The 428,591-nt window shown below is 66.6% G+C and carries 385 protein-coding genes and 2 tRNA genes; 230 read left to right on the forward strand and 157 right to left on the reverse strand.

What is annotated here, in order from left to right:
* The first annotated feature begins 185 nt into the window (after positions 1–185).
* Positions 186–899 carry a GntR family transcriptional regulator gene (locus ACFWHR_RS01420; RefSeq protein WP_382446479.1) on the forward strand — a complete coding sequence of 238 codons (714 nt, stop codon included), beginning with the start codon at positions 186–188 and terminating at the stop codon, positions 897–899.
* Here ACFWHR_RS01420 and ACFWHR_RS01425 read toward each other — a convergent pair.
* Positions 844–1,320 carry a RidA family protein gene (locus ACFWHR_RS01425; protein ID WP_382446480.1) on the reverse strand — a complete coding sequence of 159 codons (477 nt, stop codon included), beginning with the start codon at positions 1,318–1,320 and terminating at the stop codon, positions 844–846. The two genes, ACFWHR_RS01420 and ACFWHR_RS01425, sit on opposite strands and share 56 nt — an antisense overlap.
* Positions 1,321–1,386: 66 nt before the next feature.
* Here ACFWHR_RS01425 and ACFWHR_RS01430 point away from each other — a divergent pair, with 66 nt between their 5' ends.
* The 5 genes from ACFWHR_RS01430 to ehuA all read left to right on the forward strand — a co-directional run bounded on the left by ACFWHR_RS01430 (position 1,387) and on the right by ehuA (position 5,535).
* Complete coding sequence (locus ACFWHR_RS01430; protein ID WP_382446481.1) at positions 1,387–2,115, forward strand: Asp/Glu/hydantoin racemase; 729 nt, start codon at positions 1,387–1,389, stop codon at positions 2,113–2,115.
* 344 nt (positions 2,116–2,459) lie between these two features.
* Positions 2,460–3,356, forward strand: coding sequence for an ectoine/hydroxyectoine ABC transporter substrate-binding protein EhuB (gene ehuB, locus ACFWHR_RS01435; RefSeq protein WP_382446482.1), 897 nt, complete (start codon positions 2,460–2,462; stop codon positions 3,354–3,356).
* 31 nt (positions 3,357–3,387) lie between these two features.
* The gene (ehuC, locus tag ACFWHR_RS01440) at positions 3,388–4,083 is read left to right on the forward strand and encodes an ectoine/hydroxyectoine ABC transporter permease subunit EhuC (RefSeq protein ID WP_382446483.1); all 696 of its coding nucleotides are present in this window, start codon (positions 3,388–3,390) and stop codon (positions 4,081–4,083) included.
* Positions 4,080–4,736, forward strand: a complete 657-nt coding sequence (gene ehuD, locus ACFWHR_RS01445) for an ectoine/hydroxyectoine ABC transporter permease subunit EhuD (RefSeq protein WP_382446484.1) — start codon at positions 4,080–4,082, stop codon at positions 4,734–4,736. Before ehuC ends, ehuD begins: the two co-directional genes overlap by 4 nt.
* On the forward strand, positions 4,720–5,535 hold the full coding sequence (gene ehuA / locus ACFWHR_RS01450; protein ID WP_382446485.1) for an ectoine/hydroxyectoine ABC transporter ATP-binding protein EhuA: 816 nt from the start codon (positions 4,720–4,722) through the stop codon (positions 5,533–5,535). The genes ehuD and ehuA overlap by 17 nt, the downstream gene beginning before the upstream one ends.
* 200 nt (positions 5,536–5,735) lie before the next feature.
* On the opposite strand, the gene ACFWHR_RS01455 is transcribed toward ehuA, so the two are convergent.
* Positions 5,736–6,233: a DUF3830 family protein gene (locus ACFWHR_RS01455; protein ID WP_382446486.1), complete on the reverse strand. Its 498-nt coding sequence runs from the start codon at positions 6,231–6,233 to the stop codon at positions 5,736–5,738.
* A gap of 151 nt (positions 6,234–6,384) precedes the next feature.
* Here ACFWHR_RS01455 and ACFWHR_RS01460 point away from each other — a divergent pair, with 151 nt between their 5' ends.
* Genes ACFWHR_RS01460 through ACFWHR_RS01475 form a run of 4 tightly spaced genes read left to right on the forward strand, consistent with a single transcriptional unit; the run spans position 6,385 to position 10,937 of the window.
* Positions 6,385–7,131 (forward strand): maleate cis-trans isomerase, encoded by a 747-nt coding sequence (locus tag ACFWHR_RS01460; RefSeq protein WP_382446487.1) that lies wholly within the window; start codon positions 6,385–6,387, stop codon positions 7,129–7,131.
* Between the two features lie 15 nt (positions 7,132–7,146).
* Entirely contained in the window at positions 7,147–8,532 is a 1,386-nt protein-coding gene (locus ACFWHR_RS01465) for an MFS transporter (protein ID WP_382446488.1), read from the forward strand.
* A 3-nt stretch (positions 8,533–8,535) separates the two neighbouring features.
* On the forward strand, positions 8,536–10,179 hold the full coding sequence (locus ACFWHR_RS01470) for an amidohydrolase (protein WP_382446489.1): 1,644 nt from the start codon (positions 8,536–8,538) through the stop codon (positions 10,177–10,179).
* Positions 10,176–10,937, forward strand: coding sequence for an SDR family NAD(P)-dependent oxidoreductase (locus ACFWHR_RS01475; RefSeq protein WP_382446490.1), 762 nt, complete (start codon positions 10,176–10,178; stop codon positions 10,935–10,937). The genes ACFWHR_RS01470 and ACFWHR_RS01475 overlap by 4 nt, the downstream gene beginning before the upstream one ends.
* 46 nt (positions 10,938–10,983) lie before the next feature.
* Here ACFWHR_RS01475 and ACFWHR_RS01480 read toward each other — a convergent pair whose 3' ends face one another.
* A complete protein-coding gene (locus ACFWHR_RS01480) occupies positions 10,984–11,871 on the reverse strand; it encodes a LysR family transcriptional regulator (RefSeq protein WP_382446491.1) in 888 nt (295 codons plus the stop codon).
* A gap of 114 nt (positions 11,872–11,985) precedes the next feature.
* Between ACFWHR_RS01480 and ACFWHR_RS01485 the strand changes: the two genes are divergently transcribed.
* The 7 genes from ACFWHR_RS01485 (at position 11,986) to ACFWHR_RS01515 (ending at position 20,465) form a co-directional block, all read left to right on the forward strand.
* The gene (locus tag ACFWHR_RS01485; RefSeq protein WP_382446492.1) at positions 11,986–13,188 is read left to right on the forward strand and encodes a M24 family metallopeptidase; all 1,203 of its coding nucleotides are present in this window, start codon (positions 11,986–11,988) and stop codon (positions 13,186–13,188) included.
* The gene (locus ACFWHR_RS01490) at positions 13,185–14,423 is read left to right on the forward strand and encodes a PLP-dependent aminotransferase family protein (protein WP_382446493.1); all 1,239 of its coding nucleotides are present in this window, start codon (positions 13,185–13,187) and stop codon (positions 14,421–14,423) included. The genes ACFWHR_RS01485 and ACFWHR_RS01490 overlap by 4 nt, the downstream gene beginning before the upstream one ends.
* Entirely contained in the window at positions 14,420–15,622 is a 1,203-nt protein-coding gene (locus ACFWHR_RS01495; protein ID WP_382446494.1) for a M20 family metallopeptidase, read from the forward strand. The genes ACFWHR_RS01490 and ACFWHR_RS01495 overlap by 4 nt, the downstream gene beginning before the upstream one ends.
* Entirely contained in the window at positions 15,619–16,371 is a 753-nt protein-coding gene (locus ACFWHR_RS01500) for an SDR family NAD(P)-dependent oxidoreductase (protein WP_382446495.1), read from the forward strand. Before ACFWHR_RS01495 ends, ACFWHR_RS01500 begins: the two co-directional genes overlap by 4 nt.
* Positions 16,372–16,520: 149 nt before the next feature.
* Entirely contained in the window at positions 16,521–18,002 is a 1,482-nt protein-coding gene (locus ACFWHR_RS01505) for an NAD-dependent succinate-semialdehyde dehydrogenase (RefSeq protein WP_382446496.1), read from the forward strand.
* A 97-nt stretch (positions 18,003–18,099) separates the two neighbouring features.
* Positions 18,100–19,419, forward strand: coding sequence for an aminotransferase class III-fold pyridoxal phosphate-dependent enzyme (locus ACFWHR_RS01510; RefSeq protein WP_382446497.1), 1,320 nt, complete (start codon positions 18,100–18,102; stop codon positions 19,417–19,419).
* Positions 19,420–19,688: 269 nt separating this feature from the next.
* Positions 19,689–20,465 (forward strand): VOC family protein, encoded by a 777-nt coding sequence (locus ACFWHR_RS01515; RefSeq protein WP_382446498.1) that lies wholly within the window; start codon positions 19,689–19,691, stop codon positions 20,463–20,465.
* Positions 20,466–20,532: 67 nt separating this feature from the next.
* Here the strand turns inward: ACFWHR_RS01515 and ACFWHR_RS01520 are convergent, their stop codons facing one another.
* On the reverse strand, positions 20,533–21,222 hold the full coding sequence (locus ACFWHR_RS01520; protein WP_382446499.1) for a GntR family transcriptional regulator: 690 nt from the start codon (positions 21,220–21,222) through the stop codon (positions 20,533–20,535).
* 271 nt (positions 21,223–21,493) lie between these two features.
* On the opposite strand from ACFWHR_RS01520, the gene ACFWHR_RS01525 reads away from it, so the two are divergent.
* The 3 genes from ACFWHR_RS01525 (at position 21,494) to ACFWHR_RS01535 (ending at position 24,501) form a co-directional block, all read left to right on the forward strand.
* Positions 21,494–21,772 (forward strand): HU family DNA-binding protein, encoded by a 279-nt coding sequence (locus ACFWHR_RS01525; RefSeq protein WP_382446500.1) that lies wholly within the window; start codon positions 21,494–21,496, stop codon positions 21,770–21,772.
* A gap of 344 nt (positions 21,773–22,116) precedes the next feature.
* The gene (locus ACFWHR_RS01530; RefSeq protein WP_382446501.1) at positions 22,117–24,120 is read left to right on the forward strand and encodes a cytochrome c oxidase assembly protein; all 2,004 of its coding nucleotides are present in this window, start codon (positions 22,117–22,119) and stop codon (positions 24,118–24,120) included.
* A 69-nt stretch (positions 24,121–24,189) separates the two neighbouring features.
* A complete protein-coding gene (locus tag ACFWHR_RS01535) occupies positions 24,190–24,501 on the forward strand; it encodes a hypothetical protein (RefSeq protein ID WP_382446502.1) in 312 nt (103 codons plus the stop codon).
* A gap of 41 nt (positions 24,502–24,542) precedes the next feature.
* On the opposite strand, the gene ACFWHR_RS01540 is transcribed toward ACFWHR_RS01535, so the two are convergent.
* From ACFWHR_RS01540 to ACFWHR_RS01550, 3 genes are read right to left on the reverse strand one after another with little or no spacing between them, the layout of a single operon-like run.
* Positions 24,543–25,565: a zinc-dependent alcohol dehydrogenase family protein gene (locus ACFWHR_RS01540; RefSeq protein WP_382446503.1), complete on the reverse strand. Its 1,023-nt coding sequence runs from the start codon at positions 25,563–25,565 to the stop codon at positions 24,543–24,545.
* 26 nt (positions 25,566–25,591) lie between these two features.
* Positions 25,592–26,197, reverse strand: coding sequence for a dCTP deaminase (gene dcd, locus ACFWHR_RS01545; protein WP_382446504.1), 606 nt, complete (start codon positions 26,195–26,197; stop codon positions 25,592–25,594).
* Positions 26,198–26,206: 9 nt separating this feature from the next.
* Complete coding sequence (locus tag ACFWHR_RS01550; RefSeq protein ID WP_382446505.1) at positions 26,207–26,926, reverse strand: TetR/AcrR family transcriptional regulator; 720 nt, start codon at positions 26,924–26,926, stop codon at positions 26,207–26,209.
* 197 nt (positions 26,927–27,123) lie between these two features.
* Between ACFWHR_RS01550 and ACFWHR_RS01555 the strand changes: the two genes are divergently transcribed.
* The 3 genes from ACFWHR_RS01555 (at position 27,124) to ACFWHR_RS01565 (ending at position 33,578) form a co-directional block, all read left to right on the forward strand.
* Positions 27,124–30,111, forward strand: a complete 2,988-nt coding sequence (locus tag ACFWHR_RS01555; RefSeq protein ID WP_382446506.1) for an MMPL family transporter — start codon at positions 27,124–27,126, stop codon at positions 30,109–30,111.
* Positions 30,108–32,234: a YhgE/Pip domain-containing protein gene (locus tag ACFWHR_RS01560; RefSeq protein WP_382446507.1), complete on the forward strand. Its 2,127-nt coding sequence runs from the start codon at positions 30,108–30,110 to the stop codon at positions 32,232–32,234. The genes ACFWHR_RS01555 and ACFWHR_RS01560 overlap by 4 nt, the downstream gene beginning before the upstream one ends.
* 432 nt (positions 32,235–32,666) lie before the next feature.
* A complete protein-coding gene (locus ACFWHR_RS01565; protein ID WP_382446508.1) occupies positions 32,667–33,578 on the forward strand; it encodes an EamA family transporter in 912 nt (303 codons plus the stop codon).
* Positions 33,579–33,666: 88 nt separating this feature from the next.
* On the opposite strand, the gene ACFWHR_RS01570 is transcribed toward ACFWHR_RS01565, so the two are convergent.
* From ACFWHR_RS01570 to ACFWHR_RS01590, 5 genes are all read right to left on the reverse strand, one after another.
* A complete protein-coding gene (locus tag ACFWHR_RS01570) occupies positions 33,667–35,112 on the reverse strand; it encodes a sodium:solute symporter (RefSeq protein ID WP_382446509.1) in 1,446 nt (481 codons plus the stop codon).
* On the reverse strand, positions 35,109–35,417 hold the full coding sequence (locus tag ACFWHR_RS01575) for a hypothetical protein (protein WP_382446510.1): 309 nt from the start codon (positions 35,415–35,417) through the stop codon (positions 35,109–35,111). Before ACFWHR_RS01575 ends, ACFWHR_RS01570 begins: the two co-directional genes overlap by 4 nt.
* 88 nt (positions 35,418–35,505) lie before the next feature.
* Complete coding sequence (locus tag ACFWHR_RS01580) at positions 35,506–36,915, reverse strand: amidase (protein ID WP_382446511.1); 1,410 nt, start codon at positions 36,913–36,915, stop codon at positions 35,506–35,508.
* Positions 36,916–37,008: 93 nt separating this feature from the next.
* Entirely contained in the window at positions 37,009–37,962 is a 954-nt protein-coding gene (locus tag ACFWHR_RS01585) for an Lrp/AsnC family transcriptional regulator (RefSeq protein ID WP_382446512.1), read from the reverse strand.
* Positions 37,963–38,042: 80 nt separating this feature from the next.
* Positions 38,043–38,618, reverse strand: a complete 576-nt coding sequence (locus ACFWHR_RS01590; RefSeq protein WP_382446513.1) for a TetR/AcrR family transcriptional regulator — start codon at positions 38,616–38,618, stop codon at positions 38,043–38,045.
* Positions 38,619–38,678: 60 nt separating this feature from the next.
* Here ACFWHR_RS01590 and ACFWHR_RS01595 point away from each other — a divergent pair, with 60 nt between their 5' ends.
* Positions 38,679–39,857: an MFS transporter gene (locus tag ACFWHR_RS01595; protein WP_382446514.1), complete on the forward strand. Its 1,179-nt coding sequence runs from the start codon at positions 38,679–38,681 to the stop codon at positions 39,855–39,857.
* Between the two features lie 186 nt (positions 39,858–40,043).
* Here ACFWHR_RS01595 and ACFWHR_RS01600 read toward each other — a convergent pair whose 3' ends face one another.
* Positions 40,044–40,802: a GntR family transcriptional regulator gene (locus ACFWHR_RS01600; RefSeq protein ID WP_382446515.1), complete on the reverse strand. Its 759-nt coding sequence runs from the start codon at positions 40,800–40,802 to the stop codon at positions 40,044–40,046.
* A gap of 187 nt (positions 40,803–40,989) precedes the next feature.
* Between ACFWHR_RS01600 and ACFWHR_RS01605 the strand changes: the two genes are divergently transcribed.
* From ACFWHR_RS01605 to ACFWHR_RS01630, 6 genes are all read left to right on the forward strand, one after another.
* Positions 40,990–41,922 carry a phosphate/phosphite/phosphonate ABC transporter substrate-binding protein gene (locus tag ACFWHR_RS01605; protein WP_382446516.1) on the forward strand — a complete coding sequence of 311 codons (933 nt, stop codon included), beginning with the start codon at positions 40,990–40,992 and terminating at the stop codon, positions 41,920–41,922.
* Between the two features lie 93 nt (positions 41,923–42,015).
* On the forward strand, positions 42,016–42,897 hold the full coding sequence (gene phnC / locus ACFWHR_RS01610) for a phosphonate ABC transporter ATP-binding protein (RefSeq protein WP_382446517.1): 882 nt from the start codon (positions 42,016–42,018) through the stop codon (positions 42,895–42,897).
* Positions 42,894–44,672 carry a PhnE/PtxC family ABC transporter permease gene (locus ACFWHR_RS01615; protein WP_382446518.1) on the forward strand — a complete coding sequence of 593 codons (1,779 nt, stop codon included), beginning with the start codon at positions 42,894–42,896 and terminating at the stop codon, positions 44,670–44,672. The genes phnC and ACFWHR_RS01615 overlap by 4 nt, the downstream gene beginning before the upstream one ends.
* Positions 44,648–45,826 (forward strand): TIGR03364 family FAD-dependent oxidoreductase, encoded by a 1,179-nt coding sequence (locus tag ACFWHR_RS01620; RefSeq protein WP_382446519.1) that lies wholly within the window; start codon positions 44,648–44,650, stop codon positions 45,824–45,826. Before ACFWHR_RS01615 ends, ACFWHR_RS01620 begins: the two co-directional genes overlap by 25 nt.
* A gap of 14 nt (positions 45,827–45,840) precedes the next feature.
* On the forward strand, positions 45,841–46,650 hold the full coding sequence (locus ACFWHR_RS01625) for a phosphonatase-like hydrolase (RefSeq protein ID WP_382446520.1): 810 nt from the start codon (positions 45,841–45,843) through the stop codon (positions 46,648–46,650).
* Positions 46,651–46,730: 80 nt separating this feature from the next.
* On the forward strand, positions 46,731–47,873 hold the full coding sequence (locus ACFWHR_RS01630; RefSeq protein ID WP_382446521.1) for a zinc-binding dehydrogenase: 1,143 nt from the start codon (positions 46,731–46,733) through the stop codon (positions 47,871–47,873).
* Between the two features lie 91 nt (positions 47,874–47,964).
* Here ACFWHR_RS01630 and ACFWHR_RS01635 read toward each other — a convergent pair whose 3' ends face one another.
* The 7 genes from ACFWHR_RS01635 to paaA all read right to left on the reverse strand — a co-directional run bounded on the left by ACFWHR_RS01635 (position 47,965) and on the right by paaA (position 53,095).
* Positions 47,965–48,333, reverse strand: a complete 369-nt coding sequence (locus tag ACFWHR_RS01635; protein ID WP_382447741.1) for a PaaI family thioesterase — start codon at positions 48,331–48,333, stop codon at positions 47,965–47,967.
* 101 nt (positions 48,334–48,434) lie between these two features.
* Positions 48,435–49,232: an enoyl-CoA hydratase/isomerase family protein gene (locus tag ACFWHR_RS01640; protein ID WP_382446522.1), complete on the reverse strand. Its 798-nt coding sequence runs from the start codon at positions 49,230–49,232 to the stop codon at positions 48,435–48,437.
* A gap of 17 nt (positions 49,233–49,249) precedes the next feature.
* Entirely contained in the window at positions 49,250–50,353 is a 1,104-nt protein-coding gene (gene paaE, locus ACFWHR_RS01645) for a 1,2-phenylacetyl-CoA epoxidase subunit PaaE (RefSeq protein WP_382446523.1), read from the reverse strand.
* Between the two features lie 36 nt (positions 50,354–50,389).
* On the reverse strand, positions 50,390–50,899 hold the full coding sequence (gene paaD / locus ACFWHR_RS01650) for a 1,2-phenylacetyl-CoA epoxidase subunit PaaD (protein ID WP_382446524.1): 510 nt from the start codon (positions 50,897–50,899) through the stop codon (positions 50,390–50,392).
* Positions 50,893–51,783 carry a 1,2-phenylacetyl-CoA epoxidase subunit PaaC gene (paaC, locus tag ACFWHR_RS01655; RefSeq protein WP_382446525.1) on the reverse strand — a complete coding sequence of 297 codons (891 nt, stop codon included), beginning with the start codon at positions 51,781–51,783 and terminating at the stop codon, positions 50,893–50,895. The genes paaD and paaC overlap by 7 nt, the downstream gene beginning before the upstream one ends.
* A complete protein-coding gene (gene paaB, locus ACFWHR_RS01660; protein WP_382446526.1) occupies positions 51,780–52,085 on the reverse strand; it encodes a 1,2-phenylacetyl-CoA epoxidase subunit PaaB in 306 nt (101 codons plus the stop codon). Before paaB ends, paaC begins: the two co-directional genes overlap by 4 nt.
* A gap of 41 nt (positions 52,086–52,126) precedes the next feature.
* The gene (gene paaA, locus ACFWHR_RS01665; RefSeq protein WP_382446527.1) at positions 52,127–53,095 is read right to left on the reverse strand and encodes a 1,2-phenylacetyl-CoA epoxidase subunit PaaA; all 969 of its coding nucleotides are present in this window, start codon (positions 53,093–53,095) and stop codon (positions 52,127–52,129) included.
* Between the two features lie 181 nt (positions 53,096–53,276).
* Here paaA and paaI point away from each other — a divergent pair, with 181 nt between their 5' ends.
* The 3 genes from paaI to ACFWHR_RS01680 all read left to right on the forward strand — a co-directional run bounded on the left by paaI (position 53,277) and on the right by ACFWHR_RS01680 (position 55,833).
* Positions 53,277–53,744, forward strand: a complete 468-nt coding sequence (gene paaI / locus ACFWHR_RS01670) for a hydroxyphenylacetyl-CoA thioesterase PaaI (RefSeq protein WP_382446528.1) — start codon at positions 53,277–53,279, stop codon at positions 53,742–53,744.
* A gap of 60 nt (positions 53,745–53,804) precedes the next feature.
* Positions 53,805–55,106, forward strand: coding sequence for an AMP-binding protein (locus tag ACFWHR_RS01675; protein ID WP_382446529.1), 1,302 nt, complete (start codon positions 53,805–53,807; stop codon positions 55,104–55,106).
* 70 nt (positions 55,107–55,176) lie between these two features.
* Positions 55,177–55,833 (forward strand): TetR family transcriptional regulator, encoded by a 657-nt coding sequence (locus ACFWHR_RS01680; RefSeq protein ID WP_382446530.1) that lies wholly within the window; start codon positions 55,177–55,179, stop codon positions 55,831–55,833.
* Positions 55,834–55,945: 112 nt separating this feature from the next.
* Here the strand turns inward: ACFWHR_RS01680 and paaZ are convergent, their stop codons facing one another.
* From paaZ to ACFWHR_RS01700, 4 genes are read right to left on the reverse strand one after another with little or no spacing between them, the layout of a single operon-like run.
* Positions 55,946–57,976 (reverse strand): phenylacetic acid degradation bifunctional protein PaaZ, encoded by a 2,031-nt coding sequence (gene paaZ, locus ACFWHR_RS01685; protein ID WP_382446531.1) that lies wholly within the window; start codon positions 57,974–57,976, stop codon positions 55,946–55,948.
* A gap of 52 nt (positions 57,977–58,028) precedes the next feature.
* Positions 58,029–58,895, reverse strand: coding sequence for a 3-hydroxyacyl-CoA dehydrogenase family protein (locus ACFWHR_RS01690; RefSeq protein WP_382446532.1), 867 nt, complete (start codon positions 58,893–58,895; stop codon positions 58,029–58,031).
* Positions 58,892–59,638, reverse strand: coding sequence for an enoyl-CoA hydratase/isomerase family protein (locus ACFWHR_RS01695; RefSeq protein WP_382446533.1), 747 nt, complete (start codon positions 59,636–59,638; stop codon positions 58,892–58,894). Before ACFWHR_RS01695 ends, ACFWHR_RS01690 begins: the two co-directional genes overlap by 4 nt.
* Positions 59,635–60,840: a thiolase family protein gene (locus ACFWHR_RS01700; RefSeq protein WP_382446534.1), complete on the reverse strand. Its 1,206-nt coding sequence runs from the start codon at positions 60,838–60,840 to the stop codon at positions 59,635–59,637. The genes ACFWHR_RS01695 and ACFWHR_RS01700 overlap by 4 nt, the downstream gene beginning before the upstream one ends.
* 218 nt (positions 60,841–61,058) lie before the next feature.
* Here ACFWHR_RS01700 and ACFWHR_RS01705 point away from each other — a divergent pair, with 218 nt between their 5' ends.
* Positions 61,059–62,387, forward strand: a complete 1,329-nt coding sequence (locus ACFWHR_RS01705; protein ID WP_382446535.1) for an MFS transporter — start codon at positions 61,059–61,061, stop codon at positions 62,385–62,387.
* Between the two features lie 74 nt (positions 62,388–62,461).
* Here the strand turns inward: ACFWHR_RS01705 and ACFWHR_RS01710 are convergent, their stop codons facing one another.
* From ACFWHR_RS01710 to ACFWHR_RS01725, 4 genes are all read right to left on the reverse strand, one after another.
* Positions 62,462–62,680 (reverse strand): DUF2283 domain-containing protein, encoded by a 219-nt coding sequence (locus ACFWHR_RS01710; protein ID WP_382446536.1) that lies wholly within the window; start codon positions 62,678–62,680, stop codon positions 62,462–62,464.
* A 249-nt stretch (positions 62,681–62,929) separates the two neighbouring features.
* Positions 62,930–64,312 carry a dihydrolipoamide acetyltransferase family protein gene (locus ACFWHR_RS01715; protein ID WP_382446537.1) on the reverse strand — a complete coding sequence of 461 codons (1,383 nt, stop codon included), beginning with the start codon at positions 64,310–64,312 and terminating at the stop codon, positions 62,930–62,932.
* Positions 64,312–65,370, reverse strand: coding sequence for an alpha-ketoacid dehydrogenase subunit beta (locus ACFWHR_RS01720; protein WP_382446538.1), 1,059 nt, complete (start codon positions 65,368–65,370; stop codon positions 64,312–64,314). Before ACFWHR_RS01720 ends, ACFWHR_RS01715 begins: the two co-directional genes overlap by 1 nt.
* Positions 65,367–66,461 carry a thiamine pyrophosphate-dependent dehydrogenase E1 component subunit alpha gene (locus ACFWHR_RS01725; protein ID WP_382446539.1) on the reverse strand — a complete coding sequence of 365 codons (1,095 nt, stop codon included), beginning with the start codon at positions 66,459–66,461 and terminating at the stop codon, positions 65,367–65,369. The genes ACFWHR_RS01720 and ACFWHR_RS01725 overlap by 4 nt, the downstream gene beginning before the upstream one ends.
* Before the next feature lie 160 nt (positions 66,462–66,621).
* Here ACFWHR_RS01725 and ACFWHR_RS01730 point away from each other — a divergent pair, with 160 nt between their 5' ends.
* Positions 66,622–67,083, forward strand: a complete 462-nt coding sequence (locus ACFWHR_RS01730; protein WP_382446540.1) for an Lrp/AsnC family transcriptional regulator — start codon at positions 66,622–66,624, stop codon at positions 67,081–67,083.
* 35 nt (positions 67,084–67,118) lie between these two features.
* On the opposite strand, the gene kduI is transcribed toward ACFWHR_RS01730, so the two are convergent.
* The 6 genes from kduI to ACFWHR_RS01760 form a co-directional block, all read right to left on the reverse strand.
* Entirely contained in the window at positions 67,119–67,961 is an 843-nt protein-coding gene (gene kduI, locus ACFWHR_RS01735; RefSeq protein ID WP_382446541.1) for a 5-dehydro-4-deoxy-D-glucuronate isomerase, read from the reverse strand.
* Positions 67,962–67,984: 23 nt separating this feature from the next.
* Entirely contained in the window at positions 67,985–68,956 is a 972-nt protein-coding gene (locus ACFWHR_RS01740; protein WP_382446542.1) for a 2-hydroxyacid dehydrogenase, read from the reverse strand.
* A 79-nt stretch (positions 68,957–69,035) separates the two neighbouring features.
* On the reverse strand, positions 69,036–70,136 hold the full coding sequence (locus tag ACFWHR_RS01745; RefSeq protein ID WP_382446543.1) for an extracellular solute-binding protein: 1,101 nt from the start codon (positions 70,134–70,136) through the stop codon (positions 69,036–69,038).
* 57 nt (positions 70,137–70,193) lie between these two features.
* Entirely contained in the window at positions 70,194–71,309 is a 1,116-nt protein-coding gene (locus ACFWHR_RS01750) for an ABC transporter ATP-binding protein (protein ID WP_382446544.1), read from the reverse strand.
* Positions 71,310–71,335: 26 nt separating this feature from the next.
* Positions 71,336–73,078, reverse strand: a complete 1,743-nt coding sequence (locus ACFWHR_RS01755) for an ABC transporter permease subunit (RefSeq protein ID WP_382446545.1) — start codon at positions 73,076–73,078, stop codon at positions 71,336–71,338.
* 25 nt (positions 73,079–73,103) lie between these two features.
* Positions 73,104–73,469 (reverse strand): cupin domain-containing protein, encoded by a 366-nt coding sequence (locus ACFWHR_RS01760; RefSeq protein ID WP_382446546.1) that lies wholly within the window; start codon positions 73,467–73,469, stop codon positions 73,104–73,106.
* Positions 73,470–73,653: 184 nt separating this feature from the next.
* Between ACFWHR_RS01760 and ACFWHR_RS01765 the strand changes: the two genes are divergently transcribed.
* The 6 genes from ACFWHR_RS01765 to ACFWHR_RS01790 all read left to right on the forward strand — a co-directional run bounded on the left by ACFWHR_RS01765 (position 73,654) and on the right by ACFWHR_RS01790 (position 79,047).
* On the forward strand, positions 73,654–74,466 hold the full coding sequence (locus ACFWHR_RS01765; protein WP_382446547.1) for an IclR family transcriptional regulator: 813 nt from the start codon (positions 73,654–73,656) through the stop codon (positions 74,464–74,466).
* 135 nt (positions 74,467–74,601) lie between these two features.
* Entirely contained in the window at positions 74,602–75,582 is a 981-nt protein-coding gene (locus tag ACFWHR_RS01770; RefSeq protein ID WP_382446548.1) for a C-terminal binding protein, read from the forward strand.
* A gap of 1 nt (position 75,583) precedes the next feature.
* Complete coding sequence (locus ACFWHR_RS01775) at positions 75,584–76,327, forward strand: SDR family oxidoreductase (protein ID WP_382446549.1); 744 nt, start codon at positions 75,584–75,586, stop codon at positions 76,325–76,327.
* A complete protein-coding gene (locus tag ACFWHR_RS01780; protein ID WP_382446550.1) occupies positions 76,324–76,980 on the forward strand; it encodes a bifunctional 4-hydroxy-2-oxoglutarate aldolase/2-dehydro-3-deoxy-phosphogluconate aldolase in 657 nt (218 codons plus the stop codon). The genes ACFWHR_RS01775 and ACFWHR_RS01780 overlap by 4 nt, the downstream gene beginning before the upstream one ends.
* Positions 76,977–77,954 carry a sugar kinase gene (locus tag ACFWHR_RS01785; RefSeq protein WP_382446551.1) on the forward strand — a complete coding sequence of 326 codons (978 nt, stop codon included), beginning with the start codon at positions 76,977–76,979 and terminating at the stop codon, positions 77,952–77,954. The genes ACFWHR_RS01780 and ACFWHR_RS01785 overlap by 4 nt, the downstream gene beginning before the upstream one ends.
* Before the next feature lie 121 nt (positions 77,955–78,075).
* Complete coding sequence (locus ACFWHR_RS01790) at positions 78,076–79,047, forward strand: quinone oxidoreductase family protein (protein ID WP_382446552.1); 972 nt, start codon at positions 78,076–78,078, stop codon at positions 79,045–79,047.
* A 32-nt stretch (positions 79,048–79,079) separates the two neighbouring features.
* Here the strand turns inward: ACFWHR_RS01790 and ACFWHR_RS01795 are convergent, their stop codons facing one another.
* Together ACFWHR_RS01795 and ACFWHR_RS01800 are read right to left on the reverse strand one after the other, a co-directional pair.
* Positions 79,080–80,420, reverse strand: a complete 1,341-nt coding sequence (locus ACFWHR_RS01795) for an acyltransferase (protein ID WP_382446553.1) — start codon at positions 80,418–80,420, stop codon at positions 79,080–79,082.
* Positions 80,421–80,718: 298 nt separating this feature from the next.
* Positions 80,719–81,405: a response regulator gene (locus ACFWHR_RS01800; protein ID WP_382446554.1), complete on the reverse strand. Its 687-nt coding sequence runs from the start codon at positions 81,403–81,405 to the stop codon at positions 80,719–80,721.
* Positions 81,406–81,516: 111 nt separating this feature from the next.
* Here ACFWHR_RS01800 and ACFWHR_RS01805 point away from each other — a divergent pair, with 111 nt between their 5' ends.
* Together ACFWHR_RS01805 and ACFWHR_RS01810 are read left to right on the forward strand one after the other, a co-directional pair.
* Positions 81,517–82,548, forward strand: coding sequence for a hypothetical protein (locus ACFWHR_RS01805; protein WP_382446555.1), 1,032 nt, complete (start codon positions 81,517–81,519; stop codon positions 82,546–82,548).
* A gap of 1 nt (position 82,549) precedes the next feature.
* Positions 82,550–84,541, forward strand: a complete 1,992-nt coding sequence (locus ACFWHR_RS01810; RefSeq protein WP_382446556.1) for a sensor histidine kinase — start codon at positions 82,550–82,552, stop codon at positions 84,539–84,541.
* A gap of 18 nt (positions 84,542–84,559) precedes the next feature.
* On the opposite strand, the gene ACFWHR_RS01815 is transcribed toward ACFWHR_RS01810, so the two are convergent.
* The 5 genes from ACFWHR_RS01815 to ACFWHR_RS01835 all read right to left on the reverse strand — a co-directional run bounded on the left by ACFWHR_RS01815 (position 84,560) and on the right by ACFWHR_RS01835 (position 90,060).
* A complete protein-coding gene (locus tag ACFWHR_RS01815; protein WP_382447742.1) occupies positions 84,560–85,609 on the reverse strand; it encodes a biotin/lipoate A/B protein ligase family protein in 1,050 nt (349 codons plus the stop codon).
* Between the two features lie 66 nt (positions 85,610–85,675).
* The gene (locus tag ACFWHR_RS01820) at positions 85,676–86,542 is read right to left on the reverse strand and encodes an alpha/beta fold hydrolase (RefSeq protein WP_382446557.1); all 867 of its coding nucleotides are present in this window, start codon (positions 86,540–86,542) and stop codon (positions 85,676–85,678) included.
* Between the two features lie 70 nt (positions 86,543–86,612).
* Positions 86,613–87,101, reverse strand: coding sequence for an Lrp/AsnC family transcriptional regulator (locus tag ACFWHR_RS01825; RefSeq protein WP_382446558.1), 489 nt, complete (start codon positions 87,099–87,101; stop codon positions 86,613–86,615).
* Positions 87,102–87,148: 47 nt separating this feature from the next.
* Positions 87,149–88,786 (reverse strand): amidohydrolase, encoded by a 1,638-nt coding sequence (locus tag ACFWHR_RS01830; protein ID WP_382446559.1) that lies wholly within the window; start codon positions 88,784–88,786, stop codon positions 87,149–87,151.
* Between the two features lie 53 nt (positions 88,787–88,839).
* Positions 88,840–90,060 (reverse strand): MFS transporter, encoded by a 1,221-nt coding sequence (locus ACFWHR_RS01835; protein ID WP_382446560.1) that lies wholly within the window; start codon positions 90,058–90,060, stop codon positions 88,840–88,842.
* 136 nt (positions 90,061–90,196) lie between these two features.
* Between ACFWHR_RS01835 and ACFWHR_RS01840 the strand changes: the two genes are divergently transcribed.
* The 9 genes from ACFWHR_RS01840 to ACFWHR_RS01880 all read left to right on the forward strand — a co-directional run bounded on the left by ACFWHR_RS01840 (position 90,197) and on the right by ACFWHR_RS01880 (position 97,210).
* Positions 90,197–90,814 (forward strand): TetR/AcrR family transcriptional regulator, encoded by a 618-nt coding sequence (locus ACFWHR_RS01840; protein ID WP_382446561.1) that lies wholly within the window; start codon positions 90,197–90,199, stop codon positions 90,812–90,814.
* Complete coding sequence (locus tag ACFWHR_RS01845) at positions 90,811–91,974, forward strand: alpha/beta hydrolase (protein ID WP_382446562.1); 1,164 nt, start codon at positions 90,811–90,813, stop codon at positions 91,972–91,974. Before ACFWHR_RS01840 ends, ACFWHR_RS01845 begins: the two co-directional genes overlap by 4 nt.
* Before the next feature lie 119 nt (positions 91,975–92,093).
* Positions 92,094–93,341 (forward strand): hypothetical protein, encoded by a 1,248-nt coding sequence (locus tag ACFWHR_RS01850; protein ID WP_382446563.1) that lies wholly within the window; start codon positions 92,094–92,096, stop codon positions 93,339–93,341.
* Positions 93,328–93,606 carry a hypothetical protein gene (locus tag ACFWHR_RS01855; RefSeq protein ID WP_382446564.1) on the forward strand — a complete coding sequence of 93 codons (279 nt, stop codon included), beginning with the start codon at positions 93,328–93,330 and terminating at the stop codon, positions 93,604–93,606. The genes ACFWHR_RS01850 and ACFWHR_RS01855 overlap by 14 nt, the downstream gene beginning before the upstream one ends.
* The gene (locus ACFWHR_RS01860; protein ID WP_382446565.1) at positions 93,603–93,983 is read left to right on the forward strand and encodes an SAV_915 family protein; all 381 of its coding nucleotides are present in this window, start codon (positions 93,603–93,605) and stop codon (positions 93,981–93,983) included. The genes ACFWHR_RS01855 and ACFWHR_RS01860 overlap by 4 nt, the downstream gene beginning before the upstream one ends.
* The gene (locus tag ACFWHR_RS01865) at positions 93,980–94,273 is read left to right on the forward strand and encodes a hypothetical protein (RefSeq protein ID WP_382446566.1); all 294 of its coding nucleotides are present in this window, start codon (positions 93,980–93,982) and stop codon (positions 94,271–94,273) included. Before ACFWHR_RS01860 ends, ACFWHR_RS01865 begins: the two co-directional genes overlap by 4 nt.
* Positions 94,270–95,490, forward strand: coding sequence for a WXG100 family type VII secretion target (locus tag ACFWHR_RS01870; RefSeq protein ID WP_382446567.1), 1,221 nt, complete (start codon positions 94,270–94,272; stop codon positions 95,488–95,490). Before ACFWHR_RS01865 ends, ACFWHR_RS01870 begins: the two co-directional genes overlap by 4 nt.
* A complete protein-coding gene (locus ACFWHR_RS01875) occupies positions 95,487–96,317 on the forward strand; it encodes a hypothetical protein (RefSeq protein ID WP_382446568.1) in 831 nt (276 codons plus the stop codon). Before ACFWHR_RS01870 ends, ACFWHR_RS01875 begins: the two co-directional genes overlap by 4 nt.
* Before the next feature lie 56 nt (positions 96,318–96,373).
* A complete protein-coding gene (locus ACFWHR_RS01880; RefSeq protein WP_382446569.1) occupies positions 96,374–97,210 on the forward strand; it encodes a hypothetical protein in 837 nt (278 codons plus the stop codon).
* Between the two features lie 180 nt (positions 97,211–97,390).
* Here the strand turns inward: ACFWHR_RS01880 and ACFWHR_RS01885 are convergent, their stop codons facing one another.
* Complete coding sequence (locus ACFWHR_RS01885; protein ID WP_382446570.1) at positions 97,391–97,900, reverse strand: flavin reductase family protein; 510 nt, start codon at positions 97,898–97,900, stop codon at positions 97,391–97,393.
* Positions 97,897–98,457 (reverse strand): NADPH-dependent FMN reductase, encoded by a 561-nt coding sequence (locus ACFWHR_RS01890; protein ID WP_382446571.1) that lies wholly within the window; start codon positions 98,455–98,457, stop codon positions 97,897–97,899. Before ACFWHR_RS01890 ends, ACFWHR_RS01885 begins: the two co-directional genes overlap by 4 nt.
* A 196-nt stretch (positions 98,458–98,653) precedes the next feature.
* Here ACFWHR_RS01890 and ACFWHR_RS01895 point away from each other — a divergent pair, with 196 nt between their 5' ends.
* From ACFWHR_RS01895 to ACFWHR_RS01930, 8 genes are all read left to right on the forward strand, one after another.
* A complete protein-coding gene (locus ACFWHR_RS01895) occupies positions 98,654–100,012 on the forward strand; it encodes an LLM class flavin-dependent oxidoreductase (RefSeq protein ID WP_382446572.1) in 1,359 nt (452 codons plus the stop codon).
* Complete coding sequence (locus tag ACFWHR_RS01900; RefSeq protein WP_382446573.1) at positions 100,009–101,409, forward strand: NtaA/DmoA family FMN-dependent monooxygenase; 1,401 nt, start codon at positions 100,009–100,011, stop codon at positions 101,407–101,409. Before ACFWHR_RS01895 ends, ACFWHR_RS01900 begins: the two co-directional genes overlap by 4 nt.
* Positions 101,406–102,008, forward strand: coding sequence for a GNAT family N-acetyltransferase (locus ACFWHR_RS01905; protein ID WP_382446574.1), 603 nt, complete (start codon positions 101,406–101,408; stop codon positions 102,006–102,008). Before ACFWHR_RS01900 ends, ACFWHR_RS01905 begins: the two co-directional genes overlap by 4 nt.
* A complete protein-coding gene (locus tag ACFWHR_RS01910; RefSeq protein ID WP_382446575.1) occupies positions 102,005–103,039 on the forward strand; it encodes an amino acid ABC transporter permease in 1,035 nt (344 codons plus the stop codon). The genes ACFWHR_RS01905 and ACFWHR_RS01910 overlap by 4 nt, the downstream gene beginning before the upstream one ends.
* Before the next feature lie 10 nt (positions 103,040–103,049).
* Entirely contained in the window at positions 103,050–103,835 is a 786-nt protein-coding gene (locus ACFWHR_RS01915) for an amino acid ABC transporter ATP-binding protein (RefSeq protein WP_382446576.1), read from the forward strand.
* A gap of 93 nt (positions 103,836–103,928) precedes the next feature.
* On the forward strand, positions 103,929–104,942 hold the full coding sequence (locus ACFWHR_RS01920; protein WP_382446577.1) for an ABC transporter substrate-binding protein: 1,014 nt from the start codon (positions 103,929–103,931) through the stop codon (positions 104,940–104,942).
* Between the two features lie 111 nt (positions 104,943–105,053).
* Positions 105,054–106,094: an ABC transporter substrate-binding protein gene (locus ACFWHR_RS01925; protein ID WP_382446578.1), complete on the forward strand. Its 1,041-nt coding sequence runs from the start codon at positions 105,054–105,056 to the stop codon at positions 106,092–106,094.
* Entirely contained in the window at positions 106,091–108,241 is a 2,151-nt protein-coding gene (locus ACFWHR_RS01930) for an FAD/NAD(P)-binding protein (protein ID WP_382446579.1), read from the forward strand. Before ACFWHR_RS01925 ends, ACFWHR_RS01930 begins: the two co-directional genes overlap by 4 nt.
* Before the next feature lie 150 nt (positions 108,242–108,391).
* Here ACFWHR_RS01930 and ACFWHR_RS01935 read toward each other — a convergent pair whose 3' ends face one another.
* Positions 108,392–109,207: a DUF1684 domain-containing protein gene (locus ACFWHR_RS01935; RefSeq protein WP_382446580.1), complete on the reverse strand. Its 816-nt coding sequence runs from the start codon at positions 109,205–109,207 to the stop codon at positions 108,392–108,394.
* 107 nt (positions 109,208–109,314) lie between these two features.
* Here ACFWHR_RS01935 and ACFWHR_RS01940 point away from each other — a divergent pair, with 107 nt between their 5' ends.
* A complete protein-coding gene (locus ACFWHR_RS01940; protein ID WP_382446581.1) occupies positions 109,315–109,914 on the forward strand; it encodes a GNAT family N-acetyltransferase in 600 nt (199 codons plus the stop codon).
* Positions 109,915–109,966: 52 nt separating this feature from the next.
* On the opposite strand, the gene ACFWHR_RS01945 is transcribed toward ACFWHR_RS01940, so the two are convergent.
* Positions 109,967–110,593: a TetR/AcrR family transcriptional regulator gene (locus ACFWHR_RS01945; RefSeq protein ID WP_382446582.1), complete on the reverse strand. Its 627-nt coding sequence runs from the start codon at positions 110,591–110,593 to the stop codon at positions 109,967–109,969.
* A 122-nt stretch (positions 110,594–110,715) separates the two neighbouring features.
* On the opposite strand from ACFWHR_RS01945, the gene ACFWHR_RS01950 reads away from it, so the two are divergent.
* Positions 110,716–113,286, forward strand: a complete 2,571-nt coding sequence (locus ACFWHR_RS01950) for an MMPL family transporter (protein ID WP_382446583.1) — start codon at positions 110,716–110,718, stop codon at positions 113,284–113,286.
* A gap of 212 nt (positions 113,287–113,498) precedes the next feature.
* Here ACFWHR_RS01950 and ACFWHR_RS01955 read toward each other — a convergent pair whose 3' ends face one another.
* Positions 113,499–114,452, reverse strand: coding sequence for a hypothetical protein (locus ACFWHR_RS01955; RefSeq protein WP_382446584.1), 954 nt, complete (start codon positions 114,450–114,452; stop codon positions 113,499–113,501).
* Between the two features lie 395 nt (positions 114,453–114,847).
* On the opposite strand from ACFWHR_RS01955, the gene ACFWHR_RS01960 reads away from it, so the two are divergent.
* Positions 114,848–115,804 carry an RNA polymerase sigma factor gene (locus ACFWHR_RS01960; RefSeq protein WP_382446585.1) on the forward strand — a complete coding sequence of 319 codons (957 nt, stop codon included), beginning with the start codon at positions 114,848–114,850 and terminating at the stop codon, positions 115,802–115,804.
* A 257-nt stretch (positions 115,805–116,061) separates the two neighbouring features.
* On the opposite strand, the gene ACFWHR_RS01965 is transcribed toward ACFWHR_RS01960, so the two are convergent.
* From ACFWHR_RS01965 to ACFWHR_RS01975, 3 genes are read right to left on the reverse strand one after another with little or no spacing between them, the layout of a single operon-like run.
* A complete protein-coding gene (locus tag ACFWHR_RS01965) occupies positions 116,062–117,327 on the reverse strand; it encodes an alpha-hydroxy-acid oxidizing protein (RefSeq protein ID WP_382446586.1) in 1,266 nt (421 codons plus the stop codon).
* 9 nt (positions 117,328–117,336) lie between these two features.
* Positions 117,337–118,785: a rhamnulokinase family protein gene (locus ACFWHR_RS01970; protein ID WP_382446587.1), complete on the reverse strand. Its 1,449-nt coding sequence runs from the start codon at positions 118,783–118,785 to the stop codon at positions 117,337–117,339.
* Positions 118,782–120,824 (reverse strand): bifunctional aldolase/short-chain dehydrogenase, encoded by a 2,043-nt coding sequence (locus tag ACFWHR_RS01975; RefSeq protein WP_382446588.1) that lies wholly within the window; start codon positions 120,822–120,824, stop codon positions 118,782–118,784. Before ACFWHR_RS01975 ends, ACFWHR_RS01970 begins: the two co-directional genes overlap by 4 nt.
* A gap of 141 nt (positions 120,825–120,965) precedes the next feature.
* Here ACFWHR_RS01975 and ACFWHR_RS01980 point away from each other — a divergent pair, with 141 nt between their 5' ends.
* The 7 genes from ACFWHR_RS01980 to ACFWHR_RS02010 all read left to right on the forward strand — a co-directional run bounded on the left by ACFWHR_RS01980 (position 120,966) and on the right by ACFWHR_RS02010 (position 128,847).
* Positions 120,966–121,748 (forward strand): DeoR/GlpR family DNA-binding transcription regulator, encoded by a 783-nt coding sequence (locus ACFWHR_RS01980; RefSeq protein ID WP_382446589.1) that lies wholly within the window; start codon positions 120,966–120,968, stop codon positions 121,746–121,748.
* Between the two features lie 246 nt (positions 121,749–121,994).
* Entirely contained in the window at positions 121,995–123,248 is a 1,254-nt protein-coding gene (locus ACFWHR_RS01985) for a hypothetical protein (RefSeq protein ID WP_382446590.1), read from the forward strand.
* Between the two features lie 2 nt (positions 123,249–123,250).
* Positions 123,251–124,303: an aldose 1-epimerase family protein gene (locus tag ACFWHR_RS01990; RefSeq protein ID WP_382446591.1), complete on the forward strand. Its 1,053-nt coding sequence runs from the start codon at positions 123,251–123,253 to the stop codon at positions 124,301–124,303.
* Positions 124,300–125,793 carry a sugar ABC transporter ATP-binding protein gene (locus ACFWHR_RS01995; RefSeq protein WP_382446592.1) on the forward strand — a complete coding sequence of 498 codons (1,494 nt, stop codon included), beginning with the start codon at positions 124,300–124,302 and terminating at the stop codon, positions 125,791–125,793. The genes ACFWHR_RS01990 and ACFWHR_RS01995 overlap by 4 nt, the downstream gene beginning before the upstream one ends.
* Positions 125,790–126,809, forward strand: a complete 1,020-nt coding sequence (locus tag ACFWHR_RS02000) for an ABC transporter permease (RefSeq protein ID WP_382446593.1) — start codon at positions 125,790–125,792, stop codon at positions 126,807–126,809. The genes ACFWHR_RS01995 and ACFWHR_RS02000 overlap by 4 nt, the downstream gene beginning before the upstream one ends.
* Positions 126,806–127,861 carry an ABC transporter permease gene (locus ACFWHR_RS02005; protein ID WP_382446594.1) on the forward strand — a complete coding sequence of 352 codons (1,056 nt, stop codon included), beginning with the start codon at positions 126,806–126,808 and terminating at the stop codon, positions 127,859–127,861. Before ACFWHR_RS02000 ends, ACFWHR_RS02005 begins: the two co-directional genes overlap by 4 nt.
* On the forward strand, positions 127,858–128,847 hold the full coding sequence (locus ACFWHR_RS02010; RefSeq protein ID WP_382446595.1) for a sugar ABC transporter substrate-binding protein: 990 nt from the start codon (positions 127,858–127,860) through the stop codon (positions 128,845–128,847). The genes ACFWHR_RS02005 and ACFWHR_RS02010 overlap by 4 nt, the downstream gene beginning before the upstream one ends.
* Positions 128,848–128,920: 73 nt before the next feature.
* Here the strand turns inward: ACFWHR_RS02010 and ACFWHR_RS02015 are convergent, their stop codons facing one another.
* From ACFWHR_RS02015 to ACFWHR_RS02045, 7 genes are all read right to left on the reverse strand, one after another.
* Positions 128,921–129,922 carry a LacI family DNA-binding transcriptional regulator gene (locus ACFWHR_RS02015; RefSeq protein WP_382446596.1) on the reverse strand — a complete coding sequence of 334 codons (1,002 nt, stop codon included), beginning with the start codon at positions 129,920–129,922 and terminating at the stop codon, positions 128,921–128,923.
* Between the two features lie 298 nt (positions 129,923–130,220).
* A complete protein-coding gene (gene rhaI, locus ACFWHR_RS02020) occupies positions 130,221–131,390 on the reverse strand; it encodes an L-rhamnose isomerase (protein WP_382446597.1) in 1,170 nt (389 codons plus the stop codon).
* Positions 131,391–131,416: 26 nt separating this feature from the next.
* A complete protein-coding gene (locus ACFWHR_RS02025) occupies positions 131,417–131,770 on the reverse strand; it encodes an L-rhamnose mutarotase (protein WP_382446598.1) in 354 nt (117 codons plus the stop codon).
* Between the two features lie 168 nt (positions 131,771–131,938).
* Entirely contained in the window at positions 131,939–132,982 is a 1,044-nt protein-coding gene (gene rhaS, locus ACFWHR_RS02030) for a rhamnose ABC transporter substrate-binding protein (protein ID WP_382446599.1), read from the reverse strand.
* Between the two features lie 105 nt (positions 132,983–133,087).
* Positions 133,088–134,158, reverse strand: coding sequence for an ABC transporter permease (locus ACFWHR_RS02035; RefSeq protein WP_382446600.1), 1,071 nt, complete (start codon positions 134,156–134,158; stop codon positions 133,088–133,090).
* The gene (locus ACFWHR_RS02040; RefSeq protein ID WP_382446601.1) at positions 134,155–135,186 is read right to left on the reverse strand and encodes an ABC transporter permease; all 1,032 of its coding nucleotides are present in this window, start codon (positions 135,184–135,186) and stop codon (positions 134,155–134,157) included. The genes ACFWHR_RS02035 and ACFWHR_RS02040 overlap by 4 nt, the downstream gene beginning before the upstream one ends.
* Positions 135,183–136,793, reverse strand: a complete 1,611-nt coding sequence (locus ACFWHR_RS02045) for a sugar ABC transporter ATP-binding protein (RefSeq protein WP_382446602.1) — start codon at positions 136,791–136,793, stop codon at positions 135,183–135,185. The genes ACFWHR_RS02040 and ACFWHR_RS02045 overlap by 4 nt, the downstream gene beginning before the upstream one ends.
* A gap of 232 nt (positions 136,794–137,025) precedes the next feature.
* Here ACFWHR_RS02045 and ACFWHR_RS02050 point away from each other — a divergent pair, with 232 nt between their 5' ends.
* On the forward strand, positions 137,026–138,036 hold the full coding sequence (locus ACFWHR_RS02050; RefSeq protein WP_382446603.1) for a LacI family DNA-binding transcriptional regulator: 1,011 nt from the start codon (positions 137,026–137,028) through the stop codon (positions 138,034–138,036).
* A 181-nt stretch (positions 138,037–138,217) separates the two neighbouring features.
* Here the strand turns inward: ACFWHR_RS02050 and ACFWHR_RS02055 are convergent, their stop codons facing one another.
* Genes ACFWHR_RS02055 through ACFWHR_RS02065 form a run of 3 tightly spaced genes read right to left on the reverse strand, consistent with a single transcriptional unit; the run spans position 138,218 to position 140,760 of the window.
* Complete coding sequence (locus tag ACFWHR_RS02055; RefSeq protein ID WP_382446604.1) at positions 138,218–138,577, reverse strand: DUF3817 domain-containing protein; 360 nt, start codon at positions 138,575–138,577, stop codon at positions 138,218–138,220.
* A gap of 48 nt (positions 138,578–138,625) precedes the next feature.
* The gene (locus ACFWHR_RS02060) at positions 138,626–139,411 is read right to left on the reverse strand and encodes a response regulator (protein WP_382446605.1); all 786 of its coding nucleotides are present in this window, start codon (positions 139,409–139,411) and stop codon (positions 138,626–138,628) included.
* Entirely contained in the window at positions 139,408–140,760 is a 1,353-nt protein-coding gene (locus ACFWHR_RS02065; RefSeq protein ID WP_382446606.1) for a sensor histidine kinase, read from the reverse strand. The genes ACFWHR_RS02060 and ACFWHR_RS02065 overlap by 4 nt, the downstream gene beginning before the upstream one ends.
* A 183-nt stretch (positions 140,761–140,943) precedes the next feature.
* Between ACFWHR_RS02065 and ACFWHR_RS02070 the strand changes: the two genes are divergently transcribed.
* From ACFWHR_RS02070 to ACFWHR_RS02090, 5 genes are all read left to right on the forward strand, one after another.
* The gene (locus ACFWHR_RS02070) at positions 140,944–141,849 is read left to right on the forward strand and encodes an ABC transporter ATP-binding protein (protein WP_382446607.1); all 906 of its coding nucleotides are present in this window, start codon (positions 140,944–140,946) and stop codon (positions 141,847–141,849) included.
* Positions 141,846–143,009 carry an ABC transporter permease gene (locus ACFWHR_RS02075; protein ID WP_382446608.1) on the forward strand — a complete coding sequence of 388 codons (1,164 nt, stop codon included), beginning with the start codon at positions 141,846–141,848 and terminating at the stop codon, positions 143,007–143,009. The genes ACFWHR_RS02070 and ACFWHR_RS02075 overlap by 4 nt, the downstream gene beginning before the upstream one ends.
* 99 nt (positions 143,010–143,108) lie before the next feature.
* Entirely contained in the window at positions 143,109–143,510 is a 402-nt protein-coding gene (locus ACFWHR_RS02080) for a cytidine deaminase (RefSeq protein WP_382446609.1), read from the forward strand.
* 31 nt (positions 143,511–143,541) lie between these two features.
* Positions 143,542–145,053, forward strand: coding sequence for a DHA2 family efflux MFS transporter permease subunit (locus tag ACFWHR_RS02085; protein WP_382446610.1), 1,512 nt, complete (start codon positions 143,542–143,544; stop codon positions 145,051–145,053).
* A gap of 115 nt (positions 145,054–145,168) precedes the next feature.
* Positions 145,169–145,486, forward strand: a complete 318-nt coding sequence (locus ACFWHR_RS02090) for an MTH1187 family thiamine-binding protein (protein ID WP_382446611.1) — start codon at positions 145,169–145,171, stop codon at positions 145,484–145,486.
* A gap of 184 nt (positions 145,487–145,670) precedes the next feature.
* Here the strand turns inward: ACFWHR_RS02090 and ACFWHR_RS02095 are convergent, their stop codons facing one another.
* On the reverse strand, positions 145,671–146,342 hold the full coding sequence (locus ACFWHR_RS02095; protein WP_382446612.1) for a TetR/AcrR family transcriptional regulator: 672 nt from the start codon (positions 146,340–146,342) through the stop codon (positions 145,671–145,673).
* Positions 146,343–146,490: 148 nt separating this feature from the next.
* On the opposite strand from ACFWHR_RS02095, the gene ACFWHR_RS02100 reads away from it, so the two are divergent.
* On the forward strand, positions 146,491–147,573 hold the full coding sequence (locus ACFWHR_RS02100; RefSeq protein WP_382446613.1) for a zinc-binding dehydrogenase: 1,083 nt from the start codon (positions 146,491–146,493) through the stop codon (positions 147,571–147,573).
* Positions 147,574–147,678: 105 nt separating this feature from the next.
* Here the strand turns inward: ACFWHR_RS02100 and ACFWHR_RS02105 are convergent, their stop codons facing one another.
* Together ACFWHR_RS02105 and ACFWHR_RS02110 are read right to left on the reverse strand one after the other, a co-directional pair.
* Complete coding sequence (locus ACFWHR_RS02105) at positions 147,679–148,593, reverse strand: hypothetical protein (RefSeq protein WP_382446614.1); 915 nt, start codon at positions 148,591–148,593, stop codon at positions 147,679–147,681.
* 141 nt (positions 148,594–148,734) lie between these two features.
* Positions 148,735–149,571, reverse strand: a complete 837-nt coding sequence (locus ACFWHR_RS02110) for a hypothetical protein (protein ID WP_382446615.1) — start codon at positions 149,569–149,571, stop codon at positions 148,735–148,737.
* Positions 149,572–149,686: 115 nt separating this feature from the next.
* Between ACFWHR_RS02110 and ACFWHR_RS02115 the strand changes: the two genes are divergently transcribed.
* Positions 149,687–151,213, forward strand: a complete 1,527-nt coding sequence (locus ACFWHR_RS02115; RefSeq protein WP_382446616.1) for a hypothetical protein — start codon at positions 149,687–149,689, stop codon at positions 151,211–151,213.
* A gap of 15 nt (positions 151,214–151,228) precedes the next feature.
* Here the strand turns inward: ACFWHR_RS02115 and ACFWHR_RS02120 are convergent, their stop codons facing one another.
* Positions 151,229–151,924 carry a hypothetical protein gene (locus ACFWHR_RS02120; RefSeq protein WP_382446617.1) on the reverse strand — a complete coding sequence of 232 codons (696 nt, stop codon included), beginning with the start codon at positions 151,922–151,924 and terminating at the stop codon, positions 151,229–151,231.
* A 242-nt stretch (positions 151,925–152,166) separates the two neighbouring features.
* Positions 152,167–154,665 (reverse strand): LuxR C-terminal-related transcriptional regulator, encoded by a 2,499-nt coding sequence (locus ACFWHR_RS02125; RefSeq protein ID WP_382446618.1) that lies wholly within the window; start codon positions 154,663–154,665, stop codon positions 152,167–152,169.
* 711 nt (positions 154,666–155,376) lie between these two features.
* On the opposite strand from ACFWHR_RS02125, the gene ACFWHR_RS02130 reads away from it, so the two are divergent.
* The 7 genes from ACFWHR_RS02130 (at position 155,377) to ACFWHR_RS02160 (ending at position 163,607) form a co-directional block, all read left to right on the forward strand.
* A complete protein-coding gene (locus tag ACFWHR_RS02130; protein WP_382446619.1) occupies positions 155,377–158,208 on the forward strand; it encodes a right-handed parallel beta-helix repeat-containing protein in 2,832 nt (943 codons plus the stop codon).
* A gap of 44 nt (positions 158,209–158,252) precedes the next feature.
* Positions 158,253–158,897 (forward strand): hypothetical protein, encoded by a 645-nt coding sequence (locus tag ACFWHR_RS02135; protein WP_382446620.1) that lies wholly within the window; start codon positions 158,253–158,255, stop codon positions 158,895–158,897.
* On the forward strand, positions 158,897–159,802 hold the full coding sequence (locus ACFWHR_RS02140) for a hypothetical protein (RefSeq protein WP_382446621.1): 906 nt from the start codon (positions 158,897–158,899) through the stop codon (positions 159,800–159,802). The genes ACFWHR_RS02135 and ACFWHR_RS02140 overlap by 1 nt, the downstream gene beginning before the upstream one ends.
* A 115-nt stretch (positions 159,803–159,917) precedes the next feature.
* Positions 159,918–160,736 carry a SipW-dependent-type signal peptide-containing protein gene (locus ACFWHR_RS02145; protein ID WP_382446622.1) on the forward strand — a complete coding sequence of 273 codons (819 nt, stop codon included), beginning with the start codon at positions 159,918–159,920 and terminating at the stop codon, positions 160,734–160,736.
* A gap of 103 nt (positions 160,737–160,839) precedes the next feature.
* Positions 160,840–161,586 (forward strand): signal peptidase I, encoded by a 747-nt coding sequence (locus tag ACFWHR_RS02150; RefSeq protein ID WP_382446623.1) that lies wholly within the window; start codon positions 160,840–160,842, stop codon positions 161,584–161,586.
* Positions 161,587–161,621: 35 nt separating this feature from the next.
* On the forward strand, positions 161,622–162,545 hold the full coding sequence (locus ACFWHR_RS02155; protein ID WP_382446624.1) for a hypothetical protein: 924 nt from the start codon (positions 161,622–161,624) through the stop codon (positions 162,543–162,545).
* Between the two features lie 54 nt (positions 162,546–162,599).
* The gene (locus ACFWHR_RS02160) at positions 162,600–163,607 is read left to right on the forward strand and encodes an LPXTG cell wall anchor domain-containing protein (protein WP_382446625.1); all 1,008 of its coding nucleotides are present in this window, start codon (positions 162,600–162,602) and stop codon (positions 163,605–163,607) included.
* 11 nt (positions 163,608–163,618) lie between these two features.
* Here the strand turns inward: ACFWHR_RS02160 and ACFWHR_RS02165 are convergent, their stop codons facing one another.
* Together ACFWHR_RS02165 and ACFWHR_RS02170 are read right to left on the reverse strand one after the other, a co-directional pair.
* On the reverse strand, positions 163,619–164,410 hold the full coding sequence (locus tag ACFWHR_RS02165) for an NAD-dependent epimerase/dehydratase family protein (protein ID WP_382446626.1): 792 nt from the start codon (positions 164,408–164,410) through the stop codon (positions 163,619–163,621).
* A 46-nt stretch (positions 164,411–164,456) separates the two neighbouring features.
* Positions 164,457–165,278, reverse strand: a complete 822-nt coding sequence (locus ACFWHR_RS02170) for an SDR family NAD(P)-dependent oxidoreductase (protein WP_382446627.1) — start codon at positions 165,276–165,278, stop codon at positions 164,457–164,459.
* A 56-nt stretch (positions 165,279–165,334) separates the two neighbouring features.
* Here ACFWHR_RS02170 and ACFWHR_RS02175 point away from each other — a divergent pair, with 56 nt between their 5' ends.
* Entirely contained in the window at positions 165,335–165,892 is a 558-nt protein-coding gene (locus ACFWHR_RS02175) for a TetR/AcrR family transcriptional regulator (protein ID WP_382446628.1), read from the forward strand.
* A gap of 39 nt (positions 165,893–165,931) precedes the next feature.
* The gene (locus tag ACFWHR_RS02180) at positions 165,932–166,306 is read left to right on the forward strand and encodes a VOC family protein (protein ID WP_382446629.1); all 375 of its coding nucleotides are present in this window, start codon (positions 165,932–165,934) and stop codon (positions 166,304–166,306) included.
* 236 nt (positions 166,307–166,542) lie between these two features.
* Here ACFWHR_RS02180 and kdpC read toward each other — a convergent pair whose 3' ends face one another.
* From kdpC to kdpA, 3 genes are read right to left on the reverse strand one after another with little or no spacing between them, the layout of a single operon-like run.
* Complete coding sequence (gene kdpC, locus ACFWHR_RS02185; protein WP_382446630.1) at positions 166,543–167,160, reverse strand: potassium-transporting ATPase subunit KdpC; 618 nt, start codon at positions 167,158–167,160, stop codon at positions 166,543–166,545.
* A gap of 9 nt (positions 167,161–167,169) precedes the next feature.
* Positions 167,170–169,299: a potassium-transporting ATPase subunit KdpB gene (kdpB, locus tag ACFWHR_RS02190; RefSeq protein WP_382446631.1), complete on the reverse strand. Its 2,130-nt coding sequence runs from the start codon at positions 169,297–169,299 to the stop codon at positions 167,170–167,172.
* A complete protein-coding gene (gene kdpA, locus ACFWHR_RS02195) occupies positions 169,299–170,969 on the reverse strand; it encodes a potassium-transporting ATPase subunit KdpA (protein WP_382446632.1) in 1,671 nt (556 codons plus the stop codon). The genes kdpB and kdpA overlap by 1 nt, the downstream gene beginning before the upstream one ends.
* A gap of 400 nt (positions 170,970–171,369) precedes the next feature.
* On the opposite strand from kdpA, the gene ACFWHR_RS02200 reads away from it, so the two are divergent.
* A complete protein-coding gene (locus ACFWHR_RS02200) occupies positions 171,370–171,792 on the forward strand; it encodes an organic hydroperoxide resistance protein (RefSeq protein WP_382446633.1) in 423 nt (140 codons plus the stop codon).
* 150 nt (positions 171,793–171,942) lie between these two features.
* Here ACFWHR_RS02200 and ACFWHR_RS02205 read toward each other — a convergent pair whose 3' ends face one another.
* Genes ACFWHR_RS02205 through mvk form a run of 6 tightly spaced genes read right to left on the reverse strand, consistent with a single transcriptional unit; the run spans position 171,943 to position 178,406 of the window.
* Positions 171,943–173,097: a hydroxymethylglutaryl-CoA synthase gene (locus tag ACFWHR_RS02205; RefSeq protein ID WP_382446634.1), complete on the reverse strand. Its 1,155-nt coding sequence runs from the start codon at positions 173,095–173,097 to the stop codon at positions 171,943–171,945.
* Entirely contained in the window at positions 173,094–174,161 is a 1,068-nt protein-coding gene (locus ACFWHR_RS02210; RefSeq protein WP_382446635.1) for a hydroxymethylglutaryl-CoA reductase, read from the reverse strand. Before ACFWHR_RS02210 ends, ACFWHR_RS02205 begins: the two co-directional genes overlap by 4 nt.
* Positions 174,162–174,219: 58 nt before the next feature.
* Positions 174,220–175,350 (reverse strand): type 2 isopentenyl-diphosphate Delta-isomerase, encoded by a 1,131-nt coding sequence (gene fni, locus ACFWHR_RS02215; protein WP_382446636.1) that lies wholly within the window; start codon positions 175,348–175,350, stop codon positions 174,220–174,222.
* On the reverse strand, positions 175,340–176,434 hold the full coding sequence (locus ACFWHR_RS02220; RefSeq protein WP_382446637.1) for a phosphomevalonate kinase: 1,095 nt from the start codon (positions 176,432–176,434) through the stop codon (positions 175,340–175,342). Before ACFWHR_RS02220 ends, fni begins: the two co-directional genes overlap by 11 nt.
* On the reverse strand, positions 176,431–177,393 hold the full coding sequence (gene mvaD / locus ACFWHR_RS02225; protein ID WP_382446638.1) for a diphosphomevalonate decarboxylase: 963 nt from the start codon (positions 177,391–177,393) through the stop codon (positions 176,431–176,433). Before mvaD ends, ACFWHR_RS02220 begins: the two co-directional genes overlap by 4 nt.
* Positions 177,390–178,406, reverse strand: a complete 1,017-nt coding sequence (gene mvk, locus ACFWHR_RS02230) for a mevalonate kinase (RefSeq protein ID WP_382446639.1) — start codon at positions 178,404–178,406, stop codon at positions 177,390–177,392. Before mvk ends, mvaD begins: the two co-directional genes overlap by 4 nt.
* Before the next feature lie 283 nt (positions 178,407–178,689).
* Here mvk and ACFWHR_RS02235 point away from each other — a divergent pair, with 283 nt between their 5' ends.
* The 20 genes from ACFWHR_RS02235 to ACFWHR_RS02330 all read left to right on the forward strand — a co-directional run bounded on the left by ACFWHR_RS02235 (position 178,690) and on the right by ACFWHR_RS02330 (position 202,598).
* On the forward strand, positions 178,690–180,558 hold the full coding sequence (locus tag ACFWHR_RS02235; protein WP_382447743.1) for an ABC transporter ATP-binding protein: 1,869 nt from the start codon (positions 178,690–178,692) through the stop codon (positions 180,556–180,558).
* A 179-nt stretch (positions 180,559–180,737) separates the two neighbouring features.
* Complete coding sequence (locus ACFWHR_RS02240; RefSeq protein WP_382446640.1) at positions 180,738–181,391, forward strand: hypothetical protein; 654 nt, start codon at positions 180,738–180,740, stop codon at positions 181,389–181,391.
* A 120-nt stretch (positions 181,392–181,511) separates the two neighbouring features.
* Positions 181,512–182,201: a copper chaperone PCu(A)C gene (locus ACFWHR_RS02245; protein ID WP_382446641.1), complete on the forward strand. Its 690-nt coding sequence runs from the start codon at positions 181,512–181,514 to the stop codon at positions 182,199–182,201.
* Positions 182,152–183,621: a PepSY-associated TM helix domain-containing protein gene (locus ACFWHR_RS02250; RefSeq protein WP_382446642.1), complete on the forward strand. Its 1,470-nt coding sequence runs from the start codon at positions 182,152–182,154 to the stop codon at positions 183,619–183,621. The genes ACFWHR_RS02245 and ACFWHR_RS02250 overlap by 50 nt, the downstream gene beginning before the upstream one ends.
* A 190-nt stretch (positions 183,622–183,811) precedes the next feature.
* A complete protein-coding gene (locus tag ACFWHR_RS02255) occupies positions 183,812–184,762 on the forward strand; it encodes a hypothetical protein (RefSeq protein WP_382446643.1) in 951 nt (316 codons plus the stop codon).
* A gap of 382 nt (positions 184,763–185,144) precedes the next feature.
* The gene (locus ACFWHR_RS02260) at positions 185,145–186,368 is read left to right on the forward strand and encodes a pyridoxal phosphate-dependent aminotransferase (protein ID WP_382446644.1); all 1,224 of its coding nucleotides are present in this window, start codon (positions 185,145–185,147) and stop codon (positions 186,366–186,368) included.
* Complete coding sequence (locus ACFWHR_RS02265; RefSeq protein WP_382446645.1) at positions 186,365–186,823, forward strand: 23S rRNA (pseudouridine(1915)-N(3))-methyltransferase RlmH; 459 nt, start codon at positions 186,365–186,367, stop codon at positions 186,821–186,823. Before ACFWHR_RS02260 ends, ACFWHR_RS02265 begins: the two co-directional genes overlap by 4 nt.
* A gap of 107 nt (positions 186,824–186,930) precedes the next feature.
* Positions 186,931–187,797: a PfkB family carbohydrate kinase gene (locus ACFWHR_RS02270; protein WP_382446646.1), complete on the forward strand. Its 867-nt coding sequence runs from the start codon at positions 186,931–186,933 to the stop codon at positions 187,795–187,797.
* 66 nt (positions 187,798–187,863) lie between these two features.
* Positions 187,864–188,349, forward strand: a complete 486-nt coding sequence (locus tag ACFWHR_RS02275; protein ID WP_382446647.1) for a hypothetical protein — start codon at positions 187,864–187,866, stop codon at positions 188,347–188,349.
* A 250-nt stretch (positions 188,350–188,599) separates the two neighbouring features.
* Positions 188,600–188,833: a glutaredoxin-like protein NrdH gene (gene nrdH / locus ACFWHR_RS02280; protein ID WP_382446648.1), complete on the forward strand. Its 234-nt coding sequence runs from the start codon at positions 188,600–188,602 to the stop codon at positions 188,831–188,833.
* Between the two features lie 165 nt (positions 188,834–188,998).
* On the forward strand, positions 188,999–189,400 hold the full coding sequence (gene nrdI / locus ACFWHR_RS02285; protein WP_382447744.1) for a class Ib ribonucleoside-diphosphate reductase assembly flavoprotein NrdI: 402 nt from the start codon (positions 188,999–189,001) through the stop codon (positions 189,398–189,400).
* Positions 189,400–191,541 carry a class 1b ribonucleoside-diphosphate reductase subunit alpha gene (nrdE, locus tag ACFWHR_RS02290; protein WP_382447745.1) on the forward strand — a complete coding sequence of 714 codons (2,142 nt, stop codon included), beginning with the start codon at positions 189,400–189,402 and terminating at the stop codon, positions 191,539–191,541. The genes nrdI and nrdE overlap by 1 nt, the downstream gene beginning before the upstream one ends.
* A 51-nt stretch (positions 191,542–191,592) precedes the next feature.
* Positions 191,593–192,561 carry a class 1b ribonucleoside-diphosphate reductase subunit beta gene (gene nrdF / locus ACFWHR_RS02295; protein WP_382446649.1) on the forward strand — a complete coding sequence of 323 codons (969 nt, stop codon included), beginning with the start codon at positions 191,593–191,595 and terminating at the stop codon, positions 192,559–192,561.
* Positions 192,562–193,046: 485 nt separating this feature from the next.
* A complete protein-coding gene (locus ACFWHR_RS02300; RefSeq protein ID WP_382446650.1) occupies positions 193,047–195,836 on the forward strand; it encodes an Ig-like domain-containing protein in 2,790 nt (929 codons plus the stop codon).
* Between the two features lie 119 nt (positions 195,837–195,955).
* On the forward strand, positions 195,956–197,434 hold the full coding sequence (locus ACFWHR_RS02305) for a SpaH/EbpB family LPXTG-anchored major pilin (protein WP_382446651.1): 1,479 nt from the start codon (positions 195,956–195,958) through the stop codon (positions 197,432–197,434).
* Positions 197,435–197,517: 83 nt separating this feature from the next.
* The gene (locus ACFWHR_RS02310; protein WP_382446652.1) at positions 197,518–198,492 is read left to right on the forward strand and encodes a class C sortase; all 975 of its coding nucleotides are present in this window, start codon (positions 197,518–197,520) and stop codon (positions 198,490–198,492) included.
* Between the two features lie 14 nt (positions 198,493–198,506).
* Positions 198,507–200,021, forward strand: coding sequence for a LuxR C-terminal-related transcriptional regulator (locus ACFWHR_RS02315; protein ID WP_382446653.1), 1,515 nt, complete (start codon positions 198,507–198,509; stop codon positions 200,019–200,021).
* A gap of 83 nt (positions 200,022–200,104) precedes the next feature.
* Positions 200,105–201,463 (forward strand): M20/M25/M40 family metallo-hydrolase, encoded by a 1,359-nt coding sequence (locus tag ACFWHR_RS02320; protein WP_382446654.1) that lies wholly within the window; start codon positions 200,105–200,107, stop codon positions 201,461–201,463.
* 69 nt (positions 201,464–201,532) lie between these two features.
* On the forward strand, positions 201,533–201,994 hold the full coding sequence (locus ACFWHR_RS02325) for an RDD family protein (RefSeq protein WP_382446655.1): 462 nt from the start codon (positions 201,533–201,535) through the stop codon (positions 201,992–201,994).
* Between the two features lie 4 nt (positions 201,995–201,998).
* Positions 201,999–202,598, forward strand: a complete 600-nt coding sequence (locus ACFWHR_RS02330; RefSeq protein ID WP_382446656.1) for a class I SAM-dependent methyltransferase — start codon at positions 201,999–202,001, stop codon at positions 202,596–202,598.
* Positions 202,599–202,745: 147 nt separating this feature from the next.
* Here the strand turns inward: ACFWHR_RS02330 and nikE are convergent, their stop codons facing one another.
* The 5 genes from nikE to ACFWHR_RS02355 are packed head-to-tail and all read right to left on the reverse strand — an operon-like array spanning position 202,746 to position 209,698.
* Positions 202,746–204,386 carry a nickel ABC transporter ATP-binding protein NikE gene (nikE, locus tag ACFWHR_RS02335; protein ID WP_382446657.1) on the reverse strand — a complete coding sequence of 547 codons (1,641 nt, stop codon included), beginning with the start codon at positions 204,384–204,386 and terminating at the stop codon, positions 202,746–202,748.
* Positions 204,383–205,300: an ABC transporter permease gene (locus ACFWHR_RS02340; protein WP_382446658.1), complete on the reverse strand. Its 918-nt coding sequence runs from the start codon at positions 205,298–205,300 to the stop codon at positions 204,383–204,385. Before ACFWHR_RS02340 ends, nikE begins: the two co-directional genes overlap by 4 nt.
* On the reverse strand, positions 205,297–206,352 hold the full coding sequence (locus ACFWHR_RS02345) for an ABC transporter permease (RefSeq protein ID WP_382446659.1): 1,056 nt from the start codon (positions 206,350–206,352) through the stop codon (positions 205,297–205,299). The genes ACFWHR_RS02340 and ACFWHR_RS02345 overlap by 4 nt, the downstream gene beginning before the upstream one ends.
* Positions 206,352–207,983, reverse strand: coding sequence for an ABC transporter substrate-binding protein (locus ACFWHR_RS02350; protein ID WP_382446660.1), 1,632 nt, complete (start codon positions 207,981–207,983; stop codon positions 206,352–206,354). The genes ACFWHR_RS02345 and ACFWHR_RS02350 overlap by 1 nt, the downstream gene beginning before the upstream one ends.
* Entirely contained in the window at positions 207,980–209,698 is a 1,719-nt protein-coding gene (locus ACFWHR_RS02355; protein ID WP_382446661.1) for an amidohydrolase, read from the reverse strand. The genes ACFWHR_RS02350 and ACFWHR_RS02355 overlap by 4 nt, the downstream gene beginning before the upstream one ends.
* A 166-nt stretch (positions 209,699–209,864) precedes the next feature.
* On the opposite strand from ACFWHR_RS02355, the gene ACFWHR_RS02360 reads away from it, so the two are divergent.
* Positions 209,865–210,530, forward strand: coding sequence for a TetR/AcrR family transcriptional regulator (locus ACFWHR_RS02360; RefSeq protein WP_382446662.1), 666 nt, complete (start codon positions 209,865–209,867; stop codon positions 210,528–210,530).
* A 114-nt stretch (positions 210,531–210,644) separates the two neighbouring features.
* On the opposite strand, the gene ACFWHR_RS02365 is transcribed toward ACFWHR_RS02360, so the two are convergent.
* Entirely contained in the window at positions 210,645–211,817 is a 1,173-nt protein-coding gene (locus ACFWHR_RS02365) for a helix-turn-helix domain-containing protein (protein ID WP_382446663.1), read from the reverse strand.
* Between the two features lie 158 nt (positions 211,818–211,975).
* On the opposite strand from ACFWHR_RS02365, the gene ACFWHR_RS02370 reads away from it, so the two are divergent.
* From ACFWHR_RS02370 to ACFWHR_RS02385, 4 genes are all read left to right on the forward strand, one after another.
* On the forward strand, positions 211,976–213,307 hold the full coding sequence (locus tag ACFWHR_RS02370) for an MFS transporter (protein WP_382446664.1): 1,332 nt from the start codon (positions 211,976–211,978) through the stop codon (positions 213,305–213,307).
* A 92-nt stretch (positions 213,308–213,399) separates the two neighbouring features.
* A complete protein-coding gene (locus tag ACFWHR_RS02375; protein ID WP_382446665.1) occupies positions 213,400–215,082 on the forward strand; it encodes a thiamine pyrophosphate-dependent enzyme in 1,683 nt (560 codons plus the stop codon).
* Positions 215,083–215,092: 10 nt separating this feature from the next.
* Complete coding sequence (locus tag ACFWHR_RS02380) at positions 215,093–216,742, forward strand: amidohydrolase (RefSeq protein WP_382446666.1); 1,650 nt, start codon at positions 215,093–215,095, stop codon at positions 216,740–216,742.
* A gap of 50 nt (positions 216,743–216,792) precedes the next feature.
* On the forward strand, positions 216,793–218,076 hold the full coding sequence (locus ACFWHR_RS02385; protein WP_382446667.1) for a M20 family metallo-hydrolase: 1,284 nt from the start codon (positions 216,793–216,795) through the stop codon (positions 218,074–218,076).
* A 145-nt stretch (positions 218,077–218,221) separates the two neighbouring features.
* On the opposite strand, the gene ACFWHR_RS02390 is transcribed toward ACFWHR_RS02385, so the two are convergent.
* Entirely contained in the window at positions 218,222–219,541 is a 1,320-nt protein-coding gene (locus ACFWHR_RS02390; RefSeq protein WP_382446668.1) for a D-alanyl-D-alanine carboxypeptidase family protein, read from the reverse strand.
* Positions 219,542–219,700: 159 nt separating this feature from the next.
* Between ACFWHR_RS02390 and ACFWHR_RS02395 the strand changes: the two genes are divergently transcribed.
* The 3 genes from ACFWHR_RS02395 to ACFWHR_RS02405 all read left to right on the forward strand — a co-directional run bounded on the left by ACFWHR_RS02395 (position 219,701) and on the right by ACFWHR_RS02405 (position 222,944).
* Complete coding sequence (locus ACFWHR_RS02395) at positions 219,701–220,873, forward strand: acetyl-CoA C-acyltransferase (protein WP_382446669.1); 1,173 nt, start codon at positions 219,701–219,703, stop codon at positions 220,871–220,873.
* 34 nt (positions 220,874–220,907) lie between these two features.
* A complete protein-coding gene (locus ACFWHR_RS02400) occupies positions 220,908–221,765 on the forward strand; it encodes an ROK family protein (RefSeq protein ID WP_382446670.1) in 858 nt (285 codons plus the stop codon).
* 63 nt (positions 221,766–221,828) lie between these two features.
* Positions 221,829–222,944 carry an FUSC family protein gene (locus tag ACFWHR_RS02405; RefSeq protein ID WP_382446671.1) on the forward strand — a complete coding sequence of 372 codons (1,116 nt, stop codon included), beginning with the start codon at positions 221,829–221,831 and terminating at the stop codon, positions 222,942–222,944.
* A 19-nt stretch (positions 222,945–222,963) separates the two neighbouring features.
* On the opposite strand, the gene ACFWHR_RS02410 is transcribed toward ACFWHR_RS02405, so the two are convergent.
* The 7 genes from ACFWHR_RS02410 to ACFWHR_RS02440 all read right to left on the reverse strand — a co-directional run bounded on the left by ACFWHR_RS02410 (position 222,964) and on the right by ACFWHR_RS02440 (position 228,448).
* Positions 222,964–223,341: a ribbon-helix-helix protein, CopG family gene (locus tag ACFWHR_RS02410; RefSeq protein WP_382446672.1), complete on the reverse strand. Its 378-nt coding sequence runs from the start codon at positions 223,339–223,341 to the stop codon at positions 222,964–222,966.
* A gap of 382 nt (positions 223,342–223,723) precedes the next feature.
* Entirely contained in the window at positions 223,724–224,185 is a 462-nt protein-coding gene (locus ACFWHR_RS02415; RefSeq protein WP_382446673.1) for a DUF3237 domain-containing protein, read from the reverse strand.
* Positions 224,160–224,747 (reverse strand): MarR family winged helix-turn-helix transcriptional regulator, encoded by a 588-nt coding sequence (locus ACFWHR_RS02420; RefSeq protein ID WP_382446674.1) that lies wholly within the window; start codon positions 224,745–224,747, stop codon positions 224,160–224,162. The genes ACFWHR_RS02415 and ACFWHR_RS02420 overlap by 26 nt, the downstream gene beginning before the upstream one ends.
* A gap of 9 nt (positions 224,748–224,756) precedes the next feature.
* Complete coding sequence (locus tag ACFWHR_RS02425; protein WP_382446675.1) at positions 224,757–226,001, reverse strand: flavin-dependent oxidoreductase; 1,245 nt, start codon at positions 225,999–226,001, stop codon at positions 224,757–224,759.
* 91 nt (positions 226,002–226,092) lie between these two features.
* Positions 226,093–227,106, reverse strand: coding sequence for an aldo/keto reductase family protein (locus ACFWHR_RS02430; RefSeq protein ID WP_382446676.1), 1,014 nt, complete (start codon positions 227,104–227,106; stop codon positions 226,093–226,095).
* Between the two features lie 106 nt (positions 227,107–227,212).
* Positions 227,213–228,001, reverse strand: coding sequence for an SDR family NAD(P)-dependent oxidoreductase (locus ACFWHR_RS02435; protein WP_382446677.1), 789 nt, complete (start codon positions 227,999–228,001; stop codon positions 227,213–227,215).
* Positions 228,002–228,004: 3 nt separating this feature from the next.
* On the reverse strand, positions 228,005–228,448 hold the full coding sequence (locus ACFWHR_RS02440; RefSeq protein WP_382446678.1) for a hypothetical protein: 444 nt from the start codon (positions 228,446–228,448) through the stop codon (positions 228,005–228,007).
* A gap of 63 nt (positions 228,449–228,511) precedes the next feature.
* On the opposite strand from ACFWHR_RS02440, the gene ACFWHR_RS02445 reads away from it, so the two are divergent.
* From ACFWHR_RS02445 to ACFWHR_RS02490, 10 genes are all read left to right on the forward strand, one after another.
* Positions 228,512–229,288 (forward strand): IclR family transcriptional regulator, encoded by a 777-nt coding sequence (locus tag ACFWHR_RS02445; protein ID WP_382446679.1) that lies wholly within the window; start codon positions 228,512–228,514, stop codon positions 229,286–229,288.
* Positions 229,289–229,410: 122 nt separating this feature from the next.
* Positions 229,411–230,229 (forward strand): protocatechuate 3,4-dioxygenase subunit beta, encoded by an 819-nt coding sequence (pcaH, locus tag ACFWHR_RS02450; protein ID WP_382446680.1) that lies wholly within the window; start codon positions 229,411–229,413, stop codon positions 230,227–230,229.
* A complete protein-coding gene (gene pcaG / locus ACFWHR_RS02455; protein ID WP_382446681.1) occupies positions 230,229–230,822 on the forward strand; it encodes a protocatechuate 3,4-dioxygenase subunit alpha in 594 nt (197 codons plus the stop codon). The genes pcaH and pcaG overlap by 1 nt, the downstream gene beginning before the upstream one ends.
* Positions 230,812–232,287, forward strand: coding sequence for a lyase family protein (locus tag ACFWHR_RS02460; RefSeq protein ID WP_382446682.1), 1,476 nt, complete (start codon positions 230,812–230,814; stop codon positions 232,285–232,287). The genes pcaG and ACFWHR_RS02460 overlap by 11 nt, the downstream gene beginning before the upstream one ends.
* Complete coding sequence (locus ACFWHR_RS02465) at positions 232,284–233,111, forward strand: alpha/beta fold hydrolase (protein ID WP_382446683.1); 828 nt, start codon at positions 232,284–232,286, stop codon at positions 233,109–233,111. The genes ACFWHR_RS02460 and ACFWHR_RS02465 overlap by 4 nt, the downstream gene beginning before the upstream one ends.
* Positions 233,108–233,509: a 4-carboxymuconolactone decarboxylase gene (pcaC, locus tag ACFWHR_RS02470; protein ID WP_382446684.1), complete on the forward strand. Its 402-nt coding sequence runs from the start codon at positions 233,108–233,110 to the stop codon at positions 233,507–233,509. The genes ACFWHR_RS02465 and pcaC overlap by 4 nt, the downstream gene beginning before the upstream one ends.
* A gap of 145 nt (positions 233,510–233,654) precedes the next feature.
* Positions 233,655–234,383: a 3-oxoacid CoA-transferase subunit A gene (locus tag ACFWHR_RS02475; RefSeq protein WP_382446685.1), complete on the forward strand. Its 729-nt coding sequence runs from the start codon at positions 233,655–233,657 to the stop codon at positions 234,381–234,383.
* Positions 234,380–235,054 (forward strand): 3-oxoacid CoA-transferase subunit B, encoded by a 675-nt coding sequence (locus ACFWHR_RS02480; RefSeq protein WP_382446686.1) that lies wholly within the window; start codon positions 234,380–234,382, stop codon positions 235,052–235,054. The genes ACFWHR_RS02475 and ACFWHR_RS02480 overlap by 4 nt, the downstream gene beginning before the upstream one ends.
* Positions 235,051–236,220 carry a thiolase family protein gene (locus ACFWHR_RS02485; protein ID WP_382446687.1) on the forward strand — a complete coding sequence of 390 codons (1,170 nt, stop codon included), beginning with the start codon at positions 235,051–235,053 and terminating at the stop codon, positions 236,218–236,220. The genes ACFWHR_RS02480 and ACFWHR_RS02485 overlap by 4 nt, the downstream gene beginning before the upstream one ends.
* Before the next feature lie 20 nt (positions 236,221–236,240).
* Positions 236,241–237,032, forward strand: a complete 792-nt coding sequence (locus tag ACFWHR_RS02490) for an IclR family transcriptional regulator C-terminal domain-containing protein (RefSeq protein WP_382446688.1) — start codon at positions 236,241–236,243, stop codon at positions 237,030–237,032.
* A gap of 167 nt (positions 237,033–237,199) precedes the next feature.
* On the opposite strand, the gene ACFWHR_RS02495 is transcribed toward ACFWHR_RS02490, so the two are convergent.
* Both ACFWHR_RS02495 and ACFWHR_RS02500 read right to left on the reverse strand, forming a co-directional pair.
* A complete protein-coding gene (locus tag ACFWHR_RS02495; protein WP_382446689.1) occupies positions 237,200–237,847 on the reverse strand; it encodes a TetR/AcrR family transcriptional regulator in 648 nt (215 codons plus the stop codon).
* 4 nt (positions 237,848–237,851) lie between these two features.
* Positions 237,852–239,639, reverse strand: a complete 1,788-nt coding sequence (locus ACFWHR_RS02500; protein ID WP_382446690.1) for a TIM barrel protein — start codon at positions 239,637–239,639, stop codon at positions 237,852–237,854.
* Between the two features lie 256 nt (positions 239,640–239,895).
* On the opposite strand from ACFWHR_RS02500, the gene ACFWHR_RS02505 reads away from it, so the two are divergent.
* Together ACFWHR_RS02505 and ACFWHR_RS02510 are read left to right on the forward strand one after the other, a co-directional pair.
* A complete protein-coding gene (locus ACFWHR_RS02505) occupies positions 239,896–240,795 on the forward strand; it encodes a shikimate dehydrogenase (RefSeq protein WP_382446691.1) in 900 nt (299 codons plus the stop codon).
* 98 nt (positions 240,796–240,893) lie between these two features.
* Positions 240,894–242,144 carry an MFS transporter gene (locus ACFWHR_RS02510; protein WP_382447746.1) on the forward strand — a complete coding sequence of 417 codons (1,251 nt, stop codon included), beginning with the start codon at positions 240,894–240,896 and terminating at the stop codon, positions 242,142–242,144.
* 162 nt (positions 242,145–242,306) lie between these two features.
* Here the strand turns inward: ACFWHR_RS02510 and ddaH are convergent, their stop codons facing one another.
* Positions 242,307–243,077 (reverse strand): dimethylargininase, encoded by a 771-nt coding sequence (gene ddaH / locus ACFWHR_RS02515; RefSeq protein ID WP_382446692.1) that lies wholly within the window; start codon positions 243,075–243,077, stop codon positions 242,307–242,309.
* A gap of 246 nt (positions 243,078–243,323) precedes the next feature.
* Here ddaH and ACFWHR_RS02520 point away from each other — a divergent pair, with 246 nt between their 5' ends.
* A complete protein-coding gene (locus ACFWHR_RS02520; RefSeq protein ID WP_382446693.1) occupies positions 243,324–245,492 on the forward strand; it encodes an ATP-dependent Clp protease ATP-binding subunit in 2,169 nt (722 codons plus the stop codon).
* Positions 245,493–245,524: 32 nt separating this feature from the next.
* On the opposite strand, the gene ACFWHR_RS02525 is transcribed toward ACFWHR_RS02520, so the two are convergent.
* Positions 245,525–246,412: a MurR/RpiR family transcriptional regulator gene (locus ACFWHR_RS02525; protein ID WP_382446694.1), complete on the reverse strand. Its 888-nt coding sequence runs from the start codon at positions 246,410–246,412 to the stop codon at positions 245,525–245,527.
* Positions 246,413–246,532: 120 nt separating this feature from the next.
* Between ACFWHR_RS02525 and ACFWHR_RS02530 the strand changes: the two genes are divergently transcribed.
* The 9 genes from ACFWHR_RS02530 (at position 246,533) to ACFWHR_RS02570 (ending at position 255,744) form a co-directional block, all read left to right on the forward strand.
* Complete coding sequence (locus ACFWHR_RS02530; RefSeq protein WP_382446695.1) at positions 246,533–247,750, forward strand: C45 family autoproteolytic acyltransferase/hydolase; 1,218 nt, start codon at positions 246,533–246,535, stop codon at positions 247,748–247,750.
* Positions 247,747–249,393: an ABC transporter substrate-binding protein gene (locus ACFWHR_RS02535; RefSeq protein WP_382446696.1), complete on the forward strand. Its 1,647-nt coding sequence runs from the start codon at positions 247,747–247,749 to the stop codon at positions 249,391–249,393. The genes ACFWHR_RS02530 and ACFWHR_RS02535 overlap by 4 nt, the downstream gene beginning before the upstream one ends.
* A 5-nt stretch (positions 249,394–249,398) precedes the next feature.
* The gene (locus tag ACFWHR_RS02540; RefSeq protein WP_382446697.1) at positions 249,399–250,349 is read left to right on the forward strand and encodes an ABC transporter permease; all 951 of its coding nucleotides are present in this window, start codon (positions 249,399–249,401) and stop codon (positions 250,347–250,349) included.
* Positions 250,346–251,194, forward strand: coding sequence for an ABC transporter permease (locus ACFWHR_RS02545; protein WP_382446698.1), 849 nt, complete (start codon positions 250,346–250,348; stop codon positions 251,192–251,194). The genes ACFWHR_RS02540 and ACFWHR_RS02545 overlap by 4 nt, the downstream gene beginning before the upstream one ends.
* A gap of 5 nt (positions 251,195–251,199) precedes the next feature.
* Entirely contained in the window at positions 251,200–251,994 is a 795-nt protein-coding gene (locus ACFWHR_RS02550) for an ABC transporter ATP-binding protein (RefSeq protein WP_382446699.1), read from the forward strand.
* Positions 251,991–252,839, forward strand: coding sequence for an ABC transporter ATP-binding protein (locus ACFWHR_RS02555; protein ID WP_382446700.1), 849 nt, complete (start codon positions 251,991–251,993; stop codon positions 252,837–252,839). The genes ACFWHR_RS02550 and ACFWHR_RS02555 overlap by 4 nt, the downstream gene beginning before the upstream one ends.
* Positions 252,840–253,019: 180 nt before the next feature.
* Positions 253,020–253,679: an excalibur calcium-binding domain-containing protein gene (locus tag ACFWHR_RS02560; protein WP_382446701.1), complete on the forward strand. Its 660-nt coding sequence runs from the start codon at positions 253,020–253,022 to the stop codon at positions 253,677–253,679.
* A gap of 153 nt (positions 253,680–253,832) precedes the next feature.
* On the forward strand, positions 253,833–254,792 hold the full coding sequence (locus tag ACFWHR_RS02565) for an aldo/keto reductase (protein ID WP_382446702.1): 960 nt from the start codon (positions 253,833–253,835) through the stop codon (positions 254,790–254,792).
* Between the two features lie 19 nt (positions 254,793–254,811).
* Positions 254,812–255,744, forward strand: a complete 933-nt coding sequence (locus ACFWHR_RS02570; protein ID WP_382446703.1) for an aldo/keto reductase family oxidoreductase — start codon at positions 254,812–254,814, stop codon at positions 255,742–255,744.
* 142 nt (positions 255,745–255,886) lie between these two features.
* Here ACFWHR_RS02570 and ACFWHR_RS02575 read toward each other — a convergent pair whose 3' ends face one another.
* Positions 255,887–257,071, reverse strand: coding sequence for an ROK family protein (locus ACFWHR_RS02575; protein ID WP_382446704.1), 1,185 nt, complete (start codon positions 257,069–257,071; stop codon positions 255,887–255,889).
* 95 nt (positions 257,072–257,166) lie between these two features.
* On the opposite strand from ACFWHR_RS02575, the gene ACFWHR_RS02580 reads away from it, so the two are divergent.
* From ACFWHR_RS02580 to ACFWHR_RS02610, 7 genes are all read left to right on the forward strand, one after another.
* Positions 257,167–258,267 (forward strand): Gfo/Idh/MocA family protein, encoded by a 1,101-nt coding sequence (locus ACFWHR_RS02580; RefSeq protein WP_382446705.1) that lies wholly within the window; start codon positions 257,167–257,169, stop codon positions 258,265–258,267.
* Complete coding sequence (locus ACFWHR_RS02585; protein ID WP_382446706.1) at positions 258,264–259,796, forward strand: sugar ABC transporter ATP-binding protein; 1,533 nt, start codon at positions 258,264–258,266, stop codon at positions 259,794–259,796. The genes ACFWHR_RS02580 and ACFWHR_RS02585 overlap by 4 nt, the downstream gene beginning before the upstream one ends.
* Positions 259,793–260,860 carry an ABC transporter permease gene (locus ACFWHR_RS02590; RefSeq protein ID WP_382446707.1) on the forward strand — a complete coding sequence of 356 codons (1,068 nt, stop codon included), beginning with the start codon at positions 259,793–259,795 and terminating at the stop codon, positions 260,858–260,860. The genes ACFWHR_RS02585 and ACFWHR_RS02590 overlap by 4 nt, the downstream gene beginning before the upstream one ends.
* Positions 260,857–262,077 carry an ABC transporter permease gene (locus ACFWHR_RS02595; protein WP_382446708.1) on the forward strand — a complete coding sequence of 407 codons (1,221 nt, stop codon included), beginning with the start codon at positions 260,857–260,859 and terminating at the stop codon, positions 262,075–262,077. Before ACFWHR_RS02590 ends, ACFWHR_RS02595 begins: the two co-directional genes overlap by 4 nt.
* On the forward strand, positions 262,074–263,291 hold the full coding sequence (locus tag ACFWHR_RS02600) for a substrate-binding domain-containing protein (RefSeq protein WP_382446709.1): 1,218 nt from the start codon (positions 262,074–262,076) through the stop codon (positions 263,289–263,291). The genes ACFWHR_RS02595 and ACFWHR_RS02600 overlap by 4 nt, the downstream gene beginning before the upstream one ends.
* 84 nt (positions 263,292–263,375) lie before the next feature.
* Positions 263,376–264,245 (forward strand): sugar phosphate isomerase/epimerase family protein, encoded by an 870-nt coding sequence (locus ACFWHR_RS02605; RefSeq protein ID WP_382446710.1) that lies wholly within the window; start codon positions 263,376–263,378, stop codon positions 264,243–264,245.
* Positions 264,242–265,258, forward strand: coding sequence for a sugar phosphate isomerase/epimerase family protein (locus ACFWHR_RS02610; RefSeq protein WP_382446711.1), 1,017 nt, complete (start codon positions 264,242–264,244; stop codon positions 265,256–265,258). The genes ACFWHR_RS02605 and ACFWHR_RS02610 overlap by 4 nt, the downstream gene beginning before the upstream one ends.
* Positions 265,259–265,387: 129 nt before the next feature.
* On the opposite strand, the gene ACFWHR_RS02615 is transcribed toward ACFWHR_RS02610, so the two are convergent.
* On the reverse strand, positions 265,388–266,008 hold the full coding sequence (locus tag ACFWHR_RS02615; protein WP_382446712.1) for a TetR family transcriptional regulator: 621 nt from the start codon (positions 266,006–266,008) through the stop codon (positions 265,388–265,390).
* 139 nt (positions 266,009–266,147) lie between these two features.
* On the opposite strand from ACFWHR_RS02615, the gene ACFWHR_RS02620 reads away from it, so the two are divergent.
* Positions 266,148–267,596: a purine-cytosine permease family protein gene (locus tag ACFWHR_RS02620; protein WP_382446713.1), complete on the forward strand. Its 1,449-nt coding sequence runs from the start codon at positions 266,148–266,150 to the stop codon at positions 267,594–267,596.
* A gap of 38 nt (positions 267,597–267,634) precedes the next feature.
* The gene (locus ACFWHR_RS02625) at positions 267,635–268,294 is read left to right on the forward strand and encodes a TrmH family RNA methyltransferase (RefSeq protein WP_382446714.1); all 660 of its coding nucleotides are present in this window, start codon (positions 267,635–267,637) and stop codon (positions 268,292–268,294) included.
* 132 nt (positions 268,295–268,426) lie between these two features.
* Here the strand turns inward: ACFWHR_RS02625 and solA are convergent, their stop codons facing one another.
* The 3 genes from solA to ACFWHR_RS02640 all read right to left on the reverse strand — a co-directional run bounded on the left by solA (position 268,427) and on the right by ACFWHR_RS02640 (position 271,528).
* Complete coding sequence (solA, locus tag ACFWHR_RS02630) at positions 268,427–269,611, reverse strand: N-methyl-L-tryptophan oxidase (RefSeq protein WP_382446715.1); 1,185 nt, start codon at positions 269,609–269,611, stop codon at positions 268,427–268,429.
* Between the two features lie 71 nt (positions 269,612–269,682).
* The gene (locus ACFWHR_RS02635) at positions 269,683–270,834 is read right to left on the reverse strand and encodes a tyramine oxidase subunit B (RefSeq protein ID WP_382446716.1); all 1,152 of its coding nucleotides are present in this window, start codon (positions 270,832–270,834) and stop codon (positions 269,683–269,685) included.
* A 151-nt stretch (positions 270,835–270,985) separates the two neighbouring features.
* Positions 270,986–271,528: a TetR/AcrR family transcriptional regulator gene (locus tag ACFWHR_RS02640; RefSeq protein WP_382446717.1), complete on the reverse strand. Its 543-nt coding sequence runs from the start codon at positions 271,526–271,528 to the stop codon at positions 270,986–270,988.
* Between the two features lie 140 nt (positions 271,529–271,668).
* Between ACFWHR_RS02640 and ACFWHR_RS02645 the strand changes: the two genes are divergently transcribed.
* Positions 271,669–273,276, forward strand: a complete 1,608-nt coding sequence (locus ACFWHR_RS02645) for a DNA-3-methyladenine glycosylase 2 family protein (protein WP_382446718.1) — start codon at positions 271,669–271,671, stop codon at positions 273,274–273,276.
* The gene (locus ACFWHR_RS02650; protein ID WP_382446719.1) at positions 273,273–273,851 is read left to right on the forward strand and encodes a methylated-DNA--[protein]-cysteine S-methyltransferase; all 579 of its coding nucleotides are present in this window, start codon (positions 273,273–273,275) and stop codon (positions 273,849–273,851) included. Before ACFWHR_RS02645 ends, ACFWHR_RS02650 begins: the two co-directional genes overlap by 4 nt.
* Before the next feature lie 16 nt (positions 273,852–273,867).
* Here ACFWHR_RS02650 and ACFWHR_RS02655 read toward each other — a convergent pair whose 3' ends face one another.
* The 5 genes from ACFWHR_RS02655 to ACFWHR_RS02675 all read right to left on the reverse strand — a co-directional run bounded on the left by ACFWHR_RS02655 (position 273,868) and on the right by ACFWHR_RS02675 (position 276,717).
* Positions 273,868–274,068 (reverse strand): hypothetical protein, encoded by a 201-nt coding sequence (locus ACFWHR_RS02655; protein ID WP_382446720.1) that lies wholly within the window; start codon positions 274,066–274,068, stop codon positions 273,868–273,870.
* Between the two features lie 192 nt (positions 274,069–274,260).
* Positions 274,261–274,674: a protease inhibitor I42 family protein gene (locus tag ACFWHR_RS02660; RefSeq protein WP_382446721.1), complete on the reverse strand. Its 414-nt coding sequence runs from the start codon at positions 274,672–274,674 to the stop codon at positions 274,261–274,263.
* A 133-nt stretch (positions 274,675–274,807) separates the two neighbouring features.
* On the reverse strand, positions 274,808–274,975 hold the full coding sequence (locus tag ACFWHR_RS02665) for a hypothetical protein (protein ID WP_382446722.1): 168 nt from the start codon (positions 274,973–274,975) through the stop codon (positions 274,808–274,810).
* Between the two features lie 208 nt (positions 274,976–275,183).
* A tRNA-Gly gene (locus ACFWHR_RS02670) sits at positions 275,184–275,254 on the reverse strand.
* A 206-nt stretch (positions 275,255–275,460) separates the two neighbouring features.
* Positions 275,461–276,717 carry a serine hydrolase domain-containing protein gene (locus ACFWHR_RS02675; RefSeq protein WP_382446723.1) on the reverse strand — a complete coding sequence of 419 codons (1,257 nt, stop codon included), beginning with the start codon at positions 276,715–276,717 and terminating at the stop codon, positions 275,461–275,463.
* 118 nt (positions 276,718–276,835) lie between these two features.
* Between ACFWHR_RS02675 and ACFWHR_RS02680 the strand changes: the two genes are divergently transcribed.
* On the forward strand, positions 276,836–277,894 hold the full coding sequence (locus ACFWHR_RS02680; protein ID WP_382446724.1) for a biliverdin-producing heme oxygenase: 1,059 nt from the start codon (positions 276,836–276,838) through the stop codon (positions 277,892–277,894).
* Between the two features lie 140 nt (positions 277,895–278,034).
* Here the strand turns inward: ACFWHR_RS02680 and ACFWHR_RS02685 are convergent, their stop codons facing one another.
* Together ACFWHR_RS02685 and ACFWHR_RS02690 are read right to left on the reverse strand one after the other, a co-directional pair.
* Entirely contained in the window at positions 278,035–279,309 is a 1,275-nt protein-coding gene (locus ACFWHR_RS02685) for an ATP-dependent RecD-like DNA helicase (protein WP_382446725.1), read from the reverse strand.
* 9 nt (positions 279,310–279,318) lie between these two features.
* The gene (locus ACFWHR_RS02690) at positions 279,319–280,641 is read right to left on the reverse strand and encodes an MFS transporter (RefSeq protein WP_382446726.1); all 1,323 of its coding nucleotides are present in this window, start codon (positions 280,639–280,641) and stop codon (positions 279,319–279,321) included.
* 230 nt (positions 280,642–280,871) lie between these two features.
* Between ACFWHR_RS02690 and dnaK the strand changes: the two genes are divergently transcribed.
* From dnaK to ACFWHR_RS02730, 8 genes are all read left to right on the forward strand, one after another.
* On the forward strand, positions 280,872–282,722 hold the full coding sequence (dnaK, locus tag ACFWHR_RS02695) for a molecular chaperone DnaK (RefSeq protein ID WP_382446727.1): 1,851 nt from the start codon (positions 280,872–280,874) through the stop codon (positions 282,720–282,722).
* 2 nt (positions 282,723–282,724) lie between these two features.
* On the forward strand, positions 282,725–283,321 hold the full coding sequence (locus tag ACFWHR_RS02700) for a nucleotide exchange factor GrpE (RefSeq protein WP_382446728.1): 597 nt from the start codon (positions 282,725–282,727) through the stop codon (positions 283,319–283,321).
* Positions 283,314–284,270, forward strand: coding sequence for a DnaJ C-terminal domain-containing protein (locus ACFWHR_RS02705; protein ID WP_382446729.1), 957 nt, complete (start codon positions 283,314–283,316; stop codon positions 284,268–284,270). Before ACFWHR_RS02700 ends, ACFWHR_RS02705 begins: the two co-directional genes overlap by 8 nt.
* An 88-nt stretch (positions 284,271–284,358) precedes the next feature.
* Complete coding sequence (locus ACFWHR_RS02710; protein WP_382446730.1) at positions 284,359–284,781, forward strand: heat shock protein transcriptional repressor HspR; 423 nt, start codon at positions 284,359–284,361, stop codon at positions 284,779–284,781.
* Positions 284,782–284,801: 20 nt separating this feature from the next.
* Positions 284,802–286,028: a class I SAM-dependent methyltransferase gene (locus ACFWHR_RS02715; protein ID WP_382446731.1), complete on the forward strand. Its 1,227-nt coding sequence runs from the start codon at positions 284,802–284,804 to the stop codon at positions 286,026–286,028.
* A 63-nt stretch (positions 286,029–286,091) separates the two neighbouring features.
* Positions 286,092–287,390, forward strand: coding sequence for an MFS transporter (locus ACFWHR_RS02720; protein WP_382446732.1), 1,299 nt, complete (start codon positions 286,092–286,094; stop codon positions 287,388–287,390).
* A gap of 95 nt (positions 287,391–287,485) precedes the next feature.
* Complete coding sequence (locus tag ACFWHR_RS02725) at positions 287,486–288,673, forward strand: glycosyltransferase (RefSeq protein ID WP_382446733.1); 1,188 nt, start codon at positions 287,486–287,488, stop codon at positions 288,671–288,673.
* 2 nt (positions 288,674–288,675) lie between these two features.
* Positions 288,676–290,019 (forward strand): glycosyltransferase, encoded by a 1,344-nt coding sequence (locus tag ACFWHR_RS02730; protein ID WP_382446734.1) that lies wholly within the window; start codon positions 288,676–288,678, stop codon positions 290,017–290,019.
* Between the two features lie 3 nt (positions 290,020–290,022).
* Here the strand turns inward: ACFWHR_RS02730 and ACFWHR_RS02735 are convergent, their stop codons facing one another.
* Complete coding sequence (locus ACFWHR_RS02735) at positions 290,023–290,661, reverse strand: CHAP domain-containing protein (RefSeq protein ID WP_382446735.1); 639 nt, start codon at positions 290,659–290,661, stop codon at positions 290,023–290,025.
* A 297-nt stretch (positions 290,662–290,958) separates the two neighbouring features.
* Here ACFWHR_RS02735 and ACFWHR_RS02740 point away from each other — a divergent pair.
* A tRNA-Ser gene (locus ACFWHR_RS02740) sits at positions 290,959–291,043 on the forward strand.
* A 214-nt stretch (positions 291,044–291,257) separates the two neighbouring features.
* On the opposite strand, the gene ACFWHR_RS02745 is transcribed toward ACFWHR_RS02740, so the two are convergent.
* Positions 291,258–292,478 carry an aminotransferase class I/II-fold pyridoxal phosphate-dependent enzyme gene (locus ACFWHR_RS02745; RefSeq protein WP_382446736.1) on the reverse strand — a complete coding sequence of 407 codons (1,221 nt, stop codon included), beginning with the start codon at positions 292,476–292,478 and terminating at the stop codon, positions 291,258–291,260.
* A 69-nt stretch (positions 292,479–292,547) separates the two neighbouring features.
* Here ACFWHR_RS02745 and ACFWHR_RS02750 point away from each other — a divergent pair, with 69 nt between their 5' ends.
* The 4 genes from ACFWHR_RS02750 to ACFWHR_RS02765 all read left to right on the forward strand — a co-directional run bounded on the left by ACFWHR_RS02750 (position 292,548) and on the right by ACFWHR_RS02765 (position 295,041).
* Positions 292,548–292,880, forward strand: a complete 333-nt coding sequence (locus tag ACFWHR_RS02750; protein WP_382446737.1) for a TIGR02611 family protein — start codon at positions 292,548–292,550, stop codon at positions 292,878–292,880.
* A gap of 95 nt (positions 292,881–292,975) precedes the next feature.
* The gene (gene mtnC, locus ACFWHR_RS02755) at positions 292,976–293,686 is read left to right on the forward strand and encodes an acireductone synthase (protein WP_382446738.1); all 711 of its coding nucleotides are present in this window, start codon (positions 292,976–292,978) and stop codon (positions 293,684–293,686) included.
* Positions 293,683–294,351 (forward strand): methylthioribulose 1-phosphate dehydratase, encoded by a 669-nt coding sequence (gene mtnB, locus ACFWHR_RS02760; protein ID WP_382446739.1) that lies wholly within the window; start codon positions 293,683–293,685, stop codon positions 294,349–294,351. The genes mtnC and mtnB overlap by 4 nt, the downstream gene beginning before the upstream one ends.
* A 102-nt stretch (positions 294,352–294,453) precedes the next feature.
* Complete coding sequence (locus ACFWHR_RS02765) at positions 294,454–295,041, forward strand: acireductone dioxygenase (protein ID WP_382446740.1); 588 nt, start codon at positions 294,454–294,456, stop codon at positions 295,039–295,041.
* A 73-nt stretch (positions 295,042–295,114) separates the two neighbouring features.
* Here ACFWHR_RS02765 and ACFWHR_RS02770 read toward each other — a convergent pair whose 3' ends face one another.
* The 3 genes from ACFWHR_RS02770 to upp all read right to left on the reverse strand — a co-directional run bounded on the left by ACFWHR_RS02770 (position 295,115) and on the right by upp (position 297,703).
* On the reverse strand, positions 295,115–295,846 hold the full coding sequence (locus tag ACFWHR_RS02770) for a DUF4870 domain-containing protein (RefSeq protein WP_382446741.1): 732 nt from the start codon (positions 295,844–295,846) through the stop codon (positions 295,115–295,117).
* A 138-nt stretch (positions 295,847–295,984) separates the two neighbouring features.
* On the reverse strand, positions 295,985–296,680 hold the full coding sequence (locus ACFWHR_RS02775) for a winged helix-turn-helix domain-containing protein (protein WP_382446742.1): 696 nt from the start codon (positions 296,678–296,680) through the stop codon (positions 295,985–295,987).
* 384 nt (positions 296,681–297,064) lie between these two features.
* Positions 297,065–297,703, reverse strand: coding sequence for a uracil phosphoribosyltransferase (upp, locus tag ACFWHR_RS02780; RefSeq protein WP_382446743.1), 639 nt, complete (start codon positions 297,701–297,703; stop codon positions 297,065–297,067).
* A 56-nt stretch (positions 297,704–297,759) separates the two neighbouring features.
* Between upp and ACFWHR_RS02785 the strand changes: the two genes are divergently transcribed.
* Positions 297,760–298,194: a nucleoside deaminase gene (locus ACFWHR_RS02785; protein ID WP_382447747.1), complete on the forward strand. Its 435-nt coding sequence runs from the start codon at positions 297,760–297,762 to the stop codon at positions 298,192–298,194.
* A gap of 209 nt (positions 298,195–298,403) precedes the next feature.
* Here ACFWHR_RS02785 and ACFWHR_RS02790 read toward each other — a convergent pair whose 3' ends face one another.
* The 5 genes from ACFWHR_RS02790 to ACFWHR_RS02810 all read right to left on the reverse strand — a co-directional run bounded on the left by ACFWHR_RS02790 (position 298,404) and on the right by ACFWHR_RS02810 (position 303,617).
* Entirely contained in the window at positions 298,404–299,516 is a 1,113-nt protein-coding gene (locus ACFWHR_RS02790; protein ID WP_382446744.1) for an ABC transporter ATP-binding protein, read from the reverse strand.
* Between the two features lie 2 nt (positions 299,517–299,518).
* Entirely contained in the window at positions 299,519–300,349 is an 831-nt protein-coding gene (locus tag ACFWHR_RS02795) for an ABC transporter permease (RefSeq protein ID WP_382446745.1), read from the reverse strand.
* Entirely contained in the window at positions 300,346–301,191 is an 846-nt protein-coding gene (locus ACFWHR_RS02800; RefSeq protein WP_382446746.1) for an ABC transporter permease, read from the reverse strand. Before ACFWHR_RS02800 ends, ACFWHR_RS02795 begins: the two co-directional genes overlap by 4 nt.
* Positions 301,192–301,334: 143 nt before the next feature.
* Positions 301,335–302,471: an ABC transporter substrate-binding protein gene (locus tag ACFWHR_RS02805; protein ID WP_382446747.1), complete on the reverse strand. Its 1,137-nt coding sequence runs from the start codon at positions 302,469–302,471 to the stop codon at positions 301,335–301,337.
* A gap of 183 nt (positions 302,472–302,654) precedes the next feature.
* Complete coding sequence (locus tag ACFWHR_RS02810; RefSeq protein WP_382446748.1) at positions 302,655–303,617, reverse strand: cation diffusion facilitator family transporter; 963 nt, start codon at positions 303,615–303,617, stop codon at positions 302,655–302,657.
* Positions 303,618–303,754: 137 nt separating this feature from the next.
* Here ACFWHR_RS02810 and proC point away from each other — a divergent pair, with 137 nt between their 5' ends.
* Positions 303,755–304,618, forward strand: a complete 864-nt coding sequence (gene proC, locus ACFWHR_RS02815; protein ID WP_382446749.1) for a pyrroline-5-carboxylate reductase — start codon at positions 303,755–303,757, stop codon at positions 304,616–304,618.
* A gap of 31 nt (positions 304,619–304,649) precedes the next feature.
* Here the strand turns inward: proC and ACFWHR_RS02820 are convergent, their stop codons facing one another.
* Positions 304,650–305,405, reverse strand: a complete 756-nt coding sequence (locus tag ACFWHR_RS02820; RefSeq protein ID WP_382446750.1) for a FadR/GntR family transcriptional regulator — start codon at positions 305,403–305,405, stop codon at positions 304,650–304,652.
* Positions 305,406–305,604: 199 nt separating this feature from the next.
* On the opposite strand from ACFWHR_RS02820, the gene ACFWHR_RS02825 reads away from it, so the two are divergent.
* The 3 genes from ACFWHR_RS02825 to ACFWHR_RS02835 all read left to right on the forward strand — a co-directional run bounded on the left by ACFWHR_RS02825 (position 305,605) and on the right by ACFWHR_RS02835 (position 308,943).
* Positions 305,605–306,528: a proline iminopeptidase-family hydrolase gene (locus ACFWHR_RS02825; RefSeq protein ID WP_382446751.1), complete on the forward strand. Its 924-nt coding sequence runs from the start codon at positions 305,605–305,607 to the stop codon at positions 306,526–306,528.
* 30 nt (positions 306,529–306,558) lie between these two features.
* On the forward strand, positions 306,559–307,932 hold the full coding sequence (locus ACFWHR_RS02830; protein WP_382446752.1) for an APC family permease: 1,374 nt from the start codon (positions 306,559–306,561) through the stop codon (positions 307,930–307,932).
* Positions 307,933–308,007: 75 nt separating this feature from the next.
* Complete coding sequence (locus ACFWHR_RS02835; RefSeq protein WP_382446753.1) at positions 308,008–308,943, forward strand: acetamidase/formamidase family protein; 936 nt, start codon at positions 308,008–308,010, stop codon at positions 308,941–308,943.
* A 24-nt stretch (positions 308,944–308,967) separates the two neighbouring features.
* Here the strand turns inward: ACFWHR_RS02835 and ACFWHR_RS02840 are convergent, their stop codons facing one another.
* A complete protein-coding gene (locus tag ACFWHR_RS02840) occupies positions 308,968–309,633 on the reverse strand; it encodes a potassium channel family protein (protein WP_382446754.1) in 666 nt (221 codons plus the stop codon).
* The gene (locus tag ACFWHR_RS02845) at positions 309,626–310,999 is read right to left on the reverse strand and encodes a TrkH family potassium uptake protein (protein WP_382447748.1); all 1,374 of its coding nucleotides are present in this window, start codon (positions 310,997–310,999) and stop codon (positions 309,626–309,628) included. The genes ACFWHR_RS02840 and ACFWHR_RS02845 overlap by 8 nt, the downstream gene beginning before the upstream one ends.
* Before the next feature lie 224 nt (positions 311,000–311,223).
* On the opposite strand from ACFWHR_RS02845, the gene ACFWHR_RS02850 reads away from it, so the two are divergent.
* The 4 genes from ACFWHR_RS02850 to ACFWHR_RS02865 all read left to right on the forward strand — a co-directional run bounded on the left by ACFWHR_RS02850 (position 311,224) and on the right by ACFWHR_RS02865 (position 312,637).
* Positions 311,224–311,688, forward strand: coding sequence for an ArsR/SmtB family transcription factor (locus ACFWHR_RS02850; RefSeq protein WP_382446755.1), 465 nt, complete (start codon positions 311,224–311,226; stop codon positions 311,686–311,688).
* A 115-nt stretch (positions 311,689–311,803) separates the two neighbouring features.
* Positions 311,804–311,902 (forward strand): 30S ribosomal protein bS22, encoded by a 99-nt coding sequence (locus ACFWHR_RS02855; protein ID WP_005504750.1) that lies wholly within the window; start codon positions 311,804–311,806, stop codon positions 311,900–311,902.
* A gap of 101 nt (positions 311,903–312,003) precedes the next feature.
* On the forward strand, positions 312,004–312,297 hold the full coding sequence (locus ACFWHR_RS02860) for a glutaredoxin family protein (protein WP_382446756.1): 294 nt from the start codon (positions 312,004–312,006) through the stop codon (positions 312,295–312,297).
* A gap of 37 nt (positions 312,298–312,334) precedes the next feature.
* Positions 312,335–312,637 (forward strand): Dabb family protein, encoded by a 303-nt coding sequence (locus ACFWHR_RS02865; RefSeq protein WP_382446757.1) that lies wholly within the window; start codon positions 312,335–312,337, stop codon positions 312,635–312,637.
* 357 nt (positions 312,638–312,994) lie between these two features.
* On the opposite strand, the gene ACFWHR_RS02870 is transcribed toward ACFWHR_RS02865, so the two are convergent.
* The 3 genes from ACFWHR_RS02870 to ACFWHR_RS02880 are packed head-to-tail and all read right to left on the reverse strand — an operon-like array spanning position 312,995 to position 316,978.
* Entirely contained in the window at positions 312,995–314,125 is a 1,131-nt protein-coding gene (locus tag ACFWHR_RS02870) for an FAD-dependent oxidoreductase (RefSeq protein ID WP_382446758.1), read from the reverse strand.
* Positions 314,122–314,883 carry an SDR family oxidoreductase gene (locus ACFWHR_RS02875; RefSeq protein WP_382446759.1) on the reverse strand — a complete coding sequence of 254 codons (762 nt, stop codon included), beginning with the start codon at positions 314,881–314,883 and terminating at the stop codon, positions 314,122–314,124. Before ACFWHR_RS02875 ends, ACFWHR_RS02870 begins: the two co-directional genes overlap by 4 nt.
* Entirely contained in the window at positions 314,876–316,978 is a 2,103-nt protein-coding gene (locus tag ACFWHR_RS02880) for an FAD/NAD(P)-binding protein (protein WP_382446760.1), read from the reverse strand. The genes ACFWHR_RS02875 and ACFWHR_RS02880 overlap by 8 nt, the downstream gene beginning before the upstream one ends.
* Before the next feature lie 204 nt (positions 316,979–317,182).
* Between ACFWHR_RS02880 and ACFWHR_RS02885 the strand changes: the two genes are divergently transcribed.
* Genes ACFWHR_RS02885 through ACFWHR_RS02905 form a run of 5 tightly spaced genes read left to right on the forward strand, consistent with a single transcriptional unit; the run spans position 317,183 to position 323,688 of the window.
* Positions 317,183–318,826, forward strand: a complete 1,644-nt coding sequence (locus ACFWHR_RS02885) for a TIGR04028 family ABC transporter substrate-binding protein (RefSeq protein ID WP_382446761.1) — start codon at positions 317,183–317,185, stop codon at positions 318,824–318,826.
* On the forward strand, positions 318,823–319,785 hold the full coding sequence (locus ACFWHR_RS02890) for an ABC transporter permease (protein WP_382446762.1): 963 nt from the start codon (positions 318,823–318,825) through the stop codon (positions 319,783–319,785). Before ACFWHR_RS02885 ends, ACFWHR_RS02890 begins: the two co-directional genes overlap by 4 nt.
* Positions 319,782–320,648: an ABC transporter permease gene (locus ACFWHR_RS02895; RefSeq protein WP_382446763.1), complete on the forward strand. Its 867-nt coding sequence runs from the start codon at positions 319,782–319,784 to the stop codon at positions 320,646–320,648. Before ACFWHR_RS02890 ends, ACFWHR_RS02895 begins: the two co-directional genes overlap by 4 nt.
* Positions 320,645–322,291, forward strand: a complete 1,647-nt coding sequence (locus ACFWHR_RS02900) for a dipeptide ABC transporter ATP-binding protein (protein ID WP_382446764.1) — start codon at positions 320,645–320,647, stop codon at positions 322,289–322,291. The genes ACFWHR_RS02895 and ACFWHR_RS02900 overlap by 4 nt, the downstream gene beginning before the upstream one ends.
* A gap of 17 nt (positions 322,292–322,308) precedes the next feature.
* A complete protein-coding gene (locus ACFWHR_RS02905; RefSeq protein WP_382446765.1) occupies positions 322,309–323,688 on the forward strand; it encodes an alkylhydroperoxidase domain protein in 1,380 nt (459 codons plus the stop codon).
* On the opposite strand, the gene ACFWHR_RS02910 is transcribed toward ACFWHR_RS02905, so the two are convergent.
* Positions 323,639–324,481 carry a helix-turn-helix domain-containing protein gene (locus tag ACFWHR_RS02910; protein WP_382446766.1) on the reverse strand — a complete coding sequence of 281 codons (843 nt, stop codon included), beginning with the start codon at positions 324,479–324,481 and terminating at the stop codon, positions 323,639–323,641. The two genes, ACFWHR_RS02905 and ACFWHR_RS02910, sit on opposite strands and share 50 nt — an antisense overlap.
* A gap of 144 nt (positions 324,482–324,625) precedes the next feature.
* Between ACFWHR_RS02910 and ACFWHR_RS02915 the strand changes: the two genes are divergently transcribed.
* The 3 genes from ACFWHR_RS02915 (at position 324,626) to pdxT (ending at position 327,046) form a co-directional block, all read left to right on the forward strand.
* Positions 324,626–325,147 (forward strand): VOC family protein, encoded by a 522-nt coding sequence (locus tag ACFWHR_RS02915; protein ID WP_382446767.1) that lies wholly within the window; start codon positions 324,626–324,628, stop codon positions 325,145–325,147.
* 226 nt (positions 325,148–325,373) lie between these two features.
* On the forward strand, positions 325,374–326,297 hold the full coding sequence (gene pdxS / locus ACFWHR_RS02920; RefSeq protein ID WP_382446768.1) for a pyridoxal 5'-phosphate synthase lyase subunit PdxS: 924 nt from the start codon (positions 325,374–325,376) through the stop codon (positions 326,295–326,297).
* Positions 326,294–327,046, forward strand: coding sequence for a pyridoxal 5'-phosphate synthase glutaminase subunit PdxT (gene pdxT, locus ACFWHR_RS02925; RefSeq protein WP_382446769.1), 753 nt, complete (start codon positions 326,294–326,296; stop codon positions 327,044–327,046). The genes pdxS and pdxT overlap by 4 nt, the downstream gene beginning before the upstream one ends.
* A gap of 31 nt (positions 327,047–327,077) precedes the next feature.
* Here pdxT and ACFWHR_RS02930 read toward each other — a convergent pair whose 3' ends face one another.
* Positions 327,078–327,701, reverse strand: coding sequence for a helix-turn-helix domain-containing protein (locus ACFWHR_RS02930; RefSeq protein ID WP_382446770.1), 624 nt, complete (start codon positions 327,699–327,701; stop codon positions 327,078–327,080).
* Positions 327,702–327,775: 74 nt separating this feature from the next.
* Here ACFWHR_RS02930 and ACFWHR_RS02935 point away from each other — a divergent pair, with 74 nt between their 5' ends.
* The 6 genes from ACFWHR_RS02935 to ACFWHR_RS02960 all read left to right on the forward strand — a co-directional run bounded on the left by ACFWHR_RS02935 (position 327,776) and on the right by ACFWHR_RS02960 (position 332,755).
* Entirely contained in the window at positions 327,776–328,798 is a 1,023-nt protein-coding gene (locus tag ACFWHR_RS02935) for an NAD(P)/FAD-dependent oxidoreductase (protein WP_382446771.1), read from the forward strand.
* A complete protein-coding gene (locus ACFWHR_RS02940) occupies positions 328,799–329,506 on the forward strand; it encodes a class I SAM-dependent methyltransferase (protein ID WP_382446772.1) in 708 nt (235 codons plus the stop codon).
* Positions 329,507–329,644: 138 nt separating this feature from the next.
* Positions 329,645–330,226, forward strand: coding sequence for a SipW-dependent-type signal peptide-containing protein (locus ACFWHR_RS02945; RefSeq protein WP_382446773.1), 582 nt, complete (start codon positions 329,645–329,647; stop codon positions 330,224–330,226).
* Between the two features lie 6 nt (positions 330,227–330,232).
* On the forward strand, positions 330,233–330,901 hold the full coding sequence (locus ACFWHR_RS02950) for a SipW-dependent-type signal peptide-containing protein (RefSeq protein ID WP_382446774.1): 669 nt from the start codon (positions 330,233–330,235) through the stop codon (positions 330,899–330,901).
* 28 nt (positions 330,902–330,929) lie between these two features.
* Positions 330,930–332,189 (forward strand): signal peptidase I, encoded by a 1,260-nt coding sequence (locus ACFWHR_RS02955; protein ID WP_382446775.1) that lies wholly within the window; start codon positions 330,930–330,932, stop codon positions 332,187–332,189.
* Entirely contained in the window at positions 332,186–332,755 is a 570-nt protein-coding gene (locus tag ACFWHR_RS02960) for a hypothetical protein (protein WP_382446776.1), read from the forward strand. Before ACFWHR_RS02955 ends, ACFWHR_RS02960 begins: the two co-directional genes overlap by 4 nt.
* A gap of 25 nt (positions 332,756–332,780) precedes the next feature.
* Here the strand turns inward: ACFWHR_RS02960 and aspS are convergent, their stop codons facing one another.
* Positions 332,781–334,124: an aspartate--tRNA(Asn) ligase gene (gene aspS, locus ACFWHR_RS02965; protein ID WP_382446777.1), complete on the reverse strand. Its 1,344-nt coding sequence runs from the start codon at positions 334,122–334,124 to the stop codon at positions 332,781–332,783.
* Between the two features lie 67 nt (positions 334,125–334,191).
* Here aspS and ACFWHR_RS02970 point away from each other — a divergent pair, with 67 nt between their 5' ends.
* The 6 genes from ACFWHR_RS02970 (at position 334,192) to ACFWHR_RS02995 (ending at position 339,621) form a co-directional block, all read left to right on the forward strand.
* A complete protein-coding gene (locus tag ACFWHR_RS02970; protein ID WP_382446778.1) occupies positions 334,192–334,836 on the forward strand; it encodes a histidine phosphatase family protein in 645 nt (214 codons plus the stop codon).
* Entirely contained in the window at positions 334,833–335,498 is a 666-nt protein-coding gene (locus ACFWHR_RS02975) for a TlpA family protein disulfide reductase (RefSeq protein ID WP_382446779.1), read from the forward strand. Before ACFWHR_RS02970 ends, ACFWHR_RS02975 begins: the two co-directional genes overlap by 4 nt.
* Before the next feature lie 2 nt (positions 335,499–335,500).
* On the forward strand, positions 335,501–336,244 hold the full coding sequence (locus tag ACFWHR_RS02980) for a cytochrome c biogenesis CcdA family protein (RefSeq protein ID WP_382446780.1): 744 nt from the start codon (positions 335,501–335,503) through the stop codon (positions 336,242–336,244).
* Positions 336,228–337,892, forward strand: coding sequence for a cytochrome c biogenesis protein ResB (locus tag ACFWHR_RS02985; protein ID WP_382446781.1), 1,665 nt, complete (start codon positions 336,228–336,230; stop codon positions 337,890–337,892). Before ACFWHR_RS02980 ends, ACFWHR_RS02985 begins: the two co-directional genes overlap by 17 nt.
* 142 nt (positions 337,893–338,034) lie before the next feature.
* On the forward strand, positions 338,035–338,841 hold the full coding sequence (locus ACFWHR_RS02990) for a FadR/GntR family transcriptional regulator (protein WP_382446782.1): 807 nt from the start codon (positions 338,035–338,037) through the stop codon (positions 338,839–338,841).
* A 42-nt stretch (positions 338,842–338,883) separates the two neighbouring features.
* Complete coding sequence (locus tag ACFWHR_RS02995; protein WP_382446783.1) at positions 338,884–339,621, forward strand: hypothetical protein; 738 nt, start codon at positions 338,884–338,886, stop codon at positions 339,619–339,621.
* Between the two features lie 151 nt (positions 339,622–339,772).
* Here the strand turns inward: ACFWHR_RS02995 and ACFWHR_RS03000 are convergent, their stop codons facing one another.
* From ACFWHR_RS03000 to ACFWHR_RS03010, 3 genes are read right to left on the reverse strand one after another with little or no spacing between them, the layout of a single operon-like run.
* Positions 339,773–340,903, reverse strand: a complete 1,131-nt coding sequence (locus ACFWHR_RS03000) for a mannose-1-phosphate guanylyltransferase (protein ID WP_382446784.1) — start codon at positions 340,901–340,903, stop codon at positions 339,773–339,775.
* A gap of 5 nt (positions 340,904–340,908) precedes the next feature.
* The gene (locus tag ACFWHR_RS03005; protein WP_382446785.1) at positions 340,909–342,450 is read right to left on the reverse strand and encodes an aldehyde dehydrogenase family protein; all 1,542 of its coding nucleotides are present in this window, start codon (positions 342,448–342,450) and stop codon (positions 340,909–340,911) included.
* Positions 342,451–342,493: 43 nt separating this feature from the next.
* A complete protein-coding gene (locus ACFWHR_RS03010) occupies positions 342,494–342,985 on the reverse strand; it encodes a RidA family protein (protein WP_382446786.1) in 492 nt (163 codons plus the stop codon).
* Between the two features lie 313 nt (positions 342,986–343,298).
* Here ACFWHR_RS03010 and ACFWHR_RS03015 point away from each other — a divergent pair, with 313 nt between their 5' ends.
* The 4 genes from ACFWHR_RS03015 to ACFWHR_RS03030 are packed head-to-tail and all read left to right on the forward strand — an operon-like array spanning position 343,299 to position 347,764.
* Entirely contained in the window at positions 343,299–344,168 is an 870-nt protein-coding gene (locus ACFWHR_RS03015; protein WP_382446787.1) for an ABC transporter permease, read from the forward strand.
* Positions 344,169–344,224: 56 nt separating this feature from the next.
* Complete coding sequence (locus tag ACFWHR_RS03020; protein ID WP_382446788.1) at positions 344,225–345,268, forward strand: ABC transporter substrate-binding protein; 1,044 nt, start codon at positions 344,225–344,227, stop codon at positions 345,266–345,268.
* A gap of 25 nt (positions 345,269–345,293) precedes the next feature.
* A complete protein-coding gene (locus tag ACFWHR_RS03025) occupies positions 345,294–346,076 on the forward strand; it encodes an ABC transporter ATP-binding protein (RefSeq protein ID WP_382446789.1) in 783 nt (260 codons plus the stop codon).
* 35 nt (positions 346,077–346,111) lie between these two features.
* Positions 346,112–347,764 (forward strand): M24 family metallopeptidase, encoded by a 1,653-nt coding sequence (locus ACFWHR_RS03030; protein ID WP_382446790.1) that lies wholly within the window; start codon positions 346,112–346,114, stop codon positions 347,762–347,764.
* Positions 347,765–347,845: 81 nt separating this feature from the next.
* On the opposite strand, the gene ACFWHR_RS03035 is transcribed toward ACFWHR_RS03030, so the two are convergent.
* Positions 347,846–348,739 (reverse strand): LysR family transcriptional regulator, encoded by an 894-nt coding sequence (locus ACFWHR_RS03035; protein ID WP_382446791.1) that lies wholly within the window; start codon positions 348,737–348,739, stop codon positions 347,846–347,848.
* Between the two features lie 188 nt (positions 348,740–348,927).
* On the opposite strand from ACFWHR_RS03035, the gene kdgD reads away from it, so the two are divergent.
* The 6 genes from kdgD (at position 348,928) to ACFWHR_RS03065 (ending at position 354,685) form a co-directional block, all read left to right on the forward strand.
* Positions 348,928–349,857 (forward strand): 5-dehydro-4-deoxyglucarate dehydratase, encoded by a 930-nt coding sequence (gene kdgD, locus ACFWHR_RS03040; protein ID WP_382446792.1) that lies wholly within the window; start codon positions 348,928–348,930, stop codon positions 349,855–349,857.
* Positions 349,858–350,152: 295 nt separating this feature from the next.
* Entirely contained in the window at positions 350,153–350,569 is a 417-nt protein-coding gene (sdhC, locus tag ACFWHR_RS03045; RefSeq protein ID WP_382446793.1) for a succinate dehydrogenase, cytochrome b556 subunit, read from the forward strand.
* A gap of 17 nt (positions 350,570–350,586) precedes the next feature.
* The gene (locus ACFWHR_RS03050) at positions 350,587–351,030 is read left to right on the forward strand and encodes a succinate dehydrogenase hydrophobic membrane anchor subunit (RefSeq protein ID WP_382446794.1); all 444 of its coding nucleotides are present in this window, start codon (positions 350,587–350,589) and stop codon (positions 351,028–351,030) included.
* A 45-nt stretch (positions 351,031–351,075) separates the two neighbouring features.
* Positions 351,076–352,908, forward strand: a complete 1,833-nt coding sequence (gene sdhA / locus ACFWHR_RS03055; RefSeq protein ID WP_382446795.1) for a succinate dehydrogenase flavoprotein subunit — start codon at positions 351,076–351,078, stop codon at positions 352,906–352,908.
* Positions 352,909–352,911: 3 nt separating this feature from the next.
* Positions 352,912–353,679 carry a succinate dehydrogenase iron-sulfur subunit gene (locus tag ACFWHR_RS03060; RefSeq protein WP_382446796.1) on the forward strand — a complete coding sequence of 256 codons (768 nt, stop codon included), beginning with the start codon at positions 352,912–352,914 and terminating at the stop codon, positions 353,677–353,679.
* Between the two features lie 34 nt (positions 353,680–353,713).
* Positions 353,714–354,685 (forward strand): YihY/virulence factor BrkB family protein, encoded by a 972-nt coding sequence (locus ACFWHR_RS03065; protein WP_382446797.1) that lies wholly within the window; start codon positions 353,714–353,716, stop codon positions 354,683–354,685.
* Here the strand turns inward: ACFWHR_RS03065 and ACFWHR_RS03070 are convergent.
* Positions 354,630–356,519, reverse strand: coding sequence for a sigma-70 family RNA polymerase sigma factor (locus tag ACFWHR_RS03070; RefSeq protein ID WP_382446798.1), 1,890 nt, complete (start codon positions 356,517–356,519; stop codon positions 354,630–354,632). The genes ACFWHR_RS03065 and ACFWHR_RS03070 overlap by 56 nt on opposite strands.
* A 465-nt stretch (positions 356,520–356,984) precedes the next feature.
* On the opposite strand from ACFWHR_RS03070, the gene ACFWHR_RS03075 reads away from it, so the two are divergent.
* From ACFWHR_RS03075 to ACFWHR_RS03090, 4 genes are all read left to right on the forward strand, one after another.
* Positions 356,985–360,464 carry a fibronectin type III domain-containing protein gene (locus tag ACFWHR_RS03075; RefSeq protein WP_382446799.1) on the forward strand — a complete coding sequence of 1,160 codons (3,480 nt, stop codon included), beginning with the start codon at positions 356,985–356,987 and terminating at the stop codon, positions 360,462–360,464.
* A gap of 86 nt (positions 360,465–360,550) precedes the next feature.
* The gene (locus ACFWHR_RS03080; protein ID WP_382446800.1) at positions 360,551–361,753 is read left to right on the forward strand and encodes a hypothetical protein; all 1,203 of its coding nucleotides are present in this window, start codon (positions 360,551–360,553) and stop codon (positions 361,751–361,753) included.
* Positions 361,754–361,887: 134 nt separating this feature from the next.
* The gene (locus ACFWHR_RS03085; protein WP_382446801.1) at positions 361,888–367,284 is read left to right on the forward strand and encodes an SdrD B-like domain-containing protein; all 5,397 of its coding nucleotides are present in this window, start codon (positions 361,888–361,890) and stop codon (positions 367,282–367,284) included.
* 100 nt (positions 367,285–367,384) lie between these two features.
* Positions 367,385–368,686 carry a thymidine phosphorylase gene (locus tag ACFWHR_RS03090; RefSeq protein WP_382446802.1) on the forward strand — a complete coding sequence of 434 codons (1,302 nt, stop codon included), beginning with the start codon at positions 367,385–367,387 and terminating at the stop codon, positions 368,684–368,686.
* Between the two features lie 266 nt (positions 368,687–368,952).
* Here the strand turns inward: ACFWHR_RS03090 and ACFWHR_RS03095 are convergent, their stop codons facing one another.
* The gene (locus ACFWHR_RS03095; protein ID WP_382446803.1) at positions 368,953–369,198 is read right to left on the reverse strand and encodes a hypothetical protein; all 246 of its coding nucleotides are present in this window, start codon (positions 369,196–369,198) and stop codon (positions 368,953–368,955) included.
* A gap of 139 nt (positions 369,199–369,337) precedes the next feature.
* On the opposite strand from ACFWHR_RS03095, the gene ACFWHR_RS03100 reads away from it, so the two are divergent.
* From ACFWHR_RS03100 to ACFWHR_RS03135, 8 genes are all read left to right on the forward strand, one after another.
* A complete protein-coding gene (locus ACFWHR_RS03100) occupies positions 369,338–369,601 on the forward strand; it encodes a hypothetical protein (protein WP_382446804.1) in 264 nt (87 codons plus the stop codon).
* A 251-nt stretch (positions 369,602–369,852) separates the two neighbouring features.
* Positions 369,853–371,088, forward strand: coding sequence for an MFS transporter (locus tag ACFWHR_RS03105; protein WP_382446805.1), 1,236 nt, complete (start codon positions 369,853–369,855; stop codon positions 371,086–371,088).
* A complete protein-coding gene (locus ACFWHR_RS03110) occupies positions 371,085–371,438 on the forward strand; it encodes a cupin domain-containing protein (RefSeq protein WP_382446806.1) in 354 nt (117 codons plus the stop codon). Before ACFWHR_RS03105 ends, ACFWHR_RS03110 begins: the two co-directional genes overlap by 4 nt.
* The gene (locus ACFWHR_RS03115) at positions 371,435–372,175 is read left to right on the forward strand and encodes a glycosyltransferase family A protein (protein WP_382446807.1); all 741 of its coding nucleotides are present in this window, start codon (positions 371,435–371,437) and stop codon (positions 372,173–372,175) included. The genes ACFWHR_RS03110 and ACFWHR_RS03115 overlap by 4 nt, the downstream gene beginning before the upstream one ends.
* Positions 372,175–373,374 carry an MFS transporter gene (locus ACFWHR_RS03120; RefSeq protein ID WP_382446808.1) on the forward strand — a complete coding sequence of 400 codons (1,200 nt, stop codon included), beginning with the start codon at positions 372,175–372,177 and terminating at the stop codon, positions 373,372–373,374. Before ACFWHR_RS03115 ends, ACFWHR_RS03120 begins: the two co-directional genes overlap by 1 nt.
* The gene (locus ACFWHR_RS03125; RefSeq protein ID WP_382446809.1) at positions 373,355–374,653 is read left to right on the forward strand and encodes an aspartate aminotransferase family protein; all 1,299 of its coding nucleotides are present in this window, start codon (positions 373,355–373,357) and stop codon (positions 374,651–374,653) included. Before ACFWHR_RS03120 ends, ACFWHR_RS03125 begins: the two co-directional genes overlap by 20 nt.
* On the forward strand, positions 374,650–375,531 hold the full coding sequence (locus ACFWHR_RS03130; RefSeq protein ID WP_382446810.1) for an NAD(P)-dependent oxidoreductase: 882 nt from the start codon (positions 374,650–374,652) through the stop codon (positions 375,529–375,531). Before ACFWHR_RS03125 ends, ACFWHR_RS03130 begins: the two co-directional genes overlap by 4 nt.
* A complete protein-coding gene (locus ACFWHR_RS03135) occupies positions 375,528–376,232 on the forward strand; it encodes an HAD family hydrolase (protein ID WP_382446811.1) in 705 nt (234 codons plus the stop codon). Before ACFWHR_RS03130 ends, ACFWHR_RS03135 begins: the two co-directional genes overlap by 4 nt.
* 115 nt (positions 376,233–376,347) lie before the next feature.
* Here ACFWHR_RS03135 and ACFWHR_RS03140 read toward each other — a convergent pair whose 3' ends face one another.
* The 9 genes from ACFWHR_RS03140 to ACFWHR_RS03180 form a co-directional block, all read right to left on the reverse strand.
* Complete coding sequence (locus tag ACFWHR_RS03140; protein WP_382446812.1) at positions 376,348–377,235, reverse strand: MurR/RpiR family transcriptional regulator; 888 nt, start codon at positions 377,233–377,235, stop codon at positions 376,348–376,350.
* A 106-nt stretch (positions 377,236–377,341) separates the two neighbouring features.
* Positions 377,342–380,182, reverse strand: coding sequence for an FAD-binding and (Fe-S)-binding domain-containing protein (locus ACFWHR_RS03145; RefSeq protein ID WP_382446813.1), 2,841 nt, complete (start codon positions 380,180–380,182; stop codon positions 377,342–377,344).
* Positions 380,179–381,837 (reverse strand): ABC transporter ATP-binding protein, encoded by a 1,659-nt coding sequence (locus tag ACFWHR_RS03150; RefSeq protein WP_382446814.1) that lies wholly within the window; start codon positions 381,835–381,837, stop codon positions 380,179–380,181. Before ACFWHR_RS03150 ends, ACFWHR_RS03145 begins: the two co-directional genes overlap by 4 nt.
* A complete protein-coding gene (locus ACFWHR_RS03155; protein WP_382446815.1) occupies positions 381,834–382,991 on the reverse strand; it encodes a serine hydrolase domain-containing protein in 1,158 nt (385 codons plus the stop codon). Before ACFWHR_RS03155 ends, ACFWHR_RS03150 begins: the two co-directional genes overlap by 4 nt.
* Positions 382,988–384,157 carry an anhydro-N-acetylmuramic acid kinase gene (locus ACFWHR_RS03160; protein ID WP_382446816.1) on the reverse strand — a complete coding sequence of 390 codons (1,170 nt, stop codon included), beginning with the start codon at positions 384,155–384,157 and terminating at the stop codon, positions 382,988–382,990. The genes ACFWHR_RS03155 and ACFWHR_RS03160 overlap by 4 nt, the downstream gene beginning before the upstream one ends.
* The gene (murQ, locus tag ACFWHR_RS03165; protein WP_382446817.1) at positions 384,154–385,065 is read right to left on the reverse strand and encodes an N-acetylmuramic acid 6-phosphate etherase; all 912 of its coding nucleotides are present in this window, start codon (positions 385,063–385,065) and stop codon (positions 384,154–384,156) included. Before murQ ends, ACFWHR_RS03160 begins: the two co-directional genes overlap by 4 nt.
* A gap of 5 nt (positions 385,066–385,070) precedes the next feature.
* Entirely contained in the window at positions 385,071–385,949 is an 879-nt protein-coding gene (locus ACFWHR_RS03170; RefSeq protein WP_382446818.1) for an ABC transporter permease, read from the reverse strand.
* Positions 385,946–386,914, reverse strand: a complete 969-nt coding sequence (locus ACFWHR_RS03175) for an ABC transporter permease (protein WP_382447749.1) — start codon at positions 386,912–386,914, stop codon at positions 385,946–385,948. Before ACFWHR_RS03175 ends, ACFWHR_RS03170 begins: the two co-directional genes overlap by 4 nt.
* A 59-nt stretch (positions 386,915–386,973) precedes the next feature.
* Positions 386,974–388,521, reverse strand: coding sequence for an ABC transporter substrate-binding protein (locus tag ACFWHR_RS03180; protein ID WP_382446819.1), 1,548 nt, complete (start codon positions 388,519–388,521; stop codon positions 386,974–386,976).
* Positions 388,522–388,788: 267 nt separating this feature from the next.
* Between ACFWHR_RS03180 and ACFWHR_RS03185 the strand changes: the two genes are divergently transcribed.
* Both ACFWHR_RS03185 and ACFWHR_RS03190 read left to right on the forward strand, forming a co-directional pair.
* Positions 388,789–389,178 (forward strand): hypothetical protein, encoded by a 390-nt coding sequence (locus tag ACFWHR_RS03185; RefSeq protein WP_382446820.1) that lies wholly within the window; start codon positions 388,789–388,791, stop codon positions 389,176–389,178.
* A gap of 425 nt (positions 389,179–389,603) precedes the next feature.
* Positions 389,604–389,924: a hypothetical protein gene (locus ACFWHR_RS03190; RefSeq protein WP_382446821.1), complete on the forward strand. Its 321-nt coding sequence runs from the start codon at positions 389,604–389,606 to the stop codon at positions 389,922–389,924.
* Here the strand turns inward: ACFWHR_RS03190 and ACFWHR_RS03195 are convergent.
* The 4 genes from ACFWHR_RS03195 to ACFWHR_RS03210 all read right to left on the reverse strand — a co-directional run bounded on the left by ACFWHR_RS03195 (position 389,921) and on the right by ACFWHR_RS03210 (position 395,447).
* Positions 389,921–390,856, reverse strand: a complete 936-nt coding sequence (locus ACFWHR_RS03195; RefSeq protein ID WP_382446822.1) for an NAD(P)H-hydrate dehydratase — start codon at positions 390,854–390,856, stop codon at positions 389,921–389,923. The two genes, ACFWHR_RS03190 and ACFWHR_RS03195, sit on opposite strands and share 4 nt — an antisense overlap.
* Entirely contained in the window at positions 390,853–392,691 is a 1,839-nt protein-coding gene (locus ACFWHR_RS03200) for a phospho-sugar mutase (protein WP_382446823.1), read from the reverse strand. The genes ACFWHR_RS03195 and ACFWHR_RS03200 overlap by 4 nt, the downstream gene beginning before the upstream one ends.
* Positions 392,692–392,956: 265 nt before the next feature.
* The gene (locus tag ACFWHR_RS03205; protein WP_382446824.1) at positions 392,957–394,114 is read right to left on the reverse strand and encodes a helix-turn-helix domain-containing protein; all 1,158 of its coding nucleotides are present in this window, start codon (positions 394,112–394,114) and stop codon (positions 392,957–392,959) included.
* Positions 394,115–394,211: 97 nt separating this feature from the next.
* Positions 394,212–395,447: a flavin monoamine oxidase family protein gene (locus ACFWHR_RS03210; protein WP_382446825.1), complete on the reverse strand. Its 1,236-nt coding sequence runs from the start codon at positions 395,445–395,447 to the stop codon at positions 394,212–394,214.
* Positions 395,448–395,752: 305 nt separating this feature from the next.
* On the opposite strand from ACFWHR_RS03210, the gene ACFWHR_RS03215 reads away from it, so the two are divergent.
* From ACFWHR_RS03215 to ACFWHR_RS03230, 4 genes are read left to right on the forward strand one after another with little or no spacing between them, the layout of a single operon-like run.
* Entirely contained in the window at positions 395,753–396,880 is a 1,128-nt protein-coding gene (locus ACFWHR_RS03215) for an extracellular solute-binding protein (RefSeq protein ID WP_382446826.1), read from the forward strand.
* 5 nt (positions 396,881–396,885) lie between these two features.
* Positions 396,886–397,800 carry an ABC transporter permease gene (locus tag ACFWHR_RS03220; protein WP_382446827.1) on the forward strand — a complete coding sequence of 305 codons (915 nt, stop codon included), beginning with the start codon at positions 396,886–396,888 and terminating at the stop codon, positions 397,798–397,800.
* A complete protein-coding gene (locus tag ACFWHR_RS03225; protein ID WP_382446828.1) occupies positions 397,800–398,585 on the forward strand; it encodes an ABC transporter permease in 786 nt (261 codons plus the stop codon). The genes ACFWHR_RS03220 and ACFWHR_RS03225 overlap by 1 nt, the downstream gene beginning before the upstream one ends.
* 5 nt (positions 398,586–398,590) lie before the next feature.
* Positions 398,591–399,772 carry an ABC transporter ATP-binding protein gene (locus ACFWHR_RS03230; protein WP_382446829.1) on the forward strand — a complete coding sequence of 394 codons (1,182 nt, stop codon included), beginning with the start codon at positions 398,591–398,593 and terminating at the stop codon, positions 399,770–399,772.
* A 104-nt stretch (positions 399,773–399,876) separates the two neighbouring features.
* On the opposite strand, the gene ACFWHR_RS03235 is transcribed toward ACFWHR_RS03230, so the two are convergent.
* Both ACFWHR_RS03235 and ACFWHR_RS03240 read right to left on the reverse strand, forming a co-directional pair.
* Positions 399,877–401,232, reverse strand: coding sequence for an MFS transporter (locus ACFWHR_RS03235; RefSeq protein ID WP_382446830.1), 1,356 nt, complete (start codon positions 401,230–401,232; stop codon positions 399,877–399,879).
* A 190-nt stretch (positions 401,233–401,422) separates the two neighbouring features.
* A complete protein-coding gene (locus ACFWHR_RS03240) occupies positions 401,423–402,112 on the reverse strand; it encodes a helix-turn-helix transcriptional regulator (protein ID WP_382446831.1) in 690 nt (229 codons plus the stop codon).
* Positions 402,113–402,203: 91 nt separating this feature from the next.
* On the opposite strand from ACFWHR_RS03240, the gene ACFWHR_RS03245 reads away from it, so the two are divergent.
* The 4 genes from ACFWHR_RS03245 (at position 402,204) to ACFWHR_RS03260 (ending at position 406,918) form a co-directional block, all read left to right on the forward strand.
* Complete coding sequence (locus ACFWHR_RS03245; RefSeq protein WP_382446832.1) at positions 402,204–402,956, forward strand: alpha/beta fold hydrolase; 753 nt, start codon at positions 402,204–402,206, stop codon at positions 402,954–402,956.
* Between the two features lie 338 nt (positions 402,957–403,294).
* Positions 403,295–403,927: a helix-turn-helix domain-containing protein gene (locus ACFWHR_RS03250; protein WP_382447750.1), complete on the forward strand. Its 633-nt coding sequence runs from the start codon at positions 403,295–403,297 to the stop codon at positions 403,925–403,927.
* Complete coding sequence (locus ACFWHR_RS03255) at positions 403,924–405,294, forward strand: NAD(P)/FAD-dependent oxidoreductase (RefSeq protein ID WP_382446833.1); 1,371 nt, start codon at positions 403,924–403,926, stop codon at positions 405,292–405,294. The genes ACFWHR_RS03250 and ACFWHR_RS03255 overlap by 4 nt, the downstream gene beginning before the upstream one ends.
* Before the next feature lie 10 nt (positions 405,295–405,304).
* Entirely contained in the window at positions 405,305–406,918 is a 1,614-nt protein-coding gene (locus tag ACFWHR_RS03260) for an amidohydrolase (RefSeq protein WP_382446834.1), read from the forward strand.
* Positions 406,919–407,103: 185 nt separating this feature from the next.
* Here the strand turns inward: ACFWHR_RS03260 and ACFWHR_RS03265 are convergent, their stop codons facing one another.
* The 3 genes from ACFWHR_RS03265 to ACFWHR_RS03275 all read right to left on the reverse strand — a co-directional run bounded on the left by ACFWHR_RS03265 (position 407,104) and on the right by ACFWHR_RS03275 (position 412,343).
* Positions 407,104–408,408, reverse strand: a complete 1,305-nt coding sequence (locus ACFWHR_RS03265) for a flavin monoamine oxidase family protein (protein WP_382446835.1) — start codon at positions 408,406–408,408, stop codon at positions 407,104–407,106.
* Positions 408,409–408,638: 230 nt separating this feature from the next.
* Complete coding sequence (locus ACFWHR_RS03270) at positions 408,639–409,460, reverse strand: purine-nucleoside phosphorylase (RefSeq protein ID WP_382446836.1); 822 nt, start codon at positions 409,458–409,460, stop codon at positions 408,639–408,641.
* 156 nt (positions 409,461–409,616) lie between these two features.
* Positions 409,617–412,343, reverse strand: coding sequence for an aminotransferase class I/II-fold pyridoxal phosphate-dependent enzyme (locus ACFWHR_RS03275; protein WP_382446837.1), 2,727 nt, complete (start codon positions 412,341–412,343; stop codon positions 409,617–409,619).
* A gap of 173 nt (positions 412,344–412,516) precedes the next feature.
* Here ACFWHR_RS03275 and ACFWHR_RS03280 point away from each other — a divergent pair, with 173 nt between their 5' ends.
* The 3 genes from ACFWHR_RS03280 (at position 412,517) to ACFWHR_RS03290 (ending at position 414,932) form a co-directional block, all read left to right on the forward strand.
* Positions 412,517–413,002, forward strand: coding sequence for an SIP domain-containing protein (locus ACFWHR_RS03280; RefSeq protein ID WP_382446838.1), 486 nt, complete (start codon positions 412,517–412,519; stop codon positions 413,000–413,002).
* Positions 413,003–413,091: 89 nt separating this feature from the next.
* Positions 413,092–414,531 (forward strand): NAD(P)H-quinone dehydrogenase, encoded by a 1,440-nt coding sequence (locus tag ACFWHR_RS03285; protein ID WP_382446839.1) that lies wholly within the window; start codon positions 413,092–413,094, stop codon positions 414,529–414,531.
* A 17-nt stretch (positions 414,532–414,548) separates the two neighbouring features.
* Entirely contained in the window at positions 414,549–414,932 is a 384-nt protein-coding gene (locus ACFWHR_RS03290) for a cupredoxin domain-containing protein (RefSeq protein WP_382446840.1), read from the forward strand.
* Here the strand turns inward: ACFWHR_RS03290 and ACFWHR_RS03295 are convergent.
* From ACFWHR_RS03295 to ACFWHR_RS03330, 8 genes are all read right to left on the reverse strand, one after another.
* Positions 414,875–416,449, reverse strand: coding sequence for an amidase (locus tag ACFWHR_RS03295; protein WP_382446841.1), 1,575 nt, complete (start codon positions 416,447–416,449; stop codon positions 414,875–414,877). The two genes, ACFWHR_RS03290 and ACFWHR_RS03295, sit on opposite strands and share 58 nt — an antisense overlap.
* 17 nt (positions 416,450–416,466) lie before the next feature.
* Positions 416,467–417,759 carry a M20 family metallo-hydrolase gene (locus tag ACFWHR_RS03300; RefSeq protein ID WP_382446842.1) on the reverse strand — a complete coding sequence of 431 codons (1,293 nt, stop codon included), beginning with the start codon at positions 417,757–417,759 and terminating at the stop codon, positions 416,467–416,469.
* Positions 417,756–419,186 carry an MFS transporter gene (locus ACFWHR_RS03305; protein WP_382446843.1) on the reverse strand — a complete coding sequence of 477 codons (1,431 nt, stop codon included), beginning with the start codon at positions 419,184–419,186 and terminating at the stop codon, positions 417,756–417,758. Before ACFWHR_RS03305 ends, ACFWHR_RS03300 begins: the two co-directional genes overlap by 4 nt.
* Before the next feature lie 94 nt (positions 419,187–419,280).
* On the reverse strand, positions 419,281–420,237 hold the full coding sequence (locus tag ACFWHR_RS03310; RefSeq protein ID WP_382446844.1) for a LysR family transcriptional regulator: 957 nt from the start codon (positions 420,235–420,237) through the stop codon (positions 419,281–419,283).
* Positions 420,238–420,299: 62 nt separating this feature from the next.
* A complete protein-coding gene (locus ACFWHR_RS03315; RefSeq protein WP_382446845.1) occupies positions 420,300–421,655 on the reverse strand; it encodes a class I SAM-dependent RNA methyltransferase in 1,356 nt (451 codons plus the stop codon).
* Between the two features lie 48 nt (positions 421,656–421,703).
* Positions 421,704–421,976: a GlsB/YeaQ/YmgE family stress response membrane protein gene (locus ACFWHR_RS03320; RefSeq protein ID WP_382446846.1), complete on the reverse strand. Its 273-nt coding sequence runs from the start codon at positions 421,974–421,976 to the stop codon at positions 421,704–421,706.
* Positions 421,977–422,175: 199 nt separating this feature from the next.
* Positions 422,176–422,463 carry an ATP-dependent DNA ligase gene (locus ACFWHR_RS03325; RefSeq protein ID WP_382446847.1) on the reverse strand — a complete coding sequence of 96 codons (288 nt, stop codon included), beginning with the start codon at positions 422,461–422,463 and terminating at the stop codon, positions 422,176–422,178.
* Positions 422,464–422,504: 41 nt separating this feature from the next.
* A complete protein-coding gene (locus ACFWHR_RS03330) occupies positions 422,505–422,834 on the reverse strand; it encodes a hypothetical protein (RefSeq protein WP_382446848.1) in 330 nt (109 codons plus the stop codon).
* Positions 422,835–422,940: 106 nt separating this feature from the next.
* Here ACFWHR_RS03330 and ACFWHR_RS03335 point away from each other — a divergent pair, with 106 nt between their 5' ends.
* Positions 422,941–423,588 (forward strand): Maf family protein, encoded by a 648-nt coding sequence (locus tag ACFWHR_RS03335; RefSeq protein ID WP_382446849.1) that lies wholly within the window; start codon positions 422,941–422,943, stop codon positions 423,586–423,588.
* A gap of 27 nt (positions 423,589–423,615) precedes the next feature.
* Here ACFWHR_RS03335 and ACFWHR_RS03340 read toward each other — a convergent pair whose 3' ends face one another.
* On the reverse strand, positions 423,616–425,373 hold the full coding sequence (locus ACFWHR_RS03340; RefSeq protein ID WP_382446850.1) for a PucR family transcriptional regulator: 1,758 nt from the start codon (positions 425,371–425,373) through the stop codon (positions 423,616–423,618).
* Positions 425,374–425,573: 200 nt separating this feature from the next.
* On the opposite strand from ACFWHR_RS03340, the gene ACFWHR_RS03345 reads away from it, so the two are divergent.
* Together ACFWHR_RS03345 and ACFWHR_RS03350 are read left to right on the forward strand one after the other, a co-directional pair.
* Positions 425,574–427,058 (forward strand): CoA-acylating methylmalonate-semialdehyde dehydrogenase, encoded by a 1,485-nt coding sequence (locus tag ACFWHR_RS03345; RefSeq protein ID WP_382446851.1) that lies wholly within the window; start codon positions 425,574–425,576, stop codon positions 427,056–427,058.
* A 13-nt stretch (positions 427,059–427,071) separates the two neighbouring features.
* Entirely contained in the window at positions 427,072–428,466 is a 1,395-nt protein-coding gene (locus ACFWHR_RS03350; RefSeq protein ID WP_382446852.1) for an aspartate aminotransferase family protein, read from the forward strand.
* Positions 428,467–428,591: the final 125 nt, after the last annotated feature.

Raw genomic sequence — 428,591 nt, forward strand, 5'->3', positions numbered from 1 at the left:
GTCCTCGCCCCCACGGCCCCCCGCGGGCGGCCCACCCGTAAAACCAACCCCCGACCTCCCCCCCCACCCCCCTCCCCCCCGCGCCGCCCCCCCGCTCCCCCCCCCCCACCCCTGTGTTGTGTGTGGGGCGTGCCGACGAGGCATGATTGAAGTGCACAGTGGAGCGCCGTGGTGAGGGAGGTCGCGTGAGCGAACAGCAATTTGACTTCGCGCCGCTCGAGCGCGAATCGACGCCGGTGCTCATAGCGCGTACTCTGCGCGATGCGATAGCGCGCGGCCGCTTCAAGCCGGGTCAGCAGTTGCTCGAAACCGACCTGTCACAGCGCTTCGGCGTGAGTCGCGGGCTGCTGCGCGAAGCGATGCAGCGACTCACCCAGGAGGGGTTGCTCGTCGGGCGCAAGAACCGCGGCATCTTCGTGGCCACGTTCGGGCCAGAAGATCTCGTCGACATCTACACGTCGCGCATCGCCATTGAGCGCGGCGCCTGCCTCAAGGTGATCGACGTCACCGGGCGCACGGAAGAAATGTACGCGGCGCTTACGGCGCTCACTGACGAGCTCGAAGCGCTGGATCCGACCGAGGCTGAATCGTGGGCGGCCATCGACCTCGACATCGCGTTTCACGAGAAGCTCGTTGAAGAAGCTCAGAGCCCGCGCCTGAACCGCATGTACGAGACTCTGGCGGCAGAAACCCGCATGTGTCTTGCCGCGCTTGAGGGGCCGAGCTTCCCGCTGCCGGAGCGCATCGCCGAGCACCGCCGCATCGCAGACGCCATCCGCGCAAAAGACGTGCCGACGCTCCACGCCCTACTTGCGCAGCACATGGACCACGCGCTCGCCGAGATTACACGCCTGCGGTCGGAGCAGCCGGACGAGCCGGGAGTCGCCGAAGGGCGATGACGCTGACCTCGACGGGGGCGCCGTCGGGGAGTGATTGCACACCGACCGCGGCGCGGGCGTGCCGCCCGCGCTCGCCGAGCACCGCGATGAGCGCGTCGGAGGCGCCATCGATCACCCGTGGGTGCAGTGCGAAGTCTGGAGTGCACGCCACGTAACCCGTGACGGAGGCGATCGCCTCGATCTCGTCGAGCGAGCCGAGGTGCTGCTTGAGAGCGGCGAGGGCGCCCAGCGCTGCCTCGCCCGCGAGTTCGCGCGCGTCGTCCACTGAGACCGCTTCGCCGACGCGGCCTCGCAGGCGCAGCTCGCCATTGCGGTGCGGGGTCTGGCCAGCGACGTAGAGCACACCTGCGGCCTCTCGTACCGGCACGTAGTTCGCGGCGGGCGGCGGGGGCGGCGGGAGGTGCGCTTCTGAAACAGGCATGATCCAAACTCGAATAATTGTGCGATATTAGGAATGTTGACAATCGTACAATATGGAGGATTCGCCATGGGTGTTGATTTTTCTGGGCCCGAGGCCCGCGCGGCGCTGGGAGTCGTCGCGCCGTTCGATATGGAGCTCGACGCCGAGCTGCTGCGGTGGCTGCCCGACGACGTCGACATGCTCATGACGCGCACGCCGTTCGTTGACGACGTCGTTACGGTCGAATTTGCGCGGGAGGTTGCAGACGAGGGAGTCGTGGCGGACGGGGTGCGCAGCGTCACGGCGGGGCGGGCAGAGGTCGTGGCTTACGCCTGCACGTCGGGGAGCTTCGTTCGTGGGCGCGCGGGTCAGGAGAGCTTGCTCGGCGTGATGCGCGGCGCCGGCGCTGGCGAGGCTGTAACAACGTCGGGTGCAATCGTTGAAGCACTGCAGGCGCTCGGCGTGCGGCGGGTCGCCGTGGCGACGCCGTATGTGCCAACCCTGTCGCACCTGCTCGATTCGTTTCTGGGGGAATACGGCGTGAGCGTGACTGGGCACGACGGCTTGGGGCTTGAGCAGCGCATCTGGGAGGTGCCGTACGCGGCGACCGCCGCGCTGATCCGAAGCGTCGACTCGTCGGAGGCCGAGGCGATCGTCGTGAGCTGCACGAACCTCCCTACGTACGACCTGATCGCTCCGCTCGAGGCCGAGCTGGGCAAGCCGATCATCACGGCCAATCAGGCGACGATGTGGGCGGCGCTCCGCCGCCTCGGCAGGCGGCCGACGGCCCCGGGCCAAGCGCTGGCCGACCACTAACCCTTCTCCGCCCCCCACCACCCTTCCCCACCCCTCCCCGCCGCTTCCCGCAACCGCGCAGCGGGGTAACTTCTGCGGGGTGTTGGGGATGCGACACCCCCTAAAAGTTACCCCGCTCCGGGATTTGGGGGTGGGGTGGGTGAGGTGGGGTGGCGGGTGAGGGTGATGGGGGTGGGGTTGGGCGCATCACGGTGAGGTCACGATTCTTTGGCGCGGACTTGACGTGCGCGCTCGAATCTGCCAAGTTGTCCCCTGGTGGGATTGTCCTACGGTTCTACACATTGAAGTGGCGCCGACGTCCGACTGTGTCCCAATGAAGCGACAGCGCAGAAATGGAGTCTCCGATGACCCGCAATAGGCACCCTCGAACCAAACGAATCGTCACAGCCGTGCTCGGCGGGCTGTTCGCCGCAACACTCATCACGTCGTGCACCGCCACGACGCCAGGCGGTGGGGGCGGCGGCGGCGAATCCGCCCAAGACACCCTGAAGAAAGCGGTCGACAACGGTTACCTGCGCGTGGCGATTGCCAACGAACCGCCCTACACGCAGGTCAACTCCGACGGTACCGTCACCGGCGCCGAGCCCGACGTGCTGCGCGCGGTGCTCAAGACCATGGGTATCGACGACATCGAGGGCGTGACGACCCCGTACGAGTCGATGATTCCCGGCCTCGACGCGAATCGCTGGGATGTTGTCGCCGCCGGCCTGTTCATGAAGGAGTCGCGCTGCGCCGCCGTCGCCTACTCCGAGCCAGTCATCGTCTCGACCGAGTCGTTCGGCGTGCCGACCGGCAACCCCAACAACATCACGACCATTCAAGACGTGATCGACAACCCCGATCTCAAGATCGCGGTGCTTACCGGCGGGTTTGAAGAGGGCATTCTGAAGACCGCGAAGGTGCCGAGCACGCAGCAGGTGCTGGTGAAAGACGCACGCAGCGGCGTAGAGGCCATCGGCGCGAAGCGCGCAGACGCGTTCCTGCTGCCGACTCTGTCGCTGAAGGATCTGGCCGAGGCGGGCGGCGCCGTGGAGGTGACGGAGCCGATCGAGGACGCTCCGCGCACCGGCTCGGGTGCCGCGTTCCGCAAGGGCGACACCAAGCTACTCAAGGCTTACAACGAGGCGCTCGCCGATTTCAAGGAGACACCGGAGTTCGGCGAGATCTTGGAGAAGTGGGGCTTCGATCCCACCGCGGTTGAGGGTGTCACCGCGGCCGAGCTCTGCAAGAACGCGGGTTAGGTCCTCCCGGATTCACCCGAGCGGCTGACTCATGGACGCAGTCATCGAATATTCACCCCTGCTGCTGCAGGGGCTCGCGGTCACGATACTCGTGACCGTGCTCGGGATCGCCCTGACGGTCATCGTGGCATTTGCCGCGGGGCTGTCGGGGCTCTCCCGCCGCTGGTACCTTCGCTGGCCCTCGTATGTCTTTGTGGAGTTCATTCGCGGATCGGGCCTGCTCGTGCAGATGTTCTGGTTCTTCTTCGCCCTTCCCTTCCTCGGCATTCAGCTCCATCCACTGGTGGCCGGCGTGCTCGCGCTCGGCCTCAACGAGGGCGCCTACGCGGCTGAGATCGTGCGCGGCACGATCCGGTCCCGGCCGCGCGGGCAGGTAGAGGCGGCGATCGCCCTCGGCATGTCGCCCACCCAGCGGCTCTGGCGGATCCTGATCCCGCAGTCGATCCCGGCGATGTTGCCGTCGTTCGGAAACGTGATGGTCGATCTGCTGAAGAACACGTCGCTGGTGTCGCTCGTGACGGTCGCCGACCTGACCTGGCGAGCGTTCAACGCGCGCACGGTGACGGGCGCGACGGTCGAGCTGTTCCTCACGATCCTGGTCGTGTACTACCTGCTCTCCCTCGCGATCGGATGGGTTACCCGGATGCTTGAACGCCGCTTCGCGCTCGACCGCAAGGCCAAAATTCTCGCCCGCACCTCGCTGTTGCCGGGGGTGAAGACCTCATGATCTGGGATAACCAATTCGTCGCCAGCATTTTGCCCGATCTCGTGGCCGGGTTCTGGCTGACGCTGCAGATTACCTTCGTCGCTTTCCTGATCGCTCTGGTGGTCGGGCTGGTCGTCGCGATTCTGCGCTACCTACGGATCCCGGTGGTCTCGCACCTCGCGACGTTCTACGTCTCGTTCGTGCGCGGCACCCCGCTGCTCGTGCAGGCCTACATCGCGTATTTCGTGCTGCCGTACGCTGGGCTCTCGTTCGACCCGTTACCCACCGGCATCGTCGTGCTCGGACTGAACTACAGCGCGTACACGGCCGAGGTGTACCGATCGGGTATCGAACAGTTGCCGCAGGGTCAGTGGGAGGCGGGTAAGGCCCTCAGCCTGCCGCCCGCACGGATGTGGTTCAGGATCGTGGTGCCGCAGGCCATCCGCCCGATCATTCCCGTGCTCGGCAACTACCTCATCATGATGTTCAAGGACTCGGCGATTCTGTCATCAATCACGATCCTGGAACTCATGGGCACGGCCATGCAGATCGGCAGCAACTTCTACCGCTATCTCGAACCCATCACCATTGCGGGACTGCTGTACCTCATCGTCAGCTTCCCGTGCTCACTGCTCATTCGACGTCTGGAGCAACGCCTTGTCCCCACACACTGACATCCTCAGAAGCCTCAACAACCCCCACGAAGACGCCGATGTGGCGATCTCCTTCGACAACGTGAGCAAATCTTGGGGCACGAATCACGTGCTGCAGGGCCTCGATTTCGAGGTCGCTCCGGGCGAGAAGGTCACGATCATTGGGCCGTCAGGATCGGGCAAGACCACTATTTTGCGCGTCCTCATGACGCTGGAAACGCCCGACGTGGGCATGGTGACCGTGGGCGGCGACGTGCTCTGGAATCTACAGCGCGGGCAGAAGGTTGCCGAGACGCGACAGACCGTAGAGACGCGTAAGAAGATCGGCATGGTGTTTCAGCAGTTCAATCTGTTTCCGCACATGACGGTGCTCGAGAACGTGATCGAGGCCCCGATTCACGTGAAACGCATGTCGAAGGCAGACGCCACCGAGCGCGCGGTCGAGCTGCTCGAGCTCGTCGGGCTCAAAGATCACATGCGGCACATTCCGCCGCAGCTGTCTGGTGGTCAGCAGCAGCGCGCGGCGATTGCGCGCGCGCTCGCCATGCAACCGGAGGTGATGCTGCTCGACGAGCCGACTTCTGCGCTCGACCCCGAGCTCGTTGGGGAAGTGCAGAATGTGATTCGTCGACTTGCGAAAACGACGAACATGACCATGCTGATGGTGACGCACGAGATGCGCTTCGCGCGGGAGATCTCGGATCGGGTCGTGATGTTCGACAAGGGTCAGGTCGTTGAGCAGGGCACCCCGCAGCAGATCTTCGAGACCCCGCAGTCAGAGCGCACGCGGAGATTCCTGGAAGCGGTGACGCAGCACTAGCGCCGCCGGGCTTCGCCCGCGCCCAAACCCCGCCCGCGCCCGCCCGGCCCGCGCCCAAACCCCGCTGAACGCGAGGGTTTCGCGTGAACCCGAGGGAAGTTTCGGCGAAAAACCCCTCGTGCTCGGCGATGACCCTCGGGTTCAGCGGGGCGCGGGCGGGGCGCGGGCGGGCGCGGCGGGGCGCGGGCGGGCGCCGCGCGCTAGGCGCGCTCGTAGCGGAGGGTTTCGCCGGCTACGCCGTTCATCCAGAGGTCTTGGCAGGCCGCGGCAAACTCGGTGAAACCGTCTTCGATCTCGGCAAACACGTTTCCCGGGATCCAGCCGCGATCGCCGTTGATCAGCAGGTTGTTGCGGCCGTAGAACACGGCGAGATCGACGATGTTCTGGTCGGTGTCGCCGCCCTCGCCTGTGCGGTAGCCGTAGCCGGGATTTCCCAGTTCAGTGGCCGAAAAGCTGAAGTAGCAGACGTCGCGCGGGATGGGCGTGATTGTTGTGTTCTCATAGCCGGGCTCCTGCGGCGCGAACGCGGGGACGAGATTGTAGATCTCGTTGCGCGCGTACTTGCCGTGGTATGCCTGACCCTCCTGTGGAAGCGCGTTCCACACGGCCTCTGCGGTGCGCGGCGCCTCGTCGTCGAGTAGCCGGGCGCGGCAGGATACGCCGCGCTTGACGAGGGTAATGGTGATGTAGCGACTCATGTGGACTCCTCAAGTTGGTGAACTGATGGCCAGGCTAGATGTCGCCAAATAGATTGTCAACAATCCTAATGTTGGGCTATTTTGGGATAGGTTGGTGAGAGGCGCAGCGCTGAGGCTGCCCCGGCCGAGCCGCGAAAGGATGCAGAGCAGCATGAACACAACGACCATCGGCTTCCTCTACCCGGGGTTCGGTGCGGAGGACGACTACCCGTACATGCAGTCGCTCATGCCAGCGAATGTTGCCCTGAAACTGGTGCACACGTCGGTCGGCACCGACGCCCACGAGGTTGATGCGCTGCTCGACCTCGGCAAGAGCGAACGGCTGCTCGACGGTGCGGCGGCGCTGCGCGTGAGCGCCCCCGATGCCGTGCTCTGGGCCTGCACCTCTGGCAGCTTCGTCTTCGGTCTCGACGGGGCAACCCGCCAGGCTGAGGAGGTCGGCGAAGCACTCGGAATCCCCGCTTCCTCGACGTCGCTCGCGTTTGTTGACGCCGTGCGGGCCCTCGGCGCGCAGCGCGTTGCGATAGCCGCGACGTATCCCGAAGACGTATCGAAGCACTTCCGAGCCCTGCTCGAAGACGCTGGCATCTCGGTCGTGTCGCTTGTGAGCCATGACATCGTGACGGCGGCACTCGCCGGCGAACTCGACGACGACGGCGTTATAGGCCTTGCCAGCAGCAACAATCCCGAGGAGGCTGAAGTGGTGCTCCTGCCCGACACCGCCATGCATACGGCCCGCCTCATCGAGCGCCTGGAAACCGCGCTCGGCAAGCCCGTGCTCACCGCGAACCAGGTCACGCTGTGGCAGGGTCTGCGGCTCGCGGGCGTCACCGTTTCGGCACCCAGCCTCGGCACACTGTTCCGACGAACGCATCCGACACGAGACCAGCAACACTAGAAACTGGAGAATCACATGTCTGAATACCCGGCCCCCAGCGCTGCAGGCCAGGCGACTCGCGCCCCCGTTGACGTGAAAACGATTCGGAAGGCGGTCGCAGCGTCCGCGATGGGCAACGCGATCGAGTGGTTCGACTACGGCGTGTACGCCGTGGCGGCGACGTATATCACCCTCAACTTCTTCCCGTCAGACAACGGCACCGGCACGGTGTGGACGCTCGCCACGTTTGCCCTATCGTTCCTGGTGCGCCCGCTCGGCGGCATGTTCTGGGGGCCGCTGGGTGACCGGATCGGACGCAAGGGCGTGCTCGCGATCACCATCCTGATGATGGCGGCCTCGACGTTCTTGATCGGCTGCCTGCCGAGCGCCGAGCAGATCGGCCTGTGGGCGCCCGCGCTCCTGATCCTGCTGCGCATGGTGCAGGGATTCTCGACCGGTGGTGAGTACGGCGGCGCCGCAACCTTCATGGCCGAGTACGCCCCCGATAAGAAGCGCGGCTTCTACGGCAGCTTCCTCGAGTTCGGCACCCTCGGCGGCTTCGCCCTCGGTTCGTTGATCGTGCTGGCCACAAGCGTGATCGTCGGCACTGCGGTGATGGGCGACTGGGGCTGGCGGATCCCGTTCTTGATTGCCGGCCCGCTCGGCCTGATCGGCTTCTACCTGCGGAGCAAGCTCGAGGACACCCCGGTGTTCCAGGAGCAAGAAAAGCAGAATGCGGCGGCTGGCGCCGAAGCGAAGCGCGGCGTCTGGCGCGAACTCTTCTCGCACTACAAGAGGGCCATGCTGATCATGGCGGGCCTCGTCATTGCGCTCAACGTCGTCAATTACACCCTGCTGACCTACATGCCGACCTACCTCGAGCACAGCGTCGGCATCGACCCGACGACCGTGCTCGTAATTATGTTCGTCGGCCAGTTCGGCATGATGCTGCTCGTGCCGTTCTTCGGCGGATTGTCTGACCGCGTCCGGCGTAAGCCGATGTGGATCTTCTCGCTCGTCGGACTCTTTGTCTTCGCGATCCCGCTCTACATGCTGATGGGCCAGGGGCTCGGTTGGGCGATTGTCGCGTTCATTCTGCTCGGTCTGCTGTACATCCCGCAGCTCGCGACGATCTCGGCGACGTTCCCCGCGTTCTTCCCCACCCACGTGCGGTACGCGGGCTTCGCGCTCACCTACAACGTGGCGACCGCGCTGTTTGGCGGCACAGCACCGATGGTGAACGAAGCGCTTATCGAGTCGACCGGGTTCATTCTGTGGCCGGCGGTCTACATGATGGCTGCGTGTGCCGTCGGACTGATCGCCGCCCTCGCGATGAAGGACACGACGGGCGTCTCGATCCGCACCGCCCCGGTCTCGGTGGTGGCCGCAGGCGAGCGTATCCCGGCACCCGGCGAGGCGTGATCCGTGCGCGTCGACACCATCATTGAGAACGCGCGCGTTCTCACGCAGGATGTGGCGGCGCCCGCCGCGCCCGCCGTAGCGACGCTGCACGGGCGCGTGGTTGCGGTCGGCGCCGACGCCGTCGCGCTGACCGCGAAACGGCGCATCGACGCGGATGGCGCGGTAGTGGTGCCCGGCTTCAACGACGCGCACGCGCACTCGGTCTGGTTCGGGCACACGCTGCTGGAGGTCGGGCTCGCTGGGTGCGCGGGCCTTGACGATCTGTACGGCCGGATCGCGCAGGGTGCGCGCACCCTCGCGCCCGGCGACTGGCTCATCGCGTCGGGGTACAACCAGATGGACACGGGAGGGCGATACCCCGACGCCGAAGCGCTCGACCGCGCATCTGGCGGGCGCCCGGTCTGGATCAAGCACACCTCGGGGCACTCGTGCATCGTGAGCGCGCGGGCACTGGCGACGCTCGGCATCGATGGCTCGGAATCGTTTGACGGTGGCAGCGTCGTCGTCGACGAGCGTGGCCGCCCCACGGGTGTGCTCGAAGAGACCGCGATGGAGCTGGTGCAGCGGTACCACCTCCCGGCCTCGCAGGAACAGATCGTTGCGGCGCTCGACGCAGCCACGCGCGCGTATGCGGCCGAGGGCCTCACGAGCGTCACCGACGCCGGTATTGGTGGCGGCTGGATCGGGCACAGCGCGCAAGAGTTCGCGGCGTATCAGGCGGCGCTCGAGGCGGGCGTGCTGCGCACGCGGATGCAGCCGATGCTCGTCGGCGATGTACTGGAGCGCGTGCAGCTGAGCTCCGACGGCCGCGCGTTTCGCGGGCTGCCCGGCGGTCTCCGCAGCGGGCTCGGCAGCGACCGCCTCCAGCTCGGGCCCGTGAAGATGTTTCTCGACGGCTCGATTCTCGGTAACACCGCGCGCATGTCCGGTGGATACGACAACTGCCCGGGCAATCACGGCTACTTTCAGGGCGACGTCGAAGAGATGCGCGAGCGCGCGCTCGCCGCGGGGCGTGCAGGCTGGGCCCTCGCGATGCACGCGGTCGGCGACGAAGCCGTCGACCTGGCGATCGGCATTCTCACGCAGCTGCGAGCCGAGGGCACCACGCCGCCGTTACCGCACCGGCTGGAGCACGGCGGCGTGGTCAGCGATGCGCAGCTCGGGGCGCTCGCCGCGCTCGACACGTCGATCGTCGCCCAGCCGTACTTCATGCGCGTTTTCGGCGACGGTTTCCGCGAGTACATCGGCGACGAGCGGGCGGAGGTGTCGTTTCGCCTCGCGAGTCTGCTGCGCCACGGTCTGCCGGTGGCGGGCAGCTCAGACCGGCCGGTCGCCAACGGACGACCCCTCGCCGTCATGCAGTCGGCTGTTGAGCGGCTCACCTCGGACGGGTGGGTGTACGGCGGTAACGAACGGCTCACGGCGACTGAAGCGCTGCGTGCCTACACAGTGGGTTCGGCGGCGGTCACTGGGTGGGGGCACGCGAAGGGGAAGATCACACCGGGCTTTCTGGCCGACTTCGCCGTGCTGAGCGACGACCCGACCAGCGTCGAGCCGTCGCGTATTGGCGAGATCGAGGTGCTCGCGACGGTGGTCGGTGGCGAGCCGACGCACGACGCGCACGGACTCTGGGGGAGCGAGCGATGACCGAGACACTCGGCTCTGCAATTGGCTCTGCAATTGTCACTGGCGGCACCTCTGGCATCGGGCTCGCGATCGCGCGTGGGCTGGTGGCGCGGGGCTTCACCGTCGTTGCGACCGGGCGCACGCGGCCCGCGGAACCGCTCGGCGAGGGCATCCACTACATCGAGGTCGACCACGCTGACCCCGCGGCGGCCGAAGCGGTGCTCGCGGGGTGGGAAGCGGTGCGGAAGGCGCGCGGGATCGGCCCCCTCGCCGCGCTCGTGAACAACGTGGGGCGGCGGCACAACGATCTCATCTCAGAGCTCGACCACGAGTCACTGCTTGAGACGCTTGCGCTGAACGTGGTGTCGCACATGCTGCTGACGCGGCGACTCGCTCCGCTGCTCGGGGAAGCGCACGGCGCGATCGTCAACATCAGTTCTCGGCTCGCCGTCGTGGGTATGCCGGGCGTGAGCGGTTACGCGGCGAGCAAGGGGGCGATGAACGCGTTTACCGTCGCGGCCGCCGTTGAGCTCGCCCCGCTCGGCGTGCGCGTGAACGCTGTTGCGCCCGGGATGACGAAAACCCCGCTCATCGAGGCGTGGCTCGCCGAGCAGCCGGACCCCGCCGCCGCCGAGGCAGAAGTGTCGGGCCGGGTGCCGCTCGCGCGGCTCGCGACGCCGGGTGACATCGCGGGTGCCGCGGTCTTTCTCGCCTCGCCGGAGTCGGGTTACATCACCGGCGCGATCCTGCCCGCCGACGGAGGTTATACGGTGTCGTGAGACGCGGCGCCGGTTCCCCACGTGCAGGCCGCGCCGATGACGCCGGTTACGTCGATTCGCCGACGGCGTCGCTCAGCGCAGCGGCGATCGCCGCCCGGCACGCGTCGATGCTCGCGGACCGCTCGGTGCCGCGGCGCAGGATGAGCGTGTGCGTGCGGTGCAGGCCGGCCGGGATGCCGTCGGCGAGGCGCACGTGAGCCGGCAGATCGGCGGCGACGGTCGCCGGCAAAAACGCGGCAGCGATGCCCTGTTCGAGGAGCCGACGGTGCACGTACGGGTCGGGCGACACGTAGCGGGCGCGCGGTTCGAAACCGGCGGTGCGGCAGACACTGCGCATCCACGTCGCGGAGTCACTCGCGGCGGGCTCCATCGCCCAGCTTGCGTCGGCCGCGGGCTCGGCGCCCGTCGGCAGATACGCACGAACGGGCTCGCGCCCAAGCACCACGCGCACGATGCCGGGGGTCGGGGCGAGCGGCAGGCCCGCGTACTCGTCGATCACCGCGAGATCCGCGCGCCGGGCAAGCACGGCGTCGATGGCCGCCTCGGGTTCGAGCTGCGTGAACTCCAGCGACAGATCGGGTGCCAGCGCGCGCAATTGCGCGACGACGGAGCCGAGCAGGCCGACCGCGAAGGTATGGAAACCGACGAGCCGCACGGTGCGACTCGCGGTGTCACGGGTCGATACGAGTTCGGTTTCCGCGGCCTCCAGCATGCCGAGCACCTCTTCGGTGCGGCGCACCAGGCGCTCTGCGGCGGGGGTCAGGCTGACCCCGCGACCTCGGGGTTCGAGCAGGGAGACCCCGTAGTCGCGTTCGAGTCGGCGCAACTGCTGCGACACGTTCGACGCGCTCATTTCGAGCGCCGCGGCAGCGCTCGAGATGCCGCCGTGCGTCGCGACCTCGCGCAGCAGCGCCAGTTTGCCGACGTCGAGCATGGCCACCTCCTCCGACAATTCACTCTGAGTGAATCGTATCCGTCTATTTCAGCACCTTTATTGAAGAGTTGCACGTCCGTATTGTGAAGAGGGTCACGTCTAAAGGAGGACACCGTGTTGGATGGGCTAGTAACCGGAGCGGAGCTCGACACGCGTCTCGAACGTGTGCGTCAGGCAATGCGCGAGGCGGAGCTCGACGCGCTGATCGTCGCCGATCCGGCGAACATCTTCTACCTGAGCGGGTACAACGCGTGGTCGTTCTACACCCCGCAGATCCTGTTCGTGCCGCTCACTGGCACGCCGATCCTCGCCATGCGCGAGATGGATGCACTTGGCGCGCACCGCACCGCGATTCGCTACGCAGACGATGTGCTCGGGTACCCCGAACGCCTCGTGCACCGGCCCGACACCCACCCGATGGTGTGGGTTGCCCAAGTGCTGCGTGAGCGTGGTTACGCGACACCCGGCCGCGTGGGGTTCGAGGGCGACGCGCACTTCTTTGCGGTGCGCTCGTATCTGGCGCTGCGTGATGGCGCGCCCGAGTGGACCCTGGTCGAGAGCCGCGAACTCGTGAACTGGGTGCGGCTCGTGAAGTCTGACTTTGAGATCGGCGAGATGCGCCGGGCGGGCCGCGTCGCGAGCGAGGCCATGCGGTGCGCGGTCGAGCTCATCGAGGACGGCCGGCCGCTGAACGAACTCGCCGCCGGCGTGATGGCGGCGCAGGCGCGCGGGGTCCCCGAAGACGAGGGCGGCGAGTCGGTCGACGGAGACTACCCCGCGATCGTGCCGATGTTCCTCTACGGCGATGGGGCCGACACCCCGCACCTCACCTGGACCGCCGAGCGCTTCGTGCGGGGTGAGGCAATGTCGATCGAACTGGCTGGCGCTCACCACCGCTATCACGCCCCGCTCGCCCGCACCGTGTCGCTCGGCGCCCCGAGCCGCGATCTCGACCGGCTCGCTGGCGCGACGGTCGAGGGCCTGAACGCGGCGCTCGCCGAGCTCAAGCCGGGCAACACTCCGGCCGACGTGACCGCCGCGTGGGATGCGGTGCTCGCGCGCTACGACCTCGAGAAGAAGTCGCGGCTCGGCTACTCCATCGGTATCGGTTTCCCGCCCGACTGGGGCGAGCGCACGGTCAGCATCCGCGCCGACGACACGACCGTGCTCCAAGAGAACATGACCTTCCACGTCATCGCTGGCATGTGGATGACCGGCTACGGCTTCGAGGTCTCGGAGTCGGTGCGCGTCGCGCCGGGTGGCGCCGACGTGCTGACCGACGCCCCGCGCACACTCATCATCAAGGAGACACCATGACCCCCGCGCCCACGCTCGCGTTTCCGAGGTCGCAGCGCCAGCTGCTCGGATCCGTGATCGATTCGTCGACCTCGCTGTTGGCTGAGCAGACGCACGATATCGTGCGGTTCGCGATGGGGGCACCGAATGAAGACCTGATGCCGATCGCGGCGCTCGATGACGCTTTCGCGTCGCAGCGCAGCGGTCGCTTCGACTACGGCGACTCCGCGGGCGAGCCGCGACTTCGCGAGCAGATTCTGCGGCTCGTCGGCGAGACAGAGGTCGCGACGACCGACGATCGCCTCCTCGTCACGACCGGCGGCATGCAGGGGCTCGATCTCGCGTTCAAACTCTGCGTCGATCCCGGAGATCTCGTGATCGTCGAGGCGCCGACCTACACGAACGGCAACGCGACGGCCCTGAGCTACGGAGCTGAGGTGATTGGCGCCCCGACAGACGCACACGGTCTGATCGTCGACGGCCTGCCAGAGATCGTGGCGCGAGCGGGTCGCACGCCAAAAGCGATCTACACGATCCCGAACTTTCAAAACCCAATGGGCGTCACGCTCACCCGCGAGCGCCGAGTGCGATTGCTCGAACTCGCGGAGCGGTGGGGCGCGATGATCATCGAGGACGACCCCTACGGTCTGCTGCGCTTCGGGGGAGAGCACGTGGCGAGCTTCGCCGAGATCGCCCCCGGGCACCCGCTCGTCTTTCAGGTGCGCACGTTCTCGAAGACGATCGCGCCGGGCCTGCGGGTCGGCTGGATCGACGTGGATCCCGAGCTGCGTCAGCTCGCGATCAGCGCGAAGCAGGCCATGGACACGTGCACCGGGGTGCCCGCCCAGAACGCGGTCGCAATGTTCCTGGAAAACGGACACCTCGCGCCGCACATCGAGCGGCTGAAACCAATCTACCGTGAGCGCAAGATCGCGATGCGACGCGAACTCGAGCGCGCATTTGGCGATCGGGCGGTCGCGACAGACCCCGACGGTGGCTTCTTTTTGTGGGTCACCTTCGCTGGCGCCCTCGAATCGATCGACACCGAGGCGCTATTCACCGACGCGCTCGCGGAGGGCGTGGCGTATATTCCCGGACCCGCATTCACGACGGACGGCTCGATGCGCAATAGCCTGAGACTGTGTTTTGCAACCTCATCTCCCGAGCGTATTGCAGAGGGCGTGGATCGATTGGCGCGGGCCGCGGCGCTCGCGGTGCCGGGCGCGGGCTTGCCGACGGTGGGCGGTAGTTCGTGACGCGGGCGGAGCGCGCGGTCGCGCTCATCGACGTCGACCGAATCGTGGCTGACACCTGCGAGCTGATCACGGGCCGCGGCGAGAATCCCGGTGGCACCGAGGGTGAGACAGTGCGCAGGCTGCGGGCGGCGTGCGAGCGCATTGGCGCCACGGTCGAGCTCCACGAGTGGGCTCCGGATCGCCCGAACCTCCATGCCTCGATAGGCCCGGAGACCGGGCCAGCGATCTTGTTTCTCGGCCACAGTGATGTGGTGCCGGCCGGGGAGGGCTGGACGACCGACCCGTTTCAGCCGACGCTCGTCGACGGTGAAATATACGGCCGCGGCGCGACCGACATGAAGGGCGGCCTCGCCGCAGTGATCGCCGCGATGGCGGCAGTCGCCGAGGTTGCACCCGAGCTGCGACTGGAACTGCTCTGCACCGTCGACGAGGAGGATCGATCGCAGGGGGTTCGCGCCTGGCTCGCCGACCACGCGCCGCGCGAGTATCTCGCGTGCATCGTGGCCGAGCCGACCGACCTTGAGGTCGTGGTCGGCTGTCGCGGTGCGACGAACCTGAATCTCGAAGTCATCGGCGCATCGGCCCACGCAGGACGGCCAGAAGACGGCGCCAGCTCGATATATGCCGCAAGCCGCATTGTCGAAACCGTGCGCGCGCTGCACGAGTCTGCGCTCGCGGGCGAGCGCGATCCGCTGCTGGGCACGCCGACCTGGAACATCGGCACGATCGCAGGTGGCAGCGGCACGTCCATGGTGCCCCGAGTCACACATCTCACGGTTGACCGGCGCACGATGCCGGGCGAAGATCCCGAACAGATTCTTCATGAGCTCCTCGCCGTTGCGCGTCACGATATTGCGCACTCGGGCATCGCAAACGCCGACGGCATCGAGGTACGCGGAAGCGTCGACATGGTGATGCCCGGATTCCGGGCAGAACCGCACGCAGCGGTGGTGCGGATCGCCGCGGCGGCGCTGACCGAGCTCGCGGGCACCGCACGCATCACCGGTTGGACGGCCGCGTGCGAGGGCGGGTTTATTGCGAGTCACCACGGCGCCCCCACCATCATTTTGGGGCCGGGCGACATCACGACTCAGGCCCACCAACCAGACGAACGAGTATCGATTGCACACCTGCTGATCGCCGCGCGCGCCTACGCGCTCATTGCGCTGCGACTCGCAGACGAAAGGAACGCCGCATGACGAACGAACGTGTCGCACTCGTGACGGGAGCGACCTCCGGCATCGGAGTGACCATCGCCGAGCAACTCGTTGAGCGCGGCCTGTGCGTCGCGATCACGGGACGCAATGAGGCCAGAGGCCGTGAGGTCGAGGATCGACTGGGCGAGCGTGTGCGGTTCATTCGGGCCGACCTCACCGAACGGGGCGCTGCCGTCGACGTCGTTGCGCGGGCGGTCGAGGCGTTCGGGCGGCTCGACCTCGCCGTGAACAACGCGGCCATCGACCACACAGGGGACCTGCTGGAGGTGGGCGAGGACGAGATCCGTGAGACGTTCGAGACCAACACCTTCGCGGCGATGAACTTCTTGATCGCGGCTGGGCGTCAGATGCGCGAACAGGGCGAGGGCGGGGCGATCATCAACATCACGTCGCGGCTCGCCAGCATCGGGGTGCCGACGATGGGGGTGTACAGCGCGTCGAAGGGTGCGATGCTCGCGTTCACCAAGGCGGCGGCGATCGACCTTGCCCAGTACAACATTCGCGTGAATGCCGTCGCGCCCGGCATGACCCGCACGCCGCTCTACCAGGAGTGGCTCGACGGCCTCGCTGATCCTGAAGCGGAGGCGAAGCGGGTTGCTGAAGCGATTCCGCTCGGCCGCATCGCTGAGCCTGCCGACGTCGCGGCCGTCGTCACGTTCCTTGCGTCACCGGAGGCGGCGTATCTCACCGGTGCCTCGATTCCGGTCGAGGGTGGATACCTGGCGAAGTAAGCCAGTCCGTTCGGCACCCGGGGCAATTTTGTGACCCAAATGATTGTCGGACAATAGTACAACGAGTTAGGCTGTGGTCGTGTGGCGCACCGCGCCCGCCCGATCGCCACTCGGCATCGCCCACTGCACTAACCCCAAAGGATGCGTTAATGACTCTGCTCACGCCCTCATCGGAGCGCATCGCCGCCTCCGACGCCGCGCTTGCCAGCCTTCCCGGCTTCGCGAACCACGAGCCCGGCTCCAACGAGTTCGCCGTGCTCGACCCGTCGACCGAGCAGCGCATCGCGACGCTGCCGAGTTACGACCCAGCGCACGCCATCGAGCAGCTCGGTATCGCAGACGAGGCCGGTCGCGCGTGGGCCAAGACAACGCCGCGGCATCGATCGGACACCCTGCACCGCGTGTACGAGGTGCTGATCGCGAATCGAGAGCGCCTCGCCTATGTCATCAGCCGCGAAATGGGCAAGACGCTCGCCGAGGCCAACGGCGAGGTGCAGTACGCGAGCGACTACGTGCGGTGGTACGCCGACGAGCTGCTGCGCGCGGGCGGCAATTTCCGGGAGAACCCGGCGGGCGGATCCACCATTCTGACGCGACGCGCACCCGTGGGGCTCTCCGTGCTGATTGCGCCGTGGAACTTTCCAATGGCGATGATCACTCGCAAGATTGCGCCGGCGCTGGCAGCCGGCTGCGGCGCTGTGATCAAGCCGGCGAGCCTCACCCCGCTCACCACGCTGCTCACCGTTGAGCTCATGGCCGAGGCCGGCGTGCCGCGCGAGCTGATGCGTGTCGTGACGACGAAGGACTCTGGCGGATTTAGTGAGGCCGTGCTCGGCGACCCCCGCGTGCGCAAGATCTCGTTCACCGGCTCGACCGGCGTCGGCTCGACGCTCATGGGCCTCGCGGCCAAGCACGTCGTCAAGAGTTCGATGGAGCTCGGCGGCAACGCGCCGCTCATCGTGTTCGACGACGCAGATCTTGAGCGCGCCGTCGAGGGCGCGTACGCGGCGAAGCTGCGCAACGGCGGGCAGTCGTGCATCGCGGCGAACCGCATCTATGTGCAGGACGGCATCGCCGACGCGTTCGTCGAGGCGTTCACCGAGCGCATGGCCGGCGTGCAGCTGGGCCACGCGATCGCCGAGGGCGCAGACCTCGGGCCCGTCGTGAATCGCGCCGCGGTTGAGGATTTCACGCGACTCGTTGACGACGCCGTTGCACGCGGCGCCGAACTGCGCACTGGGGGCAGCGCTCGGGAGGGAGCCGGGTACTTCTTCGAAGCGACGGTGCTCGATCGGGTGCCGAAGGACTCGGAGATCGCGAACACCGAGATTTTCGGTCCGGTCGCCGCGATCAGCCGCTTTGGCACGCAGCAGGAGGTGCTCGCCGCGGCGAATGACACCCCGTTCGGTCTCGCGGGCTACGTCTTCACGGAGAATCTCGACCGCGCGCTGAACGTGGCTGATGCGCTCGAAACGGGACTCGTCGGCATCAACAATGGCGTGCCGTCGAACCCCGCGGCTCCGTTTGGCGGCGTGAAGCAGTCGGGCCTGGGCCGGGAGGGCAGCGGCGAGGGGCTCGAGGAGTACCAAGAGATCCGGTTCTACAACATCGCGCGCCGCGAGACGGCGTAACCAGTACCAGTTACTCGTACTTCCCCTGTTTCCCGTGCGCCCAGCACGTCCAGCACTTCCAGTATTTCCCGTACTTCCAGACTGAAGGAGTCTCTCAATGTCGACCACCGTCTCCTACCCGCAGCGCACCCGCACCGAGGTGCCCGGCCCTCGCTCTCAGCAGCTGAACGCCGAGCGCGCCCAGTACGTCTCGGCGTCGGTCGGGTCGCTGCTGCCCGTATTCATCGATCGCGCGGAGGGATCGATCCTCACCGATGTCGATGGCAACGAGTTCATTGACTTCGGTTGCGGCATCGGCGTGACCTCGCTCGGTCACGGCAACCCCGCGCCGCTCACCGCCATGATCGAGCAGGCGCAGAAGTTCACTCACACGCTATTCACCATCACCCCATATGAGCTGTACGTGACGGTGTCGCGGTTGCTCACCGAGATCACGCCCGGTGACTTCGCGAAGAAGTCCGTGCTGTCGTCGACGGGGGCCGAGGCCATCGAGAACGCCGTGAAGATCGCCCGCGCGTACACGCGACGCAACGGTATCGCGGTCGTCGATCACGGGTACCACGGGCGCACCAACCTGACGCTCGGCATGAACTATAAGTCTCAGCCGTACTCGGCCAACGTGGGCCCCCGGCCGGGGGAGATCTACCGCATTCCCAACTCGTACCCGTTCCAGGACGGGCTCGACGGCGCAGAGGCAGCGCGCCGCAGCATCAAGCTACTGGAGAAGATCTCGGGCGCCGAGAATCTCGCGTGCCTCGTTATCGAGCCCATTCAGGGTGAGGGTGGCATTGTGCTGCCGGCGCCCGGCTACCTCGAGACGCTGCAGGCGTGGTGCAACGAGCACGGCATCGTCATCATCGCCGACGAGATTCAGACGGGTCTCGGTCGCACCGGCAAACTGTTCGCAAGCGAGCACTTCGGGCTCGTGCCCGATCTGGTCGTCACGGCCAAAGCGATTGCCGCCGGCATTCCCGTGTCGGCCGTGACCGGTCGTGCCGAGATGATGGACGCGATTCCCACGGGCGGGCTGAGCGGCACGTTCAGCGGCAACCCGGTCGGCTGCGCAGCAGCGGTCGAGGTCATCGAGCAGCTGCGGCAGCCCGGCACGCTCGAACGCACCGCCGAAATCGGCGAGCGTATTCAGCGGGGTCTGCGTGAGCTGCAGCAGCGCCACGCGGTGATCGGCGACGTGCGCGGGCTCGGGGCACTGCACGGCGTTGAACTCGTGCAGTCCGACGGCTCGCCGAACGCGGCCGCGTTTGGCGTTGTTGCGAAGGCCGCTGCTGAACGCGGGCTGCTCGTGATGGCGGGCGGCAGCGATGGGCACGTGCTGCGGCTGCTGCCCCAGCTCAACATCTCAGACGAGCTCATCGACGAGGCACTGCACATCCTGGACGAGGCGCTCGCGACTCTGTAGGGGACGTACAGACCGGGCGCTCCGGGTATTTCGCGCGGTGGTCGCTGCATCGATATGTGGCGACCACCGCAGGCTCGGGTTCGAGAGCCTCAGCGGTGTCCATTCAAACGACCGTCGATTTTCAGCGAAGTCTGAGTATTGTCATTGCGGATCTAACTATTCTCTATTTGAAGACGCGGCGTGAGCTTGCCATCGCGAATACTCGGAGGGTACGTGAGCGACGTCGTCTCTGGTTGCCGATTCTCGGCTCATTTCATTTAGGAGAACCCATGACGATTCGCAGCACCCCGTGGCCCGACGGCACCCCGACCTGGGTAGACCTCGGCACCGATGACGTTGAGGCGGCGAAGGCGTTCTACACCTCGCTGTTCGGTTGGGACTATCTTTCCGGTGGTCAGGAATCGGGTGGTTACCTGCTGGCACAGATTGACGGCAAAGCCGTCGCGGGGATCGGACCGAAGCAGGACGCTCAAATGCCGACCGTGTGGACCACGTACATCGGTTCGTCCGACGTTGACGCGAGCGCCCAGGCCGTCCTCGCGGCCGGTGGGCAGCTGCTCGCGCCCCCGTTCGATGTCATGGATTCCGGGCGGATGGCCGTCGCGGTCGACACGGTGGGCGCCGTATTCGGCATCTGGCAGGCCGGTTCGCACATCGGCTCGGAGCGCGTCAATGAGCACGGCGCGCTGTGCTGGAACGAGCTGCACACCCGAGACGACGATGCGGCGAAAGAGTTCTACACGGCCGTGTTCGGTTACCAGTACAACGACATCTCCAGTGAGGGTTTCACCTACGCGACACTGCGGCGTGCGGATGATGCTTCCGAGGTTGGGGGCATTCAGAAGGACACGCAGCTCGCAGAGGGTATGCCGAACTACTGGCTTACCTGGTTTGCCGCGAATGACGTCGACGCCACCACAGCGACCGCCGGTGAACTCGGCGCTACGGTCCTGATGCCCGCAATGGACTCAGCATTTGGCCGAATGTCGATCGTGCAGGCACCGCAGGGCGAGATCTTCGGCCTCATCACCATCCCGTCCGAGTAGCGTGTGTGCCGGGCCCTCCAGAAGGGCTCGGCACACCCCGTTCGATGCGCCGATCGCTAATCGTGGACTACTCGCTCACTTCGGCCTGGCGAGCGGTCAAGATCTCTTTCAGCCGCTCGTAGTTCTCGTCGATGTGGTCGGCGAGCAGGTCGTGCGCCGTCTCGCGATCACCGGCGACGATTGCCTCGACCATGCCCTGGTGGCGGTGAATGATCGACGTCTCGGGGTCGATGTACTCTTCGTCCGTGTACGAGAGCACCGTGAAGTAGAACACCAGCTCCTTGCAGATCTGGCGGTAGAACGTGCTCAGCCGCTCGCTGCCGAGTACGTCGACGATCGCCTGATGGAGCGCAAGGTCGGCGGCGACAATCGGCTCGGCCGTCTTGAGCTGCGAGGTGCTGACGAGAGCGTCATACGCGCGGGTGATCGCGGCGAGCTGATCCTCGTTTGGTTCCTCGCGAACGCCCGCGAGTTCGAGCTGGCGCCGCGTGCGGTAGAGGTCTTCGAGGTCGGCGAGCGTCGGAGTGACCACGATCGCGCCGCGGTGAATCACGTATTTGACCAGGCGACTGCGCTCAAGCAGCCGGATGGCTTCGCGCAGCGAGTTGCGCGAGACGCCGAGCTTCGTTGACAAGCTGCTCTCGCGCAGCGGCTCCCCTGAGCGCAGAACTCCCGAAACGATCAGCCCTACCAGCGCGTCTGCGACGGCCTCCGCGGTGCTGACGCGGTGGAGGGAGATATCGGCGAATTCTGACATTGTCCGACAAAGATAGCAGTCCGATGGGTCTGCGAGGTGGACTTCACCGACAACTCGGTTCAACAATTGGCCCCCAGAGCGCGAAAATGCACCCCTTGCTGGGAAAGTTCCGACACGCTGAGTAAGACTTGTGTCAGAAAATCCGCATAATTCCGCCGAATTGGGGTAGATTCGTACCGATCAATCGATCGGACCCTCCGCCCGGAGGGAACCCTGAACCAAGATCTAGGGGCATGCCCGTGCGCGGCGCATCGCCCTGGAAGGACACAACATGGCACTCAACAAGACCGAGCTTGTCGCGAAGATCGCTGCAGAGACCGGACAGAGCCAGGCAGCCGTCTCCAGCGTGATCGACGGACTGTTCTCCGCTGTTTCCGAGACCGTTGCTTCGGGCGAGAAGGTTTCGATCCCGGGCTGGATCTCCTTCGAGACCGCAACCACCGCTGCTCGCACCGGCCGCAACCCGCGCACCGGCGAGTCGATCGACATCCCCGCTGGCAAGCGCGTCAAGGTGTCGGTTGGCAGCAAGCTCAAGGCAGCTGTCAAGTAACTTCGTCTTCTCCAAAGCCCCCGGTCGCGCTGCGCTCGGGGGCTTTGTTGTGTGTGGGCCTTGCCCCGCGCCCCTAGGCCCCCGCGCCCTTCCCTGCGCCCGCGCCCTTGCCCTGCGCCCCCTCCCGGGTGAGCAATCCTTGACACTTTCGGGGGCGAGGGTGACAAATATTGCTCACCCCTGGCTGGCGCGCCCTCCCGGGTGAGCAATACTTGTCACTTTTGAGGCTTGGAGTGACAAATTTTGCTCACCCGCGCGGGGTGCGCGGGGTGCGCAGGGCGCGCGGGGGCGCGAGGGGGCGGGCTTCGGGGGAGCTCCCACCCCGCAGCGCGTAGGCTAGTCGGGTGCCCCGTTTCGCCCGCGTTATCGCCCCCGCCGTACTGCTTGCGGTGACGCTGCTGGCCCTCTGGGTGGGTCTCGGCATCGGGGGAGCCGCCGCCGAGCGCTCGCTCGCCGACCCCGGTGCGATCGTGCGCTACGGGTTGCCCATCACCCGCACCATCGTGAACGTGGCGATGGCCGGCCTCATCGGCTCGGTCGTGATGTCGGTGTGGGTGCTCGCGAGCGACCGCCCCGAGACGCGCCTCGCCATGGATGTCGCCGCGGGATCCGCCGCCGTGCTCACCGTTGCGAGCGCAGCGGCCACCCTGTTCACCTACCTGGATGTGTCGAGCCAGCCGTTCTCGGGGAGCGCATCGTTCGGCGCGGGGCTCGCGCAATTCTTGACCGAGATCGAGCTCGGACAATTCTGGCTGCTTGAGCTTCTGCTCGCCGCCGTCACGACCGTGCTCGCGTTCGCCGTGCGCGGGCGCAAGCTCACCCTCATCGTGCTGGTCGCCGCCCTCGCGACGGCTCTGCCCCTCGCCCAGCAGGGTCACGCCGCCGGCGCGTCCGGGCACGGCGCCGCGGTCAACGCGCTGCTCGTGCACATCGTGGGCGCCGCCGTCTGGCTCGGCGGGCTACTCACGCTCATCTTTATTGCGCGCACCGTCGATCACAAGCGCCTCGCCGCGATCGTGTCGCGCTACTCGTCGATCGCGCTGCTCGCGTTCATCGGGGTCGCCGCGTCCGGTGTCGTGAGCGCCTGGCTGCGCCTGGGCTCTTGGGACGCGCTCTTCGGCACCGGCTACGGGCAGCTCGTGCTGCTGAAGTCGGGCTCTCTCATCGTGCTCGGCGCGTTCGGCGCGCTGCAGCGCGTTCGCCTGATCCCGCGCATCGCCGACTCGACGCGCGGCATGCGGCCGTTTGCGTGGTTCGTGGTCTGCGAGCTCGCCGTGATGGGTGTGGCGAGCGGCATCGCGGGCGCGCTCGGTCGCACGGCGACCCCGGTGGCACTCGAGCCGGTGCGCGATCAGCCGGGCGGCATCAGCCCGGCGGAGTGGCTCACGGGCGACCCGCTGCCCCCCGAGCTCACGCCGATGAGCTACCTCACCGAGTGGAAGTTCGATCTGCTCTGGGCGCTCGTCTGTGTTTTCGCGATCGGCATGTACCTCGCAGCCGTGATTCGCCTCGCGCGCCGCGGCGATCGCTGGTCGGCGGGTCGCACGACCGCTTGGGTTCTCGGCATCCTGCTGCTCGCCTACACGACGAACGGTGCGCTCAACGCGTACGAGCAGTACCTGTTCAGCGTGCACATGCTCGGGCACATGATGCTGGCGATGCTGATCCCGCTCTTCCTGGTGCTGGGTGCGCCCGTCACGCTCGCACTGCGCGCGACGCACAAGCGCACCGACGGCTCGTGGGGCGGCCGCGAGTGGATTCTCTGGGCAGTGCAGACTCCGTTCTCGAAGGTCGTCACGCATCCGGCCTTCGCGGCGGTCATGTTCTCTGGATCGCTGTGGATCTTCTACTTCACGCCGATCGCCAACTGGGCGGCCGAAGAGCACCTCGGACACCAGTGGATGATCATCCACTTCTTGATCTCTGGCTACCTGTTCAACCTGTCGATGATCGGCGTCGACCCGGTGCCGTACCGCTTCCCGTACCCACTGCGCATCGTCACGCTGTTCGCGACAATGGCGTCACACGCGTTCTTCGGTGTCACCATCATGACGGGCGACGGGCTGCTGCTCGCCGACTGGTATGGAGCGATGGGGCGCACCTGGGGGGCACCACCGCTTGAGGATCAGTCGACCGGCGGCGGCATTGCCTGGGGTATCGGTGAATTGCCGACGCTCGCTCTGGCGCTGATCGTGGCGATTCAGTGGTCGCGCAGCGACGAAAAAGAGCAGAAGCGCAAGGATCGTGCCGACGACCGCTCAGGTGGCGCCGAGCTCGAGGCCTATAACGAGATGCTCGCCGAGCAGGCGCGGCGCGACCGCAAGCGCTCGGGCGCCGCACAGCGCTGACCCGGCGCCGTCGCAACAGCCGCAAGTAGCGGCAGCCACAGCAGCAGCCGCAAGCGCTAGCCTCGACGTATGACGCAGACCCCGCAGCAGCCAGCACCCGACCTCGACGATATCGCGCAGGCCGAGATGACGGCGCTCACGCAGCGACGCATGCGCGGGTTTCTGCGGTTCGCGGTGATCGAGGGCGGCGTCTTCGCGATCCTCATCGTGCTGATATATGCCACCGGGCTTATCGATCCCGATGCGGGCATCTGGTTGCTCATTGCGGCGGCGCTGGTGGGCGGATTCGCGCTCATGGCGATGCTCTCCGGTCAAATGAAGCAGCAGCAGCGCATCATCGCGGAAAATGAGGCGCGCGGCGCCGCGACACTCGCGCAGTAGCGGTGTAACACGAGCGCCGCGAGCCCGGCACGCTCCGCCCGCTAGTCCATCGTCAGCAGCACCTTCGTCGCGCGCCGCTCGTCCATCGCGCGGTAGCCCTCAGCGGCTTCCTCGAGCGGGAGCGTGAGGTCGAAAACGACGCCGGGATCGATCTTGCGATCCCAAATCAGTTGAATCAGCTCGGGCAGGAAACGCCGCACGGGCGCGGGCCCGCCGTGCAGGTGCACACCCGAGTGGAACAGCTGCCGGCCCTCGAGCGAGACGTCGTGTGAGACGCCCACGAAGCCAACGTGCCCGCCGGCGCGGGTCGCGCGGATCGCCTGCTGCATCGACTCCTGCGTGCCGACGGCCTCGATGGTGCTGTGCGCGCCGAGCCCGTCGGTGAGCTCCTTGATGCGTGCGACACCCTCGTCGCCGCGCTCCTCAACGATGTCGGTTGCCCCGAACTGACGCGCGAGTGCCTGCCGGTCGGCGTGCCGCGACATGGCGATGATGCGGTCGGCGCCGAGCTGTTTCGCGGCAAGGATGCCGAGCAGGCCCACCGCGCCGTCGCCGACAACGGCGACGGTCTTGCCTGGCCCGGCCTCGGCCGCGACGGCCGCGAACCAGCCGGTGCCGAGCACGTCGGAGGCCGCGAGCAGCGACGGAATCAGTTCGGGATCGGGTTGCCCCGGGGTCGCGACGAGCGTGCCGTCGGCGAGCGGAATCCGCGCGTACTCCGACTGCGCGCCGGTCGGGGCGCCCGGCTGCCGCTGCACGCAGTGGGTCTGATAGCCCGACTTGCAGATCTCGCACGTGTTGTCGGAGGCAAAGAACGAGCCGACCACAAAGTCGCCGATGTTGAGCGTCTGCACGTCAGCGCCGATCTCGGTGACGACGCCGACATATTCGTGTCCCATCGGAGCGTCTGCCACGGTGTCGGCGCCGCGGTACGGCCACAGATCGGAACCGCAGATGCAGGAGGCGGTGAGCTTGATGACCGCGTCAGTGGGCTCGACGATCGTCGGGCGGTCGCGATCCTCGACCCGAACGTCGCCGGGGGCGTGCATGATGACTCCGCGCATGAGATTCTCCTGAGGTATTGGTGCGGTTAGGCTCCCGGGGCGCCGGCTTCGGTGGCCGTGACATCGGCGCGGTGGAAGTTCAGGTGCGAGCGTGAGGCCGTCGGCCCACGCTGGCCCAGGTAGCGCGAGAACGTTGCGCCAGAGCCGTACGGACGCTCGGCCGGTGACGACAGTCGGAAGAAGCAGAGCTGACCGATTTTCATGCCGGGCCACAGCCGGATCGGCAGCGTCGCGACGTTCGACAGCTCAAGGGTGACGTGCCCCTCGAAACCGGGATCGATGAAGCCGGCGGTCGAGTGCGTGAGCAGGCCGAGTCGGCCGAGCGAACTCTTGCCTTCGAGGCGCGCCGCCACGTCATCGGGCAGCGTGATCTGCTCATAGGTCGAGCCGAGTACGAACTCGCCGGGGTGCAGAATGAAGCCCTCGGCTGGGTCGACCTCGATGAGGCGCGTCAGCTCCGGCTGCTCTTCTGCGGGGTCGATCACCGCGTACTTGTGGTTGTCGAACAGTCGAAAGTAGCGGTCGAGCCGTACGTCGACGCTCGACGGCTGCACCATCGAGGGCTCGCTCGGGGCGAGTCCGATGCGTCCGGATTCGAGTTCGGCCTTGATGTCGCGATCTGAGAGCAGCACGGGACGATTCTACGGGGTGACCGGATTCTCGGTCTCGGTCTCGGTCTCGGTCTCGGTCTCGGTCTCGGGGTCTTCGCTCGGGATTGGTTCCGTGACGACGAAGAGCAGTGCGCTGATCTGCTGCGGCAGCGCGTCGATGCCGCCGCTCTGATCGTCGCCGCCCGCCATCGTGTTGCGCACCGCACGCTCGCACATGCCGTCGATGATCTCCGTCGTGCGGTCGGCCGGGAAGATGAAGCGCCTGCCCGCGGCCGTGATTGCGGTTTCGACGAGTGCCGCGAAGTTGGCGGTCGCCCGCGTGAGCAGCTCGACGTAACCGGGTGCGACTTCTGGGTCGCGCATGGCTAACAGGGAGAACTCGGTCTCGAGCAGGAACCAGTGGTTCTGGCCCTTCTCCGGGGTGATGAAGCGCGTGATGTACTCGGCCGCTTGGTCCGGATCAATGAGGCCGCGCAGTTGCTGGAGCGTGGGCGTGAGTTCCGCGATGGTCGCCTCGACCTCGCTGGCTCGGCGGTCGAACTCGCGCTCGAGCACGGCGAGAAACAGTTCCTCTTTGGTCGAAAAGTTCGAGTAGAACGCGCCGCGCGTGAACCCCGCTCGCGCGCAGACCTGCTCGACAGATGCGCCCTGCACCCCCGATTCGGCGAATACCTCGGTCGCGGCATCGAGGAGACGGGTACGCGTCTCGCGTCGGCGCGCGGTGGGGGGCTCCTGGTGGGTGATACTCACGGTAGGTGCCTCCTCGGTCTCAAATACGTACGCTGCCTGAATATTACCTCGATACATGAGTGTATCGAATCGGATACACTCATGTATCGGCGGCTCGATACTGACAGGTATTGACGGCGCGCACTCGCGCGTGACGGCCCGCACTCGCGTGCCCGCTTCGCTGGCCCGCGCCGCCGTAATCGAGAGGCTTCACCCGTATGTCGACACTGCTGCACGCGATCGGACTCTGGGCGACCCGCGCAAAATGGCTCGTGCTGATGATCTGGATCGCGATCCTCGCCATTCTCGGTGTCGGCGCCGGGCTGTTCTCGCAGGGCGCGAACGCGCCGATCACGATCCCCGGCACGGAGTCGCAGGCGGCAATCGACACGCTCGCGCGCACCTTCCCCGAGGTGAGCGGAACGAGCGCAACGGTTATCGTTGTCGCGCCCGAAGGGTCCCGCGTCGACGATGCGGCGTTCGAGCGGCCGGTGACCGACGCAGCAAAACAGCTCGAGGACCTCAAGGATGTGAACGCGGTCTCGTACCCGTTCGCCGAGCAAGCCCCGAGCGGGCTGAGCGACGACGGCCGGGCAGCGCTGCTCACCATTCAGATCGCCGACGCGCAGAGTGACGTGCCCGAGGGTACGACCGACGGCATTACGAAGGTCGCGGCCGATTTGACAGACGAACTCCCCGCCGGATCCCAGGTCTCCTACGGCGGCGACGTGTTCTCGACCTCGATCCCAGCGTTTAGCGCGACCGAGGCGATCGGCGTGGTGGTGGCGTTCATCGTGCTGCTCTTCACGCTCGGATCGCTCGTCGCCGCGGGGATGCCACTGCTCATCGCGATTCTCGGAGTTGGAGTGACGATCGCGGGGCTGTTCGTCACCACGGCGTTCGCCGAGATGACCTCGACGACCCCGATGCTGGCGCTCATGCTCGGACTCGCCGTCGGCATCGACTACACGCTCTTCATCGTCAGCCGACACCAGGAACAGCTGCGCTCCGGGCTCGGCGTGACCGAATCGATCGCGCGCGCGACGGCGACCAGTGGATCCGCGGTCGTGTTTGCCGGGCTGACCGTGATCATTGCGCTGCTCGGCCTCTCGGTCGCTGGCATCCCATTTTTGACCGCGCTCGGCGTCGCAGCGGCGGCGGGCGTGGCGGTCGCGGTGCTGATCGGCGTGACGCTCACGCCCGCGATCCTCGCAATGGCGGGCATGCGCATCCTGCCGAAAAAGCAGCGGGCGGCGCTCGCCGCGCGTGAGGCGGCGGGCGCTGATCCGGATCGCGAGATCAGCCTCGATCCGCACGCGTCCGCGGCGAGCACGAAGCAGCCGCACGGGCCCAGCCGCGCAGAGCGCTTCTTCGCCGGCTGGGTGCGAGTGGCGACGGCGAAGCCCGTCGTCACGATCCTGACGGTGCTCGTCGTGCTCGGCGTCGCCGCCCTCCCCATGACCCAACTGCGCCTCGCGCTGCCCGGTGCCGAATCACTGGAGCAGACCGACCCGGCCCGCGTGACATACGAACTCACCGGCGAGCACTTCGGCGAGGGCGCGAACGGACCGCTCATCTTGACGGGTTCGATCATCACGAGCGACGATCCCGTGGGGCTCATGGACGATCTCGCCGACGAGGTGCGCAGCATTCCGGGCGTGCACGACGTGCCGCTCGCGACGCCGAACCAGAACGCCGACACCGGCATTATTCAGGTCGTCCCCGACGACGGACCGCAGGCCGAGAGCACATCGCGGCTCGTCGCCGAGCTGCGCGACCACCACGACGAATGGCTCGACAAGTACGGCGTCAGCCTGGCCGTGACCGGGTTCACGGCCGTGGGCATCGACGTGTCGAATCTGCTCGGCGAGGCGCTGCTGCCGTTCGGCATTCTCGTCGTCGGGCTGTCGCTGATTCTGCTCGCGATGGTGTTCCGATCGGTGTGGGTGCCGATCAAGGCGACCCTCGGCTACCTGCTGTCGGTCGGCGTCGCGTTCGGCGCGGTAGTCGCCGTGTTCCAGTGGGGGTGGCTCGGCGACGCGCTGAACGTGCACTCGACGGGGCCCGTGCTGAGCTTCATGCCGATCATCTTGATGGGCGTGCTGTTCGGCCTCGCAATGGACTACGAGGTGTTTCTCGTGTCGCGGATTCGCGAGGAGTACGTGCACGGTGCCGACGCGCAGACCGCGATTCGTCGCGGGTACGTGGGCAGCGCCAAGGTCGTGACCGCCGCCGCGCTCATCATGATCGCCGTCTTCGCGGCGTTCGTGCCCGAGGGCGACCCCAGCATCAAGGTCATCGCGCTCGGTCTCGCCGTTGGCGTGTTTGTCGACGCGTTTATCGTGCGTATGACGCTCGTGCCAGCTGTGCTCGCGCTGCTCGGTGACCGCGCCTGGCAGATGCCGCGCTGGCTGAGCCGGGTGCTGCCGTCGTTCGATATCGAAGGCGAGGGGCTGGCGCGCGAGATTGCGCACGCGTCGTGGCCGACGGATATGCCAGAGGTGCGCATCGCGGCCGACGCGCTGCGGTTGCCGGGTGGTGCGTCGGCGCCGACGCTGCGCGTTGCGCCCGGGCAGGCGCTGCTGCTCGACCCCCGTGACCCGGTGCTCGCGCACACTGCGGGTGCGCTCGCCGAGGCGCTCACCGGTCGCGGGCCGATCATCGCGGGCACCGCGAAGGTCGCCGGGCTGCTGCTGCCCGAGCGCGCGGCGTCGCTGCGGGCGCGGTCGGCGTGGGCGAGCCCTGAATCGCTGCGCGATGCCCTGCGGGATAACCCCGCCGTCATCGTGCTCGACCTGCGGGAGGTGGCCGAGCCTGTCGTGCCACTCGCAGACGTGGATCGCATGCGCTCGGCGTTTGCGGCGCACGCCGTGGCGGAGGCGCGTGGCGACGCACCGGAGCTGACTGTCGTGGTGCTCGGCGACGCTGCGCTGGCGCAGCGGATCCTCCCCGAGACGGTGGCGCTGGTGGGGCCGGGCGCCGGGTCGACGTTGGCTCCCGCGGCGCGCTCGGAGGTCCCCGGCACCCCGAGCCCCTACGGGGCTCCCCTGGAGGCGACAGAAACTCCGTCTCTCAGCCGCTCAGAGACGGACTTTCTGTCGCCTCCAAGTGGGGGCGGTGGGGGCGGCGAGGGCGGTGGGGCCGAACCCGGGCCCGGGGCCGCTCGCGCCTCCAGCCAGTTTGACTCCGAAGGGAACGTTCGATGAGCGCCGCTTTGACCCGGCTGAAGACCAACCGGCCCGTGCGCTGGACCACGATCGTCGGCATCATGCTCGTGCCGCTGACCGTCGCCGGAGTGCTGCTCTGGGGGCTCTGGAATCCGACCGAGCGCCTCGAAAATGTGACGGCGGCCGTCGTGAACCTCGACGAGGCTGTGCAGGTCGACGGGCAGACCGTACCGCTCGGGCGGGTGCTCGCGGGTGAGCTGATCGGGGAGTCGGGATCCGGATCCGGGTCTGAGTCCGGATCCGGGGCGGGATCCGGATCACACACGTCCGGCGATACCCCCACCAACTTCACCTGGGTGCTCACCGATGAGGACGACGCCGAGGCGGGCGTGGCTGACGGCCGGTACACGACGGTTGTCACGATCCCGAAGAGCTTTTCGGCCGATGCGACCTCGCTGTCTCGGGATCCGCAGGATGCGACGCAGGCGAGGATCGACATCACTGAGAGCGATCGCGGCCGTCTGATCGATACCGCGCTCTCGGGCATCGTCACGCAGACTGCAACGCGCGTGCTGAACGAGCAGCTCGGCGAGCAATTCGTCGACGGCGTCTACGTCGGATTCAACAAGCTCGGCGACGGCGTCGGCGACGCGGCGGACGGGGCGACGCAGTTGGCATCCGGCACGTCCGAGCTGTCTGAAGGCGCGACGAAGCTCGACGAGGGCGCGACTCAGCTCGCGGACGGCACGCGCCAACTCTCCGACGGCACGCAGCAACTGGCAACGGGTGCTGGCACGCTCTCGTCGGGAGCGGGCGAATTGTCGTCGGGCGTCGGTCAGTACGTCGCGGGCGCGCAGCAGCTCTCGGACGCTTACGCGCCGCTATCGGCCGGCGCGATCGCCGCCGTGCAGCAGCTGCAGAGCATGATCGCTGCGCTCACGCAGCTGCAGATCGACTCTGCGGGGCCGTCGGCCGACCTCAAAGCGGGGCTCACCGCTGCGGGCGTTGGGGCGCAGCAGTTTGGCGAAGACATCGAACCGATCGTCACCGACTGCATCACCGAGACCGGTAACGCCGACTACTGCATGACGCTCAGCGCCCGGCTGCAGGGCCACGCGGGCGCGATTGGTGGCGGGCTCGGGCAAGCTGGGCGCGGGGCCACGGGGCTCGAGGAAGCCACGAACGCCTTGAACACGCAACTGGGCGCTGGCGCTGGCGCAGCGGGTGCCGATCCCAACGCGCAGCTCGACCAGCTCACCGCGGGGCTCGCGCAGTTCGGCACCGGCATCTCAGAGTTGGCGGCGCAGGGCGGGCAGCTCTCGGCGGGCGCCGCACAACTCGCCGAAGGCGCATCGCAGTTGAGCACCGGCACCACCGAGCTCGCGGCGAACGCCCCGCAGCTCGCCGACGGCGCGACCCAGCTCGCGGATGGCACCTCGGGACTCGTCGACGGCACCGCGCAGCTCGCCGATGGCGCGGGCGACCTGGCGACCGGGCTCGATACGGCGGCGAAGGGTATTCCGAAGACCACCGAAGCCGAACGTGCGCAGATCTCGAAAACCGCGGCAACCCCGGTCACGGCCGTCGGCGGGAGCGACGAGCTGTTCAACGCGTCAGGTGTGCCGCTCTTCGCCGGCATCGCGCTGTGGGCGGGCGCGCTCGCCGCGTTCCTCGTGCTGGCGCCCCTCTGGCGGCGCACCCGTGATGCAGCACGCGGCGTCGGATACATCACGCTGAGCAGCGCTCTGCCGGCGCTCGGACTCGGCGCGATCCAGGGCGCGATTGCCGGACTCGTGCTGCCAATTGCGCTCGGATACGACTTCGCGCAGGGCGCCCGTTTCTTCGGTTTCGCCTTGCTGGCGGGCGTCGCGAGCGCGCTGATTGTGCAGGGGCTTTCGGCGCTGTTCGGTGGCGTGGGACGGTTCGTCGCGTTCGTGCTGCTCGTCGTGTCGTTCGCGGCGGGCATCGTGTCGACGGTGCCGCACGCGCTCGCGGCGATCGGCGATTTCAGTCCGCTGGGCGCGGCGCTCGGCGGCTTCCAATCGATTGCAACCGGCGCTGGATCGGCCGGCGGCTCTGCCGTGGTCCTCGCCCTGTGGGCGGCTGCGGGCCTCGTGCTGACGGCGCTGGCGGTGGCACGCGCCCGCCGGGCGACCCGCTAGCGGCGGTCGTGCGCCGCGCGGTCGGGGTCGGGGTCGGCCCGCGCGAGCGGGGTAACTTTTGGGGTGTGTCGCTGGCGCGACACCCCCTACAAGTTACCCCGCTCCGGATGGGCGTCCGCGGGCGCGAACGCGCGTCCGCGAGTGCGAATGGGCGTCCGCGGGTGTGGCGGTGGGCGGATGGCTGGGCGGTGAACGCCGGGCGAATGCTCGGCGCTCGGTGGCGCATTTCGACCAGTCGGGCTCCTGCTCGGCGCGCTTTCGGCGTAGGGTGAACAGCGATAGCGCCTAGGGTTCCGGGGTGACACGGAGGTGTCACCCGCCTGGTCCGAGCGGCGCCACGCGGGGTCCCTCGATCCGGCGTCATCTGACAGGACAAAAGCCCGGAGGAGCCTCGCTCGCCTGCCCAGAACTGGCGAGCGGAAGGTTCCCGTCATGCCGACTTCCGCGTTCATCCTCGTACTCGCCGCCGCGTGCGCGCACGCCGCCTGGAACATCATCGCCCACGGAGCGAGCCGCACGGGGGTGCCGTTTCTGTGGTGGGGATCGGTCACCGGCACGGTGCTGTGGCTCGGCGTGATCCCGGTCACCGGCGGGATTGGTGGCGGATCGGGCGGCGTGGACTGGGGCGGATTCGCGCTCGGCGCGAGCGTTTCTGCCGTGCTGCACGTGGCCTACATGTTCGTGCTGCAGCGCGGATACGCGGTCGGTGACCTCTCAACGGTCTACGCAACCGCGCGCGGTACGGGCCCGCTGCTCACGGTGATTGTCGCGGTCACCGTGCTCGGTGAGCGGCCGTCCCCGCTGGCGCTCGCCGGCGTGCTGGTCGTCGTCTGCGGCATCGTATCGATCGGGATCATCGGGCGTCCGATGGTGTCCGCCGGGTCCATAGTGCGCGAGCGATCTCGCGGCAGGCGCAGGCTCGACCCCAGCATCGTGGCGGGGTTGGTGACGGGCGTCGCGATTGCGGCGTACACGATCTGGGATGCCCACGCGCTGCGCGAGTGGCAGCTGTCGCCCGTCGCGTTCATGGTGGGGTGCACTGCGCTTGAGATTCCGCTGTTCACGGTCGCGGTCTGGAAGCGGCGGGCGGAGCTGATGCTTGTGCTGCGTGCGCAGTGGGGGCGGCTGCTTGCGTTCGGGGTGCTGTCGCCGCTGTCGTACATTCTCGTGTTGACGGCGATCACGATCGCGCCGGTCGCGCTCGTGGCCCCGGTGCGCGAGGTCAGCGTCGTGCTGGTCAGCCTGTTCGGAGCACTCGTGTTCCGCGAGCACCGGCCGGTAGCCCGCGTGGCGGCATCGGTCGTGGTGGTCGGCGGCATCGTGCTGCTCAGTCTGCCGGGCTAGTGCGCGTGGCGTGTGCGCCCGCCGCGCCGCCGCGGCGCCGCGGCCCCGCGGCCCCGCTCCGGATGATTGATGGGGGCTCGCAGCGCCGTTAGTGCGCCGCGACGGCCGCCGCCGGGAGGCGGAGTTCGACCTGTTCGACGTCTCCGCCACCACGGGCCCGGCGGATGGCCTCGGCGACGACCAGCACGATCAGGTTGGGCGCGAGTGCAATGAGCCCAGAGTCCCAGCTGCCAATCGGGATGTTTGCGAACGTGATAATTGCCACGGTCAACGCTCCCGTGACGATGCTCAGGCCAATCGGCCATGCTCCCACGCGCACCCGGTCGGCGAGCGCAATCGCGATCGCCGGGGCGAACTGCGTGGTGCAGCCGTAGGTCAGCAGCAGTAGCGCGCCGATGTCGGAGCGCACCAGCCCGAACGCGAGCGCGAGCCCGATCGCGACAACGATGACCACGTAGTTCACCGTCATCTGCTGCGCGGGTCGCAGACCACTGACCACGTTGCGGGTGATGAGCGTCGAGATACCCATCACGATTGCCGCAGCGGGCACCATCGCTGCGGATGCGCCCGCAATCGCGACGACTCCGACGAGCCACTCGGGCAAAATCTCGCCCGTCATGGTGAGCAGCACGGTGTTGCCGGTGGTGTCCTTCGGCAGCACGAGTACCGCAGCGAGGCCGACACTGATGGGCAGGAAGAGCACCAACTGGTAGATCGGCAGCCACTTCGCGTTGCTCCGCAGCACCTCGCCGCTCTTCGCCGCGAGCACCGGCGGCCACAGGTGCGGCAGGGTGTTGAAGCTGGAGCCGATCACCGTGACGAGGGTCGCCGTGACGAAGAACACCGGATCGTAGCCCTCGACGCGCATCGTGAGGAGCACCGGCGCCTCGCGTGCAATCTGACCGAAGATTTCGGGGATCCCGCCGAACGAAATGGCGAGCCCAATCGCGATCACGAGCAGCGCCACCACCATCATGATGTCCTTGAAAATGGCGACGCGGGCGATGCCCTTGATGCCAGACCAGGCGACGAAGATCGCGACCAAAATGCTCGCGATCACCATGCTCAGCCCGCGTGCGCGCTCGCTGCCCGTCGCGAGCTCGACGATGAGCCCGAGCCCTGTGATCTGCAGCTGCAGGTAGGGAATGAGCGCGAGTGCGCCGATCAGCGAGACCACGCGGCCGAGCCACCGGCTGCGGAAGCGATCCTCGAAGAAGTCGCCGAGGGTCAGGTATCCGCGCCGCTGGCCGAATTCGCGAATGCGCGGCGTGACGAAGTACAGGCCAAACCACGACACGGTGAGGTACGCCACGGCGAAGACGGCGCTGACGCCGCCGCCGAACGCGATTCCGGCGAGGCCGAGAAAGCTGAACGTGGTGAGCGATTCTCCGGCCTGCAGAAACCACGACGTCCACTTCGGGTTACTGCGGCTGCCGACGGTCCAGCTACTCATATTCGATTGGCGGCGTCGGCTCGCGAGCCCGAGTACGCCGATCAGTACGATGCCGACGACGATCATGACGGTGACGGTCATCGCACGCCCTCGCTCTCTTCTGCGGCGATGCGTGCGTCGCGGATCAGCTCGATCTGCTGCGTTGCAAATCGTTCGGCCTCCTGCTGATCGGCCTCACGGCCTCCGGCGCGCAGATACATCGACTCGACGATCTGCAGCGCTGCGACCGACAACAGCACCATCAGTACGCTCCAGACGAGCACGGCGGGGAGCCCGAACCACAGCACGGGCTCCTGGGCAAACGGGAGGAAGGGGATCGCGAAGAAGCCGAGCGAGGGCACGCACACGATGGCGAACCTTCCCGGGGTAAACAGTCGTGGTTTCATGGTGCTTCAGTGCTCCAATGGGGATGAGTGTGTGGGAGAAGAACAGGGAGGGAGAGCGCGGGAAGGCATGCGCGAGGAGGAGGCGGTATCACTCAATGGCGGGAGCGAGCTTCGCGAACCCGGTGATGGCCTCGTAGGCGCGCGCGAGGCCGAGTAGCCGGTGGTCTGAGCCGTGTGCGGACACCATCTGCAGGCCCACCGGCAGCCCTTCCGGAGTGAACCCCGCGGGCACCGACAGGGCGGGTACGCCGAGCATGGTCACGGTCGTTGCGGCGCGCATCCAGTCGAGGTAGTGCTGCTGCGGCTCCCCGGCGACCGTCTCGGGGTAATCCCACTCAATGGGAAACGGCGTCACCGTTACGGCGGGCGCGAGCAGCACGTCGTAGTCCCCGAAAAACCGGGCGGCGCCCCGCATGAGCGTGGACTGGCGCTCCTGCGCGCGCATCAGGTCGCGAGCGGTGAGGGTGCGTCCGAGGCGAATGTTCCACGCGAGGCGATCGTTGAAGTCTTCGGGATCCGAATCGAGGGTGTCGCCCCACTCTGCCTCAAACTCGGCGGCGCGCAACTGCACGAACGCCTCCGCCGCGCCATTCAGATCGGGGGACGCCTCTTCGACGTGCGCACCCTGCTCGACGAACACCGCGGCGGCGCGAGCAAGCACGTCGCGTACGTCGGATTCGACCGGCACTTGGCCGCCGAAGTTCGGGGCCCACGCGACGCGCAGCCCGCGCAACCCGCGCAGGCCGCGGTCGTCAGTCTCAAACCGCGCCAGCCGCGTGGGATCAGCGACCGGGGTGCGTGCGTCTGCGCGCCCAATCACGGACAGCAGCAGCTCAACATCATCGACCGTACGGCCCATCGGCCCGGCGGTCGTGAGCGGTGTGAGCAGATTGTTGGCCTCGGCGGGGGGAACGACGCCGTATGAGGGCCGCAGCCCCACGATGTTGCAGAACGATGCCGGATTGCGCAGGGAGCCGCCCATGTCGCTGCCGTCGGCGAGGGTCACCTGCCGTGCCGCGAGCGCAGCAGCGGCCCCGCCGCTACTGCCACCCGCCGAGCGGTCGGGCGCATAGGGATTGCGGGTCGCCCCGAATACGCGATTGACCGAGTGCGAGCCGGCCGCATACTCGGGGACGTTGGTCTTGCCGATCACAATCGCGCCGGCGTCACGCATGCGGCGCACGTGCAGTGCATCGTGGTCGGGCACGTGATCGGCATGGCGAATAGAGCCGTACGTCGTGCGCATGCCAGCGGTGTCGTGCGTATCTTTGATGCCGACGGGGAGGCCGAAAAGCGGCAGCTCCGCGCTCGGACCCTGACGATCGAGTTCGGCGGCGCGACTCAGCGCGCCCGCCGCGTCGACGGTGACCATCGCGTTCACCCGGGCACCGCGTTCGATGCTGTTCAGGTGTTCGGTGACCACCTCCACCGCGCTGACCTCGCGCGCTCCGAGCGCTCTGCGAAGCTCGGTCGCGGTGAGCTCGACCAGGTTTCCCATGGCGTACGTCCAATCATCATTGACTTACCTTTACGGACAGTCAGTCAATCATGACTTCTGAAAAATGCCAAGCGAGATTGTGAAACTATGTTTTTACGCCTTCGCTGGAATCCTGCGTCCGCTCCGCTTGGCGACCCGCGTGATCAGCGAGGGGTGGAGTGAGCGCACCACTTTCGTCCAATCGCCGTGCAACAGCTCGCGGGTGTGGGGCATGTCCCGGGTGTTGAGGTGCGCGATGAGCGAGTGCTCGCCAAGCAGTTCGGCGACGTAGCGGCTCTCGGGGAGCGCTGCGATTGCCTCGCCCACCTCGCGCACGTCTTCGGGGGCGCAATCGATGCGCAAGCACGTTTCGATGCCGAAACCGAGCAGTGCAGGATCCAACAGCACTCGTGTCGCAAACACATCTCTGGCGTGCAAATCGATCAGCCGCTTGCGCGCGGTCGGTTCAGTGACGCCGGCGAGTTCGGCGAGCTCGGTGACGCCGACTCGGCCGTCGTGTTCGAGTGCGTCAACGATCGCGGAGTCGGAAGCATCAAGAGTCTCAGGTGGCGCGGTTGACTCCTCGCCGCGGGGCTGATTGCCGAGCCGCAGCGACTCTTCGGGGGACAGAATGCAGGGTCGCCAGTGCGCGTTCGTCTTGAAGTAGTGCAGCACCGGCGTCGCTGAAACCTCGAGCACACCGGCGAATGCCGGGATGACGGAGAGTGTCATCGTGCTGAGGTCAAATGCCTGCTCGTGTACCTCGACCAGCAGGCTTGAGGGGTTCGCGAGCACGAGCACGTACACGACTCCAGGGTGCTGCGAGAGCTCGTCGGCCAGGGACTCCAGGCGTGACGGCTTGCACGCGATCTCGATCACGCAGGTCGGGCCGAGGTTTCGCAGGCCCACCACGCTGACGAGGCCAGACTCCAGCAGATCCTTGCCGCGTCGCGCCACCGTTCTGAGCGGTTCATCGAGCGCGCGCGCGATGCTGCTCCACGAGGCCCTGCCGTCGGCCTGCAGGGCGCCGATGATGCGGCGATCCAGCTCAGAAAGCACTTCGGTCACGTGGCGACCTCCTCAGTTCGTGTACTCAGTAAATCGTAGTGAGCCGCTAATGAGTGTGGGGTGGGTGAGCGCCAATTCGGCTACTCGCCGCCAACGATCCCGCGCACCGCGCGCTCGACGACGGCGCGATCCGGCGGGGCGCCGACGAAGGCGCGATGCAGATTCCAGCCCTCCATGAGGGCGTCGAGTGCCGACGTCGTACCGGGGTCGAAGTGTCCGCGCAGGGTCACCGCGGTGACATCGAGCCAATCTCGGCTGAGGGCGGCGACGCGCGAATTGTGGTTCGCGAACGCGTACATCTCGGCGAGCCCGCGCATTTGATCGGGCGTGGGGCCGCGGTCGCCCGAGATGAGTTCGACGATCGCGGTGACGGCTTCCGTGCGGGATCGCGCCGCACCCAGTACGTCCCGGTGTTCGGTGGCGATGCGGTGTTGTAGGAGGGCAAATGCCTCCTCGAGGAGCTCGGTGAGGCCCGAAAAATAGTACGTCATTGAGCCGAGCGGCACACCGGCGCACTCTGCGACGACGCGGTGACTCGTGCCGTGCACGCCGCGCTCGATAATCGTCTCGAGTGCCGCAGCGATGATGACGTCGCGGCGCCCGCCGCTCGCGCGAACGCCTGCTTGCGTCGGGGATTGATCTCGCGCCGCTGACATGTGTACGATCGTACATCTCAACTCATGTGTACGAACGTACAAGAATGCGGAGGTGGCGCGGTGCGCGCACGTCAGATCGCCCTCGCGATCCTCTTTTTGGTTCCCGGCCTCGGAATTTCATCGTGGGTGACCCGCACGCCAGCCATTCGCGATGCGATAGGGGCGTCGACCGCCGAGATGGGGCTCGTGCTGTTCGGGCTCGCCGCGGGATCAATGGTCGGGATTCTGGGCGGAGGGCCGCTGGTGCTTCGGCTCGGGGCCAGGCCGCTCATCGCCGCCGGGATGTCGTGCGTTGTGCTGTGCATGCCGGTGATCGGCGTCGGCGCGGTCACTGGATCTCCGGTGCTCGTGACAGTCGGACTGTTTCTCTTCGGCTTCGGCATGGGCGGCGCCGAAATCGCGATGAACGTCGAGGGCGCGGCTATCGAGAGCGAAACGGGCCGCACGTTCTTGCCTGCCATGCACGGCTTCTTCAGCCTCGGCACCGTCATTGGTGCGACGGCGGGCATCGCGTTCACGGCCTGGAACTTCCCCGTGCTGTGGCACCTGCTCATTGTCGGTGCGATTGCTCTCGTCGGGGTTGCCTTCGCGATCGGCCGGCTGCCCAGCGCGACGGGAAAGACCGGCGTGATCGGCTCGGACATTTTGGGGGACGCGCCCCGCACACCCGTGTGGAAAGACCGGCGGCTGCTGCTGATCGGTGCGGTCGTGCTCGCGATGGCGCTCGCCGAGGGCACCGCGAACGACTGGCTGCCGCTCATCATGGTCGACGGGCACGGGCTCGACCCCGCGTGGGGGTCTGCGATGTACGCGATCTTCGCCGCGGCGATGACGGCGGGCCGGTTCTTTGGGGGTGCAGCGGTCACCCGGTTCGGGCGCGGGCCAGTGCTCGGGGCGAGCGCGCTCTTCGCGGCGGCCGGGCTCGCAACGGTGTCGCTCGTCGACAACTGGATCGTCGCGCTTATCGCGGTGGTCTTCTGGGGGCTCGGTGCCTCGCTGGGGTTCCCGGTCGCGCTCTCGGCGGCCGGCGACTCTGGCCCCGAGTCGGCGAAGCGGGTTTCGCTGGCCGCAACCGTCGGCTATGTCGCGTTTCTTGTCGGCCCGCCAGCGCTCGGGCTCATCGGCGAGGCGGTGTCACTGCGCGGCGCGCTGCTCGCGCCCATGGTGCTGGTGCTGCTCGCGGTGTTCTGCACCCCGGCCGCGGGCACCCGAACTCGCGCCCTAGCCCCAACCCCCTAACCCCCCCCCTAACCCCCCCCTAACCCTCCCCTCCCTCCCCTCTCACTCCTCCCCTCCCTCACCCCCCGCTGCGCCCCCTTCTGTCGTCCCAAATGATCCCTTCGCGAAGCTGATCGGATCATTTGGGACGACAGAAAGAGAGGGGCGAGGGGGTAGGGGGGCAGGGCGGGGGGGGGGGGGCTTGAGCTAGGGGGTGAGGCCTCTGAGGTAGGGGGCTCCGGGGGCCGGGCGGGTCTGCGGGTCAGGGGTCGCGAGGGTGAAGCGCACGATGTCGCTGCGGTAATGATCGTCCGAGACCTCCGTGATGCGTCCCTCGGAGTCGCGGGAGACGCGGTGCAGGCGCAGGATCGGCGACCCTTCGGCCACGCCGAGCAACTCGCCGTCGAGCGGCTCGGCGGCGATCGCGTCGATCTCGTGGGTGACCCCGCCCCGCAAGAACCCTGCGTCGGCGAGCAGCTCAGTGATTGAGACGCGATCGAGGTCGTGCGTGAAGAGCACCCGGCCGACCTCCTCCGTGTAGACGAGTCGCTCAAGCATCGTCGGCCGACCATCGAGTAAGCGGAGCCTGAGTACTTCGACCACGGCATCACCCACGGCGATCCCGAACTCTTCGGCGATGCTCGCGTCGGAGCGTCTGCGTGAGATGTGCTGCGTGACCGCTCCGGGCACCGCACCGATGCTTTCGGCCCAGCGCGTGAACGGGATGTTCACGTCGAGCGCCTGCGCTGGTTCCCGCCGGGCGACGCGAGCGGGCCGTCCGCGACCCGTGTCGACGAGCCCCTCGGCTTTGAGCGTAGCCAGCGCATTGCGTACGGGGCCGCGAGAGGTCTGCCACAGCTCGGAGAGCTCTGCCTCGGTCGGCACATCGGCGCCGGGCGCGAGCTGCCCTGAAACGATGCGCTCGCGCAGCTCGTCGGCGATCCTCAAGTAGACAACTTTGCTCACGTAGGCAGCTTAACCTCGATGGCATCCGCCGTCCCGGGGTAAACACAGCGTCACCAACTGTTCAACTGAAGCGAGCAGCCGGTGAACAGGCGCTGAATCCTCGCGAGATAGGTATATTTCCGCGGCACGCGATGTCATCGTGGTTCCCGGTTCGTACACGCTCGTACCTCATCTGTGAAAGGCAATTATGAAGCTCCGCGCACTCAAGTCGACCGCCGCCCTGGCGGCCGTCGCGTTCCTCGGCCTCGGCCTCGCCTCCTGTGCCAACTCGGCCGACGCTGCCGAGGGCGGCAGCAGCTCGAGCACCGACGGCGCGTTCGCCGTCGGTTCCGAGACACTCGTCTTCGGCGTCGTGCCCGACTCGGTCGACACCGAGACGAACTACCAGCCCCTCATGGATTACATCGCGCAGGAGACCGGCAAAACAGTCGAATACCACGAGTCGACCGACTACGCGGCGCTCATCGAGGGGGCGATCGCGGGCAAGATCGACATCGCCTCGTTCTCGGGCTTCACCTATGTCACGGCGACGAACAACGGCGCCGAGCTCACCCCGATCTCGTCGATCGTGACGGACGAGGGGCAGGAGCCCGGATACTTCTCGCAGGCGATCGTGCCGACCGCCAGCGACATCACGTCGATTGATGACTTTGCGGGCAAGAAGGTCTGCTTCGTCGATCCGTCGTCGACGTCGGGCTACCTCTTCCCGAGCTACAACCTGCTCGAGGCCGGCATCGACCCCGAAAAGGACATCACGCCGGTGTTCGCTGGGAAGCACGACGTGAGCGTGCAGAAGGTCGGCGAGGGTGTCGAGTGCGAGGTCGGCTTCGCTGAAGACAGTGAGGTCGAAAAGTCCGACAGGGTCAAGGTCATCGACGAGACGATGGTGCCCGGAGCCCCGATCGTGATGGCGAACGCCCTGCCGAAGGACCTGCAGACCCAGCTCGTCGACCTCCTTGGCGAGGTGACGATCGACGACATTATCAAGTCGGGCGTCGACGGCGCCGACAGCGATGCATTCCGCGCGACGTTCTACTCCACCGAGCCCGTCGATGACGAGTACTACAACACGATTCGCGACATCTGCAAGGAAACCAACGCCGAACAGTGCCAGGCGTAAGCCACGCATTTTCCCGGGCATAACCCGGGCGTAACCCGCGCATAACCGGGCAAAACCCAGCCCGATCATCCGACTGCTCGAGAGGCCGACACCATGCATGAGAACCCCACCGCACCAGTGCTCCGTCTGACGGGGCTCACGAAGCGATACGCCGAGACCACCGCGCTCGACGCGGTCGACCTGCGGGTCGATCGCGGGGAGATCGTCGTGTTGCTCGGCCTCTCGGGATCGGGCAAGTCCACCCTGCTGCGCCACATCAACGGGCTTGAAACGCCGACGGCAGGTGCCGTCGAGGTGCTCGGCGAATCGGTACCGCAGCTGAGTGGGCGAAGGCTGCGCGAACTGCGCAGCCGCGTCGGCTTCATCTTTCAGCAGTTCGAGCTCGTCGGGGCGCTCACGGTGCTCGAAAACGTGCTGAGCGGGGCGCTCGGCACCCTGCGCGGGCCGCGCCTCGGGCTCTTCAGTTACCCCCGCGCGCTGAAGCGCCGCGCACTCGGGCACCTCGATCGCGTAGGGCTGCTGGATCGCGCCTACCAGCGCGCCGACACCCTTTCGGGCGGGCAACAGCAGCGCGTCGCCATCGCCCGCGCGCTGATGCAGAACCCCGAGGTGCTGCTGGCCGACGAGCCGGTCGCGTCGCTCGACCCCGAGTCGAGCGCGCAGGTGATGGCGCTCATTCGCGAGATCGCGGCGGCCGACGGGCTGACCGTCGTGTGCAGCCTGCACCAGGTTGACCTCGCCATCTCGTGGGCGGATCGCATCGTCGGCCTGCGCCACGGCGCCCGCGTGCTCGACCTGCCCGCTGAGGGTCTCAGCCGCGCTGAGGTGATGGAGATCTACGGCCGCGTCGCGACGTCGACGGGCGAGCTCGAAGCCGTGGAGCGGGAGCTGCGGACCGCGGGCGCCGCTGGTACCGCTGTCCCGGCCGCTGCCGCCACTGCAGTCAGCGCCGCGCAGCCGGAGCTGGTGCGATGACGCTGCTCGCCGCTCCGGGAAACGCGGGAGGCACCGGCAGGACCGGCAGCCCCAGTGCACCCAGTGAACCTGGCAGCCCCGCCCACGCCGATCTCGAACGCCGCGCGCCAGCCCAGCGCCGCGACCCGCAGCGCATCGCCGCGGGCGTCTCCCTCGTGATCCTCCTCGTGCTCGCGATCATCGCGCTGACGCGCGTCGACATCTCGATCCCTGGCATGTTCGAGAGCGCGTCGAACGCCGAGCGATTCTTCGCCCGCGTGGGTTCCCTGAAGTTCCCCGAACCGGCCGAGCTGCTGCACCTCACCGTGCTCACGGTCGGCCTCGTGCTCACCGGCACGGTGCTCGCCGCCGCGCTCTCGGTGCCGGTTGCCTATCTCGCGGCGGCCAACACCTCGCCGAGCCCCGGATGGCGCGCCCTCGCCCGCTTCGTCGGCGTCTTGACCCGCGCAGTGCCCGATGTCGTGCTCGCGATGGTCTTCGTGCTGCTCTTCTCGCTTGGCTCACTGCCCGGCATTCTGGCGATCGGCATTCACTCCATCGGCATGATCTCGAAGCTGTTCGCCGACGCGATCGAGCAGATCGACGAGGGCCCGCGGCTGGCCGTGCGCGCCGCCGGCGGCTCGAAGCTGCAGGAGTTCACCGTCGGTATCTTGCCGCAGGTGCTGCCGTCGTGGGTCGCCACCGTGCTGCACCGCAACGACATCAACCTGCGCGGTTCGGTCGTGCTCGGCTACGTCGGCGTCGCCGGTCTGGGCCTCGAAATGTCGCACGCGTTCAAATCGTTGAACTACGGGCTCGGGCTCGGCATCGCACTCGTGATCTTCGTGCTCTGCGTCGTGATGGAGGTCGTCTCAAGCGCGGTGCGCGTCACCATGCTCGGCGAGCAGGCGGGCAAGGGCGTGTTCGTCAAGCTGTTGTCTCACGCAGGGTCGGGCGGGGCGGCTCGCGGATCGGCGCCGACCGCCGATCCGCGCTTCGCCTCCGTCGACTCGGCGCTGCGCCGCCCCTGGCCTGCGGCACGGGTGCGCAACACCGCCGCAGCCTGGCTCGCGCTCGCCGTCGTTATCGCGGGCGTGATCGTGAGCGGCATCGTGTGGAGCGACTTCTTCACGTTCTGGGCGAAGCTGCCAGCGGTCGCAGCGTCATTCTGGCCCCCGAACTTCGGCAACTACGGGTTCGCGACAATCTTCGCCGCGATGGTTGAGACGGTCGAGATCGCGCTCGCTGCGACGCTGCTGACGTTCATCGCGTCGGTCGTGATCGGCTCGCTCGCGGCCAGAAACGTTGCGCCGAACCCGGCGACGCGATCCGGATTCCGCTTGCTGCTCGTCGGTATTCGCGGCATTCCCGAGCTGATTCTCGCGATCGTGCTCATCGTGATCACGGGACTCGGTGCGCAGGCGGGCACCATCGCGCTCGCGTTCGGCGGTATCGGGTTGCTCGGCAAGCTCATCGCCGACTCACTCGAGGAGGTGCCGCGCGGGCCAGAGCGCGCTCTGATCGCCAATGGCGCGAGCCGCACGCAGATGTACTTCGGTGCGACCGTGCCGCAGGGCGCGCAGGCGCTGATCGGGCACACGTTCTACCTGCTCGACACGAACGTGCGCGCCGCGACGCTGCTCGGCATCGTCGGCGGTGGCGGCGTCGGCTACTACCTGCTGAACGCGGGGCAGGGCTCGAACTACCAGCTCGTGGGGTCGATCGTGCTCATGATTCTCGTCGTCGTGTTGTGCGTCGAGGGCCTCGCGATGTGGCTGCGGAAGGCGCTGCGATGATTGGCGGCGGCGCGCAATTCAGTTCGGGATCGGCGCCCGGCGGCTGCTTCGATGTCGCGGTCGTGGGGTCCGGCATCGTCGGGCTCGGCGCCGCATACGCTGCTGTCAGGCGCGGGCTGAGCGTAGTCGTGATCGAGCGCGGCGCGCGCATCACGGGGGCGACCATCCGCAACTTCGGTCACCTCTGCATTGGCGCGCAGACGGGGGAGGCCCGCGGCTACGCCGACGCCGCCCGGGAGCTCTGGCTGCGGCTCGCGCGCGATGCCGGGTTCTGGCTGCGCGAGTCGGGCACGCTCATCGCGGCGCGGCACGACGACGAGTTCCGGCTGATCGAGGCGGCGGCAGCGGGTGGCGGGATCCGGCTGCTCGATGCCCAGGAACTTGCCGACGCCGCGCCCGTGGCGCCCGGGGTCGCGGTGGGAGGTGGCGTGATCGAGACCGATCTGCAGACTGACCCGCGTGTCGCAGCGGATCGTATCGCGGGGTTTCTCGCGGCGCGCGGCGTCGAGTTTCGCATGCGCACCTCAGCGACCGGCGTCTCGAGCGGGCGCGTCGACACCACGCGCGGCAGCGTCAGTGCGGGCACCGTCGTGGTCGCTGTTGGGCACGACATCGACCAGCTGCTGCCCCACGTCGCCGACGATGCCGAGGTAGAGCGCTGCGCGCTCGACATGATGCGCGTGCAGGCCGCGCTGCCGAAACCACTCGGGGCCCCGCTACTCACCGGATGGTCGCTCGTGCGGTACGGCCGGTTCGCGCGGTTGCCAGAGGCGGTGTTCGTGCGCGAGCACTTGCACCGCCAGCGGCCCGACCTCGCCGCGATCGACCTGAACCAGATGTACACGCAGCTGCCCGACGGCAGCCTGCTGCTCGGCGACACCCACGTGCGCGACAGCGTCGCCTCGCCTTTCCAGTCGGAGGACGCGCAGCAGGCCATTCTCGACGAGGCGAGCGCGCTGTTCGGCATCGCGGCGCCGCGCGTCATTGAGCGGTGGCAGGGCGTGTACGCGAGCGCGCCGCGCGACTTCTTGCGCTGCGAACTGGATCCCGGCGTGTACGCGCTCGCCGTCACGACTGGGATCGGCATGACCTGCGGTCTCGGATTTGCCGAACACGTGGTCGCCGCCGCGACCGATATTTCTGCACCAGCTTGAGAACAGGATCTCCGATGACTCTTCACCCAGCTCCCGCTGTATCAGCGCTCGCTCCGATCGAACTCGTTGTGCTCGACATGGCCGGCACCACCGTGCTCGACGACGGGGTCGTCGAGCTCGCCTTCACCCGCGCGAACGAGCGCACCGGCGTCGCGGCGAACATGCCGTGGGACGACGCCCTCAACTACGTGCGCCGCACCATGGGCCAGTCGAAAATCGACGTCTTCACGCACCTCGCTGGCGGCGACCTCGAGCTGGCGCACGAGGCGAACACCGCCTTCGAAACCGCCTACGGCGAACTCGTCGCTGAGCACGGCGTCGAAGAGATTCCCGGCGCCGCCGACGTGATTGCCGAATTGCGCGACGCTGGCTTGAAAGTCGCGCTCACCACGGGCTTCGCGCCCGCGACGCGCGACGCCATTCTCGACGGGCTCGGCTGGCAATACCTCGTCGACGTGGCGCTCTCGCCCATTGACGCCGGCCGTGGTCGGCCGGCACCCGACCTCGTGCTGACCGCCCTGATGCGCACCGACTCCCACTCGGTGGATCGCGTCGCGGTGATCGGGGACACGGCGAGCGATATCGCCTCGGGGCGCCGCGCCGGTGCCGGATTCGTCGCCGGCGTGCTCAGTGGCGCCCACGACCGCGCGACCCTGGAGGCCGCGGGTGCTGACGAGGTGCTCGAGGACGTGACGGCCCTGCGAGCCACGAGGCTGCTCCTCCCGACCGCGGTCTCACCCGCGCTCTCGCCCGCCCCCCAGCCCCAGCCCCAGCCCGTCGAGTCGCCCGTTCTGTCGTCGCAAATCGGCGCATCAGCCTCGTGAAGGGATTGTTTGCGACGACAGAAGAGGGGGATGTGGGCTCGGGGGACCGGGGCTCGGGGGACGGGGGCCCGGGAATTGGCATGGTGTTTCTTGGGGGTGGTCTCGGGCACGAGGCGCGGGAGGTTGCGCACGTCGAGCTGGGGAACGCCGATGTGCTCGTGCGTGTGGAACTTGCGACTGTGTGCGGATCCGACGTGCACACCGTGCTCGGGCACCGCGACGAGCCTGTCCCGCTCGTGCTCGGTCACGAGGCCGTCGCCCGCGTCGTGCGGGTGGGCGAAGCTGCGCGCTACGTCGACGGCACACCCGTGGCACTCGGTGACCGCGTCGTCTGGTCTATCTCCGTGCACTGCAGTGCGTGCGACCGGTGCGAACGCGGACTCACGCAGAAGTGTCGCACCCTGCGGAAGTACGGCCACACCCGCTTCGGCGCCCCCGCCTCAGGCACGTCAGCCTGGCAGCTGAGCGGCGGATTCGCGACGCACGTCCACCTGCTCGCAGGCACTTCACTACTGCGGGTGGCGGAGGACGTGCCCGCGGCCGTACTTGCTCCGGCGGGCTGCGGGATCGCGACGGCCCACGCCGCGCTCGCCGCCGCGTCGCGCACGGTGCCGCTTGGCGTGGACGTGGGTGCGCCGGGTGGTCGGAGCTTCTCGGGAGTTTCTGGCATCTCCGTGCTCGTGACCGGTGCTGGGCTCATCGGGCTCGCGGTGACCGCGATGGCGACCGAGCGCGGTGCGGCCGTGACGGTGTCGGACCCGGACCCGGATCGGCGCGCGTGGGCCCGGCGATTCGGTGCCGCACACGTGGTCGATCCGCTCGCGCACGCGGGCGAGACGGCGGACTCCTCTGATCCGGGCGAATACGACGTCGTGATCGATGCCTCTGGGTCGCCCGCGGCGGTCGCGGCCGGGCTCGACGCCGTCGCGGTGGGTGGCGCGGTCGTCTGGGTGGGCAGCGTGTTTCCGGCGGACGCGGTGCCGGTGGTTCCCGAGCGGGTAGTGCGCGGACTCGTCACCATTACCGGGGTGCACAACTACGTCGCGTCAGACCTTGCGGGCGCCGTCGAGTTTCTGACGAGAAACTGGCGCGAGTATCCGTTCGCGGAGCTCGTCGGTGCAGAGTTCGACCTCGCCCAGATCGACGCGGCCGTGGCCCGCGCCGCTGAGCACCGCGAGGTGCGGGTGGGTGTGCGCCCGGGCTCGATGCCCCACCCTCGGTAAGAGATTCGCCTTCGGTGAGGTGGCTCGCAGAAGAAGGAGCGCACCGAAGCCGAATCCCTCACCGAACGGGGGCCCTGAAGTGGCTGTGTAGTTAGAGGTCGGTGCGGGCGTGATCCGGCATCGCCTTGATCATGTTGCTCATGCGCATCGTGCAGCATCGCCGCCCCTGGTCATCGGTCACCACGATCTCGTGCACCGCGAGGCTGCCGCCGAGATGCACGGGAGTGCACACCGCAGTGACGTACCCCTCGGTCGCCGATCGGGTGTGGGTCGCGTTGATGTCGACGCCGACCGCGAGGCGGCCTGGCCCGGCGTGCAGGTTCGCAGCGAGCGATCCGAGCGTCTCGCCGAGCACCACGTAGGCGCCGCCGTGCAGAAAGCCGACCGTCTGCCGATTGCCGAGCACCGGCATGCGCCCCACAGTGCGCTCGACGGTGAACTCGAGAAACTCGATCCCCATGGCTTTCGCCAGTTCGCCGGCGCCATTCTCAGCGACCCAGTTGCCTGCGCCGCCAGCCCCGCTGACGCCGCCTACGTTGCCAGCGCCGGTGTCAGCGCCGGTCACGAGCGCGCCTCGCCGCGGCCGCCGGTGAAGACCGGTCGCCGCTTCTGCTGAAACGCTGCGAAACCCTCGCGGTAGTCGTCGGTGTCGCAGAGCGCTGCCTGCACGCGCGTCTCCGCGGCCATCGAGTCCCAGAGGCCAATGCGCTCGTCGCGAAGCGAAGCGACCAGAGCCTTCGACGCGAGAAACGCCTCGGTCGCTCCCTGCGCCGCGCTCGCCGCAGCGGCACGGGTCGCTTCGAGCACATCAGCGTCGGGGAACGACCGCGAGAACAGTCCGGCGACGACCGCCTCAGATCCCGACATCAGGCGCCCCGTGTAGATCAGGTCGAGCGTGCGGTGCGCGCCGAGCCGCTCGAAGAACAGTGCGTGCCCACCGGAGTCGAGCGTCGCGCCGAGATTCGCGAAGGGGCTGCCGATCTTCGCCGACTCAGCCACGTACACGACGTCGGTCGCGATGAGCAGGCCGAGCCCGACACCGAGGCACGCGCCCTGTGCCGCGGCGAACGTCGGGGCAGGGAAACGGCTCATGCGTTCGAGCAGCGGCTGCACGAGCCCGTCGAGGTATCCGAGCACGTCATCGGTGCGCGGGTCGACGCCCGAGATATCGCGCCCGGCGCAGAACGCGCGGCCGTCACCGCGCAGCACGAGCGCCCGAACGCGCTGCCGTTCGGCCTCGTCGTAGGCTTCGGCGAGCTCGCGGATATCGGCGGGAGCGAGCGCGTTCAGGCGATCCGGCGCAGCGAGCGTGATTTCGGCGACGCCGTCGGAGATGGCGAGAGTGACCGTGCGATTCATGCGGGGCTCCGATCGGGTTACGCGTCGTAGTCGACGACCACGCGGTCGGACTGCGGATGGGATTGGCAGGTGAGCACGTAGCCGCGGTCGATCTCGTCGGACTCGAGCGCGTAATTCTCGGTCATCGAGACCGAACCGGTGACGACGCGGGCGCGACAGGTGCCGCAGACTCCGCCCGCGCAGGCGAACGGCACATCGCTGCGCACGCGAAGCGCCGCGTTCAGGATCGTCTCGTGCGCGCTGACCGGGCTCTCGACCGAGGCCGAAGTGCCGTCGAGCGTGAAATCGATGGTCACGGTTTGCTCGCCCGTGCGCAGCTCGACGGGGCGCGCCCGCGTCGGCGCCGGCTCCCCGGTTGAGAAGAGTTCGAAGCGGACGTGCGACGGGTCGACGCCGTGTTCCGCGAGCAGGTCGCGGCAGAGCTGTACGAGTTCGAATGGGCCGCACAGCACCCACTCGTCGGCCATCGCAACCGGAATCACCGTCTGCAAGATGGTGCGCATTCGCTCCTCGTCGAGGCGGCCAGACATGATCGGGGCCGAACGCTGCTCGCGCGAGAGCACGTGGTGAATGGCGAAGCGCGTCGGAAAGCGGTCTTTCAGGTCGGCGAGCTCCTCGACGAACATTACGTCGAGCGACGAGCGATTCGTGAACAGCAGGTCGAACCTGCTGGTCTCGCTGCGGGTCAGCACCCGGTGCGCCATCGTGATAATCGGAGTGATGCCAGAACCCGCCGCGATGCCGACGACGTGCCGTCCGTCGAGTTCTTCGAGGTTCGAGGTGAACGCCCCCTGCGGGGTCATTACCTGCAGCGTGTCACCCGCGCGCAACGACTCGTTCGCCCAGCTTGAGAAGCGGCCGCCGAGGTCCCGCTTGATCGCCACGGAGATGCGGCCGGGCGTCGGCGGGCGGCAAATGGAATAGGAGCGGCGCAGATCTTCGCCGTCGAGGGTGGTGCGTAGCGCGAGGTACTGACCCGCGAGGTATGTGAACTCCGGTGCGAGCTCGCCGGGCACGTCGAACGTGACCTCAACGCTCGATTCGGTGAGGGCGCGCACCTCGGCAACACGCAGTTCGTGGAACGTCGCGCGCTTCTTTGCGCTGAGATTGATGGCGGCCATGGTGCTCCTTCGGCGGAACCGGTGGGTACGTGGTCTCTAGTGAACTTTGAAGTAGTCGAAGGGTTCGAGGCAGTCGCGGCACTCGTAGAGCGCCTTGCACGACGTTGATCCGAAGCGGGCGATTTCTCGCGTGTGCGTCGAGTGGCAGCGCGGGCACTTCACCGCGAGTGACACCGAGATGGGGCCCTGATGCGCTGCGGCGCGGAAGTTCGGCGGTGCGATGCCGTACGCCTCGAGTTTGCGCTTGCCGTCGTCTGTCATCCAGTCGGTAGTCCAGGCGGGGCTGAGCGTCGTGTCGACCCGCACGCGGTCGTACCCGGCCTCGCGCAACCTCGAGGTGACGTCGGCCCGCATCTGGTCGATCGCGGGGCAGCCAGAGTAGGTCGGCGTGAGCACGACCCGCACCTCGGTGTCTGCGGTGACGACGGAGCGGAGCACGCCCAGGTCTTCGATGGTAAGCACGGGCACCTCGGGATCCGGCACCTGCGCCGCGATATCCCACGCCCGCGCCGCCTCGGTGTCTGCCGGGCGCAGTGCGGTTACCATGACGCGTCCGGGTGACGGCGGGGAAGCCACTGCATCTCCGCGAGAATGTAACCGAGCCGGGTGCTGTGCTCGCCCGCTCGACCGCGCGCAAGCGCGGGCTGCACGTCGGGCGTCTCAAGCTCTGCCTCGGCGAGGACGGTGCCGACGGTGCGGTCGAAACCGGCGCGAAGGGCGCTCGGGCGGGCGGCGACTCCGGCGATACCGCTGCCTCCGGCGACATCTGTGCCACTGGCGGCACCCGCGAGCGAGTCGCTCAGCGCGTCGTCGGCGAACAGCTCATCGACGTGCGGCCAGACGTCACGCAGCGACACCGTGATGCGGCCGCGCGATTCGTCGGTGCCGAGTGCGAGCCGAATGATCCACTGCGAGGCGTGGTCGAGGTGATAGCGCACCTCGCGCTCGGCCTTGCCCGCGATCGCGCGGAGCGTCGCATCGCTGCTCTGCTGCAGCTCGCGGTAGAGCTCCGCCTGGTACGCCGAGAACACGAACTGACGGGCGATCGTGTCGCCGTAGTGCCCGTTCGGCTGCTCGACGAGCCAGCAGTTGCGAAACTCGGGTTCGTCGCGCCAGAACGCGAGATCGTCTTCGCTGCGACCGGAGGCGCTGCCCGCGTAGTGCAGCAGCGAGCGAGCGTGGCCGAGCAGATCGAGCGCGATGTTACTCAGCGCCAGATCCTCTTCGAGCTCGGGCCCGCGGGAGACCCACCAGCCGAGCTGCTGGGCGAGAATGAGCGCGTCGTCGCCGAGGCGCAGGGCGTACTCAGCGACCTCGGGTGGTGCGATTTCGCCAGCTCCGGTCAGCTCATCTGAGAGCTCCAGGTCGTCGACGCTGACGTCGCCGTGGTGATCGACCGACTCAGCGTGCGTGTCTACGGTTCCGCTCACAGGTGCTTCACCCCCTCGGCGCGCGAGTAATACACGGCGTGACGGAAGTTCTTACCGGCGGGAGATTCAAAGAAGACGCCCTTGGAGTCTGGGTCGCTCGTCGTGATCGCCGCTGCTGGCACCACCCAGATCGAGACGCCCTCGTGGCGTCTGGTGTAGAGGTCACGGGCGTTGCGCAGCGCCATAGCCTCGTCTGGGGCGTGCAACGAACCCGCGTGCACGTGGCTGAGGCCACGGTTGGCGCGAATGAACACCTCCCACAGTGGCCAGGACTCGGTGCCCATCTCTCCGGGTGTCGACATCTTCGTCTCCTTGTACGTACTGCTCGTGAATGTGGGCGGCGTTAGGCCGCGAAGCGGCGACGATCCTGCGTCTTCTGCGCGTAGGCCGCCGCGGCCTCGCGCACCCAGGCGCCGTCATCGTGAGCCTGACGCCGGTGGCGCAGACGCTCGGCGTTCGCGGGGCCGCGACCGGCGAGCACCGCTTCGAACTCTGACCAGTCGATCTCGCCCATGATCCACTGCCCCGTGGTCTCGTCGTAGCGCAGGTCGGCGTCGGGGCACTCCAGCCCGAGCGCCTCGAACTGCGGCACGCACATGCCGACGAACCGCTGACGCAGCTCGTCATTCGAGAACCGCTTGATCTTCCAGGCCATCGACTGCGCCGAGTTCGGCGACGCGTCGTCGCTCGGGCCGAACATCATGAGCGACGGCCAGTACCAGCGGTTCACGGCGTCTTGAGCCATCTGCTTCTGCTCTGGGGTGCCGTGCGAGAGCTCGTAGAGAATCTCGAACCCCTGCCGCTGGTGGAACGACTCCTCTTTGCAGATGCGCACCATTGCGCGGCCGTACGGACCGTACGACGCGCGGCAGAGCGGCACCTGATTGCAGATCGCGGCGCCGTCGACGAGCCAGCCGATGGCGCCCATGTCGGCCCACGTCGGGGTGTGGTAGTTGAAGATCGACGAATAGCGGGCGCGGCCGGCGATCAGCGCGTCGGTCATTTCTTCGCGCGTGATGCCGAGGGTCTGGGCCGCTGAGTAGAGATAGAGCCCGTGCCCTGCCTCGTCTTGCACCTTGGCGATCAGAATTGACTTGCGCTTCAGGCTGGGCGCGCGCGTGATCCAGTTCGCCTCTGGCTGCATACCGATGATCTCGGAGTGCGCGTGCTGCGAGATCTGCCGAATCAGGGTGCGCCGGTACTTCTCGGGCATCCAGTCGCGCGGCTCGATGCGCTGTTCGGCGGCGATCAGCGCATCGAAGCGCTCCTGCTCGGCCGCCTCGGTCAGTGCGTCAGGTGCCGTCGCTGCCATCTGGTGCCTCCTTGCGTCGGTGCGTGAGTGGGTCACATCGCGGTTGGTCTCGCCATGTGCGGACCTGTGGTGGTAGAGTTCCCAGTGGAATTACTGACCGACCATTCAGTCAGTATACGCACCCCGAGTCGCATCCGCAAAGAGGACCGCGGCTCACCGATTCGACGCAATGGAGCGCCACATGAGTTCACCGATGAACGTCTCGCAACTGGAGGGCATTGAGGATCGCATTGACTTCGATCCGAGCTGGTCGGCAACGGCGATGCTGCGCACGGACACGACGAAGTCGGAGTTCGGTATTCGCCTCATCGCGCTAGAGCGCGGTCGGGCCGAACTCGCGATGGTCGTGCGCGACGACATGGTGAACGGCTTCGGCATCACCCACGGCGGCATGGTGTTCACGCTCGCCGATACGGCGTTTGCGTACGCTTGCAATGAGGGGGTGAACGCCGTCGTTGCCTCGGGTGCCGACATCACGTTCACGCGCGCGAGCCGGGCCGGCGACACGCTGACGGCGCTCGCGGAGCGCCGCTGGGTTGAGGGTCGCAATGGGCTGTACGACATCACCGTGCGCAATCAGCACGGCGACACGATTGCAGAGTTCAGAGGCCGTTCGTTCGCCACGAACCGTGCGCTGCCCGTGGAATAGCGCTGAGCCGCCCACCCCCGCCCCCAAGACTCAATATTTCAACGACGAAAGAGTGACGACATGAAGACCGCGACCCTCACCGAAGCGCCTGGCCTGCACGCGGAAGAGCGGCTGACGCGACCCGAGCTCGAAGCGCTGCAGCTGGAGCGCCTGCAGTGGACGGTGCGTCACGCTTACGACAACGTGCCCTTCTACCGCCAGAAGTTCACCGAGGCCGGAGTGCACCCCGACGACATTCGCACGCTCGCCGACATCGAGCGGCTGCCGTTCACCACGAAGAGCGACCTGCGCGACCACTACCCGTTCGGCCTCTTCGCGGTGCCGATGGATCAGGTGCGGCGCCTGCACGCCTCCTCGGGCACCACGGGGCGCCTCACCGTCGTGGGATACACCGACACCGATCTCGCCAACTGGGCTGACCTCATTGCCCGCTCCCTGTACGCCGCGGGCGTGCGCCCGGGCTGGCGGGTGCACAACGCCTACGGTTACGGCCTCTTCACGGGCGGCCTTGGCGCGCACGCGGGCATCGAGCGGCTGGGCTGCACGGTTATTCCGATGTCGGGCGGCCAGACGGAGAAGCAGGTGCAACTGATTCACGACTTCGAGCCCGACGCGATCATGTGCACCCCGAGCTACCTACTGACCATCGCCGACGCGTTTGAGCGCGCGGGTCTCGACCCCCGGGCGACGAGCCTGAAGGTTGCAATCTGCGGTGCTGAGCCGTGGACTGAGGCGATGCGCCGCGAGCTCGAGGAGCGCATGAACATTCGCGCCGTCGATATCTACGGCCTCTCCGAGATGATGGGCCCGGGCGTCGGAAGCGAGTGCGTCGAGACGCAGGACGGCCCGCATATCTGGGAGGATCACTTTCTCCCCGAGATCATCGACGAGCAGCTGCAACAGGTCAGTGACGGCGTCACCGGTGAGCTGGTGTTCACGACCCTCACGAAAGAGGCGTTCCCCATGATCCGCTACCGCACGCGCGACCTCACCTCGCTGCACCCCGGCACCGGCAGGCCAGCACACCGCCGCATCGCGAAGATCACGGGTCGCAACGACGACATGATCATCTTGCGCGGCGTGAATCTCTTCCCCACGCACATCGAGGAGATCGCGTGCGAGGTCGATGGCCTCACAAGCCATTTTGTGCTGGAGCTCACAAAGCGAGGGGCGCTGGATCAACTGACGATCAAGATCGAGGCCGAGCCCGCGTGTGCACCAGAGGTGGCCGCCGCCGCGCTTGCGCTGCTGCAGAAGCGCGTGAAAGATCGCATCGGAGCGACGATCGCGGGCGAGATCGCCCCGACGGGCAGTCTGCCCCGCTCCGAGGGCAAGCTGAAGCGGGTGTACGACCTGCGGTAGATTTGCTCCAGCGCGGGGGCCCGCGCACACGCATCGCGAGGCGCGGGCGCAGCACGTGAGAGGACCGGTCATGGACAGCACGGAAGCGACGCCCCGCAGGGGTCGGCCCGGCTACGACCAGAGCAGCATGCTCGAGGTCATCGTGCAGGTGTTCACCGATCACGGCTACGACGCGTCGTCGCTCGGTATGATCTCGACGCGGCTCGGCCTGTCGAAATCGGCGGTGTACCACCACTTTGCGTCCAAGGCGGAGATGCTCGAAATCGCGCTCGAGCGCGCGCTCGGCGCCCTTGAGCAGGTCTTCGACGAGGCGGAGCGGGGTGGGAACGGGGCCGGCGCTGCCGGTGCTGCTGGCGCCGGTTCCGATGCGGTCGGGCAGATTCGCGAGATCGTGCGCGCCGCGGTGCTCGTCGCGTGCGAGCAGCAGCCCTATCTCATTCTGCTGCTGCGGTTGCACGGCAATTCTGACGTTGAACTGCGCGCGCTCGAACGGCGTCGGGCGCTCACCGCGCGGTTGCGCGCGATCTTCGAGCGGGCGCGCAACGAGGGCGCGCTGCGCGACGATCTTGATCCGGGGCTCGCGGCACGATTCACATTCGGGCTCGTGAATTCACTCGTCGAGTGGTACCGCCCCGACGGGCCGGAGACGCCCGAGGCGCTCGCCGAGGCGGTGCTCTCGTACGTCCGCTCAGGCCTCCGCGTAAACGAGGTCGCCGACTTCCGCTAACCCGCTCCCCGTCGAGCGCACACGTTTGGTCCTTATCGGGCGCCAAACAGTGCATTTGCGTACGCTCGGCAACGCACAGAGGGGGCGAGGCGGGCGCGGGGCGGGGTCCAGGTTAGGGGGTGTGGGTCTTGGACACGAGCGTGAGCACGTCGTAGGTTGCGACGATCTCGTCGTTCTGGTTCGTCAGCACCGCGTCCCAGTGCACCTCGCCGTACTCGTCTGTCTCGCGCGGAATGATCTGCTTTGCCGTGAGCGCGACCCTGATGCGGTCGCCCGGTGAGACCGGAGTGATGAAGCGCAGGCTTTCCAGGCCGTAGTTCGCGAGGACGGGGCCCGGCTCGGGTGACACGAACAGCCCCGCCGCGAACGAGAGCAGCAGGTACCCGTGTGCGACGCGCCCCGGGAAGAAGGGGTTGGCGGCCGCGGCCTCCTCGTCGGTGTGCGCGTAGAACGTGTCGCCCGTGAACTCGGCGAAGTGCGCGATGTCGTCGAGTGTGACCTCGCGCTCCTCGGACACGACGCGGTCGCCGACGCGCAGCTCCTGGAGCGACTTGCGGAACGGGTGGGACTCGTCGTGCGTGGCGGCGCCAGCGTGCCAGACCCCGGTGATCGCGGTGAGCATCTCGGGGCTGCCCTGAATCGCCGTGCGCTGCATGTAGTGGAACACGCTGCGCACCCCGCCGAGCTCCTCGCCGCCGCCCGCTCGGCCGGGGCCGCCGTGCACGAGGTTGGGCAGCGGCGAGCCGTGGCCCGTCGAACTGCGCGCGTCGGTGCGATCGAGCACGAGCATGCGGCCGTTTGCGGGCGCGCTCAGCCGCGTGAGGGTTGCGACGAACTCCGGATCGGCCGAGGCGACGCTCGTCACGAGCGAGCCGCCCCCGCGTACCACGAGTTCTGCGGCCTCGGCGGCCGTCGCGTACCCGATCACGGACGACACCGGCCCGAACGCCTCGGTGTCGTGCACCCGTGGGGCGCGCGCGTCATCGAAGCGGAGCAGGATCGGGTTGAGGAACGCCGTGTCTTCGCCCGGCAGTTGACCGTCACCGAGCTCGATGCGCCCACCACCGTCAACGAGCGTCTGCACCTGGCGCAGTACCTCGTCGCGCTGTTCCACCGACGCGAGTGCGCCCATGGTGGTCGACTCGTCGCGGGGGTCGCCGACGACCACCTTCGAGGCGATGCGATCCCGCACCGCGTCAACCACGGCGTCGACGACCGTGAGGGGCACGATTGCGCGGCGGATCGCGGTGCACTTCTGGCCAGCCTTCGAGGTCATCTCAGTGACGAGCTGGCGCACGTACGCGTCGAACTCGGGCGTGCCGGGCACCGCGTCGGGGCCGAGCACGGAGGCGTTGATCGAGTCGGTCTCCACACCCAAGATCACGCCGCCGGTCTGCACCGCGTCGTGGCGACGCAACCCCGCCGCCGTGCTCGCTGAGCCGGTGAAAGCGACGACGTCGCCGAGCCGCGAGTGGTCGAAGACGTCGCGAATGGACCCGGTCACGAGCTGCAGCGACCCCGCGGGCAGCAGCCCCGATTCGACCATGATCCGCACCATCTGCTCGGTGACGTACGCGCCTGGCGTCGCGGGCTTGACAATCGTCGGCATTCCCGCGAGAAAGGCGGGGGCAAACTTCTCGAGTGAACCCCACACGGGAAAGTTGAAGGCGTTGATCTGCACGGCGACGCCCGGCAGCGTCGTGCGAATGTGACGGCCGAGAAACGTGCCATCCTTCGACAGTGTTTCGACCGGGCCGTCGAGCTGCACGCGACTGTTCGGCAGCTCGCGACGGCCCTTGCCCGAGTAGGTGAAGAGCACGCCGATGCCGCCGTCGATGTCGACCCACGAATCGGTCTTCGTCGCGCCCGTGCGCGTCGACAGCTCGTAGAGCTCGGCCTTGTGCTCGGTCAGCTGCAGCGCGAGCTGTTTCAGAATGACCGCGCGCTGATGAAAGGTGAGCGCACCGAGGCTCTGCTGCCCGACGTGGCGGGCATATTCCATCGCACCGGCGAGGTCGAGTCTCGCGCTCGACACGAATGCGACAGGCTCGCCCGACGTCGCATCTCGCACTTCGGTGGCGCCCGTCGAATCGGCGGGGCTCCACCAGGCATCTTGGACGTAGCTCTGCAGCGTGCGGGTCATCGGGGGTCTCCTGTCGTGCTGAATGCGAAGTGTGCGGTGGCCGTCGGCCGGGTTATTCCGGCCAGTCGTAGAAGCCGCGGCCACTCTTGCGGCCGAGCCGGCCCTCGGCGACCAGGTCGCGCAACAGCTGGGGCGGGGTGAAGGTTGGGCCGAGATCGCGTTCGAGTTGCTCGGCGATGCCGAGCCGCACGTCGAGCCCCACGATGTCGGTGGTGCGCAGCGGCCCCGTGGGGTGGCGGTATCCAAGCTCCATTGCCAGGTCGATGTCGGCGGCGGTCGCGACACCCTGCTCGACCATGCGGATCGCTTCGAGCGCGAGTGCAACGCCGAGCCGACTCGACGCGAATCCGGGAGCGTCGGCCACCGTGATCGGCGTCTTGCCGAGGGCTCGCGCCCAGCCGGCAGCGCGTTCGGCCAACTCTGGCGAGGTGCGGTCGCTGACGACGACCTCGATGAGTGACGACGCCGGCACCGGATTGAAGAAGTGCAGACCGATGAACTGCTCGGGGCGTTCGAGCGCATCGGCGAGCTGGGCGAGCGGGATCGACGATGTGTTCGACGCGACGACGGCGTCGTGCGGCAGTTGACGCTCGATCTCCGCGAGCGCCTCGGTCTTCAACTCGATCGACTCCGGCACTGCCTCGATGACGAGTGAGCAGGCGCCGAAGGCGGTGACGTCGGTGGCGAGCGTGAGCGCCCGCTTGAGCTGCGCCGCGTCACCGTCGTGGCCGCGGGCGATCGAGGCGTCGATGCTGCGCTCGATGCGTTCTCGGGCGGCGTCGGCGGCGGCGACGTTCTGCTCGACCACCACGACGTAGGCGCCAGCGAGCAGGAACGCGTGGGCGATGCCGCCGCCCATTCGCCCACCGCCGAGCACGCCGACGCGGGCGGGAACCGTATCGGAGCCCGCCGTCGTCATCGCTGCTGCTTTCGGTTGAGGAATGCGGTCATGCGTCGCTCCTTCTCGGGGCTGTCAAAGAGCACGGCCTGCTCGGCGAGGTCGATCTCGGGGTGGGCGTTGCGCGGGGCGCGCAGCACTCGCTTCGAGGCCTGGGTCGCAGCCGGGTCAAGCTTGGCGATGCGCTCGGCGATGGTGATCGCGACCGCGAGGGCGTCGTCGCCGTTCGGCAGCAGATGCGTGATGAGACCGGCGGCGTGCGCCTCCTCGCCGGTCAAGACGCGGCCTGCGAGCAGCATCTCGGCTGCCAGGCCCTCGCCGACGAGTTCGCGCAGCCGCCAGGTGGCCCCGGCTGCGGCGATGATACCGAGGCCGGTTTCGGGGTTGCCGATGTGCAGCGCGTGCGTGCCGACGCGAATGTCGGCGCTGTACGCCAGCTCCGCACCGCCGCCGAGTGCGTACCCGTCGAGCACGGCGATGACGGGCATCGGCAGTGCGTGCACGCGCATGAAGGCGCGGGTGTTGATGCCAGCGCGGGCGTCGTCGGCGCGGCGCTCCCGCAGCTGCGCGATGTCTGCGCCCGCCGCGAAGTTTGCCCCGGCGCCCTGCAGCACGAGGGTGCGGGGCACCGCTTCGAGCGTCGCGCAGAGCTCGTGCAGCGCAGCGATGAGGTCGAGGTCGATCGCATTGCGCTTTTCGGGCCGATCGAGGGTGGCGAGCACAAAGCTGTCGCGATCCTCGATGCGCAGTGCCGCGCCGCTCACGGTGCCACCCGCTCAATGATGGTCGCGGTGCCCTGGCCGACGCCCACGCACATGGTGGCGAGGCCGTAACGGGAACCCTCGCGCTCCATGCGGCTGAGCAGCGTGACGAGCAGGCGTGATCCTGACGACCCGAGCGGGTGGCCCAGGGCGATTGCACCGCCGTCGGCGTTCACTCGCGCGGGGTCGAGGCCGAGCCGCCTGATGCACGCGAGCGACTGTGATGCAAACGCCTCGTTGAGTTCGATCGAGCCGATGTCGTCGATGGCCAGCCCGGCTCGGGCGAGCGCCTTCTCGGTCGCCGGCACTGGCCCGAGCCCCATGATCTCGGGTGCGAGCGCCGCCGACACGCTCGTCACGATGCGTGCGCGCGGCACGAGGCCGTGGCGCTCGACGGCTTCGGCGCTCGCAACCAGCAGCGCCGAAGCGCCGTCGTTCAGTGATGAGGCATTGCCGGCCGTGACCACGCTGCCCCCCGCGACGACTGGGCGCAGCTTCGCGAGCACCTCGGCGCTCGACTCAGCTCGCGGACCCTCGTCAGTGTCGACCTCGCTGGTCTTGCCGCGGCCGAGCTGGGCGGTGACGGGCACGATCTCGTCGGTGAAGTGGCCGGCTGCGATGGCGGCGACCGCGCGACGATGGCTCTCGACGGCGAATGCGTCGGCGTCTTCGCGGCTGATGCCGTCGACGCGCGCGACCTCTTCAGCGGTTTCCGGCATCGAGTAGGTCGCCTTGTCGCGCGCGGCAAGCTTGGGGTTCGTGAAGCGCCAGCCGATCGACGTGTCGAATTGCTCGCCCGGCTTCGCCCAGGCCTGGGCGGGCTTCTGCTGCACCCACGGCGCTCGCGTCATCGACTCGACGCCGCCGGCGATGATGAGGTCGGCGTCTCCGGCGCGAATAGCTTGCGAGGCGTTCGCCACGGCGGTCATGCCCGAGGCGCAGAGCCGGTTCACGGTGTATCCCGGAATGCTGTCGGGTAGCCCCGCGAGCAGCGTGGCCATGCGAGCCACGTTCCGGTTGTCTTCGCCCGCCTGATTCGCGGCCCCGAGAATGACCTCGTCGATGACTGACGCCGGTACCCCCGTCCGCTCGACGAGTGCGCGCAGCACGATCGCGGCCAGATCATCGGGTCGTACCGAGGCGAGTGAGCCGCCGTATCGACCCACCGGCGTGCGTACGCCACCTACGAGAAATGCCTCTGGCATGGGCGATGACCTCCGTGTCTGCCCGCGTCAGTCGAATTAGTGACTGATCGTTCGGTAATGAATACCAGAATAGGCCGCGAGGTCTGCCTGCGCAAACGATCGCGGGGCTTCGATGGTTCTTTACCGCACGGGCCGACCGTCGTGTACGCTCTATTACTGGCCGAACGGTCGGTAACTTGACCGTCGCCGCGACCGTCCACACGAACAACGGAGTTCACATGACTATGACCGTGTCCAGGCAAACGGAACGGCGCAGGGTGCTCGCGGGCACCGTCGTCGGTACCACCATCGAGTGGTACGACTTCTTTATCTACGCGCAGGCCGCCGGGGCGGTGTTCGCAACCCTGTACTTCGCCCCCGCTGGCGAGACGGTCGGGCAGATCGTCGCGTGGGCGTCGCTCGGCATCTCGTTCCTCTTCAGGCCGCTCGGCGCGATCGTCGCTGGCCACCTCGGTGACCGCCTCGGCCGCAAGCGCATGCTCGTGCTCACGCTCGTGCTCATGGGTATCTCGACCGCGCTCATCGGCGTGCTGCCCACCTACGCGCAGATCGGTGTCGCGGCCCCCGTGCTACTCGTGCTGCTGCGCGTGCTGCAGGGATTCTCGGCCGGCGGCGAGTGGGGCGGCGCAGCCCTGATGTCGGTCGAGCACGCGCCCGAGGGCAAGCGCGGATTCTTCGGTGCATACCCGCAGATCGGCGTGCCGCTCGGCATGATCCTCGCGACCGCGACCATGTGGATCATCACCACCACGCTCACCGAGGAGCAGTTCCTGAGTTGGGGCTGGCGCCTGCCGTTCCTGTTCTCGATCGTGCTCATCATCGTCGGGTACTTCATTCGCCGCGCGGTCGAGGAGTCGCCGGTGTTCAAGGAGCTGCAGGAGCGCAAGGGAGAGTCGGCGGCGCCGCTGAAGACCCTGTTCTCGAAGCACGCCAAAGAGGTCATTCTCGCCGCGCTCATCTTCATTGCGAACAACGCTGCGGGCTACCTGCTGATCGCGTTCTTCTCGGCGTACGCGACGAGGCCGGAGGCCGAGGGTGGACTCGGGCTCGAGCGCCCACCCGTATTGCTCGCGACGACGCTCGCGTCGTTCGGGTGGCTCGGATTCACGCTGTTCGGCGGCATTCTCTCGGACAGGATCGGGCGCGTGCGCACGTTCCAGATCGGCTACGTGCTGCTCGGTATCTGGGCCATCCCGATGTGGTTCCTGATCGACACGGGCGACATCTTCATGTACTTCCTCGCTCTGTTCCTGATGACCGTGGGGCTCGGCCTCTCGTACGGACCGCAGGCGGCGCTCTACTCTGAGATGTTCCCGGCCGACGTGCGGTACTCGGGCGTCTCGATCGGCTACGCCATCGGCGCGATCTTCGGCGGCGCATTCGCGCCCATGATCGCGGACCTCGTGTTCGGTGCGACGGGTGCATCGTGGACGATCGGGGTGTACATCCTGGGCGTGACGATCATCTCGCTCGTGGCGGTGTCGCTCGTGAAGGAACCGAAGGGCGTAGCGCTCAACACCCGCTCAAACGAAATCATCCCCCAATAACCCGCGCCTGCCCCCTGCCCGCGCCCCCTCGAGGGGGCAGGGTGCGGGGGTGGGGGTGCGTTGTGCGTGTGGGGTCAAGTAATTGTGCGGAGGTTGCGGAGGGCGTCCGCTTCGAGCAGCGCGGAGACGCCGATGAACTCGATGCCCAGGACGGTTCCGGTGTCAGAAATGTCTAGGTTGATGGTGCCATTGGCGAGTTCGACCGTCTCGTTGTGGGAGAACTTGCCAGTCTGACCGCCGAATCGCAACATGCCAGCGTCAACTTCGTCGTCGATTGAAAAATCCATCGTCATCTCACTCTCCAGAGAATTTGCCGTCGCCGAGCCTGATCGCGGTAATGAAGTTGCACTTCAATGTACGCCGACCCTACGTCGTTCGAGTCGGCGTACGGGGCGCCGGCGTCCGTTTCTCAGTATTCTCAACGGGCCCGTCTCGCCCCCGTCGAGCGCACGCAAATGGTCGTTTTGACCCGCGATAGCGACCATATGCGTCCGCTCGACGGGAGGCGCTGGGGGAGGGGGGTGAGGGAGAGCGGGTAGGGGTTAGAGGCGCGGGTAGGCCCGCAGGGGGTGTTCCAGGAGGTCTGTGACCGCGCGCAGGAACCCCGCAGCGTAGCCACCGTCGCAGACCCGGTGGTCGAACACGAGCGAGAGCTGAGCGATGCGGCGGGGTTCGATGCGTCCGTCGACCACCCACGCGCGTTCGAGGACGCGCCCGATGCCGAGCATGGCGACCTCCGGGTGGTTGATGATCGCGGCGGAGCCGTCGACGCCGAGACCGCCGTAGTTGTTGAGCGTGAACGTCGAATCGCGCAGCCGCTCGGGAGGCGTACGGCCCTCGCGCGCGAGCGCGCTGAGCGCCCGGAGCTCGCTGTCGAGTACCCCGACCGTGAGCTCGTCCGCGCGCGGCAGCACGGGCACCATGAGCCCGCGGCTCGTATCGACGGCGATGCCCAGGTTAACGCCCTCGTAGATCTCGATCGCGTCGCCCGTCGCGGTGAGCCGCCCCGCGAGAATTGGGAACTGCTGCAGCGCAATCAGGGTGTATCGGGCGAGGATCGCGGTCAGCGACGGTGCGCGCTCGCCCGGCTGCGCCATGCGCGAGCGCAACGCCCACAGCTCCGTGAGGTCGACGTCGACCCACACCGTAGCCTCGGGGATTTCCGCTCGACTGCGCGTCAGCTTGTCGCTCACCACGCGACGCAGTGGGCTGAACCGTTCGATGCGCGCGATGGGCAGCGGGGAATCGTGAGGGACCGCCGGAGCCGCCGGAACCGACTCCAACTGTGACTCGACCCCCGCAGAGCCCCCTGCCCCAGAGCCCTCGGCCGGCTTCAGCAGGTGCGCGGCGCGCAACACGTCGGTGCGCGTCACCGCCCCGTCGCTGCCGGTCGCGGGAACGGATCGCGGATCGACGCCGAGCTCGCGGGCGAGCCGGCGCACAATGGGGGACCGCACGGCGACGGTGCGGCGGGTCGCTTCGAGTGCCGCTGGCGCAGCTGCAGCCGAACCGGCAGCCGCATCGGCGGCAACACCGGCACTGGCTCCGGCAGCCGAACCGCCACCGGCGCGCCCCGCGCCGCTCGCGCGCCTCCGCCTCCCCTTCGCGGGCCCGCTATTTGTGCCGTAGCCGATCAACACATTGCCCGATCCGGAACCCTCTGGGTCCTCACGAACGCCAGCTTCGCCCCCCTCTACCTCGATCACGGGCTCCCCGGTCAGCAGCGCGTCGCCCTGGCTGCCGTGCAGCTTCGCGACGACGCCGGCGAATGGCGAGGGGAGTTCGACGATGCTCTTTGCGGTCTCGACCTCGGCGATGGGCTGGTCAATGCCGATGGTGTCGCCGACGGCGACGAGCCACTGCACGAGGGCAGCCTCGGTGAGGCCCTCGCCCAGATCGGGCAGCCGAAACACTTGGGTATTCATCAGTTGTCCTCCCAGTGCAGCGAGTCGACAGCGTCGAGCACTCGATCGACGTCGGGTAGATACCAGTGCTCGAACTTCGGCGAGGCGAACGGGGTGTCGAACCCGGTCACGCGTCGCACCGGTGCCTCGAGGAACTCGAAGCACTGCTCGAAGATGCGCGCTTGAATCTCTGCAGCGACGCTCGCGAATCCCGGGGCCTCGGCGATCACGATCGCGCGCCCAGTGCGGCGCACCGACTCGACCACCGTGTGATCGTCAAACGGCGTGAGAGTGCGCACGTCGATGACCTCGACACTGCGCCCCTCGGCCTCGGCGGCCGCCGCAGCTTCGAGTGCGATTGGCATCGACGGTCCGTAGCTGACGAGCGTGAGATCGCTGCCCTGCCGCACGACGCTCGCCCGACGCAGCTCGGCGGTGATCGACGTGTCGACCTTTCCCTTCGACCAGTACAGCTTTTTCGGCTCCATGAAGATCACGGGGTCGGGCGACGCGATCGCCGCGCGCAGCAGCGAGTACGCGTCTTGCGGGGTCGATGGCGACACGACCGTGAGGCCCGGAGTGTGCGCGTAGTACGCCTCTGACGAGTCGCAGTGGTGCTCAACGCCGCCGATGCCGCCGCCGTACGGAATGCGAATGACGAGCTGCGGGCGTACGTCGCCGCGGGTGCGGTTGCCGAGCTTCGCGACGTGGCTGACGACCTGCTCGAACGCGGGCAGCGCGAACGCGTCGAACTGCATTTCAACGACGGGCACGAGCCCGTTCATCGCCATGCCGACTGCGGTGCCGACGATCCCGGATTCCGCGAGGGGAGTGTCGAAGCAGCGCTGTTCGCCAAAGCGCTCCGTCAGTCCGTCGGTGATGCGAAAGACGCCGCCAAGCGCGCCCACGTCCTCGCCGAACACGATGACGCGGTCGTCGCCCGCGAGTGAATCGGCAAGCGCGCGGTTCAGTGCGCCGGCCATCGTCATGGTCTCGACAACGGTGGGCACGGGGGTGGCGGGCTGAGCGGAGGCCTCATTCGCCACTGCGGAGGGGCGGCTCGCGGTCACGGTGCTCATGCTGGGGCCTCCGTGCGATCGATTTCGTCGCGCAGTGACTCCCACTGCGCATCGAGCGTGTGCGGGCGTTCGGCAAACACGTGCGCAAACAGCTGTTCGGGATCAAGTTCGGGGTCGGCGTTCATCGCGTACCGCAGCTCGCTCGCGATTTCATCGGCCGCCGCCGCGAGTTCGACCTCGTCGGCGTCGGTGAGCGCCCCTGTCTCGCGCAGGTGCGTGCGCACCCGGGTGAGCGGGTCGCGCGCGACCCACGCCGCCACGTCTTCGCGCGACCGGTACCGGGTGTCGTCGTCGGCGTTCGTGTGGGCGAGCATGCGATAGGTGTGCGCCTCCACGAGGCTCGGGCCGCCGCCCGACCGCGCGCGTGAGACTGCCGCACCCAGCACCGCGAGCAGCGCGGCAACGTCGTTGCCGTCGACGCGCTCGCCCGGCATGCCGTAACCCACGGCCTTGTGCGCGAGTGAGGGGGCGGCGGTCTGCCGCGACAGCGGCACCGAAATGGCGAACTCGTTGTTCTGCACGAAGAAGACGACTGGCAGGTGAAACACAGCCGCGAAGTTCAGCGCCTCGTGGAAGTCGCCCTCGCTCGTGGCGCCGTCGCCGCACATCGCGAGCACGACGGTGTCTTCGCCGTGCAGTCTGGCCGCGTGCGCGAAGCCCACGGCGTGCAGCAGCTGTGTGGCGAGGGGCGTCGACTGCGGGGCGATGCCGAACTCGTGCGGGTTGTAGCCCGAGTGCCAGTCCCCGCGCAGCAGCACCATGGCCTTGGCGGGTGCCACGCCGCGAGTGATGACGGTGACCGAGTCGCGGTACGTCGGAAAAAGCCAGTCGCCGTCGTCGAGGCACAGCGCGGCAGCTATCTGGCAGGCCTCCTGGCCGTTCGACGACGGGTACACCGCGAGGCGGCCCTGCCGCACGAGCGCGTTGCACTGGTCGTTGATGCGGCGACCGTTGACGAGGCCGGCGTAGGCCAGGCGCAGCGTGTCGGGTGACGGTAGCTGAAACGCTGGGTCTGCGTGCAGCTCACCGTCGCGATCGATCAATTGGACCGGGGTGTCGCGCGGCAACAGGGGGACGTCTGATCGAGACACGGTTCCTCCTTGAATCCGTCTGTCAATATGTCGCCCATATTGCCTTGAAATCGCAACGCTGCGTCGAGACCGGGGTCAGTTCTGTATGTTTGTACGCAGAGCGGCAGAAAAGCTGGATGAGTGTCAAGGAGGACACCCACTTCTCTCGGAGGGGCGCGACATGCAGGTGGACGATATCGACCGGGCCATTTTGGCCGTGCTGAAGAACGACGCGCGCGTGTCGATGACGGCGCTCGCGGAGGCCGTGCATATTTCACGCGCGGGGGCCCATGCCCGGGTGCGCAAGCTCGTCGACAGCGGCGTCATCGTGAACTTCACTGTGCGCACGGACCCGGTGCGCGCAGGCACCCACGCGTCGGCGTATGTCACGCTGCTGATCGATCAAACGGGGTGGCAGGAGGTGCGCGAGCGGCTCAGCGCTATTCCGGAGGTCGAGCACATCGCGCTCGTCGGCGGCGACTTCGATGTGTTGCTGCTCGTGCGAGCGGCCGACAACAGCCATCTACGCCGCGTGGTGCTCGAAGACATTCAGTCGGTGCCCTGGGTGCGCAATACGCGCACAATCTTGATCTTTGAAGACTTCGGCGGCGGGCCAGCGCCGAAGCTCGTCGGGGCGCCGTAGCGCTTCTGCGCCGCGGCCCCCGACCAGCAAAGCGGCTAGTGGCCGGCGACGCCCGCGAGCTCTGGCACGGAGATCTGGTCCATGTCGGCGAACGACTGGTTTTCACCGGCCATCACCCACAGGAACGAGTAGTTCGCGGTGCCAGCGCCGAAGTGCATCGACCACGCCGGTGAGATCACCGCGTCGCCATCGCGCAGCACGACGTGACGGGTCTGACCGGGGAGCCCCATGAAGTGGAACAGGCGCTCGTTCTCATCGAGATCGAAGTATACGTAGACCTCGGTGCGGCGGTCGTGGGTGTGCGGCGGCATGCTGTTCCAGACGTTGCCAGGCTCGGGCGCCGTGATGCCGAGCACGAGCTGGCTGCTGCTCACCCCGTCCTCGTGAATGTGCTTGCGCACAATGCGGCGATTGGCGTGCTGCTGCTCACCGGTCTCCGTCGTCAACGCGTCCGCGGCGGCAACGAGCGTCGTCGGGTGGTCGGAGTGCGAGACGGCCGACGACAGGAAGAACCGCGTGCCCGTCACCTCCGCCTCGAACGAGATGTCGCGCGCCCCGCGGCCGATGTAGAGCACATCCATGTGGCCGATCGGGTACCGGGTGCCGTCCACGACGACCACGCCAGAGCCGCTGAGACCGGTCACGGCGAGTTCGCGCCGCTGGCAGAAGTATTCTGCACGCAGGTCTGCGTAATTCTCGAGGGGCAGCGTGGCACCGGGCACGGGGCTGACCCCGCCGAGCACCATCCGATCCTCGTGGCTGTAGACGACCTTCAGCTGGCCGGGGGTGAACAGGTCACTGATGACGAAGCGAGCGCGCAGCTCATCGTCGCTCATGCCGACGATCTCATCGGGATGGGTGGCGTGGCGAATTTCCATGGGTGTCGTGTCTCTTTCGTGGGTCACAGTGCGGTGCTGGAGACGACGTTGACGGGAGTGCCCGCAGCGAACGAGACGATGTTGCGCCCCGCGATCGCAAACACGTCGTCGGCTTCGTCGGTGTGAAACCCGATGTGCGGGGTCATCACGAGATTGGGAACGTCGAGGGGGATCGATGCGAGCGCCGGAGGCTCGGACTCGAACACGTCGATCCCGGCGCCGAAGAGCTGTCCCTCCCGCAGGAGGGCGAACAGGGCGTCGCGATCGACGATTTCGTCGCGAGCGGTGTTGACGAGGATCGCGCCGGGTGAGAGCAGCGAAAGCAACTCGGCAGAGATCAGCCGCTCGGTCTCTGGGGTGTGCGTCAGGTGCAGCGAAACGGCATCACTCGCGCGGAACAGCTCGTCGAGTGCGACGCGACGGCCCGGAAGCTCGGCCTCGATCTCGGGGCGTTCGGTGCGATTCCAGTACAGCACGTGCATACCGAGAGCGTCGGCGATGCGAATCACCTCGCGCCCGATCGCGCCGGTGCCGACGACGCCCAGCGTGCGTCCGCTGAGCTTCACACCCTGGTGCTTCGCCCATTCCCCGGCACGCACGATGTGGTCGCCCTCCGGTACGCGACGGGCCACCGCGAAGAGCAGTGCGATCGCGTGTTCGGCGACGCTGCGGCTCGCAAAGTCGGGCACGTTGGTGACGGTGATTCCGAGCGATTCGGCCTCGGCGACGTCGACGAAGCGGTGCGCTCCGGTACCGACGAAGCTGACGAGGGAGAGACCGGGAACCGACGAGAGAAACGCCTGCGGCAGTGGGCCCTGATCGCCGATGATGTAGACGGCGTCGTAGCCCTGAGCGCGGGCAATGGTCGCCTCGGCGTCGTCAAAGCGCTCCTCGAACCAGTCGAGTTGGTGGCCGGCGGCGGCGAGCGGTTCGATCACGTCGCGCCGAACGATATCTGCGTACTGTGATTCGCCGTCGATGCAGACGATTTTCATGGGGTCCCTTTCGGTCGGAGTGGAGGTGGGGGCGGTGTCGCGCGCCGCCGGGCGGTGCGACGCGCGACACCGCGGCTTGTTACTGAGCGACCCAGCGATTGAACTCGTCGGTCAGCTCGGCGTTGTGCTCCTTGTAGTAGTCAGCGTCGAGCGTGATGGCCGTCTTCGTGTTCTCGCCGACGGGCAGGAACGGCTGGATGTCTTCGGGGAAGTCAGTCACGGCCACATCGGTGCTCGAAGCGGGAATCGGGGTGGGAACGCGCGAGGCGAAGGCAATCTGTCCGTCAGTGTTCTCGATCACGCTCTTCAGCAGCTGCTGCGCCGCTTCGGGATTCGGTGCATCCTTCGGGATCGCCCAGACGCTGTTCGCGTACCCCGCCTGATCCCAGCTGACCGAGATCGGGAAATCGTTCTGGCTCGCGGTGAATGCGCGGTTCGCCCACACGATGCCGAGGTCGCACGACCCGTTCTCGAAGCTCTCGATCGACTGCGCACCGCTTGACCACCAGGTGACGTCGTTCTTGATCGTGCCGAGCTTCTTGAACGCGCGATCGGTGTCGAGCGGGTAGAGGTCGTCGGCCGCGACGCCGTCGGCGAGCAGCGCCGACTCGAGCGTCCAGCCGTACTGCGGGTTGTTGAAGAGGCAGCGCTTCCCTGGGAAGGCCGTGGTGTCGTACAGGTCCTCCCACGTTTCAGGATGCGCTTTGTCGACGGGCCACTTGTCGGTGTTCCAGGCGAGCACCATGCCGAACGTGCCGACCTCGATGCCGGTCTTTGAATAGGTGCCGTCCTTGAGCTTGTCGACGGGTACGACGCTCGTGTCGATGTCGGCGAGATAGCCCTCGTCGGCCGCCTGCTGCGCGTCGCTCAGCGAGGGGAGGAAGACGAGGCTCCAGTCGACGGCGCCGTTCTGGGCGCCGGCGAAGAACTTCGTCGAGGCCTCGTTGTAGTCGTCGACGACCTTGACGCCGGTGTCTTTGGTGAAGTCGGCGAAGAGGGTGTCGTTCAGGCCCTCCCACACGTCGCCGCCGCTGGTGTCATAGAACAGGATGTCTCCGGAGATGTCGCCGCTCGCGGCGCTATCTCCGGAGTCGCCGCCGCCGCTGCAGCTCGTGAGAACGAGGGCCCCGGCGAGGGCGAGGGCGCCGAGTGACGCCGCCCGGGTGAGTGTGGAATGCATATGCAGGTCCTTCCTTGGATGCACGTGTCGAAAGATATTGCGGGGTGAAGAGTGTGGTTAGTGAGTCGGGATGAGCACCGCGCTACGCGCGCGAACACTCATGACGACGGGAGTGCCGATCGTGGGGATTGCTTCGGCACTGTCGAGGTCGACGAGGTAGCTGCCGCGCTCGTCTGCGAGGCGCACCCGAATCGTCTGCCCGAAGAAGCGAGCGTCGGTGACCGTCACGCGCGCGACTGATTCGTAGCCAGCTGGCACCGTCTCCACGCTCGCGCTGAGCCGGATCTGCTCAGGTCGTGCGCTGAGCGTGCACGCGGTGCCAATGAGCAGCGGGGAGCCCGCCGCCGCCGTGACAGCGAACTCACCGGTGCGCACCGTCGTGCCGTCACGGTCGTGCCCGACCACTTCGGCCGCGAAGCTATTGGTCTCGCCCAGGAAGTTCGCGACAAAGTCGCTGTTCGGGGCGCTGTAGACCTCGCGTGGTGCGCCGACCTGGCGAATGTAGCCCGCCTCCATCACGCCCATGCGATCGGAGAGGATGTAGGCCTCCTCCTGATCGTGGGTGACGTAGATCGCGGTGGTCTCAGATTCCTGCTGGATCCGGCGAATCTCAGACCCGAGATCCTGTCGCAGCCTCCGATCGAGCGCCCCGAGCGGCTCGTCGAGCAGCAGCACCCGGGGGCGCTGCGCGAGCGCGCGGCCGAGAGCGACGCGCTGCTGCTGACCACCCGAGAGCTGAGCCGGGTGTCGATCCCGAAGCGAACCCAACTCGGTCAGCTCGAGCATTTCGTCGAGTCGCTTCGTGAGGGCAGCGCCGCGCACCTTGCGAATTTTCAGACCGAACGCGATGTTCTGCGCGACGGTGAGGTGCGGGAAGAGCGCGTAGTTCTGGAAGACGAACCCGAGGTCGCGCTGTTGGGTGGGCAGGTGCGTGACGTCGCTGCCGTCGATCGCGACGCTACCCGAGGTGAAATCGATCAGCCCGGCAATGATGCGCAGCAGGGTCGTCTTACCTGAGCCGGAGGGGCCGAGCAGCGTAAAGAACTCGCCCGCCTGCACCATGAGATCGGTCTCGTGGAGCACGCGCGTGCCGCTGAAGTCGCAGGTGATCTGGTCGACGATGACCTCGCCGCGCTTCCCGGCGCTTGGCGCGGGTGCGTGAGTGGAAGACATGCCTGTTCTCATTTCTTATCTGCCAATTACTTGTCTGCTGAGAGCGCGGCCCGTGAGCGCCGCGATTGGATGATGCGCTGGGTGAAGATGACGGCAATGACGAGCAGCGTGAGCAGTGCGGCGATTGCCGGAACCGTCGGCACGATGCCGCTCTCCAGGTACTGGTAGATCGTGACGGGGAGCGTTTTCACCGGCCCGGTCTGCAAGAACAGCGCGAGCACGACCTCATCCCAAGAGGTGACGAACGCGAGCCCGAACGCCGAGAGCAGTACCGGGATCATGCCGCGCACCGTGACCCGCCAGAAGGCCGAGATGCGTGAGGCGCCCATTGTCCACGCCGCCGTCTCAAGATCGAGGCCGCGCGAAGCGAGCGACGTGTTGAGAATGGCGAAGGCGAGCGGGAACGAGACGAGCGTGTGCGCGAGCACGAGCCCGGGGATCGTGCCGGCGAGATCGAGCTTGAGTTCGACCGCGTAGATTCCGATCGCGAGCAGAATCGCCGGGGTGATGATGGGAGCGAACGCCAACCCCGACACCAGCACCTTCGTGCGCTCGGACTTCGCCGTCTGCACCACGCGAGCGAGGTACAGCGCGAGCGCGGTCGACGCGAGTCCGGTGAGTGTCGCCACGAGCAAGCTGCGCGCGATCGGATCGAGCCACGTGCCCGTCGAGAGCGCTTCGCCGTACCAGTTCAGCGTGAAGCCGCGCGGAGGGAAGACCACCGTCTGGGTTTCACCGACCGACAGTGGGAACACGATAAGTACGGGCAGCAGCAGTACGAGCAGTGAGAGCAGCGTTACGACGCCGGTCGTCACCGTGCCCGCCGACCAGGTGAAGCGCTGCTCGGCGCTGACACCCTTCGCCTGGCCGCCGACGCCCGGAGCCTGGAAACCGCCCCCGATGCGAATCACAGCGACGTACAGGATCAGCGTCGCGGCGAGCAGCACGACCCCGAGCGCCGACGCCACACCCCACTGGAAGAGGTCGATCTGCTGCTGAATGTAGACGGCAACCGTCTGCTCCTGTGGGCCGCCAAGGATCGCGGGGACGATGAAGAAGCTGAGCGCGAGAATGAAACAGAGCAGCGCGCCGCTCAAGATCGACGTGCGCACGAGCGGCAGGAACACCTTGACGAAAATCTGAAACCCGGAGGCGCCCATGGTCTTCGCAGCGAGGATCACGTTGTGGTCGATGCCCGTCATGCCCGAATACAGAATCAGGATCATGTAGGGCAGCAGATACATCACCGTGCCGACGAGCGTGCCGCCCTGCGTGTAGAGCAGCGAGAAGCGCTCGCCGCCGAGCGCCTGGCTGACCTGACTCAACAGCCCGTTTGGGCTCAGAATGGACGTCACCGCGAACAGCCGCACCACGATTGAGACCTGGAACGGAATCAGCACGAGCAGCAGCACGACACCGGCCGCGCGGCCGGGGAGGCGGGAAATGAAATACGCCGTGGGGAACCCCAGCAGCAGTGCGAGCAGTGTCGAGTTCACGGCGAGCACGATGGTGCGCCACTCGACGAGGTGCAGATAATCGTCCTGCAGAATCTTCACGTAGTGGTCGATCGTGAACTGCGGGTCGCCCCAGTCCATGACGCCGTCGACGCTGACGCTGCGTAACACGACGTCGAGCAGCGGCCAAAAGAAGAAGATCACGAAGAAGCCGGCTGCCGCGATGGCGAGCGCGACCTTCGGGAGTCGGGCGGGGTCGAATATCGATCGGCGCGGCGGCCTGACCGTGGGGATCCCGGTGGTGCTGAGGCTCATCATTGATCCTTGTCGGTGCGCCAGGTCAGGCGGGCGTCTGCGTGATGATGTAGAGCTTGCGTGTGGTCTCTTCGACGTTCCACACGACGTGGGAACCATCGGGGAGCGACACGTACGTGTCCGGCCGAATGTCGATCACTTCGCCCGATTCACGCGTGATGGTTCCGGATCCGCTCAAGAAGTACATGAACTCAGAGACGCCGACCTTGCTCGAGTGAAAACTGCCCGGGGTGATCTCCCAGACGCCGATCTCGGTGTGATCGTCCTCGTGCAGGATGGCCTCGGATGCCTCGGGTGTACCCGCGATGACGCGGCTCGGATCGGGGCTCTCGCCGAGCACGACATCGGCGAGCCCGTGGAGCGTGACCGGATCGAATTGAAATGCGGTCATGAGGTATCAGCCCTTTCGGCAAAATCGCTACTGTGCGATTCCGCGAATTGAAATTTGAAACACTGTCTCATAAGTGGTGAAATGATGTCAAGATGAATTCGGCGAGTGATGCCGGTTCGTAAGATTGGGACGGTGGGGGAGCCTCGCGAAGGGGCGGGGTCTGCACCGACAGGACGGAGACGACATGGCTGAACGCGTGATTTCCACGGGTGGATTGACATCCTCGGAGCGCGTCACGGGAACCCAGAGCCTCGAAAAGGCCGTGGACATTCTCGAGTACATCGCTTCGGCGCCGAGGCCCGGCGTGACGCTCGCTGAGTGCACGGGCATTCTCGGGTACAGCAAGGCGACGACGCAGCGTATGCTGCTCACGCTTGCGCGACGCGACCTGCTCCACTTCGATGAGGAGCTCGGCGTGTACTCGCTTGGCATGCTGACCGCGAAGCTCGGCTCGGAGTACCTGAGTCGTCTCGATACGCGCAAGGCGGCGTTGCCCGTACTGCGAGACATCGTGAAGGAAACCGGTGAGACCGCGCACCTGGGTGTGCTGTCGGGCAAAGACGTGGTGTACATCGAGCTCGTCGATAGCCCGCAGCCGATCCGCATCTTCAGCAAGGTGGGCGATTCCGTTCCGGCGTATGCCACGGCGATCGGCAAATCGATTCTGGCCCAATTGCCCGGCGACGTGCGGCAGCGGCACATTCCTGACACGCTCGCGGGGCGCACGCCCAACACGCTGACGACGTTTGAGGCGCTGTATCTCGACCTCGCGCAGACGCGGGAGCGTGGGTATGCGATCGACAACGGCGAGAACCGCGAGGGTATTCGCGGGTTCGCGGCGCCGATCTTCGATTTCGCCGGCAACGTCTGCGCCGGACTGAGCCTGGCTGGACCCACGGCGCGCGTGGTGGCCGAGGAAGACGAGCGCCGCTTTGGTGATGTCGTGACCCGCGCCGCTCGTCGCGTATCGCAGGTGCTCGGCGCGCCAGAGATGTAGCGCCAGCGATGTAGTTTGCACTACGGCCATCGTGGCTCATCGCCGTTTCCGCGGGGTTTCACCGTGACGACGGCTTGGCGAAGTCTTCACTTTATGAAATGATGTTTCAAATTTCATTCTCCGATGGAGGCTTCAATGCAGCAGCAACGTCGTCGCGTAGTGATCACCGACTGTGATCACGGCAGTGTCGAGATCGAACAGGAGGTCGCGGACCGGTACGGGTACGACCTCGAACTCGCCGAGTGCGCGACAGCCGATGACGTCGTGCGGGCGGCGCAGGGCGCCGCCGCGATCCTGACCCAGTACGCACCCGTGACGCGCGACGTGCTCGCCCAGCTGCCGGGTCTCGCGGCGGTCGGCCGCTACGGCGTCGGAGTCGACACCGTCGATCTGGACGCGGCGACCGCGAGCGGTGTCGCCGTGTGCAATGTGCCCGACTACGGCACCGAAGACGTCAGCGATCACGCGATCGCTCACGCGCTCGGGCTGATGCGCGGGCTGGGGGCGCTCGACAAGGGCGTGCGCCGCGGCGTCGCGAGCCTCGACGCCGTGCGCCCGCTGCACCGATTCTCGGCGTCGACGTTCGCGGTGTACGGGCTCGGCCTGATCGGGGAGGCGACGGCGCGCAAGGCGCGCGCGCTCGGCTTCCGGGTGATCGGCACCGACCCGCGCTTTACGCCGGGCTCGCTCAGCCCGAGCGGCACCGAGGTGGTCTCGCCAGAGCAATTGCTCGCGAGTGCCGACCTCATCTCGCTGCACCTGCCGCTGATCCCGCAGACACGCCACCTCATCAATGACGCCGCGTTCGCGCAGATGCGCACCGGCGTGAAGATCGTGAACACCTGCCGCGGCGGCGTCATGGACACGGCCGCGCTGGTGCGCGCGCTCGAGCGGGGCGCCGTGGCGGCCGCGGCCCTCGACGTTTTTGAGGAGGAGCCGTTGCCCGTGACGCACCCGCTGCTCGGGTTCGAACAGGTCATGCTCAGCCCGCACGCCGCCTGGTACAGCGAGGAGTCGTTCGCCGAGCTCAAGCGCCGCGCAATGGAGAACATCCTCGACGTGTGTGAAGGGCGACCCGCCGCGAACGTGGTCAACGCGAGCGGACTGGGGAACTAGCGTGTTCGATTCCACACTTCTCGGCCGCACCGCCGTGGTCACGGGCGCCTCCCGCGGCATCGGAGAGGCGATCGCCGCGGCGCTGTTGCGGAGCGGCGCCGACGTGACGACGCTGCAGCGCGGGCCGAACTCCGACGCGCTCCACGCGCTCGCGCGCGAACTCGGGCGCTCGCTCGCGCACGTGACGGTTGACTTTGCAGATGCTGGTTCGGTGGGCGCGGCGATTGACGAGGTCGGCGACACCGACATCCTCGTGAATAACGCGGGGACCCAGATCAGGCACGACGCCGTCGACTTTCCGCTCACCGACTTCGAGCGCGTGCTTGCGGTCAACGTGAACGCGGTATTCCAGCTCAGCCAGGGGTTTGGTGCGCCGATGGTCGCGCGCGGCTCGGGCAAGATCGTGACCCTCGCTTCGCTCCTCACCTTTCAGGGCGGCATGCGGGTGCCGGCGTATGCCGCGTCGAAGGGCGCGGTCGGGCAGCTCGTCAAGGCGCTCAGTAACGAGTGGGCCGCCCACGGCGTCAACGTGAACGCGGTCGCCCCGGGGTACGTCGCGACTGACATGAATGAGGCGTTACTCGCAGACCCACAGCGATTCAAGCAACTCAGCGAGCGCATCCCGGCCGGCCGCTGGGCGATACCAGAAGACATCGCGAGCGCGGTCGTCTTCCTGTGCACGCCCTACGCCGACTACATTCATGGCGCGGTGCTGCCCGTCGACGGCGGATGGCTCGCCCGATGACCGCCGGAACGCGGGCCGCGGTGCCCGCCGAGCTGCGTGACCACCCGATCATTGCGGTGCTGCGTGCACCGACCCCAGCAGAATATGCCCCGGTGATCGAGTCGCTGCTTGAGGGCGGGGTGCGTTTTATCGAGGTGACGCTGAGTACGCCGGGAACGATCGCCGAACTGCCGCGACTGGTGCAGCGATTCGGGGGCGATGCCAGCATCGGCGTTGGCACGGTGACGGAGCCTGACGAAGCAACCGCGGCGATCGCTGCGGGGGCGTCCTACCTGGTGACGCCCACGACCGACGAACGCGTCATCGGCGTCGCGGCCGCGGCGGCGATTCCCTTCTATCCCGGGGGATTCACGCCGACCGAGCTGCATGGCGGCTGGCGCCGCGGGGCCACCGCTGTGAAGGTCTTCCCGGCATCTCGCCTCGGCCCCGGGTATGTGGGCGACCTGCGGGGACCGTTCCCCGGTATCGAGGTCATTCCGTCTGGTGGCGTGGACGCGGAGGCGGCACTCGCCTGGTTACGCGCCGGTGCTTGCGCGGTGAGCCTCGGCGGCCCACTACTGCGCGACGCCTTTTCCGGCGGTGACCTCGGCGCGCTGACGACCCGCGCGCGTGAATTGCAGCTGCTCATTGAAGACGCGGGGCTCGCGCGGTGATCGGCGACCAGGCGCAACGCGCGGCGGCCGCACCGTACGTGCTCACGATCGGCGAGTCGATGGGCCTCGTGCGGCAAACGCAACCGGGGCGGCTCGTCACGCAGCGGGCGGTCGAATTCGGCTTCGGCGGAGCCGAGTCGAACGTCGCGATCGGGCTCAGCCGACTCGGCACCGCCGCCGCGTGGTGCGGCAGGCTCGGCGCAGACAGCGTGGGCGACGTGATTGAGCGGGAGTTGCGGGCGGAGGGCGTGCGCGCCGCCGTGATCCGCGATCCTGACGCCGCAACCGGGCTGATGCTCAAGGAGCGACCGACGCCGGGAACCTCCCGGGTCGTGTATTACCGGCGTGACAGCGCGGGATCGCGGCTGACCGCCGCCGACGTGCTCGATTCACTGATTACTGAGGCCGCGCTGGTACACGTCACCGGCATCACGCCAGCACTCTCGGCAACCGCGGACGCGGCGGTCGAGTCGACGATGCGCAGGGCCCGCGCGGCGGGTGTGCCGGTGTCGATCGACCTGAACTACCGCTCGGCGCTGTGGAGCGCTCGCGCCGCGGCCGACCGGCTCGCGGCGCTCGTACCGCTCGCCGATATTGTGTTCGCCGGCGACGACGAGGCGGCGCTGCTGCTCGGAGCGCTGGCGCCCGTCGAGCTCGCCAGCGGTCTGCAAGCACTCGGGCCGCACGAGGTCGTGATCAAACTCGGCGACCGCGGGTGTGTTGCGGTGGCGGGAGACGAACACCTCGCGCGAGATGCCGTGCGCGTCGACGTGGTCGACACGGTCGGTGCCGGTGATGCCTTTGTCGCCGGACATCTCGCCGAGTGGATTGCCGGTGCACCGCTCGCGCAGCGCCTCGAAACGGCCACTGCCGCGGGTGCGTACGCCTGCACCATGAGCGGGGACTGGGAGGGCCTGCCGCGGCGGGCAGACATCGCGGCGCTCTCAGCGGGCGGCGATCCGGTGCAGCGGTGATGCGCGGGCCACGTTGGTCCGGACGCGGTGAGCTGAGGCCAGACTGAGGTTCGGCTGAGGCCCCGCTGACTCATTACGCAACTCGCGGCCAGTAGTCGGGGGACCGGCGTAGGCTCGGCCCATGACCTCGATTCACGCCATCACCGTTGCCCAGGCCGGCGGCCCAGAGCTGCTGGAATTCACCGACGTTCCGAGCCCCGAGGCGGGTCGCGGCGAGCTGCTGGTGCAGACGCGCGCGATCGGCGTGAACTTCATCGAGACGTATCAGCGATCGGGTCTGTACTCGGTCGAGTACCCGTTTACGCCAGGCGGTGAAGCGGCGGGCGTCGTGCTCGACGTCGGCGAGGGAGTCGAGGGCTTCGCCGTCGGCGACCTCATCACGACCGCTGAGGCGACGCGCACGTACGCCGAACGGTTCGTCGTCGCGGCCGAGCGTGCCGTACACGTGCCCGACGGTATCGCCGCCGATGTCGCTGCCGCCATTCCGTTGCAGGGGCTCACGGCCCACTATCTCGCGACGTCGGCGGCGCAGCCGCGATCCGGAGAGACCGTGATCGTGCACGCCGGGGCAGGTGGTGTCGGGCTGCTGCTCACGCAGCTGCTTGTGTCGCGCGGGGTGCGCGTGTTCACGACCGTTTCGACGCCCGAGAAGCGGGAACTCAGCCTCGAAGCTGGCGCCGCCGAGGTCTTCGACTACGACGACTTCGCCGCACAGTCGCGCGAACTCACCGATGGCGAGGGCGTCGCGGTGGTGTACGACGGCGTCGGTGCGCGCAGCTTCGACGACTCGCTTGCGTCGCTGCGGGTGAGAGGCGAGCTCGTGCTGTTCGGGGCAGCGAGCGGACCGGTGCCCCCGCTCGACCTGCAGCGGCTGAACGCCGGGGGATCCCTGTCGGTCACCCGACCATCGCTCGGTCACTTCGTGCGCACCGGCGAGGAGCGCGCCTGGCGCTATCGCGAGATCTTCGAGGCGATTGCAGCGGGGCAGCTGCACATTCGCATCGGAGCCCGTTTTCCGCTCGCCGAGGCCGGCTACGCGCAGTCACAGCTCGAGGCGCGGGCGACAACCGGCAAGGTGATCCTCGAACCGTAACCAGGTTCGCGCCGCGGGGGTCGTGTGATTGCTCACCGACGCACGGTCGCGAGGTTGATCGCGACCGTGAGCAGTGCAACGGCGCACGCGAACGGGACCGGCTGTGCAATGCCGAATAGGAGCGCGGCGACCGTACCCGCGATTGCGCACACGACGCAGAGCAGCGTTGGCACGCGGCGGGCGGGCGCGTCGCTGCTCGTGACCGACGCCACCGCTTGCAACTGCGCGAGTACTCGACGTTCAAGTCGCCCCACCGCAACCGCGAGCGGAATCACGCAGACCCCGATCACCACGAGCCAGGGCAGTCGCGTCGCCCACCAGGCCGCGGAGTGCGGTGCGGGTAGCGGCAGTCCGGTCGCCCACATGATGGCGACGAATAGCAGCATCACCGGCATGTGCCAGAGGTAGACGCCCATCGCCGACGCGCTCGCGCGTGTGGATGCGAGCGCAACCCACGGAATGCGCGTCACCCGGTCGAGCTGCTCGCGGAGCAGCTGCAGGGCGCAGAACTGCGCAAAGCCGAGCAGCATGATCGCCGTGGTCGGCGGGTTCAGATTCTCGATCATGTCGGGCGACCAGCCGCAGGCGAGCAACACGAGCAGCAGCGCGAGTGAGACACGCACGCCGGTGACGAGCCGACGGCGCGACCAGGCCGCGCACGCGCCGACCTGCATGGCGAATCCCAGCTGCTGCATGAGCGGCCACACGAGCAGCAAATTGAGGTAGCCGATCGGCACACCAAACTGCGAGTGAGCGATATCGACCGCGAAGACGCCGACGCTGAGCGCCGAGATGGTCGCGATCGGGGCGCGATCGTGCAGCCACGCGAGAGCGGGTACGAGCGCCGTGGCGCCGAAGTAGACAGCGAGAAACCAGAGCGGCTGACCGATACGCAGGCTCGCTTCGCCGATCAGCGTTGCGTCGGCGCCGAACGCCCGGGCGGCAAGCAACACCGCGCCCACGACGCCGATCATAAGCGCCGCGGGCACAGCTAGCCGACGCACCCGCCCCGCCACATACTCGGTGGCGGTCACCCCGCGAGCTTGCATCCGCCGCCACTGCGACAGTGAGGCGAACCCGCCCGCAATAAAGAACAGCGGCATGACCTGCAGCACCCACGTCAGTGGCGCGAACCAGGGCTCACCCGACAGGGCGACGCTCGTCACCAGTGCGCCGCTCGGCGCAAGCTGCGCACCGACCATGAGCGCGTGCAGCACGACCACGATTAAGAGCGCGAAGGCGCGAACGGTGTCGATGGTCGCGTCGCGCTGTGGCGCTTGTGGCGCTTGCGGTGCTGCGCGAGGCGAGGTGTCGCGCGGATCGCGCTGGGGTGCGAGTGCTGCGCCGGCGGGCAGCGCGGGGGAGAGAGTCACTGGAGCTCCTTGTCTCGGGTACAAGAAGCAAAGCTAGAAGCGGGCTCACCACCCCCGCGTCACCCGCAGGGGTGAACCATGGTGAACCCGGGTGCCGTCTTCACCCCCCCCGCCCCAACCCCCTTGCCCCCCCGCCCCCCACCGCCCCGGCATTCTGTCGTCGCAAATGATCCGATCAGGCAGGTGAAGGGATCATTTGCGACGACAGAAAGGGGGAGCGGGAGCTCGGGTGAAGGTGGGGGGGGGGGCAAGGGGAGAGGAGGGGAGGGGGAGCTCGGGCGAAGCGCGTGCCTTTGGGTCAGCGGCCCACCGAGACGAGGCCCGACTCGTAGGCGGCGATGACGATCTGCGTGCGGTCGCGCAGCCCGAGCTTGCTGAGGATGCGCGAGACGTGCGTCTTCACGGTCTGCTCGGAGAGGAAGAGATGATCCGCCGCCTCCGCATTCGACTTGCCAACCGCAACCAGTTTCATGACATCGAGCTCACGCTCGGTGAGCTCCGCGAGCACCGCCCCGGACTTGCGCGGAGCCGGGCGCGACACGTAGTCGGCGATGAGCTTGCTCGTGATCGATGGCGCGAGCAGCGAATCGCCCGCCGCTACGACGCGCACGGCAGCAATGAGGTCGTCGGCTGTCGCGTCCTTGAGTAGGAATCCGCTCGCGCCCGCCTGCAGAGCTGAGAACACGTACTCGTCGGCGTCAAACGTCGTGAGCATGATCACGCGCGGGTGAGTGAGGCCAGGCATCGCGAGCACCGCGCGCGTCGCATCGAGGCCGTTCATGCCCGGCATGCGAATATCCATCAGGATCACGTCTGGCCGCGATCGCTGCACCAATTGCACGGCCTCAGCGCCATCGGCGGCGCTGCCAACGACCGAAATGTCTGGCTGCGCATCGAGCAGCGCGCCGAAGCCCTGCCGTACCATGGCCTGGTCGTCGATGATCGCCACCGCGATCGGGGAGTCTTCAGTTGTCGACGGCACCATAGCCCCGATGATAGCGAGTCGTCGATCGCGCGGAGGTCGCCCGAAAGTAGCATCGAGCTTCACCCGTTCGAGTGATGCCGTGCGCGACGGCCGCCTCGTAACGTGAGCCGCATGTTCCTCATTGCAGTGCTCCTAGCCGCCATCGGCGCGGTCGGTCTCGCGGTCGGCACGCACCTGCAGCATCGCGCGGTCGGCGCGGTCGGCGCGGTCGGCGCGGCTGACGCGGCTGACGCCGCTGATGCCGCCTCACACCGGTCGCGGCGGCTACCCGCATACCTGACGCACCCGCTCTGGCTGGTCGGTGGCGGGATCATCGTCGTCCAGACCGCGATCAACGTCGTCGCGCTCGGGCTCGCCCCGGTGGCCGTCGTGCAGCCAGTCGGTGCGCTCGCGCTCGTCGTCGCCGTCACTATCAGTTCTCGCGCGCTCGGCGTGCAGGTCACCCGCGGGCTGGTCATCGGCATTGCGCTCGCCGTTGCGTCGGTCGCGGCATTTGTCGCGATTTCGGCGGGCTTCGCGCAGGATCAGCGCGCAGACCAGTCGACCATCTCCTTGTTGATCGCGGTGCTGGTCGTGCTGATTCCGGCCGGATGGGGAGTGGCTCGCCGCAGCACCGGCCACTTCGCTCGAGTGCTCTGCGCTGGCACGGTGTTCGGTGCCGTGGCATCGTCAATGCACGTCGTCGCCGTCGAGGCGGTCGCGGCCCTGAACGGAGATGCGCTCGCGCCCCGGGTATGGGTGTTGCTCGCACTCCTCCTCATCGCCACGGCGGTCGGGGTCTGGCTCGTGCAGACCGCGTACGCAAGTGGACCACCCGAGACCGTGCTGGCGGGTCTCACGGTGCTCGACCCGCTCGTGGCAGTGCTCATCGGCGCGGTGCTGCTCGGCGAGTACCCTGAGATGTCACTGCTCGGAGGCATCGGGCTTGCGCTGAGTGGCCTCTCTGCGGCCGCAGCAATCATCATGATTGCGCGGAGCCACCCGGCGTTTGCGGGCGCGGGCGCCGCGGCTACCGCACCAGCCGCGCTCGCGAACCTCGTAGAACCCGAAGACCCCAAACACCCCAAAGACCCCGAAGAAACCGAAGTAGCAGTAATCGAAACAGCGGCCCCGCGGGCCGCGCTGATGAACGGGACACGCTGACATGGCACACGACACCTCGAGCGGCACGATCCCGCCCACGAGCAGGCCCCCGCGCATGCTCGCTCGGATGGGACGCGATTACGCGCTGATCCTGCCCGGCTTTTTCATCTCGCTGGTTGCGTTCGTGCTGCTCGTGCCGCTCGCGACCCTCTCGCTCGCGACGCTCATCATCTATCTCGGCGTTTTCCTGCTGCCCGTCACACTGCGGCTCGCCTCGGTCTTCGCCCAGCTCTCCCGCGCGCGCGTGCGGAACTGGGGTGCCGAGTTGCCGCCCGCGCGCTACGCTACGCGGCAACCGGGGTGGTCGCAATACATGCGGCTGCTCGTGGAGCCGCGTCGCTGGGCCGATCTGGCCTTTGAGACGCTGATCGCGTTTCCGCTGCACATCTTTACGTTCTGCGTCGCGGTGACCTGGACAGCGGGCGCGCTGGGCGGCATCACCTATGCGTTCTGGGGACTGTTTCTGCCCGCGAATGATCTGCCGCTCCCCGGTCTGATCCTGGAAGCGGTGACCAACGGTGCGGCATCAGCCGAGCTTGCCCACTCCTTCCTGCTCGACGCCGGCTTCAACTTCGTCTGCGGCCTCATCTTGCTCCTGACGCTGCCAGTGGTGCTGCGCGGACTTGCCCGCCTCGACGTGGTGGTGACCGCGGCGGCGCTCGGCGGGGCGCCGGCGAGCTCGGTCCCGGCTTCGCCGAAGGTGGCGCAAGCGCCCGATTCAATCTCACCGTCAATCTCACCGTCGGCCGCACCGTCATCCGCACCGTCGGCGTCATGGCCGGCCCCGACCGTCGCCGCGGCGTCCTGGTCGGGAGAGCGGTGGGCGTGGATCTCCGCAGCGTTCCTCGCCGTCGTCTCGACCGCGGTCGGATGGCCGGTGCTCGCCGCGATCTACGGCGTGAACGTCGCAATTGCGATGCTCATCGTGTTCGCCCACGCCGCTGCACTGCTGCTCGCCGTGCGCTGGCCGGTGGCCGGAGTACTGCTGCAGACGGGCGCCGCCCTGGCAACCGCGTTCGCGACAGTGCACGCGGCGACCGCCCTGCCCTGGCCGTGGCCCGTGATGACGCTGCTCGTGCAGGTCGCGCTCGTCTTGCTCGTGTCGCTGCGCAACCGCTGGTTCTGGGGCGCGTTCGCGTGGGCTGCGCCGGCGTTTGCCTGCCTCATCGTCGCGCTGAGCTACGGCGTCGATGGCGGTGGCTGGAGCAGCATCATTGTCACCGCATCGGTGAGTGCCGGAGCGCTGGCCCTCGGAGTGGTCGTTCGGCTGTGGGCCGAGAGCCGCGGTGCGCTGCGCGACGAACGGCAGACGAGCGCCGAGCTGAGCGCGCGCGGCACAGAGCTGCAGGAGCGCAACCGCATCGCGCAAGAGCTGCACGATGTCGTCGCGCACAGCATGTCGGTCATCAGCGTGCAGGCGACCACGGCGAAATACCGCTTGCCCGGTCTCGATACCGAGGTCGAACGCGAGCTCGAGTCGATCGCTGGCTCCTCGCGCCAGGCCCTCACTGAGATGAGAAGCTTGCTCACGCTGTTGCGCTCACCAGACGAGGATCGGGATCTGCAGCTCGTGCCGCAGCCGACGCTCGCCGACATCCCGTCGCTCGTTGAGTCGACGCGCAATTCGGGGGTGCAGATCGCGCTCACCGTGTCGGGGCCCGACAGCAACAGTGACGGCGGTGACTCCGCGTCGGCCCCGTCAGCCGCAGCAGGGCTCACTGCCTATCGCATCATTCAAGAGGCGCTGAGTAATGCCATGCGGCACGCGCCGGGTTCGGCGATCGACGTGAGCGTCGATGTGTCGCCGTCTACGGTTTCCGTGACCGTCGAGAACGGCCCCGCCGATGCGGCGAGCACCCAGCCAGCGGCTCCGGGTGCGGGCCTCGGTCTCGCCGGAGTGCGCGAGCGCGTGGCGGCGCTCGGCGGTTCGGTCGAGGCGGGGCCGACCGACCTTGGTGGCTTCCGGGTGCAGGCGCTGCTCGAGCTGGCGTAGGGAGTGGCGAGGCGCCCGCTACGGCACCCGGCGGATCCACTCCTCCGTCAAGAACTTCTTCTCGACCAGGCGTTCGGCTGCGTCCCACTCGCCCTCGGTGACCTCACCGTCGGTGCCGCCGTGGCGGCGCTTGAAGACCTCGATCATGCGCTCGATGATCTCCTCGCGCGGCAGACCAGTCTGGCTGCGCAGCGGGTCGACGCGCTTCTCGGCGCTGGCGGTGCCCTTGTCGGAGAGCTTCTCGCGGCCGATGCGCAGCACCTGCGTCATCGCCGTCGCGTCCATATCGTAGGCCATCGTGACGTGGTGTAGCACGGCGCCAGAGCCGAGCCGTTTCTGCGCCGCTCCGCCGATCTTGCCGTGCGGGCTGGTGATGTCATTGAGCGGCTTGTAGACGGCGTCGATGCCGAGCGACTTCAGCGCCTCGAGCACCCACTCGTCGAGATACGCGTACGAATCGGCGAAGCTCATGCCGCGCACAAGCTCACCCGGAACGTAGAGCGCGTACGTGATGCACGCCTCCGGCTCCATGTACATTGCGCCACCACCCGAGATGCGGCGCACAATTTGGGCGCCGCGCGCGGCGGCCTGCGGCTCGTCGACCTCGTTCTTCACCGACTGGAAGCTGCCGATGAACACCGCGGGGGCATTCCACTCCCAGATGCGCAGGGTCGGCCCGCGCAGCCCCTCGCCGACGGCGGCCGTGAGTACCTCGTCGAGCGCGGCGTTCAGCACCGGAGCGATGGGCGGCTCGTGCACGATCTGCCAGTCGTAGTCGCGCCAGTGCGCGGCGCCGGTCACGGCGCGGCGAATTGCTACGCCCACCGAGTCGGGCGTGAAGCCCAGCAGGTGCACCTCGCTCGGCAGCGCCTGCTGAATGGCGGTGGCGAACTCGTCAATCGTGCCGTTGGGGTGGTGCCCCTCGACGGCAGCATTGATGCATCCGAGCGCGTCGTCTGGCTCCAAGAAGAAGTCGCCGGACAGGCGGAAGTCGTGGATCCGGTCATCGACCACGTCGAAATCGACGACGACCAGCTTGCCGCCAGGAACCTTGTACTCGCCGTGCATGCTCATGGCTTCAGGGTACGCCCGCGCACCCGCCCGCGCCTAGCCCGCGCGCGGCCCCGCCGACCCTCAATCGCTCGCGACGCGCTCCTGAATCCAAGTCGCCACGTCGGCGAACACCTCGTCGCGGTTCGTCTCGTTCAAGATCTCGTGCCGAGAATCGGGGTAGACCTTCACCGTGACGTCGCGTACGCCCTTCGCGCGGTAGGCCTCGGCGAGCAGCCGCACGCCGTCGCCGCGGCTGAGGGGATCGTCGGAGCCAGACACGATCAAGATCGGCACCTCTGACGCGAGCCCAGACGCGGGCTTGCCGAACAGCCGTAGCCCGTCGGCCACGCCGAAGAGCTTCAGAATGTCGGCGTCGAAGCAGAGGGGGTCGGCGGCGAACGCCTCCGAGACGGCGGTGTCGCGACTCAGCCACTCGTAGCCGTTGGCCTCCGGGGCCTCCCACTTCGCGTTCAAGTTGCCGCTTTCCATGTGCCGGAAGGTGCGGAACGCCGAACCCGAGAGCACGACCGCGTCCCAGGTGCGGGGGTGCTCATTCAAGATGCGCTGCGTCATCAGTGACCCCCACGAGTGCGCGAAGATCACGAGCGGAAGCCCGGGGTGCCGCTCGCGCGCAATGTCGGCAAGCTGGCGCAGCGCGGCCTCTGCCGCGAGCAGGCCGCCGGGGCCGAGCTTGCCGAGCCGAGAGAGGTCACCCTCGTGCTGGCGTCGCCCGGTCTCGCCGTGGCCGCGGTGGTCGTCGGCGACCACGGTAAAGCCGATCCCGCAGAGATAGCGCGCGAACGCCTCGTACCGCAGCGCGTGCTCCCCGATGCCGTGCGCAATCTGCACGACGCCGACGGCGTCGTCGGCGCGCCACTCGTAGCAGTGAATCTCGACCCCGTGTGCGTCGACGTAGTCGAACTCGACGCGATCCCCCGTGTTGCTCATCTGCCCATTCTGGTGGCTGCTGCGCGCGGACGCCAGGGAAGCCCCTGAACGCGATAATCGCGGCGCGGGATCATGCGATGTTGCCGACCCCCCACCCGTATGCAAGCTTGTGCGCCTGCAACACGAAGAACGATTCGGTCGACACCACGCCGGGCACGCGCTGCAGCGTGTTGAACATGAGATCCGTGTAGTGATCGATGTCGCGGCAGACGACTTCGACCATCACGTCGAAGCCCCCGCTCGTGAGCACGACATAGCTCGTCTCGGCGAGCTCGACGAGGGCCTCACAGACCTGCGGCCCCGTGCCGGGTTCACACCGGATGCCGATCAGGGCGAGCCGGTCGAAGCCGATATTCAGCGGGTTGGCAATGCCGACAATCTGAAACAGGCCGCTGTCTTGCAGCCGCTGCACGCGGTAGCGCACCGATGAAGCTGAGACGCCGAGGTCTGTTGCCAGCGTGCTGAACGGCGTTCTGCCGTCGATCTGCAGTGCGGCGATGAGTTTGCGATCCAGATCATCGAGATCGAGGTGTGCTGCGGGCTGTTCGCGATCCGACATGGGACCTCCTCGGGGGTCGGGCACCCCGATCTTACCTAAGCGCGCACTTATGCGCCCGTTGGCGCCACCTGTCCATCGACCACGGTGAGCACCGCCGACGCGCCGAGCAGCAGTTCGGGTGCCTCGACGAGCGGGTTCGCCGCCCACACAACGAAGTTCGCCCGGTAGCCCGCGGCGATCCGGCCCAGCTCGTGGTCGCGGCCGGTCGCGTACGCCGTGCCGACGGTGAACGCCTCGAGCGCCTGCGGCGGTGTGAACACACGCTGCGGCTGGTACGGCGCGCGGTCGCGCTCAAGCACGGACTGGGCTGTCAGCGCAATGAAGAGGTTGTCGGCCGCTTCGTGCGGGGCGGTCGGCGCGTCGGTGCCGAGCGCGAGTCGCACGCCGGCCTCGCGGAACTTGTGCCACGGGAATCCGGTCAGTGCACGCTCGTCGCCGAGCACGGCCTGCCAGTTGTCGAGCACGGCGGGGTCGCAGTGCACGGGCTGCATCGACGCGGTCACGCCGAGTTCGGCCATGCGCGCGATCGTGTCGTCCGCGACTGATTCGAGGTGTTCGACGCGGGCGCGGCGCTCGGGGCGCGGCCCGTTCACTCGCTCGGCCTCGGCCACCATGTCGAGCGCGATGGTGCTCGCCTCGTCGCCGATCGCGTGCAGGGCGAACTGCAGCCCGGCGGCATCGGCTGCGACCGCAACGGGCAGCGCGAATTCGCGCTCCCAAATCGGGCCTGGCATGGCTCCGTTGGCGTAGGGCCCTCGCATCGCGGCGGTGCATGCGTCGATGACACCGTCGAGAATGAACTTGACGCCCGCGATGCGCAGCCAGGTGTCGCCGTACTGCGCCGCAATTTCGTCGCGGATGCGCGCGACCTCTGCGATCTCGGCGAGATCGGTGTTGAGGTCACCCGAGGCGGTGAGCAGCCAGTGCGCGTTGACCGGGAACGGTAGCCGCCCGTCGCGGTCGAGCACGCGGCGGTAGGTGGCGAGGTCTGCGTGCCCGAACGACATCTCGGTTGCGCCGGTCACCCCGGTTTCGAGGTAGGCCGAGAACGCATTGGCGAGAAAGCCATCGCGATCCTCGTCCGTCGCCATTGTTTCGAGATAGCCCCAGGCGTATTTGACGGCCGCGGTTTCGAGCAGAAAGCCGGTTGCGTTGCCATCGGCGTCGCGCACGATTTCGCCGCCGACGGGGTCGGGGGTGTCGCGAGTGATGCCCATCGCGGCAAGCGCGGCCGTATTCACCCACACCGAGTGAAGGTCGTTCGCGTCGAGCACGACGGGCACATCGGCGACGACCGCGTCGAGCATGGCTGCGGTCGGCCGTTCGCCCTCGCCGAAGATGTCGAACCGCCAGCTCACGCCGGTGAGCATCGCGGCGTCGGGGTTCGCGGCACGCGCGGCCGCGAGTCGCCGCTGCACCTCGGCAACCGAATCGGCGTCGCGCAGCTGTACCTTGCCGAGCGCCTCACCGAGCATCAGCATGTGTGCGTGCCCCTCGATGATGCCGGGCGTCACGAACGCACCCGCCAGGTTGATTTCCGGGGCATCGGGTGCGGCCTCACGCACGGCTTCGATGGAGCCGGCGGCGATGATCCGATCGCCCGCGACGGCGAAACTGTCGACCGGTTCACGGTCGGCGGGCCCGGTGAAGACGACGGCGTTGCGGTAGATGGTGGTGGCCGACATGAGGGGCTCGCTTTCGGTGGTCGGGGCGGTGCTGGTTGTTGCGGGGTGGTGGATCAGGCCCGCGCGGGCTCGGCGCCGCGCATCGCTGCTCGCGCCAGCGCGCGCTCGGCGCCGGTCGAAACGCGCGCCACGAGCACGACGGGAACAATCACCACGAAGCTGACGATACCGGTGATCAGCGTGAATGCTGCGACGCCGACCCACTCGATCAGCACGCCGCCGATCAACGGCGCGAAGCTCGAACCGACGAGGTACGCGCCGAGCAGCGGCCCCGACCACCGGCCGCGCGCGTCGAGTCCCGCCGCGGTGGCGATGAAGAGCGAGAACGCGAAGGCGTAGATCGAGCTGACGGCGATAATGAGCGCGGCGAATGTCGTTGCGTCGGTTGTGGCGCCCGTCCATACCTTGAGCACGCCGCCGAGTACGAGTGCGATCGCGAGTGGCCAGGCGCGGCCGAAGCGGTTGCCGATCACTGCCGCGATCACCATGCCGAGGATGCCGCCGGCTGCTGAGAGGCTGAGCGTGAATCCGAGTGACTGTTCGCTGATGCCGAGTGCGCCGCCGAGCACTGGGGCCATTGTCCAGATCGCGTCTTCGCTCGTGCCCCAGATGGGAAACAGCAGCAATATTGCGATGCCCGCGAGGGTGATTCGGCGGGGTTCTGCGATCTGCAGGCTTGTAGTGACGTCGACCGGTGCGGCGTGTTCGGGGGCGTTGGGTAGCCACGCGGCGAGCGCTAGGCCGACGAGCGAGATCAGCGCGAGAGTGCCGAACACGCTGCCCTGGGTGATGCCAATGAGCGGAATCAGGGCAAGAATCACGGTGATGAGGCCGCGGTTGACGAGTCCACTCGTTGCGGAGATGCGGTTGGGGTTGCGCAGCGCGGCGATCGCAGCGCCCGAGGTCGAGATCGCGGCGCCGACGCCCGCCCCACCAACGATGAGCCCGGTGATGACGATTGCCGGAGCGGGGACCACCGCGGCGGCGCCGAACGCAATCACCGCGATCCCCAAACCGACCATGGCGAGCGGGCGGCGGAGGTGCCCGGACGCGACGCGGCCGGTGCCGAGGCCGACGACGGCGGAGGCGAGCAGCGCCCAGGTGAGGATGTTGCCGGACGCGACCGGATCGAAGCCGAGTGCTCCGAGCGCCGTAATGATGAACGGTGCGAGATTCGCCATCATGAGGCTGGCCAGGGCAATGAGGAAGGTCGCGCTGCCGTTGCGCAGCGTGAGCGGCAGTCTCGGATCGGCGTCGATCTGCGTGCGTGACACGGGAACTCGTTTCTCCGGCGGCAGCGCCGGGTGCTCGTAAACCGAAATGGTTTCGGTTTACCCGCCACTATGTTCTCCCCGTGTGGGAGGATCTGTCAAGACAGGCTCGCAAACGAGGGTGGAAAGCAGGGGAAACGTGGCGCGACCGAAGACCGCACGGCTCAGCCGGGAGATCATCGGGCGCGCGGCGATCGAACTCGCCGAGTCGGGTCGCGAGCTGCAACTCGTGCCCCTCGCCAAGAAGCTCGGCGTCAGCGTCTCGTCGCTCTATCACCACGTCAACGGGCGAGAGGGCGTGATTCGCGCGATGCGCGAGGTGCTCGTGCCGCGCTATCTCGCCGATGTTCCCGAGGACGCGGGCTGGGAGCAGCGCATCCGCCTCGAGGTCGAACGCACCTGGCGTATGTACGCCGACCACCCGCGCGTGCTGCAGTACATGATGACCGCGGTGATCGACGAGCCCGATGTGATGCGGTTCTATAACGCGCTTGCCGAGGCGCTCGCTGAAGCGGGGCTGCCGGCGGCGGAGCTGCTCACCACAATCGAGGTGATCGATGCGTTCACATTTGGTGCGGCGCTCGATACCCTCTCGCCCGACACAATCCTCGACCCGGCGAGCGCTGGCGAGATACTCAGCGGGCTGCTGGCGGATCACCCGTCCGGCGCAGCGCGCAATCGCCGGCTGTTTGACCGCGGTCTCGATCTGTTGCTCGCCGGAATCAGCGCGCGCGTCGCGCATACACTGGCGGAGTGAACCGCTCACCAACGCGCTCGCTCGCTCGGCAGTCGTCGCGCAGCGGACGCGCGCCACGGCAGCCAAGACCGTGGCGGTCAGGGTTCACGCTGCTCGCGCTCGGCGCAGTGATCTTCGTCGCGATTCCCGCCGTCGTGTGGGCAGTGAGCACTGCGGACTCTGCTGCCCTTGGCGCATCAGGCGAGCTCGCGGCGGGCGCGGAATTCCTCACCGAGAAACAGGGAGTCACTGACATGCAGATCTCAGATATCACCGTGACGGGACCGGCGGCAGCGATCGAGGGAGGGGTGGGCGCGGCTGATCCGCGGTCACCCAATCGCGTGGGTTCGACTGAGATTCCCGTGCGCGTGTACGAACCTGACAGTGAAGCCTGGGCGACCCTCGTCTGGGCGCACGGCGGTTCATTCATTCATGGCCACCCAGACATGCCGGAGGCCGACTGGGCGGCGCGGCGGTTCGCCGAGGCCGGCGTGAGAGTGTATTCGGTCGACTACGCACTCGCCTCCGAAACCGTCAAGGCGCCGGCGCCGGCAAATGATGTGGCCGCGGTACTCGCGCGGGTCGAGACTCAGCACGCGGGCCCCATTGCCGTCGGCGGTGCGAGTGCTGGCGGGCATCTCGCGGTGGAGGCTGCTCTGCAGCAGGCGGATCGCGCGGCCGCGTCCGGCGATGCGAGCGTTCGCCCGGCCGAGGCGTTGTTGCTCGAGTATCCGACGCTGCATCGTGTGCAACGGCCCGACAGCGCTGTAGCTGCGGCCACGAAGGCGCTACCGGAGCAGTATCGATTTGATGCCGAGCGTGTTTCTGGGATGTACGACTTCTATCTCGGGGAGACGTTGGCGTCGGCCCGCGTGTCGCGTGGCGATGCAGCGTCTGCTTTTGGCGCCATCGTGGCCGGTGAACTCGATGGCTCGCGGCTGTCGCAGCTGCCGCCGACCGTGATGGTGAACGCCGATGCTGATGATCTGCGCGCCTCGGGTGAGCAGTTCGCCGAGCAGCTGCGTGCGGCCGGGGTGCCCGTCACGCTGTCGCTGCAGCCGGGCACCGTGCACGGCTACCTCAACCGGCCGGATGAGTCGGCGCAGGCGGGTGCAGATGCGCAGCAGACGATTGACCACTTTGTGGCGGAACTACACCGCCTCGTAGCGCCGGTCGACTGAGCACCGCGGGTAGCCGCCGACCAAATCCGAAGTTTTCTGTAATTGATAGTGGTACTCATGAGTCACATTATGTACGATGAAATAACTGGGGTCGGGAGCCAAAGTTAAAGGAACAATTGATGATTTTCGACCTGCAACGCACTCGAGCGATGTCGTTCATTGGCGGTGTCGCCGCCGTCGCAATCTGTCTCGGCGGCACCGCGGCTCACGCGGAAGTGCTTGATCCGGCCGCTGATCCGGCTACCGAGCTGGCCACTGATCTGGTCGCCGAGCCTGCAGCGCCCGCCGAGCCTGCAGCGCCCGCAGAGCCTGCGGTGCCTGCGGAGCCCGGCGTCGAACCAGCTGAAACGTCAGCAGAGGAGAACGGTGGCGATCCGGCGCCCAGCGAAGACGATGACCTGCGCGAGATTCTGGGTGCCGTAAGCGACGGATTCGGCGCCTCGGCCTACGATGGCGCACTTGAATCGCTGGCGGACACGTCGTTTGCCGCCGACGACGACGAGTCGGGGAGGACGATCACGGTCGACGACTCAGGAATGGTCTCGTTCTCGGCTGAGGGCAACGCCGGATTCGCGGTTACCTTCGACGACGCATCGAGCGGGCTCGTGAACGATTCCGACGGCGGGCCGCTGGCCTACGAGGCGGGCGAAGATGCGGTGATTGTTCCGCAGATCATCGACACGTATTTTCGCGGCATCTTCGTACTGGAAAGCTCCGAAGCGCCCAACGAGTTCTCGATGAGTCTGAGCAGTGACGACGCGCTCAGCCTCTCACCAGACGAAACCGGCGGCATCATTTTCACTGACGCCACCGGAGAAGAGATCGGCGGGTTCGCCGCGCCCTGGGCGAAAGACGCACGCGATCGCCCAGTGCCAACGCAGTACCTGATTGACGGGCAAACAGTGCGGCAGGTGGTTGATGTGTCGAGTCTCGGCGCCGACGACTTCCCGGTTGTCGCAGATCCGGCGGCATACGTGAACTTCACGAAGAAGTACGTGGTCGACGTCCGAAACCACGGCAACGTCGCAAAGTGGCGGTACCTGAACCAGTGCACGGCGAAGAAGGGCCTCTCGTGCAGCATCGGGCGCACCTACACCGTGTCGGCGAGCGTTCAGACCGCGTTGAACGCCTCATTTAAGTTCGTCGGTGCGTCGATCGGGGTGACGGCCGGGGCGTCACGCTCAGTGAACGTGAGCTGCTCGGTGAAGGGCCCCAAGAAGGTCACCCTGCACGCCAGCGCAACGAAGAAGACATACAAGATTCGCTCCGTGCGCACCTACGGAGTGCCGCCGTGGCTGAAGCGCGACGTTCGTACCAGTCACACCCTCACCGCGTACAAACCGAATGGGAAGTATGTCTGCTCCTAACCGGAAACCCACCGGGGTGATTGTCGGCGCTGCGCTCGCGCTCGCCGCGGTCGCCCTGGTGGTGTGCGTCGCGCTGTTTTTCGTGGATCTGCCCCGCGTCGCCCAGGTCTGCTCTGGCGACGTGGTGTCGACCGACCTCTGCGAGCCCGCCCGGCTCGGCCGCAGCATCTTCGGGTCGGTGCTGGCCGGCAGTGGCGTGATTGCAGCGGCGATCATTGGTGGAGCTTGGATGGCCCGGGGGCGCGGCTCGGCGGACGAGTCATGAAGGGTTCGGCCCGGAAGCCGCCGGGGCTGCTTGCGAGCCTGCAACGTGCCGAAGAGCGGGCGCTGGAGCGGGAGCTGGAGTTGGAACGGGGCCGCCCAGCTCCGTCGCGTTATCAGGTTCCGCCAGTGCTGTATCTTCCCGTCACCGCGGGCCCGAGCGGCAACATTGCTGAGGTTCGACCGACGCGGGAGGGGCGCCGAGCGCTGCTGGCATACAGCGCGCTCGATCGACTCCTGGCGCAGTGCGGTGACGATCAGCCCTGGGTGCTCGTGCAGATCGCTGACCTGGAAGAGCTCATGGCGGAGCAACCGTTCGATCTCATCGCGTTTGACGCGAACATTCCCCCGGGGATGAGCGAGAACGGGCGCCTGTCATGACTCGGATCTCAGTGGATCAAGAGGTCATCGCGTCGATCCTGAACAAGTACTCGTCAGTCGTTGACGACGTTGACGGCGAACTGGCTAGCTTTCCGGGTGTGACCGACGGGGGTGCGGCGTCAGCGAAGATTGGCGTCATCGCCGAGAACGCGATGCAGGTGGGCACCCTCGCCACCGTCGTCGAACACGCGTTGTGCGACGTGACGACTGAGGTGGTTGCGGCGCTGCTGAGCGACGATGAAGATGCGGCTGACGTGTTCGCCGGACTCGACGGGTACGGAGCGCTATGAGCGCACAGATCGATCTGCACATTCCGGGCGATAGTTCGGCGATCTATGCGCTGGGAGCGTGGCACGGCACCCGGGTGGGTACATCAATTGAGTTCATGGTCGAGCAGCTCAGGCGCACGCAGAGCGACGTGCAGTACTCCTGGGAGGGTGAGTCGGTGCAGGCGTTTCACACGGCATCGTCTGTGCACGCGACCGAGCTGAAGAAGCTGGCCGAGTACCTGCAGAAGGTGCAAGAGACGCTCGAGGCGTATGCCGACCGGCTCACGAGAGGCAAGGAGCACTTCGCTGGGTACGCGGACGAGGCCGCTGCCGCGGGCATGACCGTGACCGATGGGCGGTACATTTCGCCGCCCGTCAAGCCGCTCGACGCTGCAACGATGGGTTCGCTCACCCCTGCGGCAGAGCGCGACGCGGCGAGCGCGAAGCGCGCCTACGAGAACGCGGCGCTGCTCTTCGAGGAAATCCGATCGCTCGTCGAGGAGTGGAACCTCGACACACTCGATTGGATCGAAACGAACTTCGACCCGCTCATCGAACAGATCGGCGAGTTCGACCGCCTGCGCGGCCTGCTTGACTACTTCGAGGTGAACGGCTTCGCATTCGTGAGCGCCGGGCTCTCACTCGGTGAAACACTCGCGTCGCGTCGCCTCGGCAATTTTCGAAGCGAGCAGGCGCGACTGCAAGAGGAGATCGAGACGGGGCAAAAGAACACGCGCTCCGGGCACCCCGCGCGAAAAGAACTCGGTCAGGAGTACCGGGAATCGAAGCACGAGAAACGGACGGCACTTGAGCGCGCATCCCGGCACGTGAGTTGGCTCGACCCGACGACGAAGGTGCTGCAGGGTGCGGGGACAGTCACGGACCTCGTAGAAGCCGGGGTGAAACTGTCGGAGGGGGAGCCCCTGACGACTGTCGCAGTGGGGTTCGCGGGTGGGGTTGCCGGGGGTGTGGTTGGTGCGAAAGCTGGTGCTTCGATCGGCGCACAAGTTGGAGCGGCTGAAGGGCCTCTTGGGCTTGTAATCGGGAGTGCGATCGGCGCCGCCGCGGGGGGCGCTCTGGGTGGTCTCATTGGTAGCGGTGCGGCAGAAGCCACCTGGGAAACAGCGGCTCCACTCAAAGTGCGAGATGCGATTGAAGAGGGTCTGCGTTATCGAATCGAAGGCGAGTACCGGCTCACCCACCAGATCGAACACGAGAAGTGGGCGTCTGCAAAATGACCGTCGCAAAATTCGTGCTGCCCACCACCATTCGTGCCCCGCGCGGCAAGATTTACATTCGCTTTCCGGCGATCCATGCGCTTGTCTCGGTCGCGCTCATTATCTTCGGGCTGATCGCGAGCATGGTCATGGCCGGGGAGCCGCTCACGCCGACACGATTGTGGCGGCGCGCGACGTTTGCTGCGGTACCTGTCTTCGCCGCGCCCTTACTTCTTATAGTCCTGTGGAGGCCGAAGCCGACGTCCTACGTGACGGGGTCGGTGAGCTACGTGCGAGAGCGATCAGAGCTGACGATTCGTCCGCCTCTCGTATTGAAGGTGCTCGCAATCGCGTATTGGGCGGTGGCCTTTATAGGCCTAGGTGCATGCTCGGCGATCGCCTTCTACTGGACGTTTTCGTTCGGCATCGAACCAGGCTTCACCAGGTGGATCGGGATGGCGGCGACCAGCATGTTCCTGCCCTTCGGGATTGGCTTGGCAGTCTGGGCGATCTTGTATGTTCGCACGACGCGGGGCGTCACACTCGCCCCCGGTCATATTCGTGCGGAAGCCGATCAGAATCGATTGGGGGCAGTGAGCTGGGAACTACTGCGCTCTGTCGCGGTGACGCAATCTGAACTAGAAAAACGCGCCCCCTCGTTCAGAAGCCTCGCAATCACCACCGAAAACGGTGGCGTTTTAGTGAGCTCAATGAGTATCGGTTCGGACCCACATGCTGTGCAGCGGGTGATCGAGTTCTATCGGCAACACCCCGAGCATCGGCACGTGCTTGCGGACCCGAGGGCGGCCCTTGACCTCGTAAAGCAATCGATGCTGGCCGAGACGTGACCTCCCGACGCGCGACGATGACGCCACGGCGCCCAGAGCGAAAACACAGGAGCAGCGTGAAGATCGAGCGGTTTCACCTGCCGGTGACACGGCCACCTCGTGCTCAGGAGGCTAGTGTTCGTCAACCACTACTCCTCACTTTAGTGGGGGGTGCCGGGGTTGCGATCGCGCTCGTCATTGCCATTGGCAGCGTGGGACGGGCGCTGAGCCCGGGACAGCTTTATATAGCGGGGCTGTGCTGGACGGTCGTCTACTTCGGTATTCCGGGCATGATCATGTCGGTGACGAAACACGGGGCAGCGCGGTACGAGCGCGGGGTCGTGAGCTTCGTTCGGCAGCCCGGCGGCCTGGTGATTCGGACACCGCGTATTCTGAGAGTTGCAATCGGAGTGTTCTTGGCCATTGGACTCGTAGGCGTCGGGACGTCGTCAACGATTGCGTTCTGCTGGGCCATTTCGTCGGGTGCGAAAATAGGGCCGTCTGGGTGGCTCGTCATGGCCGTGACAAGTCTTCTTTTGCTCTTTGGCATCGGAATGGTCGGCATCGTTGTGAGAACCGTACGAGGGTCGTCAGGCATCACGCTCACGCCGACGCACGTGAGCGCCGAAGCGGAAGGGCGGAGGCTGCCGATGACGCCCTGGAAGGAGCTCGATCCGGTCGTGGCTGAGTACATAGAGCCCAAGCGGCACCCTCCTGGCTTCGCGCGTGTGCTCATCACTACGGAGTGGGACCGTTTTGCGGTCACCGCGCCCGGCATCGCCTCCGACCCCTACAGCGTCCAGTACATAATCGAGTTCTTCCGGCAGCACCCCGAGCACCGGCACGTGCTTGTGGACCCGAGGGCGGCGCTCAATCTGGTGAAACGGGCGCTCGCTGCCGGGCGCTGGGAGTAGGCCAGTTGTAGGGCCGGTTGTCGTGGCGGGCGTTCGGCAAGTGATCCGCGTTCTGCAAGTCGCGCGGACGGCAAATGGGCTTGCCGAACGCAGATCACTTGCGGAACGCGGGCGCCCGGACCCGGGCGCCCGAACCCGGACCCGGGCGCCCGAACGCGGGCGCCCACGCCCGCCGCGACCTCAGATCTGGTACTCGAGCTCGTGGTACTTGCCGCGGTAGAAGAGCAGCGGCGTGCGCTCGGGGTCTGTCGAGATCCCGGACACCGCGACGAGGAAAATGAGGTGGTCGCCCGCCTCAATCTCGCGCTCGATCTCGCCTGCGACCCAGCCGGTGCCGCCATCAAGCGTGGGTGCGCCGTTGCTCTCGGACGGATACCACTCGACGCCAGCCCACTTGTCGGTGCCCGACCGTGCAAACTGCCCGCTCAGGTGCTGCTGCTCGGAACTCAAAAAGTTCACGACGACCTTGCCGTGCTCACGGAGTGACGCGAGACTCCGCGACGTGCGCGCGACCGAAAACGAGATGAGCGGCGGATCAACCGAGACGCTGTAAAACGACTGGCAGGTAAACCCGACCGGCCCCTCGGCGCCGTGCGTCGTGATGATCGTGATGCCCGACGCGAAACCGCCCATTGCATCGCGGTACTCGCGCTGGTCGAACACCTGCAGCGTCGAAGAAATCGCGCTCACGAGCGCACCTCCGCTCGCTGCTGAGCTTGCCCAGCAGCCCCAGCTCCAGCCCCAGACCCATTACCCGCTCGCAACAGGTGACCCTCGCTCGCGATCCACTCGTCGAGTACCTCATCGCGGCGATCGAAGCGGGGCGTGGGAAACGCGAGTCCGCGGGTCGGCACGCTCGCCCCCAACTCGACGAGCAGCGGGCGCAGCGTGAATTCGACGGCGAGAGCGTGCTCATCTGAGGCCGTCGTAAAGATCGGGATCGCGGTCACCCCGCGCAGGGCCCGCGCCGGATAGCGGTCAAGGAAGGCCTTAAGCAGCCCGGTGTAACTCGCCTTGTACGTGGGCGTCGCGATGATCGCGTAGTCGGAGTCGCGCAACTGCTCGTTGAGTGGGTCGATGCCGGGTGCCGGCCAGGCGAAGAGGTCGGCGCCGTGGTCGATGAGGTCAACGGTTGACAGCACGGTCGCGCCGGTGATGGCGGCGACGCGTTGCGCGAGCTCCTCGGCGATCTGCCGCGTGCGTGACTGCGGTTTGGGGTTGCCAACGATAACGGAAATGGTGGACATGACGCTCCCTGTGTAGGTGGTGGGTCGTGATCCACGGTGTGATGTCGCGGAGTCGCCGCGGGATCTTATCCCTCGGAACTGCCATTCAGTGTAGGTCGAGGTTTTGCGGGGTCGCGAGCCGATTGCAACAGAGCGTAACGGTCATGGTTCGTCATCTTTCTTTCGAATTCCAGAATTCCCCCCATAAGCTCAAGGCATGTCTTCCATAACTACACCGAAACCGAACGGGCCCCACTTCTCAGTGGGCGTCGCGCTCGACGGCGCGGGCTGGCACCCCGCCGCGTGGCGTGAAACTACGGCGCGACCGGGCGATCTGTTCTCGGCCGGGTACTGGCAGCGACTCGTAGACATCGCCGAAGCGGCGGGTGTCGACTACGTCACGATCGAGGACGCGCTGCGCCTGCAGAGCGCGCCGGCGCTCGGCCGCGACGATAACCACGACGACCACGATAACTCCGGCGAGCGCCGCGACTCAGATATCAACCCCGCAATCGTCGAGGGTCGCCTCGACGCGCTCCTCACCGCGAGCTGGATCGCGCCGCGCACGCGCACCATCGGCCTCATCCCGACCGTGACGACCACGCACACCGAACCCTTCCACGTCGCGACGGCGCTGCAGACACTCGACCACGTCTCGAACGGGCGCGCCGGCTGGCAACTCAGGTTCTCTGCCGATCAAGCATCGGCCGACGCGTTCGGCCGCGGGCCCGCACCGCAGATCGACGCGGCACGCGTGCTCGCCGGAGAACCGGACGCCGAACTCGACGCGCTGATCGACGACGCGAGCGACGTTGCCGAGGTCGCCCGGAAGCTCTGGGACAGCTGGGAAGACGACGCGATCATTCGCGATGTTGCAACCGGCCGCTTCCTCGACCGCGATCGCGTGCACCACATCAACTTCACGGGCGACAACTTCTCGGTCGTCGGCCCGTCGATCGTGCCACGCTCGCCGCAGGGTCAGATCGTCGTCACCCTGCTGGCGCACGCCGCGCCGATCTACGCACTCGCGGCTCGCGCGGCCGACGTGGTGTTCATCACCCCCGAAAACGATGCGCTGCAGGCGGGCGCCTCGCGGGGGAAGAGCGTCGCCGCGATCATCGCCGAGGTGCGCGCGGCCGAGGCCGCCGAAGACCGCGCGGCGCTCGGATTGCAGCCGTTGCGCATCGTGGCCGACCTCGTCGTCGCGCTAGACACCGCGCTCGACGCCGCGACCGCCACGTCCTTCGCCAGTGACGCACGAATCGCGGCGGGGTCAGCCACCGAGATTGCCGACCTCATTGCAGCGTGGCACGCGGCAGGAATCGACGGGGTGCGGCTGCGCCCCGCGGTGCTCCCCACCGATCTCGAGCTGATCGCGCGCGACCTGCTGCCGATACTCCGCGAACGGGGTCTCGCGGCCCCTGAACTCGCGACAACCGAACCCGCTGCAACCGAACTCGCGACAACCGCGCCGACGGCCCCCGAACACCGGGTCACACTCCGCGAGCGCTTCGGCCTCGCCCCGGCCGACAACCGATACCGCGCAGAGCGCGCACCGCAGGAGGACGCAGCATGAGTAAGCGCCAGGCACGACTCGTCGCCCACTTCCCGGGCGTGAACAGCACGACGGTGTGGAGCGCTCCCGACTCGGGCAGCCAGATCGACTTCGCCTCGTTCTCGCACTTCGCGCAAACCGCCGAGCGGGGGCTGTTCGACTACGTCTTCCTCGCCGAGGGGCTGCGCCTGCGCGAGCACGGCGGCCAGATCCACGATCTCGATGTCGCTGGGCGGCCAGCGACCCTCGCCATTCTCGCGGCGATGGCATCGGTCACCCGCAACATCGGCGTTGTCGGTACGCTGTCGAGCACGTTCAACGAACCGTACGAACTCGCCCGCCAGCTCGCCACGATCGATCACCTCTCGGGCGGCCGCGTCGGTTGGAACGTCGTCACCTCACCCGATGCGTTTCACGGTGGCAACTTCCGCCGCGGCGGCTACTTGCCCTACGAGCAGCGCTACACGCGCGCCGAGGAGTTCGTCGCGCTCGCGAAGCGGCTCTGGGATTCGTGGGAAACCGGTGCGGTGCGGGCGGATCAGGCCGCCGGCGTGTTCGCGGACCCCGACCTCGTGCACCGGGTCACCCACAGCGGCCCGCAGTTCACCGTTTCGGCGACGAGCACCGTGCCCCGCAGTCCGCAGGGCTACCCAGTGATCGTGCAGGCGGGCGATTCACCGGCTGGTCGCGATTTCGCGGCGGCCAACGCTGAGATCATCTTCTCCCGCCACACGTCGTTCGCCGAGGGGCAGGCCTTCTATCGAGACGTGAAGGGCCGCCTGCCCGCGGCGGGTCGCACGGAAGACTCCCTGCTGATCCTGCCCGGCGCGACCTTCGCGATCGGCGACACCGACGCCGAGGCCCGCGAGGCCTCCCGCGAGATCGGCTTCGCGCAGACGACGCCGCAGACCGCCGTCGCCTGGATCGAGGCCATCTGGGGCCGCGAACTGCCGGGTCTCGACCCCGACGGTCCGCTTCCCTCGGTCGAGCCCGGCGAGGGCGACCAGCGCCTCGGGCAGGTCTCCACGAAGGTGCAGGATCGCGTCGCGCGCGCCGCCGAACTGCGCGCGCGGGCCGACTCCGAGGGGCTCACTCTGCGGCAGCTCGTCGCCGCAGAGACCGCATCTCACACCTTTGTCGGCTCGCCAGAAACAATCGCGGCCGAGATTGATCGCTACGTGCAGGGTCGGGCGTCAGACGGTTTCGTGCTCGTGCCGCACCTCACTCCGGGCGGGCTCGACACCTTCGTCGATCGTGTCGTGCCGCTACTGCAGGAGCGCGGCGTTTTCCGGGAGCGGTACGAGGTCGATGAGCAGACCGGCGAGCCCGTCACCCTGCGACGCACGCTCGGGCTGCCGCAGCCGCCCGCCCCAGCGTCCATCGACGCGGGCGCCGAGCCTACGGAGGCAGCAGCGTGACCGTGACGGCGCAGACGGGCGCGGCAGAGGCGGAGCAGCGGGTGGTTCCGGATCCCGAATTGTTCGAAGTGCGCATCGTGCATCCGCAAGATGACCTGGCCCAGCCGCTGCTTGCAGATCTCGAGCGCGAGTACGACGCCCGCTACGGCATAGAGGTGTTCGGCGAAACGGCCGCGGTCGAGCTGAACCGCTACCCCGTGGCGGCGTTCACCGCTCCGACCGGATCGTTCATCCTGCTGCTGCAGGGCGGCGAAGTCGTGTCGGGCGGAGCCTTCATGCGGTACGACGAGCACACCGCAGAGTTCAAGCGGATCTGGACGCGCGCCGATCTGCGCGGCCGCGGCCTCGCGAAGCGCGTACTCACTGCGCTCGAGCAGCGCGCGGCGCAGCTCGGCTACGACCGCGTCTATCTGACGACCGGCCCGCGCCAGCCCGAGGCGGTCGCGCTCTACTTGCGCGCGGGGTACACGCCGCTCTTCGACGGCGCGCTGACCGCTGAGGAGGTGGGCGTGCACCCGTTCGAAAAGGCCCTGCCGCCCGCCGCTACCACCCCGGCCCTCGACTCCGAATCCGATCCCGCAAAGGACACTCGCTCATGACCGCAACTCTTGACGCCCCTCAGCTCGAGGTGGTGAACCGCGTGCAGCCGAAGGCCCTCGACGTTGTGCCGCTGCGCCACTGGTGGCGGTGGGGTTTCAGCGTTGTTGCTGTGTTCCTGCTCGCACAGCTGATCTGGACGTTCTTCTCGAACCCGCAGTGGCGCTGGCCCATCTTCGCCGAGTACTTCTTTAACGCGGCCGTGCTGCGGGGCTTGTGGCTCACGCTCTGGCTCACCGCGATCTCGGCGGTCATCGGCTTCGCGCTCGGCGGCGTGCTCGCGCTCGCCAGGCTCTCGGGTTCGGGGCTGCTGAACTCGTTCGCGTGGGGGTTCATTTGGTTCTTCCGCTCCGTGCCGCTCGTTGTGCAGCTCGTCATTTGGTACAACCTCGGGTATCTGTTTCCGACTCTCGGCATCGGCTGGCCCTTCACCTACGACTTCTTTGTCGTCGAGTTCGATACGGTGCGGCTGCTGTCGTCGTCGGTCGCTGCGATTCTCGGTTTGTCACTGCACCAGGCCGCGTACTCCGCGGAGATCATTCGCGGCGGTCTGCTCTCCGTCGATCAAGGCCAACTCGAAGCAGCCCGCGCGCTCGGCATTCCCCGCAGTCGCAGGTTCTTCAGGATCGTGCTGCCGCAGGCGGCGCGGGCGATCCTGCCGAACGCGTTCAACGAGGTCATCGGCCTGCTAAAGGGCACGTCGGTCGTCTTCATTGTCGCGCTGCCCGAGCTCTTCTACACGGTGCAGGTGATCTACAACCGCAACCAGCAGGTGGTTCCGCTGCTGCTCGTGGCGGCCGTCTGGTACACGATCTTCACGACCGTGCTGAGTGTCGCGCAGTACTACATCGAGCGGCGGTTCTCGCGCGGCACGGCTCGCGAGCTGCCGCCGACGCCCATTCAGCGACTGCGTCGCAGGGTCAGCGCACTTACCGGCCGCACCCGTCGCGCGTCGGCCGAAGCCCGGCCTATCGCAACGACCGGCCCCGTATCCACACATTCCGTCGCGGCGATCACCGCGCACACCCAGTAAGGAAGCTGACATGACCACCAGTACAGCGGCTCCCCCCAGCGGACTCGTCGAGATCGAGGGCGTGCACAAGTCGTACGGGGCGAATGAAGTGCTGCACGACATCACGCTGCGCGTCGATCCTGGTCAGGTGGTGACCCTGCTCGGCCCGTCGGGGTCAGGCAAATCGACGCTACTGCGCGCCATCAACCACCTCGAAACCATCGATGGCGGCTCGATCACGATCGACGGCGACTACATCGGGTACGAGCGGCGCGGTGAGCGGCTGCACGAGCTCCCCGAGAAGCACGTGCTGCAGCGCCGCACTCGCGTCGGAATGGTGTTTCAGAATTTCAATCTGTTTCCGCACCTGACCGCCCTCGAGAACATTATTGAGGCGCCGATCGGACTGAAACGCGCGAAGCGAGCCGATGCTGTGGCGCAGGCGCGTGCGCTGCTTGAGCGGGTCGGCCTCGCCGACCGCGCAGACCACTACCCGCGGCAGCTCTCGGGCGGGCAACAGCAACGCGTCGCCATTGCCCGCGCTCTGGCGCTGGAGCCCGACGTGCTGCTGTTCGATGAGCCGACGAGCGCGCTCGACCCCGAGCTCGTCGGCGAGGTGCTGCGCGTCATCCGCGACCTCGCTCACGGCGGCACGACCCTGATCATCGTCACGCACGAGATCGGCTTCGCGGCCGAGGTCTCCGATCACGTCGTGTTTCTCGACGCTGGTCGCGTGGTTGAGTCTGGCCCGCCAGAGCAGGTGCTGCGCGCGCCAGAACAGGCCCGCACCCAAGAATTCCTCGACTGGGTGATCTAACGAACCAAAGCTCCACGTACCCGAATTACCCCCGCAATCCCGCACGCCCCGCACTCCCCTCATTTCCGCACCACGATCCGAAGGACATCACGCATGCCCACGCTCTCCCCCCGGCTCCGCGCCGGCACCGCCCTCGTCACTCTCACCGCCTTTGCCCTCGCCGGCCTGACCGCCTGCAGCGCGGTCGTTTCCGACGAGGATCAGGCCAACGCCGAGACCGGCAGCGAGTCGGCCGGCGGTGAATCGCCGTTCGACCTGACGAGCGCGAACGCCGACGATCGTCTCCACATCGAACCCGTGCCCGAGGCCGTTGAAGCGCTCAAGAAGAGCGGTTTCGATCCGATTCAAGACGGCAAGCTCACGGTCGCGGTGAGCGCCTACGAGGCGCCGCTCGGCTTCCTCGCCGAAGACGACAACAAGACACTTCTCGGCATCGAGCCCGACATTGCGAACCTCGTCGCAGACGGGCTCGGGCTCGACTTCGCACCCGAGAACGTGGCCTGGGCCGATTGGCCGCTGGGCGTCGAATCCGGCAAATACGACGCCGTGGTCTCGAACGTAACCGTCACCGAGGAGCGCAAAGACATCTTTGACTTCGCGACGCATCGCAACGACGTGCTCGCATTCTCGGTTGCCGCGGATAGCGACATCGACAAGATCAGCGAGGCAAAAGATGTTGCCGGCTTGAAGGTCGTCGTCGGTAGCGGGACGAACCAGGAGAAGATTTTGCTCGACTGGTTCGCCGAGAACGAGAAGAACGGGCTTGAGCCCGGGGAGCCCGTCTACTACGACGATTCGGCGGCGGGTCAGCTCGCGCTCGTCTCGGGTCGCGTCGACGCCGTGTTCGGCCCCAACCCGACCGCGTCGTACGTTGCCGCGGTGAGCGGCGAATCGAAGATCGTCGGCACGCTGAACGGCGGCTACCCCGAAAACGCCCAGATCGGCGTCACCACGGCGAAAGACAACGGTTTGATCGACCCCGTGCAAATCGTGCTCAACTCGATCATCGAGGACGGCACCTACGAGAAGACCCTCGCCCGCTGGAATCTTGAAGACGAAGCGGTCACCGAGTCACTCGTCAACCCGCCGGGATTGCCGCGCCCGTAAGACACCGGTGTGCGGCGGCCACTCCGGCCGCCGCACGATCCACGATCTGCGGTCCCGCGCCTCGCGCCCGCCCCGCCCGACACGACACGCCCCGCCCCACTGGAGGACCTCATGCACGCCCGAACCACACGATCCGTACCTCGTCTCGCGACGATGGTCGGACTGTTCGTCACTGCTACTGCCACTGCCGCGCTCGCGCTCACGGCCTGCTCGGCCGTGGTGACCGACGACGAAGCTCAGGGCTCAGGCGGCGGCGGCGCCTCGGGCGGTGCCGCGGCAACCGAAACGCCGTTCGACCTCACCACCGCGAACGTTGACGCGCGTCCCAGCATCGACGCCGTTCCCGAGGCCGTCGCAGCGCTGAAGGCGAGCGGCTTCACGCCGGTGCAACCGGGCAAGCTCACCGTCGCAATCAACGGCGCGGGTGCACCGCCGACCGCGTTCCTGGCGGAGGACGACGCGAAGACGCTGCTCGGCAGCGATCCCGACTTCGCCTCTTTGCTCGCCGACGGCCTCGGGCTCGAATACAGCCCTGAAAATGTGGCGTGGGCGGACTGGCCGCTGGGCGTCGAATCCGGAAAGTACGACCTCGCCCTCACCAATATCGGTGTCACGGAGGAACGCAAGGAACTCTTCGACTTCGCGACCTATCGCGACGCCGTGATGGCCTTCACCGTGGCCGACGGTTCAGACGTCACGGCAATTGACGAGCCCGCCGACGTGTCCGGTCTCAAGGTGATCGTCGGGAGCGGCACCAACCAGGAGCGGTACCTGCTCGACTGGTTCGATCAGAACGAGGGCGCCGGTATCGATCCGGGGGAGCCCGTGTACTTCGACGACATGGCCGCCGCGAGCCTTGCGCTGACATCGGGGCGTGCCGACGCGAGCATCGAACCGTATTCGGTGGCCGCATTCCGTGAGCAGACGCTCGGAGAGACGCGCATCGTGGGCAAGTTCAATAGTGCCTATCCCGTCGACGGTCAGATCGGCGCCGTGACCGCGAAGGGCAGCGGGCTCGCAGAGCCGGTGCAACTCGTGTTTGCCTCGCTGATCAAGAACGGGCAGTACGACGAGGTGCTCGCGCGATGGGGTCAAGAGGAAGAGGCGATCCCCGAGTCCCTCATCAATCCGCCGGGACTGCCAAAACCGTGAGCAGTGCGAACACAGTGAATCGGCCGGTCACCATTGTCTGCATTGGCGCCGGCCCGGGCGCCGTCATGCTGCTGGAGCGCTTCGTCGCGAGCCACTCGCGCGACAGCCCCGAGCTGCGCATCGACGTGCACCTCGTCGACCCGCATCACCCGGGTGGCGGGCGCATCTGGCGGCGCGAGCAGTCGCCGCTGCTGAAACTGAATTCGATGCTCGAAGACGTAGCGTTCTTCACTGACGCCTCGTGCACCGTCGACGGCCCGATCGCGCCCGGCCCGTCGCTCGCCGAGTGGGTGCGGGCCGTGCGCGCGGGCGACATCGCGCTGCCCGCGTGGGCCGACGACAGCATCACGCGCGAGATCGCGAGCATCGGCGACCGTGACTTCCCGACGCGGCGACTGAACAACGCCTACCTCGGCTGGGCCTTCGACGAGACCCTGCGGCGGGCGGCCGCGGGCCTCACGGTCGAGTGGCATCAGGACTTCGCGACCGCGGTCGAGGATCGCGCGGCGGGCGACCGCCCAGGCCAGACTGTGCGGCTCGCGTCGGGGGCTTCACTCGATGCCGACATCGTCGTGTACGCGCTCGGCCACAATGGCACGGAGCACTCCGATGACTCGGTGCGGCTCGCCGACTTCGCCGCGCGCCACGACCTCGCTTACGTGGCGCCGGCGTTCACTGCAGACCTGGACCTCTCCCACATCGCGCCGGGTGCCGACGTGATCGTTCGCGGCATGGGGCTCGCTGCCATCGATCTGACCGTGATGCTCACCGAGGGTCGAGGCGGCACGTTCAAAACGCGCGCCGACGGCACGCTGCACTACGAGCCGAGTGGCAACGAACCGACGCTGCACCTCGGTTCGCGTCGCGGGGTGCCCTACCGGTCAAAGATCACGAGCCGTGTGGCCGGCGACCCGGTGTCGCTTGAGTATCTCGGCGCGGAGTTTCACGCCTCGGTCGCCGCACACGATGATGCGCTCGACTTCGAGCGGGACGCGTGGCCGCTCATCGCAAATGAGCTGGTGACCGCGTTCGCCCGGGAGCTGTTTACGGCCCACCCTGACCGTGTCGTGGGGGACTGGACCGCGTTCGCGCCGCAATTGCGGAGGGTGCTCGCGCGCGAGCGCGGCTACGCGTCGGGGGAGCTCGCCGCGCTCATTGCCGCACACGTTCCCGACCCCGACGACCGCTTCGACCTGGAAGCCTTCGACCGGCCGCTCGCGTTCTTGCCTGGGGATAGTGGGGCTGGGGCTGGGGCTGGGTTTGGTGCTGGTGCCGCAGTTGGTGCTGGGGCCGCGGCGGGTCAGGAGCCCGGTGATGCCGTGCATCGCCGCGTGGTCGATCACATCGCGACGGATCTGCGTCACCGCACGAGTCAGCGCCACAGTGCCACACAGGCACTGTTTATGGCGGGACTGTTCAGTTATTTGTCACTCGCGGAAGTGCCACCGCAGCGCTGGAACGCTCGCAGCCGCACTCAGTTGCTACCTCGTCGCTGGCACACCTACTTCAGCTATCTGGCGAGTGGCCCGCCCGGGCACCGCCTCGAAGAACTCATCGCGCTTGCAGACGCCGGTGTCGTGCGGTTTCTCGGCGGCGACGTGCAGCTCGAGGCCGATGAACGGGGCGGCGTCTTCACTGCGTCGGGCAGCGCGGTGGTGGTCGGTGTTGGCGATCGTGCTGGTGTTGGCGATGGTGCGCCGCCGGCTCCCGTTATCGCGCGCACGAGTGTCACCGCTCGCGCGAGTGTGACCGCGCGCACGCTCATCGATGCGTGGTTGCCAGAGGCGCGGGCATCGCGCAGTGACAACCCCCTGCTGCGCCAGCTGGTCGACACGGGGCGCATCGCGGAGCTCAGCGTTGTCGATGAGGCCGGCGTCTATGGCTCCGGCGCTCTTAACTCCGGCGCGTTGACGACCGGTCAGATTGAGGCGGCTCTCAATGGCCGCGTGCCGGGCGAGGCGCGGCAGTTCGCAATGGGCCCGTTTGTGGCGGGTCCGACCGGGGGAGCGTTCACGCGACCGGGGCTCGACTCGCTCCCGTTCCGCATCCACGACCGCGTCGCCCGAGCAATCCTCGTGGAGGCCGCCGAACTCACGAACGCCGCCACCCGGGCCGACCCCAAGCTCGCCAACAGACCCGCCGCCTAACTCCCCCCTCCCCCTACCTCCACCCCTACCCCTACCCCCCCGATCCGCCGCCGCCGAACGTACGCAAATGGTCGAATACGCCGCCCAAAACGACCATATGAGTGCTCTCGACGGGGGCTCCGGGGGTAGGGGGGTAGGGGGGGGGCGGGGTTAGGGGGTCTGCAGGTTTAGGTTTGGGCGCAGTTCGCCCGCTTCTATGCGTACCTGGAGTCGGTTTTCGGGCGGCGGGAACGGGCAGGTCGCGCTCTCTGAGTACGCACACGGCGGGTTCGACGCACGATTGAAGTCGATGCGCACGGTGGTGTCGTTGACGGGCTGCACGCTCACGAAGCGGGCGGCCGGAAACGTAAGGTCAGCGCCCGACGCATCGGCGAAGATCGCGCGCAGATCTCCGCCAGCGGCCGATCCGAAGAGCGTGAGTGCGACCGGCTCGCCCCCGATCTCGAATTCGGCGACGCCCGCAGAATCATAGTGCTGCGTACGATCTGCGCCAGCCGCGCTGGCGACCTCGACGCCATCGCGCGGCTTCGGCACGAACCGCGCGGTCACCACCCAGCTCTCGTTCGCCGGAAAAGTGCCGGTGCCTGCGTATTCGGCACGGGCAGCCGCCGCCGGATCGCGCGGGCGCACAATGATGTTGCCGCTGCGGGCGGCGATCTCGATCTGCACGTCGCCCCAGCTGAGCGCGTCACCCTGCAGCCCGGTCAGCGGCCCGATCTCGACCCGCCCGAACGCGGGCGCCCCGTCGCGGGTCACTCCATCACTTTCGGCGAGCTCAACGGTCACGAGCCCAGAGGGTGCAGCGCTCCAGACGCCCGGCAGATCCGGAAGCCGGGACGGATCACTGGTCAGCCAGTGCATTGCGGTGGCGCTGAGCGGCCCGAACGGTGCGGTGCGGGCGCGCTCGACTTCGGCGTGCCAGGCGGCGTGTGCGTCGGTGAATGTGGTCGCGGTCGACTCGGTCATGGGGCTCCTTCGCGGCTGTGAATCCCAGCCCACCACACTCGCGCGCCGGAAAGTGCACTGTGACGTGAAATTTCGCTCACCCGCGCGCGGGGTGCAGAATGGCGCACATGGCACTTGATCACCCCGGCACACTCCGCGGATCCCTCGTCACGCTCGAGCCCCTCGCCCTTGCACACCTGGAGGGCCTCGCCGCAGCGGTCTCCGACGGCGAGCTGTGGAAGCTCTGGTACACCTCGATTCCGGCGCCCGACGAGATGGAAACCGAGATTCGCAGGCGACTCGGCCTGCAAGAGGCGGGATCGATGCTCCCGTTCACCGCGCGACGCAACGACACCGGCGCGATCATCGGCATGACAACGTTCATGAACATTGACTCGATCACCCCGCGCGTCGAGATTGGTTCCACGTGGAACGCGCTCAGCGCGCAGTCGACGGGCACGAACCCGGAATCAAAACTGCTACTGCTGCAGCACGCCTTTGAGGTCTGGGGCTGCACGGCGGTCGAGTTTCGCACGGACCACAACAATCACCAGTCCCGCGCGGCGATTGCGCGCCTCGGGGCCAAGCAGGACGGCGTGCTGCGCGCGCACCTGCGCCCCGCCGCCGGGTACCTGCGCGATACCGTATCGTTCTCGATCACGCACCCCGAGTGGGCCGGTGTGAAGCTCGGCCTCGAGCACCGCATCGCGAAGCACCTGGCGGCGTAGCGGCGACTGACCGGGCGCCCGCCGCGACCGCGCCGGTCTGTTCAGTTAGATCTCACTCGGGTCGCGGGCCCACGGCGACCGTGACGAGCGCCGAGATTGCGGCCTCGTCGAGCGATGATCGGCTGAGCGCCCGCAGCAGTAGCGCGCCGACGAGCGCCTCTGCAATGTCGTCGACCGGGGCGCCCGGCTGCAGATTCGGCTCGCTGCCGATGGCGGCGGTCAGCCGCGCCGAAAGTGCGCCGGATCCCGATCCCGCAATGGTGTCGCGCAGCCGCTGGGCCACGTCCGCATTGTCGGTCGCGGCCGCGATGAGAGACCGCGCGAGCCCCTCGCCCTGCGGGCTGAGGAGCACCTCGGTGATCGCGCGAAACCAGCTCGTGAGGTCGCGGCGAATGTCACCCGTGTTGGGTACGTCGAGGCGCTCGCGCAGGATCATGCCCTCGAGCAGCGCCTCCGCGATGATCGCGCTCTTCGACTTCCACCAGCGATAGATGGTCTGCTTGCCGACGCCCGCCCGCGCTGCGATGCCCTCGATGGCGAGGTGGTCGTAACCGCGCTCGGCAAGAATCTCAATGGCCGCCTGCAGGATCGCCTGGCGCGCTGCCTCACTGCGCACAGGTCCGCTGCGCGAGGTCGCTGCGCTGCGCAAGGTCGCTGCGCCGCGCGAGTTCGCTGCCACGAATGCTCCGATCAGTAAAGACGAGACGGTTCGTGTTATCTTATCCCGTGCTGGTCGACGACGATGGCGGCCACCGACGCTGCCACCCCTGCTGCGGCCACCGCGCGACATAGGGAGAACGCATGGCCGAGCTGCTGCACCGTTTAGGAACCTTCGCCGCACGGCGCGCCTGGACGGTGATTCTCGCTTGGGTGGTCATTCTCGGCATCGCGGTCGGCGGCTTTCTCGTCGGTTTCAAGGGCCTGAGCTCGAGCTTCGATGTGCCAGGCACCGCCTCGGGCAAGGTGCTCGAGAAGCTTGAAAAGTCGCTGCCCGACTTCAGCGGGGCCTCTGGCACCGTGGTCTTCCACTCGACGAGCGGCGAGGCGCTGACCGAAGCGCAGCGATCCGACATTTCGAAGCTCGCGGACGGGGCAAAAGACCTACCCGACGTCGCCGATGTCATCGACCCGTTCGACGCCCAGCAGCAGCTCTCCGATCAGCAGCAGCAGATCGCCGACGGTCGCAAGCAGATCGAAGACGGGCGCACGCAGGCAGCGGCGGGGCAGGATCAGCTCGACGCCGCCCGCGAGCAAATCGCCGCTGGTCAAACGCAGCTGGACGCAGCGAATGCTCAGCTCTCGGCGGCGGGCCTGCCCGAGGCGCAGCTCGCTCCGCAGCTTGAAGCGCTTGCCGCGCAGCAGCAACAGCTCGACGCGGGGAACGCCGAACTCGATGCGCGCCAGCAGCAGCTCGATGACGCCGTCGCCGAGCTCGACGCAAACCAGAGGAAGCTCGAACAGGGCGCGAAGCTCGCGTCGTACGCCGACGGCATTGGCGTCGTCTCGGACGACGGCGCTACGGCGCTCGTCAACGTTTCGTTCACAGAACCGCGACTCGACCTCTCCCAGGAGACGAAAGACGCCGTCATCGAGCATTTTGAAGGCACCGAGATCGACGGCGTCGAGGTCGCGCTGTCGACCGACATCTCGCAGGGCGTGCCAGAGATTCTCGGGGTGGGCGAGGCCGTCGGCGTGGTGATCGCGGCGATCGTGCTGATCGTGGTGCTCGGTTCGATTCTCGCCGCCGCCTTCCCGATCGTCACGGCGCTCGTCGGCGTCGGAATCGGCGCAATGGCAACGCTGTCGTTCTCCGGGGTCACGCAGATGGCGTCGGTGACGCCCATTCTCGGCGTGATGCTCGGGCTCGCAGTCGGCATCGACTACTCGCTCTTCATTCTCTACCGGCACCGCAAACAGCTGCTGCAGGGCGCGGGCGTCGTCGAATCGATCGGGCTCGCCAACGGCACCGCGGGTAACGCGGTCGTCTTCGCGGGCACGACGGTGATCGTTGCGCTACTCGCACTGAATATCACCGGCATTCCGTTCCTCGGTCTGATGGGCACCGCCGGTGCGGTCAGCGTCGCCGTCGCCGTGCTGATCGCGGTGTCGCTCACGCCAGCGCTGCTCGGCCTCGCCGGGACGCGTCTGCTCAGCCGCAAGGCGCGGGCGCGGGCCGAGATCGCCGCCGGAGTCGCCGTTGAGGCCGATCCGGCGCGTGCTGGTGCCGCGGGTGCATCTGCTGCCGCGAGTGTGCCGGTTCGTGGCGGCGTGAAGCCCATGACGAACGCCCGCGCGATCATCACGACGATCGTCGCCACCATCGTGTTGCTCGTCATCGCGATCCCCTCGATGTCGATGCGCCTCGGACTGCCCGACGGCGGGTCGGAGGCCGAGGGATCCACCGCGTACCGCGCGTACACCCTGACGAACGAGGCGTTCGGAGAGGGAGCGAACGGTCCGCTGCTCATCACCGCGGCATTGCCCAAGGGGCTCGACGATGACGGCGTGCTCGACGCGCAGGTCGCCGTCGCCGGAAAGCTCGCCGCCATGGACGACGTCAAGGCGGTCGCTCCGGTCGCCGTCTCCGACGATCACCGCCTCGCGGCGTTCCAGGTAGTGCCAGCGGAGGGGCCTAATAGTCTCTCGACCGAGACGCTCGTGCGTGATCTGCGCGAAATGCCGCCCATTGATGGCGACTACGCGCTCGGCGTCGCCGGGCAAGCCGCCATCAACATCGACATTTCTGAGGGGCTGCAAGACGTGCTGCCGCTCTATTTGGTGGTCGTGGTGGGGCTTTCGTTCCTGATCATGGTGATGGTGTTCCGCTCCCTCGTCGTGCCGCTGATCGCGACCGGTGGCTTCGTGCTGTCGCTGTTCGCGACCTACGGTGCGGTCACCGCGGTGTTCCAGTGGGGCTGGCTAGGGGAGTGGCTCGGTGTGCACAACCCCGGGCCGATCCTGAGCTTCTTGCCGGTGATTCTCGTCGGCATTCTGTTTGGTCTCGCGATGGATTACCAGCTCTTCCTGGCGACCGGCATGCGCGAGGCTTACGCGCACGGGGCGCCCGCGAAACTCGCGGTGGCGCAGGGGTTCCGCGCCGGGCGCACGGTGGTGATCGCCGCGGCGATCATCATGGTCGCGGTGTTCGGCGGGTTTATCGCGTCCGATTCGGTGATGATCAAGTCGATGGGCTTCGGACTCGCGCTGGGCGTGCTGCTCGACGCGATCGTGGTGCGCATGCTGCTCGTGCCCGCACTGATGCACCTCGTCGGACGTGGCGCCTGGTGGCTGCCCAAGTGGCTCGACCGCATCATCCCCAACGTTGACGTGGAGGGCGCGGCGCTGGAACGCCGCCACCCGGTCCACCACTAGTGGTGCCGTTGGTGGAGGGGCTGTTGCGAGCGGTGCTGGTGCGAGCGGTGCTGTTGCGAGCGGGGCGTTTGCGAGCGGGGTAACTTGTGACGCGTGTCGCGTACCCGACACGCGTCACAAGTTACCCCGCTTCCGGGCGCAGCGGTGTGCCCCGCTTCCGGGCGCAGCGGTCCGCACCGCGGTGTGCGCCGCGGTGCGTCCGTGCTGCTGTGTTAGCTGATGCGCGTAGCTTGGTTGAGCCGCGCCAGGGCCGATTCGATTGCCTCTGCCAGGGTTGTGAGCATATCGGCCATATCACTGAGATCGTCGTCCATGACGATGATCACCGTCCAGCCGGCGTTCGTCATTTGCTTGCGTCGGGCAGCGTCCCATCGCAGTTGCTCGGTGCTCGCGAAATGGTAGCCGCCCTCGTACTCGATTGCGATGCGCAAGAGCGGGTAACCGAGGTCGGCGTGTAACACCCGTAGGCGAGTCACGACACGACAGTTCACGACGGGTTCGTCGAAACCTGCGTCAACAATCGCTAACCGCACGTATGTCTCTGGCGGCGAATCCACCGGCCACCGGAGCAGTGCAATTGCGCGTTTGCGCAGTGGTGCACCGTGCGTATTGCGATGACGCAGGCGTGCGAGTTCGAGGTCAGCAGGAGTGCACAGCGAATCCGTGCGGCCGCCCCCACCTCCGAGTACTCGCGCCCCCGACAAGAGAGAGTCGCCCGCGGCGACGAGATCCGGAAATGACACCACCGCTGCCAATTGACACCACACGTCCGCTGCCGATGGGATCGTGATTCCGTCAGTCCGTTGCCAGTTCAGAACCCCGCTCTTGACGCGATGGCCTTCGACGATTCGGTGTTGGGGTGCCCGGTGCGGGGAGAAGGATCCAACATCGACTCGGCCGCGCACCGGAAGCGGGCACGGAATGCCGAACACTGTCGCGGCTGACCTTCGCGACAGAAAATGCTCGGGTCGCAGCGTCATACCGACGGCGATGCAACGGGCGCGGTAACTGAATGCGTCGAAGTCGTACTCCGGGTGCAGCACCAGACCGCGGCTCAGACGCCGAATGTCGCGAGCGCGAAGACGGTGCGCGGGCACGCCGCCGGCAATGAGCTCGGCAGCGCGATATGCCTCGGGGGCAAACTCGATGCTCTTTCTGTGCGACATCTTGCAAGTGTGAGTCGTCGCGCACGAGCCGGTGGGAGCCGGTCAGAATATGTGGATAACTTGCGCCGTTCAGCCTGGAGCGCCGCTTGTGAGCGGTTGCGCGTGTTCCTCTCGGCGCGGGCGCATTCGACCCTGCTGTCGAGACCCGGCTCACCCCTTCGGAGCGGGGTAACTTCTCGCGCGTGTCGGCCGCGCGACACGCGTCAAGAGTTACCCCGCTCGCGGCGATGCGCACGAAAATCGAGACAACTTAAGTCCGAAAACCTTCTAATGCCATAACTCTTCTTAAGCTCAACGCAATGCGTGTATGAGGTAATCGCTGCATCCATCAGATCGAGTCCCGACGATGGTCTGCGGGAGATTCGGGCCGGCCTCCACGAGCGAGGGGGAGGGTCATGAGCGACGAACAACGCGTGTCCCCGAGCGCGGACGCGGACGACACCGAATTGGTCGCCAAGTCGCGGTCTGGGGACCACCAGGCATTCGCGCTGCTCTGGCAGCGACACCATAATCGAGCATTCGCAGCGGCCAGAACCCTGGCACGAACCGAGGCAGAGGACGTCGTATCGGAGGCCTTCACCGCGGTCTGGGGACAGCTTCAACGAGGACGAGGCCCGAGCAGCGATTTTCGCCCCTATCTGCTCGCGACCGTTAGAAATCTTGCAGCGCGCACTTACAAACGCAACCTGCGGGTCGTCTCTCGCGCTGAGGTAGAAGCGGCTCCCGTTGACGAGACACATGAGCCCATCGAACGTGAGGAATCCGTTCGCAACATGGTGGACGCTTTCAACGAGCTGCCTCGGCGATGGCAAGAAGTGCTCCTGCTTGCGCTTGTGAGGGAAATGCCCAGAGCACAGATTGCAGCAGAGCTTCAGCTCAGTCCGAATTCGACGTCGCAACTGCTTCGGCGCGCGAAGGAGGGGTTGCGGGTTGCTTGGTTACGCCAACGAGTGTCGCTCGAAGGTGAGGGCGTGCATCGGCATATCGCGGAGTCGCTTCCGCGTTACATTCGCGGCGGCTGGCATTGTCGTAAACAGGCGGCGATTCGACGTCATCTCGAAAGGTGCGTCAACTGCCGGGCACTCGTGAGCAAACTGTGCCGCGAAAACGCCGTGCTTGCCGCAGTGTCGCTCACACTCGTGCCCATCATTGCGATTGCGGTGGCTCAAGGGCCGCTCACGGATGGGCATACAGCAGGATCAGGATCGGCGCTTGCCGCGGTTGGCAGTCTCACCCGTGTTCGCCTGCACGATTCTTCGCGCAGTATTGGCAACGCACGGTCAATCGGTAACCTTTCATTGCCGCGAGCCGAGTTGCGTGGACTGCACGGCTACGTCCGAATACCCGATTAAATCGGTCGACCGTCACTTTCGGGTGGCGCGATGCAGTTGGTAGGTGTGAGGCTTCCCCCTTCCCCGGGAGGCGTCACACTGTCGGGCGCTTCGCTCCCCTTCCCCTGAGCGGGGCGCCCGACCCTGTCTGCCCGCTGGGCGCCGATCCGCCCTCGCGAGCGGGGTAACTTGTAGGGCGTGTCGTGGGCGCGACACCCCCCAAAAGTTACCCCGCTCGCGAAAGGGCGGAAGCGGGTGGGGGTGGGGGCGGTGGCGGGTTAGTGGCCCGTGCGTGCGCGGGCCGCGGCGCCGGGCTCGATCGGGGCGAGGCGTTGGAGTTGGGTGACGTGGGCGGGTTCGAGTTCCGCGATCGATGCGACGCCGAGGAGTTTCATGGTGCGTTCGATTTCGTCGCGGAGGATCGCGATGGTGCGGTCTACTCCGGCGCGTCCGCCGGCCATGAGTCCGTAGAGGTAGGCTCGGCCGATGAGGGTGAATTTCGCGCCCTGCGCGATCGCGGCGACGATGTCTGCGCCGTTCATGATGCCGGTATCGACCATCACGGTCGTGTCGCGGCCGACTTCTTGCACGACTTGTGGGAGGAGGTGGAACGGGATGGGTGCGCGGTCGAGTTGTCGTCCGCCGTGGTTCGAGAGGATGATGCCGTCGATGCCGTGGTCGGTGAGTTTCGTGGCGTCTTCGACGGTTTGCACGCCTTTCACGACGAGTTTGCCGGGCCACATCTCGCGAATCACTTTCAGGTCGTCGTAGCTGATCGTGGGGTCCATGGCGGCGTTGAGGAGTTCCCCGACGGTGCCGCCGGTGGTGGAGAGGGACGCGAATTCGAGTTTCGGGGTGGTGAGGAAATCGATCCACCACCACGGTCGTGGGATCGCGTTGATGATCGTGCCGAGGGTGAGTTGGGGTGGGATGGAGAATCCGTTGCGTTTGTCTCGCAGGCGGGCGCCGGCGACGGGGGTATCGACGGTGAATTGCAGGGTGTCGAACCCGGCGGCTGCGGCGCGTGTGACGAGGCCGTAGGAGATTTCGCGGTCTTTCATGACGTAGAGCTGGAACCAGTTGCGTCCGTGTGGGTTTGCGGCTTTCACGTTCTCGATGGAGGTGGTGCCGAGGGTGGAGAGGGTGAACGGGATGCCTGCCTCGCCTGCTGCGCTGGCGCCTGCGGTTTCGCCTTCGGTGTGCATGAGGCGGGTGAATCCGGTGGGGGCGATGCCGAAGGGGAGTGCTGAGGGTGCGCCGAGGATCTCGACGGTGGTGTCGATGTTGGTGGCGGGTTTCAGGATGCCGGGGTGGAATTCGACGTCTTCGAAGGCTTGGCGGGCGCGGGCGAGGGAGAGTTCGCCTTCTGCGGCGCCGTCGGTGTAGTCGAATGCGGCTTTGGGGGTGCGGCGTTTCGCGATGGTGCGGAGGTCGTTGATGGTGAGGGCGTTGTTGAGTCGGCGTTTTTTGGCGTCGAGTTCGGGGCGTTTGAATTGCATGAGGTCGAGGAGCTCGACGGGGTTGGGAAACTGACGGGAAACCATAACTGAAACCTAACGCGAAGCGGGGGTGTAACGGATGGGGGCGGTGGATCGGGCCACGACGGCGCGCAACTCACTGAGTCCGGGCGCGATGAGTCCGAGCGTCTGCGCCTGAACGAGCAGATTGCCCATCGCGGTCGCCTCGACGGGGCCGGCGAGCACTTCGAGGCCCGAACGATCGGCGAGACGCTGGCACAGCAGAGCGTTTTGCGATCCGCCGCCAACGACGTGAATCACCGACACCTCGCGGTCGGCGAGGCGACAGGCGGTCTCGACGGCGTCGGCGAACGCAACGGCGAGGCTTTCGGTAATCGAGCGGACGGTTTCGGCACGCCCCTGCGGAGCGCGCTCGCCTCGCGATTCGAACCAGCGCACGATGCGGTCGGGCAGGTCTCCCGGCGGCAGAAACTGGGGATCGTTCGCATCGAAGACCGGGATCGGGCCGGTGACGCTCTCTGCCTCGGCGAGCAGTTCGCCGAGCATGCTCGACCGCTGCGCGTTGGTCGCACCGGGCTCCCAGTAGCGCAGCGACTCTGAGAACAGCCACGTTCCCATCACGTTGTGCAGGAATCGCGTGGTGCCCTCGATCCCGCCCTCGTTGGTGAAGTTGGCGAGCCGAGCGGCTTCGGTGAGCACTGGCGCGTCGAGTTCGAGGCCCACGAGGCCCCAGGTGCCGCACGAGATATAAGCGAAGTCGGATCGCGTCGCCGGAACCGCAGCAACGGCAGAGGCGGTGTCGTGTGATGCCACCGCGACAACGTCGATCGCGCGGCCGATGACCGACGCGGCCTCCCCGGTAAGCGGGCCTAACCGCGTGCCCGCGTCGATGAGCGGCGGCAGAATGCGAGCAGGAATCCCGGCCGCACTCGCCAGATCGGTGTGCCACGCGCGGGTGCGCGGATCCAGCAGCCCGGTAGTGGACGCATTGCTGCGCTCAGCCGCCTCGATACCAGTGAGCCAGTAGTTCAGGAGGTCGGGCACGAGCAGCATGCGATCGGCCACGTCGAGGAGGCCGTCTTCGGCCGCGAGCTGGAAGATCGTGTTGAAGGTGAGGTGCTGCAGGCCGTTGCTCGCGTACAGCTGCTCGGCCGATACGCGTGCCTGAACCGCGGCAACGCCGGTGTCGCAGCGTGCATCGCGGTAGTGATACGGCACGCCGAGGAGGCGGCCATGCCGCAGCAGGCCGTAGTCGACAGCCCACGAATCGATGCCGATCGAGGCGATCTCTCCGGGCGCGCTCCGCTCGGCCGCGGCCAAGCCCTGCAGCGCCTGGCTATACAACTCGAGGAATTTCCAGTGCAGGCCGTCGCTCGTGCGCACCGGGTCGTTTGCGAAGCGGGCGATGTGCTGGGTGCGCAGCACCGGGCCGTCGTCGCTCTGCTCGATGCGGCCGACGATGACGCGGCCGCTCGTGGCCCCGAGATCGACGGCCGCGACGGCTGTGCCCACGATCTCGGTCATCGCAGGAAGGCGGCCGCGACGCCCGAGTCGACCGGAATGTGGAGCCCCGTGGTGCGCGTCAGCTCGGGGCCGGTGAGCACGTACACCGCGTCGGCGACGTTCTCGGGGACGACCTCGCGCTTCAGGATCGTGCGGTTCGCGTAGTACTGACCGAGATCCTCTTCCTTCACGCCGTAGGTCGCGGCGCGGTTTGCACCCCAGCCTGCGGCGAAGATGCCGGATCCGCGCACAACGCCGTCGGGGTTGATGCCGTTCACGCGAATGCCGTGCTCGCCGAGCTCGACCGCGAGCAGCCGTACCTGGTGGGCCTGGTCGGCCTTCGTCGCGGAGTAGGCGATGTTGTTGGGGCCGGCGAACACGCTGTTCTTCGACGAGATGTAGATCACGTCGCCACCGAGCTTCTGCGCGATCATCGCGCGTGCCGCGGCCTGAGCGACGAGGAACGAGCCCTTCGCCATGACGTCGTGCTGCAGATTCCAGTCGGCCTCGGTCGTCTCGAGCAGTGGCTTCGAAAGTGAGAGCCCCGCGTTGTTCACGACGAGATCAATGCCGCCGAACGCGAGCACGGCGGCGTCGATTGCGCGCTGCACGGCCGCGGCGTCGGCCACGTTCGCTGCGACGCCGATCGCGACGTCGGTGTTGCCGAGTTCGGCAGCCGCCGACTGAGCCTTCTCAAGATCGAGATCAGCGACGACGACGCAGGCGCCCTCTGCCGCGAGACGGGTGGCAATGGCCTTGCCGATACCCGAGGCAGCGCCGGTGACGAATGCGATGCGCCCCTGGTGAGACTTCGGCTTCGGCAGTCGCTGCAGCTTCGCCTCTTCGAGTGCCCAGTACTCGATGCGGAACTTCTCGGCGTCGCTGATGGGCGCGTACGTGGAAAGCGACTCGGCGCCGCGCATCACGTTGATCGCGTTGATGTAGAACTCGCCCGCGACGCGCGCGGTCTGCTTGTTCGCGCCGTAGCTGAACATGCCGACGCCCGGCACGAGCACGATCAGCGGATCGGCACCGCGCATTGCGGGGCTCGCGTCGTCGGCGTGCGCCTCGTAGTACGCGCGGTAGTCGTTGCGGTAGGCCTCGTGCAGCTCGTGCAGGCGGGCGATCTGCTCTTCGGCGGTCGCCGTCGCGGGCAGGTCGAGCACGAGGGGCTTCACCTTGGTGCGCAGGAAGTGGTCGGGGCAGCTCGTGCCGAGCGCCGCGAGCGGCGCGAGCTTTTCGCGCGACAGGAAGTCGAGCACCGCGTCAGCGTCGGTGAAGTGGCCGACCATCGGCTTGTCGGTGCTGGCGATGCCGCGCACCACGGGGGCGAGCTGGGCGGCGCGTGCGAGGCGATCCGCCTCGGGGAGCGGCTCGAAACCTGCGACGACGCCACCGAACGGCTCGGGAGACCCGTGCTCGGCAATGTAGGCGGCAGCGGTGTCGATGATCCAGAGCGAGTTCTGTTCGCTCTCCTCGCTCGTGTCGCCCCAGGCAGTGATGCCGTGGCCGCCGAGAATGCAGCCGATCGCGGTCGGGTTCTCAGCCTTGATGGCGGCGATGTCGAGACCGAGCTGGAAGCCGGGTCGGCGCCAGGGCACCCACACGACCCGGTCGCCGAAGATTTTGGCGGTCAGCGCCTCCCCGTCGGCGGCGGTCGCGATGGCGATGCCGGAGTCGGGGTGCAGGTGGTCGACGTGCGCGGCGTCAACGAGGCCGTGCATTGCGGTGTCGATCGACGGGGCGGCTCCGCCCTTGCCGTGCAGACAGTAGTCGAGCGCCGCGACCATCTCGTCTTCGCGGTCGAGGCCGGGGTAGACGTTCACGAGCGCACGCAGGCGATCGATGCGCAGCGCTGAAAGCCCGGCGGCGGTGAGCGTGCCCAGGTCGCCGCCCGATCCCTTCACCCACATGAGCTCGACGTCTTCACCGGTCACCGGATCTTTCGTGAAGCCCTTGGCGGAGGTGTTGCCGCCGGCGAAGTTCGTGTTCTTCTTGTCGGCGCCCAACCGGTTCGAGCGGGCGATGAGTGCCTGGGCGGTGGGATCGGTGTGCGTCATTGGCGGCCTTTCGAGCTCCGGGGGTATGGATCAAGAATAGAGAGATGATCTTTCGAACACAAGCATGGTTAATTGCGTTTGAAAGTTGATTCGCTTTCAAGTCTCGCTTTGCGAGGCAGGATCGCGATAGAGTGACCCACTATGACCCCACCGGCAGAGCAGCGCGACGAGCGCATCCTGGGCTTCCTCGAGGGCCGCGAACTCGTGCCGGTCGGGGAGCTCGCAGAGCATCTGGGTGTGTCGGCCGTGACGGTGCGAAAAGATCTCGATCGCCTCGTGCGCAGCGCCGTGATCGAGCGGGTGCGGGGCGGTGCTCGGCTGCGCTCCGCAGAAGAGGGGCCGCTCGCCGAGCGGCTCGGGCAGCGCGTCGGCGCGAAGCGCGCAGTGGCGCGGCGCGCGGCTGAGCTCGTTGGCGCCGACGCGGTGATCGTGATCGATTCGTCGTCGACCGGCTACTACCTCGCGCTCGAACTCTCGGATCGCACCGATGTCACCGTCGTCACGAACTCGCTACGCGTCGCAAGTCAGCTCGCCGAGCGCAATGGCCCCGCCGTCGTGGTGCTGGGCGGCACGGTGCGGCGCACCTCGTTCTCCACGGTAGGGTTCCCGGCCGAAGTGCTGCGCGGTTACGGCACGATCGACCTCGCGTTTCTCGGGGTGTCAGCACTGTCGCCCGAGCAGGGGCTGCTCGAGCGCTCGTTCTCTGAGGCGGAGACGAAGCGCGCGATGGCCTCGGCGGCGCAGCTCGTGATTGGGCTGTTCGATTCGTCGAAGGCCTCCGGGTTCGGCCAGCATGCGGTGGTGCCCGCGACCGACGTTTCGCGCCTCATTACGGACGACGAGTTCAGCGAGGCGGATGCCGCGCCGTGGCGCGCGCTCGGCGTGACGGTCGACAGGGCGCTGCAGGGCAACTCCCGATCCTGACGCCCACGCGTCGCGCCCCTCTTACCCCCCCCTAACCAAATCCGGAGCGGGGTAACTTTTGGTGCGTGTCGCACGCCCGACACGCACCAAAAGTTACCCCGATCGCGGGCGGCGCCGGCGAATGCGCAACGTGAATGCCTTCGCTGTTGTGCAATCGGCAAACATTTGGTAGCTTCATTGAAGCACTTACGGTTCAATGAACCAGGAGTGATGACGAAGTCTTGCACGACCACAAAGGAGTGAGCAATGGCACAAGCGGGCCCATATGCAGGCGTCACGAGTTCGGAAGCGGCTATCGAGCGCGCAATGAACGATGCGAGCGGCGTGCTGCGCCTCGCACCGGCGTGGGTGCCGCGGGCATTCTGTACCCCCGGTAAACGCATTCGGCTGCACCCCGACGATTACTTCCCGCTGGGCAAAGACCGCGGTGGTATTGATGAACGCTGGTTGGCCAGCGCGATTCGCGCCGAAAACGGCCCGCGCACCGACCCGTTCGAGGGTCTCAGTCTCGTGCGCGACCCCGACGGCGGCGTGATCCCGCTCGACGAGCTCATCGCGCACGCGCAGGGCGACGCGATCGGCGGACTCTGGGCATCGCACGGATTGTGGCCGATGTACTCGAAGTTCTTCGACAACGAATTCCCGCTGCCGTTCCATATTCACCATCGTGACGAGCACGCCGCGCTGGTGGGCAAGCCCGGCAAGCCTGAGGCCTATTACTTCCCGCCGCAGATGAACAATCACGGCGGCCAGTTCCCCTACACCTTCTTCGGTCTCCACCCCGAGACGTCTAGGGAGCAGCTGCGCGACAAGCTGGAGGCGTTCCTTCGCGGCGGCGACAACCGCATCACCGATCTGTCGAAGGCGTACCGCATCACGCCCGGAACCGGGTGGGATGTGCCGGCGGGCGTTCTGCACGCGCCGGCGAGCATGTGCACCTACGAGCCGCAGGCGGCCTGCGACGTGTTTGCTATGACCGAGTCGTGGTCGAACAACCGCGAGGTGCCCGACGAGCTGATGTGGAAGGACGTACCGACCGACAAAGTGGGAGATCTCGACTTCATCGTCGACCTCGCCGACTGGGATCTGAACGTCGACGCCGAATTCTGGAGCCACCGATTCACCCCGCCCGTCGAAACCCTGGAAAGCCGCGCGGGGTCGCCCGAGTACGTTGAGCGATGGATTACGTACCGAGCGGCGGCATTCAGCGCCAAGGAGCTGACCGTCGCGCCCGGTGGTTCGGTCACGATCGCCGACCGCGACGCACACGGGCTCATCGCTGTCGCTGGCCACGGCAGCGTCGGCGGCAAACACATCGCCGCCATCTCGAGCATCCGCTACGGCCAGTTTTCGAGCGACGAGTTCTTCATTACGGCGGGTGCGGTGGCCGAGGGCGTGCGAGTCGTCAACACGTCGACCACTGATGATCTCGTGATCTTGAAGCACTTCGGCCCGGGCAATCAACAGCTCGCGGCCGAGCGCGGCGAATTGGGGCTGTAATCGTGGCTGACGAACCGCTGCTGTTCGGGCAGCCGCTTGCAGAGGCCAGGCGTCGCGTGGGCTCGCCGCGGCAGCTCGCGAGCATCGACGACTTCACCGAGAATCAGGGCGCGGGACGAGGCGCGCGGCGGCTCGTGCTGCGCTCGGGCGGGGGCCTCACCGTTGACCTCCACCCGGATCGCGCCCTCGACATAGGCGCCGTGTCATATCTCGGTACCCCGATCGCGTGGCATTCGCCGACCGGATTTGTAGCGCCCGGGCTCACGGTCGATGCGGGACGGGAGTGGCTGCGCTCCTTTGGCGGCGGGCTGCTCGCGACCTGCGGGCTCGACACGTACGGCCCGGCGAGCACCGACGAAGGTACCGACTACCCCATGCACGGCCGCATCGGCTCGGTGCCAGCGGTGGTCACGCGGGCACAGGTCACCGACACTGAAGTGATCGTTGAAGCTGAAGTGCGTCAGGCGAGCGTCTTTGGCGACAATCTCGTGCTGCGCCGTCGCATCAGCGTGCCACTCGGCGGTGCATCGATCACGGTTGACGACCGCGTTACGAATGAGGGCGCTGCCGCGGCTGGCCACATGGTGCTGTACCACGCGAACCTCGGCTGGCCGCTGCTCGATGCGGGTGCGGTGCTCGAGGTTCCCGCCAACTCAGTGTCACCGCGTGACAGTGACGCCGAGCGCGGGCTCGCTCGTTGGTTTGAGGTCGCTGCTCCCACCGCAGGGTACGCCGAGCAGGTGTTTCAGCACGACTTCGCGGGTCGGGGCGTCGCTGAGGTCTCGCTCGATAACCCCGCACGCGATGTCAGGATCGCGATTCGTTTCGACACCGCGACGCTTCCCGCGCTGCACCAGTGGAAGATGCTCGGCGAGGGTCACTACGTGCTCGGCCTCGAGCCGACGAATGTCGACTGGACCCGTGGGCGCGCGGCCGCGCGCGAAGCGGGAGTGCTGCCCATGCTCGAGTCCGGCGAGAGCGTCGATTACCGGATCGAGTTTCATTTCGGCTCGAGTCGTGCTGGGCACCCGGGCGAACGGGGAGGATCAGCATGAGTGTGGCCCTGGAGATGCGAGGCATCTCAAAGTCGTTCCCCGGGATCCGGGCGCTCTCCGACGTCGATCTGATTGCCCGCGCGGGGGAGGTTCACGCGGTCGTCGGCGAGAACGGTGCGGGCAAGTCGACGCTGATGAAGATCCTTGCCGGGGTGTATCAGCCAGACGGCGGCACCATCAGTCTCGACGGCGCAGAGACACGTATCTCTGGGCCGATTGACGCCCGCAGTCGAGGTATCGGCATGGTCTATCAGGAACTGAATCTCGTTCCCGACCTCACTGTCGCAGAGAACATCATGCTCGGTGCGACGCCGTCACGGTTTGGCTTCGTGCGTCGACGCGCGCTCTCCGAGGCGGCGGCGGTCGTGCTCGACGCGTTCGATGCGCGTATCGACCCGGCGGCGATCCTGGGTTCGCTCACCGTGAGCCAGCAGCAGATCGTAGAAATCGCGAAGGCCTACGCGCAGCGGCCCAGCATCATCGTGCTCGATGAGCCCACATCGTCGCTCAGCGAGCACGAGGCGCAGGCGCTGTTCCACATCGTGCGGCGGATGCGCGCAGATGGCATCGCGATTATCTACATCAGTCATCGTCTGCGTGAGGTGCTCGAGTTGGCCGATCAGGTGACGGTGTTGCGCGACGGTCGCCAGATTGAGACTCGATCGGCGGACGGGCTCACTGCGGGGGAGATGATTCGACTCATGGTCGGTCGTGACCTCACCGATATTTTTCCGAAGCGAGAGGTGCCCATCGGCGACGTGGTGCTCGAAGTCGACGCGCTGACCCGACCGGGCGCGTTTGCCGATGTTTCTGTGTCTGTCAGGGCGGGCGAGATCGTGGGTCTTGCGGGGCTCGTGGGCGCCGGTCGCACCGAGGTTGCACGCGCTGTTTTCGGGCTCGATCGGGCTCAGTCGGGTACGGTACGCGTCGATGGCCGCGACGTTTTCGCCCGGACGCCGGCCCAGGGTCTGGCCGCTGGCATCGCCTACGTTCCTGAAGATCGGAAACGCGACGGCATCGTGCATTCGGCGTCGATCAAAGACAATGTCTCACTGCCCGTACTGTCGTCGCTCTCGACCGGCGGGTGGATCTCGCGCACCCGCGAGCGCGCGATGGTGCGAGATCAGGTCGAGACTCTTGGCGTCTCGCCGCCCGTGATCGAGCGCGCGGTTGACACGCTCAGTGGTGGCAATCAGCAGAAAGTGGTCATCGCGAAGTGGCTTGCGGCCAAGCCCCGCGTATTGATTCTCGACGAACCCACGCGCGGTGTCGACGTCGGCGCCAAGGCAGACATCCACGAAATCATCGGCGCGCTCGCAGCGGCGGGAACGGCGATCCTGCTGATCTCGTCGGAGTTGCCGGAGGTGCTCGCTGTGAGCGACCGCATCTACGTGCTCCACGAGGGGCACGTGTCGGCCGAGCTCGATCGGACCGAGGCCACCGAGGCCACGGTCATGCACGCAGCAACCGGGGAGGCGGTGCGCTCATGAGTGGCACGAACATCGACGCGAAACTCGATACGACGGTGACCGGCGTTCCCGGGACGAGCCGGGTCACGCGCGCGAATCTCGGCGCTCGGCTCGGGCCGCTGATCGGCATGCCGGTTGGCATCGTGCTGCTGTTGATCATCGGAGCCGTGCTCTCCGACCGCTTCTTCTCGTTCGGCAATCTCGTCAACGTGCTGATCAACATCTCGATACTCGGCGTGATCGTCGTCGGCATGACCTTCGTGTTCATTACGCGCGGGCTCGCCGATCTCTCCGTGCCCGCCACCGTTGCGGTCGGCGCGATTCTGACCCTTGGACTGCAGCCCGCAATTGGTACCTTCCCCGCAGCACTCGTCGGCATCCTCGCGGCGTGCGGCGCTGGCGTGGTTAACGGAGTGCTGATCGGCTACGCCCGCATCAATCCCGTGATTACGACGCTCGGCGTCAGCACGATCGTGCTGGGCATCGCGCAGTGGAGCGTCGGCGGGGTCATCGTCTACGGCACTGACACCGCGGCACAGGCGTTCGTCAACAGTCGTGTGTTCGGGATCCCGGTGATCGTGATCATGTTCGTCGTCGTGGCGGTCATCGGCCATCTCGTGCTCTCGCGAACGACGCTCGGCCGCTGGGTGTACGCGGCGGGCAGTAATCCCGATGCGACCCGCGCGAGTGCGGTGCCACTGGCGCGCACGCGCGCCACAGCGTTCGTGATGACCGCCGGTCTCAGTGGGCTGGCGGGCGCACTGCTCGGCATCACGCTCCAGACCGCGCGGCCCGCGATCGGTGTCGGGTATGAGTTCGACGCGATCACCGCGGTGGTTGTCGGCGGCATCAGTCTGCTCGGCGGTGCCGGCAGCATTCCACGCGCGATCGGCGGGCTGCTGTTCGTGGCGCTTCTCAACAACATCCTCGTGCTGCAGGGGGTGCCGACCGCGGTGCAGGGCATCGCAAAGGGCTTGCTCATCGTGGGGGCGGTTTCACTCGACATCTACCTCCGACGGAAGGGAGGCCGCTCATGAGTACTGCAATCACTCAGCAGAGTGGATGGAGCCTCGCGCTCCTCGGGCTCGTGCGGTACCGCGTCATCGTGATTCTGGTCGCGACCCTGGTGATCGCCGCGACGTTTGTGCCGGGATTCTTCGAGGGCAGAACGCTGAGCCTCGGCGTCGACCGCGTCGCAACGATGGGACTGATCGCGATCGGGCTCACGGTCGTGCTCATCGCCGGGCAACTCGACCTCTCGGGCGGCGCGATCCTCGCCCTCTCCGGTATCGCAGCCGTTGGTCTGCAGGAGTCACTTGGTCAGGTGCCCGCAGCAATTGTCGGCCTCGGCGTCGGCCTGCTCGCCGGCTGCATCAACGGCGTGTTGGTAGTGCTGCTGCGCATCAATTCACTCGTCGCAACCCTCGCATCAATGCTGCTGTTTCGAGCAGTGTGCCACCTCATCACCGATTCGCGGCCGGTCAGCGGCATCGATCCGTTCTTCGGGATCCCGCTGACGCAACCGGTGCTCGGCACACTCTCGGCGCGAGTCTTCATCTTCGTGGTGCTGATCCTCCTGCTGCATGTCTGGCTGACACGGATGGTCTCCGGTCGCAATCTGTTTGCGGTCGGCAGCAATGCGACGAGCGCCGCGGCGAGCGGCATCCGGTCGCGCTGGTACCTGTTCGGCGCGTTCGCATTCAGCGGACTCATGGCGGGGCTCGCTGGAGTGACGTTCGGGATCGCATCGAACACGGGTTCGCCGGTTTTCGGCGACACCATCGTGCTGACCGCGATTGCCGCAGTCGTTATCGGCGGCACTCGGCTTGAGGGCGGGGTGGGGTCAGCGCTCGGCACCCTCGGCGGGCTGCTTACCCTGGCGGCACTGACGACGGCGATGGAGTACCAGAGCATCCCGGCGTATGTGCAAGACATCGTAACCGGGGCGATCCTGCTGCTACTCATTCTGCTTGACCGACTCACCCACGCGAAGCGTGGCACCGACGTTTCACCCGCTGCACTGCTGCGGCGGCTCTCATCGAAGAGAACCGCCGCTCCCACTCAGGAAACCGAAAGGACACCCGCATGATAAAGAAGGTATTCATTGGCGGCACAGCGCTCGCTGCCGCCCTGCTGCTCGCCTCGTGCTCCACAGGCGGCGGCGACGCGAAAGCCGCGTCGGGAGACGGAGCGGCAGACGGCTCAGGCAAAGAGATTTGTTACATCACGGCCGCAGAATCTCACGCGTACGCCACCCCCGCAAACGAGGCGTTCCAGGCGGCAGCGGACGAAGCCGGGGCGAAGGTCACGATGCTGAGCCAGGACTTCGACGTGCAGACCGGTACCGAACAGCTCACGACGTGCATCGGGCGGAGCCCCGACGGCATCGTGCTCTGGCCGCTTGATCCGCAGGCGTACATTCCCGGCCTGATTCAGGCACAGACGGCGGGTATTCCCGTCGTGCTCATTAACTCGCCGATGGACGATAAGGCGCTCGAACTGGTCGCGAGCTTTACCGGCCCCGACGTGCACGAGGAGGGCGTGCTCTCGGCCAAGGCAATGGACGAGGCGCTCGGGGGCACGGGCGGCGTGGTGATCATCGCCGGTCAGGCGGGCAACGGCACGAGCATCGGCCGCACCGACGGATTCACCGAGCAACTCAAGGAGCTCGGATCGGACATCGAGGTGCTGCAGACGGTGAACGCCGATTTTGATCAGCAGAAGGCGCTTGTCGCGAGCCGTGACCTCATCACTCGGTTCGGTGACGACATTGACGGCGTCTACGCGAACGACGACACGATGGCACGGGGCTTCATCGATGCCTGGGCGGAAGCCGGGAAGGATCCCAAGGAGATTCCTCCGATCGTTGGCATCAATGGGCAGAAGGATGCGTTCGAGTCGATTCGGGATGGTCAGTTTTACGCGACGATCGTGCAGTCGCCCGTCGAGGATGGCAAGCTCGCGCTCGAGACGATTCTGCAGGCCGCCGCGGGTGAAAAGGTCGAGGCGCGCATCCCGATCCCGCTCACGGTAGTGACGGCTGACAACGTCGAGGATGTCGAGCCCGCGTTCTAAGCATTCCCGAGCGTTCCAGAACACGCAAATGGTCCCTGCGCTGATCGCGCGGGGACCATTTGCGTTCGCTCGATCACGTAGAGGCGCGCACCACCAGTTCGGGTGCGAGCACGATGTGGTTCGCCTCTGGCATCGGTCCCGATCGATCGATGAGGCTGATCATCATCTCGACAGCGGTGCGCCCAAGCAGTTCGCGCGGTTGCGACACCGTGGTGAGCGGGACCGCGCCGATCGACGCCCACTCGATGTCGTCGTAGCCCACGACGGCAATGTCCTCTGGTACGCGCACGCCGGCGCCGACCAGCGTTTGAATGAGCCCGAGTGCGAGCATGTCGTTGGCGCAGAGCACTGCGCTGGGGCGTTTATCGTGTGGCCGCGTGGCGAGCGCCGCGCCCAGTCGCCGTCCCTCGTCGATTGTCCACGACGCAGTATTGACGACCTCGAGCGTGATGTCTCCCGCGGACTGCAGCACCACCTCGCGAGCACCCTCGTATCGCAGCCGCACCTTCGGCGAGCGGTGCGGATGGCCGAGGAACGCGATGCGACGGTGCCCGCGCGAGACGAGGTGTCGCGCGCCGAGGCGCCCGCCTTCTTTATCGTCGATCATCACGGACCAGACGTCGCGGTCATCTCCGACCCGGTCAACGAAGACCATTGGCACGCCCCGGTCCTTCAGCATGTTCAGTCGCGAACTCTGCTCGTCGACCGGCGAGATGATGATGCCCTGTACTCGCTGCTGCACGAGGAGATCGAGGTTCTGGGATTCGAGTTGCGGATCGTAGGAGCTGTTGCAGAGCACGACGCCGAAGTCACGCTCGCGGCAGACGGCCTCCGCACCGAGCGCGACGTCAACGAAAAAGGGGTTGCCCAACTCGGCGACAGTGATTCCAATGGTGCGCGTGCGCCCCGGGCGAAACTGGCGGGAGCGTTGATCAGGGACGAATTCGAGCTCGGAGATCGCCTGCAGCACCCGCTCGCGAGTGTCGACGCTCACGTACGAGGGGCGGTTGAGCACATTGCTCACGGTGCCTGCTGAAACCCCGGCGAGGCGGGCGACGTCACGAATGGTCGCCATGACCTAGGCCTCAGTGGTTACGCGGTGATGGTTCATTGAACAATGGTACCGCGCCCCACGTGCGCCGACACGCTGACCCCCACCCACCCCACCCAAACCACCTCACCTCACCCCTCCCCACCCACCTCACCCATCCCAAACCCGAAGCGGGGTAACTTTTGGCGCGTGTCGGGGGTGCGACACCCACCACAAGTTGCCCCGATCGCGATGTGGGCGGGAGGGGCGGGGGAGATGGGGAGGGGGGACGGAGGAAGGGGGTGGGGGAGAGAGGTAGGGGGAGGGGGGCGCAGCAGCGCCCCTACGCGCCCCAGCTCGCCTGGGCGCCGCCGACGCGGGCCGCGTTGATCGTCGCCTGGTAGTCGGACTTCGCGTAGGCGGCCATCGGATCGGCCGGCAGGCCGCGCGACTCGCGCCACTCAGCGAGCGCCGGGCGCACGTCGGTGTAGAACGCGTCCATCATGATGCCGTTCGCGCCGAGCACGTCGCCCGAACGCTGAGCCTCGCCGAGCGCGTCACGATCGAGCAGCAGCGCGCGCGCCGTCATCTCTTGCACGTTGAGCACGGAGCGAATCTGGCCGGGGATCTTCTCTTCGACGTTGTGGCACTGGTCGAGCATGAAGCTGACGTCGGGGTTGTTGAGCCCGCCGCCGCGCACGACCTCCACGAGAATGCGGAACAGCTGGAATGGGTCGGCCGCGCCCACGATCAGATCGTCGTCGGCGTAGAAGCGGCTGTTGAAGTCGAACGAACCGAGCTTCCCGAGGCGCAACAGCTGCATCACGATGAACTCGATGTTCGTGCCGGGTGCGTGGTGCCCCGTGTCGAGGCAGACCATTGCGCGCTCGCCGAGCGACGCGACCTGCGCGTACGAGGTGCCCCAGTCGGGCACGTCGGTGTGGTAGAACGACGGTTCGAAGAACTTGTACTCGAGCACGAGCCGCTGGTCGCCCGAGAGACGCGCGTAGATCTCTTGGAGGGACTCCTGCAGGCGATCCTGACGGCCCCGCATGTCGGCCTGACCCGGGTAGTTCGATCCCTCGGCGAGCCAGATCTTGAGGTCACGCGACGCGGTCTGATCCATCACGTCGATGCACTTCAGGTGGTGGTCGATGGCCTTGCGCCGAATCGCGGCGTCCTCGTGGGTGAGCGCGCCGAACTTGTAGTCGTCGTCCTGGAACGTGTTCGAGTTCACGGTGCCGAGCTCGACGCCCAGGTCTTCGGCGTGGCGGCGCAGCACCGAGAAGTCGTCGACGAGATCCCACGGGATGTGCAGCGCGACGCGCGGCGCGAGGCCGGTGAGGCGGTTCACTTCGGCGGCGTCCGCGATCTTCTCGAACGGATCGCGCGGGGTGCCGGGGGTGCCGAACACCTTGAAGCGGGTTCCCGAGTTGCCGTACGCCCACGACGGGACCTCAACGGCCTGCTGCTCGAGGGTGCTGAGGATTTCGGGTGTCAGCTGCGTGCTCATGATCTGCGCTTTCTGTCTGTGCGGCGCTATGCGCGGTTCGTGCCCGCGTGGTGGCGCGCGAGCTGGTGCTCGAGGTTGAATACCTCGGAAAGTCGGGGGGCCTCCTGGTCGGGGCGGCCCGTAGAGGCGACAAAAAAGTCGGCCATCTTCGCTTCCCACGCTGCGGTGCGCGGGTCGGCGGCGAGTGCCCGTTGGGCCGCCTCGTCGTCGTCGGTCTCGTAGTAGCCGATGAGCAGGCCGTCAGGCCTCAAAAAGAGTGAGTAATTGTGCCGACCGGCGTCCGCGATCGCCTCGAGCATCTCGGGCCAGACGGCCGCGTGGTGCTCGGCGTACTCGACCAGCCGATCGGGCTTGACCTGCATCTGAAAGCAGACTCGCATGGGATTCTCCGGCGTGTAAGTGGGCTGTGCTGGGCTGGGCGGCGACGTGACCTGGGAAGTGCAGCGGCGCGGGATCGATGGGGTGCGGTGCCCCGAAGGGCGGCGCGGGATCCTGATCCTGCCCGAGCAGGATCCCGCGCCGCAGCGATCTGCTGCCGCGCCTGCGACTTAGAAGTCGAAGTCGCCGATGTTGTCCGCGTTGAAGCGGAACGGATCGCCCAGCAGCACGACGCCGTCAGCGCCGACAGTGAACTCGCCGAGGTCGCCGGCTTCGAAGGTGTCACCCTCCTTGCCCTCGATCTCGCCCGAGGCGAGTGCGTTGGCGGCGTAGGCGGTCAGGTAGCCGAGGTCCTCGGGGTTCCAGAGTGCGAACTCGGTGACGGTGCCGTCTTCGACGTACTCCCGCATCTGATTCGGCGTGCCGAGGCCGGTCAGTGCGACCTTGCCCTTCGCGTCAGAGGTTGAGAGGTAGCGCGCGGCGGCTGCGATACCGACGGTGGTCGGCGAGACGATGCCCTTGAGCTCCGGGTAGGTCTGCAGCAGCGCGGCGGTCTTGTCGAACGACGCCTGATCGTCGTCGTCGCCGTAGACGACCTCGACGAGCTCGACATCGGGGTGGTTCGCCTTCAGCTCATCCTTCATCAGGTCGATCCAGGCGTTCTGGTTGGTCGCGTTGGCCGCGGCCGAGAGTACGGCGATCTGGCCCTTGTCGTCGATCTGCTCGGTGATCATGTCGACCTGCACCTTGGCGATGCCGGTGGCGTCGGCCTGGTTCACGAACAGGTCGCGGCAGTCGGCGCTGGTGTCAGAGTCGAAGGTGACGACCTTCACGTCGTTGTCGCGAGCCTCGTTGATTGCGTCGCAGATCGCCTTCGGATCGTTAGCCGAGATGGCGAGTGCGTTGACGCCCTGCTGCGTCGCGGTGTTGATGAAGCTCACCTGCGCGTCGGGGGTTGCCTCGGTCGGGCCGACCTCGTTGAACGTGCCACCGAAGGCCTCGACCGCAGCCTTGCCGCCCTTGCTCGAGGTATCGAAGTAGGGGTTGCCCAGGTTTTTCGGCAGGAAGGTGACGCTCGCGCCCGAGCCGCCCGAGCCTGAGTCGCCACCGTCGCCACCATCGCCGCCCGAGGAGCAGCTCGAGAGCAGCAGTGCCGCGCTTGCGGCGAGGGCGAGCACGGCGCCCGCCTTCCTCTTATTGTGTGTGAACCACATTGTTCGTGTTTCCTTTCGTAGCCCCGCGCCGCGGGTACTGGTATGGGTGGTCGGTGAAAAGTGGTGGGGAGTCGCCGGGTGGTGTGCCGCCAGGAGTTTGGCGATTTAGACCGTGGTGGCGGCCCTGGCTCCGGCGATCTGCAGTTTTTTGCCCGTTCGTCGCCGGTTCTTGATGGCGGCAATGACGCTCGTCGAGATCACGGCGCCGATCAGCAGTACGCCGGTGATGATGTTGATGACGTCTGAGGTGACGTTCGCGAGTCGCAGTGCGCTCCCCAGCACGCCGATCAGCAGTACGCCCGCAATCACACCGTGCAGGGCGCCGCGGCCGCCGAAGATCGAGACCCCGCCGAGCAGCACGGCCGCGATGACCTGCATCTCCATGCCGGTCGCGTTGTCGCCGCGAGCGCTGCCGTAGCGCAGCGTGTAGTAGATGCCGGCGAGCGCCGAGACCACTCCGCTGAGCATGAACAGCAGCATCTTCGTGCGCGCCACATCGACGCCAGAGAAGCGGGCGGCCTCGGGCGAGAGCCCGATCGAGAAGATGCCGCGGCCGAGCTTTGTAAAGTGCAGCAGGATCGCGAAGGCGACCGCGAGCACGACGAACAGGATCATCACGACCGGAATGCCGCTCGAGCCGAGCTTCTCCTTGGCGAGGTCTGTCCAGAACTCGGGGAAGTCGGTGACCGCCGTCGTGCCGAGCATGCCGACCGCGATGCCGCGATAGAGCGCGAGCGTGCCGATGGTCACGGCGAGCGAGGGGAGCCCGACCGCCGTAATGAGGAAGCCGTTAATGGCACCCGCGATCACTCCCGCGACGAGGGCGAGCACGATGGTGAGCCCGAACGGCACACCTGCCTGCGTGAGTACGCCGGTGAGTACGCTCGACAGCCCGACGACGCTCGCGACCGAGAGGTCGATCTCTCCGGTCACGATGATCGCGGTCATCGGCAACGCAATGATCAGGATCGGGAACATGTCGAGCAGCAGGTAGGTCATCGTGATCTTGCTGCCGAAGTTTGGCACCGCGACGCTCGCGACGAGCACGACGATCACGAAGAGTGCAATGATCGCGGTCTCGCGGGAGAGCAGCAGGCGCTGCCAGAGCGGCCGATCGTAGTCTGCGATGTGCCGCAGCGTGGTCGTCGACGTGCTGACGGTGGTCGTGGCGGTCATCGCTGCGTCTCCCGTTCTTCAATGAGTTTTCGGTGTTGTCGAAGGGACAGCACGCGGTCGAGCACGATGGCTCCGATGATGAGCACGCCGACGACGGCGCGCTGCCAGAAGTCGGGCACGCCGAGCACGGGGAGTGCGCGGTTGATGGTCATGAGCAGCACGGCGCCGATCGCCGCGCCCCACACCGATCCGACCCCGCCGAAGATGGCGACGCCACCAATGACCGCTGCGCCGATGGCGTCGAGCTCCCAGCCGGAGCCTGCCTGCGAGTTGATCGTGCCGTACCGGGCCGCGTAGAGCACACCGGCGAAGCCTGAAAGCGCACCCGAGAGCACGAACGCGGTGAGCACGCGGCGCGTCACGGGCAGGCCGTAAAGCTTCGCGGCGTCGGGATCAGACCCGATCGCGTAGCTCTCGCGGCCGCCGCGCGTGTTCTTCATCCACCAGGCGACGGCGATCAACACGATGACGGCGATGATCGTCAGCACCGGAATGGTGAGTACCTGCGCGGTGCCGAGCGAGAGAAAGCCCTTCGGCATATCCGAGGCGTTAATGCGATCCGAACCCGTCCACAGCACATTGATGCCGCGGAACGCGTACATCGTGCCCAGCGTGATCACGAGCGCCGGCACCTTCGCGAAGGCGACGAGCGCGCCGTTGATCAGGCCGAGCAGCCCGCCGAACACGATGGCAATGAGCACCACCACGATCGCGGGAAGCCCGGGCATATCGATGAACAGGCGGCCGGTGAGATACGCACTCAGGCCCAGGATCGAGCCGACCGACAGGTCGACGTTGCGCGTGATCAGCACCACGGACTGGCCGACCGCGACGAGCAGCAGCAGCGACGGCGTCAGCCAGAGGTCACGGTAGCCGTCGGCCGAGAACAGGAAGTTCGGATTCTTGATGGTCGCGGCGGCGACGACCAGCAGCACGGCGAGCAGAATGCTGGCCTCGCGTGCGCGCGTCAGCCGCCCGACGATCGAGCCGAAGCCCACGCGGGGAGCGGTCAGGGTGGTGGCGCTCATGCGACGTGCTCCGTCTCGGGGTTGGTGGCGGGGTTAGTAGTGGGGTTGGCTGCCGGGGTGGTGGTGCTGGCGGTGTCCGAGGCGTTCTCAGTCCCGTCGGCGCCCGAGCTGTGGGTGGCGGCGCGCATGACGTTCTCTTGGGTCGCGAGTTCGCGATCGATGGTCGCGGTGATGCGCCCCTCGTGCATCACGACGACCCGGTCGGCCATGCCGAGCACCTCGGGCAGCTCGCTCGATATCATGAGTACGCCCATGCCCTGGCTGGCGAGCGTCGAGAGCAGCCGGTGCACTTCGGACTTCGTGCCGACATCGATGCCGCGCGTCGGCTCATCGATGATCAGCACGCGCGGATCCGTCGCCAGCCATTTGCCGAGCACGACCTTCTGCTGGTTGCCGCCCGAGAGCGTCCCGGCGATGGTGCTGAGTGCGTTCGTCTTCACCTCAAGCTTCTCTGACCAGGGGCGGGCCGCGCGGTTCTCGGCGCCCGTGGTGATGAGGTCGAATTTCGCGAGCGAGTCGAGAATCACCGACGTGGTGTTGCGGCCGACGCTCGACTCGAGCACGAGGCCCTGCTTGCGGCGATCTTCGGGGACGAGCGCAAGCCCGGCGCGCATCGCGGCCGTCGGCTTGTTCTTGGAGACCTGCTTGCCAGCCACGGAGACCGTGCCGCTGCGGTAGTTGTCGACGCCGAACACGGCGCGGGCCACCTCGCTGCGACCGGCGCCGACGAGGCCAGCGAGGCCGACGATCTCGCCCGCGTGCACGGTGAAACTGATGTCGTTGAAGATGCCCGGGCTCGTGAGACCATCGACGACGAGCAGGGGTTCACCCACCTCGGTTTCAAGCTTCGGGAAGAGGTCGGTGATCTCGCGGCCGACCATCTCAGAGACGACGCTGTCGGGGTCGGTTTCGCTGATCGCACGGGTCGACACGTAGCTGCCGTCACGCATCACCGTGATCGTGTCGCAGAGCGCGAAGACCTCGTCGAAGCGGTGCGAGATGAAGACGAGCGCACGATTTTCGTCGCGGAGTGCGCGGGCAACCTGGAACAGTCGGTCGACCTCGACACCCGAGAGGGCCGCGGTGGGTTCGTCCATGACGAGCACGCGTGCGTCGAGCGAGATGGCCTTAGCGATCTCGATCATCTGCTGGTCGGCGATGGAGAGGCCGTCGGCGGTGCGATCCGGGTCCATTGCGACGCCGAGGCGGGCGAACAGCGACTCGACCTCGGTGCGCATCGCGCCCCGGTCGATGCGGCCGAAGCGGCCGCGGGGCTGGCGGCCCATGAAGATGTTCTCGGTGACCGAGAGATCGGGGAAGAGCGTCGGCTCCTGGTAGATGACCGCGATACCGGCGGCCTTCGACTCAGCGGTGGTCGAGAAGTCGACCGTCTCGCCGTCGTACCTAAAATCGCCGGAATCGCGTCGGTAGAGACCGGCGATGATCTTCACGAGCGTCGACTTGCCGGCGCCGTTCTCGCCGACGAGCGCGTGGATGGAACCCGGAAACAGTGCGAGGGTGCTGTCGCGCAGCGCGATCACCTGGCCGAAGGACTTGGCGACGCCGCGCAGTTCGAGCAACGGCTCGCCGGCGGGTGGTTTCTTCATTGAACTCACGAATTTCCTGCCATTGGAAGGGCATATCAGGTTGGTGCGGTCACGATGTAATGAATCGTTTCAATCGCAATTAGGGTGAGCTTATGGGGGAGAGCTTTCATGTGTCAAGTCGATCACGCGCCGGTTTCCAAGTCGTTATTGAAGCGTTTCAATTCGCGGTACCATCGGTAGACTCTTCACCCGGGGGAGCGCGATGAGGCATTCACACTGAAAGGACGACGCTATGGCAGCGAGTATCCGTGACGTTGCGCGTGCCGCTGGCGTCTCCGTCGGCACGGTGTCGAACGTGCTCAACCGCCCCGAAATCGTGGCCGCCACCACGGTCGAGCGAGTGACGCAGGCGATCGAACAGCTCGGCTTCGTGCGCAACGACGCGGCGCGGCAACTGCGCGCGGGCCGCAGCAGCAGCTTCGGGCTCGTCGTGCTCGACACCCGCAACCCCTTCTTCATGGATCTCGCGCACGGCGCGCAGCGACGCGCGATCGATGACGGCTACACCGTGTTGCTCGGTGGCAGTGACGACTCGAGTCAGCGCGAGCGCAGCATTCTTGAGATGTTCGAGGAGCACCGCGTCGCCGGGGTGCTCATCTCGCCCATCGACACCGACCTCACGCAGCTCTGGAAGCTGCGCCAGGGCGGCACCCCCGTCGTGCTCGTCGACCGCGGCTCAAGCGACCGATCGTTCTCGTCGGTGTCGGTCGACGACGTCGAGGGTGGGCGCATCGCGGCCCGACACCTGCTCGAACTCGGGCGGCGGCGCATCGCATTCGTCGGCGGGCCGGTGGGCATTAAGCAGGTCTCTGACCGACTCACCGGAGCGCGTTCGGTCGTCGCGGAGGTTGCGGGCGCGACGCTCGAGGTGCGCGAGACTCGGGCGCTGAGCGTGCTCGAGGGGCGCCGGATCGCCGAGGAGATTCTCGAGCTTCCCGCCGACCGCAGGCCCGACGCGGTCTTCGCGGCGAACGACCTGCTCGCGATGGGCGTGCTGCAAGCCTTCGTGATGACGGGTTCGCTGCGGGTGCCAGAAGACGTGGCGCTGATCGGTTATGACGACATCGACTTCGCGAGCGCGGCCGTCGTACCGATCACGTCGGTGCGTCAGCCAGCGGTCGAGATCGGCGAAACCGCCGTCGGCCTGCTGCTGAAGGAGGCCCAGGCCGGCCCCGACGCGGTGCGCGAACAAATCGAGTTCACGCCCGAGCTAGTGGTGCGCGCCTCAACGGTCGCGCGCTAGCGCGCCCACCACCCCACCCCACCTCACCTCCCACCTCCCACCCTCGTCTGGCGAGCGGGGCAAGTTGTGAGGGGTGTCGCGCCCGCAACACGCGCCAAAAGTTACCCCGCTCCGGTGTGCGCGGGCGGGTGGGTGGGTGGGAGGGAGGGTGGTGGGGCGGTCGCGGTGGGGGAGTTGGCGGCTAGCCGCGGGCGGTGGCGAGCGACGGGTTGGGAGTCGCCGCCGCCGGCGTCGGGCGGGCGAGGCGGCCCGTGCGGCGCAGCCAGATCTCCATCGGGATCGTGAACAGCGGCGGGATCGACGCCGCCAGCGCGAGCAGCGCGACGAACCACGACCAGCGCAGCTTGATCGCCGCCGCGATGGTGATGATGCCGTAGGCGATGAACGCTGCGCCGTGCAGCGATCCGAAAATGGTCACCACCATGGGCGTCGTCTCGGTGACGTACTTGAGGAACATCCCGACGAGCAGACCAGCCCACGTGAACGCCTCCACAAAAGCGATCCAGGCGTACGCGCGGCCAATTCCCGTGGGTTTCGTCATGATCGGGAGCCTATCGGCTCGGCCTCAACGAAGCCCGAGCGTGCAAACCTACGAACGGGTGTGCGCCCACACGACGGCTTGAATGCGATCGCGTACGCCGAGTTTCTGCAGCAGGTTCGAGACGTGTGTCTTGATGGTCGCCTCGCCGAGAAACAGCGCCGCCGCGATCTCGCCATTCGAGCGGCCCTCGGCGACCAGACCGAGCACCTCGCGCTCACGCTCCGTCAACCCGGCCGCCGTCATCGCGGCGTATGCGGCGGCTGAGTCGGGGGACGAACGCGGGACGGTGCCGGGCGCCGCGCTGGGCACCGTCGTCGCTTCGGGGGCCGGTGCTGATGCTGACACCGGTGCTGACGCTGACCCCTGCTCACCTACAGGCGCGGGATCGCGTGTGCTCCTGCGTTCCCTGTCGCGATCCGCCGCCACCCGCTCGATCACCGCGCGGGTCACGTCTGGCCCGAGCAGCGCATTGCCCGCCGCGAGTGAGTGCACTGCGTCGATCAGCTGTTCGGCCCGCGAGGTCTTGAGCAAGAATCCGCTCACACCGGCGGCCAGCGCATCGAACAGGTACTGCTCGTGCCCGAAGGTGGTCAGCACGAGCACGGCCGCGTCGTCGTTCGCGGCCAGGATGCGCCGCGAGGCATCGATGCCGTTGAGCACCGGCATCTCGACGTCCATGCAGATCACGTCGGGCCGCAGTTCCGCGGCGAGGGCGACCGCGAGCTCGCCGTTCTCGGCCTCGCCGACGACCTCGATGTCGGGCTCCGACTCCAGAATGATGCGAAAGCCGGAGCGCACGAGCGCCTGATCATCGACCAGTAGTACGCGAATCATGCGAGCCTCTCGGGGTGTGGGGTCAGCGCGGCGTGCGCGAGTGCGGGCAGCGGGCCGATGTTGGCGCTGCCGGATGCGCTCGAGGTCGAAGCGCCGGATGCGCTCGGCACGCTCGCGCGCACCATGAATCCGCCCCGCTCGCGGCGGCCGGCGCTGACCGTGCCTCCCACGGCGCCGATCCGCTCGCGCATGCCGCGCAGCCCGAGCCCCGAGCCGGCAACTCGGGGCGCCAGCCCCTGCCGCACTCCGTCATCGGTGATCTCCACCTCGACGGCGTCGGGGCCGAATCGCAGCCGCACCTCGGCTGCGGCGCCTCGGCCGGCGTGCTTGCGCACGTTCGTCAAGGCCTCCTGCACCACGCGATACAGGGCGACATCGATCAGCATTGGCACGGGCCGCGGCGTGCCGGCCACGATCAGGGTCGCCGGGGTGCCAGAACTCTGCGACTCGATAACGAGCGTGGACAGGTTCGCGACGCCGATGGTCGACGGCGCCGACGCATCTTTCGCGGGATCGCGCAGCGTGCCGACGAGCGCGCGTAGTTCGTCGACCGCGGTCGCTGCGCTCTCCTCGACGACTTGAAGGGCGGCCGCTGCCCGCTCCGGGTCCCGTTCAATACTGCGCCGGGCCGCGCCCGCCTGGATGCCCATGACCGACACGTGGTGCGCCACGACGTCGTGCAGCTCCCGCGCGATCGCGAGCCGGTCGAGTGCGACGGCCTGAGCTGCGCTGGTCTGCCGTTCGAGTTCGAGTTCGCGCCCCTGGGCTTCGAGCTGCGCCTGCGAGCGGGCAGCGCGCCACGACCGTTCGCCGAAGAAGTAGGCGCCCGCGAAGTAGAGCAGGTTCGTGATGATCTGGATCACGGCGTACGTCGCGAACGCCGAGAAGATGCCCGACCGTGAGAAGCCGGGGAATGCGTCCTCTTCCGAGGAGGCGATAATCAGCGTGACCACGAGCCACGAGATCATGCCAACCCCGATACCAATGCGCGCCCACACGGCGAGCGCCCGCCGTCGCTCCCACGCGCCAACGGTGTAGAGCGCGCAAAACAGGGTCATGTTGATGATGAGGACTTCTGGCACGCCGAACTGGCCACAAATGACGAATCCGATTGCGACCGCGAGCGCCACCGGAACAGGATATTTCCGGCGCAGCGCGAGTGGCAGTGTCGCGAGCCCCAGCCCGAGAATGCACACCCAGAGCGGCGCGGGCTCCGGGTACACGCCGGTCCTCGAATACAGCAGTGCCGTGGTGACTGAGGCCAGTGCGAACAGCAGGGCGAGACCGAGGTCGGCCCGGTAGCCGGTGCGGTCGGGGCTGGGCCGACTCCACGCTGCTGCTTCTTGCATGACCCCAGCGTAGAGCGCGCGACCCAACGAGCGCTTCCGCCGAGCGGGGGAGTAGCTCAGCTCAGCTCAGTTCATCTCATCTCAGCCCAGTTCAACTCAGTTCATCTCAGCTCATCCCTGCGGGGGAGGCGACCGGCGCCCGCAAGACGTCAAGCTGGTACCCAACGACAGAAGGGGATCGAGATGATCGACATCGCAGGCGTCTCACGCAGCTTCGGCGACCGACGCGTGCTCGACAACGTGAGTTTCGCGGTCGAGGGCGGGCGCATGACCGGCTTCGTCGGCGGCAACGGCGCGGGCAAAACCACGACCATGCGCATCATCCTCGGTGTGCTCTCGGCCGACGCTGGCACCGTGAGCTTGGACGGCTCACCGCTCACCGCCGCCGACCGCGCGCGCTTCGGATATATGCCAGAAGAGCGCGGGCTCTACCCCAAAATGCAGGTGCTCGAACAGCTCGTCTACCTCGGGCGGCTCCACGGCATGAGCGCCGCCGCGGCCAAGAAGTCGGCCGCAGCTCTCATCGAACGCCTCGGCCTCGGCGAGCGCGGCAGCGACACTCTCGAAAGCCTGTCGCTGGGTAACCAGCAGCGCGCCCAGATCGCGGCAGCGCTGGTGCACGAGCCGTCGGCCCTGGTGCTCGACGAGCCGTTCTCAGGGCTCGACCCGATGGCCGTCGAGGTCGTGCTCGGGGTGCTGCGCGATTACGCCGCGCAGGGCGCCCCGGTGCTCTTCTCCTCACACCAGCTCGACATTGTGGAGCGGCTCTGCGACGACGTCGTGGTGATCGGCGGTGGCAAGATCCTCGCCTCGGGTTCGCGCGAAAATCTGCGCGCCGAGCACTCGGGCGACAGTTACGAACTCGAACTCGCTGGCGCCGCAGCCGATGCCGGCTGGGTGCGCGAGCAGCCGGGCGTCGAGGTCACGCACCTCGACGGCGGTTTTGCTCGCTTCGATGCGCCCGACCCGGTGAGCGCGCAGGCCGTGCTCTCGCGCGCTGTGCAGGAAGCGCCCGCGGGCGTCTCGGTGCGCCGCTTCGCCCCCATCACCCCATCACTGGCTCAGATCTTCAAGGAGGTCGTGCGATGACCGCCCCCACCACTCCAACGGTGCCCAGCTCCCCGAAGACGCCCGGCGCCCCGCGATCCACGTCGCGTCCGATCACCGGCGCGCAGGGCGCGTGGCTCGTCGCCGAGCGCGAGATCACAACGAAGTTGCGCAGCAAGGCGTTTTTGATTTCGACCGGCGTGCTCCTGCTGCTCGTGCTGGGCTCGGTCGTCTTCAGCGGCTTCATGGCGAGCAAGGGTGGCTTCCAGAGCGATACGAAGGTCGTCGCCGTCGGAGCCGCGACCGAGCTGGTGCAGCCACTTGACGGCAACGGCTTCGAAGTAACCGAGGCGCCGGATCGCGCAGCCGCCGAGCAGGCAGTGCGTGATGGCGACGTCGAAGCCGCGGTGGTACCCGGCGGCGACACCGCTGTTGACCTGACCGTGCTCGCGAACGACAGCGCGCCGACCGGGTTGCTGCAGGCGCTCTCGGCAGCCCCAACGGTCGAGCTGCTCGAACCGATGACGGATAATCCGTTCCTGGCATATATCATCGCGATCGCGTTCGGCGTCGTCTTCATGATGAGCGCCATCACCTTCGGTACGACCATCGCGCAGAGCGTAGTCGAAGAGAAGCAGACCCGCATCGTTGAGATTCTGCTCGCGACCGTGTCGGCGCGCACGATGCTCGCGGGCAAGATCCTCGGCAATAGCATTCTGGCGCTGGCTCAGGTCGTGGCTATCGCTGCCCTGTCGTCGGTGGGCATGCTCGCGACCGGACAAGATCTGTTGCTCGGCGAGCTGGGAACGGCGCTGATCTGGTTCGGCATCCTGTTCGCGTTCGGGTTCGTGTTGCTCGCAGGCTTGTACGCCGCGCTCGCCGCGCTCGTGTCGCGGCAGGAGGACATCGGGTCGGTCACGAGCCCCGTCATGATGCTGGTGATGCTGCCCTACGTCGGTGTCATCGTGTTCTACGACAATCCCACGGTGCTCGCGGTGATGAGCTACCTGCCGTTCTCGGCCCCGGTGGGTATGCCGATGCGGCTATATCTCGGAACCGCCGAGTGGTGGGAGCCGTTCGCCTCGCTCGGAATCCTCATCGTCTCGATTGCAATCGTGATTACGATCGGCTCGCGCATCTACAGCAACTCCATTCTGCGCACGGGAGTGCGCGTGAAGCTGAGCGAAGCGCTCAAGGGATAGCTCGGCAGTCGATCGGGCAAGATCCAAAATCGATTCGGGATCAGCGGCCCGGGGCTCACGCCCCGGGCCGCTCTTCGTGGTTACGATTACGATGAAGCCATGGCCCTCGACATCGATTGGAATGCGTTGCAGGCGGCCGCCCTCGCCGCAGCCGAGCACGCGTACGCTCCCTATTCGAAGTATGCGGTCGGCTGTGCGGCCCTCGTCGACGATGGCCGCGTGATCGTCGGCTGCAACGTCGAAAACGCGAGCTACGGGGTGACACTCTGCGCCGAGTGCGCGATGATCGGCCAATTGCATCTCGGTGGCGGCGGTCGCCTCATCGCGTTCGTCTGCGTCGGGAACGGGCAACCAGTGACGCCGTGCGGGCGCTGCCGACAGTTGCTCTCGGAGGCTGCGGCCCCCGGCATGCTGCTCAAAACGCCGAGCGGATTCTGCACCATCGAGCAGATTTTGCCCGAAAGTTTCGGGTCAGCCGCCCTCGGAACCAACTCCCGCTAGCAATGTCCGAGGCGCGGAGTAGTCTTCTCGAGTGAGTACCAATACCCCCGCTGCCCCGAAGCCCGAGATTCGCCCCTGGCCCGCCCTGTGGTCGCTGGTGCTCGGCTTCTTCATGATCCTCGTCGACACCACCATCGTGTCGGTTGCGAACCCGTCCATCATGGAGGGGCTCGGCACCACGATGGTCGCGACGCTGTGGGCGACGAGCGCGTATCTGCTCGCGTACGCCGTGCCGCTGCTCATTACGGGCCGTCTCGGCGACCGGTTCGGGCCGCGCCGTATCTACCTCATCGGTCTGACCGTCTTCACGCTCTCGTCGCTGGCCTGCGGCCTGTCGGGCACGATTGAGGCGCTGATTATCGCCCGCGTCTTCCAGGGGCTCGGCGCCGCGCTCATGACGCCGCAGACGATGGCGGTCATTACGCGCATTTTCCCGCCCCGCAACCGCGGCTCGGCGATGGCCGTGTGGGGCGTCACGGCTGGCGTCGCGACCCTCGTCGGCCCGATTCTCGGCGGCGTGCTGCTCGACGGCTTTGGCTGGGAGTGGATCTTCTTCATCAACGTGCCCGTTGGCGTGGTCGGCTTCATTCTCGCGCTGCGCTTCGTGCCGAAGCTTGAGACGCACGCGCACCGCTTCGACTGGATCGGCGTGCTGCTCAGCGCGGCCGGCATGTTCATGGTCGTCTTCGGCATTCAAGAGGGCGAGAGCTACGACTGGGGCCAGATCTGGGGTCCGATCTCGGTGTGGAGCCTCATCATCGTTGGCGCGCTCGTGCTGGTGCTGTTCGTCTTCTGGCAGCGCGTGCAGCGCGGTGAACCGTTGCTGCCACTTGAGGTGTTCCGCGACCGCAACTTCTCGGTCGGCACCGGCACGATCACGACTGTCGGCCTCGCCGTCACGAGCATGGGCCTGCCGCTGATGTTCTACTTCCAGCTCGTGCGCGGCATGACGCCGACGCAGTCGGCGCTGATGCTCGTGCCGATGGCGCTGCTCTCGGCGGGCCTTGCGCGACCGGTCGGCCTGCTCATCGACCGCACCGACCCGCGTCGCATCGCGACGTTCGGCCTCACGCTGGTCGCCGTCGGCATGCTGCTCTACTACTTCCTCCTCACACCAGACATGCCGCTCTGGGTGCTGCTCGTGCCGAGCGCGGTGCTGGGCGTCGCGAATGCCTGCATGTGGGGCCCGCTCGCGTCGATCACGACGTTCAGCCTGCCGCCGCACCTCGCTGGCGCCGGGTCCGGCGTCTACAACACGTCCCGCCAGGTCGGCGCCGTGCTTGGTTCTGCGGCGATCGCCGCCCTGATGCAGGCGCGCATCACCGCCGAGCTCGGCGGCGCAGCCGGGGGAGCGGGTGCTGGCGAGGCCGGTATGAGCGGCCAGCTGCCAGAGGTTGCTCGCGAGGGCTTCTCGACGGCAATGGGCCAGTCGCTGCTGCTGCCCGTCGCGGCGATCGTCGTCGGCGCGATCATCTCGCTCTGGTTCGGGCGCCGCCCGGCCAAGACCAACACCAACCCCATCGAGGTGCCGGTCGAGGCCTGAGCGCTGAGCTAGCTCGGCCTGAACTGGCTCAGCCCCGAGCTGGTTCGGTCCTCGAGCCGGCTCACGCTCCGCCTCGCGGCCCGTCGCAAGCCCCACTACTGAAAGGCTCACGAACATGATCCTCGCATTCTCCGTCGCCCCGTCGGGCACCGGCAACGCCTCAGTCTCAGACGCCGTCGCCGAGGCGGTGAAGGTCGTGCGCGCCTCGGGCCTGCCGCACCGCACCTCGTCGATGTTCACCGAGATCGAGGGCGAGTGGCACGAGGTTTTCGACGTCGTCAAGCGAGCCACCGAGGCGGTGCTGCCGTTCGGCTCCCGCGTCTCTCTCGTGATGAAGGCCGACATCCGCCCGGGTTTCACGGGCGAGCTCGACGGGAAGCTGGAGCGGTTGGAGAAGGCTATCGAGGAGCCGAGCACATCGCAGACTGCCTAGGTCCCTCGACGGCGTGATGCTGGCGAGCGCCGAATCCTTTCGAATCAACGCGAAGCCTAGATTGTCCGCCAACGTGGAGTTGCACCGAGTGTTCAATTGCTGCTCGGTGTGCCGTCCACCGGGTCGATGGGTGTGCATCATTCGCGGCTGAATTGCGCAGTACGCACGGCGTTGGGTACTGCGCCTATGCCCGTGGCGGCGCGCCAGTGTGGACACTGTCTGGAGTATGCGGCCTCGAATCGAGAACGAGATCCCCAGCTAACCAAGACGGGAGTAGCGGCAGGATGGCGGAAGTAAACTCCCGCTTGTCACGCCCCGCTGGTTGTGCCAGCCACCCCAACATCGCGTGCAGGATGCCTCCGGCGATGTAGTCGCTGATCGTCCTGAGCGTGCTCGATGGCAAATCAGGCTGTTCTTCGCGGATGACGTTATCGAGGTTACCCGCAACCTGTGCGCTCAAGTGTTCGTGCAGCCGTTCTTCGGCCGAGGTCGATGGTCGACTCAAAAGGAAGTCGCGGTTGCGCTCCAACGCCTCCAAAAGCTCCGTGAGTGCTTGTACGGTCAATGTAGAGCGGGGGCTGGACGAGCCCCTCCGGCGTTGAAGGTCTCGTCTGCTGATCTCGTCGATGATCCCGTCCATGACGAAGACGAATACGTCGTCTACGGCGGAGAAGTGAACGTAGAACGTGCTTCGACCGATGCCCGCCTGATCGCAGAGACCCGCGACAGTGGGGAACGTGCCTTGCTCGAGCAGCTCCTCGAGTGCCTCGACGATCTTCCGTCTCGTGGCGGCGGCGCGGGGGTCCATCGTGACGGCTCGCTCTTGTCGGCGCGTTGCTTGCTTCGAATCCGTCATGACTCAATCATGCCCTGAAAGACTTTATAGCCAACTGTCTATGAACGGGAGTAGCCTCTTACGTGCGCGCAACGTTGCTGGTTGCTGATCCTTCGGTCTGCGGCGATCGCGTGTGATTACATCAACATCAACGTGCGAAGGAGCACCAATGAAGGCAGCAGTAGTCCGTAAATTTGGCGGAGGGTTCCACACGGAAGAGGTGACCCTCGCCGACCCGGTGGGTCGTGAAGTCCTCATCCAGGTCAAGGCGTCTGGCCTGTGCCACAGCGACGAGCTCGCCCAGTCCACGAACCTGGGATTCGATGTCCCAGTAGTGTTCGGCCATGAGGTTGCCGGCATCGTTACGGCCATCGGAGACGGGGTTGGAGACATCGTCGTGGGCGACCACGTCGTGGGATGCCTGGTTCAGTACTGCGGAGCCTGCCTCCAGTGCCTTACCGGTAATGTCAACCTTTGCCTCCACCCCGAGGCCACGGTCCGTGACCACCGCATCACCGACAGTGAAGGGCAGCCGCTCAACCAGGGCATGGGCCTCGGTGGGTTCGCAGAATACGCCCTCATCCATGAGAACCAGCTCGCGAAGGTGCCCGACGCGATGCCATTCCCGCAGGCCGCTCTTCTCGGTTGTGGCGTTGTCACGGGCGCCGGGGCGGTCATGAACACTGCCAACGTGCAGCCGGGGCAAACTGTGGCCATCATCGGCACCGGTGGCGTGGGGACCAATGCGATTAGCGGTGCCGTCATTGCCGGCGCAAGCAAGATCATCGCAATCGATGTTGCCGACGACAAGCTCGCCAACGCGCGTCAATTCGGAGCGACCGACACCGTGAACTCTCGCGAGGTCGATGCCGTCCAAGCCGTCAAAGACGCCACCGGCGGCCTTGGCGCCGACTTTGTCTTTGACTTCGTTGGTGCTCGCGGTGTCACCCGTTCCGGGTTCGACATGCTGGCCCAGGGCGGGGGCCTATATCTCATTGGTGTGCTCGATCCCGCCAACAGTATCGAAGTGTCCTCCTTCGAGCTCCTCGGCGGACGCAAGCGCATTGAGGGTGTGTACATGGGTTCGACGAACCCAAAACGCGACATCCCAATGATCGCGGAACTCTATCTGCAGGGCCGTTACAAGCTCGATGAACTGGTTTCGAAAGAGATCTCACTCGATGAGATCCCAGAGGGATACGCATCTCTGAGCGATCCCAAGATTAACCGCGTGGTCATTACCTCGTTCTAACGAGGACGGTCGGCGCCCCGATGTCTCGAGTGCGTTTTGGGCGCCGACTTGCGGGAAGCTGGAGCGGTCGGAGGCGGTGCTGGAAGCGTAGTTTCTGGCGGGTAGCTACCCCTGACCGCTGCAGTAGGCCGATAGGCGCTCCTCGCCAGCGGTCAGGGTCTCGTCCCAAACGGTGAACGCTGCATCGGCATCTGCGATGTAGGCATCGAGCTCTTCCGGGGGAAGCCGCTTCGCTTCCTCCTCCGTGAGCAGAGTTGTGACCGTGTCGTCGTAGTACGTCTCGTACGCGTCGTACATGCGTGCCAAATCCGCATACGCCTCGGGATCAGTCACCTGCGCGAGCGCCGCTTTCAGCTGCACAAGCCCGTCGCCCGCTTGGTGTTGAGCGGCAGCCACGTCACCGCTCGCCGCGATGCTGGAGGCGTCGCTAAACACCACTCCCGCGTCGACCCAGTCGCCGTTGGCGATTTCGCACGCCTGTGCTGCGGTTTGGCCGCTCTGCATCACACCGCATAGATCGTAACGCTGCACGTCTGCATCAGACATCTGCTGCTCAAAAGCGGTTTTCTGCTCCCCCAGAATGACCAGGAGATTCGCGGGATCCTCAAGATTGACGACGTACCCTTCCGGAACGTCGCCCATGCCGGGCCAAATGGTGTCAGCGTACTGCTGATGCGCACTGATCGACGCGTCGAGAGCCGTTCGCAGCTCGGGAGCTTCGACACGGTCCGCGATGTTTTGCAAGGAGGCAATCACAGCCTGATGTTCCGTGCGCTTCTGCGCGAAATCCTTGCTCTGCGTATCGGCTTCGAGTTCCACCCAAGGATCAAGAGCGAATCCCCATTCGGAGTTCACCGTCTCGCATGCGTCGTCAAGGCTCTGCTCCGCAGGCGATGTGTGAGCCGGAGCGGATGCGGTGTCGTCGCCGGCAGACGGGATCAGCGCCGCGCATCCCGCTGTGCTCACCGTCAACGCGATAGCCAACGCGACCATCCCGGAGCGTCTGGTGAAGCTTCGCATGCTGTCTCCCTGCTGGTCGCCGATATCACCGTCTTTCAGTGTAAGTGGACGTGCCCTGGCTGCGTCCATCATCAAGATCATGACGAGGGACTCAGGAACGAGGGGTGCCCGCCCGCCGTCAGAAAACGTGTGCGCAGCTGGTCACGTGGTCGCGCCAGTGTTCGCCCACTCCAGCGTCGACATCTTCGTCTCGATTGCTTCCAAGCCGACGTGCTTGCATCCAACCATGGTGAGCCTGCGGAGCAGCGGAAGATCGTTGATGGCAGCGATGCCGGCGATCTTCGCGCAGTATTGGATGTTCAGGATCTCGAGTCGCTGAAGCGCCGCCAGCTCTGAGATGTCGCCCAGGGACGTGAGGTTCTTCAATCGCAGGGCCTCCAGCTGAGGCAGCGCGCTGATCCCGGTGATCGATGTGAGCGCGCGTGAGTTCAGCAGCCCGAGCCGGCGGAGGTCGGCTGGTTCGAGGAGTGCGAACACGTCCTCATCAAAGGGGCCCCGCAATAGGTTCAGCTCTTCCAACGGAAGTTCGAGCGCCTGACGGACGTTCTTTAGGGACTTCTGCGGGGAGAACGACAGCTCCCGAAGCTTGGGGAAGTGCTCGTTCTTGAACCGGAAGGGGTCGTCAACGTAGAGGGTTTTCAGATTTGGCACCACCACATCCGGCCACACCAGAGTTCGTTCCCCCACGTGCACGGAGAGCCTTTCTAAGCTCTCGGGCAGGTCGCCCTGCCGCAATTGGGTGACGATAGTGGGGAGTACACGTCCCGGTCCGATGCTGAGGGCCTTCAACTCAGTCATTGCGGTAACGACTTCGGGAAGCCGGTCGATGGGCCCGTCGAGCGGAGACCACAGGTGCACATCGGCGACACGGGAAAGATGCTCTGCGTCGTAGGGCTGATCGTAGAAGATGAGGTCTCTGCCTGGCACGTCGAACTGCTCCCGATGTCTGCTGTGCAGCACCATCGTCTTGCTACTCATAACGCCCTCGTCCGTTCTCTACTGGCGCCGAAGCCTCGACACGTCTCTTCGGCTTTCAGATTATCGGTGGCGTGCACTCGCGGTCTGCCCGTCCTATCTCGGTAGCCTGGTTTCCGTGGAATCTCAGCGAATGGACGCGTCTGTGACACCTCGGGATCTTCGAGTTCCGGTCCCCGAAGATGCTCCGCATCATTTCGCCACGGCAACTGTCGTTCTTGGCGGGAGAGTGCTGCTCACCTCCTGGGTGGAGGGCCGCGCGAGCTACCGGCTCGGAATCCTCGACCTGCGCACCGGGCAGTGGCGGGTGATGGCGGGATTGCGCGGAACGCTCCGAGACGCGCTCGCGTTTGCGGACGACCGGGCTCTGCTACTCACCGACCATGCGCTGACCGAAATCGACCTGGCAACACACACGATTACTCGCCAACTGACGTCGAAGATCGGGAGGTACAACACGTATCTCCGCCGCGTAGACCGCGAAGACCGCGAAGACGGCGAAGACGGCGATGTCGTGGCCGTGGGGAGCGCCAACGCCGCTATGGAGACGCTCGTGTCTCTGGACGCGCTGACCGTCGCGAGGCGCCGCCGGCGAGGTCCTTTGGCTTCGGCGCTGCTGTCGACCGGCGCAACCCGTGCGGGCGCTGCACGCGTACTGGCCTCGCGGGAGGCGTTCGCGATCATTGCCACGGAGACGCGAGAGTCTGCCCCTCAACGCCTCCTCGTGCTGACGTCAGACGGTTACTCGGAGACGGTCTCCGTCGACTTCCCCAGCGGACTACACAGTGCGCACTGGGTAGCTGACGGCGCTCTCGCCGCGGGGACAGACATTGGGCAGGCGCGTACTCTCACCGTCATCCCGGCAGTGATCTCGAGCATCGCCGACTCAAATGGGATGACACTGGATGATCTGGTGTCTGCGGCGAATGAATCCGCCGCGAAAATACTGGACGCGCGCGCCCGCCGAAACCCGCCGCGCACGGTCTATCGTGATCTTCGGCTCGAGCCGGGTGAAGAGATAGCCGACGTCACGGCCCGTCGGGTCACTCTGGAGAATTGCGTCGCTGGCCGCGCTGCCGACAGACACGAGCGTCCCCGGATCACTCGCGTGCACCTCACCGACCTCGAGCTGCAAAACAGCTCCCTCAACGGCGCCGTCCTCGAGGACGTCACCGTCGACGGGTTGCGCTGCCCCGGGAGTTCAGGGTTTTTCTTCGGTTGCGAGCTCCACCGCGTCACCCTCACAGGACGCGTGCACGGACTCATCCTCAACCCCACCCTGGACGCCCTCGATCATGCGACCAGTGCCCGTTACGCACAGTGGCACCGCGAGCGGATGGACGATCCGGGATGGATGCTCGACCTCACCGAAGCGACCGGCAATATTACGATCCGCGGCTACCCGTCTCGGTTCATCCGCCGCAACCCGAACCTTCAGGCGGTAGTCACCGCGGAAGCTCTGCGCACACACGATTGGCGTGCGGTCGACGCGGGTCGCTCTTCGCTTCGAGTGTCTCTCCAGGAACTCGCCCGCTCCGACTGGGGAGACGCGACCCTGATCGCTGACCCGCACGGCCCTCGTGCCAACGATGATCTTCGCTACATCGAACGACTCCGGCACGAAGGAATTGCTCTGCCGGACTAAGCCTTCAGCCGGTGGCTACTCCATACCCTCGAGCAACTCGGAGAGTTCGTTGGGTGTGGCTCCCGAAGCTTTCGCGAGTTCTCCGAAGCGAGCATCCACGGCAGCTTGTTCGGCGTCGTCCGCATTCGTGAACAGCGAAATGTATTCCGCATCGCCGCCGGTTTCTTCGACCGACTGCACGCGGATGAGCCAGCAGGTTGCATCTGGAGTGAAGCCCTCATGGACTTCCCACGCGAGTGCGAGCGCAGCGATGCAGACGTTGTTGGCGAGGAGAAGATCCGCGGCCGTCGCGTCATCTTTCACGACCGCTAGCTCAAACAGGTCGGCCATCGTGTGGGTGGGTGAAATCTTCTTGTCGTTCGAGAGGAACTCGTCTGCAGCCTCGCGGTGCTCCTCGCACAAGAACCGCGCAGCGAGCCACGTCATCGCGGGGTCTTTCAGCTCTGATGCGCTGGCTGCGTCATCTGCCCGCGTGCAGGCATCGAGTCCCATCTCCACCACAGTTTCTCGCGTCGTTGTGTCAGCTTCATCCCACGCGGCGAGTTCTATCGTGGTCCAAGACGACGTGGGGTCAAGGCTTGCGACCATCGGGACCGCGAGTATCACGTTGTCGAAGAACTGCTGCTGCGCTGCTGGGTCTTCCCTGTTATCTGCAGTGCTGGGTGCGGCCGGCGCGTTCGAAGAACTATCGTCCGCTAAGAAGCTCGGCACCAATCCACATCCGGTCAACAACACGGAACCGGTAATCGCGGCGCAGGCCGCCAGCGCTGACCATGTCCGTCGTGATTGTGATCTTGACACTGCAACTCTCCTCGTTCTGTGCCCAGGGATGCCCGGGACGCCGTCGAAGGTGTACACGCACGCTCGCCCGTGTGCAAGACAAATCGTACCTCGTGGGCGCGTCCGTTGAGGTCGCGAGAGCGCTCGAGCAGATGGTCGCCGAGCGTTACCCCTCAGTAGACATCGCTGAGCGCCGCACTGATTTCGCGTCGGCTGCTGACGTCGAGTTTTCGCATGACGCGGTGCAGGTGGGTTTCGACCGTTCTGACGCTCAGTACGAGCTGGTTAGCGATCTCTTGATTCGAGAGCCCCTCAGCTGCGAGCTCCGCAACCTCGCGTTCTCTGTCAGTCAGCGTGACCGCGTTGATGGAGAAGCGTGAGACATCGATTCGTCGTGAGGCGTGCTGGTGCCGAATCTCCGCCAGTCGTGATTCGGCCCTTTCAGCGAGAGCGGACGCCGATTGGCGTTCACCCAGGGAGATTACGGTCTGGTACGCACGCATCGAGAGCCCGATCCTGCCCAGCGAATGGAGCTTGTCAGCGGCGCGCATCGTCTGCTCCATGTCTTCGGCGTAGGCGGCGGAGTAGTAGTCGGCCTGGGCCTGGAAGATGACCGGCACGTCGGCATTGTCGAGCCGCTGCTGAACCTGTTCCAGTCGATCCTTCGAGGGTGCGATCTCCAGTGCCGAGAGAAAGCACGACAGCGCTGAGAACCGGGCCCCCCGGCCCCACAGGGACACCGCCGCATCCCAGAAGATCTGCGCGCCCTGCTCGGGGAGGCCGTTGAAAACCGCGTACTGGGCTGTCGCCCAGGCCCTCGTCTGCCCCGGCAGGGCGCCGTCTGGCGTGTGGAGTCGGTCGATCTCCGCGATCAGGCGCTCGCCCGTCGACATCTGACCCTGACGGAACGCCGCGAGCGCGCCGGTCGACAACAGTGCGAGCTGGTTTCCGGCGGGAAACGGAGTGGGGTCACCCGCAGAGAAGATCGTCTCGACGAGCTCATCGAGTCCGTCCATGTCGCCCGAGTACACGTGGCACAGCAGCGCCGCGGCACCGAAGGTTCGCACGCCCTCAATGTCCAGGTAGCCGTGAGACTCGTCGAGGCCGCGCGAAAGCAACTCGAGCGCCTTGTCGCAGCGCCCGGTGCCAAGCAGGTTGATCGCCTGCAAGACCCGAGACATGGTCGTGAGTGGACCGAGCCCCTCCAGAACTCCCAGCACGCGCTGCGCGTCCCGCAGTCTTCCCGCACTCGTGAGTACCAAAAGCTGGGTCTGCAGCAGGGTGGTCTTCACGGGAAGCGGAAGTTCGTCAGATACCTCGAGGGTTGTCGCGAAGTCGTCCGGGCAGCCTTCCAAACTCACGCTGATCTCTACCGAGGTGGCGTCTAAGATCCTGGCGTACACGCCTAGGGGTCGCTTGGATTCAGCGAGGTAGTTGTGAGCCGCCTCGACGCTGTGCTCGACGTAGGCCATCCACTTGGCCTTCAAGGCATGGAAGCCAGCCTGCTCTGCGAGGTCTTCGGAACCGAGATCAGTCTTCGCGAACACGCGCTGCACGGTCGCTACGACCGTGGGCGTAAGGGTGTGACTCAATGCCTCGACATAGCGAATGGCATTCGACGGCGTGGGCGACGACTCCCACTCAGATGCCGTGACGATTCGGAGGGCGCGTGCCCGTTCGTGCAGCAGCCGCACAAACAGTGCTTCGCGTTCAGGAGTGAGTTCCGGCTGGTACAGCCGCTCGGAGAGAATCGCGGCAGCCGATTCGGCGGTCCCGAGCCGATTCACGATGAGCTCGGTGAGTCGTACCCGACGCGCATTCAACGGTTCATGACGAAAGAACTCAACGAGTAGCGGCGGAATCACCGCAATGAGTTGCGACTTTCCGCTCTCAATAAATGAAATCATCGAGCGTTCTTCGAGAAGTTCCAGGGTTCCCCAGTCCACGAGCTTACGAACTGTCTCGAGCGTGGCGAGACCCGCAATCGCGATGATCTCAAGCGCATCCCGAGCTTCTGAATCGAGATTTTCCAGGTAGCCCTCGAGCACCGCGCGCAGCCCAGGGCTCCACATGTCTCGAGCGGCAACCCACTCGCCGCTCCGAAGTACGAGTTGCCCCTCACGGGAAGTGGCATCGACCAGGTTCACTGCGAGCCCGATATTGCCGCCCGACTTGGCATAGATGCGACTCATGGTGCTCGACTCGACGGGCGCATCGAGGTACTCGGCGAGCGCACGCTCCATATCTTCAAACCCCAGTGGGGTCATGTCTATGACGTAGGAGGGTTCGAGGGTGGATGCATCAAGGCCGGTGGGGGTGTGTCGTGCGCGAAGCCCCTGAAGCCTCGAGAGCACGATCGCAACGCCGTCCCGGCGGCGAAGCGACTCGGCTACGCCCCACGATGATTCGTCGAGGTCGTCCCAATCGTCAAGAAACAGCACCGACTTCGCCTGATTGAGCTTGGTATGCAGGGCTGCGGCAGTCTCGTGGAGGGTGCCACTCGGCCGAGCCCCTCCGCCGATACCCGCGAGGTGCAGTGCCGCCAGGGGATGCTGTCGCAAAGACGCGATTCCCTGAACGGTGACGACCGTCCAATCGCTGTCAATGAGCTTTTTCTTGAGTGCGCCGAGGAAAGCGGTACGGCCGCTCCCGCGCCCGCCGACGACATCCACACTGATACCTGCCTGAACGAGGTCGACCGCTCGAGCCAGGGTTTCTCTTCGTCCAACTAGCATCGGCGCCCGCTTTCTCACGACTCCTCGCCGATTGCAGAGAGCTTATACCCAGCCCGGGTGCGCCGGATAGCCCGGTGGGAGGGACCCGCTATGGGAGCTGGATCGAACCCTGGCACTGTCGGTTCCATCCGGTTCCTTCATGTAGCGATGCAACAAGTGAGAGGCCCCGGCGCTCCAAGATTGGGGGGAGGGGGCGCCGGGGCAAGGAAGGCATCGCGTGCCGCATCAAGATCGGGGAATCCGACGCAAATCGCACTGATGATGTGCCTTCACACCGAAACTAACGAGCGAATCCCGCAACATTCGCGCGCGAGCGTGAACGTACGTAGTCACCTTGTGCGGATCTGAGTACTTTCCCCGGCGCCATACGTAGGTGACCCGTCGCAGATTTGGCGGGAGAGAACCGAAGTGCATCGGACTACTGAGCGGCGCTGCTGGTCCCACGTATGGATCTGCGAGAGCACGCAACAACCAGCTGGTCGCTACGTAAGTACGCCTCGAAACGGTCAAACCGTCGCTCAGGTACCGAATAGTGGTAATCGGACCGCGCTTCAGTTTCTCGTATCGAAGCGCGACGGCCTGAGGCGAGTGCCTGAGGAAAGCGTTGACAGCGAACGTGCACAGCACACTATGAAGGGATTTCTGGCTATGAGGCATCGGGCGACCACAGGACGCATTGCGTTGGGTCGGCATGCAGTGCCCGCCGGTCAGGGAAAGAAACTGCTGGGGCGGGGCGTTGCGGCGACCGTTGCGGTGCTCGCCTTGCTGGTGGCGCCACTCTTGACCGCGCCGGGGGCGCAAGCTGTCACGCACACATTTGAGATTGACTCACTCGACGCGACGATCACCGCAAAGGACCTCGTGGTTGGCGACGGTGTGTGCGCGACCGCCGCAGGGACCTGCACGATGCAGGCCGCGCTGCAGGAGACGAACGCACTGAACCTCCCGGCGGGTGCTGCACTCATCACGGTGAAGGCCGGCCTCACCGGCAATATCAACCCGCTGCTTGCGAGCCGCATGGACACCACTTCGATTTCGGATCTCGACACGGGCGCTCACTACCTCGTGACCGCGCCGGTCACCATCGACCTGAAGCACCAGGTCACCATGGAGACGCTGCTCGACTCTGCGCCAGCGATGTTCCACGTGAACGGGTCGAACATCAACTTCTTGAACATGGACAACGTGCTCGCCGGCGAGACCTCATACGTGATGGGGCCGAAGGCCGACGGTGTGGTCATTGACGGGGGCACCTCCCTCACCCAGCGCAGCTACGGCCCCGAGCGCTTCGTGGTCTACCGCGAGGGTGCGAAGAACATCACCGTGAAGAATTATCGGCTCCAGGGCTTCTACCCGGGCACCGCCCTGTTCTATTTCAACCAGCGCGCCAACACGCCCGTCGAGAACGTCGTCATCGACACAGTGCAGATCACCTACACCGTTGGTGGGGCGTGTACCGCGACTGACGGTTCCGGCTGCCGTACCGACCTCGTTGGCTTTCAACAGCGCGGCGCGAACGCCGTTCTCAATGGTTTTACGTTCACGAACTCGTTCGTCTCGAACATCACCACCAACGCGACGTTCCCCTTTACTACCGGCGCTGCGGTTGCCAACAGCGTCAATGCGTCGAACATCAATATCTCGAACAACCAGTTCATCAACATGCAGGGTTCGGGCGGCACTGGCGCGCACAACGCGTTCATTGCACTTCCGTACGGCCCCATGGGCGGTTCGAACGTGATCGAGAACAACAAGATCACCCGTGCCACCTCGGGGCATGCCTACGCCATTTCGTGGGCGGGCAATACCGCGTCGGGCAGCGCGGGCAAACTGCGGATCTCGAACAACTACTTCACTGGCTACACGGGCACCTCGATTTATCTGCATAACACGGGTGACGTGCTCGTCGAGAAGAACACGTTTGGCGGGCGCAGCGCGAGCCAGGCTCGGCCGGCGGTACTGGAAGAAACTCGAGACGGCACGACGACGCTCATCGACAACTACGTGAACGCCAACAACCGGATCAACACCTGGTATCCGTCCGCGGACGCAGCAGTGCTGACCACTGACGTCCCGGCCGATGCGCAGCACGTCGATTCGCCGCTGGCGGAGGACGTTCCGGTCTGTGTCGCGACGCTCGACGTGAAGTACCCGGCGACGGCGCCCTTCCCCTCCGAGAAGGTCGACCTTGACCTGTATTGGACGCAGGATCGCACCGCCGAGGTCTACCTCGGGCGCGTGGAGCAGGTGAGCGGATCGGCCGCGAAGCTCGTGATCGACCTCCCGGTTGGCGCGCAGAAATTCCCGTCCACGGTTGTCGACTCGTTTGACGAGGCAACGATCGTCGATGCCGCGACCGGCAAAGCCGGAGGCTACCTCCGCGTGCAAACGATCGCAAACAGTGGAACTCAGGCATCGCAGTTCTCCCGCACGGTCGGCTTCAGTGGGAACTGCCGCCCGGATCTCACGATCAATCAGGCAGACAACCAGAACGACTCGACGTTGGCGCGCGATCTCCACTACACGGTGGAGTCCTCGTTGCCGCTCGATCCGGCCTCGGTGTCGGCTGCGGTCGTTGACGTCACCGCGGTCGGGGTCTCCGAGACCATCGACGCAGGTCGATTGAACCCGCGTACGGTCACCGTGACTCCGATCGCCGGCAGTGCGAATAAGAAGTTCGATGTGATCGCGCGAGTCGATGATTCAGCGAAGGTGACCGCGACAATCGCCGCCGAGAAGGTGACGAGTGCCGGTGGTCTGAAAAACGCTGCCGCCGCGAAGAGCACCGATCCGAATATCACCTTCATCAACCCGATTTCGACGAAGCCCAGTTCGTTCACCCTCGTCACCGGCGAGCCCGACGGCAAGCAATACGGTTTCTCAATCGCACCTGGAGCGCCGACGCCGAGCGCCGACCTCAACTTCACCGGAGTCCTCGACCAGACCGACCTTGACCACAGTGTGCACCTGTCGACCGACAAGCCCGCGATCGCCGCTGGCGAAACCAGCTCGGACAAGGTGCGGGTCACTGCAGATGCCGGCGACGTCGTGGCGAACACACCGGTGAGAATCTCGCACACCGTCGCCTCGGATGACACGAACTATGACGGGCTGGTTGTCAGGGCCACCACCGTGAAGCTCTTCTCGACCGACCCATCGATTCAGATCACGAAGCGCGCATTCGTCGATGTGAGAGACAGTTCGACTCCCGCACAGATCATGGCGACGGGCACCGAGGCGCTCAGCGGCATGAGGCTCACGGACGGGCAGGCGGTCTGCTTCGTCTACCAAGTGTCGAACATCTCGGCTGACGACTGGGCCACGAAGCTCACGGACGTGAAGGTGACCGACTCCGATACACGCCTCGGTAACGGCGGAGCGATCGGAACAGTCGCTGAGCTGGGCATCGGCCAGAGCACGCTGCTGTCAGCCTGCGGAGCATTGATCCCCGTTGATACGACGGTGAGCGCTGCCGAGTGACCCTGCACAACACATTTCGAGCGGTAAGAAAGCGGGTGAGCGCGATGCGGTACAGAACAAAACTCATTGCGGGCACTTCGCTCGCCGTAGCGGGTGTGGTGAGCACGGTCAGCATGGCTGTTGCGCTCTGGATCGCGAACGACACGTTCTCTGGTGGGTCGGTGACCGCCGGGGAGCTGCAGGTCAGCGCGAGCGAGGCCGCCTGGAAGCAGGTCACCCCCGGGGTGGCCTCCCCGCAAAGCGGCACGCTCAGCGGTGGCACCGCCGACTTCACCACCATGCCGGGCGATGTGATCGAGATTTCGGTTCCGATCACGACGACGCTGCAGGGCGAGAACTTGAATGCGGCACTTGCCGTGGACACCGGAGCAGGCGCGGCCAGCGATATCGAAGCGGGCCTTGTTTCAGCCACTTACCGCATTGAAAACAGCGCGGGCGACCAGATTGCGCCGGCGGTGGGCGAGGCTGAGCTGGGTGCCCCCGTGCGTGTGCCCGGCCTCGCGAGCTCAAACGCGGGGGTTACTGCGAATTGGACGGTCTTTGTCACGGTTCAGGTGCTCGGCGACTATCGCTGGACCTCCGAGCAGCCAATGCTCGACCTCGCATCGTGGTCAGTGGACGGGATCGACATCGAATTGCAGCAGGTGCGCGGCGGCGACGCTGATGCGACAGCCGAAGGTGGTGCCTAATGCGGGCCCGCACTCGGATTCTGCTCGCCGGTGGCGCGGTTGTCGCGCTCACGACCGGCGCGCTCGTCGCGAACGCGCTCTGGAGCGCACAGACCGATGCCGCGGTTCCCGATTTCTCGATCGGTGCCGTCAGATTCGCGGCAGAAGCGTCACTCGACGCGGAAACACTGAACGTCTCAGATGGCGGCGCCCCGGTGAGTGTGACGCTGCCCGGGTCGAAGATCATCGAGGTGCTGGATCAAACCTCGATTGACGCGGCACCGGTTATCTGGCGCTTCACCGTAAAGGGCGAAGCGTTGGGCGTCGCCGGACTCAACTACAGCGTCGCCGCCACTGAGCAGCGTTCCGAGGAGAACTCGTACGACCTCAGTTCCGGCATTGCACAGCCCGGAACAGTCCTCGAGCGCACCACGGCCAAGGTGTATCCGGCTGCGGCCGGAGGTGACTGCTCAGCTGTCCCCGAGACACCGGAGCAGGGCGCAGACGAGACGCCCAAGAACGTGTACCTGTTCGACGCCGTCGATGCAGAACTCCAGGCTGCCGGCGCCGCGCTCACGGGTGCGGAATCGACGCAGGAGTGGTGCGTGGCACTCCACTGGAATGACATTGCGGACGGCACATACGTCAACGACGTGCAGGTGAGTGGCCGCGCCGAGGATGGCGGCATTCTTGGCGCAACCGCTCAGTGGCACGCAGCTGTCGGCTATCCGCCGGCCCTTGAACTGGCCGGGGTCTACCGCAACCGCGCGCTTGCCGAGGCCTCCGCGGAGGACACGACCCGCGTGCGAGCCACGGCCGACTGGTTTGCCGATGTGTACCCGGATCCGTCCGGTGAACCTGACGTGGTGATCGAGCTTGATCCGATCGTCACCAACCTGAACCCCAGCGTCGCCCCACGGGACTAGATCCCGGGGCGGCGGTGGCCTGAAGCAAGACCCCCCCCCAAAAAAAACTTGGCCGTATCGACGAGCGCCGTCGCGGCCCGATATCCCCTAGCGCTCACCAAACAGGAGATCACACATGTCTGAAATGAATAACGACCAGATCATCGTCATCAGCGAGCCGAAGAAGCGCCGTCGCGGCCTGCTCTGGGTCGGCGCGGGCGCCGCCGTACTGCTCGCCGGCGGCTCGACCTTCGCGCTGTGGGCAGCGAACGACACCTTCTCGGGCGGCACCATCACCGCCGGTGACCTGAACCTCGAGCAGCTTGCTGACACGAGCTTCTGGGATGTCTCGAATGACCGTGCCGACGCGATCGACACCGTTGGTGCATCCGACGGCTCGCAGCTCGGCCACGAGATCACGGACGTCAACACCTGGCGCGTCGCGCCGGGCGACAAACTCGCTGCCTCGTTCGAGGCCACCGCAACGCTTGAGGGAGACAACCTCGTTGCGCGCGTGGGCATTGACGGTTTGGACCAGCTGGACACCGCGATCACCGGCGTCAACTACAGCTACGAGGTCTACTACGGTGACACGCTGCTCGTCAGCGAGACCGCCCTGCCGACCGCGGCTGATGCGCCGCTGCTGTACCTCTCGGCACCCGCCACCGGCCAGGATTCCGGCGAAGAAGACGCCACGAACGGCATTCTTGGTTCGACCGCCACGGCAGTGACCGGGGCCGCCGCACAGACTGCAGTCTTCGGAATGCCCGCTACCACGGCCGACCTCAACGTCGTCATCTACGCCTCGTTCTATGAGGATCAGGATGGTGACTTCCGCTACCAGAGCACCGACGTGACGGTCGCGGATCGCACCGATGTGCAGCTCGCAGACACGCTGGGCGACCTCACCGTGTCGCTGTCGCAGGTTCGCGACGCTGGCGCTCAGTTCAGCTAACCGCCCCGTGTGTGGGTGCCGCTCGGCACCCACACACTCTCCTCATACCCACCCACGGCGCATCGGCGCCACACACGTTTGCAGCACCTGAAGGGAGCACAGCATGCGCGTTCATCGCAGGGTCCGTCGCCTCACCTCCCGCGGTGCGGTGAAGAGTAACTGGTTCGAGTCTCCGTGGCGTATCGCGGGCCGGGCGCTTGTTTCAGCGCTCGCGCTCGCAGTCATCATTGTGCTTGTTGCGCTCATTGCCTTGCCTAAGATCATGGGCGGTGACTCTTTCACGGTGCTCTCTGGCTCGATGGAGCCCACGTTCGCTCCTGGCGACGTTGTCGTCGCCAAAGGGATCACCGAGGCCGAGGTCTGCACCGATGTTTCGGTGGGCACAATTGTGACGTTCTTCCCCGAGCCCAACGATCCCACCCTGATCACGCATCGCGTGATCGGCAAGACAATCGGCACGTTCGATGACGGCACGGACTGTCGACTGATTACTCAGGGCGATGCCAACTCGTCGGCCGATGAGCCGGTCTCTCCCGAGCAGGTGCGCGGCGTGTTCATGTTCGGAGTACCGAAGCTCGGCTGGGCTCGGCAGTGGGTCAGCAAGAACACCATGCTGGTGGTCGGTATCGCCGCCGCCGCGCTCGTGGTCAGCGGTCTGTGGTCGTCGTTTCGGCGCCCCCGCACGACGGTGATGTCCGTTCCCCGGCCTGCCTCCGCGGCCACAGGAAATCGCATATCCACTCAGGGGCAAGATCTGGCGGAGCGTGACCTGGCGCTCCGCGAACGCGAACTTGAGCTGCGGGAACGCGAGCTCGCGTTCGCACTGCAGCGGGCGGAGCAGACGGCGTGAGTGTGCTTCCAGCTATCGAAACGAGCGACCCGAAAATGACTGAAATCACCATAGACTCGCGCGACGGGATGTCGACGCGCAGTCGGGCGATCGCGTGGGTGCTCGCGATCCTGCTGCTCCTGACGTCGGCGGTTGCGCTCGCAGCGGCCGACGCGCTGCCAATCACTGGCGCGCGTACGCAAAACTCGGCTGCCACAAATTCTGACGCCTCAGTTCCGGATCGCCTGGGTGGCACCACCTCTCACCCGTCCGCAACGGCAGTCGACTCCAGCGTCATCGAAGCGACATGGGACGGCCCAGCGGTGAACCTCGACTGGACCGGGGCAGAGTATGCCCGCGCTGAGACCACGTTCATCGGCGACCGCGTGGCCTCGCCCGGAGACCGTGTCGTGCGCACGCTCAACGTGGTGAACGCCGGGCCCGGCAACGGAGTCGCGACAGTCACGATCGACCTCTCAGAGGTCGTGCCCGAGGGGGCACACAACCCGCACCTCGCGGACGACGTGACCCTGTTCTGGGACGTCGCCGGAGTGGCAGGGGAAGAACGATTCTCGGCGCTGGTGCCCGCCGGTCGCGCCCGTGTCGCTGAGATCGCTGTACCGCAGGGCGGCCCCGTGCGGGTGACGGTCGGCTTCGAGATGGCCGCTGCAGTCGAGAGCTCCCGGGCGCTCGCTGCAAACTCAACCGTTCTGAGCTTCGACGTCGGGGTCGAGCTCGCGGGAGAAACGGAACCGCCGGTGATCCCGGCGCTGTCAGTCACCGGAGCCACCGGGATCCTCGCCCTGATCGGTATCGCCATCGCGCTGCTGCTCATCGGGTGGCTGCTGCTCGCGCTGCGCCGTCGTAGCCGGCGCTGCGACGAGTGCGATCGAGATCTCGCGCGCGACGAGCAGCGGGTCGAATACCGCGACGGCAGCGGCGCAAAGCGCACGCTGTGCGCGAACTGCAATACGATGTAGCTCGGTTATGTAGGGGTACACGGGTGGGGGTAGCAATTGAATATCGCGGATTGTTTGGCGAATACCGGCGGTTCGGCACAGACGGCACTGTTGCTCGTCGCGGTATCAGTGGTGCTGCTGGGGCTGGGGTTGCTCGCCCTGCGCGGCCGCAAGCACAAGAAGGCCGTGCTGGGCGCGCTTGCGCTCGTTGGCGCGCTGATGCTGGTGCCGCTCGCCTCGCCGAGCAGTGCGCAGGCGGCAACGGGCGGCTGCACGCCCGCTGCGTCGCAGCCTGCTTCGAACGGCGGCGCCGACGCAGGGGCTGACGCTGGCGCCGACCCGGCTGATCCCACCGATCCGGCCCCATCGCCGGGTACCGATCCCACGCCGGAACCGAACGTCACGTACGTTGCCCCCGAGGCCCCCACGACGGCCCCGATGTGCGGTGTTGCTCCGGTGATCACGACCCCCGAGAGCGAGTACTTCAGCTACGAGACCGCGCAGAACGGCACGTCGGCGACCGTGACGGCTAGCCTCAAGCCCGGGCTCGCTGACATTGCGGTTCAGCCGGGAGCGCAGACCACCTGGGTCTTCGACGTGTCATTCGACCCGGCCACGGTGTTGACGCCCGAGAGCTTCGCTTTCACATACGACGGGTCGAGCCCTGACCCGCGCATCAACGACGCGGCGGTCGCGGAGTTCCTGGAAGCCCAGGGCGCTCCGCTTGAATTTAAGACCGTCTCGGAGGTCAATTACACCTACGCCGTGTTCGATTTTGAGGGCAATCAGATCACCGCTCTGGGCGACACGACGCAGCTCACTCGGTATCAAACCGATTACTCTGCCGTGCAGTCAGGGCAGGACGTCGAGCTCACCTACACGGGAAGCTCGGAGGTCGACGGCTACGAGAAGGCGGTCGCTTATTTCGAAGCGCAGGGCGGTCTCCCCGAGGGAACGAGCATTGGGATTCGTAGTTCAAGTGCATACGAAAACACCGCGTTGCTGACTGCGTCGTACGTGAATGAGTGCGGCGTGGCCGGGTCCGTCACTGCGACGACCCCGTTTGAAATCGTTCCCGCGTAGCGGGTCGTCAGCTAGCGGCGCATTCGATCCGTCGAGTATTCGGGGGTCGCGTAGCTGCCGCCCTGAGGCGTGCCTGGGTCGATGGGTTGGCGTGATCCCGAACTTGCGGCGTTGTCTTGCGGGGTGAAGCCGATCGCTGCTCCAGCCTCGAGATCCCACCAGCTGTCGGAGTTCGCCGAGACCGCGTAGAACACGGCTGTGTGCTCAGTCGTCGACATTGCGGCCAGGAAGGCGCGCAGCGCGTCGGCCGGGCTGAGCCACGTGCGTTGTTCGCGCGCGGACGAGGGTTGATTCTCGTAGCTGCCGATGCGCACCGAGATCGTGCTGATGCCGAACTTGTCGGCGTAGAGCCGGCAGAGTGCTTCGCCGGCGACCTTTGACACCCCGTAGAACCCGTCTGGTCGCGGTGGCATCTCGGGGGACACGTGGTCGCCCGCGGTGTACATGCCGGTCAGGCGATTGCTGCTGGCGAAGATCACTCGCGGAACGCCAGCGCGTCGGGCAGCTTCAAGCACGTGATAGGTGCCGACAATGTTCGCGTCCGCGAGATCATGAAAGTCGGCTTCGTCGGAAATTCCGCCGAGGTGGATCACCCCGTCGACACCGGCGAACACCTCTACGAGCGCTTCCAGGTCTCCGAGTTCGGCCTGCACGAAGGTGTCGTGCGGCCCGATCGGCGCAGCGCTGCGCAGGTCAGTGGAGACGAGCGTGACGTGATGCTCCGTGAGAGCTTCGCGCAGTGACAGCCCGATGTTTCCCGCAGCTCCGGTGATGGCCCAGCGGCTGCCCGCGATAGTTGTCATCTCTGCACTCTAGGGGGTTGGGGTTGAGGGTTGCGGGCCGGGTTGTTCATTCAGGTGAGAAGCGAGGATCGCGGGCATAGTCTTCAAGCCGAAGATCAAGCGCCGCTCGAACCTGTGCGGGTGCATCGTCGCCAACCAACACGCGCAAGCGTTGATCGTCTTGGGCGGCGACGCGAGCCAGGATCAGCCCCGCGGCATCGTCCGCGGCCATCCCGCCCGAGGGCTCGCCCTGCGGCCACGGTACCTCGGTCGTGCCGAACAACTGAGTGCGTAGCTCGTCGTACGCACTCGCTGGGGCGCTGAACCGCATGCTGCTGCCCGCCCAGTCAGTGTTGAGCGCGCCCGGCTCGATCACCGAAACTCTGATCCCGAACGGTCGTACCTCAGCTGCCATCGCCTCACTAAACCCTTCGAGTCCCCACTTTGTGGCGTTATAGAGGCCAAGCAGTGGCATCGTTCCGACCGCGCCGACCGTGGAGATCTGAACAATCTCGCCTCCGCCCTGCTCGCGCATGATGGGAATCACGGCTTGGCTCAGCCACAGAGGGCCAAGCAGATTCGTGTCGACGAGTGATCGGGTATCGGCCTCTGAGGCTTCTTCAATCGCGCCGATGATGCCGTAACCGGCGTTATTCACGAGCACGTCGATGCGCCCAAGATGCTCAGCGGCCGTCTGTACGGCTCGGTGGGACGCTTCGCGATCGCGAACATCAAGGGTATGCACCAGGAGGCGCTCGTGCTCGGGGAGTGAGCGCTCGCCCCGCGTCGTGGCTACCACCGAGTGCCCGGCCTCGAGCGCGGCAAGGGTGAGTGCGCGGCCGAGGCCACGGTGAGCGCCGGTGATCATCCATGATTGGGCTGCAGACATATCGTCAGCGTAACTCAAACTGGACGATTCGTCCTGGTTCTTTGTAGAGTTGAGAAATGGCGCGACCGAAGACTCGTAGCAAGGTGTACGCGGCTGTTGTGGCACTCGCGCAAGACCAGCCGGTCGGTGCGATCAGCATGGAGCGCATCGCTGACCGGGCAGGGATGAGCAAGCAGACGCTGTACAGCAACTGGCCGTCGACCGGGGCTATCTTGTTCGAAGCGCTCCTGGATCGCAGCACGGACGCTTCCGGCACAGTCGTCATCCCTGACACCGGGGATCTCGCAGTCGATATTGCAGCGCTGGCGCACGGCACGGTCGCCGAACTCACGGATCCGCTTCAGGGTGCGCTACTGAGACTCGTGGCCGTTGAAATCCAGTCCGACGAGAAACTGGCGGAACAGTTTCGAGAAATGCTGCTCGCCCCTCAACTCCGAGCTATCTCGGATCGGTTTCGGGCCGCAGGCGTTACTGACGCGGAGGACATTGCTGAGCTCTTCGTTGGGCCGATTTTTCACCGATGGCTGCTGCGTAGCCGGCCGTTCGAGTCGGAGTGGATTGAGGCACACGTGGCTCGGACATTACTCGCGTCGCGCGTCTCATGCGATTCATGATCTTCACTGTCATTCCTACCTGAAACCGAGGAGACCGCCGTGCCCGCAACGTTCAATCACACCATCATTGCTTCGCTCGACGGGCCCACGTCGGCGCGGTTTTACACTGCGGTGCTCGAGGCCCTGCCCGCGCCGAGCTGGGGGCCGTTCACGAACATCACGCTGGCAGACGGAGTGCTGCTGCAATTCGCCGCTCCTCCCGTCGAGATCCAGATGCAGCACTACGCGTTTCTCGTCGACGACGACCACTTCGACCGCGCCTACGCGTGGCTGGTCGACAACGGGGTTGAGCACTGGGCCGACCCGCAGCTGACCCGCGCCGGAGAAACGAACACGGAGCACGGCGGGCGCGGCGTGTACTTCAAGGACCCCGCTGGCCACGGCCTCGAACTGCTGACGCACCCGTACGTGTGAGCGGGGTGCGCCGCCGGTCTTGACGAGTGGGTCTGGTGCGGGAATCTGCCTGAACCCCTCCGTTGTCGCCGAACCTCTCCGTTGTCGCCGAACCCCTCCCAAAAAGGCGTGTTCGTGGGAGGGGTTCGGCGAAGTGGGAGGGGTTCGGCGAAGTGGGAGGCCTTCACCGCGGGGTAACCGCCCGCAGCGAGGCCCACGATCACGCCGACCGCGACGCCGACCTGGGCGGCCGCGCGCTAATTCGAAAACGCTGCGTCAAGCGCCAGATTCAGCTCCACCACATTCACGCGCGGGTCGCCCAGATATCCGAGATCGCGCCCGGCAGTCTGCTGAGTGATGAGGCGTTCAATGGTGGCGACCGGCACCCCGCGCGCTTCGGCCACCCGCGCGGCTTGCAGTTGCGCGTACGCCGGACTGATCTCGGGGTCGAGACCCGACCCGGAGGCTGTAACCGCATCGGCTGGCACGTCAGCCTCTGGCACGCCGTTGAATGTGGCGACCCGGTTGCGGCGCTCGGTGATCGTCGCAACGAGTTCGCTGCTCTCGGGGCCGAGGTTCGATCCGCCGGAGGCCAGCGGGTCGTAGCCGTCTCCGGCGGCCGACGGTCGCGGCTGGAAGTATTGCGGCAACGGCGAGCCGTCGGCATCAAGAAAATTCTGGCCGATGAGTGACGAGCCGGCGATGTCGCCGCTCTGCGAGCGCACCAGTGACCCGTTGGCCTGAGTGGGGAGCGCGAGCTGCCCGATCGCAAGCACGACGAGCGGGTACCCGATGCCGAGCAATACGGTGAAGATGAGCATCAAGCGCACTGCGGTCCAGAGTCCCTGCAGGTTTCGCGTGAGTGGTCGGGTCATGATCTCTCCTCAGAATCCCGGCAGCAGGCTGACGACGACATCGATGATCTTGATCGCGATGACGGGCACCAGGATGCCGCTGATGCCGCAGATGAGGAGGTTTCGAGTGAGGGCCTTCGGCATATTTCGCGTCTTGTAGGGTACGCCGATGAGCGCGAGCGGGATGAGGATCACCATCACCACGCTGCTGAAGATCACCGTCGACAGGATCGCCGACGCCGGGGAGTGGAGGCCGAGCACGTTGAGCGCACCAAGGCCCGGAAACACGCCAACAAACAGCGCCGGAAAGAGCGTGAAGTAGCGCACCGCGTCGTTCGCGAAGTTGAACGTGATGAGGGCGCCGCGCGTCGCCATCTGCCGACGCCCCACCTCGATGATGTCGACCAGGTGCGCGGGGTCGTCATCGATGAGGATCATGTTGGCGGCCTCTTTTGCCGCCGGTGTGGCAGTGTTCATCGCGATGCCGATGTCGGCCTGCGCGAGCGCTGGCGCGTCGTTGATCCCGTCACCACTCATCGCGACGAGGTGGCCCAGCTTCTGCTCCTGCTCGATCAGCGCCAGCTTGTCTTCTGGTGTTGAATCGCCGCGGTAGTCTTCGATGCCGACCTCGGCACTGATCGCCTTCGCGGTGAGCACGTGGTCGCCCGTCACGAGTACGGTGCGCACGCCGATGTCTCGGAGTCCGGCGATGCGCTCGCGGATGCCCTCCTTGACGACGTCTTGCAGATGGATGACGCCAAGCGCGCGGCCGCGATCATCAGGCCGCTTCATCGCCACGGCGAGTGGGGTGGACCCCTCGCTCGCGATGCGGTGGGCGCTCACCTTCAGCTCCTTCAGGATCTCGCGCGGCGGCTGCGTGCCCTGCTGCTTCAGCCAGCCCGCGATCGCCGACGCCGCGCCCTTGCGGATGCTGGTGCCGTCGGCGAGGTCGACGCCAGAGAGCCGGGTGGTTGCCGAGAACTGGACGAACCGGGCGCCGACGGTGTCGGTGTCGGTGATCTCGACGCCGAGCTCGGCCGCGAGTTGCACGGTCGAGGCGCCCTCGGGGGTCGGGTCACCGGCCGAGGCCAGGGCGGCCGCGCGCATGAGATTGTGAGGACTATTTTCGCCCACCGTGACGAACGCGATCGCGCTGCGGTTACCGCGAGTCACCGTGCCGGTCTTGTCGAGCAGCACGGTTGTGATGTCGCCTGCCGTTTCAAGCGCCTTGGCCGAGGTGACGAGCACACCCCGGCGCAACAACTGGTACATGCCCGCGATGCCGGTCACCGACATCAGCGCGGCGATCTCGGTGGGAATGAGGCAGACCACGATCGCCACGAGCACCGGAATCGACACTGGCGGAGCGACCGGCGACACAGCGAAGTTCAGGGTCAGCACCATAAACACGAACGACAGCGAGAACGAGGCGAGCAGCGCGTTGAACGCGACCTCGATGGGCGACTTCTTACGACGGGACCGGCTCGCGAGCTGAATGGTGCGCTCGACGGCGCCCGCTTCGGGGGATGATCGCACCTGCACGACGATGCGATCCGACACGTCGCGCGTGCCACCCGTTACCGATGTGCGGTCGCCGCCCGACTGGCGGATGACGGCCCCGGGGTGCCCGGTGAACTCTGACTCGTCGACCTCGGCGGCTCCCCAGAGCACCTCGCCGTCGGCCGGGATGATTTCACCGGCGTCGACGATCACGACGTCGCCCCGGCAGAGCTGTCTCGCGTCGACGGTTTCGATGGTGGCGGACCGTGCCGCCGGATCCCGAAGCGCATCGTAAGCGGTGACGCGACGCGCGTTCGTCACGGAGCGCGAGCGGCGCAGCGAGGCGGTCTCGGAGCGCCCACGCCCCTCGGCGATGGACTCCGCGAGCGTCGCCGTGAACAGGCAGACCCAGAACCCGACCGCGAGCATCCACGTGAACCCGGCTGGTAAGTCAGTGCCGCCCGACGGCCGAGCGCCGCCCACGAACGGTTCTGCGATGGCGATGATCGTCGTGAGCGCGGCGCCCGCCTCTGTGAGCATCAGTACAGGGTTGTGCCGCAGATAGCGCGGGTCGAACTTGCGCAGCGCATCGCGCAGCACGGGCGCGATCGTGTTCCGCGTGATGACGGAGCCGGTTTCGAGTGACGCAGTGGTGGCCATCACAGCAGTCCTTCCGCGAAGGGGCCGACGAGCAGCATGGGCACGAACAGCGGCACCGTAATGAAGGCGATGAGCCCGACGAGCAGCACGACGAACTGCGGCCGATGCAGGGGGAGTTCGTCTGCGGTCACCGCGGTGCCCTGCGCGGAGAGCGAGCCCGCGAGGGCCAGCACGATCGCGATGGGGAGGAAGCGGCCGAGCAAGATTACGACGCCGATCATCACGTTCAGGATCGGGTGGTTCGCGTCGAGCCCGGCAAACGCCGAGCCGTTGTTGATCGCCGCAGAGATGAACGCGTAGATGACCTCGGTGAGACCGTGCGACCCCTCATTGGTTACTCGCGCGAGAATCTCTGCACGCAGCGGCGGGATCGCGAAGCTCAGCGCAATGCCGCCGATGGCGAGCACGGGCATGATGAGAATCGCCATGCTCACGAGCTTCATCTCGCGCGTGCCCAGACGTTTGCCGAGATACACCGGCGACCGGCCGAGCAGCAGCGCGGCGAGGAACACGGCGATCACCATCAGGATGAGCAGCGCGTACGTCCCCGAACCTGCCCCGCCGGGCGCGACCTCGCCGAGCGTCATGTTGAACACCAGCATCAGGCCGCCGAACGCCGTGTATGAGTCGTGCATGGAGTTGACGGCGCCGCCGGTGGTGCCGGTGGTAGCTGTGGCGAAGATCGTTGAGCCGACGATCCCGAATCGCGTTTCCTTGCCCTCGAATGCACCGCCCGCCAGTGCGGGGGCGGTGCCCGAACCCGCGTATTCGAACAAGGTCAGCGGGATGTACACGAAGATGAACAGTGTGGCCATCGTCAGCAGCAGTGCGTAGCCAGCGCGCTGATCGCCGACCATCTTGCCGAACGTTCGTGGCATCGAGAACGGAATGATGAGCAGCAGCACCGTCTGCAACAGGTTGACCCACGGCGACGGATTTTCAAAGGGGTGCGCCGAGTTCGCGTTGAAGAACCCGCCGCCGTTCGTGCCGATCATCTTGATCGCCTCTTGGGAAGCAACCGGGCCGCCAGGGATTGACTGCGGTTGCCCGGCTACGGTCGTGACGGTAGTGACATCGGCCATGTTCTGAATGACCCCGGCGGCGAGCAGTATCACGGCAGTGACGAGCGACAGCGGCAGCAGAATGCGCAGGTTCGCGCGCATCAGGTCGACCCAGAAATTGCCGAGCCCGCTGCGACCCCGCCGCGAAGCAAAGCCGCGGATCAGCGCGACTGCGACCGCCATGCTGACTGCCGCCGACACGAAATTCTGCACCGCGAGCCCGGCCATCTGCACGCCGTAGCCGACGGTCTGCTCTGGGGAGTACGACTGCCAATTCGTGTTGCCGACAAACGAGGCGGCCGTGTTGAATGCGAGATCCGGGCTCATGGGAGGGAAGCCAAGCGAGTACGGCAACAACGGTTGCAAACGGAGCATCGCGTACAGCAGCACCAGCCCGACGAATGAGAACAGCAGCACAGAGGCGAGATAGCGCCGCCACGACTGCTGCCGCTCGGGGTCGACGCCGGCGAGCCGGTAGCTCAGGCGCTCGATGCGCCAGTGCCGCTCGGTCGTGAACACGTACGCCATGTAGTCGCCGAGGGGGCGATACACGAGGGCGAGCACGACGCCGACGGTGAGCAGCGACGCGATCGTGAGAAACCAGTTCATTAGAGAGTGTCGGGGCGAAGCATTGCGTACACCAGGTACCCGAGGGACACGACCCCGAATATCACAGAGATGACTTCAATGAGCCCCACAATTTCTCCCTTGTCAGAATGGCTCGTTGAGCATACTCCTGCAGAGGGATTGGCGGCTAATTCGGGGGTGCTACTCAGGGTGTTGGGTTGCCATCGTCAGCTCGACGCGATTGAGATGCCTGCGGGAATCGGCGTACGAGCGCGAAATCTACCGAGCGTATTTCCGGGGTGGGCGATGCAAACAGCATCGGTGCGGATTCGCCAGGGTTTCGCTCTGAGCTGAGATCTGGCGCGTTCGGGCCGCCAAGCAGCTTGCGGGCGTACGCTGCGACAGTGGCCGGCACCCGAGCCAGGCCCGTGAAGGGAAACCAATGAGCATCATCTACACCGCAGAGGCACTGGCAACCGGCGACGGGCGCAACGGGCACGTGAAGACTGTCGATGGCTTGGTCGACACTGACGTGCGCATTCCGAAGGAGATGGGCGGCGCAGGCGGCGCCCCGAACCCTGAGGCCCTGTTCGCCGCCGGATACGCCGCGTGCTTCCACGGCGCACTGCAGGCGGTCGCGCGGGCACAGAAGGTTGATATCGCAGATTCGAGCGTCGGATCCCGCGTCCATCTGAGCGGCGGCGTCGACGGGGGCTTCCAACTCTCGGTCGAGCTGGAGGTCGTGCTCCCGACGCTCGAGCATGAGCAGGCTCAGCAGCTGGCCGACGCGGCGCACCAGGTGTGCCCCTACTCGAATGCCACCCGCGGCAACATCGAGGTCAACGTCACGGTCTCCGACGACTAACGCCGGCTGAGCCCGCCGAGCTTCGCTACCCCGCCGAGCCCCTATAAAGTCGCCGAGCCCCTCCCGAAAACACGTGTTTCAGGGAGGGGCTCGGCGACGAACGAGGGGCTCAGCGGGTTTTGGCGCGGGCGGCCGGCCGGCGCGGCCGCGCTAGCGGCGCTCGTAGCGGCGCGCGCCGCCCTGGATACCGGCGAAGCGGAACGGGGCCTTCGTCACGCGCGGGGTCTCCACGTCGACGTTGCTGGGCATCTCACGGGCGTGCAACTCGCGATATTCCGGCACGCTGAGCGGCACGCGAGCGTCGAGCGCCGACGTGAAGTGATCGCTGCGCGACGCGGCGCCGGGCAGCACGATCCCGGTCAAGAATTCGCTGACGCTGCCCGAGCCGTAACTGAACAGGCCGAGCCGCTTGCCGACGAGATCGGGTTCGTGGTCGAGCACCGATGCGACGCCCGCGTAGAGCGAGGCGGTGTACGCATTGCCGATGCGCCGATTGTAGATCGCGCCAGCCACGAGGCCGTCGTCGCCGAGATCGACGCCAGTGTGCTCGCCGAGGCGAGCCTGCGCCTTACGCGCCATCTTCGTGTACGGCTGGTGGTACACGAGGCGGTCGATGTCGGTGATCGCGGGCCCGCCGTGGGCAACCAGATCGTCCCACGCACCCGTCATAGCGTCGAGGTAGGCCGTGATCGACAGTGCGCCATCGACGATCGCGGTCGACGAATCGTTGGGCCGCCAGAAGTCGTCGACGTCGTCGGAAAACAGACCCGACGCCGGCTCGATCTCGATCAGCGCGGGGTCGGCCGAGATGAGCATGGCCGCGGCTCCAGCGCCCTGCGTGGGCTCACCGGGGGAGTCGAGCGCGTAGCGCGCGACGTCACTCGCGATCACGAGCACGCGCTCGCCGGGGTTGCGCTGCACGAGGCCGACGGCCGCCTGGATGGCAGCGGTTCCGCCGTAGCAGGCCTGCTTGATCTCGGCGACGCGCACCTGGGGCGGCAGCCCGAGCAGCTTGTGGACGAAGACGCCAGCGGCCTTCGAGTGGTCGAGGCCAGACTCGGTCGCGAACAGCAGCGTGCGCACGCCTTCGAGGCCATTGCGTTCGAGCAGCGCGAGAGCGGCGGTGGCGCCCATCGTGACGATGTCTTCGTCGGCGGCGGGAACGCTGAACTCGTCTTGGCCGAGGCCGAGACGGTACTTCGCGGGGTCGACGCCGGTGGTTTCAGCGAGCGTGCCGAGGTCGAGCAGGTGGTGGGTGCTCGCCAGTTCGATGTCGTGAATGCCGATGGTGGTCTGAGTGGTCATACGTTCGGCGTCTCCTTCCGCTCGATGCGCAGGTGCGCGGCCATGAGTTCGCCCGGGTTCGTCTGCGCCGCGATCAGCGACAGCTCTCCGCACAGCACGGTCGCTGCCATGAGTTCAGCGAGTCTACGCGCGTTTTCGCCTGGTTCCCGATCCTCGCGGCAGCCGATGCGCGTCAGCGCCTCTTCGATGTGCGGCAGATGCTTGCCGTTGCCCACCGTGCCGACGATCAGGTGCGGCACGGTGCACGAGAAATACAGGCCCTCTGGGCGGTTCTCGGCGTAGGTGATGCCCTGCGATCCCTCGACGATATTTGCGGCGTCTTGACCGGTGGCCAGATAGAACCCGAGCAGCATGTTCGCGTAGTGCGCGTTCGCCGAGCGAATCGCTCCGGCGATCGTGCTGCCCACGAGGTTCTTGCGCACGACCATGTCGGTGACGCGCTGCGCATCGGTGCGCAGGCCGCTTGCGACGAGATCGTGCGGGATCAAGATTTCGGCGACCACACTGCGGCCGCGCCCGAGAATGCCGTTGACCGCCGTCGCCTTCTTGTCGGAGCAGAAGTTGCCCGAGATCGAGCCGTAGCTCACCTCGAGTCCCCACGACAGGATGCGCTGCATCAGCGCATCGGCCGCGTTCGTGACCATGTTGTGGCCCGATGCGTCGCCGGTCGTGAACGCGAAGCGCACGAAGAGCAGATTGCCGACGATCTCGGGGTGCGCCTCAATCAGCTTCGCGTGGCGGCTGCCGGCGGTGACGACCTCCTGTAGCTCGGCGAAGCGTTCCGCGATCGTCTGCGCCACCATTTGTGCGCCGACGGCGCCCGCGGCGGTGAAGAGCACGGAGCGAGTCATGCGTTCGCCGGTGATGACGGTGCGGATGCCCCCCTCGACGGCGCGCGAGACGCGAGCGCCGCGGCCGACCGACGGCCAGAGCGGGGTCTCGTAGGTGGCGAGCGGGACCGAGATTTCGCCGCTGACCGACGATCCGGTGATCCGAATCGGGCCGACCCAGCTGGTGGGAATCTCGGTGACGGTCTCGCGGTGGACCTGTTCGGGAACGCTCATGGCTTCCTTCGTGAGTGAGAGGGCAGGATCAGCGCGAAGCCGATATGACGGGTCGTGGTCATGCGCGCGGCCGCTCCGAGCGGAGGGCGAGGGCACCGAGGTCTACACCGCGATCGGCGCAAAACTCTCGCAGCCGGCCACGCAGAATAAGGTCGGTGGCGAGCAGCTCGTCGCGGGTCGCGGCGCCGAGCAGCGCGTAGATCGCGCGGGTGCGCAGCTTCCAGTCGTCGACGAGGGCCACGAGGCGCTCGGCGCCTCCGGCCTCACCGTCGCTACCAATCGCGGCGAGGAACGTACCGGCGACGCCTACCGCCTGGGCGCCGGAGGCCAGCGCCTTCACGACGTCGAGCGGTGTGCGCACCCCGCCTGAGGCCAGCAGCGTGGGCGCCGGGTGCGGAGCGTCGAGCAGGCACGCGAGCGCCGACTGGCCGAAGCCGGTGAGCATGGCGTATTCACCGGCAACGCGGCGCGCATTCTCGATCTGCAAGAAGTCGGTGCCGCCGCGCCCGCTGACGTCGGCGATGGTGACGCCGATGTCGGCGAGCCGACGCAGCGCGCCGCGGCTCAGGCCGAAGCCAACCTCTTTGACGATCACGGGCACGGGCGAGGCGGCAGCGAGCTGTTCGACCGAAGTGATCCACGCCGAGAAATCGCGGGATCCCTCGGGCATCGCCGTCTCTTGCACCGCGTTCACGTGCACCTGCAGCGCGTTCGCGCCGAGCAGTTCGACGGCGCGCGGCGCGTCTGAAGCCGGCCTGCCGACGCCGAGGTTCGCCATCACGAAACCGTCTGGGTTCTCCTCGCGGATCACCGCGAACCCGCGCGCGGCGTCGGCGTCGTCGAGCGCGACCGACACCGAACCGCACGCCATCGGCAGACCGGTCTCGCGCGCCGCGATCGCGAGTTCGCGGTTGATGCGCGTGGTGCGCGCGGTGCCGCCGGTCATGCCGTTCACGTAGAACGGGGTTTCCCAGTGCCACTCTCCCGCGGCGTGCTGCGGGCCCGCGCCGAACGCGATGCCGACGCCCAGGTCGACGCGTTCCGCGTCGACGCCCGCGAGCGCCTGGTGCACGAAGTCGAGATCGTCGAACTCGTTGTGAGCGCCGCCGCCGCGCTGGCTCAGCGCAAGATCAACGTGCTCGTCTTTGCGCGCTGCGCGCGCATCGCCCGTACCGAGATCAGAATGCATCGACGCCTCCTGAGGCGGGGTGCGGCGCGAGGCTGAGGCGGCGAATATCGTTCGCCTCCCACTCGCGCAAGATGGGGTCGGTCGCGAGTTCCGCGCCCGCCAGCACGATACCGCAGTCGCCGCCGCCGGCGCCCGACGGCTTGCCGGATGCCCCGTGCCGCTCCGCGATGTCGCAGAGCGCCTGCAGCTGCGGGGTCTCGATCGTGATGCCCGACGAGGCACTCAGCCGCTGCAGCACGCGGCGCGCGCGCCCGATGACCGGCTCGGCGCCGGTGCCGTGGTGTTCGAACGCGGCAACGAGCGCGTCGACGCAGCTGCGGCTGTCGTCGATGAACGCGGGGTAAGGCGGCAGCGGTGTGCGTGCATCGCCAGCGCGTACCTGTTCGACGAGGCGCTCGGTCGACGCCGGCGATCCGGTCCAGCCGACGAGTAGCTGCAGGGCGTCGGGGTGCGCGAGGCGCGTGACGCCGCTGCCCGCCCACTCCTGGCTCGCGGCGAGCGTCGCCGCGACGCCGTGCACGGAGCGGTGCACGCGCAGAGCGCCGCGGTCGGGCGACGCGTAGCGGATCCACCCGCCGAAGGTGCTGGCCGCGAGGTCGCCGCCCGAGGCCGTCGGGGCGACCTCGATGGTCGCGAGCAGCGCCAGTTTGAAGCGCTCGCTGCGAGTGAGATCAAGCCCGTAGAACTCGTTCAGCGCGGCGACGACGGCGACGGTGACCGCGGCAGACGAGCCGAGGCCGAACTTGCGGCCGCTCACGTCGTCGAGCTCGCTGCCGATGTCGAGATCGTAGTAGCGGGGCGGCAGGCTGAGCTCGGAGCGCAGCTGTTCGACCGCGGTGATCGCCGCGAACACGTAGTCGTAGGGCTGGTGTTCGAGCACAATGCGATCGCTCGCCTCGTCGCGCACCCACACGAGCGGAGACCGGCCGTAGGCGCTCGATCGCACGCGCCCGACCTCGGATCCCTCGGTCAGCTGCACCGTGATGTAGCGGTCGACGGCGACGATCACCGCGGGCTGCCCGGGGTCAACGACGGCGTATTCGCCGGCGATGTAGAGCTTTCCGGGCGCCCGCTGCTCGATCACGCGATCGCCTCGATCAGTTCGGCGCCCGCGCCCGGCCCCACGAGGCGCACCGAGCCGAAGCCCTGCAGCGCGTTGCACAGTTCTTCGGCCTGCTCAGGGCGCACGATCACGGCGACGTTGGGGCCGGCGTCCGCCGTCGAGTAGGCGTCGAGCCCCTGATCGCGCAGCGCGGCAACGGCGTCGAAGACCGCGATGCTCGTCGGTGCGAGGTACCGGATGGGCGGGTCGCACGACTGAATGACGGCGTGCATGCGCAGCGCGTGCGATTCAGTGATGCGGCCAACGCGCGTGAAGTCGTCAGCTGCGCAAGCCTCGATCATCGCGGCGAGCGACTCCTCCGTCGAGGTGATCCAGGCTGGGAAGAACGGCGAGGTGAGCGCCGAGCGGCGCATCGCGGCGCGACTCGAGACGGCCTTCTGCGCGGTGTCGACGGTCACGATCACCATGCGCATGTCGGGGCCAGCGACGGGTTCGGCGAATGACTGGGCGTCATCGCCTGCGTGCCAGACTGCGAGGCCGTCAATGAGGCTGCGCGACGCGGATCCGGATCCCCGGCGCGCGAGCCGGCTCAGGTCTGCGCGATCGAGGTCGAGTCCGTACGCGCTCGCGGCCGCCGTGGCGAGCGCCGCGAATCCCGACGCCGACGATGCGAGGCCCGCACCGGTGGGCGCCTCGTTTGTCGAGACGACGCTCGCGCGGGTCTCGGAACCGGCGAGTTCGCGCACGCGATCGAGAAACCGGGTGACCCGGCCCGTCGCATCAGCTGAGGCGACGGCGCCGTTCAGACTGAATGCGTCGAACTCCGCCCCCTCGTCGAGCGCGACGGTCGTCGTGGTGGGGAGCGCATCGAGCGTCAGTGACAGGCTGCCAGCGACGGGCAAAATGAGGTTCTCGTCTTGCTTGCCCCAGTATTTGACCAGGGCGATATTGGGGAATGCGCGAGCGGTTGCGGTCGTCATGCGGCGGGAACCTCCACGGTCCAGGTGCGTTCGGCACCGGCGAGGCGCATGGCGGCGCCGATCTCGTCGGCGTGTGCGTCGGAATCGGCGACCGCGATGACGCAGCCCCCGAGCCCGCCGCCGGTGAGCTTCGCGCCCGCTGCGCCCGCGGCGCAGGCAGCAGCGACAATGGCATCGAGTCGTTCGGAGCTGACGCCAACGCGATGCAGGATCGAGTGGGCCTCGCTCATCGCGGCACCGACAGCGGTGCGATCGCCCGAGGCGAGGTCGGCGATCGAGTGCTCCGCAATCTCGGCGAGGCGTGAGAGCAGCGCATCGGTCGCTTCAGGCTCGCGCTCGCGCAGGGCCTGCACCGAACCGACGGCCTGCGCGGTAGAACCGGGGTGCCCGGTGTCGGCAAACGCAAGAATCAGGGGTGCACCAATGTGGATCGGCGCGACCGCTCCCCGATTGAAGCGAATTGCGCCCGTTGCGGCGACCGTGCGTGCGTCGATGCCGCTCGGCTTGCCGTGCGCCACGCGCTCGGACGTCTGAATCAGGTCGAACAGCGTCTCGCTGTCGAGCTCTGTGCCAGCGAGGTCAAAAGCTGCCCGGGCGATTGCCGCCGCGACGGCCGCGCTTGACCCCAGCCCGCGCTCGTGCGGGATCGAGCTGGTGATCGTGACGACGGCGCCGCCCTCGGTTTCGTGTGCGAGGCCCGCAAGCCCGGCGCGCTCAAGCGACGCCTTTATGGCGGTGACCACGGGCGCGAGCCGCGCTGGCGCGCCGTCGACTGGGCCGGTGTAGAGCGAGCTGGCGATCCCGAGCCCCGGCGGGCCGGCCTCGATGATGGCCTCCGCAGTGAGGCTGTCGACCGGGATCGCGATGGCGGGAGCGCCGTAGACGACCGCGTGCTCGCCGAACAGAATTGCTTTTGCGTGGGCGATGCCGACCCCGCGGCGCGCGTCTGCTCCTGGCTCCGAAACCGGGGCCGCCTGAGAGGCGCGCGACTCGGCGTGGGGGGTCTGGGACATTCGCATCCGTTTCGGTTGGCTCCCGGGGCGAAATCCGCGCTCGGGCACGCGTGTAGAGGGCCGGACACCCCCGTCCCCTGCACGTCAGATCTCTTAGGGTATGCCGATCTGGCTGAAGATGCGACCTGGCGCGGCTGCCTCGCGCGCGGCGCGTGTCAATGAAAGTCCCGGTCGCGGTGCCGTTCTGCTCGCAAATCAGCTGTCGGCGGACGGGCAGGGGTTGCGCCGCAGGGGAAATTGGCGCCGAGTGTCGCCCCGGAGCGCTATTCTCCGAAGCATGAGTATGGGTGGCGGGCCGGTCGGCCGCGGATCCCGGATCTCGGCCGGCGATGCCGATTTGCAGCGCAAGCTCAATCGTGACGCTCCTGCCGTGGCCGGGCTCGGGCGTCGCATTGCCGCGCTGTTTCGCCCGTACCGGCCGCAGCTGGTCGCAATTGTGACGCTGGTGCTGGTGTCGGCGGCGCTCGCGATTCTGCCGCCGCTGCTGACGCAGCGGGTGTTCGATGATGGCCTGTTCCCGCTCGATGGCGGCGGCCCGCAGCTGCACGTGCTCGCGTGGCTCGTCGGGGCGATGGTGGCCGTCTACATCTTCTCGGCGGGGCTCGGGATCGTGCAGACCCTGTTCACGGCGCGCGTCGGTAACCGGGTGATGGGGGATCTCAGGGTGCGACTCTTCGCGCACCTGCAATCCATGGAGCTCGGCTTTTTCACGCGGACGAAGACCGGTGTGATCCAGTCGCGGTTGCAGAACGACGTCGGCGGCGTCGCGAACGTGCTGACGAACACCGTGTCGAACATCATCGGCAACACCGTGACGGTCGTCGCCGCGATTGTCGCAATGCTACTGCTGAGCTGGCAGCTGACGCTGATCGCCGTGGTCGTGATGCCGGTGCTCGTGCTCGCGCAGCGCCGCGTCGGTCAGATTCGGGCAAAGATTGCCGGGCGCACCCAGGAGTCGCTCTCCGAGATGAGCGCGATCACGCAGGAGGCGCTGTCGATCTCCGGTGTGCTGCTCGCGAAGACGTATTCGCGTCAGGGCACGGAAACCGAGCGGTACGCGGCCGAGAATCGCAATCAGATCGACCTGCAGGTGCGGCAGACGATGAGCGGACAGCTGTTCTTTGCGCTCGTGCAGGTGTTTCTCTCGGCCGTGCCCGCGATCGTCTACCTGATCTCGGGCTGGCTCATAACGCGCGGGCAGAGCGAGGGGTTTGATCCGGGAATCACCGCCGGCACCATCGTCGCGTTCACCACCGTGCAGTCGCGACTCCTCTTCCCGCTCGTCGCCCTGATGCGGATCGCGCTCGACCTGCAGACCTCGCAGGCGCTGTTCGCCCGCATCTTCGAATACCTCGACCTGAAGCCGGCGATTGTCGATGCGCCCGACGCGCGAGAACCGTCCGACGAGCCCGGGCAGGCGGGGCGCATCACATTCTCTGAGGTGTCGTTCCGCTACCCCGACGCCGGTCCGGGCGACCGGCCGACGCTCGACGCCGTGTCGTTTCACGTGGAACCGGGGGAGTTCGTTGCGTTCGTCGGGGCGTCAGGATCGGGCAAGACGACGATCGGCTCGCTCATTCCCCGCCTGTACGACGCGACCGGCGGCACCGTGCGCTACGGCGACGACGACGTGCGCGAGCTGAGCCAGGAGGCGCTGATGGATCGCATCGGCGTCGTCACTCAGGAGCCCTACCTCTTTCACGCGACGATTCTCGCGAATCTGCAGTACGCGAAACCCGACGCGACGTTCGAGGAAGTGCAGGCCGCCGCGCGGCTCGCGAACATCCACGACACGATCGTGAGTTTCGCGGACGGCTACGAGACCGTCGTCGGCGAGCGCGGATACCGGCTGTCGGGCGGTGAGAAGCAGCGCATCGCGATCGCCCGCGTCCTGCTGAAGAACCCCCGCGTGCTTGTGCTCGATGAAGCGACGAGCGCGCTCGACACGGTGAATGAGCGCATCGTGCAGCACGCTCTTGAAGACGCCCGCAGTGGGCGCACCACCATCGCGATCGCCCACCGACTCTCGACGATCGTCGACGCCGACCGTATCTATGTCGTCGGCGCTGGCCGCATCCTGGAGCACGGCTCACACGACGAGTTGCTCGCGCTCGGCGGCGCCTACGCGGAACTCTACGACCAACAGCAGTAGGTGGTTGGTTGCGGTCGGCCACCCTCCGCCACCCTCCGCCACCCTCCGCCACCCTCTGGCGAGCGGGGTAACTTGTGGGGCGTGTCGCGGCCGCAACACGCCCCACAAGTTACCCCGCTGGAGGTTTGTCGCGGTGGTGAGCGCCGATCGGGGTTGCCGGGAGCTGGAATACTGGGTGCATGACGTCGAGCTCACGCCTGCCGCACCTGGTGCGGGGGAGTAGCGCGGCGTCCATCGCCACGTTTGCCGCGTTGCTCGCTCACGTCGCCGGGGGCGGCGCGCTTCCCGGGCTCGTCGGTATCGCGGCTCCGCTGATCCTGTCGTTGCTCGTCTGCACACTGCTCGCCGGGCGCACGCTGTCGCTGACGCGCCTGTCGATTTCGGTCGTGCTGAGCCAGACGCTCTTCCACGGACTGTTCGTGCTCGGCGCGCAGCCGGGCGCGACAGGGCAAGCACCGCCCGCCGGGGGCGCGGCACATGACCACGCGAGCATGATGCTCGCGGTCACGAGCGACGGATCCGGCACCGCAACCGCGCTTGCCGCACAGGTGCAGGCCGACCCGCTGATGTGGGGCTCCCACCTCATTGCGGCATTGCTGACCGTCGCGTTTCTGCACCGCGGCGAACGCGCGATTCGCTGGCTCCACGACCTGTCGCAGCGCATGCTCGCCTGGCTGGGCCTGCGATCGCTGACCGCCCGTCTCGTGCCACTCGGCACGGTGGCCCCGCGATCCGGAATCGTTCGAACTCCCGCCTGGTCGGTGATCGGTCGCATTATCGCGACAGCCCAGCCACGGCGCGGGCCGCCGATGGCGGCACGGCTCGCTCCCTGAGCCACATTCTCGTCGCAGCGGCGTCTCGCCTCTGCCCTTTTCTTGACCGAGCCGCCACTGCGCGGCCGGACGGTTCGTGGTGCGCCGCGAACCACACACCTCTGCCCGAAAGGCACACCCATGCGTTGTAACACTTCCCATACCGTCACCCCTGCCCGCACCCGGGCCGCACGCACACACATCTCGCACCCGCGCGCCACGCGTTCGGTTGCGACCGCCGCGCTCGCCGCAGCCGCGCTATTCACTCTCGCCGGATGCGCGGCGGGGACTGCGGAGTCTGCGGGGACTGCAGGATCTGCGGGATCTGCGGGATCTGCGGGATCGTCGGACGATGCCGCAACCGCGCAAGCGGATGCGATCTCGATTGAGAATCCCTGGATCAAGACCGCGGAATCCGGCATGACCGCCGGATTCGGCACGCTTGAAAACGACTCCGACGCTGACATCACCGTCGTTTCTGTCGCCTCCAAGGCTTCGCCCATGATGGAGCTGCACGAAACGGTGCAGAACGAGTCGGGCGAAACCATCATGCGCGAGGTGGAGGGCGGTTTCGTGATTCCGGCAAACGGTGAGTTCGCGCTCGAACCCGGCGCAAACCACATCATGATGATGGACCTGCCGAACCCGATCCTCGCGGGCGACGAGGTGACCTTCACGCTGACGCTCGGGGACGACTCGAAGTTTGAATACACCGCGCTCGCCAAGGACTACGCGGGCGCGAACGAAAACTACGACGACGCGGACGACGCGGCCGACACGGATGACGCAGCTGGATCGGACACGAAGGAAACTGATCACAGTGGCCACTGAGACAGCGGCCGCGGCGGCCGAAGCCTCGCCAGCGCCCCCGGTTCAGCGTGCACAACGCGCGCCGGCAGACGCACTCACCCGGCCACCATCGCGCGGCCAGCGCGGCTGGTTTCCGCAGTTGCTCCTGCGGCTCCACTTCTATGCGGGGTTGCTTGTCGGCCCGTTCATCCTGATCGCCGCGGTCTCGGGCGGACTCTACGCGATCGCACCCACCGTGGAACAGGTCGTGTACAGCCACGAACTGCGCGCGCCCGCGCCGGGCGACGCAGACGACCAGCTTTCCCTCGCCGCGCAGATTGAGGAGGCGCAGCAATACGCGGGCGGCGGGGCTACGCTGACCGCGGTGCGTCCCGCTCCCGCACCCGGCGACACAACGCGGGTGATGTTCGCTGATCCTGGTCTGGGAGATAGTGAGTCGCGCGCGATCTTCATCGATCCGAGCACCGGTGAAATCAGGGGCGACGAAACCGCGTACGGCACGAGCGGCGCGCTGTCGGTGCGCACCTGGATCTCGAACCTGCACCGCAACCTCCACCTCGGTGACGCGGGCCGGCTCTACAGCGAACTCGCCGCGTCGTGGCTGGGTATCGTCGCGCTCGCCGGGTTCGGACTCTGGCTCGTGCGCGTTCGCCGTTCGCGCATGAGGCGCGATTTCGTGCGCCCGAATCGTCGTTATTCGGGCCTCCGCAAATCAATGAGTTGGCACGCTTCGGTCGGCATTTGGGTGATGATCGGGGCGCTGTTTCTCTCGGCGACCGGGATCACCTGGTCGAAATACGCCGGAGAGCACGTGGGTGAATTACGCGCCGCGCTGGCCTGGGGCACTCCGTCGGTAAACACTGCGCTCGGTGCGGGATCGGGATCCGCCACAGCGAATCCCGCCACGTTTGACGCCGTGCTCGCGATTGGGCAGCGCCTCAACATCAACGCGGGGCAGGTCGAGATCAGGCCGCCCGCCGAGCCCGGAACGGCGTGGACGATTCGAGAGATCAAGAGTGAGTGGCCGACCGAGGTCGACTCGCTCGCGATTGATGGCAGCTCTCTGGAGGTCATCGATCGGGTCGATTTCGCTGACTATCCCGTCGCGGCGAAACTTGCGCGGTGGGGGATCGACGCCCACATGGGGGCGCTGTTCGGCATCGCAAACCAGATTGTGCTGCTGGCGCTCGCGGTCGGGATCGCCGCCCTCGTCGTGCTCGGATACCGGATGTGGTGGCAGCGCCGGCCGACTCGTGCGGAGCGTTTCGAGCTGGCGGCCGGCCCGCGTCGCGGCGCGCTGCGCGGGGCTCCGTGGTGGGGCGTCGGGCTCGTACTCGTCGGCGCGGTAGCGATCGGCTGGTTCCTCCCGCTGGTCGGCTGGACGCTCGCCGCGTTCGTGGTGATCGACGTGCTGCGGTCCGCCCTCACGTCGCCCCGCTAGCCGCCTACCCACCCCTCCGCCCCGCCCACCCCTCCGCTCGGGCGAGCGGGGTAACTTTTGGGGCGTGTCGGCGCCACGACACGCCCCAAAAGTTACCCCGCTTGGGTTGAGGTGGGTTGAGGTGGGGTGAGGTGGGTGTAGGTGCGGGGTGGGGCACCGGTGGCGCACAGGGGATGAGTAGGGTGGGGGTGTGACCGATCCCCAGCAGCCGGGCCAGCCGCCGCAGCCGTCGAATCCGCAGCCGCCGCAACAGCCGCAGCCGCCGTATCCGCAACAGCCGCAGCTGCCGGGCGGGCAGCTTCAGCCGCCGCCGTATCCGCCGGGCGCCGAGCCGCAGCCCTACACGGGCCAGCAGCAGCAGCAGCAACAGCCTGCGCAGCAACCCTACGGCCAGCAGCCATATCCGCAGCAGCCGCAGCCCTACGTGCAGCAGCCCGCGTTCCCGCCCCAGCAGCAATTTCCGGCATACCAGCAGCAGCCATACCAGCAGCAGCCGTACCAGCAACCCCAGCAGCCGCCCTACGCCCAGCCGCAACAGCACCCGTACCCGGTCCAGTACCAGCAACCCCCGCGCAAGGGCGGCGCAGGCAAGACCTGCCTGATCATCGCGATTTGCCTGCTCGCGGTCGCGGCGCTTGTCATCGCGGGGATCTTCGCGATCTTCAACGCCCTCGGCAAGATCGGCAGCGACATGGTCGACAACGCTGTCGACACGTATGGTTCGAGTGCGACCACGTACCAAATGGACGAGCGCCCCGGCTGGGACGCGATGGAAGCGCACGTCGTTGGCATCGTCGACAAGTACCGTGCCGCGGCCGAAGACGGTTCGATCCTCGACATGACCCCGAACGGGCACTCGGTCTCACCCGACTACTACAAGGCCTTCCTGATGCAGATCACTGATCAGCGGGCCGCGTTGCGCTTTTCTGGCACGACGACGAGCACCGATCCCGCGGAGCTCGACGACAGAATCCAGGCGTACGTCACCGACATTGACGAGATGGAGCGCAAATTTACCGCGGGTGAGGATCTCGACGTTACGGTAAAAATTACCGACGAAAACGGCGACGTCGTGGAGTACAACGGCGAGAACGTCACCAAGAGGCTCGACGACAAGCCGCTCGCCGAAGATCCAGAGTAATTCACCCGCAATTTCGATCCCGAACCCCGTGATCATCTACGTAAACAACACGGGCGAGTGGTATCCATCCAACCTTTCTGATCCCCAAGTGGTCGACGTGGTGCGCCACGAACTCGTACGCGGTGCTCTTCCTCGGTGCCGACTTCGATGAACTGCAGTCGCGATCCACGGCCGCTCCCGAGTACGAGATGACTGACGAGACAGACCGCATCGCGACGGCGCTGCACGACGGCAGGTGCAGTTGACCCGCCAGCCGCCTCGCCGTCCACCCCTCCTCCTGTCGGGCGAGCGGGGTAACTTTTGGTGCGTGTCGGCGCGATGACACGCACCAAAAGTTACCCCGCTTGGGCTAGTGATCCGCGGGCATCGTAGGATCGTGCTCGTGCGCAACATTACGCAATCACGGAAGCTCGCGGGAGTGCGGTACGACGTGCGCGGCCCGATCCTGCAGGAGGCCCAGCGTCTCGAGCGTGACGGCCACGAGATTCTGAAACTCAACATCGGCAATCCCGCGCCGTTCGGCTTCGAAGCTCCGCCCGAGATCGTGGAGCGGCTGCGAGAGGTATTGACGGAGGCGCAGGGGTACAGCGATTCTCGCGGCATCCTGCCAGCGCGCGAGGCGGTCGCCCGCTACTACACCGACGAGGGTGTCGCCGGTGTCAGCCCAGACGACATCTACATTGGCAACGGCGTGAGCGAGATGATTTCGCTCGTGCTGCAGGCGATGGTCGACGATGGCGACGAGATTCTTGTTCCCGCCCCCGACTACCCGCTCTGGACGGCGCAGGTCACGCTCTCGGGCGGACGCGCCGTGCACTACCCGTGCGACGAGTCGAACGGGTGGATGCCAGACCTCGAAGCCATCGAGCGCCTCGTGACGCCCGCCACCAAGGGCATCGTGCTGATCAACCCGAACAACCCGACGGGCGCGGTCTACTCGGCCGAGCTCGTGCGCGGCTTCGCAGCGCTTGCCGAGCGCCACGGCATTGTGTTGATGGCCGACGAGATCTACGAGCGCATCCTGTACGACGGTGCGGTCCACGAGCACGCGGCGTTGCACGTACGCGACACGCTCTGCCTCACATTTAGCGGGCTGTCGAAGGCGCAGCGGGTCGCTGGCTATCGCTCGGGGTGGCTTGCGATTTCGGGCGACACCGCGCGCTCGCGCGACTTTCTCGAGGGCTTGCAGCTGCTCGCGAACATGCGGATGTGCGCGAATGTGCCTGCGCAGCACGCGATCCCGGTCGCGCTGTCTGCAGAATCGAACTGGTCTGGCATTGCTGAGCTGTGCGCGCCTGGCGGGCGACTGCGCGAGCAGCGCGATACCGCGCACCGCTTGCTTACTGAGATTCCGGGGGTGACCTGCGAGCTGCCGGGCGGCGCGATGTACCTCTTCCCGCGGCTCGACCCCGAGGCCTACGGAGTCGTCGACGACCAGCAATTCGTCATCGACGTGCTGCGCGCGACCCACGTGCTCGTGACGAACGGCCGCGGCTTCAATCTGCCGACCCCCGATCACCTACGCTTCGTGACACTGCCGGCGGTGCCGGTGCTGACGGAGGCCATCGGCCGCATCGCCGAATATTTGGAGACGGTGCGCCGGTGAGCGTGCGCATTCTCGCGGTCGGCAAGAAGCACGAGGCGTGGGTCACCGACGGCATCGCGCGCTACGAGAAGCGGCTGCGCAAACCGTTCGACACGCAGTGGCAGCTGCTGCCTCACTCGTCGCGTGAGGGCGACGCGGCGCGCACTGAGGAGTCGGATCGGCTGCTCGGCAAGCTGGATCGCGACAGCTTCGTCGCGCTGCTCGACGAGCGCGGGCGCAATGTCGATTCGCCCACGCTCGCTCGCACCCTGCAGGCCGCGTTCGACGGCGGCCGAGCGGTGACCGTGATCATCGGCGGTGCCTACGGCGTCGACGACCGGGTGCGCACACGCGCCGACTTCGTGTGGAGCCTGTCGAATCTCGTGTTCCCACACCAGCTCGTCCGGTTGATGCTCACCGAGCAGCTGTACCGTTCGCAGGAGATCGCGGGCGGTCGTTCGTATCATCACGTGTGATTCGATCCGGATCGCCCACCCACTGATTCGCTCGCTGCCGTCCGCCGGTCAGCCAGTTTTTCCGTTTGCAGTATCGTCAGTTCGCTCGTTCGACAGGAAGGCCCGCAATGCCGCGCATCCCTCAGCTCGCCATCGTCGGCAGCATCAACATTGATCTGATCGCGCGCACGGCGACGCTGCCGCGCCCCGGCGAGACGATCGGCGACGGCGCGTTCAACCGCCTGCCGGGTGGAAAGGGCGCGAATCAGGCCGTCGCCGCCGCGGCGCTCGGGGTGCCGGTGCGCATGATTGGCGCGGTGGGTAACGATGCCGACGGTGAGCTGGCACGCGCGACGCTCGTGGCGGCCGGGGTCGATACGAGTGCGGTGCGCACCGTCGCCGAGCCGACCGGGGTTGCCCTGATCGGTATCGACGCGGCGGGGGAGAACCAGATCAGCGTGTGCCCCGGTGCGAACTCCGCTGTGACGGTGGAGGCCGACGCGCTCGGCGCGGGCGAAGCCGTGCTCGTGCAGCTCGAAGTGCCGATGGCCGCCGTGGTCAGCGCTGCGCGCGCGTGCACCGGTTTTTTCGCGGTCAACGCTGCCCCTGCCGCTGACCTGCCAACTGAAATACTTGAGCGCGCGGATCTCGTCATCGTGAACGAGTCGGAGTTTGCCGCGATCCCGGCGTTGAGCGGGGCACTGGCCGCGACCGGTCAGCGACCAGGGCCGCTCGTGGCCGTCAGCCTCGGGGCCGACGGTGCCAAGCTGCTGCGTGACGGCGTCGAGATCGCGCGTGCGTCGTCTCGGGCGACCGAGGTGCGCAGTACCGTTGGCGCTGGCGACGCCTTCTGCGCGGCCCTCGTCGCAGCGCTGCTGAGTGGAGCTGAGGAGGGCGAAGCGCTCGCCGCGGCCTGCGCGGTCGGCGCCGCAGCGGTCGCAGACGAGCGCTCGCAGCCGGAGCTGCAGCCGCTCGCCGCGTATCTCGTGAGGTAATTGCCCGGGTGCTGCCCCCTGCGCAGCGCGATCATGAATGTCGGTGGTTGCCCGCACCATTGATACATGAACCCCTTTCGCCTCTCGACCCGGCTGCAGCCGCCGGCGCACTCCGCGCCCCCGGCGGCTGCGCTGGTGCGGGCGGCGGTCGGGCGAGCACCGGTGCCCGCCGCGGTGCCTGCCACGGTGCCAGCACCGGTGCCCGCCGCGGTGCCAGCACCTGTGCCCGCCGCGGTGCCACCCACGGTGCCAGCACCGGTGCCGTCTGCGGCGGTCGCTGTGCCGTGGCGAATGGTGCTCCGGTCGCGTAGCGGGGTGATCGAGGTTGAAAACTCAAGTGCGTTCGCGCTGCACTCGGTGCGTTTCTCGCTCGCGGGCGACGGCATGCTCGGGCTATCTCTGCCGCGCACAGTTTTGCCGGGTGAGCGGCTGCGCGTGGTACTCCGCGGGGCGCGGTGCGAGGCGAGCGCTTCGGACGCCGATGCAGTGCTTGTGCTGCGCTGGTTTCAGCCCGACGGAATGGAGTTATTGTGGCCCATTTCGCTGTCGTAGAACGGTCCCCTCCGACACGCCGAGCAGGGTGTGGAAAGTGGAAATTTTCAGGGCCCCTCCTTCTGTGGATAACTCCCTGAGAAGTGCGAATCCGTGCCGAAAGTTCTCCCCAGATTGATCCTCGTGTTCGGGAAAACTCCGTGAAAAACTACATTGGTGTAACTACATCATGTTGTGGTCGGCCGCGGTGTGGTTCACTATATGTAGTGCCTCACGCGAGGCAAACGAGTTTTTGAAAGAAGGGCGTGACATGGCGATCACCGTATACACCAAGCCGTCGTGCGTACAGTGCACGGCGACCTACCGGGCGCTCGACAGCAAGGGAATCGAGTACGACATTCTCGACCTCTCGCAAGACGAAGCGGCGCTCGAAGCGGTGAAGGAGCTCGGCTACCTGCAGGCTCCCGTTGTGGTGACCGATGACGAGCACTGGTCGGGCTTCCGTCCCGACAAGATCACCGAGCTCGCCGGCCGCTTGGCATAAGGCTGATGCGATGAGGCGGGAACACGCATGGTTCCCGCCTCATGCAGTATCCGCAGTCGGCCGCACCGAGCGTGTGGCCAGCCCCGAAGAAGCGTGCTCGCAGCCCGCATCAGCTGCGCGGACGAGTTCGGGAGAAGTACCCGGAGGCGAACGGAAGTGGAGCGGATGTCAGATCTGGTCTACTTCTCCAGCGTCTCGGGCAACACGCACCGCTTCGTCGAGAAGCTCGGTCGCCCGGCGCAGCGCATCCCGCTCCGTGCCAGCGACGCACCGCTTCTCGTGCACGAGCCGTTCGTGCTCCTCCTTCCCACTTACGGGGGAGGGCCTGAAACGCGGGCCGTGCCGAAGCAGGTGATCGCGTTCCTCAACGTCGAGGAAAACCGAAAACACCTGCGAGGCGTCATCGCGGCAGGCAACACGAATTTTGGCGAGGCCTACGGTCTCGCGGGCGACATCATCGCCCGGAAGTGCCAAGTGCCCTTCCTGTACAGATTTGAACTCTTTGGAACCCCGGACGACGTCACCGCCGTCCAAAAAGGATTGGAACAGTTTTGGAAACAGCAGTGATGGAGCCCGGACTCGACTCATCGAAGATCAGCGACATGGATTATCACGCGCTGAACGCGATGCTCAATCTCTACGATGCCGACGGGAACATTCAGTTCGACCGCGATCGTGAGGCTGCGCGGCAGTACTTCCTGCAGCACGTCAACCAGAACATGGTGTTCTTCCACAACTTCGAAGAGCGCATGCGTTACCTCATCGACAACGACTACTACGAGTCGGCGCTGATCGAGCAGTACGGCGTGCCGTTCATCGAAGAGTTGACGAACGAAGCGTACGCAATGAAGTTCCGCTTCCCGACCTTCCTCGGGGCGTTTAAGTTCTTCACCTCGTACGCGCTGAAGACGTTCGACGGCAAGCGTTACCTTGAGCGTTTCGAGGATCGCGTTGTGATGTCAGCACTCGGCCTCGCTGAGGGCGACCGCGAACTCGCTCGCGGTCTCGTGCGCGAAATCGTGTCGGGTCGCTTCCAGCCCGCGACGCCAACGTTCCTGAACCTGGGCAAAGCGCAGCGCGGCGAGCTCGTCTCGTGCTTCCTGCTGCGCATCGAAGACAACATGGAATCGATCTCGCGCGGCATTAACTCGTCGCTGCAGCTCTCGAAGCGCGGTGGCGGCGTGGCACTGCTGCTCTCGAACATTCGCGAGACCGGCGCGCCCATCAAGAAGATCGAGAACCAGTCGTCGGGAATCATCCCCGTGATGAAGCTGCTCGAAGACAGCTTCAGCTACGCGAACCAGCTCGGCGCGCGTCAGGGCGCCGGCGCCGTCTACCTGTCGGCGCACCACCCCGACATCATGCGCTTCCTCGACACCAAGCGCGAGAACGCTGACGAGAAGATCCGCATCAAGACGCTCTCGCTGGGCGTTGTGATCCCCGACATCACGTTCGAACTCGCCAAGAAGGGCGAGGACATGTACCTGTTCTCGCCGTACGACGTCGAGCGCGTCTACGGTGTGCCCTTCGGTGACATCTCGATCTCCGAGAAGTACGCCGAGATGGTCGACGATGCGCGTATTAAGAAGACGAAGATCAATGCGCGTCACTTCTTCCAGACCATCGCCGAGCTGCAGTTCGAGTCGGGCTACCCCTACATCGTGTTCGAAGACACGGTAAACCGGGCAAACCCGATCAAGGGCCGCATCAACATGTCGAACCTCTGCTCCGAGATTCTGCAGGTCAACACCCCGACGACGTACAACGAAGACCTCAGCTACAGCGACATCGGCAAAGACATCTCGTGCAACCTGGGCTCGATGAACATCGCCGCAGCGATGGACGGCGGCAACCTCGGCGGCACCGTTGAGCTCGCGATCCGCGCCCTCACCTCGGTCAGCGACCAGAGCCACATCAGCTCGGTGCGGTCGATCGAAGACGGCAACGACAAGTCGCACGCCATCGGCCTTGGCCAGATGAACCTGCACGGCTACCTCGCTCGCGAGCACGTGCACTACGGCTCCGAAGAGGGCATCGACTTCACGAACATCTACTTCTACACCGTGCTCTTCCACGCGCTGCAGGCTTCCAACCGCATCGCCATCGAGCGCAAGAGCGTGTTCGGCGGGTTCGAAGATTCGCAGTACGCGTCCGGCGAGTTCTTCGACAAGTACACCGACCAGGAGTGGGCGCCCGCCACCGAGCGTGTCGCTGAGCTGTTCGCACAGTCGGGCATTTCGATCCCGACTCGGGATGATTGGCGCGAGCTCAAGGCGAGCGCTATGGCCCACGGCATCTACAACCAGAACCTGCAGGCCGTGCCGCCGACCGGTTCGATCTCGTACATCAACAACTCGACGAGCTCGATTCACCCGATCGCCTCGAAGATCGAGATTCGCAAGGAAGGCAAGCTCGGTCGCGTCTACTACCCGGCGCCGTTCATGACGAACGAAAACCTGGAGTTCTACCAGGACGCCTACGAGATCGGCCCCGAGAAGATCATCGATACCTACGCCGCGGCGACGCAGCACGTCGACCAGGGCCTGTCGCTGACGCTGTTCTTCAAGGACACCGCCTCGACGCGCGACATCAACAAGGCGCAGATCTACGCATGGCGCAAGGGCATCAAGACGATCTACTACATCCGCCTGCGTCAGCTTGCTCTCGAGGGAACTGACATGACGGAGTGCGTCAGCTGCATGCTGTGATCTTCCCGATCAGGGCAGAGTTTAAGAATCCACCGGAGTAGAAAGAACCCGATGAACTTCAAGCTGGGACACGCTGTTCAGGCGATCAACTGGAACCGCATCCAAGACGACAAAGACCTTGAGGTCTGGAACCGTCTCGTCAACAACTTCTGGTTGCCCGAGAAGGTGCCGCTGTCGAACGACGTCCAGTCGTGGGCGACCCTGACGCCGCAGGAGCAGTTGCTCACCATGCGCGTGTTTACGGGTCTCACCCTGCTCGACACGATCCAGGGCACCGTCGGTGCCGTGTCGCTGATCCCCGACGCAATTACTCCCCACGAGGAGGCCGTCTACACGAACATTGCGTTCATGGAGTCGGTGCACGCGAAGAGCTACTCGTCGATCTTTTCGACGCTCTGCTCGACGCAGGAGATCGACGACGCGTTCCGCTGGTCAGTCGAGAACCCGAATCTGCAGAAGAAGGCGCAGATCATCACCGATTACTACGAGGGTGACGATCCACTGAAGCGCAAGATCGCGTCGACGCTGCTCGAATCGTTCCTGTTCTACTCGGGCTTCTACCTGCCGATGTACTGGTCAAGCCACGCCAAGCTGACCAACACGGCAGACCTGATCCGCCTCATCATTCGCGACGAGGCCGTGCACGGGTACTACATCGGCTACAAGTTCCAGAAGGGACTCGAGAACGAGACCGAAGAGCGCCGCCAGGAGCTCAAGGACTACACGTTCTCGTTGATGTACGAGCTCTACGACAACGAGGTGAAGTACACCGCCGATCTCTACGACCCGGTGGGCCTGACCGAAGACGTCAAGAAGTTCCTGCACTACAACGCCAACAAGGCGCTGATGAACCTCGGCTACGAGGCGATGTTCCCGAAGGAAATGACCGACGTGAACCCGGCCATCCTGTCGTCGCTCTCGCCGAACGCTGACGAAAATCACGACTTCTTCAGCGGCTCGGGCTCCTCCTACGTCATCGGCAAGGCAGTCGCCACCGAAGACGAGGACTGGGACTTCTAACACCCAGCGCAGATTGTAATAGCCCCGGTCGGGCACCCCGCATGCGGGTGCCCGACCGGGGCTATTCGCGTTGGGTGCGGGATCCTTGAGCGGTTTGTGGTGGAGAAGCCGGGGTGGGATGAGGAACGCGGCACTCCGTGCGGCCGAGCGTCACCCGCAACAAAAGCTGTACCTAAGCCGGTTATCGACGTACCCTGAGGTATAGCATGCACCGCTGGGGGGAGTCTATGGTGAAATCGCTAGAAAACTTCTTGGGTCATCCAATTGTCGGCGGCTCCCAGGGTCGTTTGGGCTCAACTTCGGCGTGATTTCGCGCGAGCAGGCACCATTTCATCGACTGAGTTGAAAAGCTGTTGAAAACTGGTGCGATCGCCGTTTTGGGCTGCGCACAGGCATCACACTTAGTGACTACTACTGGTCGTGTGAACGGCCTTGTCTGGAGGAACTTTCTCGTGCAGCGCACTTCACATCGACGAGCTTCGATCATGAGCCGGGTTCGGCGCACGGTCGTCGCCGTCGCGGTCAGCGCACTTGCGCTGACCGGCGCGATCGCGATCGTGGCGAACCCGTTGGCCGACGTTCCCGCCGCGCAAGCGGCCGACCCGCTCGCTCCGCCAGAGGTCTTCAAGCTCCAGGGCGCCGCAGATCGCATTGGCGACGTCATCGACGAGCTCCGCATCGACTTCGTCGTCAAGGTTCCGCACGGGTACGTCAATCCCGCGACGGGCGCGATGCAGACTGTCGGTGGGAACCAGTTGCGCGTTGGCTACGACTACGGCAATGGTGGCGTGCGCAACATGGGGTACCTGAATACCATGGGCGCCGCAGGCGCGACAGCATGGGCGAACAATCGGAATGAGTACTTCACCATTCACAATGTGATCGTGTCGGGCGAAAGCGACTTTCTGGTGATGTCGCTCGAGGGTGACCTGAACTTTCCAGACAACGCGATCGCGAACAACGTCCCGGGCGGCAAACCGGGCTTCCTGAATCTGTACCTCAGCTATGCAACCGGCAATGTGCCGGGCTCGGGTGGTACCACCGCGTGGATCCCAACGGCGAAGACGGTGCACCCGTTCGATTACAACGAGTACTACGACCGCCTTGGGGCGACGAACGTTGCCGGCCCGCAGATCGGCATGCAGTTCGACGGTATCTACAACCTGTGGAGCGGCGACCAGGCGAACTGGGGCCAGGTGCTCGACTTCGGTCTCAACAACTATCCGGCGGGGGTTTTGCCTCCGAACTCCGTCGCCGTCGATCTTGCTAACCGGGCGTACAGCAGCGTGGCCGCTGGCCCGGCCGGTTCCGTGAGCGATAGCTTCTGGTACGCCTGGGTGCACGAAGACGGCTCGCTCGTAACGGACATCAACACCGCGCCGATCCACGTCACTGGCGTGACCCCGAGCAGTTCTCGAAACGGCACCTCAAACGTTGTGAAGAACCTCCCGTCAACATCGCCGACGCTCGCGTACACCGCGGCGCAGGGTGCACAGGGTCTCACCACGAAGGTGGGCGCAGACGGCGCAATTGACTTCACCACTGCCGGCGGCACCGGGTACTACCGCCTCGCGGTGTGGCCCGAATCCCGCAACCCAACGTCGGTCACTGCTGACAACGGTGCCCCACTGCTCTCGTACACAGCGGCCGACCTGTTCGATGCCAATGGCCTCATCACCGCGAGCGCAGACAATATCAAGTGGCTCGTTGGCTCTGCCTACTACAAGTACAACGTGCCGCTGCCGCCGGCTCCCGTGATCGACACCCCGGTGACGGGGTCGCGCACCAACCACAACACCTCGGTCGTAATCTCTGGTCGCGGTGAACCGGACCACACGATCACGCTGAAGTGGAAGTCGGGCACTGCGACGACAGACTTCAACGATCCGAATCAAACGCTGCTCGTTGACGGGCAAAACGGCACGGAAGTAACCGTGCAGCCGGACGGCACTTGGACGTACACCTACACACCAGCGTCTCCCATCGCCGACGGTACCTACTCGATCGTGGCCGCTCAGACGGAGCATTCGACCGGGTACGAAGTCACTTCGCCGCCGTCCAACCCGAACAACGCCACAACACCCACCGCGTGGGGCGTGACGTTTACCATCGACACGGTCGCGCCAACCGCGCCAGCATTTGCGTGCCCGGCGTCTCCGACGAGCAATCCGACGCCGTCGTTCTCGGGAACGGGCGTTGAGTCGGGCGCCGTTGTCGAGGTCTTCCAGAACAACGTGAAGATCGGCGAGGCGACCGTGACAGGCGCATCGTGGACGTACACAATCGACACGGCGCTCGTGAACGGCACGTACAACTTCACCGTCAAGCAGCGCGACATTGCCGGAAATCTCTCGGCAGCATCTGCGCCCGTCTGTACCCTGCAAATTGCGGCCGACGTGCCTGTGTCGGGTACGAAGGTCGTCACTGACGTGCACAACGGCGATCCCTCGCTCCCGGCGGTGAGCCCCTCAAACTGGGAGATTACCGCGACGACCGGTGGCACGACCTCCGTGATCAGCGGCAGCTCGAACTTCAAGTTTGTTCGCGGCACGAGCTACACGATCGGCGAGCGGCTGCGCAGCACGCCGACCCCCGAGGCGAACGCGCCGCTGTACACACAGCGAGGGCAGCTCGTCTGCACTGACGCGAACGGCGGTGCACTTCCCGCGGGCATCGTGAATGCGGCGAACCAGACAGTGCTCATACCTTCGGCCGCAGCGTTCCCCGAGCCGATGCGCTGCGAGATGACCAACAGCACGTCGCAGGCAACGTTCGTCACACAGCGATTGGGTGGCCAGACCACCGATCCGGCGGCCGACTGGACGCTGAATGCGGTGCACTCCAGCACCCAATACAACTTTGCCCTCGACTCTGCGGTTTCGACTCGCGTGGCTCGTCCCGCGGACTACAGCCTCACCGCTGACGCCCCCGACGGCCTCGCAATCATCGGCCTCCAACACCTTGACCTGAGCGTCCCGGCCTGTGCGGCCCTCGCGAATACAGCTGCGACCGCGCCCGAGAGCTGCTGGGTGCAGGTCGCCGGCGGCGCAACAGCTTCGGGCGTAGCGCTGCCGCAGGGGCAACACTCGGTGTTCCGCATCGTGGCAGCATCCCCAGCTGACATGCCGAGCATTCCGCTCACAGGCGGACTCGGATCATGGATCTTCACGGTCGGCGGCCTCGGCGCCCTCGCAATTGCCGGGCTCGCATATTTCCGCCGACATCGCCTGCAACTTGCGGCGGCGTCTCGCATTACGGAGGTGTCCGCTGAGTAGGCCGCGATCCGTGCCGTGAAGCCGCGGCCTTCACCAGGGCCCCAACACCACCGCGCCGAACGGCGCTCCCAATCTCCCCACTCCCCGATTCACACAGTGAATGACGAAAGGACCACCCAGTGAAGCACAAGACGTCACGCGGCGCCCGTGCAATTGCCCTGCTCGGCACCGCAGCAATCGCGGCCGGCTCGATCGGCCTCATCGCGACCCCCGCCTTCGCCGCACCCGGCGAAGGCGGAACGGGAACGCTCACCGTCCACAAGCTCGAGCAGCCCGACACCGACTTCGGCCCCGCAAACGGCACGGAGCTTGACCTCTCGGGTGCCGGCGCGGTCGGACTCGAAGCAGGCTTCACCGTCTGCTCGATCGACGGCATCGACCTGGCGAACTCCGCCGAATGGTCACGCCTCAGCAACATCAGCGCAAGCATCAACGGCAGCGGCGATGTCGTCGTGAATGAGGGCGGCAACACGCTCACCGTCACCTGCGCGGCTGAGCAGACCACCACGCTGCCCGCGGGCGCCACCACCTTCGACCTTGCCGCGGACAAGGCATACGTTGTGTACGAGAGCACGCCCGCTGAGAACGCCATCTCTGTCGCGCAGCCCGCCGTCGTCACCGTGCCGTACCCCGGAAGCGGCGCAGCCGGCGAAGCGGCGTGGAACTACAACCCGCACATCTACCCGAAGAACATCGTCGTCGGCTCAGGCGCGACGAAAGACGGCAAGATCGTCGGCGACAAAGTCACCTTCGACATCAACGTTCCGATCAAGCCGCTGAGCCAGGGCGAGACCTACACCGAGCTGCGCATCAACGATCAGCTCTCAGACTCGCTGCAGTTCACCGGCGGCACCGTCGTGCTGCAGAATTCTGCGGGCGGCGACGTCGCACTCGTTCCGGCTGACTACACACTCAGCACTCCGTCGGGTAACGGCGGCGACGAGGTCATCTTGAACTTCACCGCGAGCGGCCTCGCGAAGATCCAGGCCAACATCGGTGGCAACATCGTGTTCACGATCAACGCGGACGCAATCGGCACAGGCTCGACGGCGAATGAGGCGAAGATCACGCTCAACGGCAAGACGACCGACAAGGGCCCGGAGGTTCCGAACCCGTCGGAGTTCTTCGGTGGCGCGTACATCATCAAGCAGGCCGACAACAAGGGCGCCGGTGCGAACGTGCCGCTCGCGGGTGCAAGCTTCTCGATCTACACCGCAGATGCAGCAGCGACGACCTGCCCCGCAACGCCCGACGCAGCTGCAACCGAGGTCTTCGCTGACCAGGTCTCCGGCGCAGACGGCAACACCCCCGACGTTGTGCTCGCGGCTGGTAAGTACTGCGTCTACGAGACCGGCGTCCCCGCTGGTTATAAGGGCCTGAACGGCGGCCTCGTGCTTGAGGTCACCGGCGAGGGTTCGAACGTCACCGTGGTCAACACCCAGATCGGTGCCGATGAGGGAGACCTCCCGGCGCTGCCGCTGACCGGTGCGGCCGGTAGCTTCCTGATTCTCGGCGGCGGCGTTGTGCTGCTGCTCGCAGGTATCGTGCTCGTAGTTGCACGTCGCCGCAAGCAGGAAGAGGAGCTCGAAGAGGTCTAACCCTCGCGCTCTCCGAGAGCGTCGTCCCGAGGCCAGTTGCCTCGGGACGACGCTTTTCCCGTTCCGTAAGACGAAGGACCCACATGAACACCCAGGCCGACGCACCCAGCGCGCCAGGCGCGAGAAAACCGCGACGCCGCTGGAAGTTCAGCTGGCTCAACCTCGCGATCTCGATCCTGCTGCTTGCCGGGCTCGTGCTGCTCGTGTACCCAACGGCGGCCTCATGGGTTTCGCAACACAACCAATCGAACCTCATCACCGACCAGGCGACAGAAAACAGCCGCAAAGCGCAAGCTGAGATCTCGAAGTCACTGAAAGACGCGCACAAGTACAACGATCTGCTCGAATCGGGTGCGCTGTTGGCCTCCGGAGCGCACGTCGCCGAGGGCACGGGCACGACGGATACGCAGCTCGACTACTGGAAACTCCTCAAGGCTGACCCGACCGGGGTGATGGCGCGGCTCCAAGTTCCCGCCATCGACCTTGATTTGCCCGTGTACCACGGCACGAGCGACAAGACACTGCTCGCCGGTGTCGGGCACCTGCAGGGCACCTCGCTGCCGGTCGGTGGCACGGGCACCCGATCCGTGCTGACCGGCCACCGTGGGCTGGCGAACGCAACGATGTTCACGAACCTCGACAGGGTCAAGAAGGGCGACACGTTCAGCGTCGAGGTGCTGGGTGAGGTGCTCACCTATCGCGTCTTCAAGATCGAAGTCGTTGATCCCGATGCGACCGAAGAAATCAGGGCCGTCAAGGGCAAAGACCTGATGACACTCGTGACCTGCACGCCGCTCGGCATCAACACGCATCGCATTCTCATCACCGGCGAGCGCGTCAGCCCCACGCCGCAGAGTGACATCGACTCGATGAACGCTGCACCGGATGTGCCGGGCTTTCCCTGGTGGATCGTGGTCCTAGCGTCGGGCACCGTCGTGATCGGCACCTGGTATTGGCGGGCGGGGCTGGGCCCGCGCCCGAAACGCACGCGTGAAGAGAAAAGGTGCGCCCAAGACGGATGTGTGAAGCGCGGGGGAACCGCTACGGGGATAGTCTGAGCACGGAAGAGCTCATGGGAGAAGTTTCAGGGGGCGACATGGGTAATCAGTCGCAGTGGATCCAAGAGAGCGAAGAGGGCAGCGGAAGCGGCACCTGGACACTGGTGCTCGACGCCGCCCACGCCGTCATCGATGCGTCGCTGCGCGCCGGCGGCGTGCCGACTGCGCAGCAGCTCGACCTGATTCGCGCGGTGCCCATCGCCTCGTTCCGGGATCGGCCCCACAGTGAGCGGCGGGCAGTGATGGCCGGTCAGATCATGGCCCTGTCTCGCACCGGCATGCACGAGGAGGCGTTCGAGCTCGCGGAAGCCGCCGCAATCGTGCGGCCATCCCGGCTCGACTTCGACCTCAGTGTCGAAGAGATAATGGCGTTCCAATCAGCGATTTCCGAGGCGTTCCTCGGCGCCGGTTACCAGTCGAGGGCACTCGAATTCGCGATGCGTATGGTGAATTACGGCGAATCCGGTGGAGCACACCCCCGCTGGCAGCATCGCGCTCTGGGTCAGCTCGCGTCCGCGCATGCACTCAACGGCACCTTCGCTGATGCGAAGCGCACACTGAAGCAGCAGCGGGCGCTCGTCACCGCTCAGGGGTGGGACACCAACGAGTCCGACTATCTCGGTTCGATGGCTGAAGCTGTGCTCGCGTTCATGAGCCTCGATGCGAAAGCTTCGGCGTCGGTTGCGAAGCGGTTGCGCGCTCGCGTCGCGTCGGATCCCACGTCGCGGTCGCTCGTTGACCTGCTCGACGCCGTGGCACTCATGCTCAACGGTGACCCGTACGGTGCGTCGGCCCTCGCAGTGCGCGTCGCCCAGGGCACGTCGCAGCCGATGGGGCCGAGGCTCATTCAAGATTTCGGCGTCATGCTGCAGGCGTTTATTCTGCTGCAGGAGCACGAGCCGATGCGAGTGCTCGGGCTGCTGCGCGGCATGCAGCCAAGCGAGCACCACCTCATCTGCCCGGCAGTCGCCCGCGCGGGCGCATACCTACAAATGGGTGAATACCAGAATGCGTTGAGCGAGACGCGCGACTGCGTGAAGCGGCGCACCAAGCACAACATCTGGTTTCTGCCCTACGCGCTGCTCTGCCGGGCGATCGCGAACATGCGGCTCGGCCACGAGGCCACCGCGCTGCGCGACGCCGGCGCTGCGCTCGCGCACGTGCGTCAGAGCCCCGACCTCTCCGCGATCTTCGCCCAGTTCAATGCCGATGACCTGACGGCGCTGTTCGATCTCGTCGACAAGCGGATCCCGAAATCCGTGGCAAACACTGCCCCGTTCCGCAAAGCGCTCGAGCGGGCGGGAGGCACGAACAACCGCGTATTGGAGATTCCCAAGCTGTCGAAGCGCGAGAGCATCGTGGCTCACGAGCTGCGCAAGCGGGCAGGTTTCGCGGAGATAGCCAAGGAGTTGCACGTCTCGTCGGGCACGGTGCGCAGCCAGGCGGGAGCGATCTATCGCAAGCTCGGCGTTGACAACCGCGAAGAGGCTGTGCACCGGCTCGAGTCACTCGGGTTCTACGAGCTGTAGAGCGCTGTGATGGGCGCACCCCGGCCCACGAGTAGGCTGGAGACCTGATTCGGGCGCGGCCCGAGACGAGGAGGTGGCAGCCGGTGTCTGGTCACGGCGACGACGCGAGTGCTCCGACGAGTGACTCCGCTGCAGACACCATCGCTCTGCTGCGCGAACTCATCCGAGAGGCTTGCGTCAACGACGGCAGCGTCGGCTCGGGCCAAGAAATTCGCAGTGTGCGCGTGCTGCAGCGCTTTCTCGCGGGGGCGGTCGCAACCGGCCGCGTCGAAACGCACCTGCTCGAGTCGGCGCCCGGCCGCGCATCACTGGTGGCGCGCGTGCGCGGCACCGATCCTGACGCTCCGTCACTGGGCTTACTCGGGCACCTTGACGTCGTGCCCGTGGATCCGGATGGTTGGACTCGCAACCCATTTGGCGGCGAGCTCATTGACGGCGAAATCTGGGGCCGCGGAGCCGTCGACATGCTGTATCTCACTGCCGCATTTGCTTGCGTGCTGCGCGATCTCGCGTTCGCGCCCGAGCGCCCCCGCGGCGACCTCGTGCTGATTGCGGTCGCCGACGAAGAGGGCGGCGGCGAGTATGGCATTCACTGGCTCGTGCGTCAGCACGCCGAAACTGTGCGCGTGACCGAGGCACTGTCTGAGTCGGGTGGCATGCGGATGGGCAGCCACGTCGCGATTGAGATCGCAGAGAAAGGATCGGCCGGGCGGCGACTCGTCGTGCGCGGCAAGCCGGGCCATGCCTCGATCCCCTACGGCGCGATGAGCGCTTCGTACCGCATCGGTGACGTGCTGCGGCGGCTCGGTGAGGTCATGCCAGCCGCGCAGCTCGGCCCGCTCTGGAACGCCTTTGTCAGCGCTCGAATTGATGACCCGGCGCTCGCCGAGCGGCTGCGAGATCCAGTGCGCCTTGATGCCGCGCTGCCGCAGCTCGGTGGCATCGCGGGTTACGCGCACGCCGTGTCGCGCATCACCATTTCGCCGACCGTGCTGCGGGCTGGCGCGACCCACAACGTAATTCCGGCGACGGGTACGATCGATCTCGACATTCGCACGCTGCCCGGCACCACCGACGACGAGGTCGACCAGCTACTGCGCGTGGTGCTGGGTCCGCTCGCCGACGAAATTGAGATCGAGCACCTGCGCGGCTGGGCAGCCACGACCTCGCCAGCCGATACGCCCCTGTTCGCCGCGATCGAACGCGCAGTGGAGGCCGTCGCAGACGCGCCGGTCGTGCCGATTATGGCGGCGGGCGGATCCGACGCTCGCGTGTTGCGTGAGCTCGGCATTCCCGCCTACGGGTTCGGTCTGCTCGGCCCCGGCTGGAGCTACGAGCGGTATCGCGAAGGCGTACACGGCAACGACGAGCGCATCGATGTGGAGTCGGTGACACTCTCGCTCGCGGCGCTGCAGCGCATCGTGGCGGATCGCGTGGGCTGAGCCAGTGTCGGCGCCGCCCGCCGCTCGCCGCTCGCGTCGATGGTCGCGCGCACCCGCTACGATTTGGCTATGAATTCCCATCCTGACGGCAAGGATCGTAAGACGCTGAAAAACGGTGTCGTTGTGGTTGAGGCTCGTTGGTCGAGCATGTTCGCCGCGTTCGTCGTCGACGGGTTGATTGTGCTGGCGATTTCCGGGGCGGTGTTCGGGGCGATGGCGGCCGCGGCCGGACCCTACGGCGATCTGAGTGCCGCGTGGATCGCGGGGCTCGTGGCCTGGCCGGTCGGCGCTTTCGCGTACGGATTCACGACCGCCCACCGGAGGTCAATCGGACAGGCCATCGCTGGCACGCGCACGGTGCGCATTGCGGACGGGTCAGTCCCGGGGTTCTGGCGTGCGGGCTGGGTCATGTTCGGGCGAACGATTGGCTCGCCGATAGTGCTGCTCGGGGCACTCAGCGGTGCGATGACCGATACGGGTGTCGCGCACATGTCGATCGACGTCGCGCGGGCGCGCGCTGCGCAGGCGTGAAGGCATGTCGTTCGCATCGGTTCGTGAGTCGTACGGCGCCCGCGCTGACGAGTACATCGCGGCGGTCGGTGGTATCGAACACCTCGCCGCTGCCGACACCGCGCTTATTGAGCGCTGGGCGCGAGACCTCAATGGGCCTGTGCTTGACGTGGGGTGTGGGCCGGGGCAGTGGACGCACCTGTTCACTGGCCTCGGAGTGGACGCGTCGGGGGTCGATCCCGTGCCCGAGTTCGTCGAGCGCGCCCGGGCCTCATACCCCGCGGGCCGGTACCGCGTGGGTCGGGCAGAGAGCCTCGACGTCGCCGACGCGTCGCTTGGGGGAGTGCTGGCGTGGTACTCGCTTATCCACACCGAGCCGTCGGCCATCGGGGAGGCGCTGACCGAGTTCGCGCGGTGCATTCGACCTGGCGGCGGGCTGGCCCTCGGATTCTTCACGGGCGCTGAGCTCGCGCCGTTCGATCACGCGATCACCACGGCCTACTTCTGGCCCGTCGAGCTGCTGCAGCGCGAGGTAGAGGCGGCCGGCTTCACGGTCACGCACACCGAGCAACGCACCGACCGCCCAAACCGCGCGCACGCGGCGCTCTTGGGGGTGCGGGTCTAGCCCGTGTTGCGGTGGGCGGGGTTTGCGTTCTGGGGTCTGCGTTCTGCAAGTGATCCGCGTTTGGCAAGCTCCGTGCTGCAACATCGGGGTTGCCGAACGCGGATCGCTTGCGGAAAGCGCGGCGCGGCCGGGCGCCGGGCCGGGCGGCTACGCCGCGCGCTGCCAGAGGGGTTCGGGGCGGGAGGCGATGAGGCGTTTCGTGTAGTCCTCCTGGGGGTGCGTAAGGATTTGCGCGGTGTCGCCGTACTCGACGACCTCTCCGCGCTGCATTACGAGCGTCTCCGTGCAGATGCGCGACACGACGGCGAGGTCGTGGGTCACAAACACGATGGTCAGCCCGAACTGGTCACGCACCTCCTCGATGAGCGCGAGCACCTGCGCCTGCACCGAGACGTCGAGCGCGCTGGTCGCCTCGTCGAGCACGAGCAGTTTCGGCTGCGCCGCGAGCGCCTTCGCGAGCGCCACGCGCTGGCGCTGACCACCCGAGAGCGCCTTCGGCCGCGCGGTGAGCAACTCTGCGCGCACGCCGACGCGCGCGAGCAGCGTTGCTGCCTCGGCTTCGGCCGCGCGCCGAGTACCGCCCCGGTGCAGTCGCACGACGTCGGCCACGGAACGCCCGATTGGGATTCGCGGGTCGAGCGAGAGGTACGGATCCTGGAACACCATCTGCGTGCTCGATGCCAGCGTGCGGCGCTCGGCACCCGTCAGGTCGCGATGCGGCCGCGCCGCGCCCTCGACGACGAGCTCGCCGCCGTCCGCCTGTTCGAGCCCGACAAGGATGCGGGCGAGCGTCGACTTGCCCGATCCCGATTCCCCCACGATGCCGAGCGAGCCGCCCCGCGCGAGCGAGAAATCGACCCGTGAGAGTGCCACGACGTCGCTGCGGCCAGCGACCCGATAGCGCTTCGTGATCCCCTCGGCAACAATCAGCGGTGCCTCGGGCGCCGCGCCCGCCGAAACCCCCGCGCCCGCCGAAACCCCCGCGCTCGCCGAAACCTCTGCGACGCCGCGCACCTCGATGCGCGGCGTCGCAGCCAGCAGCTCCCGCGTGTACTCCTCCCGGGGCGATCGGAATACCGCCTCGGTGGCACCCGCTTCCACGACGAGACCTCCGCGCAGTACGACGACCCGCTCGCACAGCGACGCTGCCAGCCCGAGGTCGTGGGTGATAAACAGCATGCCCATGCCGCGCGCGGCCTGCTGTTCGCGCAGCAGCTCAACGATGCCGGCCTGCGTGGTGACGTCGAGCGCCGTGGTCGGCTCGTCGCAGAGCAGGAGATCTGGGGAGTCGAGCAGCGCCGCCGCGATCATGACGCGCTGCAGCATGCCGCCCGAGAGCTGGTGCGGGTACTGATCGAGCAGACTCTCCGCGCGGGGCAGCCCGACCTGTTCGAGCTGGGCGATGGCGCGAGCGGCAGCATCGGGCCGGCTCAGCCCGTGCCAGCGCACCAGGGTTTCGGTGAGGAAGTCGCCGAGCGTGCGCACGGGATTGATGCCGGCGCGCGGATCCTGGAAGATCATCGACGCGCGCGTGCGGCGAATGGTGCGCAGCTGCGCCTCAGACGCGGTCACCGTGTCGATGTCGCCGACCCGCACCGATCCCGAGAGCGATGCCCGATCGGGGAACAGGCCCAGAGCGGCGCGGGTGGTGAGCGACTTGCCCGATCCGGACTCGCCCACGAGCGCGACTGATTCGCCCGCGGCGACCGACAGCGAGACGCCGTTGAGCAGGGCGCCGCGACCCGGCACTCGCAACGACAGGTCGGCGACATTCAAGAGTGCGGTCATGAGAAATTGCCTCCGATACGATCCGACAGTTCTTCGCCGATGATGTTGATGGCGACGACCACGAGCACCACGACGGCGGCCGGGACGAACGTGGGCAGTAGCGCCCCGCTCATCAGCGCGCCGCGGCTCTCGTTGATCATTGAGCCCCAGTCGGCGGTCGGCGCTTGCACTCCGAGTCCGATGAACGACAGCGCCGCGAGGTCCGCGAGCACGTAGCCGAAGTTGAGCGTCGACTGCGCGCCGACCGTCGGCACGACGTTGGGCAGCACACGCCGCAGCGCGATCCACGATCCGCGGAAACCGAGCACGCGATACGCCTGCACGTAGGGCCGCGTGCGCTCGGCAACGATCAGCCCGCGCGTGAGCCGGGCGACGTAGGGCACGTAGGCAATTGTCATCGCGAGCACGGGGGCGAACATGCCCTTGCCGAAGAGCGCGACCGCCAGAATGGCGAGCAACATCGCCGGGAACGAGAACAGGAAGTCGAAGACGCGCGACAGCACGGCGTCGATCCAGCCGCCTCGCCAGGCGGCGACGAGGCCGAGCAGCAGGCCGAGCACGGTTGACCCGACGACGACGATGAGCGGGCCGATGAGCGAGGTGCGCGCGCCAAACATGAGGCGCGTCAGCAGGTCGCGGCCGAGCGCGTCGGTGCCGAGCCAGTGCGCCCAGGTCGGGCCGGCGAGCACGTTTTGCAGGTCGACGTGGTCGGGATCGTACGGCGCGATGAGCGTCGCGAAGGCGGCGGCGAGCACGACGATCGCGACGAACACGAGCGACACGGTCGCGGGCACAGAGAATCGGGTGCGACGCAGTGATTTCGGCACGGCGAGCGCCCGCGTCGTGTCGGGCGGCAGCGCGGGCGCGGAGCCCGACGCGGCGGGTCGCGGGGTGGCCTGGGGTGCGGTGCTCATCGGGTCTCCGATCCTGCAGCGATGCGCGGGTCGATCAGCGGTTGCACGAGATCGACGATGGTGTTGATCGTGACGAAGGCCACGACGACGACGAGCACGATCGCCTGCACGACCGGAAAATCGAGCCGGTCGACCGACTGCACGAGCAGCGAGCCCATGCCCGCGAGCCCGAAGGTCTGCTCGACAATCGCGCTCGAGACGAGCAGCCCGGCGACGAGCACGCCACTCACGAGCAGGATCGGGCCGACCGCGTTGCGCAGCACGTGCCGCAGCACCACCGAGGAGCGCGTCAGGCCGCGGCTCGTCGCGACCTCGACGTGCTCACGCACAAACTGCTCGTTCATTGACGAGCGCGTGACGCGCGCGATCAGTGCGACGAACGCCAGCCCGAGCGCGAGGGCGGGCAGCAGCAGATGCACGAAGCGATCCAAGCCCTCGTCGCCGCTACCGAACGAGGGGAACCAACCCAGCTGCACAGCGAAAATCGCGATGAGCAGGATAGCGATGACGAACGACGGCACCGCGCCGAGGGCGGTGGACGTCATCAGGATCACGCGATCCGTCAGCTTGCCGCGCCGCAGGCTCGCGAAGATGCCGGCGGCGAGCCCGATGACCACGATGAACACGGCGGCGAGCGCGACGAGTTCGAGTGTCACGGGGAGCCGCGACAGCAGCACCGTCGATACGTCGTCGCGGTATTGCAGGGAGCGCCCGAAGTCGCCGCGCACGACCCCGCTGATCCACGTGAGGTATTGCTCGATGGGTGACTTGTCGAGCCCGTACTGCCGAGTCACCTCAGCGATCGCCTCTGGGCTGGGGCTGCGCCCGCGCAGCAGGAAGCGCGCGGGGTCGCCCGGCACGACGAACCGGGAGAAGAAGACGACGAGCGATGCCGCAAAGAGCGTGGCGATCAGGCCGACGAGGCGGCCGAGCACGAACCTCGCGGTGCCCGCTGCGCGGCTCCCGCCGGTGCGCCGCGATCCTGCATCGTCTTCGCGCAGGCGCACGGCCCGCGTCTGCATGGATTGCGCGTCAGAAGCTGGCGATGCCATTACTCGGCCCTTCCGATGGTTGCTGCCCAGGGGTAGTACATGTAGTAAATGGAGGGATCGACGCCGGTAATGCGGTCACCGAGCCAGAGCGAATTCGGTACGTCGAACAGCGGGATCCACGGCAGCTCCTCGCTTGTCAGCCGCTGCGCCTCGGCCGCGAGGTGCGAGCGATCGAACGCGTCATCGGTCTGCAGGGCCCGGTTCACGATGTCGTCGAACTCGGGGTTCGACCACTTCCCGTAGTTTGAGAACTCACCGGTGCGAAGCACGGCGTACATCTCGAGCGGGTCGGTGCTTGAGAGATACCAGCGCGTGGTGAAGAGATCGACGCCCTTTAGCGCTTCGGGGTCGGAGAACAGCAGCGTGTAAGCGTTCGGCGTCCGGGTCTCGATCTCGATGTCGAGTCCGATCTCGTTGCCCGCCGAGGCGACCGCCTGGGAGATCACGTCGAAGGAGGAATCGATCGAGGCCGTCACGTAGGTGATCTTCGCGCCCTCGGCGCCGGCCTCCTTGACCAGTGCGCGGGCGGCGTCAAGGTCGTAATCGTGATTCGGCAGGTCATCGAACGCCTCGTGTGTCGCCTCGGGATCGCCATTGATCCAGACTGATTCGGAGGTGAGGGCGTCGGTCGGCGTTGCGTAGCCCTGAACGGCGGCGCGCACGAGCGCCTCGCGATCCAGCGCCATCGTGAGTGCCTGACGCACGCGCACATCACCGAGTGGGCCGTCCATGTCTGAGACCACGAGGCTCTGCACCGTCGCGTTGGTGCCGAAGTGCACGGAGCCCGTGTCGCTCGCCCGCAGCACGTCGATGGCATTGCTCGGCAACGACCAGGCGCCGTCGATTTCGCCGGTCTGCAGCGCGTTCACGCGGGCGTTCGGGTCGTTCAAGATCACGAACGTCATCTGCTTCGCCTTCGCGCGCAGCTCCGGGTCCCAATAGTCGTCGAAGCGATTGAGCGTGATCGATTCGCCCGAGCGCCACTCGCCAAACGAGAACGGACCGGTGCAGTTCACCCCGGTTGACTGGTTGCCGTAATCGGCCCCGGCCGCCTCGGTGCTCGCCGCCGACTGAATCACGCCGGGCGCCGCCGACATCAGCTGATTGAACTGGGAGTCGGGTACAACCGTGCGCACCGTCACCTCGTGGTCGCCCGTCTGCTCGATCGTGTCAACGTTCTTGAAGGTGTCGTACCAGAACGAGGCGACCTTGGGATCGAGGTGGCGGAGCAACGACACCACCACGTCGTTCGGCGTCATCTCGGTGCCGTCGTGAAATTTCACGCCCTCCCGGATCGTGTACACCCACGTCAGCGGATCGGGGTGCTCGAAATTCGTCGCGAGGCCGGGCGACACCGAGAGATCTGAGTTCCACCGCAGCAGTGATTCGCAGACGTTTGAGAGCACCGTGTTGTCGGCGTAGTCAAAGGCGTACGCCGGGTCGAGCGAGTACGGCTCAGTCATGAGTGCCCACGTGAACGAGTCGATGTCGCCGACCGGCTGCGGGGTGTGAGCCTCGAGTTCGAAGGTGCCGGCATCGGCTCCCACGGCGCTCTGACCGCAGCCGGCGAGGCCGGCGACGAGCAGGATCGCGGTGCCAGCTGCGGCGAGCGCGCGGCGGGGGCGCATCATGCGGGGCCCGCGGTGGTGCTTGCGGTGGCGCTTGCGTCGTCGTGGCCTGTCTCAGCTGAGCGAGAGTACACGCGCTCGCCGCCGATCCAGGTTTCGTCGACCCTCGCCGTGTGTATTTCCTCCGGCGGGAGATCGAACAGGTTGCGATCGAGGATCGCGAGGTCGGCGTAGTAGCCGGGCTCGAGGCGGCCGGTGGCGTGGTCGAGATGGTTGATTCGTGCCGTGCCCTGCGTGTACGCGTTCAGCGCCTCGGTCAGCGTGAGGCGCTGCGAGTCCGGGCCGAGCGGGCGGCGCTCACTGCCCGGCGAGACCCGGTTCACGGCGATGTGGATCGCCTGCACCGGATCCGGGCTCGACACCGACCAGTCGCTGCCGGCGGCGAGCCGGGCACCCGACGCGATGAGCTCACCAAAGGGATAGTGGTGCGCCTCGGCGTCGTCGGTTAAGAACGGCAGCGTGAGGGTGTCGAGCTGCTCTTCATGGCAGGCCCAGAGCGCCTGGATGTTCGCGGTCGCACCGAGCGAGGCGAAGCGCGCCACGTCCTCTGAACGCACGACCTGCAGGTGTGCGAGGTGGTGACGGTTGTCGGTCTCGCCGTTTTCGGTGCGGGCGTGCTCGAGCGCGTCGAGCGCGTCGGTGACGGCGCGGTCGCCGAGTGCGTGGAAGTGCACCTGCATGCCCTCTCGGTCGAGGGCCGTGACGAAGCGCGCCATGTCGCGCGGATCGAAGAACGATATACCGCGATTCTCGGTCGCGTCGCCGTGGTGGTCGCGGTAGCACTCGTGCATTGCCGCCGTGAAGTTCTCGGCGACGCCGTCGACCATCACCTTGACCGAGGCGAGTGAGAGGCGATCGGGGTCGCACTGCGCCGCCACCTCGTCTCGGCGGGCGAGGATCGGGTCGAGCTGCGCATCGCCGTCCTCCCGGTTCCACCACTGGGCACCGCGTACGCGCACCTTGAGCGCGCCGTCGCTCGCCGCGCGCAGGTACACGGGTACCGTGTCGGGGCTGCCCATGAATTCGCCGACCGCAGCGTCTTGCCACGCGGTGATGCCGAACGAGACGAGGTGCTGCTGCGCTGCGAGCAGCCCGTCGTAGGCCTGGTCAAGCGTCGGCCGCGGGCGCACGGATCCGAACAGGCTCATCGCGCCCTCGTGCACCGTGCCAGCGGGGGTTCCGTCTGGCTCGCGCTCGAAGCGGCCGTCGGCCGGGTCGGGTGTAGCTGCCGTGATGCCCGCGAGTTCGAGCGCGCGGGTGTTCACCCACGCGCCGTGGTGATCACGGTTTTCGAGGAGCACGGGGCGGTCGGGCACGACGGCGTCGAGCTGCTGCCGTGTGGGCGTACCGCCCGGGAAGGCGTCCATCGACCAGCCGGCACCCAAGATCCACTCGAGGTCGGAGTGGGCGGCGGCGTATGCCGCGATGACTGAGAGCGTCTCGTCAGCGCTGTCGCAGCCCGAGAGATCGCAGCTGAGCAGCTCGACGCCGGCCATGACGGGATGTACGTGGGCGTCTTGAAATCCGGAGATAAGCAGACGGCCGGCGAGATCGACGCGGTGAGTTGCCGTCTCCGCGAGTGCGGCTACTTCGGCAGCGTCGGTCGAGAGGATGCGCCCGTCTGCGACGGCGATACCTCCGAACGTGGGGGAATCCTCGGATCCCGTGTAGACCCAGCCGTGTTCGAACACGGTGTCAGCGGTCGGGGTAAGCGTCACCGCAGCCTCCTTCGGCGTATCTTCTTCGATGCGTGGAGCACACGCTATGCGACTTGCGACGCAATGTCAACGACGTTGACATTGTCGTTGACATTGCGAGGATCGGCGGGATTACACTGGTGCCGTACCGAAACGAATCGGCACTGCACAGCAACGGAGGCTGCACGTGACAGCGGAAACGAGCACGAAGCGCGTGCGGCTCGATCAACGCACAATCGTGGAGGCCGTGCTCGAACTCGCGCGCACCGAGGCGAACACTCGCATCACGATCAAACGCCTCGGCGAACACCTCGGAGTTGACGCCTCGGCGATGTACCGGCACTTCCGCAACAAAGACGAGATCGTTCGCGCGACTCTCGATCGGCTGAGCGGGTGGGCGTCAGAGGCTGGCCGCGCCGCCACGGGCACCTGGCGCGAACGCCTCGAAGTGCTCGTGATGCGCACCGCGGAACTTAGCCTCGAACACCCCGCCATCGCCAAGGAGGGCGCCGTCACCGACCCGGCCGGGCCGGGCGATGCCGCGGCCGTTGAGTTCCTGCTTGAGATGCTCGTCGAGGCCGGCCTGAGTGGTGACGCGTTGATTCGGTCGTACGCCGCGATCTCCGGCTTCATGCTGGCCCACTCGTCGGCGATGGCGCACGAGGCCTACAATCGCCACCCCTCCGAGCGTAACGGCTCGATCCCCTGGATCAGTACGTTCGGGCCGATCACCATGAGCGACTTTCCGCTCGTGAATGAGCACCGCGATGAGCTGCTCGCCGTCGACGGCATGGCGGTGTACCGCGCCGGCGTCGCCGCGATACTCGACTCGATCGAGCGCGCGGTCTCCTGAGCGCGCTCGCTGGGTGACTGCGACCTGCGTTCCGCAAGCGATCTGCGTTCGGCAAGCTCGTTTGCCCGACGCGGAGGTTGCAGAACGCAGATCGCTTGCAGAACGCGAGCGACGCTACGCCCAGCCCACGACGAGTCGTGCCGCCTCCGCCGGGATGAGCGGATCGACGCCCGTGAGGTCGGCGAAGCGGCGTAGCCGGTTCGCGAGGGTATTGCGGTGGCAGTAGAGCGCCTCGGCCGACGCTCCGACGCTGCCAGTCTGCAGGTAGCTGCGGGCAGCCTCTTCGAGGCGGGCGCGTTCGGCGGGCGTGCACCGCGCGAGCGCATCGTGGACATCGGCGAGGATCGGGTTGCCCGAGTCGAGCAGGCCGCGCGCGGCCAGCCGCGCCCAGCCGCGGCTCCACGGCATCGCCCCGGTTTCGTCGGCGGTGAACACGTGCGCGAGCGCGCCGGCGGTTGCGGCGGCCTGGCGCAGATCGGCGACGCCGTGCTGGGCGACGGTCGCGCCCACTCGCAGCGCGCGCGCCTGCGCGCCGATCTCGGCGAGGCGCGATCCGCGGAGCGCCCCCTGCCGCATGAACGCAATCAGCGTGTCGCCGAGATGGTGCGTGAACACGCGTCCGCCGGCCCGTTCAAGCCCCGAGATGTGCACCCGCAGCGCCGCGATGTCGTCACCGACGGCCGCAACGACCGTGAGCGGCGGATTGTCTGTGAGTTCGAGCTCGCTCGCGAGCGCCCGCAGCCGCTCGGGCGCGGGCTGCACGTCGTGGAAGAACGCGGCGATGAGACCCTGCCGCACCGACGCCTGCTCCTCGTTCATGCGCTGCAGCTCCGCGACATACGCCGCCTCGGTCTGGTGCACGTAATCATCGACGATGCGCATCACGATGTTCGTGTGCCGCACGATGAGTTCCGCGTCATCGGCGGTCGCCGCGCGCGTCAGCGCCTCCCACAGCACCGTGAAGTCGTGGCGAATGGCGGTCATGAGCGAGGTCAGCGGCACCCCGGCGCGCGCTCGCGAGACGCCGACATCGGTGGCGACGGCCACCGGCTCTGAGAAGCCACCGGCCTGCATCCCCTCGATGAGCGATACGAACGACAGCGTGCCCGTGCGCCGCAGCTCGGACACCGGAATCGGAGCGGGGGAGTACCCGGGAACCGACACCACGCGGTCGAGAAAGCGATCGGTGAGTGATTCGGGATCGAGCGTTGCGAGCAGTTCGAGCCAGCGCTCGCGGTCGGCCGCTGTCGGCGTATCGCTGAGCGCATCGGTCGGGCGGGCATCCATGCGCCCAGTGTATGTGCATATGCACTGGAACCGGCTCCCGATCGGGGGCGAATGGGCACTCCAAATGGGCGGATTCCCTGCGAGGATCGAATACCGGCGCCCACGCAAACGTGCGTGAGCCGCACTCACGGATCCCGCATCCTCGACGGAGAGAACGCATGAGCGAGACAACGCACACGGCATCGATTGAATACGGTGCCACGCAAGAACTGAGCATCAAGGACGCGAACAAGGTCGCGCTCGGTGCCCTGATCGGCACCGCACTCGAGTGGTACGACTTCTTCCTGTTCAGCGCAGCCGCCGCACTGGTCTTCAACGTCCAGTACTTCACGAGCGAGAACGCGACGGCCGCGGCGCTCGCGTCGTTCGCCACGTTCGGCGTGGGTCTCGCGGCCCGCCCCATTGGCGGTATCATCTTCGGCCGCATGGGCGATCGGATCGGGCGCCGCAAGGTACTGATGATCACGATCGTCGGTATCGGCCTCGTCACGGGTCTCATCGGCCTGTTGCCCACGTTCGCCGCGATCGGCGTCGCAGCGCCCATCCTGCTCGTGCTGCTGCGCGTGCTGCAGGGCCTGTTCGTCGGCGGCGAGTGGTCAGGCGCCATGACCCTCGTGGTCGAGAACGCGCCGCTCCACCTGCGTGCGCGCTACGCCGCGATTCCGCAGATCGGTTCGCCGATCGGCACGATCCTCTCCTCCGGCGGATTCTTCGTCATGACGCTCATCCTGACGCAGGAGAGCTTTAACTCGTGGGGCTGGCGCATCCCGTTCTTGATTGCCTTCCCGCTGCTGCTCATCGCGATCTACATCCGTTCGAAGCTCGAAGAGTCACCGGTCTTCCGTCAGCTCGAAGAAGCGGGTCAGATCGATAAGACCCCCGTTGCGAGCACGTTCAAGCACAGCTGGCGCCAGATCATCATCGGCATGGCGGCCGCGCTGCTCGGCGTCGGCGGCTTCTACCTCGTCACTGCGTTCTGCGTCTACTACGGCGTGAACGTGCTCGGTTACGACTCGTCGCTGATGCTGCTCGGCAGCATGGTCGCCGCAGTCGTCGAGATCTTCGTGCTGCTCTGGGGCGGGGCGCTCGGCGCGAAGTACGGTGCGAGCAAGGTTATTCTGTGGGGCGGCATCATCTCGGCGGTCGTCGCTATCCCGGTGTTCCTGATGCTCACCTCGGGGAGCCCCGTGCTCGTTGTGCTGTCGATGACGCTCGCCGTGGCCGCGCTGTCGCTGCCGTACGCAGCGTCTGGCACCGTGCTCACCGGCCTGTTCCCGGCGAAGACTCGCTACACCGGCGTCGGCCTCGCGCAGAACGCAGCCGGCATGCTCTCGGGTTTCATCCCGCTGCTCGCAACCGGTTTCGTCGCGGCGGCCGCCGATCACTGGTGGCCCGCGGCAGCGATGCTGATCTTCTTGAGCCTGTTCTCGGCGTTCGCCGGAGCAGTCGCGCCGCGCCTCAGCGTGAATCTGCCCGGGTTTAAGCACTAATCAAGCGGGCCGGTGCGGATCCCGATGGCAGCGGATCCGTACCGGCCTCTTCGTTCTCGTTTTGCAGCAGTATCCCGGAAGGATCGCACCACATGCCTCAGTCGGCCGGCCATCTCATCGTTCGCACGCTCGAGGCACACGGGGTGCAGCGCGTCTACGCCGTACCCGGTGAGAGCTACCTCGACGTGCTCGACGGCCTCCACGATTCGACCATCGAGACCGTCGTCTGCAGGCAAGAGGGCGGTGCCGGATTCATGGCGCTCGCCGAGGGTCGCCTGACGGGGGTGCCCGGCATCGCGATGGTGACCCGCGGGCCGGGCGCCGCGAACGCCATGATCGCGATTCACACGGCGTGGCAGGATGCGACGGCAATGGTGCTCTTCGTCGGGCTGATTCCCGTCGCGGATCGAGAGCGCGATTCGTTCCAGGAGTTCAGTCTCACCGGCTGGTTCGGGTCGACGGCAAAGCGCGTCATGACCATCGACGACGCGGATCGCGCGGGCGAACTCGTTGCCGAAGCCATGCGCATCGCGGCCGCGGGGCGACCCGGCCCCGTGGTGATCGGCCTGCCAGAAGACGTGCTCGTCGAGCTCACGGCAGCGGCACCGAGCGCCCCGATCGCAGTGCCGAACCCGCAGCCCTCGGTAGGCGAGGTCGCCGCGCTGACCGAGCGCCTCGCCCGCGCCGAGCGCCCCGCGTTCGTCGTCGGTGGCGACGGCTGGCAGGGCGGCGAGGGCCAGGCGGTGCTCGACTTTGCCGAGGCGGCCGGCGTCCCGTTGTTCACGGACTGGCGCGCCTACGATGCAGTGCCCCACTCGGGTGCGGCCTGGGCTGGCTGGCTGGGGTATGGCCGCGCCGACGCGGTCGCAGACGGCTACGCTGCGGCAGACCTCGTGATCTTCGTGGGGTGCGGCCGATCCGACGTGATGAGCGACGGCTACCGCCTCGGCTTTGAGGCCGAAACCGTGCTCGTGTCGGTCGACCCCGAAGCGACAATGCACGCCGGTCGCCTCGACCAGCACCTGCTCGCGACCCCGGTGGCGTTCGCCGGTGCGCTCGCGGACATCGACACTGCGACAGCTCGGGGCGCGCGCGACGACGCCTGGATGCTCGCTCGCTCGGAAGCACAGGCGCGATTCGCCGCCCACCGACCCGACGCATCGGTACCCGGCGTCGCGGGAGCCTCAGGCATTCCCGCCGACACCCTGGAGCCCGGCGTTGATCTCGGCATCGCCTTCGGGGAGCTCGACGACCGGCTCGCGGGCAACGCCGTGCTCACGTTTGGCGCGGGCAACGCGACCATCTGGGCGCACCGCTTCGTCAGACACCTCACCCCTGCGAGCCTCGTCGGCGCTCGCAACGGCGCGATGGGCCTCGCGGTTCCCGCGGCAGTCGCCGCGTCGCTCGCCTTCCCGGAGCGCCGCGCGGTCGCCGTCTGCGGCGATGGTGACTTCATGATGAACGGGCAAGAGCTCGCCACGGCCGTCGCGCACGGCGGCAAGCCGCTGATGATCGTCGTCGACAACGGCATCTACGGCACGATCGTGCAGCACCAGGAGCGCCACTACCCGGGACGCCCCTCGGGCACCCGCATGGCGAACCCCGACTTCGCCGAGTGGATGCGGGCATTTGGCGGGCACGGCGAGCGCGTCGAACGCACCCAGGATTTCGCGGCGGCGCTCGACCGCGCGCTCGCCGCCGACGCTCCCGCACTGATTCACGTGCTCATCGCCGACAGCGTGATGCCGCCCGCTTCATCTGAAATCGCAGCCTGAGGAATACGCCATGAAACTCGATCTGATCCTCACCGCCCGCGAAATTCTCACGATGGACCCGGCGCGGCCCACGGCAACGGCGGTCGGCGTGCTGCACGGCCGCATCGTCGGCTTCGACGACGAGATCGCCGGGCTCGACGCCGTGACGACGCTCGATTTCGGAAATGCCTGCGTCACTCCAGGGCTCATCGATGCGCACTGTCACACCTCGTGGTGGGGGCTGGGGCTCGCATCGATCGACCTGAGCGTCGTGCGCGGGCTCGACGCCCTGTACGAACAGGTCGCCGCAGAGGTCGCGCGCCTCGATGAGCTCGGCGATCCCGAAGCCTGGGTGCACGGCACCGGATTCAACCAGGCGCACCACGGCGGCGCGTTCCCCGATATCGCCCGGCTCGACGAGATCACGCAGGGCCACCCGCTCTACCTGCGCCACACCTCTGGCCACGCCTCGATCACCAACACCGTGACGCTCGACCTCGTGGGCGCACTCGATGCAGGGTTCGCGAACCCGACGGGCGGCGTCGTCGTGCGCGACGCCGGCGGTGCCCCGACCGGGCTGCTCGAAGAGGCGGCGCAGGGGCTCGTGCAAGCGCTGCTGCTGCCGTACTCGACTGAGCGACTCGTTGAGGCGCTCGACGCCGCGACCTCACGCTACGCCGAGCAGGGCATCACGAGCTTCACCGAGGCGGGTGTCGGCGGCGGTTGGATCGGCCACAGCCCGATCGAGGTCGCGGCTTACCAGGCGGCATCCGAGCGCGGCAAGCTGCACGCCCGCGCGCAGCTCATGCCCGCAATTGACGCGCTGCGCCCGCTCACCGGGCACGCAACCGACTTCGCCCGCGAGGGCGAGGGGGCCGGGCTCGACCTCGGCATTCGCGCCGGGTTCGGCGACGACGCGGTGCGGTTCGGGCACGTGAAGGTGTTTCTCGACGGGTCGCTGCTCGGCGCGACGGCCGCGGTCACCGAGGACTACTGCGGCCACGACCACAACACCGGCTATCTACTCGACGAGCCCGCGGTCTACCGCGAGCGGGCGCTCGGCGCGTACCGCGCTGGCTGGCCGCTCGCGCTGCACGCCATCGGCGACGCCGCGATCGACCTCGCGCTCGACCTCATCGAGGAGGCGCAGGATCGCTACGGCCGCCGAGACACGCCCTGCCGTGTCGAGCACTTCGGCATCGCGAGGCCCGACCAGGTCGAACGCGCGGGGCGGCTCGCGGTCGCGGTCACCCCGCAGGCCGGGTTCATCAGCTCGTTCGGTGCCCAGATGGCGGATCGCGTCGGCCCCGAGCGCGAGTCGTGGTTGTACCGCGGTCGCTCCGTGATCGACGCCGGAGTCATTCTCGCTGGTTCTTCAGACTTGCCGGTCGCCGACAACAACCTGCGGCGCGGCATGCAGGCGGCAGTGGATCGGGTGACCGACACCGGCTCGCTGCTCGCCCCCGATGAGGCGATCACGCCGGAGGAGGCGCTGCGCACGCACACCGAGTGGGCGGCGCGCGCCACGGGTGAGATCGCGAGCAAGGGCACGCTCGAGCGGGGCAAGCTCGCCGACTTCACCGTGTTTTCGGCGTCTCCGCTCACCGCCGATCGCATCGCCGACCTCGATATCGTGGCGACGGTGCTCGGCGGCGAGTTGAGCTACGACGCGCGATCCTGACCCCTGTTTTTTACCCGCTCTCACTCCGCTCTCGCTCGAAGGACGAACCCATGACGCAGCAGCTCGACGACGCCTTCCTCGCCGATTGGGCCGTGCACTCGCGCTTCGGTGCGGTGCCAGGCACGAACGGCGTTGATCGCCAGGCCGCGACCGAGGCCGACGGCGAGCAGCGTGCGTGGTTCGCGGAACTGCTCGAATCGAACGGGTTCACCGTCGTGCGCGACGCCATCGGCAATCAGTTCGGGCTGCTCGAACTCGTGCCGGGTGCGCCGTACGTGCTCACCGGGTCTCACATGGACTCGCAGCCAACGGCCGGGCGCTTCGACGGGGCGTACGGCGTACTGGCGTCGGCGCACGCGTGTGTCCGCGTGGCAGAGGAGCTGCGGGCTGGGCGTGGTTCGGGCGAGAGCGCTGGCGCCGGTGCGGTCGTGAATCTTGCCGTCGTGAACTGGTTCAACGAGGAGGGCTCGCGGTTCAAGCCGTCGATGATGGGCAGCTCGGTGTTCACGGGCAAGCTCGCACTCGCTGACGCGCTCGCGACGACCGATCCGGCGGGCGTGACGGTCGCCGACGCGCTCGACGCGATCGGGGAGCGGGGCGCGGGCGACGTGTTCGGGGGCGATTCGGGCCGCGAGGTGGCCTCGTATGCCGAGGTGCACGTGCAGCAGGGTCGCAGCATGGAGGAGGACGGTGTCACGATCGGACTCGTCAACGCGACCTGGGCGGCCCACAAGTTTGAATTCAAGGTCACCGGTGCGCAGGCGCACAGCGGCTCGACGCTCATGGTCGATCGGCGCGACGCGCTGCTCGGGGCTGCGCGCCTCGTCGTGGCCGCGCGCGAGCTCGTCGACGAGTTCGAGCCCGGCATGCTGCACACCGCCTGCGGCGAGCTGAACGTCTACCCGAACTCGCCCGTGGTGGTGGCGAGCGAGGTGGAGCTGCTGCTCGATCTGCGCTCGCCGAGCGCCGACGTGATCCGGGAGGCGCACGCCGCGCTGCAGCGCACCATCGAGCGGGTGCAGCGCGAGGATCGCGTCGAGATCGCGGTGACGGCTGAGCACAGCTGGGATCAGAATCCGTACCCCGAGGCCGGGGTGGAGCTGGCACGCGAGGTTGCCGAACAGCTGGGGCTTACGCACGACCGCGTGATGACGGTGGCGGGTCACGACTCGACCAACATGAAGGACTCTGTGCCAACAATCATGCTCTTCGTGCCGAGCGTCGCGGGCATCTCGCACAGCCTCGACGAGTTCACGAAGGACGCTGACCTCGTGGCGGGCGTAGACCACCTCACGGGAGTCATCTCCCGCCTGGTCCGAGGTTCCCTCCTCTAACTCGAGCCTTTACCCCCCCTACCTCCCTACCCCCCTTACCCAAGGCGCCCCCCGCTTCTGTCGTCGCAAAGTGTTGCTTCAGGGGCGTGACGGGATCATTTGGGGCGACAGAAGCGCGGGGGTGCGGGGGGGGGGGGGGGGGGGGCTAGTTCCAGACGAAGAGTTCTCTCGGGTGGGTGAGGCGCCAGCCGTAGCTGGGGGCGACGATCGGGGCGTCCGTCACGATGTCGGACTTGGTTGCGTCCTCTGAAGTCGGGCCCGTCGTAGTGAGGGTGGCGACTTGCTCGCCCGCGTCGGAGTCTTCGCCACTGATGGCGAAGTCCTCGCCCGCGGCCGCCCCCAGCGGCGTGATCGTGCGCGTCACTTCCTCGCCCGGGAGCAGCACCGACGTCGCGCCGACACTCGTCACGAGCGGGATCTCGATCCCGTCTGCCGTCGTCGCGGTCCCGACGCGTTCGCCGACCTTCGTAATCGTCACGGTCTGGTAAGCGGCGTCAAGTGCCGAGAAGGTGGCGAGGCTCGAGCTCAGGCGATCCTCGGCCGTGTCTCGCCCCAGCACCACCGAGAGCTGCACGACATCGTGGCCCGGCGCATCGCTCGCGCGGGCGGCCGCAAGGTTGTACCCGGCAGCGCTCGTGCGGCCGGTTTTCGCGCCGACGACCCCGTCGAGCGCCCGAAAGAGCGGGTTCGTGCTCGTGACCGTTCCGATGCCCCACGGCAGGTTCGCCTTCCGCAGGGCGACGATCTCGGCGACGGTCTCATTCTGCAGCGCGAGGCGGGTGAGCCGCAGCACGTCGGCGGGGCTCGCGGCGTTGCGCTCGTCCATGCCGGTCGGCTCAAACAGGGTGAGCGATTCGAGGCCCTCGCGATCCTGCCACTGCTTCACCGCTGCCAGAAACGCCTCGTTATCGCCAAAAACTGAGTAGGCGTAGGCCGCCGCAAAGTCGTTCGCCGACGGAATCAGGGCGAGCTCAAGCATCTCGCGCACGGTGACTTCGGTTCCGATCGGGATCGGAAACGCAACGCCGTCCGCGGCCAGATACGCGTCTTGCCGGGCAGCGTCAGCGGTGGTCCACACGTGCACGGGCCCGTCTGCGCCGGCTTCAACGGGTTGCGCATCGAGCGCGACGAGCACGGTGACGAGTTTCGAGATGCTCGCGATGGGCACCGGGGTGTCTGAGTTCGCCCACACCTCGTCGGCGTGCAGCCAGCCGACTGCTGTTGGTTCGGCCTGCGCATCAACGATTGCCTGCGCCTGCGCGTCATCGCCGGTAATACGGAGCGTCGGCTCGGCGATTGAAACGGTGGGCGACGGCAGGGGCGCGAGGGCGCACGCGGCGGCGTAGGTACCAGCGAGCACGGCGACGAGGCCGACGGTGGTCACACCGAGCACGCGGCCCACGCGCCGACGCCGCTTCGAGGGAGCAACCAGCGCGGGCGGCTGCGACGCCTCGTCTGAGCTCATTCCCCCACACTAGAGGCTCGCCCCTGCACAGTGCCTCAGGCAACGGCTGTGCGCAGTCGTCGCTGCCAAGTCGCCGCGTGTGAGGCAGGATGGGGAGTCTTCCGCCGCACCGCCGCACCAGCGCACCGCCGCATCAGCGCACCACCGAGGAGCCAGTCGATGTCCGCACTCATTGCCGGGTACGCCCGCACGCCGTTCACTCGTTTCACCGGGCAGCTGGCCGCGCAGCCCGCCACCGTGCTCGGCGCGCACGCGGTGCGCGCCGCCCTGCAGCGCGCGGGTGTCTCGCCGGCAGACGTTGACGCCGTGGTTGTCGGCCAGGTGCTGCAGGCCGGTGCGGGGCAGAACCCCGCGCGCCAGACCGCGGTCGGCGCGGGCATCCCGCTTTCGGTTCCGGCGATCACACTGAACGCCGTCTGCCTGTCAGGCGCGGAGGCGGTTTCGCAGGCGGTGCGCTTGATTGCCGCGGGCGAGGCCGACGTCGTGGTCGCCGCGGGCCAGGAGTCCATGTCGCTCGCACCCCACGTGTTGCCGCTGCGCGCTGGCACGAAGTACGGCGACGCCGTGCTCGTCGACACGGTCGATCGCGACGGGCTCTCCGACGCTTTCGACCAGGTCGCGATGGGGGCGCTGACCGAGACCGGTAATGCTCCGCTCGGCTTGACCCGCGAGCAGCAGGACGCCTTCGCCGCCTCATCTCACCAGCGCGCAGCCGCTGGCGCAGATTTTCTCGCGGGTGAGATCGAGCCGTTCACTGTGTCTTCGCGCCGCGGCGACACCGTCGTAGCGAGCGACGATGGCGTGCGCGCCGACACCACGGCCGAGACCCTCGCTGGCCTCCGCCCGGCGTTTGCGAAAGGCGGCACCATCACCGCGGGCAACGCCTCGCAGATCACCGACGGCGCCGCCGCACTCGTGATCGTCAGCGAAGCCGCCGCCGAGCGGCTCGGCCTTTCTCCGCTCGCACGGGTCGAGGCGACCGCGTTCGTGGCGGGCCCCGACACCCACCTGCACTCGCAACCGTCGCACGCCATCGCGGCCGCCCTCGCGAAAACGAGCGGCGTCACCGTCGCCGACCTCGCGGCGGTCGAGATCAACGAGGCGTTCGCGGCCGTCGGCGTGCAGTCGACGCGCGAACTCGGCATCGATCCCGCGATCGTCAACGTGCACGGTGGCGCGATCGCGCTGGGTCACCCGATCGGCGCTTCCGGCGCACGCATCGTCGGGACGCTCGCGCGTCAGCTCGCCGAACACGGCTCAGGGTCCGTGGGCGCCGCGGGCATCTGTGGCGGCGGTGGCCAGGGCAGCGCCGTCGTGCTCCGCGCGCTGTAGCGAGCGCGCGCTCGCGGCCAGTACACTCGCGGCTATGGGTGTGCAGCATGTAGCCATCGGCATTGATGTCGGCGGCACCGGAATCAAGGGCGCCGCGATCGATCTCGCGACCGGCGAGAGAATCACTTCGCGGCACAAGGTGGCGACGCCGGTGGGCGGCGTCCCCGCAGATATCGCGCGCGAGGTCGGTGCGATGACCGATGCGATTCGCGTGGAGATCGCGGATCGCGTCGCCGCTGGCGACGCAAAGGTTGCCGGTGTGGCGGGCATCGCCACTGCCGCTGAGGTCGCCGCGCTGCCGGTCGGTGTCACGCTGCCGGGTGTCGTGCGCAACGGCGTCATGCGCACCGCCGCGAACATTGACCTGAGTTGGATCGGCACGGATGCGCACGCGCTGCTCGCCGCCGCGGTGGCGGCTCCGTGCACGGTCGTGAACGACGCCGACGCCGCGGGTGTCGCCGAGGTCGCGTACGGCGAGGTGAGCGGCCTGCCCGGCGTGACACTCGTGCTGACGTTCGGCACCGGCATCGGTTCGGCGCTCGTCGCTGACGGTGTGCTCGTGCCCAACTTCGAGCTCGGCCACCTCGAACTCGACGGCTTCACGTCGATCGAGCACCACACCTCGGCGAAGGTCATCGAGCGCGAGGGCATCACGCTCGCGGAGTGGGCGGGGCGCGCAGCGCGCTACGTCGCGTACCTCGAGAAGGTCATCAACCCCGATCGCTTCGTGATTGGTGGCAGCATTAGCAAGGCGTCCGACGAGTATCTTCCGTTCGCCGGTGTCGCGGTGCCGGTGTCGCCCGCGCGACTTCGCAATAACGCGGGGATCATCGGCGCGGCGCGGCTTGCGGCTGAGGCGCTAGATCCCGACTCCGCGAACTCCGCGCCCTAACGCGGTCTGCGGCCGCCGCCGAACCTGAAAGAATAGGCGGGGCAAACGCAGACGGGGGTGCAGATGGCTGACGCAGTCGAAGACGGCGAATCGGCGACACCCAAACGCGGCTACTCGGCCGCACCGCCCACCGCGGTGATCAAGGCCGTGCGCAGTCTGTTCGAGATGCCAGCTGGCCCCGGCCCGCGCATCTGGATCGCGCTGCGCGCAGCTCTCTCGATCGGCGTTCCGTTCGGTTTGCTCACCGTGCTCGGCTTCCCGGGAATCGGTCTGCAGACAGCGGCCGGCGCGTTTGTCGCGCTGTTTGCCGCGAGTCAGGCGGCCGCCGAGCGCGCCAAGGTGCTGCCGTTTGTCGCGATCGTGCTCATCGGCTCCGCCGCCCTCGGCGCCGCCCTCTCGCCGTGGCCGATACTGCTCAGCATCGGGCTCGTGGTCGTCGCTGGCGTCACGGCGACGCTCTCGTTCGCGTTTCGGCTCGGCCCGCCCGGCCCGGTGTTTTTCGTGCTGAGCTACGGCCTCGCTGGCAACATCACGGCGGTCGTCGACGGGGAGCGACTGAACCCTCCGCTCGTGCTCATCGCAGCGCTCGTTGGCGGCGCGCTGTTCTCGTACCTGCTCGCCCTCGCGCCGCTCGTGAGCGCGTCTGAGCGTGCGAAACCCGTTCGCCCGCTGAGCGAGTTGCTGCCCGGCCCGTGGCTGGGTCCGGGTGAGCGCCGGCTGATCCTGCGCATTGTCATTGTTGCGGTCATCGGCACGGCAGTCACGGTGCTCTGGATCGATCCGCACCGCGCCTACTGGACGGTGTCGGCTGGTGTGGCCGTCATCGGTCTGAGTGCCGTGCGCCGGCACTCGCTCGCCCGCGGGCTGCACCGCACCGTCGGCACGCTCGTCGGCGCGGCCCTCTATCTCGCGCTGGCACCGCTCGGAGCGAATCCGTTCGTGCTCGTCGCGCTGCTGACATGCCTGCAATTCACTATCGAGCTCGTCGTGGTGCGCAACTACGCGCTGGCGCTCGTGTTCATTACGCCGCTCGTGCTGCTCATTACGGGGGCCGCTTCGGGCGGTGCGAACCTCGCTGCCGCGGCGAGCGAGCGCGTGCTCGACACGCTCATCGGCTCCGTGATCGCAATGGTCACAGCGCTGCTGCACCGCCGCGTCATGAAGGATCGGCCGGAGTAGTTGGCTCGTTGCGTTGAAACTATGCGACGCGGTGTGGCGCCGAGGGGTCAGGCGCTGCCGGCGCCTCATTGAGATACATGGTGAGTGCGTCACGCAAGATTTCGCTGGGTTTGCGATTTTCGGCGGCGGCACGCTGGGCCAGTTGCTCATCGAGGGGAACGGAGAGGCGCACCTGGCGCCGGGGTGAACGGCCACTGCCGACGGTACCGCTGAGTGACGGGCGGCCCGCGCGATGGCGCTCAACTTCTGCGATGTCGGCGGGGTCGAGCTCGAAATCGAAATCGCCTGTGCGCAGCTCATCACGTGTCTGGATCAAAGCATCGGAGGAGACTTCGAAGTCACCGCGTTCATAGCGGGCGACGCGGGCAGTGGGAGTCTCATTTTGCTGAGTGCTCATTGTTATTTCCTTCCCTGTGCGGCTTTAGCGGCGAGAATCTTTCGAATGACATTGGGCCGAGCCTGCATCATGTGGAACACCGAAATCTCTTTTCGGTCCGAGAGGATGTCTGCGAACACTTCAAGCTCAGTACCGTCGAGCGCGGGTCCGATGAAACCCGCAGGGTCTGGGGAACCTGGGATGCGGGTTGGCTCCATGGGGATTGCGCGGAGCCGCCAGCCCTGGATGACCGAGACTGCGTCTAAGCGACCCCACTCGCGTTTGAGGGCACTGGGCTTACAGGTCACTTTCCATTTGTGCCCAGCCATACCCAAATGGTACTACCAAAAGTGAACATTTGGTACTCCCTAATGCGTCGGGTTCGAGCCGACGTGTTGCCGATTCAGGCGAAGCGATACGTTGCGTAGCGCACCGCGGTCGCCGTGCGTTCGGCGACGGCCAGGTAGATCGAACGCTCGAGGTGCGCGAGTGCCGGTGCCGAGGTCTCGATCGTCACGTTCGTGCGGAAGTAGTACTCGGACGGGTCGACCGGCTCGCCCCTGAGTAGCGATTCGAGCACGTGCGGGTCGCCGCTGCGCACCCCGGACGCCTGCAGGTACAGCAGCTCCCCAGCTGGGGTGCGCGCCGAATAGCGGCCGTCGATCTCGATCGAACCGTCGCTGCGCACGACCTGCCAGTCGGCGCCCCCCGGCAAGATGTCAGCTTCGACGGCGCCAGTGATTCGCCCGCCCAAGATGGGGATGATGCGGCGATGCCCCGCGCGCGTGTGGCCGTGGTCTTCAAGCGAACCGAGCGTGACCTCGACGTCGAAGGCGTGCTCAAGTTGCGGGGTGGGAAGCGGCATAATGGGCTCCGTTTTCTGCTGTGGTCGCGGGGTCAGGATCGGCGTCGGCTGTGCCGGGGTCAGCGATCAATGCCGACAGCAGGCGTTCGAGCGCTGGCAGCGCCGCGGCGACCGCCGTCCGGTCAGCGGGGTCGAGTACGCCGAGCGCCGCGCCCAGTATGCGCGCGCTCGCGGCATCGAACGACGCGAAGATCGACCGCGCCCGCGCCGAGGTGGAGACGAGCGCGCGACGACCATCGCTCGGGTCGGGGCGTCGCTCGATGAGGCCTGACCGCTGCATTGAGGCCAGCAGATTGCTGATCGTCGAGCGGTCGAGTCGCAGCTCGTCGGCGAGGTCGCTCGGCGCGCGGCTCTCTCCGGCGGGGAGTGCGCGGATCACCTGAATCTGCGCATCCGGGATGTCGGGGAGATCGTGCGCTGCCCGCGACGCGGTGAGCAGCGCGCGGCGCAGCGGCGACAGGATCCCGGCGAGGCGGGCGGGATCGAGGGCGGGATCGAGGTCGGTGCCGAGGTTGACGTCTAAGTCGAGGTCACTTCGTGGGGAGTCCATCTGCTCACTCATCTCTTCTCTTCAGCGCGGCACGCTCAGCGAGGGGCGCTCGTTGAGTGACGCGGGGTGGAACCCGGCTGCCCGCTTGTACGCGGTCGCGACGGCTTCGAGCTCGGCGGCCGGAATCACGTCAGTGATGTTCGCGAAGCCCCCGGGTGCCCGCTCGGCAGCGAGGATCATGACCCGCTCCGGCCCGGCCTGGCGCGTCTGCGCGAGCAGCTCCGCGGTCGCGGTGCGGCGCTCGGCCTCGTACGCGCGAAGTCCCGCGCGGGGCGTCGGCGACGTGGCGAGGTGGTACGCGAGCGTGCGCGCGTCGAGCGTCGCCTGCGAGCCGCCGTTTGACCCGTTCGGGTACATCGCGTGGGCCGCGTCGCCGAGCAGTGTCGTGCCGTCAAACGTCCACTGCGGGAGCGCATCGCGATCCACCATCGGATACTCGAGTATCTCGCTCGCGGAGGCGATGAGACCGGGGATGTCGATCCAGTCGAACCGCCAGTCCGCGAAGAGTTCGACGATGGGTTCGGGGTCGATGGCGCGATTCCAGTCGACCTGGCCTGACCCGACGCCGCGCTTCTCCGCGATGAAGTTGAGCGGCATGAGGCCGGTGGCCGGGTCGACCGCCCCGAGCGGATAGGCGACGAATTTCTGCTCACCGTCGCCGACCATCACCATCGTGCTGCCGTCGAGAAACGGTGGCGCGTAGGCGACCCCGCGCCACAGCGTGAGCCCGTTCCAGGGCGGTGCACCCTCGTCGGGGTAGTGCGCGGCGCGCACCGCTGAGTGAATACCGTCCGCGGCAATGACGATGTCTGCGGTGACCTCGACCTCACCGGTTGCCGTCTCGAAGTGAGCGGTGTCTTGCGCGTCGCCGTGAGTGACCGAGACCACGCGGTGACCGGTGCGAATGATGTCGCCGACGCGGCGCTCAACGGCATCGCGGAGGGTGAGCTGCAAACGGCCGCGGTGCACGGAGAGCTGCGGCCACGCATAGCCGGCCGCGGTGCCGCGCGGCTCCTGCCAGATCGGCTGGCCGTGGCGGTTGTAGTAGGCCAGCGTGGTCGGCTCGACGCCGAGCGCGGCGATCTCGTCGACGATTCCGAGCTCCGTGAGCTCCCGCACCGCGTGGGGCAGCAAATTGATGCCGACTCCGAGCCCGCGGATCTCAGCGGAGCGCTCATACACCGTGATATCGGTGAATCCCGCCTCGTGCAGGCTGAGCGCCGTGAGTAGGCCACCGATGCCGGCGCCGATGATGACGATCTTCATTGATCACTCCAGTTCGCGGGAGCACTCCCGTGTTAGTTTTGTGTCAAAACTAACACGGGCGCTCCCGCGACACAAGGGCGATCGCGGCGGATCAGACCAGGCGCGTCTTCGGCGATACCCCGTAGGTGTCTTCGGCGTCGCGGTTCGGCACATCGCCGAGCGCGGTGTCGATCGCGGCGAGCGTATCGGCATCGAGCACCACGCCGGATGCCTGCACCGTGTCTGCCAGCTGCCCGGGGCGCGACGCACCGACGAGAGCGGCGGCAACGTTCGGATTCTGCAGCACCCACGCGATGGCGAGCTGCGGCATGGTGAGCCCGGCCTCCGAGGCGATCGGCTTCAGTCGCTGCACGGCCTCAAGAATCGGCTCGTCCAAGAACTTCTGCATGAACTCAGCGCCGCTCTTTTCGTCGGTCGCGCGCGACCCCGAGGGCACCGGCTGGCCGGGCAGATACTTGCCGGAGAGCACGCCCTGCGCCATGGGAGACCACACGATCTGCGAGATGCCGAGCTCCTCCGAGGTCGGCACGACCTTCCCCTCGATGACGCGATGCAGCATCGAGTACTGCGGCTGATTTGAGATGAGCTGCACGCCCAGCTGCTTCGCGAGCGCGTGACCCTCGCGCAGCTGCTCGGCGGTCCACTCCGACACCCCGATGTACAGCGCCTTGCCCTGGCGCACCACGTCGGCGAACGCCTGGAACGTCTCCTCGAGCGGCGTCTCGTAGTCGAAGCGGTGCGCCTGGTACAGGTCGACGTAGTCGGTGCCGAGGCGCTTCAGCGAACCGTTGATGGACTCAAAAATGTGCTTGCGGCTGAGGCCCGTATCGTTCGGCCCCTTCGGGCCGGTCGGGAAGTACACCTTCGTGAAGATTTCGAGCCCCTCGCGGCGCTGCCCTTCGAGTGCGCGGCCGAGTACAACTTCTGCCGCCGTGTTGGCGTACGTGTCTGCGGTGTCGAACGTCGTGATGCCGGCTTCGAGCGCTGCGTGCACCGTCTGCACCGCCGTGTCGTCTTCGACCTGGGACGCGTGCGTCACCCAGTTGCCGAACGTGATTTCCGAGACCTTGAGCCCGCTGTTTCCGAGATAGCGATAGTTGACCATGCGCTCACCCTATGCCCGGGCGCTGTCACGCTGCAGTGAGTCCGTGCATCTTCGGACGCGCGGTCGGAACCGCGGCGCAGGGGGCGCTGTCAGCGCGAAGTCCCGGCTAGTCGTTCGTCGTCGAGATGCGCTCCAGCAACCGATCGGGCAGCACGCGCGTGAGCGGCGTGAGTAGGCGGTACCGCCAGTCAGACACGATCACGCTGCGGCCCTGCCGCACCGCGATCAGTCCCTCGCGTACGACCCGCGCCGGGTCTGCCCACGCCAGCTTCGGCACGCGCGGCAGGTGATCCTCACCCATCCGCTCGTGGAACTCGGTGTCGAGCAGCCCGGGGCAGAGCGCCGTGACGTGCACGCCGCGACGGCGGTAGCGCGCATTGAGGGCGCGCGACAGCGACACGACCGCGGCCTTCGCTGCCCCGTAGGTTCCGGTGGGGGTGAACGCCGCGACGCTCGCAACGTTCACGATCCAGCCGTAGCCGCGATCCAGCATGCCGGGTACGGCCGCGTGCGCGAGGCGAAGCGGCACCCAAGAAAGTAGCTCGTGGAGGCGGCGTTCATCAGCGAGGTCGCTCGACTCGAACCCCTCGTAGACGCCGAAACCGGCGTTGTTGATCACGATGTCGACGGGGTGCACCGTCGCTTCCACCCGCTCTGCGACCCGCTCGAGGTCGTCTGTTTTCGTGAGGTCGGCGGCGATCACGGTCACCTCGACGGTGTAGCGGCCTCGAAGGTCTGCCGCGAGCGCATCAAGCCGGTCGCCGTCGCGCGCGACGAGCACGAGGTGCACGCCCTTCGCCGCGAGCTGGTGGGCGAACTCCCGGCCGAGCCCGGCCGAGGCGCCGGTGATCAGGGCCGTGAGCGGTGCGCTGGTCGACGCGGCTGAGACGGTCATGAGTCAGCGCCCCTGTCGCTCGCGCCGGATCGCCTGGAAGGCCCCGCACGACCAGAGCGCCCACAGCACGAGCAACGGCTGAAACACGAGCCGGATGCCGCGGGCCGCATCGCTGTCGAGCCCGAACGCGTCGGAGCGCGTCACGAACTGCGAGATGTTGCCTGGAAACACCGCGACGAAGAACGCGGCGATGATCCAGCCGACCGGCACCCGCAGGCGACCGAGCACGATCGCTGCGCCGCCGAGCGTGATCTCGACGATGCCAGAGGCGATGACGACGAAGTCTTTGTCGGCGGGCACCCAATCGGGTACCTGCGCCTGGAACGTGCGGCGCGCGAATGTGAGGTGCGCGATACCGGCAAACAGCAACCCGGCCCCGAGCAGTATTCGCGCGGCGTGCTGCAGCGGGGTCGCGGGCGGCGGTGACGTGGTGACAAGTGCGCTCATGGGGGCCTCCTGCGCCTCATCGTACGCGCGGTAGTCTCGTCGCAGCGAGTCAGGAGGCGGAGAGTGACGGCGACCCGAGACGGGAGCGAGGCGGAGCGCGGCGTATTGGCGCGGGCCCTCGCCGTGCTCGACTGTTTCTCGGAGGACGAACCCGATCTGACGGCCGTGACCCTCGCGCAGCGCACCGGGCTGTCGTCGTCGACGCTCCACCGACTGCTCGCCACCCTGATCGCCGAGGGGCTCGTCTCACGCCTGCCCGGCCACCGCTACGCCGTCGGTGCGCGACTCTGGGAGCTCGGGGAACTCTCGCCGCTGTCGCTGCGCCTGCGCGAGCGCGCGATTCCCCACTTGATGCGGTTGTACGAGGCCACCGGTGAGAATGTGCACCTGGGCGTGCTCGACGGCGAACCCGAGCGGGCAACCGTGCTCTACGTGGGGCGAGTGACGGGCCGCCGTTCGATCCCCACCGTGAGCCGCGCGGGTGGCCGCGGGCCGCTGCACACGACGGGCGTTGGCAAGGCGCTGCTGGCGGGGTGCGAGGAGAGCTGGCTCGAGCGCTACTTCACGGTGCCGCGCGACCCAGAGACCGTGCACTCGATCACCGAAGAGGGCGCGCTCCGGGACGATCTGCGCCTCACCCGGTCCCGTGGCTACGCCAGTACGCGCGAGGAGATGACGCTCGGCAACATCTCGATCGCGGTCGCGCTGCCGCGGGTGACGGGCCTGCCCCCGGTCGCCCTCAGCGTTGTCGTGCACATTGATCGCGCCGATGAGCGGCTGCTCGCCCGCGTGGTGCAGCAGGCGGCACGGGAACTGCACGCGGCGATCAGGGAGCCGTAAGTGGCCTGTGGTGCGGCGTCGGCACCGCACGATTCCCACTGAGTGGGAATCGTGCGCGAACTTGACGCGCGAAGCTGCGACCCTGGGCGGACGAACGGCGAGACCTCAAAGGAGCGCGATCCATGTCCGAGCACCCCCCAGCCGCGGCGCCGGAGTCGCTGCTCGCGGCCCCCGATCAGGCGTCGCAGGGCCAAATCACCGGCGAGATAGCGGCGATCCACGCGGAGTACGCAAAGCGCGTCGCGGCGGGTGAGCGCGTGCCGCGCACGCTCTACGATTTCGCCCCGTATCGCTCGAGCGTGCTGCGCCACCCCACGAAGAACCCGCGGCTCGTTGACCCCGAATCGATTGAACTCTGGTCGCCCGCGTATGGTCAGCGCGACGTCGCCGCCATCGAGTCCGACCTGACGCTGCAGTACTCCGGCGAACCGCAGGGGGAGCGAATGACCGTGACGGGCCGGCTGCTCGATTCGTGGGGGCGGCCGCTGCGCAATCAACTCATCGAGATCTGGCAGGCGAACGCGGCCGGGCGCTACATTCACCAGCGGGATCAGCACCCGGCGCCGCTCGACCCCAACTTCACCGGTGCTGGCCGCATCGTGACGGGCAGCGACGGCGAGTACGCCTTCACGACGATCAAGCCCGGCCCGTACCCGTGGAAGAACCACGTCAACGCGTGGCGCCCCGCCCACATCCACTTCTCGGTGTTCGGATCGTCGTTCACGCAGCGCCTCGTGACGCAGATGTACTTCCCGGGCGACCCGCTGTTTCCGCTCGACCCGATCTACAACTCGATCCCGGATCAGCGCGACCGCGACCGGCTCATCGGCGTCTACGACCACGACCTGACCGTGCCAGAGTTCTCGATGGGATACCGCTTCGACATCGTCGTCGACGGCCCGCAGGCGACCTGGTTCGAACCCGAAGAAGGGGAACACTGATGAGTGCACCAGCACCCGCGCCGCACGCAGGCTCGCCCGCACCGGCAAAGACCCACGAGCCCACTCCGGGCCAGACCATCGGGCCGTTCTTCGCGTACGGAACGACGTTCGTGAAGCAGCACGAGGTCGCGTTTCCTCACTCGGCCGGCTCGGTCGTGCTGGGCGGTCGCGTGTTCGACGGCGCGGGCAACCCGATCCCCGACGCGATGATCGAGATTTTCGGTGCCGATACCGACGGATCGGTGCCGCGAGCCCGTGGCACGCTCCGACGCGACGACCACTCGTTCACGGGGTTCGGGCGTGCGTTTACGAATGACGAGGGCCACTACGAATTCTGGACCCGAAACCCCGGCTCCGTGTCAGGCGAAGCGCCCTTTTTCGCCGTCGTCGTGTTCGCCCGCGGCCTCCCCAACAAACTGCACTCCCGGGTCTACCTGCCCGAGGGTGAAGCCGCGCTCGCCGCAGACCCGCTGCTGTCATCGCTCGATGCGGAGGAGCGCGCTACGCTCATTGCAACGCGCACGCCCGACGGATTTCTCACCCACGACATCCGATTGCAGGGCGAGAGGGAGACCGTGTTCCTTGCCTACTGAACCTGGTACCGGTGACGCCGTTGACACCGCCATTGATCGGGGTCTGCTCTCGCCCGTCACGGTCGGCTTCGATGCGCTGACCAGCGACGCCGAGTTCGCCGGCTGCCTCGTCGCCGCGGAGGTCGCGGTGGTGCGCGCCTGGGCGGCCGTCGGCGTCGCGCCGCAGCGCGTCGCCGAGCGCGTATCCGCCGCTCTGGGCTGGCGGGGAACCGGAGAGCCGTGCGATCTGAGCGCGCTCGATGCGTTCCCGCTCGATCAGCTCATCAACGACTCCGTCGCGGGCGGTAATCCGGTGATTCCACTCGTCGGGGTGCTGCGCGAGCGCGTGCCAGAGGACTGCCGCGCCTGGGTGCACCGCGGGGTGACGAGCCAAGACATTATGGACTCGGTACTGATGCTGCTCGCTGCCCGGGCGGGAGCGGCGGCACTCACGGGGCTTCGAGCCACGGAGGATCACCTCGCGGCGTTCGCCGCTCGGCACCGCGACGACGTGTGTGCCGCGCGCACGCTCACGCAGCAGGCGGTGCCGACCACCGTCGGGCTGCGGGCGAGCGGCTGGGTGCGCGGGGTGCGCCGTGCTGGGCTGCGCCTCGAGGCCGCGCTCAGTGAGCTCCCGGCACAGCTCGCGGGGGCCGCCGGCACGCTCGCCTCGTTCGCGGAGATTGCCCGGCTTGAACTCGGCACCCGCGGCTCGGCCGAAGCCAGCGCAGCGGCCGCCAGCGCGAGCGCTGCGACCGCCGCCGCACTCGCGCTGCCCACGGCGCACGCCCGCGAACTCGGGCTGTGCCCGCCCGAGGGGCCCTGGCACACGGTGCGCTGGCCCGTCACAGAACTCGGCGACGCGCTCGCGCAGACCGTCGACGCGGTCGCCGTCATCGCCGCCGACGTGGCGACGCTCAGTCGCAGCGAAATCGGTGAACTCGCGGAGGGCAGCGGAGGCGGTTCGTCGGCGATGCCGCAGAAGCGCAACCCGGCCCGCTCGGTGCTCATTCGTTCCGCGGCTCTGCGAGCGCCACACCTGGCCGCCACCCTCCACACCGCAGCCGCACTCGCCGTCGACGAGCGGCCCGACGGTGCCTGGCACGCCGAGTGGCCTGCGCTGCGCGAGCTGCTGCGACTGGCGTGCGGCGCGACCGGTCACGCGGCTGAACTCGTCGCAGGCCTGCGCACCGATCCCGAAGCGGCCCGCGTCAATCTCGCGCGGAGTCGCGGGCTCATTGTCGCGGAGCGCCTGGCAATCGTGCTCGGGCCGGTCATCGGCGCAGATCGCGTGCGACAGCTTGTGGCGGCCGCGGGGAAAGGCGACCTCGCCGCGCTGTTGCGCGACGAGCCACTCATTGCCGAGGCGGGCATCGACATCGCTGCGCTGCTCGATCCGGCGAACTACACGGGGCTCGCCGGGGAGATCGTCGACGCCTCGATACGCACCCATCCGACCGACGACACCCGCCAGGAGACTTCATGACACTGCCAGAGATCGCGCTCACGGAGCCCATCGGGAGCGGACCGCTGCTCGTGCTCGGACACTCGCTCGGCACGGGCCCCTTGATCTGGGAGCAGGTGGTGCCGACGCTCGCCGAGTCGTACAGCGTCTCGCTACTCACGCTGCCTGGGCACGGGGTCGCCCCGGTGCCGACCGCGGCGTTCACGATGGCGGAGCTGGCCGATGCAGTCGCCTCCCGCACCGCGGACGTGCTGGCGGGCGGTGCGGGCGGTCTCACCGGTCCTGCCGGTCTCGCGGGTCCCGCCGGTCTCGCGGGTCGGGCGCTGTTCGCTGGTGTCTCGATCGGCGGCGCCCTCGCCCTCACGCTGGCGCTGCGCCACCCCGAGCTGTTCGCCGCGGTCGCGAGCATCGCGTCGGCCGCCTCGCTCGGCGGGCGAGACCACTGGACCGCGCGCGCCGAGCTCGTGCGGGCGCAATCGACGTCGGTGCTCGTCGCGGCCTCGGCAAAGGCCTGGTTCGCGCCGGGTTCAATAGAGCGTGAGCCGGAACTGACCGGACGCATCCTGCGCGTGCTGCAGGAGACCTCGGACGAGGGCTACGCGCGCTGCGCCGAGGCGCTTGCGGGCTACGACATCACGGCTCAGCTGGGCGAGATTCGCGTTCCGGTGCTCGCGATGGGCGGCGAGAGCGATGACGTCGCCCCAGAGGATCGGCAGGGCGAGATCGTGGCCGGCGTCCAGTCCGGTCGCAAGGCGATGATCGCGAATGCCGGTCACCAACCGCCCGCCGAGCAGCCCGCGGCCGTCGCCGCCGAATTGCTCTCATTCTTCGGGGGCACCCGGTGAGCGAGGTGAGTGGGCTCTCCGATGCCGAGCGCTTCGACCGGGGCATGGTGGTGCGCCGAGAGGTGCTTTCTGACGCGCACGTCGACCGTGCGAATGCGGCGAGCACCGACTTCACCGCCGATTTCCAGGACTTCATCACGCGCACCGCGTGGGGCGACATCTGGTCGCGGCCTGGTCTCGACCGGCGATCCCGGTCGATCGCGGTGCTCACCGCGATGATCGCGCTGGGCCACCACGACGAGTTCGCGATGCACGTGCGTGCAGCGCGGCGCAATGGGCTGACGGTGGATGAGATCAAAGAGGTGATCTTGCAGGCCGGCGTGTATTGCGGGGTGCCCTCGGCCAACACGGCGTTCAAGCTCGCGCAGCGGGTGCTCGAGGAGCTCGGCGAGGCGTAGTCGCTGCGCTGCTCGCACCCGCGGCGCTTCCCTTTCGCTCGCATGCCGTCTAAACTATTCGCAGAACGAAGATTGGTTCGCAGAGCGAAAACATGGCAGCGGGTTCCAGTGACCCGCTCGCCACTCAAGGTGGAGGAGGCAGCGGATGATCGACAAGACCGTCCCGTCCGTGGATGAAGCGGTCGCGGGCATCCCCGATGGCGCGACAGTAATGATCGGTGGCTTCGGCCGCGCGGGTCAGCCGGTGGAACTCATCGACGCGCTGATCGAGCAGGGGGCGAGCGAGCTGACGATCGTCAGCAACAACGCGGGCAACGGTGACACCGGGCTTGCGGCCCTGCTCGCCAAGCGCCGCGTGCGCAAGATCGTGTGCTCGTTTCCCCGCCAGGCTGATTCCTGGGTTTTCGACGGGCTGTACCGCGAGGGTGCGATCGAACTCGAACTCGTTCCGCAGGGCAACCTCGCCGAGCGCATCCGCGCGGCCGGCGCGGGCATCGGCGCGTTTTTCACGCCGACCGGCGTGGGTACGCAGCTCGCTGAGGGCAAAGAAACCCGCGAGATCAACGGTCGTGTGTACGCGCTCGAATACCCGATCAGCGCCGATGTCGCGCTCATCAGCGCGCGCAACGCCGACCGCTGGGGCAATCTCGTGTACCGCGAGACGGCGCGCAACTTCGGCCCGATCATGGCGAGCGCGGCGACGTTGACGGTGGCGCAGGTCGACGCGTGCGTCGAACTCGGCGCGATTGATCCCGAGGCGGTCGCCACCCCCGGTATCTTCGTCGACCGCGTCGTCGCGGTGGGCGAGCGGCCGTGGCTGCGCGACGGCGCGTTCGTCGGCGGCGTCGATCTGGAAGGGAACGCACTCTCATGACCACGAAACTCACTCGACAAGACATCGCGGCGAGGATCGCCGCTGATATTCCCGAGGGCTCGGTCGTGAACCTCGGCATTGGCGCCCCAACGCTCGTGGCAAATTACCTCCCGGCCGACCTCGAGATTATCTTGCACACCGAGAACGGCATGCTCGGGATGGGGCCGGCCCCGGAGGTGGGCAGCGTCGATCCCGATCTGATCAATGCCGGAAAGCAGGCCGTTACGGCGCTCGCCGGGGCCTCCTACTTCCATCACGCCGACTCGTTTGGCATGATGCGCGGCGGGCACCTCGACGTCTGCGTGCTCGGCGCGTTCCAGGTCGCGGAGAACGGCGACCTGGCGAACTGGTCGACCGGCGCCCCGGGAGCGATCCCGGCCGTGGGCGGCGCGATGGACCTCGCGATCGGCGCGAAGAGTGTCTACGTGTTCACCGATCTGCTCACGAAGCAGGGCGACTCGAAGCTCGTCGAGGCGTGCGGTTATCCGCTCACGGGCGTCGGTTGCGTGTCGCGGGTCTACACCGATCACGCGGTGTTCGACGTCACACCAGACGGATTCGCCGTGCGCGAGCTGTTCGGCGACAACACGATCGACGGGCTGCGCGAGCTGACCCGATTGGAGCTGGTCGATGCGACCGGCGACCGCACCAGCGAAGGGAACGACCGATGACCGAGAGTTTCATTTACGACGCCGTACGCACCCCGTTTGGCCGAGCCGGCGGAGCGTTGGCGGGGGTGCGGCCCGACGACCTCGCGGCGATCGTGATGCGCGCGTCGGTCGAGCGGACCGGCGTCGACCCCGCTCGCGTCGCCGACGTGATCTTCGGTGACGCAAACCAGGCCGGTGAAGACAACCGCAACGTGGCGCGATTTGGCGCGCTCCTCGCAGGGTTTCCGACCTCCGTCACGGGCACGACGGTCAACCGGCTCTGCGCGTCGTCGCTCGAGGCCGTGATCCAGGCCTCGCGCGCGGTCGAGTCGGGCGACGCGTCGCTCGTGCTCGCGGGCGGCGTAGAGTCGATGTCGCGCGCCCCGTTCGTCGTCGAAAAGTCGGCGAAGCCGTGGCCCGCCGTCGGCAACCAGACCATGTGGAACACCTCGATCGGGTGGCGCATGATCAACCCGGCGCTGCCGCGTCACTGGACCATTTCGAACGGCGAGGCTGCCGAACAGACCGCCCGCGAGTGGGGCATCACCCGCGAGGCGCAAGACGCGTTCGCCGGGCGGTCTCACCGGCTCGCCGCGGAGGCGTGGGCCGCAGGCATCTACGACCCCGAGATCGTGCGGGTGCCTGGCACGGAGCTCGCGCGCGACGAGGGCATCCGCGACGGAAGCACCGTCGAGAAACTCGCGACCCTGAAACCGCTGTTCGCCGCAGACGGCTCGGTTACCGCCGGTAACTCGTCGCCGATCAACGACGGCGCCTCTGCGGTGCTCGTTGGCGGCGAGGGCGCGTGCGACGGTGAGCCGCTCGCGCGGATCGCGGGGCGGGCGGCGCACGGAGTTGATCCCGATCTGTTTCCGACCGCGCCCATCGAGGCCGCAAACAAGGCGCTCGCCCGCGCCGGTAAGACCTGGGCCGATGTCGACTTCGTCGAGCTCAACGAGGCGTTCGCGTCGCAGGCGCTCGCGTGCCTCGCTGGCTGGCCGGAGCTCGACCCCGAAAAGCTGAATGTGCACGGCGGAGCGCTTGCGATGGGGCACCCGCTGGGGGCCTCGGGCGGGCGCATTATCGGGCACGCGGCGCACGAGCTGCGGCGACGGGGGAGCGGCGTCGCGGTGGTCGCGATTTGCATCGGTGTCGGGCAGGGACTCGCGGTGGTGTTGGAGCGGTAGCCTGCCGATAGGGTGATCGCATGAGCGGAACAGGCGAACCAGAGGCTGGCATCGCGGGCCCCGATTTCGTGCAATCGCTCGCGCGAGGTCTCGCGGTGATCCGGGTCTTTGATGCTGAGCACCCCGAGCTCAGCCTGAGCGAGGTGGCGCGCCGGGCCGACATGCCCGCGGCGGCCGCACGGCGCTTTCTGCGCACGCTCGAAACGCTCGGCTACGTGCGCTCAGACGGCCGCACCTTCGCGCTCACGCCGCGCGTGCTCGAACTCGGATTCAGCTACCTCTCCGCCCTCTCGCTGCCCGAGGTGATGCAACCGCACCTCGAACGCCTCTCGCGCGAGGTCGAAGAATCGGTCTCGGCCGCCGTGCTCGCCGCCTCCGACATCGTGTACGTCGCCCGCGTGCCGACGCGGCGCATCATGACGGTGGGCATCACGATCGGCACCCGTTTTCCGGCCTACGCCACGAGCATGGGCCGGGTGCTGCTCGCCGCGCTCCCCGAGCCGCAGCGAACCGCGCTGATTGCTGGGAGCGATCTCGGCGGCATCACCGAGCGAACAATTTCGGATCCGCCCACCCTCGCGCGCGAGCTCGACGCCGTGCGCGAGCAGGGGTGGGCAATCGTCGACGGCGAGCTCGAGATCGGCCTGATTTCGGCGGCCGCCCCCGTGCGTGGCAAGGGCGGTGACGTCGTTGCGGCGATCAATGTGTCGACGAGTGCGAGCTGGACGTCGGCCGAACGCCTCCGCGAGCACCACCTGCCGCTGCTGCGCGAAACTGCCTCGGCGATCGAGCAGGAGCTCCGCCTCCTCTAACCCGCGCGCCTGCCCCCTGCCCCTGCCCCTGCCCCTTGCCCACTGCCCCCCTCGTTTTCCCGGTTGAGCGTTCGCAGATGGTCGTTATTCGGCGCCGAAACGACCATATGCGTCCGCTCGATGGCCGCGTCAGCGGGGCAGCGGGGGAGTGAGGCAGGGGGGTAGGGCTAGGGGGTCGAGGTTGGTGTCGTGACCCAGGCCACGATCACGTCGCCGATCATGCGGCGCAGGTGCGCGCGCTGGGCGGTCGTGTGCAGGTCGGTGTTGAAGAGATGGCCGAACGTGTACTGGTTCGCGATCTGAAACACGCAGTACGAGCTGATCAGCAGGTGGACGTCGAGCGGCTCGATCCCCTCCCGAAACACGCCCTGTTCGCGGCCGCGCTGCAGCAGTTGTTCGAGCAGCGTGAGCGCGGGTGCGTTGACCTCGCGTAGAGACTCGAGCTGCGCGATGAACCGGCCGTGGTGGATGTTCTCGATTGCGACGAGTCGAATGAAGTTCTCGTGCTCGAGGTGGTGATCGTAGGTGAGTTCGGCGATCCGGCGAAGCGCGTCGACCGGCTCGAGCCCGTCGACCCGCAACCGCTGCTCGGCATCGCGAATGCCGCGGTACGCGTTCTCAAGTACCGCGACGTACAGCTGTTCTTTGCTGCCGAAGTAGTAGTAGATCATGCGCTTTGTCGTACTGCTGCGGCGCGCAATCTCGTCGACGCTGGTGCCCGAATACCCGGTTTCGGCAAACGCGGCGGTCGCTTCGGTGAGCAGTTCGGCACGCGTTCGCTCGGCGTCTCGCTGCTTGACCGCGTTTTCTTTCACACGGCTAACTTTGCCCGTGGTCTCTCTGCGCCGCAAGCCGAACGGGTGCGCTCGCCGCGCCATATCCGTCGTACGCGCCCTGACGCTCGACGATCTCGAAGAAGAGGTTGCCGACGGTGGGCGTATAGAAATGGATGAATGTGCCCTCGGCATCTCGGTCGTAGAGCAGGTCGAGTTCGCGTAGTCGGCCGAGTAGCTGCGGGTCCAGGCCGAAGCGTGCCTCGAGGTCATCGTAGTAATTGTCGGGTATTGAGAGGAACGCGAGTCCCGCGGCCCGCGCGCGCTCGGCGACCGCGATCGCATCGTCGACGCGCACGGCGACATGGCTGGGCAGGGTCGACGCCGTTGGCGGCGAGAGATTCATCGCCAGGCGTACGGCACCGTCGGCGGTGCGCATCACCCGGCTGCGCACGAGGCCGCGCGGGCCGGGCACGTCGGCGGTGGTCTCCGCTTCGAGAGCGAGCGCGCTCGTGTTGAAGAGCGCGGCCTCGTCGAATTCGTGCCACGGGTGCGCCATGTTGAGGTGGTCGATCACTCCGCTGAGCGACGTCGGGCCCGCGGTGTCGCCGCCCTCGAATTCGCCGAGCCACGTGTTGGCGGCGGAGTTCGAGTTCCAGTAGACGCCTGTGCCGTCCGGTGCCGAGACCGCCGGCAACTCGGCGTCACCCGATCTGGTGCGTCGGAAGGCCGGAGGGGCGCCGATCGCGACGGCACGGCGTGCTGCGGCGCGGGCGTCGTCGACCACGAAGCCGAGCCCCGCGAGGTGTGCGTCGCGCCCGTGGCCCTGCTCGGTAAGGATGATGTTTGCCTCGCCCGCTCGCCAGAGGCGCACCGACTTGGTGCGGTGCCCGCCGCCAAACACGAAGCCGAGCTGCTGCATCGCCTGTTCGAGGCTCGACAGGTCATCGCCCGTGATCTCGACAAAGTCGACCGCGCGCGGTGGCTGCGGGGCATCCAGTTGCTCGTCGGTCCACGCGTTGAGCGCCGCGGTGCGGTCGTAGAGCCAGCGCAGCGAGCGGATCGCGTGCGCCGCAGTTCGCGTGACATCCGTCTGGCGGAACGTGTCGTTGAACACCTCGAGCGAGAGCGGCCCGGCGTACCCGGCGCGCAATACGTGGGAGAGAAAGTCGGTGAGGTCAAAGTCTCCCTCGCCCGGGAACAATCGGTGATGGCGGCTCCATGTCAGCACGTCGAGATCCATCGCGGGGGCATCCGCCAGTTGTAAGAAGAACAGCTTCTCAGCGTCGATCTCGGCGATTCCGGCGGGATCGTGGCCACGTGAGAGCACGTGAAAACTGTCGAGGCAGACCCCGAGATTCGGCCGGTCAGCGCGCTTCACGAGGCGCCAGGCGTCGCGGTAGTCGCTGACGTAGCGACCCCACGCGAGGGACTCGTAGGCAATCGAGATGCCATATTCGGCGGCCGCGTCGGCGAGCGCGCCGAGCTGTTTGACGGCGACGTCAGGGTCCGGTTCGGTCGCCGTGCCGACGTTGCTGCAGAGCAGGATCATGGTGGCGCCGAGCCGCTGCATCACGTCGAACTTCGCGCGGGCTCGCCGCAAGTTGTCGGCAAACACGTCGCCGGCGACGCTCTCGACGTCGCGCAACGGTTGAAACAGGTCGATCGTGAGGCCGAGACGAGCGCAGAGCGCGCGGATCTCTTCTGGGGACTCGTCGGCGGCCGTGAGGTCGGAGTCCATGATTTCGATCCCGTCGAACCCCGCGGCGGCGCAGGCGTGGAGCTTCTCGACGAGCCCACCGGAGAGGCACACGGTGGCGATTGAGGTACGCATGCGGCTAATGTACCAAACAGTTAATTAATCCGCTACGCCCCGCCCCGGTGGCGAACGGGGTAACTTTCGACGCGTGTTGCGGGCGCGACACCCCCTCAGAGTTACCCCGCTCGCGATGGGGCGGGGGAGTTGGGGAGGGGGAAGTGGGTGGGGGTGAGTTGACACCTCTGCGACGTTCGTTCATTATTAACTAACTGTTTAGTACATTAGGGCGCAGCTCGATGCTGCCCCGCACACGCTTACCGAAGGATTGACAGTGAAGTCACGCGCCGGATTCCTCATGGGCCTCGTCGGCACCGGCGTTACGCCGTCGCTCACGCCTCCCCTGCACATGGAAGAAGCGCGCGCTCAGGGACTGGCCTACATCTACCAGCCCATCGAGCTCACGGCCCTCGGGCTCGAGCCCGACGCGCTCCCGCAAATCCTGGACTGGGCCGAGCGACTCGGCTTCGACGCCCTGAACATCACTCACCCATGCAAGCGCACCGTGATCCCGCTGCTCGACCGGCTCGACCCCGTCGCCGCGGCGCTCGGCGCCGTAAACACCGTGCTCTTCGCGCCAGAGGGCCGCGTGGGATACAACACCGATACGAGCGGATTCGAGCGCGCGTTTCACCAGAGCCTTCCGGGCGCGGGCGTGCGGGGCATTGTGCAGATCGGTGCCGGCGGCGCAGGATCCGCTGTCGCGGACGCCCTTATGCGTGGGGGAGCCGAAGACCTCGTGATTGTTGAAATCGCGCAGGATCTTGCAACCGATCTCGCCGCCCAACTCTCGGCCAGGCACGGCCGCCCGGTGCGCTCAGCGACCACGGCAGAACTGCCCGGACTGCTGCGGAATGCCGACGGGGTCGTGAACTGCACGCCGGTCGGCATGCATCATCATCCGGGGGTTCCCTTCGATCCCGCGCTGTTGCACCCCACCCAGTGGGTCGCCGACATTGTGTACCGCCCGCTCGACACCGACCTGCTGATCGCGGCCCGCGCCCTTGGCTGCCGCACGCTGCACGGCGGCCACATGGCCGTCGGTCAGGCCGCGGACACATTTCGGCTTGTCACGGGCCGCGACGCCAATCTTCACCGAATGCACCATCAGTTCCGCAGCCTCATCGATGCTGAAGAGGCTGCATCCTCCCCGATGACAAAGGAGTCACTGTAGTGTCACCCACCCCAACCCCCACGAACCCGGAAGCTCTGGGTTCCGAGCAGCCAGTCACCGCTCAAAAGACACCCGTGAAAGCCGCAATCGCGAGCTTCATGGGCAGTGCCGTCGAGTACTACGACTTCTTTATCTTCGGTACCGCCTCCGCGCTGATTTTTCCGCACATCTTCTTCCCTGACGGAGACAAAGCGTCGCTCGTGATGTCGCTCGCGACCTTCGGGTTTGCCTACATTGCGCGCCCGGTCGGCGCCGTGATCCTGGGCCACCTCGGTGATCGCATTGGCCGCCAGAAGATTTTGATGTTCACGCTCGTGCTCATGGGAATCTCGACGTTCATCATCGGATGCCTGCCGACGTTCGCTCAAATCGGTTGGGCCGCGCCTATTCTGCTCGTGCTCTGCCGCCTGTTGCAGGGACTCTCGGCGGCGGGCGAGCAGGCCGGCGCATCGTCGATGACGCTCGAGCACGCGCCCGACAACCGCCGCTCGTTCTTCACGTCGTGGACGCTCTCGGGCACCCAGGGCGGGCAGATTCTCGCGGCACTCATCTTCTTGCCGGTTACGTTGCTGTCTGACGATGACCCGTTCAAGTACGACTGGGCGTGGCGCATCCCGTTCTGGCTGAGCGCGGTCGTCGTCATCGTGACGTTCTATATTCGCCGCACCCTGCACGAACCGCCGTCGTTCGCCGAGGCGAAGGCGCAGGGCGAAATCGCGAAGGTGCCGCTGTTTGACCTCATGCGCGACCACTGGCGTGATGTGCTGCGCGTCATCCTCTGCGCGTTCATCGCTGCGGTGTCGACGGTGTTCGGTAACCTCGCGCTCGCGTACGGCAAGGAGGTCGGGCTCAGCGAGAGCCTGACGCTCTGGCTCGTCGTTGTCGCGAACGTCTTCGCGCTGGGCACGCAACCGCTGTTCGCGATGCTCTCCGACCGCATCGGCCGCAAGCCCGTGTTCATCTACGGCGCGATTTCGTCGGCGGTATTCATGCCGTTCTACATGCTGTCGATGAGCGGGGACAACACGTTCCTGACGTTCGCCCTGGCCGTGCTCACGTTCTCGTGTGGCTACGCAGCGGCGAACGCCGTCTGGCCCTCGTTCTACGGCGAGATGTTCTCGGCGCGGGTGCGGTTCTCTGGCCTGGCGATCGGCACGCAGATCGGGTTCCTGATGGCTGGCTTCGCACCGTCGATCGTCGCCGGACTCGGCGGCGTGCAGGAGGGTGGCTGGGTGATCATCTCGATCTTCACGGGCGTCATCTGCCTGATCGTGACGCTCGCAGCGCTCACCGCGCGCGAGACCAAGGACGTGCCAACCGAAACCCTAGGCATCAAGGTAGTAGCCTAACCCGAGCCCCGGGCCCCGAGCCCCGAGCCCGGGCCCGGGCCCCAGGTGAGCGTACGCAAATGGTCGTTTCTCGTGCGAGAGGCGACCATTTGCGTACGTTCGACAGGCGCGGGCGCGGGCGCGGGCGCGGGCGGGCGGGCGCGGAAAGACGCGGGCGCGGGGTCAGTGCGCGTTGCGGACGCGCACTGAGAGGCAGGTGGGGCAGCCCTCGAGCTTCTCGTACTCGGCGAGCGGCACCTCGGTCACCGTGTAACCGAGTTCGCGCAGCATCTGCGCGGTCTGCGGGGCCGACGCCGAGATGATGAGCTCGGACTCGCTGAGGCACACGACCGCGGTTCCGTGCGGCTCAGGCACGGGGAGAAAGCGGTCGAAGATATCTGAGTTGTCGACGAACTCGGGGTAGCCGATGACCGTTCCGTCGGGCAGCGCGGTGACGGCGGTCTTAAGGTGCAGTACCTTTGTGACCGGCACGCCGACGACGTTCGCACCGAGCGGGCCAAGAATGCGGCGTAGCTGCGCGACGCCCTCGGCGTTGGTGCGTCCGCCGCGTCCGACGTACACCGTGTCGCCGACCTTCAGCACGTCGCCGCCGTCGAGGGTTCCTGGCGCGCGAATTTCGGCGATCGGCAGGCCGAGCTCTTCGAGTGCCTTGCGGGTACCAGCGGTTTCGGGCTTGCGGCTGTCAGCGCCGGGCCGCGAGATTACAGCCACGTTGCGGAACATCACGACGGTGTCTTCGATAAACACCGAATCGGGGCAGTCGTCGGCCGCCTCGACCTCGATTGTCTGCCACCCGTGGGCCTGCAGCGTATCGACGTAGCCGCGCCATTCCGTGCGGGCCTGCTCAAGATCGACGGCGACCTTTTCAATGTGGTCGACGATGCCGTTGTCGAGCAGGGGGCTGGGCTGGCGCACGAGTGCGATCTTGGACATGACGTCGATTCCTCGATTTCTGCGGGCGGGGTGGGCTGAAGCACTGGTCGGCTTCCAGCGTAACGTCAGCGCGCATCGCACCGCGCGCATCGCACCGAGCACCTCCGCCACTCACCACTCGCCACTAGCGAAATTCCGACCTCTGCGGTAAACTTGAGTCAACAACACTCAAGTTTGTGAGAACTGCCTGGTCGTCATTCGATTGGGCAGGCTCGCACGCATCTGCCGCACGAGGAAGGATCCCATATGCAGGCAAATTGGCAACCGGCTCAGGGCGAAGGCGAACAGAGCGCCCTCGAGCAGTTCGGCATCAACCTCACGGAGGTCGCCCGTTCGGGCAAGCTCGATCCGGTGATCGGGCGCGACTCCGAGATTCGGCGCGTGAGCCAGGTGCTCACGCGGCGTACGAAGAACAACCCGGTGCTCATCGGCGAACCGGGCGTCGGCAAAACCGCCGTCGTTGAGGGGCTCGCTCAGCGCATCATTGCTGGCGACGTCGCCGAGTCGCTGAAAGATAAAGAGCTGATCTCGCTCGACATCTCAGCGCTTATTGCTGGCGCGAAGTATCGGGGCGAGTTCGAGGAGCGCATGAAGGCGGTGCTCCAGGAGATCAAAGACTCTGACGGTAAGTTCATCACCTTCATTGACGAGCTGCACACGCTCATGGGTGCCGGTGGCGGTGAGTCGTCGGTGGCGGCATCGCAGATGCTGAAGCCGATGCTTGCTCGCGGTGAACTGCGTCTTATTGGCGCGACCACGCTCGATGAGTACCGTGAATACATCGAAAAGGACGCCGCACTTGAGCGCCGCTTCCAGCAGGTCTACGTCGGCGAGCCCTCGGTGACTGACACGGTCGGCATTTTGCGCGGCCTGAAAGAGCGGTACGAGGCGCACCATAAGGTGACGATCGCCGACTCTGCACTGATCGCCGCCGCGTCGCTCTCTGACCGGTACATCACGGCCAGGCAGCTACCCGATAAGGCGATCGACCTGATCGACGAGGCGGCGAGCCGCCTGCGCATGGAAATCGACTCGGCCCCGGTCGAGATCGACGAGCTGCGCCGCGCGGTCGATCGGCTGAAGCTTGAAGAGCTCGCGCTCAAAAAAGAGAAGGACGCCGCCTCAAAGGAGCGTCTCGCGAAACTCCGCGAGGATCTGGCCGCGAAGCAGACCGAACTCGACGCACTTGAAGCGCGCTGGGAGCGCGAGCGCGACTCGCTGAACCGCGTCGGCGCGCTCCGTGAAAAGCTCGACCAGCTGCGTATGTCCGCAGAGGTCGCGCAGCGCGAGGGCAAGCTGGAAAAGGCGTCGAAGCTGCTCTACGGCGAGATCCCGGTGATTCAGAAGCAACTCACCGAGGCCGAGAATGCCGAGGCCGAGGGGGCTGCCGCCGGTGAGGATCGGATGGTCAACGATCAAGTCACCGACGAAGACATCGCCGGGGTAGTGGCCGCGTGGACGGGCATTCCCGTCGGCCGGCTGCTGCAGGGCGAAACCGAAAAGCTGCTCGCGCTTGAGCACGAGCTCTCGAAGCGGCTCATCGGGCAGGGCGAGGCCGTCACCGCGGTCGCAGACGCAGTGCGCCGCACGCGCGCAGGCATCGCCGATCCGAATCGCCCCACGGGTTCATTCCTGTTCCTCGGGCCCACCGGCGTCGGCAAGACCGAGCTCGCGAAAGCGCTCGCCGAGTTCCTCTTCGACGACGAGCACGCCATGGTGCGCATCGACATGTCGGAGTACGGCGAGAAGCACTCGGTCTCTCGGCTCGTCGGCGCCCCTCCGGGCTACGTCGGCTACGAGCAGGGTGGTCAGCTCACCGAGGCCGTGCGGCGGCGGCCGTACTCGGTTGTGCTCCTCGACGAGGTCGAGAAGGCGCACCCTGAGGTCTTCGACGTGCTGCTGCAGGTGCTCGATGATGGCCGGTTGACCGACGGGCAGGGGCGCACGGTTGACTTCCGCAACGTCATCCTGATCCTGACCTCGAATCTCGGAAGCCAGTATCTGATCGATCCCGATATGGCCTGGGCTGAGAAGGAGGGGGCGGTGCGCGAGACCGTGCGCCGCGCGTTCAAGCCGGAGTTCATTAACCGGCTCGACGAGATGGTGATCTTCCACCCGCTCAGCGAGGCTGATCTTGCGCAGATCGTGGAGCTTTCGATCGATCGACTGCAACTGCGCCTGGCGGATCGTCGCCTGACGCTCGCGGTGACTCCCGACGCGCGCAGCTGGCTCGCGTCGAGGGGCTACGACCCGATCTACGGTGCGCGACCGCTGCGACGCCTCATGCAGAAGGAAATCGACGACCGGCTCGCTCGCGCGATTCTGTCGGGCGAGGTGCGCGACGGTTCGGCCGTGCGCGTCGACGTGGCGAGCGACGGCGACGCGCTCGCGCTCTCGGTGATGCCCGAGCTGTAGGGCGTCAGTAGTGCACGACCTGCGGGCCCGCCTCAGTATCCGAGGCGGGCCCGCAGGTCGTTGAGCGCCTGCGACGACCGCAACGCCGTGTCTGGCCCCACTGCTGAGACCGCCTGCACGAGCACATCGCTGATGAGAATGCCGGCGATGCCCTCGGAGGTCAGCCCGGTGGGTGAGTGCGGCGCGGAGAGCCCCAACGTGACGCGCGCGCCGAGCTGCTGCTGCAGTTCGTCGGTGACGAGCAGCACACTGGCGCCGACGAGCTGTGCCTGATCGAGCAGTGCCTCAATGTCGCGCGTCACGCGACCGGGGGCGAAGACCACGAGCAGATCGCGTGAACCGAGGCTCATTACCTCGTCGGCGAGCCGGAAACCGTCTGTTGTCAGGCGCCGCGTGCCGACGCCGATGCGCCGCAGGCGCAGCGCAAGATGGTCGGCCGCGATGCCGGAGGCGCCTAGCCCGTAGCAAAACACCGTGTCGGCGTGCACGATCAGATTGACCGCCGCTGAGTACTCTGCGTCTGAGTTCGCTCGGCTCGCGAGTGCGATGAGGTCTTGCGCCTCGCTCCAGATCTCGCGCTGAATCTGGCCAAGGTCTTGCCCCAGGTGCTCGAGGCGACTGCGCAGTCTGACCTCTGGAGCGACGCTCGAACTGAATGGCGCCGCGACCTCCTGCTTGAGCTCGGAGAGCCCGGAGTAGCCGAGCGTCTGCAGGGTGCGCACGACCGACGCGTTTGACGTCTTGCTCTGCGCGCCGAGCTCGGCGGCGCTCGCGTACAGCAGGCGCTCCGCAGACATCGCGGTGAGCACCCGGCTCACGGCGCGCTCGGACTTCGCGAGCCCGTCCCACCGCTCGGCGATCCGCTCGCGCAACTGCGTCAGCGCACGATTTTCCGTATCACTTGTTACAAACGGTTCCATTGCTGTATCGTTCTGTCCTAAAGGGGGGATTTCCGTAACGGATGTTCCACTCATCATTCTCCCGGAATCGCGGGAGCGCAAGCTGGATCGCCGATTACCGGCGATGACGGAGGGGTCAGGATGGTCGAAGCGACCGGCATTCGCGTGCTCGAAGTAAGCGGTTCGCCGCGCGAGCGCGGACGACAGTACGGCGCGGGGGCGAGCGATCTCATCGCGGAGGCTATCGCCTATTACACCGAGGCACTCACGCAGCAGACCGGTATGACCTGGTCGGAGGTTACGGCATCCGTGGCTCAGTGGCTGCCGATCTCAGAGCGGCTCGCGCCCCACCTCGTGGAAGAAATGCGCGGTATCGCGGAGGGCGCGGGGGTCCCGTTTCTCGAAATCGTGACGCTGAATGTGCGGGGCGAGTTCGTCTACAACCACCAGTCACGGCCGCCGTCGACAGCGGGTGAAGGCGCCGGAATCGCTGTCGGCGCTGGAGCAGCTCCCCTCGGCACAGACGACGAGCGCGACGCCGTCGATGGTTGCACCTCGTTCTTCCTGACGGGAGAGGCGAGCGGCACCGGCCACACGCTCGTCGGCCAGAACTGGGACTGGCGCACACTCACGGCGCCGACCACTCTCGTGCTGCGCGTAGTGCAGCACCCGTTGCCCACCGTGATTATGCAACTCGAGGCCGGTCAGGTCGGACGTCACGGCGCGAACTCCGCGGGCATCGCGCTGAACGCCAACGGCCTCGGCGGCAGCTTCGGCACGGAGATCGGACTGCCGCAGACCCTGATCCGGCGGCTCGTGCTCGACCGATCCGACCTCGCCGGTGCCCTGAAGATTCTCGTGAAGACTCGGCCCCACATCGCGAGCAACGCGTTGCTCGCGCACCGCAGCGGCTACGGCATCGACCTGGAAACGACACCCGACGGCGTCGACTGGATTTTCCCCGACGACCGCGGCGTCATTGCGCACACGAATCACTTCCAGGCGTCCGTGCCGCCGCAGCTGGCCGGCCACTACCGACCGGTGTCCGCTGATTCGCTATTGCGGCTCCCGCGCGTGCGTGCCGGGCTCGGCCGCGTTGCCGGGGCCCGCGATGCGGCTGAGAGTGTCGAACTCGTGCGCGCCGCAATGTCGGATCACCTCGGCTTCCCGGAGGGTGTCTGCACCCATCCGGATCCGGCCGCGCACCGCCTGAAGCAGTGGTCGACACTGCTGTCGAGCTGCGTCGACCTGACGACGGGCGAGTACCGCGTGGCCCCTGGCTTCCCCTGCGAGACCGAATACCAATTGCTTCCCTGGAACCTGTACGACACCGCTGCTGACGAGGAGATATTTCAATGAAGAAATCACTGCATAACCGGGCCCGCGTGGCCCTCGGGCTGAGCGCGATCGCCGCGCTCGCGCTCACGGGCTGTTCGAGTTCGGGCGGATCCTCGACCGATGGTGCCGCGATCGACGCGCCCTTCGGCGACATGACGCCCGCCGCCTCGGGCCCCATCGACTCCGTGACCTGGATGCTGGGCAGCGAGCCGACCACAATGGACGCTGACATCGATGCCACGACGGCCGACGACACGGTGCTCGCCAACACCTGCGACCGGCTGATGCAGGTGCAGCCCGATCTGACCCTGGGGAACGGTATCGCGTCGGATGCGAAGTGGGTCGACGACACCCACGTGGTCTTTACCGTGCGCCAGGACGCGAAGTTCCACGACGGCAGCCCGGTTTCAACCGGCGATGTGCTCTGGAGCATGCAGCGCCACGCAGCCGAGGGCGCCGCGGAGTCTGACGAATACGAAAACGTCGTCTCCATGGAACAGACCGGCGACGACCAGATCACTGTCACAACGACGCAGCCCGACGCGATCTTCCTGCAGGCAATGGCTGGCGACGGCGGCATTGTGTGGAACCCGCGCGTGATCGAGGCGGAGGGTGACGACTTCGGTGGGCCTGGCTCGGCGTCGGCGTGCAGCGGACCGTACGAAATCTCCGCTTGGGAGCCGGGATCGCAGCTGACCATCACCCAGGTCGCCGACTACTGGAACGCCGATGTCGACGCGAATGCGCAAGAGGTCATTTTCCGCTGGGCCGACGAGTCGGCCATCGCCAATAGCCTCTCGGCTGGCGAAGCGCAGGGCGCCTATCTCGAGAACGCGGGTTCGGCGGCGGCGTTTGCTGGCACGGATGACGTCTCGGTCTTCCAGGGGCCCTCGACGAACGCGTGGGTGCTCGAGTCAACAGACCGGAGCATTTTGACTGACGCTGACGTGCGCCGCGCGCTGTCGCTGGCGCTCAACCGCGAGGGCGTCGCGGCAGCGGCGTTCAGCGGCCTCGCGCAGCCGTGGAAGACGCCGGTCGGGGCGGGGGCCTGGGGGTACGAGGTCGAGGCCTTCGAGGCAGCGTTCGACGAGCTCGAGGGTGCGCCGGCGAAGCCGAGCGACGACGACATCGCAGCGGCGAAGCAGCTGATCGCGGACGCCGGCGCCGAGGGCAAATCACTCGTCGTCGCGTCGAACGGCTCGTCCACCCACAACGTGATCGCCAACGCGCTCGTTTCGGCCGCGAAGCAGATCGGGCTGACAGCCGAGATTCTGGTCGTGCCGCAGGCACAGTACGGCGACTTCTACTCGGACGCTGAGCTGCGCGGTCAGGCCGACCTCTGGCCAGACGAGTACTACATCTCGAAGAACGACCCGCTCGGCTTTTACAAGAACGGCAAGTCTGACGCGAGCGTGAACTTCGGCGTCTTCGCCGATGATGAGTACGACCGAATCGTCGACGAGGCATACGCCGCGACCGACGACGCAGAACGCGCTGAGCTGACGATCGATCTGCAACAGCGGTGGACATCGAACGCCGTCTGGATTCCTGTCGTTGCAACGCCGTCAACGCTCGTCATGTCGAACACGGTGAGCGGGGTGCCGTCGTCGGCGGCGTTCATTTACTACCCGTGGGCCGTCGATCTGGGAACGGCGAAGGGCTGATCTGAATGTCCCGCGCACTCCGACGGGTTGGCGGCATGCTGCTCACGCTGCTGATCGCCTCCTTCATCATCTTCGCCGCGATGTATGCGGCGCCGGGTGATCCCGTCACGTTCCTCATCGGTAATCCCGAGAACCTCACCCCAGAGCGCATTGCGAGCGTGCGCGCCCAGTACCACCTCGACGAGCCAATGCTCGCGCAGTACTGGCACTGGGTGTCCGGGGTCGTCACCGGCGACTTCGGCCGATCGTTTCAGTACCACCAGCCGGTCGCCGCCATCCTCGCGGCGCGCGTGCCGATCACGCTCGCGCTGGTCGGCTACGCCTCCGTGCTGCTGGCGATCGGCGGCATCGGGTTGGGCGTGCTCGCCGCGGTGCGCCGCGGCAAGCCGACCGACACCGCGATTGTCGGCGGCACCACGCTCGCCGCGAGCATCCCCTCGTTCGTGCTGGGCATCGCGCTCGTCGCGTTGTTCGCCGTGCAGCTCGGCTGGTTCCCGGTTGCGGGGGCCGGGGCAGGCGGGCTCGACCGGCTGTGGGCGCTGACGCTGCCCGCACTGACACTGGCGATCGGCGCGCTCGCCATCGTGAGTCGCGTTACCCGCCAATCGATGATCGAACAGTTCTCGTCCGAGCACGTCGAGGCGGCGCGCGCCACCGGCCTCGCGGAGCGGTTTGTCGTGCGCGACCACGTGCTGCGCGGTTCGTGGGGTCCGATCATCACGATGGTCGCGCTCGTCATCGCGAGCATGATCGCGGGCACCGTAGCCGTCGAGACGGTGTTCGGCATCTCGGGAGTCGGCTCGCTGCTCGTCGACGCGATCAACACCCACGACTTTCCCGTGGTGCAGTCCGTGCTGCTCTTCATGGTCGTTGCCTACATGGTCGTCACGACCGTTGTCGACCTGCTGCTGCCCGTGCTCGACCCACGCATCAATCGAACGGCGGTGACGGCATGACCGCGCTGATACTCCCGCGGCTGCAGACGAAGCGGCGCCGCGGCACGGCGATCGGATACTGGGTATCCCTTGGATTCCTCGTGATCGTTGCGATCGCGGCGATTCTCGGGCGAGTGCTCGCGCCCTACGACGCCGACGAGATCGACTTCGCGGCAATTTGGGCAGCGCCCGGTGGGGGCCACCTGCTCGGCACCGACCAGCTCGGCCGCGATCTGTTCTCGCGGTTGCTGATCGGTGCGGGGGAGACGCTGATCGGGCCCGTGCTGCTGCTCGCACTCGCGACCGTGCTCGGTGTCGCGATCGGGGTGCTCGCCGCGTGGCGCGGCGGCTGGGTCGATACGCTGCTCGCCCGCATCACCGACGTGATGTTCGCGTTCCCTGGCCTGTTGTTCGTCGTGCTCGTAATCGCCGTGTTCGGCAAGGGTCCGGTGACCGCGATCGTCGCGCTGGCGCTCGCCTACGCGCCGGTCATTGCGAAGTACACGAGAAGCCTCGCGCTCAGCGAGATCTCTCGACCGTACGTCGATGCCTACCGCGTGCAGGGCATTGGCGGCCTTGGCATCTGCCTCAGGGCGATCGTGCCGAACCTACTGCCCGCGCTCGTCGGCTACCTGGTCGTGCTGTTCGGGGAGGCGCTGATGAGTCTCGCGACGCTGAGCTTTCTCGGCTTTGGTGCGCAGCCTCCGAGCTCGGAGTGGGGCCTCATGGTGCAGGAGGGACAGGCCGGAATCATTCAGGGCCATTTCCTGCCGACCCTCATTCCGGGTGCAGCCATCGCGCTCGTCGTCATCGCCGTCAACATTGTCGGCGTGCGCGTCGCCGACCGACTCCTTGCGAAGGGGTGAACCGCATGCTCTTGGAAATCGAACAGTTGCATCTCGCGTTCGTCGCGGGCGACGAGCCCGCACACATTCTGCGGGGCATCGACGTCTCAGTCGCTCCGGGCGAGCTCGTCGGGCTCGTGGGCGAGTCAGGATCGGGCAAGTCCACGACCGTCCGCGCCGCACTGCGGCTCTACGGCGACGAAGCTGACATCACCGGCAGTATTCGTCTCAACGGCACCGACATGGTGAACGCTGACGCGGCCACCCAGCGCCGCGTGCGCGCGGAGTCTGTCGCGCTCGTGCAGCAGGATCCCCGCGCTGCGCTCAACCCGGTGCGCCGCATCGGTGATTCGCTCGCCGAGCGCCTCGTGAAAGTGCACGGCCTGCGTCGCGCCGACGCTGATGCGCGCATCCTCGCGCTGCTCACCGAGGTCGGCCTGACGCTCCCCGAGCGCCGTATGCGGCAGTACCCGCACGAATTGTCGGGTGGCATGCTGCAGCGCGTCGTCATTGCGGCGGCGCTGAGCACCGATCCGAAACTGATTCTTGCCGACGAGGCGACGAGTGCGCTCGATGTCACCACCCAGGCCGAGATCATCGCGATGTTCCAGCGGCAGATTCGCGAGCGCGGGCTCGGCATGCTGTTCATCACGCACGACCTGCACCTCGCGGGGGCGATCTGCGATCGCATCCACGTACTGCAGCACGGCGAGGTCGTCGAGACGCTCAGTCGCCCCGGCCTCTTCGATACCGCCACGCATCCCTACACGCGCACGCTCATCGAGTCGGCGCCCACTCTCGCTCGAAAGGACCGCTCATGAGTCTCGTCGAGGTCGACGCACTGCACCGGGTGTTTCGCGTGGCGCGCGGCGCCGACGCCGTGACCGCCGTCAACCGAGCTTCATTCTCAATTGACGCTGGCGAAGCTGTGGGGCTGGTCGGGGAGTCCGGATCGGGCAAATCGACAATCGCCCGCATCCTTGTCGGCCTGGAACGCGCCGATGCAGGCACCGCCACGATTGACGGCCTCGACTGTCTGCAACCCGCGCGCGGTCGCGCAGCCCGGTTGCGGCGAGCGCGGGCGGTGCAAATGGTGTTCCAAGACCCCAATGGATCGCTCGATCGGCGTGTGTCGATTGGCGAAATGCTGCAGCGCACGCTGCGACTGCACGGGCGCGTTGCATCTGCCGCTGAGGCACGGGCCGAGGCGCTGCGGCTGCTCGATCAGGTGCGACTCACGGATCGGCACGCCGCGGCAAAGCCGCACGAGCTCTCGGGCGGGCAGCGTCAGCGAGCGGCGATCGCGCGGGCGCTCGCCGTCGAGCCGAAGCTCGTGGTGCTCGACGAGGCGGTCTCGGCGCTCGACGTCTCCGTTCAGGCGCAGGTGCTCGACCTGCTCGCTGAGATTCAGCGCGACTCGGGCGTCAGCTACCTGTTCGTGAGTCACGATCTCGCCGTGGTGCAGCAGCTCTGCCAGCGCACGCTCGTGCTGTTTCGCGGCACGATCGTGGAGCAGGGTGCCACCGATCGAGTGCTCGAGGCACCGGAGCACCCCTACACGCGGCTGCTAATCGCATCGACCCCAGGCGACGATTGGGACCCAGAGCGCGTGGTGCGCGACCGCATGACCTTCACGCAGCGCATGTCGGTGCTGCCGGAGGAGTAGGGGTGGGGTGGGTGCCGAGTGCTGAGCGCTGAGTGCTGAGTGCTGTACACCGTCACACCCGCAAAAGGATGAAATCGCGGGCGAAAAACGCGCTTTTCGCGCCGCACTCGCCCGCCGCGTCGATACCCTGAAATTTCGCATACAGGGGTACACAGGGCTGACGCCGGGGGGCAACACGCAATGACGCATTGGATTTCGGATACCGGGGCGACGGACGAGCACACGAACACGCAGGTTCTAGCGGGAGCCGGTGTTTCGGGCGCAGCACACAACAACTCAGCGCCGCGCAAGCGCAGCAAGTGGCTCTCGATCGGGGTGCCGGTCATCTGTTCGTTGCTTGCGTTCGGGCTCGGCTCGGCGGCGGGATCGTCGGGCTCCGCCGGAGAACGAAGCTCGCTGGCCGCGTCTGAGGAGCAGCTGCAATCGGATCTCACGGCCGCCAATGTCGCCGTGGACGAAGCCGAGACGCTCACCGCCGAGGCCGAACAAGAAGCCGAGGCGGCCCGCGACAAGCTCGCCGAGAGCACTGAACTGGCGAGTAGCCTGCAGGCGCAGGTCAAGGCGCACGAGACAAAGGTTACGGAGCTCACGAGCAGTAACGAGACGCTCACGGCTCAGGTTGCCGATCTGCAGGCGGCACCCCCTGCGGCGCAATTCGCCGAGACTGCGCCACAGGCCGAGACGTCTGCGCCAGCAGAATCTGCCCCGCAGCCCCAACCGGGCGCGTACTACCAGAACTGCACGGCCGCCCGAAACGCGGGCGCGGCCCCGCTGACTTCGGCGTCACCCGGATACGGTCCTCACCTCGATCGCGACGGCGACGGTGTTGCCTGCGAGTAGCCGGAAACGGCTTTGCAGCGCGAAAACGTGGGAGCTGACGAGCATCCTCGCGATCCCGCGTCGCGATCCGTCACACCGGAATGCGGCAGCGGGTCGCGCTGTTAGCGTCGAGTGGAAGCACCGCAAGGTGACCGGCATCGCGAAGGAGACCCCATGACTCAGGCTGCACGGACCCGCATCGGAACATCTGACCTCGACATTGCACCGCTCGTGCTCGGTGGCAATGTGTTTGGCTGGACGGCGGATCGCGCCACCTCGTTCGACGTACTCGACGCGTTCATCGCGGGCGGCGGCAACTTCGTCGACACCGCCGATGGCTACTCGCACTGGGTGCCGGGTCACACGGGCGGTGAGTCGGAGACGATCATCGGTGACTGGTTCGCCGAGCGGGGCAACCGCGACTCGGTCGTGCTGGCGACGAAGGTCTCGACGCATCCGGAATTCTCGGGGCTCGCTGCCGCCAACGTGCGCGCGGCAGCCGACGCGTCGCTGCAGCGCTTGCAGACCGACCGCATCGATCTGTACTACGCCCACTTCGACGACGCCGAGACGCCGCTCGAAGAGACCGTCGCCGCATTCTCCGAGCTCGTCGACGCCGGCAAGGTGCGCGCAATCGGTGTATCGAACTACACCGCCGATCGAGTGGCTGAGTGGTTCCGGATCGCGCGGGCCGGTGGCTACCACCTGCCCGTGGCGCTGCAACCGCTCTACAACGTGGTCGAGCGCGATTTCGAGTCGAACGGGCTCCAGGCGGTCGCCGAGGCCGAACAGCTCTCGGTGTTCCCGTACTTCTCGCTCGCCAAGGGCTTCCTCGCGGGAAAGTACCGCGACGCCGCCGATGCGACCGTCGCCGGTGCGAGCCCGCGCGCGGGCGAGGCGGCCGCGTACCTCGACGATCGCGGGCGGGCCGTGCTCGCGGCGCTCGACGCCGCTGCCGCAGCGCACGATGCACCGGTTGCCGCGGTCTCACTCGCGTGGCTGCGTCAGCAGCCGACCGTGGGTGCGCCGATTGCGAGCGCGCGCAACCTCGAGCAGCTGCCCGCACTGCTCGCGTCGCTTGCGGTCGAGCTCACCGACGACGAGTTGGCCAGCATCACTGCCGCATCGGAGTAACGCCCGATAGGGTGACCGCATGCGCACTTTCACACTGCCGGGAACCGAGCTGACCGTCTCCGATGTGGTGCTGGGGTTGATGCGCATCCAAGACAAGTCTGACGATGAGGTGCGCACGCTCGTGCAGACCGCGCGTGATGCAGGCATCAACTTTCTTGACCACGCCGACATCTACGGCAGCTCGGTGCACGGCTGTGAGCGGCGCTTCGCCGAGGCGCTGCGGCTGTCGCCCGCCGAGCGTGAGCAGTGGGTCATCCAGTCGAAGGCCGGCATCATCACAGACGGGCCCTACTTCGACTTTTCGTATGAGCACATCATCGAGACGGTGCACGGCACACTCGAGGCACTTGGCACCGAGTACCTCGACATTCTGCTGCTGCACCGTCCCGACGCACTCGTCGAGCCCGAAGAAGTCGCGCGCGCGTTCGATGAGTTGCACGCGGCGGGCAAGGTGCGATCGTTCGGTGTCTCGAACCACACCCCTCGCCAGATTGATCTGCTGCGCAAGTACGTGACGCAGCCGCTCGTCGCCAACCAGCTGCAGCTCTCGATCACCCACTCGCCGATGATCGCGCAGGGTGTGGCCGCCAACATGCAGGGCCTGCCGCAGTCGGTCACCCGCGACGACGGCGTGCTTGATTACTGCCGGCTCAATGACATCACGGTGCAGGCCTGGTCGCCATTCCAGGCGAACTTCTTTGACGGGCCCTTCCTGGGTTCGGATCGCTATCCAGAACTCAACGCGGTAATCGACCGCCTGGCAGCGCAGTACGGTGTGCCGCCCGAGGCGATCGCGGTTGCGTGGATCACCCGCCACCCGGCGCGCATGCAGGTCGTGCTCGGCACGACCTCACCCGACCGTGTCGCGGCGGCGGCACAGGGCTCTGACATCACGCTGACCCGAGCCGAATGGTATGAACTCTTCCGCGCAGCGGGATACACGGTCCCGTAACCCCGGCCCGCCCAGGCCCCCGCGTTCCGCAAGTTATCTGCGTTCGGCAAGTCGCCCACGTGCGAGTTCGTGTTGCGGAACGCGGATGGCTTGCGCAACGCAGCGCAGCGTAACGCCGCGAACCCAACGCATCACCGCGCCGCTACCCCAGCGCGGCGGTGATCCGCTCGGGGGCGAGAGCAGCGTCGATCGCGAGCTGCGCGGCGCCGTAGATCGCGGCGTTTCCGGCGGCGCGCGACGGCGCGATCGTGAGCTGTTCGGTGGAGAGGGGGATCGAGCGCGCGTAGACGACCTCGCGCACCCCGGCGACCAGGTGCTCGGCCGCCTGCGCCATCGTGCCGCCGATCACGATCGCCGAAGGGTTCATGATGCTGACGCAGGCCGTGAGTACTTCGCCCACGTCGCGACCCGCCTGCCGAATCTTCTGGATGGCGTTCACGTCTCCCGCTTTCGCGAGCGCCACGACCTCGCTCGGTCGGTGCAGTGGCACCGCTTCGGTACTCAGGGCGCGGGCGAGGGCGCGGCCTGACGCGACCGCTTCGAGACAGCCACGGTTGCCGCACGGGCAGGGGGTGTCGGTGGCGCGCGCGAGCGCGATGTGGCCGATGTCTCCGGCGGCGCCGTTGGCCCCGCGCCGCAGTGATCCGCCCGAGATGATGCCCGCCCCGATGCCGCTCGCGACCTTCACGAAGATCAGGTCGGTGACCCCGTCCCACGACGTCGCGAGCTCGCCGAGCGCCATGATGTTGACGTCGTTATCGACGAGTACGGGGGCATCAATGCGTGCGCGGATAGCCGAGGGAATGTCGAAGCGATCCCATCCTGGCATGATGGGCGGATTGATGGGCCGCCCGGTGGAGAACTCGACCGGGCCCGGCACCCCGATCCCGACGCCGGCCACCTGGCTCACGTCGTACCCGAGGCCCGGCAGCAGCTCGTCAGCCGCGTCGAGGATCCAGCTGATCGCCGCTTCTGGTCCGGAGGCGATTTCGCGCGGGGTAGACACCTCGGCGAGCAGTTCACCGCGGAGGTCGGTGACGGCGACGCGCGCGTGCAGCGCGCCGAGATCGGCCGCGAGCACTACCCGGGCGCGCGGGTTGAAGGCGATCTGCGCAGAGGGCCGGCCGCCGGTCGATGCCGCGTCGGCCACGGGGGCGATGAGCCCGAGGTCGATCAGCTGATCGATGCGCTGGGCGACCGTCGGGCGCGAGAGTCCCGTCAGTTGCGCGAGTTTCGCGCGCGTGCGGGGCTGCCCGTCGCGAAAGAGCTGCAGCAACCCGCCCGCGGTTGAGGCACCCGGTTCTGCTGGTAGTGGTGGCACGATCACGCTTTCAGTAAATCACACGGTGAACTTCGATAACGGTTTGGTCACTTATGAAAAAGAGTTGACAAAAGTGGGGAGACGGGAATCACAATAGAGACATGTCCCCGCAGACGATGGAGTCTCGCTGGTCGCCGAGCATTGGGATGCTCGGCGCCGGCTTCATGGCTCGCACGCACACTCACGCAGCCCGCCTCGCCGGGGCGTCGCTTGCCTCGCTCGCTTCGTCGAGTCTCGCGAGCGCCGAACGCGCGGCTCAATCACTCGGGTACGCCCGAGCGACCACCGCCGACGATCTGATCGCGGAGGGCCTCGATGTCGTGCACGTCTGCACTCCCAACACCAGCCATCTCGACCAGGCGCGCGCCGCGCTACTCGCCGGCTCGCACGTCATCTGCGAGAAGCCGCTCGCGACGTCGGCGACCGACGCAGCTGAGCTCGCTGAGCTCGCCCGGTCGCGAGGGCTTCTCGGGGCCGTGCCCTTCGTGTATCGGTACCACCCGATGGTGCGCGAGGCGCGAGCGCGCATTGCGTGTGGCGATAAAGACGCCGTCGTCACTGTCTCGGGCCAGTACCTGCAGGATTGGCTGCTCGGGGCTCAAGACGACAACTGGCGGGTGGCGGCCGATGCTGGCGGCCCGTCGCGCGCGTTTGCCGACATCGGATCGCACCTCGTCGACCTCGTCGAGTTTGTGAGCGGGGACCGCATCACGCGGCTCGTCGCGACGACCCGCACCGTCCACGCCGAACGCAATGGCCAGGAGGTCGCAACTGAGGACGCCGTGGCGCTGACCCTCGAACTCGCGGGTGGGGGCATTGGTTCGATGCTCATCTCGCAGGTTGCGCCCGGGCGCAAAAACGGCCTCGTGCTCGAGATCGCGGGCTCGACTGAGAGCGTCAGGTTCGATCAAGAGGACCCCGAACTGCTCTGGGTCGGCCGCCGTGCGGGTTCGCTGCTGCTGCGACGTGATCCCGACACGCTCTCCGCAGACGCCGCGCGACTGTCGCGCGTGCCTGCTGGTCACGCCCAGGGATACCAAGACGCGTTCAACGCATTCGTTGCGGATGCCTACGACGCGGCAGGCGGAGGCACTCCGGAGGGGCTCCCCACCTTTGCCGACGGACTGCGCGCGGCGCAGATCACCGACGCGGTGCTCGCATCGGCCCGCGTCGGAAACTGGGTGGAGGTGAGTGAAGCATGAGCGCACACGAATCCGCACCGGCGCACCCAGCTGTCACTGCGCCCGTACTCTCAGTCACCGACATTCGCAAGCAGTTCTTCGGCAATGAGGTGCTGCACGGCATCTCGCTCGACCTTGTGCCGGGCACCGTGCACGGGCTCGTCGGCGAAAACGGTGCGGGCAAATCCACCCTCATGAAGATCGTCGCGGGCGTCTACCGCCGGGACGGCGGCGATGTGCGCATCGACGGCGTGAGTGTCGATTTCGGGCACCCGGTCGAGGCCGCTGCAGCCGGGGTTGCCACGGTGTTTCAAGAATTCAATCTGCTCTCCGACCGCTCCGTCGCGCAGAACGTCTTCCTGGGACGCGAGCCCCGCAGGCGCGGTCTCATCGATACGGCCCAGATGCGACGCGCAACCGCCGCGCTGCTCGACGACCTCGGAATCTCCGGCATCGACCCTGACTCGCAGGTCGGCAGCCTGACGGTTGCTGAACAGCAGATCGTGGAGATCGTGAAGGCGCTCTCGATCGACGCGCGAGTGATTTCGATGGACGAGCCGACGGCGGCGCTCGCTGATCACGAGGTCGCGATCCTCTACCGCGTGATTCGTCGCCTGCGAGACCGGGGCGTCGCGATTCTGTACGTCTCGCACCGGTTGAAGGAGATCTTCGATCTGTGTGACACGATCACGGTCATGAAGGACGGCTCGCTGGTGTCGACGGACCCGGCGGCGGCGCTGGATCAGCCGACCCTCGTGCGACGCATGGTCGGCCGCCCGATCAGCGCTTTCTTTCCCGACCCTGAGCCTGGCACCGAGCTCGGCGCGCTGCTCGTGCGGGTGCGCGGCGGCGGGAACACGCAGCTCGATGACATCGCCATCGACCTACGAGCCGGTGAAGTCGTCGGGCTCGCGGGTCTGCAGGGGTCGGGCCGCACAGAACTGGTCGAAGCGCTCTTTGGCGCCGCGCCGTTTACCCGCGGTCAGGTCACGCTCGCTGGCGCCCAGCGTACGATCCGCAGCCCGCGCCAGGCGGTGCGGCTCGGCATTGCCCTCGTGACGGAGGATCGCAAGCGCACGGGTCTCGCCCTGAACCAATCGATTCTCGACAACGCACTGCTCGCGATCCGCAGCGTCTTTCCCCGCCGCACGCGGGCCGAGCGAGCGTCGATCCCGGGTGTGTTCGACGCGCTTGAGCTCGTGAGCCGCGGGCCGAAGCAAGAGGTCCAGGCGCTGTCTGGCGGAAACCAACAGAAGGTGGTGCTCGCGAAGTGGCTCGCGACCGAGCCGCGCATCGTGCTGCTCGACGAGCCGACTCGCGGTATCGACGTGGGCGCGAAGGTCGCGGTCTATCGCCTGATCCGTGAGTTGGCGAAGCGCGGCGTAGCGATCCTGCTCGTCTCGAGCGAACTTCCGGAGGTGATCGGAATGGCCGATCGGGTGCTCGTGATGCGCGACGGGCGCGTAGCCGGTGAGCTGCCAGCAGGGTCATCAGAAGAGACCGTGCTGGCGCTCGCGACCGGCGCCAGCGACGAACGGAGCGCGGCATGAGCCTCACACTGCCACGCCGGCTCCGGCGCATTGACACGATCGGGATCGTGTTCATCGCCCTGATCGCCGTGCTCGTGCTCAGCGCGATCCTCGTATCGACTGTCGGTCGCAACCTTCTCAGCGCGGGCAGCATTCGAGACATTCTGACCGGTATGAGCGTGCTCGGCTTCGTCGCCATCGGACAGACGCTCGTGATTCTCGGCGGATCGCTCGACCTCTCCGTACCGTACGTCGTGAGCCTCACCAGCTTGATCGCGGCCCAGACGATGCACGGACAGGCGGGCATGGTCGTGCCAGGCATTCTGCTCGCACTCGGCGTTGCCGCCGTCATCGGGCTCGCCAATGGCCTGATCGTTACGTTCCTGAACGTGCACGGCTTCGTCACGACACTCGGCGTCGGACTCATGCTCAAGGGCTATCTCGACACCAACTATCAGGGCACGGCGGGGGAGGTGCCGTGGGCGTTCCAGCTCTTCGGAGCGACCGGCCTCGGCCCCGTGCCGGTATCGACGATCGTGATGCTCGTGCTCGCCGGCTGCGTCGCCTTCGTGCTGTCACGCACCACCTTCGGCCATCACCTCTTCGCTGTCGGCGGCAACGCCGAGGTCGCTCGGCTCTCGGGCGTGCGTACGCGTCGCCCCATCATTTGGGCACACGTCATCTGCTCAGTCTTCGCCGGAATCGCGGGACTCCTGCTCGCCAGCCGTCTCGGCGTCGGCAGCCCGACAGTCGGCGTGCAGGGTGGCTACGACCTGCTTTCGATTGCCGCGGTCGTGCTGGGAGGCACGCTGCTCGCGGGCGGTCGCGGTTCAATCTGGGGAACCATCGGGGGCGTCGCCATCTTCGCGGTGCTCGACAACTTGATGAGCGTGCTGCAGGTCAACCCGTTCCTGAAAGACGTGGTGCGGGGCGCTGTCATCGTGATCGCCGTGGCGATTTACTCGCGACGCCGACTCATCGCGCGCCGCGAACGGTTCACGCGCGGCGGCGAGGTGGCCCCGGCACCCGCGGACGTACCGTCTGAAGTCGCTGCCGATGCGCCCAATGAGGAGGTTGCGCGATGAGCGCCACGAGTTCAGACGCGGTCCGCACGGGCAGCACAGCAGGCCCCGGCCCCGGCGGCCTGGCTCGCGCGCTTCGCACCGCCGTCAGCCCGCGCGGCGCGGTCTACCTGCTACTCGTTGTGCTGCTCGTCGCCGTGGTGATCCTGAACCCATCGTTCGCCGAACCGGGCCAGCTGGTGCGCTATATCCAGCGCGTCGCGCCAATCGCACTCGTTGCGATCGGTCAGTACTTCGTCATCGTGAGCGGGGAGTTCGACCTCTCGCAGGGGTCGCTCGTCACGACCCAGGTGGTGCTCGCAGGAACCCTGATCGGGCAAGACGACGCGAAGGCGATCCCGGTGCTAGTGCTGCTGCTCGTGCTCGGCACCGTCGTGGGGATCGTCAACGGAATCGTCACCACCTACCTCAAAGTGCCGTCGTTCATCGTCACACTCGGCATGATGCTCGTGCTGTACGGCGGTGTGATGTGGTGGACTGGTGGTGCCGCCACAGGCAATCCTGCGGATTCCTTCCGTCAGATCGGCCGCGGCGGCATTGAGGGCGTACCAGTTATCGGTCTACTGCCCTGGGCGGTACTGGTGCTTGCGGCAGTCGTCGCCGTGGCGGTATGGCTCTCGCGGAGGCCGTTCGGCCGCACCCTCATCGCGATCGGTGACAACCCCGCCGCCGGGGTCTTCGCGGGCGCATCCGTGTGGCGCACCAAGACCGCTGCGTTTGTTATCTCCTCGCTCTGTGCGACCACAGCGGGGGTGCTGCTCGTCGGGTATGCGGGGGTACACCCATCGGTCGGCAAGGGCTACGAGTTCATCGCGATCACCGCGGTCGTGCTCGGCGGAGTGGTGCTCGGCGGCGGTCGCGGCTCAGTGTGGGGCGCGCTCGCCGGAGCGTTCGCGCTCGAAACCCTGTTCACCCTGCTCAACTTCACTTCGGTACCGTCGACGATGCGCGACGCCATTCAGGGCGCCATCATCATCGCGGCCGTCGCCTATTCCGGCGCAGTGTTTCGCGCTCGCCGCAAGCGGCCGACGAGCGGTCTCGGAGCGATTGCCGACGCCGCGGCACCAGCTGGCCCTCACGATCCAGCGTCTGCGGCGTCACCCGCCGCCCACACACCTCCCGGGCCCACCGGGACAGAACCGACGGGGAGCATCCCGTCACCCGATCCCGCAGGCGACGTTGCCGTGCGGGGCGACCAGATGAAGGAGAATCGATCATGAAACGATCGCTGAGCATTGCGGCGAGTCTCGCCGGCGCGGCATCGCTGATATTGCTCGCGGGGTGCACCACCGATCCCTCGGTGGAATCCCCGGCGGGTGAGTCGTCGAGCGAATCGAGCGAGTCGACGGATTCGACCGAGTGGTTCGATCAGGAACTCTTCGATAAGCAGGACGCCGAGCGATCGGTGACGCCGGAGGGCCCAGCAGACGAGCCGTATCTGCAGATGATCAATGCCGAGATGAAAGACACCGCTGAGTTCAAGTCGGACGGGGCCAAGAAGGTCTGCTTCGCGAACGCCTCGATCTCGAATCCGTGGCGCCAGACAGGCTGGATCACGATGAACGAGCAGCTGAAGGTGCTGCAGGAGTCGGGCGCGATCTCCGAGATGGAAACGCGCGACGCGAAAGACAGCGACGACACCCAAATCGCCGACATCGACTACTTCATCGCCGAGGGCAACTGCGACGGCTTCATCATCTCACCGAATTCGACCGCGGCGATGACCCCGGCGGTTGAGCGCGCGTGCGAGACGGGCAAGCCGGTTGTGGTGTTCGACCGGGGCGTTGAGACCGACTGCGCGGTGACGTTCATCCACCCGATCGGCGGCTTCGCCTGGGGCATCGACACCGCCGAGTTCCTGATCGACAACCTCGATAAGGGTGACAAGGTCATCGCACTGCGCATTTTGCCGGGCGTCGACGTGCTCGAGCAGCGCTGGGCTGGTGCCGAGGTGCTCTTCGAAGACGCCGGCATCGAGGCCGTCGACTACTTCACCGGGGCAGATCCGGCCGAGATCAAGAAGATCGTCTCCGACGAACTCGCCAAGGGCGACGTGCAGGGCGTCTGGATGGATGCCGGCGACGGCGCCGTGGCTGCGATCGAAGCGTTCGAGGATGCGGGCAAGGACTACCCGGTAATGACCGGTGAAGACGAGCTCAGCTTCTTGCGTAAGTGGAAGGACACGGGCCTCACCGGGCTCGCGCCGGTGTACTCCAACTTCCAGTGGCGCACGCCGCTGCTCGCGCTCGAGAAGATCTTCGACGGCGAAGAGGTACCGACCGAGTGGGTGCTGCCGCAGAGCCCCATCACCGAAGACGATCTCGATGAGTATCTCGCCCTCAACGATGGTATGCCCGATGGGCACTACGCAAAGTTCGGCGGCGAGAATCTGCCGGGGTACCCGAAGGTGTGGCAGGAGCGCCAGATCCCGTAACTGACGCTGAGCCGATGACCGCGGTTCGAGCGGTGGCGGGATCCGCAATCTCGCCACCGCTCGAATGCGCACGAAGGGAGCACGATGCGCCGGACACTCGGTGTGAACACGTGGGTGTGGGCGTCCCCACTCGATGATGATGCGCTGCTGCGGATCGCTAAGCGCGCCCGCGGTATCGGCTACGAACTGCTCGAACTGCCCGTCGAGTCGCCGGGCGACTGGTCGCCGACGCTTGCCGCTGAGCGGCTCGGGGTGCTCGGCATGGGTGCGCGAGTCGTCGGGGCAATGGGCGCGGGCCGCGACCTGCTCGATGATGCGCTCTGCGCGTCGACGCAGGCGTACCTGCGCCACTGCGTCGACGTCGCAACCAGTGTCGGATCGCCCACCGTGGCTGGACCCTTCACCGCCCGCACCGGCAGGGTCTGGCGCATGAACGCAGCCGAGCGATCGGCCGCCGTCGCGAGACTGCGAGAGGCCCTGCGGCCCGTCGCGGCGTACGCTGCCGATCGCGGAGTGATGCTCGCGATCGAACCGCTCAACCGCTACGAGACGAGCCTCATCAACACGGTCGAGCAAGCGCTCGACGCGCTCGAGCCGCTGCTTGACGGCAACGGTGTCGGGCTCGCGCTCGATGCCTACCATCTGAACATTGAGGAGCGATCGCCCGCGTCTGCGATACGCGCCGCCGGTCGGCACCTTGCCGTCGTGCAGGTGTGCGGCAACGATCGCGGGCCCGCCGGGCCCGACCACACCGACTGGGACGCCTTTTTCGATGCACTCGACGACGCCGGATACTCGGGTGCGCTCACTCTTGAGAGCTTCACCGGTGACAACGACACGATCGCGACGGCCGCGTCCATCTGGCGTCCGCTCGCCGAGTCGCAAGACGAGCTTGCAAGCATCACCTACGATTTCCTCACGGACCTCCAGCTGCGAAGGAGCGGCACACCATGACTCACGACGCATCGCACCCAGTCACACTGTTCACCGGCCAGTGGGCTGACCTGCCCCTCGAAGAAGTTGCGCGACTCGCGGCGGAGTGGGGATACGACGGGCTTGAGATCGCTGCGTCGGGTGATCACCTTGATCTTGCGCGAGCCGAGGCTGACGACGCCTACTTGCAGTCTCGGCTCGACATTCTCGACCGGCACGGCCTCAGGGTGTGGGCCATCTCCAACCACCTCGCCGGTCAGGCCGTCTGCGACGATCCGATCGACTTCAGGCACCAGGCAATCGTGCGGCCTTACATCTGGGGCGATGGAGAGCCTGAAGGGGTGCGCCAGCGCGCGGCGGCCGATATGCAGCGCGCCGCTCGCGTCGCGCGCAAACTGGGTGCTGATGTCGTAACCGGATTCACTGGCTCGAAGATCTGGCCGTACGTCGCGATGTTTCCTCCCGTGCCAGAGTCGGTCATTGACGAGGGGTACGAAGACTTCGCGCGGCGCTGGGCGCCGATTCTTGAGGTGTTCGAGGGGGAGGGCGTGCGGTATGCCCACGAGGTGCACCCGTCTGAAATCGCGTACGACTACTGGACGACGGTGCGCGCGCTGGAGGCGATTGACCATCATCCTTCCTTCGGGCTGAACTGGGATCCGAGTCATCTCGTCTGGCAGGGCATCGACCCGATCGGCTTCATCGTCGACTTTGCGGACCGCATCTGCCACGTCGATTGCAAAGACACGCGACTGCGCCCACAGACCGGGCGATCCGGCATTCTCGGATCCCACCTGCCCTGGGGTGACCCCCGCCGCGGTTGGGACTTTGTGTCAACGGGCCACGGCGACATTCATTGGGAGGATGCGTTTCGCGCGCTCGCCAGTATTGGCTACGCGGGTCCGATCTCGATCGAGTGGGAGGATGCGGGCATGGACCGGCTGCACGGGGCTGCCGAGGCGGTCGACCGCATTCGCGCGCTCCTCTGGCGGCCCCCGACGTCCTCCTTCGACGCGGCCTTCTCCCACCATTAGCGCGCTCCCCGCGCCCCGCCCCGCGGCCCGCCCCGCGGCCCGCTCCGCGCCCGCCCCGCGGCCCGCTCCGCGCCCATCGCGAGCGGGGTAACTTGTGGTGGGTGTCGTCCACGCGACACGCCCCACAAGTTACCCCGCTCGGAGTTGTGCGACTGGGACGCCCGTCGCCCAAGCGGTCACGTCGGAAAGGAAGTGCGTGTAGGCGGGGTGCGTGAAGCTACCGAGATTATTCGCGTAGGCGCCGAGACCGTCGATCGCGATGAAGATTCTGACGCAGGCGGCAAGGGTGTCCGTGCATGTGAACTCATTGGCCGCAACGCCCTCGTTCAGCAGGGCAACCATTTCCTGGCGGTCGAGGCTTTCCTGCTGCACGACCGCAGAGGCAAGTTCGGGGCGAAACCGGGATAGATTCCGCGCATTCATCCAGAGCCGAGCGAGCTCCCAGGCGCTATCGCTTTCTAGGTGCGTAATCAGCGCGGCCAAACGCTCGGTCGGCGTACCCGTCGTCGCAAACAGCTGACGGGGCTCTCCCGCGATGGCGAGTTCGAACGCAGCAACGACGAGCGACTCGGCAGATGTGAAGTAGTGATGGATCAAACTCGGCTGCACGCCGAGCGGCTCGGCGACTGCCTTGAGGGTGACGCGCTCAAGACCGTCTGCCAGCGCGATGCGTGAGGCCTGACCGAGGATCTCAGCCCGACGCTGCGACGGCGATTTTCGAGTGCGGGGCACATCTCTGCTTGACAGCATGGGGCCAATTGTATTGGATGAACGCATAATAGGTTATTGAATATGCATTCAATAAGCGACTGATGCGTGCCGTGCGAGCTGTGCGTGCCGTGCGAGCCGTGCACCGAGGCCTGTGTATCGCTATAACGAAAGGATTTCGATGTCGAAATCGCACGACCAACGAGCTCTTGCGAAGCGGAGAGACACCGCGAATCAACCCGAGACCCGCGGAATTGATCTCGTTCCGGAGGCTGATCGACACGGACGAGCAAGAGACCTGTTTGCCGTCTGGGCTGCTCCGAACATCAGCGTGCTGAACTTCACGATCGGTGCCACGCTCACGCTGGTGCTCGGTCTTGAGATTTGGCAAGCGATCGTCATCATCGTTGCGGCGCAAATCTTGTGGGTGTTGCCCGGCGTCGTCGCGATCAGCGGACCCGCTGCGGGGACCTCTGGATCCGTGATCCAGCGGGCGATCTACGGTATTCGAGGCAATCGCTTCGTGATTGCGATCTACGGTTGGGCGATCTCAGGAGTGTTCTTGGCGCTGAACTGGGTCGCGTCATCGTTTATGGGGGCGGAATTGCTCGTTCGATGGGGATTCCCCGACCACACGGCCGCGCTTCTCATCGTGTCAGTCGTCGTTGCTTCTGTTACGGTGCTCGTGGCGGTGTACGGGCACGGCATGATCCTCCGCTCGTACGGAGTCGTGACCGTTTCGCTCCTCGTGATCTTTCTCGTCGTCACCGGGTACATCGCACCAAGCATTGACTGGGCGTATCGTCAACCCGAACCGGTGGCCGGGGCGGCGCTGTGGGCGAGCGCCTCGATAGGCTTTGCGATCCTCGCTTCGACACCGCTCTCGTATTCAAACAGTGCTGACCTGGCGCGCTACATGCCACGGAATACGGAGCCGCGAAGCATCATCGCGGCGACGGCGCTGGGTGGTGCGCTTCCGAGCTTGGTGTTCATTACGGTCGGTGCATTACTGGGCACCGTAATCTCCTCGGCGGAGATGACCGAGGGTATCGAATACGTGCTGTTTGACATGCTGCCCGCCTGGTTGGGCCCCGTATTCGTGCTCGGCGTGATCGTGAATACGGTCGCGCTCAACGCGATGACGACGTACACGGCGAGCATGGCGCTCCAATCCATCGGCGTGCCCATTCGGAGAGTCCCGTCGGCAATCGTCATTGGTGCGCTCGGCACGGTCTTTACCGTGGTGCTCGTGCTCTCGACCAGTTTGATAGGCGCCGTGAACCTGATGCTGCAATTCTTGATTGTGATTTCGGCGCCGACGATTGCCGTGTACGTCACCGACATCGTGCTGCGGCGCAATCGCTATCAGGGCGACGATCTATTTGATGAGCGACGCGGCTCAACATTTTGGTACCGGGGTGGCTATGGGTGGGCGGGGCTGAGCGCGGTATTGGCCGGTGGCTGCGCTGCGGCGCTGTTCATCTCCACCGACGTGTGGACGGGGCCGCTTGCGCGTGCGATCGGGGTGATTGACCTTTCAGCGCCTATAGGCATGACCGTCGCTATCGCAGTGTATGTTGCCGCCACTCATCGGAGTCGACGCGCGGGAGAGTGGGGGAAGGCAGGCTGAGGGGCGCCGGGGGCGCCGCAGCGTGGGAGAATCTTGTGGTGACTGACAGCGCGCCCGAGACCACGCCCACGCCCGAGCGTTCCACCTCCGGGGTGGGGCCCTGGCCGGGCGGACGAGACGCGTGGCCCACCGAGCCCCACTATGACGCTGAGCTGCTCGAACACGGCGACACACGCAACGTGGTCGATCGGTACCGATACTGGAATATGGCCGCGATCGTGGCTGATCTCGATGAGCATCGGCACCCGTTCCACGTTGCCATCGAGAATTGGCAGCACGACATGAACATCGGATCGATCGTGCGCAGCGCCAACGCCTTCGCGGCCGACACGGTGCACATCGTGGGCCGGCGCCGTTGGAACAAGCGGGGCGCAATGGTGACGGATCGCTACCAACACGTCGAGCACCGCGAGAATGTAGCCGCACTCGTTGAGTGGGCTCGTGCCGAAGGAATCCCGATTATCGCAATCGACAACGTTCCGGGCTGCGTGCCGATGGAAACGTTCGACTGGCCAGAGCGCTGCGTCATGCTCTTCGGCCAGGAGGGCCCGGGTCTCACCGCAGAGGCCATCGCGGCGGCTGAGGCGGTCGTGGAGATCACCCAGTACGGTTCCACCCGCTCGATCAACGCGTCAGCCGCCGCGGCAGTCTCGATGTACGCCTGGGTGCAGCAGCACTCGCCGCTCCGCCCGCGCTAGCGCGCTAACACCCCGCCGAACGCGAGGGTTCTCCGCGAGAACGATGGCTTTTTCGCGTGGAAACCCCTCGTGCTCGCCGCTAACCCTCGTGTTCAGCGGGGACAGGGCGGGGGCGCGCCGGCGCCCGCCCGCCTAGTGGCCGCCGCCCGTGTAGGGGCCCGTCACCTTGAGTCGGTCGAGGTGTGCGGTGAGCGCGAACCGCGGATCCCAGCCGGTCACCGCGTCGAGGTCGTCGCCCGCGGCAAGTTGCGCCGCCCACTCGCCGAGCTGCGGCGAAAACTTGAAGCCGTGCCCCGACAGGCCGGTGATGGTGACGACGCGTCCGCTCGCGTTGCGGTCAACGACCGGAAGCCGGTCGGGCGTGTAAGCGCAGTGGTGCACGCTCTGCCGCACGGGCTCGGGGTTGATCGAGGGGAAGAGTTCGGCGGCGCGCTGCCCGATCTTGATGAGTTCAGCGCGGGTGTGCGATTTCGGCACGTCGTCGACATCGCGAAACACCGGCCACTCGGGGTTCGTGCACGCCTTGAACGAGTAACCGTCGAAGCTCGGCGCCCCGAAGAAGTGCACCGGCCCGACGTCGCGCAAGAACGCAGGGAACCGCTCGGGCACGAACTGCTCGGGGTGCCGCGGCATGAACCACGTCAGACCGAGCACCTGCAGGCGCAGCAGGTCGTTGAGTTCGGGGGAGAGGCGGCTCGACCAGGATCCAGAAGCGACGACCACCGTTCGCGCCAGCCAGGCGCCCTGGGGTGTGCGCACCACGACGCCGTCGCCGCGCTCTTCGATCTCGAGCACTGGGGTGTTGAAGTGCAGCTCTGCACCGTTCGCTTCGGCCAGATCGAGTGCGGCCATCACGGCGACCTCGGGTCGCAGCCCGCCGCCGTGCTCGTCGAGCAGGCCGACGTCACCGTCGCCGATAGCGTGCTGGGGGTACTCGCGGCGCAGATCCTCGGTGCTCAGCAGGCGGTGCGGAATGCCGAACTGCTGCACCGTGCCGATCGCCGTGGCGAGATCCGGAAACCCCGCGGGCGCAATGCTCAGGCACCCCACCTCCGCGTAGATATCGCGGCCCGACTCCCGCTCGAGTTCACGCCACAGTGCCCGCGAGCGCTGAATCATGCCAACGTAGGTGCCGCCCTCGTGCACCGCGGTGCGGAAGACGCGCGACTCTCCTGCGTAGGAACCGTGCGAGTGCACGCGTCCGTACTGCTCGATGCCGACGACCTTCAGGCCCTCGCGCTTGCTGAGCTGCCAGAGAGCCATCGAGCCAACAGTGCCGGCTCCGATGACGATCACGTCGGTGTGCTGCAGATTCATCAGTCCTCAATCTCGAATTGTTCGTGTGGAATACCGCATACCCGCGCGCCAGAGCACGAGGACCGCAGCACCTAGGCCAGCGCCGGAGTATCCCAGAGGTTCAATTTGGTGCCGATCCCGTCGCGTACCGCGTTGCGGTACACCTGCGTCGCCCAGGCGACATCCTCGACCGGCATGCCGCCGACCGAGTAGATGAAGACCTCGTCGTCGTGCTGCCGCCCGGGCGTCACGCCGCGAATGATCTCGCCCACGTCCTCGAACTGCGCGGGCGTCATGCGCCCCTCGCGCACCCGGTCGACGAGATGAATGCCCCAGATGCCCACGATCTCGTGGGCTGGCTCGGGGAGTTCTTCGGCCCAGGCTTGGTAGATCTTGCGGGCGTCGGCGACGTGTCGAGAGCGCTGCACGAGCGATTCCTCGACGGCGAGGTGCGCCGAGCAGCAGATGAACGCGCCGGGCTTCACCCACTCGTCGCGCACGAGCGGGTAGTGCTCTGATCCGGCCTTGCTCGGCACGGCGATGCTGACGATGTCGGATCCGCGCACCGCGTTCTCGAAGCTGTCGACCTGCTCGATCGTGAGCTGCGGGAAGCGCTCGGCCGCCCAGGTGATGAACGTGTCGATGCCGCCCTGGCTGCGCCCGAAGACGCGTACGGTGTCGATGCCGGGGCGCACGGCGAGAAACGATTCGAGCGAGGTGCGATTCATCGGGCCCGGGCCGACGATCCCGACCACGCGTGCGTCTTCGCGAGCGAGGTAGCGTGCGCCGACGCCGGGGATCGCGCCCGTGCGGTACGCGCTCAGGAGGTTGGCCGACATGATGGCGAGCGGGGCGCCCGTGTCTTTGTCGCTGAGTGTGAACATCAGGATCGAGCGTGGCAATCCGCGCTCTTTGTTCGCGACGTTCGAGCCGTACCATTTGCAGCCGGCGGTCTGGTAGTCACCACCGAGATAGGCGGGCATCGCCATGAAGCGACGGTCGGGGCCGTCGACCGGCATGCCGGGGAACGTCTCTTCCTCGGGAAAGAAGATCTGTGCGCCGTGCGAATTGTTCTCGGTGCCCGCCATCCGGTAGTCGCCAGCGGCGAAGAGGCCGAGCATGTCTGCCATCGTGTCGACGCACGCGGGCATGTCGGTGACGCCGGCGCGAATCATGTCGGGTTCGCTGAGGTACAGGAAGTCAATGCGGGTATCGCTGGCGGATGCCTCTGAGGTCTGCGGCACGTCGGTGTGTCCCTTCGATCGTTCCCGGCGGCGACGCCGGTCGGGTCCGCTTGCCGGGATCCGATTCGGTAGCGTCAGCCTAGGACTATCCATATGGATAGTCAAGGGCGTAATTTCACGCCAGCGGTGCCGGATCGCCAGGCTGCCGTGCTCAGTGCTGCGTCTGGGCCTGTGCCACGAGTGCGCGAACGCGTGCAAGCGCGGGTTCTACGCTTTCGGGGAGCACGAGTTGCTTAAAGACGATGCCGTCGAGGGTGAACCAGATCAGTTCGGTGAGTTCGGCATCATCGACCCCGAGCCGCGCGAGTTGGCGCGAAATCGCCTCGCGGTACGCGAGATAGTGGCGTTCGGCGAGCGGGCGCAGTTCGGGGCGACGCCGCGATTCGAGCAGCAACTCGTACTGAAAGGCCTGCGTGCCGCTCTCGCGATCGGCGAGGGATTCAATTCCAGCGGCAAATGTGTCGGCCGTCAGCCCCTCCTCGACCATGTTCGAGCCTCGGAGGCTCTCGTCGATGGCATACTCCATGGCTTCCGCGACGAGTTGATCGCGCGTACCGAAATGGTGGCGCACGAGCCCGTGGGAGACGCCGGCTTCGGCGGCAACGGCGCGATACGTGAGCGCGCGCAGGCCGCCGGACGCGACAACAACGACCGTCGCCCGCAGCAGCGCTTCGCGCCCGGATACGTCTTTCATGGTGTCGAGCGTATCGGTTGATGCCATCGGCTTCCGGCAGACGAACTGGTCTCTTCGCGTGCGCTGACCGCGTCTCGCGTGGACACCGCGATGTCCGATTTCCGCGTGTGTCCACAGCCACCGCCCGCGAGAATAGTCACGTGCCCACTACGACCCCCGCCCTCCCGCTCGACTTCGACGCGTGCTACCGAGCCGCCTCGGGGCGGGATGCGCGCTGGGACGGGCGCATCTATCTCGGCGTGACAAGCACCGGTATTTACTGCCGTCCGTCGTGCCCGGCGAGAAAGCCGACGCCCGCGAATTGCCGCTTCTTTCCGAGCGCCGCCGCGTGTGTCGCCGCGGGCTTCCGCGCGTGCAAACGGTGCCGCCCCGAAGCCGTGCCCGGAACGCGTGATTGGGATGCGCGCGGTGACCTCGTGGCGCGGGCCGTGCGGCGCATTCGCGATGGAGCGATTGACGCGGTCGGGGTGAGTGGGCTCGCGCAAGAGCTCGCGGTCAGCGAGCGGCACCTGCGGCGCATGCTGATCGACGAGGTTGGCGCCGGTCCGCTGCAGCTCGCTCGCACGCGGCGGGCTCACGCGGCTCGCGCTCTGATCGACGAAACCGATCTGTCGCTCGCCGACATTGCGTTTGCCGCCGGATTCGGCAGCGTGCGACAGTTCGGCGACACGATGCGCGAGGAGTTCGGCGTCGCGCCGTCACAATTGTCTCGGCGTGCGCGAGCTGCATCGCTTGCTTCCCCAACTTCCGCCGCGAGCCATGACGCGTTGGGGCCGGTGTCTGACGAGCGCCCGACGCTGTCGCTGCGGCTGCGCACCCGCGCGCCGTTCGACGGGGCGGCCCTACACGCGTCGCTCGTCGCGCACGCCGTGCCGGGCCGAGACGTGATTCACGCCGACGGCACGACCGAGCACGCGATTGATGTCGCCGGAGGCACCGCTGTAGCGCGTGTGCACTGGCCAGAGGTGCCGGGCGGCGAACGGAACGGGTCGCTCTCGTCCGGGGAGCGGGCCCTAGCGGGTGCCGCGATCGGCGTACCCGTCTCGATCACGCTGCCCAGGCTTGCCGACGCCATGCCCGCGATTCGCACCGTGCGCCGCATGCTCGATCTCGATGCCGACCCCGGCCAGATCGCGGAGGCGCTGAGTTTCGATCCTCGTCTCGCGCCGCTCGTACAGGGCCGCCCGGGCCTCCGATTGCCCGCGGCACGCGAGCCGCGAGAATCAGCGCTTGGCACGGTGCTCGGGCAGCAGGTATCGCTTGCGGCGGCGCGCACGCTGCAGGGCAGGCTCGCAGAGCGGTTCGCGACGATGCCGGTCGCGCCATCAGCGGTCGCGCCGGGGTTCCACGGTGTGCTCGACGTGTCGGCGGTCGCTGCGCTGCCGGCGGCCGAGCTGCGCGAAATCTTACGGATCACCGGCAGTCGCTCCGAAACACTGCGCGCGCTCGCGCTGGCGATCGAGGCGGGCCTCGATTTGGGGTCGGGGGCGGATCGCGCCCGCACGCGTGCCGAGCTCGCCGACATCCGCGGAATCGGGCCGTGGACGGTCGAGATTATTGCGATGCGAGCGCTGGGGGATCCGGACGCGTACCCGGCGGGCGACCTGATCCTGCGCCGCGCGCTCGGCGATCCGGCCCCGAAGCAGGGCGAGCAGATTGCCGCGCCGTGGCGCCCGTACCGCGGGTATGCCACGCAGCATCTCTGGGCAGACTTTCTTGAAACCACTGCACGAAAGGGAGCATTATGACTTCGAATTTGGCTCCGGACTTGGCACCGCTGAATCGCACGGTCGTCGATATCGTTGGCGCCCCGTTCCATGCGATCTGGTCGCCGGAGGATGGCGCGATTCGCGCCGCTGGGTTCGCGACCGATGCCGACCCCGACGCGGACTCGCTGGCGGAGCGGCTGTTCCGCATCGATGCGGACGCGGCTGCGCGCGGTGTCGCCGAGTCCGTGCAGGGCGGCGATGGACCTGTCGCGGATGCGCTGCGCGCCTACGCTGGCGGGCAGCTTGACGCGATCGACGCATTGGCCGTGCGGCAACCCGAGACGCCGTTTCGAGGTGAGGTGTGGCGTGCCCTGCGTCGCGTCGATGCCGGACGCGCGGTGACGTACACCGAGCTTGCCGGCCTCGCGGGGCGGGCGTCAGCGGTGCGGGCCGCGGCGTCAGGGTGCGCGAACAACCTCGTCGCCCTCGTGGTGCCGTGTCACCGCATCGTGCGCACGGACGGTGGACTCGGCGGGTACCTGTTTGGCGTTGACATTAAAGAGCGGCTGCTGCGCCACGAAGGTGCGTTGCCGGAGATGCTGTTCGCCGGGTAGTGCGGGTGCTGAGCGCTTAGGCTGGCGAGAACCGGTTGCGCAGTTCGGCAGCACGACGAATGTCGCCCTCGAGCGCTGCGGTCTGCTCGGAAGTGAGCGACCCATTCTTCTTGGCGGTGTCGAGTTTTTCGAGCCCGGCCTGCACCTCGTTGTCGAGTCCGTCGAGCACAACCTGCTGAATGCTCTGGGGAAGGCGCTGGAAGCTTGTCGTATCCATACTGACAAGGTACAAGGTGCGGGCCCATTCCGTCACATTGTCGCGGCGATTATTGTGCGTGTTGCGGCCCGATGGTGCCTCTTCGGTGGCTCAACGCCACTTCACCGCAGATTCAGCGCGGAATCAACACCGTTTCGACGGGTCGTCTGCCTCGTCTCAATTGCGCGGATGCGGCGCTACGGTTCCCCGAGGCTACGGCGCCTCCACAGTGACCGCGATCGTTGACGTTTTCTGCTCGGCCGGGTCGTCGGGAACGGCGCCCCGAAACTGATACTCGAACTGAATCTTCGTCATCCCGGACCCGACCGCGGCAAAATGGTACGTCAAATGACTCGGGCCGCCGACGCTGCCCTTCTCTCCGAGATACTCGGACTGCGCATCGGCCGGGCCCAGGACGGCGGGGTCGGGCTGCGCGACGACCACCCACTCTGATCCCACCGAGTGGTTGACCTCGCCGAAGTCGATAACGAGCTCTTCGCCCTGCGTGACGGTCACCTCGGACTGCGTAAACCCAATGGTTTCCGTCTTCGCGGCGCAACCGCTCACGCCGACCGAAATCAGGCCGACAACGGCTGCAACAAGTAACCCCGCGACGCGATTCTTCATGCGCCCACCCTAGTGCTCGCGCTGCCGCCCGCCGCTAGCGCCCTCTGGAGGTGACAAAAACTCCGCTTAAGACGGCGTTTTAGGCGGAGTTTCTGTCGCCTCCTCCCGCAGAGCAAGGTGGATGAGCCCGTGATCAGGGCTTCTTGATGCGCCCCTTGATCGTGCCGACGATCAGCGTTCCGAGGAAGAGAATGATCCCGATGACCGCGAGCCAGAGCAGTCCCTTGAAGACAAATCCAATGACCGAAAGGATCGCCCAGATCACGAGAAGAATAACGACGACTGTCCATAAGTTCCTCATGGAACACATCGTATGTGTGTGCGGTGCGAGGTGACACCCCTTGCGCCTGAATCCCAAGCCGTGCTGGCGAGCGTACGCATACTGCCCGAATCAGGGAGAACTGGCGCCATTTGCGTACGTTCGAAGGCCCAGGTAGCACGCGACGCAGCCCAAGGCTGTCTTGGGAAACAAAGAACGGGCCTTCTCGTGGAGGAAAAGGCCCGTTCAGAGGGGATGACGGGAATCGAACCCGCGCTATCAGCTTGGGAAGCTGAAGTTCTACCATTGAACTACATCCCCGCGTGAGGATCACTGCGATCCCGACCCATCTACCGTAGCAGAGATGACCGCCTCGCCCGCCTCAGCCCACCCCCGCGGCGACAGAAACTCCGCCTAAAACGCGCTGAGAGGCGGAGTTTTCGTCGCCTCCAAAGGAGCCGAGAGGGCCTGGCCCGGGAGCCGGGGAGGAGCCCGGGAGCCCGGGAGCCGGGGAGGGGCCGGGCCGGCTACTGGCAGACGGCGAACTTCGCCAGCTTGGCGGCCTGGTCGTCTGCGGTCCAGCCGAGCTCGGGGGCGACACCCTGAGCCTGCGCGAGCGAGGCGAGCTGGTAGGCGAGCGCTTTCGCAAACTTCGCGCCGGCCGACGAGTTGTTCAGCGACACGACCACTGAGAAGCCACTGTCAGGATCGGAGTAGGCGGCGGTGATGGTGCCCGTGATCGCGCCGGAGCGACCGTACAGCGGGCCCTCCTTCTCGACGCCGAAGCCCCACTGACGGCCGTCTTCCGACACCTCGGAGGTCGGCTCACCATTTTCGTCGCGTTCCGGGTTTGCTACCGGGGCCGTCTTCGTGACGACGTCGGCGTTCTTGCCACCGAACGTGCCGCCGAGGTAGCTGTCGTAGAAGTTCTTGAGGTCGGTGGCGGTGGTCACTGTTGCGCCAGCGCCACCCAGCATCGACGGCGAAACCTCTGCGATCTTCATGGGCTCCGCGTCGCACACGGCCTTTCCGCCACTCGACGGGTAAGCCAACCCCGCGAGTGTTGTGCCCGACACCGTCGTGCTGTCCATGCTCGGGAAGTAGCTTGAGCCCATCTTGGCATCCGAGAAGACGTGCTCGTTCAGCAGGTCGGGAATCTCTTCGCCGGTCTTCACTTTCAGTGCACGCGCGAGCAGCACGGCGTTCGTATCCGACTGGTGAAAGTCGAGCCCGGGCCACGACTCGGGCGACTTCGAGAGGCCCTGTGCGATGAGTTCCTGCTCGGCCCAGGGTCGAGTCGGGTTATTCGCGAAAATATCGTTGTACGCGCCCTTGTAATCAGCGATTCCGGAGCGCATCTCGCACAGCTGACGGTACGTGACGTCTTCGATATCTGACTGGCGCGTGAGGTCGTCAGAGACCTTGCCATCGAGCTTGATTGTGCCATCAGCCGCGAGGTCGAGCACCAGCGCGCACATCACCGGCTGCGTCGCCTGAGCGCCGCGAATGCGTGCAGATCCATCGATGCCGCTGTCGCCGTATCCGCGCAGGTACTCGCTCCCGTCGTTACCCCACACGCCGACGACCGCTTCGGTCGAGCCGCTCTGCTTCATCGCTGTGGCGACCGCGTCGTCGATGCTGTTCGCGAGGCCAGCGTCGACGGTGTTGACGTCGGCGTTACTGCCCGTCGAACCTCCGCCGGAGCACGCTGTCAACCCGAGGGTCGCAGCGACAAGGGCCCCAACAACCAGCAGGCGGGTGCGAGGAGCAAAGCGCGGAATCAAATTCAGCCGCCAATCTCGGAGGTGAAACGGACACAGAACACCGGGAGTCTACTGTGTGCAACTGAGAAGATGGCCGACAGATGAAGTAAAGTGAGGCAACCCTTACTAGACTAGAGCGGTGACGATTTTTGCGGATGACGTGATCTCGGGTGTGACCCGGCACATGAACGGTGACCATGCTGGCGATAATCTCCTGATCGCCCAGGCTTTCGGGTATCCCGAGGCAACGGAGAGCACGATGGTTGGCGTCACTGACGCCGCTGGTCAGTGGCGCGTGACTGACCCCGCGGGTGAGCACGAGCTGTCAGTGTCGTGGCCAAACGGTCCGATCTCTGAGCGCCCGCAGATCCGCAGCGCGGTCGTCGAGCTGTATCAGGCAGCCTGCGCGAAACTGGGTGTCCCAGCTCGCGAGGAACACCAGGCGCCAACAGCAGCAACAACAGCACCGCACGGCGAACACGGCGCTCACGCCCACGCGCACGGCAAGCAGGCCGACGCCGCGCAGTCCGACGCCGCGCAAGGCACCGAAGACCGCCCGTTCTCGGTGGTCATTCGTGAGAGCTCGTGGTCGGATCACTCCGACAGCGAGGGCGCGACGTTCATGGAAGACATCATGCGCGGCAAGGGTTCGCTGCAGGACTACATCGACCTCGTCGCCCAGCACTTTTTCATGTACGAGGCGCTCGAAGCAGCGGCGGATCGGGTCGCAAGCGACCCCGACTTCTCCGGTTTCCACGCGCCCGCGCTCGTGCGGCTCCCCGCTCTCGAGGCTGACCTTGCGCACCTCATCGGCGCTGACTGGCGTGAGCGGATCGTTGCCGCACCCGCGACTGCCGCCTACGCCGCCCGTATCAGCGAGGTTGCCGCCGAGGGCTGGGTAGCTGGCGTCGTCGCGCACCACTACACGCGCTATCTTGGCGACCTGTCGGGTGGTCAGTACATCGCGAAGCGCGTGGCGAAGCAGCACGACCTGCCTAGCGCGGGCGTGGAATTCTACGACTTCACTGAGCTTGGGGATCTGGCCGAGTTTAAGAACCAGTACCGGGCCGCGCTCGATGTGCTTGGCACTCGTCTTGATGAGGCCGAGCGCGCACGCATGCTCGACGAGGTGCGCACCGCGTACGCATTCAACACGGCGGTGTTCCGCGACCTCGGCCAGGCAAAGCTCGCGGCGTAGCGCCCGCGCTTCGCTCTGTGGGCTGCCGCTGTGGCGGCACCAGTGACGAGCGAACAGGCTACGCCTGTTCTTCGCGTCCCTCGCCCCGCGCTTCGCTCTGTGGGCTGCCGCTGTGGCGGCACCAGTGACGAGCGAACAGGCTACGCCTGTTCTTCGCGTCCCTGCATAAATCTCACTACGTTCGGGTCTACGATCACGTCGCGGGGCTGGAGCGGGCGCTGGAGGTAGAGGCCGTCGAGCGAACGCACACGGCTCAGCGCGACGTAGGTCTGACCGGCGCTGAACGCGCGCGGCCCCAGATCGACGACGGCGGCGTCGTACGTGTGTCCCTGTGACTTGTGCACCGTGACTGCCCACGCGAGTCGCAGGGGGAACTGCTCGAACTCAGCGACGACCTCTTTCTCGAGCTTCTTTGTCTCTGCGTCGTACCGATAGCGGTACCGCTCCCAAACCATGGGCTCGACCTCGAACTCCTCGCGATCAACCTCGACCCAGACCGTCCCATCGACGCGCGACACCGTGCCGATGGTGCCGTTCACCCAGCGTCCATCGGAGTCGTTGCGCAGAAACATCACCTGCGCACCCGGTTTCAGTTCGAGCACCTCGTCGGCTGGGTACGTGTTCTCGCGAAACTCACCATTGATCTCGGCGACGGCGCGCAGCGAGGATCCCTGAATTTCGGCAAGCCGTTGAGCATTGAGCCGGTTGACGGTGGCGTTCGTTGTCGCGAGCGTGATGACGTCGCGGGGAGCGGGGCGCGCGCCGGCGGCGTTCAACTCGTTCGCCTGATCCTCGGCTACGACTCCGTGACGCACCGCGCCCAAGATCTGCTTGAAGCGATCGTCGCGCTGCCGGTGCACCTCAATGAGTTCGATGGTGGAGAGCGGAGTCGATGTCCAGACGTTCGCGTCGAAAAACCACAGCGAGCGGTACGTGTCAGCGAAATAGGCCCGCTCATGCGGGTCGCGCGGCGGCACCGGCGGCAGCTGATACGGATCGCCGAACATAATGATCTGCGCGCCGCCAAACGGGTCGTGCTTCTTGCCGCGGGCGAGACGCAGTGACCGATCGATGGCGTCCATCAGATCCGCCGAGACCATCGAGATCTCGTCGATCACGAGGGTGTCGATCGCGGCGAGCATTTTCTTGAGCTCGGCGGGCTGATCGAGGTCGTGATCCGCGATGATTCCCGTGGGGAGTCGCAGTAGCGAGTGAATCGTCTGCCCGCCCACATTCAACGCCGCGACGCCGGTCGGGGCACAGACCGCGATGATCTTGCTGGTGTTCCACGACAGGTGATTCAGGATCGTCGACTTGCCCGTGCCCGCACGACCCGTGATGAACAGGTGCTCGCGAGTGTGCTCGATCCGTTCATAGACGGCGAGCTGCTCGGCAGAAAGTTCGGGGCGGGCCACCTGAATAGGCTACTGCCCCTTCACCCGCACTGGCAGCAACAGCAGCAGCCCAATGAGCAACACGATTCCGATGCCGATGATGCCGAAGATGGTGGATCCGCCGATCGCGATCGCGATCGTGAAGCCCGCCGGGGCCAGGAACGAGACTGCGCGTCCCGTGGTGGCGTAGAGACCGAAAATTTCGCCCTCGCGCCCCGGCGGGATGAGGCGGGCGAGGAACGAGCGGCTCGCCGACTGCACCGGACCGACGAAGATGCAGAGCATCAGGCCGAACACCCAGAACACCCACGTTCCCGCGTCGTGCAGTGCGAACACGAGCATTGCGCAGATCACCATGAGCAGAATTGACGAAACCATCACGCGCTTCGCGCCCAGTCGGTCCTCGAAGAAACCGACGAGGATCGTCGCGAGGCCAGCAATCACGTTGGCGGCAATCGCGAATAGGATCACCGTCGTGTTGTCGAAACCGAAGCTGCGTGCCGCGATCACGCCACCGAACGTGAACACCCCAGCGAGACCGTCGCGGAAGACGGCGCTCGCGAAGAGGAAGTACAGCGTCTGCCGGGCGTCTCGCCAGAGTCCAGCGACGCTCCGGAACACGTCAAGATACGCGGTAAAGAACCAGTGGCTCGAATTCTTCGGGTGCGCCACGGCTTCGATTTCAGGGACCGCGAAGAAGACCGGGATCGCAAAGACCGCAAACCACACGCCCGACAGCAGCATGGCGATTCGCACATCCCAGGACCCCTCGGAGGTGACGCCGAACCAGCCGACATCGGGGAAGATGAAGCCGATCAGGATCAGGGCGAGGAGCACGATGCCGCCCAGGTACCCCATGCCCCAACCGACGCCAGAGATCTTGCCGACGTTTCGATTGTTCGCGATTTGACCGAGCATCGCGTTGTAGCTGACGCTCGCGAACTCGAACGCGACGTTGCCGATGGCGAGCAGCACGAGCCCGAAAATCAAGAACTGCTCGTCTGGTGCGACAAACACCATCAGCAGGGTGCACGCCACCACGATGGCTGTGTTGATCCCGAGCCAGGTCTTGCGGCGACCGGCTTGGTCGGTGAGCCGCCCGATCACGGGGGCGAAGAGCGCGACTACGATGCCGGCGACGAGTAGCGCCGTGCCCAATTCGGCCGAGACCTTTTCTTCGGGACCGAACGGCGCGCTAGTGATGTAGACGCTAAACACGAAGGTCGTGACGACCGCGTTGAACGAGGCTGAGCCCCAGTCCCAGAGTGACCACGCGAACACGGTTCGCTTCTTCACAGACTGGGGAGCTGCGGGGCCCGACGCAGCGGAAGCCGGCAGCACGTGCTCGCTCATAGCAACAGAGTAGTGGTCGGTTGCGCCCGCCAACCATTGAAATCTGAGAGTTGAGTGAGATCGACTCAAGTTTTATCGACTGAGCTTGACGTTCGCCGAGGCTTTGGTAAACTTGAGTCCATCAGGCTCAAGATCAGTGTGAGCGGCGCTCAGTCGCCACCGCGTGATCGAGGGTTCAGGCTCAGGGCAGGCACACCGTCGGCCCGATTCATTCGACAGAAGGAGTGCATATGTCACGCGCAGTAGGCATCGACCTCGGTACCACCAACTCAGTAGTCGCCGTTCTTGAGGGCGGCGAGCCCAGCGTTATTGCAAACGCTGAGGGTCTTCGCACGACCCCCTCGATCGTTGCGTTCACGAAAGACGGAGAGGTGCTCGTCGGCGAGACCGCGAAGCGCCAGGCCGTCACCAACGTCGACCGAACGCTCTCCTCGGTGAAGCGCCACATGGGCACCGACTGGAAGACCGACGAGATCGACGGCAAGCGGTACACCGCGCAGGAGATTAGCGCCCGCACGCTCATGAAGCTGAAGCGCGACGCTGAGACCTACCTCGGTGACAAGGTCACCGACGCGGTTATCACCGTTCCCGCTTACTTCAACGACGCCGAACGTCAGGCGACGAAGGAGGCCGGCGAGATCGCGGGCCTCAACGTGCTCCGCATCATCAACGAGCCCACCGCTGCCGCACTCGCGTACGGGCTCGACAAGGGCAAAGAAGACGAGCTCATTCTCGTCTTCGACCTGGGTGGCGGCACGTTCGACGTCTCGCTGCTCGAGGTGGGCAAGGACGACGACTTCTCGACGATTCAGGTGCGCGCCACGGCCGGTGACAACCGCCTCGGTGGCGACGACTGGGATCAGCGCGTCGTGCAGTGGCTCATCACGCAGTTCAAGAACTCGACCGGTGTCGACGTCGCAAAGGACAAGATCGCCCTGCAGCGTCTGAAGGAAGCCGCAGAGCAGGCGAAGAAGGAGCTCTCGAACTCGATGAGCACCCAGATTCAGCTGCCCTACCTCTCGCTCACCGAGAACGGCCCGGCGAACCTCGATGAGACGCTGACCCGCGCCAAGTTCGAAGAGCTGACGAAGGATTTGCTCGAGCGCACCCGCAAGCCGTTCCAGGACGTCATTGCAGAGGCCGGCGTCGGGGTGTCTGACATCGCGCACGTCGTGCTCGTCGGTGGCTCGACCCGTATGCCCGCTGTGACCGAGCTCGTGAAGTCGCTGACCGGTGGCAAGGAGCCCAACAAGAGCGTCAACCCCGATGAGGTTGTCGCCGTGGGTGCCGCGCTGCAGGCCGGCGTGCTGAAGGGTGAGCGCAAGGACGTGCTGCTCATCGACGTCACCCCGCTGTCGCTCGGTATCGAGACCAAGGGTGGCATCATGACGAAGCTCATCGAGCGCAACACGGCGATCCCGACCAAGCGCAGTGAGACCTTCACGACCGCGGAAGACAACCAGCCCTCCGTGGCCATCCAGGTGTTCCAGGGCGAGCGCGAGTTCACCCGCGACAACAAGAACCTCGGCACGTTCGAGCTGACCGGCATCGCGCCGGCCCCGCGCGGCATCCCGCAGGTCGAGGTCACGTTCGACATTGATGCCAACGGCATCGTGCAGGTCTCGGCGAAAGACAAGGGCACCGGCAAGGAGCAGACCATCACCATCTCCGGTGGTTCGACGCTCTCGAAGGAAGACATCGAGCGCATGGTGCGCGAGGCTGAAGAGCACGCTGCTGAAGACAAGCAGCGTCGCGAGGCGGCCGAGGTGCGCAACAACGCCGAGCAGCTCGCCTACTCGACCGAGAAGCTCATCTCCGAGAACGAAGACAAGCTCCCGGAAGACGTGAAGACCGAGGTGCAGGGCGATCTTGACGAGCTGAAGTCGGCGCTCGCTGGCGAAGACGACGAGGCAGTGAAGACGGCCTCTGAGAAGCTCGGCCAGAGCCAGTCGAAGCTCGGCGAAGCGATCTACGCGGCCGCGCAGGCAGACGCCCCCACCGAGGGCGCCACTGAGGAATCGTCGAACGACGATGACGTGGTGGACGCCGAGGTTGTTGAGGACGACGAGGAGAAGAAGTAACCATGGCACACGAGGAACAGCGCACGCCCGGGGAAAACCCGAACGCTGACGAGGTTCCTGCTCAGGAGCCGGAGTCGAACGACTCCGGCTCCGTGCCCCAGCCCGACCTCACGGTCGACGACATCCTGGGTGCCGAGCAGAGCGAGGCGGCGGCCGAGGCCGGCGCGTCAGCGGACGATGCCAACAACCCGTACCTTGATGATCTGCGCCGACTGACCGCGGAATACGCGAACTACCGGAAGCGCACGGAGGCGAATGCCGCCATCGAAAAGCAGCGGGCAACCGCCGCGGCGGTGGCCCCCATGCTGACAGTGCTCGACGATCTCGATCGCGCGGAGAAGCACGGTGACCTCACCGAGGGCACCCCCTTCGCGACGATCGCGCAGAAGATTCGCGGAACGTTTGAACGGATCGGCGTGCAGAGCTTCGGCGAGGTGGGAGAGAATTTCGACCCGCAGCTGCACGAGGCCATCGCACAGGTACCGGTTCCAGGCACCGAGCAGCACACCGTGCTCGACGTCATCGAGCGCGGGTATCGCATCGGCGAGGTCGAACTGCGCCCCGCCAAGGTAGCGGTGGCGGTGGGAGCGGATGGCTAGTCAGGATTGGCTCGATAAAGACTTCTACCAGCTGCTCGGCGTCTCGAAAGATGTCGGAGACGCCGAACTCAAGAAGACGTACCGCAAGCTCGCGCGCAAGTATCACCCGGATTCCAACCCGGGTGATGCCGTAGCAGAGGCGAAATTCAAGGAGATCAGCGAGGCCTACTCGGTGCTCTCTGACGCTGAACAGCGTGCTGAATACGATCAGATTCGCGCCATGGGCGCAGGCGGTGCTCGATTCACGTCGGGCGGCGGCGGCAACCAGGGCTTCGAAGATGTCTTTGGCGGAATGTTTGGCGGTGGAGGTGGGCGCAACACCCACTTCCAGTCGGGCGGCCCGCAGGGGTACGAAGACATCTTCGGCGGCATGTTTGGCGGCGGGGCACCCCGTGGCCCGCAGCGGGGACGTGACATCCAGGCAACGACGACGCTCGACTTCGAGACGGCGGTGCAGGGTAAGACCGTTACGCTGCAGGCATCAACCGGTTCGGTCAAGGTCAAGATTCCCGCGGGAGTCTCAGACGGACAGAAGATCAAGGTGCGCGGCAAGGGCGAGCAGAGCCCGAACGGCGGGCCAGCGGGCGACATCATTCTCACGGTCAGCGTGCGTAAGCACCCCGTCTTTGAGCGTGATGGCCAGAACCTGCGGCTGAAGCTGCCGGTGACCTTCTCGGAAGCGGCGCTCGGCGCCACAGTCGAGGTGCCGACACTCGGCGGGCCTCCGGTGAAGCTGAAGGTGCAGCCGGGTACCCCGAGCGGTCGCGTGCTGCGCGTCAAGGGTCGAGGCGTCTCCAGTGCCAAGGGCACCGGAGATCTCCTCGCCGAGGTGCAGATCGTAGTTCCCTCTCACCTCTCACCCGAGGCGGTCGAGGCGCTCGAAGCGTTCAAGGCAGTTGAACCACAAGAAAACCCGCGCGCAGATCTGCTGTCGCGGGCGAAGGGGTAACACCCACTGATTGTGCGGGGTGTGCGAGGGCGGCCGATGTGGCCGCCGCCGCACACCCCGCACACGCTCACGAAAGTAGGTCAGGATCATGGCGGATCCGCAGATGGATCGCTTCACGCCGGTCTTCGCGATCGCCGCGGCGGCCGAACTCGCTGAGATGCACCCCCAGACGCTGCGGCAATACGACCGCATCGGGCTCGTCTCACCTCAGCGCACGCGCGGCAATACGCGGCGCTACTCGCTGCACGACGTGGCTCGGCTGCGCGAGGTCGCGAGACTTTCTTCCGAGGGGCTCAGTCTCGCCGGAATTCGACGCGTCCTCGAACTTGAAGACGAGGTGCGCCAGCTTGAGGGTCGCGTGCGAGATCTCGAGCGCGCGCTCACTGAAGAACGGCTCCAGCGCCCCGATCGGCGCGTATTCGCGGCCGGTTCGGCCGGCGGCGAAGTCGTCACGCTGCGACGCGGCACGCGCCTGCGCCGCAACGCAGAAGTCGTCGTGTGGCAGCCGTAGGCGCCGGCGAAGGCGCAGGCATGAATATCGACGACCGGCTCAGCTCACTCTTCGCGCAGCTCACGCGCGATCCCGATTTCGACGCTGAAGAGCTGCAGGCGTACGACTCGGCTGACCAGCTCATCCTCCGCACCGCCGCGGAAGAACTCGCTGCACACCCGCTCGCTCCACCGCTCGCCGCCGGGCAGATCGTCGTCATCGGCGACCGCCACGGCGCGCTCACCCTGGGCGCGGCCACAACGCTCGTCGCTGACGTGGACGTGGACGTGGACGTGGACGTAGACGCAGAAGCCAGCAAGATTCGCGTCCACCAAGACCCACTGCTGGGGGAGCGCGCGCTCGCGCAGAACGCCGAACGCCTCGGACTCGCAGGCCGCTTCACGAATCACAAGCTTGACGCCGAGCTGTTGCGCGGTGCGCGCGTCGTGCTCGTGCAGTTGCCCCGGGGGCTGTCGCAGCTCGCGGAGGTCTCTGAGACGATCGCCCGGTGGGCAGATCCTGACGTGATCGTCTTCGCTGGCGGCCGTGTGAAACACATGACCAGATCAATGAATGAGGTGCTCGCGCGCGACTTCGAAAACGTCAGCGCGGGGCTCGGCTGGCGCAAATCGCGCGTGCTGCGGGCCGCCTCGCCCCGAACAGTGGTTCGACCGGATGGCGCCACGGCGCCCGCGGCGGCGTTCCCGAAGTGGGGCACTGACCGCGACCTCGACTTCTCGCTCGCGTCGTTCGGCGCAACGTTCGGCGGCCCGGTGCTCGATCACGGCAGTCGGCTGCTGCTGTCGACACTCGCCGGTTCTGACCGCTTGCCGCAGCGCATCGTCGATCTCGGCTGCGGCAATGGTGTGCTGGCGGTCGCAGCTGCCAAGCAGTTTCCCGAATCCCGGGTGATCGCAACCGATCACTCGATAGCGGCGGTCGCTGCGACGAAACTCACGGCGCAGGCGGCGGGAGCGGCGGATCGCATTGACGTCTACCGCGCCGACGCCCTGGAGGCGGTGCCTGCCGAGTGGGCCGATCTGATTCTGCTGAATCCGCCGTTTCACACCGGCGCGACCGTGCACGCGGGTGTGGGCCAGCGCTTGATTCGTGCGTGCCGACCGGCCCTCGCCCCCGGCGGTGAGCTGCGGCTCGTCTTCAACTCGCACTTGAATTACCGCTCCCTGATCGAGCGGGAGATTGGCCCCGTGCGCCAGCTCGCCCGCACCTCGACGTTCACGGTGCTCTCGGCGACACGGCGCGTGTAGCAGCGGCGACGGGCGCGGCCCGCACGGCTCGTCGGAGCCCCGCGCGGGAGTACATTGGAAACAATGACGAATTCGGCACCGGCGTTCCTGTGGCGGCTTGCCCCGAGCATTTACGGGCCGTCGATCCTCTTCTCGCTCGGTGAATACGCGATCCTGCCGCTCGTCGCCGTGATCGCGGTTGGCATGGGGGCGAGCATCGCCCTCGCCGGAGTCATCGCGTCGGCCGCCGTCGTCGGCCAGGTGCTCGGTAATCTGCCCGCAAGCTGGGTCGTCGCCCGCGCCGGTGAGCGCACCGCGATGCTGCTCGCCTCGGCGGTTGCCCTGCTCGGGTGCGTCGGGCTCGTGTTCGCGCCGAACCCCGCGCTGCTCGGCGTGGCCGTCCTCGTGATCGGTTTCGCCGGTGCCGCCTTCGGCCTCGCACGGCACTCGTTCATGACCAGCCGCGTGCCCGTGCATTTCCGGGCGCGTGCGCTGTCGCTGCTCGGCGGCACCAATCGACTCGGCCGGTTTGCCGGGCCTTTTCTTGCTGCGGCGCTGATCAGCGCGACGGGGAACCCTGAGGCTCCGGTCTGGGCGTTTGTCGCGTGCCTGGCGCTCACAGCAGCGCTGGTCGGGTGGGCGCCCGATCCCGAACGGATTGTTACCCAGTCTGCCGCGCAGCCAACGGAGCGCCCGGGCTCCCCCGACGCAGCGACGGCCGCCGCGACCGCGCCGCCCTCGGTGCCGGCCCCGGCGCCGAGGGCTAGCGTGATCGGCGCGGTGCGCGACGGCGGTGCGGCGCTGCTGCGCATCGGCGGCGCTTCCGCGATTCTGTCGGGCATGCGATCAATTCGCGACGTGTTGCTGCCGCTGTGGGGCGTTTCTATTGGGCTTGACGCAACGCAGGTGGCGCTGGTGGTGGGTATCTCCGGCACGGTCGATTTTGCGCTGTTCTACACGAGCGGCCAGGTGATGGACCGCTACGGTCGGCTCTGGGCGAGCCTGCCGGCGATGCTGGTGATGGCGGCGGGATTCCTGGTGCTTGCAGGCACGCACGACCTGCCGAGCGCTGGGGCCTGGTTACTGGCGGTCGCGATCATCGTCGGTCTCGGCAACGGGCTGTCGAGCGGTATCAATATGACGCTCGGCGCCGATCTTGCGCCTCCCGACCAACCGGCCCCGTTTCTCGCAGCCTGGCGCACTCTCACCGACTTCGGCGGCGCCGTCGCGCCGCTCGCAGTTTCGGGACTCGCCGTCGTGTCGCTGCCGTTTGCGAGCGTCGCGGCCGGGGTGCTCGCGCTCGCCGGAGCTGCGGGCTTCGGCCGCTGGATACCGCGGTATTTGCCGCACGTCGGCCGAGCGCGATCACGACCTGACAACTGATCAGTTTCGGAGCCGCGCTTTGTAGACTGTGAGCATCTGGTGCGCCACCCGCGCGCACGCTGTTCCCATCTCCGACCGAAGGACTCCCGCACACCGTGAGCACCACCGATCGCTCGGCACCACTGCGCATTTTGCAGGGCTGCGACACTTTTTATCCCGACGTCAACGGGGCCGCCCGCTTCGCAGAACGACTCTCCGCAGGGCTCGTGCAGCGCGGCCACGACGTGCACGTCGTCGCACCTTCCCTACGGATCAGCCAACACGGCACGTTCGTCGAAACCATCGAGGGTGAGCGGATGACCGTGCATCGGTGGCGCAGCTGGCGCTGGTATCCCCACGACTGGCTGCGATTCGTCGAGCCGTGGCGTGCCAGAGGCTACGCGCGCAAGTTGCTCGACCGCGTGCAACCAGACGTTATTCATCTGCAGTCGCACATTGTGGTCGGTCGAGCGCTCGCGATTGAGGGTTCGAAGCGCGGCATTCGCATCGTCGCGACGAATCACGTGATGCCTGAGAACGTGCTCGATTTCACGCTGCTACCCGAGCGGGCGAAGCGTGTGTTCGTGCGCTGGGGGTGGAACGCCGCCGACCGCGTGCTGCGCCTTGCGGCCGCTGTGACGACGCCCACGCGCCGCGCCGCCGACTTCTTGGAACGCAACACGCATCGGCGAGACGTGCGGCCAGTGAGCTGCGGGCTGCGGGCTTCTGATTACACCGCCGACCTGACTCCGCGCGCCACGAACAAGCTGGTGTTCGTCGGACGCGTGACGCTCGAGAAAGAGATCGACGTCATTCTGCGCGCGATTCCGCGCCTCGACCCGGCTCTCAATGTGACCTTCACCATCGTCGGTGACGGCGATCAGCGCAAGAATCTCGAGAAGCTGACCGAAGAGCTCGGCATCGCGGACCGCGTGGAGTTCACCGGCCGCGTCACTGACACAGAACTGCGGGCGCATCTGACGAGCGCGAGCGTGTTCACCATCGCGTCGATTGCCGAGCTGCAGTCGATCGCGACCATGGAGGCAATGGCCTCGGGGCTGCCAATCATCGCCGCGAACGCGATGGCGCTGCCTCACCTCGTGCACCACGGCGAAAACGGCTTCCTGTTTCAGCCGGGCAACGACCGCGAGCTCGCGAGTCGCATTACGCGCGTGCTGCAGATGCCGCCGGAGGAGTACCTGCGCATGCAGCAGGCGTCGCTTGAGGCCGTGCAGGTGCACGATATCGATCGCACGCTCGACACGTTCGAAGAGCTGTACCGCGGCGACGTCGACCCGAGCTGATCATGCACATTCTCATCGTCACTGACCAGCACGCCGAGTCGCTGGGCGGGGTGCAGGTGGCGATTCGCATGCAGCGCCGCGCGCTCGAGCAACTGGGGCATCGGGTCACGGTCGCGGCCCCGGCGCTGCATCGCCCCGGGTATCAGACAGCGGCGCAGGATCGCGATGCGTACATCGACCTGCCTTCTCGGCCGATCACCGCCGACCGTGAATATGGCATTACCTGGCCGGGCAGGCGCACCGATCGCGCGCTCGCGCGCGCTCTCGCCGACCGGCCGCCCGTCGATCTGGTGCACGTGCAGGGCGACTTCTGGGGTGCCATGATCGGCGTGCGCGCTGCGCGTGGGCTGCGGGCTGCCTATGCGCGGCGCGTCAACGGTGAGCGGCCCGTGCCACCTGTGTCGAGTGTGCCGAGTGTGCCGGGTGTGCGCGGTGTGCATGGCGTGCCGGGTGTGCGCGGTGTGCATGGCGTGCCGATTGTGCACACCATGCACAACCACGTGGATGAGGGCACACGCGCCGTGACCCCGTTCGCCCCGCTCGCGTTCGTCGGGCTGCGCGCCTGGCGCGCGCTCGCGCTTGGCCGGGCACGGGGGGCCGTCGATCGCGCGTCTCGCGGGGCTTGGCGCTACCTCGCGGAGCTTGCCTCGGAGGCCGCCGTCGTCACCGCGCCGTCTCAGCACTTCGCAGAGGCGTTGCGCGCACACGGGGTCGCGGCGGACGTGCTAGTCACACCGAACGGCGTCGGCGACGAGGCGATCGCGGCTGCAGGATCCATTGAGCGGTCTGCCCGTCGCAGGCCGAAGCTCGTGTGGCTCGGTCGCATGAGCCACGAGAAGCGTGTGCTGGAGTTCGTCGAGGCGATCGCGGCCTCCGGTATCGACGCGGATGTCGCGCTACACGGCGCTGGCCTGCTGTTGCCGCGGGTGCGCGAGAAGATAGCCGCGCTCGGTCTCTCCGACCGCGTGACGATCCCCGGCCCCGTGCCCTACCCAGAGGCGCTGGCGGCACTGCATGACGCTGACGCGCTCGTGCAGACGTCGATCGGGTTCGAGACGCAGGGCCTTACGCCGTTCGAGGCGGCGGCGCTCGGAACCCCGACGATCTTCTCAGACCCCGAGATCGCTGAGGATGTCGCCGTCACGCCGCACTGGGTCGTCGCTGACGGAAGTGTCGGTGCGCTCGCGGACACGCTGCGGCGGGCCGTTGCTGAGCTGTCGGCCGGGGGAGCAGAGCTTCGTGTCGATGCGTCGGTCGCGTCGCGGTTCTTGCAGTCGACCCGAACGGTCGAGATGCTCGCAGTGTACGACGCCGCGTTGGCGGCGTCGAGCGAGCACACTCGCTGAGGCTTAGAAGCGCCAGACTGCTGCGGTGAACCCCTCGGGGGGATCCGGCGTCCAGTTCTTCTCCTGAGTCACCAGACCGGAACCGCCCGGGCTATTCGACTGAATGATGGTGAACGTACCGTCGTCATTCACATCGGTGATGAGTACCGTGTGGACGCCGGTGACCCACGAAGTGGGAGACGAGGTGTACTCGTACTGGATCACGTCGCCAGCTTCGGCGTCTGAGAGCGTCACGCGGGTCGCGCCGTTGTAGTTCGCGACGGGATCGCCACTGCCGTTCCAGGCGCCGCCGCCCGCCTTGACCCAGCGCTGGGCTGACATGATGCACTCGCCCGGAGCGTTCCAGCCGGTGGGGCGGCTCGTGCCGATCTCGCTCTCGGCAAGATCAATGGCCGCGGCCACGTCATAGCCGTGCGGCACCTTGGCAACTTCTTCAACCTGCAGCACCGAATCGATCGAGGTGCCGGCGAGGGCGTCGTCTGTCGTGTCGAGCTGCTGCGCCACCGTGGTTGACGGCTGGATGGCAGCTGCTGCTGACGAGAAATCTTCCTGCGGCACGTCGGCGACTGCTGGTGCTGCGCCGACGGCAAAGGTCACGCAAGAGATCAGGCCGACAACGAACACCTTGGCAGATACATTCACGCGATAAACTCCGACTTTCCAACAAAAAGCGCCGGGCGGAGGCCCGTGCGCCTCAACCAGTATGCGTTACCGTTCTGTTACTTTCAAGTTCGGGTTCGTGTTGTGATGAAAATCCAAGGTTCTTCCGGCGTTCACCTGCTGATTATTCGGCCGGGTAGCGGTTGGTTTTCTGCAGGCATGGCGCAGGTGTTGCGCAGGTCTTGCGCCGGACCCGCGCCGGTTCGGAGCCATTTGGGGGCCGGTTCGGAGCCAAGCTGAGAACCCGCTAGACTGGTACGCGCTGGCTTCGGCCAGTGAGGAGGATTCGCCTAGCGGCCTATGGCGCACGCCTGGAACGCGTGTTGGGTTAACGCCCTCGGGGGTTCAAATCCCCCATCCTCCGCGGTAACGAAACAGCCCCTCACCTGAACCCGCGAGTTCAGGTGAGGGGCTGTTTCGTTGAGTGTGCTGGACTTTGGCTCTGTGCTTGCGCTCTTAGCTCGGAACGCTGCGATGGCGCAGCGTTGCGCAAGTGATCTGCGTTCTGCAAGCCCCGCGATCAGCATTAGGACTTGCAGAACGCAGATCACTTGCCGAACGCCGATTCTGAGGGGTACTCAGTACTCAGTACCCAACCTCCCCAACCGCTCCACCGCCGTGCGCAGGGTGTCCTCGTCCTTCACGAACGTGAACCGCACCCACGACGACAGGGCCGCCGCGGTGGGGGAGCCCTCGCGGCAGAATGCCGCGATCGGCACGCACGCAACGCCCACGGCACCGGGCAGGGCGCGGGCGAACGCTGCGCCGTCGGGCACATCGTCGCTTAAGAACGGGGTCGCGTCGGCGCACACGAAGTAGGTGCCGCCCGGCACCACGAGATCGAATCCGGCCGCACGGAGGCCCGCGATGAGCAGGTCTCGGCGATCCGACAGTGAATTGCGCAGCTCCAGAATGTCGGGGTCACCTTCGGTGAGGGCGCGGGCGATTGCCGGTTGGAACGGGGCGCCGCCCGTATAGGTGAGAAACTGCTTCACCGCGGTGATCGCCTCGATAAGATCGGCCGGGCCGACAGCCCAGCCAATTTTCCAGCCGGTCAGGGAGAACGTCTTGCCCGCCGATGAAATGGTCACTGTGCGCTCGGCCATGCCCGGCAGTGCGGCGAGCGAACGATGCCGCTGCCCGTCGTAGACAAGATGCTCGTAGACCTCGTCGGTCAGCACGATGGCATCGACGCGCTGAGCGGCCTCGGCGATGAGGTCAAGCTCGTCGGCAGTGAGCACGGTGCCGGTCGGATTATGCGGGGTATTGATGAGGATCACGCGTGTGCGCTCTCCGACGGCTTCGGTGAGTGCCGCGCCATCCATGCGGAATGTTCCGCCCTCGGGAATCAGCGGCACAGTCACATGCGTCGCCCCCGACATAGCGATGGCGGCGGCGTAGGCGTCATAGTAGGGCTCAAGCGTGACGACCTCGTCGCCGGGGCCAGCGAACGCGAGCAGCGCCGCGGCGAGTGCCTCAGTCGCGCCGGCTGTGACGAGCACCTCTGCGTCGGGGTCGACGGCGATTCCGGTGTGACGGAGCCGATGGTCAGCAACTGCCGTGCGCAGCGCGGGAATGCCTCGCCCCGGCGGGTACTGGTTCGCCCCGCTCATGATTGCTTCGGCCGCGATCCGGCGTACCCACTCGGGACCGTCCGCGTCGGGAAAGCCCTGGCCGAGGTTCGCTGAGCCAGTGGAAGTCGCGAGCGCCGTCATCTCCGCGAAAATGGTGGGGCGCGTGGTGCCGTCGGGTGCCGCAAGGCCTGCCGCGGTCGCAACGGACCGCCATCGCTCAGTCATTCCGTCAGTCTATGCGCGCTCCCACCTGACTCGCGGCATGCTGCCAGCATCGCAACCTAGGCTCGGCGCATGACCACGCTCGCCACGACCCACCGCAGCCGGTTCGCTCGCGGCGCCGCGTGGCTGCGGGCGGCGATCAGGCGTCGCCGTTGGCTCGACGCGCTCTACCGCGTTGCTGTCACTGCGGTTGGCGCGCTGGTGATGGTCGTCGGGCTGATCCTCGTGCCGCTACCCGGGCCAGGTTGGCTGATCGTGTTTTTCGGGCTCGCGATTCTCGGCACCGAGTTTCACTGGGCGCGACGCCTCCTCGGATGGGCTCGGATGGCCGTTGCCCGCGTCGCCGAGCGGTGGCGAGGCTGGCGTTCGCGCCGCGCGGCTCGCCGCACCGCCTACGGCACATGAGTGCAGCGATCCGCTGCAATACGCCGTAACTCAAGCGTTTTCAGCGCCCCGGAAGGGTACGATCAGTCGATTCGTTCGAACTCACGGAGGCTGCATTGACCGCATCGATAACGGTGTCCGCTGACGTGGTCGTCGTCGACCTCGAGGGCACGACGAGCGCCGCGGGGTTCATTCTGGGTGACCTCTACGACTATGCGCGCCCGCGTCTTGAGTCGGTTCTGGGGCGCTCAGACAGCGTGGTTCGCGAGGCGCGCGCGCAGGCGATAGCCGAGGCGGGGCTCTCCGCCGACGCCAGTGACATCGAGGTTGCCGTCGCACTCAGAGAGCTGATGGCCAACGACGTGAAGTCGACACCGCTCAAGACCATTCAGGGCGTCATCTGGGCCGAGGGCTTCGAGGCGGGGGAGATCACGTCTCATTTTTTCCCCGATGTTCCGGATCGCCTGCGCTCGTGGACCGCTCGTGGAGCGCGGCTCGCCGTCTATTCCTCGGGCTCGGTGGCCTCCCAGCAGCCGTGGTTTCGGCACGCCCCGCAGGGTGACTTGTCCGGCCTGGTTGAAGCGTGGTTCGACACGGTGAACGCTGGCCCGAAGAAGGATCCCGCGTCATACGCCCGCATCGCCGAAGCGCTCGGCGTTGACCCAGCCCGCGCCCTGTTTCTCACCGACCATCCGGCCGAGGTGAGCGCCGCGTTGGAGGCCGGTTGGCAGGTCGTCGCCCTCGACCGACCCGGCGAGCCCTGGGCCGGCAGCGACTTCGCCGCCCCCGCAGTTTCGAGTTTTGCAGAGATCGAGGTCACCGTATGAGCCTGTTGGCAGCGACAACCGTAGGCGACCCGCACTCACTCGCGCAGGTCACCGCGCTCCACGATGCGGGCGCCGTGCTCGCGCGCGAGGCCTCGCGCTTCGCCGATTTTGGTTGGATGCGCGGTACCGCCGGCAACCTGTCGCTCGTGCTTTCGCGCGAGCCACTACGCCTCGCCGTAACCGCGTCGGGGCTCGACAAGTCTGAGCTCACCGCGGCCGATGTCGTGCTGGTCGACGAATTCGGCGCCTCGGCCGACGATGAGGATCCCCGCCGCCCGTCGGCTGAATCGGGCCTCCACGCGCACATCGCCGCGCGCACGGGTGCGAACGCCATCTTCCATGTGCACGCGCTCGATGCCGTGCTCGCCGGTCGGCTCTGGCCGGAGGGGGTGGAGGTCAGCGACCTCGAGATGCTGAAGGGTATCGGTCACCCCGCGCACGACGCGACGGTCACGATTCCGGTGATTCAGAATCATCAAGACATGCGCGTCGAGGCCGAGCGCTTCGACGCCGTGTACGCCGGTGCGAGCGATGTGGCGCCAGAGGTGCCGGCCGTGATCGTCGCCGGGCACGGCATGTACGCCTGGGGCAACAACGCGGCTCAGGCGCGGCACCACCTCGAAATTACCGAGTGGCTAGTGCGCTACGCGGTCGCCGCTCGCTGAGGCGACACAGCGTCGCGCGCTGAGTTGACCCACCCGCCCGGCGCGCTGATCCCGAAATTTCTGTCCTACACACTGCACCGCTAGCCATGAGAGAAGAGACCCATGACACTCCTCACTATCTGGAACGAGACTGACCCGACGACCCCGATCGTCGAGACGACCGATGACGCCGAGATCGGCGAGCTGCTCCACGGGCTCGGCGCGCGTTTTTCACACTGGGAGGTTAAGGAGTTCGCAGACGACGCGACGCTCGACGAAATTCTCGCGCTGTACGCCGACGAGGTCGAGTCGGTGAAGCAGAGCGAGGGGTACACTCTCGTCGACATCGTCGGCCTGGGTCCGTCGCAGCCGAACTACGACGAGGTCAAGGGGCCGTCGCGCGAGAAGTTCCTTTCAGAGCATCGCCACGATGACGATGAGGATCGGTTCTTCGCGAAGGGTGCTGGCGTTTTCTATCTGCACGTCGACGGAAAGGTGCACGCGCTGTACTGCGAGCCGGGCGACCTCGTCTCGGTCCCCGCGAACACGACGCACTGGTTTGACATGGGCACTGCGCCCGAGTTCACCTCGATCCGCTTCTTCCACGATGACGACGGCTGGGTCGGCCACTTCACCGGTAGCCCGATTGCGAGCACGTTCGCGACCTTCGATGAGCTGCACGCGCGTCGCAAGGAACTGGCTGCGGTGTAACACCAGCCACACAACGAACAGCGCCCCGGCTCCGCAATTGCGGAGCCGGGGCGCTGTTCGTGCGCTCGGAGTATTACTTGATGAGCGGCAGGTTAAAGATGAAGCCGGGCTGCTCGCCGCGACGGAAGCCCTCGCTCGCCTTGACCGCGGCGATGATGTGGAACACGAACAGCACGGCGGACCCGATCCACAGCACGAGGGCGAGGAGCCACCCGATGTAGGGAATCATCGCCAGGATCCACGTCGCGACGCCCACGCCAACGCGCAGCAGCGAGAAGTTCAGGTTGTCGCGCTGGTACGCGTACACACGCTGGTCGCCCTTATCTTTATCGATGAGGAAGAAGATCAGCGCGGGAATCCACGAGAAGAACACCGAAAGCCAGTAGTTCAGCACGATGTTGGTCGCAGGGTCTGCGGCGGGCTGGCCGTAGCCCGCGGGTGGCTGCTGGTAGCCGCCGGGCGGCGGCGTCTGGCCCGGGGCGCCATACTGCGGAGCCTGGTGCTGCTGCGGAGCCTGGTGCTGCTGCGGAGCCTGGTGCTGCTGCGGAGCCTGGTGCTGCTGCGGAGCCTGGTAGGTCGGCTGCGGCTGCTGGGGCTGCTGCGGGGGCACCGGCGGGGTCTGCGGTGCAGCCGGGGGAGCCTGGAACTGCGGGGCAGCAGGCGGGGCCTGCGGTGTGGCAGGAGGAGCCTGGGGCGCTGCGGGCGGCGCGGGGGGAGCCGTCGGCGGAGTAGTGGGAGCAGGATCGCCTGCTGTGTGACCGGCGGGCTCGTGTCCTGCCGGATCCTCGGGGGGCAACGTAGTCATGTTCGGTCTCCTTAAGAAGTTATAGGATGCGCTATTTGAGAGTACCGCAGCCGAACCTGGCGCGATACTCCTTAACTCCGCGTGACCGGGAGGATGGCATCAGTGTGTCGACGGTGGGGCTCACCCGCCGACCCCGTTCTAGAATGCGTCGGGGCTCGGCGCCGCGGTGTGCAGAATTGAGACGTCTGCGTGGCGGTCGAAGCGGTACCCGGTGCCGCGCACCGTGCGCACGATGTCCTGGTACTGCGCGAGTTTCACGCGCAGACGACGGATGTGGACGTCGATGGTGCGCTCGCTCGGTGCTTCTTCGTCGCTGCCGTCGCTCCACAGTGCCGTGATGAGCTCTTCGCGGCTGATCGTGCGACCCTCGCGCAGTACGAGGTACTGCAGCAGCTCGAACTCACGGAACGTGAGAGCGGCCGACACATTGTCAAGCAAGACGCGCTTGCGGGAAAGATCGAGGATCACGCCGCTCGCGGCGCGATCCTGCTCGTCTGCCTCGTGCTGCTTCTGACGTGCGTGGGCAGCCGGGTCGCCGAGCGCGAGGCGCACGACGTCTACGTCGCGGCCACCGGTGTGCTCGGGAGCGAGTGCGACGGCGGCATAGGTGTCTGCGGCCGGGGCGAGTTCTGCAACGAGCTGCTTAATGCGCGTGACGATTGCGCCGAGCTTCGGGTCGCCGTCGGCGATCTTGTCGTCGGCGAGGCCGACGTAGAGGGCGAAGCCGCGCACCTCGGTGCCCTCGGGCACTCGGCGTTCGGGGGCAGCCTGCGGAGCGAGGTCTGCGGAAAGGTCGGGGCGAGCGGCGCGGAGGGTCTGAGTGGTCGCGTTCATGATGTTGTCCTTCAAGGCTGTCGAAAGCGGAGCGGCGCGGCTGTGCGCGGAACCGAGTGGCCGGGATCCGGCCGGGTGTGCGGGTCAATCACGTGCGCGGGTTCGATACGAACCGAGAAACGGCGCAAACCGTGAGAGCGGTGATCGTTACAGATCCACCGGGTAAGACGTACTGAAAAAGTCAGTTGCACATTCGACAGCGCATGACACTCTGCCCGGACATCATCATGCCGGGGTTCCCAATGTTCACCTCGAAGGCGGACAGAGGACGAGTGATTTCATGCATAACCGCAAGTTAAGCAAAGCATTGCTCAGTGTGTCAAGCGAAACTTGCGGAATGGATGCGTGAGTGTGGCGGTTGATGTTGCGGCCGCCGCGGCGGCGTTAGTCGCCAGCGGTGCCGTACAGCCGGTCGCCCGCGTCGCCCAGGCCCGGCACGATGTACGCCTGCTCGTTCAAGCCCTCGTCGAGAGCGCCGAGCACGAGCGTGACGTCGCGATCACCGGCAGCCTCGCGAATGGTCTCGACGCCCTCGGGCGTGCCGAGCACGCAGATCGCCGTGACGTCATCTGCGCCACGGTCGAACAGGAACTTGATCGCTGCGGCCAGCGATCCGCCGGTCGCGAGCATCGGATCGAGCACGAAGCACTGACGCCCCGCGAGCGAGTCGGGCAGACGCTCAGCGTACGTCGTCGGCTGCAGCGTTTCTTCGTCGCGCGCCATGCCGAGGAAGCCGACCTCGGCGGTCGGTACAAGCTTCACCATGCCCTCGAGCATGCCGAGCCCCGCCCGCAGAATCGGAACGATGAGTGGCAGCGGTTCACTCAATCGCACGCCGGTCGTCGGTGACACGGGCGTCTCGATCTCGTGCGGCTCGACGCGCACCTCTCGGGTCGCCTCGTAGGCCAGCAGCGTCATCAGCTCTTCGATGAGCAACCGGAACGTCGGCTGGGGGGTCTTCTTGTCGCGCAGCACGGTCAACTTGTGGGTGATGAGGGGGTGATCCGCAACAAAGACTCGCATGGACCTATTCTATTGGCGTGACCACCATCCCTCCATCGCGCGCTGAGTTCGACGCTATGGGACTCGCGCTTGCGGAGGCTCAGGCCGCCGCCACCGCGGGGGAGATCCCGGTCGGAGCCGTCGTGCTCGATGCAAACGGTGCTGTGATTGGCGCGGGTCGGAATGTGCGCGAGGCGGTTCCGGATCCGACTGGCCACGCCGAAGTGATCGCCATTCGCGAGGCCGCGGCGGCACTGGGTGATCGTGTGCTCGAGGGCTGCACGCTAGTGGTGACACTCGAGCCGTGCGCCATGTGCGCGGGGACCATCCTGGCTGCGCGCTTGCCGCGCGTTGTGTTCGGCGCTTGGGACGAGAAAGCCGGAGCCGTCGGCAGCGTCTACGACCTGCTGCGCGACGGCCGCTTGCCGCACGCGGTTCCCGAAGTGGTCAGCGGTGTGCGCGCACAGGAGTGCGCCGCCCTGCTGCAGTCGTTCTTCGACGCCCGCCGCTAGCGCGCTGCGCCGCGTGGCACCTCCGGCCGCCCGCCACGAGGCGCCGCCGACGAGGCCGCCGGCGCCGAGGCCGCCGGCGCCGCCGCCTCGAGCGGGGTAACTTGTGACGCGTGTCGGCGGTGCAACACGCGTCACAAGTTACCCCGCTCGCCAGAAGGGAGGGAGGGAGGAGGGGAAGGGGGAGGGGGAGTCAGCGGAGCGGGCGGGCGTCAGGGGCGCGGGGCAACCGTTACCGGTTCGGGGGCGAACGAGACCACTACGCGATCTCCCGCGCGGAACGGGTCTTCGGCCGAGTGCTGCGACGCGAGCTCAGTGCCGTCGTCGAACTGCACCACAGTGCGCCGGATCGGGCCGAGAAACCCGCTCGACACCACGACGCCGCTGAGCGGGGTCGCAAACGATCCCGGCGCTTCAGCCGCGAGGCGCACGTGCTCTGGTCGAACATATGCGGTCACTCGCGCGCCGGTCACACCGGTCAACCCGTCACCAGCGCCAGCACCAGCGCCGACCCCCACGGTCACCGGCAGCAGCGCGCCGCGCAGGTTCACGAGGTCGTGCTGCTGCGTCGCTTCGAGCTGATTGCTGAGCCCGACAAAGTCAGCCACGAAGGGTGAGGCGGGCCTGCGGTAGAGGTCTTCGGGGGTGCCGAGCTGCGCGATCCGGCCCCCTTCCATGACGGCGACGCGGTCAGAGATTGACAGCGCCTCCTCCTGGTCGTGAGTCACGAACACCGTGGTGATACCGAGGTCGGTTTGAATGGCGCGGATCTGCTCGCGCAGCCGCACGCGCACCTTGGCGTCGAGCGCCGACAGCGGTTCGTCGAGCAGCAGTGCGCGCGGGCGAGTGACGAGCGCCCGCGCCAGCGCGACGCGCTGCTGCTGACCACCCGACAGCTCGTGCGGAAAGCGCTCGGCGAGGTGTGACAGTCCGACGATCTCGAGCATCTCGCCCACGCGAGTGATGCGCTCGGGTTTCGCGACGCGGCGCATACCGAGCCCGAATTCGACGTTGCGGGCGACGCTCAGGTGTGGAAACAGCGAGTACTGCTGAAACACCATGCCGATGTCGCGCCGGTTCACGGGCACCGCGGTGACGTCGTCGCCGCCGATGATGACGCGGCCAGCGGTGACGTCTTCGAGCCCCGCAATGCAGCGCAGCGCCGTCGTTTTGCCGCAGCCCGATGGGCCGAGCAGGCAGACGAGCTCGCCCGGATCGAGGGCGAGGTCGATGCCGTGCAGCACGGTCGTCGCACCGTAGGCCTTCGTGACGCCTTCGAGGCGCACTGCAGCGCCCGATCGGGTCTGTGCCATCGTGTCGGTCATGATCAGGACTCCTGGGAATGATTCGCGCGGGTTCCGCGCCGCTTCCGCCGACGCGGGGCGCCGCCGGTGCTGCTGACGAGGAGAAGAACGAGGAAGGCGCCGACCAGCGATAGCAACGATACCGCGACGGCGACGAACGGATCCGACTTCGAGATCTGCAGGAGCGCCGTCTGCAGCGTCACCCGATTCAGCAGCGACGACACGGTGAACTCGCCCAGCACGATCGCAATCGTGAGGAGCGACGCGGCGAGCAGTCCACGCCGCACTCCCGGCGTGACGATGCGCACGAGCACCGTGCCCCAGCCCGCGCCGAGCGAGCGGGCTGCCTCGGTGCGCGTGCGCGCATCCATGCCCTGCAGATCAGAGTTGATGGCGCGGTACGCGAACGGCAGCACGAGCACGCCGTACGCCAGGCAGAGCGACCACGATCCCGACCCCAGCGCGCTCCCGAGAACCCGATAAATCGGCGCGAAACCGACAACGAGCACGATGGCCGGGATCGCGATGGGCAGCACGGTGAGCAGGTCGAGCGCCCGTTCGAGCCGGGGAAACCGAAGGTGCACGAGCACGATCGTCGGGAAGAACACCCCGAGCACGATGACGAGCGTCAGCCCAGCGAGCACCAGCGAATTTCCGAGACCCTGAAACAGTGGCCGGTAGGTGCGGGCGTGTTCGGGATCAACGAGCGCCGTCCAGTGCTCGAGTCCGTATCCGCCGGCCGTTTGGCGCAGCGTGAACTCGAGCATTGCGAACAACGGGATGAGAAAGACGAGGCCGATGATCGTCACGACCGCGTAGGCGACACCGCGCCGTCGCCGCGCGACGGCGCTCATCGCTGCCACCGTCCCGCCCGTGCCATGAGGCGGCCGTAGACGAGCATTACGACGGTCATTACGACGATCATGCCGAGAGCGAGTACACCGGCTGTTGCGGAATTGGATCCGCCGGTCTCGCCGATCAGTGCCGCGCGAATTTGCAGTGGCACGATCTGCGCCCCCTGGCTGATGAGGGCCGCCGCCGTCGCGTACGAAGAGAACGCGTTCGCGAAGAGCAACAGTAGCGACCCGAGGAAGGCAGGCGCGAGCACGGGCAGCCCGACCCGCCACCAGTAGCTGAAACCGGTGCCGCCGAGTGTCGCGACGGCCTCTGCCCAGCCGGGCTTCAGTGCGACAACGGCCGGCAAGAAAGTGATGACCATGAGCGGCACCTGAAAGTAGACGTAGGGCAGAATCAGGCCGGGCAGCTCGTAGAGCCAGACACCGTTCGCGAACAGGTCGACGCCGAGTCGTTCGCGCAGGTTCACGGTGATGAGGCCCTGGATGCCGATCGTTGCGACGAACGCGAACGCGAGCATGACGCCGCCGAACTGAGCGAGCACGGAACTTGCGGCGTCGATCACCCGGCGTAGCGGACCGGTCTCGGAGAGTTCGGCGAGGGCCCAGCACAGGATCGCGCCGATCACTGCGCCGACGAGCGCCGTGACCACGCTCACCCAGACGCTCGCGCCGAACGCGCTGAGCGTGGCGGGCGCAGCGAGTACGCCGAGGTTCGCAAGGGTGAAACCGTTGTCATCGGCGAAGCCGCTGCCGACGGCGAGCACGGTGGGAACCGCGAGGAACAGCACGACATACACGGCGAAGGGGGCGAGCCCGAGCGTCGAGAGGAATCGTTTCACGAGGACTCCGGGGTCAGTAGGCGAGGCAGAATGAGGCGGGGAGATGAGGCGAAGTGCGGGCGGCCGCGGTTCGCGGCGGGGCCCGGTGGCTCGGGGCGGGGTACCGGATCGTCGTCGGCCACCCCGCCCCGAGCAGGCAATCGCTACTGAATCGCGGCGGCCCAGCGCTCGCTGAGGAGCTTGTTGGCGGCGGCGGTCTCGTCTTCGGTCGGCGTGATCCAGTCGTCGCTCGAGGTGCCGAAGGTGGCCGCCTCGATGAGCGAGTCGTCGGCCGATCCCGATTCCTTCAAAGCGTCAACGCGCACGGGCACGGCGTTCGCCTCGAGGTATAGGCTCTGCGCCTCGTCCGAGAAGATCCACTCCTGCCACAGGCGAGCTGCGGCCGGGTTTGGCGCGTCCTTATTGATCGCCTCGTTGTAGAAGGAGACGTAGGCGGGGCCGTCGAGCACGGTCGTCTTCCAGCTCGGCTTGTCGGCGGCGGCCGCGACGTTGTTGAACGACCAGTCAAACACGAGCGGGGTCTCGCCCGAAGCGATCGTCGCGGGCGTCGGGTCGACGGTCAGCAGGTTGTCGGCCTTTCGCAGATCAGCGACGAAGTCGACGCCGGGTCCGAAGTCGTCGACACCGCCACCGTTCTGCGCGGCAATCGACCCGACCGCTGCGAACGCGGCGCCCGCCTGGGTCGGGTCGCCGTTGAGCACGACAGATCCCTTGTAGTCCGAGCCGAGCAGATCGTCGATCGCCTTCGGCTCGGCCACCTGATCAGAGTCGTAGCCGATCGACATGATCCCGGAGTAATTGTTCACCCAGAGGCCGCTGGCCTCCTTGTTTTCTGCGGGAATGTCGTCCCAGGTTTCCACCTGGTACGGCGCGAACATGTCAACGTTCTCGAGCGCGACGGCGGTGCCGAGGTCAAACACGTCGGGGGCGGTGTCTTGCCCCTGCAGGTTGTCGGCGGCCTGGATCTCTTCGGCGCTCGACGCGTCGGGTGACGCCGAGTTGACGGTGATGTCGTACTTGTCTTCAAAACCGCTGATGATCTTGCCGTAGTTCGCCCAGGTCTCGGGGAGGGCGATGACGTTGAGCTGGCCCTCCTTCTGTGCCGCGGCGACGAGCTCGTCCATGCCGCCGAAGTCTTCGGCGCTCGTGGCGGTGGCGGCGTCAGTGGCCGAGCCGGAGCCGCTGTCGGCATCGCTCGCCGACGAGCAGGCCGCCAGCGAACCGCCCATGAGCAGTGCGGTGATCACGGCGGCGGAGCGCAAAATGGCGCGAGAGGTCACGGTGTTCCTTCCAACGAGTGGGGTGCGGATCGCCGGGAGGCGCGTGCGGCTGGCCAAAATGTGGCCAGCCGATCCGTCACCTCACGCTAGAAGTGCGCGGTGACCTGGAAGGGGCGGGGAGGGGACCCTGGGGTAGCAGCGGGGTGAACGATGTGTGTCCCCGGCGCCCCGTTGACGACATTGTTAGTCGCTCGACAGCATCACGATCGAGCTCGTCGACGGCGTCGCCGCATTCGGGTCAATGTAGACGTCGGGTTCGATGTAGATGATGCGCGCGGCGGGCACAGCCTCGCGCACGCGACGTTCCGCGAGGTTAATGATGACCGACACCTCGTTCATCGTTTTGGTTGGGGCGATATCGACTTTCGCGCCGACCATGAACTCGTCAGGGCCGAGGTAGAGCGTCTTCATGTGGATGATGCGGCCGATGTCCTGCGACTTCAGCAGCGCGGCCTCGATCTTCGCGACGTCGTCATCGTTTGCTCCCTCACCGACGAGCAGGCTCTTCACTTCCACGCCGAGCACGATCGCCACCGCGACGAGCAGCACGCCGATCGCGACGGTCGCGATACCGTCGAAGAGGCCATTCCCCGTGAGTACGGTGAGGCCGACGCCAGCGAACGCGAAGACGAGGCCGAGCAGCGCCGCGAAGTCTTCGAGCAGCACGACAGGCAACTCGGGCGCCTTTGAACGGCGAATGAACTGGATCCAGCTGGACGAGCCCTTGTGCGGGCGGCTCTCACGAATTGCGGTGCGCAGTGAGAAGCTCTCGAGCACGATCGCGATCAGCAACACCGCGAGCGGAAGCCACCACACCTCAAGGGCGTGCGGGTGCTGAATCTTTGAGATGCCCTCGTAGACGGAGAACACGCCACCCACGGAGAAGAGCACGATGGCGACGACGAACGCGTAGACGTAGCGCACACGTCCATAGCCGAACGGGTGCTCCTTGTCGGCTTTCTGCTGCGCGCGCTTGCCGCCGACGAGCAGCAGAATCTGATTGCCGGAATCGGCCAGTGAATGCACACCCTCTGCGAGCATCGACGATGACCCCGAGAACGCCCACGCAATAAATTTCGTGATCGCGATACCCAAATTGGCGAGTAACGCCGCGATAATCGCCTTGCTGCCGCCTGACGCGCTCATTCCAGCTGCCTCCCTGACCGGGCCTCAGAGTGCCCGAATTGCTGGCCCAAGTCTATTCGGCTCCGCGATTCGCCGGGGCATGGAAACGGACAAGACCCGGCCCGCATTCTGTCGGGGGTGCTCCATACACTGGGGGAATGAGCGATTCGAAAGATGCACCCACGTCAGACACACTGCCCCGCATCGCCATGATCGGTGTGGGCTCGATGGGTGGCGCGATCCTCGCGGGCCTCCGGGCCCCAGAGGTAGACATCGCGCTGCCGATCGTCGTGACGACGAAATCTGTGACGAGCGCGCAGGCCTTCGCGGGCGACGACGACGTGACGGCGCTGTCGTCGGAGCAGGACGCCGACGCGAATAAGACCGCGGTGCGCGACGCTGAGCTCGTGGTGCTCGCGGTGAAGCCGTGGATGGTGCGCGACGTGGTCCGCGAAATAGCGAATGACCTCGCTCCGGGCGCGGTCGTGGTGAGCGTCGCCGCCGGTGTGCCCAGCTCGGCGATCGAAGACAAACTGCCTGACGGAGTGCCCGTGGTGCGCGCCATGCCCAATACGCCGGCCACGATCGGTCTCGGTGTCACCGGTATCGCCGCGGGTGCCGCCGCAACCGACGCCCACATCGAGCTCGTGCGACGCCTGTTTGCGACGGTCGGCGAGGTACTCGTCGTGCGTGAGGACCAGATCAACGACATCGCGGCCGTCTCTGGATCGGGCCCTGCGTACCTCTTCCTGTACGCGGAAGAAATGACTCAAGCGGCCGAACGTCGTGGATTCGATGAGGATCAGGCGCGCGTGCTCGTGCAGCAGACCATCGTCGGCGCGGCCGAGTTGTGGGCGCACAGCGACGACACCCCAGAAGAGCTGCGTCGCAAGGTCACGAGCCCGAAGGGCACGACCGAACAGGCCGTGCTCGTGTTGCAGGAGGCGAACTGGGGCGAGCTCTTTGACCGCGCGCTCGCCGCAAACGCTCGCCGATCCGAGGAGCTCGAACGCGGGGAGTAGCCGCGGGGAGTGGCCGCGGAGAATAGCCCTGCTACCCAGGCGAGTCGGACGCAGCGAGCAGCGCGATGATGATGTCGAGGTCGATCTGTTCGTGCGCGTGCGACAGGTCGAAAGCCGCAACGCGATCGCCCGCGGTGATCGCAGCAAGTATCGCGCGGTGGTCGCGCAGAGCCCGCTGCTGCATGGCGCTGTGCTGATCCGGCGGCCCCCAAATGTGCTGCGAGGTGCCGATACTGATGCGCCCATTCGCGAGGCGCAGCATGTCTCCCAGCAGGGGTTGGTGGGCGGCAACGAGGATCGCGTCGTGGAACCGCGCGTCTGCCGCCTGAGCGGCGGCCGCGTCGTCGGCGTCGACCGCTGCGGCGAAGACGTCGAGCGCCAACGCTATGCGGCTCAGGTCTTCGGCCGTTCGCCGGAGCGCCGCGGTTTCGGCAATGAGTGCATACATGAGGGCGGAGGCATCGACCGCCTCGCGTAGCTCGTCGAGCCGCGCGCGCAGCACACGATCGACCTCGCCACTCGTGTCGCGGGCCTGCACATCGAGCACGAACGCTCCGCCCGAACGCCCGCGCCGCGTCTCGATGTACCCGCGGTCGCCGAGTCGTTTCAGCGCGAGTCGAACGGTACCGCGCCCAACCGCGAGGGACTCGGCGAGTACGCGTTCACTCGGCAGCCTTGAGCCGGGCAGAAATTCGCCGGCGGCGATTGCCGAGAGAAGTCGGTCGGTGATGCCGGCGACCTTTGGGTCCGCAGGAATCGGTTCGAGCGCTGAAAAATCGCCCCCCACGCTGCCTCCCTGCCTCGGTGAATCTGCTCGGCGGGAGGCTCGCTGTTCGACTGCCCTCCCGGTGCGACCAGACTAGCGAGCATAAATGGCCTTGTCAGTGAACCATTGCTGGGGCATACTGAGGGCGCCGAATGTCAGCACGCCGATTGTGAGCCCGCCGATTGTGAGCCCGCCGAGCGTGAACTCAAAGGAGAGTCGTATGCAGCGAGCCGTTTCACGAGACGCCGACTGGTCAGTCACGACGCGCACCGTTCCGTTCGAGGGCAACGAGACCTGGGTGCGCATTTCAACACCGCTCACGCCCGACCCTGATGCGCTCCCCGTGATCGTGCTCCACGGTGGGCCGGGCATGGCTCACAATTACCTGCTGCCGCTCGAGCGCTGGGCCGGCTCGGGCCGCACGGTGATTCACTACGATCAAATCGGCTGCGGCAACAGTTCACACCTGCCAGAGGCCGATCCGGAGTATTGGACCCCGGCGTTGTTCGTGCGCGAATTCATCAACCTCGTCGACGCTCTCGGCCTGGTCGACTATCACGTCGTCGGCCAATCGTGGGGTGGCATGCTCGCGGCAGAGATTGCCGTGACGCGCCCGTCGGGTCTGCGGTCCATCGCGATTTGTAACTCGCCAGCGTCGATGGAGCTGTGGGTAGCCGGCGCCGCGCGCCTGCGCACCGAACTGCCCGACGGGATGGACGAGGCGATGCGCCGCTTCGAGGACGCAGGTGAAACAGACGCGCCTGAATACCTCGAGTACGTCGATGAGTTCTACCGACGCCACGTCTGCCGCACAGAGCCGATGCCCCAGGAGTTCGTCGACAGTTCGGCGCAGATGGAGGCCGAGCCCACGGTTTATCACACGATGAATGGGCCGAATGAATTTCACGTGATCGGCACGCTGCGCAACTGGTCGATCGTGGATCGCCTGCCGCAGATCGAGGTGCCGACGCTCGTGCTCGCGGGCGAATTTGACGAGGCGACGCCTGAGACGTGGGCGCCCTTCGTCGAGCACATTCGCGACGTGAGATCGGTGGTGCTGCCAGGCACCAGCCACTGCTCGCACCTCGAGGATCCCGATCTGGTGCTCGACACTGTCGGCGCCTTTCTGGCCGACCACGATTAGCCACCCGCCGCACCCCTGAAAGGACCCACGATGGCGCAGACGCCACGCGACACAGAAGTCTCGGTCGAGTCATTCGGCTACAAGCAGGAACTGAAACGCTCAATCTCGACGACCGACCTCATCATCTACGGCCTCATCTTCATGGTGCCCATTGCCCCGTGGGCGATCTTCGGCACGGTGTATAACGAGTCGAAGGGCATGGTGCCGCTCGTCTACACGATCGGCCTCATCGCGATGATTTTCACGGCGCTGTCGTACTCGCAGATGTCGCGCCGGGTGCCGCTCGCGGGATCCCTGTTCTCGTATGTCGGCGTCGGCATACACCCGAACGTCGGGTTCTTCGCGGGCTGGTTGATCCTGCTCGACTACCTGCTCGTGCCGACGCTACTCTACGTGTTCGCGGCAGAGTCGATGATCGGCATCTTCCCGGGCACGCCGCGCTGGATGTGGGCGCTCATCTTTGTGGCGATTAACACCGTGATTAATCTCGCGGGAGTGAACTCGATCAAGCTCATGAACCGGCTGTTCTTGATCATGGAGCTGTTCTTTGTGGTCGCATTTGTCGTGATCGCGGTCGTCGCGCTGAACGGCGGCACGATCCCTGACGCAGAGTGGTCGACGGCCCCGATCTGGGATTCCGAGAAGGTCAGCGCGCCGCTGATCGCCGCGGCACTGAGCATCGCCGTGCTGAGCTTCCTCGGTTTCGACGGCATTGCCACGATGGCGGAGGAGTCGACGGGCGGGCACCGCTCGGCCGGCCGCGCCATGGTGACCGCACTGTTCATCGTCGCGGGACTCTTCATCGTGCAGACGTGGCTCGCGAGCCTGCTCGCCGGTGGCGTCGACGCGTTCCCCGACGACAAGGTGGGCAACGCATTCTTCGACCTCGTGGCCGCCGCCTCTAACAGTGGCTGGGCGAAGGCGTTCTTGACCTGCAACGTGCTCGCCGTCGGCATTGCGAACGCGATGGCCGCGCAGGCAGCGACGTCGCGCCTACTCTTCTCGATGAGCCGCGACGGCAAGCTGCCCGGTTTCCTGAAGCAGCTCAACCGCAAGCAGGTGCCGCAGAACGCCATCTTGCTCGTCTCGGGTTTGAGCGCCGTGCTCGTCGTCTTCTTCGTCGGCCAGATCGGCCTGATCTCATCGATGGTGAACTTCGGCGCCCTGTCTGGATTCGTGCTGCTGCACGTCTCGGTCGTGTGGGCGTACGTCGTGCGCGACAAGTCGAAGAACTACCTGATGCACGTGATTGTGCCGGCGATCGGGTTCTTGATTATCGGCTACGTGCTGCTCAACAGCGACATCGCGGCGAAGCTCGGCGGGCTCGTCTGGCTCGCACTCGGCGTCGTGGTATTTCTGGTCTACCGCAAGAAGGGGGTCGGCATCAGCGCGAGCGACGCATGAGCTGACGAGCCATCACTACGGGTCTCGCGCCGAAGCCCACGGCGCGATCCGGCACGAAACGAATCGAGGATCACCATGACCGCAATCGACCACAGGCTTGATAAGTCGCACGGCAAGCCCGGCTTTGACGCGAGCGCGGAGCCAGCTCTCCGCATCGCACCCGGCACCGGCGAAACGATCGGCTTCGAGACGAACGACGCCGTCTACGCGCAGCTGTTCGAGCGGGGATCGCTCGACCAGGTGACCGCGCAGATTAACCCGATCACCGGCCCCGTGTATGTCGAGGGCGCCCGGCCTGGTGACACGCTGTGCGTCACCGTGCACGAGATCCAGCTGATCGACCACGGCTGGTCGGTGTACCTCCCTGGAACCGGCGCGCTCGCGGGGCGCATGGGTGACGAGGCGATGGCGCGCCGCATTCCCATCTCGCAGGGTGAGGCAGTGCTCACCGAAACCGTGCGAACGCCAGTGCTGCCGATGATCGGATGCATCGGCACCGCGCCGGCGGAGGGGGTCGGGTCGACGATCATGCCGAGCTACTCGTTCGGCGGCAACATGGACCTCACCGACGCGCGGCCGGGCGCAAGGATCTACCTGCCCGTCGAGGTGCCGGGCGCGCTGCTCTCGATCGGTGACATTCACGCCGTGATGGCTCGCGGCGAATCATCGTTTGTCGCAATCGAGACCGAGGGTACCGCGGTTGTTTCGGTCGAGCTGGTGCAGACGCGGCCGCTGCGCGCTCCCCGCATCGAGACCGATGACGAGTGGTTGTTCGTGGGGCTCGGCGGCCCCGTTCAGGAGTCGATCAACCGGGGCTACGAAGACATGTTTGACTTCCTGGTGCTCGACCACGGCTGGGCGGCCGACGACGCCTACGTCGTCATGAGCGCTGTCGCGCACTCCGAACTCGGTGGCCCGACGGGTGCACTCGACCCCGACCCGCTGCACCCCATGACGGCGCGCGGCGCGGTCACGGTGCACCGGCTGCCAAAGTCGGTGCTGGGCGGGTAGGGCGGGGCTGGGCGCCCACCCCGCCTACCCAATCGCTGCGAAGCGCTCCACGTCTGCGGCCGTGCCGCTCACGATGATGAGGTCATGCGTCGAAACGATCGTGTCTTGCGTCGCGTGCGTGAACGGCTGCCCGGGCGTCTTCACGCCGACGACCGTGACGCGGTAGCGCGTGCGCACGCCGCTGTCGGTGAGGGTGCGGTTGCGAATGGAGCGCGGCGGGTACATCTTCGCGATGACGTAGTTGTCGTCGAACTGAATGAAGTCGAGCATGCTGCCGCTCAGCAGGTGCGCCACGCGCTCGCCCGCTTCGCGCTCTGGGTAGATCACGTGGTTTACGCCGATGCGTTCCAGAATCTTGCCGTGCGAAAGTGAGATCGCCTTCGCCCAGATCTGCGGCACTCCAAGATCAACGAGGTTTGCCGCGATCAGCACACTTGATTCGATCGAAGCGCCGGTCGCGACGACGGCGATTTGAAACTCGTCGGCCCCGATCTGCTTCAGCGCCTCCATGGAGCGGGCGTCGGCCTGCACCGCGTGCGTGACACGGTCTGCCCACTTCTGCACCAGGCCTGGATCGGTGTCGACGACCAACACCTCGCGATCCTGACGGTCCAACTGACCGGCCGTGGCGGCGCCGAAGCGCCCGAGCCCGATCACAATCACCGGGGCGTCACTGCGAATATCAACCAACGATCGGCCTTTCTTCTGGGAGGCGGAACATGCGTGAACGGCTTGTCGCGGCGACCGCCGCCGCAAGCGTAACGGTTCCGACGCGGCCCGCCCACATGGTTGCGGCAAGGATGTATTTACCGGGGTCGTCGATTTCGGCCGAGAGTCCGGTGCTGAGACCGCAGGTGCCGAAGGCAGAGATCACCTCGAACAGCACGTAGTCGAGCGGTTGCCCGGTCATCTGCATGATGGCGACCGACGCCGCGAGCACGATCGTGGCGCCCCAGATCAAGATCGAGACGGCGACGCGCAGCACCTCGTTCGGGATGCGGCGGTCGAACGCCTGCATATCCTTGTAGCCGCGGGCCTCAGCGTAGGCGGCGAGGAACAGCACGGCGATCGTCGTCACCTTGATGCCGCCGGCGGTCGACGCCGAACCGCCGCCGACAAACATCAGCATGTCCATTACGAGCAGCGTTGACCCGTTCATGTCGGTCGGATCCATAACGCCCAGCCCGCCAGAGCGCGTCATCACCGACATGTAGATCGAGCTGAAGAGGGTGTCTCCGAGGCCCTGGGAACCGAGAGTTTTCGTGTTGTTGAACTCGAGCCCGGCAATCGCGATCCAGCCAAAAATGACAAAAATCAGCGTCGTGGTGAGTGTGAGTTTCGCGTGCAGGCCGAGGCGCTTGTGCGTGCGCCAGCCGGCGCCCACGACGTAGCGATAGAGCGCGAAAATGACGGGAAAGCCGATGCTGCCGAGAAAGACGCCAACGGCGAGCACCGACAGTAGATAGGTGTCGGTGGCGAACGGTGCGAGGCCGCCGGGCAGCGGCACAAAGCCGGTATTGGTGAACGCGGACGCCGCGAGGTAAAACCCGTTCCAGAGCGCGTGCGCGAACGAGTACCCCTCCATCATGAGGCGGGGCGTGATGAACGCCGTGAGGGTGACTTCGATCGCCACGAGGCTGATCGCCACGGCGCTCAACAGGCCGCCGATCTCGCCGAGCCCGACCGCCTGGCTCTCAGACACATCGCGCCCCATGCGCATCGGGTTCGTGTCGCCGGCGGCGAGCAGGCGCGTGCGCAGCCCGAGCCTGCGGGTGACGGTCAGGCCGAGAATGCTCGCGAGGGTGAGCACACCAATGCCGCCAATTTGCAAGCCGCCGAGGATCAGCAACTCGCCGAAGATCGACCAGTGCGTGGCCATGTCGACGGTCGCGAGGCCCGTGACGCAGATCGCTGAAACGGCCGTGAAGAGCGCGTCGGCAAGCGGCGTCACCTCGCGACTGCTGCTCGCAATGGGCAGCGACAGCAGCGCCGTCCACAGCAGAATCAAGCCCGTAAATACCAGCAGTGCGAAGCGTGCGGGCGACGAGTGGATCATGCTGCCGAGCCACGACTTCGGCGAAAGCAATCCGGCGAACCGGAGGCTCGCAGCGCGTGTCCTCACGATTCCTGCTTTCTGGCGATGGTTTCAGTCGGGAGCCTGCCACGGGCCCGGCGCGATGCTGTCATGCTACACATCTGCAGGGCGCCGCGCGCACGCTATCACGTAATGAGGGCCCGCTGCCAGGACAGAACCCTGCCGCTCCGACTACTCTGGGGGCTATGCCAGATATCTTCGGAGTCATCGCCGATGCCACACGGCGCGACATTCTGCAATCCCTGCTCGAAAAGCACCTGCAGAACGCCGAGATGAGCGTCTCAGAAATCGTTGGCAAGCTCGAAATTAGCCAGCCCACTGTTTCGAAGCACCTGAAGGTGCTGCGCGAGGCTGAGCTGGTGACCGTGCGAGAAGAGGGCCAGCACCGCTTCTACTCGCTCGACCCAGAGCCGCTCGAAATGGTTGAAGACTTCGTGATTCCTTTCCTATCGGCGGGATTCGACACCGAGGTGACGGTCGAATACCTCTCTGAAGACGGCGAGCGGGTCTCAGGGCCCGACGAATACGACGAATTCGGCGAGGTGCTGCCCGAGGAAGCGACGGCGGCCGCCGAGCGCATCGGTCGCGCCGCGGCACGCGCCGAGCACCGCGTGAAAGAGCTCGTCGCACGCTTCAAACTGCGCGGATAATCCGCTCGCTGATGGCGTTCACGCCGCTCGGTTCGCGTCAGGCGGCGAGGCAAGCTAAGATATATGTTTTATGGGCCCCGACTCCCAGCGGCCCGAGAGACGTTGTGAGGTTAATGTGGGTTCAGTAATCAAGAAGCGTCGTAAGCGCATGTCGAAGAAGAAGCACCGGAAGCTGCTTCGTAAGACGCGTCACCAGCGCCGCAACAAGAAGTAATCGACGCCGTCGCGAGACGGTTGATCGATGAAAAGCGTCGACCCCAGGGTCGGCGCTTTTCGTGTACCCGGGCGGGCTCGCGCCTCTAGACTGGGCGCATCATGTCTGCCGTGCGTCTGACCCTCATCGGTAAACCGGGCTGCCATCTCTGCGATGACGCCCGCGACGTAATCGTTGGGGTGCTTGAGAGACTCACCGAGCGAGGCATCGAGACGACCCTTGAGGAACTCGACATTCTTCAGGACGCGGCACTCGCCGAGGAACACGCGGAGCACATCCCGGTCGTGCAGATTGATGGGCGTCGGCACGCGATTTGGCGAGTGGACCCGGATCGCCTCACCACCGCCGTGGTGAAAGCCGCCCGTAATCCGCTGCGCGCGCTGCGGCGCCGCTAGTTTTACCCTGTTCGTCCCTACATTTCGAGGAGCCCTCATGGCACTGCGCCACATCGTCAGCTGGAAGTTCGCCGGAGACACCCGCGAGGAGCGCGACGTGCACGCCGCTCAGGCGATCGCTGCAATCGATCCGCTGCGCGAGATCGTGCCCACCGTGCGGGCGCTCTCGCTGCACCGCAACGAGCTGTTCGACGGTGCGAACTACGACCTCACGCTGATCGCCGACTTCGACGATGAAGACGGCCTCGCGGTCTACGCGTCGCACCCCGAACACCTCCCGGTGATCGCCATGATGAAGGAAATCACGACGGCACGGACGGCGACAGACTTCACGGTCTAGCGGTTCTCGGCGGCGCCGAGCCCCTATGTCGGCGCCGAGCCCCTTGCGCGGCGCCGAGTCCCTTGCCTGGCGCCGAGTCCCTTGCCCGATCGGGTGTTTGGAGTAGGGGTTCGGCGACGAGCTAGGGGTTCGAAGGGCTGGGCGAATCGGTGCGGGATCCTTGGAGCGGGCGGGGTCCAACGTGCGCGCCGAACCCCTCCGAAGAGCGCCGAACCCCTCCGACGAACGCCGAGTTCCTCCTGCGACGCCGAGCCCCTATGCCGGCGCCGAGCCCCTCTTGAAACGCCGAGCCCCTTGCCCGATCGGGTGTTTGGAGTAGGGGTTCGGCGACGAACTAGGGTCTGGGCCCCGGCGGGGCTAGTGCGCCGCTAGGCGGAACGGGGGCGGCGGCTGGCGCACGCCCGTTGCGGCGTCTGCGAGCACGCGGCCGATCGCCGGGGTGAACTTGAAGCCGTGGCCGGAGAATCCGGCGCCGACGGTGACGGGGCCCACGGTGTCGAGCACGAAGCGCCCAGATTCGGTCGACGTGTACGTGCAGCTGATCTCGGCGGCGGAGTCGGGGTCGAGTCCCGGGAACCAGTCGGCGACATAGCGGCGCAGCCGGTCGCGCTGCGCGTCGCTCGCGCGGAACACGCGGGCATCGGGGTCGACGACATCACCGACCTTGTGGAACCCGACCTTCACACCCTCTCCCGGAGTCGGCATGCCGTACACCGGCGCGGCGAACTCCTCCAGCAGGTCACCCGCAAGCACGTGGTTGAACGACGGCCACACGATCGAGGGTGACCGCGGGGCGAAGTGCGCCGGGTGCTCCTCGGTAACGGTGAGCGGCGGCAGCTCGACGATGCCCGCCAGCAGCGGCCGAGCCCACGCGCCCGCCGTCACCGTGACGTGGTCGGCCGTGAGTTCGCGCACCTCGCCATCGGGGCCAGCGCTCACCACCCGCGCTCCCGAGCCGTCAGCAAACGGTTCGACGCGCAGGACGCGCTCACCCCGTTCGATGAGCGCGCCGTGGTGCGCGGCGCCAGCCTCGAGCGCTGTGAGCGCGCGGGCGGCGTGCACGATGCCCGCTTCGCGCCCGAAGAGTACGTCGCCCTCAAAGCGCATGCCAGACCAGCGGTCGGCCGCGTCGTGAGCGTTGAGCAGGGAGACCGCCGCGCGGCGCGCGACGAGCGCGTCGTGGGCGCTGCCGATGGCATCGGGGTCGCCGTGCGTGACGAGCCCGTGGAGGCCCAGTAGCTCGCTGCCCGATTCCGTTTCGAGCGCGCGCCACAGGGTGACGGCCTCGTCGAACAGATCGAGATAGGTGTCGTCGTCGTAGGCGTTATTCAGGTTGCGGGTCGCCCCGTGCGAGGCGCCGCGCGTGTGGTGCGGTTCGAACTGCTCGAGCAGCCGTACGTGCGCTCCGCGAGACGCAAGCTGCCACGTTGTGGCGAGACCCATCGCGCCACCGCCAATGACGATGTGCTGCGTGTGACCCGCGCTCACAGGCGCGCGATCTCTTGGCGCGGGCGCACCGCGATGTCGGTGAGGTGCACATCCGCGGGAGCATCAACGACGAAGCGCACGGTCGCGGCGACCGACTCGGGCCGAATGTACCGCTCGGGGGTGTACTGGTCGGCCGGGATTCCGGATCGCAGCATCTCCGTATCGGTCTGACCCGGAGCGATCGTGACGACGCGCACGCGGTGCGGCTGCTCGTCGATGCGCAGCACGTCGGCGAGGCCGCGGAGTGCGTGCTTCGTCGCCGTGTAGACCGCGCTGCCGGGCACCGGCTTCGTGCTCGCACCCGAACCGATAAACACGACGGTGCCGGCTGCCTCCCGCAGTGCGGGCAGCGCGGCGCGCGTGATGAGCGCCGGGGCGGTCACGTTGACTGCGAGGTGGCGCTCCCAGTCGGCGGCGCTTGCCTCGTCAGTAGCGAGGTGCTGGCCGATGGCCGCGGCGTGCACGAGCACATCGAAGCGCTCAAGCTGCGCGATTCGATCGCTGAACTCCGCGGAGTCCGTGACGTCGAGCTGCCACGCCTCCGCGCCGGTCTCGGTCGCAATCGCCGCGAGTCGCGCCGTGTCGCGCCCCACGGCAATGACTCGGTGCGTTCGGGCGAGGTCGCGCACGATCTCGCGACCCATGCCGCTCGACGCGCCGGTGACGAGCGCGACGGGAAGCTGCGCAGGGGCAGCAGTGGTCTCGGACGCAGCAGCAGGGGCAGCAGTTGCAGCAGGCGAAATAGAAGTATCAGGCACTGGGGGCTCCTTCGAGCGTTCGTGAGTTGGCGGCGGCACGCAGCGCGATCTCGACGAGGCTGCGGGCGACCCGATCAGTCTCGCGCAACATCGGCGGATCCGTGCCGGGCATCGGGCTGATGATCGTGTCGTGGAGTTGCTCGTCGACGGGAATGCCCGCAACGTGCACCGTCGTATCACGCTCACCGCCAGGGTGCACGAGCAAACCGGTCGCGGGGTCAACGTCGAACGCGCCCGTCGCGCGCGTGCCACCGAGGCGGTCGGAAATGCGAAACGCTCGCGCGCGCCCCGCCCGCACGAGGCTCTGCGCCAGCGGATCGGCGGTCTCAGCCAGGTCGTGGAAGTGCATCCACGCATCGATGAGCGTCGACGACGTCACCTCAGAATCCGCGACGAGCGGCGAGGCGGCGGTGAACCCTCGATCTGAGACGCGAACTCGGGCGGCGGGGCCGATGAACTTCACGAGACCGACGGCCGCGAGTGCCAGTAACTGACGCGTGCGAAATGCCGGGGGCCCCGATCCTGCCATGCCGCCCACGGCCTGCAGCATGGCGAAACCTGACTTGCGTGACTCGGCATCGAAACCGCCGAGCGAACCGACGCGGTTCGCGACCCCGCGCGCCGAGCTCACCGACCACAGGCCCGCCTTGAGTGCGCTGTCGCGGCCGAGTTCCGCTTCGGCGAGGTCGCGCGCGACGCGCTGCACGACCCAATCATCGAATTCTTCGGCAGATTCGACGGGGTGCGCGACGGGTCGCATCTCGCTCAGCAGATCGAGGCGGTCAGCGGGATCCGGCACGAATTCAGCGACGGCAGCGGCGACGGCCGAGACGACGGCCGTGAGCGGCTCGCCCGCGCCCGGTGCGTGCGCCTCGCCCCCGGCCACCGTGTGCGGCTGGATCGCGGAGCCGATCACCGACTCGACGATCTCAGCGGGAGCCGTCGTCGCCGCTGCGCGCACCCGCCGCAGCGTGCGGTAGTGGTCGAAATAGGCGTCGGCGACGATCCGCGGCCAGAACTGGCGATCGAAATCTATGGGGCGGGCCTCCCGCGACCAGTCCACGCCAAGCAGGAATCGTTGTTCAGAACGCGGAGGGAGCGAGCCGTAGAGCGTTTTCGCGCGAAACGGCACGCCGCGGCCCGAGGTCACGTGCATGATCGGTTCGCGCCCCGATTGCAGATACCGCAGACCCCCTGGCGCGGTCGCGTCATCTTCGAACTCGCCACCGCGGCCGAGGGTCAACAACGCCATCGTGTCGAAGAAGCCCATGCCGAGGCCGCGCACGATCACATTGCCGCGCTCGGGAACACCACTCAGATCCTGCTCGACCGGGCTGCCCGGGCGCACCCAGACGAGTTCCGGTCGCTCGCTGACTTGGCGTCCGAGTTCGCGCTCGGTCTCGGTGTCGGCCCGCGGCATCCACCCCGTCGCGAGCGCGACCGCGTCGGCGTCGATGCGCTCGCCGCCGGCGAGTTCAATGCGCTCGCGGCCCGCGCCGACTCGGGTGATCGATACGGCTCGACCGGTGTGCCGTACAACCCGCACCGCGGCCGGAAGCTCGGAGACCGCGCGCTCGAGGCACCACTCGAGGTACTCGCCGTAGAGCGCACGACTCGGGTGCGTCTCCGGCCGGAACGCGGCGAGTTCGGCGCGATACTCGGCCGCAAACCCGGTGCGGATCGGGTGGGCGTCGACCTGCGCTGCGTGCGTGGCCGGGATCCGCGCTATTGCTTCCGAGAGCGCCGGGTCGAGTCCCGACGGGCCGTCGACGCCGGTCGCGGACTCTCGCGCGAGCGCAAGCAGACCCCACTCGTACAGCGTCGGCCCCTCGCGCACCGGGCCAGCGATCGAACTCGTGGGCTCAGTGAACAGCGTGACCGCATCGGCGAGCGTGTTCATGCAGAGCTCGCGGGTCTGGTCGGTGCGCCAGATGCGCCCTGCACCGAACGCCGACTCCTCGATGAGGTGCAACTCGAGGGGTCGGGGCGCTGCGCCTGCATCGTCGGCCGCGCGCAGATGCGCGCCTATGCGCTCGATGAGCGATGTACCCCGCGGCCCGGCCCCGATGATGGCGATCGAGGGGAGCGGGGTCATGGTTCCGTTATACGCCGAACCGGCACGGGGCGACGGATCGCATGTCCGAATGTGACGGGAGGTGTCACGGGGGAGGGGTCGCGAGCTCTTCATGAAGTTCTGTGACACCCCGTGTTTCCACTCGCTTATGAGAGCTATAACATTAGCCGGGTTGCCCGTTCGATTCCGAACGGGGTCACTGCACAAGCCTGAACGAGGAGCACCATGAAGAAGCACCGGATCGCCTGGATCGCCGGTTTGGCCGTTGCCGCGATGGCCATTACCGGGTGCTCGGCGAACTCGGGCGGCGGCTCGGGTGACGGCACGGCCGCCGAGGGCGGGACGCTCAGCTACCTCGAACCGCAGACGTGGAACACGCTGTACCCGCCCGCCGGCGGCTTCTACCCGAACGGCGGCGTGCTGAATCAGGTCACCGACCGCCTGCTCTTCCAAAACCCAGAGACCCTCGAACTCGAGCCGTGGATCGCGAGTGAGCTGCCCGAGGTGAACGCCGACGCGACCGAGTACACCTTCAAGTTGCGCGACGGCGTTACCTACTCCGACGGCACTCCGCTCGACGCTGAGAACGTAGTCAAAAACTTTGACCTGTACGGCAAGGGCGACACCGACCGCGCCCTGTCGATCTCCGAGGCGATCAACAACTACGACCACGGCGAGGTCGTCGACGACCACACCGTGAAGTTCTTCTTCAGCGCCCCGTCACCGGGCTTTGCTCAGGCTACGTCGACCATCAATTCAGGGTTGCTCTCGAACGATACGCTCGACCGCACGAATGAGGAGTTCGGCCCGGGTAACGCCGCCGACATCGTGGGCAGTGGTCCGTTCGTTATTTCCGATGAGCAGATCGGCAAAGAAACCGACCTCACGGTTCGCAAGGACTACGACTGGGCACCCAAATCGCGGGAGCATCAGGGGCGCGCGCACCTCGATGAGATCAACATCATCGTCGCGGCGGAGTCGAGCGTGCGCGTCGGCACGGTCACGTCGGGTCAAGCGCAGATCGCTCGCGCTATCCCGGCACCGGACGAAGCTCAGTTCACGGGCGATAATCTCGCGCTCGTCGACGCGGCCACCAACGGCGTGAACAACAGCCTCAGTTTCCGCTTCGGCCAGGGCCCGCTCGCAGACATCAAGGTGCGCCAGGCAATCATCGCCGGCATCGACCGCGACGCGATCGTCAGCACGCTCTTCACCGACAACTACCCGCTCGCGACTGGCATTCTGGCGAAGTCGGCGCTCGGCTACACCGACACCTCGAAGTTCTACAAGTACGACGCTGATCAGGCCAAGAAACTGCTCGATGACGCTGGCTGGAAGCCGGGCAGCGACGGCGTGCGCGAGAAGGACGGTGAACGCCTGTCGATCACCTTCAACGAGGCGCTGCCGCAGCCGCGCTCCAAGGAGGTCGTGACACTCATTCAGGAACAGCTCGCGAAGCTCGGTGTCGAGGTCAAGCTCTTCCCGGGCGACCAGGCCGCGCAAGACGAGGCCCGACTCGACGCCGACACGATCCAGGTATACCACTCCATGGTCGGCCGCGCTGATTTCGACGTGCTGAAGTCGCAGTTCTACTCGACCAACCGCAATGCGAATCTGAACCTCGACGCGAAGACCGGCAAGATCGCCGACCCCGAGCTCGACGCCGATCTGCTCGAAATCGCTTCGGTGCCCACGGCTGACGAGCGTGCTGCTGCGTCGGCGAAGGCGCAGCAGCGGCTCGCCGAGCAGGCGTACGTGCTGCCCCTGTTCGAGGAGCCGCAGGTCTTCGGGCTGCAGGCGTCGGTGCAGGGCTTCACGACCGAATCGATCGGTCGGCCCTCGTTCTACGACGTACAGCTCAGCAAGTGACCGGAGCGGCGCTGCTGCGACGCGTGGGCCAGGCGATCCTGGTCCTCGCGCTCGCGTACACCGCCGCATACGTGCTGCTCGCGGCTCTGCCTGGCGACGCGGTGATGGCGCGGTTCGGCAACCCAGACCTCGGTCTCTCGAGTGAACAGCTCGCGGAAATTCGCGCGAGCTACGGTGTCGACCGCCCGTTCTTCGTGCGGTTCTTCGATTCGGTCGGCGCGTTTTTGCACGGCGACCTCGGGTACTCCGTTCAGAGCGGAGCGGCCGTGTCGACCCTGCTCGCGGAGGCACTGCCGTCGACGCTGACCCTCGCCGTCGTCGCGCTGATCCTGGCCGTGTTTCTCGCGGTCGTGATCGCTTTCACCGCGAGCTACGGTGCCGGCTCGTGGCTGCGACGGCTGTTTCGCAACATCCCGCCGCTGTTCGTATCGCTGCCCGTGTTCTGGATCGGGATCGTGCTGATTCAGGTCTTTTCATTTCAGCTCGGGCTCGTGCCGACTATCGGCGCGAGCGAGGGGCAGGCGCTGATTCTGCCCGCTATCACCCTCGCGATCCCGATCGCGGCACCGCTCGCGCAGGTGTTGCTGCGCAGCATCGATGACGTGAGCGACCAGCCGTTCGTCGCGGTCGTTCGCGCGCGCGGCGCCAGCACCAGCTGGTTGCTGTGGCGAAACGTCGCGCCCAACGCGTTGCTCCCGGCGCTCACGATGGCTGGGCTGCTGTTCGGCGAGCTCGTCGGTGGCGCGATCGTGACCGAGGCGGTGTTCGGCCGCGTCGGCATCGGCGCGCTCACCGCGCAGGCGGTCGCGAATCGCGACACACCAGTGCTGCTCGCTGTCGTGGTGATCGCAACCGTGGTGTTTGTCACCATCAACCTCGTGGTCGATCTGCTGTACCCCGTGCTCGACGCGCGGCTGCGGCAGCGCACCGCGCGCAAGTCGGCAGGAGTGCACGCATGACCGCGATCGACGTTTCGACGGCGGCCGCTGTGCCGCCGAGTGGCGGCCCGCGCGCCTTCGATTGGCGCGCGGTGGTGCGTCCCGGTGTGCTGCTGCCCGCGCTGATGCTGTTGCTCGCGCTCGCTTGGGCCGTCGTGCCCGGGCTATTCACCTCCGTCGACCCGACCGAGAGTGTCGCGCCTGCGCTCCAGGCACCGAGCGGCGCGCACTGGTTCGGCACCGACGCCACCGGCCGCGACCTCTACGCTCGCGTCATCTACGGTGCATCGCAGTCGATCAGCGCTGCGCTCATTGCCGTGCTCGTCGGCCTCGTGGTCGGCTCGCTCATCGGCATCACCGCCGGCGCAGTCGGCGGCTGGGTTGATGAAGCCCTGATGCGGCTCGTCGATGTGCTGTTGGCGATCCCGACCCTACTGTTGTCGCTGAGCATCGTGATTCTGCTGGGGTTCGGCACCGCGAACGCTGCGATCGCGGTGGGCGCGACATCGATCGCTGTGTTCGCCCGCCTCTCGCGGTCGCAGGTGGTGAGCGTGCGCGCGAGTGAGTTCGTCGAGGCCGCATACGGTTCGGGCGGCACATTCTTCGGTGTGCTCTGGCGACATATCTTGCCCAACTCGCTGACCGCGGTGATCGCGCTCGCTGCGCTGCAGCTCGGCTCTGCGATCTTGCAGATCTCGACGCTCGGTTTCTTGGGGTACGGCGCTCCGCCACCCACGCCTGAGTGGGGGCTACTGATCTCTGAGGGACGAAACTATCTCGCGACGTCGTGGTGGCTGACCGCGCTGCCGGGCATCGTCGTGGTGCTCGTCGTGCTCGCGAGCAACCGTCTGAGCCGGGCCATTAGCGACGGAGGCAACGCATGACCGCCGAGACATCACCCCTGTTGAGTATTCGAGACCTGTCTGTGCAGTACCGCACTCGGCAGGGCACGGTTGACGCCGTTTCGGGTGTCAGCTTCGATGTGCGCGCGGGGGAGGTCACGGCCGTCGTTGGCGAGTCGGGATCGGGCAAGACCACCGTCGCGCAATCGGTCATCGGGCTGCTCGCGTCGAACGGCAGCATCGCTTCCGGCACCATCACCCTGAACGAGCGGCGACTTGGCACGACCGAGCTCGTCGGGCTGCCCGAGCGGCGCTGGCGTGACCTGCGCGGCCGCTGCATCGGGCTCATCCCGCAGGATCCGGGCAACTCGCTGAACCCCGTGCAGTCGGTGGGGAAGAGCATCAGCGAATCGCTGCGCATTCACGGCCGTCCGAGCCGCGCCGAGGTGCACGACCGCGTGCACGCGCTGCTCGAACAGGTCGGCATCGATGATCCGATCAAGCGGGCGAAGCAGTTTCCGCACGAGTTCTCGGGCGGCATGCGGCAGCGCGTGCTCATCGCAGCGGCGCTCGCCAACGATCCTGAACTGATCATTGCCGATGAGCCGACCTCAGCGCTCGACGTGACCGTGCAGCGCACGGTGCTGGACCTGATCGACAAGCTGCGCGAAGAGACGGGTACGGGCGTGCTCTTCATTACCCACGATCTCGCTGTCGCCGCGGATCGCGCCGACAGCGTCGTCGTGATGCGCGGCGGCGAGGTGCAGGAGTCTGGCCCGGCCGCGCAGGTACTCGCGCAACCGGCGTCGGCCTACACCCGGCAGCTTATGGCCGATGCGCCGTCGTTTGGCAAGCTGGTCGAGCGGGAGTCAATCGCGGTGGCCTCGGGAACGCCGCTCATTGAGGTGCGCGAACTGCGCCAGGAGTTCGGCCGCGGCGCCGACGCGTTCGTCGCCGTCGACGGCCTCTCATTCTCGGTTGCGCGCGGCACGACCCACGCGCTCGTGGGTGAGTCGGGATCGGGCAAGACCACGACCGGCCGCGCCATTGCCGGCTTCGCTGCGCCAACCTCTGGCAGCGTGCGCGTCGACGGTGTGGAGGTGACCGAGCTGCGCGGTGCGAAGCTGCGGGAGTATCGACGCACCACGCAGATGGTGTACCAGAATCCCTACGGCTCGCTCGATCCGCGACACTCGATTGGCCAGACGCTCGCCGAGCCGCTGAAGAACTTCGGCATCGGGGCCGGCACCCGTGCCGACCGCGCGCAGCGCGTGGCCCAGGCTCTCGAGGTGGTGTCGCTGCCAGCCGAGTTCGCGCAGCGGCGGCCGCGTGAACTCTCGGGCGGTCAGCGTCAGCGCGTCGCGATCGCGCGGGCGCTGATCGTGGAACCCGAGCTCGTGGTGCTCGACGAGGCCGTTTCGGCCCTCGATGTCACCGTGCAGGCGCAAATTCTGCGGCTGCTCGCGCGGCTGCAGCGTGACCTCGGCCTGACCTACGTGTTTATCTCGCACGATCTCGCCGTGGTGCGGCAGATTTCAGACACCGTCACCGTGCTGCAGCGCGGCGCGCAGGTCGAGCACGGCCTCACCGAAGACGTCTTCAGCAACGCCCAACACCCCTACACCCAGCGTCTGATTGACGCGATTCCCGGCGCCTCGTTGTCGTCCGGGCACTGGGTGATCTGACTCGGAGGAGCACGACCATGACCGAACCCAAGCCCGCGGCGGCGACTTTGCCTGCCGTTGCCGACGTTATTGGCGCGTTGACCGGCATCGCCGCCGGAGACCAGCTTGACCGGGTGCGCGACCGTCGCCCCGAATCGAAAGAGCACGCTCAGGGCAGCTTCAACGCCCTGTTCGTGCCGGTCGACACCGCGCACGTGTCACTGCCTGAGCGGGCTGCGGTCGCGCTGTTCGTCGCGCGCCTGCACGAGGAGCCCGAGGCCGTCGAGTTCTACGGTGCGCTGCTGCGCGAGACCGGCGGGGGCGCCGGGCTGGAGCCGCTGATTGTGGCCGAGGCGGGTCGCGCTGCCGGATCGGGCCCATACGGCGCGTTCCGCGCCGAGAACGCCTCCGAGAGCGTCGCCGGGCCCGAGTACACCGTGGCATCGGTCGAGGCCGCCTACGCGCTCGGCGATCGACTCGCGGCGGCGCTCGAGCACGCTCACATGCTCGTGCTGCACCCGCGCGACGCGAGCCGCGAGCGTTTGCAGCCGCTGCTCGACGCTGGCTGGAGCACGACCGGGGTCGTCACGCTCTCGCAGCTCGTGTCGTTCCTCGCCTTCCAGCTGCGCGTGGCGCACGGGCTGCGCGAGTTGCGCGAGAGCATCGGCGGGGCTGCGTCTGCGGCGACGGCTGTTGCGGATGTTACGGCCGTGTCCGCCGCCACGCGAGATTCGCTTGAGGCGCTCGCTGCGACCGTGGCGCGCGCGGCGCGGGAGCGCGTGGGAGAGGAGGGCGCCGCGGCTGCGGCCTCCGCCCCGAGTGTCACTGAGCAATTGCCGGCAGCGCCCCGCGTCACCGAGCCTCCGCGCTTCACGCAGGACGTGCTCGGCTGGAAGCCGTGGCTCGAACCGCTGCCGGTCGCCGAATTTACTGAGTCGCACTACGACGCCCTCGTGCAGCGCGACCGCGTTCATATGCCCTACTTCCGGCTGCTCGCCCGTGACCCCGAGGCGCTGCGCGAGCGCACACTCACGGACATCGACATCTTCTTCAATACCGACGCTGGCCTGCCGCGCGCCGAACGCGAGCTCGCCGCGGCCGCGGCTTCCCGCTACAACGGATGCGTATTTTGCGCCTCGGTGCACTCGCGTTTCGCCACCGAACAGGGCGCCGACCGGGCCGAAGTGCAGCGGCTGCTTGACGAGGGTGTCACCGCGCGTGTGGGAACCAGGATCGACGCCATCGTCGACGCAACGGTCGCTCTGACGGCGACTCCGCCCCGATTCGGTCAAGCCGAGCTCGCCACGCTGCGCGAGGTGGGGCTCGACGAGCTTGAACTACTCGACTCAATTCAGGCGGGGGCGTTCTTCAACTGGGCGAATCGCCTGATGCTGTCGATCGGTGAGCCTTCGCTATAGGGGCGGCCGCGTCACGACGGTACTCGCTCGGGGTGACGCCCAGCACCGCCTTGAAATCAGTTGAGAAGTGCGCGTGATCGGTGTAGCCGAGGGCTGCGGCGAGCTCAGCGATGCTCGCCGTCGGGTGGTCGCGGAGCCGTTCGGCGGCCTCTTGGAGGCGGCGCCTGCGAATCATCGCGTGGAGGGGAAGCCCAAACGCGCGCTCCGCGATTCGCTGGAGCGTGCGCGGCGACACGTGCAGCCGCTCAGGCAGCTGGTCGACGCGGGTGATTGACGGATCCCCGAGCAGCTCGCCCAGTGCGTTCGCGAGCTCGCCATCGCCCGCGCGCGCTGGCAGCGGTACACGCTCGGCGATCCAGCGCGAGAGTGCGTCGATAGCGGCTGCGCGCCGTGCCTCTCCGGGCACGGTTGCGTCGGTCATCGCGGCGACGATCGCCGCGTGCAGTGCGGGGTCGGCGACGCTGCGGGTTGCATCACGCAGCTCGGCCGGCCGCAGATCGAGCGCGCGGGTGGCTGCGGGCCTCAGCAACGCGCCCACCGCCCAGCCGGCTCCCGTGAGCACGCGCTCGGAACGGCGGGTCGCCGGGCCAATCGCCTCGATGCCCGCGGGGTCGACGACGAGGTTGCACGCTGGGAACGGCAGCACGTGCTGCCGCGATTCAACGCCGTCAGGCAGCTGCCACTCGGGCACCCAGAACCACTGCACGGCGTGCGAGATGTCGGTGGCGGCCGGCACACGGTGAAACTCCGGAAGACGATCGGGGTAGAGCACGCCGCGCCGATCCTGCTGCATGGCCCCTCTTCTCGCTGCTTCGCTGCTTCGTGTGCGCTAGTTCGTGCCCGCTAGCTCGTGCCCGCTGCTTCGTGTGCGCCGCGATCTGTGCGGGTGGCGCGAATCTGCAAGACGGCGCCCTGTTCACGATCTTACGATGAAGCCATGAGCACAGAAACCACCCCGAATGCCGCGCCCTCGCGCGCCGTGACCGGCGCGCACGCAACGAACGGCATGCCCCATGGATCAACGAGCTTGACCCCGTTCCTCGCGATTCCGAACGCGGCCGCGGCGATCGAGTTCTATCGCGACATTTTCGGCGCGCGCGTCGTGGACACGACTGAGTTCGGGGGGCTGGTGGCGCACGCTGAACTCGACTTCGGCACGGGGCATCTGCAGCTGGGCGAACCGATGCCCGACTATCACCTCGTCGCGCCCCCGGCAGGCGACGACGATTGCTATTCGATGGGGATCTACGTCGCCGACGTTGACGATGTGGTGGAGCGCGCCGTCGCGGCAGGCGCCGTGGTGCGCGAGCCCGCGACCGACTTCGTGTCGGGCGACCGCTTCGCGAGCATTCGCGACCCGTTCGGGGTGCGCTGGTCAGTGCTGACCCGGGTCGAGGATCTGTCGGAGGAGGAGAGCGTCGCCCGAGTCCGAGAGTGGGCGGCGTCGTACGAGGGGTAGTGGTTGGGGGCTCCCGCCCTCCCTCCCTACCGTTCGCCCTCCCTCCCTCCCGTTCGCCCCGAGCGGGGTAACTTTTGACGCGTGTCGAACCTGCAACACGCGTCAAAAGTTACCCCGCTTCGGGTTTTTTGGGGAGGGGCGGGGCGGAGGGGGAGGAATTGGTTCATTTGGATTGACTTGTTTTGGATCTTGAGGGGGACCACTTGCCCGCGGCAGGCTGAACAGTATGACCGAAACGACTACTGCTGACACGTCCGCCTCGACCATCTCTTCTACCGGATCACCACTCGTGAAGCGCGGCCTCGCCGACATGCTGAAGGGCGGCGTGATCATGGATGTCGTGACCCCCGAGCAGGCGCGCATCGCCGAGGACGCTGGTGCTGTTGCCGTCATGGCGCTCGAGCGCGTCCCCGCTGATATTCGCGCACAGGGTGGGGTTGCGCGCATGAGCGATCCGGACCTGATTGACGCCATCAAAGCAACCGTGTCCATCCCGGTAATGGCGAAGGCTCGCATCGGCCACTTCGTCGAGGCTCAGGTGCTCGAAGCGCTCGAGGTTGACTACATCGACGAGTCGGAGGTGCTGTCGCCCGCTGACTACGTGAACCACATCGACAAGCGCGGATTCACGGTGCCGTTCGTCTGCGGCGCGACGAATCTGGGCGAGGCGCTCCGGCGCATTGCAGAGGGCGCAGCGATGATCCGCTCGAAGGGCGAGGCCGGCACTGGCGATGTCTCTGAAGCCACGAAACACATTCGCACGATCCGGCGCGAGATTGCCCGCCTCACGACTCTCGGCACCGATGAGCTGTATGTCGCCGCGAAAGAGCTTGCCGCGCCCTACGACCTCGTCGCCGAAATTGCGGCCACCGGGAAGTTGCCCGTCGTGCTCTTCACCGCCGGCGGGGTCGCGACGCCCGCTGACGCGGCGATGATGATGCAGCTGGGAGCGGATGGCGTATTTGTCGGATCCGGCATCTTCAAGTCGGGCGAACCGGCTAAGCGCGCCGCCGCGATCGTTCGGGCGACGGCTCGTTTCGATGATCCGAGTGCCATCGCCGATGCGTCGCGCGGGCTTGGCGAGGCGATGGTCGGCATCAACGTGACGGATCTCGCGGCCCCGCACCGGCTGGCCGAGCGCGGCTGGTGAGCCCGTCCGACCGGCGGCTTACGGTTGGAGTGCTCGCGCTGCAGGGGGGCGTCGCCGAGCACGTCGAGATGCTCGAACGACTCGGCGCGCGCATCACGATCGTGCGCCGCGAAAGGGACCTCGCGGGCGCCGACGGCCTGCGGGTCGATGCGCTGGTCCTGCCGGGTGGGGAATCGAGCACGCAGGATCGGCTACTCCGCCTCTTCGACATGGCTGCGGGTCTGCGCGGGGTCATCGAGCAGGGCGTGCCGACGCTCGGAACCTGCGCCGGGCTCGTGCTGCTCGCTCGGGAGGTGCATGATCCGGCTCCGGGGCAAGGCTCGCTTGCCGTCTTGGATGTTGCGGTGCGGCGAAACGCTCTCGGCTCACAGGTGGAATCGCGCGAGGCCGAGATCGCGGTCGATGCCGGGGATGTTGTCGGGCAGCGGGAGGGCCGCGTTCGTGCCGCGTTGATTCGGGCGCCCGAGGTGGTCTCCGTCGGAGACGGTGCGCGCGCGATATGCCGGATCGACGGCCGTGTGTTCGGCGCGACGTCGGCGGTTGAAAGCGAGGCGTCGACATCGGAACCCGACGCAGTTCTCGCTGGCAGCGACCGCCCGAAGAACGACCGCCCGATGCGACTCGGCTCGGTGACGGGTATCGCGTTCCACCCGGAGCTCACGGTCGACCCGGCGTTCCACCGCGCGCTGCTCGCCCAAGCTGCTCGGCCGACCGGCCGACCGGCCGACGCCGAGCGGGGCAAATTCTGACGGGTGTCGCGACCGCAACACCCGTCAGAAGTTACCCCGCTTCGGGTTGAGCGGTGGTGGGTGGGGTGGTGGGGGTTGGGGTGGGGGTGGCCGACGCCGGGAGGCCCGGACCACTGTGGAGGTGCAGTCGTTCGCCGACCGAGTTGAAGATGCTGATCACCTCGCATCCGCGGGCCCCCTCAGCTCGCATGCGGTGCGGCACGGAGGTGTCGAACTCCGCGGCCTCGCCACGACCGAGCACGTGTTCGCGGTCGGCGAGCGTGAGCCGCAGCTTTCCCGACAGCACGTAGAGCCACTCGTGCCCCTCGTGCACCTGCAGCTCACGCTCGGGCGCATCTGGGTGGTACGTGATCTTGAACGCCCGCACTTCGGACGCCTCCCTGGTGAGCGGCGCGATGGTCATGCCGTCGCGGCGAATGGTGGTGCGGTGCACGCGAGGGTCGCGATCCGGCGCGTCGAGCAGGTCATCGACCCTGATGCCGAGCTGCCTCGTGAGCGGCAGCAGCAGTTCCAAGCTCGCCTGACGCTTGCCCGATTCGAGTCGCGAGAGCGTGCTCGGCGACATTCCGGCGCGCTCGGCGAGATCTTCGAGGGTCCAGCCGCGATCTTGCCGCGCAGACCGCAGCCGCGGCCCGAGTCGCTCAAGCTCGTTCATGTGTCGACTCCTCACGGTTTGCCAATAGTGCAAGACAGATTGCAAGTATTGCACGCGGGCCTGATGCTGAACGTATGACTTACACACACTGGGATGCCATCGTGATCGGCGGCGGGGCCGCCGGGCTCAGCGCCGCACAAGCCCTCGGGCGTTCACTGCGCCGCACGCTCGTAATCGACGGCGGCCTGCCCCGCAACCGCTTTGCTTCACATATGCACAACGTGCTCGGCCTGGACGGCACGCCGCCGCTCGAGCTCGTTGCGCGCGGCCGAGCCGAGGCAGAGGCGTACGGCGTCGAATTTCGAACCGGCGCGGTGCGCACGGTGCGCGACGGCACTGCTGACACGCACGAGACAACGAGTGCCGGATCGCCAGCCCCCGACCGCGCCACCGCTCCCAGCGGGTTCGTGTCGATCGAACTCGACTCCGGCGAGACACTGCTGACCCGCGCCGTCGTTGTCGCCACTGGTGTCACCGATGAGCTGCCCGAGATTCCAGGTCTCGCGGAGCGCTGGGGTGCGAGTGTGCTGCACTGCCCGTACTGCCACGGTTGGGAGGTGCGCGGGCAACGCCTCGCGGTTGTGACCACATCGCCCATCGGACTGCACCAGGCCAAGCTGCTGGGTCAGTGGAGCGACAACCTGACCGTCTTCACCGCCGGGCTCGTTGACGACGCGGGGGTCAGTGCACTCGACGCCGTAACCGAGCGCGGGCTGCTTGCCCGCGGCGTGCACCTGGTCGCGGCCCCCGTCACCGAGGTGGCGGGTGATGGCGCGCAGGTAACCGCCGTCCGCACGGCAGACGGGCAGGAATACCCGGTCGACGCCGTCTTCACCGGTTTCTCGATGGTGCCGCACGACAGTTTTCTGCGGGACCTCGCGCTCGATCGCAGTGAGACGCCGATGGGAGCGTTCATCAGCGTGGACCCGATGCAGCGCACCAGCCACCCGCGTATTTGGGCGGCGGGAAATGTGGTCTCGCCCGCGGCATCAGTGCCGATGGTGATGGGCGCAGGCACTCTGGCGGGAGCAGCCGTAAACGCAGCGCTCGTCGAAGAGGACATTGCGCTCGCCGCAGCAGAGAGGGCAGGGATCTGAATGAATACGCACACCCACGGAGCCAGCCACGACCACGGTGCCCATAACAATCGCGAGTTGCCAGATGCTCTGACCGACCCTGTCGAATTCTGGGAGGGGCGCTACGGTTCTGCTGAGCGGGTCTGGTCGGGCCGAGTGAACGGCACCCTCGCCGACCTCGTCGGCGACTGGTCGCCCGGTAGCTCGCTCGATCTCGGCAGTGGCGAAGGCGGCGATGTGCTGTGGCTTGCTGAGCGAGGTTGGCGAGCCACCGGCATCGATTTGTCGGCGACGGCCATCGCGCGGGCGCAGCGCGCGGCTGCAGAATCGGCGTTCACCGGTGCCACATTCATTGCGGCCGACCTCGGCGACTGGGTTGATGATCCGGCATCGATTGATCGAAGTGATGAGCCGTTTGACCTCGTCACCGCAAGCTTTTTCCAATCGCCCGTGGCATTGCCGCGCGAGCGCATCTTGCGTGCCGCGGCGAACCACGTCGCAGCCGGTGGTGCGCTCGTGATCATCGCTCACGCGGCGGCGCCCGAATGGTCAGAGCACCACGACGCTGAGTTCCCGACGCCGGCGGAGGAGCTCGCGACGCTCGAGCTGTCACCGCACGAGTGGGTGGTCGACGTCGCCGAGGTGCGGGAGCGCGAGGCCCTCGGTCCCAACGGAACCCCAACGCTGTTGCTCGATTCGGTGGTGGTTGCCCGCCGCAAGCGCAACTAGCGAGCTGCCCGGATCGTCGCCCGGATGATCCCACGGGTGAATGATCGCGCAAGGCCTGTTGCAAACCCCTCTGACGTCGTAATCTGTCACCATAGTGCCGCCATAGCTAGGTGGGAAGAATTACAGGGGGTTACCGAAATGGCTTCTGATCAGGTACAAACAACTGCTTCGCCGAAGCGTGGCTGGACGAAAGCGCGGGCGATACTCGCTGGCGGTCTCGTGCTCGGAGTCGGCGCGGCGATCACTCTCGCTGCGTGGACCGATAACGAGTGGGTCACGGGCCTGTTCGGGAGCGGTAACTTCGGCATTGAGGGTTCGACCGACGGCACCGCATTCACCGATCACGAGACCGAGGCTGGCGCGGCAGTGCTGAACTTCCAGGTCGGCGCCGACAACCTCGCTCCGGGCGACGCGGTGTACGCCGGATTCGCGGTGCGCCTCGAGCAAGACTCCACCTATACGGCAGACGTTTCAGTCGCGCAGGTGATTGATCCGGCGCTCGTTGGTGTCACCGCCGATTACGTCTTTACGACGACATTCGGCTGCGACACCGCCGCCTACGCCGCGGGGTCTGACGAGAATGCCGCGAGCTTCACGCTCGATACTCTCGCCGACGTCTCGTATGTCTGCTTCCGTGTGAGTGCCGACGATACGCTGCCGCAGGGTGTTGACGGCAATATCACCTGGGACTTCACCGGCGTCTCGGGCACCTCGCTGTAGGCCGCCATGAGTCGCGACAGCCGACAGGCAACTTCGCCAACGGGCGGGCACGGTCACGGCACACGACCCGGTCGCTGGTTCACAAAGGCGAGGGCAGTCCTAGCGGGCGCCCTCGTGCTCGGGGTGGGCGGATCGCTCACCCTCGCGGCGTGGACCGATACCGAGACCGCGCAGGCAACCTTCACCGCCAGCACATTTGGGATCATCGGTTCGGTCGACAACGGCGCGACCTATGCCGAGCACCCCTCGACGGCGCCAGCAGCGCTGAGTTTCGTTGTGGCCCCGACGGCCATGTCGCCGGGAACGACCACGTATTCGAAGTTCCTCGTGCGCACGACCGATGCGACGAATGTCACGGGAACTGCATCGCTGAGCGCCGCGACCACCACCACTTCTACGGCGACGAACCTGGGAGGGTTTCTCACCTACGGCGTGCGTGTCATTGCGGCGGGAGCCACCTGCGACTCGACGTCGTTCGCAGCATCTACGACGATTCTCGTTGCCAACGGCAGTGCATTGACGGTTGCCGGCACGGGGACGTCTCCGCTCGCTGCCGCGGGCGCCAGCCCGGTCGCTTACTGCTTCGCGGTCACACTGCCCGCGGGTACGGCGAATGCGGCGCAGGGGATGAACACGACCGCGACGTGGACGGTGACGGGCACATCGACCTCATAGTCAGCGTTCGCACGAAAGGGGATGAGCGATGACACGGGACAGGACGGGCCGAGTCATCGGGAGCGTGCTGCTGAATATCGCGGCGCTCGGCGGCCTCGTGTGCATCGTGCTCGTGCTCCTGTCGATGATCTTCAATGTGACGCTCATCATGTTCAAAACGGGATCGATGTCGCCGACGATCCCGACGGGCTCGCTCGCGGTTGTCCGCGAGATTCCGGCATCCGAGATCGAAGTCGGCAACGTGCTCACGGTTGAACGCGCCGGAATGCTTCCCGTCACCCACCGTGTGACTTCGGTCACGGGATCGGGCGACACCCGCACCATCACCATGAAGGGTGATGCGAACGACGCAGAAGACCCGGCGCCGTATACGGTGAAGGAGGCCCGCATCGTCATGATGTCGGTGCCTGAACTCGCCAAGGTCGTCGTGTGGTTCTCGAATCCGTGGGTGCTCGGCGGCCTCACCATGGGCGCTTCGGTGCTCGTCACCTGGGCATTCTGGCCCAGGAGGTCGAAGGACTCCCGGCCCCCGCGCCACGGCACGGAGCCTGCGGATAATCAGGATCAGGATCAGGATCAGGATCAGCGCCCAGGGCGCATCGCCGCTGCCGGTGGTGCCGCACTGTGCGCGCTCGTACTCGGCATCACGGGCGCGGTACTACCGCACGGTGAGGCTGCCGCGGCTTCCCTGCCGAGTGCCGCGCTGCCGAGTGCCGCGCTGCCGAGTGCCGCAACGCCCGTGGTGACGCGCGGCGAACACATCACGCTTACGTCAATCGGTGATGCGGACGCAATGCGTACGATGCGTGCCGGGGTACCCGTGCCCTGGCAGGTCGGCGTGAGCGTCGACGCGAGTGACCCCGGAGCCGTGCAGGTGACACTCGAATCTGCCGGATCGCGTGACCTCGGGCTCGTCGTCGACGTCCGCAGTTGCAGCGTCGAGTGGGCGAACGGCGTGTGCGGCGGCGTTGAGCGCGCAGTCGGTACGCAGGGTCCGGTCGATGTCGGCGCTGCTGCCGTCCCCGTGACTGCGCTGCGAAGCGCCGAAGAAGTGTGGCTGCTGGTCTCCGCGACGATTCCCGAGCCCGCGACGGGCCAGGTCGCACTGACGCTCCGCGCCACCGGCAGCGGTGACGACGTGTCAACCACCCCCGGTCCGCTGACGACGCTGCCGGTAACCGGCGCTTCGCAGGCGTGGGTGCTCGCCATCGGCGGCGTTGCCGCAGGGCTTGTCGCAGCCGGTGCAGCGTCGGTGCTGCGCGGTCGGCGGAGGGCGGCGCAGCCATGAGATGGCTCGCGGTGCGGAATCCGCGGCGTGAGGCCGGTCGTCTGAGCGTGCGCACGCGACTGGCTGCGGGGATCGTCGCGCTCGGGGTCGTCGCCGCGTGCATCGCTCAGCCGCCGCAGGAGACCGAGGCCAAGTGGGTCGATGCCGAGGTCGGGCGCGCGACCTTCACGGCGCTCACGGTGCCGACGCCGATCAGTACCGCGAACTGCGTGACGACGCCCGGATTGCTCGGCGCCGACCCGCGAGTTACGATCTACTGGCGGCCACCGGCGTCGGCGACGGGATACACGTCGGCGAACGCCGAGTACGGATACGTTTCTGGCGGGGGCCTCATCCCGGTCACCGGTCCGCTGCTCGGGAGTGTGGCCACGACGGGTACTCCCACCGCGTACACAACGGTGGTGGGCGCCGGGTTGCTTGGCGGTTTACTCGGCGGCAGCATCGTATTCGGCATCCGCTTCGTGGGCCCGGGCGGCTGGCAATCATCATGGCTCGTCGCCACCGCCACGATGGGTCTGGCCGGAACAAACCCAACGTGCACGCTCAGTACTCGCCCGAGCACCTAGCCCGGCAGCCTGCGGAGGGCGCGGGCTACGGGAGTAGGCGGTTCGGGCCGCGGAAGAGGTAGGTCACCTCGCGAATCGACTGCTGCTTGAGCAACAGCATCAGCACGCGGTTGAGGCCCATGCCGAAGCCACCGTGCGGCGGCACGCCGTAGCGGAAGAAGTCGAGGTAGAAGCCGAGCTCGGCCGGGTCCATGCCCTTCTCGACCGCCTGCGCCTCAAGTACCTCGATGCGGTGCTCGCGCTGCGCGCCCGTGGAGATCTCGGTGCCGCGGTAGATGAGGTCGTAGCTCTCGGTGAGCTGCGGGTTGTCGGCATTGCGCATGTGATAGAACGGGCGAATCGACGAGTCGTACTCGGTGAGGAACACAAAGTCGTGGCCGAACTTCTTGCGCACGTGCGCGGCAATCCGGCGCTCGCCCTCCGGGTCCATGTCGGCGTCGGCGCGGGGCACCTCGTAGCCCTCGGCCTTCACGATCTCTTTGGCCTCGGCGAGGGGGATACGCGGGAACGGACGAGTCGGCACCTCGACCTCAATGCCGAAGAGCTTTTCGATCTCGTCGCCCAGCTTCTCTTTCACGGCGGTGAGACCCGCGACGAGCAGCTCCTCGTGGAGCTCCATGACGTCCTCGGGGGAGTTGATCCAGCTCAGCTCAGTGTCGATCGAGGTGAACTCGGTCGCGTGGCGTGAGGTGAACGAGTGGTCGGCGCGGAAGGCCGGCCCGACCTCGAAGATGCCGCCGAAGCCCGCGGCCTGCGCCATCTGCTTGAAGAACTGGGGGCTCTGCGCCAAGAAAGCCTTGCCCTCGAAGTACTCGACCTCAAAGAGCTCAGCGCGTGACTCTGACGCGCTCGCCATGAGCTTGGGCGTCTGAATCTCGATGAATCCGCGATCGACCCAGACCTGGCGCAGCGCGTGCAAGAACGCGGTCTGCACGCGGAAGACGAGGTTCTGCTCGGGGCGACGCAAATCGAGGAAGCGCCAGTCGAGACGAACGTCGATGCCCGAGTCCCCGGCAACGGGGTTGTCGGGGAGCGACGTCGTGACGACCTCGATCTCTTCGATCTGCACCTCGACGCCGCCAAGCTTGACGCGCTCGTTGTGCTGCAGCTCGCCAACAACCGTCACGAACGACCCCTGGGTCAGCTCGGAGATCGTGGTGGTGCGGGGCACGAGAATATCGGAGCGCGGGTTGTCTGCGTCGGGCTCGCGCAGCACGCCGCCATTGACGAGCTGCACAGCGCCAGACTCGTCGCGCAACACGACGAACTGCACGTACCGCTGGTCGCGCACCTTTTCAACCCATCCGGAGACACGCACGGTGCCGTCCTCGCGGGCGGCCAGGTCCTTGATCAATACACGCTCAGTCACCCCGACAGTCTAGCTGTCGCTGTGATGGCCCCCGAACTCACAGATATGGCGAACGTACAATGGACCCGTGAGCGACAAATTGCTGCATTTGGTGCGCCACGGCGAGGTCCACAACCCCGACCGTGTGCTGTACGGACGCATTCCGGGCTTTCGCCTGTCCGAACGCGGCCATCAGATGGCCGAGGCAGCGGCTCTGGAGATCGCGGGCAGTGACCGCGTGGTGACCAAGTTGTTCGCGTCACCGCTCGAGCGTGCCCAGCAGTCGGCGCGGCCCATCGCGAGTGCGCTCAGCCTTGAGATTGCAACCGAAGAGCGCATCATCGAACCGACGAATGCGTTCGAGGGCATGGTGAACTCCGGTCCCGACGGTGTCTTCAAGAACCCCAAGTACTGGTACCGCTTCTGGAATCCGTTTCGCCCGAGCTGGGGCGAGCCCTACCGCCAGATCGCTGACCGCGTGCGTTCGGCGATGGATGACGCCTGGGCCTCGACGCGCGACGGCGACATCGTGATGGTGTCGCACCAGTCGCCGATCTGGCTGGCTCACCTCGACGTTGCCGGCAAGGCACTGTTTCACAACCCCGCTTCGCGCCGCTGCGAGCTGTCGAGCATCACGACCTTCGAAAAGCGCGGCGAGCGCTGGTTCGAGGTCGATTACCGTACCCCCGCCGCCGGCCTGCTCGACGACGCCGTAGATGTAGGAGCCGTATGAGCTTGCGACGCACCGGATCAGCGGTCGCCCTCACTCTGTCAGCGCTATTGCTGCTTGCCGGATGCAGCGGGGAAGGCTCTGACCTCGCCTCGCAGTATCGCGAGGGCAGTGACAAGGGATACGTCTCTGGTGACGGATCCTCCCTGAGTATTCCTGCCGAGAAGCGCACCGAGCCGGTCGAGTTCTCGGGTGAGGACGAGAGCGGCAAGACCTTTGGTTCCGCCGACACCCTCGGCGACGTCACCGTCGTGAACTTCTGGTACGCCGGGTGCGCGCCGTGCCGCGTGGAGGCGCCCGACCTGGTCGAGGCATACGACGAGTTCTCGAGCCAGGGTGTGCAATTCGTGGGAGTGAACACCCGAGATCAGGTCGCGCAGGCGCAGCAGTTCTCCGAGGAGTTCGGCATCGAGTACCCCTCGATCATGGACAACGCGGGCGGTCGCTCGGTGCAGCTTGCGTTCGCAGGTCAGGTGCCGCTGAATGCGGTTCCGACGACGCTGGTGCTGGATCGCGAGGGGCGTGTGGCGCACCGCGTATTGGGGCAGCTCGCCGCTTCATCCCAGCTCCGCACCTTGATCGACGAGACGCTCGCTGAGGAAGACGGCGGTTCTACCGACAGCACCTCTACCGACAGCACCTCTACCGACAGCACCGAGCAGTAGCGGTGGACCTGCAGGGCATCGTCGCTGACGGGCAACTGCTCGTCGCTTCGCTCATCGCAATCGCGGCGGGGCTGCTCTCGTTCCTGTCGCCGTGTGTGCTGCCGCTGGTGCCCGGGTATCTCGCGTACGTGGGATCGACGGCGACGTCTGCGCCGGGTGAACGCGCTCCGCGCGCCCGCGTGCTGTTTGGCTCGTTGCTGTTTGTGCTGGGCTTCACGGCCGTGTTCGTCGCGGTGATCGCGGCGGCTGGCACGGTGGGCGTGTGGCTGATCGAGTGGGAGAACCTCATCACCCGCATCATGGGGGTGCTGATCATCGTGATGGGGCTCGTCTTCATTGGGCTCTTCACGAAGATGCAGTCGACAAAAAAGATGCGCATCAAGCCGAAGTTCGGTCTCGCAGGGGCGCCGCTGCTCGGGGCGGTCTTCGCGATCGGCTGGACTCCGTGTATGGGGCCGACGCTGAGCGTCATCATGAGCCTGAGTCTGCAGCAGGGGTCGGTGCCGCGGTCGGTGGTGCTCGCGATCGCGTACTGTATCGGTCTCGGGCTGCCGTTTATTCTCGCGGCTTTCGGTTTTGGGTGGCTCACGCACACCATGACATTCTTTAAGCGGCATATTCGTGCCGTGAACCTGATCGGCGGCGGGCTGCTGATCCTCATCGGTCTCGTAATGGTGACCGGCCTCTGGAGCAAGATGATGTACGCACTGCAGGCGGTGATTGGCGGATATGTCACGCCCCTCTGATTACGACGATGGCACCGGCGCCGGCGGGTCGCTCCGCGCCGAGTCTCCCGAGATCGGCCTGAAGGGCTGGTTGCGGTGGTTCTGGCGCCAGCTCACGAGCATGCGTGTCGCACTCGTGCTGCTCCTGTTGCTCGCGGTCGCTGCGATTCCGGGATCGCTCGTGCCGCAGCGAAGCGCAGACCCGAACGGCGTTATTCAGTACCAGGCTGAGCACCCGAAGCTCTTCCCGATCCTTGACGCATTCCCGATCCAGGCGTTCGATGTCTACGGGTCTGTGTGGTTCTCAGCGATCTACTTGCTGCTCTTCATCTCGCTTATCGGCTGCGTGATTCCGCGCATTACGCACCACTGGCGTGCGTGGCGTGGCAAGCCGCCGAAGACGCCCGCGCGTCTGCAGCGCATGGCCGGATTCTCCGAGGTGCGGGTATCGAACCCCGAAGCGGGCGACGAAGAACGCGCCGCGTTCGCCGAGCGCGCCATCGCTGAAGCGGCGCGGCTGCTGAAGAAGGCGCGCTACCGCACCGAAGTGCAGCGTGTGTCACGCGGCGGCGTCGAGACGGTCTCGGTGTCGGCGGAGCGCGGGTATCTGCGCGAGACCGGCAACCTGATCTTCCACATCTCGCTACTCGGTGTGCTGATCAGCGTGGGGGTAGGCGGCTTGTTCACGTTCAATGGGCAGAAGGTGCTTGTCGAGGGCGAGACCATGGTGAATCAGCTCATCGACTACGACACGGTAAACACGGGGCGCGGCTTTGATTCGTCGAGCCTTGAGCCGTTCGGCCTCACTCTCGATTCGCTCGACGTCACGTACGTCACCCCGGACGACGGCAATACGCACGCGATCGGGCAGGTGCGCGATTACACGGCAAACCTGCAGCTCATTGATCCTGATGGACAGAAGAGCGACGAAACCATTCGCGTGAATCACCCGCTGCGCGTGCACGGATCGCCGATCTATCTGATCGCGAATGGGTACGCGCCCCGCATCACCGTGAAGAACGCTGAGGGCACCGTCGTCTACAGCGAGGCTATGCCGTTCATTCCGCAGAACAACATGACGATGACCTCGCTCGGCGTCGTCAAGGTTCCCTATGGCCTCACCGATACGGCGGGCGACAGTGTTCAGGTCGGCCTGCGTGGGTTCTTCTACCCGACGAAGACCGAGCTCGACACTGGCGCCTACACGTCGAACTACCCCGACCTCGAAAACCCGGTGCTCACGCTCGACGTGTTCGTCGGCGATCTCGGCATCGACGATGGCGTTCCGCGCTCGGTATATTCGCTCGACACATCGAACATGAAGCAGCTCACGGGACGCGCTATCGACAAGGATTCGCTTGAGCTGACCCCCGGTCAGACGACCGAATTGCCCAACGGCATGGGGACGATCACCCTCGACGATGTGCCGCGGTATGCGTCGTTCGATGTGATGCGGAATCCCGCTCAGGAGTTCGTACTGATCTTCGCGCTGCTCGCGCTCGGCGGGCTCGTGTGGTCGTTGTTCGTGCCGCGCCGACGCATGTGGGTGAAGGCTGTGCCGTCCGCTGACGGCGTCGTGCTGCAGTACGCGGCGCTCGCGCGTGGCGACGATCCGGCACTCGAACGGGCAATTGACGAACTGCGCGATCAGCACCGCGACGGCCTGTAGCGGGCGCGGGGCCGATGGGCAGGTCACGGTTGCGCGATCCGCGGCCCTGAATGCCATCTGCCGCGGATAACGGCGTGGCGAGCGCCGTATACTAGCGAAATCGTGGCACGCTCTGTGCGATCGCGAGAATCGGAGGAGAACGATGAGCATTCAGGTGCCATCTGCAACCCCGAATCGACTTCGCAACGCAGCGCTCGCGCCCATCGGAGACGAGGGACGCATTGAGTTGGTTGAGTCTCGAATCGTCCAGGCCATCACGGCGGGCGCGTTCACTGAGGGTGAGCGTTTGCCCAGCGAGACTGAGCTATCGGCCCTGCTCGGCGTAGCCGTGGTCACTGTTCGTGAGGCGCTCAGTAATTTGCGGCATCGCGGTTTGATTGAGACCCGACGCGGTCGCAACGGCGGTAGCTTCGTGCGGCTGAGTCACGGCTCGATCGAGGAATCCAACGCCCGCGCCCTGCGCTTAATGTCGCGTGTCGCGCTTGCCGACCTCGCCGTGCACTATGAGGCCGTGTGTGGTGCGTGCGCTGAGTATGCGTGCCAGCGTGCCACTCAAGGCGAGCTTGATCTGGTCGCCACGGTGCTCGAGCGCGCACGCGGCCTCGACCGGGTTGCCTGGCGTCGCCGCATTACCGAGGTGCAACTCGAACTGGCCGCGCTCAGCCAGTCGGTGCGGTTGACCAAAGCGCACGTGCGCGTGCAAACCGAGTTCACGCCGCTACTCGCGCTGCAAGACATCGACAAGCAGGCTCGGGCCGCGACGCAGGATGCGCTGATGGCTCAGATTCGTGCGACGCGCGAACGAAACGTAAACGGTTCGCGTAATGCGGTGCGTGAAACCGTGCGGGCATCGGCGCGGTGGCTCGTGAGTCTCCAGGCCGATTTGCTCGCGGTTCCGCACGACGAGGATCTTCGTGCCACACTGGAAGCGCGTCGCCGGGAGCGCTAACTCACGCGCTCAGTGGTGGCTTCAACGGGGAGGGAAAGTGTCGTGACTGCAACGCCCGATACGATTGATGCCCGGCTTGATTCTGCGATGCGCCACGTTGATGACTTCTTCGACGGCGTGTTCGCCCCGCTGGAGCGTTGGCTACCGCGCCTCGTCTCATCGCTCCGGCAGAGACGCGCAGACGGTGAATTAACGGGCGCTCAGCTGACCGCGCTCGTCGAGCCCGGCGCGAACGACGTGCTCGACACCCGGGGGCGACCGCTCTACGGTGCCGGTTTCTGCGCGAGCGAACGCTTGATCGCTGGCGGCAGCCCGCTCGCCTGGTGGCAGGGCCCCGAGAGGAGTCTGCTCGCGACGTCGACGTTCGGCCCGGGGTATGAGACGACCGACCTGATGCGCCTGGAGTGGTACCGCGTGCCCGAGGCGACGGGCGACCGCCACGTTGCGGGGCCATTCGTTGACTACATCTGCTCGAACGAGGTCGCAATTACCTCGTCTATGCCCGTGCTCGCCGACGGGGAGTTCTGGGGTGTTGCGTGCGCGGACGTGCTCGTATCGTCTCTAGAAAACGCGCTGTTGCCGATCTTCGCGGGCCACGCGGGAGTCACCCTCGTGAACGAGAACGGACGGGTGGTGCTGTCAAACGATCCCGACTACGTGACGGGGGATCGGTACGCGCCGGCTGACCCCGAACTCGGCCTCGCCGACCTCGAACGCTCGGGCGCGGCACGCCGCGTAATGTCGTCGATCAGCTACCCGTTCGCCCTCGTCGCGGCCTGACCCCGAACGCGGCCTGACCCCGAACGCGGCCTGACCCCGAACGTGGCCTGGAGGCGACAGAAACTCCGCCTAAAACGGGCTGAGAAGCGGAGTTTTTGTCGCCGCCACCCGGGGTGGCCCCGGATCGCCGCCGCTCGGGATCGCCGCTGCCTTACAGCAGGTGGCCGCCGCCCGTCACCTTCATGCGGTTGACCAGATTCTTGACGTCTTGTGCGCGACTCTTCGACGTCACCAGCAGAACGTCGGCGGTGTCGACCACCACGACGTCTTCCACGCCCACGAGCGCTACGAGACGGTTACTCTCGGAGACCACGATGCCGCTCGACGCGTCCGACAGCACCTGGGCGCCATCGCCGAGCACGGCGAGATCGCTTCCGCGCCCGCGGGTCAGCAGATTCGCAACCGAGGCGAAATCGCCCACGTCGTCCCAGTCGAAGTGCGCAGCGACGCAGACCATCTTTCCCGCGGCCGCGGCCGGCTCCGCGACGGTATAGTCGATCGCGATCTTGGGCAGCGTCGGCCAGAGCCGTTCACGCACCTCGGCACCGCGCTCCGTGTCCCACGCCGCCGCGATCTCGCGCAGCGACGCGACGAGGGACGGCTGATGCAGTGCCATTTGCTCCAGCAGCACTGACGCCCGCGCGATAAACATGCCAGCGTTCCAGAGGTAGCCTCCGTTTTTGAGGTACCCCTCCGCCTGCGCGGCATCCGGCTTCTCGACGAACTCGGTCACGTCGTAGACGTCGAACGGTGCCAGGTCGCGGCGCGCGTCCCCGCACGAGATGTATCCGAAACCTGTCGCGGGGTGGGATGGATGGATGCCGATGGTCGCGATGTACCCCTGATCCGCCGCCTGCACCGCGGTCATCACGGCCCGCTGGAATAGCACCTCGCCGCGAATGACGTGATCCGCGGCGAACGAACCCAAAATCGCGTCGGGATCGCGCAACTCGAGAATCGCTGCGGCGAGACCGATGGCCGCGGAAGAATCCTTTGGTTCGCTCTCCGTTACGAGGTTCGCTGGCAACAGCTCAGGCAGCTGTTCGGCGACGGAATCGCGGTGCGAGATCCCCGTGACGACCATTGTGCGTTCGGCGGGCGCGATTGGCGCGAGCCGATCCCACGTCGCGCGCAGCAGTGAATCGCCCGATCCAGTGAGGTCGAGCAGAAACTTGGGGGCATTCGCGCGCGAGAGCGGCCACAGGCGAGACCCGACCCCGCCCGCCGGAATGACGCAGGTGAGCCGCTCGATGGCGGGCGTGGGCGCGGGGCTCTCGGTCATGACAGTCAGCCTACTGCGCGGCCCCAGGAGAGAGACTGACCGGCGGCGCTACGCGCCTGCGGGATGCCGAGCGGGTTTTCGTCTTGCAGTGCCGGAGGCAAGAACGCACTTGGCGCATTCTGGAACGCGACGGGGCGCAAGAAGCGACTGAGAGCGCCCGTACCGACGGAGGTGCTTGCATCGTTGGTTGTCGCGGGCCACGGGCCCCCGTGCTGCTGCGCTGGCGTCACCGCGACGCCCGTCGGCCAACCGTCGAACACCACCCGGCCGGCGTGCGCGGTGAGCTCGGCGATTAGGGCCTCGAGGGCTGGGCGCAATTCGGTCTGCCCGGAGCGTTCACCGGCGCTCAGGTGGATCGTGCCGGTCAGGGTTCCCGTCACGAATTCGCCAACGAGCGGCGCCAGATCGGTGTCCTCCGGCACGTCGACGACGACGGAGAACGGGCCGAAAAGCTCCTCGGCGAGCAGCGCACGATGCGCGCGAAACGTGTCGAGAGTGACGCGAACAATGGTCGGCGTCACCCATCCGTCGCCGTGCTCGTCGATCCGGATCGAACCAGACACGAGGGGCTCGACGCCGTCGATAGCGAGCACCTCGTGGAGGCCGACGCGGTAAGCGTCCGCAATGCGCGGGCCAAGCATGCGGTGTTCCGCGCTGGGGGCGGAAGCCGAACCCGAACCCGAACCCGAAGCCGCGGCGACAAGCGACCGAATGAAGTCGTCGTTCACCGCTGCAAACACGAGACCAGGCTTGGTACACAGCTGGCCGGCTGATCCAGAGACGCTCGCGAGGTACTGAGGTGCGAGGAGGGCGCCGCGCTCGGCGATCGCTTCGCGAGTAATGAACACCGGATTGACACTGCCAAGCTCGCCGTAAAACGGGATGGGGGCGGGGCGAGCAGCTGCGATGTCCGCGAGGATGCGGCCTCCGTGAGTGGACCCCGTGAACGATCCCGCGTGAATGCGCGCGTCTTTCAGTGCGGTGACGCCAGCGCGTTGGCCGTGGATCACCTGCAGGGTCCCCGCAGGCAGATTGAGTCCAGCAATGACGCGCTGGGCGACCGCCGCGGTTGCATCGGAGAGCGCGGGATGGCCTGAGTGAGCCTTTACGACAAGCGGGCAGCCCGCGGCGAGGATCGAAGCGGAGTCGCCCCCGAGCACCGAGAACGCGAACGGAAAATTCGACGCCGCGAAATTGAGCACGGGCCCCACAGGAACGTGCGTGCGACGTAGATCCGGTCGCTCACCCAGTGCGAATTCGGGATCGAACTCGTCTATCCGCACGTCGAGGTGTGCGCCCAAGATGGCGGCGTCTGCGAATAACCGCAGCTGTGTGGCCGTGCGCGTGACCTCGCCACTGAGTCGTGCTCGCGTGAGCCCGGTCTCCCGTTCGGCGATTTCAATGAGACCGTCTCGGTCTGAGTCGAGTGCGCGCGCGAGAGAAACGAGGAGCGCGGCCCGAGATGCGGGAGAGAGTGCGGCGAGCGTCGGCGCGGCAAGCGCCGCCTGGGTGAGCACCTGGTCGAGTGCTTCGGGCGTGGTGTCCAAGGTGAGTTCCCTTTCAGTGCATCGGGTCGTGATCCGAGCGAGGTCAGTGAGCGGAGGGGTGGAGCGCGAGGCTGAGATCAATCTCGACGGTCGCGTTTTTCGGGAGCCGGGGTACGCCGATGGCGGTGCGCGCGTGGCGCCCGGCTTCTCCGAGCACGCTGCGCAGTAACCGTGAAGCCCCCTCGGCGACAGCCGGTTGGTCTTCGAACTCCGGGCCGCTCGAAACATAGACCGTCAACTTCAGTAGCTGTGCGACCCGGTCGAGTCCAACCGCGTGGTCAATCTGTGCCAGCGCGTTGAGCGCGCAGAGCTCGGCCGCCTCGTGCCCGCGGGCCACGTCTGCTGCTGCCCACACCGCGCCGGTGAAGGCGACGACGCCGTCGAGCTTGGGGATTTGACCCGAGACGTATCCGGTGTCATTCCATACGACCACGGGATCGTACGAATACGACCCCGAGGTCACCCGAGGTAGGTGGCGCCCGAGCGAGATGAGGCGTTCTGCGGGGGTGGACGATGGGGAACTGGTGTTGCTCATCACTGAGCCCCTTCCTAGGTGTGCGTGTCGCGGTGCACTGCCAGTGAAGCGATCGCGAACGTTCGCGTCCAGTATCGTTTTTAGTTCGAATGATGCGCTCTCGGTATTGAAGCGGAGAAAGCCGTGTCACCCATTGAGTGATGCTCCAAAGGTCTCAATAGATGCTGAAAGAGTGTTAGACAGGTATCTGGAGTGGCTTCAATACTGATGATCATGCTTCGTCCGCCTCATCGCCGAGGACTCGTCGAGAGTGGATGCGCTTCCGAACTGACTCGCCCCGTGCGTGTCATCACACTTCGAACTAAGGAAGGCCATGAACATCGATACTTCGAAGCACACGTTGGTGCAGGACCCGCAGAGCATCGCCGCTCCGTCGAGCCTCACTGAAACCATCGCCACCATTCCAGTCGTGCGTCGCCGCGTACTTCCGAGCGGCGTCGACAAAGCGATCAAGGCCGTCGTCGGCATGCTCGCGATCCTCGCCATCTGGGAACTCATCGTTCGTGTTTTTCAGATTCCGAGCTACCTACTCGTGGGGCCAATATCCGCGTTCGAAAAGCTCTTCGCGCAGCCCGACTACTTCGCGCACCACGCTTGGGTGACCGTAACTGAGGCCCTCGCCGGCTTTGCCCTCGGCACAGGGCTCGGTGTGCTCTGCGGCGCGACGCTCTTCTACATTCCGGCTGTGCGTCACTTCCTGTATCCGGCGCTCATTGCCGTGGACACCATCCCGAAGGTCGCGCTCGCGCCGCTCTTTATCGTCTGGTTCGGCTTCGGTTTCGAATCGAAGGCGTTCGTCGCGATGGCGATCGCGTTCTTCCCGCTCGTCATCAACACCTTCGACGGCCTCTCGGCCGTGCCGAACGAGCTGAAAGAACTCGCACGCATCAACAATGCGAGCGCCTGGATGCGCATGCGCAAGATTGAATTCTGGTACGCGCTTCCGTCGATTTTCTCGGGTGCGAAGATCTCGATCTCCCTCGCGGTGGGCGGCGCCGTCGTCGGTGAATTCATCGCGGGCACCGATGGACTGGGCCAGGTGATCCTCCGGGCGAACGCGCAGAGCGACCTCGCGACAATGTTCGCCGCATTCATGGTGCTCGCCGCCATTTCGCTCCTGCTCTTCTACCTCATCACAGTGATCGCGGCGCGACTGCTGCCCTGGCGCAACCACGTCAAGTAGTTCCCACGAACCGCAATCGCCCCGCTGCATATTCGTCTCAGAAAGGAAGCCCGCACATGCGCGCACAGAAATCAGTGGTCGCGGCAATGATCGCCGCAACCGCACTCCTCGCCACCGGCTGCGCCGGATCCGGTGAGGCCGCCGAAGGCGGAACTGACCAGGTCAACTTCATGCTCGATGTTGCCGTACTGCCCAAGCACGCCCCGTTCTACGCCGCTGTAGATGCCGGGTTCTTCAAGGCAGAGGGTATCGACGTCGAGATCATGCCGGGTTCAGGCTCTGCCAACACCGTCGCCTCGGTCGACACCGGTCGTGTCGACTTCGGGTGGGCCGATTACAACGTGTCGATCTTGAATCGGGCACAGGGGGCATCCATCCGTCAGATCAACCTCGTGCAGGGTAAGTCAGCGTATGCAGCGCTCGCGCTTCCCGATTCTGGAATCAGCGATTGGGACGACCTCAAGGGGAAAACCGTCGCCACCGAGGGCAATGGTGCCATGGTGGCGATGTGGCCAGCCGTGCTCGACAAGCTCGGCTGGGAAGAGGGCGACGTCGAGATCGTGTCTGCGGCCGGCGAAGCCAAGATTCCGGGTCTCATCGCGGGGCAGTGGGATGCGAATCTCGCGCTGTCCGTTTCAGACGGCCCCACCCTGATCGCCGAAGGGTACGACCCCGTCATTCTCAACTGGGCAGATCTCGGGCTGCTGTACTACGGCAATGGCGTGATCACCTCCGATAAGACGATCGAAAAAGATCCTGATCTCGTCAAGCGCTTCAACCGTGCAATGCAGCGGGGGTTCGCGTGGGCATGCCAGAACCAAGACGAGACCGCGAAGTCATTCGAGGCCGAGGTGCCGGGCTTCGACGAGGCGGCGGTGGCTGACGCGATTTCTGGTCAGTGCGATCTGATGTGGGACGACGAGAACGTCGAGACCGGCTTCGGCACAATGAGCGACGCGGGCGTTCAGAAGCAGATCGATCTTGCCACCGAGTATCTCGGACTCGAAAACCCCGATGACATTTCACCCTCGGATATCTACACGAATGACTATCTTGAGCCGCTCGGACCCGATGAGCAGATTGAGGCGCCGACCGCGTAAGCGGATGGCGGAAGGGATACCGATCATGACGATCACTGAACCGGTCATCAGCGTCCGCGACGTGGGCATGACGTACACCGCACGAGACGGCTCGAGCAACACGGTGTTGCGCGGGTGCAACTTCGACATCGCCCCGGGCGAATTCGTGTCCATCGTGGGCCAGTCCGGCGGCGGCAAGACCACGCTACTGAAGATCATCTCCGGGCTCCTCGAGAACACCGAGGGGGAGGTGCTCGTGCGCGGACGCGGAGTCAAGGAGGCGTTGCGCGACATTGCGATGGTGTTCCAGAGCCCAACGCTGCTGCCCTGGCGCAACAATCTCGCGAACGTGCTGTTGCCGATGGAGTTTCGCAAGCGCGCAAACCGTGAGGCGCGGGCTCACGCGCTTGAACTCCTGGAGCTCGTGGGCCTGGGCGACAAAGCGAAGAACTACTCCTACGAACTGAGCGGTGGCATGCAGCAGCGCGTCGCCATCTGCCGAGCTCTCGTCTCGCACCCGGAGATATTGCTCATGGATGAGCCATTCGGCGCGCTCGACGCGATGACTCGCGACTCGATGAACTTCGAGCTGCAGCGCATCTGGCAAGAGACGAAACGCAGCGTGCTCTTCGTCACGCACAGTATCCCCGAGGCGGTGTGGCTGGCAGATCGCGTACTCGTCGTTGGCGATCGCCCCGGGCGCATCATCGCCGACATCCGGGTGGATCTCGCGAGACCGCGATCGAAAGACTCGCGCTACGCCGACGAGTTCGCAGACCTGGTTGCGCGGGTCGAGGGGCTCCTCGGCGTCGAAGCCGGCATCAGCTGAACGAGAATCACGAAGCAGTTAGGAAGACACTCACCATGGCAAGAATTATCTGCGACCCTCAGGCCGTCAGTGACCGATACGGTTTCGTTCCCAACGACCGACTCTTGTTTTCGGCAATCCGGCTGGACTCGTTCCCGTTTGTCACCCCGCTCATCTTCGAAGATGGCGACACCGAACTGATGCTTGCGCGACAGCAGGAGCAGGGCAACATCATCACGGGCGGCGGTGTTGATCCCGAGCAGATTCGTTTCTATGAGCCCTGGGTCACCATCGACCCGCGCCCGGTGGCTGATTTTCCGGCCGCGGCGAATCTGCCCGCGCTGGTGAAGGAACTCGTGGGGGATCGGCCCGTCGATCTGGACCCGCGAGCGCCATACACCCACTACCTCAAACTCACCGGCGAGGTCGACGTGCGGGTGGACCTACCCGCGGCGAACCCGGTGCATGTTTACGAGGTCGATCAGGCAGCGGTACTCACTCGTTTTGCCGCCTGGCGCGCATCAGGGGTTCCCGTCGCTGAGCGGCTCATCGCGGACGTAGACCACCTCGCAGGGCTCGAACGTGAGCTCGACACCGGCACCGACACCCGCTTCTCTGCGCTGCCGGGGGTCGAGGAGCAGCTCGGGGTGGATGCCATCCTGCTCTCCTCACCGCCCAATTTCTCCGAGGTGACAGGCACCGTCTGGCAGCCCGGCACGCTCGCGCTGTGGGCCGGCGGCCGTGTGTATGTGATTGCGGATCAGCAACTGCGCGGAATCTCAGGGACGCCCGCTGGCGCACACGCCTCGGCGGGCGACGCGATCGGGGCGCTCGCGGGCGGACCGAGACTCGCGTTCGAAGAGCAGTGGGAGCAGAGCGCTCTCGGCATCAGTCTGACCGGTGCGGGTGCGGTACTTGTCTCCGCCTCGCGGGCGCTCGGTTCGTGGCGAGACGAGCGCGACAATGAGGATCTCCCGTTCCAGGTGATTGCCGCTCGGGCATCCACCACCGCCATCGAGCAGACCGTCGCGTGGGCGCACGAGCACCTCGATGCGGGGGAGAAATTCACCGAGAACGTACTGTACGACCGGTACCTCGAGTTCCTCGACCTGTTCCGCAACGAGCATCAGATTCCGTTCGGGATCGAGCCGTACTTCACCAACCTGCATTCCTCTCAGCGCATGCTCTTCCCCGGCCCGCCCACCGACTTCCCCCTTGACGCCAGCACCACGTGCATCCAGCTTGATGCCGGCGTGAAGGTCGTCATTGACGGAATCGTCGTCGCGACAAGCGACATGGCTCGCTCGGTGCTGCGCACCCCTGAAGGGCGCGAAGCGTACGAGATCTTGACGCACGCGGTGCGCGAGGTGATCATTCCGCAATTGCGCCCTGGCGTGATTTGCGAGGACGTCCACGCGCGAGCGCTCGAGCATCTCGCGACGGTGCGGCCCCGCATGCAAGAAATCGGCCTGCTCGGCGACGAGGTCGACTTCGACGTCGAATACAGCAAGCGCAACGTCGGCCACCTGATGGGCAAACAGGAGTCGTTCGCCAATGAGTTGCGGCCCGGGTACCGATTCGAGCTGCGCGCGGGCTCTTACGGCGCCGCCGAGATTCCGTGGCGTTACGATCGCCACGCGATCGGCACGGAGGATCTCTGGTACATCGGCGCGGACCGCACGTACAACCTGACGCTTCGCGAGCAGTAGGCGGGTGGTCGCCCGACGAGCACGTGTGGCATCGGAAGGCAGCGACGCGGATCTCCAGCGCCGCTGCCTTCCGAGTTGCGGTTAGTGCCGCTCCGCAGCCTCGCGGAGCTCGTGCACGATGCGCCGCGTGAGCGGTCGCGTGTCATCGTCGCGCCACACGGCGTGCAGTTCGATGGGGCGCGGCTCGCTGGTGGCGAGCGGAGCGTAGGTGACGCCGGCGATGCCGAGTGTGGCGGCCGACTCTGGCACCAGCGCGACCCCTGTGCCCGCGCCCACGAGGGCGACCATCGTAGACACCTGGCTGACGGTGAAGCGATGTTTCCAGCGCGAGATCGGCATCATGCGCGTCGCAATGTCGTAGAAGTAGCGCGCCTCAATGGGCGAGTGCATGATGATGTCTTCGTTTGCGAGGTCTTCGACTCCGATGGGGCTGGTGCGTCGCGAGAGGAGGTGCCCCTCTGGCAGCGCCACGAGCAGTCTCTCGCGGTGGATGCGCATGGACGCAAAGTGCGTCGGGTCGAACGGCGGCCGCCCGATAGCGACGTCGATTTCGCTCTTCGTGAGGGCTTCGAGCTGGTGCTTGGTCACCATCTCTTGCAGCTCGATAGTGACATCGGGGAGCGCCTGCGTAATACGTGACAGCATTGGCCCGAGCAGCGTGAACGCGCTGGAGGCCGTAAACCCGATGCGCACAATGCCCGACAGGCCGGCCGCGACGGTGCGCGCGACCTGCGGTGCGCCGTCGGCAATGGCGAGGATGCGGCGTGCCTCGTCGAGAAACGCACGCCCAGCATCGGTGAGTTCGACGCGGCGATTGCTGCGCCGCAGCAGTTGCACGCCGACGATCGCTTCGAGGCGCTGAATTTGGCGACTCAGGGGCGGCTGCGTCATTTGCAGGCGCTCGGCGGCCCGCCCGAAGTGCAACTCTTCGGCAACCGCGACAAGCGCGCGGACCTGATCCAGCGTGTACGACATGACTTCTCCTCGGGATCAAGCTGCGTGAGAACCGCGCCATCAACGATACCTTCAATGCATGAAATGATCTAGAACAGATGTTGGACAGGTATCTACCTCCGAACCTAGCGTGAAGCTATCGGATTCACAGAATCCCGATCGCCCCGTCTCAATGGTGCGTTTCATATATTCACTGGAGGTTGAACGTCGTGCCCAATTTGGAACCAGCTGCACTCGCGAGTCAGATCGGCTCGGGGCTGCTCTCATTCCCTGTAACCCACTTCGACGCCGAGCAGGAATTCGCGGAAGAGACCTACCGCGAGCACATCGAATGGCTGAGCGCCTACCCGGTCGCCGGTCTCTTCGCGGCGGGCGGAACGGGTGAGTACTTCTCGCTGACGCTTGACGAGGTGTCGCGGGTCGTCGCCGCGGCAGTGCAGCAGGTCGGCGGGCGCACGGCCGTGCTTGGCCCAGCCGGTGGGTCGGTTCGTGCCGCCGTGGCCCAGGCGCGCGCGGTTGAGGCTGCGGGCGGCGACGGCATTCTGCTCTTTCCGCCGTACCTCACCGAGGCCGGGCAAGAAGGCCTCGCCGCGTACGTCGAGGCGGTCTGCCGGGCGACGAATCTCGGCGTCATCGTGTACCACCGCGCGAACGCGCAGTACTCGGCCGAGACGCTCGTGCGCCTGGCTGACCGCCTGCCCAACTTCATCGGCTTCAAAGACGGTGTGGGGTCGATCGAGCAAATGACGCACATCTACTCGACGCTGGGGGACCGACTGACATACGTCGGCGGGCTGCCAACGGCCGAAACGTTCGCCCTGCCGTACCTCGAACTCGGGGTGACGACGTACTCGTCTGCGATGTTCAACTTCGTGCCCGACTTCGCGATCGACTTCTACAACGCTGTGCGCCGACGGGATCACGCGGCGGTGTTTACGGCGCTGCGCGAGTTCGTGCACCCGTACCTCGAGGTGCGCAACCGTGTTCCCGGCTACGCCGTCTCGATTGTCAAGGCGGGCCTCGACGCGGTCGGCCGCACGGGTGGCCCGGTACGGGCGCCGCTCCAGGAGCTCACACCGGCCGACCGAGCCGACCTCGCACGAGTGATCGAGCGAGCATCAATCCCGGCCCTGGTCTAACCGCCCGCCCCGCCCCGCCCCCGCCCCGACCGCCCGCCCCACCCGCCCCCGCCCACCCAACCCCGCTGAGCGCGAGGGTTCTTGCCGAACGTGAGGGATTCGTCCGCGAATATTCCCTCGTGCTCGGCGAGAACCCTCGCGCTCAGGCGTGTACGAGAGGCACCGACGAATGGTGTCATAATAGATGCGCAGTGGATTCTCAGCCATGCTCTGTGACGGGGAAACCCGCGCGTGGCGAGATGGCTATGTCAGCCGCCGGGTGACTCTCGGCGAAGCCCGACGAAGGAGGAAGCCCGTGACAGCCCAAACGGCAGCAGCCGCACCCGTGGCCAGGAAGAAGGTTCGCCCAGGCGGAACCCTCTACCGCGGTAACGAGGGAATGTGGTCCTGGGTGCTGCACCGCATCACGGGAGTCTCCATTTTCTTCTTCCTGCTTGTGCACGTGCTCGACACCGCCCTCGTGCGTGTCAGCCCCGAGGCGTACAACGCCGTCATGAGTACCTACAAGACTCCGGTGATGGGCCTGGGCGAGGGCGTGCTTGTCGCGGCCATCGTGTTCCACGCCTACAACGGCGTCCGCATCATCCTGGTCGATTACTGGAGCAAGGGCGCGAAGTACCAGCGCACGATGTTCTGGGTCGTCATGGCGCTGTGGGTCGTCACGATGGCCGGCTTCCTGCCGCGCCACCTGATGAACGTATTCGGTCACTGAGCGCGAGGAGATAAGACATGTCATTGACGATTGATGCTCCGCGCGCACAGACGCCGGCGAAGAAGCGCACCAACTGGGAAAAGTGGGGCTGGGTCTACATGCGCGTCTCGGGCGTGCTGCTCATCGTGCTGGTATTCGGCCACCTCTTCTCGAACCTGATGATCGGTGACGGCGTGCACGCCATCGACTTCGGCTTCGTCGGCGGCAAGCTGTCGCAGCCGTTCTGGAAGGTGTGGGACACCCTGCTCCTCTGGCTCGCACTCATTCACGGCGCGAACGGTATGCGCACCATCGTGAACGATTACGTCGTTCGCCCGGGCCTGGCCAAGGGTTTCAAGGTTGCGCTGTTTCTCTCCGCCGCCCTTCTCATCCTGCTCGGCACCTTCGTGATCTACACGCTCGACCCCTGCCCCGCGGGTGCAGACCCGGCGCTCGTCGCCTCGTTCTGCCCAACCCCGTAGCTCCAGCGCGCAGCACCGGATTTCGAAACGAAGAATAGGATTCACGTGACTACAGACACCCATCAGGGCGAGGACGTGACCGTCAAGGACGGCGTCACCTATCACCAGTTCGACGTTGTGATCGTCGGCGCCGGCGGCGCGGGCATGCGCGCGGCGATCGAGGCTGGCCCGAAGGCCAAGACCGCGGTCATCACGAAGCTTTATCCGACGCGTTCCCACACGGGTGCGGCACAGGGCGGCATGGCTGCTGCGCTCGCGAACGTCGAGGAAGACAACTGGGAGTGGCACACGTTCGACACCGTCAAGGGAGGCGACTACCTCGTCGACCAAGACGCGGCCGAGATCCTCGCTCGTGAGGCCATCGACGCGGTGATCGACCTCGAGAACATGGGCCTGCCGTTCAACCGCACGCCCGAGGGCAAGATCGATCAGCGCCGTTTCGGCGGGCACACACGTGACCACGGCAAGGCCGCAGTGCGCCGTGCCTGCTACGCCGCCGACCGCACCGGCCACATGATTCTGCAGACGCTGTTCCAGAACTGCGTGAAGCTCGGTGTGAACTTCTTCAACGAGTACTACGTGCTCGACCTCGTGATGACCGAGGTTGATGGCGTGCGCAAGCCCTCCGGTGTCGTGGCCTACGAGCTCTCGACCGGCGATCTGCACGTCTTCCAGGCGAAGTCGATCGTGTTCGCCACGGGTGGTTTTGGCAAGATCTTCAAGACGACGTCGAACGCGCACACCCTCACCGGTGACGGCGTCGGCATCGTGTGGCGTCAGCGCCTGCCGCTCGAAGACATGGAGTTCTACCAGTTCCACCCGACCGGTCTTGCCGGTCTCGGCATTCTGCTCACGGAGGGCGCCCGCGGTGAGGGCGCGATCCTGCGTAATGCGTCGGGTGAGCGTTTCATGGAGCGCTACGCCCCGACCATTAAGGACCTCGCGCCGCGCGACATCGTGGCCCGTTCAATGGTGCAAGAGGTGCTCGACGGCCGCGGCGCCGGCCCGCACAAGGACTACGTGTACCTCGACTGCACCCACCTGGGCGCCGAGGTGCTCGAGACGAAGCTCCCCGACATCACCGAGTTCGCGCGCACCTACCTGGGCGTCGATCCGGTGACCGAGCCCGTTCCCGTGTTCCCGACCGCGCACTACGCAATGGGCGGCATCCCGACGAACAACGATGCCGAGGTGCTCTCGGACAATACGACCGTCGTCCCCGGCCTGTACGCGGCGGGCGAGTGCGCGTGTGTATCGGTGCACGGCTCGAACCGTCTCGGAACGAACTCGCTGCTCGACATCAACGTGTTTGGCAAGCGCTCAGGAAACAATGCGGCCGACTACGCGGCAACCGCTGAGTTCGTGCCGCTGCCCGAGGATCCCGCGAAGATGGTCCGCGACATGGTCGAAGGCTTCCGCAACGGTACCGGCACCGAGCGCGTCGCAGACCTGCGCCGCGAACTGCAGGAAGCGATGGATCGTGGCGCTCAGGTGTTCCGCACCGAGGAGTCGCTCACCGAGGTACTTCGGGTGATCCACGACCTGCGCGTGCGCTACCTCAACGTGGGCGTGCAGGATCGCGGCAAGCGGTACAACACCGACCTGCTCGAGGCGATCGAGCTCGGGTTCCTGCTCGATCTCGCAGAGGTGCTCACCTTTACGGCGCGCAACCGCAAGGAGAGCCGCGGCGGCCACATGCGAGACGACTACCCGAATCGCGATGACGAGAACTACATGCAGCACACGATGGCGTATCTCTCAGGCGACCCGCACTCCGCAGATCCCGATGACCACATCCGCTTGGACTGGAAGCCCGTCGTCGTGACGAAGAACGAGCAGGGCGAGTTGCGATACCCGCCGCTGGAGAGGAAGTACTAGCTCATGAGCATTGCAACCGCTGAGGCTCCGACCTCTGAAGCTCCCGAAGCGCCGAAGCCCTTCACCGTCACGCTGCTCATTCGTCGCTTTGACCCCGAGTCGGGCCGCGAGGCGTTCTGGGAAGACTTCGACGTTGAGATGTACCCGACCGACCGTATTCTTGACGCGCTGCACCGCATCAAGTGGGATCAGGACGGCACGCTCTCGTTCCGCCGCTCCTGCGCGCACGGCATTTGTGGCTCGGATGCGATGCGCATTAACGGTCGCAACCGTCTCGCGTGCAAGACGCTGATCAAGGACCTCGATATTTCGAAGCCGATCTACGTAGAAGCCATCAAGGGCCTGCCCCTTGAAAAGGACCTCATCGTCGACATGGAGCCGTTCTTCGCCGCTTACCGCGAGGTGCAGCCGTTCCTGGTTTCGAGCTCGGCTCCGGCCGGTGGCAAGGAGCGCATTCAGACGATTGAGGATCGCGAACGCTTCGACGACACCACGAAGTGCATTCTGTGCGCAGCGTGCACGACCAGCTGCCCCGTGTTCTGGACCGATGGCCAGTACTTCGGCCCGGCCGCGATCGTGAATGCTCACCGCTTCATTTTTGATTCGCGCGACGAGAACGCCGAGGTCCGCCTCGACATTCTGAACGACACCGAGGGCGTGTGGCGCTGCCGCACCACCTTCAACTGCACGGACGCCTGCCCGCGCGGTATTCAGGTCACCAAGGCAATCGCCGAGGTCAAGGCCGCAATCCGCACCGGTAAGACCGCGTAGCGCTCCGAGGTCTCACCTCGGATACAGTTACTGCATGACGACGCCCCGGGATGCCTCCGCTCACGCGGAGGGATCCGGGGCGTCGCGTGTTTCAGAGGTCGTCGAGCGGGGCCGGGAACGATGGGGCTGGGCTCAGCGGCTACGCCCCGTGCGCACGTATATGCACTTCTCAGATGTCGGCGGTGTCGTACTCGCCGGCGGCATGAGTTATCAAGCACTGTTCGCCGTATTTGCCGCACTGTGGCTCGGTTCTGGAATTTTCGGCATTGTGCTGCGAGATCGACCGGAACTCCTCGAGTCTGTGGTCACCCAGATCAACCTGTTTATCCCGGGGCTCGTGGGTCCCGGTGGTGCGGTGCCGATCAGCGCACTGATGAGCGCGCGAGCGTTCAACTGGTCGAGTCTCGTCGCTGGCGCGGTGCTGCTTTGGGTTGCACTCAACTGGTTCACGGGAACGCGCAGATCGATCCGGATCATCTTTGGTTTGGAGGTGCGTCTCTATCGGAATCCTGTGCTCTTGAAGCTGCGAGACTTCGTGCTCGCCATCGTGTTCTTCGTCGCTATCTTCGTGTCGGCCGCTCTCACCGTGCTGAGTTCAACCGTCGCCGATCAGTTCTTGGGCTGGGTCGGAGCGGATGCGGACAACTGGTTCTTTGGCACGCTCGGAACTATATTGCGCTATGCAGCGGTGTATGTATTCGACGTGCTTCTCCTGCTCGCAATGCACAGATTCCTGGCCGAGGTCATCGTGCCACGATGGCGGCTGATCATCGGGTGCGGACTCGGCGCGCTTGTGTTGCTCGGGTTGAAGGTGCTCGGCGGTGTGCTGATCAGCGGTGAGTCAAGTAACCCGTTGCTCGCGACCTTCGCCGTGTTTGTCGGCCTGCTGCTCTGGTTCAACCTGATTTGCCGCACCCTGCTGCTGACCTCGTCGTGGATCGCGACCGGGCTTAGTCCTGAGCTGGGGCTCCCACCAGCGGAGCACAGAAATCGTTGGAGCCTGTGAGGTCGAAGTACGGGTCGGCGGCAAAGGGCACTTGGGTCCACGTGGAGTAAGTGTCGCTGGCATTGCGGATGTAACGGACTTCGATCACGACGCTGTCGGTGGCATCCCAGTGGATTTGATCATTGACGTACGTTGACGACCACCAGAACCGACCCTGTGTCTCCATCCGCTCGGCGAGCTCCACTGGCGCATTGCCATTGATAGTGACGCGACTCACAACCGAGCCATTTGGCTCTGAGGTGCCGGCAATAAAAACGCCATCACTCGTGCAGCGCGTCCAATTGTTGAGGAATTCGGGGGCGAGCGCCGGGTCTCCGTCGTCGGGAGTGGTGCCGTCAGCATCGGCAGTCGCACCGCTGTCTGCGGCGGTATTGCTGTCTGCCGAGGTATTGTCGGCAGCAGTTGAAGCGGCAGCATTCGCGGCTGTGCCAGCGCTGCTTGCCGTCGCGCTAGTGGCACCGCTCGCTCCGGAATCGCTGGACGTCGTAGCTCCCGCGACGGAAGTGCTCGCATCGGCGACAGAACCAGCAGTCGCGTTGGCACTCGCTTCTGCTGCGTGAGAAGAGCCGTCAGCTGAGCCAGCGGCCGAGGCCGCAGCATCTGCGGAAACTCCGGTGCCGCCAGTGCCAACGGTGCCGCCCGTAGTGCCGTTCCCCGGCTCATCGACGGCGGTGCTCGGCACGTCGACCGTGCTCTCGTTGTCGTCGATCGTTTCTTTGGGGGTCTTCGGTTCTGGGGTGCGCTCGCTAGTTCGCTTGTCCGCTGGTGTGTCGTCAGCTTGAGTGGTCGGCGTGACGAGCGGTTCGGCCGCTACCGCAGGCGTCTCAGCCGGAGCGCTGCCCGATTGCGACATCCAGATTGCGCCGCCGCCGATGACGAGCGCTGCGGCCGACGCTGCGGCGATGAGCAGGGTTGCAGAGACGCCGCCGAGCACACCCCCGGTCGCCGCGACAGCCGTGCTGCCGCCAGCTGCTGCGGCTCCGGTTGTCGTGCCGCCACTCGAGGCGCCGGCCGCTCCGCCAGCGAGCGTCGCAGCAGATGCGGGCGCGGCAGCGCCAAAGTTTCCGAGAAAGCTGAAGGCTGACCCGCCGCCGAGCAAGATGCCGACGAGCGTAAGTGCGAGTTGGCGGTTGAGTACCGCGTACTCCTTGGCCGCGCGTGCGCAGTCCTCACAGATTTCGAGGTGCGCCTTCACATCGCGGCTCGCGGCAGCGGTCAGCTTGCCACGCTGGTACCGCTGCAGGTTTTCGAGTGTTACGCGGCAATCGACGTCGCTGAGTTCACGATCGACGTGCGCCTCAACCCAGGCCGACTGCAGTGCTTCGCGGGCGCGCTTCGCGAGAGCAGAAACGCCGTTCGCCGAGAGGCCGAGAAGTTTCGCGACTTCGCGGGGTGGCATGCCCTCGACTTCGGTGTACCAGAGCACCGACTGCCAGCGCTCGTTCAACGATTCGAAGGCGCGCGCGGCGGCGTTGCGATCGAACGCACCGTCTTCCCAGGGGCCCGCCTCCGTGAGGTCGGGGACCTGGTCGAGCGTGTCGCTTGTGTCTTCGGGATTGCGCCAGTGGTCTGCGGCGATGGTCTGCACCGTGCGATACAGGTAAGGGCGGAAGGCACCGTGCGGCCCACGTCCATCAATCACGAGTTCGAGAATGCGGAGATAGGCCTCGGAGACAATGTCTTCGGCGTGCGAGGGTGAACCCAGGTGTCGGGCAGCGGTCAACCCGGCGCGACTGTGCCGCTCCCACAGCACTGCGAACGCAGCTGTGTCTCCGGCACGGGTCGCGTCAAGCAATTCCGCATCGGAAAGTTCGGGGTGCGCTGAACGGGGCATCCGTCTTCCTCTTCCGTCTTCCTCTTCTAATCGGGCCCCCAAAAAAACGAGAACCCGAACTCGCCGCGTCCCACCGCGGCAATCCCCCTTAGAACTAGTATGCGCTCTTTTCTGCTACACGCCGAACATTGGAATTTGGACCCCGATAAAACTTTTTTTAAATCCGCGCGTCACGAAATGGACGATTCGCCGTTTACTGTGCGAGCTCGGCCCTTGCCCTTTCCCCCCTTTTGTACCCGGGGTGGGGGCCGAGCAACTTATTTACATAGTCACCCAACTCAATTACGCACCTGGAGCAGATCGATGCGACGAAGCCGTCAACCAGCACACCGACGTCAATCGACGTATGGTCGAGTCGCTGCGGCGACCCTCGGATTTGCCCTCGCTCTGGGAGGCGCAGTCGCTGTCGCTCCTGCAGCGCAGGCGACCATTAATTCGCCGAGCGTGAGCTCTACTCCGACGGGGGTGACGAGTGTTGCCCAGACCGCGGGCAAGGCGCGTGGCACCGGCTTGTGGGGGTATGCCGGCGACGTGAAGACTCGCGTCTCGGGTTCAGTGTTCTCTTACGGCACAGCCATCAGCCCCGTTGATGGCAGCCTCTGGGTGGCTGACAGCGCGAAGATCGGATACGGCTCGCTCGCCGTCACGCTCTGCTCGTTCCAGGGTGGTGTCGTCATGGGCACTTCGTGTTACATCGGTGACTCGCGCGTCATGAAGTATGACGCCACGGGCACGGATTGGAGCGTCGGCCAGTATCAGGGCAACGGTGCCTATGCTGCAGCTCCCGCGAACAACGCGAACGGTGGCATTGGCGCGAACTACCAGTCGCGCGCCAACGCGACCGTGCTGACGGGGTCTACGCTCCCGAACGGCGAGTTCGCCGGCGCCCGCGGTGTCGCGGTGAGCAACACGGGTACGGCCTGGGTGATGGACTCCGATTACGCGGCAGCTGGCTTCGCAAACACGAAGAAAGCGGTGCGGCTCGTCAACGCCGACGCTACGGAGGGAGCCTCATTCGGCCAGGCCACGTGGGCTTCGGGAACGGGCTGGACGAACCGCTATGACCCTCAGTCGCTCGACTTCAACGTTGGCGTAGCACGCCAAGACAATGGCAATATGCTCGTCACGAGCCAGACTCCCGAGCTTCTGAAGGAGTACACCGACGCCGGCACGTTCGTGCGCAACATCTACCTCAATCAGGCTCCGGGCACTGCGTACGCCGGCGACGCCGGCTATCGCTCGCCCTACGCGGTCGCTGCTGATCCGACGACGCCCGGCAACGACGCGCTCGTGGGCTACATCGATCCGGGCGCGGGCCAGCAGAGCTTCATCGAACGCATCGACCTCGACTCGTGCACGAGCGAGCCCATCGGAAACCCGACCGGTTCATCGCGGGATCGCTGCACCGTTGTGCAGCGCATCGGTCTCGGCACGCTCGCGAACGGCGACGGCGGCTCGAGCTCGTCTCCGGCCGTCACCTTCGCGATCCAGGTTGATCCGCTCACCGGTGATATCTACGTCGGTCAGCGCTCAGGCGTGTTGCGTGTGTTTGCGGCCGACGGCACGCCGAAGGGTTCGTTCTCGGCCTACGGTGCGGGCACGACCAACGGCCAGGTGCAGACGGTGCGCGGCATCGCCTTCGATCAGCGCGGGTTCATGTACGTGACCGTCTCAGAGGGCACAGCATCGACCCGTGTTGAGATCTTCGCTCGGACGCCCGACGCGATCACCGGGCTCACGGGCACGTACACATCGGCGGCGAAGACCGAGGCGACGCTGAGCTGGGATGCTCTGGCGACCGGGGTCACCGGTGACGGGCAACTGCCTGTGCGCGACTACGTCGTGGAGCAGTCGACCGATGGCGGCGCCTCCTGGAGCGTCGTGAACACTGCGACGAACACCGACGCGACTGCGACGGTCACCGGGCTGAACCCCGCGTCTGATTACCAGTTCCGTGTTTCGGCATGGAATGAGGCTGGCAACGGTGATTGGGCGGTAACGCCGCTGGCGCTGCAGCCGTCAGAAATCTCCGTCGTCAAGTCGGGCAATGGTGTCACGACCGACACCGCGAGCGACGCACTGCAGGTCGCGGCCGGTAGCGATGTCGAATTCAGCTACACGATCACGAATGAGGGCGAAGCCGACGTCACCGATATCGAGCTCAACGACAGCGTGCTCGGCGATGTGACGACCGTGGTCGATCCCGCAAACTTCTCCGGCACGCTCGCGGGCGGTGAAAGCGTCACCTTCACGGCGTCCGGCCCCGTTGCGGCAGGTCAGTACCAGAACACCGCCACGGCGACGGGCGAGTCTGAGGGGCAGGCCGTCACGGCCAACGACACCTGGTATGGCTTCGGATACACGACCGGCCTTGAGGTGGCGAAGACCGGCAACGGCGAGGTTGCACAGACCGAGGCCGACGCGGTTGACGTTGCAGCAGGTGCCGATGTCGTGTTCAACTACACGGTCACGAACACCGGAAACGTTGTCGCCACCGACGTTGCGCTCGACGATAGCCAGCTCGGAGCGGTGACCCAGGTGGTCGCTCCCGTTGGATTCGACGGAACGCTCGCGCCGGGCGCGTCTGCGACCTTCACCGCCTCCGGGCCGGTGGCCGCCGGTGCGTACGTCAACACCGTCGATGCGACCGCGACCTCAGCGGGGGAGACGCTCGCCGCCGAAGATGAGTGGCACGGCTTCGGTATCACCGAGGGGCTCACCGTCGTGAAGACCGGCAATGGAGTTGCCACGGCTTCTTCGGCAGCACCGTTCTACACGTCGGCTGACGCAACCGTTGATTTTGAATACACCGTGACGAACACCGGCAATGCCGAGGTCACAGTCAGTAGCGTCGTGGACAGCGTGATTGGAAGGCTGACCGCACCGGCTGGATTTGATGGCACGCTCGCGGCGAATGAGTCGGTTGTGTACACCGCATCCGGCGCGGTTGGGGCGGGCGCGTACGAGAACACCGTGACCGTCACGACGGCTGACCAGGAGACGGCAACCGACACCTGGTACGGCTTCGGTGAGACCGGTGGTCTCACCGTCGTGAAGACGGGCGACAGTGTTAGCAACGACAGTGCAGATGACGCGCACGCTGTCACAGCAGGAACCGACGTACCGTTCACCTACACCGTGACGAACGAGAGCAACGCTCCCATGACGGCCGTTGGTGTGACCGATGATCGCATCGGTGCAGCAACGGCCCCGAGCGGATTCGACGGCACCCTCGATGCCGGCGAGCAGGTCATCTTCACGGCGACCGGTCCGATCGCGGCGGGTGACTACACCAACGTCGCAACGGCTTCAGGCGTCGACGCCGTCGGTGATGCTCACTCTGAGACCGACGACTGGTTCGGCTTCGGAGTCACCTCGGGGCTCAGCGTCGTAAAGACGGGCGCTGGTGTGCAGGCTCCGCTCGAGACGGCACCGCTCCACGTGGCCGCCGGTTCGGCGGTTGAGTTCACCTACGAAGTGACGAACACGGGCAACACCGCGGTGGCGCTTTCGTCAGTGGTTGACAGCGTGCTCGGCACAATTGCCGCACCAGCGGACTTCTCGGGCACGCTCGAGCCGGGCGCGAGTGTGACCTACGCGGCATCGGGCGACATCGCCAAGGGTGCGTATCGCAACGATGTCGAGGTGGCGGGCACCGAGAGTCTGCTCGGCGGCGACCTGTCTGCAGACGCAGTCTGGTTCGGCTTCGGCGACACGAAGACCGATCCGACCGATCCCACGGACCCGACGGATCCGACGGATCCGACCGACCCGACTGATCCGACTGGCCCCGCAACCCCCACAACACCGCCAGCTGCCACCGGCACTTCAGGGCTCGCCGTCACCGGCCAGTCCGGCGTGATCGGTATCGCGCTGGGCGGCGCACTGCTCCTCGCATCGGGCGCCGGTGTGCTGCTCGCACGACGCAACCGCCGCACGGCCTGATCCGGCCGGATCCGCCCGCTCAGTGGCCGGGGTGCGAGTCACCCCGGCCACCCACGAACCTCGAATAACAACGAAGGAAAAGAGATATGAAACGACGATTGAAGATCGCCGCAGTTCCGGGCATCGCGCTCATCGCGCTGACGCCGTTGCTGTTCGCGCCGGCCGCAAACGCTGCCGAGACCGACATCTCCGTGGTGTACTCAACGCAGAACAACGTTAACGCTCCGATTGATGGCAGCTACACCGTGCACGGCCGCGTTGGGCAGACCCGCGACGACATGCAGGTCAAGTACACGATCGAAAGTGATTCCGTCGCGTTCCCGATTCCGGTGCTGACCTACACGGGCGACTTCACGGCCTCGTCAGAAGCGACCTACACGTTCCGCTTCGGATGCGACAGCACCGTCACCGGAAGCGACTGCGCTGCGTACGCGGCTCAGGTAGACGCGATGAACGCGATGGCTGCGTCACTCGATGGAAACTCCATCGAGACCTTCACGGACGATGTGACGCCGATCATCCTCGCGTTCGGCGGCAATGTCCCGCCGGGAATCACCGGCACCGTCACCGCGTCTGTGACCTCAAGTGTTCCCGGAACCGGCCAGCTCGAGTTCTTCCTGCAGGAGGGCACCGCGGCCGACGCTGAGCGCCTCTCGCCGACGGCCGTCACGCCGCTCTCGATCACGCAGCCCGAGACTACGGCATATTTCTCGACTGCATTCTGCGTCGCTGGACTAGAGAAGTACACCGAAGGCGACACAACGTACACGCCGACGAATTATGGTCGTGACTCCTTCGAGGTGCCGTCCGACGAGGTCGACGCGGGAATTCTTCCGGATGATGTGACCCCCGTGGGTGTGGATGTCAATGACATTCGCTACGCCGTGAGTAACGGTTCGGCAAATGCATCGGGGCTTACCAATGCCGAGCTCGTCGGCTACCTTCTGGATTCTCCTGCTGGGACCTACGACATGGTGGCGAGCTACACCGCGCCTGACGGTGTGCCCGCGTTGGATATTTACCAGTCGATGGCCGTACTCGGTGCCGACGAGCCTGCGTGCTGGTCAGCGACCACCGAGCCCGTTGACCCGGTCGATCCCGTCGATCCGGTGGACCCGGTTGATCCTGTGGATCCTGTTGACCCCGTGGTGAACACGAACCCGTCTACGCCGACTCAGCTCGCGCAGACGGGCGCCGATCAGGGCACCCTCGCAGGCGTCGGCATCGGCGTCGGCCTGCTCGGTGCGGCGCTGCTCGCCGGCGCCATGCTGCGTCGACGCGCGGCCTAGTTCAGGCCCGATCGAAGTACGACAGGGGTTCGGCGGAATTCACCGCCGAACCCCTGTCTCCCCTCACACGTTCATGATCGCGTCTCAGTGACGATGACGCATTTCTCCTCCGGACCGAAGGAACACCTGTACCCATGAAGCTCACACAACGAGCCGCGATCGCGGCGGGCGTGGCAGTCGGCCTGCTCGCGGGCATGTTCAGCGTTCCCGCTGTCGCAATGGCCGCGGTAGGAACATTCGACTCAGTGGCCTTCAATCAGGTGGCCGACGGATATTCATTCACAAATAATCCGGTTGATGCCAATAATGACAACGACATCGTCGCCGTGCGCGATCGCGTGGGCTTCGAGATTCAGGCGGTAACGTCGGGCGCGGTGAACGGCGCGACGATGACTCTGACCAAGCCGAGCTGCTGGGTCTGGGACACCACGGTCGACGCGAACCTCAACTTCAGTAACCTCGGTGGCGTGCAGACGAGCGGCACGGTCGCGCATCCTGATGCCGACACCATCGTCGTGACCTGGTCTCAGGCCGCGAACGGTGCGGTGCTCACGCAGCCGTTCCACGCCAAGGCGGGCGAAGGCTGCGCGGACGGGTCAACGTGGACCCCCGAGCTGACCTTCACGGACGACTCGGGATCGCACGTGCTCACTGTGGACGAGATCACCGTGCGCTCGGTCGCGAGCGCAGACATCTCGCTGTCAGCTCTTGGCTCTCCCGCTCTGCAGGCGTCGGTGTACCTGGGCGGTGCCGAGTTTGGCCCCGGGGGAGCTGGCCCCGCGTGGTCGCAGCGCTGGGCGGTCAGGCTGCAGCCCGATTCGCTCGCGAAGACCGGCTACGCCGACCCCAACGGCAACATCACCTTCACGGTCGCTTTCTCGGGTCCGAGATCAGCGTTTCAACTGCCCCGCACCGCGTCGACACAGGTGCCAGTTGGCGGTGGATGTTGGGCATTCGTAGGTCCAAACCCCTACAACAACAACCAGTACTACCCGTCGAGTTCGACGCAGACGGTCACCATCACGATGAAGAAGAACCCTGCGTGCGAGGCGATGCTCGCGGACCAGGGCAATGTGCTCTACATCGACTCTTTCACGCCGCAGAAGGTGCTCGAAGAGGAGTATGGCTGCCAGGCGACGCTCAGCGCTCACGTTTCGGCAGGAAACTGGGTCGATGCGCATGGCCGCCCCATCACTGATTCGAATCCGAACAACAACAATGCGAGCCGCGCGCTCGCGTGCGCGACCGTCGAATACGGCTACCAGCAGGGCGCTGCCTACTTCACCCCGAAGGTCGCGGACGCTGACCTTGTCGATGCATACCCGTGGCGCAGCACCGCGCAGCCGGTCGTGCGAACTCCCGCCGCTGGCGAGTGGGCGCTCCACGCCGACATCAACAACCAGGGCTACATTGGGAAGAACGGCACATTCACGAGCGAGACCGTCTACGTTCCCGAAGAGCCGTCGCTCACGAACGTGACGAGCTTCCACTTCTGGAGTCCCGCCAAACAGCACCTTGACCTCGACAACATCGACGGGGCCGTGCTCGGCGTCGTAGCGCCCAGCCAGAGCGCTGCGGCCAGCGATCCGTCGATGGACACTCGTGCCTTCCCGGCCTCGTCGTACACCGTGCAGTGCACCACCGACTTCACCGGGACAAACTCGGGAGCGGCTCCGACGATGACCTGGACCGATTGCGCAACGCTCGATCCGGCCCAGATCAGCGGGCTCCGATTCCTCCGCGCTGGCGCCTTTACCGGCGTGAACTTCGGTGCGAACTTCCCGAACAACAAGCTGCTGTTCTCGCAGGTGCCGATGATCGCCGTGGGAAATATCGGGGACCGGCTGCCGACCGTGACTCGCTGGATTGCCGACGAGTTCGCGGCGAAGCCGGCCCGTCAGAATACGGTGACCACCGAGATCATCGGCAATGTGGTGCGGATCGCTAAGGACGTAGCTGAGACGCAGGCGATGCCAGAGGACGAACTGCACTACACGATCAAGCCGACGGTGACGGCCGGAGCGGGTACGTTCCTGCCCTATTCGGTCGATGATCTGCGAGTAGTCGACACGCTCGATATCGGCATGCTCAGCGTCGACACCAGCGATCTCGATGACTTCTGGGATGTCACCCAGACGCCCGCTGATTTCGGCCCCGACGGGATCCCGTATACCGCCGATGATGTGAGCGGCATTGTGCTGACCTTCACGCCGAAGGGCGCGGTGCAGACCGACACGGTGCTGCCGCAGATTACCTACTCCGCGAAGCTCGGCGTGCTGCTGCCGCCGCAGGCGGCACCGTACAACGCCACCGTGAAGAACACCGCAAAGATTGAGTCGACGGGCATGGACCCCGAGGTGGCGGCCGGTGTATCGCCGAAGCGTCACTCCGACGTCGCCACGGTGCTCGCGGGCACACCTCAGGCCGCCTTCTTCTCAAAGCAGCTCATCTCCGAGCCGGAGATCGAGGTTGAGGACATTCCGACCGCGTGGCGCCTCCAGTGGGTCAACTACAACAACTACAGCCTCGGCCAGGGGCGCTTCGTCGACGTTTTCCCGTTCGACGCTGACGGGCGTGGCAGCGAATTCAGCGGCACCTCGAAGCTCGCGAGCATCGGGCGGATCGGTTCCGCGAACCAAGCAGACACCGTATTCGAGCTGACCAACGAAGATCCGACCACCATTGGATCCGGCACGCAGTGGGAAACAGTGGACCCGAGTGACCCGAGCACGTGGCCACAGAACCCGACCGCGATCCGTGTGACCGTGCTCAATATCGCGGCGAGCACGCAGGGTTACGGCGCGGTCGACCTCGGTTTCGAGGTGGATGGTCAGGTCAAGAACGACATCTACTTCAACGACGCATCCGGGACGGTTTACGACCCAGTGCTGGATCGCACGCTCAACCTCGGCAAGAAAGACGCGGACCCCGTGCGCGTTGTCGCCAGCTCGATCGCCGGGGTCGCGTGGGTAGACCGCAATGCCGACGGCATTCGCCAGGATGATGAGGCGCTGCTGCGCAACGTGCCCGTGCACCTGTACCGCGACGGCGACACCACCACGCCATTCCGCACGCTGACCACCGACGCGAGCGGGGCGTACCACTTCACCCAATTGCACAGTTCCGACTACCAGGTCGTGTTCGACGTGGACGAATTGCGCGCGCTTGGGTACCGTCTCACAGAGCAGGCTGTCGGCGATAACACTGATATCGATTCGGACGCGAACATCGACACGGGCGTCGTCGATCAGCTGACGCTGCCCCGCAATAGCGATGTCGCGCACCTCGACGCCGGTGTGATCGCGACCGGCCTGCAGGGTGAACTGAGCGCTGACGCGTCACTTACTCGGACGTACGGGTGGGACATCGCGAAGCGGGCGACGAACCGCGATGCGCTCGCAGTCGATCCTGACTCGGGTGCCGCGACCATCGATTACGAGGTGGTGACCACCGAGGGCGACGCCGTTGACTCGGCTGCTCGCATCGGCGGCACCGTCGTTGTCACGAACCCGTCGGAGGAGAAGCAGTACACATTCACGGCGACCGTTGCCTCAGACGGGTCGGGCGTGACGTGCACCGTGACCAACGGCACGAACCGCACCATTGCGGCCGGAGCGGTGATTACGCTCGCGTACGAGTGCACCGGCGCCCCCGGCACCGATCTCGATCGCGAACTCACGGCTACGATCGCCGCCGACGATATCGACCCGGCGACGGGGCAACAGCTGGCGCCGGTCGACGTATCGACCGCCGCGAGCTATGCGGTCACCGAGGTGAATCGTACGGTGAACGTCACCGACGATCTCAAGATCGATGGCGCAGCGACCAGCGACCGCAACTTCGGGCCCTACACCTGGAGCGCGGCTGGCACCGAGCACCCGGAGACATACTCGGAAGACGTGACCGTGCCAGCGGGCGACTGCCTGACGGTCGACAACACGGCGGTGATCGACGAAACCGGGCAATCGGCTTCCGAATCGCTCACCGCGTGCCGCCCGGCCGACCTGACGATCGAGAAAAACGTCGTTACGGGCCTCGAGCGCAGCTACGGTTGGAGCATTGAAAAGCAGCTGTTGAACCCCGACGCGCAGCTTGACGCAGACGGCCATGCGCAGCTCGACTACGAGGTCGTCGTCACCGAGGGTGACGCTGCCGACGCAACCTGGACGATGAGCGGAACGGTCACGGTCTCGAACCCGAACCAGTACCGCAGTGTCGATGCGGCAGTCACCGACGCCGCCGACATCGGGGGTGGGGCGGTCTGTACGTTTGCCAGTGGCTCGTCGGTGACGCTCGCAGCGGGTGAAACGCGCGAGCTGCCCTACAGCTGCACGTTCACGTCTGAGCCCGCCTACGCCGGTGTGAACACGGCGACGGTGACCTGGCGGAGCGACGTTGCGGGGACCGACCGTACGTTGGTCGAGGAACGCAGCGCGACGGCCACGGCCGAGATTCGCGAGGAGGCCTGGCAGCTCCACGAGTTCCAGAAGACCGTGACGGCCGAAGACATCATGGCCATCGATTCGACAGAACAGGCGCCGCGCGAGTTCGGTCCCTGGACCTGGAGTGCTGCCGGAACTGAGCACCGCGAAACCTATTCGGTTGATGTTGCGGTCGACGCGGGCACCTGTGCCACGGTCGATAACACCGCGACGATTGCCGGATTGGGTATCAGCGCCGCTACGCAGCACCAGCTGTGCCGAGAAGCGCCGCTGAAGATCGCGGATCCCGCTACCGCGAGCCTCGTGCGTAACTACGAGTGGAGCATCGACAAGGAACTCACGAACCGTGAGGCCATCGCCGCCGACACATCGCCGGAGAAGGTCGACGCTGAATACGCGGTGAAGGTCACCGAGGGTGGGTTCACTGATTCCGCGCACGAGCTCTCGGGCCAGGTTGAGATCACGAACCCGAACGACTTCCGGCCGTACACCGTGGATGTCGCCGAGACGGTCACCATTGACGGTCTGGAGTGCGAGATCGACGGGGCAACCGGAGTGGTCGTCGCGGCAAACAGCACGGTGACGCTGCCCTACACCTGCGCGGGTGACCCGGGCACCACGCTCTCGGGCTCCCACGACGTCACGGTGACGGGAGCAGATATTGATCCGCTCACGCTCGAGACGCCAGTGAGCTACTCGATCAACGAGCAGCATCGCACGGTCACCGTCGCCGACGATCGCTACGAGTTCGACCCCGCCTGGACCATCACGTGGATGGCCGCCGGCACCGAGCACGTGCGCGATTACGGTATCGAGGTGGCGACGGAGCCTGGCGCTTGCCAGGAGTTCGTGAACACCGCTTCGCTCGTGGAGACCGGGCAGAGTGCGCGAGCACAGTTCGAGGTCTGCGCGGAGGCCGGTGGCAGCCAGCCCGGCGGCCCCGCGACCCCGGCGGGCGAGCAGCCGAACGGGCTCGCGTGGACGGGTGGCAGCATCGCGACGGCGCTGATCGCCGGAGTGGGACTGCTGCTTGCGGGCGGCGTGCTGCTCGTGCTGCGTCGACGCCGTGAGAGCGAGTCGCGCGCGTAGGGCGCGGTACGAGAGGGGTGGGGCGCGCGGTGCGTGCCCCACCCCTCTCGTGTTCACGGCGCACTTCGTGCTCCCGCAACACCTCGTTTACCCTGAACACATGGAACAGCAGCGCGCGGTCGAACCGTTTGACGTCGTCGATCTGATCACCACGAAGCGATTCGGGCGGGCGCTCGAACGAGAAGAAATCGCCTGGGTGGTCGACGCGTTCACCCGCGGTGTCGTCGCCGCCGAACAAATGAGCGCGCTGTTCATGGCGATCGTGATTCAGGGCATGGAGCGCGACGAGATCACCGCGATGACCGAGGCCATGATCGCGAGCGGCGAGCGCATGGACTTCACGAAACTGGGCCGCCCAGCGATCGACAAGCACTCGACTGGCGGTGTCGGCGACAAGATAACGCTGCCGCTCGTGCCACTCATGGCGTCGCTCGGGGTCGCCGTGCCACAGCTCTCGGGGCGCGGGCTCGGGCACACGGGCGGCACGCTCGACAAACTCGAATCGATTCCGGGCTGGCGGGCATCGCTTTCAAACGACGAAATGATCGCGATGCTCACGGACATCGGCGGGGTCATCTGCGCCGCCGGGTCGGGTCTCGCCCCCGCGGATCGCAAGATGTATGCCCTGCGCGACGTGACGGGCACGGTCGCTGCCGTGCCACTCATTGCTTCGTCCATCATGAGCAAGAAGATCGCTGAGGGTGCCGGTGGCCTCGTACTCGACGTGAAATTCGGATCGGGCGCATTCTTGCCCGCCGTCGCCGACGCGCGCGAGCTCGCCACCACAATGGTGCAGCTCGGGGCCGATTCCGGTCTACAGACGGTCGCCCTGCTCACCGACATGGACGCACCGCTCGGTCGCGCGGTGGGAAACGCGAACGAGGTGCGCGAGTCGGTGGAGGTGCTCGCGGGTGGCGGGCCGCGCGACGTGGTGGAACTGACGCTGGCGCTGGCGCGGGAGATGCTCGCGCTCGCGGGCAAGGCCGACGTCGATCCGGAACCGGCCCTCTCAGACGGCCGTGCGATGGATGCCTGGCGTCGTCTGATTGCCGCGCAGGGCGGTGACCCAGACGCCTCGTTGCCGGAGGCAAACGAGCACGAGACGGTGCGCGCCGAGCGCGACGGCACCGTGCAGCGCGTCGACGCCCGCGCCGTCGGCGTCGGCGCGTGGCGGCTCGGAGCGGGCCGCGCACGCCCCGGCGACCCGGTTGATCACGCCGCGGGCGTCGAGGTGCTCGTGCGACCGGGGGATCGCGTGCGCGCCGGTGATCCGCTCTTCATCGCCGCCTGCGACTCCGCCGGTCGGATGGCACGCGGCCTCGACTCATTGCGCTCCGCGGTCCAACTCGGGGACTCGGCGCCGCCAACCCGCCAGCTCATTGCGGGGAGGATCGCGGGGTGAGACGGGCTTCACGCGCATACGCGTGAATGGACATCGTCCAGCGCAGCTCCTTCATGTCCGAGGCCCAGCAATGCCGTCGCTGCGGCAAGGTCGCTCACGAGCTGGATGAGTACGCACAAGCACTGCCCGCCTGGCGGGAGTTGTTGGGAAGCGGTTGGTCATAGGAGAACCATTTGATAGGCGACCTAGCTCGTTCCGTGTTCCGCGCACCGGCTCCACCTGAGCTTCGGGCTCGTTTTCGGTCACGGGATGTGACGAGACCGGCGCTACAGCGGGCGATTGAGGTGCGAAGCGTCTTCGGCCGACACTGCTTCCCCGTTCCCTCGTCGACCAAAGCGATGGTTGAACGGGAAGAAGGCATAACGCATGTCGGAGAAGAAATCCGCGAGTTCGTCTGTCACCGACTCAGCTTCTTCAACAGAGCCACACAAAGCGAGTATCCGACCTTCATCTTCACCGAGCGCCTGAACGATCCAAATGCCGCCGGATTCACTTCTCAGGTCTTTCCCCATGGCTCTCCCCTTCTCCCTTGTTGGGCCGACGTGAGCGAGTCAGCAATTCAATTCGTACCACTCAGAGGTTTGGAAGCGTAAGTCTGGTGGAAAGTACCCCTACGGTGCAATCGGTGGGAAGCCGAGCATCTCCTGCAACATGCCTGTCACCCATCTCTCGCTGAACACCACTGTTTACAAGAAGACCACCTGGGGTTGGTCGAAGGTCGCTGGCCCGTTCAAGAACCAGAACTGGGGTGCGCAGTCTCTCACGCAGAAGAGCGTGGAGTACAAGCGCACGAAAGCCAGTCCGTACAATTATTTCCGACTCGTCGCGAACGGTTCGGTGACCTACCCTGGGTTGAAGCCGATCGCTGGCGGCTCCTATTCAGATACTCAGAAGCCGGGGCTTCCCTGTAGCTGAGCATTTCACGCCGACACTCGGCTGTCAGCCCGTAGATTCACGGTTGCGGGCAGACAGCCCGCTCTTCTTGCCGGCTGAGTTCTGGGCCGGTGCTGAGCTGTTGAGCCTGCGCCTGAGTGTGTTCGTGCGGTGAGAACGTTATCGCCGTGAACGATCGCGTTTGGGTAAATCATTTACATCTGAGGTTCGAGTCTCGTATTCTATTTCCGTAGCGTCATCGGTGACGCTCCGCGAAATGGAGACTCACGACTGTGGACACCCTCGTTCGGCCGACACGCCTCCCGGCGCTCTTCGTTGCGTTCGCGGGCATGGGCATCACGGCCGCGGCGGTGCCAGCAACGCTTCCGGCCTTCGCGCAGGCGCAGGGCGCGCCGCTGCAGCCCTACCTCGCCGCGGTGCCAGCGCTCTTTTTCGGGTTGCTCGTTGGAGTGCTGCTCAACTCTGCGCTCGCCGGGCGAGTGTCGACGCACGCCCTCACCGCGGTCGGCGCGGCAGCGCAGGCCCTCGGATTCGGTGCGCTCGCCCTCGCTCCGAGCGCTGACTTCTTCATCGGTGCGGCTGGCGTCGTCGGGCTCGGGTTCGGCATCGTCGAGGCCGGTGGCAGCGTGCTGGCGCGCGAGCTCGCCGGGGAGCACACGGCGCGGCTCCTCTCGGCACTCACGGGTACAGTGGCCGTCGCCGCAGCGGTTGTTCCGCTCGCGATCGGCCTGACAGCGCTCGGCGCGCACCCCCGCGCCGTCTACGTGGCGGTAGCGGTGCTGCACGCCGCGCTTGCCGTGTGGTGGACACTCGATGCGGCGCGGCGCCGCGAACCGCGCGGGGGCAGGATCAGCGCGAGCGCAGAGCGGCCAATCGCCGCGCGACTGCTGGACCGACGGACGGCCGTGGCCCTCGCTCCGATTGCCGTGGCGCTGTTGCTCTATGTCGGCGTCGAGACCGTCTACGCGGGCTGGTCGGCGGCTATTCCGGTGCAGGTGCTTGCCGTGAACGCTGAGCAGGCGGCCATCGGCACGGCCGTATTCTGGGCCCTGCTCGCGACCGGACGGTACTTCGCGGCGTACGTGCTCGGTCGCGGGGTCTCGAACCGGGTGTATCTGATGATCTCGGCAACGACCGCAGCCGCGGCACTGGCCGTGTCAGCGGCGACCATCGCGACGTCCCCGGCAATTTCAATCGCGGCCCTCGCCGTCGCCGTTGCTGCGCTCGGGCCGTGCTACTCGCTGATTCTGGGCATCGGGCTCGCCCGCGTGCCGGTCGCGAGCGCGCGACGAGCGACCGGGGTGCTTGTTGCGTGCGGCGCGCTCGGCGGGTCGCTGATCCCGGGCATCGCACTGCTTATTTCTGACGACCCGACCGCGCCCATTGTGCTCGCGCTTACGGCGATCCTCACGATCACCGTGGGATTGCTCGTACTCGCGGGCGGGGGAGCGGCCCGCGCGCGCCACGTCACCGACGACGACCGCATTAACCAACCGAAGGGATCATGATGGCATCGCTGCACAACATTGACGAGGGTCTCACTGGCGCCGCACCCACGGCGCCGCCCGCCTGGGCGAACGTCCACCTCACCACTCTGAACGGGGGCACCGTGGTGCACTCGGGTGGGGGCGAACTCTCGGGCGGCTGGCACTCACAAGACAGCGATGAGATGCTCATCGTGCTGTCGGGAGCCTGCACCGTGCACACCGACGATGGTCCGGTGCGGGCCGGCGCGGGTGAGGTGGTGTGCATCGCCGCCGGAGAAGCACATCGCATCGAGACTGCCGTGGGCACGAGACTGGTCGCCGTTGAGGCGGTCGACGCTCAGCGAACCTCGCTCAACCGGGACGCGGAGTGACGCACCCGCTCGCCCGCGTCGCAGCCCTGCTGCCGGTGTTCAATGACGCGCGGTATCTGCCTGGCTGGTTTGAGGCCGTCGGCCAGCACGTCGGAGCGTGCGTAGTGCTCGACGACGGCAGCACCGATGGCTCTGTTGAACTGCTCGAATCGAACCCGCTGGTGACGCGGCTCCTCCGCGTCGACCCGGCGACAAAGACGGGTTGGGACGAGCCGGCGAATCGCGAGCGTCTCGTTCGTGCGGGCCAGGAACTCGACGTCGACTGGTTCGTCGCGTTTGACGCCGACGAGCGGCCCGCCGCCGAGTTGTGGCGCGCGTGGCCCGAGCTGGTCGCTGCGGCTGATCGCGCCGGCGCAGTCGGCATCGATCAGCCGCTCCGCGAAATCTGGGACTCGGCGGACACGTACCGGAGCGACGGGGTGTGGGGCCAGAAACGAAAAATAGCAGCGTTCCGAAACCTGGGTGCGGAACACACCTTCGACCCCGCGCAGTGGCACGGCGAGTGGTTTCCGGCGCAGTACATCGGCTCGGATGCGTTTCTTCGCACGGATATCGAGCTGTACCACCTGAAGATGCTGCGCGCAGAGGATCGGCTTGCGCGGATGCGCCGGTACCAGGAGGTCGACCCCGGTCGCGCCTTCCAACCCATCGGCTATGAATACCTCACCGACGAACGCGGACTCGCACTCACTCCCGTGGATCCCGAGCGAGGCTACACCGGAGTTCCGGTGTTCTGATGACCGGTCTGCTGCGCTTCCGTGGGCGTCTGGTGGTCGTGTTCGCCGCGACGGCCCTCGCGCTTCCCCCAACGAGCGCGTTCGCCCTCGAAGCAGGCTGGCCACCCCAACTCGTCGGCGGCGCGCTCGCCGCGATGACCATCGCCGGGGTCGTGACGGCACCCGCGTGGGGCGCGCTCGACGACCGAGTCGGGGCGCGGGGGCTCGCAACCGCCGCGGTGGTTTCGGCAGCGGCCGCGATTGCGCTCTGCTGCGCAGCTCTCGCGGGATTCGAGCCGGGGGCCGTGATCCCCGCGCTCATTATCTTCGGCATCGGCAGTGGCGCACTCGACGCGATGGTCTCCGCGCGCATCCAGCGTCGCGGCCTGACGCACGCGCTGCCGCGACTGCGCGGCTACGGATCACTCGGGTGGGCTGTCGGGTTGGCGCTCGCGTCGCTGCTCGTGTGGGCGGGTCTCGGTGCCTGGGTGTTTGCGGCGGCAGCGCTCTGTTGCCTCGCACTCGCGCTCCTCGGGTATCGCGAGCCGGTCGTCGCCGTCGCGGTCGATGCGCCGACGGTGCATCGCGGTGCGCTTTCGCCACCGGTGCTCCTGCTGCTGCTCGTCGGGCTGCCGGTGCCCGTGGCAGCGTACGGCTATCTGCTGTACTCCAGCACCGCGCTCGATGCGCTCGGCGGCATTGCCCCCGGAGTGCCGCTGCTCACACTGCTCTTGCTTGCCGTGATCGAAGTTCCCGTGTTCGCGCTCATCGCGCCACTGATCGCCGGCCGGCGCATCACCGTGCTCTACGCGGTGCTCCTGTTGCTCCTCGCAGCTTCTTGGCTCCCGTTCGTGATGCCCACGCCCGACTGGCTGCGCACTGTCGCCCTCCTGCCGTACACGCTCGCCGTCGTCGTGTGGAGCTCAACGCAACCTGCGATGGTGCGCTCGTTTGCCCCCAACCGCGCGGCCGGGCTCGCGCAAGCGACGGCCGCGTCGCTCACGAAGTGTGCGGCCGCCGTGGTGTCGGGCGTCGGCATCGGCGCGATCGATAGCGCCTTCGGCGGCCGCGCTGCGCCGCTCGCACTGCTCGTGCTCGCGCTCGCGGGAATGCTGCTGCTGAGCCTCGCGATACGCCTCTTCCCTGATCTCCGGAGCGTCACCGTTCCGGCCGCTGTAACCCCAATCGAAAGGACCCATCATGCCCACTGTGATCGATGAACTCCTCGAAACCGATGGCACCGCCCGCCTTCTGGCCGATCGTGACCGCGCCTTCGTCGCGCGCCCGACCGAGCGCATTCCCGTTGCCGTCGCCGGAGGTGAGGGGGCGACGCTGATCGACGCCGACGGTCGCCGCCTGCTCGACCTCACCTCTGGCTGGAACGTCGCTAACACCGGCTGGAACCATCCGAAGGTCACGGAAGCACTGCTCAAGCAGGCCGCGCAGATGCCGTTTTCGCCGCCGTGGTGCACGCACGACGGCCGCTCCCGGGTCGCAGAGCGACTGAGCGACATGCTCGGCGGAGGTTATCGCGCGCTCTGCGGGGCAACCGGAAGCGAGGCTGTCGAGGCGGCGTTGAAGGTGGCGAGGCGCGCGACGGGTCGCCAGGCAGTGGTGGGATTCACCGAGGCGTACCACGGCGGCACGCTCGGGTCGATGCACGCAGGAGGTGTGCCGCAGCTGCAGGGTGTTGACGTGCCCTCGACCGAGTTCCACCGTCACGCACCGATCCCGGATCGACTTCGTGCGAACGGCCGTGACTACGCGGAACTCGTGAGAGCCACGCTCCGCGAGCAGCCAGCACCGGCGGCGATCCTGCTTGAACCGATTTTCACGAACCCCGGCGTCATTGCCGGTGACCCCGAGTTCTATCGCGCCGTGCAGCAGACCGCGCGCGAGGTCGGCGCGCTCGTCATCATCGACGAGGTCGGAACCGGCTTCGGCCGCACGGGCCACGACTTCGGCTTCCAGCACTGGGACCTCGACCCCGACATCGTGGTCGTCGCGAAGGCGCTCACCTCGGGGGCAGTGCCGATGGCGGGGGCGCTTATGCGCGACGAACTCTCGGCCGCCGTTTCGGGGCCGGGGTTCTCGTCGACGTTCGGCTGGGTGCCTCTCGCGTGCGCCGCGGCGCTCGCCTCGCTCGACGTCATGGAGTCAGAGCAATTGCCGGCGCGGGCAGCGCAGCTCGGCACCCTTGCGATCGACCGGCTGCGCCCGCTCATTGACGCCGTACCCGCCGTCGCCGACGTGCGCGGCTTCGGGCTCGAACTCGGCATTGAATTTACGGACGCGGCGGGCGACCCGTTCGCGCGACCGCCGATGGAAGAGTTGACCTCGCGGCTGCTGCGACGCGGCATCTTCGCGGAGCCGTCGGCCTACACGTCAACACTCCTGTTGATGCCGCCGCTCGTCATCGACGAAGACGTCTGGACCGGGGCGCTCGACGCGATCGCCGAAGAAATCGTTGACATGGATCGTGCGGGGGCCTGGGTATGAGCGCCGGAACAATCGCAGTCATCGGTCTCGGCGCGATGGGTGGGCCCCTCGTCGCGCACCTGCGGGAACGCGGCGAGACGGTGCTCGTGTCAGACCTCGACGAATCACTGGTCGCCGCCGCGGTGGCGCTCGGCGCAGAAGAAGTGCAGCTCGCAGATGTGCGATCGCGGGCGGACTGGGCGCTTCTCTCGCTGCCCGGTCCCGTCGAAGCCGAGACCGTCGTTGAACAACTGCTGGCGTCAAGCGACGAGAAATCCCGGCTCGCGGGGATCGTCGACCTGACCTCGAGCGACCCGTCCGTGAGCCGAGACCTCGCTGGACGCGCGCTCGCCGCGGGAACGCGTTACGTGGACGCTGGCGTGCTCGGCAACCCGCCGCTCGCTCGCACGGGGTCGTTGATTCTGCTGATCGGTGCGCAGGCCGAAGAGGTCGCGGAGCTTGACGCGCTGCTCGCGGCGATCTCTCGGTTGCAGTTTCCGCTCGGAGAACGCGGTGCGGGCCACGCGGCGAAGCTCGCGGCGAACGAGCTGTTCACGGCCCAGGTTGCGGCGATGGCCGAGGCGCTGACTGTGCTCGACGCGACGGGCGCTGACACCGCGGTGTTTCTGGAGGCGTTGAGCGCGACGGGGGGCCGAGGTGTCGGGTTGGCAGACATCGGCTCGACGATGGTGGGCGAGCCACCGGCCACCGGTTTCGCGCTGCGACTCGCGGCGAAGGATGTGCGGCTGCTGCACTCCCTCGCGGGCGGCCTCGAGCGTGAGCTTCCCGTGCTCGCCGGTCTCGAGCAGCTCTTCAGGGAGGCCTCGGTTGATCGACCCGGCGACGACTACACCCGGGTGTACCAGCACCTGGCCGGTTCAGCGGCGGTCGGGAGTTGACCGAAACCCGGGCGACGGATCGTGCGCTGCCCGCCTTCGACGCGCTGATTCTCGACATGGACGGGGTCATCGTCGATACGCCGTCGCTGCACCGCCGGGTGTGGACAGAGTTCGTCGAGCGCGCGCCCTGGCCAGAGGTGCGCGCCCAGCGGTCGCGGTCGAGCGGCCGACGCGCCCAGGACGTGCTCACTGAACTCCTGGCGCATCGACTCAGCTCGGGAGAGATCGATCGGGTCGTGGAGGAGCTGCACGGCGACTTTCTCCGGTTGCGAGGCGACCTCGATACGGTGTTTCCGGCGATGCGGGAGCTGATAGGCGCGAGCGACTTCCCGCTCGCGGTGGCTACGAGCGCGCCCCGCCACGTCGCTGAGGCGTTGCTGGGCGACCTCGTCGACCGCTTCGAGGTGGTCGTGACGAGCGAGGACTGTGCGGCCGGAAAGCCGAACCCCGAGGCGTACCGGCGGGCGCGCGAGGGGCTCGGTGTGGCCCCCGGCCGCGCACTCGTCGTTGAGGACACGGCGATCGGGGTGACCGCCGCCGTGGCTGCCGAGTGCGTGGCGTGGGCGATCGTCAGTGACGACGCAGCTGCCGCGGCCTGCTACGCGGCTGGCGCCGCAGTACTGTGCCGCGATGCGGCGACCGCCGCTGGGCTGGTGCGGTCCGAGTTCGAGGCGACCCGCAGTCTGCAGCGCGCGGGCTAGCGCGAACCGCGAACCGCGGCCCGATCCCAACCTCGTTCCAACGAGTGCTCGGGGTCGGGCCGTTACGCGTGCTAGGCCGCGCTAGGCCGTGCTAGACCGTGCACTCACCCTGCAGTCAGCCCGCCTGCTGCGCCCCAGACTCGGGGTGCAGCGCCTCGTACGTGCGATGGATCGCGGCCATTGAGCGCTCGTAACTCGCCTGCGTGACGCCGATGAACAGGCAGTCGACGACCATCAGCTGGGCGATGCGGCTGCCGAGTGCGCCCGAGCGAAACGGGGTCTCGCGGGCGGCCGTAATGAGCGAGACATCGGCGAATTCGGCCAGTGGAGAATCCGCGAAATTCGTCACCGCGATCGTGGCGGCGCCAGCCTCGCGGGCGAGCGTGAGGTAGCGCACGACCTCCGGGGTGCGCCCCGAGTGCGAGATCGCGATGGCCACGCTGTCGTTGCGCAACGTCACCGCCGAGGTCCACGCCGCGTGCGGGTCGCGCCAGCTGAGGGCGGTACGGCCGATGCGCGTCAACTTCTGCTGAAGATCGAGGCCGACGATCGAAGATGCGCCAATACCGAAGGTGCTCACCTCGCGGGCCTCGGTGACAAGCGCCACCGCTCGACCGAGCGCATCGATATCGAGGGTGGCCGAGGTGTCTGAGATCGACAGGGTCTCGTTCACGACAACCTTCGACACGATGTCGGAGAGGTCGTCGTCGCGGTCGATATCGCCGGTCACCTGCGGAAAATCGGCGATCGCGGCGCGCTCGCGCACCGTCTCGGCGGTGAGGTCGAGTCGGAAGTCGATGAAGTGCTCGTAACCCAGGCGGCGATAGAACCGCACGATCGACGTGGTCGAGGTTTCGCACTGCGCGGCGAGCTGCGTGATCGGCAGTGTCGCCGCGGCGGGGTCGTCAATGCAGAACCGTGCGATGCGCTGCTCGGCGGGCGGCAAGCCCGGCAGCGCCGCGCGCATCTTGAGATGGACATTCGCAGGAGCGGGTGCGGTCATCGTGTTCCGTCTCCTTCTCCGTTGCCGTCGCACAGGAACGGCTGCGCCCAGTTTGCCACAGCGCGGCGGGTCGGCGTGATTACGCCGTCGAGTGGCCTGCGGCGGGTCACGGCCGGGTCGCCTCCTCCAGCAGCTCGAGCACGTGCCGGTACGACTTCCCGGTCGCCCGCGTCATGCCGATCTCGCAGGTGCGGTTGCACGAGGCGTGTGCCGTCGCGTTGATCGCGCGCACCTCGGCGGCCTCGGCCGCCGTTGCCGCCGCGGTGAGTTCTGGGTGCAGCATGCCGCGGTCTCCGGCGAAGCCGCAGCACCCCCAGGTCTCGGGCACGCGCACCTCGCTCGCGACCGCGCGGGCGACCTCCAGTAGGGCGGACGTGGTGCCCAGCTGCTCGGACGAGCAGGTGGGGTGGATCACGAGGCTGTCCGTGCGCGGTGCCACAGTGAGCCGCGGCAGCAGCGTTTGCGCGGTGAAGGCGACGGCGTCAATAACGTCGACCCCGAGCGGTTCCAGCAGCGACGCGAACCCCTCGGTACAGCTCGAAGCATCGACAATGACGGGCACTGATGCTGCGCGCGCGGCTTCGGCGACGCCGGCCGCGCGCCGTCGCATCGTGTCGAGGCCGTGCGAGCGCCCCTTCGACGACCAGGGCGTGCCGCAGCACAGGTTTTCGACGTCGTCGGGTACGTGAATGCCGACGCCCGCGCGAACGGCGAGCGCGAGCAACGCCTCGCCCGCTGGCATGCCGCCGTCTTCCGGGCCAAACATGCTGCCGACGCACGCGGGAACGAAGATCGCGGCGACTGGCTCTGTACCGTGCACCCCGGCAACGCGTGACCGGGCGGGCCCGCCGCCAGGCAGCCCCGCATCGTACCGCGGCACCGTGTCGGCGCCCAGTACCGCGCGCCCGAGCTGCGTCGCTCCCCGCACCAGTGGTGTGGGGAGCGCCCGCGCGGCCGTCAACGCGCGGGCCCCGCCGCGAGTCGCGACGCCCCACTGTGTAGCGAGCGTCGACCACAGCGCGTCTTCGGTCTTCGAGCTCGCCTCGCGTCGCAGTCGCTTCACGAGGTCACCCGTGTTGATGCCGACGGGGCACGCGGTGGCGCACATGCCGTCGACAGCGCAGGTCTGCACGCCGTCGTAGTCGTAATCGGCCGCGAGGGCCGAAACGAGTTCGCTGTCACCCGCGAGCTGCGCCCGTTCGCTTGCGCGTCGCACGGCAATGCGCTGTCGCGGGGTCAGCGTGAGATCCCGGCTCGGGCAGACCGGCTCGCAGTACCCGCACTCGACGCAGCGGTCGGCCTCTGGCTCGATCGTCGGTGTCTCAGTGATGCCGCGCAGATGGATCTTCGGGTCATCGCTGATCAGCACGCCCGGGTTCATGATGCCGCGCGGATCGCACAGCCGCTTCAGCGTGACCATCACGTCGTAGAGTTCATCGCCGTATTGGCGGGACACAAACGGTGCCATCGCGCGCCCGGTGCCGTGCTCGGCTTTGAGGTTGCCGCCGGCGCCGAGCACGAGGTCGACGAGCGATTCGGTGAAGGCGACGTGGCGCGTCAGGGCGGCGGAACCCTCGAAGCGATCGGTGACCATGAAGTGCAGATTGCCGTCTTTCGCGTGGCCAAAGATCACCGCGTCGCGGTAGTCGTGCTGGGTGAACAGCGACTGCAGTTCGGTGCAGGTTCCGGCGAGCTCGGCCGGCGGCACCACGATGTCTTCGAGCAGTGCGGTCGTGCCGCTCGGCCGGGCCCCAGCTACCGAGGCGTAGAGCCCCTTGCGAAACGCCCAAGCGCGGGCGCGGGCGCCAGCATCGGTCGAGAACGCCGCTGGCGCGTGCAGCGGGAGATCTTCGAGAACCCGTGCGCCCGCGGTGCTTGCCTCGGCGAGTGCGTCGTCGTCATCGGCGCGGTACTCGATGAGCAGCGCGGCCTGGGTGGTTGGCTCGAACCCGACGATTTCGGCGGGCGGCCGGTCCAAGCGTTGCCCGACGGCGAGCGACGTCGCGTCCATGAGCTCGATGGCGGCGGCTCCAGAGGCGGTGATCGACGGCAGCGCTGCGACGGCCGCGTCGAGGGTGGGGAGCACGACGAGCGCGGTCGCGGCTTGCCGCTGCACGGGCACAGTGCGAAAGGTGGCCTCGGCGATGAACGCGAGTGTGCCCTCTGACCCGACGATCAGGTGCGCCAAGATCTCGGTGGGCGAGTCAAAGTCGAGAAACGCGTTGACGCCGTAGCCCATCGTGTTCTTCAGCGCGAACATGCGCTGGATCGCGGCGACCGAGGTCGGGTTGCTGCGCACGCGGTCGCGCAGCCATTCGAGGCCAGCGAAGAGCTCGGGTTCAGCCTCGCGGAGGTGGGCATCGGCGCCGTCTCTGGCCGTGTCGACTACGGTGCCGCTCGGGAGCACGACCACGAGGGATTCGAGGGTGCGATAGCTGTTCTCGTCGGTGCCGCAGGCCATGCCGCTTGAATTGTTCGCGATCACACCGCCAACGGTGCAGGCGATTTCGCTCGCCGGATCGGGGCCGAGCCGGGTGCCGTGCTTCGCGAGCCGCACGTTCACTTGCCGGACGGTCGCGCCCGGTTCCACACGCACGCGCTGGCCATCGTCGAGCACTTCGACGCCGCGAAACCGCTGCCGAACGTCGACGATCACTCCGGCGCCGGATGCCTGCCCCGAGAGGCTCGTGCCCCCGGAGCGGAAGGTCACCGGTTCGCCACTGCGGCTCGCCGCGGCAAGGATCGCCGCGACCTCGCGCGCTGACTCGGCGATCACGGCCCCTCGCGGGGTGAAGAGGTAGTGAGAGGCATCGCTCGCGTATGCGGCGCGGTCGATGGGCCGCTCGCGCAGCCGCGCCGGATCGGAGACGCACCCCCGAATATCAGCCGGAATGCCGCCCGTGTGGTTCGTGTGGCCGCCGCGGCCGAGGCGAGCGCGACGGGTCACAGCGCAGCGCCGGGAATCGCGGCGATGAGCTCCCGAGTGTAGGGGTGCTGGGGGTGCGAGAAGATCTGCTCCGGGACGCCCGACTCGACGATGCGCCCGCCCTGCATGACGTGCACCTCGTGCGACAGCATGTTCACGACCGCGAGATCGTGACTGATGAAGAGGTAACTGAGTCCGAGGCGCTGCTGCAGGTCTACCAGTAGATCGAGAATCTGCGATTGCACGAGCACGTCGAGCGCCGAGACCGCCTCGTCGAGCACCACGAGCTCCGGTTCGAGCGCGATGGCGCGCGCGATGGCAACGCGCTGCCGTTGCCCGCCCGACAGCTCGTGCGGCAGGCGCTCGGCGGCCGTGGCCGGGAGCGCAACGAGCTCAAGCAGCTCGCGCACGCGCTCCGCGCGGCTCGCCCGATCGCCGATGCGGTGCACGCGAAGCGGCTCGGATACCGAGCGCTCTATGGTGAAACGCGGATCCAGCGACGCGAACGGGTTCTGGAACACCGGTTGCACGCGGCGACGCACGGCCAGCAAGTCGCCGCCGCGCAGCGATGAGAGCTCTCGGCCGCCGATTTGGATGCTGCCCTCCGACGCCGTTTCAAGGCCGAGCAGAATCTTGGCTGTCGTGGATTTCCCCGACCCTGATTCGCCGACGATCGAGACCGTTCGGCCCGCGGGGATTGCGAATGACACGTCGCGGGCCGCCCAGAAGTCATCGCCGCGCGCACCGCGCCTGCGGTACTTGCGGCCGACTCCCGAGACGGTGACGAGGGGCTCCGGAGCGGGAACCGACGCCGACGCTTGGCCCGTGCCCGGTGCGGATGCATCGCGGGCGTCGCGCAGCGCGGTGCGATCGATCAGCGGCGTGGTCGCGAGACTCGGCGCAGCCTGCACGAGCCGCTTGGTGTACTCGTGCTGTGGCCGTTCAAGCAGCTCGCGCGCCTCACCGACCTCGACGAGCTCGCCGCGATACATCACGAGCGCGCGGTCAGCGCGCTCGGCTGCGAGCGCGAGATCGTGCGTGATGAGCACGACGGCAGTGCCAATCCGCGACGTCAGCTCGTCCATCGTGTCGAGCACGCGGCGCTGCACCGTGACGTCGAGGGCGCTCGTCGGCTCGTCGGCGATAAGCAGTTGCGGCTCACAGGCGAGACCGATCGCGATCAGTGCGCGCTGGCGCATGCCGCCGGAGAACTCGTGCGGAAACTGCTGCGCGCGCTGCTCCGCGTCGGGAATGCCGACGAGTTCGAGCAGCTCGATGACGCGGCGCTTCGCTGCGTCACCTCTGCCCCGGCCGTGCACCTCGAGCGCTTCGAGCACCTGGGCGCCGATGGTGTGCACCGGATTCAGGTTTGACATCGGGTCCTGGGGCACCAGGCCGATACCCGCACCGCGCAGCGAGATCATTTCGCGCTCGGGCAGGCCGGTGAGTTCGCGGCCACCGAACCGGATCGAACCGGAGCTGATGCGCCCGTTGCTCGCGAGCAATCGGTTGATGCTCGCCGCGATCGTCGATTTGCCCGATCCCGACTCGCCCACGATAGCGACCGTCTCGCCGGGAGCGACGTCGAAACTCACCCCCGAGACAGCCTCAAACGGGCCGTTCGGCGTCTCGAATGAGACGCGGAGGTCGGTGACGGACAGGAGTGGCTCGGTCACGGGTGGATTCCGTTCTCTACTGGGTGGAGCGTGTGATCTGCGGTGCGCATCGCGCGCTGCCAGAGCGCCTCGGCGGTTGGTCGTGATCGCACGCGGGTGGCCGGCACGCGGTGCAGGCGGTTGGTGAGGATCGCGACGCGCAGCGCGGGCTCACCGTCGACCGCGGTCGAGGCGGCCACGCAGCCGCCGGTGAACCCGCCGTGTCCGATGAAGCGGCGGGCGCGGCCGTTCCAATCGGCTGTGAAAATGCGCACGCCGCTGCCCTGGCCGGGGTCAAGTTCGTGCCAGAGCGCAGCGCGTGAATCATCGGTCAGACCGAGGCATTCGGGGTGCGCGAGTCCGTCGGCAAGGCGCAGCAGACCAGCGACATCGCCGAACCACCCGGCGTGCCCAGCGGCCCCGCCGAATACGTGGTGGGCATTACCGTCGCCGATCTCGCCTTGCAGCACCGACGTGCGCCAAGCAAAACCCGAATCCGCGACATCGACCCGGTAAGGCACATCCGAGCGGACCATCTCGCGCTCGATATCATCGCCCGTCTGGCCCGCGAGGACCGCCCGCCCGGCGGGTGCACCGCCCGCTGTGATTGACGACACCGAGAGCGGATCGAGCACAAGTTCGCGCACGGCGTCCGCGAACGGCAACGAGGTCGCGCGCGCGATGACGCCGCCGAGTGCCTGCATGCCGAGATCGGAGTAACGGTGAGCCGTACCCGGAGCGTTCGCCGCAGGTACGGCGAGCGAGGTTGCGAGCGGGTCGGCCGTGTCTGGCAGCAGGTAGAGCGGAAGCCAGGGTGCGAAGCCCCCGCGGTGACGAAGCGTGTCGTCGAGAGTAGCGTCGCCGTGGGTCGCGGCCGATCGCCCGAGCAGGCTTCCCAGGGAGTCAGTCGGGTGCAACTCGCCGCGCGCGAAGAGCACGTGGAGTGCGAGCACGGTCAGAAGCTTGCTGACGGAGGCGAGGTCGTGCACGTGCGCCGCGGTGGCGGGCTCGGCACCGAGCTCCGCGGCACCGAGCTCCGCGGCACCGAAAGCGGTCGCGTGTGAGTGCTCGCCCTCGGCGATCGCGAGGATAGCGGCCGGTGGCCCGTCGGCCGCCGCCACAACTTCGGCGGCAGCAGCGTCCACCGCCGCTGCGAACTGAGACGGGCTGATCACGCGTGACCCGCAACTCGCACGAACGCGGGCCGCGTGCGCGGCTCGGGCAGCTGCAACGGCCCTGATCCGGGTGTGAATGATCCGAGCACCCGCGCCGCAGTTGCTCCCGTTGCCGATGGCACGCTCGCGGCGACGCCGTGCCACCCCAGCCAGCCGATGAGCGCCATCAGTACGGCTTCTTTTCCGTCTGGGCTGATGCCGAGTGCACCGAAGTCGAGCACGTCGGTGCCGGGGAGTTCTCGCCGCAGCCCCGCCATAACGGTGCCGTTGTGGGCACCGCCGCCCGAGACAAACAGCTCGCGCAACCCGGCATCGCGCAGGGCGTCGGCCACGGTCAGCACGGTCAGCTCGGTGAGCGTGGCGACGAGGTCGTCGTCTGAGATATCGAAGCCACCTGAGGCGAGGTGCTCGGCAACGTAGTCGGAGTGGTAGAGCTCCTTGCCGGTCGTTTTCGGTGGCGCGAGCCGGTAGTACGGCTCGGCGAGGAGCTGCCGCAGCAGCCCGTCGTGCACGTGCCCGCGCGCCGCAATCGCGCCACCCTCGTCGTACCCGCTCGGGTGCAGGCCGCGCTGCAACACGACGGAATCGGTGAGCGCGCCAGCCGGACCGATGTCCCAGGCGCGCGCGTCTTCGACGGCGTCGACGATCGTCGCGTTCGAGATACCGCCGAGGTTCAGCGCGCCCGTGCGACCGGGCCGCCCGGCGAGCAGCAGCGCGTCGAGCGTGGATGCGAGCGGAGCGCCCTGCCCGTTCGCTGTGATGTCGCGAATGCGCAGGTCGGCGAGCACTGGTGAGCCGGTGCGCTCCGCGATCCACGCGGGTTGGCCGATCTGCAGGGTGCCGTGCACCGTGCGATCCTCGACCCAGTGGTACACGGTCTGCCCGTGCGAGACGACGAGGTCGACGGCCCCGGTCTCGGAGATGGCCCCCACCGCGGCCTCGGCGAACGCCTGACCGATTTCGGTGTCCAGTCGCGTGACCTCGGCGAAGGTGGTGTCGGCGGGCGGCAGCGCCGCGATGAGTCGCGCGCGCAGCTCGGGCGCATACGCGCTCGTGCCCTCGCCGAGCACCTCGATCGAGAGGCCCTCGCCGTCGGGGGAGAAGTTCACGACCGCGGCGTCGATGCCGTCGTGCGACGTGCCAGAAATGAGTCCGAGTACCTTCATGGTGTCTCCTCCGAGTGTTCCAGTGCCGTGCGGAGCCGCCCGTCTGCGGCATCGAGCTGTGTGCGAGCCGCGTCGGCAGAAAGCCCGCGCAGCAGCATGAGCGATGCGACGGGTACGGCGTAGTCGGTGGCCTCGAGTGCGCGCTGCGCGTCGTCGCGAGGGGCGCCCGAGATGCGCATCACCATGCGCACCGCGCGCTCACGCAGCTTCTCGTTCGAGGCGTTTACCTCGATCATGAGGTCACCGTATGTGCGCCCGAGCCGCACCATCGAGATCGTCGAGAACATGTTGAGTACGAGCTTCTGCGCCGTGCCTGCTTTCAATCGGGTCGATCCGCTGACGACCTCTGGGCCGACGACGACCTCGATCGCGTGGTCTGCAGCGGCGCTCAGTTCGGTGTCCTGATTGCATGAGAAGCCGACGCCGAGGGCCCCCAACTCGCGCGCACGGCGCACAGCGGCGATCACGAACGGGGTGCGCCCGCTCGCGGCCACTCCGACAACAGAGTCGAGCGGACCGATCCCGGCCTCGTCGACTGCGCGCGCGCCCGCCGCGGCATCGTCTTCAATGCCTTCGACCGCGTTGAAGATCGCGTCGCGACCACCCGCCATGATGCCGACGACGCGACCCTCGACGGAGAACGTCGGCGGTATCTCCGAGGCGTCGAGTACGCCGATGCGACCCGGCGTGCCCGTGCCGACGTAGAACAGCCGCCCGCCGCGCTCCATGCGCTCGCTCACGAGGGTGATGCCCCGCACGATGTCGTCGAGCGCGGCGTGCACGGCCAGCGGAACGCTCTGGTCGGCCTCGTTCATGAGCGTCGCGAGTTCCGCGACACCGAGCAGGTCGATGTGCGCGTGGCGCGGGTCGCCAGATTCTGTCGTGAGATTTTCGAGATTGGGATGCATGGGGGTCACCGCGCCTTCCGGTGGGGGTCGAGGGCGTCACGCAGGCCGTCGCCCAGCAGATTCAGTCCGATGATGAGGAAGATGAGTACCGCGCCGGGAGCGAGCATGGTCCACGGCGCGACGGTGACGAGCGTCTGCGCGTCGAACACCATCGACCCGAGCGATGCCGCTGGAGGAGGGGTGCCAAACCCGAGGAAGCTCAGTGAAGCCTCGGTCAGCACGCCCCACGACAGCGACAGCGTGATCTGTACGATGAGGATGCTCGTGAGGTTGGGCAGGATGTGCTGCACCATGATGCCGACCGGGCGCATGCCGGTGGCGCGCGCCGCGCTCACGTACTCCGACTCCCGAAGCGACAGCACCGGCCCGCGGGCAACGCGCACGAAGATGGGTGTGTACACGACCGCGATGGCCACCGCGACGGTGAACCACGTACGATCGAACACCGCCGCGAGCGTCAGCGCCAGCAGCAGCGGCGGGAACGCGAAGAGCACGTTCGTGATGCCGCCGATCAGGGTGTCGCCGACGCCGCCGAGATAGCCAGAGACGACGCCACCAATGGTGCCGACGACCGCCGCGAACAGCACTGCGACGAGCGCGACGAGCGCCGAGTTAGCGACGCCCGAGGCCGCCCGCGAGAAGATGTCACGTCCGAACTGATCGGTGCCGAGCAGGTGGGTGCTTGAAGGCGGCTGCAGCCGAGCGGTCGCGTCTTGCGCCGCCGGGTCAAAGGGCAGCAGCCCGAACGCTGACGCGAGCGCGACGATGCCGAGCACGGTCACTATGACGGTGCCGACGAGGCCGCTGGGGCTGCGCAGGAGTGCTCGAACGCCGCCGCGGCGGGGCGACACCTTAGCGGTGCCGATGGCTTGTGTACGGGTCATGATGCACGCACCCTCGGGTCGATGCGGCGGTAGAGCAGGTCTGTGAGCAAGTTCACGATGACAAAGAGAAGGGCGATGACAAGAACCGTGCTCTGCACGACTGCGTACTCTTTCTGATTGATGCCGAGCAGCACCTGTCGGCCGATGCCCGGAAGCGAGAAGATCTGTTCGACGACGACGGCGCCTCCGAGCAGGTAGCCGAACTGCATGCCGGTCATGGTCACGATCGGAACGAGTGCGTTGCGCAGAACGTGCCGCCACTGCAGCCGCCGCGGGGGTACGCCCTTGGCGCGAGCGGTGCGCACGAAATCGAGCGATCGAATCTCGAGCACCGCGGTGCGGGTCGTGCGCATGATCGGTGCGGCGATGCCGAAGCCGAGCACGATCGCGGGGAGCGCCATCTGCTGCAGATTGAGCCCCGGGTTCTCCCACAACCGGGCGTAGCCGAGGCCGTTCGGGTTGAAGCCCCACTGCTGCGCCGAGATTGCGAGCAGCGTGACACCGAGCAGAAACGCGGGAACGCCGAGCCCCGCGAGTGCGATCGCCTGGCCGAACCAGTCGCGCACCGCGTCTTGCCGTGAGGCGGCGAGCACGCCGAGCGGAACACCGATGAGCAGGGCAACGGTGATTGCCAGCAGTGCGAGTTCGATGGTGACCGGCAACGCGAGCGCCGTCATCTCGAGCACGCTCTGCTGCGCCCTCGCCGAGAAACCGAGATTGCCGGTGAGCAGCTGGCCGATCCACGTGAAAAATTGCAGGATCAGCGGCTGGTCGAGGCCGTAGTAAGCCTCGAGCGCGGCGCGCTGGTCAGCGGTCAGCGCGGCGGCTTCGGTGCCGTAGCTGGCGGTGATCTGATCCCCGGGGATCGCCCGCAGCATCAGGAAGACAGCGATGGCCACCCCGAGCAGGGTGAGCAGCGCGCCGCCGATGCGCCGGGCGATCGTCGAGGTGAGTGAACGGGACAGGGCCGTCTCCTTCCATGACGGCTGCCCGGCCGATCAGACCGGGCAGCCGATGAGCGGAACTACTTGACGGTGACGTTGCGGAGGTTCTCGAGGGAACCGTTGGCGAGCGGAGTGAACCCGCTCACGCCATCCGCGAGGGCCGTGTAGCTGTAGCCGGTGAAGAGCCACACCCACGCGGCGTTGTCTTCGAGTTCGGCCGCGACATCGTTGTAAATCTTGACGCGTGCCTTCTCGTCGAGCTCTGAGCGGCCCTTCGCGAAGAGTGCATCGAGCGAGTCCGAGCTGTACCCCGCGACCGCATTCAGGTTGCCCGTGCTCGTGAAGTAGCGACCGTACATCGTGTCGGGATCGGGCTGGCCGCCGTTGAGCGCGACGGCGAGTTCGAAGTCGCCCGCGACCCAGCGGTCGACGTAGGCGCCGGATTCGAGCGGCTCGATGTTCAGCGTGATGCCGACCTTCTTGAGCTGCGCCTGCAGGTTCTCGGCCTCGGCGACGGCGGTGGAGTACCCGTCTTGCATCACGATCGCGTTCAGGGTGAGGCCGTCGGCCTTCCCTGCATCGGCGAGGTGCTTCTTTGCCTGGTCGAGGTCGACGGTCGGGCACGGCCGAGCGTCGGGGTCGGAGCGGAACGCCGGCGAGGTGATCGGCCCGGTGACCTCACCCGCGCCGAGCGCGGCGGAGTCGAGCACCTCTTGGCGGTCGATGGCGCACGCGATCGCGAGGCGCACGTCGACGTTGTCGAGCGGTGCCTTGTTCGCGTTCAACTGGAGCGCGTGGTAGCTCAGCTGCGGGGTCTCTTCGACCTTGACCGAGCCGCCGATGGTGTCGGCGACGAGCTTGTCATCGAACACGGCCATCTGTACGTTGCCAGCCTGCAGCGCCGACACGATGGCTGACGAGTCGGGGATCACGCGGAACTCCACCTCGTCGACCTTCGGAGCGCCATCCCAGTACTTCTCGTTTGCGGCGAGGGTGAGCGATTCGTTCGGTGTGCGCGATTCGAGCGTGAACGCGCCGGTTCCGTTGGGAGTCTTCTCGATGGCCGCGAGATCTACATCGGAGGGCAGGATCGCCATGGTGATGACGGCGAGCTTTGAGACGAGCGCCGCGTCGGGAGCGCTGAGAGTCATCTCAACAGTGGTCGGGTCTGGTGCTGTCATCTTCGTGACCGAGGAGAGGTTTGCGGCGGAGACCGCGGCCGTCGACTCGTCTTGAATCGCCTCATACGATGCGATTACGTCAGCAGAGTCGAACTCTGATCCGTCGGCGAATGTGACGTCGGGCCGCAGCTTGAAGGTGACGGTGAGGCCGTCGTCGCTGGTCTCCCAGCTCTCTGCGAGTCCCGGCACGACCGTGAGATCGTCATCGAGTTCAGTGAGGGTGCCGTAAAGATTCTGCAGCACGTTCACCGACTGGAACTGGGTAGCGGTCCACGGCACGAGCGTGTCAATATCGGTGGTGACGCCCACGACGAGCGGGCCGCCGCCGCCGCTTCCCGAGCCTCCGGCGTCGCCGCCGCCTCCCGAACACGCCGTGAGGGCGAGTGCGCCCACGGCGGCAATACCGAGCAATCCCTGCACGGTGCGGGTACGCATCTGACGTTTCATACTGACATCTCCTTGTGAGCAACTCTGGTCACGAACCCCGCCCGCGCGCAGCGAGACAGGTTGTAGGAAACAGTTTACCTATCAGGTGCTCAGAATGTAAATCATTTTCTAAACAAGGCTCCACGATTCTTGGAAGGAGCCGGATTTTTCCGCGCAGGAAAAGTCCGAAATGAGGAAAATTGCCGACTTTGCTCAAGTGTCGTTCTGTTTAACGTATGTTTTCAGTTGATTACTCGGATAAACCCGTTGTCGATAAGGACGCGCTAGATGGATGATTTTGATGCAACCCACGAAGCAAATAAAGCTTTTTGTAGGAACCTCGCGGTGAAGTTTCCTGCGCTTCCCCCGATTCTCAAAAAGAATCTGGAAGACGAAGATGGAGACCTCAACACGTACCTTTTTGCATCTGCTGTCGTTGAGTGGGCTGAGGCGAACGTGGTGTCTAGAGAGTCTGATGTGATGCAGCTTCTTGCGGCGCTCAACCAGGGGCTTGCCGAGGGCGAACGCGAAGTACCAAACTTCATTGCGGTAGGTTTCGGCGAATCAATTTCGCACGAGACACCGTTGTTGCCTTTTCTGCAGGGTGATCTCAAAGGTTGGTACGAATATGACGTTGGAATATCTGATGAGCACCCTCGTTTGAGGAGCGGAAATTAGCCGAATAGTGTGTTCGGTGAGTGTTTAGGTTAGCGTTGCCGCCATCTGTGGCGGGGAGGCTGGTCTGTTGCGGGTGCGTGTGTGGGACCGGCGACAGGCTGAGATCAGTGCAGATACTCAACCCATGGTGGCATTCCTCTTGGGGCGTAATGAGAACGAGATCGTAATTGAAGAAGTGAAGCGTCCAGCAGGCGCAGTTTCGGCCAGAATGAGCGCCTTTGATAAATGGGCGGGCTGCGTCGCTGGGTTCTGTCCTGTCTGTGCAGGTGGATGCTGGGCAACCGGGCCGGGGTATGTTCCGTGCGTACTCGCCTGTTGCGTGGGAGTACTTGCAACGTGCGGCATCTTCAACGGGTAGGGGCACAATGGACGAGGATCGAAAACACAATCCTGCGCCCATCGAAGTTCGGTTGCAGAACCTCCCTATGGATGACCGGCGCGAGGTACTTGAAGCAGTTCGACTAGGTCGCGCGGTCAGCCGCATTGAACTGGCACCTTTGGCGCTCGAGTACGCCAATGATTGGCAGCGCAGCGGAGGACATCGTCTGTATACCAAGTGGTACTACTGGCTGGCATGCGTCATTGCGGGGGCGCTCGCGTTTGTAGCATTCGGATGGTGGGCACCCGTGATTGTCGTTGTAGTTATGACGCTCGGGCCGCTGCTGTATCGAGACCGAGTCGCTCTCGCCGGGCGCGCGGCCGTGCTCAATCGCGAGCTGCTCGATCGCGGCGAGCAGCAACACTAGGCGCTCGCGGCAGCGATGAGCGCGGCGAACGCGACCGGAATTGCCGCCGCGACGTCGCCAGCCGTGATCGGCCTACCGGCGCCCGTCGCGTCGGCGTCGCCCGCCGCATGGCGAGCCGCGTAATCGTGCAGGAGAGCGGCCGTCGCCCCCAACTGCCCCAGGAAATCTGCGTCATTGCGAACGTCGTCGGCGCGCCCGGCGACTAGCGCGCCGATGATGCCAGCGAGCACATCGCCGGTGCCAGCGCTCGCGAGCCACGGCGTTGCCGGCCCAACGCTGCGCACCCACCCCGACGGCGTTGCGCAGATGGTCAGAGAGCCCTTGAGGAGCACTGTGACGCCGAGCGTCTTCGCGAGTCGTGAGGCAGCCGCTGCGCGCGGCGACGAGTCAGAACCGCGCGGCTCCCACCCCTCAGGAAAATCTCCGAGCTCGGCGGCCCGCCACAGCCGCTCGAATTCTCCGCCGTGCGGCGTGAGTATCGCGGGGGCGGCGTGTGACGCACCGGCCGCACCGCCGCCAACAAGATCCAGTGCACCCGCATCCACCACCACGGGAGCGTCACCCGCGAGCAGCGTCGCGAGTTCGCGAGTCTCGGGCGCCGAGCGCGTCGATGCATCCGTACCCGATCCGATGAGCCAGGCGTCGCACGGCTTCCCAGCGGGCGGCCCAAACACGGTCTCGGGCCGCGCCGCGAGCACAGCGGCGGCGGCGGTCGGCAGTCCGAACGGTGGCGCGGAATCGTCGACCGGCGGCACGTACCGCACCATGCCAGCCCCCGCACGCCAGGCCGCGCTCACGCCGAGCACCGCTGCGCCCGGGAAGTGCGCAGCGCCGGTGCGCACGCCGAGCACGCCGCGGCGGTACTTGTCATCGTGCTGGCCGGGCGGGCGCAGCAGAGCCGCTGCGTCCCGCGCCGTCCAGGAGTCGATCATGCGTGTGTCGCCGCCGACTGCAGCGCACCGAGCAGATCCCGCACTGAACGTTCGAGCTCGGCGAGCGCCTGTTCTGCCGCGGCCCGACGCTCGGACGCGCTGCCCGCGTCGCTGAACGTGTCGAGGTAGACCTTCAGCTTCGGCTCGGTGCCACTCGGGCGAATCATGACTCGGGAGCCGTCAGCGAGCTCGTAGCGCAGCACGTCGGCCGGCACCTCGGCCTCACCGGGCAGCAGCAGATCACGATGCGCGGTGACGGCGGTGTCGCCAAAAGCCGAGGGCGGATCCTGACGGATGCGAGCCGCCAGCGCAGAGGCCGCGGGCATCGACGGCAGTCGGAGCGTGACCTGGCCGCTCGCGAAGTGGCCGAAGCGCTCGCTCGCCTCATCGAGCCGATCCCAGATCGTGCGACCCTCGGCGGCGAGCTCGCGCACCATCGCGATGGCGTCGGCGCTCGCCGAAATGCCGTCTTTGTCGCGCACGATGCCGGGGTGAATGAGGTACCCGAGTGCCTCTTCGAAACCGAAGATGAGACCGGGAACGCGCGACACCCACTTGAAGCCCGAGAGAGTTTCGGCGTACCCGAGTCCGTACTCCGTTGCGACCGCGCGCAGTGCTGGGGACGAAACGATGGTGCAGGCGAGCGAGCCGTCGACGACGACACCGCGCTGAGCGGCAGCGGCAACCGCGCGCTCGGCGGCCCGCCAGCCGAGCAGCAGGCCAAGCTCGTTGCCCGTCAGGCGACGGTAGCCTGAGGCTTCGTCTGGGTGCGGCGCTGCGATCGCGAGTCGGTCAGCGTCGGGGTCGTGCGCGACGATGAGGTCCGCCTGCACGCCTCGGGCTGTGCGGAAGGCCAGATCGAGCGCACCCGGCTCTTCGGGGTTCGGGAAGTCGAGCGTGGGGAAGGCGCCGTCGGGAATGAGCTGCTCGCGTACTGGCGTGACGCTCGGCAAGCCAGACGAGAGGAACACGCGCCGCGCGATCTCGGCGCCGACGCCGTGCATCGCCGTGTACACGACCGAGATATCAGTGTCGCCGCCGCGAGCCACGCCCGGGGCGTCGGGTCGCTGCGGCAGACCCGCGAGAATCGCGGCCGACGTCTCCGCGACGTAGGCGTCTGCAACCCCGCTGCCGAGCACCGAATATCCGTGTGCACGCGGAATCTGCGCCAGGGGAGTGGTCGCCACGCGCTCAATGTGCGCGGCGATTGCGGCGTCGACGGGCGGAACGATCTGCGATCCGCCATCGTCGTCACCCAGGTACACCTTGTAGCCGTTGTCGCGCGGCGGATTGTGGCTCGCGGTGATCATGATGCCGGCCGACACGTCGAGGTGCCGCACCGCGAACGCGGTGAGCGGCGTCGGGCCAGCCTCTGGCAGCAGGTAGACGTCGACGCCGGCGCCGCTCATTACCTCGGCCGCATCGCGCGCGAAGATCGCTGACCCCACGCGGGCGTCGTAGCCGATCACCACCGACGGAGCAGTTCGGGATCCGCGACGCTCTGCGGCCTCGCGCAGAAACGCGGCGAATCCGGCGGTGGTCTGGGAGACGACCGCACGGTTCATGCGCTTCGGGCCCGCGCCCAACCGCCCGCGCAAACCAGCGGTGCCGAAGGCGAGTCGGCCACCGAACGACGCGTGCAATTCGGCGGCCGCTTCGGCGTCGCCGGCGGTCGCCCGAGCGATCAGCGATCGCGCCTCAGCGCGCGTGCTCGCATCGATGTCGGCGTCGGCCCACGCGGTCGCCTCGGCGATCAACTCTCGCAGCACGGCTGCGTCGTCAGTCGCCTCAGCTGCGCGAGCTCTGCGCGGCGATCCCGTCTCAGACTGTTCCATCGCGGCGTCTCCCTTCACCCGGCGAATGCCCGTTTCAAGCTACCACTTTCAAGGTTGGATCATGCTGGCGTGCGATGATGGTGGGCGCGTTCGAAACGTCGGATTCGTCGCGGGAGAGAGGAAGCCAGTATGTGCTCACCGGTTCGTTGTTCCACCTGCAATAAGGTGACGTGGCAGGGTTGCGGGCTGCACATTGAAGAGGCACTCGCCGGTTTCACGGAAGAGCAGCGCTGCACCTGCGAGCGCTAGACCCAGTTACACCTCGCTACGCCTCGCCGGGCCCGGGCGGCACGATTGCTTCGCCAGCGGGCGGCAGGTCGCCGCAGCCTATTGCGGCCTGCACCGCGAGCCAGCTTTCTGCCGCATCCTCCATTGATGAGAGGTCGCGGTCGACGATCTTCTCGATGCGCGAGATGCGAGCAATGAGCGTCTGTCGGTGCACGTAGAGCCGCTCTGACGCGCGCACCCAGCTGCGGTTCTCCTCGAGAAACACGCGCAAGGTCTGGGTGAGTGACGTGCCGCGCTGCTGATCGTAGGTGAGTAGCGGCCCGAGCACCTGCCGCGCGATGCGGCGCAGCTGGTCCACATCGTTCGGTAAGAATAATGATGTCGACTCGTGCTCCTCGTATTTGACCACTCGGCCGTCCTGATTACCGAGTAGGCCGCTCCTCGCCTGCCTCAGCGCGACCGGCAGCTCGTCGAGTTTCTGAAAGTACGCGCTGAGTGCGACCCCGCCGAACGAGGCGGCCAGCGTTTCGAATACGGCCTGAGTTGCGGCGCCCGGCTCGGCGAGCAGCAGCAACTGCCCCTCGCGCGTGGTCGCCAGCATTGGAATCTCCGAGGCAGCGCAGATCTCGTGCGTCTCGTCGAGTGCCGCGCGCGTGTCCGTGGGTTGCGCGACCGCGATCATGTACGGTGCCGTGAGGTCGTAGGCGGCGACGAGTCGGGCGGCCGGTTCGGCGGCAACGGTGCCGTCGCACAGCTCCGAGAGCAGCAGCGAACCGTGCAGGTGTTCAGCTCGCCGAGCGCGCACGTTGCGCTCGTGTTGAGCGGCGTCGGCGATCGCCATTGCGAGCGTGATGAAACGCACCTCGTGGGCCGTTTCGAGCACCGGGAACCCGATACTGCGCGCGTGCTCAAGCGCTTCCGGGGTGAACGGGGTCTCGATCATGACGCTATCGATCGCGACCGCCGCGAGGCCCGCGTGCAGCATGCCGTCGAGGTAACTGCACTGTTCCGCGGTCGTCGCGGGGACGCCGATGCCGGTCGTCATGACGAGCGTGTCTGGCACGAGCCAGTGCCACGGCTCACGCAGCTCGCTAATGTGCCCCCAGACAATCGGGCGTGTTTCGCCGACGCCCGGGGTCAGCGAAACGGTGCCGGCTGCGGGCAGCGCGAGCAACGACCCGACGGTGAAGGTCATGGCCTTAGCCTACGATGGCCCGCAGCGCCGCTCGCGGCAACCGCAGCAGTCGCGACCGCACGCGCCGTAATGTCGAGTCTCCCCCCGAAGCTCGTCGTCACCCTGAGAACGCGGCGCTGCTGGCCAAAGCCGCTGCCGCGCGATAGCCGGAGGCAACGGCCCCCGAGAGTGACTGGGCGAGCCCCGTGTGCTCGCCCGCGATTGCGACCCGTCCGGCGGCCACCTCGAATGCCGTGGCGTCGGCAGCATCCCAGTCAAGGTTCGGGGCGGAGTACGAGCCGCGCGCCCATGGGTCATCGGCCCACGTCGTGAGGAGCACGTCACCGTCGATTTCAAGTTCTGGCCGCATAGCGCGCAGCTCGCGCACCCAGCCATCTGAGCCGGCGGTTACGCCGAGCGCGTCGAGGGCGAACGGCCCGCCAGCGAACGACGAGAGTGCATTGATGCGGTGCTCGCCGTCGACCGATAGCGACCGCCATGACCACCAGGTGTGCTCGGGGTTCTGCAGTGCAGTATCGGAGTCGACCCGCGATATCGACACGCCGAGCTTGGCAGCAACGCCCATGAAGCGGTGGTCAAGTGCGCGCTGCTGCGCCTCCGGCAACAGAAACCCGAGCTCGAGTTCCCGCAGCAGCGGCAGCGGTGCGGCGATTACCGCGGCGTCGGCGTCGATGCGCGTACCGTCGCTCAGCGTGATCTGCACGCCGTGTTCGGTCTGGTCGACACCCGCGACCGGGTGCTCAAGGCGAACTTGGTCGCCGAGACGGCGCGCGAGTTCGATCGAGAGCGACTGATTACCACCGACGAAACGCCCGCCGTCTTCGACGTACCCGCCGGTCGTTGACGATTCATGCAGCAGCACCGCCTTCGCGCTCACCCGTTCGGGGTCGGCAGCCGCCGAAGTTGTGGTGCGGCGATACACAGGGTCGAGTCGGTAGTCGGCGCCGAGCGACGTGGCAAAGGCCCGCTCCAGCGAAACGCCGGTCTCGCCGTCGGCAATCATCTCTGACAGGGTCGCGCGCACTTGATCCACCGTCGCGTTCAGCTCGTCGAACGAGATCACGCGACCGTTTACGGTGCGGCGGCCGTAGCGTACGTTGTGCGACATGATCGGCACGCCGATCTCGGCGGAGAGCCGACGGATCGCGAATTCGGTCGGAAACACGTACTCGCCCCCGCGCTCGGTCACCTCGCCATTGCCGAGTCGCTGCGACCAGGTGCGCCCGCCAACGCGATCCCGCGCCTCGAGCACCGTGCAGCGGTGACCGGCCTTACCGAGTTCCCATGCAGCGGTGAGGCCGGCGAGGCCGGCTCCGACGACGACAATGTCCATGCGTGTTCCTCCTTGAACAGCGAGCGATGAGTCGCCTCCATCGTAGGTTCGACCGCTTGCTTTGTGGGGCGCAGCAGAGGGGAAACGACGGAGTTCTTATGTTCGTACTACCCCCGCTCAGACGACCGTACGAATCTATGAAAAACGGCCGCTGGCGGTAACGAAGGGGTAACAACGGCACTCGCGGCGAATGCCCCAGGCTAGCTTCAGAGTGACCCGCCGGGCCACGACACCGTGGCTGCCCCGTACGTAAGGGCACGGAAACGGCCGGCTCGGGTCCCCATCACGATGAAGTGAGGAACCACATGTCCACTTTCAAGAAACTTCGAGCCAGGCGCGGGATCGCGATCGTCGCGGGCGCCGCGGCGCTCGCGCTCACGATGGTCGGTTGCAGCGGCGGCGCAGACGCCGAGCCCGCCCCCGAACGCGACCTCGGCACGGCCGTTGCCGGCGAGGTCAAGGCTGGTGCCTTCGACGGCACCACGCTGACCTTCGCTGGCTCCGGCGGCATCTTCCAGGACGGCCAGACCAAGGCTCTCTGGGATCCGTTTGCCAAGGCTTCCGGTGCAACGTTCAACCAGGACGCGTTCGACGCGGGCAAGCTCAAGGCCATGGTCGACAGCGGCAACGTCAGCTGGGACATCGTCAACACCTCGCAGTTCGATACCGCTCGCGGCTGCGGCACGCTCTACGAAAAGTACGATTACGATCAGGTCGACATCTCGAAGGTGCCGAAGGAACTCATCACCGATGAGTGCATGGTGCCGCAGATTCTCTACGGATTGGTCGTCGTCTACAACACCGACAAGTTCGGCGACAACCCGCCGACGAGCGCGGCAGACTTCTTCGACACAAAGAAGTTCCCTGGCAAGCGCACCGTCAGTCAGTCGACCTACGTCGACCCGCAGACCATCGAGTTCGCGATGCTCGCACAGGGCCGCGACATCAACGATCTGAAGGTCGATGACATCGCCGGCGGCATGGACATGTACAAGGACCTCGGCGATGATGTCATCGGCTGGACCACGGGCGCGCAGGCACAGCAGCAGCTCGAGTCGGGTGAAGCCGTGATGGGTCTCGTCTGGTCGGGTCGCGGCTACGGCGCGGCGGCGGCCGGTGCACCGGTTGCCCCGATGTGGGAAGACTGGATGGTGATGGTCGACTCGAACGGCATCCCGAAGGGCGTCAAGGACCCGCAGGCAGCGTTCGCGGCGGTCAATTACTCGATCGGCGCTGAGCAGCAGGCCGAGATGACCGAACTCACCTCGTACGGCGGGGTCAATTCCGACTCGAAGCCGAAGGTAGACGACCAGCTCTCCGAGTGGCTCGTGACCGAGCACCTTGACACCGGTACCACCCCGAACATCGACTTCTGGGTCGAGAACTACGACGCTGTCGCGTCGACCTGGGCTGCCTGGGCGACGGGTAGCTGAGTGCAATGACCGACTACACCGTCACCGGGGGTGTCCCCGCAATCGCGGGCACCCCCGGTGCGGATGTCGGAGCGCCGAAGGTGCGGGGGCCGAAGAACTGGCGACCGCTCCTCCTGCTGATTCCGGCATTCGTCATTGTTACCCTGTTCTTCCTCGCTCCGCTCATCGACGTGTTTATTCGGTCGGTGACCGACCCGCAACCCGGGCTCCAGAACTACGAGTGGTTGTTCTCGACCCAGGCGAACCTGAACGTCGTGCTGCGCACGTTCTCGACCGCCGCGATCGTCACCGTGGTCTGCCTCGTGCTCGCGTACCCGTACGCGTACCTCATGACGATCGTCTCGGACCGCACGCGAAACATGCTGCAGCTGTTCATCATGATGCCGCTCTGGACCTCGATCCTCGTTCGCACCCTCGCCTGGATGGTGCTGCTGCAAGACACCGGCCCGATCAACGGCATCTTGGAAGCCTGGTTTGGGATCGGCCCGGTCCCGCTGATTCGCACCACCTTCGGTGTGGCGCTCGGTATGACCCAGGTGCTGCTGCCGTTCATGGTGCTGCCGCTCTATTCGTCAATGGCGAAGATCGACAAGCGCCTGCTGCCAGCAGCGTCGAATCTCGGCGCGAACCCGGTCACGGCCTTCTTCACGGTGTACCTGCCGCTGTCGAAGCCGGGCATTTTCTCTGGCGGCGTGACGGTGTTCATTTTGGGTCTCGGCTTCTACATCATCCCTGCACTGCTCGGGTCTTCGAAGGAGACGATGATCTCCGCGTTGATTCAGCAGCAGATCAGCGTGTTCCTCATGTGGGGTCAGGGCACGGCGCTCGGCATATTCCTGCTGGTGTGCACAATCCTGATTCTTGTCGTTGTCTCACGATTCAATAAAAACGGCAGCTTGTTCCCGGGGGTGGATCGCTAATGGCGTCAAAACGCTTGCTCGGCGTCTTCGCCGTCATCATCGTGCTCTGGCTGATCGTGCCGACCCTCGTGATCGTGCCGATGTCGTTCAATGAGGCGCCGTCGTTCAACTTCCCGCCCAAGGGATTCTCGACCCGCTGGTATGAGAACTTCTTCACCGATCCGCTCTGGCTGAAAGCGCTGTTCTCGTCGCTGCAGGTCGCGGTGCTCACGATGATCGTGGCTACCACGGTGGGTGTGCTTGCGGCGCTCGGCCTCTCGAAGGTGCGATTCCGCGGCAAGAGCCTCATGGAGGGCTACTTCCTGTTGCCCCTCATCGTGCCCGGGATCGTGCTGGCCGTCGGGTTGTACTCGCTGTTTCTGCGCATGAATCTGCTCGGCACCCTGCCCGGCTTCGTACTGGCGCACACGATCGTGTCAATGCCGCTCGTGATCACGAACGTGATGGCGTCGCTGCAGGGCCTCGATCCCCGCCTCGAACAGGCGTCGGCGAGTCTCGGTGCAGGCAAGATGCGCACGTTCTTCAGCGTGATCCTGCCGCTCATCGCACCCGGCGTGACGGCCGGCGCACTGTTCGCCTTCGTCACCTCCTTCGATGAGGTGGTGCTGTCACTATTCATCCAATCCCCTGCGCTTCAGACGCTGCCGGTAAAGATCTTCTCCAGCGTTACGCAGTCCAATGACCCGACCGTAGCCGCAGTGGCGGTCGTCACGATGCTCACCTCGGTGGTCGTGATGCTCGTCGCACAGTTTGCTACGCGGAAGAGAAAGCGACCAGTCGCGTGAACGCTATGACCCACAACGACATCCCCGTTCCCGAGGGGCACGAGCAGGCGCTGCGCGCCGAGGGGCTGAACACCTCGGTGATTCACACCATCGGCGAGGCGGGCATCAGCCTCAACCAGGTAACGAAGCGCTATGGCGACAGCACCGTGGTCGACACGATCGACCTCGTGATCGAGCCGGGCGAATTCATGACCTTCCTCGGGCCGTCGGGATCCGGCAAGACTACGACGCTGAACATGATCGCCGGCTTCACGTCGGTGACCGAGGGGCTGCTGCACATCTACGGCAAGCCCGTCGCGAAGCTGCCGCCGCACAAGCGCGACATCGGCATGGTGTTTCAGAACTACGCACTGTTTCCGCACAAGACCGTCGCGGAGAACATCGCGTACCCGCTGCAGCGTCGAAAGCTGAGCAAGGCGCAGCAGAAGGAAAAGGTCGCCAACGCGCTCGGCATGGTGAAGATGGGCGACTTCGGCGATCGCTACCCCTCGGAGCTTTCCGGTGGGCAGCAACAGCGCGTCGCGCTTGCCCGCGCACTCGTGTATGAGCCGCGCGTGCTGCTCATGGATGAGCCGCTCGGCGCACTCGACAAAAAGCTGCGCGAGTGGTTGCAGACCGAGATCAAGCGCATTCACCGCGAGGTGGGTTCCACGTTCGTGTACGTGACGCACGATCAAGAGGAAGCGCTGTCGATGTCTGATCGCATCGCCGTCTTCAACAACGGCAAGCTCGAGCAGGTGGGCACCTCTGAGGATCTGTACGAGGCGCCGCAGACCCTGTTCGTCGGCCGCTTCCTCGGTGAATCGACGGTGCTGCTCGGCAAGGGCACCGCGGTCGGTGACCGCCACACCGCGATCGAGGTCGCGGGCCACCGCGTCGTTGCGGACGGCCAGTCGCAGCACGAGGATCTGGCGATCCTGATCCGCCCCGAAAATCTGCGCCTCGAACCGGCCGGCTCCGTGCCCAGCGATACGCAGAACTCGATTCCGGTCACGATCATCGACGTCACCTACCTCGGGGCTTCGCGCCGCTACACGGTGCGGCTACCCGACGGCACCGAGGGCGCCGTGCGGCTCGGGCAGGACGCCCGCATCCACAACCGCGGCGACGCCGTGGAGATGATGTGGGAGATCCCGTCCGGTGTGCTCCTCGTTGATACCGGCGACGCGGGGGAATCAGCGACGTAGGTCGCTCCACCGCACGCAACTGAGCCCGGCTCGCGACCCCGCGTGGGGAGCGAGCCGGGCTCAGTTGTTCGTGTGCGACGCCAGCGGCGCTTGCACGGTGGCCGTTAGGCGTCGATGTCGATGTCCTTCGTTTCCTTCGTGAGCAGCAGCGAGACGAAGGTGATGAGGCCAGCACCCGAGAGATACAGACCGACGAGCAACGGGCTGCCGTCGGCGAGACCCCACAGCCACACGGCGACGATCGGCGCGAGAGCAGCACCCAAGATCGACGACACGTTGTATGCCACTGCCGAGCCGGTGTAGCGCACGTTCGTCGGGAACATCTCGGGCAAGAACGCGCCCATCGGCCCGAACGTGAGCCCCATCAGCGTGAAGCCGAGCGCGAGGAAAAACATCACCATCGGCGTGCTGCCGCCGCCGAGCATCGGCACGAATAGCAGCCCGAAGAGCACGATCGCGCCGGTCACGACGAGCAGCGTCTTGCGGCGTCCGAAGCGGTCAGCGAGCGGGCCAGAAACCAGTGTGAAGATACCGAAGAAGACCACGCCGAAGACCAGCATCAGAATGAACGCGTTGTACGTGTAGCCCGCGCCCGGAACGTCTGCGTCGGTCGGACGCGTGCCGTAGGTCAGCGTGAACGACGTCATCAGGTAGAACAGCACGTAGGTCGCGAGCATCGCGAACGTGCCCAGGATGAGACCCTTCCAGTGGAACTTAAACGCCTCGGCAATGGGCATGCGCTTCACGCCACCCGTCTTCTTCGCCTGCTCGAACGCGTGCGATTCAACGAGCTTGAGACGCACCCACAGGCCGACAATCACCATGAACGCCGAGAACAGGAACGGGATGCGCCAGCCCCACTCAAGGAACGCAGCCGAGGGCTGGCCCGGGTTCGACGGATCAGCGAGCACGTGATTGATCGCGTAGAACAGCATGTTCGCGATGATGAAGCCGATCGGGGCGCCCAACTGCGGGAACGTGCCGTACCAGGCGCGCTTACCGGCCGGCGCGTTCTCGGTCGCGACGAGCGCAGCGCCCGACCATTCGCCGCCGAGCGCGAAGCCCTGGGCGAGGCGCATGATGAGCAGCAGCACTGCGGCCCAGAGACCGATCTGCGCGTGCGTTGGCAGCAGTCCGATTGCGAACGTCGCAATGCCCATGGTGAGTAGTGACGCGACCAGCGTCTTCTTGCGGCCGAGCCGGTCACCGAGGTGGCCGAAGAAGATCGCGCCGACCGGGCGTGCGAGCATGGCCGCGCCGAACGTCGCAAACGACGCGAGCAGCGCGGTGGTCTCGTTCTCAGACGGGAAGAAGAGGTGCGGGAAGACGAGCACCGCCGCGGTGGCGTAAACGTAGAAGTCGTAGAACTCAATGGTGGTGCCGACGAGGCTCGCGAGAATCACCCGCGAGCGCGAGTTACGTGGAGTCGTCGGAGCAGTGGAAAGTGGCGTAGCTGACACGGGGTGCTTTCGGAGAAGACGGAAAGGTCGTGCAGAGATGCCGAGGTTGGGCTCAGTGCTCGACGTCGGGCGTGTCCGCTTGTGGCAGAACGGGGCAATACTACTCGGTCGTCGCTGCCCGGTCACGTTTACGCGGTCGCGATTGCCCGGTTACGCGCGCACCTACGCGGTCACGCGCGCACCTACGCGGTTACGCGCGCACCGAGGTGGCGTTTGCTGGCGGTTCGCCGACCTCGTGAATTGTGTGGCCGGTGCAGGGCGACTGCGTGACGCTGGCGCGCTCAACGCGCGTCACGGCGAACCATCGGATCGCGGTGCGCAGCCGGCACCAGCCGACGAGGTACCACTGGCCGTTCGTGGACGCGAACATTACGGGCTCGACGTCGCGGGTGGTCGTGACGCCGTCACCCGAGGTGTAGCGCAGGCGCACGACGCGCTGCTCGGACATCGCCTCTTCGAGCGCCGATCTGATCGCACGTGAAGTGGGCGCGGGTGCGTTCACCCAGACGCGAGCGGCGAGTTCGTCGGCTCGCGCTCGCGTGTCAGGATCGAGGACGTCCAGGATCTTGCGAACCCCGGCCGCCGCGTGGTCAGCGTAGGGGGCGTCCGGTGCCGCCGAAACCGCCGCCAGCATCGCGACTGCTTGGGCCGGAGACAGGCTGACCGGCGGCAGGGTCGCAGCCGCGGCCAGTCCGTATCCGCCGCCGGGGCCGGGGCGCGACCAGACGGGCGCGCCGCTGTTCGCGAGTGAGGCGAGGTCTCGTTTGACGGTGCGGACGGAAACGCCGAATTCTCGCGCCAATCGATCGGCAGAAGTGCCACGCGTGCCGTTGCGGCGCAGGGTTTCGGAGAGAGCGTGGAGCCGTTCGCTGCGTTTCATAGCAGGGCCGCGCACGTGGGCTCGCACGCTCGGATATTCATGACATAAATAGTGACACACTGTTGCCTGCGACGGGTGCGAAGGTGGGGCTATGACAACGAACGCGAGTACGCCGACCACCATTCTCATCGCGGGCCACTGGCTGGGGGCTTGGGCCTGGGATGAGGTCCGCGAACACCTGGAACGGAATGATGCGAGTGCGCCGACTCGCGTGCACGCGATGACGCTGCCTGGTCTCGACCGCGACGACCCCTCGCGTGCCTCGAAGACCCTCGACGACCAGGCCATCGCGATCGTCGATGTGCTCGACTCGCTCGGGGTCACCGCAGTCAAACCAGCGACGGTCGTCGCCCACAGCGGCGCGAATGCGCCGGTGAGCCTCGTGTTGGATCGACACCCCGAGCTGGTCGGGCGAGTGGTGTGGGTGGACTCCGGCCCGGTGGCGACCGGGAGTGTGTTCGCCCCTGAGATCGGTGAAGAGCTGACGGAGCTACCGTTGCCGCCGTTCGAGGAACTCGCGCAGCAGGCGAGCCTCGACGGGCTGAGCGACGCAGTGCTCGACAGGTTTCGCGCGCGAGCGGTGCCCGAGCCCGGACCCGTGCTTCGCCAGCCGGTCGAGTTGAGCAATGACGCGCGCCGCGGGGTTCCGACGACGCTCGTGTGCTGCTCGATTTCGAGTGCGCAGGTGCTGGAACTCGCCCAGGCCGGCCACCCCATGTTCGCCGAGATCGCGCACCTCGAACACCTCGAAGTGGTGGATCTGCCAACCGGGCACTGGCCCATGTGGAGCCGGCCCGTAGACCTGGCCCGCGTCATTCGGCGTGCGCTGAGCCCAGCTGTGTGAGCTGGGCTCTGCTGCGTGCGCTGAGCCCTGCGTGCCGAGCCCGCGTGTGCCGAGCCCCTCGTCGGCTGCCGAGCCCCTAGCGAAAATGCGTGCACGGGCGAGGGGTTCGGCGGTGGGGAAGGGGCTCGGCGGTCTCGTAGGGGCTCGGCCGTGAGGGAGGGGCTTGGCGCTCGCGTAGGGGTTCGGCGGGACGGAGCGCCGGGCGATCGCCAGCGCAGCCCCTCGCCATCGCAGCAGCGCCGGTGTACAGTGAGGTCGTATCACTGAACACTGTGTTCAGTGGAGCGGCCGGGGGGCCGCCGCGGAAACAGCGCGTTACGCAAGGGGGCGAAGTGTCGATGGTGTCGACGGCAGACTCTGACGCGTCCGAAGAGATCGATCTCGGCCGTCGTGTCGCGTCCTTTCGCGGCCTACGGGGCATGAGCCTTCGTGCGCTCGCGGCCGCCGCAGGCGTGAGCTCGAGTTTTCTGAGCCAACTCGAAAACGGTCACACGAACGCGAGCGTGGCGTCTCTCCGCAAGATCGCGACGGCGCTCGGCGTCACGCCGGCGCAGCTGCTCGACGATTCCTCCGCGCATACCCGCGGCGTGCTGAGGCGTGAAGATCGCCCGACGCTGCCACTTGAGGGCGCCGAGAAATTCGTGCTCTCAACACCCCCGCTCCGAAACCTCGAGGTCTACGCCGGCCGGTTCGAGCCGGGCGGAAGCACGGGCACTGAACCTTACACGCACGGGCACTCGCAAGAGATGCTCGTCGTGACAAGTGGCGAAGTCGTGCTCGAACTCGGCGACGATCGCTACACCCTGCGAACGGACGACTCCATCGAGTTCTTGAGTTCAGTGCCGCACAAGGTCGTCAACCGGTCTGGAGTGACGGCGAGCGTGGTCTGGATCAACAGCCCGCCCACGCCCGACTCAACACCGCACACCGTCGAATACCAGCACAATCGAAGAGGTCAGGACGCACAATGATTAACGGCAACGTCTCGCACTGGTGGCAGCAGCTCGGCTCGCCGATGCCGCGGCCCGAACTGCCGGGCAACATCACGGCTGATGTGGCGATCGTCGGCGCGGGGTACACCGGTCTCTGGACGGCCTACTACTTGAAGCAGCAGCGCCCCGATTTGCGTGTCGTCGTTGTTGAGCAGCGGCACGCGGGATACGGCGCTTCCGGTCGCAACGGCGGGTGGCTCACGAACTCGATCACCGGTGGCCGCGAGCAGTACGTGCGCACCCACGGCCGCGACGCGGCGACGCGCTTCCAGCGCGCGATGAACGACACCGTCACCGAGGTGATCAGGGTCGCGGCGGCCGAGGGGATCGACGCCGACATCAAACAGGGCGGAGAGTTCGAGGTCGCTTACACCCCGGCCCAGGAGGGGCGGCTGCGTGCGTTCGCCGCGGCGGAGCAGACCTGGCAGCACACCGACGTAGAACTGCTCGAGGCGCCGGCGGCGCAGGCCAAAATCAACGTCGCCGACACGCGGGCGGCGGTGTGGCACCCGCACGCGGCCCGCATTCAACCGGCAAAGCTCGTCGCCGGTCTCGCGGCCGCCGCCGAACGGCTCGGGATTGAAATCTATGAGCGCACGCGCGTGGTCGAGATCGCTCCGCACCGCGTGCACACGACGCACGGCACGGTCTCGGCAGAGTTCATCGTGCGCGCCACTGAGGGCTTCACCGCGAACCTCAAGGGCCTGCACCGTCTGTGGCTTCCGATGAACTCTTCGCTCATCGCGACCGAGCCGCTCGGCGCAGAGGTCTGGGATGAACTGCGCTGGAACCAGGGTGAAGTGCTCGGCGACTTCGCGCACGTCTACATGTACGCGCAGCGCACCGCCGACGACCGCATTGCCATCGGCGGCCGGGGTGTGCCCTATAAGTACGGTTCGAAAACCGACACCGACGGGCACACACCGGAATCGACCGTTGACACGCTGAGCGAGATCCTGCATCGCTTTTTCCCGGTCACTCGGGGTGCCGCCATCGATCACGTGTGGTCTGGTGTGCTCGGCGTGCCGCGTGACTGGGCCGCGACGGTCGGGCTCGATCGGGCGACGGGCATCGCGTGGGGCGGGGGGTACGTCGGTACCGGGGTCACGGCGACGAACCTCGCCGGGCGCACCATCGCCGACCTCATCATCGGAAACGACAGCGAAATCACCGGCCTGCCGTGGGTGAATCACCGCGTGCGCACGTGGGAGCCGGAACCGCTGCGGTGGCTCGCGACCACCGGGCTCTACGCCGCTTACGGGTACGCCGACCGCACTGAACTGGCCGGGCGAGCCCAGACATCGCCCATTGCGCACATCGCCGACGTCGTCACCGGCCGGCACTGAAAGGAACCTCATGGAGCACCACGGAAGCGACCTTGCGCTGATCGGCGCGAGGCTGCGCACCAACACGGAGGCCCACTCGAAGGCCACCGCGATCCTCGTCCGCGAGGGGCGCATCGAACTCATCGGTGATGATGCCGAGATCGTGGCCGCGGCAGAACAGTTCGCGATCCCGGTGCGGGATCTCGCGGGCGCGACCATCACCTCCGGCCTGTTCGACTCGCACACGCACCCGCACTGGGCGGCGACTGTCACGGCGGGCATTGACCTGGGCGGCCTTGAAACGATTGATGAGCTGCGATCGGCGCTGGCCGCAGCGCACGCGCGGCTGCCTGAGGACGCCTGGCTGCGCGGGTGGAACCTCGAATACGAGGCGTTCGAGCACACGGGCCTGCGCGGCGATCTGCTCGCCGACGCCGCACCGGGCCGTCCCGTCGCGCTCATCTGCTACGACCTGCACACGGCGATCGCCACGGCCCCCGCGCTCGCCGCAGCCGGCATCACGGGCGCACGTTCGTTCGACGACGCGAGCGAGATCGTGGTCGACGAGACGGGGGAACCGACCGGTGAACTGCGCGAGCCAACGGCCTACAACCTCGTGTTCGACGCGGCGCCGAAACCCGCGCACGACGAAGACCGGGACGCGCTGCGCGACATGTTCCGCCGGCTCGCCGCGGTCGGGCTGACGGGCGGCGCGATCATGGACGGCAAGGACAGCACGGTCGAGCTGCTCGCGGAGCTCGAGGAGCGGGGCGAGCTGGATCATCGTCTGACCGTGCACCACTGGCACGCCGTCGGCGACACAGACGCCGATGTGGCCCGGGTCATCGCGGCGAAGGATCGGGCCGGGCGACTCTGGCAAACGGGCGCGATCAAGCTGTTCAGCGACGGCGTGATCGACACCGGTACGGCCTGGCTGCACGCTCCCGACGCGTGTGGCGACGGTCGGGTGCCGTTCTGGCCGTCGTGGGATCGGTTTGGCGAGGTCGTGCGGGCGTATCACGACGCCGGCATGCTCATCGCAACGCACGCTGTCGGCGACTACGCGGTCAGCCGCGTGCTCGACGTGTACGCGACACTGCCGCAGCGGGCAGGGCTGCCGTTCCACACGATCGAGCACCTTGAAGTGCTCTCGGATGCGGACGTCGAGCAACTGCGCGGCAGCGGGGTAACGGCTTCGATGCAGCCGCTGCATATGCAGTGGCGGTCAGCGGACCACAGCGACGGGTGGGCGACGCGCCTCGGTGAGGGCCGCAACGCGACCGGATATCGCGTGCGCGACGTGCTCGATGCCGGGGTCACGCTGACGCTCGGCTCGGACTGGCCTGTCGCTCAGTACGATCCGCGGCTGGGCATGGCGTGGGCCCGCGGGCGTCGCACGCCGGGGGACCAGCACGCGAACGTGTTCGAGCCAGAGCAGCGGTTGACCGCCGAGGAAGCGCTGCTGGCGTATACGCTGTGGCCCGCGCAGGCCCGCGGTCACGTTGATCGCGGCGTGCTGGAAGTTGGCGCCGTCGCCGACTTGACGGTGTGGGGCGCTGACCCGGTGGAGGTCGAAGTTGACGAGTTGCCGACCGTCCCCATCGTGCTGACGGTGGTCGACGGCCGCCCGGTCTACGAGCGCTAGGCGCGGCGCTGCGGGCGCATGCTGCGCTGCGGGCGCTGCGCTTGCGGCGCTGCGGGCGCTGCGCTTGCTGCGCTGCGCTTTTGCGAGCGGGGTAACTTGTGGGGCGTGTTCCACGTGCAACACGCCCCACAAGTTACCCCGCTCCGGTGGTGGGAGATGGGGGAGGTGGTTTGGGGAGGGGCGGGTTACCGGCGCAGCGACTTCGCGATGTTGCGCGCCTCGCGCAGGCCGCTTTCGATCGCACCGTCGACGAACCCGCCCCAAAGGTTGGCGTTGTCGGTCGTCGCGAAGTGCACCACTCCGTGCGGGCGCTGCATCTCCGAGAGGTCGCGCGTGAGCTGCCCGGGCCGGTGCGTCATCCACGTGTTCTGCGAGAGTTCGTCGGTCATCCAATCGTGCGCGGTCACCCCGGTCACCTCGATCCCCGGACGGAACGCGTCAACCGCCGCCTGCACCGCCGCCACACTCTCAAGATCAATGCGCGTGTGATCAGGGCCAAACCCGACGAGCAGCGTGTACTCACCGTCGTCGTCGACCCCGTAATACTCTGCCTTCAGTACTGACAGCGGATCATGCTGGCTCGCATACGCAAAGAATCGCGGCACATGTCCGCGCGCCCGGATCCATACCTTCGTCCCCTGCGACGCGACGCGCTCCTGGCCGAGTCTTTGCCAGACCTCGGGTAGCGGCGGGTCAAACTTGATTCCCGAAATTGCGTTCGCTGGCAGGGTACTGACGACACGTCGGGTCCGGATCCGGCTCCCGTCTGCCAGCTCTACCTCTGCCCCGTCGGCATCGTGTGTGACAGACTCAACCGTCGTGCTGAGACGCACGTCTCCGGGCACGTCGGCCGCGATTGCAGCTGTGAAGGAGCTCATGCCGCCGACCACGCGGTAGGTCGCGGACGCTTCGTGCATGAGTTCCCAGTGCCCGCCGGTCGCCGAGACCCAGCGCAGCGCGCTCGACAGGCCGACCTCGTCGAGCGGCGCGTTGACGTGTCCCACCCACACCGATTCCGTCGCCGCCTGCGCCTCGGGGTCAAGCCCGAGGGAGTTTATGCGATCCTGAATGCTCATCGAGTCGAGCGCCTGGATGTTCCCGGCAGTCGGCTCAATGCCGCGCGGAATCGCCTCCCGCACGTCGTCGATGACCCGCTGCTGACCGTCGCTAATGAGCGCCATGAACTGGGCGAGCGTGCCCTGGCGAGTGGATCCGTCGGCGCCACGCCAGTAGGCCTCGTCGGCGCTCGGGCTGCGCTCGACCTCGCGGCCGTAACGCGTCGCCTCGGCCCAGGTGTGCGGCTGGACCCAGTGGATCCACGTCCCGCCGAGTTCGAGATCGTGCCCGAATCGGTGGTCGGTCCACGTTCGCCCGCCGACGCGGTCGCGGGCTTCGAGGACCACGACATTGAGCCCGGCGTGGCCGAGCTCACGGGCGGCGACCAGCCCGGCGAATCCTGCTCCGATGACGACGACGTCAACTGACTCCATGCGCTCCTCCTTGAGTGCTGCGCGCTGCGCGCACGTACCCACTGAGCCTAGCGCGCGTCGCCCCGTGTTTCGCCGCCGCGAGCCTTCCTCCCGCCCATCGCGTGCCTTCCTCCCGCCCATCGCGAGCGGGGTAACTTGTGGTGCGTGTCAGGGGCGCGACACCCACCAAAAGTTACCCCGCTCCGGAGGGCGCGGGCGCGCAGAGCACCGGGCGCGGGCGTGGGCGCGCCTTAGAGGCGCGCGACCACGCGCGAGAGCAGATCGGCGAGGCGTGGCTCTGCGGCCTTGCCCTCGGCGAGCACCTCGGCGTGGCTCAGGGGATCGCCCATGCCAGCCGCCGGGTTCGTGATCAGCGACAGCCCGAGCACCGCCATGCCTGCCTCGCGCGCAGCGATCGCCTCGAGCGCCGTCGACATGCCCACGATCTGCCCGCCGACGGTGCGCAAGTAGTGAATCTCGGCCGGCGTCTCGTAGTGCGGCCCGGGCAGCTGCACGTAGACGCCCTCCTGCAAGCTGGGCTCGACCGAGCGCGCAATATCCCGCAGGCGCGACGCGTAGAGATCGGTGAGGTCGACGAAGTTCGCCCCCTCGATCGGCGACACGGCCGTGAGGTTCAAGTGATCGCTGATAAGCACGGGCTCACCGGCACGGAACGCAGGATCAACCCCGCCAGCCCCGTTGGTGAGGATCATGATCTCGGCACCCGCCGCCGCCGCGGTGCGCACGCCGTGCACGACCGACCGCACACCCCGACCCTCGTAGAAGTGGGTGCGTGCACCGATCACGAGCGCGTGCTTTCCGGTTGCGAGCCTGATCGAGCGGAGCGTTCCCGAATGCCCCGGAACGCCGGATGCGTGGAAGCCGGGCACCTCCTCGGCCGGTACCACTGCGACTGTCTCGCCGATTACGTCGGCGGCCTTGCCCCAGCCGCTGCCAAGGGTCAGCGCGATGTCGTGGCGCTCAACGCCGGTGAGGCGTGCGATGGCAGCGGCGGCCTCGGCGGCGATGTCGGCTGGTGTGGTTGCGGGCTCCGTCGAGATGGCGTCGTTCATGCGCTCAAGTGTAGAGCTGCCCCACCGAACACGAGGGTTCCCGTTGAACGCGAGGGGAAAACAGGCGCAAAAGCCCTCGCTCTCGACGAGAACGCTCGTGGTCAGCGGGATTGGGGCGGCGCGGCGGGGCGGTGCGGCGCGGCGGCGCCCGGCCGCCTACTCCGGGCGGAGGATGCGGTAGCCGCGGCGAGCGTCGTAACCGTGGATCTCGCGCGTGTCGAGCACCGCCATGAAGTCGAGCACCTCGGCCGAGATGACCTGACCGGGCACGAGCACGGGGAAGCCGGGCGGGTAGGGGGTCACGAAGCCCGCCGACACCGGCACCTCGCCGTTGGCCACGCGCTCGCGCAGCGCCGCCGGTGACACGTGCTCTACTGCACCGCGCTGCTGCCCGCGGAAGAACGCCGCGCGCATGTCGCCGTCTGGCAGCACGCCGTCGGTCGCGTACGCGTTCGAAAACGAGCTGAAGTCGGGCAGCGGCGGCATCGGCGTTTCGTCGGTGACGAGGAACGACGGATCCTGCTGCGCGCGCTCGTCTTCGAAGCGTTCCGCGAGCTTTACGAGCACCTCGATGAGATACGCGATAGCGCTGCGCGAGGTGCCGATGTTCGTCATGAACAGCACCGTATTTCGGCTCGTCTTGTTGACCTGAATGCCGTAGCGGTCCATCAGGTACTCGTGCTTGAACGTGTCGCCGTCGACGCCGGTGCGACTGATCTCGATGGTGATGCGCGACGGGTCGACGACAAATTCGTCGGTCGCCCACGCCTGCCACATTGATGAGAGCCCGTCGCGGAGCGGCATGGGGCGGCCCGATTCGCGATTCGCCGACGGCACGAGATCGTGTGCGGTGAGCACCCGGAACGTGCGGCGCAGCAGCGGGTGCCGCGCGATCGCCTGCGAGAGGCTGGTCGCCAAATCGAGTTGGCGTTGCACGAGCTCGAAGCCCTCGAGTTCGACCTGGCGGCGCCCGATGTCGAGCGACGACAGGATCTGATAGTTCGGCGACGTCGAGGTGTGCGTCATGTACGCCTCGTGGAATGACTCCTCGGCGTCGCGCACCCAGTCTTGGTCGTACACGTGAATCATCGAGCCCTGGCGCAGCGCGGTGAGCGTCTTGTGCGTCGACTGCGTCGCGTACACGCGAATGCGCGCCTCGGGTGACGGGATGAGCCGCTCAGACAGCCACACCTCGTCGCTCGCAGCGGCACCAGCGTCACCCCCGGCACCGTCAGGGAACAACCGCGCCTGCTGCGCCCGATACGCCGCGGCGTGCGTCGTCGTGCTGAGGTGCTGTTCGAGCCGCTTCGCGGCCGCCATCGCGGTGCGCCGCCGCGTCACGGGGTGGAACGCAGCGAACGCGAACCACGCCTCGTCCCACAGAAACACCAAATCGGGCTTGATCGCGAGGCACTCGGCCATCACCCGCTCGGGGTCGTACACGATGCCGTCGAACGTGCAGTTCGTGAGCGTGATCATGCGCACCTCGTCGAGCCGCCCCTGCGCGCGATAGTCGAGCAGCAGCTGCTTGATGCTCGAGAGCGGCACGGCCCCGTAGAACGCGAAGTCATTGAGCGGGTACGCCTCGAGGTACGCGGGGCGAGCGCCCGTGAGCATGACGGCGTGGTGGTGCGACTTGTGGCAGTTGCGGTCAACGAGCACCACGTCGTTCGGCGCCATCAGTGCCTGGTGCACGATCTTGTTCGCGGTCGACGTGCCGTTGGTGACGAAGAACGTGTGCTTCGCTCCGTAGGCGCGGGCGGCCAGATCCTGGGCCTTCTTGATGGCGCCGGTCGGGGCGAGCAGCGAATCGAGCCCGCCGGAGGTCGCTGACGTCTCGGCGAGCAGCAGATTCAGGCCGTAAAAGTCTGCGAGATCGCGAATCCACTTCGACGACACGACGGAACCGCCGCGGGCGACGGGCAGCGCGTGGAACACGCCTACTGGGCGCCTGGCGTGATCCTGAATCGCCGAAAAGAAGGGGGTGTCGTAGAGGTGCGACACTCGGCGCAGCAGTGTGAGGTGCAGCTCGAGCTGATCCTCGCGCCGAAACACCCGGCGGAAGCGGCGCGTGAGCGCGCCGGCCAGATCTTCGATGTGAGCGCCCGCGACGAGATACAGATCGAGTTCGGGCCGGATCGCGGAGAGCGTCTCGGCGAGACCCAAGACGCGCTGTACCGGCGCGAGCGAACTGCGAGGCGGGGCCGCGCTCGGCACGACCTCGGCGCGCGCAAGCCGGATCGCCTGCTGCAGATCGCGACTGAGCGTTTGACGCGTGCGCTCGCTGAAGCCCGGGCGCACCACGCAGGCGAGGATGTTGGGGTTCGTGAGCACCGCGGCGACCGCGTCGTCGGCAGATGGCACCACCACGTAGTCGTAGACGAAATCGTCGGCGGCCGCGCGCAGGCGCAGCACCTCAGCGCGCAGTCCGTCGCGATCCTGCGCCGTTGTCTCATCGACGACCAGCACCTCGAAACGGGGCCGAGGGTCTGAGTCGACAGTGAACTCGGCGCGCTCCTGCTCATCAAGGAACTCGTCGCGCGGCTCGTCGGGCACGGTGTCGTTGCGCAGGCGCTTAACGACGCGGCCGATACGGTCGAGCGCAGTGCGGTAATCACCGGTCTCGAGCAAATCGCCGATCGCCCGCACGTAGCGCTGCCCGAACCCGGCCCAGTAGAGCTCGATCGCTTCGAGCGCGCGCAGGTTGCGGTGCACCTCTCCATCGGCGGCGAGGGTGTCGGGCGAATCCGAGTCAGTCGCGAGACGCTTCACCGCGAACCGCAGGTATTCCCAGGCGTCGCTTCGCAATCGCCACGACGATGCGGGCATTCCGGGGTCTCGCTCGAGCACCGCCGGGGCTGCGGAGGGGTCGGTCCTCGTCATAGCTGTGCAGTCCTTCCAACATCTTCGTTCGGTGGGGCGCGGAGCGTTCCTCAGTGATTTCTGATCTTAGGCGACCGGTGATGCGCGGCCGGGCACGTGACGCCCCGCGACCAATGTCATCGAATTCGCTGTGAGATCTTCCGACCTTGGTTAGGTTCACCTAAGATGAAGGCGTGAACTACTCCGAATCGTCCGACTTCCCCGAGGCTGTCTCGGTCATCGACCCCGACGGGATCGACTGCGTGCTCGCTGCCGGCGACGCATCAGACCTGGTGCAGCTCGGCGAGTGGTTGCGTGAACTTCCCGACACGTCGTACGGGCGAGTGTTCATCGAAGTGTTCTCAGAGATTCAGATCGAGACGCTGCCGGCTCCGCCTCTCGTGGGCGTGACGTGGCTCTGTCGCGAGCAGCGCGCTGAGAGCCCGCGACCCGGCGTGGGGCGCCCGCGCGGCGAGGCGCTCGCCGGAGCGGTCGATGCCTGGTTTGACGAGTGGCTGTGGGCCGACGGCGAGGCCGTTCGCAACATCCAGCTCTGGATGGGCGCGCGCACCAGCTCCGTCATGCAGTCGTACTGGATGGGCCTCGATCACCGACTCGAGAAGCGCTGGCCGGGCTACTGCGAGCGCGAGTGCCGCACGGAGTGCCAGCGCGGGGAGTAGTCCCGCGGCGCGACCCGCTCTCTCTCCCCCCCCCCCCCCCGCAGCATGCCTCGCCAGCGTGACCCCGCTCGGCTGCGTAGACTTGCCCCATGGCGAAAGCGAATGAACGTAAGCATCGGATCGCGATAGTCGGCGGCGGCCCGGGCGGCTATGAAGCCGCACTCGCCGGAGCCCAGCTCGGCGCCGAGGTCATCTTGATCGAGCGCGCCGGTGTCGGCGGCGCGGCCGTGCTCACCGACGTCGTCCCGTCGAAGAGCCTCATTGCTACCGCCAGCGCGGCTCAGAGCGTGCGCGATTCGGGCAAGCTCGGCGTGCAGGCTTTCGTGCCCGGCGGTGACGGCAAGCCCGTGCGCCCCGAGATCGCCGTGAATCTTGCAGCCGTCAACAAACGACTGCTCGCGATGGCGGGTGCCCAGTCCGTCGACATGCTGCGCTCGCTCGAAGAAGCGGGAGTGCGCGTCGTACAGGGCGAAGGCCGTCTCGACGGGCACAATGCCGTCGTAATTTCGACCGCTGCGGGCGGTGGCGGCACCGACTTCGACCGCGTCGAGGCCGACACGATCGTTGTCTCGGTCGGATCAAGCCCGCGCGAGCTCGACTCGGCAAAGCCCGATGGTGAGCGCATCCTCACGTGGAAGCAGCTCTACGATCTTCCCTCCGTGCCCGAGCACCTCGTGGTCGTCGGCTCCGGCGTGACCGGTGCCGAGTTCGCGAACGCCTACCGCACCCTCGGCTCCGAGGTGACGCTGGTCTCGAGCCGCGAACAGGTGCTGCCGGGTGAGGATCGCGACGCCGCCGGCGTTATCGAGCGTGAGTTCACCCGCCTCGGCATGCAGGTGATGTCGAAGTCGCGTGCGACCTCGGTCACGCGCACGAAGGAGGGCGTGCTCGTCGAGCTCGAAGACGGCCGCACCATTGAGGCGACGCACTGCCTGATGGCGGTCGGCTCGATCCCGAACACCGAGGGTCTCGGCCTCGCCGAGGCTGGAGTTTCGCTCACCGACAGTGGCCACATTCGCGTGAACAAGGTTGCCCGCACGAACGTGCCCTCGATTTACGCAGCGGGTGACTGCACCGACTTCTTCCCGCTCGCGTCGGTGGCGTCGATGCAGGGTCGCACCGCGATCATGCACGCGCTCGGCGACTTCGTGCGCCCCATCGATCTGCGCAACGTCGCCGCGAACGTCTTCACGTACCCCGAAATCGCGACCGTCGGCTGGAACGAGAACTCCCTTGCGGAGGCGTCAGATGTCGCGAAGGCGATCTCACACACGATCCCGCTGAGCCTGAACCCGCGCGCAAAGATGATCGGCTTCACCGACGGTTTCGTGAAGCTCTTCGCGTGGAAGGCTTCGGGCACGGTGATCGGAGGCGTCGTCGTCGCGCACCGCGCAAGCGAGCTGATTTTCCCGCTCGCGCTCGCGGTGGAGCACCGACTCACGGTCGACCAGGTCGCCTCGGCGTTCGCCGTCTACCCGTCGATGACGGGCGCAATCACCGACGCGGCCCGCGCGCTGCACCAGCACTGAGCGGGGAGCTGGTTTCAATGACGCATGACATCTCACGGCGTCGCTTGCTGAGCGGTGCCGCAAGCGTGTTCGGGATCGGGGCCACCGCCCTGCTCGTGGGCTGCGCCCCCGGCAAACCCGAGCCCGTGCCCTCCGATGACGACGTGAAGGCGGTCGTGACGGTCACCGTGTCCGACAACACGTACGACCCCGCAGAGGTTGAAATCGCGCCCGGTCAGGCGGTCCGCTGGGAGTTCGTCGGCCCCAACGAACACGACGTCGTGGCCGAAGATCGCAGTTTTGTCACCGAGCTGGTCACCGAGGGCAGCTACACGCACCGCTTCTCGAAGGCTGGCGAGTTCAACTACATCTGCTCGATACACCCCGAGATGCGCGGCGTGGTGCGGGTGGTCGCGCCGTAGTTCGATGGCTCGCTGAGCGACGAGAGTGACGGAAACGGCGGCATCGGCACGAGGTCAGAGATGGCTGAACCGGCCCGAAACACCGAGGCTTCGGCGAACGGATGACCGACAACCTGCACGCCAATCGGCACGCCGACGGGTGACACCCCAGCCGGAACGGCGAGTACGGGCACCCGGTTTGCGATGTTAAACGGGCTCGTCAGGTGCGCTTCCCAGTAGTGTGCGAGGTGCCGCGGCGTGCCGTCGTGGTCGTGAACATCAATCCCGTCGAGATAGTCTCCGTCGGCGTCGAGCATTTCGACCGCCTGAGTGGGTGCCAGCAGCACGTCGACGCCCCGCATTGCAGTGGCAAGCTCGGCCTGCACGGCCGCGTCGAGCGCGAGCGAGTCGGGCAGGCTCACGTCGGCCGCGGCACGCTCGGCATCCGCGATGAATCGGCGGGTGTACACCGCGAGCTGTGACTCCGTGCCCGCGGTGAGCCGTGTCATCGCTGGCCCGAGGATGTGCCCGAAGTGAGCGAAGGCGGTGCGGCGCAGCCGCTCGGTGGTCCACGGTAGCGTGACCTCGATGATCTCGGCGCCGGCAGCTTCGAGGGCCCGCGCAACGCGCAGTGTGCGGTCGCGGATTGACGCCGCGACGGGATAATCGCCGAGTGTGAGTGAGAGGCCGATGCGGAGCCCCCGCGCCCCCTCGGCGCCGCGCAGGGCGGCTGTGAGATCGCTCCCGCCGTGCGGCCCCCACGACGCGTGGTCGGCCGCGTGACGCCCGCTCATGACCTCGGCAAACAGCGCCGTGTCGGCGACCGTCCGGGCCATGGGGCCATCGCCCCGATACCAATCCGCCGACAGCGGGGCGATTCCGGGAATCCGGCCATAGGGGGCCTTGTAGCCGACGGTGCCCGTGAACCCCGCTGGCACGCGCGTGCTTCCCGCGATGTCGGATGCCGTTGCGAGCACTGCCATGCCAGCCGCGAGCGCTGCCCCCGCGCCGCCCGACGAGCCACCGGGGGTGGCCGCGAGATTCCACGGATTACGGGTGACGCCCCACATCGGGGAGTGCGTTGTGGTCGCGCACGAGAACTCGGGGGAGGTCGTACGTCCGTGGATCACCCCGCCCGCTTCGAGGATGCGCTGCACGACCGGGTGGTGAGCGGTGGCCACCTCGCCGCTGCAGGCGGCGAGACCCTGCACGAGTGAGCGCCCCGCGATCCCGTGCTTCTCTTTTGTTGCGATGGGGATGCCGAGTAGCGCTGGGAGTGGCGCATCGCCCGGGCGGGCCGCCGCAAACGCGGCGTCTGCCGCTCGCGCGGCCTTCCGGGCTGAATCGGCGAGCACCTCGGTGAAGGCGTTCACGCCTCCCCGCTCGGCGTCACCGTTAACGTCTTCGATGCGAGCAAGCGTGGCCTCAAGGAGTGCGCTCGGGGTGAGATCGCCGTGTTCGAATCGTCGCCGTGCGGTGTGAGCGTCGATGTGAGCGAGGTCCTGAACTGCAGTGCCGGTTGGGGTGGTGACTGACATGGCGGCTTACCCCTCACTCACGCGTGCGCCGCGGCGGTGGCGGAGGTACCCGACAACCCGGCGTCTTCCGCTTGAAGCGCCCCGTGCGCGAGTCGCCACCCGACCTCGGCCAGCATCGCGACACCCTCGACCATGTCTTCGTCTCGGGTGAACTCCCGTTCGCAGTGGCTGACGCCATCGACCGACGGCACGAACAGCATGACGGTTGGCACGATCCGGTTCATTGCGACCGAATCGTGGCCCGCCATCGTGCGGATGCGCCGCGAACCGAGGCCGAGCTCAGCGGCGGCCGCCTCGGCGAGGGCCAGGCCCGATTCGGGGTAGTGCTGGTTATCTCGCACGTCGAAATCGCGGGCATTGATCGTGAGCCCGTAGGCGTCGGCGATCTCCGTGACGTCGGCGAGGAGTTGATCGCGCGCGGCGAGCACCGTAGCTGCGTCGTCGGCGCGGAGGTCGGCGATGAGGTGCACCCGTCGTGCCACCACGATGGGGGAGTTCGGCTCCAGCGTGAGCTGGCCGACGGAGGAGACGAGGGTTTCTGGTTCAAAGAGGTCGGTGACCTCGTGAACCTTCGCGATCACCTTGGCGGCACCCAGCAGTGCGTCGTGCCGATCCGCCATGGCGGTCGCGCCCGTGTGGGACTGCTCGCCGAGCACCTCGATGTCGAGCTTCTGGGTGTACCAGCTGCGATCGACGGCACCGATCGTCAGGCCCTCGCGCTCGAGGATGCGACCCTGTTCGATGTGGATTTCAGCGTAGGCCGAGACGACCGGCCGCTCGTCAGTGCCGAGATATCCGATGCCCGCGAGCGCCTCGCGCACGCTGATGCCGCTCAGGTCTCGCACCTCGAGCATCTCCTGCTCGTTCTTGATGCCGGCGAACACGGAGCTCCCCATGATCGACGGCGCAAACCGTCCGCCCTCTTCGTTGAACCAGTTGACGACCGCGACGTTGTACACGGGGCCGGCGGTGGCACTGACGGCGCGAGCGGCGATCCGCTCTGCCGCGTGCAGCCCGGCGATCACGCCGTAGGCGCCGTCGAAGCGACCGCCGAGTGGTTGTGAGTCGAGGTGCGAACCCAGCAGCACGTAGGGTGCGCCTGGCACGAGTTCGACGAGCGCGAATTGATTGCCGATGCTGTCGACGCGCGTCTCCCAGCCGCGTTGCTCAGCGAATGCGCGAAACCACTCACGAGTCTCGCGGTCGGCGGCGGTCGCAGCCTGGCGATCGACGCCGTGAGCCGGTGTCGCCCCAATCTGCGCGACGGCGTGAAAATCTTCGAGGAACGAAACGTCTGAATCGCGGGTCATCGGGCAACTCCTGTCGCGGGCTTCCGCTTGAGCGGGTGGGTTTCGGGAATTCGTGTGAACACAAGCACCAGGAAGACGATCGCGGCGGCAATTGCCATGTACACGCCCGGGCTCGCGTCGAAGCCGGTGCTCTCGACGAGCCACGTGCCCACGAACGGGGCGGTGCCGCCGAAGATGGCGTAGCCGACGTTGTAGCTCACGGCGGCGGAGGTGAATCGGGTGCGCGTAGTGAAGATCTCGACGAAGAACGTGTAGCAGCCGCCGCCGTAGATGCAGACGGCACCGACGAAGATGAACTGGCCGAGAATCGCGAGCGGGAGGGATCCCGACGTCACGAGCAAGAAGGCGGGCACCGCGAGCACGGCGATGGTCGCGGCGCCAACGATCAGCATCGGTTTACGCCCGACCCGATCGCCGATGATGCCGCCGATCGGCAGCAGCAGCGCGTAGAGCAGCATCGCTGCGGCGTTCGCGAGCAGGGAGCTCTCGCGAGAGAGATCACCGGCCGTTTGTACGTAGGAGACGAAGTAGCCGGAGAGGAAGTAGAACCCCATCGCGGTGAGCCCCATCACCATGATGACCTGGAGCATCTTCAACCAGTTCTCGCGAAAAGCATCGCGGATCGGGGTCTGGCGTTCGTCGCTCTGTTGCTGTTCGGCCTGCACCTCCTTGAACGCATCCGACTCGTCGGTGCGTGAGCGGATCCAGAGACCGAACGCGGCGAGCGGCAGCGCGAGCAGAAATGGCACGCGCCAGCCCCAGCCCTCGAACGCTTCGGCCGAGAGGTTCTGCGAGAGCATCAAGATCAGCGCGCCCCCGATGACCGATGGCAGCGCCGTCGCTGCGAGCGTGATGTTCAACCACATGCCGCGGCGATGCTTCGGTGCGTGCTCGAACACGAAGGCGGGTGCGCCGACCGACTCGCCACCGGCGGAGAAGCCCTGCAGCAGTCGGCACAGTACGAGCAGCACGGGCGCAGCAACGCCGATTTGAGAATACGTCGGCAACAGCCCGATACCCGCGGTCGCGACGCCGATCGTGAGCAGTGTGATGTAGAGCACGGGGCGACGACCGTAGCGGTCACCGATGGCGCCGAAAAACAGGCCGCCAAGCGGTCGAATGAAGAAGGCGACGCCGAAGGCGGCGAACGTCGAGAGGAGTCCGACGGCCGGGTTGTCGCTCGGGAAGAAGAGTGTGGCCAGCGTCAGCGCAGAAAGGCCATAGAGGCTGAAGTCGTAGAACTCGATGAACTGGCCGACGCTGCCGGCGAGCAGTACGCGAAGACGTTTCTTGTCGAGTTGTTTGCGTTCCGCGACCGGCAGGGGTCCTGTTGGCAGGTTGACCGGGTCAGTGGGTGGAAACGTCGTCCCGTGTTCGGACGGGGGAGCGGTTGCGAGCGGGCGGGCTTGATCGGAATTCGGCGTCATTGCGTCCTCCATGAGTGTCCCGGTCGGGTCGGGTCGGTGCGCGGCATCGGCGGTGACCGGGTTCCCCAATCCTCGAAGACGGGGCAGGTCACGTCTAATGGGAAGTTTCGTTGTCGCCGATCGAAGGAGTCGATGACCGCGTGCGGCCAGCGTAAATGTCCCGACAGGTTTCAATGAACGCCTGTGCCTTGCGCGTCGACGAGATGTCGCGGCGCTGCACGAGTGAGACCTCCGTCGGTGGGAACTCGTCGGAGAGCCTGAGCGGAATCACGCGCTTGCCCGAGTAGGTCAGGCTTTGGTCGAGCCACTGATTCAGGATCGAGTACCCGTGCCCCCGCGCGACGTACGAGCGCACAGTCTCGTAGCCGAGTGACACGTGCCTGATGCGCGGTTCGAGCCCGAGTTGTCGAAACAGGCGCAGGTAATAATCACCCGTGTGGGGCAGGTTCAGCAGAATGAAGGGTTCATCGGCGAACTCCCGGAGGCTCACGACGGATCGCCCGGCGAGCGCCTGGGCCCGCGCCTCCGGCACGATCACGTGGGGCGGCACGCGGTCGATGACAGTGCGTTCGAAGCGATGGTCCACACCGAGGTCGTACATCAGCGCCACTTCGCAGCGCCCGTCGTGCAGGGCGTCTTGCAGGCTGCCCTGGTCGCCCTCGAAGAACGTCAGTTGCACGTCAGGGTAAGCCGCCTCGAACCGGTCGAGTATCTCTGGCGCGCGAAACGGGGCGAGTGGCGCATAGATGCCAACAGTGAGCTCGCCCGAGAGCGCCGCGCTCGCCGAACGCACCGACGTCGCGAGCAGCTCCGCCTCTTCGAGCAGGGCTGGGCCGCGCGCGAGTAACGTTCGCCCGGCGGGTGTCAACTGGAGGCCACGCCCGCGGTCGCGCGTGAAGAGCTCGACAGCGAGCTCGCGCTCGAGCTGCGAGATCGCGCTCGACAGTGTCGACTGCGTGACGCTGAGTTCGGCCGCGGCAGCCGTCATGTTTTCGAGCCGCGCGACCGCGCTGAAATACGAGAGCTGTACCAGTGTGAACGCCGTTGTCATGTCCCCATGATCGCAGCGAACTATTTCAGCGCGGTTGCGGAGGTGCAGGTGTCGCGGTGCGCCTACGCCCGCTGGAAAACAGCGAGCGACTCGAAGTGGTGCGTATGCGGGAAGATATCGAACGCGCGGAGCCCCGTGAGGTCGTACCCGGCATCACGCAGCGACTTCGTGTCGCGCGCGAGCGCCACGGGATCGCAGGCAACGTACACGATGTTTGCCGGGGAGAGTTCAACAAGCTGCGCGGTCACACCATTGCCGGCGCCCGAGCGGGGCGGGTCGAGCACGACGGTGCCGCGTCGCAGCCGATCCCGAACCGGGGCAGCGGCCTTGAGTAGATCGGCCAGGTGGCGATCGACGCGTGCGGTGTGCGCGAGCGCGCCGACGATCTCTGAGAGATTTTCTGCGGCGTCTTCTGTAGCGGAGGGGTCTGACTCGACGGTCGCGATCTTGACTCCCGGGCCAGCGGCCTCGGCGACGGCAGCGGCCAACAGCCCGGCGCCACCGTACAGGTCAAGGTTGCCGGCCCCCGGCTCGAAGCGCCCCTCAGCAATGAGATCGGATACAGCATCGCGCACCGCGGTGAACAGCACCGCAGGAGCAGCACGGTGGACTTGCCAGAAACCGCCAGCGCGCACGAGGAATCCGCGATCCTCCACCCACTCGCGAATCGCATCGGCTGAGCCGGAGCGCTGCTTCTCGCCCGCGAGCGTCAGCAGCATGCGGGGGTCATCGCCCGACGGGGCGACGAGATCGATGGTTTCGACGCCGGGCATGAGATCGGCGAGCGGCGCAATCTGATTGACGGCCTGCGATGCCAACGGCAGCGATTCGACCGGGATCACGCGGCGACTGCGCGCCGCGTAGGGGCCGACGGCGCCGGTTTCTGGATCGACGTGCAGCCGAACGCGCGTGCGGTAGTGCAGACCCGTATCTGCGTCAGTGTCGGCGTAGGCGTCGGACTCGTCGTCGATAAACCCGGGCGCTGGCTCGACGATCTCGGCGAGTGCGCTGGGGAGGTCTTCGTCACCCTCAGTGGCGAGTTCTACTCCGCCGAAGCGCTTCATTGCGTCTGCGAGTACTTCCGCCTTCAGCGAGCGCTGGCGATCAAGCGAGATGTGGCCGAATTCTGCGCCGCCGGCGCGATCCTCTGGAGCGCGGGTGACGGCTGCTTCGGCCCAAATGTGTTCGCGGCGATCGGCGGAGGCTTCGAGAACCTCGATCGTCGTCGCGCGAGCGAACGATTTCTTACGTGCGTCGGTGACGAGGGCGCGAACGCGCTCGCCGGGAATCGCGTCAGCGACGAAAACGACGCGACCTTCGTGGCGTGCGACACCGACACCGCCGTGGGCGATGCCGGTAACGACGAGGTCGACCTCTGCGCCGGGTTCGAGAGGGGCTGAGCTGTGCAATGCAGACATGCCCCTATTCTCCCACTGCGCGAGGTCGACCTCGCTCGTCGGTGCCGATTAGGCCGCGGTGCGACCCTTGCGGCCCGTGATCAGGCCCCAGATCAGCAGCACAACAATCGAGCCACCAATTGCGACCAACCAGGTCTCAATCGAGAAGAACTCTCCGAGATCGGCGCCGAAGAGCACCGAACCAAGCCAGCCGCCGAGCAGCGCGCCGACAACACCCAGGATGAGGGTGGCGATCCAGCCACCGCCCTGACGTCCCGGCAGGATGGCCTTCGCGATGGCGCCTGCGATCAGACCGAGTAGCAAAAATCCGAGGAAACCCATGGGAGAACTCCTTCCGTTATACGGGGAGGCACGGTGCGACCCCATGTACACACCGTACGACCGTCGTGGCGGTGCAGAACAGGGGGTTGTCGCGTCTCGCCAGAAAGGTGTAGCGCGCGTGATACCAGGGAATCAGGGGTGTCGCGGCCCGCGTCTCGGCTGTGCTACTAGCGGGTGCCTAGGGACTGCGCCGCGCTCGTTAGTCTTCGGGTTCGGGGGTGATACGCAAGCCGACGGGCGAATTCGACGATGCGCCGAGTTCTTCCACCCACTTGCGGTTGATCTTGGGCGTCTCTGCACTGTCGAACTCGAAGTGCATGGGTACAGAAGGGTGTAACCAGATGCTGCGCTGTTTTCCGCTGTCAGTCCACGTGAAGAGAAAGCTCTCGTGCATCATGAACTTCGACACGATCACCGTGCGCAAGTGCGTCAGCGCGCGGTCGTCGAATTCGAAGACGTTCGTGTGGTCATAGTGCAGTTTGCCCACGGTGTACTCCTTCTGTGGGCAACGCTGCCCGATCGATGCTGTTAAGCGGGCGGGTGCTGCGCCGCGTGCAGCTCGGCTTCTTTTTCGGAGATGAGCAGCAGGCCACGCGGGGTGTTCGACAGCTCGCAGAGCACGTCGACCCAGGTGGAGTTCAGCTCTGGCAATCGGCTCCCCGAAAACCGGAAGATCAGGGGGATCGAGGGCGAGAGCCAGAGCGAGATGCGCCCGCTGCCGCGATCGGCAGGATTGGACCAGCTGAGGAAGAAGCTCTCTCGGCGCCGGAACTTCACGCCCACCGCCGCTTTGACATGCGCCAGCATCCGATCTTCGACCGGATACTCAACGGTCGCTGCGTATACCAAGTGCCCCATAACCCCAGATTGGCACGGTTTCTCAAACTTAGCTAGGGGTGCAATTCAGAGTGCCGGTGGGTGCTCAGGAAGACTGCTGATTTGCGCTGCCCGTACACTTCGAGGCATGCGTCTGATTCTCGCTTCTACGTCTCCCGCCCGACTGTCTGTGCTGCGGGGAGCCGGTATCGAGCCCGTCTGTTTTTCGCCAGAGGTCGATGAAGAGGCCGAGGTCGCGGCGCGCGAGGCGCAGCTCGGTCGCGCGCTGACAGCGCCCGAACTTACGGAGTATCTCGGCCGGCTGAAGGCGGAGGATGTGGTGCGCAGATTCGGGCCGGAGGGCACGGGCGAACTCGACGGGCTCGTGCTCGGCGGAGACTCGATGTTTCTGCTCGACGGCGAGATTCTCGGCAAGCCGCACCTGCCGGAGGTTGCACTCGAACGCTCGAAGCAGCATCGCGGGCGCACCGGGGTGCTGCACTCTGGCCACTGGCTCATTGATTGCACGGGCGGCGCGGTGCGCGGCGCCGCTGGCGCGGTAGACACCGCTTCGGTGACGCTCGCGGCCGACCTTGGCGACGCCGAACTCGCCGCGTACGTGGCGACCGGCGAACCACTCGAGCTCGCCGGTGGGTTCGCGATTGACGGCCTCGCCGGAGCCTTCATCGAACGCATCGAGGGCGCGCCGAGCTGCGTGATTGGGCTGTCGCTGCCGGCGCTGCGTCGGCTGGTTATCGGGCTGGGCCATGAATACCAGAGCCTCTGGTCGAACTGACGGGGTCGCCGCTGTCAGTCGCTGCGATCAGTCGCTGCGCGCGAGTAGCGCGACGGTCAGCGCAGTGATCGTGGTGCCGTCGGCGAGGTCGACGCCGAGCAGATCTTCGATGAGCGCGAGCCGCTGGTAGAACACAGATCGCGACAGTCGCGCCTGTTGCGCCGCCAGTGAGCGATTTGTGGGATGCGTGAGGTACGCGCGCAACACCCGAAGCAGATCGCCGCTGTGCCCAGTGCCCGTACCCGCATCGTGCGCGATCACGGGACCGAGCGTGTCGGCCGCGAACTCCTGCACCTCGGGCGTCGCAGACAGCCCGCGCACGAGGTACGCAAGCGCCTGACGCTCAGCCTGCTGCACGGTGACGCGGCCAACTGAGGCGGTCGGCCGCAGTCGCCCGGCGGCGCGCACGCGCTCAAGCGACGTGATCAGGGATCGCAGCCCTCGGCCGGGAGCACCGAGCCCGAGGTGCGCGCGCCAGGATGCTGGCGTCGGGGTCGGGATCAGCATGTCGAGCTCGTGCGCCAGCCGCGCGGCGAGCGGGGGAGCCGCGGCTGAACCCGCCGCAGCCGCGACCCGGGGGTCGTCGGCGGGAAACGAGAGCAGCGCGAGCAGCGGCGTGCGGCCAGCGCGGGCCGGGTCGCTGCTTTCCGCCGAAGCGGCGGGAGACGGGGGATCGGTGGGTTCCGCTGGATCCGGGATGAGGATCACGCGGCCCTCGGGGGCCGCGGCGCGGCGCAGCGCCGTCTCGAGCACCGCGCGCTCAAGGGAGCTGTGTCCGCCGAATTCTTCTGTACCGCGCAGCGTCGCCCCGAGCAGCACGCGCCCCTCGATTGGCAGCCCCGCCGCGGCGAGCTGGGCCGAGAGTTCGCTGTCGCTGCGGTAGCGGCCGCCCAGCAGCGCATCGAACAGGCGTTTCGAACTCAGCTGCAGCCACTGTTCGCCGTCTGGGTCCGCAAGCTTGCCGAGCGCCAGTGCAAACGCGCCGAGTTCAAGCACGGTGCGACGCCCAGCGGCGTGCGGCGGCCCCGGCAGCGCCGAGAGCCGACCCCACCGTTTCCCCTGTGCTTCCACCGCGACGGTTTCCGCCTCCGGCGGCAACGCGGGCGTCGCGCTCGCCGCCGTGCCCGCGCCAGATCCGACGCCCGATCCCGCACTCCCGACCGCCGCGACCCACGGCGCCAGTGCCTCCTGCGGTGGGAGTTCGCCCCCGGCCCAGGCGACGACCCGGCCGGCCGAGTCTTCGAGGATCACCGGCGCGTCGAGGGTCTCGGCGAGACGCTCGACCACGTAGTCGACGGGGCTGCGGTTCAGCCCGAGCTCGGTCAGCATCGTGTGCACCTCGGCGCGTGCCGCCAACGCCTCGGTCTGCGCGGCGAGCACACGCTGGTGGATGCGCTGGGTGATCTGCACGAACCGTACCTCGCGGTGCAGCACGATCAGCGGAATTCCGTGACGTTCGCACGCGTCGACGAGCTCTGCGGGCGCAGCGTCGAAGTGGGCGCCGAGCTCAAGTATGGCCGCGGCAGGGTTGGCAGTGACCACCGAGGTCGCGATGTTGTCGAGCGCCGAGTGATCCCCCGGCCAGCCTGCTCCCGTGGTGAGAATCAGCTCACCGCCCTCAAGGAGGGGGATCGCGCTCGCTCCCGCGACGACGTGCGCCCATCGAATTGAACGGCCGAGGCCTGTGCGCCCGGCGACAAGCTCGGGATCGCCGGCTTGCAGTTCAGGGAGTGCGAGGGCGTCGGTCACGGTGACGGGCGGCGCGTCGGTGCGAGTTTCAGACATATCGGACACAGTGTACGGCAGCGACGGAAATAGTGGATGGATTGTGGGTCGCTCCGGTGCAGGTCTCCTGTCACACTGGGAAATGGCGGGGTCACCGATCCCGAACAGATTGCCCGAATCGCGCGCTTGGTGCGCGACGCGCATCGCACCACACGGCACTGAACCGAACTCAGCAGCACCAGCAGAAAGCAGGCGGACGCATGGCACGCATTCCCCACGTCATTGGCGGCGAAAAGATCGACGCGGCTGAGAGCACTCAGCCCGTGTACAACCCGGCGACCGGCGAGGCGCAGCACGAGCTGAGCATTGCATCGGTCGAGACCGTCGAGCGTGCGATCGCAGCCGCGAAGGATGCGCTGCCGATGTGGCGCAAGACGAGCCTCACGAAGCGCGCCGACGTCTTCTTCAACCTGCGTCAGCTGCTGAAGCAGCGCACGCCAGAGCTCGCCGCGATTGTGACGAGCGAGCACGGCAAGGTGCTCTCGGACGCCGCCGGCGAGATTGCGCGTGGTCTCGAGAACGTCGAATTTGCGTCGGGTCTGCTGCACCTGCTGAAGGGCGAACGCGACGAGCAGGTCTCGACCGGCGTCGACGTGCACTCGATTAAGCAGCCCGTGGGCGTCGTCGCTGCGATCACTCCCTTCAACTTCCCGGTGATGGTGCCGCTCTGGATGATCGCCAGCGCGATCGCGTGCGGCAACACCGTCGTGCTGAAGCCGTCGGAGCGCGACCCCTCCGCTTCGGTCTTCATCGCCGATCTCTTCCGCGAGGCAGGCCTCCCCGATGGCGTGCTGAACGTTGTGCACGGCGGCAAGTCGGCCGTCGACACGCTGCTCGACAGCCCCGATGTGAAGGCCGTGTCATTCGTCGGCTCCACCCCGATCGCCCGCTCGATCTACCAGCGCGCCGCGACCAACGGCAAGCGCGTGCAGGCTCTCGGTGGTGCGAAGAACCACATGATGGTGATGCCCGACGCAGACATCACGGTGACCGCTGACGCGGCGATCTCGGCCGCTTACGGCTCGGCCGGCGAGCGCTGCATGGCCGTGTCGGTTGTCGTTGCGGTCGGTGACGTCGCAGATCGTCTCATCTCCGAGCTCACGAGCCGCATCGCCAACCTCACCATTGGTGACGGCACCGATCCAGCCTCCGAGATGGGCCCGCTCATCACCCGCGAGGCCAAGGAGCGCGTCGAGGGCTACGTCGCCGGCGCCGAGGCCGAGGGAGCCACGGTCATCGTCGACGGCCGCGAGGCGAAGTTCGAGGGCGACGGCTTCTTCACCGGTGTCTCACTCATTGATCACGTCAAGACCGACAGCAAGGTGTACCTCGAAGAGATCTTCGGCCCGGTGCTCGCCATTGTGCGCGTCGACAGCTACGAGGCCGGCCTCGAGATCATCAACTCGCACCAGTTCGGCAACGGCACCGCGATCTTCACGCGCGACGGCGGCGTCGCGCGCCAGTTCGAATTCGAGGTCGAAGCTGGCATGGTCGGCGTGAACGTGCCGATCCCGGTTCCCGTCGGGGCGTTCTCGTTCGGCGGCTGGAAGGACTCGCTGTTCGGCGATGCCCACATCTACGGTCCCGAGTCGATCAACTTCTACACTCGTTCCAAGGTCGTCACGACCCGCTGGCCCAACGCCGACCAGTCGAAGATCGACCTCGGCTTCCCGAGCAACCACTAAGGAGCTGACCGCAATGAGCGACTACATCGATCTCACCGGTGCCGAGCAGAGCTTCGGCGACACCGAGGCGCAGCGCGAGGTGCGCAGCAACGATCGCGAGTACGTCTTCCACTCGTGGTCGGCGCAGGGCGCGATCAACCCGCTGCCCGTGGCCAAGGGTGAGGGCGTGCGCTTCTGGGATTACGACGGTACTGAGTACCTCGACTTCTCGTCGCAGCTCGTCAACCTGAACCTGGGGCACCAGCACCCCGGGCTTGTCAAGGCGATTCAAGATCAGGCCGGGCGTCTCGCGACGATCCAGCCCGCGATGGCAAATGACGTGCGCGGCGAGCTGGCGAAGCGCATTGTGGAGCACTCGTTCGAGGGCGCCCGCTCGGTGTTCTTCACCAACGGCGGCGCTGACGCGGTCGAGTACGCCGTGCGCATGGCGCGCCACCACACCGGGCGCCAGAAGGTGCTCGCGCGGTACCGCTCGTACCACGGCTCGACCTCAACGGCGATCACGCTGACGGGTGAACCGCGCCGCTGGGCGAACGGCACGCTCGACGCGGGCGTCGTCCACTTCCACGGCCCGTACCCCTACCGTTCGGTCTTCTACTCGGAGACCCCCGAGCAAGAGACGGAGCGCGCACTCGCGCACCTGCGCTCGACTATCGAGCTAGAGGGGCCCGCGACGATCGCCGCGATCATCCTGGAGAGCGTGACGGGCACGAACGGCATCCTGATTCCGACGCCCGGCTATCTCGCTGGCGTGCGCGCACTGTGCGACGAGTTCGGCATCCTGCTGATCGCCGACGAGGTCATGGCTGGCTTCGGCCGCACCGGGCACTGGTTCGCCTTCCAGGCGTTCGACGTGAAGCCCGACCTCATCACCTTCGCGAAGGGCGTCAACTCGGGCTACGTGCCCCTGGGCGGCGTGGTCATCTCTGAGGCCGTGCACAACACCTTCGATCAGAAGCCGTTCCCGGGCGGGCTCACCTACAGCGGGCACCCGCTCGGTGCGGCGGCCGGTGTCGCGACCTTCGACATCTTCGAGGAAGAGGGCATCCTCGAGCGCGTGCGCGACCTCGGGGAGCGCGTCGTGGCGCCGCGTCTGCGCGAGATCGCGGAAAAGCACCCTGCGGTCGGCGAGGTGCGCGGCACAGGGCTGTTCTGGGCGATCGAGCTGGTGAAGGATCGCGATACGCGCGAGCCCCTCATCCCGTTCAACGCGGCTGGCGAGGCTGCGGCCCCGTTCAACGCCGTGGTGGCCGCGTGCAAGCAGGCCGGCCTGTGGCCGTTTGCCGCGGGCAACCGCCTGCAGGTGGCGCCGCCGCTGATTATTTCGGAAGCGGACCTCGTTCGCGGCCTCGACATCATCGACGAGGCCCTCTCGGTCGCCGACACCTACTACGAGGGCAAGATCTAATACCCCTCTACCCACCCCTCGCGGGGGGGGCAAATTTGGCCACAAAAAAACCCAATTTGGGGGAAAATTGAAACCCCCCGGGGGGGGTGTGGTTTGGGGGGGCATGTGTGCCGGGGGTGGGGGGC

Origin of the sequence: Leucobacter sp. NPDC058333, assembly GCF_042726155.1 — a bacterium.
GTDB lineage: Bacteria > Actinomycetota > Actinomycetes > Actinomycetales > Microbacteriaceae > Leucobacter.

Excerpts from the sequence above, each read along its gene's own strand:
- ACFWHR_RS02960 (WP_382446776.1), top strand. The coding sequence starts at position 332,186 with ATGAGATGGCTCGCGGTGCGGAATCCGCGGCGTGAGGCCGGTCGTCTG.
- ACFWHR_RS02690 (WP_382446726.1), bottom strand. The coding sequence starts at position 280,641 with ATGAGCGAGCACGTGCTGCCGGCTTCCGCTGCGTCGGGCCCCGCAGCT.
- ACFWHR_RS02655 (WP_382446720.1), bottom strand. The coding sequence starts at position 274,068 with ATGGATACGACAAGCTTCCAGCGCCTTCCCCAGAGCATTCAGCAGGTT.
- ACFWHR_RS02935 (WP_382446771.1), top strand. The coding sequence starts at position 327,776 with ATGACTTACACACACTGGGATGCCATCGTGATCGGCGGCGGGGCCGCC.
- ACFWHR_RS01850 (WP_382446563.1), top strand. The coding sequence starts at position 92,094 with ATGATTTTCGACCTGCAACGCACTCGAGCGATGTCGTTCATTGGCGGT.
- ACFWHR_RS02465 (WP_382446683.1), top strand. The coding sequence starts at position 232,284 with ATGACACTGCCAGAGATCGCGCTCACGGAGCCCATCGGGAGCGGACCG.
- ACFWHR_RS02275 (WP_382446647.1), top strand. The coding sequence starts at position 187,864 with ATGAACCCCTTTCGCCTCTCGACCCGGCTGCAGCCGCCGGCGCACTCC.
- ACFWHR_RS02570 (WP_382446703.1), top strand. The coding sequence starts at position 254,812 with ATGCGCACTTTCACACTGCCGGGAACCGAGCTGACCGTCTCCGATGTG.
- nrdF (WP_382446649.1), top strand. The coding sequence starts at position 191,593 with ATGAACTTCAAGCTGGGACACGCTGTTCAGGCGATCAACTGGAACCGC.
- ACFWHR_RS01815 (WP_382447742.1), bottom strand. The coding sequence starts at position 85,609 with ATGCACGGCGAGTACAAGGTTCCTGGCGGCAAGCTGGTCGTCGTCGAT.
- ACFWHR_RS02490 (WP_382446688.1), top strand. The coding sequence starts at position 236,241 with ATGAGCGGAACAGGCGAACCAGAGGCTGGCATCGCGGGCCCCGATTTC.
- ACFWHR_RS01720 (WP_382446538.1), bottom strand. The coding sequence starts at position 65,370 with ATGAGCACCGTGACCGCGAGCCGCCCCTCCGCAGTGGCGAATGAGGCC.
- ACFWHR_RS02915 (WP_382446767.1), top strand. The coding sequence starts at position 324,626 with ATGAGCACAGAAACCACCCCGAATGCCGCGCCCTCGCGCGCCGTGACC.
- nrdI (WP_382447744.1), top strand. The coding sequence starts at position 188,999 with ATGTCAGATCTGGTCTACTTCTCCAGCGTCTCGGGCAACACGCACCGC.
- ACFWHR_RS02810 (WP_382446748.1), bottom strand. The coding sequence starts at position 303,617 with ATGAGCGCGTCAGGCGGCAGCAAGGCGATTATCGCGGCGTTACTCGCC.
- kdpC (WP_382446630.1), bottom strand. The coding sequence starts at position 167,160 with ATGACCCGACCACTCACGCGAAACCTGCAGGGACTCTGGACCGCAGTG.
- rhaI (WP_382446597.1), bottom strand. The coding sequence starts at position 131,390 with ATGAGCACGCAGCTGACACCCGAAATCCTCAGCACCCTCGAGCAGCAG.
- ACFWHR_RS01750 (WP_382446544.1), bottom strand. The coding sequence starts at position 71,309 with ATGTCTTCCACTCACGCACCCGCGCCAAGCGCCGGGAAGCGCGGCGAG.
- kduI (WP_382446541.1), bottom strand. The coding sequence starts at position 67,961 with ATGGAAATTCGCCACGCCACCCATCCCGATGAGATCGTCGGCATGAGC.
- ACFWHR_RS02075 (WP_382446608.1), top strand. The coding sequence starts at position 141,846 with ATGACCGCCCCCACCACTCCAACGGTGCCCAGCTCCCCGAAGACGCCC.
- paaE (WP_382446523.1), bottom strand. The coding sequence starts at position 50,353 with ATGGCCGCCATCAATCTCAGCGCAAAGAAGCGCGCGACGTTCCACGAA.
- ACFWHR_RS03260 (WP_382446834.1), top strand. The coding sequence starts at position 405,305 with ATGGAGCACCACGGAAGCGACCTTGCGCTGATCGGCGCGAGGCTGCGC.
- ACFWHR_RS01580 (WP_382446511.1), bottom strand. The coding sequence starts at position 36,915 with ATGGGAAACCTGGTCGAGCTCACCGCGACCGAGCTTCGCAGAGCGCTC.
- ACFWHR_RS02605 (WP_382446710.1), top strand. The coding sequence starts at position 263,376 with ATGCGCCGGACACTCGGTGTGAACACGTGGGTGTGGGCGTCCCCACTC.
- paaD (WP_382446524.1), bottom strand. The coding sequence starts at position 50,899 with ATGGTAACCGCACTGCGCCCGGCAGACACCGAGGCGGCGCGGGCGTGG.
- ACFWHR_RS03080 (WP_382446800.1), top strand. The coding sequence starts at position 360,551 with ATGAAACGACGATTGAAGATCGCCGCAGTTCCGGGCATCGCGCTCATC.
- ACFWHR_RS03335 (WP_382446849.1), top strand. The coding sequence starts at position 422,941 with ATGCGTCTGATTCTCGCTTCTACGTCTCCCGCCCGACTGTCTGTGCTG.
- ACFWHR_RS02045 (WP_382446602.1), bottom strand. The coding sequence starts at position 136,793 with ATGAAGAAACCACCCGCCGGCGAGCCGTTGCTCGAACTGCGCGGCGTC.
- ACFWHR_RS01630 (WP_382446521.1), top strand. The coding sequence starts at position 46,731 with ATGGTGTTTCTTGGGGGTGGTCTCGGGCACGAGGCGCGGGAGGTTGCG.
- ACFWHR_RS03200 (WP_382446823.1), bottom strand. The coding sequence starts at position 392,691 with ATGGAACAGTCTGAGACGGGATCGCCGCGCAGAGCTCGCGCAGCTGAG.
- ACFWHR_RS02145 (WP_382446622.1), top strand. The coding sequence starts at position 159,918 with ATGTCTGAAATGAATAACGACCAGATCATCGTCATCAGCGAGCCGAAG.
- ACFWHR_RS01540 (WP_382446503.1), bottom strand. The coding sequence starts at position 25,565 with ATGCGCGGAGTCATCATGCACGCCCCCGGCGACGTTCGGGTCGAGGAT.
- paaZ (WP_382446531.1), bottom strand. The coding sequence starts at position 57,976 with ATGACCCGCACGCTGCAGAGCTACGTCCAAGATGCCTGGTGGAGCCCC.
- ACFWHR_RS01800 (WP_382446554.1), bottom strand. The coding sequence starts at position 81,405 with ATGGTGCCGTCGACAACTGAAGACTCCCCGATCGCGGTGGCGATCATC.
- ACFWHR_RS02050 (WP_382446603.1), top strand. The coding sequence starts at position 137,026 with ATGGCAGCGAGTATCCGTGACGTTGCGCGTGCCGCTGGCGTCTCCGTC.
- ACFWHR_RS01570 (WP_382446509.1), bottom strand. The coding sequence starts at position 35,112 with ATGACCGTCACCGTCATGATCGTCGTCGGCATCGTACTGATCGGCGTA.
- ACFWHR_RS03085 (WP_382446801.1), top strand. The coding sequence starts at position 361,888 with ATGAAGCTCACACAACGAGCCGCGATCGCGGCGGGCGTGGCAGTCGGC.
- paaA (WP_382446527.1), bottom strand. The coding sequence starts at position 53,095 with ATGGCAGCGACGGCACCTGACGCACTGACCGAGGCGGCCGAGCAGGAG.
- ACFWHR_RS02155 (WP_382446624.1), top strand. The coding sequence starts at position 161,622 with ATGACTGAAATCACCATAGACTCGCGCGACGGGATGTCGACGCGCAGT.
- ACFWHR_RS02025 (WP_382446598.1), bottom strand. The coding sequence starts at position 131,770 with ATGCGAGTCTGCTTTCAGATGCAGGTCAAGCCCGATCGGCTGGTCGAG.
- ACFWHR_RS03185 (WP_382446820.1), top strand. The coding sequence starts at position 388,789 with ATGGATGATTTTGATGCAACCCACGAAGCAAATAAAGCTTTTTGTAGG.
- ACFWHR_RS02715 (WP_382446731.1), top strand. The coding sequence starts at position 284,802 with ATGAATATCGACGACCGGCTCAGCTCACTCTTCGCGCAGCTCACGCGC.
- ACFWHR_RS02900 (WP_382446764.1), top strand. The coding sequence starts at position 320,645 with ATGACCGCCGAGACATCACCCCTGTTGAGTATTCGAGACCTGTCTGTG.
- ACFWHR_RS02945 (WP_382446773.1), top strand. The coding sequence starts at position 329,645 with ATGGCTTCTGATCAGGTACAAACAACTGCTTCGCCGAAGCGTGGCTGG.
- ACFWHR_RS03095 (WP_382446803.1), bottom strand. The coding sequence starts at position 369,198 with ATGGGGAAAGACCTGAGAAGTGAATCCGGCGGCATTTGGATCGTTCAG.
- ACFWHR_RS02235 (WP_382447743.1), top strand. The coding sequence starts at position 178,690 with ATGGGTGGCGGGCCGGTCGGCCGCGGATCCCGGATCTCGGCCGGCGAT.
- ACFWHR_RS02325 (WP_382446655.1), top strand. The coding sequence starts at position 201,533 with ATGAATTCCCATCCTGACGGCAAGGATCGTAAGACGCTGAAAAACGGT.
- ACFWHR_RS01535 (WP_382446502.1), top strand. The coding sequence starts at position 24,190 with ATGACGCAGACCCCGCAGCAGCCAGCACCCGACCTCGACGATATCGCG.
- ACFWHR_RS01605 (WP_382446516.1), top strand. The coding sequence starts at position 40,990 with ATGAAGCTCCGCGCACTCAAGTCGACCGCCGCCCTGGCGGCCGTCGCG.
- ACFWHR_RS02640 (WP_382446717.1), bottom strand. The coding sequence starts at position 271,528 with ATGAAAGACGTATCCGGGCGCGAAGCGCTGCTGCGGGCGACGGTCGTT.
- ACFWHR_RS02440 (WP_382446678.1), bottom strand. The coding sequence starts at position 228,448 with ATGAGCGCACTTGTCACCACGTCACCGCCGCCCGCGACCCCGCTGCAG.
- ACFWHR_RS02950 (WP_382446774.1), top strand. The coding sequence starts at position 330,233 with ATGAGTCGCGACAGCCGACAGGCAACTTCGCCAACGGGCGGGCACGGT.
- ACFWHR_RS02975 (WP_382446779.1), top strand. The coding sequence starts at position 334,833 with ATGAGCTTGCGACGCACCGGATCAGCGGTCGCCCTCACTCTGTCAGCG.
- ACFWHR_RS01820 (WP_382446557.1), bottom strand. The coding sequence starts at position 86,542 with ATGAGCAACACGGGGGATCGCGTCGAGTTCGACTACGTCGACGCACAC.
- ACFWHR_RS02750 (WP_382446737.1), top strand. The coding sequence starts at position 292,548 with ATGACCACGCTCGCCACGACCCACCGCAGCCGGTTCGCTCGCGGCGCC.
- ACFWHR_RS01940 (WP_382446581.1), top strand. The coding sequence starts at position 109,315 with ATGGCACTTGATCACCCCGGCACACTCCGCGGATCCCTCGTCACGCTC.
- ACFWHR_RS02410 (WP_382446672.1), bottom strand. The coding sequence starts at position 223,341 with ATGAGCACTCAGCAAAATGAGACTCCCACTGCCCGCGTCGCCCGCTAT.
- ACFWHR_RS02585 (WP_382446706.1), top strand. The coding sequence starts at position 258,264 with ATGAGCGCACACGAATCCGCACCGGCGCACCCAGCTGTCACTGCGCCC.
- ACFWHR_RS03350 (WP_382446852.1), top strand. The coding sequence starts at position 427,072 with ATGAGCGACTACATCGATCTCACCGGTGCCGAGCAGAGCTTCGGCGAC.
- ACFWHR_RS03275 (WP_382446837.1), bottom strand. The coding sequence starts at position 412,343 with ATGACGAGGACCGACCCCTCCGCAGCCCCGGCGGTGCTCGAGCGAGAC.
- ACFWHR_RS01860 (WP_382446565.1), top strand. The coding sequence starts at position 93,603 with ATGAAGGGTTCGGCCCGGAAGCCGCCGGGGCTGCTTGCGAGCCTGCAA.
- ACFWHR_RS03065 (WP_382446797.1), top strand. The coding sequence starts at position 353,714 with ATGACGACGCCCCGGGATGCCTCCGCTCACGCGGAGGGATCCGGGGCG.
- ACFWHR_RS02315 (WP_382446653.1), top strand. The coding sequence starts at position 198,507 with ATGGGAGAAGTTTCAGGGGGCGACATGGGTAATCAGTCGCAGTGGATC.
- ACFWHR_RS02930 (WP_382446770.1), bottom strand. The coding sequence starts at position 327,701 with ATGAACGAGCTTGAGCGACTCGGGCCGCGGCTGCGGTCTGCGCGGCAA.
- ACFWHR_RS02080 (WP_382446609.1), top strand. The coding sequence starts at position 143,109 with ATGGCCCTCGACATCGATTGGAATGCGTTGCAGGCGGCCGCCCTCGCC.
- ACFWHR_RS02205 (WP_382446634.1), bottom strand. The coding sequence starts at position 173,097 with ATGACCACTCAGACCACCATCGGCATTCACGACATCGAACTGGCGAGC.
- ACFWHR_RS03230 (WP_382446829.1), top strand. The coding sequence starts at position 398,591 with ATGACCCACAACGACATCCCCGTTCCCGAGGGGCACGAGCAGGCGCTG.
- ACFWHR_RS02885 (WP_382446761.1), top strand. The coding sequence starts at position 317,183 with ATGAAGAAGCACCGGATCGCCTGGATCGCCGGTTTGGCCGTTGCCGCG.
- ACFWHR_RS01555 (WP_382446506.1), top strand. The coding sequence starts at position 27,124 with ATGTCGACACTGCTGCACGCGATCGGACTCTGGGCGACCCGCGCAAAA.
- ACFWHR_RS02035 (WP_382446600.1), bottom strand. The coding sequence starts at position 134,158 with ATGACCGCCACGACCACCGTCAGCACGTCGACGACCACGCTGCGGCAC.
- mvaD (WP_382446638.1), bottom strand. The coding sequence starts at position 177,393 with ATGACGACCGCAACCGCTCGCGCATTCCCCAATATCGCCCTGGTCAAA.
- ACFWHR_RS03035 (WP_382446791.1), bottom strand. The coding sequence starts at position 348,739 with ATGTCGTACACGCTGGATCAGGTCCGCGCGCTTGTCGCGGTTGCCGAA.
- ehuD (WP_382446484.1), top strand. The coding sequence starts at position 4,080 with ATGATCTGGGATAACCAATTCGTCGCCAGCATTTTGCCCGATCTCGTG.
- ACFWHR_RS03030 (WP_382446790.1), top strand. The coding sequence starts at position 346,112 with ATGGCAAGAATTATCTGCGACCCTCAGGCCGTCAGTGACCGATACGGT.
- ACFWHR_RS02600 (WP_382446709.1), top strand. The coding sequence starts at position 262,074 with ATGAAACGATCGCTGAGCATTGCGGCGAGTCTCGCCGGCGCGGCATCG.
- ACFWHR_RS01760 (WP_382446546.1), bottom strand. The coding sequence starts at position 73,469 with ATGACCGCATTTCAATTCGATCCGGTCACGCTCCACGGGCTCGCCGAT.
- nrdE (WP_382447745.1), top strand. The coding sequence starts at position 189,400 with ATGGAGCCCGGACTCGACTCATCGAAGATCAGCGACATGGATTATCAC.
- ACFWHR_RS01425 (WP_382446480.1), bottom strand. The coding sequence starts at position 1,320 with ATGCCTGTTTCAGAAGCGCACCTCCCGCCGCCCCCGCCGCCCGCCGCG.
- ACFWHR_RS01690 (WP_382446532.1), bottom strand. The coding sequence starts at position 58,895 with ATGACGACGGCGGGCTCCGATACGGTTCCCGCCCGCGTCGGCGTGCTC.
- ACFWHR_RS02140 (WP_382446621.1), top strand. The coding sequence starts at position 158,897 with ATGCGGGCCCGCACTCGGATTCTGCTCGCCGGTGGCGCGGTTGTCGCG.
- ACFWHR_RS02720 (WP_382446732.1), top strand. The coding sequence starts at position 286,092 with ATGACGAATTCGGCACCGGCGTTCCTGTGGCGGCTTGCCCCGAGCATT.
- ACFWHR_RS02395 (WP_382446669.1), top strand. The coding sequence starts at position 219,701 with ATGTCCGCACTCATTGCCGGGTACGCCCGCACGCCGTTCACTCGTTTC.
- murQ (WP_382446817.1), bottom strand. The coding sequence starts at position 385,065 with ATGCATCCCAATCTCGAAAATCTCACGACAGAATCTGGCGACCCGCGC.
- ACFWHR_RS03100 (WP_382446804.1), top strand. The coding sequence starts at position 369,338 with ATGCCTGTCACCCATCTCTCGCTGAACACCACTGTTTACAAGAAGACC.
- ACFWHR_RS03255 (WP_382446833.1), top strand. The coding sequence starts at position 403,924 with ATGATTAACGGCAACGTCTCGCACTGGTGGCAGCAGCTCGGCTCGCCG.
- ACFWHR_RS03240 (WP_382446831.1), bottom strand. The coding sequence starts at position 402,112 with ATGAAACGCAGCGAACGGCTCCACGCTCTCTCCGAAACCCTGCGCCGC.
- ACFWHR_RS02365 (WP_382446663.1), bottom strand. The coding sequence starts at position 211,817 with ATGGATGCCCGCCCGACCGATGCGCTCAGCGATACGCCGACAGCGGCC.
- ACFWHR_RS02700 (WP_382446728.1), top strand. The coding sequence starts at position 282,725 with ATGGCACACGAGGAACAGCGCACGCCCGGGGAAAACCCGAACGCTGAC.
- ACFWHR_RS02350 (WP_382446660.1), bottom strand. The coding sequence starts at position 207,983 with ATGATGCGCCCCCGCCGCGCGCTCGCCGCAGCTGGCACCGCGATCCTG.
- ACFWHR_RS03285 (WP_382446839.1), top strand. The coding sequence starts at position 413,092 with ATGGCGAAAGCGAATGAACGTAAGCATCGGATCGCGATAGTCGGCGGC.
- ddaH (WP_382446692.1), bottom strand. The coding sequence starts at position 243,077 with ATGTCCAAGATCGCACTCGTGCGCCAGCCCAGCCCCCTGCTCGACAAC.
- ACFWHR_RS02170 (WP_382446627.1), bottom strand. The coding sequence starts at position 165,278 with ATGTCTGCAGCCCAATCATGGATGATCACCGGCGCTCACCGTGGCCTC.
- ACFWHR_RS02405 (WP_382446671.1), top strand. The coding sequence starts at position 221,829 with ATGGCTGACGCAGTCGAAGACGGCGAATCGGCGACACCCAAACGCGGC.
- ACFWHR_RS02370 (WP_382446664.1), top strand. The coding sequence starts at position 211,976 with ATGAGCGAGACAACGCACACGGCATCGATTGAATACGGTGCCACGCAA.
- ACFWHR_RS01955 (WP_382446584.1), bottom strand. The coding sequence starts at position 114,452 with ATGTCGCACAGAAAGAGCATCGAGTTTGCCCCCGAGGCATATCGCGCT.
- ACFWHR_RS01895 (WP_382446572.1), top strand. The coding sequence starts at position 98,654 with ATGTCTTCCATAACTACACCGAAACCGAACGGGCCCCACTTCTCAGTG.
- ACFWHR_RS01985 (WP_382446590.1), top strand. The coding sequence starts at position 121,995 with ATGGCACAAGCGGGCCCATATGCAGGCGTCACGAGTTCGGAAGCGGCT.
- ACFWHR_RS03180 (WP_382446819.1), bottom strand. The coding sequence starts at position 388,521 with ATGAAACGTCAGATGCGTACCCGCACCGTGCAGGGATTGCTCGGTATT.
- ACFWHR_RS01965 (WP_382446586.1), bottom strand. The coding sequence starts at position 117,327 with ATGGTTTCCCGTCAGTTTCCCAACCCCGTCGAGCTCCTCGACCTCATG.
- ACFWHR_RS02650 (WP_382446719.1), top strand. The coding sequence starts at position 273,273 with ATGACTTCGAATTTGGCTCCGGACTTGGCACCGCTGAATCGCACGGTC.
- ACFWHR_RS02705 (WP_382446729.1), top strand. The coding sequence starts at position 283,314 with ATGGCTAGTCAGGATTGGCTCGATAAAGACTTCTACCAGCTGCTCGGC.
- ACFWHR_RS02765 (WP_382446740.1), top strand. The coding sequence starts at position 294,454 with ATGACACTCCTCACTATCTGGAACGAGACTGACCCGACGACCCCGATC.
- ACFWHR_RS01640 (WP_382446522.1), bottom strand. The coding sequence starts at position 49,232 with ATGAATCGCACGGTCACTCTCGCCATCTCCGACGGCGTCGCCGAAATC.
- kdpA (WP_382446632.1), bottom strand. The coding sequence starts at position 170,969 with ATGAACTGGTTTCTCACGATCGCGTCGCTGCTCACCGTCGGCGTCGTG.
- kdpB (WP_382446631.1), bottom strand. The coding sequence starts at position 169,299 with ATGGCCACCACTGCGTCACTCGAAACCGGCTCCGTCATCACGCGGAAC.
- ACFWHR_RS02990 (WP_382446782.1), top strand. The coding sequence starts at position 338,035 with ATGAGCATTCAGGTGCCATCTGCAACCCCGAATCGACTTCGCAACGCA.
- ACFWHR_RS02010 (WP_382446595.1), top strand. The coding sequence starts at position 127,858 with ATGATAAAGAAGGTATTCATTGGCGGCACAGCGCTCGCTGCCGCCCTG.
- ACFWHR_RS01805 (WP_382446555.1), top strand. The coding sequence starts at position 81,517 with ATGTTCCTCATTGCAGTGCTCCTAGCCGCCATCGGCGCGGTCGGTCTC.
- ACFWHR_RS02555 (WP_382446700.1), top strand. The coding sequence starts at position 251,991 with ATGAGTCTCGTCGAGGTCGACGCACTGCACCGGGTGTTTCGCGTGGCG.
- mvk (WP_382446639.1), bottom strand. The coding sequence starts at position 178,406 with ATGTCCCAGACCCCCCACGCCGAGTCGCGCGCCTCTCAGGCGGCCCCG.
- ACFWHR_RS01480 (WP_382446491.1), bottom strand. The coding sequence starts at position 11,871 with ATGCTCGACGTCGGCAAACTGGCGCTGCTGCGCGAGGTCGCGACGCAC.
- ACFWHR_RS02300 (WP_382446650.1), top strand. The coding sequence starts at position 193,047 with ATGAGCCGGGTTCGGCGCACGGTCGTCGCCGTCGCGGTCAGCGCACTT.
- ACFWHR_RS01870 (WP_382446567.1), top strand. The coding sequence starts at position 94,270 with ATGAGCGCACAGATCGATCTGCACATTCCGGGCGATAGTTCGGCGATC.
- ACFWHR_RS01675 (WP_382446529.1), top strand. The coding sequence starts at position 53,805 with ATGAAGACCGCGACCCTCACCGAAGCGCCTGGCCTGCACGCGGAAGAG.
- ehuB (WP_382446482.1), top strand. The coding sequence starts at position 2,460 with ATGACCCGCAATAGGCACCCTCGAACCAAACGAATCGTCACAGCCGTG.
- ACFWHR_RS03345 (WP_382446851.1), top strand. The coding sequence starts at position 425,574 with ATGGCACGCATTCCCCACGTCATTGGCGGCGAAAAGATCGACGCGGCT.
- ACFWHR_RS03205 (WP_382446824.1), bottom strand. The coding sequence starts at position 394,114 with ATGACCTTCACCGTCGGGTCGTTGCTCGCGCTGCCCGCAGCCGGCACC.
- ACFWHR_RS02130 (WP_382446619.1), top strand. The coding sequence starts at position 155,377 with ATGAGGCATCGGGCGACCACAGGACGCATTGCGTTGGGTCGGCATGCA.
- ACFWHR_RS02270 (WP_382446646.1), top strand. The coding sequence starts at position 186,931 with ATGCCGCGCATCCCTCAGCTCGCCATCGTCGGCAGCATCAACATTGAT.
- ACFWHR_RS02830 (WP_382446752.1), top strand. The coding sequence starts at position 306,559 with ATGGCGCAGACGCCACGCGACACAGAAGTCTCGGTCGAGTCATTCGGC.
- ACFWHR_RS02310 (WP_382446652.1), top strand. The coding sequence starts at position 197,518 with ATGAACACCCAGGCCGACGCACCCAGCGCGCCAGGCGCGAGAAAACCG.
- paaB (WP_382446526.1), bottom strand. The coding sequence starts at position 52,085 with ATGTCGACACCCGGAGAGATGGGCACCGAGTCCTGGCCACTGTGGGAG.
- fni (WP_382446636.1), bottom strand. The coding sequence starts at position 175,350 with ATGCATTCTGATCTCGGTACGGGCGATGCGCGCGCAGCGCGCAAAGAC.
- ACFWHR_RS01865 (WP_382446566.1), top strand. The coding sequence starts at position 93,980 with ATGACTCGGATCTCAGTGGATCAAGAGGTCATCGCGTCGATCCTGAAC.
- ACFWHR_RS02535 (WP_382446696.1), top strand. The coding sequence starts at position 247,747 with ATGAAGAAATCACTGCATAACCGGGCCCGCGTGGCCCTCGGGCTGAGC.
- ACFWHR_RS01430 (WP_382446481.1), top strand. The coding sequence starts at position 1,387 with ATGGGTGTTGATTTTTCTGGGCCCGAGGCCCGCGCGGCGCTGGGAGTC.
- dnaK (WP_382446727.1), top strand. The coding sequence starts at position 280,872 with ATGTCACGCGCAGTAGGCATCGACCTCGGTACCACCAACTCAGTAGTC.
- rhaS (WP_382446599.1), bottom strand. The coding sequence starts at position 132,982 with ATGTGGTTCACACACAATAAGAGGAAGGCGGGCGCCGTGCTCGCCCTC.
- ACFWHR_RS02135 (WP_382446620.1), top strand. The coding sequence starts at position 158,253 with ATGCGGTACAGAACAAAACTCATTGCGGGCACTTCGCTCGCCGTAGCG.
- ACFWHR_RS01705 (WP_382446535.1), top strand. The coding sequence starts at position 61,059 with ATGACTATGACCGTGTCCAGGCAAACGGAACGGCGCAGGGTGCTCGCG.
- ACFWHR_RS01560 (WP_382446507.1), top strand. The coding sequence starts at position 30,108 with ATGAGCGCCGCTTTGACCCGGCTGAAGACCAACCGGCCCGTGCGCTGG.
- ACFWHR_RS03130 (WP_382446810.1), top strand. The coding sequence starts at position 374,650 with ATGAGCGCCGGAACAATCGCAGTCATCGGTCTCGGCGCGATGGGTGGG.
- ACFWHR_RS03195 (WP_382446822.1), bottom strand. The coding sequence starts at position 390,856 with ATGATCGACTCCTGGACGGCGCGGGACGCAGCGGCTCTGCTGCGCCCG.
- ACFWHR_RS01490 (WP_382446493.1), top strand. The coding sequence starts at position 13,185 with ATGACCCCCGCGCCCACGCTCGCGTTTCCGAGGTCGCAGCGCCAGCTG.
- ACFWHR_RS03210 (WP_382446825.1), bottom strand. The coding sequence starts at position 395,447 with ATGGACATTGTCGTCGTCGGAGCCGGCCTCGCCGGCCTCACCGCTGCA.
- ACFWHR_RS02240 (WP_382446640.1), top strand. The coding sequence starts at position 180,738 with ATGACGTCGAGCTCACGCCTGCCGCACCTGGTGCGGGGGAGTAGCGCG.
- ACFWHR_RS02940 (WP_382446772.1), top strand. The coding sequence starts at position 328,799 with ATGAATACGCACACCCACGGAGCCAGCCACGACCACGGTGCCCATAAC.
- ACFWHR_RS01875 (WP_382446568.1), top strand. The coding sequence starts at position 95,487 with ATGACCGTCGCAAAATTCGTGCTGCCCACCACCATTCGTGCCCCGCGC.
- ACFWHR_RS02475 (WP_382446685.1), top strand. The coding sequence starts at position 233,655 with ATGATCGACAAGACCGTCCCGTCCGTGGATGAAGCGGTCGCGGGCATC.
- ACFWHR_RS01575 (WP_382446510.1), bottom strand. The coding sequence starts at position 35,417 with ATGAAACCACGACTGTTTACCCCGGGAAGGTTCGCCATCGTGTGCGTG.
- ACFWHR_RS02500 (WP_382446690.1), bottom strand. The coding sequence starts at position 239,639 with ATGCGTACCTCAATCGCCACCGTGTGCCTCTCCGGTGGGCTCGTCGAG.
- ACFWHR_RS03110 (WP_382446806.1), top strand. The coding sequence starts at position 371,085 with ATGATGGCATCGCTGCACAACATTGACGAGGGTCTCACTGGCGCCGCA.
- ACFWHR_RS02595 (WP_382446708.1), top strand. The coding sequence starts at position 260,857 with ATGAGCGCCACGAGTTCAGACGCGGTCCGCACGGGCAGCACAGCAGGC.
- ACFWHR_RS01505 (WP_382446496.1), top strand. The coding sequence starts at position 16,521 with ATGACTCTGCTCACGCCCTCATCGGAGCGCATCGCCGCCTCCGACGCC.
- ACFWHR_RS02795 (WP_382446745.1), bottom strand. The coding sequence starts at position 300,349 with ATGAGCGCCGTCGCGCGGCGACGGCGCGGTGTCGCCTACGCGGTCGTG.
- ACFWHR_RS02420 (WP_382446674.1), bottom strand. The coding sequence starts at position 224,747 with ATGAGTGAGCAGATGGACTCCCCACGAAGTGACCTCGACTTAGACGTC.
- ACFWHR_RS03225 (WP_382446828.1), top strand. The coding sequence starts at position 397,800 with ATGGCGTCAAAACGCTTGCTCGGCGTCTTCGCCGTCATCATCGTGCTC.
- ACFWHR_RS02040 (WP_382446601.1), bottom strand. The coding sequence starts at position 135,186 with ATGAGCGCCACCACCCTGACCGCTCCCCGCGTGGGCTTCGGCTCGATC.
- ACFWHR_RS02015 (WP_382446596.1), bottom strand. The coding sequence starts at position 129,922 with ATGGCGACCATTCGTGACGTCGCCCGCCTCGCCGGGGTTTCAGCAGGC.
- ACFWHR_RS02790 (WP_382446744.1), bottom strand. The coding sequence starts at position 299,516 with ATGACCGACACGATGGCACAGACCCGATCGGGCGCTGCAGTGCGCCTC.
- ACFWHR_RS03050 (WP_382446794.1), top strand. The coding sequence starts at position 350,587 with ATGTCATTGACGATTGATGCTCCGCGCGCACAGACGCCGGCGAAGAAG.
- ACFWHR_RS01745 (WP_382446543.1), bottom strand. The coding sequence starts at position 70,136 with ATGCATTCCACACTCACCCGGGCGGCGTCACTCGGCGCCCTCGCCCTC.
- ACFWHR_RS01680 (WP_382446530.1), top strand. The coding sequence starts at position 55,177 with ATGGACAGCACGGAAGCGACGCCCCGCAGGGGTCGGCCCGGCTACGAC.
- ACFWHR_RS02865 (WP_382446757.1), top strand. The coding sequence starts at position 312,335 with ATGGCACTGCGCCACATCGTCAGCTGGAAGTTCGCCGGAGACACCCGC.
- ACFWHR_RS03290 (WP_382446840.1), top strand. The coding sequence starts at position 414,549 with ATGACGCATGACATCTCACGGCGTCGCTTGCTGAGCGGTGCCGCAAGC.
- ACFWHR_RS01615 (WP_382446518.1), top strand. The coding sequence starts at position 42,894 with ATGACGCTGCTCGCCGCTCCGGGAAACGCGGGAGGCACCGGCAGGACC.
- ACFWHR_RS01925 (WP_382446578.1), top strand. The coding sequence starts at position 105,054 with ATGCACGCCCGAACCACACGATCCGTACCTCGTCTCGCGACGATGGTC.
- ACFWHR_RS03245 (WP_382446832.1), top strand. The coding sequence starts at position 402,204 with ATGACAACGAACGCGAGTACGCCGACCACCATTCTCATCGCGGGCCAC.
- ACFWHR_RS02105 (WP_382446614.1), bottom strand. The coding sequence starts at position 148,593 with ATGCGAAGCTTCACCAGACGCTCCGGGATGGTCGCGTTGGCTATCGCG.
- ACFWHR_RS03060 (WP_382446796.1), top strand. The coding sequence starts at position 352,912 with ATGAGCATTGCAACCGCTGAGGCTCCGACCTCTGAAGCTCCCGAAGCG.
- nikE (WP_382446657.1), bottom strand. The coding sequence starts at position 204,386 with ATGACCGCACTCTTGAATGTCGCCGACCTGTCGTTGCGAGTGCCGGGT.
- ACFWHR_RS02425 (WP_382446675.1), bottom strand. The coding sequence starts at position 226,001 with ATGAAGATCGTCATCATCGGCGCCGGCATCGGTGGCCTACTCACGGCG.
- ACFWHR_RS01830 (WP_382446559.1), bottom strand. The coding sequence starts at position 88,786 with ATGTCGGCCACCACCATCTACCGCAACGCCGTCGTCTTCACCGGGCCC.
- ACFWHR_RS02380 (WP_382446666.1), top strand. The coding sequence starts at position 215,093 with ATGAAACTCGATCTGATCCTCACCGCCCGCGAAATTCTCACGATGGAC.
- ACFWHR_RS01525 (WP_382446500.1), top strand. The coding sequence starts at position 21,494 with ATGGCACTCAACAAGACCGAGCTTGTCGCGAAGATCGCTGCAGAGACC.
- ACFWHR_RS02525 (WP_382446694.1), bottom strand. The coding sequence starts at position 246,412 with ATGGAACCGTTTGTAACAAGTGATACGGAAAATCGTGCGCTGACGCAG.
- pcaH (WP_382446680.1), top strand. The coding sequence starts at position 229,411 with ATGTCCGAGCACCCCCCAGCCGCGGCGCCGGAGTCGCTGCTCGCGGCC.
- ACFWHR_RS02060 (WP_382446605.1), bottom strand. The coding sequence starts at position 139,411 with ATGATTCGCGTACTACTGGTCGATGATCAGGCGCTCGTGCGCTCCGGC.
- ACFWHR_RS02415 (WP_382446673.1), bottom strand. The coding sequence starts at position 224,185 with ATGCCGCTTCCCACCCCGCAACTTGAGCACGCCTTCGACGTCGAGGTC.
- ACFWHR_RS01825 (WP_382446558.1), bottom strand. The coding sequence starts at position 87,101 with ATGTCGGATCGCGAACAGCCCGCAGCACACCTCGATCTCGATGATCTG.
- ACFWHR_RS03140 (WP_382446812.1), bottom strand. The coding sequence starts at position 377,235 with ATGACCGCACCCGCTCCTGCGAATGTCCATCTCAAGATGCGCGCGGCG.
- ACFWHR_RS03295 (WP_382446841.1), bottom strand. The coding sequence starts at position 416,449 with ATGTCAGTCACCACCCCAACCGGCACTGCAGTTCAGGACCTCGCTCAC.
- ACFWHR_RS02005 (WP_382446594.1), top strand. The coding sequence starts at position 126,806 with ATGAGTACTGCAATCACTCAGCAGAGTGGATGGAGCCTCGCGCTCCTC.
- proC (WP_382446749.1), top strand. The coding sequence starts at position 303,755 with ATGAGCGATTCGAAAGATGCACCCACGTCAGACACACTGCCCCGCATC.
- ACFWHR_RS03330 (WP_382446848.1), bottom strand. The coding sequence starts at position 422,834 with ATGGGGCACTTGGTATACGCAGCGACCGTTGAGTATCCGGTCGAAGAT.
- ACFWHR_RS01700 (WP_382446534.1), bottom strand. The coding sequence starts at position 60,840 with ATGCCAGAGGCATTTCTCGTAGGTGGCGTACGCACGCCGGTGGGTCGA.
- ACFWHR_RS01515 (WP_382446498.1), top strand. The coding sequence starts at position 19,689 with ATGACGATTCGCAGCACCCCGTGGCCCGACGGCACCCCGACCTGGGTA.
- ACFWHR_RS03220 (WP_382446827.1), top strand. The coding sequence starts at position 396,886 with ATGACCGACTACACCGTCACCGGGGGTGTCCCCGCAATCGCGGGCACC.
- ACFWHR_RS03315 (WP_382446845.1), bottom strand. The coding sequence starts at position 421,655 with ATGTCTGCATTGCACAGCTCAGCCCCTCTCGAACCCGGCGCAGAGGTC.
- ACFWHR_RS01455 (WP_382446486.1), bottom strand. The coding sequence starts at position 6,233 with ATGAGTCGCTACATCACCATTACCCTCGTCAAGCGCGGCGTATCCTGC.
- ACFWHR_RS02710 (WP_382446730.1), top strand. The coding sequence starts at position 284,359 with ATGGCGGATCCGCAGATGGATCGCTTCACGCCGGTCTTCGCGATCGCC.
- ACFWHR_RS01510 (WP_382446497.1), top strand. The coding sequence starts at position 18,100 with ATGTCGACCACCGTCTCCTACCCGCAGCGCACCCGCACCGAGGTGCCC.
- ACFWHR_RS03270 (WP_382446836.1), bottom strand. The coding sequence starts at position 409,460 with ATGAACGACGCCATCTCGACGGAGCCCGCAACCACACCAGCCGACATC.
- ACFWHR_RS02070 (WP_382446607.1), top strand. The coding sequence starts at position 140,944 with ATGATCGACATCGCAGGCGTCTCACGCAGCTTCGGCGACCGACGCGTG.
- ACFWHR_RS02510 (WP_382447746.1), top strand. The coding sequence starts at position 240,894 with ATGGGCAGTGCCGTCGAGTACTACGACTTCTTTATCTTCGGTACCGCC.
- ACFWHR_RS01625 (WP_382446520.1), top strand. The coding sequence starts at position 45,841 with ATGACTCTTCACCCAGCTCCCGCTGTATCAGCGCTCGCTCCGATCGAA.
- ACFWHR_RS02550 (WP_382446699.1), top strand. The coding sequence starts at position 251,200 with ATGCTCTTGGAAATCGAACAGTTGCATCTCGCGTTCGTCGCGGGCGAC.
- ACFWHR_RS02580 (WP_382446705.1), top strand. The coding sequence starts at position 257,167 with ATGTCCCCGCAGACGATGGAGTCTCGCTGGTCGCCGAGCATTGGGATG.
- ACFWHR_RS02860 (WP_382446756.1), top strand. The coding sequence starts at position 312,004 with ATGTCTGCCGTGCGTCTGACCCTCATCGGTAAACCGGGCTGCCATCTC.
- ACFWHR_RS02250 (WP_382446642.1), top strand. The coding sequence starts at position 182,152 with ATGACGCAGCTGGATCGGACACGAAGGAAACTGATCACAGTGGCCACT.
- mtnB (WP_382446739.1), top strand. The coding sequence starts at position 293,683 with ATGAGCCTGTTGGCAGCGACAACCGTAGGCGACCCGCACTCACTCGCG.
- ACFWHR_RS03215 (WP_382446826.1), top strand. The coding sequence starts at position 395,753 with ATGTCCACTTTCAAGAAACTTCGAGCCAGGCGCGGGATCGCGATCGTC.
- ACFWHR_RS01780 (WP_382446550.1), top strand. The coding sequence starts at position 76,324 with ATGACCGCCGGAACGCGGGCCGCGGTGCCCGCCGAGCTGCGTGACCAC.
- ehuC (WP_382446483.1), top strand. The coding sequence starts at position 3,388 with ATGGACGCAGTCATCGAATATTCACCCCTGCTGCTGCAGGGGCTCGCG.
- ACFWHR_RS02620 (WP_382446713.1), top strand. The coding sequence starts at position 266,148 with ATGTCGAAATCGCACGACCAACGAGCTCTTGCGAAGCGGAGAGACACC.
- ACFWHR_RS03250 (WP_382447750.1), top strand. The coding sequence starts at position 403,295 with ATGGTGTCGACGGCAGACTCTGACGCGTCCGAAGAGATCGATCTCGGC.
- ACFWHR_RS02530 (WP_382446695.1), top strand. The coding sequence starts at position 246,533 with ATGGTCGAAGCGACCGGCATTCGCGTGCTCGAAGTAAGCGGTTCGCCG.
- ACFWHR_RS03090 (WP_382446802.1), top strand. The coding sequence starts at position 367,385 with ATGGAACAGCAGCGCGCGGTCGAACCGTTTGACGTCGTCGATCTGATC.
- ACFWHR_RS02345 (WP_382446659.1), bottom strand. The coding sequence starts at position 206,352 with ATGGCATCGCCAGCTTCTGACGCGCAATCCATGCAGACGCGGGCCGTG.
- ACFWHR_RS01790 (WP_382446552.1), top strand. The coding sequence starts at position 78,076 with ATGACCTCGATTCACGCCATCACCGTTGCCCAGGCCGGCGGCCCAGAG.
- ACFWHR_RS02435 (WP_382446677.1), bottom strand. The coding sequence starts at position 228,001 with ATGACCGTCTCAGCCGCGTCGACCAGCGCACCGCTCACGGCCCTGATC.
- ACFWHR_RS01715 (WP_382446537.1), bottom strand. The coding sequence starts at position 64,312 with ATGAATACCCAAGTGTTTCGGCTGCCCGATCTGGGCGAGGGCCTCACC.
- ACFWHR_RS01915 (WP_382446576.1), top strand. The coding sequence starts at position 103,050 with ATGACCACCAGTACAGCGGCTCCCCCCAGCGGACTCGTCGAGATCGAG.
- ACFWHR_RS02665 (WP_382446722.1), bottom strand. The coding sequence starts at position 274,975 with ATGAGGAACTTATGGACAGTCGTCGTTATTCTTCTCGTGATCTGGGCG.
- ACFWHR_RS03120 (WP_382446808.1), top strand. The coding sequence starts at position 372,175 with ATGACCGGTCTGCTGCGCTTCCGTGGGCGTCTGGTGGTCGTGTTCGCC.
- ACFWHR_RS01950 (WP_382446583.1), top strand. The coding sequence starts at position 110,716 with ATGGCCGAGCTGCTGCACCGTTTAGGAACCTTCGCCGCACGGCGCGCC.
- ACFWHR_RS02090 (WP_382446611.1), top strand. The coding sequence starts at position 145,169 with ATGATCCTCGCATTCTCCGTCGCCCCGTCGGGCACCGGCAACGCCTCA.
- ACFWHR_RS02245 (WP_382446641.1), top strand. The coding sequence starts at position 181,512 with ATGCGTTGTAACACTTCCCATACCGTCACCCCTGCCCGCACCCGGGCC.
- ACFWHR_RS02785 (WP_382447747.1), top strand. The coding sequence starts at position 297,760 with ATGGGACTCGCGCTTGCGGAGGCTCAGGCCGCCGCCACCGCGGGGGAG.
- ACFWHR_RS01755 (WP_382446545.1), bottom strand. The coding sequence starts at position 73,078 with ATGAGCCTCAGCACCACCGGGATCCCCACGGTCAGGCCGCCGCGCCGA.
- ACFWHR_RS01810 (WP_382446556.1), top strand. The coding sequence starts at position 82,550 with ATGGCACACGACACCTCGAGCGGCACGATCCCGCCCACGAGCAGGCCC.
- solA (WP_382446715.1), bottom strand. The coding sequence starts at position 269,611 with ATGAATCTGCAGCACACCGACGTGATCGTCATCGGAGCCGGCACTGTT.
- ACFWHR_RS02730 (WP_382446734.1), top strand. The coding sequence starts at position 288,676 with ATGCACATTCTCATCGTCACTGACCAGCACGCCGAGTCGCTGGGCGGG.
- ACFWHR_RS02110 (WP_382446615.1), bottom strand. The coding sequence starts at position 149,571 with ATGAGTAGCAAGACGATGGTGCTGCACAGCAGACATCGGGAGCAGTTC.
- ACFWHR_RS01960 (WP_382446585.1), top strand. The coding sequence starts at position 114,848 with ATGAGCGACGAACAACGCGTGTCCCCGAGCGCGGACGCGGACGACACC.
- ACFWHR_RS02520 (WP_382446693.1), top strand. The coding sequence starts at position 243,324 with ATGCAGGCAAATTGGCAACCGGCTCAGGGCGAAGGCGAACAGAGCGCC.
- ACFWHR_RS02200 (WP_382446633.1), top strand. The coding sequence starts at position 171,370 with ATGAGCATCATCTACACCGCAGAGGCACTGGCAACCGGCGACGGGCGC.
- ACFWHR_RS03320 (WP_382446846.1), bottom strand. The coding sequence starts at position 421,976 with ATGGGTTTCCTCGGATTTTTGCTACTCGGTCTGATCGCAGGCGCCATC.
- ACFWHR_RS02825 (WP_382446751.1), top strand. The coding sequence starts at position 305,605 with ATGCAGCGAGCCGTTTCACGAGACGCCGACTGGTCAGTCACGACGCGC.
- pdxS (WP_382446768.1), top strand. The coding sequence starts at position 325,374 with ATGACCGAAACGACTACTGCTGACACGTCCGCCTCGACCATCTCTTCT.
- ACFWHR_RS02175 (WP_382446628.1), top strand. The coding sequence starts at position 165,335 with ATGGCGCGACCGAAGACTCGTAGCAAGGTGTACGCGGCTGTTGTGGCA.
- ACFWHR_RS01765 (WP_382446547.1), top strand. The coding sequence starts at position 73,654 with ATGGCTGAACGCGTGATTTCCACGGGTGGATTGACATCCTCGGAGCGC.
- ACFWHR_RS02845 (WP_382447748.1), bottom strand. The coding sequence starts at position 310,999 with ATGATCCACTCGTCGCCCGCACGCTTCGCACTGCTGGTATTTACGGGC.
- ACFWHR_RS02775 (WP_382446742.1), bottom strand. The coding sequence starts at position 296,680 with ATGAACGCGACCACTCAGACCCTCCGCGCCGCTCGCCCCGACCTTTCC.
- ACFWHR_RS01710 (WP_382446536.1), bottom strand. The coding sequence starts at position 62,680 with ATGACGATGGATTTTTCAATCGACGACGAAGTTGACGCTGGCATGTTG.
- ACFWHR_RS02565 (WP_382446702.1), top strand. The coding sequence starts at position 253,833 with ATGACTCAGGCTGCACGGACCCGCATCGGAACATCTGACCTCGACATT.
- paaI (WP_382446528.1), top strand. The coding sequence starts at position 53,277 with ATGAGTTCACCGATGAACGTCTCGCAACTGGAGGGCATTGAGGATCGC.
- ACFWHR_RS01890 (WP_382446571.1), bottom strand. The coding sequence starts at position 98,457 with ATGTCCACCATTTCCGTTATCGTTGGCAACCCCAAACCGCAGTCACGC.
- ACFWHR_RS01920 (WP_382446577.1), top strand. The coding sequence starts at position 103,929 with ATGCCCACGCTCTCCCCCCGGCTCCGCGCCGGCACCGCCCTCGTCACT.
- ACFWHR_RS01980 (WP_382446589.1), top strand. The coding sequence starts at position 120,966 with ATGACCCCACCGGCAGAGCAGCGCGACGAGCGCATCCTGGGCTTCCTC.
- ACFWHR_RS01565 (WP_382446508.1), top strand. The coding sequence starts at position 32,667 with ATGCCGACTTCCGCGTTCATCCTCGTACTCGCCGCCGCGTGCGCGCAC.
- ACFWHR_RS02850 (WP_382446755.1), top strand. The coding sequence starts at position 311,224 with ATGCCAGATATCTTCGGAGTCATCGCCGATGCCACACGGCGCGACATT.
- ACFWHR_RS02330 (WP_382446656.1), top strand. The coding sequence starts at position 201,999 with ATGTCGTTCGCATCGGTTCGTGAGTCGTACGGCGCCCGCGCTGACGAG.
- ACFWHR_RS03305 (WP_382446843.1), bottom strand. The coding sequence starts at position 419,186 with ATGACGCCGAATTCCGATCAAGCCCGCCCGCTCGCAACCGCTCCCCCG.
- ACFWHR_RS01500 (WP_382446495.1), top strand. The coding sequence starts at position 15,619 with ATGACGAACGAACGTGTCGCACTCGTGACGGGAGCGACCTCCGGCATC.
- ACFWHR_RS01635 (WP_382447741.1), bottom strand. The coding sequence starts at position 48,333 with ATGGGGATCGAGTTTCTCGAGTTCACCGTCGAGCGCACTGTGGGGCGC.
- ACFWHR_RS02480 (WP_382446686.1), top strand. The coding sequence starts at position 234,380 with ATGACCACGAAACTCACTCGACAAGACATCGCGGCGAGGATCGCCGCT.
- ACFWHR_RS02910 (WP_382446766.1), bottom strand. The coding sequence starts at position 324,481 with ATGCAGCAGGATCGGCGCGGCGTGCTCTACCCCGATCGTCTTCCGGAG.
- ACFWHR_RS02100 (WP_382446613.1), top strand. The coding sequence starts at position 146,491 with ATGAAGGCAGCAGTAGTCCGTAAATTTGGCGGAGGGTTCCACACGGAA.
- ACFWHR_RS02375 (WP_382446665.1), top strand. The coding sequence starts at position 213,400 with ATGCCTCAGTCGGCCGGCCATCTCATCGTTCGCACGCTCGAGGCACAC.
- ACFWHR_RS02955 (WP_382446775.1), top strand. The coding sequence starts at position 330,930 with ATGACACGGGACAGGACGGGCCGAGTCATCGGGAGCGTGCTGCTGAAT.
- phnC (WP_382446517.1), top strand. The coding sequence starts at position 42,016 with ATGCATGAGAACCCCACCGCACCAGTGCTCCGTCTGACGGGGCTCACG.
- ACFWHR_RS03340 (WP_382446850.1), bottom strand. The coding sequence starts at position 425,373 with ATGTCTGAAACTCGCACCGACGCGCCGCCCGTCACCGTGACCGACGCC.
- ACFWHR_RS02880 (WP_382446760.1), bottom strand. The coding sequence starts at position 316,978 with ATGACCCCGCTCCCCTCGATCGCCATCATCGGGGCCGGGCCGCGGGGT.
- ACFWHR_RS01910 (WP_382446575.1), top strand. The coding sequence starts at position 102,005 with ATGACCGCAACTCTTGACGCCCCTCAGCTCGAGGTGGTGAACCGCGTG.
- ACFWHR_RS01770 (WP_382446548.1), top strand. The coding sequence starts at position 74,602 with ATGCAGCAGCAACGTCGTCGCGTAGTGATCACCGACTGTGATCACGGC.
- ACFWHR_RS02835 (WP_382446753.1), top strand. The coding sequence starts at position 308,008 with ATGACCGCAATCGACCACAGGCTTGATAAGTCGCACGGCAAGCCCGGC.
- upp (WP_382446743.1), bottom strand. The coding sequence starts at position 297,703 with ATGCGAGTCTTTGTTGCGGATCACCCCCTCATCACCCACAAGTTGACC.
- ACFWHR_RS01855 (WP_382446564.1), top strand. The coding sequence starts at position 93,328 with ATGTCTGCTCCTAACCGGAAACCCACCGGGGTGATTGTCGGCGCTGCG.
- ACFWHR_RS03010 (WP_382446786.1), bottom strand. The coding sequence starts at position 342,985 with ATGAGCAACACCAGTTCCCCATCGTCCACCCCCGCAGAACGCCTCATC.
- ACFWHR_RS02095 (WP_382446612.1), bottom strand. The coding sequence starts at position 146,342 with ATGACGGATTCGAAGCAAGCAACGCGCCGACAAGAGCGAGCCGTCACG.
- ACFWHR_RS01475 (WP_382446490.1), top strand. The coding sequence starts at position 10,176 with ATGACCGAGACACTCGGCTCTGCAATTGGCTCTGCAATTGTCACTGGC.
- ACFWHR_RS01465 (WP_382446488.1), top strand. The coding sequence starts at position 7,147 with ATGTCTGAATACCCGGCCCCCAGCGCTGCAGGCCAGGCGACTCGCGCC.
- ACFWHR_RS02430 (WP_382446676.1), bottom strand. The coding sequence starts at position 227,106 with ATGGTCAACTATCGCTATCTCGGAAACAGCGGGCTCAAGGTCTCGGAA.
- ACFWHR_RS02210 (WP_382446635.1), bottom strand. The coding sequence starts at position 174,161 with ATGAGCGTTCCCGAACAGGTCCACCGCGAGACCGTCACCGAGATTCCC.
- ACFWHR_RS02895 (WP_382446763.1), top strand. The coding sequence starts at position 319,782 with ATGACCGCGATCGACGTTTCGACGGCGGCCGCTGTGCCGCCGAGTGGC.
- ACFWHR_RS03300 (WP_382446842.1), bottom strand. The coding sequence starts at position 417,759 with ATGACCCGCGATTCAGACGTTTCGTTCCTCGAAGATTTTCACGCCGTC.
- ACFWHR_RS02545 (WP_382446698.1), top strand. The coding sequence starts at position 250,346 with ATGACCGCGCTGATACTCCCGCGGCTGCAGACGAAGCGGCGCCGCGGC.
- ACFWHR_RS02340 (WP_382446658.1), bottom strand. The coding sequence starts at position 205,300 with ATGAGCACCGCACCCCAGGCCACCCCGCGACCCGCCGCGTCGGGCTCC.
- ACFWHR_RS02055 (WP_382446604.1), bottom strand. The coding sequence starts at position 138,577 with ATGACGAAACCCACGGGAATTGGCCGCGCGTACGCCTGGATCGCTTTT.
- ACFWHR_RS02000 (WP_382446593.1), top strand. The coding sequence starts at position 125,790 with ATGAGTGGCACGAACATCGACGCGAAACTCGATACGACGGTGACCGGC.
- ACFWHR_RS03190 (WP_382446821.1), top strand. The coding sequence starts at position 389,604 with ATGGATGACCGGCGCGAGGTACTTGAAGCAGTTCGACTAGGTCGCGCG.
- ACFWHR_RS02400 (WP_382446670.1), top strand. The coding sequence starts at position 220,908 with ATGGGTGTGCAGCATGTAGCCATCGGCATTGATGTCGGCGGCACCGGA.
- ACFWHR_RS01520 (WP_382446499.1), bottom strand. The coding sequence starts at position 21,222 with ATGTCAGAATTCGCCGATATCTCCCTCCACCGCGTCAGCACCGCGGAG.
- nrdH (WP_382446648.1), top strand. The coding sequence starts at position 188,600 with ATGGCGATCACCGTATACACCAAGCCGTCGTGCGTACAGTGCACGGCG.
- ACFWHR_RS03265 (WP_382446835.1), bottom strand. The coding sequence starts at position 408,408 with ATGGAGTCAGTTGACGTCGTCGTCATCGGAGCAGGATTCGCCGGGCTG.
- ACFWHR_RS01900 (WP_382446573.1), top strand. The coding sequence starts at position 100,009 with ATGAGTAAGCGCCAGGCACGACTCGTCGCCCACTTCCCGGGCGTGAAC.
- ACFWHR_RS03125 (WP_382446809.1), top strand. The coding sequence starts at position 373,355 with ATGCCCACTGTGATCGATGAACTCCTCGAAACCGATGGCACCGCCCGC.
- pcaG (WP_382446681.1), top strand. The coding sequence starts at position 230,229 with ATGAGTGCACCAGCACCCGCGCCGCACGCAGGCTCGCCCGCACCGGCA.
- ACFWHR_RS03070 (WP_382446798.1), bottom strand. The coding sequence starts at position 356,519 with ATGCCCCGTTCAGCGCACCCCGAACTTTCCGATGCGGAATTGCTTGAC.
- ACFWHR_RS03000 (WP_382446784.1), bottom strand. The coding sequence starts at position 340,903 with ATGACCGAGAGCCCCGCGCCCACGCCCGCCATCGAGCGGCTCACCTGC.
- ACFWHR_RS01995 (WP_382446592.1), top strand. The coding sequence starts at position 124,300 with ATGAGTGTGGCCCTGGAGATGCGAGGCATCTCAAAGTCGTTCCCCGGG.
- ACFWHR_RS02745 (WP_382446736.1), bottom strand. The coding sequence starts at position 292,478 with ATGACTGAGCGATGGCGGTCCGTTGCGACCGCGGCAGGCCTTGCGGCA.
- ACFWHR_RS02560 (WP_382446701.1), top strand. The coding sequence starts at position 253,020 with ATGACGCATTGGATTTCGGATACCGGGGCGACGGACGAGCACACGAAC.
- ACFWHR_RS03015 (WP_382446787.1), top strand. The coding sequence starts at position 343,299 with ATGAACATCGATACTTCGAAGCACACGTTGGTGCAGGACCCGCAGAGC.
- ACFWHR_RS02905 (WP_382446765.1), top strand. The coding sequence starts at position 322,309 with ATGACCGAACCCAAGCCCGCGGCGGCGACTTTGCCTGCCGTTGCCGAC.
- ACFWHR_RS01970 (WP_382446587.1), bottom strand. The coding sequence starts at position 118,785 with ATGACCGAGATCGTGGGCACAGCCGTCGCGGCCGTCGATCTCGGGGCC.
- ACFWHR_RS02165 (WP_382446626.1), bottom strand. The coding sequence starts at position 164,410 with ATGACAACTATCGCGGGCAGCCGCTGGGCCATCACCGGAGCTGCGGGA.
- ACFWHR_RS01975 (WP_382446588.1), bottom strand. The coding sequence starts at position 120,824 with ATGACGCACACCGATCCCACCGCCCAGGCACTCATCGCCCGCTCGAAC.
- ACFWHR_RS02150 (WP_382446623.1), top strand. The coding sequence starts at position 160,840 with ATGCGCGTTCATCGCAGGGTCCGTCGCCTCACCTCCCGCGGTGCGGTG.
- ACFWHR_RS03160 (WP_382446816.1), bottom strand. The coding sequence starts at position 384,157 with ATGAAGGTACTCGGACTCATTTCTGGCACGTCGCACGACGGCATCGAC.
- ACFWHR_RS01590 (WP_382446513.1), bottom strand. The coding sequence starts at position 38,618 with ATGTCAGCGGCGCGAGATCAATCCCCGACGCAAGCAGGCGTTCGCGCG.
- ACFWHR_RS03170 (WP_382446818.1), bottom strand. The coding sequence starts at position 385,949 with ATGACCCGTACACAAGCCATCGGCACCGCTAAGGTGTCGCCCCGCCGC.
- ACFWHR_RS02485 (WP_382446687.1), top strand. The coding sequence starts at position 235,051 with ATGACCGAGAGTTTCATTTACGACGCCGTACGCACCCCGTTTGGCCGA.
- ACFWHR_RS01935 (WP_382446580.1), bottom strand. The coding sequence starts at position 109,207 with ATGACCGAGTCGACCGCGACCACATTCACCGACGCACACGCCGCCTGG.
- ACFWHR_RS02540 (WP_382446697.1), top strand. The coding sequence starts at position 249,399 with ATGTCCCGCGCACTCCGACGGGTTGGCGGCATGCTGCTCACGCTGCTG.
- ACFWHR_RS02985 (WP_382446781.1), top strand. The coding sequence starts at position 336,228 with ATGTCACGCCCCTCTGATTACGACGATGGCACCGGCGCCGGCGGGTCG.
- ACFWHR_RS03310 (WP_382446844.1), bottom strand. The coding sequence starts at position 420,237 with ATGACAACGGCGTTCACACTGGTACAGCTCTCGTATTTCAGCGCGGTC.
- ACFWHR_RS03020 (WP_382446788.1), top strand. The coding sequence starts at position 344,225 with ATGCGCGCACAGAAATCAGTGGTCGCGGCAATGATCGCCGCAACCGCA.
- ACFWHR_RS02610 (WP_382446711.1), top strand. The coding sequence starts at position 264,242 with ATGACTCACGACGCATCGCACCCAGTCACACTGTTCACCGGCCAGTGG.
- ACFWHR_RS01460 (WP_382446487.1), top strand. The coding sequence starts at position 6,385 with ATGAACACAACGACCATCGGCTTCCTCTACCCGGGGTTCGGTGCGGAG.
- ACFWHR_RS01730 (WP_382446540.1), top strand. The coding sequence starts at position 66,622 with ATGCAGGTGGACGATATCGACCGGGCCATTTTGGCCGTGCTGAAGAAC.
- ACFWHR_RS01740 (WP_382446542.1), bottom strand. The coding sequence starts at position 68,956 with ATGAAAATCGTCTGCATCGACGGCGAATCACAGTACGCAGATATCGTT.
- ACFWHR_RS02615 (WP_382446712.1), bottom strand. The coding sequence starts at position 266,008 with ATGCTGTCAAGCAGAGATGTGCCCCGCACTCGAAAATCGCCGTCGCAG.
- ACFWHR_RS02065 (WP_382446606.1), bottom strand. The coding sequence starts at position 140,760 with ATGCAAGAAGCAGCAGCGTGGAGTCGGCCCAGCCCCGACCGCACCGGC.
- ACFWHR_RS03025 (WP_382446789.1), top strand. The coding sequence starts at position 345,294 with ATGACGATCACTGAACCGGTCATCAGCGTCCGCGACGTGGGCATGACG.
- ACFWHR_RS02385 (WP_382446667.1), top strand. The coding sequence starts at position 216,793 with ATGACGCAGCAGCTCGACGACGCCTTCCTCGCCGATTGGGCCGTGCAC.
- ACFWHR_RS02770 (WP_382446741.1), bottom strand. The coding sequence starts at position 295,846 with ATGACTACGTTGCCCCCCGAGGATCCGGCAGGACACGAGCCCGCCGGT.
- ACFWHR_RS02390 (WP_382446668.1), bottom strand. The coding sequence starts at position 219,541 with ATGAGCTCAGACGAGGCGTCGCAGCCGCCCGCGCTGGTTGCTCCCTCG.
- ACFWHR_RS02590 (WP_382446707.1), top strand. The coding sequence starts at position 259,793 with ATGAGCCTCACACTGCCACGCCGGCTCCGGCGCATTGACACGATCGGG.
- ACFWHR_RS02660 (WP_382446721.1), bottom strand. The coding sequence starts at position 274,674 with ATGAAGAATCGCGTCGCGGGGTTACTTGTTGCAGCCGTTGTCGGCCTG.